The organism is Pseudomonas sp. MAG733B (genome assembly GCF_036884845.1).
Taxonomy (GTDB): Bacteria; Pseudomonadota; Gammaproteobacteria; order Pseudomonadales; family Pseudomonadaceae; genus Aquipseudomonas.
On the sequence record NZ_CP145732.1, the window covers coordinates 2,007,925 to 2,463,098 of the forward strand.

General features: G+C 59.0%; 426 protein-coding genes, 11 tRNA genes, 2 pseudogenes and 1 riboswitch (2 of these 440 only partly in view). Of the genes and pseudogenes, 275 read left to right on the forward strand and 164 right to left on the reverse strand.

The genetic code is table 11. The annotated features are described in order from the left end of the window. A protein-coding gene (locus V6Z53_RS09065) for an SAM-dependent methyltransferase (RefSeq protein WP_338585168.1) crosses the window boundary here: on the forward strand, positions 1 to 655 show its 3' portion. Its footprint begins 560 nt before the window's first position; only the last 655 of its 1,215 coding nucleotides appear in the window; its start codon lies beyond the left edge, outside the window; its stop codon occupies positions 653 to 655. An 80-nt stretch (positions 656 to 735) separates the two neighbouring features. On the opposite strand, the gene V6Z53_RS09070 is transcribed toward V6Z53_RS09065, so the two are convergent. After that, positions 736 to 1,626, reverse strand: a complete 891-nt coding sequence (locus V6Z53_RS09070; RefSeq protein WP_338585169.1) for a DMT family transporter — start codon at positions 1,624 to 1,626, stop codon at positions 736 to 738. Between the two features lie 332 nt (positions 1,627 to 1,958). Here V6Z53_RS09070 and V6Z53_RS09075 point away from each other — a divergent pair, with 332 nt between their 5' ends. From V6Z53_RS09075 to V6Z53_RS09085, 3 genes are all read left to right on the forward strand, one after another. Further along, positions 1,959 to 2,540, forward strand: a complete 582-nt coding sequence (locus tag V6Z53_RS09075) for a DJ-1/PfpI family protein (RefSeq protein WP_338585170.1) — start codon at positions 1,959 to 1,961, stop codon at positions 2,538 to 2,540. Positions 2,541 to 2,554: 14 nt separating this feature from the next. After that, positions 2,555 to 2,860 (forward strand): ribbon-helix-helix domain-containing protein, encoded by a 306-nt coding sequence (locus tag V6Z53_RS09080; RefSeq protein WP_338585171.1) that lies wholly within the window; start codon positions 2,555 to 2,557, stop codon positions 2,858 to 2,860. Between the two features lie 176 nt (positions 2,861 to 3,036). Then, complete coding sequence (locus V6Z53_RS09085; protein WP_338585173.1) at positions 3,037 to 3,381, forward strand: YegP family protein; 345 nt, start codon at positions 3,037 to 3,039, stop codon at positions 3,379 to 3,381. Positions 3,382 to 3,509: 128 nt separating this feature from the next. On the opposite strand, the gene V6Z53_RS09090 is transcribed toward V6Z53_RS09085, so the two are convergent. Together V6Z53_RS09090 and V6Z53_RS09095 are read right to left on the reverse strand one after the other, a co-directional pair. Continuing rightward, positions 3,510 to 4,397, reverse strand: a complete 888-nt coding sequence (locus tag V6Z53_RS09090) for a dihydrodipicolinate synthase family protein (protein WP_338585174.1) — start codon at positions 4,395 to 4,397, stop codon at positions 3,510 to 3,512. 29 nt (positions 4,398 to 4,426) lie between these two features. Further along, complete coding sequence (locus V6Z53_RS09095; protein ID WP_338585175.1) at positions 4,427 to 5,209, reverse strand: aldolase; 783 nt, start codon at positions 5,207 to 5,209, stop codon at positions 4,427 to 4,429. A gap of 111 nt (positions 5,210 to 5,320) precedes the next feature. On the opposite strand from V6Z53_RS09095, the gene V6Z53_RS09100 reads away from it, so the two are divergent. Further along, entirely contained in the window at positions 5,321 to 5,863 is a 543-nt protein-coding gene (locus tag V6Z53_RS09100; RefSeq protein ID WP_338585176.1) for an XRE family transcriptional regulator, read from the forward strand. Positions 5,864 to 6,014: 151 nt separating this feature from the next. Here the strand turns inward: V6Z53_RS09100 and V6Z53_RS09105 are convergent, their stop codons facing one another. Genes V6Z53_RS09105 through V6Z53_RS09115 form a run of 3 tightly spaced genes read right to left on the reverse strand, consistent with a single transcriptional unit; the run spans position 6,015 to position 9,501 of the window. Next, entirely contained in the window at positions 6,015 to 7,034 is a 1,020-nt protein-coding gene (locus V6Z53_RS09105; RefSeq protein ID WP_338585177.1) for a DUF4917 family protein, read from the reverse strand. A gap of 48 nt (positions 7,035 to 7,082) precedes the next feature. Beyond that, entirely contained in the window at positions 7,083 to 8,249 is a 1,167-nt protein-coding gene (locus V6Z53_RS09110) for an MFS transporter (RefSeq protein ID WP_338585178.1), read from the reverse strand. Between the two features lie 16 nt (positions 8,250 to 8,265). Next, positions 8,266 to 9,501 (reverse strand): aminotransferase class I/II-fold pyridoxal phosphate-dependent enzyme, encoded by a 1,236-nt coding sequence (locus tag V6Z53_RS09115; RefSeq protein ID WP_338585179.1) that lies wholly within the window; start codon positions 9,499 to 9,501, stop codon positions 8,266 to 8,268. A 224-nt stretch (positions 9,502 to 9,725) separates the two neighbouring features. On the opposite strand from V6Z53_RS09115, the gene V6Z53_RS09120 reads away from it, so the two are divergent. From V6Z53_RS09120 to V6Z53_RS09135, 4 genes are all read left to right on the forward strand, one after another. Then, positions 9,726 to 10,634, forward strand: coding sequence for a LysR family transcriptional regulator (locus V6Z53_RS09120; RefSeq protein ID WP_338585180.1), 909 nt, complete (start codon positions 9,726 to 9,728; stop codon positions 10,632 to 10,634). A gap of 237 nt (positions 10,635 to 10,871) precedes the next feature. Beyond that, complete coding sequence (locus V6Z53_RS09125) at positions 10,872 to 12,065, forward strand: CaiB/BaiF CoA-transferase family protein (RefSeq protein WP_338585181.1); 1,194 nt, start codon at positions 10,872 to 10,874, stop codon at positions 12,063 to 12,065. Continuing rightward, positions 12,062 to 12,988, forward strand: coding sequence for a hydroxymethylglutaryl-CoA lyase (locus V6Z53_RS09130; protein WP_338585183.1), 927 nt, complete (start codon positions 12,062 to 12,064; stop codon positions 12,986 to 12,988). Before V6Z53_RS09125 ends, V6Z53_RS09130 begins: the two co-directional genes overlap by 4 nt. A gap of 176 nt (positions 12,989 to 13,164) precedes the next feature. Beyond that, positions 13,165 to 14,496, forward strand: a complete 1,332-nt coding sequence (locus V6Z53_RS09135) for an MFS transporter (protein WP_338585184.1) — start codon at positions 13,165 to 13,167, stop codon at positions 14,494 to 14,496. A 78-nt stretch (positions 14,497 to 14,574) separates the two neighbouring features. On the opposite strand, the gene V6Z53_RS09140 is transcribed toward V6Z53_RS09135, so the two are convergent. Beyond that, positions 14,575 to 15,063, reverse strand: a complete 489-nt coding sequence (locus V6Z53_RS09140; RefSeq protein WP_338585185.1) for a DMT family transporter — start codon at positions 15,061 to 15,063, stop codon at positions 14,575 to 14,577. 77 nt (positions 15,064 to 15,140) lie between these two features. On the opposite strand from V6Z53_RS09140, the gene V6Z53_RS09145 reads away from it, so the two are divergent. The 5 genes from V6Z53_RS09145 to V6Z53_RS09165 all read left to right on the forward strand — a co-directional run bounded on the left by V6Z53_RS09145 (position 15,141) and on the right by V6Z53_RS09165 (position 19,059). Beyond that, positions 15,141 to 16,049 (forward strand): LysR family transcriptional regulator, encoded by a 909-nt coding sequence (locus V6Z53_RS09145; RefSeq protein WP_338585186.1) that lies wholly within the window; start codon positions 15,141 to 15,143, stop codon positions 16,047 to 16,049. Positions 16,050 to 16,136: 87 nt separating this feature from the next. Further along, entirely contained in the window at positions 16,137 to 16,775 is a 639-nt protein-coding gene (locus tag V6Z53_RS09150; RefSeq protein ID WP_338585187.1) for a LysE family translocator, read from the forward strand. 88 nt (positions 16,776 to 16,863) lie between these two features. Continuing rightward, a complete protein-coding gene (locus tag V6Z53_RS09155; RefSeq protein WP_338585189.1) occupies positions 16,864 to 18,210 on the forward strand; it encodes a diguanylate cyclase in 1,347 nt (448 codons plus the stop codon). A 117-nt stretch (positions 18,211 to 18,327) separates the two neighbouring features. Further along, positions 18,328 to 18,483, forward strand: a complete 156-nt coding sequence (locus tag V6Z53_RS09160) for a KGG domain-containing protein (RefSeq protein WP_007911485.1) — start codon at positions 18,328 to 18,330, stop codon at positions 18,481 to 18,483. Between the two features lie 72 nt (positions 18,484 to 18,555). Further along, a complete protein-coding gene (locus tag V6Z53_RS09165; RefSeq protein ID WP_338585190.1) occupies positions 18,556 to 19,059 on the forward strand; it encodes a DUF4142 domain-containing protein in 504 nt (167 codons plus the stop codon). A gap of 7 nt (positions 19,060 to 19,066) precedes the next feature. On the opposite strand, the gene V6Z53_RS09170 is transcribed toward V6Z53_RS09165, so the two are convergent. Beyond that, positions 19,067 to 19,477 carry a low affinity iron permease family protein gene (locus V6Z53_RS09170; protein ID WP_338585191.1) on the reverse strand — a complete coding sequence of 137 codons (411 nt, stop codon included), beginning with the start codon at positions 19,475 to 19,477 and terminating at the stop codon, positions 19,067 to 19,069. A 154-nt stretch (positions 19,478 to 19,631) separates the two neighbouring features. Here V6Z53_RS09170 and tam point away from each other — a divergent pair, with 154 nt between their 5' ends. Then, a complete protein-coding gene (tam, locus tag V6Z53_RS09175) occupies positions 19,632 to 20,402 on the forward strand; it encodes a trans-aconitate 2-methyltransferase (protein ID WP_338585192.1) in 771 nt (256 codons plus the stop codon). Positions 20,403 to 20,719: 317 nt separating this feature from the next. Here tam and V6Z53_RS09180 read toward each other — a convergent pair whose 3' ends face one another. From V6Z53_RS09180 to V6Z53_RS09255, 16 genes and pseudogenes are all read right to left on the reverse strand, one after another. Beyond that, a complete protein-coding gene (locus tag V6Z53_RS09180) occupies positions 20,720 to 20,989 on the reverse strand; it encodes a short-chain dehydrogenase (protein WP_338585193.1) in 270 nt (89 codons plus the stop codon). A gap of 437 nt (positions 20,990 to 21,426) precedes the next feature. Continuing rightward, positions 21,427 to 21,834, reverse strand: a complete 408-nt coding sequence (locus tag V6Z53_RS09185) for a type II toxin-antitoxin system HicB family antitoxin (RefSeq protein WP_034150108.1) — start codon at positions 21,832 to 21,834, stop codon at positions 21,427 to 21,429. Positions 21,835 to 21,866: 32 nt separating this feature from the next. After that, a complete protein-coding gene (locus V6Z53_RS09190; protein ID WP_007984690.1) occupies positions 21,867 to 22,046 on the reverse strand; it encodes a type II toxin-antitoxin system HicA family toxin in 180 nt (59 codons plus the stop codon). A 183-nt stretch (positions 22,047 to 22,229) separates the two neighbouring features. Next, positions 22,230 to 22,433 (reverse strand): annotated as a pseudogene (locus V6Z53_RS09195) (hypothetical protein); the annotation flags it as partial. Between the two features lie 240 nt (positions 22,434 to 22,673). Continuing rightward, positions 22,674 to 22,747, reverse strand: a tRNA-Gly gene (locus tag V6Z53_RS09200). Between the two features lie 179 nt (positions 22,748 to 22,926). Continuing rightward, the gene (locus V6Z53_RS09205) at positions 22,927 to 23,811 is read right to left on the reverse strand and encodes an alpha/beta hydrolase (protein WP_338585194.1); all 885 of its coding nucleotides are present in this window, start codon (positions 23,809 to 23,811) and stop codon (positions 22,927 to 22,929) included. Between the two features lie 311 nt (positions 23,812 to 24,122). Then, complete coding sequence (locus V6Z53_RS09210) at positions 24,123 to 24,815, reverse strand: pseudouridine synthase (protein ID WP_338585195.1); 693 nt, start codon at positions 24,813 to 24,815, stop codon at positions 24,123 to 24,125. Between the two features lie 33 nt (positions 24,816 to 24,848). Continuing rightward, positions 24,849 to 25,067, reverse strand: coding sequence for a cysteine-rich CWC family protein (locus V6Z53_RS09215; RefSeq protein WP_338585196.1), 219 nt, complete (start codon positions 25,065 to 25,067; stop codon positions 24,849 to 24,851). Further along, positions 25,054 to 26,547: a sensor domain-containing diguanylate cyclase gene (locus V6Z53_RS09220; protein ID WP_338585197.1), complete on the reverse strand. Its 1,494-nt coding sequence runs from the start codon at positions 26,545 to 26,547 to the stop codon at positions 25,054 to 25,056. The genes V6Z53_RS09215 and V6Z53_RS09220 overlap by 14 nt, the downstream gene beginning before the upstream one ends. A 204-nt stretch (positions 26,548 to 26,751) precedes the next feature. Next, the gene (gene atzF / locus V6Z53_RS09225) at positions 26,752 to 28,530 is read right to left on the reverse strand and encodes an allophanate hydrolase (protein ID WP_338585198.1); all 1,779 of its coding nucleotides are present in this window, start codon (positions 28,528 to 28,530) and stop codon (positions 26,752 to 26,754) included. A gap of 25 nt (positions 28,531 to 28,555) precedes the next feature. Next, positions 28,556 to 32,200: an urea carboxylase gene (uca, locus tag V6Z53_RS09230; protein WP_338585199.1), complete on the reverse strand. Its 3,645-nt coding sequence runs from the start codon at positions 32,198 to 32,200 to the stop codon at positions 28,556 to 28,558. 281 nt (positions 32,201 to 32,481) lie between these two features. Further along, entirely contained in the window at positions 32,482 to 33,123 is a 642-nt protein-coding gene (locus tag V6Z53_RS09235) for an urea amidolyase associated protein UAAP2 (protein ID WP_338585201.1), read from the reverse strand. Between the two features lie 11 nt (positions 33,124 to 33,134). After that, entirely contained in the window at positions 33,135 to 33,860 is a 726-nt protein-coding gene (locus V6Z53_RS09240) for an urea amidolyase associated protein UAAP1 (protein ID WP_338585202.1), read from the reverse strand. A 13-nt stretch (positions 33,861 to 33,873) separates the two neighbouring features. Next, positions 33,874 to 34,662 carry an ABC transporter ATP-binding protein gene (locus V6Z53_RS09245; protein ID WP_338585203.1) on the reverse strand — a complete coding sequence of 263 codons (789 nt, stop codon included), beginning with the start codon at positions 34,660 to 34,662 and terminating at the stop codon, positions 33,874 to 33,876. Then, positions 34,659 to 35,474, reverse strand: a complete 816-nt coding sequence (locus V6Z53_RS09250) for an ABC transporter permease (protein WP_338585204.1) — start codon at positions 35,472 to 35,474, stop codon at positions 34,659 to 34,661. Before V6Z53_RS09250 ends, V6Z53_RS09245 begins: the two co-directional genes overlap by 4 nt. Before the next feature lie 15 nt (positions 35,475 to 35,489). After that, positions 35,490 to 36,557, reverse strand: a complete 1,068-nt coding sequence (locus V6Z53_RS09255; protein WP_338585205.1) for a putative urea ABC transporter substrate-binding protein — start codon at positions 36,555 to 36,557, stop codon at positions 35,490 to 35,492. 62 nt (positions 36,558 to 36,619) lie between these two features. Further along, positions 36,620 to 36,720, reverse strand: a riboswitch (guanidine-I (ykkC/yxkD leader). Positions 36,721 to 37,133: 413 nt separating this feature from the next. Here V6Z53_RS09255 and V6Z53_RS09260 point away from each other — a divergent pair. Next, a complete protein-coding gene (locus V6Z53_RS09260; RefSeq protein ID WP_338585206.1) occupies positions 37,134 to 37,604 on the forward strand; it encodes a hypothetical protein in 471 nt (156 codons plus the stop codon). Between the two features lie 51 nt (positions 37,605 to 37,655). Here the strand turns inward: V6Z53_RS09260 and V6Z53_RS09265 are convergent, their stop codons facing one another. Beyond that, complete coding sequence (locus V6Z53_RS09265) at positions 37,656 to 38,768, reverse strand: enoyl-CoA hydratase/isomerase family protein (RefSeq protein WP_338585207.1); 1,113 nt, start codon at positions 38,766 to 38,768, stop codon at positions 37,656 to 37,658. A gap of 132 nt (positions 38,769 to 38,900) precedes the next feature. Between V6Z53_RS09265 and ung the strand changes: the two genes are divergently transcribed. Beyond that, entirely contained in the window at positions 38,901 to 39,593 is a 693-nt protein-coding gene (gene ung / locus V6Z53_RS09270) for a uracil-DNA glycosylase (protein ID WP_075947504.1), read from the forward strand. A 159-nt stretch (positions 39,594 to 39,752) separates the two neighbouring features. Here ung and V6Z53_RS09275 read toward each other — a convergent pair whose 3' ends face one another. From V6Z53_RS09275 to V6Z53_RS09295, 5 genes are read right to left on the reverse strand one after another with little or no spacing between them, the layout of a single operon-like run. Continuing rightward, positions 39,753 to 40,799: an AbrB family transcriptional regulator gene (locus V6Z53_RS09275; protein WP_338585208.1), complete on the reverse strand. Its 1,047-nt coding sequence runs from the start codon at positions 40,797 to 40,799 to the stop codon at positions 39,753 to 39,755. Next, positions 40,792 to 42,306 (reverse strand): tripartite tricarboxylate transporter permease, encoded by a 1,515-nt coding sequence (locus V6Z53_RS09280; protein ID WP_338585209.1) that lies wholly within the window; start codon positions 42,304 to 42,306, stop codon positions 40,792 to 40,794. The genes V6Z53_RS09275 and V6Z53_RS09280 overlap by 8 nt, the downstream gene beginning before the upstream one ends. A 1-nt stretch (position 42,307) precedes the next feature. Then, the gene (locus tag V6Z53_RS09285) at positions 42,308 to 42,766 is read right to left on the reverse strand and encodes a tripartite tricarboxylate transporter TctB family protein (RefSeq protein WP_338585211.1); all 459 of its coding nucleotides are present in this window, start codon (positions 42,764 to 42,766) and stop codon (positions 42,308 to 42,310) included. Positions 42,767 to 42,824: 58 nt separating this feature from the next. Continuing rightward, a complete protein-coding gene (locus tag V6Z53_RS09290; RefSeq protein ID WP_338585212.1) occupies positions 42,825 to 43,802 on the reverse strand; it encodes a tripartite tricarboxylate transporter substrate binding protein in 978 nt (325 codons plus the stop codon). Between the two features lie 39 nt (positions 43,803 to 43,841). After that, entirely contained in the window at positions 43,842 to 45,134 is a 1,293-nt protein-coding gene (locus V6Z53_RS09295; protein ID WP_338585213.1) for an OprD family porin, read from the reverse strand. Between the two features lie 238 nt (positions 45,135 to 45,372). Here V6Z53_RS09295 and V6Z53_RS09300 point away from each other — a divergent pair, with 238 nt between their 5' ends. Then, positions 45,373 to 46,044 carry a response regulator gene (locus V6Z53_RS09300; protein WP_075947499.1) on the forward strand — a complete coding sequence of 224 codons (672 nt, stop codon included), beginning with the start codon at positions 45,373 to 45,375 and terminating at the stop codon, positions 46,042 to 46,044. After that, positions 46,037 to 47,425 (forward strand): sensor histidine kinase N-terminal domain-containing protein, encoded by a 1,389-nt coding sequence (locus tag V6Z53_RS09305; RefSeq protein WP_338585214.1) that lies wholly within the window; start codon positions 46,037 to 46,039, stop codon positions 47,423 to 47,425. The genes V6Z53_RS09300 and V6Z53_RS09305 overlap by 8 nt, the downstream gene beginning before the upstream one ends. A 114-nt stretch (positions 47,426 to 47,539) precedes the next feature. Here V6Z53_RS09305 and V6Z53_RS09310 read toward each other — a convergent pair whose 3' ends face one another. Beyond that, positions 47,540 to 48,361: an HDOD domain-containing protein gene (locus V6Z53_RS09310; RefSeq protein ID WP_338585215.1), complete on the reverse strand. Its 822-nt coding sequence runs from the start codon at positions 48,359 to 48,361 to the stop codon at positions 47,540 to 47,542. Between the two features lie 34 nt (positions 48,362 to 48,395). Continuing rightward, entirely contained in the window at positions 48,396 to 49,337 is a 942-nt protein-coding gene (locus tag V6Z53_RS09315) for a folate-binding protein YgfZ (protein WP_338585216.1), read from the reverse strand. A 149-nt stretch (positions 49,338 to 49,486) separates the two neighbouring features. On the opposite strand from V6Z53_RS09315, the gene V6Z53_RS09320 reads away from it, so the two are divergent. Beyond that, the gene (locus tag V6Z53_RS09320) at positions 49,487 to 49,741 is read left to right on the forward strand and encodes a succinate dehydrogenase assembly factor 2 (RefSeq protein WP_150705051.1); all 255 of its coding nucleotides are present in this window, start codon (positions 49,487 to 49,489) and stop codon (positions 49,739 to 49,741) included. Beyond that, positions 49,725 to 50,177, forward strand: a complete 453-nt coding sequence (locus tag V6Z53_RS09325; protein WP_338585217.1) for a protein YgfX — start codon at positions 49,725 to 49,727, stop codon at positions 50,175 to 50,177. The genes V6Z53_RS09320 and V6Z53_RS09325 overlap by 17 nt, the downstream gene beginning before the upstream one ends. On the opposite strand, the gene nadB is transcribed toward V6Z53_RS09325, so the two are convergent. Beyond that, the gene (gene nadB / locus V6Z53_RS09330; RefSeq protein ID WP_338585218.1) at positions 50,146 to 51,762 is read right to left on the reverse strand and encodes an L-aspartate oxidase; all 1,617 of its coding nucleotides are present in this window, start codon (positions 51,760 to 51,762) and stop codon (positions 50,146 to 50,148) included. The genes V6Z53_RS09325 and nadB overlap by 32 nt on opposite strands. Before the next feature lie 557 nt (positions 51,763 to 52,319). Between nadB and rpoE the strand changes: the two genes are divergently transcribed. From rpoE to V6Z53_RS09350, 4 genes are all read left to right on the forward strand, one after another. Continuing rightward, positions 52,320 to 52,901, forward strand: a complete 582-nt coding sequence (rpoE, locus tag V6Z53_RS09335) for an RNA polymerase sigma factor RpoE (RefSeq protein ID WP_003172477.1) — start codon at positions 52,320 to 52,322, stop codon at positions 52,899 to 52,901. Between the two features lie 31 nt (positions 52,902 to 52,932). Next, positions 52,933 to 53,520 carry an RseA family anti-sigma factor gene (locus V6Z53_RS09340; protein WP_338585219.1) on the forward strand — a complete coding sequence of 196 codons (588 nt, stop codon included), beginning with the start codon at positions 52,933 to 52,935 and terminating at the stop codon, positions 53,518 to 53,520. A gap of 8 nt (positions 53,521 to 53,528) precedes the next feature. After that, on the forward strand, positions 53,529 to 54,488 hold the full coding sequence (locus V6Z53_RS09345) for a MucB/RseB C-terminal domain-containing protein (RefSeq protein WP_338585220.1): 960 nt from the start codon (positions 53,529 to 53,531) through the stop codon (positions 54,486 to 54,488). Positions 54,489 to 54,666: 178 nt separating this feature from the next. Then, positions 54,667 to 56,094, forward strand: coding sequence for a DegQ family serine endoprotease (locus V6Z53_RS09350; RefSeq protein ID WP_338585221.1), 1,428 nt, complete (start codon positions 54,667 to 54,669; stop codon positions 56,092 to 56,094). A 63-nt stretch (positions 56,095 to 56,157) separates the two neighbouring features. Here V6Z53_RS09350 and V6Z53_RS09355 read toward each other — a convergent pair whose 3' ends face one another. Then, positions 56,158 to 57,591 carry a M48 family metalloprotease gene (locus tag V6Z53_RS09355; protein ID WP_338585222.1) on the reverse strand — a complete coding sequence of 478 codons (1,434 nt, stop codon included), beginning with the start codon at positions 57,589 to 57,591 and terminating at the stop codon, positions 56,158 to 56,160. 98 nt (positions 57,592 to 57,689) lie between these two features. On the opposite strand from V6Z53_RS09355, the gene V6Z53_RS09360 reads away from it, so the two are divergent. Next, on the forward strand, positions 57,690 to 57,929 hold the full coding sequence (locus V6Z53_RS09360; RefSeq protein ID WP_338585223.1) for a sulfurtransferase TusA family protein: 240 nt from the start codon (positions 57,690 to 57,692) through the stop codon (positions 57,927 to 57,929). 31 nt (positions 57,930 to 57,960) lie between these two features. Next, positions 57,961 to 59,031: an AI-2E family transporter gene (locus V6Z53_RS09365; RefSeq protein ID WP_338585224.1), complete on the forward strand. Its 1,071-nt coding sequence runs from the start codon at positions 57,961 to 57,963 to the stop codon at positions 59,029 to 59,031. A gap of 53 nt (positions 59,032 to 59,084) precedes the next feature. Here V6Z53_RS09365 and V6Z53_RS09370 read toward each other — a convergent pair whose 3' ends face one another. Both V6Z53_RS09370 and V6Z53_RS09375 read right to left on the reverse strand, forming a co-directional pair. After that, positions 59,085 to 59,558: a peroxiredoxin gene (locus V6Z53_RS09370; RefSeq protein WP_028621874.1), complete on the reverse strand. Its 474-nt coding sequence runs from the start codon at positions 59,556 to 59,558 to the stop codon at positions 59,085 to 59,087. Between the two features lie 11 nt (positions 59,559 to 59,569). After that, positions 59,570 to 60,130: a glycine cleavage system protein R gene (locus tag V6Z53_RS09375; protein ID WP_007979776.1), complete on the reverse strand. Its 561-nt coding sequence runs from the start codon at positions 60,128 to 60,130 to the stop codon at positions 59,570 to 59,572. Between the two features lie 326 nt (positions 60,131 to 60,456). Between V6Z53_RS09375 and dapA the strand changes: the two genes are divergently transcribed. The 8 genes from dapA (at position 60,457) to V6Z53_RS09415 (ending at position 66,160) form a co-directional block, all read left to right on the forward strand. Further along, positions 60,457 to 61,335, forward strand: a complete 879-nt coding sequence (gene dapA / locus V6Z53_RS09380) for a 4-hydroxy-tetrahydrodipicolinate synthase (RefSeq protein WP_338585225.1) — start codon at positions 60,457 to 60,459, stop codon at positions 61,333 to 61,335. 17 nt (positions 61,336 to 61,352) lie between these two features. Beyond that, entirely contained in the window at positions 61,353 to 62,468 is a 1,116-nt protein-coding gene (gene bamC / locus V6Z53_RS09385) for an outer membrane protein assembly factor BamC (protein WP_338585226.1), read from the forward strand. 4 nt (positions 62,469 to 62,472) lie between these two features. Then, positions 62,473 to 63,231: an MBL fold metallo-hydrolase gene (locus tag V6Z53_RS09390; RefSeq protein ID WP_338585227.1), complete on the forward strand. Its 759-nt coding sequence runs from the start codon at positions 62,473 to 62,475 to the stop codon at positions 63,229 to 63,231. A 28-nt stretch (positions 63,232 to 63,259) separates the two neighbouring features. Next, positions 63,260 to 63,973, forward strand: a complete 714-nt coding sequence (purC, locus tag V6Z53_RS09395) for a phosphoribosylaminoimidazolesuccinocarboxamide synthase (RefSeq protein ID WP_338585228.1) — start codon at positions 63,260 to 63,262, stop codon at positions 63,971 to 63,973. A gap of 83 nt (positions 63,974 to 64,056) precedes the next feature. Beyond that, a tRNA-Ser gene (locus V6Z53_RS09400) sits at positions 64,057 to 64,146 on the forward strand. 297 nt (positions 64,147 to 64,443) lie between these two features. After that, the gene (locus tag V6Z53_RS09405) at positions 64,444 to 64,635 is read left to right on the forward strand and encodes a DUF1508 domain-containing protein (protein ID WP_338585229.1); all 192 of its coding nucleotides are present in this window, start codon (positions 64,444 to 64,446) and stop codon (positions 64,633 to 64,635) included. A gap of 175 nt (positions 64,636 to 64,810) precedes the next feature. Then, positions 64,811 to 65,737 carry a LysR family transcriptional regulator gene (locus V6Z53_RS09410; protein WP_338585230.1) on the forward strand — a complete coding sequence of 309 codons (927 nt, stop codon included), beginning with the start codon at positions 64,811 to 64,813 and terminating at the stop codon, positions 65,735 to 65,737. A gap of 57 nt (positions 65,738 to 65,794) precedes the next feature. After that, positions 65,795 to 66,160 (forward strand): 5-carboxymethyl-2-hydroxymuconate Delta-isomerase, encoded by a 366-nt coding sequence (locus V6Z53_RS09415; protein ID WP_338585231.1) that lies wholly within the window; start codon positions 65,795 to 65,797, stop codon positions 66,158 to 66,160. Between the two features lie 3 nt (positions 66,161 to 66,163). Here V6Z53_RS09415 and V6Z53_RS09420 read toward each other — a convergent pair whose 3' ends face one another. Both V6Z53_RS09420 and V6Z53_RS09425 read right to left on the reverse strand, forming a co-directional pair. Beyond that, entirely contained in the window at positions 66,164 to 67,096 is a 933-nt protein-coding gene (locus V6Z53_RS09420) for a LysR family transcriptional regulator (RefSeq protein WP_338585233.1), read from the reverse strand. 97 nt (positions 67,097 to 67,193) lie between these two features. Next, positions 67,194 to 68,111: a DMT family transporter gene (locus V6Z53_RS09425; protein ID WP_338585234.1), complete on the reverse strand. Its 918-nt coding sequence runs from the start codon at positions 68,109 to 68,111 to the stop codon at positions 67,194 to 67,196. 322 nt (positions 68,112 to 68,433) lie between these two features. On the opposite strand from V6Z53_RS09425, the gene V6Z53_RS09430 reads away from it, so the two are divergent. The 4 genes from V6Z53_RS09430 to V6Z53_RS09445 all read left to right on the forward strand — a co-directional run bounded on the left by V6Z53_RS09430 (position 68,434) and on the right by V6Z53_RS09445 (position 72,682). Beyond that, the gene (locus tag V6Z53_RS09430) at positions 68,434 to 70,083 is read left to right on the forward strand and encodes a phosphoethanolamine--lipid A transferase (protein ID WP_338585235.1); all 1,650 of its coding nucleotides are present in this window, start codon (positions 68,434 to 68,436) and stop codon (positions 70,081 to 70,083) included. A gap of 121 nt (positions 70,084 to 70,204) precedes the next feature. Next, the gene (rnd, locus tag V6Z53_RS09435; RefSeq protein ID WP_338585236.1) at positions 70,205 to 71,338 is read left to right on the forward strand and encodes a ribonuclease D; all 1,134 of its coding nucleotides are present in this window, start codon (positions 70,205 to 70,207) and stop codon (positions 71,336 to 71,338) included. Beyond that, positions 71,335 to 71,628 (forward strand): YcgL domain-containing protein, encoded by a 294-nt coding sequence (locus V6Z53_RS09440; RefSeq protein ID WP_150704632.1) that lies wholly within the window; start codon positions 71,335 to 71,337, stop codon positions 71,626 to 71,628. The genes rnd and V6Z53_RS09440 overlap by 4 nt, the downstream gene beginning before the upstream one ends. 121 nt (positions 71,629 to 71,749) lie before the next feature. Further along, positions 71,750 to 72,682, forward strand: a complete 933-nt coding sequence (locus V6Z53_RS09445) for a D-2-hydroxyacid dehydrogenase (RefSeq protein WP_338585237.1) — start codon at positions 71,750 to 71,752, stop codon at positions 72,680 to 72,682. A gap of 124 nt (positions 72,683 to 72,806) precedes the next feature. On the opposite strand, the gene V6Z53_RS09450 is transcribed toward V6Z53_RS09445, so the two are convergent. Next, positions 72,807 to 73,400, reverse strand: a complete 594-nt coding sequence (locus V6Z53_RS09450; RefSeq protein WP_338585238.1) for a nitroreductase family protein — start codon at positions 73,398 to 73,400, stop codon at positions 72,807 to 72,809. A 164-nt stretch (positions 73,401 to 73,564) separates the two neighbouring features. On the opposite strand from V6Z53_RS09450, the gene V6Z53_RS09455 reads away from it, so the two are divergent. Then, positions 73,565 to 74,014, forward strand: a complete 450-nt coding sequence (locus V6Z53_RS09455) for a YcgN family cysteine cluster protein (protein ID WP_338585239.1) — start codon at positions 73,565 to 73,567, stop codon at positions 74,012 to 74,014. 36 nt (positions 74,015 to 74,050) lie between these two features. After that, entirely contained in the window at positions 74,051 to 75,280 is a 1,230-nt protein-coding gene (locus V6Z53_RS09460; RefSeq protein WP_338585240.1) for a hypothetical protein, read from the forward strand. A 91-nt stretch (positions 75,281 to 75,371) separates the two neighbouring features. Here V6Z53_RS09460 and V6Z53_RS09465 read toward each other — a convergent pair whose 3' ends face one another. From V6Z53_RS09465 to V6Z53_RS09480, 4 genes are all read right to left on the reverse strand, one after another. Then, positions 75,372 to 75,749, reverse strand: a complete 378-nt coding sequence (locus V6Z53_RS09465) for a DUF2892 domain-containing protein (RefSeq protein ID WP_338585241.1) — start codon at positions 75,747 to 75,749, stop codon at positions 75,372 to 75,374. An 81-nt stretch (positions 75,750 to 75,830) separates the two neighbouring features. Continuing rightward, positions 75,831 to 76,301: an RNA methyltransferase gene (locus V6Z53_RS09470; protein ID WP_007911337.1), complete on the reverse strand. Its 471-nt coding sequence runs from the start codon at positions 76,299 to 76,301 to the stop codon at positions 75,831 to 75,833. A gap of 197 nt (positions 76,302 to 76,498) precedes the next feature. Beyond that, positions 76,499 to 76,870: a YajD family HNH nuclease gene (locus tag V6Z53_RS09475; protein ID WP_007944009.1), complete on the reverse strand. Its 372-nt coding sequence runs from the start codon at positions 76,868 to 76,870 to the stop codon at positions 76,499 to 76,501. A gap of 48 nt (positions 76,871 to 76,918) precedes the next feature. Then, complete coding sequence (locus V6Z53_RS09480) at positions 76,919 to 77,605, reverse strand: hypothetical protein (protein ID WP_338585242.1); 687 nt, start codon at positions 77,603 to 77,605, stop codon at positions 76,919 to 76,921. A gap of 95 nt (positions 77,606 to 77,700) precedes the next feature. Between V6Z53_RS09480 and V6Z53_RS09485 the strand changes: the two genes are divergently transcribed. Further along, positions 77,701 to 77,991, forward strand: coding sequence for a hypothetical protein (locus tag V6Z53_RS09485; protein WP_338585243.1), 291 nt, complete (start codon positions 77,701 to 77,703; stop codon positions 77,989 to 77,991). Here the strand turns inward: V6Z53_RS09485 and V6Z53_RS09490 are convergent. Both V6Z53_RS09490 and V6Z53_RS09495 read right to left on the reverse strand, forming a co-directional pair. Continuing rightward, the gene (locus tag V6Z53_RS09490; RefSeq protein ID WP_338585244.1) at positions 77,988 to 78,461 is read right to left on the reverse strand and encodes a cyclic nucleotide-binding domain-containing protein; all 474 of its coding nucleotides are present in this window, start codon (positions 78,459 to 78,461) and stop codon (positions 77,988 to 77,990) included. The two genes, V6Z53_RS09485 and V6Z53_RS09490, sit on opposite strands and share 4 nt — an antisense overlap. A gap of 204 nt (positions 78,462 to 78,665) precedes the next feature. Further along, positions 78,666 to 80,720 carry a S9 family peptidase gene (locus V6Z53_RS09495; protein WP_338585245.1) on the reverse strand — a complete coding sequence of 685 codons (2,055 nt, stop codon included), beginning with the start codon at positions 80,718 to 80,720 and terminating at the stop codon, positions 78,666 to 78,668. Between the two features lie 100 nt (positions 80,721 to 80,820). On the opposite strand from V6Z53_RS09495, the gene V6Z53_RS09500 reads away from it, so the two are divergent. From V6Z53_RS09500 to V6Z53_RS09510, 3 genes are read left to right on the forward strand one after another with little or no spacing between them, the layout of a single operon-like run. Further along, positions 80,821 to 81,318: an MFS transporter gene (locus V6Z53_RS09500; RefSeq protein WP_338585246.1), complete on the forward strand. Its 498-nt coding sequence runs from the start codon at positions 80,821 to 80,823 to the stop codon at positions 81,316 to 81,318. Positions 81,319 to 81,351: 33 nt separating this feature from the next. Next, positions 81,352 to 82,128: a class II glutamine amidotransferase gene (locus V6Z53_RS09505; protein ID WP_338585247.1), complete on the forward strand. Its 777-nt coding sequence runs from the start codon at positions 81,352 to 81,354 to the stop codon at positions 82,126 to 82,128. Between the two features lie 13 nt (positions 82,129 to 82,141). After that, the gene (locus V6Z53_RS09510; RefSeq protein WP_338585248.1) at positions 82,142 to 82,684 is read left to right on the forward strand and encodes a DUF2937 family protein; all 543 of its coding nucleotides are present in this window, start codon (positions 82,142 to 82,144) and stop codon (positions 82,682 to 82,684) included. Between the two features lie 152 nt (positions 82,685 to 82,836). Here the strand turns inward: V6Z53_RS09510 and V6Z53_RS09515 are convergent, their stop codons facing one another. Next, complete coding sequence (locus V6Z53_RS09515) at positions 82,837 to 83,751, reverse strand: LysR family transcriptional regulator (protein ID WP_338585249.1); 915 nt, start codon at positions 83,749 to 83,751, stop codon at positions 82,837 to 82,839. A 147-nt stretch (positions 83,752 to 83,898) separates the two neighbouring features. Here V6Z53_RS09515 and V6Z53_RS09520 point away from each other — a divergent pair, with 147 nt between their 5' ends. From V6Z53_RS09520 to V6Z53_RS09535, 4 genes are all read left to right on the forward strand, one after another. Continuing rightward, positions 83,899 to 85,185, forward strand: a complete 1,287-nt coding sequence (locus V6Z53_RS09520) for an MFS transporter (protein WP_338585250.1) — start codon at positions 83,899 to 83,901, stop codon at positions 85,183 to 85,185. 73 nt (positions 85,186 to 85,258) lie between these two features. Next, on the forward strand, positions 85,259 to 86,011 hold the full coding sequence (locus tag V6Z53_RS09525) for a 5-oxoprolinase subunit PxpA (RefSeq protein ID WP_338585251.1): 753 nt from the start codon (positions 85,259 to 85,261) through the stop codon (positions 86,009 to 86,011). Continuing rightward, the gene (gene pxpB / locus V6Z53_RS09530) at positions 86,008 to 86,712 is read left to right on the forward strand and encodes a 5-oxoprolinase subunit PxpB (protein ID WP_338585252.1); all 705 of its coding nucleotides are present in this window, start codon (positions 86,008 to 86,010) and stop codon (positions 86,710 to 86,712) included. The genes V6Z53_RS09525 and pxpB overlap by 4 nt, the downstream gene beginning before the upstream one ends. After that, the gene (locus V6Z53_RS09535; RefSeq protein ID WP_338585253.1) at positions 86,709 to 87,635 is read left to right on the forward strand and encodes a biotin-dependent carboxyltransferase family protein; all 927 of its coding nucleotides are present in this window, start codon (positions 86,709 to 86,711) and stop codon (positions 87,633 to 87,635) included. The genes pxpB and V6Z53_RS09535 overlap by 4 nt, the downstream gene beginning before the upstream one ends. A 117-nt stretch (positions 87,636 to 87,752) precedes the next feature. Here V6Z53_RS09535 and V6Z53_RS09540 read toward each other — a convergent pair whose 3' ends face one another. The 3 genes from V6Z53_RS09540 to V6Z53_RS09550 form a co-directional block, all read right to left on the reverse strand. After that, the gene (locus V6Z53_RS09540; protein WP_008055445.1) at positions 87,753 to 88,931 is read right to left on the reverse strand and encodes a VWA domain-containing protein; all 1,179 of its coding nucleotides are present in this window, start codon (positions 88,929 to 88,931) and stop codon (positions 87,753 to 87,755) included. A 12-nt stretch (positions 88,932 to 88,943) separates the two neighbouring features. Next, entirely contained in the window at positions 88,944 to 89,789 is an 846-nt protein-coding gene (locus V6Z53_RS09545) for a MoxR family ATPase (protein ID WP_008015962.1), read from the reverse strand. 145 nt (positions 89,790 to 89,934) lie between these two features. Continuing rightward, on the reverse strand, positions 89,935 to 91,011 hold the full coding sequence (locus V6Z53_RS09550; RefSeq protein ID WP_338585254.1) for a DUF748 domain-containing protein: 1,077 nt from the start codon (positions 91,009 to 91,011) through the stop codon (positions 89,935 to 89,937). 129 nt (positions 91,012 to 91,140) lie between these two features. On the opposite strand from V6Z53_RS09550, the gene cysK reads away from it, so the two are divergent. Both cysK and V6Z53_RS09560 read left to right on the forward strand, forming a co-directional pair. Further along, positions 91,141 to 92,115, forward strand: coding sequence for a cysteine synthase A (gene cysK, locus V6Z53_RS09555; RefSeq protein WP_338585255.1), 975 nt, complete (start codon positions 91,141 to 91,143; stop codon positions 92,113 to 92,115). Positions 92,116 to 92,348: 233 nt separating this feature from the next. Next, positions 92,349 to 93,287 carry an aspartyl/asparaginyl beta-hydroxylase domain-containing protein gene (locus V6Z53_RS09560; protein WP_338585256.1) on the forward strand — a complete coding sequence of 313 codons (939 nt, stop codon included), beginning with the start codon at positions 92,349 to 92,351 and terminating at the stop codon, positions 93,285 to 93,287. Positions 93,288 to 93,537: 250 nt separating this feature from the next. On the opposite strand, the gene V6Z53_RS09565 is transcribed toward V6Z53_RS09560, so the two are convergent. Further along, positions 93,538 to 94,083 carry a hypothetical protein gene (locus tag V6Z53_RS09565; protein WP_338585257.1) on the reverse strand — a complete coding sequence of 182 codons (546 nt, stop codon included), beginning with the start codon at positions 94,081 to 94,083 and terminating at the stop codon, positions 93,538 to 93,540. Between the two features lie 184 nt (positions 94,084 to 94,267). Here V6Z53_RS09565 and V6Z53_RS09570 point away from each other — a divergent pair, with 184 nt between their 5' ends. Further along, entirely contained in the window at positions 94,268 to 94,432 is a 165-nt protein-coding gene (locus V6Z53_RS09570; RefSeq protein ID WP_191630533.1) for a hypothetical protein, read from the forward strand. A 93-nt stretch (positions 94,433 to 94,525) separates the two neighbouring features. After that, the gene (locus tag V6Z53_RS09575) at positions 94,526 to 95,389 is read left to right on the forward strand and encodes a DMT family transporter (protein WP_338585258.1); all 864 of its coding nucleotides are present in this window, start codon (positions 94,526 to 94,528) and stop codon (positions 95,387 to 95,389) included. Between the two features lie 36 nt (positions 95,390 to 95,425). On the opposite strand, the gene V6Z53_RS09580 is transcribed toward V6Z53_RS09575, so the two are convergent. The 4 genes from V6Z53_RS09580 to V6Z53_RS09595 form a co-directional block, all read right to left on the reverse strand. Beyond that, positions 95,426 to 96,367: a LysR family transcriptional regulator gene (locus V6Z53_RS09580; protein WP_338585259.1), complete on the reverse strand. Its 942-nt coding sequence runs from the start codon at positions 96,365 to 96,367 to the stop codon at positions 95,426 to 95,428. A 69-nt stretch (positions 96,368 to 96,436) separates the two neighbouring features. Beyond that, positions 96,437 to 97,966 (reverse strand): tripartite tricarboxylate transporter permease, encoded by a 1,530-nt coding sequence (locus V6Z53_RS09585; RefSeq protein WP_338585260.1) that lies wholly within the window; start codon positions 97,964 to 97,966, stop codon positions 96,437 to 96,439. After that, positions 97,963 to 98,496 carry a tripartite tricarboxylate transporter TctB family protein gene (locus V6Z53_RS09590; RefSeq protein ID WP_338585261.1) on the reverse strand — a complete coding sequence of 178 codons (534 nt, stop codon included), beginning with the start codon at positions 98,494 to 98,496 and terminating at the stop codon, positions 97,963 to 97,965. Before V6Z53_RS09590 ends, V6Z53_RS09585 begins: the two co-directional genes overlap by 4 nt. A gap of 52 nt (positions 98,497 to 98,548) precedes the next feature. Further along, positions 98,549 to 99,565 (reverse strand): tripartite tricarboxylate transporter substrate binding protein, encoded by a 1,017-nt coding sequence (locus V6Z53_RS09595; RefSeq protein ID WP_338585262.1) that lies wholly within the window; start codon positions 99,563 to 99,565, stop codon positions 98,549 to 98,551. A 442-nt stretch (positions 99,566 to 100,007) separates the two neighbouring features. Here V6Z53_RS09595 and V6Z53_RS09600 point away from each other — a divergent pair, with 442 nt between their 5' ends. The 6 genes from V6Z53_RS09600 (at position 100,008) to V6Z53_RS09625 (ending at position 107,574) form a co-directional block, all read left to right on the forward strand. Continuing rightward, positions 100,008 to 101,348, forward strand: coding sequence for an MFS transporter (locus V6Z53_RS09600; RefSeq protein ID WP_338585263.1), 1,341 nt, complete (start codon positions 100,008 to 100,010; stop codon positions 101,346 to 101,348). Further along, positions 101,341 to 102,300: an amidohydrolase gene (locus V6Z53_RS09605; protein WP_338585264.1), complete on the forward strand. Its 960-nt coding sequence runs from the start codon at positions 101,341 to 101,343 to the stop codon at positions 102,298 to 102,300. Before V6Z53_RS09600 ends, V6Z53_RS09605 begins: the two co-directional genes overlap by 8 nt. Further along, positions 102,297 to 103,301 carry a 4-hydroxythreonine-4-phosphate dehydrogenase PdxA gene (locus V6Z53_RS09610; protein ID WP_338585265.1) on the forward strand — a complete coding sequence of 335 codons (1,005 nt, stop codon included), beginning with the start codon at positions 102,297 to 102,299 and terminating at the stop codon, positions 103,299 to 103,301. The genes V6Z53_RS09605 and V6Z53_RS09610 overlap by 4 nt, the downstream gene beginning before the upstream one ends. A gap of 328 nt (positions 103,302 to 103,629) precedes the next feature. Then, positions 103,630 to 104,805 (forward strand): L-rhamnonate dehydratase, encoded by a 1,176-nt coding sequence (locus V6Z53_RS09615; RefSeq protein WP_007972458.1) that lies wholly within the window; start codon positions 103,630 to 103,632, stop codon positions 104,803 to 104,805. A 52-nt stretch (positions 104,806 to 104,857) separates the two neighbouring features. Next, entirely contained in the window at positions 104,858 to 105,853 is a 996-nt protein-coding gene (gene araD1 / locus V6Z53_RS09620) for an AraD1 family protein (RefSeq protein WP_338585266.1), read from the forward strand. 140 nt (positions 105,854 to 105,993) lie between these two features. Continuing rightward, positions 105,994 to 107,574, forward strand: coding sequence for an aldehyde dehydrogenase (NADP(+)) (locus V6Z53_RS09625; RefSeq protein WP_338585267.1), 1,581 nt, complete (start codon positions 105,994 to 105,996; stop codon positions 107,572 to 107,574). A gap of 115 nt (positions 107,575 to 107,689) precedes the next feature. Here V6Z53_RS09625 and V6Z53_RS09630 read toward each other — a convergent pair whose 3' ends face one another. Beyond that, positions 107,690 to 108,598 (reverse strand): DMT family transporter, encoded by a 909-nt coding sequence (locus V6Z53_RS09630; RefSeq protein ID WP_338585268.1) that lies wholly within the window; start codon positions 108,596 to 108,598, stop codon positions 107,690 to 107,692. Between the two features lie 180 nt (positions 108,599 to 108,778). Between V6Z53_RS09630 and aceK the strand changes: the two genes are divergently transcribed. From aceK to V6Z53_RS09645, 3 genes are all read left to right on the forward strand, one after another. Then, positions 108,779 to 110,497: a bifunctional isocitrate dehydrogenase kinase/phosphatase gene (gene aceK / locus V6Z53_RS09635; RefSeq protein WP_338585269.1), complete on the forward strand. Its 1,719-nt coding sequence runs from the start codon at positions 108,779 to 108,781 to the stop codon at positions 110,495 to 110,497. Between the two features lie 190 nt (positions 110,498 to 110,687). Then, on the forward strand, positions 110,688 to 114,599 hold the full coding sequence (gene hrpA, locus V6Z53_RS09640) for an ATP-dependent RNA helicase HrpA (protein ID WP_338585270.1): 3,912 nt from the start codon (positions 110,688 to 110,690) through the stop codon (positions 114,597 to 114,599). 306 nt (positions 114,600 to 114,905) lie between these two features. Next, positions 114,906 to 116,027, forward strand: coding sequence for a beta-ketoacyl-ACP synthase III (locus V6Z53_RS09645; RefSeq protein ID WP_338585271.1), 1,122 nt, complete (start codon positions 114,906 to 114,908; stop codon positions 116,025 to 116,027). A 129-nt stretch (positions 116,028 to 116,156) separates the two neighbouring features. Here V6Z53_RS09645 and V6Z53_RS09650 read toward each other — a convergent pair whose 3' ends face one another. After that, positions 116,157 to 117,206 (reverse strand): HAMP domain-containing sensor histidine kinase, encoded by a 1,050-nt coding sequence (locus tag V6Z53_RS09650; protein ID WP_338585272.1) that lies wholly within the window; start codon positions 117,204 to 117,206, stop codon positions 116,157 to 116,159. After that, a complete protein-coding gene (locus V6Z53_RS09655; protein WP_338585273.1) occupies positions 117,206 to 117,964 on the reverse strand; it encodes a response regulator in 759 nt (252 codons plus the stop codon). Before V6Z53_RS09655 ends, V6Z53_RS09650 begins: the two co-directional genes overlap by 1 nt. A gap of 295 nt (positions 117,965 to 118,259) precedes the next feature. Between V6Z53_RS09655 and pyrF the strand changes: the two genes are divergently transcribed. After that, entirely contained in the window at positions 118,260 to 118,958 is a 699-nt protein-coding gene (pyrF, locus tag V6Z53_RS09660; protein ID WP_172668695.1) for an orotidine-5'-phosphate decarboxylase, read from the forward strand. A gap of 114 nt (positions 118,959 to 119,072) precedes the next feature. Here pyrF and V6Z53_RS09665 read toward each other — a convergent pair whose 3' ends face one another. Further along, entirely contained in the window at positions 119,073 to 120,077 is a 1,005-nt protein-coding gene (locus tag V6Z53_RS09665) for an NADP-dependent oxidoreductase (protein ID WP_338585274.1), read from the reverse strand. 238 nt (positions 120,078 to 120,315) lie between these two features. Here V6Z53_RS09665 and V6Z53_RS09670 point away from each other — a divergent pair, with 238 nt between their 5' ends. The 3 genes from V6Z53_RS09670 to V6Z53_RS09680 all read left to right on the forward strand — a co-directional run bounded on the left by V6Z53_RS09670 (position 120,316) and on the right by V6Z53_RS09680 (position 124,794). Next, on the forward strand, positions 120,316 to 121,077 hold the full coding sequence (locus V6Z53_RS09670; RefSeq protein WP_338585275.1) for an SDR family oxidoreductase: 762 nt from the start codon (positions 120,316 to 120,318) through the stop codon (positions 121,075 to 121,077). Positions 121,078 to 121,341: 264 nt separating this feature from the next. Continuing rightward, complete coding sequence (locus V6Z53_RS09675) at positions 121,342 to 122,721, forward strand: PLP-dependent aminotransferase family protein (RefSeq protein WP_338585277.1); 1,380 nt, start codon at positions 121,342 to 121,344, stop codon at positions 122,719 to 122,721. 108 nt (positions 122,722 to 122,829) lie between these two features. After that, positions 122,830 to 124,794, forward strand: coding sequence for a methyl-accepting chemotaxis protein (locus V6Z53_RS09680; RefSeq protein WP_338585278.1), 1,965 nt, complete (start codon positions 122,830 to 122,832; stop codon positions 124,792 to 124,794). Positions 124,795 to 125,290: 496 nt separating this feature from the next. Here the strand turns inward: V6Z53_RS09680 and V6Z53_RS09685 are convergent, their stop codons facing one another. Then, positions 125,291 to 126,049, reverse strand: a complete 759-nt coding sequence (locus V6Z53_RS09685) for a hypothetical protein (protein WP_338585279.1) — start codon at positions 126,047 to 126,049, stop codon at positions 125,291 to 125,293. 385 nt (positions 126,050 to 126,434) lie between these two features. Here V6Z53_RS09685 and V6Z53_RS09690 point away from each other — a divergent pair. The 4 genes from V6Z53_RS09690 to V6Z53_RS09705 all read left to right on the forward strand — a co-directional run bounded on the left by V6Z53_RS09690 (position 126,435) and on the right by V6Z53_RS09705 (position 126,847). Further along, positions 126,435 to 126,510, forward strand: a tRNA-Glu gene (locus tag V6Z53_RS09690). A 2-nt stretch (positions 126,511 to 126,512) separates the two neighbouring features. Then, positions 126,513 to 126,588, forward strand: a tRNA-Gly gene (locus V6Z53_RS09695). 104 nt (positions 126,589 to 126,692) lie between these two features. Beyond that, positions 126,693 to 126,768, forward strand: a tRNA-Glu gene (locus tag V6Z53_RS09700). A gap of 3 nt (positions 126,769 to 126,771) precedes the next feature. Then, positions 126,772 to 126,847, forward strand: a tRNA-Gly gene (locus tag V6Z53_RS09705). 105 nt (positions 126,848 to 126,952) lie between these two features. Here the strand turns inward: V6Z53_RS09705 and cqsA are convergent. The 4 genes from cqsA to V6Z53_RS09725 form a co-directional block, all read right to left on the reverse strand. Next, positions 126,953 to 128,200 carry an alpha-hydroxyketone-type quorum-sensing autoinducer synthase gene (gene cqsA, locus V6Z53_RS09710; protein ID WP_338585280.1) on the reverse strand — a complete coding sequence of 416 codons (1,248 nt, stop codon included), beginning with the start codon at positions 128,198 to 128,200 and terminating at the stop codon, positions 126,953 to 126,955. Between the two features lie 204 nt (positions 128,201 to 128,404). Continuing rightward, positions 128,405 to 129,043: a LysE family translocator gene (locus tag V6Z53_RS09715; protein ID WP_338585281.1), complete on the reverse strand. Its 639-nt coding sequence runs from the start codon at positions 129,041 to 129,043 to the stop codon at positions 128,405 to 128,407. 1 nt (position 129,044) lies between these two features. Beyond that, the gene (locus tag V6Z53_RS09720) at positions 129,045 to 129,815 is read right to left on the reverse strand and encodes a 2OG-Fe(II) oxygenase (protein WP_338585283.1); all 771 of its coding nucleotides are present in this window, start codon (positions 129,813 to 129,815) and stop codon (positions 129,045 to 129,047) included. A gap of 93 nt (positions 129,816 to 129,908) precedes the next feature. After that, positions 129,909 to 130,535 carry an alanyl-tRNA editing protein gene (locus tag V6Z53_RS09725; RefSeq protein ID WP_338585285.1) on the reverse strand — a complete coding sequence of 209 codons (627 nt, stop codon included), beginning with the start codon at positions 130,533 to 130,535 and terminating at the stop codon, positions 129,909 to 129,911. Positions 130,536 to 130,626: 91 nt separating this feature from the next. On the opposite strand from V6Z53_RS09725, the gene V6Z53_RS09730 reads away from it, so the two are divergent. Further along, entirely contained in the window at positions 130,627 to 131,625 is a 999-nt protein-coding gene (locus tag V6Z53_RS09730; protein ID WP_338585286.1) for a LysR family transcriptional regulator, read from the forward strand. Positions 131,626 to 131,780: 155 nt separating this feature from the next. Here V6Z53_RS09730 and V6Z53_RS09735 read toward each other — a convergent pair whose 3' ends face one another. After that, positions 131,781 to 132,188: a PA2817 family protein gene (locus V6Z53_RS09735; RefSeq protein WP_338585287.1), complete on the reverse strand. Its 408-nt coding sequence runs from the start codon at positions 132,186 to 132,188 to the stop codon at positions 131,781 to 131,783. A gap of 74 nt (positions 132,189 to 132,262) precedes the next feature. Then, positions 132,263 to 134,710: an acyl-CoA dehydrogenase gene (locus tag V6Z53_RS09740; RefSeq protein ID WP_338585289.1), complete on the reverse strand. Its 2,448-nt coding sequence runs from the start codon at positions 134,708 to 134,710 to the stop codon at positions 132,263 to 132,265. A 248-nt stretch (positions 134,711 to 134,958) separates the two neighbouring features. Between V6Z53_RS09740 and V6Z53_RS09745 the strand changes: the two genes are divergently transcribed. The 4 genes from V6Z53_RS09745 to V6Z53_RS09760 all read left to right on the forward strand — a co-directional run bounded on the left by V6Z53_RS09745 (position 134,959) and on the right by V6Z53_RS09760 (position 138,126). After that, positions 134,959 to 135,618 (forward strand): transglutaminase family protein, encoded by a 660-nt coding sequence (locus tag V6Z53_RS09745; protein WP_338585290.1) that lies wholly within the window; start codon positions 134,959 to 134,961, stop codon positions 135,616 to 135,618. A 43-nt stretch (positions 135,619 to 135,661) separates the two neighbouring features. Further along, complete coding sequence (locus tag V6Z53_RS09750; protein WP_338585291.1) at positions 135,662 to 136,285, forward strand: glutathione S-transferase; 624 nt, start codon at positions 135,662 to 135,664, stop codon at positions 136,283 to 136,285. A gap of 132 nt (positions 136,286 to 136,417) precedes the next feature. Further along, the gene (locus tag V6Z53_RS09755) at positions 136,418 to 137,350 is read left to right on the forward strand and encodes an ABC transporter ATP-binding protein (protein WP_338585292.1); all 933 of its coding nucleotides are present in this window, start codon (positions 136,418 to 136,420) and stop codon (positions 137,348 to 137,350) included. Next, positions 137,347 to 138,126, forward strand: coding sequence for an ABC transporter permease (locus V6Z53_RS09760; protein WP_338585293.1), 780 nt, complete (start codon positions 137,347 to 137,349; stop codon positions 138,124 to 138,126). Before V6Z53_RS09755 ends, V6Z53_RS09760 begins: the two co-directional genes overlap by 4 nt. An 877-nt stretch (positions 138,127 to 139,003) precedes the next feature. On the opposite strand, the gene V6Z53_RS09765 is transcribed toward V6Z53_RS09760, so the two are convergent. Then, positions 139,004 to 139,519, reverse strand: coding sequence for a DUF2062 domain-containing protein (locus V6Z53_RS09765; RefSeq protein ID WP_338585294.1), 516 nt, complete (start codon positions 139,517 to 139,519; stop codon positions 139,004 to 139,006). Positions 139,520 to 139,655: 136 nt separating this feature from the next. Here V6Z53_RS09765 and V6Z53_RS09770 point away from each other — a divergent pair, with 136 nt between their 5' ends. From V6Z53_RS09770 to V6Z53_RS09825, 12 genes are all read left to right on the forward strand, one after another. Then, positions 139,656 to 141,884, forward strand: coding sequence for a DNA internalization-related competence protein ComEC/Rec2 (locus V6Z53_RS09770; RefSeq protein WP_338585296.1), 2,229 nt, complete (start codon positions 139,656 to 139,658; stop codon positions 141,882 to 141,884). Between the two features lie 104 nt (positions 141,885 to 141,988). Continuing rightward, complete coding sequence (locus V6Z53_RS09775) at positions 141,989 to 142,624, forward strand: MotA/TolQ/ExbB proton channel family protein (RefSeq protein ID WP_338585297.1); 636 nt, start codon at positions 141,989 to 141,991, stop codon at positions 142,622 to 142,624. Further along, a complete protein-coding gene (locus V6Z53_RS09780) occupies positions 142,621 to 143,049 on the forward strand; it encodes a biopolymer transporter ExbD (protein WP_338585298.1) in 429 nt (142 codons plus the stop codon). The genes V6Z53_RS09775 and V6Z53_RS09780 overlap by 4 nt, the downstream gene beginning before the upstream one ends. Further along, entirely contained in the window at positions 143,049 to 144,059 is a 1,011-nt protein-coding gene (lpxK, locus tag V6Z53_RS09785; protein ID WP_338585299.1) for a tetraacyldisaccharide 4'-kinase, read from the forward strand. Before V6Z53_RS09780 ends, lpxK begins: the two co-directional genes overlap by 1 nt. Before the next feature lie 25 nt (positions 144,060 to 144,084). Continuing rightward, positions 144,085 to 144,270, forward strand: a complete 186-nt coding sequence (locus V6Z53_RS09790) for a Trm112 family protein (protein ID WP_007945752.1) — start codon at positions 144,085 to 144,087, stop codon at positions 144,268 to 144,270. Continuing rightward, positions 144,267 to 145,031 (forward strand): 3-deoxy-manno-octulosonate cytidylyltransferase, encoded by a 765-nt coding sequence (gene kdsB, locus V6Z53_RS09795; RefSeq protein ID WP_338585300.1) that lies wholly within the window; start codon positions 144,267 to 144,269, stop codon positions 145,029 to 145,031. Before V6Z53_RS09790 ends, kdsB begins: the two co-directional genes overlap by 4 nt. Then, positions 145,031 to 145,495 (forward strand): low molecular weight protein-tyrosine-phosphatase, encoded by a 465-nt coding sequence (locus tag V6Z53_RS09800; RefSeq protein ID WP_338585301.1) that lies wholly within the window; start codon positions 145,031 to 145,033, stop codon positions 145,493 to 145,495. Before kdsB ends, V6Z53_RS09800 begins: the two co-directional genes overlap by 1 nt. Then, entirely contained in the window at positions 145,492 to 146,511 is a 1,020-nt protein-coding gene (gene murB, locus V6Z53_RS09805; protein WP_338585302.1) for a UDP-N-acetylmuramate dehydrogenase, read from the forward strand. The genes V6Z53_RS09800 and murB overlap by 4 nt, the downstream gene beginning before the upstream one ends. Before the next feature lie 239 nt (positions 146,512 to 146,750). Beyond that, on the forward strand, positions 146,751 to 147,221 hold the full coding sequence (locus V6Z53_RS09810) for a (2Fe-2S)-binding protein (protein ID WP_338585304.1): 471 nt from the start codon (positions 146,751 to 146,753) through the stop codon (positions 147,219 to 147,221). Beyond that, complete coding sequence (locus V6Z53_RS09815; protein WP_338585305.1) at positions 147,218 to 149,536, forward strand: xanthine dehydrogenase family protein molybdopterin-binding subunit; 2,319 nt, start codon at positions 147,218 to 147,220, stop codon at positions 149,534 to 149,536. The genes V6Z53_RS09810 and V6Z53_RS09815 overlap by 4 nt, the downstream gene beginning before the upstream one ends. Continuing rightward, entirely contained in the window at positions 149,536 to 150,519 is a 984-nt protein-coding gene (locus tag V6Z53_RS09820; RefSeq protein WP_338585306.1) for an XdhC family protein, read from the forward strand. The genes V6Z53_RS09815 and V6Z53_RS09820 overlap by 1 nt, the downstream gene beginning before the upstream one ends. Next, the gene (locus V6Z53_RS09825) at positions 150,516 to 151,112 is read left to right on the forward strand and encodes a nucleotidyltransferase family protein (RefSeq protein ID WP_338585307.1); all 597 of its coding nucleotides are present in this window, start codon (positions 150,516 to 150,518) and stop codon (positions 151,110 to 151,112) included. Before V6Z53_RS09820 ends, V6Z53_RS09825 begins: the two co-directional genes overlap by 4 nt. 195 nt (positions 151,113 to 151,307) lie before the next feature. Here the strand turns inward: V6Z53_RS09825 and rne are convergent, their stop codons facing one another. After that, a complete protein-coding gene (rne, locus tag V6Z53_RS09830; RefSeq protein WP_338585308.1) occupies positions 151,308 to 154,520 on the reverse strand; it encodes a ribonuclease E in 3,213 nt (1,070 codons plus the stop codon). 701 nt (positions 154,521 to 155,221) lie between these two features. On the opposite strand from rne, the gene rluC reads away from it, so the two are divergent. The 3 genes from rluC to V6Z53_RS09845 are packed head-to-tail and all read left to right on the forward strand — an operon-like array spanning position 155,222 to position 157,847. Beyond that, on the forward strand, positions 155,222 to 156,184 hold the full coding sequence (rluC, locus tag V6Z53_RS09835) for a 23S rRNA pseudouridine(955/2504/2580) synthase RluC (RefSeq protein WP_150704486.1): 963 nt from the start codon (positions 155,222 to 155,224) through the stop codon (positions 156,182 to 156,184). Next, positions 156,171 to 156,833, forward strand: coding sequence for an HAD-IA family hydrolase (locus V6Z53_RS09840; protein ID WP_338585309.1), 663 nt, complete (start codon positions 156,171 to 156,173; stop codon positions 156,831 to 156,833). Before rluC ends, V6Z53_RS09840 begins: the two co-directional genes overlap by 14 nt. Positions 156,834 to 156,857: 24 nt before the next feature. Next, positions 156,858 to 157,847: a S49 family peptidase gene (locus tag V6Z53_RS09845; protein WP_338585310.1), complete on the forward strand. Its 990-nt coding sequence runs from the start codon at positions 156,858 to 156,860 to the stop codon at positions 157,845 to 157,847. 87 nt (positions 157,848 to 157,934) lie between these two features. Here the strand turns inward: V6Z53_RS09845 and V6Z53_RS09850 are convergent, their stop codons facing one another. Continuing rightward, entirely contained in the window at positions 157,935 to 158,513 is a 579-nt protein-coding gene (locus V6Z53_RS09850; protein WP_338585311.1) for a nucleoside triphosphate pyrophosphatase, read from the reverse strand. Between the two features lie 105 nt (positions 158,514 to 158,618). Between V6Z53_RS09850 and V6Z53_RS09855 the strand changes: the two genes are divergently transcribed. The 27 genes from V6Z53_RS09855 to V6Z53_RS09985 all read left to right on the forward strand — a co-directional run bounded on the left by V6Z53_RS09855 (position 158,619) and on the right by V6Z53_RS09985 (position 183,291). After that, entirely contained in the window at positions 158,619 to 159,146 is a 528-nt protein-coding gene (locus V6Z53_RS09855) for a YceD family protein (protein ID WP_007942001.1), read from the forward strand. Between the two features lie 13 nt (positions 159,147 to 159,159). Then, the gene (gene rpmF / locus V6Z53_RS09860; RefSeq protein WP_003179396.1) at positions 159,160 to 159,342 is read left to right on the forward strand and encodes a 50S ribosomal protein L32; all 183 of its coding nucleotides are present in this window, start codon (positions 159,160 to 159,162) and stop codon (positions 159,340 to 159,342) included. Positions 159,343 to 159,346: 4 nt separating this feature from the next. Then, on the forward strand, positions 159,347 to 160,357 hold the full coding sequence (gene plsX / locus V6Z53_RS09865; protein WP_338585312.1) for a phosphate acyltransferase PlsX: 1,011 nt from the start codon (positions 159,347 to 159,349) through the stop codon (positions 160,355 to 160,357). A 125-nt stretch (positions 160,358 to 160,482) separates the two neighbouring features. Next, a complete protein-coding gene (gene fabD, locus V6Z53_RS09870) occupies positions 160,483 to 161,421 on the forward strand; it encodes an ACP S-malonyltransferase (protein WP_338585313.1) in 939 nt (312 codons plus the stop codon). Positions 161,422 to 161,437: 16 nt separating this feature from the next. Further along, positions 161,438 to 162,181: a 3-oxoacyl-ACP reductase FabG gene (fabG, locus tag V6Z53_RS09875; protein WP_007942004.1), complete on the forward strand. Its 744-nt coding sequence runs from the start codon at positions 161,438 to 161,440 to the stop codon at positions 162,179 to 162,181. Between the two features lie 191 nt (positions 162,182 to 162,372). Beyond that, positions 162,373 to 162,609, forward strand: coding sequence for an acyl carrier protein (gene acpP / locus V6Z53_RS09880; protein WP_003175607.1), 237 nt, complete (start codon positions 162,373 to 162,375; stop codon positions 162,607 to 162,609). A gap of 109 nt (positions 162,610 to 162,718) precedes the next feature. Then, a complete protein-coding gene (gene fabF / locus V6Z53_RS09885) occupies positions 162,719 to 163,963 on the forward strand; it encodes a beta-ketoacyl-ACP synthase II (RefSeq protein ID WP_338585314.1) in 1,245 nt (414 codons plus the stop codon). Further along, positions 163,963 to 164,778, forward strand: coding sequence for an aminodeoxychorismate lyase (pabC, locus tag V6Z53_RS09890; protein ID WP_338585315.1), 816 nt, complete (start codon positions 163,963 to 163,965; stop codon positions 164,776 to 164,778). Before fabF (V6Z53_RS09885) ends, pabC begins: the two co-directional genes overlap by 1 nt. 3 nt (positions 164,779 to 164,781) lie before the next feature. Beyond that, positions 164,782 to 166,032 carry an endolytic transglycosylase MltG gene (gene mltG, locus V6Z53_RS09895; RefSeq protein ID WP_338585316.1) on the forward strand — a complete coding sequence of 417 codons (1,251 nt, stop codon included), beginning with the start codon at positions 164,782 to 164,784 and terminating at the stop codon, positions 166,030 to 166,032. Positions 166,033 to 166,051: 19 nt separating this feature from the next. Then, a complete protein-coding gene (gene tmk, locus V6Z53_RS09900; protein WP_338585317.1) occupies positions 166,052 to 166,684 on the forward strand; it encodes a dTMP kinase in 633 nt (210 codons plus the stop codon). Next, on the forward strand, positions 166,677 to 167,663 hold the full coding sequence (locus V6Z53_RS09905) for a DNA polymerase III subunit delta' (RefSeq protein ID WP_338585318.1): 987 nt from the start codon (positions 166,677 to 166,679) through the stop codon (positions 167,661 to 167,663). The genes tmk and V6Z53_RS09905 overlap by 8 nt, the downstream gene beginning before the upstream one ends. 42 nt (positions 167,664 to 167,705) lie before the next feature. Next, positions 167,706 to 168,062: a PilZ domain-containing protein gene (locus V6Z53_RS09910; RefSeq protein ID WP_338585319.1), complete on the forward strand. Its 357-nt coding sequence runs from the start codon at positions 167,706 to 167,708 to the stop codon at positions 168,060 to 168,062. A 15-nt stretch (positions 168,063 to 168,077) separates the two neighbouring features. After that, positions 168,078 to 168,863, forward strand: a complete 786-nt coding sequence (locus V6Z53_RS09915) for a TatD family hydrolase (protein ID WP_338585320.1) — start codon at positions 168,078 to 168,080, stop codon at positions 168,861 to 168,863. A gap of 342 nt (positions 168,864 to 169,205) precedes the next feature. After that, positions 169,206 to 169,844: a TetR/AcrR family transcriptional regulator gene (locus tag V6Z53_RS09920; RefSeq protein WP_034149949.1), complete on the forward strand. Its 639-nt coding sequence runs from the start codon at positions 169,206 to 169,208 to the stop codon at positions 169,842 to 169,844. Between the two features lie 138 nt (positions 169,845 to 169,982). After that, positions 169,983 to 170,951, forward strand: coding sequence for a radical SAM protein (locus tag V6Z53_RS09925; protein WP_338585321.1), 969 nt, complete (start codon positions 169,983 to 169,985; stop codon positions 170,949 to 170,951). A gap of 195 nt (positions 170,952 to 171,146) precedes the next feature. Continuing rightward, complete coding sequence (locus V6Z53_RS09930) at positions 171,147 to 171,755, forward strand: DUF4823 domain-containing protein (protein ID WP_338585322.1); 609 nt, start codon at positions 171,147 to 171,149, stop codon at positions 171,753 to 171,755. 16 nt (positions 171,756 to 171,771) lie between these two features. Then, positions 171,772 to 172,332 (forward strand): DUF1285 domain-containing protein, encoded by a 561-nt coding sequence (locus V6Z53_RS09935; protein WP_338585323.1) that lies wholly within the window; start codon positions 171,772 to 171,774, stop codon positions 172,330 to 172,332. A gap of 140 nt (positions 172,333 to 172,472) precedes the next feature. Further along, positions 172,473 to 173,189 carry a FadR/GntR family transcriptional regulator gene (locus V6Z53_RS09940; protein WP_338585324.1) on the forward strand — a complete coding sequence of 239 codons (717 nt, stop codon included), beginning with the start codon at positions 172,473 to 172,475 and terminating at the stop codon, positions 173,187 to 173,189. Positions 173,190 to 173,234: 45 nt separating this feature from the next. Then, complete coding sequence (locus V6Z53_RS09945; RefSeq protein ID WP_338585325.1) at positions 173,235 to 174,110, forward strand: SMP-30/gluconolactonase/LRE family protein; 876 nt, start codon at positions 173,235 to 173,237, stop codon at positions 174,108 to 174,110. Between the two features lie 125 nt (positions 174,111 to 174,235). Then, positions 174,236 to 175,054, forward strand: a complete 819-nt coding sequence (locus tag V6Z53_RS09950; RefSeq protein WP_338585326.1) for an SDR family oxidoreductase — start codon at positions 174,236 to 174,238, stop codon at positions 175,052 to 175,054. Positions 175,055 to 175,183: 129 nt separating this feature from the next. Beyond that, positions 175,184 to 176,188, forward strand: coding sequence for a substrate-binding domain-containing protein (locus V6Z53_RS09955; RefSeq protein ID WP_338585327.1), 1,005 nt, complete (start codon positions 175,184 to 175,186; stop codon positions 176,186 to 176,188). A 64-nt stretch (positions 176,189 to 176,252) separates the two neighbouring features. Further along, positions 176,253 to 177,797: an L-arabinose ABC transporter ATP-binding protein AraG gene (gene araG / locus V6Z53_RS09960; RefSeq protein WP_338585328.1), complete on the forward strand. Its 1,545-nt coding sequence runs from the start codon at positions 176,253 to 176,255 to the stop codon at positions 177,795 to 177,797. 12 nt (positions 177,798 to 177,809) lie between these two features. Beyond that, positions 177,810 to 178,778: an L-arabinose ABC transporter permease AraH gene (gene araH, locus V6Z53_RS09965; RefSeq protein ID WP_175389741.1), complete on the forward strand. Its 969-nt coding sequence runs from the start codon at positions 177,810 to 177,812 to the stop codon at positions 178,776 to 178,778. Between the two features lie 212 nt (positions 178,779 to 178,990). Continuing rightward, entirely contained in the window at positions 178,991 to 179,704 is a 714-nt protein-coding gene (locus tag V6Z53_RS09970; protein WP_338585329.1) for a GntR family transcriptional regulator, read from the forward strand. Continuing rightward, positions 179,701 to 180,699 carry an ADP-ribosylglycohydrolase family protein gene (locus V6Z53_RS09975; protein ID WP_338585330.1) on the forward strand — a complete coding sequence of 333 codons (999 nt, stop codon included), beginning with the start codon at positions 179,701 to 179,703 and terminating at the stop codon, positions 180,697 to 180,699. The genes V6Z53_RS09970 and V6Z53_RS09975 overlap by 4 nt, the downstream gene beginning before the upstream one ends. Before the next feature lie 203 nt (positions 180,700 to 180,902). Continuing rightward, entirely contained in the window at positions 180,903 to 182,369 is a 1,467-nt protein-coding gene (locus tag V6Z53_RS09980) for a cytosine permease (RefSeq protein WP_338585331.1), read from the forward strand. Beyond that, positions 182,362 to 183,291 (forward strand): PfkB family carbohydrate kinase, encoded by a 930-nt coding sequence (locus V6Z53_RS09985; protein ID WP_338585332.1) that lies wholly within the window; start codon positions 182,362 to 182,364, stop codon positions 183,289 to 183,291. The genes V6Z53_RS09980 and V6Z53_RS09985 overlap by 8 nt, the downstream gene beginning before the upstream one ends. Before the next feature lie 115 nt (positions 183,292 to 183,406). On the opposite strand, the gene V6Z53_RS09990 is transcribed toward V6Z53_RS09985, so the two are convergent. The 4 genes from V6Z53_RS09990 to V6Z53_RS10005 form a co-directional block, all read right to left on the reverse strand. Beyond that, a complete protein-coding gene (locus V6Z53_RS09990) occupies positions 183,407 to 183,787 on the reverse strand; it encodes a Rho termination factor N-terminal domain-containing protein (RefSeq protein ID WP_338585333.1) in 381 nt (126 codons plus the stop codon). Positions 183,788 to 183,813: 26 nt separating this feature from the next. Continuing rightward, positions 183,814 to 184,068, reverse strand: a complete 255-nt coding sequence (locus tag V6Z53_RS09995; protein WP_095195589.1) for a hypothetical protein — start codon at positions 184,066 to 184,068, stop codon at positions 183,814 to 183,816. 28 nt (positions 184,069 to 184,096) lie between these two features. Continuing rightward, positions 184,097 to 184,435 carry a hypothetical protein gene (locus tag V6Z53_RS10000; RefSeq protein ID WP_338585335.1) on the reverse strand — a complete coding sequence of 113 codons (339 nt, stop codon included), beginning with the start codon at positions 184,433 to 184,435 and terminating at the stop codon, positions 184,097 to 184,099. A gap of 83 nt (positions 184,436 to 184,518) precedes the next feature. After that, complete coding sequence (locus V6Z53_RS10005; protein WP_338585336.1) at positions 184,519 to 185,724, reverse strand: MFS transporter; 1,206 nt, start codon at positions 185,722 to 185,724, stop codon at positions 184,519 to 184,521. A 300-nt stretch (positions 185,725 to 186,024) separates the two neighbouring features. On the opposite strand from V6Z53_RS10005, the gene V6Z53_RS10010 reads away from it, so the two are divergent. From V6Z53_RS10010 to V6Z53_RS10035, 6 genes are all read left to right on the forward strand, one after another. Beyond that, the gene (locus V6Z53_RS10010; RefSeq protein ID WP_338585337.1) at positions 186,025 to 186,507 is read left to right on the forward strand and encodes a GNAT family N-acetyltransferase; all 483 of its coding nucleotides are present in this window, start codon (positions 186,025 to 186,027) and stop codon (positions 186,505 to 186,507) included. Between the two features lie 189 nt (positions 186,508 to 186,696). Then, the gene (locus V6Z53_RS10015) at positions 186,697 to 187,689 is read left to right on the forward strand and encodes a 2-dehydro-3-deoxygalactonokinase (RefSeq protein WP_338585338.1); all 993 of its coding nucleotides are present in this window, start codon (positions 186,697 to 186,699) and stop codon (positions 187,687 to 187,689) included. Between the two features lie 19 nt (positions 187,690 to 187,708). Then, positions 187,709 to 188,329 (forward strand): 2-dehydro-3-deoxy-6-phosphogalactonate aldolase, encoded by a 621-nt coding sequence (locus tag V6Z53_RS10020; RefSeq protein WP_338585339.1) that lies wholly within the window; start codon positions 187,709 to 187,711, stop codon positions 188,327 to 188,329. A gap of 48 nt (positions 188,330 to 188,377) precedes the next feature. Further along, positions 188,378 to 189,526 (forward strand): galactonate dehydratase, encoded by a 1,149-nt coding sequence (gene dgoD / locus V6Z53_RS10025; protein ID WP_008085519.1) that lies wholly within the window; start codon positions 188,378 to 188,380, stop codon positions 189,524 to 189,526. A 185-nt stretch (positions 189,527 to 189,711) separates the two neighbouring features. Continuing rightward, positions 189,712 to 191,022, forward strand: a complete 1,311-nt coding sequence (locus V6Z53_RS10030) for an MFS transporter (RefSeq protein ID WP_338585341.1) — start codon at positions 189,712 to 189,714, stop codon at positions 191,020 to 191,022. 60 nt (positions 191,023 to 191,082) lie between these two features. Then, positions 191,083 to 191,886 (forward strand): IclR family transcriptional regulator, encoded by an 804-nt coding sequence (locus V6Z53_RS10035; RefSeq protein WP_338585343.1) that lies wholly within the window; start codon positions 191,083 to 191,085, stop codon positions 191,884 to 191,886. A gap of 179 nt (positions 191,887 to 192,065) precedes the next feature. Here the strand turns inward: V6Z53_RS10035 and V6Z53_RS10040 are convergent, their stop codons facing one another. Beyond that, a complete protein-coding gene (locus tag V6Z53_RS10040; protein WP_075947385.1) occupies positions 192,066 to 193,730 on the reverse strand; it encodes an electron transfer flavoprotein-ubiquinone oxidoreductase in 1,665 nt (554 codons plus the stop codon). Between the two features lie 548 nt (positions 193,731 to 194,278). Here V6Z53_RS10040 and V6Z53_RS10045 point away from each other — a divergent pair. From V6Z53_RS10045 to V6Z53_RS10090, 10 genes are all read left to right on the forward strand, one after another. After that, entirely contained in the window at positions 194,279 to 195,028 is a 750-nt protein-coding gene (locus tag V6Z53_RS10045; protein ID WP_007987229.1) for an electron transfer flavoprotein subunit beta/FixA family protein, read from the forward strand. Then, complete coding sequence (locus tag V6Z53_RS10050) at positions 195,029 to 195,958, forward strand: FAD-binding protein (protein ID WP_338585344.1); 930 nt, start codon at positions 195,029 to 195,031, stop codon at positions 195,956 to 195,958. It abuts the gene before it with no gap. Positions 195,959 to 196,037: 79 nt separating this feature from the next. Then, positions 196,038 to 196,853: a transporter substrate-binding domain-containing protein gene (locus V6Z53_RS10055; RefSeq protein WP_338585345.1), complete on the forward strand. Its 816-nt coding sequence runs from the start codon at positions 196,038 to 196,040 to the stop codon at positions 196,851 to 196,853. A gap of 9 nt (positions 196,854 to 196,862) precedes the next feature. After that, positions 196,863 to 197,219 carry a DUF4398 domain-containing protein gene (locus V6Z53_RS10060; protein ID WP_338585346.1) on the forward strand — a complete coding sequence of 119 codons (357 nt, stop codon included), beginning with the start codon at positions 196,863 to 196,865 and terminating at the stop codon, positions 197,217 to 197,219. Beyond that, positions 197,216 to 198,028 (forward strand): OmpA family protein, encoded by an 813-nt coding sequence (locus V6Z53_RS10065; RefSeq protein ID WP_338585347.1) that lies wholly within the window; start codon positions 197,216 to 197,218, stop codon positions 198,026 to 198,028. The genes V6Z53_RS10060 and V6Z53_RS10065 overlap by 4 nt, the downstream gene beginning before the upstream one ends. A gap of 202 nt (positions 198,029 to 198,230) precedes the next feature. Then, a complete protein-coding gene (locus V6Z53_RS10070; RefSeq protein ID WP_338585348.1) occupies positions 198,231 to 199,670 on the forward strand; it encodes a PLP-dependent aminotransferase family protein in 1,440 nt (479 codons plus the stop codon). Between the two features lie 99 nt (positions 199,671 to 199,769). Beyond that, positions 199,770 to 200,237 (forward strand): translation initiation factor 2, encoded by a 468-nt coding sequence (locus V6Z53_RS10075; RefSeq protein WP_338585350.1) that lies wholly within the window; start codon positions 199,770 to 199,772, stop codon positions 200,235 to 200,237. Between the two features lie 165 nt (positions 200,238 to 200,402). Beyond that, the gene (locus tag V6Z53_RS10080; RefSeq protein WP_338585351.1) at positions 200,403 to 200,657 is read left to right on the forward strand and encodes a YkgJ family cysteine cluster protein; all 255 of its coding nucleotides are present in this window, start codon (positions 200,403 to 200,405) and stop codon (positions 200,655 to 200,657) included. Between the two features lie 40 nt (positions 200,658 to 200,697). Further along, complete coding sequence (locus V6Z53_RS10085) at positions 200,698 to 201,303, forward strand: START domain-containing protein (protein ID WP_338585353.1); 606 nt, start codon at positions 200,698 to 200,700, stop codon at positions 201,301 to 201,303. Between the two features lie 673 nt (positions 201,304 to 201,976). Next, entirely contained in the window at positions 201,977 to 204,076 is a 2,100-nt protein-coding gene (locus V6Z53_RS10090; RefSeq protein WP_338585354.1) for an LTA synthase family protein, read from the forward strand. A 60-nt stretch (positions 204,077 to 204,136) separates the two neighbouring features. On the opposite strand, the gene V6Z53_RS10095 is transcribed toward V6Z53_RS10090, so the two are convergent. Continuing rightward, positions 204,137 to 204,289, reverse strand: coding sequence for a DUF3309 family protein (locus V6Z53_RS10095; RefSeq protein ID WP_008060837.1), 153 nt, complete (start codon positions 204,287 to 204,289; stop codon positions 204,137 to 204,139). 286 nt (positions 204,290 to 204,575) lie between these two features. Between V6Z53_RS10095 and V6Z53_RS10100 the strand changes: the two genes are divergently transcribed. The 3 genes from V6Z53_RS10100 to csrA all read left to right on the forward strand — a co-directional run bounded on the left by V6Z53_RS10100 (position 204,576) and on the right by csrA (position 206,132). Beyond that, positions 204,576 to 205,391 (forward strand): SDR family oxidoreductase, encoded by an 816-nt coding sequence (locus V6Z53_RS10100; RefSeq protein WP_338585355.1) that lies wholly within the window; start codon positions 204,576 to 204,578, stop codon positions 205,389 to 205,391. A gap of 64 nt (positions 205,392 to 205,455) precedes the next feature. Next, positions 205,456 to 205,788, forward strand: coding sequence for a YnfA family protein (locus tag V6Z53_RS10105; RefSeq protein ID WP_338585356.1), 333 nt, complete (start codon positions 205,456 to 205,458; stop codon positions 205,786 to 205,788). A 152-nt stretch (positions 205,789 to 205,940) separates the two neighbouring features. Next, entirely contained in the window at positions 205,941 to 206,132 is a 192-nt protein-coding gene (gene csrA, locus V6Z53_RS10110) for a carbon storage regulator CsrA (protein WP_338585357.1), read from the forward strand. Here the strand turns inward: csrA and V6Z53_RS10115 are convergent. The 5 genes from V6Z53_RS10115 to mnmC all read right to left on the reverse strand — a co-directional run bounded on the left by V6Z53_RS10115 (position 206,121) and on the right by mnmC (position 213,368). Then, positions 206,121 to 206,348: a YheU family protein gene (locus V6Z53_RS10115; protein ID WP_003199186.1), complete on the reverse strand. Its 228-nt coding sequence runs from the start codon at positions 206,346 to 206,348 to the stop codon at positions 206,121 to 206,123. The genes csrA and V6Z53_RS10115 overlap by 12 nt on opposite strands. Before the next feature lie 160 nt (positions 206,349 to 206,508). Next, complete coding sequence (locus tag V6Z53_RS10120; protein ID WP_338585361.1) at positions 206,509 to 207,699, reverse strand: osmoprotectant NAGGN system M42 family peptidase; 1,191 nt, start codon at positions 207,697 to 207,699, stop codon at positions 206,509 to 206,511. A 16-nt stretch (positions 207,700 to 207,715) separates the two neighbouring features. Then, positions 207,716 to 209,461, reverse strand: a complete 1,746-nt coding sequence (gene ngg, locus V6Z53_RS10125) for an N-acetylglutaminylglutamine synthetase (RefSeq protein ID WP_338585362.1) — start codon at positions 209,459 to 209,461, stop codon at positions 207,716 to 207,718. A gap of 3 nt (positions 209,462 to 209,464) precedes the next feature. Beyond that, positions 209,465 to 211,237: an N-acetylglutaminylglutamine amidotransferase gene (locus tag V6Z53_RS10130; protein ID WP_338585364.1), complete on the reverse strand. Its 1,773-nt coding sequence runs from the start codon at positions 211,235 to 211,237 to the stop codon at positions 209,465 to 209,467. A 145-nt stretch (positions 211,238 to 211,382) separates the two neighbouring features. After that, on the reverse strand, positions 211,383 to 213,368 hold the full coding sequence (gene mnmC / locus V6Z53_RS10135) for a bifunctional tRNA (5-methylaminomethyl-2-thiouridine)(34)-methyltransferase MnmD/FAD-dependent 5-carboxymethylaminomethyl-2-thiouridine(34) oxidoreductase MnmC (protein ID WP_338585365.1): 1,986 nt from the start codon (positions 213,366 to 213,368) through the stop codon (positions 211,383 to 211,385). Positions 213,369 to 213,595: 227 nt separating this feature from the next. Here mnmC and pap point away from each other — a divergent pair, with 227 nt between their 5' ends. Next, the gene (gene pap, locus V6Z53_RS10140; protein WP_338585366.1) at positions 213,596 to 215,119 is read left to right on the forward strand and encodes a polyphosphate:AMP phosphotransferase; all 1,524 of its coding nucleotides are present in this window, start codon (positions 213,596 to 213,598) and stop codon (positions 215,117 to 215,119) included. Between the two features lie 102 nt (positions 215,120 to 215,221). Continuing rightward, the gene (locus V6Z53_RS10145; RefSeq protein ID WP_338585367.1) at positions 215,222 to 216,406 is read left to right on the forward strand and encodes a thiolase family protein; all 1,185 of its coding nucleotides are present in this window, start codon (positions 215,222 to 215,224) and stop codon (positions 216,404 to 216,406) included. Positions 216,407 to 216,582: 176 nt separating this feature from the next. Here the strand turns inward: V6Z53_RS10145 and V6Z53_RS10150 are convergent, their stop codons facing one another. Beyond that, entirely contained in the window at positions 216,583 to 216,777 is a 195-nt protein-coding gene (locus tag V6Z53_RS10150; protein WP_338585369.1) for a DUF6316 family protein, read from the reverse strand. 210 nt (positions 216,778 to 216,987) lie between these two features. On the opposite strand from V6Z53_RS10150, the gene V6Z53_RS10155 reads away from it, so the two are divergent. Then, a complete protein-coding gene (locus tag V6Z53_RS10155; protein WP_338585370.1) occupies positions 216,988 to 217,947 on the forward strand; it encodes a DMT family transporter in 960 nt (319 codons plus the stop codon). Positions 217,948 to 218,078: 131 nt separating this feature from the next. Here the strand turns inward: V6Z53_RS10155 and V6Z53_RS10160 are convergent, their stop codons facing one another. Next, complete coding sequence (locus V6Z53_RS10160; protein WP_338585371.1) at positions 218,079 to 219,473, reverse strand: class II fumarate hydratase; 1,395 nt, start codon at positions 219,471 to 219,473, stop codon at positions 218,079 to 218,081. A gap of 190 nt (positions 219,474 to 219,663) precedes the next feature. Between V6Z53_RS10160 and V6Z53_RS10165 the strand changes: the two genes are divergently transcribed. The 7 genes from V6Z53_RS10165 to V6Z53_RS10195 all read left to right on the forward strand — a co-directional run bounded on the left by V6Z53_RS10165 (position 219,664) and on the right by V6Z53_RS10195 (position 227,558). Then, on the forward strand, positions 219,664 to 220,188 hold the full coding sequence (locus V6Z53_RS10165; protein WP_150704430.1) for a DUF2059 domain-containing protein: 525 nt from the start codon (positions 219,664 to 219,666) through the stop codon (positions 220,186 to 220,188). A 12-nt stretch (positions 220,189 to 220,200) separates the two neighbouring features. Further along, positions 220,201 to 220,500, forward strand: a complete 300-nt coding sequence (locus tag V6Z53_RS10170) for a BolA family protein (protein ID WP_150704429.1) — start codon at positions 220,201 to 220,203, stop codon at positions 220,498 to 220,500. 182 nt (positions 220,501 to 220,682) lie between these two features. Next, a complete protein-coding gene (locus V6Z53_RS10175; RefSeq protein WP_338585373.1) occupies positions 220,683 to 221,627 on the forward strand; it encodes a rhodanese-related sulfurtransferase in 945 nt (314 codons plus the stop codon). A gap of 36 nt (positions 221,628 to 221,663) precedes the next feature. After that, on the forward strand, positions 221,664 to 222,266 hold the full coding sequence (locus V6Z53_RS10180) for a DsbA family protein (protein WP_338586475.1): 603 nt from the start codon (positions 221,664 to 221,666) through the stop codon (positions 222,264 to 222,266). Next, positions 222,259 to 224,076: an ABC transporter ATP-binding protein gene (locus V6Z53_RS10185; protein WP_338585374.1), complete on the forward strand. Its 1,818-nt coding sequence runs from the start codon at positions 222,259 to 222,261 to the stop codon at positions 224,074 to 224,076. The genes V6Z53_RS10180 and V6Z53_RS10185 overlap by 8 nt, the downstream gene beginning before the upstream one ends. 186 nt (positions 224,077 to 224,262) lie before the next feature. Continuing rightward, a complete protein-coding gene (locus V6Z53_RS10190; RefSeq protein WP_338585375.1) occupies positions 224,263 to 226,719 on the forward strand; it encodes an EAL domain-containing protein in 2,457 nt (818 codons plus the stop codon). Between the two features lie 44 nt (positions 226,720 to 226,763). Further along, entirely contained in the window at positions 226,764 to 227,558 is a 795-nt protein-coding gene (locus tag V6Z53_RS10195; RefSeq protein ID WP_338585376.1) for an iron-containing redox enzyme family protein, read from the forward strand. A 137-nt stretch (positions 227,559 to 227,695) separates the two neighbouring features. Here the strand turns inward: V6Z53_RS10195 and V6Z53_RS10200 are convergent, their stop codons facing one another. The 5 genes from V6Z53_RS10200 to V6Z53_RS10220 all read right to left on the reverse strand — a co-directional run bounded on the left by V6Z53_RS10200 (position 227,696) and on the right by V6Z53_RS10220 (position 232,675). Then, the gene (locus tag V6Z53_RS10200) at positions 227,696 to 228,622 is read right to left on the reverse strand and encodes a GGDEF domain-containing protein (RefSeq protein WP_338585377.1); all 927 of its coding nucleotides are present in this window, start codon (positions 228,620 to 228,622) and stop codon (positions 227,696 to 227,698) included. A 362-nt stretch (positions 228,623 to 228,984) separates the two neighbouring features. Continuing rightward, positions 228,985 to 229,725, reverse strand: coding sequence for a YciK family oxidoreductase (locus tag V6Z53_RS10205; RefSeq protein WP_338585378.1), 741 nt, complete (start codon positions 229,723 to 229,725; stop codon positions 228,985 to 228,987). A 181-nt stretch (positions 229,726 to 229,906) separates the two neighbouring features. Continuing rightward, on the reverse strand, positions 229,907 to 230,578 hold the full coding sequence (gene mupP, locus V6Z53_RS10210) for an N-acetylmuramic acid 6-phosphate phosphatase MupP (protein WP_217873267.1): 672 nt from the start codon (positions 230,576 to 230,578) through the stop codon (positions 229,907 to 229,909). Positions 230,579 to 230,582: 4 nt separating this feature from the next. Then, positions 230,583 to 231,281 carry a bifunctional 2-polyprenyl-6-hydroxyphenol methylase/3-demethylubiquinol 3-O-methyltransferase UbiG gene (gene ubiG / locus V6Z53_RS10215; RefSeq protein WP_033055822.1) on the reverse strand — a complete coding sequence of 233 codons (699 nt, stop codon included), beginning with the start codon at positions 231,279 to 231,281 and terminating at the stop codon, positions 230,583 to 230,585. Between the two features lie 59 nt (positions 231,282 to 231,340). Next, positions 231,341 to 232,675: a TRZ/ATZ family hydrolase gene (locus V6Z53_RS10220; protein WP_338585379.1), complete on the reverse strand. Its 1,335-nt coding sequence runs from the start codon at positions 232,673 to 232,675 to the stop codon at positions 231,341 to 231,343. A gap of 108 nt (positions 232,676 to 232,783) precedes the next feature. Here V6Z53_RS10220 and mtnA point away from each other — a divergent pair, with 108 nt between their 5' ends. From mtnA to V6Z53_RS10275, 11 genes are all read left to right on the forward strand, one after another. Next, positions 232,784 to 233,860: an S-methyl-5-thioribose-1-phosphate isomerase gene (gene mtnA / locus V6Z53_RS10225; RefSeq protein ID WP_338585380.1), complete on the forward strand. Its 1,077-nt coding sequence runs from the start codon at positions 232,784 to 232,786 to the stop codon at positions 233,858 to 233,860. Between the two features lie 426 nt (positions 233,861 to 234,286). Then, positions 234,287 to 236,953 carry a DNA gyrase subunit A gene (gyrA, locus tag V6Z53_RS10230; protein ID WP_338585381.1) on the forward strand — a complete coding sequence of 889 codons (2,667 nt, stop codon included), beginning with the start codon at positions 234,287 to 234,289 and terminating at the stop codon, positions 236,951 to 236,953. A 222-nt stretch (positions 236,954 to 237,175) separates the two neighbouring features. After that, on the forward strand, positions 237,176 to 238,261 hold the full coding sequence (gene serC / locus V6Z53_RS10235; protein ID WP_338585382.1) for a 3-phosphoserine/phosphohydroxythreonine transaminase: 1,086 nt from the start codon (positions 237,176 to 237,178) through the stop codon (positions 238,259 to 238,261). Next, positions 238,261 to 239,355, forward strand: a complete 1,095-nt coding sequence (pheA, locus tag V6Z53_RS10240; RefSeq protein ID WP_027620100.1) for a prephenate dehydratase — start codon at positions 238,261 to 238,263, stop codon at positions 239,353 to 239,355. Before serC ends, pheA begins: the two co-directional genes overlap by 1 nt. A 13-nt stretch (positions 239,356 to 239,368) precedes the next feature. Next, positions 239,369 to 240,481 (forward strand): histidinol-phosphate transaminase, encoded by a 1,113-nt coding sequence (gene hisC, locus V6Z53_RS10245; protein ID WP_338585384.1) that lies wholly within the window; start codon positions 239,369 to 239,371, stop codon positions 240,479 to 240,481. A 28-nt stretch (positions 240,482 to 240,509) separates the two neighbouring features. Further along, complete coding sequence (locus V6Z53_RS10250; protein WP_338586476.1) at positions 240,510 to 242,717, forward strand: bifunctional prephenate dehydrogenase/3-phosphoshikimate 1-carboxyvinyltransferase; 2,208 nt, start codon at positions 240,510 to 240,512, stop codon at positions 242,715 to 242,717. Continuing rightward, positions 242,714 to 243,403 carry a (d)CMP kinase gene (gene cmk, locus V6Z53_RS10255; RefSeq protein ID WP_196585297.1) on the forward strand — a complete coding sequence of 230 codons (690 nt, stop codon included), beginning with the start codon at positions 242,714 to 242,716 and terminating at the stop codon, positions 243,401 to 243,403. The genes V6Z53_RS10250 and cmk overlap by 4 nt, the downstream gene beginning before the upstream one ends. A gap of 119 nt (positions 243,404 to 243,522) precedes the next feature. Continuing rightward, the gene (gene rpsA, locus V6Z53_RS10260) at positions 243,523 to 245,217 is read left to right on the forward strand and encodes a 30S ribosomal protein S1 (RefSeq protein ID WP_008065216.1); all 1,695 of its coding nucleotides are present in this window, start codon (positions 243,523 to 243,525) and stop codon (positions 245,215 to 245,217) included. A gap of 216 nt (positions 245,218 to 245,433) precedes the next feature. Then, complete coding sequence (locus V6Z53_RS10265; protein ID WP_338585385.1) at positions 245,434 to 245,712, forward strand: hypothetical protein; 279 nt, start codon at positions 245,434 to 245,436, stop codon at positions 245,710 to 245,712. Positions 245,713 to 245,816: 104 nt separating this feature from the next. Next, a complete protein-coding gene (gene ihfB / locus V6Z53_RS10270) occupies positions 245,817 to 246,122 on the forward strand; it encodes an integration host factor subunit beta (RefSeq protein WP_338585386.1) in 306 nt (101 codons plus the stop codon). Between the two features lie 24 nt (positions 246,123 to 246,146). Then, on the forward strand, positions 246,147 to 246,380 hold the full coding sequence (locus V6Z53_RS10275; RefSeq protein ID WP_338585387.1) for a lipopolysaccharide assembly protein LapA domain-containing protein: 234 nt from the start codon (positions 246,147 to 246,149) through the stop codon (positions 246,378 to 246,380). Positions 246,381 to 246,499: 119 nt separating this feature from the next. On the opposite strand, the gene V6Z53_RS10280 is transcribed toward V6Z53_RS10275, so the two are convergent. Genes V6Z53_RS10280 through V6Z53_RS10305 form a run of 6 tightly spaced genes read right to left on the reverse strand, consistent with a single transcriptional unit; the run spans position 246,500 to position 254,679 of the window. Further along, on the reverse strand, positions 246,500 to 247,624 hold the full coding sequence (locus V6Z53_RS10280) for a glycosyltransferase family 4 protein (protein WP_338585388.1): 1,125 nt from the start codon (positions 247,622 to 247,624) through the stop codon (positions 246,500 to 246,502). Next, a complete protein-coding gene (locus V6Z53_RS10285) occupies positions 247,617 to 248,657 on the reverse strand; it encodes an NAD-dependent epimerase/dehydratase family protein (protein ID WP_338585389.1) in 1,041 nt (346 codons plus the stop codon). The genes V6Z53_RS10280 and V6Z53_RS10285 overlap by 8 nt, the downstream gene beginning before the upstream one ends. Positions 248,658 to 248,668: 11 nt before the next feature. Further along, a complete protein-coding gene (locus tag V6Z53_RS10290) occupies positions 248,669 to 249,952 on the reverse strand; it encodes a nucleotide sugar dehydrogenase (RefSeq protein WP_338585390.1) in 1,284 nt (427 codons plus the stop codon). Between the two features lie 30 nt (positions 249,953 to 249,982). Beyond that, positions 249,983 to 251,929, reverse strand: a complete 1,947-nt coding sequence (gene asnB / locus V6Z53_RS10295) for an asparagine synthase (glutamine-hydrolyzing) (RefSeq protein WP_338585391.1) — start codon at positions 251,927 to 251,929, stop codon at positions 249,983 to 249,985. Positions 251,930 to 251,947: 18 nt separating this feature from the next. Then, positions 251,948 to 253,261 (reverse strand): O-antigen ligase family protein, encoded by a 1,314-nt coding sequence (locus V6Z53_RS10300; RefSeq protein WP_338585392.1) that lies wholly within the window; start codon positions 253,259 to 253,261, stop codon positions 251,948 to 251,950. Next, the gene (locus tag V6Z53_RS10305) at positions 253,261 to 254,679 is read right to left on the reverse strand and encodes an oligosaccharide flippase family protein (RefSeq protein ID WP_338585393.1); all 1,419 of its coding nucleotides are present in this window, start codon (positions 254,677 to 254,679) and stop codon (positions 253,261 to 253,263) included. The genes V6Z53_RS10300 and V6Z53_RS10305 overlap by 1 nt, the downstream gene beginning before the upstream one ends. Before the next feature lie 872 nt (positions 254,680 to 255,551). Between V6Z53_RS10305 and V6Z53_RS10310 the strand changes: the two genes are divergently transcribed. The 15 genes from V6Z53_RS10310 (at position 255,552) to fabF (V6Z53_RS10380) (ending at position 271,489) form a co-directional block, all read left to right on the forward strand. Next, positions 255,552 to 256,148 carry a sugar transferase gene (locus V6Z53_RS10310; protein WP_338585394.1) on the forward strand — a complete coding sequence of 199 codons (597 nt, stop codon included), beginning with the start codon at positions 255,552 to 255,554 and terminating at the stop codon, positions 256,146 to 256,148. Beyond that, entirely contained in the window at positions 256,145 to 256,771 is a 627-nt protein-coding gene (locus tag V6Z53_RS10315; RefSeq protein ID WP_338585395.1) for an acetyltransferase, read from the forward strand. Before V6Z53_RS10310 ends, V6Z53_RS10315 begins: the two co-directional genes overlap by 4 nt. Positions 256,772 to 256,862: 91 nt before the next feature. Then, positions 256,863 to 258,041: a DegT/DnrJ/EryC1/StrS aminotransferase family protein gene (locus tag V6Z53_RS10320; protein ID WP_338585396.1), complete on the forward strand. Its 1,179-nt coding sequence runs from the start codon at positions 256,863 to 256,865 to the stop codon at positions 258,039 to 258,041. Positions 258,042 to 258,255: 214 nt separating this feature from the next. Beyond that, entirely contained in the window at positions 258,256 to 260,250 is a 1,995-nt protein-coding gene (locus V6Z53_RS10325) for a nucleoside-diphosphate sugar epimerase/dehydratase (protein WP_338585397.1), read from the forward strand. A 1,361-nt stretch (positions 260,251 to 261,611) separates the two neighbouring features. Beyond that, complete coding sequence (locus V6Z53_RS10330) at positions 261,612 to 262,838, forward strand: hypothetical protein (RefSeq protein ID WP_338585398.1); 1,227 nt, start codon at positions 261,612 to 261,614, stop codon at positions 262,836 to 262,838. Beyond that, positions 262,835 to 263,527 (forward strand): WbqC family protein, encoded by a 693-nt coding sequence (locus V6Z53_RS10335; RefSeq protein WP_338585399.1) that lies wholly within the window; start codon positions 262,835 to 262,837, stop codon positions 263,525 to 263,527. The genes V6Z53_RS10330 and V6Z53_RS10335 overlap by 4 nt, the downstream gene beginning before the upstream one ends. Next, positions 263,524 to 264,465, forward strand: coding sequence for a glycosyltransferase family 2 protein (locus V6Z53_RS10340; protein WP_338585401.1), 942 nt, complete (start codon positions 263,524 to 263,526; stop codon positions 264,463 to 264,465). The genes V6Z53_RS10335 and V6Z53_RS10340 overlap by 4 nt, the downstream gene beginning before the upstream one ends. Then, a complete protein-coding gene (locus V6Z53_RS10345) occupies positions 264,462 to 265,124 on the forward strand; it encodes an acetyltransferase (RefSeq protein WP_338585402.1) in 663 nt (220 codons plus the stop codon). Before V6Z53_RS10340 ends, V6Z53_RS10345 begins: the two co-directional genes overlap by 4 nt. Before the next feature lie 30 nt (positions 265,125 to 265,154). Beyond that, complete coding sequence (locus V6Z53_RS10350) at positions 265,155 to 266,075, forward strand: hypothetical protein (protein WP_338585404.1); 921 nt, start codon at positions 265,155 to 265,157, stop codon at positions 266,073 to 266,075. Between the two features lie 5 nt (positions 266,076 to 266,080). Then, entirely contained in the window at positions 266,081 to 266,491 is a 411-nt protein-coding gene (locus V6Z53_RS10355) for a GtrA family protein (protein ID WP_338585405.1), read from the forward strand. Positions 266,492 to 266,559: 68 nt separating this feature from the next. Then, positions 266,560 to 267,354, forward strand: coding sequence for a class I SAM-dependent methyltransferase (locus V6Z53_RS10360; protein WP_338585406.1), 795 nt, complete (start codon positions 266,560 to 266,562; stop codon positions 267,352 to 267,354). A gap of 76 nt (positions 267,355 to 267,430) precedes the next feature. Further along, complete coding sequence (gene rffA / locus V6Z53_RS10365; protein ID WP_338586478.1) at positions 267,431 to 268,573, forward strand: dTDP-4-amino-4,6-dideoxygalactose transaminase; 1,143 nt, start codon at positions 267,431 to 267,433, stop codon at positions 268,571 to 268,573. A 269-nt stretch (positions 268,574 to 268,842) separates the two neighbouring features. Further along, positions 268,843 to 269,178, forward strand: coding sequence for a helix-hairpin-helix domain-containing protein (locus V6Z53_RS10370; RefSeq protein WP_338585407.1), 336 nt, complete (start codon positions 268,843 to 268,845; stop codon positions 269,176 to 269,178). Between the two features lie 209 nt (positions 269,179 to 269,387). Next, positions 269,388 to 270,182: an SDR family oxidoreductase gene (locus tag V6Z53_RS10375; RefSeq protein ID WP_338585408.1), complete on the forward strand. Its 795-nt coding sequence runs from the start codon at positions 269,388 to 269,390 to the stop codon at positions 270,180 to 270,182. A 32-nt stretch (positions 270,183 to 270,214) separates the two neighbouring features. Next, entirely contained in the window at positions 270,215 to 271,489 is a 1,275-nt protein-coding gene (gene fabF / locus V6Z53_RS10380; protein ID WP_338585409.1) for a beta-ketoacyl-ACP synthase II, read from the forward strand. On the opposite strand, the gene V6Z53_RS10385 is transcribed toward fabF (V6Z53_RS10380), so the two are convergent. Further along, the gene (locus V6Z53_RS10385) at positions 271,486 to 272,043 is read right to left on the reverse strand and encodes a TetR/AcrR family transcriptional regulator (protein WP_338585410.1); all 558 of its coding nucleotides are present in this window, start codon (positions 272,041 to 272,043) and stop codon (positions 271,486 to 271,488) included. The genes fabF (V6Z53_RS10380) and V6Z53_RS10385 overlap by 4 nt on opposite strands. Positions 272,044 to 272,218: 175 nt before the next feature. On the opposite strand from V6Z53_RS10385, the gene V6Z53_RS10390 reads away from it, so the two are divergent. Then, positions 272,219 to 272,872, forward strand: coding sequence for a GntR family transcriptional regulator (locus V6Z53_RS10390; protein WP_338585411.1), 654 nt, complete (start codon positions 272,219 to 272,221; stop codon positions 272,870 to 272,872). A 15-nt stretch (positions 272,873 to 272,887) separates the two neighbouring features. Then, positions 272,888 to 273,739, forward strand: coding sequence for a DUF1989 domain-containing protein (locus V6Z53_RS10395; RefSeq protein ID WP_338585413.1), 852 nt, complete (start codon positions 272,888 to 272,890; stop codon positions 273,737 to 273,739). Between the two features lie 106 nt (positions 273,740 to 273,845). On the opposite strand, the gene V6Z53_RS10400 is transcribed toward V6Z53_RS10395, so the two are convergent. The 6 genes from V6Z53_RS10400 to rfbC all read right to left on the reverse strand — a co-directional run bounded on the left by V6Z53_RS10400 (position 273,846) and on the right by rfbC (position 279,264). Then, positions 273,846 to 274,013, reverse strand: coding sequence for a DUF2897 family protein (locus V6Z53_RS10400; protein ID WP_338585414.1), 168 nt, complete (start codon positions 274,011 to 274,013; stop codon positions 273,846 to 273,848). A 125-nt stretch (positions 274,014 to 274,138) separates the two neighbouring features. Further along, on the reverse strand, positions 274,139 to 275,503 hold the full coding sequence (gene eat, locus V6Z53_RS10405) for an ethanolamine permease (protein ID WP_338585415.1): 1,365 nt from the start codon (positions 275,501 to 275,503) through the stop codon (positions 274,139 to 274,141). A 192-nt stretch (positions 275,504 to 275,695) separates the two neighbouring features. Then, positions 275,696 to 276,565 carry a dTDP-4-dehydrorhamnose reductase gene (gene rfbD, locus V6Z53_RS10410; protein WP_338585416.1) on the reverse strand — a complete coding sequence of 290 codons (870 nt, stop codon included), beginning with the start codon at positions 276,563 to 276,565 and terminating at the stop codon, positions 275,696 to 275,698. A 47-nt stretch (positions 276,566 to 276,612) separates the two neighbouring features. Beyond that, positions 276,613 to 277,485, reverse strand: a complete 873-nt coding sequence (gene rfbA, locus V6Z53_RS10415; protein ID WP_338585417.1) for a glucose-1-phosphate thymidylyltransferase RfbA — start codon at positions 277,483 to 277,485, stop codon at positions 276,613 to 276,615. Further along, on the reverse strand, positions 277,482 to 278,564 hold the full coding sequence (gene rfbB, locus V6Z53_RS10420) for a dTDP-glucose 4,6-dehydratase (RefSeq protein WP_338586479.1): 1,083 nt from the start codon (positions 278,562 to 278,564) through the stop codon (positions 277,482 to 277,484). The genes rfbA and rfbB overlap by 4 nt, the downstream gene beginning before the upstream one ends. A 154-nt stretch (positions 278,565 to 278,718) precedes the next feature. Beyond that, positions 278,719 to 279,264 (reverse strand): dTDP-4-dehydrorhamnose 3,5-epimerase, encoded by a 546-nt coding sequence (gene rfbC / locus V6Z53_RS10425; RefSeq protein WP_338585418.1) that lies wholly within the window; start codon positions 279,262 to 279,264, stop codon positions 278,719 to 278,721. A gap of 228 nt (positions 279,265 to 279,492) precedes the next feature. On the opposite strand from rfbC, the gene kdpF reads away from it, so the two are divergent. From kdpF to V6Z53_RS10455, 6 genes are all read left to right on the forward strand, one after another. Next, the gene (kdpF, locus tag V6Z53_RS10430) at positions 279,493 to 279,582 is read left to right on the forward strand and encodes a K(+)-transporting ATPase subunit F (protein WP_007899818.1); all 90 of its coding nucleotides are present in this window, start codon (positions 279,493 to 279,495) and stop codon (positions 279,580 to 279,582) included. Between the two features lie 8 nt (positions 279,583 to 279,590). Next, a complete protein-coding gene (kdpA, locus tag V6Z53_RS10435; RefSeq protein WP_338585419.1) occupies positions 279,591 to 281,285 on the forward strand; it encodes a potassium-transporting ATPase subunit KdpA in 1,695 nt (564 codons plus the stop codon). Between the two features lie 10 nt (positions 281,286 to 281,295). Beyond that, positions 281,296 to 283,353 (forward strand): potassium-transporting ATPase subunit KdpB, encoded by a 2,058-nt coding sequence (gene kdpB, locus V6Z53_RS10440; protein ID WP_338585420.1) that lies wholly within the window; start codon positions 281,296 to 281,298, stop codon positions 283,351 to 283,353. A gap of 173 nt (positions 283,354 to 283,526) precedes the next feature. Beyond that, entirely contained in the window at positions 283,527 to 284,072 is a 546-nt protein-coding gene (kdpC, locus tag V6Z53_RS10445; protein WP_338585422.1) for a potassium-transporting ATPase subunit KdpC, read from the forward strand. 134 nt (positions 284,073 to 284,206) lie between these two features. Beyond that, positions 284,207 to 286,852 carry a sensor histidine kinase KdpD gene (locus tag V6Z53_RS10450; RefSeq protein ID WP_338585423.1) on the forward strand — a complete coding sequence of 882 codons (2,646 nt, stop codon included), beginning with the start codon at positions 284,207 to 284,209 and terminating at the stop codon, positions 286,850 to 286,852. Positions 286,853 to 286,920: 68 nt separating this feature from the next. Next, positions 286,921 to 287,619 carry a response regulator gene (locus tag V6Z53_RS10455; RefSeq protein WP_338585424.1) on the forward strand — a complete coding sequence of 233 codons (699 nt, stop codon included), beginning with the start codon at positions 286,921 to 286,923 and terminating at the stop codon, positions 287,617 to 287,619. Positions 287,620 to 287,758: 139 nt separating this feature from the next. Here the strand turns inward: V6Z53_RS10455 and V6Z53_RS10460 are convergent, their stop codons facing one another. Further along, positions 287,759 to 288,799 carry a patatin-like phospholipase family protein gene (locus tag V6Z53_RS10460; protein WP_338585425.1) on the reverse strand — a complete coding sequence of 347 codons (1,041 nt, stop codon included), beginning with the start codon at positions 288,797 to 288,799 and terminating at the stop codon, positions 287,759 to 287,761. A gap of 221 nt (positions 288,800 to 289,020) precedes the next feature. On the opposite strand from V6Z53_RS10460, the gene V6Z53_RS10465 reads away from it, so the two are divergent. The 3 genes from V6Z53_RS10465 (at position 289,021) to V6Z53_RS10475 (ending at position 291,152) form a co-directional block, all read left to right on the forward strand. Beyond that, positions 289,021 to 289,299 (forward strand): hypothetical protein, encoded by a 279-nt coding sequence (locus V6Z53_RS10465; protein WP_338585426.1) that lies wholly within the window; start codon positions 289,021 to 289,023, stop codon positions 289,297 to 289,299. A 46-nt stretch (positions 289,300 to 289,345) separates the two neighbouring features. Continuing rightward, positions 289,346 to 290,113: a CHAD domain-containing protein gene (locus V6Z53_RS10470; protein WP_338585427.1), complete on the forward strand. Its 768-nt coding sequence runs from the start codon at positions 289,346 to 289,348 to the stop codon at positions 290,111 to 290,113. 241 nt (positions 290,114 to 290,354) lie between these two features. Beyond that, positions 290,355 to 291,152 carry a thioesterase family protein gene (locus V6Z53_RS10475; protein WP_338585428.1) on the forward strand — a complete coding sequence of 266 codons (798 nt, stop codon included), beginning with the start codon at positions 290,355 to 290,357 and terminating at the stop codon, positions 291,150 to 291,152. Here the strand turns inward: V6Z53_RS10475 and V6Z53_RS10480 are convergent, their stop codons facing one another. Then, a complete protein-coding gene (locus V6Z53_RS10480; protein WP_338585429.1) occupies positions 291,153 to 291,518 on the reverse strand; it encodes an Mpo1-like protein in 366 nt (121 codons plus the stop codon). 127 nt (positions 291,519 to 291,645) lie between these two features. After that, positions 291,646 to 292,185: a TetR/AcrR family transcriptional regulator gene (locus V6Z53_RS10485; RefSeq protein WP_338585430.1), complete on the reverse strand. Its 540-nt coding sequence runs from the start codon at positions 292,183 to 292,185 to the stop codon at positions 291,646 to 291,648. A gap of 152 nt (positions 292,186 to 292,337) precedes the next feature. Here V6Z53_RS10485 and V6Z53_RS10490 point away from each other — a divergent pair, with 152 nt between their 5' ends. From V6Z53_RS10490 to V6Z53_RS10500, 3 genes are all read left to right on the forward strand, one after another. Continuing rightward, the gene (locus V6Z53_RS10490) at positions 292,338 to 293,534 is read left to right on the forward strand and encodes an MFS transporter (protein WP_338585432.1); all 1,197 of its coding nucleotides are present in this window, start codon (positions 292,338 to 292,340) and stop codon (positions 293,532 to 293,534) included. A 119-nt stretch (positions 293,535 to 293,653) separates the two neighbouring features. Next, positions 293,654 to 294,802, forward strand: a complete 1,149-nt coding sequence (locus V6Z53_RS10495; RefSeq protein WP_338585433.1) for a TDT family transporter — start codon at positions 293,654 to 293,656, stop codon at positions 294,800 to 294,802. 98 nt (positions 294,803 to 294,900) lie between these two features. Continuing rightward, positions 294,901 to 296,775 (forward strand): MFS transporter, encoded by a 1,875-nt coding sequence (locus tag V6Z53_RS10500; RefSeq protein ID WP_338585434.1) that lies wholly within the window; start codon positions 294,901 to 294,903, stop codon positions 296,773 to 296,775. A gap of 96 nt (positions 296,776 to 296,871) precedes the next feature. Here the strand turns inward: V6Z53_RS10500 and sugE are convergent, their stop codons facing one another. The 3 genes from sugE to rdgC all read right to left on the reverse strand — a co-directional run bounded on the left by sugE (position 296,872) and on the right by rdgC (position 299,346). Next, positions 296,872 to 297,186 carry a quaternary ammonium compound efflux SMR transporter SugE gene (gene sugE, locus V6Z53_RS10505; protein WP_027922462.1) on the reverse strand — a complete coding sequence of 105 codons (315 nt, stop codon included), beginning with the start codon at positions 297,184 to 297,186 and terminating at the stop codon, positions 296,872 to 296,874. A 118-nt stretch (positions 297,187 to 297,304) separates the two neighbouring features. Further along, positions 297,305 to 298,270, reverse strand: coding sequence for a bile acid:sodium symporter family protein (locus V6Z53_RS10510; protein ID WP_338585435.1), 966 nt, complete (start codon positions 298,268 to 298,270; stop codon positions 297,305 to 297,307). A 155-nt stretch (positions 298,271 to 298,425) separates the two neighbouring features. Continuing rightward, on the reverse strand, positions 298,426 to 299,346 hold the full coding sequence (gene rdgC, locus V6Z53_RS10515; protein ID WP_008060875.1) for a recombination-associated protein RdgC: 921 nt from the start codon (positions 299,344 to 299,346) through the stop codon (positions 298,426 to 298,428). Between the two features lie 159 nt (positions 299,347 to 299,505). Between rdgC and V6Z53_RS10520 the strand changes: the two genes are divergently transcribed. The 4 genes from V6Z53_RS10520 (at position 299,506) to V6Z53_RS10535 (ending at position 300,043) form a co-directional block, all read left to right on the forward strand. Continuing rightward, positions 299,506 to 299,581 (forward strand) — tRNA-Val (locus tag V6Z53_RS10520). Positions 299,582 to 299,600: 19 nt separating this feature from the next. Further along, a tRNA-Asp gene (locus tag V6Z53_RS10525) sits at positions 299,601 to 299,677 on the forward strand. 198 nt (positions 299,678 to 299,875) lie between these two features. Further along, positions 299,876 to 299,951, forward strand: a tRNA-Val gene (locus tag V6Z53_RS10530). A gap of 15 nt (positions 299,952 to 299,966) precedes the next feature. Beyond that, positions 299,967 to 300,043 (forward strand) — tRNA-Asp (locus tag V6Z53_RS10535). A 139-nt stretch (positions 300,044 to 300,182) separates the two neighbouring features. On the opposite strand, the gene V6Z53_RS10540 is transcribed toward V6Z53_RS10535, so the two are convergent. Next, on the reverse strand, positions 300,183 to 301,319 hold the full coding sequence (locus V6Z53_RS10540) for a catalase family protein (protein WP_338585436.1): 1,137 nt from the start codon (positions 301,317 to 301,319) through the stop codon (positions 300,183 to 300,185). 28 nt (positions 301,320 to 301,347) lie between these two features. Then, on the reverse strand, positions 301,348 to 303,150 hold the full coding sequence (locus V6Z53_RS10545) for a di-heme-cytochrome C peroxidase (RefSeq protein WP_338585437.1): 1,803 nt from the start codon (positions 303,148 to 303,150) through the stop codon (positions 301,348 to 301,350). Between the two features lie 269 nt (positions 303,151 to 303,419). Between V6Z53_RS10545 and V6Z53_RS10550 the strand changes: the two genes are divergently transcribed. From V6Z53_RS10550 to V6Z53_RS10580, 7 genes are all read left to right on the forward strand, one after another. After that, positions 303,420 to 304,133 (forward strand): FKBP-type peptidyl-prolyl cis-trans isomerase, encoded by a 714-nt coding sequence (locus tag V6Z53_RS10550; RefSeq protein ID WP_338585439.1) that lies wholly within the window; start codon positions 303,420 to 303,422, stop codon positions 304,131 to 304,133. 294 nt (positions 304,134 to 304,427) lie between these two features. Further along, entirely contained in the window at positions 304,428 to 304,883 is a 456-nt protein-coding gene (locus tag V6Z53_RS10555) for a DUF1232 domain-containing protein (RefSeq protein WP_338585440.1), read from the forward strand. A gap of 114 nt (positions 304,884 to 304,997) precedes the next feature. After that, positions 304,998 to 305,339, forward strand: coding sequence for a helix-turn-helix transcriptional regulator (locus V6Z53_RS10560; RefSeq protein ID WP_338585441.1), 342 nt, complete (start codon positions 304,998 to 305,000; stop codon positions 305,337 to 305,339). After that, positions 305,336 to 305,707, forward strand: coding sequence for a hypothetical protein (locus V6Z53_RS10565; RefSeq protein WP_007945207.1), 372 nt, complete (start codon positions 305,336 to 305,338; stop codon positions 305,705 to 305,707). Before V6Z53_RS10560 ends, V6Z53_RS10565 begins: the two co-directional genes overlap by 4 nt. Beyond that, positions 305,708 to 306,115 (forward strand): sel1 repeat family protein, encoded by a 408-nt coding sequence (locus V6Z53_RS10570; protein WP_338585443.1) that lies wholly within the window; start codon positions 305,708 to 305,710, stop codon positions 306,113 to 306,115. A gap of 205 nt (positions 306,116 to 306,320) precedes the next feature. Then, on the forward strand, positions 306,321 to 310,970 hold the full coding sequence (locus V6Z53_RS10575) for an RHS repeat-associated core domain-containing protein (RefSeq protein ID WP_338585444.1): 4,650 nt from the start codon (positions 306,321 to 306,323) through the stop codon (positions 310,968 to 310,970). Positions 310,971 to 311,022: 52 nt separating this feature from the next. Then, complete coding sequence (locus V6Z53_RS10580) at positions 311,023 to 311,253, forward strand: hypothetical protein (RefSeq protein WP_338586480.1); 231 nt, start codon at positions 311,023 to 311,025, stop codon at positions 311,251 to 311,253. 106 nt (positions 311,254 to 311,359) lie between these two features. Here V6Z53_RS10580 and V6Z53_RS10585 read toward each other — a convergent pair whose 3' ends face one another. Continuing rightward, positions 311,360 to 313,150: a bifunctional diguanylate cyclase/phosphodiesterase gene (locus V6Z53_RS10585; RefSeq protein WP_338585445.1), complete on the reverse strand. Its 1,791-nt coding sequence runs from the start codon at positions 313,148 to 313,150 to the stop codon at positions 311,360 to 311,362. Positions 313,151 to 313,269: 119 nt separating this feature from the next. Then, the gene (locus tag V6Z53_RS10590) at positions 313,270 to 315,351 is read right to left on the reverse strand and encodes a carboxy terminal-processing peptidase (protein WP_338585446.1); all 2,082 of its coding nucleotides are present in this window, start codon (positions 315,349 to 315,351) and stop codon (positions 313,270 to 313,272) included. Positions 315,352 to 315,489: 138 nt separating this feature from the next. Here V6Z53_RS10590 and V6Z53_RS10595 point away from each other — a divergent pair, with 138 nt between their 5' ends. Beyond that, entirely contained in the window at positions 315,490 to 316,452 is a 963-nt protein-coding gene (locus V6Z53_RS10595) for an NAD(P)H-quinone oxidoreductase (RefSeq protein ID WP_338585447.1), read from the forward strand. 102 nt (positions 316,453 to 316,554) lie between these two features. On the opposite strand, the gene V6Z53_RS10600 is transcribed toward V6Z53_RS10595, so the two are convergent. The 6 genes from V6Z53_RS10600 to V6Z53_RS10625 all read right to left on the reverse strand — a co-directional run bounded on the left by V6Z53_RS10600 (position 316,555) and on the right by V6Z53_RS10625 (position 321,902). After that, on the reverse strand, positions 316,555 to 317,208 hold the full coding sequence (locus V6Z53_RS10600) for an HAD family hydrolase (RefSeq protein ID WP_338585448.1): 654 nt from the start codon (positions 317,206 to 317,208) through the stop codon (positions 316,555 to 316,557). A gap of 34 nt (positions 317,209 to 317,242) precedes the next feature. Beyond that, on the reverse strand, positions 317,243 to 318,232 hold the full coding sequence (locus V6Z53_RS10605) for an ABC transporter ATP-binding protein (protein ID WP_338585449.1): 990 nt from the start codon (positions 318,230 to 318,232) through the stop codon (positions 317,243 to 317,245). Further along, on the reverse strand, positions 318,229 to 319,029 hold the full coding sequence (locus V6Z53_RS10610) for an ABC transporter permease (RefSeq protein ID WP_338585450.1): 801 nt from the start codon (positions 319,027 to 319,029) through the stop codon (positions 318,229 to 318,231). The genes V6Z53_RS10605 and V6Z53_RS10610 overlap by 4 nt, the downstream gene beginning before the upstream one ends. Beyond that, positions 319,016 to 319,861, reverse strand: coding sequence for an ABC transporter permease subunit (locus V6Z53_RS10615; RefSeq protein ID WP_338585451.1), 846 nt, complete (start codon positions 319,859 to 319,861; stop codon positions 319,016 to 319,018). The genes V6Z53_RS10610 and V6Z53_RS10615 overlap by 14 nt, the downstream gene beginning before the upstream one ends. After that, positions 319,858 to 320,664: an alkaline phosphatase family protein gene (locus V6Z53_RS10620; protein WP_338585452.1), complete on the reverse strand. Its 807-nt coding sequence runs from the start codon at positions 320,662 to 320,664 to the stop codon at positions 319,858 to 319,860. Before V6Z53_RS10620 ends, V6Z53_RS10615 begins: the two co-directional genes overlap by 4 nt. A gap of 173 nt (positions 320,665 to 320,837) precedes the next feature. Further along, positions 320,838 to 321,902: an ABC transporter substrate-binding protein gene (locus tag V6Z53_RS10625; RefSeq protein ID WP_338585453.1), complete on the reverse strand. Its 1,065-nt coding sequence runs from the start codon at positions 321,900 to 321,902 to the stop codon at positions 320,838 to 320,840. A 362-nt stretch (positions 321,903 to 322,264) separates the two neighbouring features. Between V6Z53_RS10625 and V6Z53_RS10630 the strand changes: the two genes are divergently transcribed. After that, the gene (locus V6Z53_RS10630) at positions 322,265 to 322,978 is read left to right on the forward strand and encodes a UTRA domain-containing protein (RefSeq protein WP_338585454.1); all 714 of its coding nucleotides are present in this window, start codon (positions 322,265 to 322,267) and stop codon (positions 322,976 to 322,978) included. A 72-nt stretch (positions 322,979 to 323,050) separates the two neighbouring features. On the opposite strand, the gene V6Z53_RS10635 is transcribed toward V6Z53_RS10630, so the two are convergent. The 7 genes from V6Z53_RS10635 to minC form a co-directional block, all read right to left on the reverse strand. Then, positions 323,051 to 325,216 carry a mechanosensitive ion channel family protein gene (locus V6Z53_RS10635; RefSeq protein WP_338585455.1) on the reverse strand — a complete coding sequence of 722 codons (2,166 nt, stop codon included), beginning with the start codon at positions 325,214 to 325,216 and terminating at the stop codon, positions 323,051 to 323,053. 77 nt (positions 325,217 to 325,293) lie between these two features. After that, positions 325,294 to 325,470, reverse strand: coding sequence for a hypothetical protein (locus V6Z53_RS10640; RefSeq protein WP_338585456.1), 177 nt, complete (start codon positions 325,468 to 325,470; stop codon positions 325,294 to 325,296). Between the two features lie 105 nt (positions 325,471 to 325,575). Then, the gene (locus V6Z53_RS10645) at positions 325,576 to 326,865 is read right to left on the reverse strand and encodes a M18 family aminopeptidase (RefSeq protein WP_150772629.1); all 1,290 of its coding nucleotides are present in this window, start codon (positions 326,863 to 326,865) and stop codon (positions 325,576 to 325,578) included. Positions 326,866 to 327,013: 148 nt separating this feature from the next. Next, positions 327,014 to 327,649: an RluA family pseudouridine synthase gene (locus V6Z53_RS10650; protein WP_046027121.1), complete on the reverse strand. Its 636-nt coding sequence runs from the start codon at positions 327,647 to 327,649 to the stop codon at positions 327,014 to 327,016. A 182-nt stretch (positions 327,650 to 327,831) separates the two neighbouring features. Continuing rightward, positions 327,832 to 328,086, reverse strand: a complete 255-nt coding sequence (gene minE / locus V6Z53_RS10655; protein WP_007974947.1) for a cell division topological specificity factor MinE — start codon at positions 328,084 to 328,086, stop codon at positions 327,832 to 327,834. A 3-nt stretch (positions 328,087 to 328,089) separates the two neighbouring features. Beyond that, positions 328,090 to 328,902 carry a septum site-determining protein MinD gene (minD, locus tag V6Z53_RS10660; protein WP_218436028.1) on the reverse strand — a complete coding sequence of 271 codons (813 nt, stop codon included), beginning with the start codon at positions 328,900 to 328,902 and terminating at the stop codon, positions 328,090 to 328,092. Positions 328,903 to 329,101: 199 nt separating this feature from the next. Further along, positions 329,102 to 329,839, reverse strand: coding sequence for a septum site-determining protein MinC (gene minC, locus V6Z53_RS10665; RefSeq protein WP_338585458.1), 738 nt, complete (start codon positions 329,837 to 329,839; stop codon positions 329,102 to 329,104). A gap of 118 nt (positions 329,840 to 329,957) precedes the next feature. On the opposite strand from minC, the gene V6Z53_RS10670 reads away from it, so the two are divergent. After that, the gene (locus V6Z53_RS10670) at positions 329,958 to 330,890 is read left to right on the forward strand and encodes a lipid A biosynthesis lauroyl acyltransferase (protein WP_338585460.1); all 933 of its coding nucleotides are present in this window, start codon (positions 329,958 to 329,960) and stop codon (positions 330,888 to 330,890) included. A gap of 35 nt (positions 330,891 to 330,925) precedes the next feature. Further along, on the forward strand, positions 330,926 to 332,098 hold the full coding sequence (locus V6Z53_RS10675; RefSeq protein WP_338585461.1) for a patatin-like phospholipase family protein: 1,173 nt from the start codon (positions 330,926 to 330,928) through the stop codon (positions 332,096 to 332,098). A gap of 130 nt (positions 332,099 to 332,228) precedes the next feature. On the opposite strand, the gene V6Z53_RS10680 is transcribed toward V6Z53_RS10675, so the two are convergent. The 8 genes from V6Z53_RS10680 to puuE all read right to left on the reverse strand — a co-directional run bounded on the left by V6Z53_RS10680 (position 332,229) and on the right by puuE (position 340,362). Next, positions 332,229 to 333,014 carry an outer membrane protein OmpK gene (locus V6Z53_RS10680; protein WP_338585462.1) on the reverse strand — a complete coding sequence of 262 codons (786 nt, stop codon included), beginning with the start codon at positions 333,012 to 333,014 and terminating at the stop codon, positions 332,229 to 332,231. 373 nt (positions 333,015 to 333,387) lie between these two features. Further along, the gene (locus V6Z53_RS10685; RefSeq protein WP_338585463.1) at positions 333,388 to 334,173 is read right to left on the reverse strand and encodes an outer membrane protein OmpK; all 786 of its coding nucleotides are present in this window, start codon (positions 334,171 to 334,173) and stop codon (positions 333,388 to 333,390) included. A gap of 155 nt (positions 334,174 to 334,328) precedes the next feature. Continuing rightward, on the reverse strand, positions 334,329 to 335,687 hold the full coding sequence (locus V6Z53_RS10690; protein ID WP_338585464.1) for a nucleobase:cation symporter-2 family protein: 1,359 nt from the start codon (positions 335,685 to 335,687) through the stop codon (positions 334,329 to 334,331). Between the two features lie 167 nt (positions 335,688 to 335,854). Beyond that, positions 335,855 to 337,159, reverse strand: a complete 1,305-nt coding sequence (locus V6Z53_RS10695) for a urate hydroxylase PuuD (protein WP_338585466.1) — start codon at positions 337,157 to 337,159, stop codon at positions 335,855 to 335,857. 50 nt (positions 337,160 to 337,209) lie between these two features. Next, entirely contained in the window at positions 337,210 to 337,713 is a 504-nt protein-coding gene (locus tag V6Z53_RS10700) for an ureidoglycolate lyase (protein ID WP_007993087.1), read from the reverse strand. Between the two features lie 124 nt (positions 337,714 to 337,837). Beyond that, complete coding sequence (alc, locus tag V6Z53_RS10705; RefSeq protein ID WP_338585468.1) at positions 337,838 to 338,833, reverse strand: allantoicase; 996 nt, start codon at positions 338,831 to 338,833, stop codon at positions 337,838 to 337,840. Between the two features lie 90 nt (positions 338,834 to 338,923). Continuing rightward, the gene (gene uraD / locus V6Z53_RS10710; RefSeq protein WP_338585469.1) at positions 338,924 to 339,439 is read right to left on the reverse strand and encodes a 2-oxo-4-hydroxy-4-carboxy-5-ureidoimidazoline decarboxylase; all 516 of its coding nucleotides are present in this window, start codon (positions 339,437 to 339,439) and stop codon (positions 338,924 to 338,926) included. Beyond that, positions 339,436 to 340,362, reverse strand: a complete 927-nt coding sequence (gene puuE / locus V6Z53_RS10715; protein WP_338585470.1) for an allantoinase PuuE — start codon at positions 340,360 to 340,362, stop codon at positions 339,436 to 339,438. Before puuE ends, uraD begins: the two co-directional genes overlap by 4 nt. Positions 340,363 to 340,782: 420 nt before the next feature. Between puuE and uraH the strand changes: the two genes are divergently transcribed. Beyond that, entirely contained in the window at positions 340,783 to 341,136 is a 354-nt protein-coding gene (gene uraH, locus V6Z53_RS10720; RefSeq protein WP_003223171.1) for a hydroxyisourate hydrolase, read from the forward strand. Between the two features lie 203 nt (positions 341,137 to 341,339). Here the strand turns inward: uraH and V6Z53_RS10725 are convergent, their stop codons facing one another. The 3 genes from V6Z53_RS10725 to V6Z53_RS10735 form a co-directional block, all read right to left on the reverse strand. After that, the gene (locus V6Z53_RS10725; protein WP_338585471.1) at positions 341,340 to 341,966 is read right to left on the reverse strand and encodes a LysE family translocator; all 627 of its coding nucleotides are present in this window, start codon (positions 341,964 to 341,966) and stop codon (positions 341,340 to 341,342) included. Between the two features lie 72 nt (positions 341,967 to 342,038). Next, positions 342,039 to 343,388 carry an NCS2 family permease gene (locus tag V6Z53_RS10730; RefSeq protein WP_015096117.1) on the reverse strand — a complete coding sequence of 450 codons (1,350 nt, stop codon included), beginning with the start codon at positions 343,386 to 343,388 and terminating at the stop codon, positions 342,039 to 342,041. Between the two features lie 284 nt (positions 343,389 to 343,672). After that, positions 343,673 to 344,119 carry a MarR family transcriptional regulator gene (locus V6Z53_RS10735; protein WP_338585473.1) on the reverse strand — a complete coding sequence of 149 codons (447 nt, stop codon included), beginning with the start codon at positions 344,117 to 344,119 and terminating at the stop codon, positions 343,673 to 343,675. Between the two features lie 82 nt (positions 344,120 to 344,201). Between V6Z53_RS10735 and V6Z53_RS10740 the strand changes: the two genes are divergently transcribed. Next, positions 344,202 to 345,368 carry a PLP-dependent aminotransferase family protein gene (locus V6Z53_RS10740; protein ID WP_338585474.1) on the forward strand — a complete coding sequence of 389 codons (1,167 nt, stop codon included), beginning with the start codon at positions 344,202 to 344,204 and terminating at the stop codon, positions 345,366 to 345,368. 182 nt (positions 345,369 to 345,550) lie between these two features. On the opposite strand, the gene V6Z53_RS10745 is transcribed toward V6Z53_RS10740, so the two are convergent. From V6Z53_RS10745 to V6Z53_RS10765, 5 genes are all read right to left on the reverse strand, one after another. Further along, positions 345,551 to 345,922 carry a glutathione S-transferase N-terminal domain-containing protein gene (locus V6Z53_RS10745; protein ID WP_338585475.1) on the reverse strand — a complete coding sequence of 124 codons (372 nt, stop codon included), beginning with the start codon at positions 345,920 to 345,922 and terminating at the stop codon, positions 345,551 to 345,553. 104 nt (positions 345,923 to 346,026) lie between these two features. Beyond that, entirely contained in the window at positions 346,027 to 346,572 is a 546-nt protein-coding gene (gene folE, locus V6Z53_RS10750) for a GTP cyclohydrolase I FolE (protein WP_003204506.1), read from the reverse strand. A gap of 77 nt (positions 346,573 to 346,649) precedes the next feature. Further along, on the reverse strand, positions 346,650 to 347,207 hold the full coding sequence (locus V6Z53_RS10755) for a Smr/MutS family protein (protein ID WP_338585476.1): 558 nt from the start codon (positions 347,205 to 347,207) through the stop codon (positions 346,650 to 346,652). A gap of 89 nt (positions 347,208 to 347,296) precedes the next feature. Further along, positions 347,297 to 347,617, reverse strand: a complete 321-nt coding sequence (locus V6Z53_RS10760; RefSeq protein ID WP_338585477.1) for a hypothetical protein — start codon at positions 347,615 to 347,617, stop codon at positions 347,297 to 347,299. A 132-nt stretch (positions 347,618 to 347,749) separates the two neighbouring features. After that, complete coding sequence (locus V6Z53_RS10765) at positions 347,750 to 348,340, reverse strand: cysteine hydrolase family protein (RefSeq protein ID WP_338585478.1); 591 nt, start codon at positions 348,338 to 348,340, stop codon at positions 347,750 to 347,752. Between the two features lie 239 nt (positions 348,341 to 348,579). On the opposite strand from V6Z53_RS10765, the gene prmB reads away from it, so the two are divergent. Then, complete coding sequence (gene prmB, locus V6Z53_RS10770; RefSeq protein ID WP_338585479.1) at positions 348,580 to 349,488, forward strand: 50S ribosomal protein L3 N(5)-glutamine methyltransferase; 909 nt, start codon at positions 348,580 to 348,582, stop codon at positions 349,486 to 349,488. A gap of 127 nt (positions 349,489 to 349,615) precedes the next feature. Here prmB and V6Z53_RS10775 read toward each other — a convergent pair whose 3' ends face one another. Next, the gene (locus tag V6Z53_RS10775; RefSeq protein ID WP_338585480.1) at positions 349,616 to 350,407 is read right to left on the reverse strand and encodes a hypothetical protein; all 792 of its coding nucleotides are present in this window, start codon (positions 350,405 to 350,407) and stop codon (positions 349,616 to 349,618) included. 98 nt (positions 350,408 to 350,505) lie between these two features. After that, positions 350,506 to 351,504, reverse strand: coding sequence for an alpha/beta fold hydrolase (locus V6Z53_RS10780; RefSeq protein WP_338585481.1), 999 nt, complete (start codon positions 351,502 to 351,504; stop codon positions 350,506 to 350,508). 84 nt (positions 351,505 to 351,588) lie between these two features. Between V6Z53_RS10780 and aroC the strand changes: the two genes are divergently transcribed. Genes aroC through mtnC form a run of 5 tightly spaced genes read left to right on the forward strand, consistent with a single transcriptional unit; the run spans position 351,589 to position 355,729 of the window. Beyond that, positions 351,589 to 352,680 (forward strand): chorismate synthase, encoded by a 1,092-nt coding sequence (gene aroC, locus V6Z53_RS10785; RefSeq protein ID WP_338585482.1) that lies wholly within the window; start codon positions 351,589 to 351,591, stop codon positions 352,678 to 352,680. A 28-nt stretch (positions 352,681 to 352,708) separates the two neighbouring features. After that, the gene (locus V6Z53_RS10790; protein ID WP_338585483.1) at positions 352,709 to 353,860 is read left to right on the forward strand and encodes an MFS transporter; all 1,152 of its coding nucleotides are present in this window, start codon (positions 352,709 to 352,711) and stop codon (positions 353,858 to 353,860) included. Then, the gene (locus V6Z53_RS10795; protein WP_338585484.1) at positions 353,857 to 354,483 is read left to right on the forward strand and encodes a methylthioribulose 1-phosphate dehydratase; all 627 of its coding nucleotides are present in this window, start codon (positions 353,857 to 353,859) and stop codon (positions 354,481 to 354,483) included. The genes V6Z53_RS10790 and V6Z53_RS10795 overlap by 4 nt, the downstream gene beginning before the upstream one ends. A 12-nt stretch (positions 354,484 to 354,495) precedes the next feature. Further along, on the forward strand, positions 354,496 to 355,041 hold the full coding sequence (locus tag V6Z53_RS10800; protein ID WP_338585485.1) for an acireductone dioxygenase: 546 nt from the start codon (positions 354,496 to 354,498) through the stop codon (positions 355,039 to 355,041). 4 nt (positions 355,042 to 355,045) lie between these two features. Beyond that, the gene (gene mtnC, locus V6Z53_RS10805) at positions 355,046 to 355,729 is read left to right on the forward strand and encodes an acireductone synthase (RefSeq protein ID WP_338585486.1); all 684 of its coding nucleotides are present in this window, start codon (positions 355,046 to 355,048) and stop codon (positions 355,727 to 355,729) included. A gap of 119 nt (positions 355,730 to 355,848) precedes the next feature. Here mtnC and V6Z53_RS10810 read toward each other — a convergent pair whose 3' ends face one another. Further along, on the reverse strand, positions 355,849 to 356,127 hold the full coding sequence (locus V6Z53_RS10810) for a DUF3509 domain-containing protein (RefSeq protein ID WP_338585487.1): 279 nt from the start codon (positions 356,125 to 356,127) through the stop codon (positions 355,849 to 355,851). Between the two features lie 345 nt (positions 356,128 to 356,472). On the opposite strand from V6Z53_RS10810, the gene V6Z53_RS10815 reads away from it, so the two are divergent. The 10 genes from V6Z53_RS10815 (at position 356,473) to V6Z53_RS10860 (ending at position 365,599) form a co-directional block, all read left to right on the forward strand. Further along, positions 356,473 to 358,299, forward strand: a complete 1,827-nt coding sequence (locus tag V6Z53_RS10815; RefSeq protein WP_338585488.1) for a long-chain-acyl-CoA synthetase — start codon at positions 356,473 to 356,475, stop codon at positions 358,297 to 358,299. A gap of 112 nt (positions 358,300 to 358,411) precedes the next feature. Then, positions 358,412 to 358,930, forward strand: a complete 519-nt coding sequence (locus V6Z53_RS10820) for an ankyrin repeat domain-containing protein (protein ID WP_338585489.1) — start codon at positions 358,412 to 358,414, stop codon at positions 358,928 to 358,930. Positions 358,931 to 359,124: 194 nt separating this feature from the next. Next, positions 359,125 to 359,655 carry a hypothetical protein gene (locus V6Z53_RS10825; protein WP_338585490.1) on the forward strand — a complete coding sequence of 177 codons (531 nt, stop codon included), beginning with the start codon at positions 359,125 to 359,127 and terminating at the stop codon, positions 359,653 to 359,655. 82 nt (positions 359,656 to 359,737) lie between these two features. Beyond that, positions 359,738 to 359,929: a PLDc N-terminal domain-containing protein gene (locus V6Z53_RS10830; RefSeq protein ID WP_223487614.1), complete on the forward strand. Its 192-nt coding sequence runs from the start codon at positions 359,738 to 359,740 to the stop codon at positions 359,927 to 359,929. Between the two features lie 128 nt (positions 359,930 to 360,057). Beyond that, a complete protein-coding gene (gene speE, locus V6Z53_RS10835; protein ID WP_338585492.1) occupies positions 360,058 to 360,933 on the forward strand; it encodes a polyamine aminopropyltransferase in 876 nt (291 codons plus the stop codon). Positions 360,934 to 361,154: 221 nt separating this feature from the next. Then, positions 361,155 to 361,388: a hypothetical protein gene (locus tag V6Z53_RS10840; protein WP_338585493.1), complete on the forward strand. Its 234-nt coding sequence runs from the start codon at positions 361,155 to 361,157 to the stop codon at positions 361,386 to 361,388. A 212-nt stretch (positions 361,389 to 361,600) separates the two neighbouring features. Continuing rightward, the gene (locus V6Z53_RS10845) at positions 361,601 to 361,945 is read left to right on the forward strand and encodes a ribonuclease E inhibitor RraB (protein ID WP_338585494.1); all 345 of its coding nucleotides are present in this window, start codon (positions 361,601 to 361,603) and stop codon (positions 361,943 to 361,945) included. 475 nt (positions 361,946 to 362,420) lie between these two features. After that, a complete protein-coding gene (locus V6Z53_RS10850) occupies positions 362,421 to 363,830 on the forward strand; it encodes a circularly permuted type 2 ATP-grasp protein (RefSeq protein ID WP_338585495.1) in 1,410 nt (469 codons plus the stop codon). Between the two features lie 12 nt (positions 363,831 to 363,842). Beyond that, a complete protein-coding gene (locus V6Z53_RS10855) occupies positions 363,843 to 364,793 on the forward strand; it encodes an alpha-E domain-containing protein (protein WP_175390617.1) in 951 nt (316 codons plus the stop codon). Next, positions 364,790 to 365,599, forward strand: a complete 810-nt coding sequence (locus tag V6Z53_RS10860; protein ID WP_338585497.1) for a transglutaminase family protein — start codon at positions 364,790 to 364,792, stop codon at positions 365,597 to 365,599. Before V6Z53_RS10855 ends, V6Z53_RS10860 begins: the two co-directional genes overlap by 4 nt. Positions 365,600 to 365,721: 122 nt before the next feature. On the opposite strand, the gene V6Z53_RS10865 is transcribed toward V6Z53_RS10860, so the two are convergent. After that, positions 365,722 to 366,543 (reverse strand): cytochrome c, encoded by an 822-nt coding sequence (locus V6Z53_RS10865; protein WP_338585499.1) that lies wholly within the window; start codon positions 366,541 to 366,543, stop codon positions 365,722 to 365,724. Positions 366,544 to 367,144: 601 nt separating this feature from the next. Here V6Z53_RS10865 and V6Z53_RS10870 point away from each other — a divergent pair. The 3 genes from V6Z53_RS10870 to V6Z53_RS10880 all read left to right on the forward strand — a co-directional run bounded on the left by V6Z53_RS10870 (position 367,145) and on the right by V6Z53_RS10880 (position 371,337). Further along, positions 367,145 to 368,350 (forward strand): acetyl-CoA C-acetyltransferase, encoded by a 1,206-nt coding sequence (locus V6Z53_RS10870; protein WP_338585500.1) that lies wholly within the window; start codon positions 367,145 to 367,147, stop codon positions 368,348 to 368,350. A gap of 24 nt (positions 368,351 to 368,374) precedes the next feature. Next, entirely contained in the window at positions 368,375 to 370,519 is a 2,145-nt protein-coding gene (locus V6Z53_RS10875; RefSeq protein ID WP_338585501.1) for a 3-hydroxyacyl-CoA dehydrogenase NAD-binding domain-containing protein, read from the forward strand. 95 nt (positions 370,520 to 370,614) lie between these two features. Beyond that, complete coding sequence (locus V6Z53_RS10880) at positions 370,615 to 371,337, forward strand: amidotransferase (protein WP_338585502.1); 723 nt, start codon at positions 370,615 to 370,617, stop codon at positions 371,335 to 371,337. Between the two features lie 54 nt (positions 371,338 to 371,391). Here the strand turns inward: V6Z53_RS10880 and V6Z53_RS10885 are convergent, their stop codons facing one another. The 3 genes from V6Z53_RS10885 to V6Z53_RS10895 form a co-directional block, all read right to left on the reverse strand. Further along, a complete protein-coding gene (locus V6Z53_RS10885; protein ID WP_338585503.1) occupies positions 371,392 to 372,363 on the reverse strand; it encodes a magnesium and cobalt transport protein CorA in 972 nt (323 codons plus the stop codon). A 145-nt stretch (positions 372,364 to 372,508) separates the two neighbouring features. Next, the gene (locus tag V6Z53_RS10890) at positions 372,509 to 373,231 is read right to left on the reverse strand and encodes a 1-acylglycerol-3-phosphate O-acyltransferase (RefSeq protein WP_338585505.1); all 723 of its coding nucleotides are present in this window, start codon (positions 373,229 to 373,231) and stop codon (positions 372,509 to 372,511) included. A 214-nt stretch (positions 373,232 to 373,445) separates the two neighbouring features. Then, the gene (locus V6Z53_RS10895; RefSeq protein WP_338585506.1) at positions 373,446 to 374,135 is read right to left on the reverse strand and encodes a crotonase/enoyl-CoA hydratase family protein; all 690 of its coding nucleotides are present in this window, start codon (positions 374,133 to 374,135) and stop codon (positions 373,446 to 373,448) included. A gap of 308 nt (positions 374,136 to 374,443) precedes the next feature. Between V6Z53_RS10895 and V6Z53_RS10900 the strand changes: the two genes are divergently transcribed. The 3 genes from V6Z53_RS10900 to V6Z53_RS10910 all read left to right on the forward strand — a co-directional run bounded on the left by V6Z53_RS10900 (position 374,444) and on the right by V6Z53_RS10910 (position 376,428). Then, a tRNA-Ser gene (locus tag V6Z53_RS10900) sits at positions 374,444 to 374,533 on the forward strand. A 498-nt stretch (positions 374,534 to 375,031) separates the two neighbouring features. Next, on the forward strand, positions 375,032 to 375,511 hold the full coding sequence (locus V6Z53_RS10905; RefSeq protein ID WP_338585507.1) for a GIY-YIG nuclease family protein: 480 nt from the start codon (positions 375,032 to 375,034) through the stop codon (positions 375,509 to 375,511). A gap of 173 nt (positions 375,512 to 375,684) precedes the next feature. Further along, entirely contained in the window at positions 375,685 to 376,428 is a 744-nt protein-coding gene (locus tag V6Z53_RS10910; protein ID WP_338585508.1) for a hypothetical protein, read from the forward strand. A gap of 238 nt (positions 376,429 to 376,666) precedes the next feature. Here V6Z53_RS10910 and V6Z53_RS10915 read toward each other — a convergent pair. Then, positions 376,667 to 376,930 (reverse strand): annotated as a pseudogene (locus tag V6Z53_RS10915) (site-specific integrase); the annotation flags it as partial. A gap of 46 nt (positions 376,931 to 376,976) precedes the next feature. On the opposite strand from V6Z53_RS10915, the gene V6Z53_RS10920 reads away from it, so the two are divergent. Continuing rightward, a complete protein-coding gene (locus V6Z53_RS10920) occupies positions 376,977 to 377,135 on the forward strand; it encodes a hypothetical protein (protein WP_338586603.1) in 159 nt (52 codons plus the stop codon). An 18-nt stretch (positions 377,136 to 377,153) separates the two neighbouring features. Here the strand turns inward: V6Z53_RS10920 and V6Z53_RS10925 are convergent, their stop codons facing one another. Further along, positions 377,154 to 377,957: a hypothetical protein gene (locus V6Z53_RS10925; protein ID WP_338585511.1), complete on the reverse strand. Its 804-nt coding sequence runs from the start codon at positions 377,955 to 377,957 to the stop codon at positions 377,154 to 377,156. Continuing rightward, complete coding sequence (locus tag V6Z53_RS10930; RefSeq protein ID WP_338585512.1) at positions 377,950 to 380,274, reverse strand: AAA family ATPase; 2,325 nt, start codon at positions 380,272 to 380,274, stop codon at positions 377,950 to 377,952. Before V6Z53_RS10930 ends, V6Z53_RS10925 begins: the two co-directional genes overlap by 8 nt. Before the next feature lie 230 nt (positions 380,275 to 380,504). Here V6Z53_RS10930 and V6Z53_RS10935 point away from each other — a divergent pair, with 230 nt between their 5' ends. The 10 genes from V6Z53_RS10935 to V6Z53_RS10980 all read left to right on the forward strand — a co-directional run bounded on the left by V6Z53_RS10935 (position 380,505) and on the right by V6Z53_RS10980 (position 391,226). Next, positions 380,505 to 386,315: a CHAT domain-containing protein gene (locus tag V6Z53_RS10935; protein WP_338585513.1), complete on the forward strand. Its 5,811-nt coding sequence runs from the start codon at positions 380,505 to 380,507 to the stop codon at positions 386,313 to 386,315. 465 nt (positions 386,316 to 386,780) lie between these two features. Next, positions 386,781 to 386,963 carry a hypothetical protein gene (locus V6Z53_RS10940; RefSeq protein ID WP_338586481.1) on the forward strand — a complete coding sequence of 61 codons (183 nt, stop codon included), beginning with the start codon at positions 386,781 to 386,783 and terminating at the stop codon, positions 386,961 to 386,963. A 28-nt stretch (positions 386,964 to 386,991) separates the two neighbouring features. Continuing rightward, complete coding sequence (locus V6Z53_RS10945) at positions 386,992 to 388,335, forward strand: serine hydrolase (protein WP_338585514.1); 1,344 nt, start codon at positions 386,992 to 386,994, stop codon at positions 388,333 to 388,335. After that, entirely contained in the window at positions 388,332 to 388,652 is a 321-nt protein-coding gene (locus V6Z53_RS10950; RefSeq protein ID WP_338585515.1) for a YbjQ family protein, read from the forward strand. Before V6Z53_RS10945 ends, V6Z53_RS10950 begins: the two co-directional genes overlap by 4 nt. A 148-nt stretch (positions 388,653 to 388,800) precedes the next feature. Further along, a complete protein-coding gene (locus V6Z53_RS10955) occupies positions 388,801 to 388,989 on the forward strand; it encodes a hypothetical protein (protein WP_338585516.1) in 189 nt (62 codons plus the stop codon). A gap of 310 nt (positions 388,990 to 389,299) precedes the next feature. Next, a complete protein-coding gene (locus tag V6Z53_RS10960; RefSeq protein ID WP_034150136.1) occupies positions 389,300 to 389,668 on the forward strand; it encodes a hypothetical protein in 369 nt (122 codons plus the stop codon). A gap of 111 nt (positions 389,669 to 389,779) precedes the next feature. Next, positions 389,780 to 390,235 (forward strand): hypothetical protein, encoded by a 456-nt coding sequence (locus V6Z53_RS10965; protein ID WP_338585517.1) that lies wholly within the window; start codon positions 389,780 to 389,782, stop codon positions 390,233 to 390,235. A 40-nt stretch (positions 390,236 to 390,275) separates the two neighbouring features. After that, entirely contained in the window at positions 390,276 to 390,464 is a 189-nt protein-coding gene (locus V6Z53_RS10970; RefSeq protein ID WP_338585518.1) for a hypothetical protein, read from the forward strand. Positions 390,465 to 390,570: 106 nt separating this feature from the next. Beyond that, on the forward strand, positions 390,571 to 390,783 hold the full coding sequence (locus V6Z53_RS10975; RefSeq protein WP_338585519.1) for a hypothetical protein: 213 nt from the start codon (positions 390,571 to 390,573) through the stop codon (positions 390,781 to 390,783). Between the two features lie 98 nt (positions 390,784 to 390,881). Beyond that, positions 390,882 to 391,226 (forward strand): hypothetical protein, encoded by a 345-nt coding sequence (locus tag V6Z53_RS10980; RefSeq protein WP_338585520.1) that lies wholly within the window; start codon positions 390,882 to 390,884, stop codon positions 391,224 to 391,226. Positions 391,227 to 391,349: 123 nt separating this feature from the next. Here V6Z53_RS10980 and V6Z53_RS10985 read toward each other — a convergent pair whose 3' ends face one another. Together V6Z53_RS10985 and V6Z53_RS10990 are read right to left on the reverse strand one after the other, a co-directional pair. Then, the gene (locus V6Z53_RS10985) at positions 391,350 to 391,742 is read right to left on the reverse strand and encodes a hypothetical protein (RefSeq protein ID WP_338585521.1); all 393 of its coding nucleotides are present in this window, start codon (positions 391,740 to 391,742) and stop codon (positions 391,350 to 391,352) included. Then, positions 391,739 to 396,598, reverse strand: coding sequence for an RHS repeat-associated core domain-containing protein (locus V6Z53_RS10990; RefSeq protein ID WP_338585522.1), 4,860 nt, complete (start codon positions 396,596 to 396,598; stop codon positions 391,739 to 391,741). Before V6Z53_RS10990 ends, V6Z53_RS10985 begins: the two co-directional genes overlap by 4 nt. 248 nt (positions 396,599 to 396,846) lie before the next feature. On the opposite strand from V6Z53_RS10990, the gene V6Z53_RS10995 reads away from it, so the two are divergent. Next, a complete protein-coding gene (locus tag V6Z53_RS10995; RefSeq protein ID WP_338585523.1) occupies positions 396,847 to 397,542 on the forward strand; it encodes an HAD-IA family hydrolase in 696 nt (231 codons plus the stop codon). A gap of 119 nt (positions 397,543 to 397,661) precedes the next feature. On the opposite strand, the gene V6Z53_RS11000 is transcribed toward V6Z53_RS10995, so the two are convergent. Next, positions 397,662 to 398,408 (reverse strand): 3-oxoacyl-ACP reductase family protein, encoded by a 747-nt coding sequence (locus V6Z53_RS11000; RefSeq protein WP_338585524.1) that lies wholly within the window; start codon positions 398,406 to 398,408, stop codon positions 397,662 to 397,664. Positions 398,409 to 398,533: 125 nt separating this feature from the next. Here V6Z53_RS11000 and V6Z53_RS11005 point away from each other — a divergent pair, with 125 nt between their 5' ends. Next, positions 398,534 to 399,460 (forward strand): LysR family transcriptional regulator, encoded by a 927-nt coding sequence (locus V6Z53_RS11005; protein ID WP_338585525.1) that lies wholly within the window; start codon positions 398,534 to 398,536, stop codon positions 399,458 to 399,460. 95 nt (positions 399,461 to 399,555) lie between these two features. Here V6Z53_RS11005 and V6Z53_RS11010 read toward each other — a convergent pair whose 3' ends face one another. The 3 genes from V6Z53_RS11010 to V6Z53_RS11020 all read right to left on the reverse strand — a co-directional run bounded on the left by V6Z53_RS11010 (position 399,556) and on the right by V6Z53_RS11020 (position 403,200). Then, a complete protein-coding gene (locus tag V6Z53_RS11010) occupies positions 399,556 to 400,284 on the reverse strand; it encodes an aspartate/glutamate racemase family protein (protein WP_338585526.1) in 729 nt (242 codons plus the stop codon). A gap of 56 nt (positions 400,285 to 400,340) precedes the next feature. Further along, the gene (locus tag V6Z53_RS11015) at positions 400,341 to 401,879 is read right to left on the reverse strand and encodes an NCS1 family nucleobase:cation symporter-1 (protein WP_338585528.1); all 1,539 of its coding nucleotides are present in this window, start codon (positions 401,877 to 401,879) and stop codon (positions 400,341 to 400,343) included. A 586-nt stretch (positions 401,880 to 402,465) separates the two neighbouring features. Then, positions 402,466 to 403,200, reverse strand: a complete 735-nt coding sequence (locus V6Z53_RS11020) for a phosphoadenylyl-sulfate reductase (RefSeq protein WP_007960132.1) — start codon at positions 403,198 to 403,200, stop codon at positions 402,466 to 402,468. 163 nt (positions 403,201 to 403,363) lie between these two features. Here V6Z53_RS11020 and thrH point away from each other — a divergent pair, with 163 nt between their 5' ends. Then, positions 403,364 to 403,981, forward strand: coding sequence for a bifunctional phosphoserine phosphatase/homoserine phosphotransferase ThrH (gene thrH / locus V6Z53_RS11025; RefSeq protein WP_338585529.1), 618 nt, complete (start codon positions 403,364 to 403,366; stop codon positions 403,979 to 403,981). Between the two features lie 112 nt (positions 403,982 to 404,093). Here thrH and pabB read toward each other — a convergent pair whose 3' ends face one another. From pabB to V6Z53_RS11045, 4 genes are all read right to left on the reverse strand, one after another. Continuing rightward, the gene (gene pabB / locus V6Z53_RS11030) at positions 404,094 to 405,431 is read right to left on the reverse strand and encodes an aminodeoxychorismate synthase component I (protein WP_338585530.1); all 1,338 of its coding nucleotides are present in this window, start codon (positions 405,429 to 405,431) and stop codon (positions 404,094 to 404,096) included. 80 nt (positions 405,432 to 405,511) lie between these two features. Further along, positions 405,512 to 406,498, reverse strand: coding sequence for an alpha-L-glutamate ligase-like protein (locus V6Z53_RS11035; RefSeq protein ID WP_338585531.1), 987 nt, complete (start codon positions 406,496 to 406,498; stop codon positions 405,512 to 405,514). Next, a complete protein-coding gene (locus tag V6Z53_RS11040; protein ID WP_338585532.1) occupies positions 406,498 to 408,033 on the reverse strand; it encodes an inactive transglutaminase family protein in 1,536 nt (511 codons plus the stop codon). Before V6Z53_RS11040 ends, V6Z53_RS11035 begins: the two co-directional genes overlap by 1 nt. A 5-nt stretch (positions 408,034 to 408,038) precedes the next feature. Further along, a complete protein-coding gene (locus tag V6Z53_RS11045; RefSeq protein WP_338585533.1) occupies positions 408,039 to 408,575 on the reverse strand; it encodes an ATP-dependent zinc protease in 537 nt (178 codons plus the stop codon). A 298-nt stretch (positions 408,576 to 408,873) separates the two neighbouring features. On the opposite strand from V6Z53_RS11045, the gene V6Z53_RS11050 reads away from it, so the two are divergent. The 6 genes from V6Z53_RS11050 (at position 408,874) to prpD (ending at position 417,349) form a co-directional block, all read left to right on the forward strand. Beyond that, positions 408,874 to 409,593: a GntR family transcriptional regulator gene (locus tag V6Z53_RS11050; protein ID WP_338585534.1), complete on the forward strand. Its 720-nt coding sequence runs from the start codon at positions 408,874 to 408,876 to the stop codon at positions 409,591 to 409,593. After that, a complete protein-coding gene (gene prpB, locus V6Z53_RS11055; protein ID WP_096512763.1) occupies positions 409,590 to 410,480 on the forward strand; it encodes a methylisocitrate lyase in 891 nt (296 codons plus the stop codon). Before V6Z53_RS11050 ends, prpB begins: the two co-directional genes overlap by 4 nt. 42 nt (positions 410,481 to 410,522) lie before the next feature. Further along, complete coding sequence (gene prpC / locus V6Z53_RS11060; RefSeq protein ID WP_046042905.1) at positions 410,523 to 411,650, forward strand: 2-methylcitrate synthase; 1,128 nt, start codon at positions 410,523 to 410,525, stop codon at positions 411,648 to 411,650. Positions 411,651 to 411,835: 185 nt separating this feature from the next. Next, positions 411,836 to 414,430, forward strand: coding sequence for a Fe/S-dependent 2-methylisocitrate dehydratase AcnD (acnD, locus tag V6Z53_RS11065; protein WP_338585535.1), 2,595 nt, complete (start codon positions 411,836 to 411,838; stop codon positions 414,428 to 414,430). A 62-nt stretch (positions 414,431 to 414,492) separates the two neighbouring features. Further along, on the forward strand, positions 414,493 to 415,683 hold the full coding sequence (gene prpF / locus V6Z53_RS11070) for a 2-methylaconitate cis-trans isomerase PrpF (protein WP_338585536.1): 1,191 nt from the start codon (positions 414,493 to 414,495) through the stop codon (positions 415,681 to 415,683). A 181-nt stretch (positions 415,684 to 415,864) separates the two neighbouring features. Then, complete coding sequence (gene prpD, locus V6Z53_RS11075) at positions 415,865 to 417,349, forward strand: 2-methylcitrate dehydratase (RefSeq protein WP_338585537.1); 1,485 nt, start codon at positions 415,865 to 415,867, stop codon at positions 417,347 to 417,349. A gap of 118 nt (positions 417,350 to 417,467) precedes the next feature. On the opposite strand, the gene V6Z53_RS11080 is transcribed toward prpD, so the two are convergent. Continuing rightward, on the reverse strand, positions 417,468 to 418,286 hold the full coding sequence (locus V6Z53_RS11080) for a pyruvate, water dikinase regulatory protein (RefSeq protein ID WP_338585538.1): 819 nt from the start codon (positions 418,284 to 418,286) through the stop codon (positions 417,468 to 417,470). 174 nt (positions 418,287 to 418,460) lie between these two features. Here V6Z53_RS11080 and ppsA point away from each other — a divergent pair, with 174 nt between their 5' ends. The 8 genes from ppsA (at position 418,461) to V6Z53_RS11120 (ending at position 426,603) form a co-directional block, all read left to right on the forward strand. Continuing rightward, entirely contained in the window at positions 418,461 to 420,836 is a 2,376-nt protein-coding gene (gene ppsA / locus V6Z53_RS11085) for a phosphoenolpyruvate synthase (RefSeq protein ID WP_338585539.1), read from the forward strand. 163 nt (positions 420,837 to 420,999) lie between these two features. Then, positions 421,000 to 421,989 carry an alpha/beta fold hydrolase gene (locus tag V6Z53_RS11090; RefSeq protein ID WP_338585540.1) on the forward strand — a complete coding sequence of 330 codons (990 nt, stop codon included), beginning with the start codon at positions 421,000 to 421,002 and terminating at the stop codon, positions 421,987 to 421,989. Between the two features lie 137 nt (positions 421,990 to 422,126). After that, complete coding sequence (gene rraA / locus V6Z53_RS11095) at positions 422,127 to 422,618, forward strand: ribonuclease E activity regulator RraA (protein WP_054054001.1); 492 nt, start codon at positions 422,127 to 422,129, stop codon at positions 422,616 to 422,618. 27 nt (positions 422,619 to 422,645) lie between these two features. Then, entirely contained in the window at positions 422,646 to 423,641 is a 996-nt protein-coding gene (locus V6Z53_RS11100; RefSeq protein ID WP_338585541.1) for a zinc transporter ZntB, read from the forward strand. Positions 423,642 to 423,704: 63 nt separating this feature from the next. Further along, the gene (locus V6Z53_RS11105; RefSeq protein ID WP_020801096.1) at positions 423,705 to 423,953 is read left to right on the forward strand and encodes a hypothetical protein; all 249 of its coding nucleotides are present in this window, start codon (positions 423,705 to 423,707) and stop codon (positions 423,951 to 423,953) included. A gap of 2 nt (positions 423,954 to 423,955) precedes the next feature. Next, a complete protein-coding gene (locus tag V6Z53_RS11110; protein WP_008048604.1) occupies positions 423,956 to 424,780 on the forward strand; it encodes a mechanosensitive ion channel domain-containing protein in 825 nt (274 codons plus the stop codon). 90 nt (positions 424,781 to 424,870) lie between these two features. After that, positions 424,871 to 425,461, forward strand: a complete 591-nt coding sequence (gene sigX, locus V6Z53_RS11115) for an RNA polymerase sigma factor SigX (RefSeq protein ID WP_015096065.1) — start codon at positions 424,871 to 424,873, stop codon at positions 425,459 to 425,461. Between the two features lie 107 nt (positions 425,462 to 425,568). After that, positions 425,569 to 426,603 (forward strand): OmpA family protein, encoded by a 1,035-nt coding sequence (locus V6Z53_RS11120; RefSeq protein ID WP_338585543.1) that lies wholly within the window; start codon positions 425,569 to 425,571, stop codon positions 426,601 to 426,603. 116 nt (positions 426,604 to 426,719) lie between these two features. On the opposite strand, the gene cobA is transcribed toward V6Z53_RS11120, so the two are convergent. The 5 genes from cobA to V6Z53_RS11145 all read right to left on the reverse strand — a co-directional run bounded on the left by cobA (position 426,720) and on the right by V6Z53_RS11145 (position 432,469). Next, a complete protein-coding gene (gene cobA / locus V6Z53_RS11125; protein ID WP_338585544.1) occupies positions 426,720 to 427,487 on the reverse strand; it encodes a uroporphyrinogen-III C-methyltransferase in 768 nt (255 codons plus the stop codon). 25 nt (positions 427,488 to 427,512) lie between these two features. Then, the gene (locus V6Z53_RS11130; RefSeq protein WP_338585545.1) at positions 427,513 to 429,183 is read right to left on the reverse strand and encodes a bifunctional protein-serine/threonine kinase/phosphatase; all 1,671 of its coding nucleotides are present in this window, start codon (positions 429,181 to 429,183) and stop codon (positions 427,513 to 427,515) included. A gap of 7 nt (positions 429,184 to 429,190) precedes the next feature. Beyond that, positions 429,191 to 430,402 carry a nitrate/nitrite transporter gene (locus V6Z53_RS11135; protein WP_338585546.1) on the reverse strand — a complete coding sequence of 404 codons (1,212 nt, stop codon included), beginning with the start codon at positions 430,400 to 430,402 and terminating at the stop codon, positions 429,191 to 429,193. A gap of 264 nt (positions 430,403 to 430,666) precedes the next feature. Next, complete coding sequence (locus V6Z53_RS11140; RefSeq protein ID WP_338585547.1) at positions 430,667 to 431,242, reverse strand: ANTAR domain-containing protein; 576 nt, start codon at positions 431,240 to 431,242, stop codon at positions 430,667 to 430,669. A gap of 15 nt (positions 431,243 to 431,257) precedes the next feature. Next, the gene (locus V6Z53_RS11145; RefSeq protein ID WP_338585549.1) at positions 431,258 to 432,469 is read right to left on the reverse strand and encodes a CmpA/NrtA family ABC transporter substrate-binding protein; all 1,212 of its coding nucleotides are present in this window, start codon (positions 432,467 to 432,469) and stop codon (positions 431,258 to 431,260) included. Between the two features lie 224 nt (positions 432,470 to 432,693). Here V6Z53_RS11145 and V6Z53_RS11150 point away from each other — a divergent pair, with 224 nt between their 5' ends. From V6Z53_RS11150 to V6Z53_RS11255, 22 genes are all read left to right on the forward strand, one after another. Continuing rightward, the gene (locus V6Z53_RS11150; protein WP_338585550.1) at positions 432,694 to 433,440 is read left to right on the forward strand and encodes a helix-turn-helix domain-containing protein; all 747 of its coding nucleotides are present in this window, start codon (positions 432,694 to 432,696) and stop codon (positions 433,438 to 433,440) included. Positions 433,441 to 433,444: 4 nt separating this feature from the next. Then, entirely contained in the window at positions 433,445 to 435,097 is a 1,653-nt protein-coding gene (gene sctC, locus V6Z53_RS11155; RefSeq protein ID WP_338585551.1) for a type III secretion system outer membrane ring subunit SctC, read from the forward strand. Further along, positions 435,094 to 436,200 carry a type III secretion system gatekeeper subunit SctW gene (sctW, locus tag V6Z53_RS11160; protein WP_338585552.1) on the forward strand — a complete coding sequence of 369 codons (1,107 nt, stop codon included), beginning with the start codon at positions 435,094 to 435,096 and terminating at the stop codon, positions 436,198 to 436,200. Before sctC ends, sctW begins: the two co-directional genes overlap by 4 nt. A gap of 23 nt (positions 436,201 to 436,223) precedes the next feature. Next, positions 436,224 to 438,275: an EscV/YscV/HrcV family type III secretion system export apparatus protein gene (locus V6Z53_RS11165; RefSeq protein ID WP_338585553.1), complete on the forward strand. Its 2,052-nt coding sequence runs from the start codon at positions 436,224 to 436,226 to the stop codon at positions 438,273 to 438,275. A 13-nt stretch (positions 438,276 to 438,288) separates the two neighbouring features. Continuing rightward, positions 438,289 to 438,696: a CesT family type III secretion system chaperone gene (locus tag V6Z53_RS11170; RefSeq protein ID WP_338585554.1), complete on the forward strand. Its 408-nt coding sequence runs from the start codon at positions 438,289 to 438,291 to the stop codon at positions 438,694 to 438,696. Then, positions 438,693 to 439,979, forward strand: a complete 1,287-nt coding sequence (sctN, locus tag V6Z53_RS11175) for a type III secretion system ATPase SctN (protein WP_338586482.1) — start codon at positions 438,693 to 438,695, stop codon at positions 439,977 to 439,979. Before V6Z53_RS11170 ends, sctN begins: the two co-directional genes overlap by 4 nt. Further along, a complete protein-coding gene (locus V6Z53_RS11180; protein ID WP_338585555.1) occupies positions 439,963 to 440,418 on the forward strand; it encodes a type III secretion protein in 456 nt (151 codons plus the stop codon). The genes sctN and V6Z53_RS11180 overlap by 17 nt, the downstream gene beginning before the upstream one ends. After that, entirely contained in the window at positions 440,415 to 441,287 is an 873-nt protein-coding gene (locus V6Z53_RS11185; RefSeq protein ID WP_338585556.1) for an invasion protein, read from the forward strand. Before V6Z53_RS11180 ends, V6Z53_RS11185 begins: the two co-directional genes overlap by 4 nt. After that, the gene (locus V6Z53_RS11190; protein WP_338585557.1) at positions 441,284 to 442,216 is read left to right on the forward strand and encodes a FliM/FliN family flagellar motor switch protein; all 933 of its coding nucleotides are present in this window, start codon (positions 441,284 to 441,286) and stop codon (positions 442,214 to 442,216) included. Before V6Z53_RS11185 ends, V6Z53_RS11190 begins: the two co-directional genes overlap by 4 nt. After that, positions 442,213 to 442,872 carry an EscR/YscR/HrcR family type III secretion system export apparatus protein gene (locus tag V6Z53_RS11195; RefSeq protein WP_338585558.1) on the forward strand — a complete coding sequence of 220 codons (660 nt, stop codon included), beginning with the start codon at positions 442,213 to 442,215 and terminating at the stop codon, positions 442,870 to 442,872. Before V6Z53_RS11190 ends, V6Z53_RS11195 begins: the two co-directional genes overlap by 4 nt. Before the next feature lie 10 nt (positions 442,873 to 442,882). After that, positions 442,883 to 443,137: an EscS/YscS/HrcS family type III secretion system export apparatus protein gene (locus tag V6Z53_RS11200; RefSeq protein WP_338585559.1), complete on the forward strand. Its 255-nt coding sequence runs from the start codon at positions 442,883 to 442,885 to the stop codon at positions 443,135 to 443,137. A 4-nt stretch (positions 443,138 to 443,141) separates the two neighbouring features. Further along, positions 443,142 to 443,948 carry a type III secretion system export apparatus subunit SctT gene (gene sctT / locus V6Z53_RS11205; RefSeq protein WP_338585560.1) on the forward strand — a complete coding sequence of 269 codons (807 nt, stop codon included), beginning with the start codon at positions 443,142 to 443,144 and terminating at the stop codon, positions 443,946 to 443,948. Beyond that, the gene (locus V6Z53_RS11210) at positions 443,923 to 444,957 is read left to right on the forward strand and encodes an EscU/YscU/HrcU family type III secretion system export apparatus switch protein (protein WP_338585561.1); all 1,035 of its coding nucleotides are present in this window, start codon (positions 443,923 to 443,925) and stop codon (positions 444,955 to 444,957) included. Before sctT ends, V6Z53_RS11210 begins: the two co-directional genes overlap by 26 nt. Positions 444,958 to 445,076: 119 nt before the next feature. Next, entirely contained in the window at positions 445,077 to 445,568 is a 492-nt protein-coding gene (sicA, locus tag V6Z53_RS11215; RefSeq protein ID WP_338585562.1) for a type III secretion system translocator chaperone SicA, read from the forward strand. Continuing rightward, positions 445,561 to 447,330, forward strand: coding sequence for a type III secretion system translocon subunit SctE (gene sctE / locus V6Z53_RS11220; protein ID WP_338585563.1), 1,770 nt, complete (start codon positions 445,561 to 445,563; stop codon positions 447,328 to 447,330). The genes sicA and sctE overlap by 8 nt, the downstream gene beginning before the upstream one ends. Before the next feature lie 25 nt (positions 447,331 to 447,355). Next, positions 447,356 to 448,453 (forward strand): cell invasion protein, encoded by a 1,098-nt coding sequence (locus tag V6Z53_RS11225; RefSeq protein WP_338585564.1) that lies wholly within the window; start codon positions 447,356 to 447,358, stop codon positions 448,451 to 448,453. Between the two features lie 14 nt (positions 448,454 to 448,467). Beyond that, the gene (locus V6Z53_RS11230) at positions 448,468 to 449,559 is read left to right on the forward strand and encodes an IpaD/SipD/SspD family type III secretion system needle tip protein (protein ID WP_338585565.1); all 1,092 of its coding nucleotides are present in this window, start codon (positions 448,468 to 448,470) and stop codon (positions 449,557 to 449,559) included. A 354-nt stretch (positions 449,560 to 449,913) separates the two neighbouring features. Then, positions 449,914 to 450,174, forward strand: a complete 261-nt coding sequence (locus tag V6Z53_RS11235; protein ID WP_338585566.1) for an acyl carrier protein — start codon at positions 449,914 to 449,916, stop codon at positions 450,172 to 450,174. 142 nt (positions 450,175 to 450,316) lie between these two features. Then, a complete protein-coding gene (locus tag V6Z53_RS11240; RefSeq protein WP_338585567.1) occupies positions 450,317 to 452,209 on the forward strand; it encodes a hypothetical protein in 1,893 nt (630 codons plus the stop codon). A gap of 749 nt (positions 452,210 to 452,958) precedes the next feature. Continuing rightward, positions 452,959 to 454,347, forward strand: coding sequence for a winged helix-turn-helix domain-containing protein (locus V6Z53_RS11245; protein WP_338585568.1), 1,389 nt, complete (start codon positions 452,959 to 452,961; stop codon positions 454,345 to 454,347). Beyond that, positions 454,344 to 454,793: a transglycosylase SLT domain-containing protein gene (locus V6Z53_RS11250; protein ID WP_338585569.1), complete on the forward strand. Its 450-nt coding sequence runs from the start codon at positions 454,344 to 454,346 to the stop codon at positions 454,791 to 454,793. Before V6Z53_RS11245 ends, V6Z53_RS11250 begins: the two co-directional genes overlap by 4 nt. Before the next feature lie 131 nt (positions 454,794 to 454,924). Next, positions 454,925 to 455,174: the 5' portion of a PrgH/EprH family type III secretion apparatus protein gene (locus V6Z53_RS11255; RefSeq protein ID WP_338585570.1), read on the forward strand. It continues 926 nt past the right edge of the window; 250 of the gene's 1,176 nt are visible here — the first part of the coding sequence; it begins with the start codon at positions 454,925 to 454,927; the stop codon falls past the right edge of the window.

The window sequence follows — 455,174 nt, forward strand, 5'->3', positions numbered from 1 at the left end:
GCTGGCGCTGGACAAACCGGTGCGCGTGGCGGACTTCGGTTCGGGCAAGGGTTACCTGACCTTCGCCATCCACGATTACCTGCGCAATACTCTGAACGCCGAAGGCGAAGTCACCGGCGTCGAGCTGCGTGAGGACATGGTCACTCTGTGCAACACCGCGGCTGCCAAACTTGAGCACCCGGGGTTGGTGTTCAAATGTGGTGATGTGCGCAGCGTGGCGCCGAGCGAATTGGACGTGATGATTGCGCTGCACGCCTGCGACATCGCTACCGACTACGCGATTCACACCGGCATTCGCTCCGGCGCATCGATCATCATGTGCTCGCCGTGCTGCCACAAGCAGATCCGCCTGCAAATCCAGAGCCCGGCACTGCTCAAACCGATGCTGCAATACGGCTTGCACCTGGGTCAGCAAGCCGAAATGGTCACAGACAGCTTGCGTGCGCTGTTCCTCGAAGCCTGTGGTTACGAGACCAAGGTGTTCGAGTTCATCTCACTGGACCACACCAACAAGAACAAGATGATCCTGGCGGTCAAACGCGCCGAGCCGGTTGATCCGGCCCAGCTGTTGGTGAAGATTCAGGAACTGAAGGATTTCTACCACATCAGCGAACATTGCCTGGAAACGCTGTTGCGCGCTGATGGTTACCTCTGATGGTGACCCTGTAGGAGCACAGCTTGCTGGCGATAGCGATCTTGAGGGCGCCATCGCCGGCAAGCCGTGCTCCTACAGGATTATGTCGTGGCTACTCGTGCCGGAACGACCGCCGTCTTGCGCCCCAGCACCACCGTCACAATCACCCCGGCCGCAAACAGCCAGGTAATCGGTTCGACGTGTTCACCGAAGAACAACGCCGAAAACGCGATGGTGAAGAAAATCTGCAGCAACTGGATCTGACTGACCCGGGCAATGCCACCCATGGCCAGCCCGGCGTACCAGGCAAAGAAGCCGATGAACTGCGAAAACAGCGAGACGTAACCGAAGGCCCACCAGGTCTTGGTGGAAATCTCGCCCTGATGTTGCAGTGCCAGATACAGGACCGGGCCGATCAGCAGCGGCGTCGACAGCACCAGCGCCCAGCAGATCACCTGCCAACCGCCCATCTCCTTGGCCAACCGGCCACCTTCGGCATAACCCAACCCACCCACCGCAATCGCCCCGAGCATCAGCAAGTCACCGGCCTGAATGCTGCCGGCACCGCTGATCAGCGCATAACCGAGCACCAATGCACTGCCCAGTGCGGCGCAGGCCCAGAAGGCTTTTGACGGACGTTCATGGGACAACCACGCCGCATACAGCGCCACGCACAGCGGTTGTAGGCCATTGACCAACGCGCCGTGGGATGCCGGCAAGGTTTGCATGGCCCAGGCTGACAACACCGGGAAACCGAGGATCACGCCGGCAATCACCAGGCTCAGGCCTTTGACCTGCTTCCAGGTCGGCCACTTTTCCCGGCGCCACAGCAACAGCAACGCTGCCGGAACCGCCGCGAACAATGCGCGGCCGAGGCCGTTGAGCAGCGGGTGGAGTTCCTGCACGACAATCCGTGTGAAGGGCAGGGTGAGGCTGAAAATCACAACGCCGAGCAGGCCCAGGGCCATGCCGGTGTTTTCGCGGGAGGACATGATGGCAACCAGAATCGTGGAGGGTGGGGTTATCTAGCCATAAACCCGTGAATTTGGCGCTTACAGCTGGCCGCAGAAATATCCGTACAGTTTTGGGTTCATCTTTGTGGCGAGGGAGCTTGCTCCCGTTCGGCTGCGAAGCAGTCGCAAAACCTGTCGGCTCGGTGTTGCTCAAAAAACGCAGGGGCCGCTTCGCTGCCCAGCGGGAGCAAGCTCCCTCGCCACAAAAGCCAAGGCCGATTTATATGTGGCGTAGTAGCCAGTTGTTACCCGACCCGCCGGAATCGGACTACCTTGAATACTCCTACGCATTCTCCAGAGGAGTCCTCCCCATGGCAGCGAAAAAGATTCTGATGCTGGTCGGCGATTTCGTCGAAGACTACGAAGTGATGGTGCCGTTTCAGGCGCTGCTGATGGTCGGCCACACCGTTCACGCGGTTTGCCCAGACAAAACCGCCGGCCAGACCGTGCGTACGGCGATCCATGACTTCGAAGGCGACCAAACCTACAGCGAAAAACCCGGTCACCTGTTTGCCCTGAACTTCGACTTCGCCAAGGTCAAAGCGGCGGATTACGACGCGGTGCTGATCCCGGGCGGTCGTGCGCCGGAGTACCTGCGCCTGAATGAAAAAGTCCTGGAACTGGTACGCGACTTCGACAAGGCCGGCAAGCCGATTGCCGCGGTGTGTCACGGTGCGCAATTGCTCGCAGCGGCAGGGATTCTCGAAGGTCGTGAATGCAGCGCTTACCCGGCCTGCGCTCCGGAAGTGCGTCTGGCCGGCGGTACGTTCATCGACATCCCGGTGACGGACGGCCATGTTCAAGGCAATCTGGCCACGGCACCTGCCTGGCCTGCCCACCCGAACTGGCTCGCCGGTTTTCTTGGACTGCTGGGCACGAAAATCACGCTGTAACGAGGAACCTGTCCATGTGCGAGCTCTACGTCAAGGCCGACCCGATTCTCTACGAATCTCGCTCCCGCTCGCTGCGCATCTGCGGAGTGGTGACCACGCTGCGGCTGGAGAATCAGTTCTGGGACATCCTCAGTGAAATCGCCGAGGACGACGGCATGACCACCAATCAGTTGATCGCCAAGCTGTATGAAGAGGTGATGGACTACCGCGGCGAAGTGGTGAATTTCGCCTTGTTCTTGCGGGTGAGTTGTACGCGGTATTTGAGTCAGCGGCGGGTGAATTCGCCGGAGTTGTCGGTGGTAAAACGTTCAGTCAAATAGGTTTGCGGCGTGCTTACTGGCCCCATCGCCAGCAGGCTGGCTCCCACAGTTGATTGGGTACATCAGTCCAATGTGGGAGCCAGCCTGCTGGCGATAGGGCCGGTTCAGGCGACAGAAACAGCAGGCTGGTCTTTACTCTGAAGCGCGCAATCTCTCAATCGCCAAGGAGAAACAGCATGTCCGGATGGTACGAAGTGAGCAAAAGCAGCAGCGGTCAGTTCAGGTTTGTGCTGAAGGCGGCGAATGCCGAAACCATTCTGACCAGTGAGCTGTACACCACCCGCGCCGCAGCCGACAAAGGCATTGCGTCGGTCCAGACCAACAGCCTACTGGATGAGCGCTACGAGAAGAAAAGCACCAAGGATGGCCATCCTTACTTCAATCTGAAGGCCGGTAACCACGAGATTATCGGCAGCAGCGAATCGTATTCCTCCGATGCCGCGATGGAGAAGGGCATTGCCAGTGTGAAGGCCAACGGGCCGACCAAAGTGATCAAGGACAAGACCTTGCCCGTACTCTGAAAACACCGATGATCTAATGTGGGAGCGGGCTTGCTCGCGAATGCGGAGTGTCAGGCAATAGGGTTGTGACTGGCATACCGCATTCGCGAGCAAGCCCGCTCCCACATTTGTTTATGTGAGTCCTGAGGTCAGCGCAAGGTTTTCAACAGACCTTGTAGCTGACTGACACCTGCCTCACCCAACGGGAACACCGGCAACCGCGGATCACCCACTTCCAGCCCGATTTGGCGCAAACCCGCCTTGATCGTCGCCGGCAAACCGCCCTTCAGAATGAAATCGAGCAACGGCAACTGGCGATAGAACAGTTCGCGCGCCTTGCCCAGATCATTGGCCAGCACTGCTTCATACAAATCCAGGTTGAGCTGCGGGATCAGGTTTGGCGCCGCCGTGCACCAGCCTTTGGCCCCGGCCGCGAAGGCTTCCAGCGCCAGCGGGTTGCAGCCGTTGTAGAACGGCACCCGGCCTTCGCCCAAGCGTTGCAGCTGATGCATGCGCTGGATGTCGCCGGTGCTCTCCTTGACCATGGTCACGTTTTCCACGCCGTTGACGATGCGCAGGATCAGATCCACCGACATGTCGGTGCCGCTGGTGGCCGGGTTGTTGTAGAGCATGATCGGCACGCCGATGCTGTCGCCGATGGCGCGGTAGTGAGCGAGGATTTCCGCTTCGCTGAGTTTCCAGTAGGACGTCGGCAGCACCATCACCACGTCGGCGCCGTGGGCCTCGGCGAAACGTGCGCGGCGCACCGCTTTGGCGGTGGTCAGGTCGGACACGCTGACGATGGTCGGCACGCGTTTGGCCACGTGCTTGATGCTGAACTCGGCAACCTGATCCCACTCCGCGTCGCTCAGGTAAGCGCCTTCGCCGGTGCTGCCCAGTGGTGCGATTGATTGCACGCCGTCGTCGATCAAACGGTCGATGGAGCGCCCGAGCGCGTCAAGATCAACGCTTTCGCCGTTGGCGGTGAACGGGGTGATGGTGTAGCCGATAATGCCGTGAATGTTTGCGGTGGACATGGTGTCTCTCCGTTGAAAAAGGTCTGGATTCAGTTCAGGCAATCGGCGTGTTGGCGCAGGTTCTGCCGAGCGTAGTAATTGAAAGCGGCGGCGTGGCGCTTGGGCCGGGCGATCCAGTCATGGGCTTCACGGCCCAGCTCCGGGATGATCGGCTTGATGGTCCCGGCGCTCATCGCCAGCAGCTGCAACTTGGCGGCGCGTTCGATCAGTTGCGCAATCACACAGGCCTCCTCGATGGTGGTGCCGGTGGACAACTGGCCGTGGTGGGAAAGCAGGATCGCGCGCTTGCCGCCTAGCGCACCGGCAATCAGGTCGCCTTCTTCGTTGCCCACCGGCACGCCCGGCCAGCCTTCGAGAAACGCACAGTCTTCGTAGAGCGGGCAGAGGTCCATGTGCGAGATCTGCAGTGGCACTTCGAGCATCGACAGTGCGGCAACATGGGTCGGGTGGGTGTGAATGATGCAGTTCACATCCGGCCGCGCACGGTAGACCCAACTGTGGAAACGGTTGGCCGGGTTCGGCATGCCGTGGCCTTCGAGCACTTCCAGGTCTTCGTTGACCAGCAACAGATTGCCCGCGGTGATTTCGTCGAAACCCAGGCCCAGTTGTTGAGTGTAGTAAGTGCCGGGTTGCGGGCCACGGGCGGTGATTTGCCCAGCCAGGCCGGAATCATGGCCATTCTCGAACAGAATGCGGCAGGTCAGGGCCAGCTTTTGCCGGTCGGTCCACGTATTATCCGCGAGGGTATTTTGCATCTGGCTGAGCGCTTGCTTGACCAGTTGATCTTTGGGCAGTGCTAATGTCTTCGCCATATCGGAGTCCTCTTTGGCAGGGTCATGCAAATGACACGAAAGATGCTATATGACACCTTGTGTCATGAGCAAGGACAATTCGTCGCCTCCTTGATGGATTAATCGTTTTAAATGTCTATCCGTTTGAAATTATTGAGAAAAAAACTTGGCGTAACCCTTGAGGCACTGGCGGAAAAGTCCGGCATGACCAAGAGTTACCTGTCAAAGGTCGAACGCGGGCTGAACACGCCGTCGATTGCGGCTGCGCTGAAACTGGCCAAGGCGTTGAACGTGAAGGTCGAGGAGCTGTTCTCCGAAGACAAGGTCAGCCTCGACAGCTACAGCCTGGTGCGCAGCCACGAGCGCCAGCCTTTGGGCGCCAGCGACGAAAGTCCGGGTTACGCGGTGCTGGCCCATCAGGTTAGCGAGCGCAGCCTTTTGCCGTTCATCATCTATCCGCCGACCGAATTCACCGACAAGGCCTTCAAGGAGCATTTGGGCGAAGAGTTTTTGTTCGTTCACGAAGGGCAGGTGGAAGTGGATTTCGTCAGCGAACGTGTGCTGCTGAGTCGCGGCGACGCGCTGCACTTCAACTCACAGAAACCGCACCGGATTCGCTCGGTGGGCGAGGTTCAGGCGCAGTTGCTGGTGGTGGTGCATAGCGCTGAAGAATGAGTTGGCCGGGCTTTTGTGGCGAGGGAGCTTGCTCCCGCTCGGCTGCGCAGCAGTCGTAAACCTGCCTGCCGCATTCTCTCTGAAAAAAATGCAGGGGGCCGCTTCGCAGCCCAGCGGGAGCAAGCTCCCTCGCCACAGGTTAGTGTTCGCTTCAGACCTCAACCGGTACCGTCAGCTTCGAGCTACCCAACGCATGCGTCTTCGAATCAAAAAACCGCAGCTCAACCCCGGTCCCCTCAAACGCCTTCGTGTAATGCCGTTTCTGATGCTGGATGAACGCCTTGCTGCGCGGATAAATCGAGATCGCTACCACGGCCGGTTTCGCCAGACGCAAGGCATGGATGATGTGACTGTCCTGCTCACCCAGCGCATGCCCGAAAATGCACAAACCATCACCATGGCCGAGTAACTGCTGGTAGCAGAACGACAAATAATCCGAGCTGCGAATGGTCTTGAGCTTGTCCGCACTCGGGCCTTCGTTGACGAACAGCGGCACGTCGTCGAGGGTCTTGATCGTGTTGTTGATGGCGAAATTACCGAGCAACGTGCCCTCGGTCGACATCAGCTTGCGCGCCGTGCCGTCCTGGTTGCGCACCAGGTGCAGGCCGCCGTGCAGGTACAACAAACGGGTTTTATCGGTGGCCGTGGCGCTCAGGTCGAAAGCGGGTTCGGCCCCTTGGAACAGATCGGTGATCGACTCGGGCTGGTGTTGCAGCGCCCAGTAGTTGAGCAGGTCGTAATTGGTGGTGAACACCGTGCGATAGCTGGCCAACTCCTGATTGATCGTCGCCAGTGTCGAAGGCACGACCAACCGCCAAGGGATGTGCACCGCGTGCACGGTGTTGATCAGCGCTTCCTTGATCGCGTAGTAACGATTGCGCGGCGCGGCGGAACTGACGGCCAGGGCCTTGTTGACCCGGCTGGTGGTTTTCAGCGCGCTTAGCACCTGCTCGAAACTGCGGGTTTGCATCGCCTCGAATACACTCAACTCGGAGGGGCTCAGCGGTTTTTCTTCGACGGTGCGGGCGTTTTCGAACAGCGAGTCGTAGCCGAAATCGTCCCACACCGCGCGGCTGGCGCCGTTGCCCACCAGCAGGCCGCTGAACGCGGTGCTCGTGCGCAGGGCGTTCCAGTCTTCAAGTTGGGCATCGACATCCTGGAAATCGGTCATTGCGTTGTTCGACTCACGGCAAAAAGGGGCTGATGGGCGGCGACTTTATCACGCTCGGGTGGGGAGCCTGATCAGCATCACGCAGATCATCGCCCCCAAGGCCAGCAAGGTGCAGAGCAGCGACAAGGGCCATGCCTGCGCACTGGCAATGAAACTCGCCATCGCGCCGATGGCGGCAGCCATCAGTTGATGGATGAAGCCGCTTAGCGCCATCGCATAGGCACCGCCGATAGGCGCGCCATCGTTGGCCAAAGACAGGCTGATGGGATAGTTGAGTGACTGGCCGAGCACGGCGAAGCAATAAGGCAACCAGAACAGAAGCGCTATGGAGGTGGCCGCTATGCTCCCCAGCAACATCACGGCGGTTCCGGCCAGCACCAGTCCGACACCCACTGTCATAAGCCAGAGTCGACCAGTGCGAAGTACCAGACCGTTGACCCCCAGCGCCCCCAGAAAGTACGCCGCGCTGATGGGCCATCCCAACAATCCGTACTCTACGGGTGACCAGTTGAACGGTCCTTGCAGAATCACCGGTGCAGCAGTGTTGAAGGCAATGATTACCCCGTAGCCCAAGCCCCCGGCCAGCGCCGGCAACAGAAAGTCCCGATGGCGAAGAATCTGCCAGTAGCTGGGCCATGTTGCTGACCGGGTATTTTCCTCCACGCGGGTCGCAAAAGTGATCCGCGCCACGACCACCGCCATCGCGAGACTGACGCCTCCCAACCAGTAGAAAATTGCCGGCCAGCCCAACGCCACTTGAATGATCGACCCCAGGTACTGGCCGATACCCAGTGCCACCACAAAGGAAATCGATAGCCAGGACAACGCCCTGGCCAGCAGGTCACCGCTGAAGCTGTCGCGGATCAACACCCGGGCCATCACCGAAATGCCGCTGGCCCCGATTCCCTGAAGCAGGCGCAGGACCAGAAAAGACTCCAGTGTCGAGCCCAGGGGCAACGCGAGATTTCCCAGACCGTAAATACCCAATGCCGCCAGCAGCACCGGTTTGCGGCCGATACGCTGGGCCAGGCTGCCCCAGAACAACATTGGCAGGGCCATGCCGATCAGATACACCGCCAACCCCCATGAAACCAGCGAAGCGTCGACAGTCAGTTCACGTGCAATGTCGGGCAATGCCGGCAGGTAAATGCTCATGCCCAATTGAGCGAGAAACACTGTGCTGCAGGTGACGAGGAGGGTGGTGGTGCTCTTCATTGAATCGTCCTTGGGATCAGCGGCAGACATTCCGACCGTGTACATGCAGCAGCTCGGCGATGAGTCCACAAAAATGGCGAATCAGCATGGGTTCCATATCGGCCCGCAGGGTGATTCTGATGGCGGCGTTGCCTTGCGCAACCACCGGAAAAAAAACAGCTGAGGTGAAGAAACCGAGATCGGCCAGTTTAATGGCAATACGGTTCGCCAACGTCGCTTGCCCGCAGGGAACCAAGCGAATTGCCATGTTGCTTTGGTGCTGGTCGGTTTGTATGAGGCTGTCAAAGAGCTGGATGTTGGCCTGGAGCTTTTCCTGCAACGCGATAAATTCTTGCGTGCGATGCAAGACGATAGAGGCTCTGCCCGCGCCAATGGCCGCACTGTTCAGACTTTGTGACCAATTGCTTGGGCCGCCATAGCGCTGAATCAGCTTCTTTTGTCGTTCACTGCCCAGCATTACCACACCACCGCTGGCACCAAAAGATTTCGCCAACGATGCAACGATCAGGCAGTTATCGTCCAACGACTGGAGCCTGGGACGTACCAGGCCAACGCCGAATTTACCTATGGCGGACAGCGCATGGGAATCGTCCATGTAGAGAAACAGCCCGTAGCGGTTCTTCAAATACAAAAGACTGTCCAGGTCCGCGACGCCCCCCATGCTGTAGGCGCCATCGGCGACGTACGCAACCGTCGGGTGTTGCCGGCATTGCTTCTCCAGAAAATCCATGTCGTTGTGCGGGCAGGTCACAACCTTGGTTTCATCGGCACAAGCGGCCTTGAGATGGTTCATCGAGTAATGCGCCATCCGGTCAAAGACCATCAGGGGCGGACGATTTTCCGTGAACACGCCACTGGCCAGCAACGGTAGCAGTCCGGCGCTCGCTGCACTGCACGACAAGGTGCTCAGGCAATGGGCGCCGAACAATGCCGAGAGCTCGGCTTCGTACTGTTCGAGAATCGCCAGTTTGCAACGATTCTTTGAGTTGGCGACTCGCAAAGTACCGGTTTCCCATAACGTGGTCATGGCCCCCTGAAGCAGGGCAGGGTGATGATCCAGACCCAGATAGGACGTGGTACAGAAGTGATGACACGCACGTCCGTATTGGTCAACCATTCGGTTCGCGCTCTTGATCTCGACATTGAGCCCGGCGATCTTTCCGGCTTCGGCGGTTTCCCAGTCATGATCTGCCAGCGAGATCAGTTTTCGATAGTTGGTGAAGGTATTTGCCGCAAATGCTGTCTGGTCCATTGGGATGAATCCTCCTTGAGTGATGTAACTGTCCGTGTGTATTTCAAGACTTTACGTGGCGCGTGCAGGACTTTGAATCGGCAGATTCCGGTACGCTTGAGTGTTACGAGAGATTTATGTGTAGGGCGTTGCCTGGTGATGTTGTGGTCCATTTGCTTTGGCAGCCCAGGCTTGAATAGGGCTATCCTGCCGACTCAGATGAACGCCAAGCCCTCGAGCCCCCCATGCTGCAAAAAAGCCTGATCCGCCGCCTCGACCTGATCACCCTGCAACTGTTTGTCGCCGTCCACGAAGAGGGCACGCTGACCCGTGCCGCCGCGCGCGAAGCGATTGCCGTATCGGCGGCGAGCAAGCGTTTGATGGAGCTGGAGGAAGCGCTGGGCATCAGCCTGTTCGTGCGACAGGCCAAGGGCATGACGCTGACGCCGGCCGGCGAAACCTTGCTGCACCACGCGCGGCAGATGCTGTTCAACGTCGAGAAAATGGGCCTGGAGCTGGGCGAGCACAGCCACGGCGTGCGCGGTTATGTGCGGATGCTCGCCAACCTGTCAGCGATCATTCAGTTCTTGCCGGAAGACTTGCGGGATTTTTCCGAGCGTCATCCGCAGGTCAAGACCGACCTCGAAGAACGGCCCAGCGCCGGGGTGATTCAGGGGGTTCTGGATGGCGTGGCGGATCTCGGGATCTGTTCCATCGACAGCGACATCAAAGGCCTGCGCAGCGTGTTGTACCGTCAGGACAAACTGGTGGTGTTGATGCCGCCGCATCATCCACTGGCCGGCCATTCGAGCGTGGCCTTCGCCGATACGCTGGCCAGCGATTACGTCGGCCTGCACGCCGCCAGTTCGATCAACATGCGCACCCACGCGGCGGCACGCGAGGCCGGCAAGGTATTGCGGGTGCGAATCCATGTGCCGGGATTCGACGCCATGTGCCGCATGGTCCAGGCCAATATGGGCATCGGCGTTCTGCCGCAGCGGGCTTATGAACTGTTTGGTCGGGCACTGGGGCTGACGGCGGTGCCGTTGACCGACGACTGGTCGGATCGCGCCTTGATTGTGGTCGTGCGCGATGAGGCTTTGTTGTCGCCGGTGAGCCGGATGTTGTTTGAGCATTTGCGTGGATCTGTCTGACAGTTTTTTATTGACTGGGCCGGCCTCATCGCTAGCAGGGCTAGCTCCCACAGGGGATTTTTGGCCACCGCAGATCAGTGTGGGAGCTAGCCTGCTAGCGATGGCAGCCTGGGGGCACGAATATTTCTCGGGCGTTCGCATTTCGCGAACGCCCGTTGCCAACTGAAGGTTGGATTCCTTTGCCCCCGGTCCTCTAGCCTTGGCATCAATTCCAAGAACAACTAGAGGTACCCCGCGATGACTGCCCCCCTGAGTGCAATCAAAGTGATCGAGATCGGCACGCTGATCGCCGCGCCATTCGCCGCGCGCATGCTCGCCGAGTTCGGCGCCGAAGTGATCAAGATCGAAGCCATGGGCCAGGGCGATCCTCTGCGCAAATGGCGCAAGCTGCACGAAGGCACTTCGTTGTGGTGGTACCTGCAATCGCGCAACAAGAAATCCCTGGCACTGAATCTGAAATCCCCTGAAGGCATCGAACTGGTCAAGCAACTGGCGACCAGCGCCGACGTGCTGATCGAAAACCTGCGCCCCGGTGCCCTGGAAAAACTCGGCCTCGGCTGGGACGTGCTGCATGCCCTCAACCCCAACCTGACGCTGGTGCGGATTTCCGGTTATGGCCAGACCGGCCCGTACCGCGACCGTCCGGGTTTCGGTGCCATCGGCGAGGCCATGGGCGGGATTCGCTACACCACTGGCACCCCCGGTTCGCCACCGGCGCGGGTGGGCGTCAGCCTTGGCGATTCGCTGGCGTCGCTGCACGCAGTGATCGGCGCGCTGATGTCGTTGCTGCGGGTCAAGACCGGGCAGGGCGGCGGGCAAATCGTCGATGTGTCGTTGGCCGAAAGCGTGTTCAACGTTATGGAAAGCCTGGTGCCGGAATACGACATGCTCGGCCATGTGCGTGAGCGCAGCGGCGGGGCCTTGCCGGGCATCGCGCCGTCCAACACTTACCTCACGGCGGATGGCGCCTACGTAGTGATCGCCGGCAACAGCGACCCGATCTATAAGCGCCTGATGGAAACCATCGGCCGCCGCGATCTGGCCGACGCGCCTGAGTTCGCCCATAACGACGGGCGTGCAGCCAAGAGCGGACTGCTCGACGCGGCCATCACCCACTGGACCAGCAGCTTGCCAATCGACGACGTTCTGGCCGCGCTGGAAGCCGCCGAAGTCCCTGCCGGGCGCATCTATTCGGTGGCCGACATCGTTGCCGATCCGCACTATCAAGCGCGGGACATGCTGCTCAACGCCGAGCTGCCGGGCGGCGCCACGGTAAAGATGCCGGGCATCGTGCCGAAACTCTCGGAAACCCCCGGCGGCGTGAACTGGTCCGGTCCCGGTTTGGGCCAGCACACCGACAGCGTTCTCGCGCAATTGGGCCTGACCGCAGCAGACATCGAACGCCTGAAAGTTGAAGGAGTGGTGCAATGATCACTGATTATTCCGGGCGCCTGATCGTTCAGGAAGTCTCCCCGCGCGACGGCTTGCAGATCGAGCCGACCTGGGTCGAAACCGTCGACAAAATCGCCCTGATCGATCAACTGTCGCTGGCTGGTTTCAGCCGCATCGAAGCCGGTTCGTTCGTATCGCCAAAAGCCATTCCGGCATTGCGCGATGGCGAGTTGGTGTTCAAGGGCATCACCCGGCAACCGGGAGTGATCTATGTTGCGTTGATCCCCAACCTCAAGGGCGCGCAACGGGCGTTGGCGTGCAGTGCCGATGAACTGAACCTGGTGATGTCCGCCAGCCAGACCCACAACCTGGCGAACATGCGCATGCGTTGCGAAGACTCGTTGGCCGCGTTCGGCGATATCGTCCATTTCGTGCACGGCTCCAAGGTGCGACTCAACGCCAGCATCGCCACCACGTTTGGCTGCCCGTTCGAAGGCAAGATCGATGAGGACCGCGTGTTGCAAATCGTCGAGGCCTATCAGGAGCTCGGCATCCAGGGCATCACTCTGGCTGACACCACCGGCATGGCCAATCCGCGTCAGGTCGACCGCTTGGTGCGACGAGTGTTGCAGCGGGTGTCGCCAGCGGATTTGACCCTGCATTTCCACAACACCCGAGGCCTTGGCCTGTGCAATGTGCTGGCGGCCTACGAGGCTGGCGCACGGCGTTTCGACGCGGCGCTCGGCGGGCTCGGCGGTTGTCCGTTTGCCCCCGGTGCGTCGGGCAACATCTGCACTGAAGACCTGGTGAACCTGTGCGATGAAGTCGGCATTCCAACCGGTATCGACTTGCCGTTGTTGCTCAAACTATCCCGAGGATTACCGGCGCTGCTGGGCCACGAAGTGCCCGGCCAACTGGCCAAGGCCGGACGCAACTGCGACCTGCACCCCGTGCCTTCCTGACTAAACACATAACCCCTGTGGGAGCGGGCTTGCTCGCGAAGGCGGAGTAGCAGTCGCCATCAATGCTGAACTCGAAACCGCATTCGCGAGCAAGCCCGCTCCCACAGTAAAAAGCACTTCAACCAGACAACAAAAACAATCGGACACCCCAAGGGAAGTCCGCCTGGAGAACCACAATGAGCCTCAATGCACTGGAGGCCGGCGTGAGCCCGGCCGTTAGCCACGATGAAGAAAAAGCACTGGTCAGCAAGGTCGCCTGGCGCCTGATGCCGCTGATCATGGTCTGCTACCTGTTCGCGTTTTTCGATCGCATCAACATCAGCTTCGCCAAGTTCCAGTTGCAGACTGACCTGAGCCTGAGCGACACCGCGTACGGCCTCGGCGCCGGGTTGTTCGTGGTCGGTTACGTGATTTTCGAAGTGCCGAGCAACATGATGCTGTACAAGGTCGGCGCCCGTCGCTGGATCGCCCGGATCATGATGTCCTGGGGGCTTGCGACCGCACTGATGGTCTTCGTCAACAGCGAATGGCAGTTCTACACCCTGCGCTTCGTGATCGGTGCGATGGAAGCCGGTTTCGCTCCCGGCGTGCTGTATTACCTGACGCTGTGGTTCCCGCAACACTATCGTGGCCGCATCACGTCGATGCTGTTTCTGTCCTCGGCCTTCGCCGGTCTGGTCGGCGCACCGTTCTCCGGTCTGGTGCTGCAACACCTCGACGGTTTCATGGACATGCGCGGCTGGCACTGGTTGTTCCTGCTTGGTGGCGTGCCGTGCATCGGCCTCGGTTTGCTGGTGCTGACCTTGCTCAAGGATCGCATCGAAGACGCCCATTGGCTGACGCCGTCGGAGAAGACGCTGCTGGCCAGCCGCATCGCTCACCATGAACCACACAAAAGTGGCGGATCGCTGCTCGCGGCGCTGCGGATTCCGGGATTCCTGACCCTCGGCCTGATCTACTTCCTGATTCAGGTGGCGTCCTACGGCTTGAACTTCTGGGCGCCGCAACTGATTCGCAGCGCAGGGACCGAGAGCCCGGTGATGATTGGTTTGCTGACCGCCATTCCGTACATCTGCGGCGCGATCAGCATGGTGGTGATCGGGCGCTTGTCCGATGCTTCCGGCGAACGCCGCAAGTTCGTCGCCGGTCTGGTTGCGGTCGGTGCTATCGGCTTCTTCTGCGCGGGGATTTTCGCTAACCACACGACGTTCCTGATTGTCGCGCTGGGCCTGCTCGGCGCCGGGATCATCGCCTCCATCCCGAGCTTCTGGACCCTGCCGCCGAAACTGCTGGCCGGTGCCGGCGCGGGGGCCGCGGGCGGGATTGCGGTGATCAATACCCTGGGCCAATTCGGCGGTATCGTCAGCCCGGTCATGGTTGGCCGGATCAAGGACCTGACCGGCAGCACCACTCCGGCGCTGTATGTCATTGGTGTCTGTGCGCTGATCGCCGTGGCGCTGCTGATGTGGGGACTGCCGCAGAAGTTGCGCACCCTCGACAAGTTCTAAAAGTTCGCAAGTTACGCCAGTTCCCTCAGGGACCACGCATCCCTGTCGGCGCTGGCGCAGCCTGCGATCTTTTGATCTTCAAGACGTCGCCGTCATCGCTTTCCCCGCCGCCCCACCAAACTGAATCAACACCACCCCGCCAATCAACAACGTTGCTCCAAACACCTTGGGCAATGTCACCTGCCGCTCCACCAGGCCAAACCAGCCAAAGTGATCGAGCAACAGCGAAGCCACCACTTGCCCCGCCAGCGCCAACGCCATGAACCCCGATGCGCCGAGCTTGGGCAGCAGCACCAACGCCAGCGAAATAAAACACACCCCAAACGCGCCACCCGCCCACATCCACAATGGCGCCTTACTGATAAACGCCAGCGAAGGCAGCGGCAAACGTAGCGCCAGCATGATCGGCAGCAACACCAGAATACTCACCACCAACGAGGCCAATGTCGCCCACAACGGATGACCTAATCCGCGCCCGAGATTGACGTTGATCGCACTCTGAAACGGCACCACCGCCCCGGCGAACGCGGCCAGCAGCAACAGGCCGGCCCAATGCAACGTACTCATGTTCATTCTCCAACAGGTTTTGCTGGACTCTAGAGTATTCGTCGCGCAGATTTAAATTCCGTTTTGCTATTCAGAACATGCATCAGATGAATGATCTGCGCCGCATCGACCTCAACCTGCTGGTGATCCTCGACGCCTTGCTCAGCGAGCAGCACGTCACCCGCGCCGCCGAACGTTTGCACCTGAGTCAACCGGCGGTCAGCCATGCGTTGGCGCGGTTGCGCGATTTGCTGGGCGATCCGCTGCTGGTGCGTGCCGGTGCCAGCCTTGTGCCGACGTCGCGAGCGCTGGAACTGATGGCGCCGCTGGCCGAAGCCCTGGCTCAGGTGCAATCGCTGCTGGCGCCGAACGCTTTCGATCCGGCCACCGCCAAGCGCACCTTTCGCTTGGCCATGTCCGACTACGGCGCTGCGATGGTCTTGCCGGGACTGATCCGCACGCTGCGCCGCGAAGCCCCCGGCATCGACCTGCAAATCGGCCACGCCAGCCGTGAAGGCATGCTCGACGGCGTACTCAACGGTGATATCGATATCGCCGCCGCCGTATTTCCAGAAATCCCCAACGAATTACGCAGCACCCCACTGTTCGAAGAGCACTACGCCTGCTTGGTGGATCGCAGCAGCCTGCCCGCAAACGGCATCCTCGATCTGCCGACATATCTGAGTCGCCCCCATGTCCTGCTGGAAATGCGCGGCAGCGGCACTCCGGAAATCGAGCGTGCCCTGACCAGCCTCCGTGAGCGCCGCCGCGTCGCCGTCAGCCTGCCGCACTGGCGCGTCGCCCCGGAATTCATCAGCGGCACCGACCTGATCCTCACTGTCGCCTCCCGCGCATTGCGCGACATCGACACGTCAACGTTGGTCGTCGTGCCACCGCCGTTTGAGATTCCGTCGTTTACCTTTGTTTTGGTGTGGCACAAGCGGCGGGGCGGGGATCAGGCGTTGAATTGGTTGAATGAGCGGATTGCCGAAGGGATCAAAGGCTGATGAAGTTCTTCGACGATCAGTCAGTCGGCAACCAAAGACCTGATATAGACTGGCGACCATTCACCAAACAGTTCAAAAGGACTTCCCATGACCCCCTCGCTGCTGATGGCCGTGCTCGCTTCGGGATTCATCTATGGCATCACCCCGGGACCGGGCGTGCTGGCCGTGTTTGGCATCGGTGCGGCGCATGGGCGACGGGCGGGGGCGGGGTTTCTTTGCGGGCATTTGCTGGGCGACGTGATCTGGTGCAGCACCGCGCTGGTGGCGATTGTCGGCGCGCGAGAAATCGGCAGCACCGCGTTTGACGTGCTGGGCGTGCTGAGCGGGCTCTATCTGTTCTGGCTCGGCTGGCGTGCGGTGCGGGCGCGTCGCAACGCTGCCGAGACACCGCAAGGCCCGGCGCGTCAGCCGTTTTGGCACGGCATTCTGTTCGGCTTGACCAATCCGAAGGCGTATCCGGTCGCCGTGGCCACGTTCACGGCATTGTTGTCGAGCCGCGCCGAGTTGCTGACCTGGTCGATGCTGCCATGGCTGATCTTCCTGAGCTTCGTCGGTGGCCTTTTCGCCTACGCTATCCTCATCGGCATTGTCGGAGCGCGCCGTGTGCGCACCTTGTACCAACGCCACGAGCTGGCGATTACCCGATTGTGCGGGGTGATGTTCATCGGTTTCGCCATCAATGCTTTGGCACATGCGCTGCCGGGGCTGGTGACGAACAAGGCTTGACGCTGATCGCAGGGCTGCATCAGTTGCACACGTATCGGTCAGGGATGGTTTTTTGTTTGCTGCATTGTTCGGACATTCGCTCGGCACCATGACCACCAGAAATTCCGCTCCGTTGGCGAGCTACATCGACCTCTTGCTGGACGCCGTTTGCGCGGTCGACAAACAAGGTCGCTTCGTTTTTGTCAGTGCCGCCTGCGAGCGCATTTTCGGCTACAGCCCTGACGAATTGATCGGCCAGCAAATGATCGATCTGGTGCACCCGGCCGATCGCCAGCGCACCCTTGATGCCGCACGCGAAATCATGGGCGGCGATCCCAAACTCAATTTCGAAAACCGCTATCTGCGCAAGGATGGCCAGGTTGTGCACATCCTCTGGTCGGCGCGCTGGTCGGAGGTCGATCAACTGCGCATCGCCGTCGCCCGCGATATCACCGAGCGCAAGCAGGCCGAGTCCCGGCAAGCGGCGTTGTATGCGATTTCCGAAGCGGCGCATGCGGCGGAGGATTTGCTGGCGCTGTTCAAGCGCATTCATCTGATCATCGGCGAGTGGTTGCCGGCGCTGAATTTCTCCGTGGCCTTGTATGACGAACATTGCGCGCAGCTGAATTTCCCCTATCACGTCGACGACCACGAGCCAGAACCCGAACAGCCCGGCACGATCACCGGGCGACTGTGCGCTGAGGTCATCCGTACCGGCCTGCCGATCCTGCTGACCCCGGACCAGGAAAATCCACCCGAGGGCTTCGAGGTGTTGGTGACCGGGCAGAACTCGCCTTGCTGGCTCGGCGTGCCGCTGAACTCGCAAAACGGCACCATCGGCGCACTGATCGTCAAAAGCATTCCCGGTGGGGAGCGCTACACCGAGCAGGATAAAGAGCTGTTGCAGTACGTCTGCGCCCAGGTCGCGACGGCGATCGAGCGCAAGCAATTGCATGCGCGGCTGCAACGCATGGCCCAGTACGACCAGTTGACCCAACTGCCTAACCGCGAATTGCTGCGTGACCGGCTGAAGATAGCCATAGATGCGGCCCGCGCAGATTGCGGACGCATGGCGCTGCTGTATGTCGATCTCGACCGCTTCAAGCAAGTCAACGACACCCACGGCCATGCGGTCGGCGATATGTTGCTGCAAACCGTGGCCAATCGTCTCAAGGGCTGCGTGCGCGAAACCGACACGGTGGCGCGCATTGGCGGTGACGAGTTTGTGGTGTTGCTGCACAGCATCCACGCCTCTGGCGATGCCGACTGCGTGGCCGGGAAAATCCGTCAGGTGCTGGCCGCACCGCTGCGCCTGGACGGACACAGCTTGCATATCCAGCCAAGCATCGGCGTGGCCCAATACCCCGAACACGGCACGGAAGAAAAACAGCTATTCCGTCACGCCGACGAAGCGATGTACACCGCCAAGCGTGAGCATCACCTGCGGCTCGTCTGAAAAAATCGCCACCGTTCGTCGTGGCGATTTCAGGTTTTCTAAACCTTTTGGTGCGCGAAAATTCAGATTCTATGCGGGCTCAAGCTCGCCGCGATCATTACCAAGAGGTAGAGAATCATGCCTAACTCAAGAAACTCGAACTCGGGAAACTTCGCCAACGATCGAACGAAGGCGTCTGAAGCCGGTCGCAAAGGTGGGAAAACCACCACCACGACTGTCGATAAAGAGCCTAAACCCGATATGGGCCGCAAGCCCGCACAGAAATCGAAGTAATGGATGAAGGTAGTTTTGATTGAGAAGCGGGGGCGAAAGCTCCCGTTTGAATTTGAAGAGGAGGGCGCGACCATGAACCGCATGGCCACCCGATTACGCAACAGCGGTTTTGCCGTGTTACTGGGCCTGATTGCCAACAGTGCCTTCGCCCAGACACCCACTGAATTCATCAACGATGCCTCGGCCAAAGGTGTGGCCGAAATCGAAGCCAGTCGTTTGGCGCATCAGAAATCTGAATCCAAAGAGGTCAAGGATTACACCATCGTCGTGATCAACGACCGCACCACCGCCAACCAGCACCTGGCGAAAATCGCCAAGCAACTGGATCTGCCCGTGGCGCCGCGTGAGGAAGTGGTGGAAAAGGCCAAGACCTTGATGCCAGAGGTCATGGAAGGCACAACCTTCGACGAGACCTACGCGGCAAGCCAGGTGAAAACCACACAGGAAGCCATCGAGCAACTTGAGCAAACGGCACAAACCACCGACGTGCCGGAAATCAAAGCGTTCGCCGAAGAAACCCTGCCCAAACTGCAAAATCATCTGCAGATGGCCAGGGCGCTGCAGGCCAGTCGCTAGCCACTGATCAGCATTTATTCAGATCCTGCTTGCCATCTTCCTGGACGACGGTGCCGTCCAGGGAAACGGTCTGGCCCTCGCCAAGAGTTCGATACTGCTTTCTCAGCGCCTCCAGTTCCTTGAGGTCCAACGCCTCAAGCCCAAGCATCGCGTTCTGCGCTTCCTTGGTCACCCGCAACAACTCATCAACCTTCAAATGCAAAATGTCCGTGTCGCGGTTCTGCGTGTTCTGGATCAGGAACACCATCAGGAATGTGATGATGGTGGTCGAGGTATTGATCACCAACTGCCAAGTGTCGTTGTAACCAAAAAACGGCCCACTCACCGCCCACAAGAAAATCAGAATGATCGCGCCCATGAAGGTGGTGGGGCTGCCGGCCCACAGGGCGAGTTTCTGCGCAACTTTTGCGAATTTCATGGCCGTGTTCCTTATTAAGAGGGCGCTTGAATTTCAGACAGTGGCGGCAAGGTGAAAATTCGATATGACTGAACAACCGGTTTTCTGAAACCTTTGATGATGTTCAACGCGGTATCGTAGCGACCCGAGGACAACACACCGACAGGAGAACGCAATGAGTTGGTCCGCCAAACAATACGTCGCTTTTGAAGATGAACGCACCCGTCCGGCCCGAGACCTGCTGGCGGCAATTCCCGCCGGGGATGTGCGCTCGGCCATCGACATCGGTTGTGGTCCGGGTAACTCCACCGAGTTGCTGGTGGAGCGTTTTTCCGGCGCTGCGGTCCGTGGCTTGGACAGTTCCACCGACATGATCGAGGCCGCACGAAAGCGCCTGCCGAATGTGCAGTTTGATATCGCGGATATCGACACCTGGAACGACAGCGGTCCGTTCGACGTGATTTTCGCCAACGCAGTGCTGCAGTGGGTGCCTGATCACGCCACGTTGCTGCCTACGCTGGTGAACAAACTTGCGCCCGGTGGCAGCCTGGCAATTCAGATGCCGGACAATCTCAACGAACCTTCACATCGCTTGATGCGCGAAGTCGCCGCTGATGGACCGTGGGCAGGCAAACTGGCGGGCGCCGCTGGCCAGCGAACTGACATGGAAAGTGCCAGCGGCTACTACTCGATATTGAGAGCCTGCTGCTCCCGCGTCGATGTGTGGCGCACCACTTACCATCATCCGCTGGCGGACGGTGCCTCGGGCGTAGTCGAGTGGTTCAAGGGCAGCGGTTTGCGACCGTTTCTCGAACCGCTGAATGAGGCTGAACGCGCGCAGTATCTGAAGCAGTATCAGGCGGCTATCGAAAAGGCTTATCCGGCGCTCAGCGATGGTTCGGTGCTGCTGCCGTTCCCACGTTTGTTTTTGGTGGCAACGCGCTGATGTAAAAAAGGGACAGATGGCCTTGAGAGTCATCTGTCCCTTTTCTTGACCGCCCGAATCATTACGGCAGTTTGTTCTTTTTCGAGCGGCGGGCGCTCAAGTATTCAAATGCAAACGAGGCAAAGCCGAACAACCCGATCATCGAAATGATCATGATCCCCAACTCTGAACTGGCCATGTTGATCTCTTAGCGAAAGGTGAGCCGAGAGAATAAGTGATCTTTCTTAGGGCTCAACGCCTTGCTACGGATTCTTTACTGCCGCACGAAGATCCATACGAAAAATATACGAGCGCCTTCAAAGGCGCCCGAATTATCGTCAGGACGTTTCTGCATCCATCCGCCGAGCGATCACATCCAGCACATCGCAGCCGTCACGCAGAGGGATGCAGCACAACAATGCGAAGTCGCTGAGAATGACCGAGTCGGTGCTGATTTCACCGCGCATCGCGAGGTTTTCGAGAACCTGCGTCACGGCACCGATTCGGTATCGGGCGCTGCTGAGCAGTGAGTGCAACGGTTGGGTGGTGTTGACGTAAAATGAGGGGAGGTCGTCGGCGTTGCTGGTTAAAGCCATGAACTCTTGCATGAGTGATTTCCGTGTAATTTTGAATTAACCACTCCATCGTCGCCAAACAAAGGGTGGCAGCTGTACGCGGGTTGGCGAACCGGGACACGGCAAAACCGGCAGATCCTAAGATCTCCCACGCACAGCTACCAAAAAACAGGCAGCACAGTGCGTTCAAAAGCGCACCGAATAACCACTCGGAAGCTTCTGCACCGTATCGTCGAGTCGCCAAACCCGACACGCCATTTGGGCGCGTTCGGACTATAGGACTCATGACAAAGACACAGCAATACGCAAGTGTACGGACATTTCCCAGACTATTGTAAGACGTTGCTTTTTCTGAAAAACGGCTTCGATTGAGCGCTCTAAGTTCGGGGGTAGAACCAGCGGTTCACTAAATGCCGGCCATAAAAAACCGGCCACCAAGGACCGGTTGATTTGTTCCTGAAGCAATCTCATCAGCCCTGCTGCAACACCTTGAGTGCCGCCGACGCCAGAAAGCCCGAACGGCTTTTCTCCTCCGGATGGTGCAGTACATATTCATCAATACGGTTGAGCAGGTAGCCGGGCAGCGTGATGTTCAGTTTCTGGGCTTTGCCCAAGTATTTGGTCACGTCAATGTCCACCAACGCCCACGCACACCCCGCATATTTTGGATCAGCCGCGTGTAAGGTCACTTTGTTGGCGGGCGGAATGGGCGAACCATCTTCGGCCAGAATCTCGAAATGACCTTCAATGGCTTCGCGGGCCATCGCCATCGCGTCATCCAGATCTTCCCCGGCGGAAAAGCAGCCCGGAATATCGGGGACTTCAACGCCCCAGGCGTGCTCGTCGTCGCCCATTGAAATCGCAATTGGGTAAAGCATGTTCATTGTCCTCCGAGGACTCAGCGCGCTCGTTAGAGCAGCGCCTGTTGCAAAATACTGATGGCCGTTTTCTTGAGCAGATCTTTCTTCGGATGAGGGACGGTCACCAACCCCGGCTTGGTGGGGTGCTTGAAGTGGTGATGACTGCCTCTGATTCGTACCAGATACCAACCGTCCGCAACGATTTGGCTTATCAAAAATCGGCTATTCACATCACCTCCCTGTGGCGTGCTTGTGGTTACTATACCTACTGATTTTTTGTAATCAACACTATAACCACCAAACCTTCCTGGTTCGGTGATGCAGCGATAGGACTCGAGTCTAGGAGGGCCCTGCCGAAATGGGTTTGTGCAAGGTTGGGTTTACGTGTTTTGTGTATTGCGAGGTTTTTCCGCTGGGCAATGCTCGTCTTCGTACTTTTCGATGAGCGACGCAAGAATCTCCAGCTCATCGCCTTCCGGAGAGCGGACTTCCGAGCCCCACAATTGCTCAACACGAGCAAATGCAGCGGTCAGGTCTTCTTGGCTGCGAATAGGTTTAATGTTCGTAACACGGTCTCCACGTTGAGCTCGCCTTACTAGGTGTGGGGGCCGTCGGATCGTATGAAAAAAGATCAGTCGCCGGTACAAGGTATTTGTTGCTACCGATTTCAAGGACGAAATTCGTTACCGAGACAAGTAAAACGTTAACAAAACGCAGATCTTGCGGAAAAACGCTAATTTTCCGTCTATGGAAAAGCGAACCAAATCGAGGACACAAAAAAACCGGCCATCAAGGCCGGTTTTTTCTGTCTCTACATCCCCCGTCAAAACCCTCTTAACGTGAGACCAAAATTCGATTGGAGCGGGTGAAGGGAATCGAACCCTCGTTATCAGCTTGGGAAGCTGGAGTAATGCCATTATACGACACCCGCTCAGAGCGGTGACTTTGTACCAGATGTGCGCGTGGAAATGAAGTTTTTCTTTATACCAGACGGCTTTAGCGCAGATGACACAGGGCGACGACCGCACGACGGTCTGTCGCGGGCAAGCCTCGCATCTACAGGAATGCGTTCAACACTGTAGAGCGAAGCTTGCTCGCGATGACGCTGTTTCAGATGGACAATGCATGGTGGTCCTGGACGTAGTGGTAACGCGGTCGGCTTTCGTGCTGTGCCGGTTTCAGGAAGCCCATCAGTGCGTTGCGGCTGTCTCGGCAGGCGGCTTTGTGTTCCATGTCGAGAAAGTGGCCGGTGGCCTGCAAGGTCGTGAAGGTGGCTTGTTGCACGTGATTGGCGAACAACCGGGCGCCATCGGCGGCGGTGTATTCGTCCCATTCGCCGTTCATGAACAGCACCGGCACGTTGATTTTCTGTGCGGCTTTGAAAAAGCACTGGCGATCACTGTGCAGGAGGTCGCTGATGTGGAAGTGCATCTGCCCGTATTCATGCTCGGCCAAAGAACTGACGTGCCGATAGTTGAAGCGCTTGAACAACGTTGGCAGGTGTTTGCCGATGGTGCTGTTCACCAGGTTGCCGACCCGGTCGCCGTCCCGGCTGCCGAGGTAATCGACGCCGCGCTCAAGGTAATCGAGCATGTGCGAGTTGATTTCCGGGGAGAACGAGCTGATCACGGCTTTTTCGATGCGTCGTGGCTGTTGCGACAGCGCGACCATGGTCGCGGCGCCACCCCAGGAAAACGACAGCACGTGTTCGGCGGCGAAGTGGTCGATAAGCTCCAGGAGGATCTGCCCTTCGATTTCCTTGGTAAGCATTTTCTCATGCAGGTTGTGGGCTTTTGACTTGCCCGCGTAGGGCTGGTCGTAGCAAACCACGTTGAACTGCGGGTGAAGGTTTTTCACGGTTTGTGCAAACGACGCAGTCGTGGCCATCGAGCCGTTGACCAAGATAATGGTCTTCTCTGCGGCGTCTGCGCGATAGAACTCCGTGTAAACCCGATACTGACCCTGTATATCCAGCACAGCGATTTCTGGCCTCATGTCATAAGACTCCTGGCAAGCGGGTATGCGCGCAAATGAGATTGCACGAGCTTTGTGACAGGTAGGCATATGCCTGGAATTTGGAGGCCCATGTCGATCCAGTGCAGTCCGGTCGACGGGTATTGTTATTGGCGGGCAGTCTGCCGGGTGAGGCCGGAACCCAAGGGTTCCTACCGGCAAAAAGTTTCTTAGAAGTATGTTGTGACTCGTCGGTCACATTTCGGCCGACGTCCTGATTCAAGCAGGGGTCACATCATTGCGCAAGTGCCTTTGGTAAATTGTTCGACAACTTCTGCTCAGCGGTAGGCTGCTTAGATCGATTCGATCTCTTCATCGGTCAGTGGGCGGTATTCGCCCGGTTTCAACGCATCGTCGAGCACCAAGGGACCCATGCGTTCGCGGTGCAGGCGCATCACTCTGTTGTTGAAGTGGCCGAACATGCGCTTCACCTGGTGATAGCGGCCTTCGACGATACTCAGGCGTGCCGACTTCGGCCCGAGCAGCTCTAGCCCGGCCGGTTGGGTGGTGAGGTCTTCGAACGCGAAGTACAACCCTTCGTTGAAGGTGATCGCGTATTCGGGGCCGATGTCCTGCTCGGTTTCAACGTAGTAGACCTTCGGCAGTTTGGTCTGCGGCTGGGTCAGGCGACGTGACCAGCTACCGTCGTTGGTGATCAGCATCAGGCCAGTGGTGTTGAAATCCAGGCGCCCGGCGATGTGCAGTTCGTCCTTGTCCGGTTCATGGATCAGGTCGAGCACGGTCGGGTGCTGCGGATCGGAGGTGGCGCTGACGCAACCGGCGGGTTTGTGCAGCATGAAGTGGCGCAACGGCTTGCCGACTTGCAGCACTTCGTCGTCGACCTCGACGCGGCTGAACTCGCGGACTTCGCTGTGCGGGTCGCTGACGATTTTTCCGTCAATCCTGACGCGCTTTTCGACCAGCAACAGGCGCACCTGCTTACGGTTGAAGCGGGGCAGGTTGCTGAGGAAACGGTCGACGCGCATGGTTAAAAGTCGTGGATAAAAGGGCCGCGCATCTTACGTGATCGGCCGCGCAGCTGCTTGCAACTGCGCCTCGACTTCGGCGCAGCGCGGACACAGGCACGAGGCGTTGCGCAGTTCGGCGGGCAGCGCTTCAAGTACTGCCGGGTCTATGCTGACGCCGTAGCACCAGCACGCCCGGTCAGCGGTTCGCGGGTCGGCCAGGGCGCAGTCGTTGGGTGCGCCGCAGGCGGGGCAGAGGTCAGGCGGGTTCATAACTGGAGTGAGGCTTTTCCACACAAGTACGGTTGCGGCCACTTTGTTTGGCCCGGTACATCGCATGATCGGCCCGCGACAGCAGTGTGTGCAAGGTGTCGTCGGTTTGCAGGGTGGTCAGGCCGATGCTGACTGTCAGATGCAGGGTGCTGCCGTTGTAGGCATATCGCTGTTGTTCCACATGCTGACGAATTTTCTCGGCGATCATCAGACCGGTCTCACCGTCGGTGTCCTTGAGCAACACGATGAATTCTTCACCGCCCCAGCGACAGACGATGTCGGAATGCCGCAGGCAGCTCTCCAGGTCCCGGGCAAAGCCGATCAGCACCTGATCGCCGGCGAGGTGGCCGTAGGTGTCATTCAAGGCCTTGAAGTGGTCCAGATCCAGCAGTAACGCCGTCAGCGGTTTCGGCTCGCGCTGAGCCTCGTGCATCGCTTGCGCGGCCAGCAGGTCGAAGCCGCGACGGTTGGGCAGTTCCGTCAGGCTGTCGAGGGTGGCCTGGGCCTGAATCTTGTTCTGATAGCGCTTGATCACCCGGTTGAGCAGGGCCAGCACGGTCAACGTGACGATCAGGCAGATCAGCAGGTTGAGGTACAGCGAGCGGCGGATGTCACTGAGGTCGCCGTCTTCGCGTTTGTCGACAAACAGGTACCAGTTCAACTCCGGGATGAACCGCACGTTGAGGAAATGTCCTTGGCCTTCGCCGGAATATTCGTAGCTGCCGCTGTGGGGCTTGGGCAACTGGCTGACCAGATTTTTCAGGCTGTCGATTTCACCGAGAGTTTGCCCGACCCGCGCACCATCCGGCCCGCCCTCGGCGCCGGTGAGCACCAGGCGTCCAAAGGTGTCGACGAAGTACACGCTGCGCTGGTAGCGCTGCTGGTATTTGTCGATCAGTTTGATCACCGCATCGACCGTCAGCCCGACACCTGCGGCACCGATGAAACGGTCGTTGTAGTCGTGGACTTTGTAATTGATGAAGACGGTCAGGTTGTCCTTGTTGGCGAGGTCCGGGTCGACGTTGATCTCGTAGGGATCCTTCATGTCGCGCACGCGGAAGTACCAGGCATCGCGCGGTTCCGTGGCCTTGACCTGCTTGAGTACGCCCTTGGCGTGGTAGTAAGTCAGGCTGGTGTTGGAGACGAAAAAAGCGGTGTAGGCGCCGTAGTGGGTCATGACCTCGTTGAGGTAGCGGGTCATCTGGTCGGAATTTTTTTCACCGTTGACCACCCAGTCGCGCATGAAGGTGTCGCGGGCCATCATCGAGGAAATCAGGATCGGTCTGACGAGGTCTTTCTGGATTTCCGAATAGACCGTGTCGGATGTCAGCGGCAGCTCGGTGTTGACGATGTTGTCGCGGATCGACGCCCGCGAGGCGTAGTAACTGAGCAATGACGTGGCGAGGAAACCCGCGCCCAGCAACGCGACCAGCGTAAGGACCAACGAACGTTGAGAATACAGCGGTGAGCGAAGCGGCATGGCAATTCCATTGTCAGTATTCCGATGGCATGCATTCTAGTGGCACTGCCCGGAAATAACTGCTCTATGTGCGCCGCGAATGGTCGTAAATCTTGCCCGACCCTTGTAGGAGCTGAGCTTGCTCGCGATGGCGATGTTTCAGGCACATCAGGGCTAAATGACCCACCGCTATCGCGAGCAAGCTCGGCTCCTACAGGATTGTTGTCAGGCGAGGCTCTTGAGGTAGGCACGCCATCCGCCGAGCTGGCTGATGTCGGTCGCGCCCTCCAGCCCATACGCCTCACAGATAAACCCGCTCTCCCAGCGACCATCCGCCAGTTGCACTTTGCCCAACCCCAGCGGTGCCGGAATCCCGGTCAGGAACGAGCCCAACTCACTGCTCGGCAGTTCCCACACTTCCACGGCAATCGCCACACCGCCGTCCTTGACCCGGACCATGCCTGGACGAAACGGTGGGCCACCGGCCAGGGCGTAGAGTTGATAGTCGGCTGAGCTGAATGTCGTTTCCACCAATCGGGCGCCGCGCTGCTTGAGCTGCCAGTTCAGCGCCAAGCCGTCCAGGTGCGCGCCGCAGACCACCAGACGCGCACGGTCATTGCGTGCAACAGTCGTCGGAGCAGGTGCAGCCGAAATCTGCTGGCGCTGCAAACCATCGGCCACGCTCAACAGATATTGATCGGTAAACGCTCGTCCAAACAGCGTCACGCCCCACGGCAAACCGTTGCCCATGAAACCGCTCGGCACCGCGATGGCGGCGTAGTCGAGCAGGTTCATGAAGTTGGTGTAGTAGCCCAGTTCGGAGTTGCGCAGGACCGGCTCGGCTTCGAGCTCGGCCAGTGTGACGGGGCGGCCAATGGTCGGCGTGACCACGCAATCGAGGTTTTCCAGCGCTTTGTCGCACACGGCTTTCAACGCTTGCAGCCGATACTGGGCACGGAAGGTTTGCACGCCGCTGACGGCCGGCGCCTTGGCCAATACGGCGCGGATTACCGGCAACACGGCTTGGGGATTTTGTTCCATCAGTTCGCCAGCGACGCTGTAGCGCTCGGCCACCCATGGGCCTTCGTAAAGCAGGCGTGCCGCTTCAAGAAACGGCGTCAGGTCCAACTCCACCGCTTCGCCACCCAAGCGCTTGAGTTGATCGATCGCGTCACCGAACAACAGCGGTCCTTCAGCGCAACCGAAAAACGCCAGGTCCTGTGCACGGGGCACGCCGAAGCGGAATGGACGCGGTGCGCCGAACGCCGAGCCGTCATTCCACAGTGGGTTGCTGCGGCTGTACGCGTCCCGGGGGTCGAGTCTGGCGGTCAATGCCAGTAACTGACTTGCTTCGCGGGCGGTCGCCGTAAATGTGGTCACGCAATCGAGTGTGCGGCAGGCCGGCACCACCCCAGCGGTGGAAATCAAGCCTTTGGTGGCTTTCATCCCGACCAGATTGTTCAACGCTGCCGGCACGCGTCCGGAGCCTGCGGTGTCGGTGCCCAACGAAAAACTCGCGACTCCGAGCGCCACCGCAAGCGAAGAACCGGCGCTGGAACCACCCGATGGATATTCCGGCAACACGCTGTTCGGGCACGTGCCATACGGTGAACGACTGCCATTGAGGCCAGTGGCGAATTGATCGAGGTTGGTCTTGCCCAACGGCACCGCGCCCAGCGCCAGCAGTTGCTCGACGATGGTTGCCGAGCGCTCGGGTACATAGGCAAATGCGGGGCACGCCGCCGTGGTCGGAATGCCCGCCAGATCGATGTTGTCCTTGATCGCGAACGGCACGCCATACAGTGGCAGGCTGTCGATGTCGCGACCGTCGAGGGCGGCGAGGTATGGCTCAAGTTCATCGACACTCAGCAAGTGGATGAACAAGTGATAATCCGGGTTCAGCGCGGCGGCCTTGTCCCGCAGGCTCAGCAGCAATTGCCGGGGCGTGGTGCTGCCGTCGCGGTAAGCGTTGCGCAGGGCGTCGAGTTGCAGATTGATGTTCATGGCGTGAGTCCTTTTCAAAATGGGTTCAGTCGAGTTCCAGCACCACGACGCGCTGTCCGGCGCGCACGGCCGAACCGGGTTGCACGCGAATCTCGCGGACCACGCCGGCCATCGGCGCGAGCACGGGGATTTCCATCTTCATCGACTCCAGAATCACCAGCACATCACCGGCCTCGACCCGGCTGCCGGTCTCCACCTGAACCTGCCAGAGGTTGCCGGCGATGTGGCTGTCGACGCTCTGTTGGCCGCTGCTCAGCGGTGCGTCTTCGGTCGCTTCCGGGTTCAGTTCTTCACTGTCGAAATGCGCCTGGCCGCTGGCGATCCAGCGTTCGCGTTCGGCGTTGAATGCAGCTTGTTGCTGATCGCGAAAAGCGCCGATGGTTTGGGCCTCTTTCGTCAGAAAATCCTGGTAATCCGCCAGGTTCAGCTGGCTGTGTTCGATGTTCAGGTCGAAGCGCCCGAGGGGGAAATCCCGGCGGATTCGCAGCAGCTCATCGGCGCTGACCGGGTAGAAACGGATCTGGTCGAAAAAGCGCAGCAGCCACGGTTTGCCATCGAACGCGGTGACGTCGCGGTAACGGTTCCACATCTGCAAGGTGCGGCCGACGAATTGATAACCGCCGGGGCCTTCCATGCCGTACACGCACATGTACGCGCCACCGATGCCCACCGAGTTCTCGGCGGTCCAGGTGCGGGCCGGGTTGTACTTGGTGGTCACCAGGCGATGGCGCGGGTCGAGTGGGGTGGCCACTGGCGCACCGAGGTAAACGTCTCCCAGGCCCATCACCAGATAACTGGCGTCGAATACTGTGCGCTGTACCTCATCGAGGTTCGGCAAATCGTTGATGCGTCGGATGAACTCCAGGTTGCTTGGGCACCACGGTGCGTCCTTGCGCACGGTGGTCATGTATTTTTCGATGGCCAACTGGCAAGCAGGGTCGTCCCAGGACAGCGGCAAGTGGACGATGCGCGACGGCACTTGCAGGTCTTTGGCGGCGCACACGGCGTCCCATTCGCCGGCGACGATGCCGAGCAGATCGGCGAGTGGCAGTTGCTCGGGTTGGTAGTGGATTTGCAGTGAGCGGATGCCGGGTGTGAGGTCGATCACGCCGTGCAAGTGCTTGCTTTCCAGGGCTTGCATGAGGGCGTGGGCGCGGAAGCGCAGGACGAGGTCGAGTTCCGGGGCGCCGATTTCCAGCAACAGATGCGTGTCGCCGGAAAGGCGCGCCACCAGTTTCGTATCCCCCTGACCCAACTCCAAAACAACAGGCGACATAACCCCCTGTGGGAGCGGGCTTGCTCGCGAAGAGGTCGTGTCAGTCAGTATTGTTGCGTCTGACACACCGCTTTCGCGAGCAAGCCCGCTCCCACATTGACTCCAGTTCAAGGCGAGATTTCTGGCGGTTTTGATATTGACGGGGCAGAACTGCACCTTGTCCCCAGCCTTCAGTTGCCCCAACTGCCAAAGATCCGCCTCGATCACCGTTACCGGGCACACAAACCCACCAAGGCTCGGGCCATCGGGACCGAGGATCACCGGCATGTCACCGGTGAAATCCACCGCGCCGATTGCATACGGATTGTCATGAATATTCGACGGATGCAAACCCGCCTCGCCACCGTCGGCACGCACCCATTCCGGCTTCGGCCCGATCAGGCGTACGCCGGTGCGGCTGGAGTTGAAATGCACTTCCCACTGCGTGGCGAAGAACGTGCCGATGTAGTTTTCAGTGAAGTATTCCGGCGCACCGTGGGGGCCGTAGATCACTCGAATTTTCCGCACTGCCGGTAGTTCAGTGACCTGCTCATCGTCCAATTGTTGACCGGCGCTGCGGTCAAGCAAGGCGGGTACATGCAACACGTCGCCGGCACGCAATGCTCGTCCGCCATGACCACCAAACTGACCAAGCGTGAAAGTACTTTTGCTGCCCAGATAGTCCGGCACTTGCAGGCCACCGCGAAGGCACAGGTAGCTGCGGGCACCGGCACCAGCGATGGTGCCGAGGCTCAAAGTCGCCCCCGCCGCAATCAGCAGCGCAGTGTTCATCGGCACGTTTTCACCGTTCAATGTCAACGGAATCACCGCCCCGGTCACCGCCACCACCGCGTCGCAGTTGAAGCGCAACAACGGCCCGCTCATGGTGATTTCCAGCGCCGCCGCGCCTTCGTCGTTGCCCAGCAAACGGTTGCCCAGTCGCAACGCGCGACTGTCCATCGGACCCGACGGCGGCACACCGACTGCCCAGTAGCCGAGGCGACCGGGATAGTCCTGCACACTGGTCTGGGTGCCGGCGCTGATCACCTCGAACGTGTTGGCCTGATACACCAGCCCTTCCAGGCAGCGAGTCCATGGCTGGCCGCTGGCGAAGGGCGCATCGAGCAAAATCTGCCGCAGGTAATCGCGGTTGGTTTCCACGCCATACAGCTGACTCTCGCCGAGGGCTTGATGCAAATCGGCGCGGGCCTCTTCGCGAGTCGGTGCCCAGCTGATGACCTTGGCGATCATCGGGTCGAAGTACGGTGGAATCTCGCAGCCAGCCTCGACCCACGTGTCGATGCGCAGTTGAATGCCATTGGCTGGTGGGAAATTCACAGCAGTGAGCAAGCCCGGGCTCGGCTGAAAATCCCGCCCCGGGTCTTCCGCATACAGCCGCGCCTGAATCGCATGGCCGTCCGCTTTCAAACCCTTGATCAGTTCACCCAGCGGCGGCAAATCACCGGCCGCCAGTTGCACCATCCAGCGCACCAGATCAACGCCCCACACCTGTTCGGTGACGCCATGTTCCACCTGCAACCGAGTGTTCACTTCCAGAAAATAGAAGCGCTGGGCATCGCTGTCGAAGACGAATTCCACAGTGCCGGCGCTGCGGTAACTCACCGCTTTGGCCAGTTTGATCGCCGCTGCACACAGCTCTTCGGCCATGCCGTCGGGCAGGTTCGGCGCCGGGGTTTCTTCGAGGACTTTCTGGTTACGACGTTGCACCGAGCAATCGCGCACGCCGAGGGCAATCACCTCTCCGTTACCGTCGCCGAACACCTGCACTTCCAGATGCCGGGCACGCTGGATGTACTTCTCGATGAACACCCCGGCGTCGCTGAAGTTGTTCTGACCCAGGCGTTTGACCGTTTCGAAGGACTCGCTTAACTCCGCCGCACTGCGACACACGCGCATGCCGATGCCGCCACCGCCGGCGGTGCTTTTGAGCATCACCGGGTAGCCGACCTGTTCACCTGCGATCAGTGCCGCGTCGAGGCTGTCGAGCAACTCGGTACCTTCAAGCATCGGCACGCCATGTTCCTTGGCCAATGCGCGCGCGGTGTGCTTGAGACCGAACACCCGCAGTTGCTCTGGCGTCGGGCCGATGAAGGCGATGTCGGCGGCTTCGCAGGCTTCGGCGAACGCGGCGTTTTCCGAGAGAAAACCGTAGCCGGGATGGATCGCCGTGGCGCCCGTAGATTTAGCGATAGCGAGGATTTTATCGACTGCCAGGTAAGTGCCGGCGGCTGCGCCTTCACCGAGGCTGTGGGCTTCGTCGGCTTGCAGGATGTGCAGGCTGGCGGCATCGGCTTCGGAGTAGACGGCAACGCCGTTGACCTGCAGGTCACGCAAGGTACGCAGGATGCGGCAGGCAATGGCGCCACGGTTGGCAATCAGGACTTTTTCGAACATGGCATAACCCCTGATGGGGATGCGGGCCGTCCCGCAGTTTTTCTTGAGGCACCGGGGCCGTCCCCGGTGAAAAATCTGTTCACTTCAGAACACCACCGATCCCGTGTGGGAGCGGGCTTGCTCGCGAAGAGCGCGTGTCAGTCAACGTTGATGTTTCTGATACACCGCTTTCGCGAGCAAGCCCGCTCCCACATTTGAGCCGCGGTGTTCCTGTTTCTTGAGGCACTGCCCGGAACGGGCTTGGCACAGGGCAAACAACCAACGCCGCAACCGCGCAAATTTCAGTTCCATACCAGCAGCTCCGCAGGCGTCGGGTTGTAGGCATTGCACGGGTTGTTCAGTTGCGGGCAGTTGGAGATCAGCACGATCACGTCCATCTCTGCGCGCAGGTCAACGTACTTGCCCGGTGCGGAAATCCCGTCTTCGAAAGTCAGTCCACCGTCAGCGGTAACCGGCACGTTCATGAAGAAATTGATGTTCGGCCCGATGTCGCTTTTGCCCAACCGCCCGTCATGCACGCAGGCTCGCAGATAGTTGTCGCGGCAGCTGTGCATGTAGCGTTTTTCCAGGGCGTAGCGCACGGTGTTGCTCTCTTGCGCGCAGGCGCCGCCGAGGGTGTCGTGACGACCGCAAGTGTCGGCGACGATGGTCAGCATCGGTTTGCCGAGGTTGGAATACAGCACGCTGCCGGTGCTCAGGTACACGCTGTTCTGCCGGCGCAAAGTGCGTTGCACGTCGTAGCGTTCTTTCGGGTTTGCGACGCTGTAGAACAGGGTGTCGACGGCCTGATTGCCTTCCAGGTCGAGGATGCGCAACGTCTGGCCGGCCTTGACCTCCATCAGCCAGGGTTCGCCGGCGGGAATGGTGGCGCGGAAGACGGCGGTTTCGGGCGACTGTGGAGCGGTAGCGATAGCAAGTGACATGGCAGCGATCCTCAGGCGAACAGACGGTCGGTGTTGATGAAGCCGCGCTCGTTTTCCGGACGCGAAGTGCGGCAGTGTTCGGCAACGCTGGCGTCGGCGTTCATCCAGCTGAGCTTCAGTGGTTTCGGTGCGTACTCCGGTGCCGGGTCCATCGGATGTTGCAGGGCGGTGAGCACTACCAGCGTGTCCATCGGTGCGTACAACTCGATGTAGTCGCCGGCCTTTGAATTGCCTTCGACAAAGTGGAAGCGCCCGACACCATCGACGTTGACGCGGCTGAACAGGTTGAGGGTCATCAGCAAATCCGACAGGCCCAACCCCCACTTGCCCAACTCCACCAACAGGTTGTCGGTGCCGTTGCGGAAGAAGCCGTTGCGCAGTTCCTGATAGCGGCCGGCACCGTATTTTTCCGCGACCTCTTCAGCGCAGAGCACGCCGCCGAGGCTGTCACTCCAGCCGCAGGTATCAGCGGTGATCGCGGCCAGCACACGACCCATGTCCGAGTACAGGCAATGGCCGGTGGTGAGTTTGGCGGTGTGTTGGCATTTGAGGCTGTCGGGCAGGTTCAGGCGTTCGGATTTTTCATTGGCGTTGAGCAGCGTCAGGCTGACGTTGGCGCCGCCGCGAATGTCGGTCAGGCGCAGTAGTTGACCGCGCTTCAACACGAAAGAACGATGGCCGCCACCGGGGAGCATTTCTTCGGCGAACGGTGGGAACAGTTGAGTCGAATCAGTCATTGTCAAAATTCCTCTAAGCGATACGAAGCGTGCCCGCCAGTTGCACCGGCAAGGCGTCGACGGCGGCACGAGTGGCGCGGCGGTCGCTGTTCAAAGGGATGTCGTAGGTGATACGCGCGCCATAGGCGCCGGGGGCATGCGGGTCGACGCGGACCTTGTCGAACACCAGCAAACGCGTGCCGAGGCTGAAACCTTCGGACAGGTCATGGGTGACCATGAACACCGTCAGTTGCGTCTCGCGCCACAGCTCCAGCAGCAAGGCGTGCATGTCTTTGCGGATGCCCGGATCGAGGGCGCCGAACGGTTCGTCGAGCAGCAACACGCGGGGCTTCATGATCAGCGCCTGGGCGATGGCGAGTCGTTGCTGCATGCCGCCGGAAAGCTGCGCCGGGTACTTGTCCAGCGAATGACCGAGGCCGACTTTGTGCAGCAGTACCGAGGCCTGTTCGCGGGCGTCTTTTTTCGCGCTGCCAAACAGGCGACCAAGTAACGGCGAGCGCGGCAGTTCGAGGCCGAGGGCGACGTTGTCCAGCACGCTCAAATGCGGGAACACCGAGTAGCGTTGGAACACCACGCCACGGCTGGCATCCGGCTCACCGGCCAGCGGAAGACCATCGAGCAGGATCTCGCCGCGACTGGCGCGTTCCTGGCCGAGCAGCAGGCGCAGGAAGGTCGATTTACCGCAACCGGACGCGCCCACCAACGTGCAGAATTCACCCTCGTTGACGCTCAGGTTCAGGCCTTCGAGCACCACCTGATCGGCGTATTGCTGCCAAACGTTTTTCACCGTGATGAAGCTCATGCCCGCGCTCCTTCGTACCAAGGGAAAGCACGCTGAGTCAGGCGCTTGAGCCCCCAATCCATCAGCCAGGCGAGCAGGGTGATCCACACCACGTACGGCAGGATCACATCCATCGCCAGGTAGCGGCGCACCAGGAAAATCCGATAGCCGAGGCCGTCTGTGGAGGCGATGGCTTCGGCGGCGATCAGGAACAGCCACGCAGAGCCGAGCATCAGGCGCAGCGAAATCAGCAACCGCGGCAGCAATTGCGGCAACACCACGCGCAGCATCAAGGTCCAGGTGGAAGCGCCGAGGGTCTGGGCCTTGATCAGCAGTTCCACGGGAATTTCCCGGGCGCGCTGTTCCAGATCCCGGGCCAGCGCCGGGGTGATGCCGATCACGATCAGCATCACTTTCGACAACTCGCCCAACCCGAACACGATGAACAGAATCGGCAGGATCGCTAGCGGCGGCACCATCGACAGCACCGTCAGCAACGGCGATAACGGCGCGCCGAACAGCGGCAAGGTGCCGGCGGCCATGCCCAGGCACAGCCCGGCCAGCGCGCTGATGCCCAAGCCGATGGCCAGGCGTCGCAGGCTGGAGGCGGTGTCCTGCCACAGCACGTATTCACCGGTGCGGCCGTCGGCTACAAACGCCAGGCGTTTTACCGCGTCGGTCATTTGCACGGCGCTGGGCAGCAACTTGTCATTGGGGTTGTCCGCCAGTCGCTCGGCCGAGCCCATGAAGTAGGCGAACAGCACCAGGGCGAACGGCAGGATCACCAGCAACAGGCGACTCGGGCGATCCGGATGGCGATTGATCAGGCGCATGGCCAAGTCCTCTTCTTACAACTTGGCGTCGGCGGCCATTTGCACGTAGCTCGGGTCGAAGCGCAGCTTGAGGTTGCCCTTGTCGCCGCTGGTCACGCCGTTGGCGAAGGCCATGCCGACCGCGCTGGTGTCCTTGGCGCCTTCACCCAGCAAGCCGTGCTGGAAGGAGAACTCGGCGACCTTGCGCATGGTTTCCGGCAGTTGCTTGCTGGTGGAAAACGCCAGGGCTTCTTTCGGCGTGGCGAACAGCTTGGTGGTGTCCAGTTGTGCCTGGAAACCCGCAAGATCGGTGCCCGAGGCTTTGGCCATGTGTTCGAGTGCGGCTTTGCTGGCGGCGTTTTTCGCGTTCATCAACTCGACCACTTCGAACCACGCGCCGGTCAGCGCTTTGCCCAGGGCCGGGTTGTCTTTGAGGGTGGCGCTGTTGACCACCATCATGTCCATGATTTCGCCGGGGATCTGGCTGGAGTTGAAAACTTCGGTCACCGCAGGCTTGGCCTTGATGTCCGAGAGCATCGGGTTCCAGGTGGTGACGGCGTTGACTTGATCGGTGTTGAAGGCGGCCGAGATATCGGCGTCGGAGGTGTTGACCACTTTCAGGTCTTTCTCGGTGAGGTCCACCGAATCCAGGGCCCTGGCCAGCAGATAGTGAGAGACCGAGAGCTCGACCAGATTGACGTCCATGCCCTTGAGGTCGGCGACTTTCTTGCCTTCGCCCTTGAGCACGATACCGTCGTTGCCGTTGGAGAAATCACTGACGATCAGTGCGGTGCTGTCAACGCCGCCTGCGGCCGGAATGGTCAGCGCATCCATGTTGGTCATGGTGCAGCCGTCGAACTGGCCCGCGGTGTATTGGTTGATCGATTCGACGTAATCGTTGAGCTGCACCACATCGATCTTGATGCCGTACTTCTTCGCCCATTTGTCGACGATGCCTTGGCTGCCGGCGTATTCCCACGGCATCCAGCCGGCATAGATCGTCCAGCAGACGCTGAAGTGGTCTTTCGGTGCGGCCTGGGACTGGGTGCTGAGCAACGCTGCAAATGCAGCGGCGAGCAAGGCGGGGAAACGTAGTCGGGACATTTCGAAATCTCCAGTTGATCAAGGGCGGGCAGGAGGCAACGCGGCACCGCGAACGGTGGCTTGTCTCCCGGGCTTTTGTCCCGCCGTGTAACCTCAACTGGAGGTCGCCAACTCTCGGACCAGTCACTCGCGATTGCGAGCCGGAACCCTAGTCAGCCATTGCAAATTGTGGTGCCGCGAACCTGTGATGACTCCTGCACGGGATTGCTAAAGCGAGAGGCGTGCCAAGTCCGGGGAATGCGTCTAGCGCGGGGGTGTTGAAGAATCGAGAGGCGGGGGTGCAGGTCGGGCTGCTTTGTGATGGTGCACCGATGCACTGAGATGCAGCGTCATCGGCCGCTGATCTGAAGCTCGGAGCGATCCTCGCGCTTCGTTATTACGGCGGTGGATATCGCCACGGCCACCATTAATCAGCGCGTGATAGATGAAAAACCTTTCATCGGCGAGATGTTTCAACTTGTTGCGAGAACGCACCAGATTCCGAATTCGATGTCTGATCTTTCGACAGTCACCGAATAATTGACTGTCGCCTGCCAGCGTCGCTGGTGTGGCTCACCCGCGGTCCAGGAGGCCGCCATGCTCTGTCTAAAACAGCTGCGAACAATTCTACTGATTGCTGTATCGGGTTTGTCCCTTGGTGGATGCGTGCCTTATTCCGACGGAGGAGTCAGTTACTACAGTTCCGAGGTTTACACCTCACCAGCGCCGGCTTATTACGCTGGCGGTAATTCCTACTATTCCAATGGCGGTTACTATTCACCGCCAGCCCGTTATTACGCGCCACCTGCGCGGTATTACCAGCCAACGCCGCGCTACTACCACCAGCCGCGGGTCTATCAACCGGCGCCGCGCTATTACCAATCGGCACCCCGTTACTACCAGTCGCGACCCGACTACCGGGCGCAGCAGAATCATGGCTGGGACGGCCGCAACCGTGGCGGCTGGAACAATGACTACCGTGGCAATGGCGGGCGCAACAACAACCATGGCGGTCGAGGCGACCATAACGGACGCGGCGATCACGACGGCCGGGGCAGTCACCGTTAACCGTCCACAAAAAAGCGGCGCATCAAGCGCCGCTTTTTTTATGCCCGAAATTCAGTACTCCGACAAATCCGCCAATGGGTGCCGACCTTCCCACACCTTGTGGAAATGTGCCTCCACCACCGCATCCGGCACATTGTTGATGTCCGGCCAGTGCCAATGCGGTTTCTGATCCTTGTCGATCAATCGCGCACGCACACCTTCGCTGAACTCCGGATGACGACAGCAATTGAGGCTCAGCGTGTATTCCATCAGAAAGACTTCGGCCAGTGACAGGTGCCGGGCGCGGGCGATCTGTTCCCAGACCAGATGAGCGGTCAGCGGCGAGCCTTCGCTCATGGTCCGGGCGGCGCGACTGAGCAGCAGGTCAGTGTCATCGCGCAATGGGCTGATGGCCTTCCACGCGCAACGCACATCACTGACATCCAGCAATTCATCGATACGCTGGCGTCGCGGTAGCCACTGAGGTTCGGGCATTTGTGCGACGGCTTCCTGTTGCAAGGCCTTGAGCAGACTGTTGAGCTGCATAGGTGTCTGTTCCTGCCAATTCAATTGCAGCAGGCCTTCGATCAGCTGTTCCTGTTGCTCATCGAGCAGGAAGCGGTCGGCCAGGTCCAGGTCGATCGCATCGCGAGCATTCATGTGGGCGCCGGTCAGGCCGAGGAACAATCCGAGCTTGCCGGGCAGGCGCGACAGGAACCAACTGGCGCCGACGTCCGGGTAAAGACCGATGGTGATCTCAGGCATGGCCAGCCGACTGCTCGGTGTGACGATGCGGATGTTTGCCCCTTGCAGCAGGCCCATGCCGCCGCCGAGCACATAACCGTGCCCCCAGCAGATGAGCGGTTTGGGATAGGTGTGCAGGCTGAAGTCCAGGCGATATTCAGCGGAAAAGAAATGCGCGGCCAGAGGCGGCACTTCGCCGGGATGGGCGCGGCAGGCCTCAACCAGGCTGCGCACTTCACCGCCGGCGCAGAAGGCTTTGGCGCCGTTGCCGCGCAGCAGCACGCAAACGATTTGCGGCTCTTTGGCCCAGGCATCCAGTCGATCGCGCAAGGCGTTGATCATGGGCAAGGACAGCGCGTTCAGCGATTTTTCGGCATCCAGCGTGGCGACGCCGATGCGGGCGCCGTCGGTGCCGGTGAGTTCTTCGAAGTGCAGATTCATCGTGACCTCGATCGGGAAATTGAGGGTTAAGTATGATCGCTGTGTAGGAAAGTGCCGGATCTGTGTCAGATCAATTGACAAGCGTGATGCGCTTTCCTAGGGTTCGCCCCATTGTTTTTGCCGGATGTAACCATGACTGCTGACGACCGTATCAAACTCGAACCGAGCTGGAAGGAGGCCCTGCGTGCCGAATTCGACCAGCCCTACATGACAGAGTTGCGAAACTTTCTGCAACAGGAGCGGGCGGCCGGCAAGGAGATCTATCCACCGGGCCCGATGATCTTCAACGCACTCAATTCCACGCCGCTGGACAAGGTCAAAGTCGTGATCCTCGGACAAGACCCGTACCACGGCCCGGGCCAGGCCCATGGCTTGTGCTTCTCGGTGCAACCGGGCGTACCGGCGCCGCCGTCGCTGGTGAACATCTACAAAGAATTGAAGCGCGACCTGAACATCGACATCCCCAGCCACGGTTACTTGCAGAGCTGGGCTGAGCAGGGCGTGCTGATGCTCAACACCACCATGACCGTCGAGCGCGCAAACGCCAATGCGCACAAGGACAAGGGTTGGCAGTTTTTCACTGACCGGATCATTGAAGTGGTCAGCCAGCAGCAGCCACATCTGGTGTTCATGCTGTGGGGCGCCCATGCGCAGAGCAAGCAGAAACTGATCGATGCCACCAAGCATCTGGTGCTGACGTCGGTGCACCCGTCGCCGCTGTCGGCTTATCGCGGCTTCCTGGGTTGCGGGCACTTCAGCCGGACCAACAAGTTTCTGGAACAGAATGGCGAGACGCCGATTGAGTGGCGGTTGCCCCCGGTTTGATGGGAGTTGGTTGAACTTTTGTGGCGAGGGAGCTTGCTCCCGCTGGGCTGCGAAGCAGCCCTAAATTCTGCAATCTGATTTCTTCTGACACACCATGCACATAGGCTTTACGACTGCTGCGCAGCCGAGCGGGAGCAAGCTCCCTCGCCACAGGTGGAGTTAAATTTCTGGTTCTTCCGGTTGTCGATTCCAATACTTGAACAACGGCTCCGCCAGAAACAGCACAAACAACAGCCGCATCACCTGCATCGCCGTCACCAGCGGCACCGACAATTGCAGGGTCTCCGCCGTCAGGCTCATCTCCGCAATCCCGCCGGGCATCATGCCCAACGTCAGTGAACGCAGATCCAGATGGGTCAGCGCACTCAAGCCCAGCGCCGCTGCGGTCGCGATCAACATGGTCAACACCGTACCGATCAAGGTCCGGCCCATGAACGAAGGTGCGCGACGGAAAAACTGTCGGTTGAAGTGACAGCCCAGCCCGCTGCCGATCAGCCACTGGCCGATCTGGCTGCCACCGTTTGGCAATCCGATATGCAGATCCCAACCGATGCTCACCGCCGCACTGACCAGCAAGGGTCCGAACAGCCAAGGATTGGGTTGACGCAGACGTTCCCAGATCCAGGCCGCCAGCGCTCCGGCGGGGAACAAAATCGCCAGCCAGCGCCAATCGATGCTGCCGGCATGGGAAATCGGTGCACCGTCACCCAGCAGGTATTTGAACGCCGCCGGTACACACAAAACCACCACCAGCACGCGCAAACTCTGCCCCGCCGCAACACGGCTGAGCACCGCGCCATTTCGCGCACCGAGGTTGACCATCTCGCCGGAACCACCGGGCATGCTGGAGAAGAACGCAGTGGCCCGATCTTCACCGGTACGCCGCATCAGCCACACGCCGACGACCGCCGACAGGCTGGTGACCAACGCACCGAAGAAGATCAAACCGAAATGACTCAGCACCTGCTCCATCACCACCGGGGTGAAGTGCAGGCCTATGCCGATGCCGACGATCCACTGGCCGCACTTGCGGCCGCCAGGGATTTCCGCGAGTTGCCACGGTGTCAGGCAGCGCACGAGGATGATCGCCAGCAACGAGCCGACCATCCACGGCAGAGGCCAGCCGACCTGGCTGGCGAGGTAACCGCCCAGCAGGCCGACCAGCGGGGTTCCCCACCAGTTTTTGAAGGGGACCCGATCAGACATCGGCGATAGCGCGTTGCGCGGCCGAACGTTTGCGCCAGATGCGGATCAGCGGCATCAGCAGCATGATCGACGTGAGGACCCAGCAACCGAAAGTGATCGGGCTCGACCAGAGGATTTCCAGCGCACCGTTGGAAATCGACAGGGCACGGCGCAGGTTCTGCTCCATCAAACCTCCGAGGATGAAACCCAGCAGCAGCGGCGACAGCGGGAAGTCCAGCTTGCGCAGGATGTAGCCGAAGATGCCGATACCGATCATCAGGAACAGGTCGAACGTGGTGGCGTGCACCGCGTAGACGCCGATCCCGGTAATGATCGCGATCACCGGCACCAGGGCCCAGTTTGGCACGGCGAGGATACGGGTGAAGATGCGGATCATCGGGATGTTGAGGATCACCAGCATCACGTTGGCGATGAACAACGAGGCGATCAGGCCCCAGACGATATCGGGCTGCTGTTGGAACAAAAGCGGACCCGGGGTGATGTTGTACAGCGACAGTGCGCCGATCATCACCGCCGTGGTGCCCGAACCTGGAACGCCGAGGGTCAGCATCGGCACCAGTGCACCGCAGGCCGCGCCACCGATGGCGGTTTCCGGCGCCGCAAGGCCTCGAGCGTCACCTTCACCGAACTTGCCGCTGGCACCGGCGATGCGCTTCTCGGTCATGTAGGCCACGGCACTGGCCAGCGTCGCACCGGCACCCGGCAACACGCCCATGATGAAACCCAGTACGCCGCAACGGATATTCACCACGAACACCGACGCCGCTTCCTTGAAGTTGAACATCATCCGGCCGGTAGCTTTCACCGCTTCCTGGCCATGATGGGTTTTTTCCAGCAGCAGGAGGATTTCGCTGATGGAGAACAGGCCCAGCACCAGCACGACGAATTGAATGCCGTCAGTCAGGTGAATGTTATCGCCGGTGAAACGGTACACGCCGCTGTTGGCATCGATGCCGACGGTCGACAGGAACAGACCGATCAGCGCTGCGATAAACGTCTTCAGTGGTCGGTCCCCGGCCATGCCGCCAAGGCAGACAATCGCAAAGACCATCAACACGAAGTATTCCGCCGGCCCGAACGCGATCGCCCATTTCGCCAGCAGCGGGGCGAACAGCACCATGCCGCAGGTTGCGATGAAGGCACCGATGAACGAGCTCCACGCCGACAGAGACAGCGCGACACCGGCCAGGCCTTTGCGGGCCATCGGGTAGCCGTCGAGGGTGGTCATCACGGTGGAGGCTTCGCCCGGAATGTTCAGCAGGATCGAGCTGATCCGGCCGCCATATTCGCAACCCAGGTACACCGCCGCCAGCAGGATCAGTGCCGACTCCGGCGGCAGGCCGAGGGCGAATGCGATCGGGATCAACAATGCCACGCCGTTGATCGGACCCAGTCCCGGCAGCAGGCCTACGACGGTGCCGATCAGGGTGCCGCAGAGGGCGGTCACCAGGTTGTACGGGCTGAGCGCGACGCCGAAGCCCTGACCCAAATAGCCAAGAGTATCCATATCAGTTCTCCAGAACGCTGAGCAGGCCGAGGGGCAGCGGTACGTCCATCAAACGGTCGAACAGCAAGTACAGTCCGACAGCCATCAGGCTGATGATCACGATGCTCGGCACCCAGCGGCCGCCGTACAGGCGCGCCATCGGAACACCGGTCATGATGCTGGCGACGATGAAGCCCAGGGGTTCGAAAGTGCCGGCGAACACCAGCAACAGTGCGACGCAGATGCCAATCTTGGTCAGGGTTTCGCGGTCGAGTGGCGGCTCGTCATCGCTGTGTTTGATCGGCGCGGGACGAAACACCATGTACAAAAGGGCCGACCCCATCAGGCCGAGCATCAGCAGTGGAAAGGCCCGAGGTCCTACCGGTTCGTAGGAAAAAGCCGCTTGATACGGCCATGCCATCAGTGCGAGGCCGAGACAGACCAGCAACAGCACCGAAGCAAAAATGCGTTGTAAGAGCATGGGGAACTCCTGTGCCGCGGCGCCGCCAAACGGAGCCGCGGCCACTAGACAGAGACGATCACTGGATCAGGCCGAACTCTTTGGCCAGCACTTTGTAGTCGGCGACTTGCTTCTTCACGTAGGTGTCCAGTTCCGGGCCGGTCATGGCGAACGGGAACAGTTCACGCTGGTCGCGCAACTTGGCGAACTCAGGCGAAGCCAGCAGTTTGTCGAAGGAGTCTTTCCACCAGGCGTAGTCTTCGTCGCTGACTTTTGGCCCCAGGTAGAAACCGCGAACCACCGGCCAGACGATGTCGTAGCCTTGCTCGCGAGCGGTCGGAATGTCCTTCATTTCCGGCTCGTCCAGACGCTTGTCGGAGAACACCGCCAGCAGGCGCATGTCGCCGCTCTGGATGTGTGGCATGGAGTCGGAAATGTCAGTGCTGCCGACCTGGATGTGGCCGCCGAGCAGAGCCGTGGCGATTTCGCCGCCGCCTTCGAGAGCGACGTAACGCAGGTCACGCGGGTTGATCCCGGCGGCCTTGGCGATCAACGCGGTTTGCATCCAGTCCTGGCTGCCGACGGTGCCGCCGGAACCGATGACCACTTTGCTCGGATCTTTCTTCAGTGCCTGAACGAGGTCGTCGAGGGTCTTGTAGGGCGAATCGCTTTTCACCGCGATGGCGCCGTAGCTGGTGCCGACAGCAGCCAGCCAGCGCACGTTGGTTTCATCGAAACGACCGAACTTGCCTTGAGCCAGGTTCAGCAGCGAACCACTGGACCAGGCGACCAGCGTGCCGGCGTCGGCCGGACGCTGGGCGACCACCGCGTTGTACGCCACCGCGCCGACACCACCGGGCATGTAGGTTACGCGCATCGGTTTGGTCAGCAGTTTTTCGTTGACCAGCGCGCTCTGCGCCAGTTTGCAGGTCAGGTCGAAACCACCACCCGGCGAGGCCGGGGCGATGCATTCCGGGCGTTTGGGTTCGGCAAGCGCTTGGCCGGTGAACAGCAGGACGCTGGCGGCGAGGGCTAGTTTACGCATTGACAGGTTCATTCAAGTCTCCTTGGGAGTTGTTGTTATCGACGTACTGAATTACCAAAGGGCAACGCTATAGCTCACCAGCAGACGCACTTCATCGGCATCGCGAGCAGAGTAATTGGAGCGGTAAGTGGCATTGCGCAGGCGTACGGCGACGTCCTTGAGGGCGCCGCTTTGTACTACGTATTTGATTTCGGTGTTGCGTTCCCACTCTTTGCCTTCGTCGCCGTTCTTGAGTTTGATGTTGTCACCGCTCAAGTAACGGCTCATGAAGCTCAGGCCCGGTACGCCGAGTTTGGCGAAGTCAAAGTCGTAACGTGCCTGCCACGAACGCTCTTCGGCACCGGCAAAGTCGTTGATCTGCACGAAGTTGACCAGGTACGGGTCGGCGCCATCCACGTAGGGAAACGCGCTGTCGCCGGACATGTGCTGATAACCGGCACTGAACTTGTGCCCGCTCAAGGCGTAGCTCACCAGACCATTGAGGGATTTGTTGTCGATCTTGCCGCCACGGGCCTGACCCTCGTCGTCACTGATGGCCAGGCGCAGATCGGTGCCGAACGTGCCCGGCCCGAACGGTTGCGAGGCAACCACGCCGAGGAAGTGCTGGTTGTAGACTTCGTCGAGTTGCGCGAAGTGGTAACTGCCGGTGATTTTGTCGGTGAACTTGTAATCCACGCCGCCAAAGTCGAAGTGCTTGCCGGCCACCGTACCGGCGAAGCGGCTGTTCTTGTTGTTGAGGGCGATGTCCTCGAAATCGGTGCTGTCGCGGTCCTTGGCTTTTTCCAGGCGCCCGCCGGTGAAGGTCAGGTTCTTGATCTCTTTGGAGGTCAGCAGGCCACCTTCAAACGTCTGCGGCAGGATGCGCCCGTCGTTGGGCTTGAGGATCGGCAGTTCCGGAATCAGGCTGCCGATCTTCAGTTCCGTTGCGGAGATTTTCACTTTGCCGGTCAGGCCCAGTTTGGAATATTCGTCAGCCGCGCGCCCGTCATCGTGGGTTGGCAGCAGGCCGGTGCCGGTACGGTCGGGACTTGAATCGAGCTTGACCCCCAGCATACCCAATGCATCGACCCCGAACCCCACGGTGCCGTCGGTGTAACCTGATTGCAGGTTGAGCATGAAACCCTGGGCCCACTCGTCACGCTTTGACTGTTGGGCGCTGGTGCCATCGCGAAAATCGCGGTTGAAGTACATGTTGCGGGTTTCGAACGTGGCCGTACTGTCTTCGATGAAGTCGGCCTGGCTCAACGGCGAAAAACCGGCAAGCGCGGCGGCACTGGCAAGGGCGGTGTTGCTGAAACGGGAGAGGCGGGCAGGCGCGAGTGCCTGGGTCTGCAAGGACTGCATGGATGACTTACTCCGTTTATTGTTCTTATTTGTCGAAAACGCTTCGAGGCGTTTTTCGGATCGCTGTGTGGCAGCAGCGACGGCAGTCGAAACTGTCCGTGGTCCGACTCTAACGGGCTAACCTTTCGCTAACCTTTCAGAAAGCTTTCGCGTTTTTTCAGGCTTCACAGCGCCCGATGCCGCTGTAAACTCCGCGCCAAAGAATGGCGTCGACCATCCCTGAATGAGGTAAAGATCCATGCGTGTCCTGCTCGTCGAAGACCATCTGCAGCTCGCCGAAAGTGTCGCCCAGGCGCTCAAGAGCACCGGCTTGACCGTGGATGTGCTGCACGATGGCGTGGCGGCCGACCTGGCGCTCGGCAGCGAGGAATACGCCATGGCGATTCTCGATGTCGGCTTGCCGCGCATGGATGGTTTTGAAGTGCTCGCGCGACTGCGCGCTCGCGGCAAGAACTTGCCGGTGTTGATGCTGACGGCCCGCAGCGACGTCAAGGATCGGGTGCATGGCCTGAACCTCGGCGCCGACGATTACCTGGCCAAGCCTTTCGAACTCACCGAACTCGAAGCACGGGTCAAAGCCTTGCTGCGTCGCAGCGTGTTGGGCGGTGAACGCTTGCAGCGTTGCGGAGTGTTGGCTTATGACCTCGACACTCGGCGCTTCACTCTCGGTGAAGAACTGCTGACCCTGACCTCCCGCGAACAAGCGGTACTTGAAGCCCTGATCGCCCGTCCCGGTCGGGTGATGAGCAAGGAACAACTGGCCTCCCAGGTTTTCGGTCTCGACGAGGAAGCCAGCCCCGATGCGATCGAAATCTACGTGCACCGCTTGCGCAAGAAACTCGATGGCCAGCCGGTCGCTATCGTGACCTTCCGTGGTCTCGGCTACTTGCTGGAAAGCCGCGATGCATAAGCCGAGCAGCCTGCGCTGGCGGTTGCTTTGGAACCTGGCGCTGCTGCTGGTGGTGTTGATGCTGGCCAGTGGACTGAGCGCGTACTGGAACGGTCGCGAAGCTGCGGATACCGCCTACGACCGCACTTTGCTGGCCTCGGCGCGGACCATCGCCGCGGGCCTCTCCGAGCGCGACGGCAGTCTCAGCCTCGACGTGCCTTACGTGGCGCTCGATACCTTTGCCTACGACAGCGCCGGGCGGATTTTCTATCTGGTCAATGACATCAATCAGAAGCTGATTTCCGGCTACGAAAATCTGCCGGCGCCACCTCCGGGAACGCCGCGCACCGATAACTATCCGGCGCTGGCGCGGTTCTACAATGCGACGTATCAAGGGCAGAATGTCCGAGTGGTGAGCCTGCTCAAGGCGGTCAGCGAACCGAACATGAACGGCATGGCGGAAATCCGCGTAGCCGAGACCGATGAGGCGCGGGTCAGCATGGCTCGCAGCCTGGCGGCCGATACCTTGCTGCGCCTGGGTATGCTGGCGATCGGTGCGTTGATGATTGTGTGGTTTGCTGTCAGCGCAGCGCTGCGTCCGCTTGAGCGTTTGCGCACGGCGGTGGAAGAGCGGCAGTCCGACGATTTGCGTCCGCTGCCGTTGGTGGAAGTCCAGCGCGAGTTGTGGCCGCTGGTGCGCGCGCTCAATCACTTCACCGAACGCTTGCGTGGGCAGTTCGAGCGGCAGGCGCAGTTCATCGCTGATGCTGCCCATGAACTGCGTACCCCGTTGGCGGCCCTCAAGGCACGACTGGAACTGGGCTTGCGGGCGAGCGAACCCGAAACCTGGCGCAGCACGCTGGAAACTGCTGCGCAGGGCACTGATCGCCTGACTCATCTGGCTAACCAGTTGCTATCGCTGGCGCGTGTCGAAAACGGCGCCCGGGCGATTGCCGAGGGCGGCGCGCAGTTGCTGGACCTGAGTCAATTGGCCCGTGAACTGGGCATGGCCATGGCGCCGCTGGCCCACAAACGTGGTGTGGCGTTGGCACTGGAGGCTGACGAACCGGTCTGGCTGCGCGGTGAACCGACGCTGCTGAACGAGCTGTTGAGCAATCTGGTGGACAACGCGCTGGCCCATACGCCGCCCGGTGGCAACGTCATTCTGCGGGTCTCGGCCCCGGCGATATTGGAGGTTGAAGACGATGGCCCCGGAATTCCCCTTGAAGAGCGTGACCGGGTGTTCGAACGCTTTTACCGGCGTAACCAGCAAGTGGCAGGATCAGGGTTGGGCTTGGCGATTGTCGGCGAGATCTGCCGCGCGCACCTGGCGCAGATCAGCCTGCACGATGGCGAGCAGGCGGGGTTGAAAGTGCGGGTGAGTTTTATTGCCGGGGAGTGAGGGAGCCTGTTCTGGCCCCATCGCCAGCAGGCTGGCTCCCACAGGGATGTGTGGTGTAACAAAGGTCCAATGTGGGAGCCAGCCTGCTGGCGATGAAGGCGGCGCGGTTTCTGATCAGTAAAACATCGACCGCGTTTCTTCCAGATCCGCACACATCGCTTTGTTGTCCGGATCAATCCCGAGTTTTACGAAAGCCGGCACGCTAAAAGGATCAATGCGCGAAATCGGATGGTCGGTGTCCTTGTGGCAATACAGACTCGCCACCTGCACCAGATCGACATAGTCGATCTGCGCCGATTGTCGCTTGAAGTTCTGATAGAGCAGCGGCACCTGTACCAGCATCTCCGGAAACTCCCAGACCCTGAGCAGCTTGTCGCCGAGTAATGGATGAATGCGGTCAATCACATGATTGAGGCTGACCGGGTCGGACAGCAGTTCATAGTGATCTTCGGCGTAAGTCAGGATCGGCAACACACCGATCTGATGCACTAGCCCGCCAAGGGCCGCCTGATCGGGCTTGAGCTGCGTATAGCTGCGGCACAGCGCATAACTGACACCGGCGATTTCCAGGCTTTTGCGCCAGACTTCGCGCATTTTCTGTTCCACCACCTCGGAGCTGGCATGGAAAATCTGCTCCATGACCAGACCGATTGCCAGGTTGCTGCTGTAGTTGATGCCCAGGCGTGTGATCGCCGTGTGCAAATCAGTGACTTCCTGAGTCGCGCGCAGCAGGGGGCTATTGACCACTTTGATCAGGCGCGCCGACAGCGCGGTATCGCGACCGATCACTTTGCTCAAACTGCTGATACTGATTTCCGGGTTTTCAGCGGCCTTGCGAATTTGCAACGCCACTTCCGGCAATGTTGGCAGAACCAGGTCATCGTTATCGATGGCCTCAACCAAATCCTGTTGGACCTTTTCCGCCAGCTCACTCATTTCGTTTCTCTAGGTGTCGCAAAAAGTACTGCGGTTAACGCTGGATTTCGCGGTCGCGGTCCAGTTGGTAAGGCAGGTCGAGCAAGTGCAGCGCCGGGCCGTCGAGGGCGCCCACGTGGATATCGCCACCTTCCGCAGCTTCGGCTTGCAGCACTGCCAACAGTTCAATGTGATTTTCGGCGTTGGCGGCCATCACCACTTCGCCGATTGCACTGTTATGACTCGGGGAAAACAGCTGGGTGCCGGGTTCAGGCAGTTTGCTGGCATCCAGTTGCACGCGGTACAGGCGACGCTTGAGTTTGCCCAGGTACTGCATCCGCGCGACGATTTCCTGGCCGGTGTAGCAGCCTTTTTTGAAGCTTACGCCACCGATGGCTTGCAAATTGAGCATCTGCGGGATGAACAGCTCACGGGTGTTCGGCATCACCTGGCCGATCCCGGCGCGGATCTGGCCCAGCAGCCACTGATTCAGATCGCCTTCGGCCAGCAGGGCCGACAGCTTGCCCTTGATGCTGGCGGCTTGATCCACGGCGACCCAGAGTTCGGCGCGATCTGGCGAAACGCGGATGGCGATCAAACCGTCATGGCGCGCAACGCTGTCGGTGTCTGCCGGCAGGTCAAGTCCGAGGCTCTTCAGCGCCGCATCGCCGTGCTCGATACCGAAGCGGACCCAGGCAGCGCTTTCATCGGTCAATTTGGACTTGGAGAAAACCGCGTACTTTTTCAGGTCCGCCAGTTGTGGCTCCAGCAACTCACTGGCCATGGCCAGCAACACACCGTCACCTTCAAGCAGGATGCGGAAGCTCGATTGCATCCGGCCTTTCTGCGTGCAGCGCGCGCCGAGGCTGGCCTGGGTGTCGCTGAGGTAATTGAGGTTGCAGGTCAATTGGCCTTGCAGGAACTTGCTGGCGTCCGCGCCGCGGACCGCCAGAACACCTTCATGAGACAGCGTGCAGAAAAAAGCGGAATCGGCCATGGGTCATCGCAGGATAAAGAGTCTGGCGGACATGATAAGGGGGCGCCTTCGAAATGGGTAGTTCACAAAGGATCGTCGGTGACCGACCAAAGCCGACTGTTCGACGAGACGCGGGCCTGTATACTTGCGGCCTATTTGAGGAGCGCTCCATGGTCGAAGATGTTGAACTGAATCGCCTCTACTGGCACAGCCGCCGCGGCATGCTTGAGCTTGACGTGTTGCTGGTGCCGTTTGTGAAAGAGGTTTACGCAGGTCTGAACGAGGTGGATCGCGCGTTGTACGTCCGCCTGCTGGAATGCGAGGATCAGGACATGTTCGGTTGGTTCATGGAACGCAACGAATCGGAAGATCCGGAACTTCAGCGCATGGTTCGCATGATTCTGGATCGTGTCCAGCCCAAGTAATTCGTTCGAATGCCGCTGGCATGCCTCACGGCAGTTGCTGGCGGTGTATCTATTGGCCCAGCTGTTCGCGCTGGGTTCGCTGTTCCTTCTCGACATACCGCTCTGGGTCAGTCTGCTCGGCGCTTCGTGCTGCTTGTTGCACGGCGTTTGGGCGCTGCCACGGCAGATTTTGCTGACGCACCCACAGGCGTTCTGCGGTTTGCGCCGTAATGCCGAGGGCTGGGAGTTATGGAGTCAGGCGGCGGGATGGCAAGCGGTACAGCTGCGGCCGGACAGCCTGGCGCTACCGTTGGTGGTGGTGTTGCGTTTTCGTCTGCGGGGAGAGCGGCGAGTCCGGGCCATTTGCGTGCCCCGGGATTCGCAGGCGGCGGATGTGCACCGACGCCTGCGGGTCCGGCTCAAGTTCAGTCGGCGTAGGTGGGCGGCACCAGAATAGTGTCCAGCGCCACTGGCAGCATGTTCGGGTAGTCGAGGGTGTAATGCAGGCCGCGACTTTCCTTGCGCTCCATGGCTGACAAAATCATCAATTCGGCCACCTGGGCCAGGTTACGCAGCTCGATCAGATCGCGACTGACCTTGTAGTTGCTATAGAACTCGTCGATTTCATCCAGCAGCAGACGCACCCGGTGCTGAGCGCGTTGCAGGCGCTTGTTGGTGCGCACGATGCCGACGTAGTCCCACATGAATCGCCGCAGTTCATCCCAGTTGTGCGCGATGATCACGTCTTCATCGGAATCGGTCACTTGGCTCGCATCCCAGGCGGGCAGGGCGATGGGCGCCGAAATCTGCGGCAATTGCTCAACGATGTCTGCAGCAGCCGAGCGCGCGTAGACGAAACACTCCAGCAACGAGTTACTGGCCATGCGGTTGGCGCCATGCAGGCCGGTGAAGCTGGTTTCGCCAATCGCATAAAGCCCCGGCACATCGGTACGACCTTGCTGGTCGACCATCACGCCGCCGCAGGTGTAGTGCGCGGCCGGAACCACTGGAATCGGTTGCTTGGTGATGTCGATGGAAAATTCGAGGCAGCGTTCGTAAACGGTCGGGAAGTGCGTCTTGATGAAATCTTCGGACTTGTGGCTGATGTCCAGATAGACGCAATCGACGCCCAGGCGCTTCATCTCATGGTCAATGGCCCGGGCGACGATGTCGCGCGGAGCGAGTTCGGCACGAGGGTCGAAGCGCTGCATGAAGCGTTCGCCGTTAGGCAACTTCAAATGCGCACCTTCGCCGCGCAGGGCTTCGGTGATCAGGAAACTCTTGGCTTGCGGGTGATACAGGCATGTGGGGTGGAACTGGTTGAATTCCAGGTTCGCCACCCGACAGCCCGAACGCCAGGCCATGGCGATACCATCGCCGCAGGCGCCATCCGGGTTGCTGGTATAGAGGTAGACCTTGGCGGCGCCGCCGGAGGCGAGGATCACGAAGCGGGCGCCGTAGGTGTCGACTTCACCGGTGCCACGGTTGAGCACATAGGCACCAAGGCAGCGATCGCCTTCCAGTCCGAGGCGCTTTTCGGTGATCAGGTCGACAGCAACCCGTTGCTCCAGCAGCTCGATGTTCGGTCGTTCTTTGGCCTGGGCCAGCAATGTCCTGAAAATCGCCGCACCAGTGGCATCGGCGGCGTGGATGATGCGGCGATGACTGTGGCCGCCTTCACGGGTCAGGTGAAACTCGAATCCACCGTCTTCGGTGCTGGATTGTTCATCGCGGGTAAACGGCACGCCTTGGTCGATCAGCCATTGAATCGCTTCTTTACTGTGCTCGACGGTAAAGCGCACGGCATCTTCATGGCACAGGCCGCCACCGGCATTGAGGGTGTCATCGACGTGGGATTCGACAGTATCGGTGTCATCCAGAACAGCAGCGACACCGCCCTGGGCCCAGAAAGTCGAGCCATTGGCGAGGTCGCCTTTGCTCAGTACGGCGATACGCAAATGACCGGGCAAGGTCAGCGCAAGGCTCAAGCCGGCAGCACCGCTACCAATTACCAGAACATCGTGTTGAAACTGTTGGCTCATTTCAGGATTCCGCTCAAAGCGACCCGGTTCGGGGGAGGCGCTGGACAACTGGACAGGCGAGTCAGGTTTGCGTACAGCCCACTAGTATATAGAGGGGGGGAGCGGCACAATAGCCGAGCCCATATGGCATTGTGAAACTACTGTGACGGAAAAGACCTGACGCTTCGTCGGATGTTTTTTCGGCCGATTCGGCGACAAGTGAACTGTATCGTGGATTTAACAGTCTTTTTCACTGCACGGTTGCACAATGTCGGTTTCGGGCAGCTATAAATATTTGGAACTTTTGCCAAAGGCCCAAGATCAATAGACGGTTGCCTGATTCAAGGGACAGTGTCGGCTTCAGCGCAGGATCTGCTTTGGATCCTTGCCGGCGAAACCGATGACAAGATTATTCGCGCAGCCGGGGAATCTCGCGCTGCGCTTTTCGTGCGTGCCGAATCAGAGCTCGCAGGAAACTTGCCTGGAGGGGGAGAACTTTTGCGAAAAGCCCGAGTCTATGTTTGCAAGTCCGGTCGTTTAGTTATGCAAGCCTCCTCCGAGCTTATCGAGGAGTGTTCATGCTAACCCAGGAAGAGGATCAGCAGCTGGTCGAACGCGTTCAACGCGGCGACAAGCGCGCGTTCGATCTGCTAGTGCTGAAATACCAGCACAAAATTCTCGGGTTGATCGTGCGTTTTGTGCACGACACCCATGAAGCCCAGGATGTGGCACAAGAAGCCTTTATCAAGGCGTACCGTGCACTTGGAAATTTTCGCGGAGACAGCGCGTTTTATACGTGGCTTTACCGCATCGCCATTAACACGGCGAAAAACTATCTGGTTTCACGCGGCCGTCGGCCGCCGGATAGCGATGTCAGTTCCGAGGATGCAGAGTTCTACGATGGCGATCATGGCCTCAAGGATCTCGAGTCGCCAGAACGGGCTTTGCTGCGGGATGAGATCGAAGGCACCGTCCATCGAACCATTCAGCAACTTCCAGAAGATTTGCGTACGGCTTTAACTTTACGTGAATTTGATGGTCTGAGTTACGAGGACATTGCGAGCGTCATGCAATGTCCGGTGGGCACCGTGCGCTCCCGGATTTTCCGCGCCCGGGAGGCCATCGATAAAGCCCTGCAGCCGTTGTTGCAGGAAAACTAAAGACAGCGGCGACAGCCAAGAGAGGAACGCCATGAGTCGTGAAGCCCTGCAGGAATCGCTGTCCGCAGTGATGGATAACGAAGCGGACGAATTGGAATTGCGTCGGGTACTCAGTGCCTGTGACGATGTTGAAACCCGTGAAACCTGGGCTCGTTATCAGATCGCTCGGGCAGTGATGCACAAGGATCTGCTGCTTCCACGTCTGGACATCGCCGCGGCCGTTTCCGCAGCCTTGGCTGATGAAGCCGTACCGGCAAAAGCCACCCGTGGTCCATGGCGCAGCCTGGGTCGTCTGGCCGTCGCCGCGTCGGTAACCGTCGCTGTATTGGCAGGTGTTCGTCTGTACAACCAGGACGAGATCGCCGGTGTCGAACTGGCTCAGCAATCCAGCCAACAAAATCTGGCCGCGCCTCAAATCAAGGGCCCGGCTGTTTTGGCAGGCTACAACGAGAGTTCGGAAGCCACTGGTCCTATGGCCAACGGCGTATTGCAAGGTCAGCCAGGCTGGCACGATCAGCGTTTGCCGAGCTACCTGCGCCAACATGCTCAACAGGCTGCATTGAAAGGTACTGAGAGCGCTCTGCCTTACGCTCGTGCAGCAAGCCTGGAAAACCGCTAAGGAGGATCATGCGCGCCATACCTCTACTTTCGCTTTTGCTCAGTGGCTGGTTTGTTGTTCCAGCCCACGCCGATGAAGCCCAAGACTGGTTGACCCGTCTTGGTCAGGCCGAGCAACAGCAAAGCTTTCACGGTACTTTCGTCTACGAGCGTAACGGTAGTTTTTCTACCCATAACATCTGGCACCGCGTCCAGGATGGCAAAATCCGCGAGCGGCTGCTCCAGCTCGACGGCTCAGCGCAGGAAGTCGTACGCATTGATGGACATACTCAATGCGTTAGCGGCACCCTGATCGCAGGGCTGGGGGATTCGCCAAACTCCGCAGCTCGTGCACTCGATCCCCAAAAGCTCAAGAATTGGTATGACCTTGCCGTCATTGGCAAGTCGCGTGTGGCCGGACGTGCGGCAGTGATCGTTTCACTGACGCCTCGCGATCAACACCGTTACGGGTTTGAACTGCATCTGGATAAAGAAACCGGCCTGCCGCTGAAGTCGTTGCTGCTGAACGACAAAGGGCAGTTGCTGGAGCGATTCCAGTTCACGCAACTGGATACTGCCAATGTTCCTTCCGACAGTGATTTGCAGCCAGGCGCTGACTGCAAAGCCGTCAATCTCGACAGTGACAAGGCTTCTGCAATCAAGACTGCTCAGGTCTGGCATTCGGACTGGTTACCGCCTGGCTTCGAGCTGACCAGCAGCACCGCACGCAAGGATCCCGACACCAAAACCCAGGTCAACAGCCTGATGTATGACGATGGCCTCGCGCGTTTTTCGGTGTTCCTGGAGCCGTTGAATGGGGCGACAGTCACCGACACCCGTACTCAGTTGGGTCCAACAGTCGCCGTTTCCCGGCGCTTGACCACACCGCAAGGCGAGATCATGGTGACGGTGGTTGGCGAGATTCCAGTAGGCACTGCCGAACGGATTGCGTTATCCATGCGTACTGATGCCGCTTCCACCAAACAGTAAGCTGAGATCGAAATGTTTCGTGAGCATTTCAGTTTGCAAATCCCCCCAGAATTTTTTATAGGTCAGAGCCCCTCGGCTCTGGCCTTGTTTGTTGTTCCCGGAACAAAAATACCGGCGTATCTTTCCCGGTGTTCCTTGATCCATATCGCTTAACCATGCTCGTCGTAACGGGAGCCGTATGTCGATACCACGCTTGAAGTCTTATCTCTCCATTTTTGCCACCGTGCTGGTGCTCGGTCAGGCTGTCACTGCGCAAGCGGTCGAACTGCCTGATTTCACGCAACTGGTCGAGCAGGCCTCGCCCGCGGTGGTGAACATCAGTACCACGCAGAAGCTGCCGGATCGCAAGGTCAACCAGCAGATGCCTGACCTCGAAGGCTTGCCGCCGATGCTGCGCGAGTTCTTCGAACGTGGCATGCCGCCACAATCGCGCTCGCCTCGCGGTGATCGTCAGCGTGAAGCCCAGTCCCTGGGTTCGGGTTTCATCATTTCTCCCGACGGCTACATCCTGACCAACAACCATGTAATCGCTGACGCCGATGAAATTCTCGTGCGTCTCTCAGACCGCAGTGAAATGAAAGCCAAGCTGGTCGGCACCGACCCGCGTTCCGACGTGGCACTGCTGAAAATCGAAGGCAAGGATCTGCCGGTTCTGAAACTCGGCAAATCCCAGGACCTGAAGGCTGGTCAATGGGTCGTGGCAATCGGTTCGCCGTTCGGCTTTGACCATACAGTGACCCAAGGCATCGTCAGTGCCGTCGGTCGCAGCCTGCCGAACGAGAACTATGTGCCGTTCATCCAGACCGACGTGCCGATCAACCCGGGTAACTCGGGTGGCCCGTTGTTCAACCTGAACGGCGAAGTGGTCGGGATCAACTCGCAGATCTACACCCGTTCCGGCGGCTTCATGGGTGTGTCGTTCGCGATTCCTATCGACGTGGCCATGGACGTTTCCAACCAGCTGAAAAGCGGTGGCAAGGTCAGCCGTGGCTGGTTGGGTGTCGTGATTCAGGAAGTGAACAAGGATCTGGCCGAGTCGTTCGGTCTGGACAAGCCGGCCGGTGCACTGGTCGCCCAGATCCAGGACGACGGCCCGGCTGCCAAGGGTGGTCTGCAAGTTGGCGACGTGATCCTCAGCATGAACGGGCAACCGATCGTGATGTCCGCCGATCTGCCACATCTGGTCGGTGCGCTGAAAGCTGGCTCCAAGGCCAATCTGGAAGTGATTCGTGAAGGCAAGCGCAAAAACGTCGAACTGACGGTTGGCGCGATCCCTGATGAAGACAAAGAGCTCGATGCTTTGCCGAAGTCGGGCGCCGAGACCAGCAGCAATCGTCTGGGTGTTTCGGTCGTCGAGTTGACCGCTGAACAAAAGAAAACCTACGACCTCAAAGGCGGCGTGGTGATCAAAGAAGTGCAGGACGGTCCTGCTTCGATGATCGGCTTGCAGCCAGGTGACGTCATTACTCACCTGAACAACCAAGCGATCGAGTCCACCAAGGAATTCACCGACATCGCCAAGGCGCTGCCGAAGAATCGTTCGGTGTCGATGCGTGTGTTGCGTCAAGGTCGTGCCAGCTTCATCACCTTCAAACTGGCTGAATAATCCGATTGTCGTTTGAATAAAAAACCGCCTCGAAAGAGGCGGTTTTTTTATGCCTGAAACAAACTACCCCATCATGTCCTTGATCATGCGCTCTTGCTCCATCAGCTCTCGCTGGCGGGCATCGATGCGTGACGACAGCGGGAAATTGCTGCCAGCCTTGCGCTTGGCGAAATCCAGTTGCTGGATCGCCTGACGATAGTCGCCGACCAGAGCGAAATACTCGGCACGTGCCTGGTGCAGGCCGATGATGTTGCCCGACAGGCCGCGTGTCTCGGCCACCTGATACCACACGTCCGGATCGTCCGGCCGCGATTTGAGCAGGCCCTCCAGTGCTTTTTCCGCATCGGCGGCGCGGTTCTGTTTCAACAACAGGTCGACGCGCACCTGGTTCAGCGGATAGTTGCCCGGGTACTGAGTCAGCATCCGGTCCACACGGGATTGCGCATCTGCCAGACGATTGTTGGTGATGTCCAGATCGATCTGGGCGAGGTTGTAGATGATCTCGTTTGGCGACTTGGCCAGCAGCAGCTTGAGATTCTCCCGTGCTTCGTTGAGTTGGCCGCCCTTGATCTGGGCAATGGCCAGGCCGTAGCGAGCGACATCGCTCTTCGGGTTTTCATCCAGTTGTGCGCGGAAGCGCTTGGCGCCGAGGCCTGGAGTTTCTTCATATATCAACTGCACCCGTGCGCGAATCAGTTGATAGCGCACGGTGTCCTCAATACCACCTTTTGGAGCCTGTTCGGCACGGTTGCGGGTGTCGGCGATCCGCGATTCGGTGACCGGGTGAGTCAGCAGGAATTCCGGTGGCTTGGCGTCGAAGCGATACTGCCGCCCAAGGCGTTCGAACATGGTGGGCATCGAGCGCGGATCGTAGCCGGCCTTTTCCAGATTGAGGATGCCGATGCGGTCGGCTTCCTGTTCGTTTTGGCGCGAGAAACGCCGCTGCTCCTGAATTGCCGCCGCCTGCGTACCCGCAATGGCGGCGATCCCGGCATCACCGGCACCGGCCGCGGCAATCACGATCCCGGCCAGCAATGCAGCCATCATCGGCACTTGCATGCGCTGTTGCGCTTCGACGCCACGGGCAAAGTGCCGTTGCGACAAGTGAGCCAATTCGTGCGCCAGTACCGAGGCATATTCGCCTTCGGTCTGGGCGTTGAGAAACAGGCCGCCGTTGACCCCGACAATCCCGCCAGGTGCCGCAAAGGCGTTGAGCTGAGGGCTGTTGATCAGGATGAACTCAAGACGCCGGTCATTGACCTGGCTGGTCTCTACCAAACGGTAAACGCTGGACTCGACATAGTCCTTGAGCTGCGGATCGTTGAGTTGCGAGACCTGGCTGCGCAACAGCGCGAGCCAGGCGCGACCCAACTGGTATTCCTGCTGTGGCGAGACAATGGCAGAACTGGCGTCGCCGAGTGACGGCAGGTCGTCGGCGAAGCCCGGTGAGGCGAGCAGGCAAGCGAGCGTCAGCAGGGTAGGGCGCAAAAAAGTCATGCACAAAGCCTTAGTCGACAAAGACCTTACTGTAGCCGGACACCAGCCTTGCGACCAGATATTCTAGGCAACTCGACTACGTGACCCGGAGTAATGCAATGATCGATGCTGTAGCCCATGACGTTGAGCTGGACGCCAGCGGCCTGAATTGTCCGTTGCCGTTGCTCAAGGCCAAGATGGAGCTCAATCGAATGGCCAGCGGTGCGGTGCTCAAGGTGATCGCCACCGATGCGGGTTCGCAGCGTGACTTTCGCACCTTTGCCCGATTGGCCGGTCATACGCTGCTTCGTGAAGAAGATGAGGCGGGCGTGTACCGCTACTGGTTGAAAAAGGCCTGAAACCTGCGGCATTTGTTCTTAAGGATTATTGATGTTCAAAGTGTTACGCGACTGGATTCAGCGCTACTTCTCCGATGAAGAAGCCGTGGTTCTGGCAGTCCTGCTGTTTCTTGCGTTCACCGCCGTGCTCACGCTGGGCGGCATGCTGGCGCCGGTGCTGGCCGGGATGGTGCTGGCGTACCTGATGCAGGGCCTGGTGCTGACCCTCGAGCGTTTGCGGGTGCCGGGCGGGGTGGCGGTGGGTTTGGTCTTCGCGCTGTTCATGGGGGTGTTGCTGGTGTTCATCGTGGTCGTGGTGCCGTTGCTTTGGCATCAGTTGATCACCTTGTTCAACGAGTTGCCCGGCATGCTCGCCAAGTGGCAGTCGCTGTTGTTGCTGTTGCCGGAACGCTATCCACATCTGGTATCTGACGAACAGGTGCTGCAAGCCATCGAAGTTGCACGGGGCGAAATCGGCAAGTTCGGGCAATGGGCACTGACGTTCTCGCTGTCGAGTCTGCCGCTGTTGGTCAACATCATGATCTATCTGGTGCTGGTGCCGATCCTGGTGTTCTTCTTCCTCAAGGACCGGGCCATGATCGGCCAGTGGGTGCGCGGCTACCTGCCCCGTGAGCGAGCGCTGATCACCCGTGTCGCCCATGAAATGAACCGGCAGATTGCCAACTACATTCGCGGCAAGGTCATCGAGATTTTCATTTGCGGCGGCGTGACCTACATCGCGTTCGTCGTCCTGGAGCTGAACTACGCGGCGCTGCTGGCGTTGCTGGTGGGGATTTCGGTGGTGGTGCCCTACGTCGGCGCCGTGGTGGTGACGGTGCCGGTGTTTCTGATTGCGCTGTTCCAGTGGGGCTGGAGCGACCAGTTCATTTATTTGATGGCGGTTTACGGGATCATCCAGACACTGGATGGCAACGTGCTGGTGCCGTTGCTGTTCTCGGAGGCGGTCAATCTGCACCCAGTGGCGATCATCTGTGCGGTGCTGCTGTTTGGCGGTTTGTGGGGATTCTGGGGCGTGTTCTTTGCGATTCCCCTGGCGACGCTGTTCAAGGCTGTGCTTGATGCGTGGCCACGCAAAGAACCAGTGGTGGCGCCGCTGCTTTAAAAGTGTGTTGATAAAAAAAATCGCAGCTCAGGGCTGCGATTTTTTTTGGATGATCAGGCCTTGTTCAGCGCCTGAGCCGCGGCCAGTACCGCATCGACATGCCCCGGCACCTTCACGCCACGCCATTCCTGACGTAATACGCCATCCTTGTCGATCAGGAACGTGCTGCGATCCACGCCCATGTATTCCTTGCCGTAAAGTTTCTTCAGCTTGATCACGTCGAACAGCTGGCAAAGCGCCTCTTCCTTGTCGCTGATCAGTTCGAAAGTGAACGCTTGCTTGGCCTTGAAGTTTTCATGGGATTTCAGGCTATCGCGGGAAACGCCGAACACTTCGGTGTTGGCCGCTTTAAAGGCGTCCAATTGGTCGCGAAAGCCCTGACCCTGGGTCGTGCAACCCGGCGTGCTGTCCTTCGGATAGAAGTAGATCACCACTTGCTTGCCTTTGAGGCTCGCGAGGCTGACGGTCTGCCCGCTGGTGGCGGGTGCTTCGAAGTCGGCAACCGGTTGGTCGATAGCAACGGCCATGAAAAGCTTCCTTACATTGGGTTCTGTGGGCGCCACGGCTCGATCAGGGCGTCCAGGTTCAGCGCATCGGCGAAATCCAGGAACTGATCGCGCAACCAGCTGATTTGCACGCCGGCCGGCAAGGTCACGGTAAACGTGGCGTTGAGCATGGTGCCGCCGGTTTGCGGAGCCTGATAGGTGTCGCAGGTCAGGTTTTCCAGCTCGACGTTGTGGTCCATGAAGAACTGGCACAGCTCGTTGATGATGTCCGAGCGGTAAGCCGAGCTCACATAGGCGACATAAGGTAAAGCCTGGGGACGGTTCTCCAACGCCGCGCTGCGCACCACGTTGACGGTGAACGCGTGCCGTTTGGCCAGCACTGGCAGGCTGCCTTCCAGGCGCGCCAGGGCATCCCAGCTGCCGGAGATTTCGAGGACCAGCGCACTGCACTCGCCATGACGGGTCAGGCGGGAAGTAACCACGGCGCAGCGATTTTCATGGCTGGCGCGGCACAGGACGTTAGTCAGCTCCATGGGGTTGGCGCCGAGGGCACTGATGACAAGGAATTGTTCGCGAACTGTGGGGGTGGACATGCAGCATTCCTAAAGCGATGAGCGGTCGGTACTTCTATCGGCTTGTTTTACCGGGCCAGCCTGCGGATGCGAATTCAGAAAGCCTCAGGCGCAGGTTGCAACGTGCTCCAGTATGGCAGGAACGAGAGGTGGCAACGCTGGAATGGGGCTTGTGATGCCGAAAATGGAGGCAGAAACCCGGCGTACGAGCTTGTCAGTACCGATCAAAGTCTGAAGGGTAGCGAAAAGCAGCGCCAAGGGGAATGGCGGCAGCGCAGTACTTCGCTTGTACAAGCATCTTGGCGCCAGTACCATTACGGCTCTCTTTTTCCGGCAGGAGCGGTTGCATGATTGCGGGCAGTATGGTGGCACTGGTCACACCCATGGATGCACAGGGTCGTCTCGACTGGGACAGCCTGAGCAAACTGGTGGACTTTCACCTGCAAAACGGCACCCACGCCATCGTGGCGGTCGGCACTACAGGTGAGTCGGCCACCCTTGATGTGAACGAACACATCGAAGTGATCCGCGCCGTGGTCAAGCAGGTCAACGGTCGTATTCCGGTGATCGCCGGTACCGGCGCCAACTCGACTCGTGAAGCCGTCGAGCTGACCCGTAACGCCAAAGAGGCCGGCGCCGACGCCTGCCTGCTGGTGGTGCCGTATTACAACAAGCCGACCCAGGAAGGCCTGTACCAGCACTTCAAGCACATCGCCGAATCCGTCGACATCCCTCAGATCCTCTATAACGTTCCTGGCCGCACCTCCTGCGACATGCAGGCCGAGACCGTGATCCGCCTGTCCACCGTGCCGAACATCATCGGTATCAAGGAAGCCACTGGCGACCTGGTGCGTGCCAAGGCGATCATTGATGGCGTAAGCAAGGACTTCATCGTTCTTTCCGGCGATGATCCGACGGCGGTCGAGCTCATCCTGCTCGGCGGCAAGGGCAACATTTCCGTCACCGCCAACGTCGCTCCGCGCGAAATGGCCGATCTGTGCGAGGCCGCTCTCAAGGGTGACGCCGCGACCGCTCGTGCCATCAACGAAAAACTGATGCCGCTGCACAAAGACCTGTTCATCGAAGCCAACCCGATTCCGGTGAAGTGGGCTTTGGTTGAAATGGGCCTGATGCACGAAGGCATCCGCCTGCCGCTGACCTGGCTGAGCGCACCTTGTCATGAAACGCTTCGCACGGCCCTGTGCCAGTGCAGCGTCCTGGTTTAATTGAGGAAGTACAACGCATGAAGCGAATGGCCGGACTTTCCGCACTTGCCTTGATTATCTCCAGCACCAGTGGCTGCGGATGGATCTGGGGCCCGGAAGGTTATTTCCGTGACCGTGGTAGCGATTACCTGGAAGCGCAACAGACTGCACCGATGCAACTGCCTTCGGACGTCACCACCGCCAAGCGTCTGGATCCGCTGTTGCCGATCCCACGCAACGTGGCGGATGACACCGCCAAGGGTGAATACGTCGTTCCTCGTCCGCAGCCGTTGTCGGCCGCTGCCGATGCCAGCGCCTACTCCCTGCAGAAGAGCGGTGATACCCGCTCGATCCTGGCGCAGAACCCTCCGGCCGAAGTCTGGCCTGTGGCCGTGCAGTTCTACCAGGACAACGGTTTCCGCCTGGACGAACAGCGCCCGCAAACCGGCGAATTCACTACTACCTGGCAGCGTTCCGACGAACTGTCGGCAGCGATGGCCAAACGCCTCAGCGCGGCCGGCGTCGCAACCGACAGCGAAACCCGCGTGCGGGTACGCATCGAGCCGGGCGTGCAGCGCAACACCAGTGAAGTCTACGTGGTCAGCGCCGAGCGTCCTGCCGGCAGCACTGCCGATGTGGCCTTCACCAACCGTTCGGTCAACACCGGTCTCGACGCGGCGCTGGTCGACGACATGCTCGCGAGCATGAGCCGGATCTCCGAGAAGGGTGGTTCGGTCTCCATGCTGGCGTCTCGTGATTTCGATACCCCAAGTCGTGTCAGCTTGAGCGAAGACGGCAGCGGCAACCCTGTGCTGAACGTCGGTTCGGACCTGGATCGTGCCTGGTCGAGCGTCGGTCGTGCGCTGGAGCAGGGCGAATGGCGTGTTGAGGACATCAACCGCAGCCTGGGCCTGTACTACATCAACCTGGCTGAAAAAGCCGAGAAGAAAGACGACAAGCCAGGCTTCTTCAGCAGCCTGTTCGGCAGCGCGCCGAACAAGGAAGAAGTTGAAGCTCGCGCCGAACGCTATCAGGTTCGCCTGAGCAAGGTGGGCGAAAGCGTCCAGGTCACCGTCGAGAAGAACATCAACACCGTGGCGCCTGCTGACGTGGCGCGCAAAGTGTTGAGCGTGATTCAGGACAATCTGGGCTGATCACATGCGTTTTGCCGTTCTCGGCAGCGGTAGCCAAGGGAACGGCACGCTGATAGCCAGCGCTGATACGTATGTGCTGGTGGATTGTGGTTTCTCCCTGCGGGAAACCGAAAAACGCCTGCTGCGCCTGGGTGTGAACCCTGCGCAGTTGAGCGCGATACTCGTGACCCACGAACATGCCGACCACGTGCGTGGCGTGGGTTTGCTGTCTCGGCGCTACAATCTGCCTGTCTACCTCAGTCGCGGGACGTTGCGCGGGATGCGTAAACCCATCGAACCCGCAGGCTTCCTGGCGGGCGGTGAGCAGCTGCAGATCGGCGACTTGAGCATCAGTGTCATTGCCGTGGCCCATGATGCGCAGGAGCCGACGCAATACGTGTTCAGTGACGGTGAGCGGCGCTTCGGCCTGTTGACCGACCTGGGCTCGTACTGCAACAAGGTGCTGGAAGGCTATCGGGATCTCGATGCGTTGATGATCGAGGCCAATCATTGCCGTGACAGGCTGGCTCGCGGTCACTACCCGTACTTTCTCAAGCAGCGGGTGGGCGGCGAACTGGGACATTTGAACAACCACCAGGCGGCATTCCTGGTGTCCGAGTTGGGCTGGAAAGACCTGCAGCACCTGGTCCTGGCTCATCTGAGCAGCAAGAACAACCTGCCGCAGCTGGCCCGGCAATGTTTTGTCGACACCCTCGGGTGCGACCCGGACTGGCTGCAACTGGCCGATCAAGATTCAGGGCTCGACTGGCGACACATCGCCTAGCCCATCTACTTAGCAAGCGGAGCCCATCATGGAAAAACGTGAAGAACTCTACCGCGGCAAAGCCAAATCGGTTTACAAGACCGACGACGCTGACCGCTTGATCCTGCTGTTTCGCAACGACACCTCGGCGTTCGACGGCAAGCGCATCGAGCAGCTCGACCGCAAAGGCATGGTGAACAACAAGTTCAACGCCTTCATCATGCAGAAACTCGAAGCGGCCGGCGTACCGACCCAATTCGACAAACTGCTGGGCGACAACGAGTGCCTGGTGAAGAAGCTGGACATGATCCCGGTCGAGTGCGTCGTGCGTAACTACGCCGCCGGCAGCCTGGTCAAGCGTCTGGGTGTTGAAGAGGGCTTGAAGCTCAACCCTTACACCTTCGAACTGTTCCTGAAGGACGACGCCAAGGGCGATCCGTTCATCAACGAATCCCACGTCGTGGCGTTCGGTTGGGGCACCGCCGAGCAACTGGTTCGCATGAAAGAACTGTCGCTCAAGGTCAACGAAGTCCTGAGCAAACTGTTCGACGACGCCGGCCTGCTGCTGGTCGACTTCAAACTGGAATTCGGCGTATTCAGCGACGGCTCCATCGTCCTGGGCGACGAGTTCAGCCCTGACGGCTGCCGCCTGTGGGACAAGGACACCAAGAAGAAGATGGACAAAGACCGCTTCCGCCAAGGCCTCGGTGACGTCATCGAAGCCTACGAAGAAGTCGCCAAGCGTCTGGGCGTACCGCTTTAACCGACGCAAGCATCTGATAGCACAGAAATATTTTGCTCAGGGGGTTCGCTTCCGGCAAAAGTGTTGTTATGATGCGCGCCGTTGGAGAGATGCCAGAGTGGCCGAATGGGACGGATTCGAAATCCGTTGTACCTTCACCGGTACCTAGGGTTCGAATCCCTATCTCTCCGCCATTACATAGAAAAAGCCCCGTAGCTGAAAAGTTACGGGGCTTTTTTGTTTGTCCGGGTTTTCTGGTGTCGGACCCAAGAGTATTCCCGCGTAAGAAAAATATGCCTTTTCACGGGAAAACTTACCTATCCAAGTCACTTGATTTACCGGTCCCCGAATTCATTGGTCCTCCGGTAATTCAGGGCTTTCCCTGCGAAATATCCCCTGACATTCAAACCCTTCGCCTCGATCAATCCTCCTCTACTCTGGTTTTCGCAGGTCACTGATCTGCCGTAACCAGCAATCGCAAGGAGCGATCAATGTATTTTGAGATTTACAGGCAAACCCGTGGCTCTGTCATGACTGGAAAAGGCCAGTGGCGGTGGCGTTTGCGGGCGGGGAATCATGAAACGATTGCCAGTGGCGAGGCTTACGTCAACAGGTCGGATTGTGTGCATGCGATCAGTTTGATCAAGGGGACTTGCGATCAGACGCCGGTCAATGAGATCTAGGCTTCAAACGGAGCTGCTCAATCAGAGCAGCTTCGCTTCGGGGTGAGTGCAGGACCAGTCTTGTGAGCGCATTTGCATTAAATGCAAAAATGCCTGAAACATTTGTTTACTCACATAGACGCCGATTGCGGCAGCTCCCTAAACTGTCGGCAGTTAATGGGCGCGGGGTCAATGGATGAATCGCAACGAACTACGCAAGGCCGACATCAACCTGATGGTGGTGTTTGAAACGTTGATGCTTGAGCGCAACGTCACCAAAGTGGCGAAGAAGCTGTTTCTCGGTCAGCCGACCATCAGCTCGGCGCTCAATCGCTTGCGTACGATGTTCAATGATCCGTTGTTCATTCGAGTCGGTCATCGCATGGAACCGACGGCACGGGCCGAAGAGATTTTTCGGCACCTGTCGCCGGCGCTGGATTCGTTATCGGTGGCGTTGAGCCTGACTCATGATTTCGACCCGAGCAGCAGCACCATGACCTTTCGAATCGGCATGTCGGACGATGTCGAATTCGGTCTGTTGCCGCCGCTGCTACGGGCGTTGCGCCAGGAAGCGCCGAAGGTGGTGTTCGTGGTGCAGAACGTCGATTACTGGCGGATTCCTGACTTGCTGGCGTCCGGCGACATAACGGTCGGTGTCAGCCAGACGCGCGGTTTGCCGGCCAACGCCAAGCGCAAGTTGCTGCGGCACATCCATCCTTGTGTGTTGCGCGCCGATGCCTCCGATACGCCGTTGACCGTTGACGAATATTGCTCGCGCCCGCATGTGCTGGTGTCTCATATTGCCAACGTCAGTGGTTTCGCCGATGAGTGGCTTGCGCAGATCGGTCGGGCGCGTCAGGTGGTGCTCTCGGTGCCGCAGTACAGTTCATTGCCGGCGTTGTTGGCTGGGACTGATCTGATTGCCAGCTTGCCGGATTACACCGCCGAGGCGATGGCGGCATCGGGTCAGCTGTTCAAGGAACCATTTCCGTTCAAGACCCCGACCCTTGAGCTGTCGATGGTCTGGCTAAGCCACGTCGACAGCGATCCTGCCGAACGTTGGTTGCGTTCACGGCTTGAAGCGTTCATGGGGGAGCGCAATCTGTTGTCGCTGCCCCAGTGAACGGGCCAGCACTGTGTTATATCTACGAACTTTCCGCCGATTTAAAGGAGTGAAACCATGCCTCACCTGCACTTGGAATACACCGCAAACCTGCCGGAATTGAACGCCGATGTGGCGTTGATGCGGTTGAACAATACGCTGGTGGCTTCCGGTCAGTTCGGTGCCGAATTCGACATCAAGAGTCGCGCGGTGAAGGTCGAGACGTTCAAGGTTGGCACTGCATTGGCGGAGCGGGCCTTCGTCCATGTGAAGCTGGCGTTGTTGAGCGGTCGTTCGCCGCAGATCAAGCAGCAGTTGTCCGAAAGCCTGCTAGCGGTGGTGAAAGATCTGTGTGAATGGCCGACGGGCGTTGAAGTCCAGTTGTGCGTGGAGATCCTCGACATCGATCGCGAGTCTTACGCCAAGACCGCGATCAGCGCCTGAATTTCAGATTTCCGGCTCGGCGCAGGCCTTGAGTACTTGTTCGCGCAACCAGGTATTGGCGCTGTCCTGATCGACGCTTTGGCTCCATTGCATGTCGAGGGTAAATCCCGGCAGGCCATTGGGTGCTTCGCGGTGATCGAAGACGGCCTCATTGGCCAGCAATCGCTGGATACGCCGGGGCAGGGTGAGGGCGAAGTCGGTGCCGGTGATCAATTTGAGTGCCGCACTGTAGCTGTTGGCTCGGGCAACGATCTGCCGATGTCGGGCTTGTTGCGCCAACCAGCCGTCGACCATGTTGGTGGTGGATGTCCAGGGCGTCGGAAACACATGCCGGCGCTCGGTAAAAGTTTGCAGGCTCAAGCGTGGCTCGCGCGGGGTGGCGCGTTTGTCGAAGACGCAGACCAGATCATCCTCCAGTAGCGTCCGCGAATTGAAGTCGCCATGGCTGCGATGAAAGTTCGGGCCGAAACCGATCACCAGATCGAGGCTGCCATCACGTAGTGCTTCAGCCGGGATGTCAGTTTCGAGCTTGTGCACATTGACCATCACCGGCAGTCCAGCGAAAGCGAAGTTCTTCAACAGGCGCGGCAAGACCAGTTGCTCGAAGTATTCCGGTGCGCAAATGTTGAAGGTCGCCGGTTGCGCGGTCGGGTCGAACGCGGGGGCTCCGGCGTGGCACAGGTTGATGCTTTCGAGGATCTTCAGCACGTGGGGATACATGCTGCCGGCCTTGTACGTGGGGCGCATGCCGGTGCGAGTGTTGATGAACAGTTCATCCTCGAAGCTGCTGCGCAGTTTTTTCAGGCAATAGCTTACGGTGGACTGGCTGACGCACAGCGTCTCGGAAACTCCGGTGACGCTGTTTTGCTCAAACACGGCGACGAACACCATGAGGTCCTGCATATCCAGCTTTCTTAGCACGTTACTGTTCAGCATCCATTCCGTCTCGCGGTGCTCGTTGCGCTAACCGTGCGCAATCTTGTGCGAATGATCCTAGCGGAATGCAGGAGGGAGGAGAACGTTCCATCGGAATTCAGCTCTGAACCGTCGCGGGCAGTGTGCGTCGGCTGGACATCAGCAACGCCAGCATGCCGGCGACGACCAGGAGTGCGCCTAGCACTTCCAGTGGCGGTGGTGATTGACGCCACCAAAGCCAGTGAAACAACGTGATAAACAGCGTGCTCAGGTAGATGTAGGAAATGACCGAGGACGGGGCAATCACGCCAATCGCCCGATGCAGCAGCCAGAATGTCGCCAGTGTGGAAAACAGCGCCAGGTACATCAGCCAATAGAAATCACTCACCGTCAGCAGTGCCGCCGAGCGCCAGCCACCACTGAAACCGCAGAACGCCAACAGAAACAGTGCGCCGAACAGCATGTTCCAGAACGTCATGCCCACGGGGCCACGGCCCTTGAAGCTTTTGGCCTTGAGTCGTTGACTGAGGGGTGAGTAGAGCGCCATCGCCAGGCAACCCATCCCGAACACGGACAACGCATACAGCGATGGCAGTTCGCCGGGGGTGGCGCCTTTCATCACCAGCAGCACAGCACCGGTTGCAGCCATCAGCATCGGTACTAGCCGCTGTTTCAGTTGGCTGTCGGGAATCAACACGGCTTCAAATCCCAGGGTGAGCAATGGCACCAGAGTGAACATCGTCCCGGTGTTGACCGCCGAGGTGTAGCGCAGCGCCTCGAAGAGTGAACCGAAATACACCGCCAGCAGCAAACCAAGTACTCCGTGGCCGAGCAGTCCGCGGGCGGTCATGGCGCTGTCGCCTTTGATCAGCAGCAACGGTAAAAACACCAGAGCGCATAACAGCAGGCGCAAACCGGTCAGCAGGATCGGATCGATGGCTTGGCTGACCTGAGCCGCAGCGGAAAACGAGACAGCAATCAACAAGGACCAAAGCAACATGCCCGCGTGGGCGACGGTGAATCCGCTGAGTTTCATGATGGGTTTCCGGTTCAGTGAGTGTGCCGATTAGGCGCGCTGGGGCTGGAGGCAGCAAATCAGAAAGTCCGCAGAGGTATTTGAAAATTCAATACGACCCGCCAATGCCCCCTTTGGCAGGCTTGACTGGCAACTTGGCCTGAACCCGAGCTGAACCATTCTCAAATAAGTTGAAAGTTTCGAACGAATCGTCGAGGCCAACTAATCGTTGGCTTCTTTTTCACAAAAAATTGATGGTCGGCTGCCTAGAGTTAGTGCTGTCGCGGTAAATGAAATTTTCACATTTATCGACGGTACTTCTTTTCAGGAACAGCCGATCATCATGTTGAAGATTAAAGCCGTGCGCCCGGAGTGGGTGACACTCATTGTCAGCGCCTTTTTATTGACCGCTTTCAATTTTGTATTGTGGCGGCATCTGTTCGATATCACCGCGGCCGACGGTAAAGGCATCGTCATGCGTGTGGCTTTCGGAGCGATGATTCTCGCGGCGTTCAACATTGTGCTGACCCTGCTGGCGTTCCGGCCTGTCATGAAGCCGCTCCTGACTGTGTTGTTCATGTTCAGTGCCGGCGTGGCGTACTTCATGAGCCAATATGGCGTCTTGATCGATGCAGGTATGTTTCGCAACTTTGCGGAAACCAATGCCACCGAAGTTCGCGATTTACTGTCGATCAAGTTGCTTGTTTATATTGGGTTGCTCGGTGTTTTACCCTCGTGGTTGTTGTGGAAAACCCCGATTAACTATCGTCGCTGGCATCGTGAGCTATTAAGTAAGGTGCTGGTCAGTGTTGCATCGGCGGCGGTGATTGGTGGTGTGGCGCTGATTAACTACCAAGGCCTTTCTTCGTTGTTCCGCAATCACCATGAGTTGCGGCTTATGGTGGTGCCGAGCAACTACATCGGCGCCTCGTTCGGTTACTTGCGTGAACAGGTTGCGTCTGCGCAGCAACCTTTCACTCAGCTCGGTGAAGATGCCCAGCGAAACCCCGTCTGGCAAAACCACGGTCGCAAGTCCCTGACCGTTCTGGTGGTGGGTGAAAGTGCCCGGGCCGAGAATTTCGGCATCCTCGGCTATGACCGCGACACCACGCCAAAACTCGATAAAGAGTCGGGCCTCATCGCCTTTACTGATGTGCATTCCTGCGGGACGGAGACCGCGGTGTCGGTGCCTTGCATGTTTTCCAACATGGGGCGCAAGGATTACAACGCCAGCAAGGCAAAGAATGAAGAAGGCCTGCTGGACGTGCTCAAGCGTGCAGGACTCGACGTAATCTGGCGTGACAACCAGTCGGGCTGCAAAGGCACTTGTGATCGGGTCACGCTGGATGATGTCAGCAATCTGAAAGACCCGGTGTTGTGTGCCAACAGTGAATGTCGCGACGAAATCCTGTTGCAAGGGCTGCAGCACTTTATCGACAACCTGGATAAAGACACGGTGTTGGTGTTGCATCAGATGGGCAGTCACGGCCCTGAGTATTTCAAACGCTACCCGAAAGAGTACGAACGCTTTACCCCAGTGTGTGAAAGTAATGCGCTAAACAATTGCAGCCGGGAAAGTATCGTCAACGGCTACGACAACACGCTGGTGTATACCGATCACGTGCTCTCGACCCTGATCGATTTGCTGCGCAGCAATCAGGATAAAGTCGATACCGCCATGCTTTACCTGTCGGATCACGGCGAGTCCCTGGGAGAGTACAACCTGTTCTTGCATGGCACGCCTTACATGCTGGCGCCGGAGCAACAGAAGCATGTGGCGATGCTGGCCTGGTTCTCGGACAGCTATCAGAAGTCGTTCTCGGTGGACACCCATTGCCTGCAAATGAGCCGTGAAAAGCCTCTGAGCCAGGACAACCTGTTCCATTCGATGCTGGGGCTGCTGGAGGTCAGCAGCAAGGTCTACAACCAGGACCTGGATATGTTTGCCGGATGCCGTGGGGCGGTCATCGATGGTGTGTTGGCCGACAAATGACCGTATCGGGTGGGCTATTCTCTGGAATGTCAGGTGTTTTCGCTAAAGCTCTTGTTCAGTGGATGCGCGGAAATCGCCGGGGGCGATATATACTGCGCGCCATTCTTCAAGGGAGAGCCGTGTGGCCATCGATATTCACTGGATTCGCGACAACGATAGCCTCGGCCGGTTTTGCGCCGAGTGGCAGCAGTTGCCCTACGTTGCCCTCGACACCGAATTCATGCGGGTCGACACCTTCTATCCGATCGCCGGCCTGTTGCAGGTGGGCGATGGCGTACGCGCTTACCTGATTGATCCGCTGACCATCGACAACTGGCAGCCCCTGGCCGCGTTGCTGGAAAACCCGGCTGTGGTCAAAGTCGTCCATGCCTGCAGCGAAGACCTCGAAGTCCTGCTGCGTCTGACCGGCAGCCTGCCGGTGCCGCTGTTCGACACGCAACTGGCCGCCGCTTACCTGAACCTGGGTTTCTCGATGGGTTATTCGCGGCTGGTGCAGGAAGTGCTCGGCATCGAACTGCCCAAGGGCGAAACCCGCTCTGACTGGCTGCAACGTCCGCTTTCGGAAACCCAGATCAGTTACGCCGCCGAAGATGCCGTGCACCTGGCGGAAGTTTTCGTACAGCTGCGTCCGAAGCTTTCCGACGACAAATACGCCTGGGTGCTGGAAGACGGTGCGGAACTGGTAGCCAACCTGCGCCGCGAGACCGACCCGTACGAGGTCTATCGCGACGCCAAGCTCGCCTGGAAACTGTCCCGCGCCCAACTTGCCGTATTGCGTGAACTCTGCGCCTGGCGCGAGAAAGAAGCCCGTGCCCGCGACCTGCCGCGCAACCGTATTGTCCGCGAGCATTCGCTGTGGCCACTGGCGCGCACTCAGCCGGACAACCTCGGCGCATTGGCGAAAATCGAAGACATGCACCCGCGTACCGTGCGTCAGGACGGTGAGTTTCTGCTTGATCTGATCAAGCGCTCTGGCAGTGTGTCGCCAGATCAATGGCCGCCAGCCGTGCCGGAGCCATTGCCGGTGGACGCCGCCGTGCTGCTCAAACAGCTGAAAGCCATCGGCCAGGCCGAGGCCGAGCGCCTGAACATTGCGCCTGAGCTGATGCTGCGCAAGAAAACCCTGGAAGCGCTGCTCAAGAGCGGCTTCCCCAATGGTCCCTACCAATTGCCTGATTCGCTGCGTGGCTGGCGCCGCGAATTGATGGGCCAGGCGCTGCTCGACAGCCTGGCCACCGCCGGAGAACAGCCTTGAAACGTATTTGCTCCATCTACCGCAGTTCGAAGAGAAACGAGATGTACCTCTATGTGCTCAAGAGCGATGCTCTGGAGCGCGTACCGGAACCGCTGATGGCCGCTTTCGGCAAAGCCATCCACGCCTTCGACCTGGTACTGAGCCCCGAGCGCAAACTGTCGCGCGAGGACATCGCCGTCGTGCTGGAAAATCTCGAGACGCAGGGCTATCACCTGCAAATGCCTCCGGCCGAAGACGAGTACATCGAGCACTTGCCGGAAGAGTTGCTGCGCCGCAACGACCCGATGTAATCGGCAGACAGGTCCTGTTCAGGGCCTCTGTGAAACACTGGAATGATTTTGGCGATGGCCGTGGCGACGCAGGGATACTGCGTCGTCGGCCGTTTGCAGCGTTTTTTTTTAAGGTTGAAGCATGCGCGTTCTGATTGCTGAACACGACCACCCTGTGTACGCCCAATTGCTGCGCGAGGCAGCGCCGGAACTGGAAGTGCTGACCAGCGGCGACTCCGCTGAACTGGCCCGTCAGGCCGCTGAGTGCCCGGTCTGGCTCGGTCAACCTGACCTGTTGGCGACGCTGTTGCGTCAGGGGCACCAACCGCAGTGGCTGCAATCGACCTGGGCGGGAATCACGCCACTGCTGGCCGACGGCTTGCCGCGCCACTATCGTCTGACCCGCGCCGTGGGGATTTTCGGTCAGGTCATGGCCGAATACGTGCTCACTTATATGCTCGGTCATGAGCGCGAAGTACTGGCGCGGCTGGTCAGCCAGGTCGAGCGCAAGTGGGACGGTCGCCACGGCCAAAGCCTGTCGGGGCGCAAGGTGTTGATCGTCGGCACCGGCGACATCGGCCAGACCGTGGCGCAGTTCCTGGTGCCGTTCGGAGTGGAGCTGTACGGAATCGCCAGCAGCGCCCGTGAGCTTGCGCCGTTTGTCGAAGTCGGTTCACTGGAGGACTTGCCGCGTCTGGTGGGTCAAGTGGATTACGTGGTCAATCTGCTGCCAAATACGCCGAACACCCACGATATCTACGATGCGGCGCTGTTCAAGCAATTCAAGCCGACGGGGTTGTTCATCAACGTCGGACGCGGTGTAGCGGTGGTCGATGCGGATCTGGTGGATGCCTTGAAAGAAGGGCATCTGGCGGGGGCGGTGATTGACGTCTGCCGGCAGGAGCCGTTGCCGCAGCGTCATCCGTTCTGGACTGCCTGGGGCCTGTTGCTGACTGGCCACAGCTCGGCACCGACTTCGCCATCCCTGATGGTGAAACTGTTTGTCGAGAATCTGCGGGCGTTTGAGGCGGGTGAGGCGTTGCGAGGGGAAGTGGATTTCGATCGCGGTTATTGAATTGACGCTTAACCTGTAGGAGCCGAGCTTGCTCGCGATAGCGGTCTCGGCATCAACGAAAATGTTGAATGTGATGGCCTCATCGCGAGCAAGCTCGGCTCCTACAGTAGATCTGAAGTGTGGCTTAGAGGGTGAAACCACCTTCCGCCGCCAGCTCGCTCAACGGACGACGCGGGCTTGGCTCTTCTCGGGCTTGCAGGTAATCCGCCAGGGTTGCCTTGTCGCCCAGCTTGCCGACCGCTACGGCAGCGTGCAGCACGTAACCTTCAGGAATGTTCAGCTCTTTGCGGGTCAGTTCCTGATCGAAGCCGGCCATGCCGTGGGTGTGCCAGCCGCTCAGGCTCGCTTGCAGCGCGAGGTGGCCCCAGGCCGAACCGGTGTCGAAGGTGTGCCACAGGGCCGGGGTTTCTTCAGTGGCGCCAGGTACTGCGAAAGTGGTTTTCGAGATCACGATCACCAGTGCCGAGGCGTGTTGCGCCCAGCTACGGTTGAACTCGTTCAACAGGCCCAGGTAACGCTCCCAGTTTGGCGTGTCGCGGCGCGCGTAAAGAAAGCGCCAAGGCTGCGAGTTGTACGCCGATGGCGCCCAGCGCGCGGCTTCGAAGAAGCTCAGCAGGGTTTCTTCGGGAATGGCTTCGCCGGTGAAGGCGCGGGGCGACCAGCGATCGGTGAATTGCGGGTGAATGGCGTAATCGGCAACGCGTGGGTTGGCACTCATCAAGAGATTCCTTGCTACGTTTGAAAGTGTGGGCGACGCAAAACCCTACTTGGCGGCGCCAAAACTGACAAGCGCGTTCTACCGGCAGTCGCCAATGCTTGGCCCACAGGCCTGCGCGCACTAGACTGGCGGCCTTTTCACCACCTGATGTTGATGCTCGAACCATGGCCGCCAAAGTAGAACCGTTCTGGATACGCAAAACCCTCGATCAACTCGATCAGGAGGAATGGGAATCGCTGTGCGACGGTTGTGGTTTGTGCTGCCTGCAAAAGCTCGAAGACGAAGACGACAACAGCGTCTATTACACGCGTATCGCCTGCAAACTGCTGGACCTGAAAACATGCCAGTGCACGGATTACCCGAACCGTCGCAAATTTGTGCCGGACTGCATCCAGCTCACGCCAGGCAAGGCCGACGAGTTCAAATGGCTGCCGCCGACCTGCGGTTATCGCCTGGTCAGCGAGGGCAAGGATCTGCCGTTGTGGCATCACCTGGTCTGCGGCGACCGCGATGCCGTGCATCACGAACGTATTTCACAATCCGGGCGCATGCTCGCCGAAGGCAGCGTGCCGGAAGATGATTGGGAAGATCACCTGATTTTCCGCGCAGGTTAAGCGCCGAGCGAGTCAACGGTTCACCAAGGAGTGTGTATGGCTGTGGGATGGCGGCGGGCACTGGTCGTTGGGTTACTGGCCCTGAGTTCGCCCGTGTGGGCGGCGAAGAAGGTCGATCTGGATTACCACGTGCGCCTGTTGCCGCAAAGCGATCAGGCTGAAGTGCGCCTGACGTTGGCCCAAGGTTCGGCGGTCCGCAGCCTGGACTTTGACCTCGGCGACGGCAGCCAGTACAGCGATTTCAAGGCCGATGGCCAATGGCAACCGACACCGGGCAAGCAGACACGTGGCGTGTGGCATCCGGCCGCTGACAAGTCGAGCCTGACCTACCGCGTCCGTATCAGCCATGGCCGCAAAACCGGTAGTTTTGACACGCGCATGACCCCGAACTGGGCGTTGATGCGCGGTGACGACCTGGTGCCACCCGCCAGACTCGATCAGCAGGACGGCATTGAACTGGTGTCACGTCTCGAATTCGAATTGCCCGGCGGCTGGAAAAGCGTCGAAACCGCCTGGCCGCGAATCGGCAAGAACAAGTTCCGCATCGACAACGTTTCCCGCCTGTTCGACCGGCCCACGGGCTGGATGCTCGCTGGAAACCTTGGCAGCCGTCGCACTCGTCTCGGTGAAACCGAAGTCACCGTGGCCTCGCCGCAAGGGCAGGGCATGCGCCGCATGGATGTGCTGACCTTGCTGACCTTCGTCTGGCCGCAAGTACAAGCCGTGTTCCCTCGTCATCCCACAAAGTTGCTGATTGTCGGCGCCAACGATCCGATGTGGCGCGGCAGTCTGGCGGCGCGAGAATCGATCTATCTCAACAGCCGGTTGCCGCTGGTCAGCGAAAGCGGCAGCAGTGCGCTGGTGCGGGAGTTGGCGCAGTTGTTCGGGCGGATCAACGACAAGCAGCGCAGCGACTGGATCAGCGAAGGCTTTGCCGAGTACTACGCCATTGAGCTGGTGCGCCGCGCTGGTGGCATGAGCGATGAGCGTTACGATCAATTGCACCGTCGTCTGGTCAAGGATGGCCAGAAAGTCACCACACTGCGCGGCGAGCAGGTCAACCCGGCGCAGGTTTCAAAAGCCGTTGTGTTGTTGCAGGAACTGGACCGCGAGATTCGCCTGAAGACGCGCAACAAGCGTTCGCTGGATGATGTGATGCGCGGGGCGATGCGGTTGGAGAGTATTGATACCAAGGAGTTTGTGCAGCTTTCGGAAAGTGTTATCGGTGATTCTTCGAAAGTTCTTGATAGCGGGTTGCTTCAGTAAATCAAAAGATCGCAGCCTTCGGCAGCTCCTACAGGTGTACACATCACCCTGTAGGAGCTGCCGAAGGCTGCGATCTTTGCTTTCTAAAAGGTCAACCCCCGGTTTTCGGCGACTTCAACGAATCATTCCCCGTGACCGTCGCGGTTTTGGTCGCTGCTTCGGCATTGGCCTTCAACTGCCGCAACTCTTCACCCGCCCGCTGAATCTTCGCCCGCACGTTGTTCATGTCCTGACGGCTTTTTTCCAGCAGGCTTTTCGCCGAGCTGTGGCCGGTGATGCCACGGGCCAGGGCTACGCCGCCGATGGCCACTTGAATCAAGCCGAAGATGCCGCCGCGACGCAGGCCCTTGCCGACCATCACCACGCCACCCGCCAGCGAGCCGATGCGCTCCCAGCCTTCTACGTTCTGCTCGGAATGGCTCTGGAACGGTGTGGATTCGATACGTTCTACGCGTTTGAGTTCGCTCATGATCTGTCTCCAGGCAGGAAGTAATCGATAGTTAAGCTGACTGCGCGGGCGGGCAGCTTGTTCCATCGGATGTGCGGCAACTCAGCGGAATTTCGGTCCCGAGCGGGTGTTCAAGCCCTTGGCCATGCGGTCGTACAGCACGACGTTGACCGTGGCGGCCAGGTTCATGCAACCGGTGGTCGGGATGTAGACCACGTCTTCGCACCAGTCGCGAATCTCTTTATCCAGCGAGCCGTCTTCAGGGCCGAAGATGTACAGAGCGCGATCCGGGTGAGTGTATTCGGGCAACGGGCGTGCGCCTTCGACCAGTTCGACGGCGACCGGAACGCAGTTCAGCGGCAGGATTTTCTTCAGGTCATCGATGCCGATCAGCGGGATGTCGTAATGAACACGCTTGGTATCGGTGACGAAATCGGCGGCGCGTTCATAACGCTTGCCGGTGTAGAACACCGACGCTACGCCATAACAGCCAGCGGCGCGCATCACCGAACCGACGTTCTCCGGTGATTTGGGGTTATACAAACCAATGCAGCTGTACCGTTTGTCTGCCACGAGCGGGGTGCCTTTCGGGAAAAAAGCGGGATTATACGGGGATTGGGCAGCTGCGGTCAGATCAGAGATTGGCGGTGCAGGCGCGGCCGCCATCGCCAGCAGGCTGGCTTCCACACTGATCTGCGCCAATCTGGTCACCTGGATCACTGTGGGAGCCAGCCTGCTGGCGATGAGGCCGGTTCAGGCGCTGAAAATCTTCAATCTTCTTTCTTCATCAACCCGGCCAACGCGGCAAACGGGTTATGCGTCGCCTTGGCGATTTTCGGCGTGCTCAGCGAGCCTTCGCCGAAATACTGCTGGTCGGTGTAACGCGAGTGTTCGTTGTCGTGGCAATACAGGCACAACAGCTCCCAGTTCGAGCCGTCCTGCGGGTTGTTATCGTGGTTATGGTCGCGGTGGTGCACGGTCAGTTCGCTCAGGCGCTTGCCGGAGAATTCACGGGCGCAGCGGCCGCACACGTGCGGGTACATCTTAAGGGCCTTGTCGCGGTAGCCCATTTCCTTGTCGCGCTGGTTGTCGGCGAGGATGCGGTCCAGCTTCGACGTGTTGGTTGGGGTGGACGAACTCATGGGTTCACCTTTGTTAAATGACTAATGACGGTATAAGCGCAGTTTAGCTCAGCCCTTGAGCTTCTCGGCAATCCAGATGGTGTGGCGGGTGCCCTTGTTGCCGTGGGCGAAGACTTGCACTTCCTCGGCCTTGAATCCGGCTTTTTTCAGTTTGTCGGAAAACTGCCGGTCCGCGCTGGCCGACCAGACCGCCAGCACGCCTTTTGGCCGCAGGGCCTTGGCGCAGGCACTCAGGCCGCCAGCGGAGTAGAGCCAGCTGTTGGCTCGCTGGGTCAGGCCTTCGGGACCGTTGTCGACGTCGAGCATGATCGCGTCGAAGCCTTGTTGCTCGGCTTGCAGCACTTTGGCCACGTCTTCCATGCGGATCACCGTGCGCGGGTCCTGGAGCGGGTTTCCGGCCTTTTCGCCCAACGGCCCGCGGTTCCATTCCACGACGCCGGGGACCAGCTCGGCAACCACCACTTCAGCGGTCTTGCCCAGATGCTTGAGCGCCGAGGCGAGGGTGAAACCCATGCCCAGTCCACCGATCAACACCCGTGAATTCGGCCGACCGGCGACCTTGCGGCAGGGGATCTCGGCCAAGGCATCTTCGGAACCGTGCATGCGCGTGTTCATCAGTTGCCCGCCGTCGCCGCCCTGGATCTTGATGACGAAATCCTCGCCGTACTCGAACAGGCACAGGGCACCGCCGTTTTCGGGAATAGGGGCGGTATCGAGCAGAACGAAACGTTTCATGGGGCTCACTTGAAGAAAATTGGCAGCACAGGGGAAGGCAAACGGACGCAGTTGGGAGTAGCCTGCAAATGACAACAAGGCCAACGGAGCCATTGATGAAGCGCACCATTCTAACGGTCATTGCCCTGGCCGCGCTCTCGATTACTGCAGTGCAGGCCCAGACGCTACAGACTTCGCCCGTCAGTCCCGCGCCGATGCCTGGTTCGCCCGGCACCGCAACCCCTACGCCGTATCCGCAAATCACTCCCGCGCCCATGCCGAAAGTCGGCCCGGGCAGTGGCGGTCCGCCGTTGGTGCCTATCGAGAGGCCGAGTCCGCCGACCAAGGATCAGCCGGTGCCCGGGATCGAACAGAATCCGCCGAAGGTCAAGTCGCCCGGCGGTTAGACCTGTTGCGATAGCAGTTGCCCGTCGGCCATGCGCAAGCGCTTGGACAGGGAGACGGCGAGGGCGCGGATGATCTTGGCGGCGATTTTCGGCGCGTCATTGAGCATCTTTTCCAGTGAATCCTTGCCGAGGTTGAGCAACTGGCAGTTGCTCGCCGCCACGCAACTGGCCGAGCGACGTTCGCCGTCAAGCACCGCCATTTCGCCGAACGAACGGCCACTGCGCAGGGTGGCGATGGTCACCCGTTGTCCGTCGGCGGTGGATTTCTGTACCGCCACTTGGCCGGTGTGGATGATGCACATGAAACTGCCGGCATCGCCCTCCTGGAAAATCTGTTCGCCCTGGGCAATGGTGCTGATGCTGAAATAGCCCGAAGCGGCGGCGAAATCCGCCGGCAGCAGCTGGTTGAACAGGCCGCAGTCCATCAGCCAGTCGCGGATTTCGTTGTTGAGTAAGGTCGGTTCTGACATTTTTTTGCGGTCTTTTTTGTTGTGTCTGTTTCCGAGTTTGGCATTGCCCTGTAGGAGCACAGCTTGCTGGCGATGGCGGCGATTCAGTCAACATTGATGTTGAGTGTGGCGGCCTCATCGCGAGCAAGCTTTGCTCCTACAGGGGACGGTGTTGTATCGGCTCCCGATGTACGGAATTAAGACCGGTTCATCGGATCAAGTTCCTCAGGCAATCCGCAAAACCTTGAACAAAAATGCGTATTCGAGTGCTACGTCACGCAATCCTTGGTACCGACCGCTCATCCCGCCATGCCCGGCGCCCAGTTCGGTCTTGAGCAGCAGGGGATTGGTGTCGGTTTTGGTCGCGCGCAATTTCGCCACCCACTTGGCCGCTTCCCAGTACTGCACGCGACTGTCGTTGTAGCCGGCGATGACCAGCGTGGCCGGATAGGCTTGTGCCGTAACGTTTTCGTACGGGGCGTAAGCCTTGAGCCGCTCATAGACGTCGGGTTCTTCAGGATTACCCCACTCGTCGTATTCGGTGACGGTCAGCGGCAGGTCCGGGTCGAGCATGGTGTTGAGCACGTCGACGAACGGCACTTCGGCAATCGCCGCGCCGAACAGCTCCGGACGTTGGTTCAGTACCGCGCCGATCAACAGGCCACCGGCGCTGCCACCACTGATCGCCAGTTGTGGCGCGGTGGTGAAACCATTGGCGATCAAGTGCTCGGCACAGGCGATGAAGTCGCTGAAGGTATTGTGCTTGTGCTCCTGCTTGCCGGCGCGATACCAGGCTTCGCCCAGTTCGCCGCCGCCACGCACGTGTGCAATGGCAAACGCCATGCCGCGATCGAGCAGGCTCAGGCGTGCGTGGGAGAACCACGGATCAAGACTTTCGCCATAGGCGCCGTAGCCGTACAGATACAGCGGCACCGGTTTGCCGAGGGCTTCGCGCTTGACCACCAGGCTGATCGGCACCTGCGTGCCGTCAGGCGCGGTGGCCCACAGGCGCTGGCTGACGTAGGCATCGGCATCGAACGGGCCGAGCACCGGGGTTTGCTTGAGCACTTGCTGTTCGCCGTTGCTCAGTTGCAGTTGGCGGATTTGCGCCGGACGGTTCAGTGCTTCATAACGCAGGCGAATCCGCTCGCTGACGAATTCCAGACTGTTTTGCACATGCAGGCTGTAAGCCGCGTCAGGCAGTTGCACCCGGTAGCTCGGCAGGTCTTGCGGATGGACTTCGATGATCGGCAGGCCACCTTCACGCAGGCTGAGGGTCATGGCGCCGGCATTCAGGCTCATGCCATCGATCATCACCGTGTCGCTGTGGGGAATCAGGTTCTGCCAGTCGGCTTCGATCGGCGCCGAGCCGGTATCGACAGCGGTGTACAGGGCGAAGTTGATGCCGTCGCGGTTGGTGCGGATGAACCAGGTCCATTGGCCGTCGAGGGCGCCGTGGTCGACGTCGTACTCGTGGTCCTCGACCCGTGGCGCAATGCAGGTAAAGGCTTGTTGCGGCTGGTTGGCGTCGAGCACCCAGACTTCGCTGGTGGTCTTGCTACCCACGGACAGCAACAGTTGCTGTTCGGAGCTGGCGCGGTAGCAATGCATGAAGAAGCGGCCGTCCGGCTCATGGAACACTTCCTCGGCCGCGGTGCCGTCCAGACGATAGCGGTACAGCTTGTGCGGGCGATGGGTGTCGTCCAGTTCGCCGAAGAACAGCGTCAGGCTGTCATTGGCCCAGGTCATGCTGCCGTCGCAGTCCTGGAATTCCAGTTCACTGACACGACCGTCGGACAATTCCTTCACGAACAGCGTGTAGATCTCGTCACCTGTGGAATCGATGCTGTAGGCCAGGCGCTGGTGGTCCGGGCTGATGCTGAACGCGCCCAGGGAAAAGAAGCCGCCATTGGCCAGCACGTTCGGGTCCAGCAGCAGTTGTTCCTGGCTTTCGTCGAGGGTCAGGCTGTCGTCGGCCGGACGCGGGCAACGGTAGTGGCGGGCGTATTCGTCGCCCGCCGTGGTGCGCGTGTAATACAGATACGGGCCCCACGGCGAAGGCAGTGACAGGTCGGTTTCGAGAATCCGGCCCTTGATTTCCTCGAACAGGGTTTCACGCAGCCCGGCCTGATCGGCGGTTTGTGCTTCCTGATAGCTGTTTTCAGCCTTGAGGTAGTCGAGCACCGCAGCGGTGTCGCGCTCCTGCAGCCAGGCATACGGGTCGGAACCTTCGGCCTTGTGGGCGATCGGGGGCATGTTGACGTTCGCGGATAAGGACATGAATGGCTCTCGGACAGTATTCGAAATAGGCGACGCCGTCAGCGGGGCAGCCTGACGGGCGAAAAGCCGTTATCATAAGCGCCTCTTTGCCTGCCTTGCCATGGACACCATGACCGAGAACGACTATCTGATCGCTTGGGGCCTCTACGCCTTTGCCGCTTTGGGCTGCCTGTTGGTGTGGATGCGCATTACCCGCTGGATGTGGCGTTGGCTGCGTGAGCCGCTGCGGTTGCTGGTGGCGGTGCTGCTGTTCAGCCCCACCATCATTGACCCGGTGAAGGAAAAGGTCGCCCCGGCCATCGCCATTACCGCCCTGGACCTGCTGTTCAAGGTTGGTAACAACGCCTGGCGAGCGATTTCCGATCTGTTCATGTACGGCATGATCGCTTTCGGCATCTACCTTGTGATCGTGGCGATCCGCTTCCCCATCGAACGCGCCGCGAATGCCCGCAAGGAGCAGGCTGCCGCCGCCAAAGCTGCGGCCCGTGCCGAGGATCCGGAAGAAGAACATCCTTTCGGCGGTGCCGGCGATGATCGCTACGGCCGTCCGCCGTTGCCGAGCAATCCCCAGCGCATGCGGGTCGAACCTCGTCTGTAACCTTGCCCCCTGCCATTGAGCGAGAGTCCGAGCATGTGTGAGTTATTGGGCATGAGCGCCAATGTCCCGACCGATATCGTGTTCAGCTTCACCGGGCTGATGCAGCGCGGTGGCCGTACCGGCCCGCATCGCGATGGCTGGGGCATTGCCTTCTACGAAGGTCGCGGGCTGCGACTGTTCCAGGACCCGGCGGCGAGCTGTGAGTCGGAAGTCGCGAACCTGGTGCAGCGCTATCCGATCAAGAGCGAAGTGGTGATCGGGCACATCCGCCAGGCCAACGTCGGCAAGGTCTGCCTGTCCAACACCCATCCGTTCGTCCGAGAGTTGTGGGGGCGTAATTGGTGTTTCGCCCATAACGGCCAATTGGCCGACTTTCAGCCGAAGGCCAGTTTCTATCGCCCGGTTGGCGATACCGACAGCGAAGCGGCGTTTTGCGATTTGCTCAACCGTGTACGCGCGGCGTTTCCCGAGCCGGTCGAGGTCGAAGAGCTGCTGCCGGACTTGGTCGCCGCCTGCGCCGAATACCGCAACAAAGGCGTGTTCAACTGCTTGCTCAGCGATGGCGACTGGTTGTTCTGCTTCTGCTCGACCAAACTGGCGCAGATTACCCGTCGCGCCCCGTTCGGCCCGGCGCGCTTGAAGGACGTCGACGTGATCGTCGACTTCCAGGCCGAAACCACGCCCAACGACGTGGTCACAGTGATCGCCACCGAACCCCTGACCGAAAACGAAACCTGGACCCGTTACGAACCGGGCCAATGGAGCCTGTGGCGACGCGGTGAATGCGTCAGCCAGGGCATGACCGAATAAGGATCTGCTCCCCATGTTGCTCAGTTATCTACGGCTGGTGTTATTCGCGGCGGGCCTGTTGATCGGTGTCCAGGTGCCGGGGTTCATCAACGATTACGCTAAGCGGATCGAAGCGCATCTGATTGAGGCGCAAACCGGTTTGAGCGGGTTTCAGAACACCGCCAATCAGTTCTTCAAGGGTGATATGCAGGCGCTGGTCGCTCATTACCGTGCCAGCGAAGACCCGATCTTTCGCAGTGATGCCGATAGCCTGAACAACTTGCTGACCCGTCAGGTGGCGCTGGATAAACAGTTCCAGGCGATGCAGGGCCCGTGGTACATCCGCTTCCTGCAAGTGGTGCTGGCCGCCGATCCGGACATTCGCAAGGAAACCTGGAATGGCTACAGCTACCAGATCCTGTTGACCCCGGAAGCGATGATCTGGGGTATGAGCGGCGCGCTGCTGTTGTCGTTCGGGATTGAGTGCCTGTTCCGTCTGATCGACTGGGTGGTGCTGGGCGGCAAACGCCTGCGCCAGAGCCGGCCGATCGAAGAGCGGGATTTGCGCGGGTTGTAAACGTGGCACCTGTGGCGAGGGAGCTTGCTCCCGCTGGGCTGCGCAGCAGCCCCAAAATCCGGCAACAAAAGTCATTCAGATAAACCGCGGATGCCGATTTTACGCCTGCTGCGCAGCCGAACGGGAGCAAGCTCCCTCGCCACAAGTTGGAGTTAAACAGCCAACACGATGTAATTCTCACCCACCTTCTGCGCATACCCCTCCAACACCTGCTGACACAACGCCACAATCTCCTCGACCCACTCAACGCCCACCCGCCACGACACCACCACCTGTAAGTCCGGTGGCCGCTGATCGATATCCAGCAAGGTCAATTCCCCGCGCGCCAGTTCCTCGGCCACCAGCACCGGCGGTAACGCGCCGATGCCAAAGCCGTCACGCAACAAGCGGGTGATTGCCGACACCGAATTCACACAATTGAGTCGCGGCGCCGTTACGCCGTTGGCCTGCATCAACGCCAGCACTTCCTGATGCGGATGGGAGTTTTTCGAATAGGTGATGATCCGCTCATTCGCGAGGTCGGCGACGCCTGAATACTCACGGTTGTACAGCGAATTGCTGGCGACGATCCAGCCCATCGGGTGGCTGGCCAGTTCCAGGCTGCGCACACTTTCCTGGCGCAACAGGTCGGTTTGCAGGATCACATCGAGGAAGCCTTTTTGCAGCTGATCGCAGAGGTTCAGCGAGGTATCGGCCACCAACTCGATTTCCACCAGCGGATAGTGATCGGTCATCTGCGCCACCAACGGGCTGAGCCAGGTGTGGATCACGGTGTCCATCACGCCAATGCGTACGCGCCCGGCCTTGCTCGAACGGGTTTCGATCGACTGCTTGAGCGCCTGCATGGTGTCCATCATCTGCTCGGCGTAATCGAGCACTTTCAAGCCTTCGGGCGTCAGGCTCACGCCACGCGAATCACGCAGGAAAAGCTTCACACCGAGCTCGCTTTCAAGCACGGCGATGCGGCTGGAAATCGACGCCTGGGTGGTGAAGAGTTTGTCGGCGGTCAGGCGAAAACTCTTGAGTCGGGCGACCCAGACAAACGTCTCGAGAAACTTCAGGTTCATGGGATCAAGTTTTTCTTATGGCTAGGACGGGTTTTTATTAGTTGGACGCGACAGGGTGGCGCGACCAAAAATCGACGCATCCGGTTCCCACGATAGGCGTCGTCGGGGCTCAGAACAATACCAATAAAATCAGCGCGGAGATTTGCCATGAGTGCGCCCGACACCACCGCCATCCCGAAAGCATCGGCTCGCCCGGGACCTTTCGACTGGTATCGCAACATCAATCAGCAGGAACGCCGCACCTTCTGGAGCTGCAAGATCGGCTATGGCCTGGACGGCATGGACACCCAGATGCTCAGCTTCGTGGTGCCGACCCTCATTGCCATGTGGGGCATCACCACCGGGCAGGCCGGGCTGATTCACACCAGCACGCTGATTGCTTCGGCCATCGGTGGCTGGGTGGCGGGGATCCTCTCCGACCGCATCGGCCGGGTGCGCACACTGCAACTGACCGTGTTGTGGTTCGCCTTCTTCACCTTCCTCTGCGGTTTCGCTCAGAGCTACGAGCAACTGTTGATCGCCCGCACCCTGATGGGCTTCGGTTTCGGTGGTGAATGGACGGCCGGCGCGGTGCTGATCGGTGAAGTGATTCGCGCCCAGGACCGCGGCAAGGCCGTTGGTATGGTGCAGTCCGGTTGGGCATTGGGCTGGGGCCTGACGGCGATTCTGTATGCGCTGCTGTTCTCGATCATGCCGCCGGAAGATGCCTGGCGTGCGCTGTTCATCCTTGGCATCGTGCCGGCGATTTTTGTGATTTTTGTCCGTCGCTTGGTGAAAGATCCGGAAATCTACCGCGAAGCCAAAGCCAGGCAAGAGCCGAGCAACCCGTCGAAGTTCTACGAGATTTTCGCCCCCGGCATGCTCTTCACCACGATTCGCGCTTCGTTGCTGACCACCGGTGCGTTGGGCGGCTATTACGCGATCACGTCCTGGCTGCCGACTTTCCTGAAGAACGAACGCGGTTTGAGCGTACTCGGCACTGGCGGGTATCTGGCGATGGTGATCGTCGGGTCCTACGTCGGCTATGTCATCAGCGCTTATTTGACTGACATCCTCGGTCGCAAGAAAAACTTCATTCTGTTCGCGGTGGGCTCGTTCACCATCGTGTTGCTCTACACCCAACTACCCGTCAGCAACGGCGTGATGCTGTGGCTGGGCTTTCCGCTGGGCTTCTTCGCCTCGGGGATTTTCAGCGGCATGGGCGCGTTCCTGACCGAGTTGTTCCCGACGCGCATTCGCGGTTCGGGCCAGGGCTTCTGCTACAACATCGGCCGGGCGCTGGCGGCGTTGTTTCCGCTGCTGATCGGCCTGCTCAGCCAGACAGTACCGCTGAGCGTAGGCATCGGTGCCTTTGCGGCAGTGTCCTACGGCGTGGTGATCCTCGCGGCCTTGAGCCTGCCGGAAACCCGTGGCAAGCAACTCGACGCCCAGTAACTGATAATCTGCGGGGCTGTCCTACAGATATGTCCCGCAGCTAAAAAGAATAAAGCCTACAGGAGTGTTCATCGTGAGCCGCCTGCTATTGAACTGCGACATCGGCGAGAGTTTCGGCAACTGGACCATGGGTCTGGACGCGGAAGTCATGCCCTTCATCGATTGCGCCAACATCGCCTGCGGTTTCCATGCCGGCGACCCGAGCATCATGCGCAAGACCGTCAGCCTGGCCCTCAGTCACGGCGTGAAGATCGGCGCTCATCCGGCCTATCAGGACCTGGTGGGTTTCGGCCGTCGCTCCATGGCGTATGCCGCCCAGGAACTTCAGGACATCCTGCATTACCAGATCGGCGCCCTCGACGGCATATGCCGGGCTCAGGGCGGGCGAGTCAGCTACGTAAAACCCCACGGCGCGATGTACAACGACATGATGGCCAACCCGGCGCAATTGCGTGCGGTGCTGCAAGCGGTGGCGTCCTATGACCGCAACCTGCCATTGATGCTGATGGCGACCAAAGACAACCGCGCCGCGCAGCAGTTGGGCGATGAATACGGCGTGACCCTGTGGTTCGAGGCTTTCGCCGATCGCGCCTACGACAGCGCCGGCATGTTGGTGTCGCGGCAACTGCCGGGAGCGGTGCATCACGATCCGGAAAAAATCATCGATCAGGCGTTGACCATCGCCCGTGGCGACAACCTCACCGCCAGTGACGGCAGCGCCCTGCATTTGCAGGCCAACACCCTCTGCGTGCATGGCGACAACGCCAGCTCGGTCGCCGCCGTGCAGCGAATCCGTGAAGCCTTGAACCGGCAGAGCGCGTCATGAAACTGCGGGTGGAAGTGGTCGCGCTGGATTGTCTGATGGTGCGCTTGTTCGATGAAATTGCTGAAACCAACATGCCGTGGATGCTGGCGGCCAGCGAGAGTCTGCGGGCGGCGTTTGCTGAACATCTGATCGATCTGGTGCCGTCTTATACGACCTTGATGGTGCATTACGACCTGACGGCGTTGAGCCCGAGCCAGGCACGGGAATTAATCGCCGAAGCGTTGATTGATCTGTCGCCCAACGCGCGCACTCGCGGCACCTGTCATGTGTTGCCGGTGTGGTACGACTTGAGCGTCGGCCCCGAGCTGAGCCTGCTGTCGCAGCGCAGCGGGCTGGCGGTGGAAGAGGTGATCCGTCGTCACAGCGAACGCGAGTATCAGGTGTTTGCCCTGGGCTTTGCGCCGGGCTTCGCCTTCATGGGACTGGTGGAGGAAGTGTTGGCCGCGCCGCGTCTGAACACGCCGCGCAAGAAAGTCGCCGCCGGTAGTGTAGGCATCGCTGAACGGCAAACGGCGGCTTATCCGGTGGTTTCGCCGGGGGGCTGGAACCTGATCGGTCGCACGCCGGCCAAATTGTTCGACCGCAACCGTGACGGCTACAGCCTGATGCAACCGGGCGACACCGTGCGCTTCGAAGCGGTCGAACATTCCGAATTCATCAACCTGGGCGGTGACGACACGCCACTGGAGGTCCAGGCATGAGCCGTTTGACGATAGAGGCGAGCACGCCGCTGTGCCTGTTGCAGGACGCCGGGCGTTTCGGCGTACGTCATCTGGGCGTGACCCAGGGCGGCGCGGCCGATTGGCGTTCGATGTCGTGGGCCAATTGGTTGCTGGGCAACGGTCTGGATGCGTCGGTGATCGAAATCACCCTTGGCGGGTTCACCGTGGTGGCCGAGGAAGATTGCGTATTGGCGCTGGCCGGCGCTGACCTTGGCGCACACATCGCTGGCGAGCCATTGGCAGCGTGGCGCAGTTTCAGGTTGCAAAAAGGTCAGCGTTTGCAATTCACCCAGCCTTTGCTTGGCGCACGCGCTTATCTGGCCGCACCGGGCGGGTTCGATGCGCCGAAGGTGTTGGGCAGCAGCGCGACGGTGATCCGTGAAGAACTCGGTGGACTGGATGGCATGGGTCGCGCGCTGAGCAAAGGCGCGGGTTTGAGCTACTCAGGCAACTCAGTGATGTTGTTGCGGGAGTTGACCGCAGACCAGCGGCCGAATCTGAAACTTGATGCGCCGTTGGATCTGGTGCTCGGTGCACAAATCGGTGAGTTCAGTGGGCAGAGTCTGTTCGATGCGTTCAACAGTGTTTGGAGCCTCGACAGCCGCGCCGACCGTATGGGCATTCGTCTGCTGGGCACGGCGTTGCAGTACCAGGGCAAGCCGATGATTTCCGAGGGCATTCCGTTGGGAGCGGTGCAGGTGCCACCGGACGGGCAGCCGATTGTGTTGCTCAATGATCGGCAGACCATTGGTGGCTATCCGCGATTGGGCGCGTTGACGCCGTTGGCGCTGGCGCGGTTGGCGCAGTGTTTGCCGGGGGCGCAGGTGCGGTTGAAACCGGTGGTGCAGGATGTGGCGCATCGCGAACAAGTCGAGTATTTGCAGCGTTTCAACAACCGCTAAAAGCATCGCGGGCAAGCCTTGCACCTACAGGATTGAGTCGTGCCGACATTTCACGGCATACATAAACTCTGTAGGAGCAAGGCTTGCCCGCGATGGCGTCATGCCAGGCAACAAAAATTACTTGGAAAGAAACCGCATCCCTTCTTCCAACCCGCGAAGGGTCAGCGGATACATCTGGTCCTCGATCAAATCCCTCACGATATTGGTCGACGAGGTATAGCCCCACGTGTCCTTCGGATACGGGTTGATCCAGATGAGCTTCTTGTATTTCTCCTTGAACCGCTGCATCCACACGTAACCGGCTTCTTCGTTCCAGTGCTCGACGCTGCCGCCGGCCTGGGTGATTTCATAGGGCGCCATGGCGGCGTCACCGATGAAAATCACTTTGTAGTCAGCACCGTACTTATGCAGCAGGTCCATGGTCGAGGTGCGCTCGGAGGTGCGGCGCATGTTGTTCTTCCACACTGATTCATAAATGAAGTTGTGGAAGTAGAAGTACTCCAGATGCTTGAACTCGGTCTTGCAGGCCGAGAACAGCTCTTCGCAGATCTTCACGTGAGCATCCATCGAACCGCCAATGTCGAACAACAGCAACAGCTTGACGGTGTTGCGCCGCTCCGGCCGCATCTGAATATTCAGCAGCCCCGCATCCTTGGCGGTGTGGTCGATGGTGCCGTCGATGTCCAGTTCTTCCGCCGCACCCTGGCGAGCGAACTTGCGCAAGCGGCGCAGGGCGACCTTGATGTTGCGCGTGCCCAATTCGACCGAATCGTCGAGGTTCTTGTATTCGCGCTGGTCCCAGACCTTGACCGCTTTGCCCTGACGCTTGCCGGCATCGCCGACCCGAATGCCTTCCGGGTTGAAACCGCCGGAACCGAACGGGCTGGTGCCTCCGGTGCCGATCCATTTGTTGCCACCGGCATGGCGTTCCTTCTGTTCTTCCAGGCGTTTCTTGAATTCTTCGATCAGCTTGTCGAGGCCGCCCAGGGACTGGATCGCCGCGCGCTCTTCGTCGGTCAGCGAACGCTCGAACTCTTTGCGCAGCCAGTCTTCGGGAATTAACGCCTGAAGATGATCGTCGAGTTTTTCCAGACCGTTGAAATAGGCACCGAAGGCTCGGTCGAACTTGTCGAAATGCTTCTCGTCCTTCACCAGAATCGCCCGGGACAGGTAGTAAAACTCGTCCATGTCGGCGAAGGTCACGCGCTGTTTCAGCGCGTTGATCAGGTCCAGCAGTTCACGCACCGAGACCGGCACCTTGGCTGCGCGCATTTCATTGAACAGGTTGAGCAGCATGGCATCAGCCTCTTAGCGGGTGCCGCGACGGCTCATGAACGCCAGACGCTCCAGCAGTTGCACGTCCTGTTCGTTTTTCACCAACGCGCCGGCCAGCGGCGGGATGGCCTTGGTTGGATCGCGTTCACGCAGCACCGCTTCACCGATGTTGTCGGCCATCAGCAGCTTCAGCCAGTCCACCAGTTCGGAGGTCGATGGCTTCTTCTTCAGGCCCGGCACTTTGCGCACATCGAAGAACACGTCCAGCGCTTCGCTGACCAGGTCTTTCTTGATGTCCGGGTAGTGCACGTCGACGATCCGTTGCATCGTGGTGCGATCCGGGAAGGCGATGTAATGGAAGAAGCAGCGGCGCAGGAAGGCGTCCGGCAGCTCTTTCTCGTTGTTGGAGGTAATGATGATGATCGGGCGTTTCTTGGCCTTGATGGTCTCGTCGATTTCGTAGACGTAGAACTCCATCTTGTCGAGTTCTTGCAGCAGGTCGTTGGGGAACTCGATGTCGGCCTTGTCGATTTCGTCGATCAGCAGGATCACCCGCTCTTCGGACTCGAACGCTTCCCAGAGCTTGCCTTTTTTCAGGTAGTTGCGAACGTCGTGGACCTTTTCCGTGCCCAGCTGCGAATCGCGCAGGCGGCTGACCGCGTCGTACTCATACAGGCCTTGGTGGGCCTTGGTGGTGGATTTGATGTGCCAGGTAATCAGCTTGGCGCCAAAGGATTCGGCCAGTTGTTCGGCGAGCATGGTCTTGCCGGTGCCCGGTTCGCCCTTGACCAGCAACGGCCGCTCCAGGGTGATGGCGGCGTTGACCGCCAGCTTCAGGTCATCGGTGGCGACGTAGGCCTGGGTGCCTTCGAACTTCATCTGCTAATCCTCGAACGGTAACGCCGACCTGAACGAGGCAGGGCGGGGCGCAATAAAATGGTCAGCCCCGACTATAACGCGCTGCCCGGTCGACTGTGAACGCAGACGGCTTATTCAGTCTCTGAATGGAGCGTCACATCTTGACTCAGCCAGCTTCCGGTTTCGGCCGTTCATACCGCGCGTTGAACGCCTGAACGAAACCATTGCGCAAAATCTGCAAAAACGCTTCGAACGCGCTGATATTTTGTTGATGTACGCTACCGCTGAGTTCAACCCTTGTGGCGAACTGGTTTTTGCCCTGGTTTTTCAACACGGTTTCGGTGCCGCCGACCAAGGCTTCCCACACCGAGCGGAACAGTCCCTTTTTCTCGTTTTGCACATCCTGCTGCCAGTTGAAGACATCCACATCACGCAGCAGCGGTTTGATGTAGCCGGTGAGTCGACCCTTGTTGGCTTTGGCTTCGATCACCACGTCGCCGTGGCCGGCGTTGAAGTCGAATTTGCCGTAGGCCGAGGCGAAGTCGTTCATGCGTTTAAGCTCGATGTCCTTGGCCCGCAGACGAAATTCGAACTCTTCGAAATTGCTCAGCGGATCGAACGTCGCAGTGCTTTCCAGCGGCGCATGCCCCAGTAGCAGCGCCTTGCCTTCGAAACGGGCGTCGCGCTTGCCTTCGGTGTCGACGACGTTGGTCAGGTTGTAAATGCTCGCGTCGATTTTGGTGGCGTTCATGTTCACCGGCGGTTTTGAATTGAAATTGCGAAAGCTGATCTTGCCGTCATTTATCCGCACTTCGTTCAGGGTGATGGGCAACAGTTTTCCCAGTTGCGCGCGCCAGTCGGTGCCCTGACCGGTTTGTGAATTCTGTTTATTCGCGCCGCCGTCAACGAAATTCACCTCGGGATTGATGAACTGGACTTCGGCCACAACTGCGTGGTCGTACCAGAGCGAATGCCAACTGACGGAAAGGTCGATCAACGGCGCATTGACGAACGGCACCGGTACCTTGCCGTCGACCTTGACGATTTTCAGGCCATTGATTTTATAGGCGCCGCGCCATAGGGCCAGGTCCACATCGGTGATCTGGCCGCGATAGTCGCCCATGTCCGCCAGCCTGTCATTGAGGTAGTCGCGCACCAGGTAGGGCAGGGCGAAGTGCAGGGCAATCAGCAGCACAACGAGGCCGGCGAAGGTCCACAGCGGCCAACTGTAACGACGTTTCATAGTGGCAAATCTCTGGCGATCTAAAGCCATTGACTGCGCTGGTAACCGGACGTTCGACCTGACTGGACGCCCAAGGGCAAGAGGCTTACCTTGATGCCCTATTTCAATGCTGTCGTTAAGGACCCAGCCATGAGCCGTATTTTCGCTGACAACGCCCATTCCATCGGCAATACACCGCTGGTGCAGATCAACCGCATCGCCCCGCGTGGTGTGACCATCCTGGCGAAGATCGAAGGGCGCAACCCCGGTTACTCGGTCAAGTGCCGTATCGGCGCGAACATGATCTGGGACGCCGAAAGCACCGGCAAACTCAAGCCAGGCATGACCATTGTCGAACCGACCTCCGGCAATACCGGCATCGGCCTGGCCTTCGTCGCGGCCGCGCGGGGCTATAAGTTGATGCTGACCATGCCTTCTTCCATGAGCATCGAGCGACGCAAGGTGCTCAAGGCGCTGGGCGCGGAACTGGTACTGACGGAGCCGGCCAAGGGCATGAAGGGCGCGATCGAGAAAGCGGGCGAAATCGTCGCCAGCGATCCGTCCAAATACTTCATGCCGGCGCAATTCGATAACCCGGCCAACCCGGCCATCCACGAAAAAACCACTGGTCCGGAAATCTGGAACGATACGGACGGCGCAGTGGATGTTTTGGTGTCAGGTGTCGGAACCGGGGGAACCATTACCGGCGTCTCGCGGTATATCAAGAATACCCAAGGCAAACCGATCATCTCGGTGGCGGTGGAGCCGATCGTATCGCCGGTGATTACCCAGGCGCTGGCCGGCGAAGAGATCAAGCCGAGCCCGCACAAAATCCAGGGTATCGGTGCCGGTTTCGTGCCGAAGAACCTGGACCTGTCTATCGTTGATCGGGTGGAATTGGTCAGCGACGAAGAGTCCAAGACCATGGCACTGCGTTTGATGCAGGAAGAAGGGATTCTATGCGGCATCTCCTGCGGTGCGGCGATGGCGGTGGCGGTGCGGCTGGCCGAGACACCGGAAATGCAGGGCAAGACGATCGTGGTGATCTTGCCGGATTCCGGTGAGCGATACCTGTCGAGCATGTTGTTCAGCGACCTGTTTACCGAGCAGGAGAACCAGCAGTAACGGTCAGGTTTCGGGCGATGGTGGAGAAGGGCGTAAATGCCTTCTCCATCAGGGCTGATTCAAGGCAGCCCGCGTTCAGGCGCGTTGTGTTAACTAATGTGTTGTTGCGCAATCGTTAACACTGAATGTTGGTTTAGACGGGTTTTTCCCTGGGTTGGCAATGTTTATCATGCCAACAGCGACGTCGGGTAAATGGCGTTGTGCAACGTGTGTCTGTTACCAAGGAGCTGTAGATGACTTTATCCTTTGCCGCGAAGGCGTCGTTGTTGTTGCTGTTTCTCGGCAGCACCCTCTATGTGCATTTACGTGGCAAGGCCCGTTTACCGGTTCTGCGTCAGTTCGTAAACCACTCTGCGCTGTTTGCACCTTACAACGCCTTGATGTACATGTTCTCCAGCGTGCCCTCCAAGCCTTATCTGGACCGCAGCCGGTTTCCTGAATTGGATGTGCTCAAGCACAATTGGGAAGCCATTCGCGACGAAGCGATGCACTTGTTCGACGAGGGCTACATCCGCGCCGCCGAAAAGAACAACGACGCCGGTTTCGGTTCGTTCTTCAAGAAAGGCTGGAAGCGTTTCTACCTCAAGTGGTACGACAAACCTTTGCCATCGGCCGAGCTGCTATGCCCGAAGACCGTGGCACTGGTCAGCAGCATTCCCAACGTCAAGGGCGCAATGTTTGCGCTGCTTCCGGGCGGCAGCCACCTCAACCCACACCGCGACCCGTTCGCCGGTTCCCTGCGCTATCACCTGGGCCTGTCGACCCCCAATTCAGATGATTGCCGCATTTTTGTCGACGGACAGGTTTACGCCTGGCGCGATGGCGAAGATGTGATGTTTGATGAGACCTATGTGCACTGGGTCAAGAACGAAACCGACCAGACCCGGGTCATCCTGTTTTGTGACATCGAGCGACCGCTGAGCAATCGCCTGATGACGCGTATCAACCGTTCGATCAGTGCTTTTTTGGGCCGCGCCACCGCACCGCAAAACCTCGATGACGAGCGTGTTGGCGGAATCAATCAGGCGTATGCGTGGAGCAAGAACTCGAGCGACAAAATCAGCGGTGCCGTCAAACAGTGGAAGCGCCGCAATCCCAAGGCTTACCGGGTGCTGCGGCCGGTGTTGGCAGTGGTGGTGCTGGCGTTGTTGGGGTATTGGTTGTTTGGGTGATGTCTGCATGAAAAAACCGCTCCCTGGGAGCGGTTTTTTTATTGCGAAAATTTGAATGACGCGCCTGCGAGGACGCCATCAGGCTCCTCTTCGATGCCTGTAACGATTAGTTGCAGTATCCGGCGCTCACTGGCCGTCAGCTCTAGGGCAACGTTTATATTTGCCACTGAGGGTGAACGTTTTTTTGAGGGAGGCTTTTTAATCACTTTACGCATCTTTCCTCCAGTGCTGATTACTAATTGAACAGTTTTCACGATACTAGGCTCTCCACTGCTTTGACAAGGCGGCGATCAGCGTCGAAGTAAAAGCCGAGTCGCTTGTAAATTGAAATCGCTCCATCCAGCGGCTCTTGAACCTCCATTAGCGTGCTGCCAATGATTCGGGCGTACTGTTCAATAACCAGTATGGAGAGTGACGCAATTCGTTTTTTTAGGGGGTGAGGCGTTCCGGGATACCCCTCCAATCGAACAATCCGGATTCTTTGCCGGCTTCTGTTTGGATTGGCGAAGCATAGTCCACACAGTTGTTCATCGAACCAGATAGCAATGTCGAGTGCTAATGGCTCCCTTGCTTTCCATTCGGTAACCTCATCCCATGAAAAGTATGAATCCTCCCAGTGCTCCCAAGCCGCGAGTGCGTGCGTGTTAATGGCTTCGTAACGTATTCGAGATAGATCGATTTTTGTTCGGCCAGTTATCTCCAGTTCATGCTGCAATTGGACAGTCTTGATGCCAGCAAGCTTTCTTGCTCTCGACCTGTACAGTTGATACCGGATATGAGTCCTTTCCCTTGGCATGTGCTCTCTTGCATTCCATTTCCCATCGTTTGACGTTACAGCTTCAATCCTAGACAGCACCCTCCCGCCTGTCGTTACTGGCCCTTTGACCAACTCATTGCAAACCATGTCGCCCACTGGTTATAGTCGGCGCACAGTGAGTTTCAGGACTCACTTTTTTATCCCCCAAATAAAGATCAGCCCAATGCCTGCATCCCACATCAACGCGGTAGTCGATTCAGCGGTCAACGCTGGCGTCGTGCCGTGCGGGAATCAGCAGCCGGGGCAGATCAGTCATTACCCCCCTCCTGTCAGTCGCACGCCGGTTTGCGCGGTGGTCTCGCCGCCGGGTGTTGGCGTTTCGGGCTGATCAGCATTTTCTGCTGAACCCCGTGCACACCTGAAAACAACTGAATTTCAGCTTCGGCTGAGTTGGCTTTTTGCCTGACTACAGGTGGTATTCATGTTTGTCCTTTCGAAAAAATCCGCGCTCGCGGCCGCATCCACGAGCCTTTTCGTCTTGCTGTGGAGCAGCGGGGCGATCTTCTCCAAATGGGGCCTGGCCCACGCATCACCCTTTGCGTTTCTGTTGTTTCGCTTCGTCATCGCCTTGTGCGGTCTGGTGCTGCTGGTGCCGTTGTTCAAACTGAAATTGCCCAAGGGCGGCAGGCCGATGCTGTATGCGATGGCCACGGGCGTGGTGTTGCTGGGGGCGTATCAGATTTTCTATCTGCTGGCGCTCGACCTCAAAGTGACGCCTGGGGTGATGGCGACGATCATGGGGGTGCAACCGATTCTCACCGTGGTGCTGATGGAGAGACAGCGTTCCTGGAGCCGGATGTTCGGCCTGTCACTGGGTTTGGCCGGGTTGATCATGGTGGTCTATCAGGGCATCGGCCTGGCCGGTATGTCGTTGGCCGGGATGCTTTTTGGTTTGCTGGCGCTGGCGAGCATGACGTTCGGCTCGATCATGCAAAAGCGCATCACCGACAATCCTCTCGGCACGCTGCCGGTGCAGTACCTCGCCGGGCTTTTGCTCTGCGGGATCTTCGTGCCGTTCCAGCCGTTTTACTTCGAGCACAGCGTCGGTTTTGTCGTACCGGTGCTGTGGATGGGGTTGGTGGTGTCGGTGTTGGCGACTTTGCTGCTGTATCGCTTGATTGCCCGGGGCAATCTGGTGAATGTCACCAGTCTGTTCTATCTGGTGCCTGCGGTGACGGCGGTGATGGACTACCTGTTTTTCGGCAACCGATTGGCGACGCTTAGCATGCTCGGCATGCTGTTGATCATCGTCGGTCTGGTGTTTGTATTCCGTAAAACGGCGTAAAGCGACAAAGGCCCGGAGCATGACTCCGGGCCTTTTTTATTTGCTCAGCGCATGCTCGGCCCGCACCGAGTTCATGAACGCCTGCATCGCCGAAGATTGAATGCGATGTCGGCGGGTGATCAAGCCATACGGTGGCAAACTCGCCTCGAACTTGATCGGCAGCACTGCCAGCAGGTCACGCCCCGGATAATCCTCAACCACCGATACCGGCGTGACGCCGAGCATGTCGGTCTGCTGAATCAACGAGAGCAAGGTCATGATCGATGTGGTTTCAACGATGCTGCTGGGGATGTCGACCCGCGCGTTGTGGAACACCTGATTGATGATCGCGCGCATCGGGCTCGGATGCTGTTGCAGCACCCAGGTCATATTCTGCAATTCGGCCCAGCTCAATTGTGTGGCTTTAGCCAATGGATGCTGTGCCCCTGCAATCACGCACAAAGCCTCTTCACCGAGGCTGTCGAACAGCAACTCTTCGGCTCGGGCACCTGGAGGAATCCGCCCCAATACGATGTCCAGTTGATCCTGTAAGAGCGCCTGCACCAGCACGTCGCTGGTATCGACTTGAATGCTCATGGACAACCGTGGATGGCTTTGTTTCAAGGTCGCGATGGTGCGGGTCAGCAGGCCCGATGCGAGTGCCGGAATGGCGCCGACCGCAACCCGGCCAAGGTTGCCGGATTCAAGCGCCACCAGTTCTTCGCGCATGCCGCTGAGTTCGGCGAAGACCATTCGTGCGTAGTAGATGACGGTTTCTCCGAACGGGGTAGAGCGCATGCCACGGGGCAGGCGTTCGAAGAGTTCGACACCGAGCAAGTCCTCGGCTTCGTGCAGCATCTTGGTGGCGGCGGGTTGGGTCATGCCGATGTGATCGGCGGCGCGGCGCAGCGAGCCGAATTCCTGCAACGCCAGCATCAACCGCAGTTGGCGCAGACGCAGTCGACTGTGGATCACATTGGCAACAGGAATTCGGGTCATGGGCCGCGCTCGCAAGAAAGTCTGCGGCAAGCCTGACAACAAATGTCAGGCGTTGCCAGCATTGCTGTGTCACAGCACTGATTTTGCTTTCGCGACGTGGGATTTGCGCAGGCCCATCAGGGTTTGCAGTGCCTTGGAAATCAACGGCCAGAACAGCATCAGCAGCGCTGCCGTGGTCAGGCTGCCGACTAATGGGTTGGACCAGAAAATCCCCAGTTGCCCGTCCGAGAACAGCATCGACTGACGGAACGCATCTTCCGCTTTGTCGCCCAGTACCGCCGCCAGCACCAGCGGCGCAATCGGGTAACCGAGTTTCTTGAACAGATAACCCAGCGCGCCGAAGCCCAGCATCAGCACCACGTCGAAGAACGAGTTGTGCACCGAGTACGCGCCGATGGCGCACACCATGATGATGATCGGCGCGATGATCGAAAACGGAATGCGCAGGATCGAGGCGAACAGTGGCACGGTGGCCAACACCACGATCAGGCTCACCACGTTGCCCAGGTACATGCTGGCGATCAGGCCCCAGACAAAATCGTGCTGCTCGACGAACAGCGTCGGCCCAGGGTGCAGGCCCCAGATCATCAAACCGCCAAGCATCACCGCAGCGGTGGCTGAACCTGGAATGCCCAGGGTCAGCATCGGCAACAGGGCGCTGGTGCCCGCGGCGTGGTCGGCAGTTTCGGGGGCGATCACGCCTTCGATTTCGCCTTTGCCGAAGTTCTCGCGGTTCTTCGAAAAGCGCCGCGCCAGGCTGTAGCTCATGAACGATGCCGCAGTCGGCCCGCCAGGCGTGATGCCCATCCAGCAACCGACCAGCGTGCTGCGCACAATCGTCCACCAGTAGCGCGGCAACTTGGCCCAGGTGCGCAAAATCACCATTGGTGTAATGCGCGCGTGTTCGCCACGAAACACCAGGCCTTCCTCCACGGTGCAGAGGATTTCACCGATGCCGAACAGGCCGATCACAGCCACTTCAAAACTGATGCCGGTCATCAGAGTCGGTTGGTCGAAGGTCAGGCGCAGGTTGCCCGATACGGTGTCCATGCCGACCGCCGCCATGGCGAAACCGATCATCATCGCCACCACGGTTTTCAGCGGTGGGTTCTTGCTCATGCCGATGAAGGTGCAGAACGCCAACAGATACACCGCGAAGAACTCCGGCGAACTGAACGACATGGCGAACGCGGCAATCTTCGTCGACAGGAATGTCAGCAACAACACCCCGCACAGGGCACCGATCAGCGCCGAACTGAACGCGGCGGTCAGGGCTTCGGCGGCGCGGCCTTCGCGGGCCATCGGATAGCCGTCGAAGGTGGTCGCCACCGATGAGGGTTCACCGGGTATGTTGAACAGGATCGAGGTGATCGAGCCACCGAACAGCGCCCCCCAATACATGCACGACAGCAGAATGATCGCCGACACCGGCGACATGGTGAACGTCAGTGGCAGCAGCAACGCCACGCCATTGGGGGCACCGAGGCCGGGCAGGACGCCGACCAGAATGCCCAGCAGCACGCCGATCACCATCAGGCCGATATGGCCCGGGGTCAGGATCAGGTTCATGCCTTGCAACAGGGAATCGAATTCGCTCATTTGAAATTTCTCCCGGCCAGGGCAATCCAGTCGCCCATTGGGCCGGCATCCAGCGGCACCTTGAACCACAACGCGAAAATCAGGTAACTGGCCAGCACCGCGCCGAGGGACACGCTGCCGATCATCAACTTGCCATAAGGCTTGGCGCGGACCTTGTCACGCCACATGAACCAGGCAATGAACGCCGCCGAAGCGATGTAAATGCCGGTGAACGGCATCGCACCGACGAACAGCGCAATCGGCACGAACACCGACATCACTTGTTTGAAAGCACTGCGACTGACGAACGCGACGCTCAATACCTTCCAGCGCACCAGGGTCAGCACACCGTTGGCTACGCTCGCGGCGCTCAACATCAGGCCGATGTAAAAGGGGAAATAACCCGGCTCGGGGCCGGAATCACCCCAGCCGATGCCTTGTTCGACACTGCCGAACATCACCACGGCGCCGATCAGGGTGGTGAACAGCGCCAGGCCGAGTTCGACCCAACGGGTGCCGACCAGCGCCGGTGAATCCGAAGAATGGGACATGAAACACCTCCAGCAGGTGACGGCCGCCCTTGGGCGAGCGGCCCTGGCAACTTCAGTTTTTCAGCCAGCCGGCTTCTTTGAATACCGGGGTGACGCGGGCGGTGTCTTTTTCGATGTAGGCGGTCAGCGGTTCGCCTTCGAGGAAGGTCGGCACCAATGCGTTCTGCTTCACGTAGGCCTTGAACTCATCGGTCTGGGTGACTTTGCGCATCAGCTCGACGTAGAACGCCCGTTGTTCGGCGCTGATATCGCCGGGCATGAACACAGTGCGCGGGAAGCGGTATTGATCGATGCCCAGGCCTTGTTCATGACAGGTCGGAACATCGGCCCAGGATTTGTCGCCGGCGACTTTTTCAGTGTAGGCCATGCGCTCTTTACTGAAGACGCAGAGCGGTTCTACCTGGTCGCCGCGCCATTGGCTGATGCTTTCGCTGGGGTTGTTGACGTTGGCGGCGATGTGTTTGCCGGCCAGTTGAGTCGCGGCTTCGCTGCCGCTCTTGAACGGGATGTACACCAATTTGCTGTTGGTGGTCTGGTTGAGCAGCAGGGTCAGGGTCTGGTCGACGTCCTTGGACTGGCTGCCGCCCATGCGCAGGTTCGACGGGTCTGCCTTGACCGCTTCGTAGAAGCTTTTTGCGTCCTTCCACGGCGCGCCCTTGTAGCTCCAGAGGATGAAGTCGTCTTCCGCTACGGCGGCAATCGGTGTCAGCTCCTGCCATTGGTAGCCAAGCTTGGACACCAGTGGCAGCAGGTAAATGTTGTTGGTACCGATCACCAGTTTTTCGGCATCTCCCTTGTTCATCTTCATGTCGAGGAACGCTTCGGCGCCGTTGCCGCCGCCCTTGTTGAGGACGATGGTGTTGACGTCGAGCAGCTTGTGAGTGGTGATGATCGACTGGATCAGCCGACCGAGTTGGTCGGTGCCGCCACCGGGGCCGCCGGCTACGACGATTTCGACGTTCTTGTCCGGTTGCCAGGCAGCTTGAGCGAGCAGAGGGAGCGCGCCAGCGGCGACCAGGGTGCAGCCAAGAAACAGACGGGAAGTGCGACGGACGAATGCATTTCGCATGATGGAAGAGCCTCGTTTTTTGTATTTGTTATGAGTGGACTTGTCTGCGCTGTGAAGCCGCAAGCCTGGCCTGAGTGTGGGAACGCGCCGTCGCCGCGTCTAGTCAAAACAATACATACACCGATAGCCTGGGGTTATAGCTAGGCGAACGAAGCAGTACTTCTGTAGGAGCGAGCCTGCTCGCGATGGACTAAAGGACACTGCGCTGATTCAGGAAGCACGCGTTTTCGTTGAAGACCATCGCGAGCAGGCTCGCTCCTACAGAGGGGGGCGTGCCGACTTTGAAAGCTCGTTGAAAGCAGGGCATGACATAACCCGTGGCTATCACCCGATTTCAAGTTTTGATTAGACGGTTATCACTGAGCCTTCGATAGTGCTCACAAACCGCCGCGATGAAGTGGCGCTGCAATCTCCACAAAAATAATAAAACGAGGTACGCACCATGGCTCGTCCCAGTGCTTCCCTGCATCTGCCCGGCGCAGACGCTCCGTCCGCAGCGGCGGCGAAACCGCTGGCTGCAACCGCCAAGGCCAGCAATGTTCGCTGGCGGATCTTCGCGATCATTTTCGCGCTGACCATGGTCAACCTGATCGACCGGGTGTCGCTGTCCATCGCGATGCCGACCATCGCCAATGAATTCTCGCTGTCACCGAGCATGCAGGGCCTGATCCTCAGCAGCTTTTTCTGGGCCTATGCACTGTTGCAAATTCCCGGTGGCTGGATGATCGACCGTTTTGGTCCGCACCGCGTCATCAGTTGGTCCACCGGGTTGTGGGGCACTTTCCAGGTGCTGGCGGCATTTGCCACCGGGGGCTTGTCATTGTTGTTTGCGCGGGTTGCGTTGGGCGCCGCCGAAGCACCGTTGTTCCCCTCGGGTGGCAAGCTGATTTCGCTGTGGCTGGCCCCAGGCGAACGCAGTCGCGGCGCGGTGTTGATGGACAGCGGTAGCCCGCTCGGTGTGGCGCTGGGCGGGTTGATCATTGCCTACTTGATTGCGTCGCTGGACTCCTGGCGGTTGGCTTTTGTCATTGCCGGTATCGCGACTCTGGTGTTGGCGTGGCTGGCGCGGCGTTATCTGCGTGATGACCCGGCCAGCCATCCGCAAGTCAATGAACTGGAGCTTGAGAAAATCAACGCCGGACGCGCCACACCCGCCGCCGAAGCCGCGCGTGCACCGGTCAAAGGCTTGGGCATCGCTGCCCGTTCCCTGAGCGGTTTGCTGATCGGTCGAGCCAGTTGGGCGATGGTGTATTTCGGTCTGCTGACCTGGGGGCCGAGCTATCTGTCCCAGGCTCGCGGGTTTGATATCAAGGGCATTGGCGCGGCGACATTTGTGATTTTCGTCTGCGGTGCGCTGGGTTCGTTGACTGGTGGTTTCCTTTGCGACGGCTTGATCCGCAAAGGCGTGAGTCGCGCAGTGGCGGTCAAGAGCCTGCTGGCGTTTTCCGGTCTGGTAGCGCTCGGCGCGTTCCTGTTGCTGCCGACCCTGAGCAATCCTTTTGCGGCAGTGGCGTTGTTGGCCATGACCGCGTTTTTCCTGATGTGGGGCAGCCTCTACTGGAGCTTCCCGGCGTTGCTGGCAGCACCGGCGCGGGTCGGTTTGATCGGCGGTGTAATGAACATGGCCGGCAGCACCGGCGGCATCGCGGTGCCGATCCTGGTGGGCGTGATCCTGCAAATGTCCGGTGGTTTTGCCCCGGTGCTGGGGTTCTTCGCGGCGTGCTCGGCGGTGTTCGTGCTGGCGACGTTGTTTATCAGTCTGGATGAGGTGCGCCATGACTAATCCGTTATGGAACGGCCCGATCATCGACGCCCATCATCATTTCTGGGACCCGATCCTCAACGATCACCCGTGGCTCGCTCCCGAAGCCAATATCCCGTTTCGCTACGGTGACTACAGCGCGATCAAGCGCCGCTATTTTCCCGAGGACTACTTCGCCGATGCAGGTTCGCACAACGTCGTGCAAACGGTGTACGTCGAGACCGAATGGAACCCGCAGGACCCGATTGGCGAAACCCGTTTCATCGAGCAACTGGCCGCCCGTTATGGCGTGCCGAATGCAATCGTTGCGCAAGCCTGGCTTGATCATCCGGACGCCATCGATGTGCTGACCGAGCAGGCGAGTTTCAAGTGCGTACGCAGCGTTCGCCACAAGCCCGGCGGCCCGACCGCGCCGGAGCAGGTCGGGCGCTTGCGCAGTCTGATGAGTGACGAACACTGGCGCCGCAGTTACGCCGCACTTGAAGGTTTGGGTCTGCATTTCGATTTGCAGACACCGTGGTGGAACCTGCACGAAGCCGAACGGTTGGCCCGGGACTTTCCCGGCATCACCCTGATTATCAACCACGCGGGATTGCCCAACGACCGCAGCGGCGAAGGCCTGGCCGGTTGGCGCCTGGCGATGGCGCGGCTGGCCCAGTGGCCGAACGTGCAGGTGAAAATTTCCGGCCTGGGGCAGGGCGGCCAACGCTGGCGCGCCAAAGACAATGCCTGGATCGTGCGCGAAGTGATCGCCATTTTCGGAGCCGACCGGGCGATGTTTGCCAGTAACTTTCCGGTGGACGGCCTGTGCGGCTCGTTCGATGACATCTACAGCGGTTTCAAATCCATCGTCGCCGATCTGCCGTTGGCCGATCAGGAGCGACTGTTCTACAGCAATGCGCAGCGCGTTTATCGCTGCGAGCCTTGCGCCATTGACCGGGCGTGGCCTGAACCCTTGAGGAGTGAAGCATGAAAAAATCCACCATCGCCATGGTCCTTGGTGACCCTGCGGGCATCGGTCCTGAGTTGATCGCACGTCTGCTCGCCGAGCCTGAAGTGCGCAACAAGGCCAACGTGATCCTGATTGCCGACGAGGCGGAAATGCGTCGCGGCATGCGCATCGCCGGCGCTGAATTTCCTTATCGGCGCGTGGAGTCGCTGGAGCAGTTGGAGTTTGTCGATGACACGCCGCTGTTCTATGACTTTCGTGGTGACACCGTTGGTGAGTTCCCGCGCAGCGAAGCCAGTGTGATTGGCGGTCGCTACAGCCTCGATACCCTGGAAAAAGCCCTGCGCCTGACCGAGGCCGGCACCACCGACGCGATCCTGTTCGGGCCGCTGAACAAGACCTCGTTGCACATGGCCGGCATGGCGCACAACGACGAGTTGCACTGGTTCGCCGAGTTGCTGGGTTTCCACGGGCCGTTCTGTGAGTTCAACGTGCTCGACAATTTGTGGACTTCCCGAGTGACGTCCCACGTGGCGTTGGCCGAAGTCTCGGGCCTGCTCAGCCAGCAGCGAGTAGTGGAAGCGATTCAACTGATTGATACCGCGCTCAAGCGCAACGGACTGGAGAAACCGCGAATCGGTGTCTGTGGCTTGAATCCGCACAATGGTGACAACGGCTCGTTCGGCCGCGAAGAGCTGGACATCATCGGCCCGGCCGTTCGCTCGGCGCAGGCGTTGGGCATTGCTGCGGAAGGACCGTATCCGGGAGACACGATTTTCCTCAAGGTCCAGGGCGATGCCAGTGCCTTCGACGCGGTCGTCACCATGTATCACGACCAGGGCCAGATCGCGATCAAACTGATGGGCTTCTCCCGTGGCGTGACGGTGCAGGGCGGTTTGCCGATCCCGATCACCACACCGGCCCACGGCACCGCATTCGACATCGCAGGGCAGGGCAAGGCGAACGTCGGTGCGACACGTCAGGCGTTCGAGATTGCCTGCCGGATGGGTCGCAACCGGCACTGATCCCGGATTTCCAAAGCAACAAAAATCCCCTGTGGGAGCGGGCTTGCTCGCGAATGCGCTGGGTCAGACGACCTTTACGTCGACTGACACTCCCTCTTCGCGAGCAAGCCCGCTCCCACATTTTTTTGTGCGATGCCTAATAACCCGATTAAGGCATTAATCGGTTTTTGCTATCACCCCAGGTTATCGACGGATGTGCATAAGTGATTATCCGCAGCCCCCGGGCGCTGGCTAAAGTCGGTCCATCGAATGCAGGAGCCCATCTGAAAAAAGCTCTGCGCACACGACCGACAACTACAAGAATCCGGCAGCCCAAGGAACTGTATTCATGAAAATCAAAGCGATCCGTACCCGCGTTTTCGAGTGGAAAGGCAAAGTCGTCCCGCCTCAAGCGCACTTCTGCACCAACGCCAGCGACATCCTGTTCGAACGCGGTGACGCCATGGGCTCGTTCCGTTTCCACGGCTGGCTGGTGGTGGAAGTCGAGACCGATACCGGTCTTGTCGGCATCGGTAACTGCGCCCTGGCGCCGCGTGTGGCCAAGGAAATCATCGACACTTACCTGGCACCGATCGCCATTGGCGAAGACCCGTTCGACAACGAATACATCTGGCAGAAGATGTACCGCCAGAGCCACGCCTGGGGTCGCAAAGGCATCGGCATGGCGGCGATCTCGGCGATCGACATCGCCATCTGGGACATCATGGGCAAAGCGGTGAACAAGCCGGTGTTCAAACTGCTCGGCGGGCGCACCAAGGAAAAAATCTGGACCTACGCGTCCAAGCTCTACGCCAACGACAACCTCGACCTGTTCCTCGAAGAAGCCCAGGGTTATCTGAACCAGGGTTTCACAGCGCTGAAAATGCGCTTTGGCTACGGTCCGAAAGACGGCCCGGCGGGCATGCGCCGCAACATCGAACAAGTGCGTGCCCTGCGTGAACTGGCCGGCCCGGACGTCGACATCATGCTCGAATGCTACATGGGCTGGACCCTGGAATATGCGCGTCGCATGTTGCCGAAACTGGCCGAGTTCGAGCCGCGCTGGCTCGAAGAACCGGTGATCGCCGATGACATCGAAGGCTACATCGAGCTGAAGAAAATGGGGATCATGCCGATCTCCGGCGGCGAACACGAATTCACCTCGTACGGCTTCAAAGACCTGCTGGAACGCCGCGCCGTCGACGTCATCCAGTACGACACCAACCGCGTCGGCGGCATCACCGCCGCGCGCAAGATCAACGCCATGGCCGAGGCCTGGTCGGTGCCGGTGATTCCTCATGCCGGGCAGATGCACAACTATCACCTGACCATGTCCACCACCGCCTCGCCGATGGCCGAGTTCTTCCCGGTGTTCGACGTCGAGGTCGGCAACGAACTCTTCTACTACGTGTTCAAGGGCGAGCCACAACCGGTCAACGGCTACATCCAGCTCGACGACAACAAACCGGGCCTGGGCCTGGAAATCTCCGATGAGTACCTGAGCGATTTCAACATCATCGAATGACCTTCAAGCGCCGCTTTCGGGCGGCGTTCGGTTGACTGATTGGAGGCACACCATGCACCTGATTCAATTTGAAAACACTGAGGGCGAGCGTCAGGTCGGCGTGGTCGCCGGGGCGCAGATTCTGCTGGTGCGCGACACCCGCAGCACCCGCGAACTGGCACTGGCGGCGATTCGTGCGCAACGCAATCTGCAAGAGGAAGTCGCCTTGCGCGGTACCGAACCGGGACCGGATTACGCGACGCTGCTGCAGCAGGGCAAAGTCCTGCCACCGCTGGACCACGAAGACCCGGCCCATTGCCTGATCAGCGGCACCGGCCTGACTCATCTGGGCAGCGCCTCGGTACGAGACAAAATGCACCAGCATGACGGTGAAGTCGAAGCCGGCATGACCGACACCATGCGCATTTTCAAATGGGGCCTTGAGGGCGGAAAACCAGCGGCCGGGCAGGTCGGCGCGCAACCGGAATGGTTCTACAAGGGCGATGGCAGCATCGTCGTGCGCCCCGGTGCGGACTTCCCGGTGCCGCCATTTGCCGAAGACGCCGGTGAAGAACCTGAGCTGACCGGCCTCTACGTGATTGGCGACGACGGCCAGCCGTACCGCGTCGGTTATGCATTGGGCAATGAGTTCTCCGACCATGTCATGGAACGGCGCAACTACCTGTACCTCGCCCATTCGAAACTGCGCAGTTGCTCCTACGGTCCGGAGCTGCGCGTCGGGGAGCTACCCAAGCATCTGGTCGGCACCAGCCGCATTAAACGCAATGGCGAAACGATCTGGGAAAAGGAGTTTCTCAGCGGTGAAGACAACATGTGCCACAGCCTGGCCAACCTCGAATTTCACCACTTCAAATACGCGCAGTTTTTGCGCCCCGGTGATGTTCACGTGCATTACTTCGGCACCGCGACGCTGTCGTTTGCCGACGGCGTGAAGACCCAGCCGGGGGATCGCTTCCAGATCAGCCTCGATGAGTTCGGCGCGCCGTTGGTCAACGGTATCGGCGAGAGTGCCCAGCCGTTGGCCATCGGTAACGTACGCCAGCTCTAACCGCCCGCCCCCCTGTAGGAGCGAGCCTGCTCGCGAAAAATGCAACGACACCGCGTTAAACCAGAATGGGCGCGTCATCGTTGACGACCTTCGCGAGCAGGCTCGCTCCTACAGTGAATCCGACGCTCAAGGAACTCCACATGACCACGTTACTTGGACACAACTACATCGGCGGTCGTCGCAGTGCCAATGGCACGACGCAGCTGCAAAGCCTCGATGCAACGACGGGCGAAGCGCTCCCCGGATTCTTCATTCAGGCATCGGAAGCCGAAGTGGATGCCGCCGCGAAAGCCGCTGCCGCCGCTTACCCGATCTACCGAAACCTGAGCGCTGAAAAGCGCGCAACCTTCCTCGATGCCATCGCCGATGAAATCGATGCGCTAGGCGATGATTTCGTCGCCACCGTATGCCGCGAAACCGCGTTGCCAGCCGGGCGTATTCAAGGTGAACGCGGTCGCACCAGCGGCCAGTTGCGCCTGTTCGCCAAGGTGCTGCGTCGCGGTGATTTCTATGGGGCGCGCATCGACCGGGCATTGCCGGATCGCCAGCCGCTGCCACGTCCGGACCTGCGTCAGTACCGCATCGCTCTCGGGCCGGTCGCGGTGTTCGGTGCCAGCAACTTTCCGTTGGCATTCTCCACCGCTGGTGGCGATACCGCCTCGGCACTGGCCGCCGGTTGCCCGGTTGTGTTCAAGGCCCACAGCGGGCACATGGCGACCGCCGAGTGGGTGGCGGACGCGATCATCCGCGCCGCCGAACGCACGGAAATGCCGGCGGGTGTGTTCAACATGATTTATGGCGGTGGCGTCGGTGAGTGGCTGGTCAAGCATCCGGCGATTCAGGCAGTGGGCTTCACCGGTTCGCTCAAGGGCGGCAATGCCTTGAGCCACATGGCCGCGACCCGGCCACAGCCCATCCCGGTGTTTGCCGAGATGTCGAGCATCAACCCGGTGTTCCTGTTGCCTGAAGCCCTGGCGGTGCGCGGCGAGCAGATCGCGGCGCAACTGGCCGGTTCGGTGACGTTGGGGTGCGGTCAGTTCTGTACCAATCCCGGGCTGGTCATCGGTCTGCGTTCGCCGCAGTTCAGCACGTTCCTGGAAACCTTCTGCGCGAGCATGAACCAGCAACCGCCGCAAACCATGCTCAACGTCGGCGCATTGGCCAGCTACAGCCGAGGCCTGGGTGAGTTGCACGAACATCCGGGGCTGACTCATTTGGCGGGCAAGCCGCAGCAGGGCAATCAGGCGCAGCCGCAAGTGTTCAAGGCCGATGCCAGCCTGTTGCTCAAGGGCGATGAATTGTTGCAAGAGGAAGTGTTCGGGCCGACCACCATCGTCATCGAGGTTGAAGATCGCGTGCAGTTGGCGACGGCGCTGCATGGCCTGCGCGGGCAGTTGACGGCGACGCTGATTGGCGAGGCCGAGGAGTTGCTGGAGTACCGCTGGTTGGCGGAAATGCTGCAGGAGAAAGTCGGGCGGATTTTGCTCAACGGCTATCCGACCGGGGTCGAGGTGTGTGACGCGATGGTGCATGGCGGACCGTATCCGGCGACGTCGGATTCTCGCGGCACGTCGGTTGGCACCTTGGCGATTGATCGTTTCCTGCGGCCGGTGTGTTTCCAGAATTACCCGGATGCGTTGCTGCCAGAGGCGTTGCAGGACAGTAATCCGCTGGGGATTCGGCGGTTGGTGGATGGGGAGGTCACTCAGTCAGCCTTGTAGTGTCTGGGCAATCGCCCTCGCGAGCAAGCCCGCTCCCACACTGGATCTTCGCTGTGGCGTAGATCAAATGTGGGAGCGGGCTTGCTCGCGAAGGCGTCATCAGCCTCAGCACAAATTACCTGGCAGTCACCTCAGCCACCTTCACGGCAGCCGGCTTCAACACCAACCACAACGCCACCGCAATCAACACCCCGCCATACACATGCGCCATCGACAGCGGCTCATCGAGAAACAGCCCACCCCACAACACCCCGAACAACGGGATCAAAAAGGTCGTTGTCATCGATTTCACCGGACCAATCGAGCTCAGGAGCCGGAAGTAAATAATGTAGGCAAACGCCGTGCATCCCAGGCCCAACCCCAGCAACGATAGCCAGACACTCCAGCCGCCCCAGCTCGCCGGTGGCTGGCTGATCACGCTGTAGCCGAACAGCGGCAGCAGGAACAACGTCGCGCCGAGCATGCTGCCCAGTGCCGACAAACGGCTATCGAGGCCACCGGCCTGATCCAGCCAGCGGCGGGCCAGAAATCCCGCAAACCCGTAGCAGGTGGTGGCGAGCAAGCAGGCGACGGCACCCATCAGCAGTTCCATATCGAACGCCACCGGACCGGCACGTGTCAGCACGCCCACGCCGAACAGCCCGAGGAACACGCCGCCGAGCTTGGCGCCAGTGAGCCTTTCATGGAAAAACAGGCCGCCGATCAGCACGCCCATCAAGGGTGTCGTGGCATTGAAAATCGACGAGTAACCAGCGGGCAGCACCTGCGCGGCGACAGAGTAAAGCGTCGCCGGAATCCCGGAGTTGATCACCCCGAGCAGCATCACGGTTTTCAGTTTGCCCTTGAAATCCCAACTGATGCGCATCAGCGCAAGAATCACCAGCAGTCCGGCAGCAGCGATAGATACGCGAAAAAAAGCGGTGGGAATGCTGCCAATCACCGGGGCGATGATGCGCATGAACAGGAAACTCGCACCCCAAATGGCCGCCAGGGACAGTAAACGGAAAATATCGACGGGGTTCACAGCGCGTTTCCTTCCTTGATGGGAGCGAGAGTGTTGCCGAGCGCCTGAATGATGGCAACCGAAAAACGAGCATTGAACTCTTCAGCGCGTCGATGATGCGGCGCCCGGAAAATTACACTTCTCCTGCACCCGCTTCACTGGCTAAGCTCAAGGCTCACGAATTCCCGCAGAGGTCTCACCATGCCGCAGCAATGGCCAGCCGCCGATATCGCCCGCTTGATCCTCGATGGCTTTGACGATTACCGCGAGCATTTTCGCCAGATCACCGACGGCGCTCGGGCCCGCTTCGAACAGGCCAAGTGGCAGGAGACGCAATCGGCGTCGGCGGCGCGGATCAATCTGTACGAAGAAAAAGTCAGTGAAACCGTGGAGAGACTGCGCACCGCGTTCGATACCGACACGCTCGACGTCAGCTGCTGGCCGCTGGTCAAAAGCGCCTACATCAGCCTGATCGACCTGCGCTTCGACGATGAACTGTCCGAGACCTGGTACAACTCGATCTTCTGCGGGCTGTTCAGCCATGACCTGATCAGCGACGGCTGCATGTTCATCCACACCACCCGGCCGAGCCTGCGCCGGGCCCGCGCTGCACAAACCCGCACCTACAAACCCCAGGGCCAGTTGTCCGGCATGCTCGCGAGCATCTTTGCCGACTACCGCTTCAGCGAGGAATACGCCGACCTTCCCGGCGACCTGAAACGCCTCGAAGCGCAACTGCGCGAGAACCTGCCGGACTGGGTGTGCAAGGACCCGGAGCTGAGCGTCGAGCTGTTTTCCTCGGTGCTCTACCGCAACAAGGGCGCGTACCTGGTGGGCCGCATCTACACCGCCGATGAACAATGGCCGCTGGCGATTCCACTGCTGCACCTTGAGGGACGCGGCATCCAGATCGATGCGCTGATTACCGACGAAGCGGACGTGTCGATCATTTTCTCGTTCACCCGCTCGTATTTCATGGTGGATGTGCCGGTGCCGGCGGAGTTCATCGGCTTCCTCAAGCGCATCCTGCCGGGCAAGCACATCGCCGAGTTGTACACCTCGATCGGCTTCTACAAGCACGGCAAGTCCGAGTTCTACCGGGCGCTGATCAATCACCTGGCCAACACCGACGACCAGTTCATCATGGCCCCCGGCGTGCGTGGCATGGTCATGAGCGTGTTTACCCTGCCGGGTTTCAACACCGTATTCAAAATCATCAAGGACCGTTTCTCTCCGTCGAAAAACGTCGACCGCGCGACGGTGATCGAGAAATACCGCTTGGTTAAAAGCGTCGACCGCGTCGGGCGCATGGCCGATACCCAGGAATTCGCCGACTTCCGTTTTCCGCTGAGCAAGTTCGATCCGGCGTGTCTGGAAGAGCTGCTGGAAGTCGCGCCGTCCACTGTGTCGGTTGAAGGTGATACGGTGCTGATCCGCCACTGCTGGACCGAGCGCCGAATGACGCCGCTGAACCTGTACCTGGAAAACGCCAACGAAGCGCAGGTGCGCGAAGCCCTTGAAGATTACGGCCTGGCGATCAAGCAACTGGCGGCGGCCAACATTTTTCCCGGCGACATGCTGCTGAAGAACTTCGGCGTCACCCGTCACGGTCGCGTGGTGTTCTACGACTACGACGAGATCTGCTTCCTGACCGAAGCCAATTTCCGCCACATCCCGCAACCGCGCACTCCGGAAGACGAAATGGCGTCCGAACCGTGGTACTCGATTGGACCGCTGGATGTGTTCCCGGAAGAATTTCCGCCGTTCCTGTTTGCCGATTCCGGCCAGCGCAAGCTGTTCGATCAGTTGCATGGCGAGTTGTACAACGCCGATTACTGGAAGAGCCTGCAGGAAGCGATTCGGGCGGGGAAGGTGATTGATGTGTTTCCGTATCGGCGCAAGGGGATGGACACCGAGTGACATAGTGCGGACAACCACCGACCTGGAGGAGCAAGGCTTGCCCGCGATGGCGCCCGCAAGATCGCTATCGCGGGCAAGCCTTGCTCCTACAGGTCGGTGGTGCGCCTGGCATAAGCCAACACTCATTTATGCCGCCAAATCTGCGACAATCCCCGACCTTGCGCCACTAGACGACTGAATTGCGTACCCGATGACCGACGAATCGCCCTCCATCGACAAACTGCTGAAAAACCTCGATCACGCCATGCTTGCCGACCGCCACCGGCTGCGGCGGCAGTTGCTTGAGCTGCGCAAGAAACCCGACGAGGCCAAACTGGCCCAGTGGGTGGCGCGCATGCAGGCGTCCTGCGATCAAGTGCTGGCGCGCAAGGCCAGCCTGCCGGTGATTCGTTACGACGACAGCCTGCCGATTGCCGCCAAGCGCGACGAAATCAAGAAGGCGCTGGAAAAGCATCAGGTGCTGATCATCGCTGGCGAAACCGGTTCGGGTAAAACCACCCAGTTGCCGAAGATCTGCCTGGAAATCGGTCGCGGCCAGCATGGTCTGATCGGCCACACCCAACCACGGCGAATCGCTGCACGCAGCGTGGCTGCCCGGGTCGCTGAAGAACTCGGTACGCCGCTGGGCGCGTTGGTCGGCTATCAGGTGCGCTTCGAGGACCAGAGCGATTCCAACACCCTGATCAAACTGATGACCGACGGCATCTTGCTGGCGGAAACCCAGAACGACCGGTATCTGGAACGCTATGACACGATCATCGTCGACGAAGCCCACGAACGCAGCCTCAACATCGACTTCCTGCTCGGCTACCTGAAAACCCTGCTGCCGCGTCGCCCGGACCTGAAAGTCATCATCACCTCGGCGACCATCGATCTGGAACGCTTCTCCAAGCATTTCGACGATGCGCCGATTGTCGAAGTCTCCGGTCGCACCTTCCCGGTGGACACCTGGTATCGCCCGCTGACGCTTGAGCAGGACGAAGAGGGCAACAGGGTCGAGGACGACCTGACGGTGGATCAGGCGATCCTTGCCACCCTCGACGAAATCGCCGCCTATGAACGCAGCGAACGCCGCAGTCCCGGTGACGTGCTGGTGTTCCTGCCGGGCGAGCGCGAGATTCGCGATGCAGCGGACATGCTGCGCAAGGCACAGCTCAAACACACCGAGATTCTGCCGTTGTACGCGCGCTTATCGCCGGCCGAGCAGCAGCGGATTTTCCAGTCACACCCAGGCCGTCGCGTGGTGCTGGCGACCAACGTCGCGGAAACCTCGCTGACCGTGCCGGGTATCCGCTACGTGATCGACAGTGGCACCGCGCGCATCAGTCGCTACAGCTATCGTGCCAAGGTTCAGCGCCTGCCGATCGAAGCCGTTTCCCAAGCGAGCGCTAACCAGCGTAAAGGTCGCTGTGGGCGGGTCGAGCCGGGTATCTGCATCCGCCTTTACAGCGAAGAAGATTTTCTTGGGCGTCCGGAATTCACCGATCCGGAAATCCTGCGTACCAACCTCGCCGCCGTTATTTTGCAGATGCTGCATCTGCGCCTCGGCGAAGTCACCGCGTTCCCGTTTATCGAGCCGCCTGACGGCAAAGCGATCAGCGACGGTTACAACCTGCTGCAAGAACTCTCGGCGGTGGACCGCAACAGTCAACTGACCCCGCTCGGTCGCCAACTGGCGCGACTGCCGGTGGACCCGCGCATGGGCCGCATGTTGCTGGAAGCGGCCAAACTGGGCAGCTTGCAGGAAGTGCTGATCGTCGCCAGCGCCATGTCGATCCAGGACCCGCGCGAGCGTCCGCCGGAGCGTCAGCAAGCGGCGGATCAAGCCCATGCACAATGGAAAGATGCCGACTCGGACTTCGCCGGGCTGGTCAATCTGTGGCGCGGTTTCGAAGAGCAGCGCCAGGCGCTGACCGCCAGCCCGCTGCGTAACTGGTGCCGCAAGAATTTCCTGAATTATCTGCGCCTGCGCGAATGGCGTGATTCCCATCGCCAGTTGAGCCTGATCTGCCGCGACATGCAGTTGAGCCTCAACAAAGAGCCGGCGGATTATCCGAAGCTGCACAAAGCGGTACTGGTCGGCCTGCTCAGCCAGATCGGCCAGAAAACCGAAGACGGCGACTACCTCGGCGCACGTCAGCGGCGCTTCTGGATTCATCCGTCGTCGGGCATCGGCAAGAAGCGCCCGCAATGGCTGATGACCGCCGAACTGGTGGAAACCACCAAGCTCTATGCGCGCATGGTGGCGAAAATCGATGCCGACTGGATCGAGCCGCTGGCCGGGCACTTGATCAAGAAAAACCACTTCGAACCCCATTGGGAGAAGAAGCGCGGGCAGGTTGTGGCGTTCGAGCAGATCACCCTGTTTGGCTTGATCGTGGTCGGTCGCCGGCCAGTGCATTACGGCCCTGTCGACCCGGTGGTGTCGCGCGAACTGTTCATCCGCGAAGGGCTGGTGCGTGGCGAAATCCAATCCAAGGCGAAGTGCCTGACGGCCAACAAACAACTGCTGGAACAGCTCGACGAACTGGAAGCCAAGGCTCGCCGTCGCGACATCCTCGCCGACGAAGAAACCCTGTACGCCTTCTACGACGCACGCTTGCCGGCGGAGATCCACCAGACCGCGACCTTCGACAGTTGGTACCGGATCAACAGCCAGAAAGACCCGCAGTTGTTGATCATGCGCGAAGAGGACGTGCTGGCCCGCGAAGCCAGCGAAGTCACTGCCCAGCATTACCCGGACACCTTGCACATCGGCGATCTGGAATTGTCCCTGAGCTACCACTTCGAACCGAACCATCCGCGCGATGGCGTGACCCTGCGCGTGCCGGCGCCGTTGCTGCCGATGTTGCCGCCGGAGCGCCTGGAATGGCTGGTGCCGGGTGTCATCGAAGCCAAGTGCATTGCGTTGGTGCGCAACCTGCCCAAGGCCCTGCGCAAGAACTTCGTGCCGGTGCCGGACTTCGTCAAAGCCGCGTTGCAGCGCATGACCTTTGCCGAGGGCTCGTTGCCCCAAGCCTTGGGCCGCGAGTTGCTGCGCATGACCGGTGCGCGGGTCAGCGATGAAGCCTGGAGTGAGGCGGCGCAGCAGGTTGAAAGCCATCTGCGGATGAACCTGGAAATCGTCGACGCCCAAGGCAAGTTCCTCGGCGAAGGTCGTGAACTGGCCGAACTGACCGCGCGTTTCGCCGAAGCCAGCCAGGCCGCATTGGCCGTGCCGCAAACCGCGAAAAGCCAGCAGCCGGTCGAGCCGAAGGTGTTCGCCGCTGTGGCCGAGAAAACCCAGCAGAAGATCGCCGGGCTGTCGATGACGGTGTACCCGGCGCTGGTGGAAGAGGGCGGTACGGTCAAGGAAGGACGTTTCTCGACGCCCGCCGAGGCCGAGTTCCAGCATCGCCGCGCCTTGCAGCGTTTGTTGATGCAGCAATTGGCCGAATCGGCGAAGTTCCTGCGCGGCAAGTTGCCGGGCCTGACCGAGCTGGGCCTGCTGTACCGCGACATGGGTCGCGTCGATGCGCTGGTGGAAGACATTCTGCTGGCCAGCCTCGACAGCTGCATTCTCGAAGGCGAAGACCCGTTGCCCCGTGACGGTGCCGGGTTGGCGTCGTTGGCCGAACGCAAGCGTGGCGGCTGGACCGAACATGCTGAACGAGTGGCCAAGCTGACGCTGGAAATCCTCAAGCTCTGGCACGGCCTGCAAAAACGCTTCAAGGGCAAGATCGATCTGGCGCAAGCCGTGGCCCTGAACGACATCAAGCAGCAACTCAGCCAATTGGTGTATCCGGGGTTTGTCCGGGAAACGCCGATGCAGTGGCTCAAGGAGTTGCCGCGTTACCTGAAGGCCATCGAGCAGCGTTTCGAAAAAATCGGCGCCCAAGTTCAGCGGGATCGGGTCTGGAGTGGTGAATTGTCCGGCTTGTGGACGCAGTACCAGACCCGCGCCAACAAGCACGCCCAGGAAGGCAAGCGCGATCCGCAACTGGAGCTGTATCGCTGGTGGCTGGAAGAATACCGGGTGTCGCTGTTCGCCCAGCAATTGGGGACCAAGGTGCCGATCTCCGACAAGCGCTTGAACAAGCAGTGGACGCAAGTCGAACCATAAGCCTGTAGGAGCAAAGCTTGCTCGCGATAGCGATCTCAAGGACGCCATCGCCGGCAAGCCGTGCTCCTACAGGTTTTGTGTGATGCATTTGGCAAGCGCTTCATCCAGCAAAAAGGCGCCAAAATCCCGTGTTTATGGCAAACTTCGCGCCTATAAACGCCGGCCCCGCGGTTTTGAGCCTTCTCCGCCGCGGGCAGGTCGGAATAAAGCGATGCCAGGTTTGCGTCCCCCGGATGGGAATAGACCCTTTGTGTGTTGGTACGTCGGTGCCAATGCTTTCTGCCTGAACAGATTAGAGACACGACCATGCATAACGTCGTCATCAGTGGCACCGGCCTGTACACCCCGGCCAACAGCATCTCCAACGAAGAGCTGGTGCAGTCTTTCAATGCCTATGTGGCGCAATTCAACGCCGATAACGCCGACGCCATCGCGAGCGGTGAAGTCGAAGCATTGACCGAATCCAGCGCAGCGTTCATCGAAAAAGCGTCCGGCATCAAGAGCCGCTTTGTCATGGACAAGGAAGGCATCCTCGACCCGCAACGCATGGCGCCACGCCTGCCGGAGCGCTCGAACGACGAGTGGTCGGTGCTGTGCCAGATGGCGATCGGCGCTGCCGAACAAGCCTTGCAACGCGCCGGCAAGACCGCTGCGGACATCGACGGCGTGATCGTCGCCTGCTCCAACCTGCAACGCGCCTACCCGGCGATTGCCATCGAAGTTCAGGAAGCGCTGGGCATCCAGGGTTTCGGTTTTGACATGAACGTGGCCTGTTCCTCGGCGACCTTCGGCATCCAGACCGCCGCCAACAGCATCCAGCTGGGCCAGGCCCGGGCGATCCTGATGGTCAACCCGGAAGTCTGCACCGGTCACCTGAACTTCCGCGACCGCGACAGCCACTTCATCTTCGGCGATGCGGCCACCGCCGTGATCATCGAACGTGCTGACCTGGCCACGTCCAAGTACCAGTTCGACATCGTCAGCACCAAACTGCTGACCAAGTTCTCCAACAACATCCGCAACAACTTCGGTTTCCTCAACCGCGCTGCGGAAGAGGGCATCGGTGCCAAAGACAAGCTGTTCGTGCAGGAAGGCCGCAAGGTGTTCAAGGAAGTCTGCCCGATGGTGGCCGAGCTGATCGGTGAGCATCTGCAAGAAAACCAGCTCAACGTCAGCGACGTGAAGCGTTTCTGGCTGCACCAGGCCAACCTCAGCATGAATCACCTGATCGTCAAGAAACTGCTCGGTCGCGACGCCACCGAACACGAAGCGCCGGTGATTCTCGACACTTACGCCAACACCAGCTCCGCCGGTTCGGTGATTTCGTTCCACAAGAACCAGGACGACCTGCCTGCCGGTTCGCTGGCGGTACTGAGTTCGTTCGGCGCCGGTTACTCGATCGGTAGCGTGATTCTGCGCAAGCGCTGAGTTAGCCGCTCAGCCGTTAACCTGTGGGAGCGGGCTTACTCGCGAAAGGGGTGTATCAGGCAACATTAATGTCGCCTGACACTCCCTCTTCGCGAGCAAGCCCGCTCCCACATTTGGTCGATGTAGGGCTCAGGTTCGCGGCAAATGAATGATCGCGGTCAGCCCGCCACCGGGCGTTTCTTCCAGACTCAATTGTCCGCCCAGACGTTCAGCCGCTTCACGAGCAATGGTCATCCCCAGACCAACGCCCCCCGAATTTCGATTACGCGAACCTTCCAGACGGAAGAACGGTTCAAACACCGCTTCGCGTTGTTCCGCCGCGATCCCCGGTCCGTGGTCGATGACCCGGATGATCAATTGTTCACGATGGTCTTCCAGCGTTATGAGCGCCTGTCCGGCATAGCGCAAGGCATTGTCCAGCAGGTTGTTGACGCAGGAGCGCAACGCCATCGGTTGCACTTGCAGCGGCGCACAATGGCCGCTGGCCTGAACATCGGCGCCCTGGTCCTGGGCGTTTTCGCTCAGCGACTCGACCAGTGCCTGCACATCCATCCATTGCGGCGCCTCGCTGGTGCGTTGCTCGTGCAGATAGGTGAGGGTGGCGTCGAGCATGCTGATCATGTCGTCCAGATCCTGGCGCATTTGGCTTTGCAGTTTGTCGTCGTCGATCTGTTCCAGCCGCAGCTTCAACCGTGACAGCGGCGTGCGCAGGTCGTGGGACACCGCGCCGAGCATTCGTGAGCGTTGCTTGACCTGCTCGATGATTCGGCGCTGCATTTTGTTGAAAGTATGCGCCGCTTGCCGTGCTTCCCGCGGGCCGGATTCATCCAGTGGCGGACTGTCGAGGTTTTCACTCAGTCGTTCGGCGGCGTCGCTCAGGCGCTGGATCGGCCGGCTCAGCAGTTTGGCGCCGTACCAGGCCGCGATGATCAGCGAGATTAATTGAAAGGTCAGCGGCACTACCGGTCCGCCAAACCACGGCCGTGGCGGACGATTTTTGAATCGCGGGTCCACTGGCGGAGACTGTCCGTCGAACTCTTCGGAAAACTCTGGTGGCGGCGGAGGCGGTGGTGGGCCGTAATAGTGAAACCAGGCAAACGCCAGCAGGTGCGCCAGGATAATCGCCACCAACAGCACGCCAAACAGGCGGCCAAACAGCGTATCGAAGCGCCCGCGCATCAGCCGATGTCTCGCGCATCGAAAAGGTAGCCTTCACCTCTTACGGTTTTGATCAGTTGTGGCGCTTTCGGATCGTCACCGAGTTTCTGCCGCAAGCGCGACACCAGCAGGTCGATGCTGCGATCGAAGGCTTCGATCGAGCGACCGCGGGCAGCGTCCAGCAATTGTTCGCGGCTCAACACCCGACGTGGACGCTCGATGAACACCCAGAGCAGGCGGAATTCGGCATTGGACAGCGGCACCACCAGGCCATCGGCGGCGATCAACTGGCGCAGCACGCTGTTCAGGCGCCAGTTGTCGAAACGGATGTTTGCCCGTTGTTCGCTGCGGTCATCACGCACCCGGCGCAGGATGGTCTGGATACGCGCCACCAGTTCCCGTGGCTCGAACGGCTTGGCCATGTAGTCGTCGGCGCCCAGTTCCAGGCCGATGATCCGGTCGGTGGGTTCGCAGCGGGCGGTGAGCATCAGGATCGGGATGTCCGACTCGGCACGCAGCCAGCGGCACAGCGACAGGCCGTCTTCGCCGGGCAGCATCAGGTCGAGCACCACCACGTCGAAATGCTCCGCTTGCATGGCCTGGCGCATGGCGGCGCCATCCGTGACGCCGCTGGCGTGAATGTTGAACCGGGCCAGGTAGTCGATCATCAATTCGCGGATCGGGACGTCATCGTCGACGATCAGGGCGCGAATGTTCCAGCGTTTGTCGTCGCCGAGCGCTTTTTGATCGTCGTTCGCGGGAGCTTGGGTGTTGTGCATGCGTGCGTTCATCTGCCAGGTAGCTGCCAACCACAAAGATGGGCTGCGAGGTTGTGGTTTCAGCATAGGCGTCCGGCCCGGGGGCGGGAAGTGCTGTTGTAAGGACGTATTGCGGGTGGCGAGGGTAGCGGGCGAGGGTGTTGTGGGCGTGTCGGGAATGTACCGAACTCGACACAATTGCCGCAAAGGCTAGTCTTGCCTGAGCGTTATCGACGATTTACCGATCATCGGGTCCCGCAGCGCCCTTGGTTCCGCTACAATGCGCGCCGATTTCGACTTGCCTGAGAGCCCACTCATGTCCGCCTGCCAGACTCCCATCATCGTCGCCCTGGATTTCCCCACCCGTGACGCCGCACTGAAGCTGGCCGATCAGTTGGACCCGAAGCTGTGCCGGGTCAAAGTCGGTAAAGAACTCTTCACCAGCTGCGCCTCGGAAATCGTCGGCACCTTGCGCGACAAGGGGTTCGAAGTGTTCCTGGACCTCAAGTTCCACGACATTCCGAACACCACCGCCATGGCCGTGAAAGCGGCAGCAGAGATGGGCGTGTGGATGGTCAACGTGCACTGCTCCGGTGGCCTGCGCATGATGGCGGCCTGCCGTGAAGTGCTGGACAAGCGCAGCGGCCCGCAGCCTTTGCTGATCGGCGTGACCGTGCTGACCAGCATGGAACGTGAGGATCTGGCAGGTATCGGCCTGGACATCGAGCCGCAGGAGCAGGTGCTGCGCCTGGCCGCACTGGCGGAAAAAGCCGGGATGGATGGTCTGGTGTGCTCGGCCCTGGAAGCCCAGGCCCTGAAATCGGCGCACCCGTCGCTGCAACTGGTGACCCCGGGGATTCGTCCGGCGGGCAGCGCCCAGGACGACCAACGTCGCATCCTGACCCCACGTCAGGCGCTGGACGCCGGTTCCGATTATCTGGTAATCGGCCGTCCGATCAGCCAGGCGGCCGATCCGGCCAAGGCGTTGGCTTCGGTGGTGGCCGAACTGGCGTAAACACCGCTAAACCTGTAGGAGCGAGCCTGCTCGCGATGAGGGCGCATCAGTCGACATCAATGTTGGCTGATCTACCGCAATCGCGAGCAGGCTCGCTCCTACATTGGTTTGGTGTTAAACCTTCAACACCAACTTCCCGAAATTCTCCCCGCTGAACAACTTCATCAGCGTCTCCGGGAACGTCTCCAGTCCCTCGACAATGTCTTCCTTGCTCTTGAGCTGCCCCTTGGCCATCCAGCCGGCCATTTCCTGACCGGCAGCGCCGAACTGTGCCGCGTAGTCCATCACCACGAAGCCTTCCATGCGCGCGCGGTTGACCAGTAGCGACAGGTAGTTGGCCGGGCCTTTGACCGCTTCCTTGTTGTTGTACTGGCTGATGGCGCCGCAAATCACCACTCGTGCCTTCATGTTCAGACGGCTCAGCACCGCGTCGAGAATGTCGCCGCCGACGTTATCGAAATACACGTCGACACCTTTCGGGCATTCACGCTTGAGGCCGGCGATCACGTCTTCATTCTTGTAATCGATGACGCCGTCAAAACCCAGTTCGTCGATCAGGAACTTGCACTTGTCCGCGCCGCCAGCGATGCCGACCACCCGACATCCTTTGATCTTGGCGATCTGCCCGGCAATGCTGCCCACCGCACCGGCTGCACCCGACAACACCACGGTTTCACCGGCCTTTGGCGCGCCGACATCGAGCAGGGCGAAGTAAGCGGTCATGCCGGTCATGCCCAGTGCGGACAGATAACGCGGCAGGGGTGCCAGTTGCGGATCGACCTTGTAGAAACCGCGTGGCTCACCGAGGAAGTAATCCTGCACACCCAAGGCGCCGTTGACGTAGTCGCCGACCGCGAAGCCCGGATTGTTCGAAGCGATGACTTTGCCTACACCCAGCGCGCGCATCACCTCACCGAGTCCGACCGGTGGAATGTAGGACTTGCCTTCGTTCATCCAGCCACGCATGGCCGGGTCCAGGGACAGGTATTCGTTCTTGACCAGGATCTGACCCGCCGCCGGTTCGCCGACCGGTACTTCCTGATAGGTGAATGTCTCGCGAGTCGCAGCGCCCACCGGGCGTTTGGCGAGCAGGAACTGGCGATTGGTCTGTGAAGTCATGGCAGGCACTCAAGATGAATGAAGCCTTGTTGATAGACCTTCATGGACGATGCCGCAAGTTTGGCTGATGCGGCGAATGCAGGCTGATCCAATGCAGTGATAGTTGGTACGGCAGTTCCATCACTGCAACTCATGGGCGCCCAACCGGCCTTCTGATAGTGCTGCCGCGTCATGGGTACCTGTGGCTAGACTGGGAAAAACGCGATCCCCCGCAAAACTTCTCTTCGAGGACATAACAATGAGCATGACGTTTTCCGGCCAGGTCGCCGTAGTCACGGGCGCCGCCAATGGTATCGGCCGGGCAACTGCCCAGGCGTTCGCCGCTGAAGGTCTGAAGGTGGTGGTGGCCGACATGGACACGGCGGGCGGCGAGGGGACTGTGGCGCTGATTCGTACGGCGGGCGGCGAAGCGACCTTCGTGCGTTGCAACGTCACGCTGGAAAGCGATGTAAAGAATCTGATGGATGAAGTGGTCAATACCTACGGCCGCCTCGACTATGCCTTCAACAATGCCGGCATCGAGATCGAGAAGGGCAAGTTGGCCGACGGTACTGTCGACGAGTTCGACGCGATCATGGGCGTCAACGTCAAAGGTGTATGGCTGTGCATGAAATACCAGTTGCCGTTGCTGCTGGCACAGGGTGGCGGCGCGATCGTCAACACGGCCTCGGTGGCGGGGCTTGGCGCTGCGCCGAAGATGAGCATCTATGCCGCCTCCAAACATGCGGTGATAGGCCTGACCAAATCCGCCGCCATCGAATACGCGAAGAAAAAAATCCGCGTCAATGCTGTATGCCCGGCGGTGATCGACACCGACATGTTCCGCCGCGCCTATGAAGCCGACCCGAAGAAAGGCGAATTTGCCAACGCCATGCACCCGGTGGGTCGCATCGGCAAGGTCGAGGAAATCGCCAGCGCGGTGCTGTACCTGTGCAGCGACGGTGCTGCGTTCACTACGGGGCATTCGCTGGCTGTGGATGGTGGTGTCACGGCGTTCTAAAACTAAACGCTAAATCCATAGAAAACACGAAACCTGTAGGAGCCGAGCTTGCTCGCGATGACGGTATGTCTGTCACATCGATGTTGGATGTGCCGCCGTCATCGCGAGCAAGCTCGGCTCCTACAGGTTTTTGTTTGCCTTGAGCATCCCGGCAGTGTGTTTCAAATGGTTAAAACCAAGGGTTTTAGCGGCGTTGTCGCACATCCCTTCGAGCGCTCCTGTGATTAACTGATTCCCGCAGAATGCACAGGAGTTTTCTTGCTCATGGAATTGAGAATCGATCGACAGGCCCCCGTGCCGGTCATACAGCAAATTGTCGAAGCGCTAACCTGCTGGCTCCGTTGCAATGGTTTGGAGCCGGGTGCGCGTTTGCCTTCGGTACGACAAATCGCGCGGATCAACTTGCTCAGTCAGTCTTGTGTCGTCGAGGCCTGTGAGCGTCTTGTCGCGCAGGGGGTGCTGGCGTCGCGTCATGGCGCTGGTTTTGTCGTGGCGGCCACAGCTGCGATTGCGCATACGGAGGCTGTGTGGCTCGAAGGCGCTGAAGACAAGGAGGGCGCGCCCTCGTGTGAGTTGCAACTGGGCGGTGGAGGGCTGCCCGAAAGCTGGCGTGAAACGGACGATCTGGCTTACGCGATCCGTCAGGTCAGTCGCACCGACATGGCCGGCCTGTTCAACTACAGCACGCCGCTGGGTTTGCCTGCCTTGCGCGGGCAGATGCTCAAGCGCCTGAAAAGGCTGGATATCAACGCTGAAGACAGTCAAATACTGACGACCTCGGGTGCCAGCCAGGCCCTGGACTTGATCGTGCGAGCGTTGTTCAAGCCGGGTGAGAGCGTGGTGGTGGAAAGCCCCGGTTACCCCATGCTGTTCGATCTGCTCAGGTTGCACGGTGTCAGCATGCTCGAAGTTCCACGAACGCCGCAGGGGCCGGATGTTGCAGTGCTGGAAGCGTTGCTGCTGGAACACCGGCCGCGCGGGCTGTTCATCAATAGTTTCCACCATAACCCTACCGGTTGCAGCCTGACGCCGGGTGTGGCGCAGCAGGTGCTGCAACTGGCGAAAGACCACGATGTGCTGGTGATCGAAGACGACGTCTACGCAGACCTGCACAATGGCCCCGGCAAGCGCCTCGCGGCACTGGATAATGGCGTGATCTACGTCGGCAGCTATTCGAAAACCCTCAGCAGCTCCCTGCGGGTCGGTTTTGTGGTGGCCAGTAACGAAGTGATTGCGCGACTGGCCGAGGTCAAGATGATCAGCAGCATGGGCGCCTCAAGATTTTGCGAGTCAGTGCTGGCCTGCCTGTTGGCCAATGGCGCCTACCGTAAATTGGTGCAGCGCCAGCGGCAGCGCTTGAACAACGATCGACAAGCGGCATTGCAGCAGCTCGAAGACGCCGAATGGGAGGTTTTCGGCAAGCCCACGGGAGGCCTGTTCATCTGGGCGCGATCGCGGATGTCGGACTACGCTCAGGTGCGAATACAGGCCCGACGGTTCGGCGTTGTGCTGTCATCGGCGACGGCATTTGACCCCGCCGGCGCGGCCAATGAATGGCAACGCATCAATGTGGCGTGTGCCTGTGATCCGCGAGCCCGGGCATTTTTTCAAGCCACCGCTCGGGATCGACCTCAAGCGTTCTGAAAACGACGCAGGCGTAGCTTTTTGCCATTATTCCGACGCCAGAGACTTGTGTTGCCACAGGCCCGTTGCGAATCTGCGTCTACAGATAATGGCAGGGGACTAAGTGCAATGATTTCGGCCGCGCAAGGACGTTTTGCCAACCTCGGTATGGCAAAAAAACTGGGTATCGGGTTTGTTCTGGTGCTGTTGTTGACCGCGCTGGTGGCGGCCATCGGCGTCTGGTCCCTGCAAACCATCAGCCATCGTTTCGACGGGCTCAAGCAGATGTCGTCGCTCAACAGCGGTCTGCTGAAGGTGCGCCTGCTGGAGCAGGAGTATGCCTTGCACGGCAACCCGAAAACCGTCGAAGCCCTGCACCAAGGTGTCGACGGCTTGATCGCCCTGGCGAGCGAACTCAAGGCCGCGTCTGCAGCGAATGTGCCGGTGATGAATGATGTCGAGCAGTCCCTCGGCGCCTATCGCAAGGCGTTCGACGAGTTTGTCTCGCTCAGTCAGGCCAAGGATCTCGCGCTGGAAATGGCCAGTTGGTCGGTGTCCAGCGTGGCCAATAATCTCGACGTGTTGCAGGCCGGGCTTGCCGATGACGGCACCTACACCTTGAAGGATTCCGAGGGCAAGGACGGTGCGCAATTCGTCGAGCAAGCCAACCAGGTCAGTCAGGTTTCCCGGTTGATGCTGCAAGCCATGAACGAAGCGCGCGTGCGTCTGGATCAGAGCCGCAAGGGCGACGACAGCGCGGGACAAGGCAAGATCGAACAGGCCAGTCAGGCACTGACCCAGGCCGAACAGCTGAAAACCACGGTCAAGGATGAGGGCTACCAGACCGTCCTCAATGAAGTGATCGGCCATATCGCCAGTTTCAGCGACAAACTCACCGAGTACACCGGCCTGCTGGAGCAGGAAAAAACCGTCTATCAGCAATTGCATCAACGCGCCGCCCAAGTGGTGGAGCGGGTGGACCAGGCCTATGTCGCCGAAGACCAGTCGATGCAGACTGAACTGAAAAAGAATTCATTGCTGATCATTGCCTCTTCGGCATTGGCATTGCTGGTCGGTTTGATTGCCGCGTGGGTCATCACCCGGCTGATCGTGGCGCCGTTGCGCAGTGTGATTTCTGTCGCGCAGCAGATCGCCTCGGGGGATTTGAGCGGAACCATCGAAGTGACCCGCCGCGACGAGATTGGTCAGTTGATGCAGGCCATGCAGCAGATGGGTGCAGGGTTGAGTCATATCGTCAGCGGTTTGCAGGCAGGCATTGAGCAATTGGCTACCTCAGCGCAATCGCTGTCGGCGGTGACTGAACAGACCAACCTTGAAGTCAGCAGCCAGAAGGAAGAAACCGAGCAGGTCGCCACCGCGATGAACCAGATGACGGCCACCGTGCACGATGTCGCGCGCAACGCCGAGGAAGCCGCCGTGGCGGCGCAAACGGCGGACGGCAAGGTTGAAAGTGGTCAACATGTGGTGCGCCAGAGCATGGCGCGGATCGAGCAACTGGCGGATTCGGCTACTTCGGCCAGTTCGAGCATTGAAAGCCTGAGCGCGGAAATCCAGAACATCGGCACGGTGCTTGGCGTCATCAAAAGTGTCGCAGAACAAACCAACCTGCTGGCGCTCAATGCGGCCATCGAGGCCGCACGGGCCGGCGAGCAGGGCAGGGGCTTTGCGGTGGTGGCTGATGAAGTGCGGGCACTGGCCAAACGGACTCAACAATCGACCGAGGAAATCGAACGACTGGTCAGCGCCTTGCGCTCGGCGGCACAGGCGTCTGTGCAGCAGATCCAGAGCAGTGGCGAGTTGGTGAAACTGGCGGTCAGTGATGCGCTGCAGACCGAGAGTGCGTTGGGCAGTATTGCGGCAGCGGTGTCGTTGATTCAGCAGATGAACCAGCAGATCGCCGCGGCTGCCGAGGAGCAGAGTTCGGTGGCCGAGGAGATCAATCGCAGTGTCACGAGTATTCGGGCCAGTGCTGATCAGTCTTCACTGGCGATGCAGGGGAATGCGGCGTCGAGTATCGAACTGGCGCAGTTGGGGGTTGAGTTGAAGGGGATGGTGGGGCATTTCAGGCTTTGAGCTTTGAGCTTTTTTGATTGAGTACATATCCGTTGCTGCGGTAATGGCGGCTTATGGTTTCGCCCTTACGGCGACTCACTTTTTTGACAACGCCTCAAAAAAGTAAGCAAAAAAAACGCTCGCCCCTTACGTACGGCACCTCGCTAGAGCTCGGTGTTCCTTCGCTCCGGCATTCATCCGGGGGCATCGCCTCCGGTCTGCTTCGCGACGACCTCCTCTCGATGTGTGCGGCTTCGCCGCACGGCGCTGCGCGCCCACCCCCGGATAAACGCCTCCACTCAGCCTTCCGATGGGGCGGGTGGATCAATATCAAAAGCGGCAGGCGAGCTAACGCTCGGCCTGTTGAGTGGTGAGAAGCCTGGGTGTACGCCAATCCATTGTAGGAGCCAGCCTGCTGGCGATGACGGCCTGAACGCCAATGTATTTCACTCGGATGAATGCATTCTCTAAATCCAAAAGAAAACCACCTCCTGGTGGCTTTCTCTTTTGTCGCTGATCAGTCGTAGATCACTTTCTTCTTCCAGTCCGCATCCGCCTCGACGTCTTTGAGTCCTTCGGTCAGTTGGTTCACTTCGCCTTCTACCGGAGCAATGCGGTCCATGACTTGGGCGTTGGCGCGGGCCAGGAGTTTTTCCAGGTATTCCAGCTGTTCGGCGTAGATTTGTGGTTCCTGCTGTTTGCGCAGGTATTGCGCACCGCGTTCGAACGCCAGGCGCGCCTGGCCGGGCTGGTTCTGCTGCAGGGAGTGCTGGCCAAGGTTGTTGAAGAACTCGATGTGCAACAGCACCAGAATATGACGGACCTCGCGGATCCAGCGCTTGGCTTCGTTGGGCGGCAGGAAGCCGTCCTGTGCGGCGCGGGTAATCTGGCCGTGCAGGGCTTCAAGGAGGAAGCGCACGTCCTTGGCCTTGGCTTCGGTCTGGATCGGTGCCGGCGGGTTGTTGACCGGGATAGATTCGCCTTGGCCCACCAGAGCTTCCAGTTCAGTAATCCGTGCCTTGAGGTTGGAACTGGTCTTTTCCAGGTTCAGCAGGCGTTGGCAGACATTCAATTCCAGACGCGTCAGCAGCAGCTTGAGCGCCGGTGTCATCAATTGGCCGGGGAAGGTCTCGGTAATCTCACCGCAACGACGCAGGCGATCGTTGAGTTCAACCTTGGTACGGGCCCTTTCCAGCTTATTGTTTTCCACCACATGGTTGATGTAGCCAATGGCGATCAATAATGCGATCCCGGCTACGACGAGCAGGGTGATCATGAGTGGTGTCACCGGTAAGACCTCTTTTTAGGGTTCGCGTGCGAGTGTAGTGGCTTGCTATATAAGCGCCTAGGGCCCTCGACGAGTTGGATCGATGTGGCTCAATCTGTATCGGCCGCTGTCTGCTTATATAAATGCTGGCATCCAAGAAGCATATTGCCATCATTGATGGCGCCGACTATAACGCCTTGGCGAGTGTCAGAATATAGGCGCCAAACACCGGGCGGCGGAAAATCCGGATTGGTGCCTGAAAGCAGGGCGAAGTCATTGATTTAAATAAATTTATATCAGGGGGTTGACGACCTCTCAATCCATCCATAGAATGCGCGCCACTTGCAGCGTAAAGCACACAGCGAAACGAAGCAGGGAGTGAATGTTGTAGTGTGTCCCCTTCGTCTAGTGGCCTAGGACACCGCCCTTTCACGGCGGTAACAGGGGTTCGAGTCCCCTAGGGGACGCCATTGCGGGAATAGCTCAGTTGGTAGAGCACGACCTTGCCAAGGTCGGGGTCGCGAGTTCGAGTCTCGTTTCCCGCTCCATTTTTAAACAGCGTTGCTTTCGGGCAGGGCTGAGTGAAACCAGAACCAAGTCTTCGGATGCGGATCTGGGCACCGAAACACACACCATGTGTTCCGGGCAGCGTGTCCCCTTCGTCTAGTGGCCTAGGACACCGCCCTTTCACGGCGGTAACAGGGGTTCGAGTCCCCTAGGGGACGCCATTTGCGGGAATAGCTCAGTTGGTAGAGCACGACCTTGCCAAGGTCGGGGTCGCGAGTTCGAGTCTCGTTTCCCGCTCCATATTTAACAAAAACGCCGCTCATTGAGCGGCGTTTTTGTTTGTGCGCGATTTGTATGTGCATCACTAAAAAGGCCCGCCAGTCTGACTGAGCGGGCTTTTTCCGTTCAACGCGTTATCAGCTTATTGGTAGATGGAGAGCGCCTCCACCCCTTTAGTCCGACTTCATCCCGAATATCACTACAGGCTTGTATGAAGCGATCAAGATCCTCATCGCTGAGGCCGGAATTCATCGAGAACCTTATTAACGAACGATTGAGCCCGGTTGCCGGAGAGCAGAAGACTGAGCCGAATATACCTCGTGCTTGTAATGCGTCCCTGAGACGAAGGGTCAACAACTCCAGCCCAGGCTCCAGCGCAACGATCTGTTCGGATCCTGTGCTCATGTCATACCCCAACTGCATGAGTGCAGACCTTGTTCGACGGGTAATTGCACGCAGCCTGTTACGGCGCTCGTCAGCATGCTGTAGAAAATCAGCAGCCTGTTCGAACCAGATCAATTCGTGATCAAGCAGACTTGAGCTGAAAATGGCGGGATAGGACTCCGTGGCAAAGTAGTCCTTGAAACTGCCGGGACAAGTAATCAGGCCTGCACGCCCGGCGAAGGCCTTGGCCAGGCTGACAGTCTGGAAATGGACCTTGTCGAACAAGTAATGCTGCGCGACCAATCCCGCGCCGTGTGGCCCGTGGGTTCCAAGTGAATGGGATTCATCGACGACCAAGACGCAGCCAAGGCGATGCGCAACTTCAGCGAAGTCTTCCAAAGGGCAAAGACTGCCGTTAGTGCTGTAGATCGCATCGACAGCAATGACGCCTGGACCGTGCTTCTTTATCTGTCGCTCCGCATGATCGGCATCGTTGTGCGCAAACACGATTGCATGTGCATGGGCGGCGTGCGCACCTTGCCAGAGCGACATATGTGCATGGATATCCAGATACACCGGAATGTCCTTACCGGCGATGGCCTGCAGCAATCCCACATTCGCCGCCCATCCTGATTGGCAAAGAATGCAGTCCTGTGCCCCCATGAACCGAGCCAGTCTGTGCTCAAGCCTGGTCATCGGAGTATCCCCGTGGAGAAAAACGGCGGACATCAAGAGTTGGTGTCGTGTCTGAAGGACCGCTTGTGCATGGGCTTCGATCAATTGCTTCTCCGTTGCCAGGCACAGATAGTCATTGCTCGACAAATGCAGAGCATCCGGGCCGGGAATGGCGCCGCGCAGCAAATGTTGGCCTGCCCATCTCTGCTGTACGCGCCCCACGGAGTGGCTTTCGATGCGTGCCTGAACAAAATCAGGGAGGTGAGCGTAGTGAGTTTGTTGTTGGCCTTGAGGCGGTTGGTGTAATACAGGCATAGCTGAGCTCCCTTCTGCCGGGGCGGCTTGCCCTGAACGCCAAAGGTTTCGAGTTCTCACTACACGCTTGGATCCGCTGCATGACTACTGTCAGAGTTGACAGTTTTTCCACGTAACCGACGGATGATCACGCTGTATCCATATTTAAGGCATTAAAAAGGCCCGCCAGTTTGACTGTGCGGGCCTTTTTCGTGTCGGCAGTTTTTACATCGACAACATCAACCGCCCCGCAAACAAAATCAGAATCACTCCCATGCTGCGTTCGAACCAATGCCCCATACGCATGAACAGCGATCTGATCCGGGGATTGGAAAAAAACAGTGCCACGATCACAAACCACAAGGCATTCACAAAGCACATCCACACGCCGTACAGCGCCTGAATCTGCAGAGGTGTCGTAGCACTGATGAGAGTGGTGAAAATCGCCAGGAAAAACAGGGTTGCCTTGGGGTTGGTGGCGTTGGTCAGGAAACCGGTGGTAAATGCCTTCAGTAGCGTTTGTTCAACGACCGGTTCATTCGAGTCTTTTTCGCCTGCCAGAACGGTTTTTGGCTGGCTTCGCAACAGACTCACGCCCAAGTAAAGAATGTAGGCCCCGCCCACGACCTTGGCCACCGTCAATAACCAAGGGGTGGTGTGCATCAATGCGCCGACGCCCAATAAGGTGTACAGCACGTGCACGGAAATACCGGCGCCGATGCCCAGTGCCGTACAAATTCCCACCCAGCGGCCGAAGCGCACGCTCTGGCGGATTGTTACGGCGAAGTCCGGTCCGGGAGCGACCACGGCCAGGAAGTGGATGGTCGCCAGCGCCAGGAACTCGCCCAGGTAATTCGAAAGCATCTCAACTCCAGAAGGTCAGGGGGGAAGCAGTGCCGCGATAGCCGACGAAGAAAGAAAGGCTCAAGCGTGGATCGGCCACACCCGGGGTCACCGAGTGCATGCGGCGTGAATTGAACATGATGAAATCCCCGGGCGCGGGGAGGACTTCCAGCGTCGGATTCCCCAGCAGCGTCGGGTCGATGCCGTAACTGTCGCCACGCATTTCATCGAACTGTTCCGGGGAAATGTCGTCGTCCCATATCTGCAATGCGCCGCCCTCGGCGGGCATGTTCAGGTAAACATTGCAGGCGAACTGCGCTTCAAGGCTTCTGGCTTGAAAGCTGTCCGGGGCGTCCTTGGCGAAAATGTCGTGATGGGCGAGAAAACACACGTCGGGTTTCACCACGCGGGAGAGCCCGACGTACATCTTGCGGCCGTAGAGGTTTTCCAGTTGCGCACCAGCCGGCCAGGACTCGTCGAGCATACAGCGCAGGGTATCGACCGGAGACGCGTAGGGCGCGCAACGATTGCGCAGTTCCGCGATGTTGCGGGTAGCGCGTTCGAAGTAATCCTCGATCAGCAGCGGCTGGTTTTCCGCCTCGTAAAACGCCATGCCGATACGGCCGATGCTCGGTGCGTTGATATAGCCTTCAAATCCCGGCGCGAGGATCTTGTCGCCTATCTGGGTCGCCAATGGCGGGGGCAGCCAGCCTTTGACGCGGATGGCGAGGACTTCTTCGTTGGCCAGTTTTTTTATGCACGTCTCATCGAGACAATCGACGTCAAGCATCATGTCTTAGGTCCATCTATCAGAGAGTCGACGAAGCCTGCGAATGCAGGCTCCCCCCGGCGTCGGGCAATGGCATTGACGCCATTGTCCAAAAGCTCAATCCACGTGGTAGTGGACGGACAGCGTCCCTTTCTTCTGCGAAAGGGATTCGATCGTGACCGTGCCCAGATCCTTCAGGCTACGTACATGGGTGCCGCCGCAACCGTAGGCGGGCAATTCACCAAAGCCGATTTCCCGCGCGCCTTCGCGCAGCGACGTCAGGCGCGGCAGGTCGTGGGCGATCCACTGTTGAATGCCGTGTTGCAGGGTCTGGACTTCAACTTCTTGCGCCGATTCGGAAGGCTTGAACTGCACGCGTCCTTCGCCAGGCCAGTGATGGCCCTTGATCGGCATCCAGCCCATGGCCTGGACGAAGTGCCCGATCAAATGGCCTGCGGAGTGCAGTCGCGTGTTGAGCCGGCGACGTTGTTCGTCGACGCAGATCCGGGTCATGCCGGTTTTTACCGGGCGGTCGACAAAATGAATGATCCGGTCCGGGTCCTGGACAACTCGCAACACTTGGCTTTCGCCGATCCAGCCGGTATCACAAGGTTGTCCGCCGCCTTGGGGGTGGAACAATGTTGCGCGCAACACCACGGCGAATTCGTTCTCGTGGGGCGTGCATTCCAGGACTTCCACGTTGGCCTTGAGGTCATCACTATGGAAAAAGAGGCGAAGCGTCATGTTCCATGCTCGTAATCAAATTTCTATTTTTTATTATATGAAGCGTCGAATAGCGTGATAATCCGTTCAAACATCAAAGGACTGTTGCGTTGTGAGCATAAATCTTCCACTACTGCTGCTGGGTGAAATGGCGATTTTCGTCAAGGTCGTCGAGACCGGCAGCTTCTCCGAGGCGGCTCGCCAGTTGGGTTCTTCACCCTCGGCGGTCAGCCGCAGTATTTCGCGGCTGGAGAAAGCCCTCGCCACACGCCTGTTGCAGCGAACCACGCGCAAGTTGCGTTTGAGCGATGGTGGCGAGGAGGTATTCAAGCGTTGTCAGGAGATGGTCAATGCCGCTCGCTCAGTCATGGAGATCAGCGGCCAGTTCACTGATGAACCTGAGGGCGTGGTGCGTATCAGCGTGCCGAAAGCGGTGGGCCGAATCGTGATTCACCCGCATATGCCGGAGTTTTTACGTCGGTATCCCAAAGTGGATGTGGAGCTGTTGCTTGAGGATCGTCAGGTGGATTTGATCGACGATAACGTCGACCTGGCGATTCGCATCACCGATCGGCCACCTGCGGGGCTGGTGGGGCGGCAGTTGCTGACGATCGACCATTTGCTCTGCGCGACTCCGGAGTATCTGGCTGAACACGGAACGCCGACTCACCCCCACGACTTGCTCAACCATAGCTGCATTTATCTGGGTGAAACTCCGAGCGATGCGCGCTGGAAATTCAAGAAAGGCGGCAAATCGGTCACAGTCGGCGTACGCGGGCGATATGCCGCCAATCACACGGGTGTCCGTTTTGGCGCGGTATTGCAGCACATCGGCATTGGCAGCCTGCCGTATTTCACTGCGCGCCGTGCCCTGGAAAAAGGGTTGATGGTGCAGGTTTTGCCGGACTGGACCTTTTTGGCGTCGTACCACGGAGGCGCCTGGTTGCTGCATTCGCCAACCCGATACCTGCCTCCCAAAATACGGGTAATGATCGATTACCTGGTGGAGTGCCTGGCCAAGGAGCCGACTTTGGGCAAGCCAGGCAAGTCGGGCAATCTGATGACGGCCGTATCGGAATATGAGTTGCCCGAGAGTGACGGATTGTTCTGAATAAATATCAAAAGATCGCAGCCTTCGGCAGCTCCTACTGAAGGTACGCATTCCAATGCAGGAGCTGCCGAAGGCTGCGATCTTTTGATCTGCCCGGAAATACAAAAAAGGCCCGCATGTTCACCATGCGGGCCTTTTTCATTACATCTTTCAGATTAGTGCTTGCTGTCCTGGTTCGACAACGCCAGCAGCTGTTTTTCCTGATTCCAGTCAAACGGTTCGTCGTTCTGTTCGGCTTCGAAGCGACGTTCTTCCAGCGCCTGATACAAGTCGATTTCATCATCGGGCATGTAGTGCAAGCAGTCACCGGCGAAGTACCACAGCAGGTCGCGCGGGACCAGGTGGGCGATTTGCGGGTAGCGGGTGATCACCTGGCACAGAATTTCCTGGCCCAGGTACTGGCTTTCGATCGGGTCGACCGGCAGCAGTGCAAGCAGTTCGTCGAAGCGCTCCAGGAACAAGGCATGGCTTTCGTCGGGAACCTGTTCGGCCTCACCTACGGCGACCAGGATGCTGCGCAGGTGGTCGAGCAATACGAGATGATCGGCAACGATGTTGGACACGAGATAAGTCCTCAAGAGCAAAACGGGCGCGGGAGTATAAAGCTCCTGCGCCCGTTTTTACATGCTTGGGTGGATCAGCGGACCTTCCCTTGTGCTATCGCCAGTTCTTCTTTGTCGAAGTCATCGACATCGATCACCTTGCGCCGCGCCGCCTCGGCTTCGCGCAGGGTTTGAGCTTCCACGGGTTGCAACACCCCAGCCTCCAGCGCGGCATCGATCACAGGCTCGCCAGCGACCGGTTTGACCTGACCGCTCTTGAGCGCCACATGCAGTTTTTTCTGTAGCGGTTGTGCGGCGCTCAAAAGGTTGCAGGCATGTTGCAGGGCGCCAACCGGATCCTCCTCGGATTGTGGGCGATAGCAACCGAGCAGAACTTCCTCCAGCGCCGGGTCGCCCTCGGCCCGACCGATGACCGCAGCGACTTGTGCACCCAGCTTGTCGGAAGGTCCTTTGTGGCGACGACCGAGCGGGAACACGATAACCCGCAACAGACACGCCAGCACTTTGTTCGGGAAGTTGTTCAGCAGTTCATCCATGGCCCGTTCGGCCTGGCCGAGGCTTTCTTCCATGGCCCAGGTAAACAGCGGTTCCATGTATTCCGGCGCGTCGAGGTCGTTGTAACGCTTGAGCGCGGCACTGGCCAGATACATGTTGCTCAGCACATCACCCAGGCGTGCCGACAGGCGTTCTCGGCGTTTCAGTTCGCCGCCCAGCAGCATCATGCTGAGGTCGGCAAGCAGAGCGAACGCAGCCGCCTGACGGTTGAGGGCACGGAAATAACCCTGGCTGAGCTTGTCGCCCGGCGTATGTTCCAGATGACCGAAACCGAGATTCAGCACCAGCGTACTGGCCGCGTTACCCACGGCAAACCCGATGTGCTTGAGCAGCAGGCCGTCGAACTCGACCAGCGCCTGATCCTTGTCCTCACGGGTGGCCAGCGCCATTTCCTTGAGCACGAAAGGATGGCAGCGAATCGCACCCTGGCCGAAGATCATCAGGTTGCGCGAGAGAATGTTCGCACCTTCCACGGTGATGAAAATCGGCGCACCGCTCCATTTGCGTGCGAGGTAGTTGTTCGGTCCCTCGATGATCGCCTTGCCGCCGTGCACGTCCATCGCATGGCTGATGCACTCGCGGCCACGTTCGGTGAGGTGGTACTTGAGAATCGCCGACAGCACCGACGGTTTTTCGCCGAGGTCCACCGCGTTGGCGGTCAGCATCCGCGCGGCATCCATCATCCAGGCATTGCCGCCGATGCGCGCCATCGCTTCCTGAATCCCTTCGAACGCGGCAATCGGCACATTGAACTGTTCGCGAATCTGCGCGTACTGGCCGGTCACCAGGCTGGTGAACTTGGCCATGCCGGTGCCCACTGCCGGCAGGGAAATCGAACGCCCGACCGACAGGCAATTCATCAGCATCATCCAACCCTTGCCGAGCATTTCCTGGCCGCCGATGAGGAATTCCAGCGGGACGAATACGTCTTTGCCGGAATTCGGGCCGTTCATGAAAGCCGCGCCAAGCGGCAGATGACGACGGCCGATTTCCACGCCGGGAAGATCGGTTGGAATCAGCGCGAGGCTGATGCCCAGATCTTCTTTATCACCCAGCAGATGGTCCGGGTCGTAAGCCTTGAACGCGAGGCCGAGGAGGGTGGCCACCGGGCCAAGGGTGATGTAGCGTTTTTCCCAGTTCAGGCGCAGGCCGAGGGTTTCCTGGCCTTCCCATTCACCTTTGCAGATCACGCCGGTGTCGGGCATGCCGCCAGCGTCGGAGCCGGCCAGTGGGCCGGTGAGGGCGAAGCACGGAATATCGTCGCCGCGCGCCAGACGTGGCAGGTAATGGTTGCGTTGTTCATCGGTGCCGTAATGCAGCAGCAGTTCGGCGGGGCCGAGGGAGTTGGGGACCATCACGGTGGAGGCGAGGTCGCCGCTGTGGCTCGCCAGTTTCATCGCCACTTGCGAGTGGGCGTAGGCCGAAAAGCCCTTGCCGCCAAATTCCTTGGGAATGATCAAGGCGAAGAAACCCTGATCCTTGATGTACGTCCAGGCCTCCTCCGGCAGATCCATGGTTTGACCGAGTTGCCAGTCGCTGACCATGCCGCAGAGGGTTTCTGTCGGGCCATCAATGAAGGCCTGCTCTTCTTCATTCAGTTGCGCTTTGGGGTAGGACAGCAATTTGTTCCAGTCCGGGCGCCCGCTGAACAGTTCGCCATCCCACCACACGGTGCCCGCTTCGATCGCGTCGCGTTCGGTTTGCGACATGGGCGGCAGGGTTTTCTGGAACCAGTTGAACATCGGCGCGCTGAAAAGCTTGCGACGCAGATCAGGCAATAGCAGCGGTGCCGCCACGGCGGCGGTCAGCACCCAGAAAATCAGCAGCAGCCAGCCCGGTGCGTGACTGAAGACGCCCATTGCCAGCAGGTAGACAGCCACGATGCCCAGGGCAGGCAGCGGCGCGATGCGACGGTGGGCTAAATAAGCTATCCCGACAACCAGAACCAGTATCCACAACAGCAGCATATTTAATCCTCCGTGAAACCAGGGCGAACCAACCCACAGAGCTTAGACGGCATCCGTAAATCGGGGTGGTCAGAGCGAGGTGATTGAAATCGTGGGAAACCCTGGATGAATTTTGTAGGCCCGGTTGGCAATGGGCCTGGGAAATCGTTCATAGAACGGGCGGCAAAGCGTCCATAATTGGCCGAAACGTCGTTATCTCTGTGCTGAACCTCTCGCTAGACTCGGGGTTCCCCCAGGAGATCGCCCGCATGCACGAGTACCTAAGCCCCGGCCGCTTCATCGATAGTGACCACCCCTCGGTGGTGGAGTTCGCCGAAAAACACCGAGGCAGCAGTCGCGACCCGATCGAGCAGGCGATCAGTCTTTATTACGCCGTGCGCGAAGCGGTGCGCTACAACCCGTACACCTTCAGTCGCGATCCGCAAACCTTGTGTGGCAGTTACGCGCTGGCCACCGGGGAGAGTTACTGCGTACCCAAAGCCACGTTGCTCGCCGGTGCCGCGCGGCATTGCGGCATCCCGGCGCGGATCGGTCTGGCGGATGTGCGCAATCATTTGTCGACGCCGCGCCTGCTCGAACTGCTCAAGAGCGACATGTTCGCCATGCACGGCTACACCGAGTTCTACCTGCAGGATCGCTGGGTCAAGGCGACCCCCGCGTTCAACCAGAAACTCTGCGAACTGTTCAATGTGGCGCCGCTGGAATTCGACGGATTCAACGACAGCGTCTTCCACCCGTTCAACCGTGATGGCGAGAAACTGATGGAGTATCTCGTCGATCACGGCCAGTTTGCCGATGTGCCTGAAGCGTTCTTTTTCGAGCACCTGGAAAAGTGCTACCCGCATCTGTTCGGCGAACAACTGTCGCCACTGCTGGGGGACATGCAGAGCGATTTGAGTCGCGCCTGATCCGGCGTATGCTGCCTGCGCATTCATCAATCGAGAGGCGGTCATGCTGAAGATCTGGGGTCGGAAAAATTCATCGAATGTGAGAAAGCCGTTGTGGGCCGCCGAGGAGTTGGGGCTGGCTTATGAAGCCATCGACGCGGGTGGTGCCTTCGGTGTTGTCGATACGCCCGAGTACCGCGCCATGAACCCCAATGGCCGCGTTCCGGTGATCGAAGACGACGGTTTTGTGTTGTGGGAATCCAACGCCATCGTCCGTTACCTGCTGGCCAAACATGCGCCGGATAGCGCGTGGTATCCGGCGGGTGTGCAGGCGCGCGCCACTGCGGACAAATGGATGGACTGGACCACTTCCAGCTTCGCCGGCCCGTTCCGCACCGTGTTCTGGGGGGTGTTGCGTACTCCGGCAGATCAGCAGGACTGGCCCGCCATCAAGGCGGCGATCAAGGAGTGCGACGGCTTGCTGGCAATGGCCGATCAGGCGCTGGCGACCAAACCGTACCTGTCCGGTGACGAGATCGGCATGGGTGACATTCCGCTCGGCAGTTTCATTTATGCCTGGTTCGAGATGCCGATCGAGCGTGCGCCGCTGCCTCATCTGCAAGCCTGGTACGCACGGTTGCAGCAGCGTCCGGCGTATCGCAAGGCCGTTATGACCGCGTTGACTTAATACCTACTATCGACACACTTGACTGTACTTGTGCGGCGGCGGCAAGCACCATTGCGTTCATGCGCCGCGGTTGCATTGCTCGCCGCCCGCCCTTATTTATTTCTTTCTTCCCTTCTTGGTGCGTAATCCGATATGAGTTCCGCTCTGTCCATCCGGCAGCTAACCAAAACCTACGGCAACGGTTTCCAGGCCTTGAGTGGTATCGATCTGGACGTCGCCGAAGGTGACTTCTTCGCCTTGCTCGGCCCTAACGGCGCCGGCAAATCCACCACCATCGGCATTCTCTCGACTCTGGTGAACAAGACCAGCGGCACAGTGAACATCTTCGGTCACGACCTGGACAAGAATCCTGCGCAGCTCAAGCGCTCCATCGGCGTGGTGCCGCAGGAATTCAACTTCAATCAGTTCGAAAAGACCTTTGACATCGTCGTGACCCAGGCCGGTTATTACGGTATCCCGCCGAAAGTCGCCAAAGAGCGCGCCGAGCAATACCTGACTCAGCTTGGCTTGTGGGACAAGCGTGACACGCCATCGCGTTCACTGTCCGGCGGCATGAAGCGTCGACTGATGATCGCCCGTGCGCTGGTTCACGAACCGCGCCTGTTGATCCTCGACGAACCGACAGCGGGTGTAGACATCGAACTGCGTCGCTCGATGTGGACCTTCCTCACCGAGCTGAACAAGAAAGGCATCACCATCATCCTCACCACGCACTATCTGGAAGAGGCTGAGCAGTTGTGCCGCAACATCGGCATCATCGACCACGGCACCATTGTCGAAAACACCAGCATGAAGCAGTTGCTCGGTCAGTTGCATGTCGAGACCTTCCTGCTGGATTTGAAGAACGGCCTGAGTGCGCCGCCGCAGTTGATCGGCTATCCATCCCGGATGCTCGATGGTCACACCCTGGAAGTCCAGGTCGACAAGTCCATGGGTATTACCGCGCTGTTCACCCAATTGGCCCAGCAGAACATTGAAGTGCTGAGCTTGCGTAATAAAACCAATCGCCTTGAGGAGCTGTTCGTGTCCCTGGTGGAGAAAAATCTGGCGAAGGTGGCGTTATGAGTTCCGAGCTGCAACCCAACCTCGTTGCCCTCAATACCATCGTTTACCGTGAAGTCCGGCGCTTTACCCGGATCTGGCCGCAGACCCTGCTGCCACCGGCCATCACCATGGTTCTGTACTTCGTGATCTTCGGTAACCTGATCGGCCGGCAGATCGGCGACATGGGTGGTTTCACCTACATGGAGTACATCGTGCCGGGGCTGATCATGATGTCGGTGATCACCAACTCCTATGGCAACGTGGTGTCGAGTTTCTTTGGCAGCAAGTTCCAGCGTTCAATCGAAGAACTGATGGTTTCGCCGGTTTCGCCGCACACCATCCTGATCGGCTACACCCTCGGCGGCGTGCTGCGCGGGTTGATGGTCGGGGTCATCGTGACGCTGTTGTCGCTGTTCTTCACCGATTTGCAGGTGCATCACCTGGGCGTGACCATTCTGGTGGTGGTGCTGACGGCGACGATCTTCTCGCTGCTGGGTTTCATCAACGCTGTGTTTGCGCGCAACTTCGATGACATTTCGATCATCCCGACGTTTGTGCTGACGCCGTTGACGTATCTGGGCGGGGTGTTTTATTCGATCACTTTGCTGCCGCCGTTCTGGCAGACCGTGTCGTTGGCCAACCCGGTGTTGCACATGGTGAACGCCTTCCGTTACGGCATTCTTGGGGTTTCGGATATCCGGATCAGCGTGGCGATTGCCTTTATGGTGGTGGCGACGGTGGTTTTGTATTTTGGGTGTGCGCGGTTGTTGGTGAGTGGGCGGGGGATGCGGACCTGATCATGGCTTGGCCGTTCGCTGGTTTTGGATGGTGTACATATCCGTTCCTGCGGTAACGGCCACCTAGGGTTTCGCCCTTACGGCGAGTCCCTTTTTCAAACGCCAAAAAGGAACCAAAAGGCTCGCCCCTTACGTACGGCTCCTCGCTAAGGCTCGGAGTTCCTTCGCTCCGGCATTCATCCGGGGGCATCGCCTCCGGTCTGCTTCGCGACGACCTCCTCTCGATGTGTGCGGCTTCGCCGCACGGCGCTACGCGCCTCCCCCCGGATAAACGCCTCCACTCAGCCTCCCGATGGGGCGGGTGGATCAAGTGCAACCGAGGCGGCCTACCGGCCGGCCTGTTTGTCTGGTTCGCACGCACTCCAAACTGTGGGAGCCAGCCTGCTGGCGATGGCGGCCTGACAGCCGACCCGATTTTGTGCTGTTTCACGTCAAACGTAGGAGCTGCCGAAGGCTGCGATCTTTTGATTTCGCTTTAAAAAACAAAATCAAAAGATCGCAGCCTCGTTGCACTCGACAGCTCCTACACAAAAATACGAGCGAACTTCCGATCAGGCCGGCCGGTAGGCCGCCTCGCGGTGCTGTTGCGGTATTCGCCCCATCGAGAGGCCGAGTGGAGGTTCTGCGCAGTGGGCAACCCGGCAAGGATGCCGGGTTAGCCGCCCCCGGCCATGGATGGCCGATGGCGGCGGGCCCACGGAGCAGGACCGGAGCGAGGGCATGCCGAGCCTAGGCGAGGCACCGAACGTCAGGGGCAAAGCGCTTTGGTTACTTTCGCGCTCTTCGAAAGTGACCCGCTGTAAGAGCGGAACCGTCAGCCGCCGTTACCAAAAAAACGGATATGTACACGATCAAACACAACCCAAAGACCGCCCAATCACATCCGACTCTGCTTACGCCGCCGCCACTGCCGCGCAACCCACCACCGCCAATACACCATCACCAGACAATAAGCCAAAGCCCCCAACACCAATCCCGTCACCACCGACCCCAGCAAAAACGGCTGCCACAAGGTCGAGAGCTCACCGCTGATCCACTCCCAGGTCAACTCATCGGGCAGATGCCGTGCAGGTACGTCCATCAGCCAGGCCCCGGTCTGATAGGTGCAAAAGAACACCGCAGGCATCGTGATCGGATTGGTCAGCCAGACCAGGCTCACCGCAATCGGCATGTTCCCGCGCACCACGATGGCAAGGATGGCAGCCAGCAGCATCTGCAACGGAATCGGCAGGAACGCCGCGAACAAACCGACCGCCATCGCCCGGGCGACGGAATGGCGGTTGAGGTGCCAGAGGTTCGGGTCATGCAGCAGCGTCCCGAGAAAGCGTAAGGATTTGTGTTCCCTGATGCTGGTCGGGTCTGGCATGTAACGTTTGAATAATCGCCGGGGCATAAGGCTTCTCGGTCGGTCAAGGCGGCAAGTATGTCTGGATTCTATGAAGCGCCCATTCAGACTTTGTGACAATTGATAACCACGACCGTGCGGCCGGACAGCTATGCCTTAAGTCGGGACTCTCAAGGACGGGCGTATGTGCACAGGGATGATGGCGCTGGCACTGGGATTGCTGGCCCTGCGTTTTTTACCGGCATTGCCGCCGGTCGGGTTGTTGCTGTTGATGCCGGTGGTCGGTTTGATGTTGCTGCCGTTCAGGACGTACCCCGTGGCGTTCTTCCTGTTCGGTTTGAGTTGGGCTTGCGCGCAGGCGCATTGGGCGCTGGACGATCGACTGTCGCCGAGCCTCGATGGCGAAACCCGCTGGGTCGAAGGGCGGGTAGTGGGTTTGCCCCAGAACAGCGAAGGCGTCGTACGTTTCGAATTGGCAGACGCCCGCTCGCGACATGCAAAAGTGCCGAAACTCATGCGCGTGGCCTGGTATGACGGCCCGCCGGTGAACAGCGGCGAGCGCTGGCGACTGGCGGTCAAGTTGAAGCGTCCTGCCGGTTTACTCAATCCGCACGCTTTCGATTACGACGCCTGGCTGCTGGCGCAACGCATCGGTGCGACCGGTACGGTCAAGGACGGCGAGCGACTGGCGCAAGCGCGATGGGCCTGGCGCGACGGTATCCGCCAGAGGCTTCAAGCGGTAGACGCCCAGGGACGAACCGGTGCGCTGGCGGCTTTGGTGCTGGGCGATGGCGCCGGGCTGAGCCGCGAAGACTGGCAGGTATTGCAGGACACCGGCACCGTGCACCTGTTGGTGATTTCCGGACAACACATCGGTTTGCTGGCGGGCGTGGTGTATCTGTTGATCGCCGGTCTTGCCCGTTATGGCCTGTGGCCCAGCCGTCTGCCATGGCTGCCCTGGGCCTGTGGCCTGGCATTCGCGGCCGCTCTCGGTTACGGATTGCTGGCCGGTTTTGAGGTGCCGGTGCGTCGGGCCTGTTTGATGATCGGGCTGGTGCTGTTATGGCGCCTGCGGTTTCGTCATCTTGGCGCTTGGTGGCCGCTATTGCTGGCACTCAATGGCGTTTTGCTGCTTGATCCGCTGGCGAGTCTTCAGCCGGGGTTCTGGTTGTCCTTCGCGGCGGTGGCGGTGCTGATTTTTACTTTCGGCGGCCGGTTGGGCCCTTGGCGCTGGTGGCAGACCTGGACCCGTGCGCAATGGTTGATCGCATTGGGATTGGGCCCGTTATTACTGGTGCTGGGATTGCCGGTCAGCGTCAGTGGGCCATTGGTCAACTTGCTGGCGGTGCCCTGGATCAGCCTGGTGGTGCTGCCTCCCGCATTGCTCGGCACGGTGATGTTGCCGGTGCCTTACATGGGCGAAGGCTTGCTGTGGCTGGCGGGTGGTTTGATCGATGGATTGTTCAAGGGACTGGCGTTGGTCGCTGGTCAGATTCCTGCGTGGGTACCCATGGCGATTCCGTTTTGGGTCTGGTGCCTGGGCGCGTTGGGGGCCTTTCTGTTGCTTCTACCCCGAGGCGTGCCAATGCGTGCGTTGGGGTGGCCCATGCTGCTGTTGCTGATTTTTTCGCCGCGCCCCGAGTTACCGGAAGGCATCGCCGATGTCTGGCAACTGGATGTCGGACAGGGACTGGCGATTTTGGTGCGCACCCGGCATCACACACTGCTGTATGACACCGGCCCGCGTTTCGGCGATTTCGACCTGGGAGAGCGAGTCGTATTGCCGTCATTACTCAAACTGGGCGTGAAAGAACTCGATCTGATGCTGATCAGCCACGCCGACGCCGACCACTCCGGTGGCGCCCGCGCGGTTGCCAACGGGCTGCCGGTCAAGCGTGTGATCAGTGGCGACCCAGAGGCGCTGCCTGCCGAGTTGCAAGCCCAAGCCTGTGAAACCGACCGGCAATGGACCTGGGACGGTGTTCAGTTCCGGCTCTGGCAATGGTCATCAGCCAGTGACAGCAATCAGAAGTCCTACGTTTTGCAGATTGAAGCCAACGGTGAGCGATTGTTGCTGACCGGCGACATCGACACCAACGCCGAGCGCGCACTGCTCGAAAGCCCATTGGCCGTGCCGACCGACTGGTTGCAGGCGCCGCACCATGGCAGTCGCAGTTCATCTTCGATGGCGCTGCTCAACGGCTTGCAGCCCAAAGCGGTGCTGATCTCCCGTGGTCAGGGCAATTCGTTCGGTCATCCTCATCCGACGGTCATGGCGCGCTATCGAAAACGCGCAATGGCAATCTATGACAGCGCCGAACAGGGTGCCATTCATCTGCAACTCGGACGTTTCGAATCACCGCGCTCGATGCGTCAGGAACGGCGGTTCTGGCGCGATCCGCCGCCCTTGTAGCAACAACCGAGCGTAATCAAAGCCCGACCGGATGCGACATCGCGGTCTTCGGTGCGCCCACCCCCTATGTTAGAGTGGCGCACTTTTTCGAGGGGACTGACACTGTGTGGGAATTGGTCAAATCCGGCGGCTGGATGATGCTGCCGATCATTCTGAGTTCCATCGCGGCCATGGCAATCGTTGCCGAGCGTCTGTGGACCCTGCGAGCCAGTCGCGTGACCCCGGAGCACCTGCTCGGGCAGGTCTGGGTCTGGATCAAAGACAAGAAGCTCAACAAAGACAGGCTCAAGGAACTGCGCGCCAACTCGCCTCTGGGTGAAATCCTCGCCGCCGGCCTTGCCAACTCCAAGCATGGTCGCGAGATCATGAAAGAGTGCATCGAAGAGGCTGCGGCGCGGGTCATCCACGATCTGGAGCGTTACATCAACGCCCTCGGCACCATTGCCGCCATGGCGCCGTTACTGGGCCTGCTCGGTACCGTGCTGGGCATGATCGATATTTTCAGCGCATTCACCGGCAGTGGCATGACCACCAACGCTTCGGTGCTGGCCGGTGGTATTTCCAAGGCCCTGATCACCACGGCTGCCGGTTTGATGGTCGGTATCCCGGCGGTATTCTTCCATCGATTCCTGCAACGCCGGATCGATGAGCTGGTGGTCGGGATGGAACAGGAAGCGATCAAACTGGTCGAGGTAGTGCAGGGCGACCGCGACGTGGACCTGACCGAGGGCAAAGCGTGAAATTCCGCCGCAAACCACGGGAAACGGTGGACATCAACCTCGCGTCGCTGATCGACGTGGTGTTTATCCTGCTGCTGTTTTTCGTCGTGACCACGACCTTCACCCGTGAAACCCAGTTGCGTGTCGAGCTGCCGGAAGCGGTCAGCGGCGCTTCGGCCGATGACCAGACCCGGCAGCTCGATATCGCCATCAGCGCCGACGGCGTGTTCTCGGTGAACAACCATGTTTTGCCGAAAAGCGACCTGGCCACATTGATTGAAGCGCTGCAGAAAGAATCCAATGGCGATACCAGTCTGCCGCTGTCCATCAGCGCCGATGGCAAAACCCAGCATCAGTCGGTCATCACTGCGATGGACGCCGCCGGCAAGCTTGGCTTCAGCCAATTGCGCATGACCACAGTCGAGGCGGCGCCGACCGCGCCCTGATGGCCATGTCCGATCGTCTGCTCGCCGCGTGGTACGCCGGTCATCCGGCCCTGAAGCTGTTGCAGCCGCTGGAGTGGCTGTACCGGCGTGTGGTCAACAACAAGCGCAAACGCTTTCTGGCGGGCGAGGGTGAAATCTACCAGCCGCCGGTGCCGCTGATCGTCGTCGGCAATATCACGGTTGGCGGCACCGGCAAGACGCCGCTGATCCTGTGGATGATCCAGCACTGCCAGCGCAGCGGCTTGCGGGTTGGCGTGGTCAGCCGTGGTTACGGTGCCAAGCCGCCGCAATTGCCATGGCGGGTCGAGGCGGATCAAAGCGCGGAGATTGCCGGCGACGAACCGTTGCTGATCGTTCAACGCACCGGCGTACCGCTGATGATCGACCCTGATCGCAGCAGCGCCGTCAAAGCCTTGCTGGCCAGCGAGCCGCTGGATCTGATCCTGTCCGATGACGGCATGCAGCATTACCGGCTGGCCCGGGATCTGGAGTTGGTGCTGATCGACGCCGCCCGTGGCCTTGGCAACCGCCGTTGCCTGCCGGCCGGGCCGTTGCGCGAGCCGGTCGAGCGTCTGCAAAGTGTCGACGCGGTGCTCTACAACGGCGCTTCGGCTGATCGCGATGATGGTTTCGCCTTCCAGTTGCAACCCACTGCGCTGGTCAACCTGCAAAGCGGCGAACGACGTCCCCTCGATCATTTTCCAGCAGGCCAGGCGCTGCACGCCGTGGCCGGGATCGGCAACCCGCAGCGTTTCTTCAAGACCCTCGAAACGCTACACTGGCAACCAGTCCCGCATGCGTTCGCCGATCACGCCGAATACAGCGTGCAGGCGTTGAATTTCACCCCGTCATTGCCGTTGGTGATGACCGAAAAGGACGCGGTGAAGTGCCGTGCCTTCGCCGCCGCCGACTGGTGGTACCTGGCGGTCGATGCTGTGCCGTCACCGGCCTTCGTGGCCTGGTTCGACACACAGTTGATGCGCCTGTTGCCGGCTCGTCTGTTGCCTTAAAACCGTTTTTATCCAGGGAATGCTCATGGACACCAAACTGCTCGATATCCTCGCTTGCCCGGTCTGCAAAGGCCCGCTCAAGCTCAGTGCCGACAAGACCGAGCTGATCAGCAAGGGCGCAGGTCTGGCGTACCCGATTCGCGATGGCATCCCGGTGATGCTCGAAACCGAAGCCCGCACCCTGACCACCGACGAGCGTCTGGATAAATGACCACAGCCTTTACCGTTGTCATTCCGTCGCGTTACGCCTCCACCCGTTTGCCGGGCAAGCCGCTGCTGTTGATCGCCGGCAAGCCAATGATCCAGCACGTCTGGGAACAGGCGAGCAAAAGCAGCGCCCAGCGTGTCGTGGTCGCCACTGACGATGCGCGCATCGTCGAAGCTTGCAAAGGGTTTGGCGCCGAAGTGGTGCTGACCCGTGAAGATCACAATTCCGGCACCGATCGGTTGGCGGAAGTCGCGACGAAACTGGGCCTGGCGCCCGATGCCATCGTGGTCAATGTCCAGGGTGACGAACCGTTGATCCCGGCGAGCGTGATCGATCAGGTCGCTGCCAACCTGGCCGTCCATACCGAAGCGCGCATGGCCACCTTGGCCGAGCCGATCGAAGACGTGGAAACCCTGTTCAATCCCAACGTGGTCAAGGTGGTCAGCGACCTCAATGGCCTGGCGCTGACCTTCAGTCGCTCGACCTTGCCGTGGGCGCGGGATGCGTTCGCGGTGAACCGAGAGCAATTGCCGGAAGGCGTGCCCTATCGCCGCCACATCGGCATCTACGCCTATCGCGCCGGTTTCCTGCATGACTTCGTCAGCTGGGGCCCGTGCTGGCTGGAAAACACCGAGTGCCTGGAGCAGTTGCGTGCCTTGTGGCACGGCGTGCGGATTCACGTCGCCGACGCGCTGATCGCGCCGCCGGCCGGTGTCGATACCGTTGAAGACCTTGAGCGCGTTCGTCGCCTGCTGGAGGCCTGATGCGGGTTCTGTTTGTCTGCCTGGGCAACATCTGCCGTTCACCCACGGCTGAAGGCGTGTTGCGCCACAAACTGCGTGAGGCGGGGCTGGCCGATCTGGTCGAAGTCGCCTCCGCCGGCACTGGTGACTGGCATGTCGGCAAAGCGCCGGACAAGCGCAGTCAGGCTGCGGCGAAGCTGCGCGGCTACGACTTGTCCACGCAACGTGCCCAGCAAGTGACCCGCGCCGATTTCGCCACCTACGACCTGATCCTGGCGATGGACAACAGCAACCTGCGCAACCTCAAGGCTCTGCAACCGGCCAAGGGCAAGGCCGAGCTGGATTTGTTCCTGCGTCGTTATGAGTCGGAAATCGACGAAGTCCCGGACCCGTATTACGACGGCGACCAGGGCTTCGAGCAGGTGCTGGATTTGATCGAGCGCGCCAGTGATCTGCTGGTGGTCGAATTGAAGGGACGGTTATGAGTTTGCAGGTTCGGTCGCAGGTTTCACTCAAGCCGTTCAACAGTTTTGGTGTGGATGTTCAGGCTCGTTTGTTCGCCGAAGCCCATAGCGACGCCGATGTGCGAGAAGCCTTGGCCTATGGGCTTGAGCATCATGTACCAGTGCTGGTGATCGGCGGCGGTAGCAATTTGCTGCTGACGGCGGATATCGAGTCGCTGGTGTTGCGCATGGCCACACGCGGGATTCGCGTGCTGAGCGATGACGGCAGCAAAGTGGTGATCGAAGCCGAGGCTGGCGAACCTTGGCATCCGTTCGTGCAGCACACGTTGGCGCAGGGTTTGTCGGGTCTGGAAAACCTCAGCCTGATTCCCGGCACCGTCGGTGCGGCACCGATGCAGAACATCGGCGCCTACGGGGTTGAGATCAAGGACGTGTTCGCCGGTCTGACGGCGCTTGATCGGCACAGCGGCGAACTGCGCGACTTCAACCTGGAAGAGTGCAACTTTGCCTACCGCGACAGCCTGTTCAAACAGGAGCCGGGGCGCTGGCTGATCCTGCGCGTACGCTTCGCACTCGACCGTGCTGCGCATCTGCACCTGGAATACGGCCCTGTTCGCCAGCGCCTGACCGAGCAAGGCATCGAGCATCCGACCGCCACCGATGTCAGCCAGGCGATTTGTAGCATCCGCAACGAAAAGCTCCCGGACCCGGCGGTGCTCGGTAATGCCGGCAGCTTCTTCAAGAACCCGTTGGTGCCAGCGGCGTTGGTCGCGCAGCTCAAGGGCGAATACCCCGATCTGGTGGCCTACGCGCAACCCGACGGGCAGATGAAAATCGCCGCCGGATGGCTGATTGAGCGGGCAGGGTGGAAAGGTTTCCGTGATGCCGACGCGGGCGTGCACAAGTTGCAGGCACTGGTGCTGGTCAACTACGGCAGCGCCACCGGCCTGCAGTTGCTCGACCTGGCGCAGCGTATTCAGAAAGACATTTCAGAACGTTTCCATGTCGAGCTGGAGATGGAGCCGAACCGTTATTGAGACTACGCTTTAATGGTTCAATCCAAAGCCCTGCACTGATGAAAAGTGCAGGGCTTTTTTGTTAATGCTGCGTTAACTTAGCGAGCTAACGATGCAATGCATTTTCTCCATCAAAGGCCCGGTGCAGACGCTCCCGTCAGCACAAGAGAGCCCAATAGCCTGAGTCGATCTGCGTACCGAACCAAGATCCAATGGCAGATTGCTCGACCCCATAACTCAAGAACTATGCGGGCGTGCCCATGATTACCCTGAAACTCAACGGTCAAGACCATCAACTCGACGTCACCGAGGACATGCCGCTGCTCTGGGCGATCCGCGATGTGGCCGGCTATAACGGCACCAAGTTCGGCTGCGGCATGGGCCTGTGCGGTGCGTGCACCATTCATATCGAAGGCGCTCCGGCACGCAGCTGCATCACGCCGATCGGCTCGGTAGTCGGGCAGAACGTCACCACCATCGAAAACGTCCATGCCGACCCGGTCGGTAAAGTCGTGCAGCAAGCCTGGCTCGACACGGCCGTGGCCCAATGCGGTTTCTGCCAGGGTGGGCAAATCATGTCCGCCACTGCGCTGCTCAAGACCAATCCGAACCCGAGCGATGAGCAGATCGAAGAGGCGATGGTCGGCAACATCTGTCGTTGCGGCACTTACAACCGCATCAAGACCGCCATCCGCCAGGCATCCACTCATCTGAAGGAGGCCAAGGCATGAGCCAGTTACCGAATGATTTCGCCCTGAGCAACCTCAGTCGCCGTGGTTTCCTCAAAGGTGTGGGCGCTGCCGGTGCCCTGGTGGTTGCCGCGAGCTGGGGCTGGCAGGACGCGTTTGCCGAAGAAGAGAAGAAGTTCGGCGCCGACGGAATGCCCCATGGCTGGGTGGATGATCCCAAGGTGTACGTCAGCATTGCGGCCGACGGCACGGTGACCGTGATGTGCAACCGTTCGGAAATGGGCCAGGGCGTGCGTACCAGCCTGACCATGGTCGTAGCCGATGAGCTGGAAGCCGATTGGGCACGGGTCAAGGTGCAGCAGGCTCCCGGTGACGAAGTGCGCTTCGGCAACCAGGACACCGACGGCTCGCGCAGCATGCGCCACTGGTACGAGCCGATGCGCCGCTGCGGTGCCGCCGCGCGGACCATGCTGGAGCAGGCCGCTGCCAATCAGTGGAAAGTCCCGGTCAGCGAATGCCATGCGCAATTGCACAAAGTCATCCACAAACCTACCGGTCGCGAACTGGAATATGGCGCGCTGGCCGCTGCTGCCGGTGCCTTGGCCGTCCCGGCGCGTGACAGCCTGAAACTCAAGCAACCGTCGGAATTCCGCTACATCGGCAAGGAAGGCACCAAGGCCATCGACGGTGACGATATCGTTAACGGGCGCGCGGTGTACGGCGCCGATGTGCATTTCGACGGCATGCTGTACGCCACCATTGCCCGGCCTGCGGTCTACGGCGGCAAGGTCAAAACCTTCGATGCGATTGCGGCGATGAAGGTCCCGGGCGTGGTCAAGGTGGTGCAGATCGAAAGTCGGCCATTGCCTTCGGAGTTTCAGCCGCTGGGCGGTATCGCCGTGGTGGCGAACAACACCTGGGCGGCGATCAAGGGCCGTGAGGCACTGAAAATCGAGTGGGATGACGGCGCCAACGCCAGTTACGATTCCATCGCTTATCGCAAGGAACTGGAAGCGGCTTCCCTCAAGCCCGGCAAAGTGGTGCGCAACACCGGCAACATCGACGAAGCCATGAGCGGCGCCGACAGTACGCTGGAAGCCTCTTACTACCTGCCGCACCTGTCGCAGTCGCCTATGGAGCCGATGGTCGCCATCGCCCGCTACAAGGATGGCGTGTGCGAAGCCTGGGGCCCGAGCCAGGCGCCACAGGTCACCCGCACCAGAATCGGTGAGCGCCTCGGTTTGCCGTTCGATAACGTCACGTTCAACGTGACGCTGCTGGGTGGCGGTTTCGGTCGCAAGTCAAAGCCTGACTTCATCATCGAGGCGGCCATTCTCGCCAAGGAATTCCCTGGCAAAGCGGTGAGGGTGCAATGGACCCGTGAAGACGACATCCATTGTTCCTACTTCCACACCGTGTCGGCGGAATACCTCAAGGCCAGCCTGAACAAGGATGGCCTGCCGTCCGGCTGGTTGCACCGCACGGTGGCGCCGAGCATCACTGCGTTGTTCGCGCCGGGCATGAATCACGAGGCGGCTTTCGAGTTGGGCATGGGCTTCACCAACATGGCCTACGCGATTCCCAACATCCGCCTGGAAAACCCTGAAGCGACGGTGCACACCCGCGTTGGCTGGTATCGCTCGGTGTCGAACATTCCCCACGGCTTCGCCATCCAGAGCTTCATCGATGAACTGGCGCACAAGGCCGGGCAGGACCCGCTCAAGTACCAGATCAAATTGCTCGGCCCGGATCGGCAGATCGATCCGCGTACCTTGAGTGAAGAGTGGAACTACGGCGAATCCCCCGAGCGTTATCCGATTGATACCGGGCGTCTGCGCACTGTGTTGGAAACCGCCGCCAAAGCTGCCGGTTGGGGCCGTGAGTTGCCGAAGGGCCGGGGCCTGGGCCTGGCGGTGCATTACAGCTTCGTCACCTACGTGGCGGCAGTGATCGAGGTTGAAGTCAAAGAAGACGGCACGTTGATCGTGCACAAGGCGGACATCGCCGTGGATTGCGGGCCGCAGATCAACCCCGAGCGGATTCGCGCACAGTTCGAAGGCGCTTGCGTCATGGGCCTGGGCAACGCGGTGTTGGGCGAGATCAGCTTCAAGGACGGCAAGGTCCAGCAAGACAACTTCCACATGTATGAAGTGGCGCGCATGTCGCTGGCGCCGAAGGAAGTCGCCGTGCATCTGGTTACGCCTCCAGGCACCGTGCCGTTGGGCGGCGTCGGCGAGCCGGGCGTGCCACCGATTGCCCCGGCGTTGTGCAACGCGATCTTCGCGGCCACCGGCAAACGCATCCGCGACCTGCCGATACGCTATCAGCTCCAGGGCTGGCAGAAGGCGCAGGCCTGATGGACAGCGTTGATCTGAATGTCCTGCGCAGCGTGCTGGAATGGCGCCGCGCCGGTCAGCGGGTGGTGTTGTACAGCGTGGTCCAGACCTGGGGCACCGCGCCCCGGGCGCCTGGCGCGATGTTGGCGTTGCGTGAAGATGGCGTGGTGATTGGTTCGGTGTCTGGCGGTTGTGTCGAAGATGACCTGATTGCTCGGTTGCATGACGGTCGCATTCCGGTCGATGGCCCGCCGGTGCAGTTGATTACCTATGGCGTCACTCGTGAAGAGGCTGCGCGTTTCGGCCTGCCCTGCGGTGGCACCTTGCGTTTGACTGAGGAGCGGGTCGGCGAAGCGGATTGGGTCGCCGAGTTGCTGGCGCGCTGCGAGGATCATCAAATCGTCGCGCGTTCGCTGGATATCGCGACCGGTGAAGTGGTCCTACAGTCGGCCGACAAATCGGATGTGCTGACCTTTGATGGCAAGACGCTGCGGGCCATTTATGGTCCGCGCTGGCGCCTGCTGCTGATCGGTGCGGGCCAGTTGTCCCGGTATGTCGCGGAAATGGCTCGGTTGCTGGATTTCGAAGTACTGATATGCGATCCACGCACCGAGTTCGTCTACGGCTGGGAAGAACAGCACGGACGATTTGTCACCGGCATGCCCGATGATGCGGTGCTGAATATCCAGACTGACGAACGCACGGCGATTGTCGCCCTGACCCACGATCCGCGCCTGGACGACATGGCGTTGCTCACCGCCCTAGACTCCAGGGCTTTTTACGTCGGTGCGCTGGGCTCTCGGGTCAACAGCCAGAAGCGTCGGGAAAACCTGGCGCAACTGGGCTTGTCGCAACAGGCAATCGAGCGGCTGCACGGCCCCATCGGCTTGCACATCGGCAGCCACAGTCCGGCGGAAATCGCCTTGTCGCTGATGGCGGAAATTGTCGCGATCAAGAATGGCGTCGAATTGAAACAGAAAAAGCCAGTACGGGAGCGCGTATGAGCGAATCCATCGGAGCAATCATTCTGGCGGCGGGGCAGGGCAGTCGGTTCCGGCAGGTGGCGGGCGATGAAAAGGACAAGTTGCTGGCGGACTGTACGGGGCGTGATGGTGCCGTCCGTTCGGTGATCGAGCACGTGCTGGTGAATCTGCCGGCCACGCTGGAAAAGCGTTTGCTGGTGACCACCGCTGATCGTCCGCAGGTGATTCGCATGGCCAAGGCTTATGGTTGTGACATCGTGCTGATTGAAACCACCGGAATTGGCGATAGCATTGCTGCCGGGGTCGCCGCGTGTGAACAACTGGGTGGCTGGTTGATGGTGTTGGGGGATATGCCGTTCATCCTGCCTTCGACCATTGAGCAGGTTCTGGCGCAGGTGGCTGATGATTGCATCAGTGTACCGGTGCAAGACGGGGAATACGGGCATCCTGTGGGCTTTGGGCGCAGTTTTGGCCCGGGATTGATGGCGCTGTCGGGTGATCGAGGGGCCAAGCCGTTGTTTGCACAGGGGCGGGTGGTTGAAGTGGCGGTGGATGATCCCGGGGTGTTGTGGGATGTGGATGTGCCGGAAAAATTAGTCTTCACATTCGCTTAGATCCCCCTGTAGGAGCGAGCCTGCTCGCGAAAAACCTGAGGGCGCCGCATTTATCCAGAATACCCGCGTTATCGTTGACGACCATCGCGAGCAGGCTCGCTCCTACAGTGGGTTGAGGTGTTTCGGGGAAAGATTCCAAGCATAAAAAAGCCCCGCCTGGCATCACCAGGCGGGGCTTTTTATTGACCGAGGGAATCAGACGAGTGGTTTAGGCTCGTGCTCTTTTTCTTCGGCTTGTTCGTGTTTCTCTACCGCTTCCTGCACGGAGCGTGGCGCTTCGTGGATCACCGATTCAGCTGGCTCGGCAGCAACTTCGGCAACCGGGGCAGGTGCTGCCTCGACGACTTCAGCAACAACCGGTGCTGGTTCTTCAGCGACAACGACTTCAGCAACCGGAGCAGCAGCGGCAGCCAGTTCGGCTTCCTTCTGCAGGCGCTCTTCTTCACGCTTGCGACGACGCACTTCACGTGGGTCGTTCGGCGCGCGGCCACTTGGCGTCAGTGCGCTAACCTGAGCGGCTTCGACCACTGGAGCCGCCACTTCGGCGACAACCGGTGCTTCAACCACTGGAGCAGGCTCGGCAGCGGCAACAACCGGCTCGGAAACCATTGCTTCAGCGACTTCCGCTTCAACGACTGGCGCTGGAGTTTCAGCAACGGCTGGTTCGGCAACCCAGTTGAACGCGGTTTGTTCTTCGCGAACTTCACGAACAACTTCAGTCACGGTTTCAACAACCGGTTCTGCAACCTCGGCAGGCGCTTCGGTAACAACAGCTTCAGCAGCCGCTTCAACCGCTGGCTGAGCTTCTGGCGCTTGGGCAACTTCGATTTCCGGCGAGGCGGTCACTTCTACCGGCGTGGTCGCTTCAACGACTGGCGCTTCAACCGGAGCAGTTTCCAGGGTGGCGGCAGTGGCGCGTTCGGCTTGCTCGTTGGCTTGTGCTTCAGCCGGAGCGCTGATCACGGAGCTGGCAACGGCTGCGGTAACAGCCAGGCCGGCGGCCAGATCGGCAGTGCTTGGCTCTTCAGCGTTTTCGCCGGCTTCGGACTCCTCCGAACCTTCGATCACGTTGCCGTTGGCGTCACGCTGACGCTCACGACGATTGCTGCGACGGCGCTGGCCACGGGAGCGGCGGCGTGGGCGATCGCCTTCGGCGCCGTCCTGACCATCGTCCTGCAGTTGCTCTTCGTTGGTTGTCAGCTCTTCTTCGGCAACGGTGGCAGCGGCTTGCTCGGCACGTGGTTGACGTTCTTCACGCGGTGGGCGTGGAGCGCGTTCTTCACGTGGCTGGCGGGCCGGACGTTCTTCAGTGGTGGCAACAGCGGCAGCGGCGGCGACCGGAGCGGCATCCAGTGGCTCACGCAGTTCACGTACGCGCTCTTCGCGCTCGCCACGTGGCTTGCGGTCTTCGCGCGGAGCACGCGGTGCACGTTCTTCACGCGGAGCGCGTGGTGCGCGTTCTTCGCGAGCTACGGCTGGGGTTTCTTCGCGGGCTTCGCGTGGCTGACGCTCTTCGCGTGGTTCACGTGGTGCGCGCTCTTCACGCGGTGCACGTTCTTCGCGCGGCTTGCGCTCTTCGTCGCGGCGACCGTTACGGTTGCGGCTCTGCTGACGACCGTTGCGACGCTCTTCGTTGCGGGCCGGACGCTCGGTAGCCGGTTTTTCAACCACGACCGGAGCGGCAGGCTCTTCCTTGGTGGCGAACAGGCTGACCAGCGACTTCACCAGGCCTTTGAACAGGCTTGGCTCTGGCGCGGCAACCGGAGCAGGGGCCGGAGCGGCAACTTCGGTCGGAACCGGAGCATTGGCGCGGGCCGGTGCAGTCTTGACCGCAGCTTCCTGGCGAACCAGGGTGCGGGTCGCGGCGGCTGGCTGGACTTCTTCCACATCGGCAGCGGCAGCGGCGATTTCGTAGCTGGACTGGTTGGTGGCGGCTTCCGGGCTGTCATCACGCAGACGCTGAACTTCGAAGTGCGGCGTTTCGAGGTGATCGTTCGGCAGAATGACGATGCGGGCACGGGTGCGCAGTTCGATCTTGGTGATCGAGTTGCGTTTTTCGTTGAGCAGGAACGCGGCGACCGGGATCGGCACTTGTGCGCGAACTTCGGCGGTGCGGTCTTTCAGGGCTTCTTCTTCGATCAGGCGCAGGATCGCCAGGGACAGCGATTCAACGTCGCGGATGATCCCGGTGCCGCTGCAACGCGGGCAAACGATGCCGCTGCTTTCGCCCAGGGATGGACGCAGGCGCTGACGGGACATTTCCAGCAGGCCGAAGCGCGAGATGCGACCGACTTGCACGCGAGCGCGGTCGGCTTCCAGGCATTCGCGGACTTTTTCTTCCACGGCGCGCTGGTTCTTGGCAGGGGTCATGTCGATGAAGTCGATGACGATCAGGCCGCCGATGTCGCGCAGGCGCAACTGACGGGCGATTTCTTCGGCGGCTTCAAGGTTGGTCTGCAGAGCGGTTTCTTCGATGTCGCTGCCTTTGGTGGCGCGCGCCGAGTTGATGTCGATGGACACCAGGGCTTCGGTCGGATCGATAACGATGGAACCGCCGGAAGGCAGTTCGACCACGCGCTGGAAAGCGGTTTCGATCTGGCTTTCGATCTGGAAACGGTTGAACAGCGGAACGCTGTCTTCGTACAGCTTGATCTTGCTGGCGTACTGCGGCATCACCTGGCGAATGAAGGTCAGGGCTTCGTCCTGGGCTTCAACGCTGTCGATCAGCACTTCGCCGATGTCCTGGCGCAGGTAATCGCGGATGGCGCGGATGATCACGTTGCTTTCCTGGTAGATCAGGAAAGGCGCGGCGCGATCCAGCGAGGCTTCTTTGATGGCGGTCCAGAGTTGCAGCAGGTAATCGAGGTCCCACTGCATTTCTTCGCTGCTGCGGCCCAGGCCGGCAGTGCGCACGATCAGACCCATGTCGGCCGGGGCAACCAGACCGTTCAGAGCTTCACGCAGTTCGTTGCGCTCTTCACCTTCGATGCGACGGGAGATGCCGCCGGCACGCGGGTTGTTCGGCATCAGCACCAGATAACGACCGGCCAGGCTGATGAAGGTGGTCAGGGCGGCGCCCTTGTTGCCACGTTCTTCTTTCTCGACCTGCACGATGACTTCCTGGCCTTCGCTCAGGACGTCCTTGATGTTGACGCGGCCTTCGGGGGCTTTCTTGAAGTATTCGCGGGAGATTTCTTTGAGGGGCAGGAAGCCGTGGCGCTCGGAGCCGAAATCGACAAAGGCAGCCTCAAGGCTTGGTTCGATGCGAGTAATCCGGCCTTTATAAATGTTGGCCTTCTTCTGCTCGCGTGCACCGGATTCGATGTCCAGGTCGTAGAGGCGCTGGCCATCTACCAGTGCAACACGCAACTCTTCGGGTTGAGTTGCGTTAATCAGCATTCTTTTCATGTAGTACCGTCGGTTTCCGGGCTGCCGGAAACGGCGTTCGGCACACACGACTTCTCACGGTCGGTGTCAGGTGCGTCGGGAGTGGTTGGCCATTTCCCGTGTCCAGCGAAGTCCGGCCAATGTGGGCCTTCATCGCGACGTACGCGTCCTGCTTGCTGTGGCTCTTGAGCACTCAGTCAGGAGGAGGAATCAACCGGCGGCTGTGGACGAGATGAAGCGTCTTGATAAAGCCTATTGCTACACAGTCCAGCGGTTGTGCATCTCCACCCTACACGTATCCCTGATAATTCGGGTGCTGCCGCGCGCAGAATCCGCAGCGGGTTGGCATTTACCGTGAGCTCCGAAAGGGGGAGGTCACGCATCATGGCTAATTTAGGCGTTGTTTCCGAAGCGTTCGCTCGGGGTCATTCGCAGCTGACTGCACTTTGTGAACTGGCCGTGAATATTTGCTCGTAAAGCGAGTGAAAACTCTGCTTTGCGGCTTGATTCAGGCCTCATGTCACCTGCGCTCGTTACACCTGCAAACTCCACCGTTACGTAGCGAAAGCCCCGTAGGACGGCCTCGCGTCCTGGTGAATTGCGTTGGTCAGGGCCGGTTTTTGACCGTTGGTCCGCTGTCCAGCCGCTTTTGGCGGCGTTCGCGACTATAGCAGCAATGATTAAGTGCTTCAATTCCATAAAAAATTGTTATCATCCGCGCCATGACGACTACTGCCCCTTCGACCCCAGGCGTACAACTGCTTGAGGTCTCGCCGGAATATGCCGGCCAACGTATTGACAATTTCCTTCTCGCTCGGCTCAAAGGCGTGCCCAAGACCTTGATTTATCGCATTTTGCGCAAAGGCGAAGTGCGGGTGAACAAAGGCCGGATCAAGCCCGAATACAAGCTGCAGGCGGGCGATATCGTGCGCGTGCCGCCGGTTCGCGTGCCTGAGCGGGACGAGCCGGTGCCATTGGCCCAAGGCCTGCTGCAGCGCCTGGAAGCCTCGATTGTCTTCGAAGACAAAGCGCTGATCGTGATCAACAAGCCTTGCGGTATCGCGGTTCACGGCGGCAGCGGCTTGAATTACGGCGTCATCGAAGCCTTTCGTCAGTTGCGTCCCGATTGCAAGGAGCTGGAGCTGGTTCACCGTCTCGACCGTGACACCTCCGGCCTGCTGATGATCGCCAAGAAGCGCAGCATGCTGCGTCACTTGCACACGGCCTTGCGCGGTGACGGCGTCGATAAGCGTTACATGGCGCTGGTTCGCGGTAACTGGGCGTCCTCGATCAAGCAAGTTCGCGCGTCGCTCGGCAAGAGCAATCTGCGCTCCGGCGAGCGTATGGTCGAGGTCGACGAGGAGGAGGGCAAGGAGTCGGTGACCGTGTTCAAGGTCCTGCGTCGTTTTGGCGACTTTGCCACCTTGATCGAAGCCAAACCGATCACCGGCCGTACTCACCAGATTCGTGTCCACACCTTGCACGCCGGGCACTGCATTGCCGGCGACACCAAATACGGCGATGACGATTTCAGTAAGGAAATCCGCGATCTGGGCGGCAAGCGCTTGTTCCTCCACGCCTACATGCTGACCGTGCCACTGCCCGATGGCGGCGAACTGAAGCTTCAGGCGCCGGTCGATGAGATGTGGGCCAAAACCGTGGAGCGCTTGAGTGCACCCATCTGATTACAAGCTGCTGATTTTCGATTGGGATGGCACGCTGGCCGATTCCATTGGTCGGATTGTCGAGGCGATGCATGTGGCATCCGAGCGATCCGGTTTTCAACTGCGCGATGATTTTGCCGTCAAGGGCATCATTGGGCTGGGTTTGCCGGAAGCCATCCGCACGCTATACCCGGAAATCAGCGATGCCGAGCTGATCGCCTTTCGCGAGCACTACGCCGATCACTACATCGCCTCGGAGGCTGTGCCTTCGCCGTTGTTCGAAGGTGTGGTCGAGTCGATGGAGGCGTTTCGTGCCGAGGGTTATCACCTGGCGGTCGCAACGGGCAAGGCTCGGCGCGGGCTGGATCGGGTGCTGAAGGCGCACGGTTGGGCGGAATATTTCGATATCACCCGTGCCGCCGATGAAACCGCCAGCAAACCGCATCCGCTGATGCTTGAGCAGATCCTCGCCCATTGCGAGGTTCGTCCGGAACAAGCGTTGATGGTCGGCGATTCATCCTTCGATTTGCAGATGGCACGCAATGCCGGTATGGATTCGGTCGCGGTCAGCTACGGCGCTCAATCGATCGAGGCGCTGAAACTGTTTGAGCCGCGGCTTTCCATTGATCGCTTTTCAGAATTGCATGCCTGGCTGAGTCAGCGGGCTTAATACGTTTTTGCTGGAGTAGAAGGCATGGCCGACGAATGGAAGGCGCCCGCCAAGGCGAGCGCAGAGAGCGGTGACGAAAAAAGCTGGAAGCTATTGGAAAAGACCCTGCTGGCCAGTGTGCAGGAACAGCGTCGCTCCCGACGCTGGGGGATTTTCTTCAAGCTGCTGACCTTTGTGTACCTGTTTGGCGCGCTGTTGCTGTTCTCGCCGCTGATGGACATGGAAAAAGCCGCAACCCGCAGTGGCAATTACACCGCACTGATCGACGTCACCGGCATGATCGCCGACAAGGAGCCGGCCAGCGCCGACAATATCGTCGGCAGCCTGCGTGCCGCTTTCGAAGATAAAAAGGTCAAGGGCGTCATCCTGCGCATCAACAGCCCGGGCGGCAGTCCGGTGCAGTCGGGTTATGTCTATGACGAGATTCGTCGTCTGCGTGGCTTGCACCCGGACACCAAGCTCTATGCGGTGATTTCCGATCTGGGCGCTTCTGGTGCCTATTACATCGCCAGTGCGGCTGATCAGATCTATGCCGACAAGGCGAGCCTGGTGGGCTCCATTGGTGTGACGGCGGCCGGTTACGGTTTTGTCGGCACCATGGAAAAGCTGGGTGTGGAGCGTCGCACCTACACCTCGGGCGAGCACAAATCGTTCCTCGATCCGTTCCAGCCGCAGAAGCCTGAAGAAACCGCCTTCTGGCAAGGCGTGCTCGATACCACGCACAAGCAATTCATCAATAGCGTCAAGCAAGGTCGGGGTGATCGCTTGAAGGACAAGGAGCATCCGGAGCTGTTCTCCGGGCTGGTCTGGAATGGTGAACAGGCATTGCCGCTGGGATTGATCGATGGTCTGGGTAATGCCAGTTCGGTTGCGCGAGATGTGATTGGCGAAAAAGAACTGGTGGATTTCACTGTTCAGGAATCGCCGTTCGATCGCTTCTCGAAAAAACTGGGTGCCAGCGTGGCTGAGCATCTGGCGATGTGGATGGGGTTTAACGGTCCATCGCTGCGCTAAATCTGTTGGATGGATCAAAAGATCGCAGCCTTCGGCAGCTCCTGCACAATCTCTGTAGGATCTGCCGAAGGCTGCGATCTTTTGCTTTCAGGGTATCTGCACGTTTTCTGCGAGCAGCATGTCGATCAGGCGAATCAGCGGCAGGCCGACGAGGCTGGTGGCGTCAGGGCCTTCGGTGCTTTGAAACAGGCTTACCCCCAAGCCTTCGGCCTTGAAGCTGCCAGCGCAGTCGTAGGGCTGTTCGGCGTGCAGATAGCGCTCGATGCGTTCAGCGTCCAGTGTGCGCATGTGGACGGTGAAAGGCACGCAGTCGACCTGGCAGTGGCCGGACTCGCTGTTGAGCACTGCAAGGCCGGTCAGGAAGGTTACGCTGGCGCCGCTGGAGGCCAACAGCTGTTCGCGGGCCTTTTCGAGGGTGTGGGGTTTTCCGATGATCCTGTCACCGAGCACGGCGACCTGGTCAGAGCCGATGATCAGATGGGCTGGGTGAGTGCCGGCCAGCGCCCGTGCTTTTTCCTCGGCGAGGCGTTTTACCAGATCAATGGCAGACTCGCCCGGTCGATGGCTTTCGTCGATATCCGGTGAGCTGCAAGTGAATGGCAGCCGCAGGCGGGCCAGTAATTCCCGGCGATAAACCGAGCTGGAAGCGAGTAATAAAGGCAGCATGCGCAACTCCAAATGACAGGCACGAATTCTAGCGAGGCTTCCAAGTGACGGACAGGGCTGAATTTCCTTTGACATGGGCGGGTGCATCCCTATAATGCTGCGCCTATGTTGAATGACCCGATTCCACCTCACGTTGACCCGCGCAAATTGGCTGATCGTGGCACCACCCTTCAAGGTGAAATGCTGCTGGCCGATTTGGAGAGACTCTGCGACCCGCTTTCCGACAATGTCGGTACGGTGCAGGCTAAATTCGTTTTTGAACGAGATGAACGTAAATCTGTGGTAATTCACAGCTTTATCGACACTGAAGTCAAAATGGTTTGCCAGCGTTGTCTTGAGCTGGTCACCCTGCCGATCCATAGCGAATGCAGTTATGCTGTGGTGAAGGAGGGTGCGAATACCCAGTCGTTGCCGAAAGGTTATGACGTGCTGGAACTGGGCGAAGATCCATTGGATCTGCAGTCACTGATCGAGGAGGAGCTTCTGCTCGCCTTGCCCATTGTGCCTGCTCATCATCCGGAAGAATGCCAGCAGCCGGCGGGAGCAGATGAGCCCGAACCGAGCGAGGACGAGGTAACGCGGTCCAACCCGTTCAGTGTATTGGCGCAGTTAAAGCGTGACCCAAACGTTTAGGAGTTAATCAATTATGGCTGTTCAGCAGAACAAAAAATCCCGCTCTGCCCGTGACATGCGCCGTTCGCACGACGCTCTCGAGGCTAGCACCCTGTCTGTAGAAAAAACCACCGGTGAAGTTCACCTGCGTCACCACGTATCGCCAGAAGGCGTATACCGTGGCCGTAAAGTGATCGACAAGGGCGCTGACGAGTAATCACTTGTCCGCTCAAGTCATCGCGATTGACGCAATGGGCGGGGACTTCGGTCCCCGCAGCATTGTTCAGGCCAGCATTGCTTGCCTGTCTGCTACACCCTCGCTGCACCTGACCCTCGTCGGTCAACCCTCCCTTCTTGAAGAATTGATCGCTGGCCATTCGGCTGTGGATCGCGCGCGCCTGTCGATTGTCGCGGCGAGCGAAGTCATCACCATGGACGAAAAACCCGCCCAGGCCCTGCGTGGCAAGCCGGATTCGTCGATGCGCGTGGCGCTTGAGTTGTTGCGTGACGGCAAAGTCCAGGCGTGTGTCAGTGCCGGTAATACCGGCGCGCTGATGGCGTTGTCACGTTTCGTGCTCAAGACCTTGCCGGGCATCGACCGGCCAGCCATGGTCGCGGCGATTCCGACGCAGAAAGGCTATTGCCAGCTGCTTGATTTGGGCGCCAATGTCGATTGCAGTGCCGAGCATCTGTTGCAGTTTGCCGTGATGGGCTCGGTAGCAGCGGAAACTCTGGGCATCGTCCGCCCGCGTGTGGCCTTGCTGAATATCGGCACCGAAGACATCAAGGGCAATCAGCAAGTCAAACTGGCTGCAACCTTGTTGCAACGAGCTCGTGGTATCAACTACATCGGCTTTGTCGAAGGTGATGGTATGTACCGTGGCGAAGCGGATGTGGTGGTGTGTGACGGGTTTGTCGGCAATATCCTGCTCAAATCCAGCGAAGGTCTGGCGACCATGATTGCCGGACGTATCGAGGCATTGTTCAAGAAAAGCCTACCGTCACGCATGGTGGGTGCATTGGCCTTGCCGCTGATGAAGCGCTTGCAAGCCGATCTGGCGCCGGCGCGGCATAACGGAGCGAGTTTCCTCGGGTTGCAGGGCATTGTGGTAAAAAGTCACGGTTCTGCCGGGGTTCAAGGGTTCCAGAGTGCAATTTCCCGAGCCTTGATCGAGATTCAGGAAAATCTGCCGGAGCGTATACACGGTCGTCTGGAGGATTTGTTGCTTTAGGCGTTTTCGTCGGACAATGCTTAAATGTGACCGCTTAGTTCAATTGGCCATCCAACTGTCAGTTTCTTGCGTCCCCAAAGCGGGACACTAATTCTTCGACGACAAGATCATTAGGGGCTTGTTACATGTCTGCTTCCCTCGCATTCGTCTTTCCAGGACAGGGTTCGCAGTCCCTCGGCATGCTGGCCGAGTTGGGCGCGCAACATCCGGTTGTCCTTGAAACATTCAAAGAAGCCTCCGATGCTCTGGGTTACGACCTGTGGGCACTGACCCAGCAAGGGCCGGAAGAGCAACTCAATCAAACCGATAAAACCCAACCGGCCATTCTGACCGCTTCGATCGCCCTGTGGCGTCTGTGGCTGGCGGAAGGCGGCGCGCGTCCGGCTTATGTTGCCGGCCACAGCCTGGGTGAATACAGCGCACTGGTTGCCGCTGGCAGCCTGAGTCTCGGCGACGCAGTGAAACTGGTCGAGCGTCGTGGCCAGTTGATGCAGGAAGCCGTTCCGGCCGGGCAGGGCGGTATGGCTGCCATCCTCGGTCTGGACGATGCCGACGTGCTGGCAGCCTGTGCCGAAGCGGCCCAAGGCGAAGTGGTCAGTGCGGTCAACTTCAACTCCCCAGGCCAGGTGGTTATCGCTGGTGCCAAGGCTGCGGTCGAGCGTGCCATCGAAGGCTGCAAGGCGCGTGGCGCCAAGCGTGCCATGCCGTTGCCGGTCAGCGTGCCTTCGCACTGCGAGCTGATGCGTCCAGCCGCCGAGCGTTTCGCCGAATCGATCGCCGCGATCGACTGGCAGGCGCCGCAGATTCCTGTGGTGCAGAACGTCAGTGCCGCTGTGCCTGCCGATCTGGAAACCCTTAAGCGCGATCTGCTTGAGCAGCTCTACAAGCCAGTGCGCTGGGTTGAATCCGTCCAGGCGCTGGCAGCCAAAGGCGCGACCAATCTGGTCGAGTGTGGCCCGGGCAAAGTGCTCGCCGGTCTGAACAAACGCTGCGCCGAAGGCGTATCGACTTCCAACCTCAATACCCCAGACGCCTTCGCTGCCGCCCGTGCAGCGCAGGCCTGAATCAGGAGAAACTTGCATGAGTCTGCAAGGTAAAGTTGCACTGGTCACCGGTGCAAGCCGTGGCATCGGCCAGGCTATCGCCCTGGAACTGGGTCGTCAGGGCGCTATCGTCGTTGGTACCGCGACCTCCGCGTCGGGTGCCGAGCGCATTGCCGCCACCCTGAAGGAAAACGGTATTCAGGGCACAGGCCTGGAACTCAATGTCACCAGCGATGAGTCCGTGGCGGCAGTCCTGGCGAGCATCCAAGAGCAGTTCGGTGCGCCGGCGATCCTGGTCAACAATGCCGGCATCACCCGCGATAACCTGATGATGCGCATGAAAGACGACGAATGGCATGACGTTGTCGATACCAACCTGAACAGTCTGTTCCGCCTGTCCAAAGGCGTTTTGCGCGGTATGACCAAAGCCCGTTGGGGACGAATTATCAGTATTGGCTCGGTTGTGGGTGCCATGGGCAACGCAGGCCAAGTAAACTACGCTGCCGCCAAGGCCGGTCTGGAAGGTTTCAGCCGTGCACTGGCGCGTGAAGTCGGTTCGCGTTCGATTACGGTAAACTCGGTGGCCCCAGGGTTCATCGATACCGATATGACCCGCGAACTGCCCGAGGCACAGCGTGAAGCCTTGCAGACGCAGATTCCGCTGGGTCGTCTGGGACAAGCTCAAGAGATCGCGTCTGTGGTCGCTTTTCTTGCCTCCGACGGTGCGGCTTACGTTACTGGGGCTACAATCCCGGTGAACGGCGGGATGTACATGAGTTAAATGTGACGGATTGCTTCAAAAAAATGTCATACGAGCTGTCTAAAATCCGTTATAAAGCTGCAATCTATTTATAGGCAGAGGGTCACCGGGTTTGAGGAGTGAAGCTTTCAGTTGAAAAGCTGAAAAGTCTTTCTATACACTTACCCACTGGCCAGCTGCCTGAATTTGTCCATTAGGAGTGAAAACAAGGTATGAGCACCATCGAAGAGCGCGTCAAGAAAATCGTTGCCGAGCAACTGGGCGTTAAAGAAGAAGAAGTGGTCAACACTGCTTCCTTCGTTGAAGACCTGGGTGCTGACTCCCTTGACACCGTTGAGCTGGTGATGGCTCTGGAAGAGGAATTCGAGACCGAAATCCCTGACGAAGAAGCTGAGAAGATCACTACTGTACAAGCTGCAATCGACTACGTTACTAGCCATCAGGCGTAATAGTTTGTAATCGTTGCTCGCTGTCATGGAAAAACCGCACTGCCATCATGGCGTGCGGTTTTTTCTTTAGGCCTGATGCAAAGTCGTCATTTGAAAAAAGGAGAGTGCTGTGTCGCGTAGACGCGTCGTAGTCACCGGTATGGGTATGTTGTCGCCACTGGGCACGGATGTGCCGAGCAGCTGGCAGGGCATTCTGGCTGGCCGCAGTGGCATTGGTCTGATCGAACACACCGACCTTTCTGCCTATTCCACCCGTTTTGGCGGCTCGGTGAAGGGCTTCAATGTCGAGGAATACCTGTCGGTCAAGGAAGCTCGCAAGCTCGACCTGTTCATTCAGTACGGTCTGGCCGCAGGTTTTCAGGCAGTGCGCAATTCCGGTCTGGAAGTCACCGACGCCAACCGTGAGCGCATTGGCGTGGCCATGGGTTCGGGTATTGGCGGACTGACCAATATCGAAGAAACCAGCCGCACGCTGCATGAGACCGGCCCACGACGGATTTCTCCGTTTTTCGTGCCTGGCTCGATCATCAATATGATTTCCGGTTTCCTGTCCATCCACCTGGGTGCACAGGGGCCCAACTATGCCATCGCCACGGCGTGTACCACCGGTACGCACTGCATCGGCATGGCTGCCCGCAACATCATGTACGACGAAGCCGACGTGATGATCGCCGGCGGCGCCGAAATGGCTGCCTGCGGCCTGGGCATGGGCGGCTTCGGTGCCTCCCGCGCCTTGTCGACCCGCAATGACGAGCCGACCCGCGCCAGCCGTCCATGGGACAAGGGCCGTGATGGCTTCGTATTGTCCAACGGTGCCGGTGCACTGGTTCTCGAAGAACTGGAGCACGCCAAGGCCCGTGGCGCGACCATCTACGCCGAATTGATCGGCTTCGGCACCAGTGGTGACGCTTACCACATGACGTCGCCGCCCGCCGATGGCGCCGGTGCTGCCCGCTGCATCACCAATGCGCTGCGCGATGCCAAGATCAATGGCGATCAAGTGCAGTACATCAACGCCCACGGCACGTCGACGCCTGCTGGCGACCTCGCTGAGGTCAACGCGATCAAATCGGTGTTTGGCGAGCATGCCTACAGGGTCGCCGTCAGTTCGACCAAGTCCATGACCGGTCACCTGCTGGGTGCGGCCGGCGCCGTTGAAGCGATCTTCAGCGTGCTGGCGATCAACAGCCAGGTGGCGCCACCGACCATCAACCTCGATGAGCCGGACGAAGGCTGCGATCTCGATTTTGTGCCGCACACTGCGCGCAACATGGAAATCGATGTAGTCCTGTCCAACTCCTTCGGTTTTGGCGGCACCAACGGCTCGCTGGTGTTCCGCCGGTTCGCAGGCTGATGGACTGCTGGGTCGACGGTCAACCGGCTGACGCGCTGTCGCTGAAGGATCGCGGCCTGGCTTACGGCGATGGTCTGTTCGAGACCATCGCTGTGCGTGATGGCTCTCCGCTGCTGCTGGACCGGCATCTGTCGCGTCTGGCAGAAGGCTGTTCGCGTCTGCGGATCGCCACCGATCACGAGCTGATTCGAAACGAAGTGTTGGCCTACGCCGCTGCATTGGGTGACGGAGTACTAAAGCTCATCCTCACTCGCGGCGACGGCCTTCGCGGCTATGCACCTGATCCTGCGGCCCAGGCGCGACGTATTCTGCAAGGCAATCCTCCCGCTGCTTATCCTGCCGTACATGGTGAGCGGGGCATTCGCCTGTTCCCTTGCGCAACGCGGCTCTCCAGTCAACCGCTACTCGCCGGCCTCAAGCATCTCAATCGTCTGGAGCAGGTCATCGCCCGTTCCGAATGGCAAGACTCCGACCATGCCGAGGGCTTGATGCTCGATCATGCCGGTCGGGTCATTGAGGGCGTGTTCAGCAATCTGTTCCTGGTGCGCGATGGCGTGTTGGTGACGGCGGATCTGAAGCGCTGTGGTGTGGCGGGCGTGATGCGTGCCGAATTATTGTTTCAAGCCGAGTCACTTGGCATCCCCGTGCAAATCGCCGACATCCCTCTGGAACAGCTGCAATGGGCCGATGAAGTCTTTGTCTGCAACAGCGTGTATGGCGTTTGGCCGGTGCATGCGTATGCCGCTCTGAGCTGGCCGGTTGGGCCACTCACCCGTAAACTCCAAACCATTGCCCGCGCGCTACTGGATGCTTGATACGTGAGACGTAAACTCTTGCTGCTGCTGGAAACCGGACTGGTTCTGGCAGGGCTGATGTTGGGTGCTTCTGCCTGGAAAATTCATTCGGCACTGGTGCAACCGCTGAATATCACGCAGGAAGAACTGCTGGAGGTGCCGAAGGGCACCACTCCGAACCGCACCCTTTTGCGAATGGAAGCCGATGGCGTCATCAAGGACGCGTTCTGGCTGCGCGTCTATTGGCGCTTCAACCTGCCTAAACAACCGCTGCACAGTGGCGAATACCGCATGACACCCGGCATGACTGTCGAAGGTCTGATCGACCTGTGGAAGCGTGGGGAAATGGTGCAATACAGCCTGACCCTGGTCGAGGGCTGGAATTTCCATCAAGTCCGTGCTGCGTTGGCCAAAGAGGAAAAGATCGAACAGACCCTCAACGGTTTGAGCGACAGCCAAGTCATGGACAAGCTCGGCCATGCCGGGATTTTCCCTGAAGGGCGATTCTTCCCTGACACTTACCGCTTCGTGCGGGGGATGAGCGACGTCGAGCTGCTGAAGACGGCTTACGATCGTCTCGATGAGGTCCTTGCCAAGGAGTGGAATCAGCGTGCAACCGATTTGCCGTATAGCGGACCTTATCAAGCGCTGATCATGGCCTCGCTGGTCGAGAAAGAAACCGGGGTGCCACAGGAGCGCGGGCAGATTGCCGGCGTGTTCGTGCGGCGCATGGCGATCGGCATGCTGTTGCAGACCGACCCGACGGTGATCTATGGCCTGGGGGATCGCTACAACGGCAAGTTGACCCGCGCCCATCTCAAGGAAGCGACCCCTTACAACACTTACATGATTTCCGGCTTGCCGCCGACCCCGATTGCCATGGTCGGCCGCGAAGCCATCCACGCGGCGCTGAATCCGGTGGAGGGCAGCAGCCTTTACTTCGTGGCTCGCGGTGATGGCAGCCATGTGTTCTCTGATGATCTGGATGCCCACAACAACGCTGTGCGAGAGTACCAGCTGAAGCGTCGCGCCGATTACCGCTCCAGCCCGGCACCTGTAACTGCGCCGGAAACGCCGCAAGCTCCGGTTGAAGAATCTCAGTCTGTGGAATCTCAGCCTGAGCAAGATCATGCTGAGCAGGGCCAGGCGCCGATCCCGGCCGCATCACCGGACACCGCTCCCGAGACTGTGCCGCAAGTGTCGCCGCAAGAACCTGCGCCTGAGCCTGAACCAACACCCGCACCGGATGCAGCCGCGCCGCAAAACTCGCAATGACTCTGACTAAGGACTGCCTGTGACTGGCTTGTTTATTACGCTGGAAGGCCCGGAAGGCGCCGGCAAAAGCACCAATCGTGAATACCTGGCCGAGCGCCTGCGCGCCGCCGGTATCGAGGTGGTGCTGACCCGCGAACCGGGCGGTACGCCGTTGGCCGAGCGCATTCGTGAAGTGCTGCTGGCCCCGGTCGATGAGGTTATGAATCCGGACACTGAATTGCTGCTGGTGTTTGCTGCGCGTGCCCAGCATCTGGCCGAGGTGATTCGCCCGGCGCTGGCCCGTGGTGCGGTGGTCTTGTGTGATCGTTTCACTGATTCGACCTACGCCTATCAGGGGGGCGGCCGCGGTTTGTCGCTGGAGCGTATCGCGGCACTGGAAACCTTTGTGCAGGGCGATCTGCGTCCCGACCTGACGCTGATTTTCGATCTGCCGGTAGAAGTTGGCCTGGCCCGCGCCAGTGCACGTGGTCGTCTTGATCGCTTCGAACTCGAAGGCCGGACCTTTTTCGATGCCGTGCGCAGTGCTTTCCTCAAGCGCGCCGCAGCGGAGCCAGCGCGATACGTGTTGGTCGACGCCGCGCAGCCGCTGGCGCAGGTTCAGCAATCCCTGGATGCCTTGTTGCCACGCCTGCTGGAGTTGACCCGTGGCTGAAGCCTATCCGTGGCAGGACAGTCTCTGGCAGCAACTGGCCGGTCGAAAGCAACATGCACATGCCTATTTGCTGCATGGCCCGGCCGGCATCGGTAAACGGGCGCTGGCCGAGCGCCTGATGGCCAGCCTGCTGTGCCAGCGGCCGACCGCGCAGGATGCCTGTGGCGAATGCAAATCCTGCCTGTTGCTCAAGGCCGGCAGCCACCCCGATAACTACATCCTGGAGCCGGAAGAAGCCGACAAGGCGATCAAGGTCGATCAGGTTCGGGATCTGGTCAGCTTCGTGGTGCAGACCGCGCAACTGGGCGGGCGCAAAGTGGTGCTGATCGAGCCGGTCGAGTCGATGAACATCAACGCCGCCAACGCCTTGCTCAAAAGCCTTGAAGAGCCGTCTGGCGACACGGTTTTGCTGCTGGTCAGCCACCAGACCAGCCGTCTGTTGCCAACCATCAAGAGCCGTTGCGTGCAACAGGCCTGTCCGCTACCGAGCGAGGCGATGAGCCTGGCGTGGCTGGCCCAGGCACTCCCGGACTGCTCGCAGGAGGAACGTGTCGAGCTTCTGACCTTGGCCGCCGGTTCGCCGCTGGCCGCCGTCAACTTGCAGACTCAAGGCGTTCGCGAACAACGCGCGCAGGTGGTCGAAGGCGTGAAGAAGCTGCTCAAGCAGCAACAATCGCCGACACAACTGGCTGAAGGCTGGAATGCGATTCCGTTATTACTGTTGTTCGACTGGTTCTGCGATTGGTCGAGCCTGATCCTGCGCTATCAGTTGACCCAGGACGAAGAAGGGCTCGGATTGACGGACATGCGCAAGGTCATTCAATACCTGGCGCAGAAAACCGCTCAGGACAAAGTCCTGAATATCCAGGACTGGATCCTCGCCCAACGCCAGAAAGTGTTGAGCAAAGCCAACCTCAATCGGGTGCTGTTGCTGGAGGCCCTGCTGGTGCAATGGGCGTCCTTGCCTACCCAGAGGTGATCGTCTGCGCCTAGACTCTGTGCATCAGCAGTGGAGGTCAGCATGAATGAACCCGTCAGCCCCGGCCCGCGCAACGGCATTTTGTCCTTGACCATCAAGGACAAGTCCGTGCTTTACGCGGCCTACATGCCGTTCATCAAGAACGGCGGCCTGTTTATCCCGACCAACAAGAGCTACAAGTTGGGCGATGAGGTATTCATGCTGCTGCACTTGTTTGATGAGGCGGAAAAGATCCCGGTGGCCGGCAAGGTCACCTGGGTCACCCCCAAAGGCGCCCAAGGTAACCGCGCCGCCGGGGTCGGCGTACAGTTCAACGAAGGCGACAACACCGCACGCAGTCGAATCGAAACCCATCTGGCCGGAGCCCTGAAGTCCGACCGTCCCACTCATACGATGTAAGTTGCAGCCATTTTTATGCTCGTAGATTCCCATTGTCACCTTGATCGCCTCGACCTCGCCGCCCATGACGGCTCGCTGGATGCTGCCCTCGATGCGGCGCGCCAGCGTGGAGTGGGGCACTTTCTGTGTATTGGTGTCAGCGCCGACAATGCCGCCGACGTCAAAGCGCTCGCTGAAAAGTATGACGACGTGGACTGCTCGGTCGGCGTGCACCCGCTGGATGTACAGCCGGGCGCGGCGCCCGCGCTGGACTGGCTGTTGCACGAACTCAATCACCCACGTGTGGTGGCCATCGGTGAAACCGGTCTGGATTACCACTACGAGCCGGAAGCGGCAGCGTTGCAGCAAGATTCCTTCAGATTGCATCTGCAAGCGGCACAGCAGACCGGCAAACCGGTGATCATCCACACCCGTGGCGCCCGTGCCGATACCCTGAATCTGCTGCGCGACGCGGCGCTGCCCCAGGCCGGCGTGCTGCATTGCTTTACCGAAGACTGGGACATGGCGAAAGCCGCGCTGGACATGGGCTATTACATCTCCCTGTCCGGGATTGTCACTTTCCGCAATGCCGACGCGTTGCGCGATGTGGCGAGCAAGGTGCCGGCCGACCGCTTGCTGGTGGAAACCGATTCGCCGTACCTCGCGCCGATCCCGCACCGAGGCAAGCCGAACCTGCCGCAGTACGTACGCGAAGTAGCGGAATTTTTGGCAATGTTGCGAGGTGAGTCCTACGAGCGATTTGCCCAGCAAACCACCGAAAACTTCAAGCGGTTGTTCCCGCTGGCACATGTGAAAGGTTAAATCGCAGGCAAAAAAAACCCGGGTTCTGGGGGGTGAATCCGGGTTAAGACCATTAGGAGTAAAACAATGGTACGCGGTCCGTTGGTACCAATATCGGCGCAACACTTGGGGGAGATGTCTCGCCGACAGTTCAAGTATTGATCAGTATTTCGCCGAGTCCAGTTTGTCGGCCCCGGTTTTTAAACAAATTTGGAATACGGGCGCTTCGGAAGAGTTCTCATCAACCTGTTTGCGTGCGCGAAATGACCAGAAACAACAGATATGGTCGGATGATCCGTGCATTTTTGCGTAATTTAGGCATAATACGCGGCTTCGAATTTTGACCCCTACAGACCTTTTCTTATGCATAAAGAACCTCGTAAGGTCCGTGAGTTTCGTCGCCGCGAGCAAGAAATTCTCGATACCGCGCTCAAGCTGTTCCTCGAACAAGGTGAAGACAGTGTCACCGTCGAGATGATTGCTGATGCCGTCGGTATCGGCAAAGGCACGATCTACAAGCACTTCAAGTCCAAGGCCGAGATCTACCTGCGCCTGATGCTCGACTACGAGCGCGATTTGAACGAGCTGTTGCACTCGGCTGACGTCGACAAGGACAAGGAAGCCCTGTCCCGCGCCTACTTCGAATTCCGCATGCGCGATCCGCAACGCTATCGCTTGTTCGATCGCCTGGAAGAAAAGGTGGTCAAGGGCAATCAGGTACCGGAGATGATCGAGGAACTGCACAAGATCCGTGCCTCGAACTTCGAACGCCTGACCCTGCTGATCAAGGGCCGGATCAGCGAAGGCAAGCTTGAAGACGTGCCGCCATACTTCCATTACTGCGCGTCCTGGGCGCTGGTGCACGGTGCCGTGGCGCTGTATCACTCGCCGTTCTGGAGCAATGTGCTGGAAGATCAGGAAGGTTTCTTCCAGTTCCTGATGGACATCGGCGTGCGCATGGGCAACAAGCGCAAGCGTGACACCGACACCCCGAGCAGCTGAGCCATTCAGCCGCCTTATTGCGCCATTATTTCGCTACATGGCGCAGTACCGCAGGAATATACTCAGGCATGGGACTTGCTAAAACTTGATTTGTGAGTCAAGTTTTAGCGGTCCGAATATTCTTCCGCCGGAGTGATCATGATCGTTGACCGTCAAGGCAGGCGTTTTCGCAATTTGCGAGTCAGCCTGACCTCAGCCTGCAATTACGCGTGTACCTACTGCGTGCCCAACGGCAAGCGGCTGGTGGCTGCGCAGGATGAGTTGTCGGCCGAGGCCATGGCGCGCGGTGTGGCCTATCTGATCGAAGCCGCAGGCATCGAACGCCTGCGCATCACCGGCGGCGAACCACTGGTGAGTCCAAAGCTCGAAACCTTCATGACCGCCGTCGGGCAGATGGGCCTGCAAGACATCAGCCTGACCACCAACGGTCAATTGCTGGCGAAAAAGCTGCCGCTACTGGTGGATGCCGGCATTCGGCGCATCAACGTTTCCCTCGATACCCTCGACGCCAGTGCATTTCGCAGCATCGCCCGTGGCGGCGATCTGGCGACGGTGCTCGACGGCATGGAACAGGCCCGCGCGGCCGGCATGAAGATCAAGGTCAACATGGTGCCGTTGCGCGGTCAGAACCTCGATCAGGTGATGCCGCTGCTCGATTACTGTCTGGAGCGCGGCTATGAACTGCGTTTCATCGAGTTGATGCGCATGGGCCATCTGGCCAGCGACTCCAACGCGTTCCTGCAACAGTTCGTCAGCCTTCAGCAGTTGCTGAGCCTGATCGGCGAGCGCTACGAGTATCTGCAAGCTGATGCGCCGGTTGATGCCACGGCGGTGCGCTACGAAATCCCGGGGCTTGGGCATTTCGGCGTGATCGCCAACGAAAGTGTGCCTTTCTGTCGTACCTGTTCACGGCTGCGCCTTTCTTCTACGGGGTGGCTGCATGGCTGCCTGTCGTCGAGTAACCGGCACTACGTTGGCGATCTGCTCGACAAGCCGCGCCATCAGGCGTTGCCGGCGTTGCAGCGGTTGCTGGTGAAAGCCTTGGGCGACAAGCAGGAAGTGGCGTTCTCTGGTGGCGCGACGGTCATGAAAATCATCGGCGGCTGAACCGGCCTCATCGCGGGCAAGCCTTGCTCCTACGGTATTTGCGAGTGATCGCTGATTTGTGATCGACTCAAATCCTGTAGGAGCAAGGCTTGCCCGCGATGGTGTTTGATCAGGCAACATTATTCTTGAACTGGCGCAAAAGCTGCATCCAACGGCCATTCGCCGGTTTTCCGTCACCGGCTTCTGGAGGATAGGATGCGTAGCCTGGTTTTGCTGCTGGCCGTTATGGCGCTTGGTGGCTGCATGAATGTCAGCGATATGGCCGAAGGGACTCGCTACCATATGAGCGATGCGGGCTTGCTGGATCACAGCGATAGCCGTCGCGTGAACAACCTGCGCATTCAGCCGGACTCGTTCGTCTACATCGCCCAAGGTGCCTTTGTGCCGCCCGGCAGTGCCGTTTACCCGCGTCCCAATGTGATCGCTGAAGTCGCCTTCGATGGTTTTGTCGAGTATTTCCCGATGGTCCGCCGCGCCCGTACGCCGGAAGGCCTCGACCAGGCCATGAGCGAGGCCCGTGCTGTCGGTGCTCATTACTTGCTCTATACCCGTTTCGCCAAGTCTGATGACCGGATCGGTAACTCGGATGAATGGCTGGATCAGGAAGCCGTGGATCGCCTCGGCATCGATACCGGCGTGATTCAGATCATGTTGATCGAGACCAGCACCCAGTATTTGATTGATACTGCACGTATCAAGAGTCGTGGCGGTTTACTGACGTTCCACGATGAAAAGCCAGAAGACTTGATGGGCCCGCCGCTGGAGCAATATGCTCGTAGCCTGTTGGGGCTCAGCGACCAGTAATTTCAAGGAGAACGCCATGAGTGGCCCGCAAAAAGCCAACGACCTGCTGGGGCAAATCCCCAAGACCAAAGGCTTGCCACCGGTCCACTTGTGGAACCCCGACTTCTGCGGCGACATCGACATGCGCATCGCGCGCGACGGCACCTGGTATTACCTGGGCACGCCGATCGGGCGCAAGCCGATGGTCAAGCTGTTCTCCACCATCATTCGCCGCGACGGCGATGATTATTTCCTCATCACGCCAGTCGAGAAGGTCGGCATCAAGGTCGACGACGCACCGTTCGTGGCGATTGCCGTGGACGTGGAAGGCGAGGGCGAGGCGCAGGTCTTGCGTTTCACCACCAACGTTGATGAGACCGCTGAAGCTGGCGTCGAGCATCCCATTCGTGTGGTGATCGATCCGGACACCCAGGAACCAGCGCCCTACGTGCATGTGCGCACCAATCTCGAAGCGCTGATCCATCGCAATGTGTTCTATCAACTGGTGGAGCTGGCGGTGAGCCGGGAGATCGATGGCCAGCGTTGGCTCGGTGTCTGGAGTGGCGGCGAGTTTTTCCGGATCGGCCTGGAGCCTTAAAAAGATCGCAGCCTGCGGCAGCTCCTACAGGAGAATTTTTATCCTCTATAGGAGCTGCCGCAGGCTGCGATCTTTTCGATTGACAGCCAATCATATGATGATTAGCGTTGGCCTCCATCGCGAACGGCTTTGAGGTGTCCATGTCCAGTAGCTTTCATGCGTCGACAGTCGATTGGCTGGGTTGCTGGATCGCTACCGGGCAGGTCAAGCCCGGTGAAGCGCTCAAGGTCGAAGCCGATCTCGGCGAGCAACTCGGTGTCAGTCGCACGGTCATTCGCGAAGCCATCAAGACCCTGGTTGCCAAAGGCATGCTCGAAGTCGGGCCGAAGGTCGGTACACGGGTGTTGCCGGTGCGGCGCTGGAACCTCTTCGATCCGCAAGTCGTGGGTTGGTTGTCGCGCAGTGGTTTGCCGGAAAACTTCGTCGACGACTTGCTTGACCTGCGCCGCACCATTGAACCGATGGCGGTGCGCTGGGCCTGCGAACGCGCGACTGTCGCGCAGGTGGAGGCGATTTTGCTGGCCTACAACGCCCTGGCGCGGGCAGTGGACAGCGGCGTCGACTACAACCGTGCCGATCAGCTTTTCCACGAATGCATACTCGCCGCCAGCCACAATCAATTCATCGAACAAATGGTCCCGGCCCTCGGTGCTCTGTTGGCGGTGTGTTTCGAAGTTTCCGCTGCCGACCCCGACGAACTGCGTCGCACCCTGCCGATTCACAAGGACATGGCCGACGCCATCGCCGCCCGGGACGCCGCTCGGGGTGTCTGGGCCTGCATGACCCTGATCGACAACGCCGACCTGGCCATCAAGCGCTATTACCCGCAAGTCATGGCCGATAAAAAAGCCGGCTGACAAAAAAGAACCACAGATAAAAACAAGAGCAATGCAGGAGGTTTCATGACGTTGACCGCGGTTACCGAACACCGGGCGCAACTGGGCGAAGGTCCGTTCTGGGATGCGCCGACCCAGGCGCTGTATTGGGTGGACATCGCCGGCAAGCAAGCGCTGCGGCTGATCGGCGCGAATGTGCAGATCTGGCAGATGCCGGAGCACGTGTCGGCGTTCATTCCCTGCGCAAGCGGCGATGCGCTGGTGACGTTGAGCAGCGGCGTGTATCGGCTTGATCTGGATTCACCGGGCCTGGAACCGCGACTGACTTTGTTCTGCGTCGCCGACCCTCAGCCAGGCAATCGCGCCAACGAAGCCCGTTGCGATGCCCAGGGCCGGCTCTGGCTCGGCACCATGCAAAACAACATCGGTGAACAGGGCGAAGACTTGCCTATCGAACGGCGTTCCGGCGGGTTGTTCCGCATTGATCGCGATGCACGGGTGACACCGCTGCTGCGAGGGCTGGGCATTCCCAATACGTTGCTCTGGAGCGATGACGCCACCACTGTGTATTTCGGCGACAGCCTCGACGGCACGTTGTATAGGCACTTCATTCGAACCGACGGCAGCCTCGAACCGGCGCAGACCTGGTTTGGCCCTCACACGCTCGGTGGTCCGGACGGTTCGGCGATGGATGCCGAGGGGTTTATCTGGAACGCCCGCTGGGACGGCAGTTGCCTGCTCAGGCTGACGCCGGACGGCAAAGTCGATCGGGTGATCGAACTTCCCGTCAGCCGCCCGACCAGTTGTGTATTCGGCGATGCTGACCTGAAGACCCTTTACATCACCAGTGCAGCGAGCCCGCTTGGGCATCCGCTGGATGGCTCGGTGTTGGCGATTCGCGTCGACGTACCTGGAAAGCTGTGTACTCGATTCTCCGGATAAATCCCTAAATATGGGATGTAAATATATATATTGAGATTTTCTGCGGGCCGGGTTTATAGTCGGCTCCATCAGTTACACGCACTCACACTTAAAAAAACAAAACAGGTGAAGTGATGCAGCGATCCATGGCTGAACCCCTTTCTTTGCCAGAGGCGCCCAATCCGCCCAAGGGCGAGCGCCTGAAAGACAAAGTGGTGCTGCTGACCGGCGCCGCCCAAGGCATCGGCGAGGCGATTGTCGCGGCCTTCGCGTCCCAGCAAGCCAAGCTGATCATCAGCGACATCCAGGCCGAAAAAGTCGAGAAGGTTGCGGCGCATTGGCGGGATAAAGGCGCCGATGTCGTGGCGATCAAGGCCGACGTTTCGCGTCAGCAGGATTTGCATGCGATGGCTAAATTGGCGGTCGAACGTCACGGGCGGATCGACGTGCTGGTCAACTGCGCCGGCATCAACGTATTCCGTGATCCGCTGGAAATGACCGAGGATGACTGGCACCGATGCTTCGCCATCGATCTCGATGGTGCCTGGTACGGCTGCAAGGCTGTATTGACGCAGATGATCGAGCAGGGCATCGGCAGCATCATCAACATCGCCTCCACCCATTCTTCCCACATCATTCCGGGTTGCTTTCCGTACCCGGTGGCCAAGCACGGTTTGCTCGGCCTGGCCCGCGCCTTGGGTATCGAGTACGCGCCGAAGGGCATTCGCGTAAACGCCATCGCACCGGGCTACATCGAAACACAACTGAACGTCGACTACTGGAACGGTTTTGCCGACCCTCACGCCGAGCGTCAGCGTGCCTTTGATCTGCACCCGCCCAAGCGCATCGGCCAGCCGCTCGAAGTGGCCATGACCGCCGTGTTCCTGGCCAGTGATGAAGCGCCGTTCATCAACGCCTCGTGTATCACCATCGATGGCGAACGCTCGGTGATGTACCACGACTGAGTGCCCGGGATTTCAGGCGCGTTACTACGACTAAAATCCAATCATCATACGATATGACTATTGGCAGTATGGTTACACCGCTCCATGATTTTCAAAGAACACTCAACAAGAACAACAAGGAGTCAGCTTATGAATCGTCGTCGTGCCATCCGTACCCTGTGCTGTGCCGCCCTGGCGGTTTCGGCGGTCAGCCTCAGCAGCACGCTGCTGGCGGCCGAGGAAGTGAAAATCGGTTTCCTGGTCAAGCAAGCGGAAGAGCCCTGGTTCCAGACCGAATGGGCGTTCGCCGAAAAGGCCGGCAAGGAGAAGGGCTTTACCCTGATCAAGATCGCCGTGCCGGATGGCGAGAAAACCCTGTCGGCCATCGACAGCCTGGCGGCGAACGGCGCCAAGGGCTTCGTGATTTGCCCGCCGGACGTGTCCCTCGGCCCGGCGATCATGGCCAAGGCCAAGCTCAACGGGTTGAAAGTGATTGCTGTCGATGACCGTTTTGTCGACGCCAGCGGCAAGTTCATGGAAGACGTGCCGTACCTCGGCATGGCCGCGTTCGAAGTTGGCCAGAAACAAGGCAGCGCCATGGCCACCGAAGCGAAAAAACGCGGCTGGGACTGGAAAGACACCTACGCGGTGATCAACACCTACAACGAACTCGACACCGGCAAGAAACGCACCGATGGTTCGGTGAAAGCGTTGGAAGAAGCCGGCATGCCGAAAGACCACATTCTGTTCTCGGCCCTGAAAACCCTCGACGTGCCGGGCAGCATGGACGCCACCAACTCGGCGCTGGTGAAACTGCCGGGCGCGGCGAAGAACCTGATCATCGGCGGCATGAACGACAACACCGTGCTTGGCGGCGTGCGCGCCACGGAAGCGGCCGGTTTCGCAGCAGCGAACGTGATCGGCATCGGCATCAACGGCACCGATGCCATCGGCGAACTGAAAAAGCCCAACAGCGGTTTCTACGGCTCGATGCTGCCGAGCCCGCACATCGAGGGCTACAACACCGCCAGCATGATGTACGAGTGGGTCACCACCGGCAAAGAACCGGCGAAGTACACCGCCATGGACGACGTGACGCTGATCACCCGCGACAACTTCAAGCAGGAACTGGAAAAGATCGGCCTGTGGAACTGAAGGCCGGTTGATTTCATCGGCAGCCCCGGCAACGGGGTTGCCTGATCTGTGTGATGAGGTGGTTATGCACGCGCAAACACAAGTACAACAACACAATGCCGGCGGCAGCTTGCGCTTCAACGGGATCGGCAAGACCTTTCCCGGGGTGAAGGCTTTGGACGGCATCAGCTTCGTCGCCCACCCGGGGCAGGTTCACGCGCTGATGGGCGAGAACGGCGCGGGTAAGTCGACGCTGCTGAAAATTCTCGGCGGCGCCTACATCCCGAGCAGCGGCGACCTGCAGATCGGCGATCAGACGATGGCCTTCAAATCCACCGCTGACAGCATCGGCAGTGGCGTCGCGGTGATCCATCAGGAGTTGCACCTGGTGCCGGAAATGACCGTGGCGGAAAACCTGTTTCTCGGCCATCTGCCGGCCAGTTTCGGCCTGATCAATCGCGGCACTTTGCGTCAGCAAGCACTGGCCTGCCTCAAGGGCCTGGCTGACGAAATCGATCCGCAGGAGAAAGTCGGGCGCCTGTCCCTCGGGCAACGGCAACTGGTGGAAATCGCCAAGGCCTTGTCCCGTGGCGCCCACGTGATCGCGTTCGACGAACCCACCAGCAGCCTGTCGGCGCGGGAGATCGATCGCTTGATGGCGATCATCGGCCGCCTGCGCGACGAAGGCAAAGTGGTGCTATACGTCTCCCATCGCATGGAAGAAGTATTCCGTATCTGTAACGCAGTGACGGTGTTCAAGGACGGCCGTTACGTGCGTACCTTCGAAGACATGAGCGAGCTGACCCACGATCAATTGGTCACGTGCATGGTCGGTCGCGACATCCAGGACATCTACGACTATCGCTCGCGCCCGCGTGGTGCGGTGGCGTTGAAGGTCGATGGCCTGCTGGGGCCGGGCCTGCGCGAACCGGTGAGTTTCGAGGCGCACAAAGGCGAGATTCTCGGATTGTTCGGTCTGGTCGGCGCGGGTCGAACCGAACTGTTTCGCCTGCTCAGCGGTCTGGAGCGCAACAGCGCCGGTCGCCTTGAGCTGCGCGGCCATGAATTGAAATTGCGTTCGCCCCGCGATGCGATTGCGGCGGGGATTCTCCTGTGTCCCGAGGACCGCAAGAAGGAAGGCATCCTGCCGTTGGCGAGCGTTGCCGAGAACATCAATATCAGCGCCCGTGGTGCGAATTCCACCTTCGGTTGTCTGTTGCGTGGTCTGTGGGAAAAGGCCAACGCCGATAAACAGATCAAGGCGCTCAAGGTAAAAACACCGCACGCCGGGCAGCAGATCAAGTTTCTCTCCGGCGGCAATCAGCAGAAGGCCATTCTCGGTCGCTGGCTGTCGATGCCGATGAAGGTCTTGCTGCTCGATGAGCCGACGCGGGGCATCGACATCGGTGCCAAGGCCGAGATCTACCAGATCATTCACAACCTGGCGGCCAGTGGCATTTCGGTGATCGTGGTGTCCAGCGACCTGATGGAAGTGATGGGCATTTCCGACCGCATCCTGGTGCTGTGTGAAGGCGCACTGCGTGGCGAACTGAGCCGCGAACAGGCCAATGAATCCAACCTGCTGCAACTGGCTTTGCCGCGCCAACGCGCTGACGGCGTGGCGAACTGAGAGGTGACTATGATGACAACCCAAAATGAAACCCTGCCGACTGCACGCAAACCCCTGGACCTGCGGCGCTTTCTCGATGACTGGGTGATGTTGCTGGCGGCCGTCGGGATCTTCGTGCTCTGCACCTTGCTGATCGACAACTTCCTTTCGCCGCTGAACATGCGCGGCCTCGGTCTGGCGATTTCCACCACCGGGATTGCCGCTTGCACCATGTTGTATTGCCTGGCGTCCGGGCATTTCGATTTGTCGGTGGGTTCGGTGATTGCCTGCGCGGGCGTGGTCGCGGCGGTGGTGATGCGCGACACCGACAGCGTCTTTCTCGGCGTCAGCGCGGCGCTGGTGATGGGGCTGATCGTCGGTCTGATCAACGGCATCGTGATCGCCAAGCTGCGGGTCAATGCGTTGATCACCACGCTGGCGACCATGCAGATCGTCCGTGGTCTGGCCTACATCTTCGCCAACGGCAAAGCGGTTGGGGTGTCGCAGGAATCGTTCTTCGTGTTCGGCAACGGTCAGTTGTTCGGCGTGCCGGTGCCGATCCTGATCACCATTGTCTGTTTCCTGTTCTTCGGTTGGCTGCTGAATTACACCACCTATGGCCGCAACACCATGGCCATCGGCGGCAACCAGGAAGCGGCACTGCTGGCCGGGGTCAACGTTGACCGGACCAAGATCATCATCTTCGCCGTGCACGGCGTGATCGGCGCACTGGCCGGGGTGATCCTCGCTTCGCGCATGACCTCCGGCCAGCCAATGATCGGCCAGGGTTTTGAACTGACGGTGATCTCGGCTTGCGTGTTGGGCGGTGTGTCGTTGAGCGGCGGGATCGGCATGATCCGGCACGTGATTGCCGGGGTGCTGATTCTGGCGATCATCGAGAATGCGATGAACCTGAAGAACATTGATACGTTCTACCAGTATGTGATTCGTGGATCGATTTTGCTGTTGGCAGTGGTGATTGACCGATTGAAACAGCGCTAAGATTTACATGACCTGACTGACGCCTTCGCTGGCAAGCCAGCTCCCACAGTAATTGATGTCGTACACAAAATTTATGTTCGACATGGAAATCTGTGGGAGCTGGCTTGCCAGCGATTGACCGCGTAGCGGTCACGGCTTTTTTACCGTCCCTTCCGTCACTTTCCTTAAAAATCCCTTGCCCGTTCTGACCCGTTTCGGTTATCACTTTGTACATGATTAGACAGGTACGATTTGACAAGAAACAACGGGTGGTCGACGAACTCATCCGGCGCATCGAAAGCGGCCTCCTGGAGGACGGCTTTCAGTTGCCGGGCGAGCATCAGTTGGCTCAAGAATTCAAAGTCAGCCGAGGAACTTTGCGTGAAGCCCTGGCCGAATTGAAACGGCGCAATTACATCGCGACGCAAAGCGGGGTGGGCTCCATCGTCACGTTCGACGGTGTGGTGCTCGACCAGCGCAGCGGCTGGGCCCAGGCCCTGGCCGATAGCGGCGCACTGGTCAACACCGAAGTGCTGCGGCTGGAGGCGGTGACTCGTCCTGACCTGTTGCCGCGTTTCGGCACCGACCAGTTCATCACCCTCGACCGCCGTCGCCGATCCAACGACGGCACGCTGGTTTCCCTTGAACGCTCATTGATGCCCGCCAGCGGAGGCCTGGAAAGCTTGCCGCGGGTTGGCCTGATCGACAATTCCCTGACCATCACCCTGGCCGCCTACGGCTATATCGGTGAGCGTGGCGATCAATGGATCGGCGCCGAACCGTTGAATGAACAGGACGCCGAACTGCTGGGCCGCCCGGTCGGCACGGTGTTCCTCAAGGCTTTGCGCACCACCTACGACCGGCAAAACCGCTTCATGGAGCAAGTGGAAAGTCTGCTCGACCCTGTGCATTTTCGCCTGCACCTGCAATTTGGAACGTCGAAATGACTGCGCTCAATCGTGCCTTGGGCGCGTTCTACGGCTTGGCTTTGGGTGATGCGCTGGGCATGCCGACCCAGTCTTTAAGTCGCGCTGAAATCCAGGTTCGCTTTGGCGAAATCACAGCCCTTGAAGACGCCGGCCCCGATCAACCGATCGCCGCCAACATGCCCAAGGGCTCGATCACCGACGACACCGAACAGGCGATTCTGGTCGGCCAGTTGTTGATTGACGGTAAGGGCAAGATCGAACCGTCGGTACTCGCCCAGCGTTTGATCGAATGGGAAGCGGTGATGCAGGCCAAGGGTTCGCAGGACCTGCTTGGCCCTTCGACCAAACGTGCGATCGAGATGATCCTCGCCGGCCATTCGCCGGAAGAGGCGGGGCGCTACGGCACTACCAATGGTGCGGCCATGCGCATCACGCCGGTCGGGATCGCGGCAGATGTCGCCGATCCTAAACGGTTCATCGACGCTGTGGTTCAAGCCTGTCAGGTCACCCACAACACCACACTGGGGATCTCCAGTGCGGCGGCGGTGGCGGCGGTAGTGTCCGCCGGGATCAACGGCATGGACCTGGGCGAGGCGTTGAACCTCGGCCAGCAAATCGCCCAGCAAGCGGAAAGCCACGGCCACTGGGTTGCCGGTGGACGCATTGCCTCGCGCATCAGTTGGGCAAGAAGCATCAGCGTCGACCGCGACAACGGCTTGCTGGCGGATTTGCTGTACGACGTGATCGGCACCTCGGTGGCGTCGCAGGAGTCGGTGGTGGTGTCGTTTGCCCTGGCCCAGCAGGTGGCCATCGGCGAAATGAATGCCTTCGACGCACTGTGCATGGCCGCCAGCCTTGGCGGCGACACCGACACCATTGCGGCGATTCTCGGCGCGATGCTCGGGGCCTGTCTGGGTCTTGAAAGTTGGCCGGTGGAGATGATCGCCACGGTCAAGGCTGTCAATGATCTGGAGCTGGAGCCTTTGGTGACAGGACTTCTTGCTTTGCGTTGATTATCAGGTCTTGTGGCGAGGGAGCTTGCTCCCGCTCGACTGCGCAGCAGTCGCAAAACCAATATGTGCGAAGTATTGAACCATCGCGATTGCAGGTTTTGGGGCCGCTACGCAGCCCAGCGGGAGCAAGCTCCCTCGCCACAGGGTTGTGTCGACTTCCGTAATTGCCCACAACCACAAAAATGGCAACAGGAGCATTTTTCATGAGTTCATCGAACGCCGGGCAGAACGCCGGGCAACTGGAAACCCGAGGCATCGAGCCGGTGCCGGAATCCGAGTGCAATGGTCATCCGTTGCAGCTGTTCTGGGTCTGGTTCGCCGCCAACATTTCCATCCTCGGCCTGCCGCTGGGCGCGACGCTCGTGGCGTTTCGCGGCTTGGCGATCTGGCAGGCGATCATCGTCGCGATCCTTGGTGCCGCCGGTTCTTTCGCGGTGGTCGGAATCATCTCCATCGCCGGTCGACGCGGCCGCGCACCGAGCCTGACGCTGTCGCGAGCCATCTTCGGCGTACGCGGCAATATCGGCCCGACGCTGGTCTCGCTGATGTCACGCCTGGGCTGGGAAACCGTCAACACCACCACCGCCGCGTTCGTGCTGCTGTCGTTGTGCTCGATCCTGTTCGGCTCGCCAGTGGAAGCGAAAAGCGCGCCACTGCTGACCCTGGTGTTCATCGCGATTTTCGTGCTGTTGACCTTGTCGGTATCCGGCCTCGGTCACGCCACATTGCTGGTGATCCAGAAGTGGGCGACCTACGTGTTCGGCGCGCTGAACATTCTGGTCGGCGGCTTCCTCTGCGCCACCATCGACTGGAGCGCAGTGTTCAACGCCACGCCTGCGCCGATGAGCGCGATGATCATCGGCATCGGCACCATGGCGGCCGGCACCGGGATCGGTTGGGCCAACGCCGGTGCGGACATGTCGCGCTATCAGCATCGCAGCGTCAAAGCCGTGCGCCTGGTGGCGTCGGCGGCGTTCGGTGCGGGGATTCCGCTGGTGTTGCTGATCACCCTCGGCGGCTTGCTGTCGGTGGGCAACAACGATCTCGCCCAAGCCACGGACCCGATCATCGCGATCCGCGACATGCTGCCGACCTGGATGGCCGTGCCGTACCTGATCACCGCGTTCGGTGGTTTGCTGCTGTCGAACAACCTGTCGGTGTACTCCGCCGGTTTGACCACGTTGACCCTCGGCCTCAAGGTCAAACGCGTCTACGCCGTAGTGGTCGACATCGTCGCAATCTTCGCCGGTTCGATTTATTTCATGCTGATCGCCGACAGTTTCTACGGCCCGTTCATCACGTTCATTTCCCTGCTGGCGGTGCCGATCACCGCGTGGGTCGGGATCTTCGTGGTCGACCTGATTCACCGTCATTACTACAGCCCCAAGGATCTGCTGGACGTCAGCCCGAGCAGCGCCTACTGGTATCGCGGCGGCGTGGAGTGGCGCGCGTTCGGCGCCTGGGCCATCGCCATCGTGTTGGGTTTCAGCTTCACCACCATCGGCACCACGGCGGAAAACGTCTGGTTCAAGGGCATCCTGTCCGACTCGTGGCTGGGGCACAACGGCCTCGGCTGGATCGTGACTTTCGTGGTGGCTGGCGGGATTTATTGTGTACTCGGCGGGGCGAAGGATCGTCGTGCTGCGTTGACCGAGAATGCTCATGCCTAAGATGTTGCACACCGGCCAGGTCATCATCGATCTGGTCATGGCCGTCGATAAACTGCCGCAAGCCGGGGGCGACGTGCTGGCGCAGTCCGCCAGTTTCGAAGCCGGTGGCGGCTTCAATGTGATGGCCGCCGCCCAGCGCAATGGTTTGCCGGTGGTGTACCTCGGTCGCCATGGGACCGGGCGTTTCGGCGACCTGGCTCGCGACGCGATGAATGCGGAAGGCATCCGCATCGGCATTGCTGATCGCGCCGAACGCGATACCGGTTTGTGCGTCGCGATCACCGATTCTTCGGCCGAGCGCAGCTTCGTGTCCTACATCGGCGCCGAGGGTGATTTGACCGCCGAGGACCTGGCCAGTGTAGCGGCCGAGCCGGGTGATTATGTCTACGTCAGCGGCTACAGCCTGTTGCACGTGGGCAAGGCGCAGGCGTTGATGGATTGGGTGTTGGCGCTGCCGGATGGCATCAATGTGGTGTTCGATCCGGGGCCGTTGGTGGATTCGCCGGATGCGCCGCTAATGCAGGCGCTGCTCCCGCGCATCGATGTGTGGACCAGCAACAGCGTCGAAGCGCTGAAGATTACCGCCGCAACAGACATCGCTGAGGCACTGGATCGACTGGTCGGGTATCTACCGCGCGAGGTACTGATGGTGGTGCGTGACGGGCCGCAAGGCTGCTGGATCAGCCAGGGTTCAGCGCGCAGGCATGTGCCGGGATTCAAGGTTGCAGCCGTGGACAGTAACGGTGCCGGTGATGCTCATGCGGGTGTGTTTGTGGCGGGATTGGCGCAGGGGTTGTCGGCGTTTGATGCGGCGCGCCGGGCCAATGCGGCGGCGGCGTTGGCGGTGACCAAGTGGGGCCCGGCGACTTCGCCCGGCACTGCCGAGGTGGATGAGTTGGTCCGCAAGACCTTCGGCGCATGATGTACCGCTATCGCTAGCAGGCTAGCTCCCACAGGGGATTTGTGTCGTTCACAGATCCAGTGTGGGAGCTAGCCTGCTAGCGATAGGGCCTTCAAATTCAACACATAAACCAGCCTTAGCCAGCCTTGCGCAACGCCTCGATCAACTCCTGCTTGCGCATTGACGACCGCCCCGGAATATCCTTCGCCCGGGCCTCTTTCATCAAACTGTCGACCGTCTGCGTATCTCGCGAAGCCTTGCTGCTACGTGGCTTTCCTTCACGGCTCGCCACCGCGCGTCGCGACGATTCCTTGCGATCTGCAGACTTGGCGCTGGCCGGTTTCTTGCGTCCGGAACCGCCCGATTTCTCGCCGCCGCCGGACTGCTTGTTCACAGTCGCCCAGGCGCGGGCTTCGGCTTCGCCTTTGGACACGCCTTTCTGTTCGTAACTGTCTTCGATGTGTTCGGCCTTGCGTTTCTGCTCGGCGGTGTATTTGTCTTTGCTTCCACGAGGCATGGGATTTCTCCTGGCTTCAGGGTGGTTCAAACATCCAGCTTGCGTGCGGCCTCAACGCCGGCGGCGCTGAGTTTGATCGGCAGGTTCAGCGAGTGTTCGCCGGCTTCATTGCACTGCACATTGCCGTGCTGGATCAGCCCGCGCTCCTGCAAGGTGGCGAGGGTGCTGGCCACGACTTTCTCCCCCCGGTAATTGTCCAGGACCTCCTTGCCCAAGCCACTTGGGTGGGCATGCAGCAGACGAGTCAGGACTTCTTTTTCCAGGTTTTTATCGACGTTCATGGTTACCTCTTTCATTGGGAAGAATCGCTTATTGGCTCACACCACCTTCTGAACCCGAACCACCGGTAGTGGTCTTCGAGCCCATCCCGGGGCCGGCGTTGTCGGGTGCTTTAGTGTCCGGCATGTTCAAGCCGCCCTGGCGGTCCATGTCATTGCCTTGAGTCCGTGGATCGGTGCCGGTTGACGGCGGCAGGCTGCTATCGACACCCGTGCCGTTGGTGTTCATGCCGGGGGCACTCTGGATGGCGGGGGCTTTGGGGGATTCGACCGGGTTGGTCGGGCCGGTGCCGGACGCGGTGGTCGCAGCGATGGCGAGAGGGCACAGCAGGGCAGCGAAGGCGAGGGCGGTCAACCTGGACGAGATCATGGTGGTGTCTCCATTGATTAGAGTCCTTACCTGATGTTGGTCCGCCCCCGATTCGAATTGGTGCCTGATGAACGACGAACGGTTCAGGCCCGCTGCAATGTCTTTGACTTGGCTGCACGACGCCAGATCAAGCGACCCACGGTAATCAGCCAGTTGAGCGCGGCGACCGCCAGTACGGTCAGCAACAATGTGGCCATCCCGTGCTCGACGATGATTTTCCCGGCGAGCAACGGAAAACCAAACACCCCGATGAAGTACGACAGGCTGAACAACAGCAAGGCTTGCGCGGTGGTGCCGCTCGGCGCTTCGTTGGCGGCCAGGCCGTTGATCACCGAATAAGTCAGCCCGTAACCGACGCCGAGCATCACCGCTGCGAGCACGTAACTGAAACCGTCATCGACCACGAAACCGAACATCACAATCGAGGCCATCATCAACCCGGACAGCAGGCAGGATGCGCGCAACGGATCGCGCTTGACCACGATGCCGGCGATCAACATTCGACTGCTGATTGCGGCACTCATGAAGCCGAGGAAGAACAGCGAATAGTCGAGTGAGCGTGCTGCGGCGTAACTGGTCTGGAAGCTCGACAGCCCACCAAAAACACAGCCGCCCAAACCGACCATGATGATCGGCAGCACTGCCCGGGACGACAGCACTTGCGCCGCTGCGCGCCAGGAAATCCGCGACACCGCTGTCGACTGCACCGAGGCTGCTTTCAGTTGCCGATCCAGTCGCCAGAACAACAGCACACCGATCAAACTCGCCAGCGCCGCCAGGTAAAACGCCGTCGTCACCGGGTAGCCCAAGGCACTCGCGGCGCGTCCCAGCAAAGGGCCGCTGCCGATCCCGGTCATCATGCTGCCCGACAGCAACGCAAAGTATTTGGCCCGTTGGGCTGGCGTCACCAGGCTTGCAACGATGATCGGCCCCAAGGTGTAGAACACGCCCCAGCCCAAGCCCAGCAGCAATCCGAAAAACAACAGCAGATGGCCGAAGCCCGGAGTCAGCGCGAAGCCCAGGCTGGCGGCCACCAGCAAGATGCCGAACAGCGCCACCGATCGCGCCGCACCGAGCAAGTCGGACAAGTGACCCGACACGATCACCGCCGCAAACGTGCTGAGCATCGCCGCTGAAATCACGCTGCCGGCATCGTGTTCGTTGCCGCCGCGTGAACCGATCAACAGCGACAGCAAAAACGTCGAGCCGTAGGACAGCGACAACAAATAGCTGGCGAGACAAAACAGGCCGAACAACTTGCTTGAAACGGGAGGTGTTGCGGTAGACATGACGCGGTTCCTTGACCGGATAAATGAGCGGCTCATCCATCTAACCACGTGAGGCCGGGATGTTAGGTCCGAGGTTATCGATTCCAGGGTTAGTGCCGGGCGGAGTAAATGCCGCTCTTGTGGCGAGGGAGCTTGCTCCCGCTGGGCTGCGAAGCGGCCCCTGTTATGAACAACCCGGTTACATGAAAATATCGGTCGCCTGATTTGGGGCTGCTGCGCAACCCAGCGGGAGCAAGCTCCCTCGCCACAATTCTCTCGCCGACTTAGTATGGCGTTTTCAACTTCCGACAAGGCACGTCCATGACGATCGAAATCCGCCCGGCGACCCCCAGTGACGCGCCGCAAATTCTCGCGTTCATCACTGAACTGGCCGACTACGAACGTGCCCGCCATGAAGTCATTGCCAGCGTCGCCGACATCGAGCGCAGCCTGTTCAGTGAAGGCGCAACGGCCCACGGCCTGATCTGCCTGCGCGATGGCTTGCCGATCGGCTTCGCGGTGTTCTTCTTCAGTTATTCCACGTGGCTGGGCAGTAACTGCCTGTACCTTGAAGACCTCTACATCACCCCGGAACAACGCGGTGGCGGCGCGGGCAAAACCTTGCTGCGGCATCTGGCGAAAATCGCCTGCGCCAATGACTGCGGGCGTTTTGAATGGAGTGTGCTGGAATGGAATACCCCGGCCATCGAGTTCTACAAATCCCTGGGTGCCCAGCCACAGGAGGAATGGGTGAGGTATCGGATGGATGGCGCGGTGCTGCGGGATTTTGCTGCGGGTAACTGAGTTGCTTTAAAAGATCGCAGCCTTCGGCAGCTCCTACATTGGAATGTGTTCCCTGTAGGAGCTGCCGAAGGCTGCGATCTTTTTTGTGTTATCTCACAATATGAGATTGATATTTATATATTGAGATTTTCCGCTGCGAGGGTTTATAGTCCAACTCACTCACTGCCAAAAACCAAAACAGGTGAAGCGATGCTGGCGCAATTGATCGCGCTCGATTGGGGGACAACCTCATTACGTGCTTACAAACTTGCCGAAGATGGCCTGGTGCTCGAACAGCGTTCGTTGTCGTCGGGGATCATGCAGTTGCCCAAGGCGCCGCGAATGATCAACGGTCGTGAATGCACCGATGGTTTCGAGCTGGCGTTCGACGAGGCTTGCGGTGACTGGCTCGACGCCCAGCCCGATTTGCCGGTGATTGCCTGCGGCATGGTTGGCAGCGCCCAGGGCTGGCGCGAAGCGGCCTACCGCGATACGCCGGCAAACGTTGCCAATCTCGGAACTTCCCTACAAACCGTGCGCAGTCTGCGTGGCGTCGATGTGCACATCGTGCCGGGTGTGATTCAGCGCTCGCGCCTGCCAAACGTCATGCGCGGCGAAGAAACCCAGGTGCTCGGTGTTCTGCAAAACCTGAAGGGCGAGGCGGGCGCTGATGTGCTGATCGGCTTGCCGGGCAGTCATTCGAAATGGGTGGAGGTGGCCGACGGCTGCATCGTGCATTTCGACACCTTCATGACCGGCGAAGTCTTCGCCGTACTCAGCGAACACAGCATCCTGGGACGCACCCAGCAGCGCGGCGGCTCTTTCGACGGCGAAGCCTTTGATCGCGGCGTGCAAGTGGCGTTGTCGGCGGACGGCGAAATCGGCGTGCTGTCGACCCTGTTCAGCGCCCGCAGCCTGGGATTGACCGGTGAACTCAGCGGGGCAGCGCAAGCGGATTACCTGTCCGGCCTGCTGATCGGCCATGAGCTGTCGGCGCTGGCCAACGTGCAGCGCCGTCGGCGCAACAGCGTTCATCTGCCGTCGATCATCCTCATCGGCAATTCCCAACTATGTACGCGTTACAGCCGCGCCCTCGACGCTTGCGGTTTTGCCCGAGTGACCCTGGCCGAGCAGGCCACCGAGCGTGGGTTGTGGCAACTGGCGCTGGCCGCCGGCCTGATCTCGCCCCCTTCATCCCGTTAAACCTGACTGGAGTCCTGACATGCTCAAACAAGCACTGGCGCAAAACGGTCTGATCGCGATCCTGCGTGGCCTGCATCCCAAAGAGGCCGCCGCCATCGGAGAAGTCCTGTACGCGGCAGGATTTCGCGTTATCGAAGTACCGCTCAACTCTCCTTTGCCGTACGAAAGTATCCGCATCCTGCGCGATGCCTTGCCCGCCGATTGCCTGATAGGCGCGGGAACGGTGCTGACTCCGGAGCAGGTCGAGCAGGTGAAAGAGGCGGGCGGTCAGGTGATCGTCATGCCCCATAGCGATCCGAAGGTCCTGCGTGCAGCGAAAGCGGCGGGGCTGTATCTGTCGCCGGGTGTCGCCACGCCGACCGAAGCCTTCGCGGCACTGGCCGAAGGTGCGGACGTACTGAAGATGTTCCCGGCCGAGCAGATGGGGCCAGCAGTCGTCAAAGCCTGGCTGGCGGTGCTGCCGATCGGAACGATTCTGGCGCCGGTCGGCGGGATCACCCCGGACAACATGCAGGTATTCATCGACGCGGGCGTCAAAGGCTTCGGCCTCGGCTCGGGCCTGTTCAAACCGGGCATGACACCGGAGCAAGTGGCGGCCAATGCCAAGGCCTACGTCGCTGCCTGGAAAGCCCTTCGCTAAGACTTTTTTGGCGCTGCGAGCGCTGCATCCAATAAGAGAGACAATCAGATGAAAATCACCAAGCTGACCACCTTCATCGTTCCGCCGCGCTGGTGCTTCCTCAAGGTCGAAACCGACGAGGGCGTGACCGGCTGGGGCGAACCCGTGGTCGAAGGCCGCGCCCACACTGTCGCCGCTGCCGTTGAGGAATTGTCCGACTACCTGATCGGCAAAGACCCACGCAACATCGAAGACATCTGGACCGTGCTTTATCGCGGCGGCTTCTACCGTGGCGGCGCGATCCACATGAGCGCCCTGGCCGGTATCGACCAGGCGTTGTGGGACATCAAGGGCAAGGCGCTGGGCGTTTCGGTCAGCGATCTGCTGGGTGGTCAGGTCCGAGACAAAATCCGCGTGTATTCGTGGATCGGTGGCGACCGTCCGGCAGACACCGCGCGGGCAGCGAAGGAAGCGGTCAGCCGTGGTTTCACCGCAGTGAAAATGAACGGCACCGAAGAGCTGCAGTTTCTCGACACTTTCGAAAAAGTCGACCTGGCCCTGGCCAACGTTGCTGCCGTGCGTGACGCGGTCGGTCCGAATGTCGGTATCGGCGTGGACTTCCATGGCCGCGTGCACAAGCCGATGGCCAAGGTGCTGATGAAGGAACTCGACCCGTACAAACTGATGTTCATCGAAGAGCCGGTGCTCAGCGAAAACTACGAAGCGCTGAAAGAACTGGCGCCGCTGACCAGCACGCCGATTGCTTTGGGCGAGCGCCTTTTCTCGCGCTGGGATTTCAAGCGCGTGCTCAGCGAAGGCTACGTCGACATCATCCAGCCGGATGCATCCCACGCCGGCGGCATCACCGAAACCCGCAAGATCGCCAACATGGCCGAAGCCTACGACGTGGCGCTGGCGCTGCATTGCCCGCTGGGTCCGATTGCATTGGCCGCTTGCCTGCAACTGGACGCGGTTTGCTACAACGCGTTCATCCAGGAACAAAGCCTGGGCATCCATTACAACGAGAGCAACGACCTGCTCGACTACGTCAAAGACCCACGGGTGTTCGACTACGACAAGGGCTTCGTGAAGATCCCGAACGGCCCCGGTCTGGGCATCGAGATCAACGAGGAATACGTGATCGAACGCGCCGCCGTCGGCCACCGCTGGCGCAACCCGATCTGGCGCCATGCCGATGGCAGTTTTGCTGAGTGGTGAGTGTCTGACACACCACTGAACCCCTGTGGGAGCCAGCCTGCTGGCGATTGGGGCGGCAAATCCAGCATTGATGGTGACTGATACACCGCTATCGCCAGCAGGCTGGCTCCCACAGTTTGATCTCCATGACTCCCGAGATCTGCATTTCACATCGACCTCAATAAACATAAAAAGAGGCACTCCCCATGCAACCGCAAACCCTCACCGGGCAGGCGTCGTTGGCGGCGCCCAGCCGCAAGCGGTTTTTCATCATGGTGCTGCTGTTCATCACCGTGGTGATCAACTACCTGGACCGCAGCAACCTGTCGATTGCCGCGCCGGCGCTGACCAGCGACCTGGGCATCGACCCGATTCACGTCGGCCTGATCTTCTCCGCGTTCGGCTGGACTTACGCCGCCATGCAGATCCCCGGCGGCTGGCTGGTGGACCGCGTTCCGCCACGCATCCTCTACACCGCTGCGTTGTTGCTATGGTCGATCGCCACGGTGATGCTCGGTTTCGCGGGCAGCTTCATTGCGCTGTTTGTCCTGCGCATGGCCGTCGGTGCTTTGGAAGCGCCGGCGTATCCGATCAACAGCCGCGTGGTCACCACCTGGTTCCCTGAGCGTGAACGCGCCACGGCCATCGGTTTCTACACCTCGGGACAGTTTGTCGGGCTGGCGTTCCTGACGCCGGTTCTGGCCTGGCTGCAGCACGAGTTCGGCTGGCACATGGTCTTCGTCGCCACTGGCGCGGTGGGGATCATTTGGGCGGCAATCTGGTACGCGGTGTATCGCGAGCCACGGGATTTCAAAGGCGCCAACGAGGCTGAAATCGACCTGATCCGCGAAGGCGGCGGGCTGGTGGATATCCAGGCGGAACAAGCCAAGGTCAAAGCCAAGTTCAGCTGGACCGACCTCGGCATTGTCCTCAGCAAACGCAAACTCTGGGGCATCTACCTCGGCCAGTTCTGCCTCAACTCGACGCTGTGGTTTTTCCTGACGTGGTTCCCGACCTACCTGGTGAAATACCGCGGCATGGACTTCATCAAATCCGGCTTGCTGGCGTCGCTGCCGTTTCTTGCGGCATTTGTCGGCGTGCTGTGCTCCGGTTTCTTCTCGGACTTCCTGATCCGTCGCGGTTACACCGTAGGGTTCGCCCGCAAGTTGCCGATTATCAGCGGGCTGCTGATTTCGACGTCGATCATCGGTGCGAACTTTGTCGAGTCGACGCCGCTGGTGATTGCCTTCCTCGCCCTGGCTTTCTTCGGTAACGGTCTGGCTTCGATCACCTGGTCGCTGGTCTCGACGTTGGCTCCGGCACGTTTGCTGGGACTGACCGGTGGGGTGTTCAACTTCATCGGCAACCTGTCGGCCATCGCCACGCCGATCGTGATCGGTTTTCTCGCCAGCGGTGATTCCTTTGCCCCGGCGATCACCTATATCTCGGTGCTGGCGTTGATGGGCGCGCTTTCCTACATCTTGCTGGTCGGCAAGGTCGAGCGTATCAAGTTGTAGTCGTGGCACGCGGGCGACCATAATGCCGCCCGTTCACTCGCTCAACGGTAAAGGCTGGATATGCAGGAAGACGCCCCAAAAGTTGCCAAGGACGCCGCCCCGACCGGCACCCAGACACTGCTTCGCGGTCTGGGTGTGGTTCAGGCCGTGGCCAGCGGCGCCCGCGATCTCAAGGAAATCGCCCGGTTGATCGGCACCACGCGCAGCACCACCCATCGCTTGGCCAGTTGCCTGGTGGACGAGCGTTATCTGCGGGTGGTGCCGCAAGTCGGTTATCTGCTGGGGCCGAAGCTGATCGAATTGGGATTCCAGGCGCGCGAAGAGTTGCCGCTGGTGACCCTGGCCGGGCCGTATCTGGACGAGCTGTCGGCATTGACCGGCGACACCATTCACCTGGCGATCCGTGAAGGCGACGAGGTGCTGTACCTGCACAAGAACCCGGGGCGCAATGGCCCGGAAATGCGTTCGCGGGTCGGCCATCGCATGCCGTTGGCGCGCACCGGGATCGGCAAGGCGCTGATGCTCGATGACACGCCGCAAGAGTGGCAACGACTGTACGAAGTCAGCCTGCCTGCGGGTGGGAAAAATCTGTTCTGGCCACAGCACCCGGAGCAATCCTGGGAGCAGTTCCAGCAGCGCATGATCGAATACGTGGCCGGTGGCTATGCCTTCGATCTGGAAGACAACGAACCGTCGATCCGTTGCGTGGCGGCGCCGATCCGCGATGCCAGCAAACGCATCGTCGCCGGTATCAGCATCGCCAGCACCGTGCCGTACATGCCGCTGGAAAAAATGGCCGAGCTGATTCCTCTGATCAAAGGCGTCACTGCCCGGTTGTCGGCCGAGTTGGGTCTGAAGGTCTGACACATAACCCTGTAGGAGCCGAGCTTGCTCGCGATAGCGGTATGTCATTCAGCATCATAGGTGCCTGATGCACCGCCATCGCGAGCAAGCTCGGCTCCTACAGTTTTTTGTGGTGTAAGCCAAATAGCGCGCAACAAAAAGGCCCCCATTTCGGGAGCCTTGATGTTCAGGCGTTCGGCTTACATGTTCGGGTAAGTCGGGCCGCCAGCGCCTTCCGGTGTCACCCAGGTGATGTTCTGTGCAGGGTCCTTGATGTCGCAGGTCTTGCAGTGAACGCAGTTCTGGGCGTTGATCTGGAAGCGCTTCTCGCCGTCTTCCTTGGTGATCACTTCGTACACGCCGGCCGGGCAGTAACGCTGGGCAGGCTCATCGTACAGCGGCAGGTTCTTGCTGATCGGGATGCTCGGATCGGTCAGCTTCAGGTGGCACGGCTGCTCTTCTTCGTGGTTGGTACCGGAGATGAACACCGAGCTCAGTTTGTCGAAGCTGATTTTGCCATCCGGTTTCGGGTAGTCGATCTTCTTGCAGTCGGCGGCGAGCTTGAGGCAAGCGTAATCCGGCTTGGTGTCGTGCAGGGTGAACGGCAGTTTGCCGCCGAAGATGTTCTGGTCCAGCCAGTTGAAACCACCGCCGACGATCGCGCCGAACTTGTGGATCGCCGGGCCGAAGTTACGGCTGGCGAACAGCTCTTCGTGCAGCCAGCTGTTCTTGAATGCGTCGACGTAGCTGGTCAGCTCTTCAGTACCATCCTTGTCGGCGAACAGTGCGTCAGCCACGGATTCGGCGGCGAGCATGCCCGACTTCATCGCGGTGTGGCTGCCTTTGATCTTGGCGAAGTTCAGGGTGCCGAGGTCGCAACCGATCAGCGCGCCGCCCTTGAAGACCATTTTCGGCAGCGAGTTCAGGCCGCCCTTGCAGATGGCGCGCGCGCCGTAGCTGATGCGCTTGCCACCTTCCAGATACTGTTTGAGCACCGGGTGGTGTTTCAGGCGCTGGAACTCGTCGAACGGCGACAGGTAGGTGTTGCTGTAGGACAGATCGACGATCAGACCGACGACAACCTGATTGTTTTCCAGGTGATAGAGGAACGAACCACCGGTGTTTTCGGTGCCCATGATGTCCATCGGCCAACCGGCGGTGTGGACCACCAGGCCTGGCTGGTGCTTGGCCGGGTCGACTTCCCAGATTTCTTTCAGGCCGATGCCGTAGTGCTGCACGTCGGAATCGTTGTCGAGGTTGAAGCGCTTGATCAGTTGTTTGCCGATGTGGCCACGGCAACCTTCGGCGAACAGCGTGTACTTGCCACGCAGTTCCATGCCCGGGGTGTAAAGGCCTTCCTTCGGATTGCCTTCGCGGTCTACGCCCAGATCACCGGTGATGATCCCGCGAACGATGCCGTTTTCGTCGAACAGCGCTTCCTGAGCGGCGAAGCCCGGGTAGATTTCCACACCAAGGTTTTCGGCCTGCTGCGCCAGCCAGCGGCACAGATTGCCCAGGGAGATGATGTAGTTGCCTTCGTTGTGCATGGTCTTGGGCACAAAGAAGTCAGGAATTTTCTGCGCGCTTTCAGCGTTCTTCAGCACGAAGATGTCATCGCGCGTGACCGGCGTGTTCAGCGGTGCGCCGAGTTCTTTCCAGTCCGGGAACAGTTCGTTCAGGGCCCGTGGTTCGAACACGGCGCCGGAAAGGATGTGTGCGCCGACTTCGGAGCCTTTTTCGACCACGCAGACGCTGATTTCCTTACCGGCTTCGGCGGCCTTCTGCTTCAATCGGCAGGCGGCGGACAGGCCAGCGGGGCCGGCACCGACGATGACCACGTCGAATTCCATGTATTCGCGTTCCACAGGCTATCTCCTACTCAAGGCTCAACAGGTTTTTTCTAATTTTGGAGGTTAGGTGTCGCATCCATGAATCCCAGCGCAACGTCGGGAGCGGACAATCGATCAACCACCTTTCTCTTTGGGTGGCGCATTATATCTACACCACTCTCAGGGTCCAATACAAACGTTTGTTTGAATTGGCTCAAAGCCAGAGAAATCAAAGTCACGCGGCTTATGAACGGCTATTTTGCCGTATTGACCGGAATAGGTGTTCCGGTCAAGATACGGGCGGTTTTGCGCTCGCCGTAGGCTGACTGTTGGTTTCAAGAGCACCTCTAAAGACAGGGCGATGGCAGTAGAAAGTGATGCGCCGCGCGGGTTTGGCGCGCAGTTTACACGCCGCGATATTGAATGACTCGTCAGTCACTCCTGACGAACGGTCATCAACATCATGAGCGAGGCTCACTTGACACATTTGCCGGCGTTTTTGGAGGTGCCCTTGCGCCCGATGAGCATCAACCGCCAGGTTCGCCTAGGCGACTTTCTTTTCACCGGAGAGTAACGAGGAATCCATGAAGGTTCTTGTAGCTGTCAAACGCGTTGTGGATTACAACGTCAAGGTCCGCGTCAAGGCGGACAATTCCGGCGTCGATCTTGCCAACGTCAAGATGTCGATGAACCCGTTCTGCGAGATCGCCGTGGAAGAAGCCGTACGCCTGAAAGAGAAAGGTGTTGCGACTGAAATCGTCGTCGTCTCCGTCGGCCCGTCCACCGCTCAAGAGCAACTGCGCACCGCGCTGGCTCTGGGTGCCGACCGCGCCATCCTCGTCGAATCCGCCGAAGATCTGACTTCCCTGGCCGTTGCCAAACTGTTGAAGGCTGTTGTCGACAAGGAACAGCCTCAGCTGGTGATCCTTGGCAAACAAGCCATCGACAGCGACAACAACCAGACTGGCCAGATGCTCGCTGCATTGAGCGGCTACGGTCAGGGCACGTTCGCTTCGAAAGTCGAAATCAGCGGCGACAGCGTTGCTGTAACCCGCGAAATCGACGGCGGCGCACAGACAGTTTCCCTGAAACTGCCGGCCATCGTCACCACCGACCTGCGTTTGAACGAGCCGCGCTACGCGTCTCTGCCAAACATCATGAAAGCCAAGAAGAAGCCTCTCGAAGTGCTGACTCCGGACGCTTTGGGCGTTTCCACCGCCTCCACCAACAAGACCGTGAAAGTCGAAGCGCCTGCTGCACGCAGCGCGGGTATCAAGGTCAAGTCGGTGGCTGAACTGGTCGAGAAACTGAAAAACGAAGCGAAGGTAATCTAAATGACTATCTTGGTTATTGCTGAACACGACAACAAAGTGCTGGCTCCGGCCACGCTGAACACTGTTGCTGCCGCCGCCAAAATCGGTGGTGACATCCACGTTCTGGTTGCAGGCCAAGGCGCTGGCGCCGTGGCTGAAGCCGCTGCGAAAATCGCTGGCGTGAGCAAAGTCCTGAACGCTGACAATGCCGCTTACGCGCATCAGCTGCCGGAAAACGTCGCTCCTCTGGTTGCAGAGTTGGGCAAGGGCTACAGCCACATCCTGGCTGCCGCTACTTCCAATGGCAAAAACATCCTGCCGCGCGTTGCCGCTGCACTGGATGTTGACCAGATCTCCGAGATCATCTCGGTAGAAAGCGCTGACACTTTCAAGCGTCCGATCTACGCCGGTAACGCTATCGCTACCGTTCAGTCGAACGCTGCGGTCAAAGTGATCACCGTGCGTGCCACCGGTTTCGACCCGGTTGCCGCTGAAGGTGGTTCGGCTGCCGTTGAAGCCGTTGGCGCTGCGCACGACGCTGGTATCTCCAGCTTCGTTGGCGAAGAACTGGCCAAGTCCGATCGTCCGGAACTGACCGCTGCCAAGATCGTCGTTTCCGGCGGCCGCGGCATGCAGAACGGCGATAACTTCAAACACCTGTACGCCCTGGCCGACAAGCTGGGCGCTGCCGTCGGTGCTTCCCGCGCCGCGGTCGACGCAGGTTTTGTTCCGAACGACATGCAGGTCGGTCAGACCGGCAAGATCGTTGCTCCACAGCTGTACATCGCCGTCGGTATCTCCGGCGCGATCCAGCACCTGGCCGGCATGAAAGACTCCAAAGTGATCGTTGCGATCAACAAGGACGAAGAAGCGCCGATCTTCCAGGTGGCCGATTACGGCCTGGTGGCGGACCTGTTCGAAGCCATCCCTGAGCTGGAGAAGCTGGTCTAATCCGGCTGCTTCACTTATAAAGAGCCCGACCTTTTGGTCGGGCTTTTTTTTGTTCCGGATTTGAGTGGAGTGTATTGCCATGGATCTGCGTCTTGCGTGGAGCTTGCTGGGGTTGGCGTTGTTGCCGACGCTATCGATCGCGGCGGGCAAATGCGAACGCCTGGTAGTGACCGGCAGCCCGGATGCGCCTCCGTACCTGTGGCAAGACCCGCAAAATCCCAAGCACTTGATCGGCGCCAGTGCCGATCTGTTGCAGCAAGTGGCGGGGGAGTTAGGGCTGAAGGTCGAACTGCTTTATGCCGGTAAACGCTCCCAGGCCTTGGACGAGGTACGCAGTGGGCGCATGGACATGCTGGCCGACGCCAGTTTGACGGTCAGTGAGCTGGAGTCCCTGGACTACATTCATCCACCGCTGCTGGAAAACGATTACCTGGTCTGGACCCGTAAAGACTCGCCACTGGTCTACAACGACGTGCAGGACCTGCACGGCCATCCCGGCGCTTTGTCGGAAAAGTCTCGATTGACCTCGGCATTCGTCACATTTGCCGATCAGCAATTGTCTCTCACCCGTACACCCAATCTCACCCAGGCCTTTCAGAAATTGCTCCTGGGCGAAGTGGAATTTGTCCTCGCCGGACGTTACTCGGGCATGGCAATGGCGCAGACATTGGGCATGGCCAATGACTTGGTCGCCCGTGCGCAACCGGTCGACAAGCCGGGGTTGTTTCTGGCGCTTTCCCATAACTCTGCCTGCAACGATCCGTGGTTGCGCGGACAGCTGGCCAAAAAGATGACAGAATTGCCCGCGTCCGGACTGACGGAGGCTGTACTGCAACGCAATATCGAGCGTTGGAACGCGCAGCAGAAGCAACCTGTCAGTGCCCCAAAACAGTAGGGATTTTTTGTGAGTATTCGACCTCTTTTCGCTGCCCTGGCCGTTCTGGCTCTGGCGGGTTGTGCAGCCGATCCGGCGCCGAATGAACAAATGCGCCTGACCGCTCAGGCCGTCGAGCAAGCCAAGGCTGTTGGCGCCACCGCCGATGAAGTGCCGGAAATGAAACTGGCCGAAGACAAATACAACCGGGCCAAGGGCAGTATGGCTGACCAGTCCTACAAGAACGCGCGGATGCGGGCCGAGCAGGCCGAGCTGGATGCGCGTCTGGCTGAAGCCCGAGTCCTGACCCTCAAGAGTGAGGAACAGTTGAACGTGCTCAATACGCGCATCACCCGCCTGCGCAAGCAATTGGGAGACGCCCAATGAGCCTCAAGTCCACAGTAATCGGTGGTTTGCTCCTGGTGGGCTGCGCGAGTCTCTATGGCTGTGCCGGTCAGCGTGGCGAGGCCGCATTGCAACAGGCCGGTACCGACTTCCAGAAGGTCAAGGAAGATTCCAACGTCCTGCGTATCGCCCCCAAGGACGTGATCCGCGCCGGTGAATCCCTGGCGCGTGCCGATCGCTTGTCCAGCTACTGGGGCAGTGGTTCGGATGTGGCGCATTACGCTTACCTGAGTCAGCGCTACAGCGAAATCGCCCGCGAACACACCAATCAGGTGCTCAACGAAGAACGCGCCGCGAAACTCGAACTGGAGCGTCAGCGCCTGCAACTGGCCTTGCGTGAATCCAAGCTGCTCAGCGTACAGCAGCAGGGGAAATGGATCGAAGAGCAGATTGTGGCACTGGCCACCACCCAGACTGATCGCGGTCTGGTGATGACGCTTGGTGATGTGCTGTTCGACACCGGTGAAGCGGAGCTGAAAAGCTCGGCCAACCGCGTCGTCCTGAAGATCGTGCAGTTCCTCCAGCTCAACCCCAAGCGTGTGGTGCGCATCGAAGGTTATGCCGACAGTACGGGCGGCAAACAGGAAAACCTCAAGTTGTCCCGTGACCGTGCGCAGTCGGTGGCGGATGTGCTGATGGACTTGGGTATCGACGACAAACGCATTCAGGTCGAAGGCTACGGCGATGAATACCCGGTAGACGCCAACGCTTCCGAGCGTGGACGCGCACAGAACCGCCGGGTGGAAATTGTGTTCTCCGACGAAAAAGGCCAGCTCGGCGCCGCCCGCTAAGGGTCGCGTTACTGGAAAACCCGGCCTGCCTGGACAGCGCCGGGTTTTTTTACGCCTGCCAAATACCTCGCAAAACAGTACAGTTTTTGCTGACACTGCACTGTACTGTCGACTATTGTGGCAACTGTCCCAGTACACTTCTAAACTGTTCCGGTATCGTTTCCGACAAGAATAAAATGCCTGTGAAATCGAGTGCTGCGTCATGACCAACCTCTTGCTCTACCAACGTATTGCTCAGCAACTGGCCGAAGACATTCGCCGTGGTGTCTATCAACCGGGCGAGCGCGTGCCTTCGGTGCGCAAGATGAGTTCGCAGCTCAACGTCAGCCATGCCACGGTTTTGCAGGCGTATGCCAATCTTGAGGATCAAGGGCTGATCCGCGCCCGGCCACAGTCGGGCTACTACGTGCACCAGACGCCGGCCCTGACTGCGCCGACTCCGGACATCGCTCGGGTCGAGCGTCCGGGCCTGGTCACCCGCAGCAGCATCATTCAGCAAGTTCTGGTCGAATCCCGGCGCGAAGGGGTGTTCCCATTGGGCGCCGCAGTGCCGAGCGTCGACTATCTTCCGGTGCGGGCGCTGCATCAGCAATTGGCCAAAGTTACCCGTTTCCATAGCCCGCGAGCTTTCAGCTACATGTTCAGCCCCGGTTTCGAGCCGTTGCGCCGGCAAGTGGCGATCCGCATGCGCGATGCCGGCGTGGTGGTCGATCCGTCGGAAGTGGTGATCACCCACGGTTGCGTCGATGCGTTGCAGATGTCGCTGCGGGTGCTGACCCGGCCGGGTGACCTGATCGCAGCCGAGTCGCCGACCTACTACGGTCTACTGCAACTGGCCGATCTGTTGGGTCTCAAGGTCATCGAAATCCCCAGCGATCCGGCTACCGGCATGAGCCTCGAAGCCCTGCAACTGGCGGCCAACCAGTGGTCGATCAAGGCGCTGGTGCTGACCACGCGCCTGAGCAATCCATTGGGCGGCACCATGCCCGAAGAGCGGCAGAAGCAATTGCTGCGCCTGGCGTCGGACTTCGACATCCAGGTTGTCGAGGACGATATCTACGGCGAACTGATGTTCGAGCAGGGTCGCACCAAGGCGCTTAAGGCCTATGACCGTCTGGATCGGGTGATCTATTGCTCGAGCTTCTCCAAAACCCTGTCGCCGGGCGTACGCATCGGCTGGATGATTGCCGGCAAGTTTCAGCAGGAAATCCAGCGTTTGCAGACTTTCAGCACCCATTCGGCGTGCAGCGTCACGCAGATGGGCATTGCCGCCTATCTGGAAAACGGCGGTTACGATCGGCATTTGCGTTTCATCCGCCAGGAATATCGCAAGAACCTCAGCGCCTTCCAGTTGGCGGTGCAGCAATATTTCCCCGAAGGCACGCAAATGACGCGGCCTACCGGCGGCTTCATTTTGTGGGTGAGCTTGCCAGGAAGGGTCAATACCCAGGAACTGCATGTGCGCGCACTGCAGCAGGGCATCAGCATTGCGCCGGGGCTGATTTTCAGTAACACCGAGCAATTCAATCACTGCATCCGGTTGAACTGCGGCATCCCGTGGAATCGTGAAGCTGATCGGGCATTGATGACCTTGGGCATGCTGGCTACCCAGCTTTGCCAGGAGATGGCCGGCGGCTTTTGATGTGGCGGGCAGGTTAATCCTGCCCGAGCTTGTCTTGGCGCCTGCAACAGGCGAGCATATGGCCCCGCTGTCGATTGCGCGATATGCGCCGTTGGATCCATGAAATCGATTTTTTCTGCCACCTGTTTGTTGATCTGCCTGTTCATCAGCGCTCAGCCGGTATCCGTTCTGGCCGCATCTGCTCAAGAAAAACCGACAGCGAGCACGCCATCGAAAAAAGCGGTGCCCGCGAAAAAAACTGCACCGGTCAAGAAGAAAGCGGCTGCGGTGAAAAAGCGCCCGCCGACTGCCTCCAAGTCGAAACCGGCCAGTGAAGTGGTGAAAACCCAACTCCCTTCCGCCAATCTGGATCTGAGCCTGCCCAAGGATATGGTTGAGGAGCTTGATCCCGTCGGAACTGTGCCGTTGCCTAAGCGCGACCCCGTGTTGCCGCAGATGTTCGGTGACAAAAGCAGCGGGTTCCAGCTCAACGGTCGTTTGATCAGCAACGAAATGCAGCTGCAGTTACGCAATGAAGAACGCCATGAAGTCGAAGGCGCGGCGCTGGAGTTTGAGTTCAAACGATAAGTCGACGCTATTCACAACCCGCTGGGCAGACGCTTTGTCGGAGACTGCCCGGTCACAGCCGTTTGCAGGTAAAAACCCGTGGTGCGGTAATTTAAAACAACTGTTTTAGCGGTTACTCTGTGCCCCGTCCTTTAACACATCGCCCGTCGCGAGGAGCTCGTCGTCATGAAATGCCGTGAAGGCTGTGGCGCCTGTTGCATTGCCCCATCCATCAGTTCGCCCATTCCCGGTATGCCTAACGGCAAGCCCGCCGGGGAACGTTGCCTGCAATTGTCCGCCGAAAACCTGTGCAACATTTTCGGTCAGCCGGAGCGTCCAGCGGTGTGCTCGGCATTCGAGGCTGACGTTGAGGTGTGTGGCAGCAGCAGTGAAGAGGCTATCAGGCTGATTGGCTGGTGGGAGCAAATGACGGCGGCGTAATGTGTCAACGAACGGAACTTCAACAATAAGGAATAACATTATGGGTTCGCTGCATCGTATCGCTGTGCTGTGTGGTTTGACGGCTGTATTGGTCACTTCGGTTGCACAGGCCGAAGACTGGAAAGTCGCCAAGAACGAAGACGGCATCAAGGTCTCCCTGAGTGAAGTACCGGGTTCCGACTACAAGGCCTACCAGGGTGTCACCCTGATGAAAACCACCATGGCCAAGCTGCGCGCGCTGCAGGAAGACGTAGCCGGCGCCTGCACCTGGATTCACGAATGCAAGAGCCAGAAGTTGCTCAAGCATGAAGGTGACCAGAGCTGGACTTACACCCAATTCAATACTCCGTGGCCGGTTACCCCCCGTGACTCAGTGCTACATGTCACGACCATTGAAGGCGCCGATGGCAGCCTGACCCGCAAACTTGAAGGCGTGCCCAAGTACATTCCCGAAGAAAAAGGTTTTGTGCGGGTTACCAAAGTGGATGGTTTCTGGAAGTTCGTTCCCAAGGGCGATCAGATTGAAGTGACTTATCAGGTTCACACTGAGCCGGGTGGCAGTATTCCTTCGATGGTTGCCAACAAGTTTGTGGTGGATGCGCCGTTTAATACTTTGAAGAATCTTAAGGTTCGGGCTGAGAAATAGGTTCGGCTGTGTACATATCCGTTGCTGCGGTAACGGCTGCTTATGGTTTCGCCCTTACGGCGACTCACTTTTTTGACAAACGCCTCAAAAAAGTAAGCAAAAAAAACGCTCGCCCCTTACGTACGGCCCCTCGCTAAGGCTCGGGGTTCCTTCGCTCCGGCATTCATCCGGGGGCATCGCCTCCGGTCTGCTTCGCGACGACCTCCTCTCGATGTGTGCGGCTTCGCCGCACGGCGCTACGCGCCCACCCCCGGATGAACGCCTCCACTCAGCCTTCCGATGGGGCGGGTGGATCAAAAGCGCCAGGCGAGCTAACGCTCGGCCTGTTGAGTGGTGAAGAGCCGAGGAGTACGCGGCTTTGCTCTTCTGTGGGAGCCAGCCTGCTGGCGATGGCGGCCCACCAGCCGACCTGATTTGGCGGGTGTCCCCATCAAAAAATCAGCCAACCCAAAACCTTTATTGTGTTTCCAGATATGCGTTGCACAAAATTTTCACAAAGCCTCCAAGACAATTCGCCCGCGCCGGCATGACAGAACAGTAATCAATGGCAATGCCGCGGTTGATCGTGCAACATTTGCGCACCGCGCAAACCCCAGGGCCGAGTACTGGCCAATAGAGGGCAAGGCGCCGCTGTATTTTTGAAACTTCAACTTCCAATGGGTCCTAAAACGACATGGCAATCCCGGACGCCCTGAGTCAGCAGCGAGCTTCGAGTCGCTTGCTGCAACCGACCGTCAAATCGCATCTGGCTTACACGCTGCTGTGCGCTCTGGTCATGATGGTGATGTTTTCCGCGCTGCGCCTCGCGCTGCTGGTCTACAACCGCGAAATGATCCTCGATACACCGGCCTCGACCTTTATCGAGGCGTTCGCCAACGGCCTGCGTTTCGATCTGCGTCTGGTGGTGTACCTCAGCATTCCGTTGCTGCTGGCACTGTTCAGTGCCCGGGCCATGGCGGCGCGTGGGTTCTTTCGTCTCTGGCTGACCATTGCTTCGAGCATTGCGTTGTTCCTGGGCCTGATGGAGATGGACTTCTACCGTGAGTTCCACCAGCGCCTGAACGGCCTGGTCTTCCAGTATGTGAAGGAAGACCCGAAAACCGTGATGAGCATGCTCTGGTACGGTTTCCCGGTGGTTCGCTATCTGCTGGCCTGGGCCGTGGGTACCTGGATTCTCAGCCTGGCGTTCAAGGGCGCCGACCGTGCGACCCGTCCTCGTGGTCCTTTCAGCGGCGGCAGCATCAGCACCCGGCAGGTTGCCCCTTGGTACACGCGCGCCGTGGTGTTCGTGGTCTGCCTGCTGATCTGCGTGGTCGCGGCTCGTGGCACCTTGCGCCAGGGTCCGCCGATGCGTTGGGGTGACGTCTACACCACCGACTCCAACTTCGCTAACCAGTTGGGTCTCAACGGTACGCTGTCCCTGGTGGCGGCGGCGAAGAGCCGGATGTCCGAAGATCGCGACAACATCTGGAAAGCCACGTTGCCGCAACCGATGGCGCAGCAGACTGTGCGCGACATGCTGGTGATGAAGGACGACAAACTGGTGGATGGTGAAACTGCCGCGGTACGCCGCGACTACACGCCACCGGCCGACAAGACCCTGCCGATCAAGAACGTCGTTGTGATCCTGATGGAAAGCATGGCGGGTCACTCGGTGGGCGCACTGGGCGCTCCCGGCAACATCACGCCATACCTCGATCAACTGTCGAAGGAAGGCCTGCTGTTCGACCGCTTCTTCTCCAACGGTACTCACACCCACCAAGGCATGTTCGCCACCATGGCGTGCTTCCCGAACCTGCCGGGTTTCGAATACTTGATGCAGACGCCGGAAGGTAGCCACAAGTTGTCCGGCCTGCCACAGTTGCTCAGCGCCCGTGACTACGACGACGTGTACGTCTACAACGGCGATTTCGCCTGGGACAACCAGTCGGGTTTCTTCAGCAACCAGGGCATGACCAATTTCATCGGGCGTAACGACTTCGTTAACCCGGTGTTCTCCGACCCGACCTGGGGTGTGTCCGACCAGGACATGTTCGACCGTGGTCTGGTTGAACTGAAAGCCCGCGACGGCAAGGACAAGAAACCGTTCTATGCCTTGCTGCAAACCCTGTCCAACCACACGCCATATGCTTTGCCGACGCCATTGCCGGTCGAGCGTGTAACCGATCGCGGCAGTCTGAACGAACACTTGACCGCCATGCGTTACTCGGACTGGGCACTGGGTCAGTTCTTCGAGAAGGCTCGCAAGGAGCCGTACTTCAAGGAAACCCTGTTTGTCGTCGTCGGCGACCATGGCTTCGGCAACGAACGTCAGATCACCGAAATGGACCTGGGTCGTTTCAACGTGCCGATGCTGCTGATCGCACCGGGCATCCAGGAGAAGTTCGGCAAGCTTGACCACACCGTGGGCACGCAGATCGACATCGTGCCGACCATCATGGGTCGTCTGGGTGGCGAAGTGCGTCATCAGTGCTGGGGTCGCGACCTGCTTAACCTGCCTGAGGGCGATACCGGTTTTGGCGTGATCAAACCGTCGGGCAGCGAACAGACCACGGCCATCGTGACGGCGGACCAGATTCTGGTACTGCCACGGGACAAGGACATGGCGCCGAAGATGTACCGCTATGAACTGGGTGCCAAGCCGCACGCTGAAGTGGTGCCGGATGCACCGCGCACCGCCGAGCTGAAAACCAAGCTCGAAGCGTTCCTGCAAACGGCGACCAAGAGCCTGCTCGACAACACCGCCGGTGTGGTCGACGGCACGCCGGACTAAATAGCGACGCAATAAAAAAAGAGGCCCTTCAAGGGCCTCTTTTTTTTGCCGGTTAAATCGTCATATCTTGCCGAGTAACAACAGAATCAGTATCACCACCAACACCACGCCGATGATACCGGACGGGCCATAACCCCAACTTCTGGAGTGCGGGAAGACCGGCAGACCACCGATCAGTAACAGGATCAAAATGATCAGAAGAATTGTGCCCATGTCTGTTTCCTTGCTGTAAGAGTTCAGGAATGACTTAGCCGTTATCAGTCAGCGGGAATGTCATTAATTCGAGCTGCTTAAAATTTCCGACCGTCGCGAGTGAAAGAAAATTCCAAGTTTTTTTGATGTTTTTCGAACCCGCGCCCATTCGATTACTTATTTCATTAGTTGATTCAGCCGTTCCGGCGGTTTGCTCGGGCCATTCAGCAATCTGATGGAGCGTGGGTCGGGCAATATCCTTCGCTACACTCGACGCATCTTCCCCGGAACAACAAGGCTGTTTGCTATGCAAAATCGCATGATGATCACTGGCGCAGGCTCGGGACTGGGTCGCGAAATCGCGCTGCGCTGGGCGCGTGAAGGCTGGCAACTGGCCTTGTCGGACGTCAGTGAGCCCGGTCTGCAGGAAACCCTGAAACTGGTGCGCGAAGCGGGCGGCGACGGTTTCATCCAGCGTTGCGACGTGCGCGATTACAGTCAATTGACTGCGTTTGCCCAGGCTTGCGAAGTGAAGCTCGGCGGCATCGATGTCATCGTCAACAACGCGGGCGTGGCCTCGGGCGGATTCTTCAGTGAACTGTCTCTGGAGGACTGGGACTGGCAGATCGCGATCAATTTGATGGGCGTGGTCAAGGGCTGCAAAGCGTTCCTGCCACTCCTGGAAAAGAGCAAAGGCAAGATCATCAACATCGCGTCGATGGCTGCATTGATGCAAGGTCCGGCCATGAGCAACTACAACGTGGCCAAGGCCGGCGTGGTGGCATTGTCCGAAAGTCTGCTGATCGAACTGGCGCACCAGGAAGTCGGGGTGCACGTGGTGTGTCCGTCGTTCTTCCAGACCAATCTGCTGGATTCATTCCGTGGCCCGACGCCGGCCATGAAGGCCCAGGTCGGCAAGTTGCTGGAAAGTTCGCCGATCAGCGCGGCCGACATTGCCGATTACATCTACCAGCAGGTCGCCGCCGGCGAGTTCATGATCCTGCCCCACGAACAGGGGCGCATGGCGTGGGCGTTGAAGCAGAAGAACCCGCAACTGCTCTACAACGAAATGACGCTGATGGCCGACAAGATGCGCGCCAAGGCTAAACAATCCGCAAGCTGAACTTGCCCGCGAGCGACTGCATAGTTAGGGTGGCCGCCATCGGCCACTTTCGCGAGACCTTCGCATGCTCAACTACTTATGGTTTTTCCTCGCCGCGCTGTTCGAAATCGCCGGATGTTTTGCTTTCTGGATGTGGTTGCGCCAGGGCAAAAGTGCCTGGTGGGTGGTGCCGGCGCTGCTCAGCCTGACCTTGTTCGCGTTATTGCTGACCCGTATCGAAGCCACCTACGCCGGGCGCGCCTATGCCGCTTATGGCGGTATCTACATCATCGCGTCGATTGGCTGGCTGGCGGTGGTCGAGCGGATTCGTCCGCTGAGCTCGGACTGGATCGGCGTGGCGTTGTGCGTGATCGGTGCGAGCGTGATTCTGTTCGGTCCGCGTTTTTCCGCAGCCTGAAGGCTCGCTCCTACATACAGTCGATCTGTAGGGCGTTTCCGTCAGGAGGCTGGTCGTTGGCTGTCAGTTCGGTCTGGATTACCGTCCCTGCCTTGAAGGCCCGACCGACGCCGGGCATCTTCAAGGTCCGGTAACCCTGTAGGACCAAGGCCATGCTTGTACTCAGTCGTGTTGTAGGTGAATTGATTTCCATCGGTGACACCATTTCCATCCGCGTCGTTGGCGTCAACGGTAACAGCGTGCGTTTTGGTGTCGAGGCGCCGGAGAGCGTCAAAGTGCACCGGTCCGAGATCTACGACCGGATCCAGCGCAAAGTGCCCCGAAAGAAAAAGTCAGTCGAATAAATGCTTGGGCACATCGTGCTTGAGCATCAACTGGCATTGCTCGCTTTCCGGGTCGAAGACGATCAAGGCCTGGCCCTTGGTCAATGCCTGGCGTACGCGTAAAACGCGGGTTTCCAGCGGCGTGTCATCGCCATTGTCGGTGCCGTCGCGGGTCACGAAGTCCTCGATCAGGCGGGTCAGGGTGTCGACTTCAAGTTGGTCGTGGGGAATCAGCATAGGCACCTCGATTCAATCAGTGGCGCGATGCTACGGCGGTTATGAACACATCACCAGTAGGAGCTGCCGAAGGCTGCGATCTTTTGATCTTCGGCATCAGCTGCACCGTTGAAAATCAAAAGATCGCAGCCTTCGGCAGCTCCTGCAGAATCGTGTGCCTCTAATTGTCGCTGCGCTGACCTACGAGGCTATCCACCGACGGCACCCGCGTATCGCTTTCCATCTGGGTGTCATGCTCGATCTGGTGACTGAACCGGTCGAGCGAACCCGTGGCCGGTTGCGCATCGCTGGCGAACACGGGCGGGCTGAGGATGTAGGCGCCGAGCAGACGGCTGAGGGCGGCGAGGCTGTCGATGTGGGTGCGCTCGTAGCCGTGGGTGGCGTCGCAGCCGAAGGCGAGCAGGGCGGTGCGGATATCGTGACCGGCGGTCACCGCCGAGTGCGCATCGCTGAAGTAGTAACGGAACAGATCGCGGCGTACCGGCAGTTCATTGTCACTGGCCAGGCGCAACAGATGCCGTGACAAGTGGTAGTCATAAGGCCCGCCGGAATCCTGCATCGCGATGCTCACGGCATGCTCGCTGGAATGCTGGCCGGGCGCGACCGGCGCGATGTCGATGCCGACGAACTCGCTGACGTCCCACGGCAACGCCGCCGCCGCGCCGCTGCCGGTTTCCTCGGTGATGGTGAACAGCGGATGACAGTCGATCAGCAATTCTTCGCCGCTGTCGACAATGGCTTTCAATGCCGCCAACAGCGCGGCGACACCGGCCTTGTCATCGAGATGACGGGCGCTGATGTGACCGCTTTCGGTGAACTCGGGCAACGGATCGAAGGCGACGAAATCACCGACGCTGACGCCCAGCGAGTCGCAATCGGCGCGGGTCGCGCAATAGGCGTCCAGGCGCAATTCGATGTGGTCCCAACTGATCGGCATTTCATCCACGGCGGTGTTGAACGCATGCCCGGAAGCCATCAGCGGCAACACGCTGCCGCGGATCACGCCGTTGTCGGTGAACAGACTCACCCGGCTGCCCTCGGCAAAACGGCTGGACCAGCAACCCACCGGGGCCAGTGTCAGGCGACCGTTGTCTTTCACGGCGCGCACGGCCGCACCAATGGTGTCCAGGTGGGCGGAAACGGCGCGGTCGGGGCTGTTTTTCTTGCCCTTGAGCGTGGCGCGAATGGTGCCGCGACGGGTCATTTCAAAGGGAATGCCGAGTTCTTCAAGACGTTCGGCAACGTAACGCACGATAGTGTCGGTGAACCCGGTGGGACTGGGAATGGCGAGCATTTCCAGCAGGACTTTTTGCAGGTAGGTCAGATCCGGTTCTGGGTATTTGATGGTCATGGAAACTCCTGATAGGTCAAACCACCGGCTGACTATGCGGAAACAACAAATCCACAAAGCGCTCGGCCGTCGGTTGCGGCTCATGGTTGGCCAGTCCGGCGCGCTCATTGGCTTCGATAAACACGTACTCCGGTTGATCGGCGGCGGTCACCATGAGGTCGAGGCCGACCACCGGAATGTCCAGTGCCCGCGCCGCCCGCACTGCGGCATCCACCAGAGTCGGATGCAGGATTGCGGTGACGTCCTCGAGAATTCCGCCGGTATGCAGATTCGCCGTACGCCGAACGAACAGATGCTCACCCGCCGGCAAAATGCTGCTGTAGTCGTAACCGGCGGCATGCAAGGTGCGCTGGGTTTCATGATCAAGCGGGATTTTGCTTTCACCATCGGTGGCAGCCTGGCGGCGACGACTCTGGGCTTCGATCAGCGCGCCGACGGAATGCTGACCATCGCCCACCACTTCAGCCGGTTTGCGAATGGCCGCGGCCACCACTTCAAAGCCGATTACCAGGATTCGCAAATCGAGGCCTTCATGGAAGCTCTCCAGCAACACGCGACTGTCGAAGCGGCGGGCGGCTTCGATGGCTTGCTGGACGTCTTCGATGGTCTGCAAATCAACCGCCACGCCCTGGCCTTGTTCACCGTCCAGCGGTTTGACCACCACCCGTTGATGCTCGTCGAGGAACGCCAGATTGTCGTCGGCATTCCCCGCCAGTTGCTGTGCCGGAAGATTCAGGCCAGCGGCTTTCAGCACTTTATGGGTCAGGCTTTTGTCCTGGCACAACGTCATGCTGATTGCGCTGGTCAGATCACTGAGGGACTCGCGGCAGCGCACCCGGCGTCCTCCATGGCTAAGCGTGAACATCCCGGCCTCAGCGTTATCGACGTGCACATCGATGCCCCGTCGGTGCGCTTCTTCGACAATGATCCGCGCGTATGGATTGAACTCGGCTTCGGGACCCGGGCCGAGAAACAACGGCTGATTGATGCCGTTCTTGCGCTTGATGGCAAACGTCGACAGGTTGCGAAAGCCGAGCTTGGCGTAGAGGTTTTTCGCCTGACGGTTGTCGTGCAGCACCGACAGGTCGAGGTAACTCAACCCGCGGCTCATGAAGTGCTCGATCAAATGCCGCACCAGCACTTCGCCGACGCCGGGCCGCGAACAATGCGGATCGACCGCGAGGCACCACAGGCTGCTGCCGTTTTCCGGATCATTGAATGCCTTGTGATGATTGAGGCCCATGACACTGCCGATCACCGCGCCGCTGTCCTCGTCTTCGGCCAGCCAGTACACCGGGCCGCCGAGGTGTCGCGGGGTCAGCAACGTGGCATCGATCGGCAGCATGCCGCGCGCCTGATACAGCTGATTGATCGCACACCAATCGGCTTCACTCTGGGCGCGACGGATACGGAACCCGCGAAACACCCGGGTTGCCTGGCGGTAATCGCTGAACCACAGGCGCAACGTGTCGGACGGATCAAGAAACAACTGGGTCGGCTCCAGCCCCAGCACTTGCTGAGGCGCGGCGACGTACAACGCGATGTCGCGTTCGCCGGGCTGCTCGTTGAGCAACTCGCGGGCAAGGCTGGCCGGGTCAGCAAAGGTGTGGCCGATCAGCAACCGGCCCCAACCGCAATGCAGCGCAATCGGCTCGCCGCCCAGGGCGCTGCCGTCTTCGGCCAGGCGCGCCTGCAAGCGTTCGTAGGAGGGCGCCTGACCGCGCAACAAGCGTTGGCTGAAAGCCGTGGCGTGAGGTTTCATCGATCAGATTCCTTGTTCGCTGAGCCACAGGTTCAGGGCCGCCAATTGCCACAGCTTGGAGCCGCGCAACGGCGTCAGTTGACCTTGCGGGTCAGTCAATAAACGGTCGAGCATGGCGGGGTTGAACAGGCCGCGATCCTGGCTCGGATCGAGCAGCAACTCGCGCACCCAGTCCAGCGTGTCGCCCTGCAAATGCTTCAGACCCGGCACCGGGAAGTAGCCTTTCTTGCGGTCGATTACTTCACTCGGGATCACCAGCCGCGCAGCTTCCTTGAGCACCTGTTTGCCACCGTCCGGCAGTTTGAACTTGCCAGGCACCCGCGCCGACAATTCCACCAGGCGATAGTCGAGAAACGGCGTGCGCGCCTCCAGGCCCCAGGCCATGGTCATGTTGTCGACGCGTTTGACCGGGTCATCCACCAGCATCACCGTGCTGTCCAGGCGCAGGGCTTTGTCCACAGCGGCATCGGCGCCAGGCTGTGCGAAATGTTCCTTCACGAAGTCACCGGCGGCGTCATTCGCCGTCAACCATTTCGGCTGCACGGTGGCGGCGTAGTCGTCGTAGCTACGGTCGAAAAACGCTTCGCGATAAGCCGCGTAGGGATCGCTGGCACCGTCGACCTGTGGGTACCAGTGATAACCGGCAAACAACTCGTCGGCGCCCTGGCCGCTCTGCACCACTTTGCAATGCTTGGCCACTTCCCGGGATAGCAGATAGAAAGCGATGCAGTCGTGGCTGACCATCGGCTCGCTCATGGCGCGAAACGCGGCAGGCAGTTGTTCGATGATCTCTTTTTCGTCGATGCGCAATTGGTGATGTTGGGTGCCGTAGTGTTTGGCGATCAGATCCGAATACTGAAACTCGTCACCGCGCTCGCCACCGGCATCCTGGAAACCGATAGAGAAAGTCGACAGGTTTTCCACGCCGACTTCTCGCAATAGCCCCACCAGCATGCTCGAATCGACACCGCCCGAAAGCAGTACGCCGACATCGACCGCTGCACGTTGACGGATCGCGACGGCATCGCGGGTGCTATCGAGCACGCGGTCGCGCCAGTCTTCGAGTGTCAGATTCTGCTCATCGGCGTGTGGGCCGTAGGGCAGGGTCCACCAGGTTTTTTGCTCGGTGGTGCCATCTGCGTCGATGCGCATCCAGGTGGCCGGCGGCAGTTTTTCAATGCCCGCCAGCAGGGTGCGCGGCGCCGGGACCACGGCATGAAAGTTCAGGTAATGGTTGAGCGCCACCGGATCGAGGATCGGGTTGATGTCGCCGCCCTTGAGCAACGCTGGCAGGGACGAAGCGAAGCGCAGACGTTGGCCGGTGCGCGACAGGTACAACGGCTTTACGCCGAGACGGTCGCGGGCAATGAACAGGCGTTGGGTATCGCGCTGCCAAATGGCAAAGGCGAACATGCCGTTGAGTTTCGGCAACAGTGCTTCGCCCCAGGCATGAAAACCCTTGAGCAGGACCTCGGTGTCGCCACCGGAATAGAAGGCGTAACCCAGGTCTTCAAGTTCTGCGCGCAGCTCAGGGTAGTTGTAGATCGCGCCGTTGAAGGCCAGGGACAGCCCCAGCTGATGATCAATCATCGGCTGCGCCGAGCCGTTCGACAGGTCCATGATTTTCAGGCGTCGATGGCCCAGGGCAATCGGTCCCTGGCTATGAAAACCCCAGGCGTCGGGGCCGCGAGGGGCCAGGTGATGGGTGATTCGTTCAACCGCCGCGAGGTCTGCAGGTTGATTGTCAAAACGTAACTCGCCAGCTAATCCGCACATAAATTCCTTACCGGTTTTTCCGTTGGGGAGGGTCAATCGATACCGCGCCAAAACGGCGGGTACTCAGAAACTGACCCGGCTGAATCCCCGGAGTTTTAGACCGATAAGTTATAAGTCGCGGAATCTGAACCGGTTGGAAGGCGTTTTATGCGTTGGTTCGGCGAATCAGCCGACGCAGTGCAAAGCGATTCGGATGACAGGCTTCGGCCACGCTTCTGGGCAACGGCAAGGGCTCGTTATCGAGCCAGGCAGCGAGTAATTCACCGGACAGCGGTGCGGTGATCAACCCCCGCGAGCCGTGGCCGCTGTTGACGTACAAACCGTCGAGCCATGGGCATTCGATGTCGGGCACTTGCCGTGCATCCTTGCTCAACGCCGCATAGCTTTGGGCGAAGAGCTGACTGTCTGCCACGGGGCCGACGATGGGCAGATAGTCGGGGCTGGTGCAGCGAAACGCGGCGCGGCCTTGAAGGCTTTCCGGCTCCAGATTGTCGACTTGAAGACGGATGACCAGATCGTGGGAAATCTCTTCGAGCATGGCCAGATTGCCCAGGTGTTCGGCAGTGGTCGGAGTCAAGTCATCGCTCTTGAAGTCGAAACTGGCGCCCAAGGTGTGTTCGCCCAACCGTGCCGGAGCGACATAGCCTTCGGCGCAGACCACCGTGCTCAACGCCTGGCTCTGTGGGGTTTGCTGCAGACGGGTGATTTGCCCGCGAATGCGCTTGAGTGGCAGATCGGCGGTTTCGCCAAAACGCTGGATTTCGGCGGCGCCGGCCAATACCACCACGGGTGCGCTGGCAAGCAGCCGTTCGCCGTCCCAGGCTTGCCACTGGCCATCGACTTTGCGCAACTCCACCACATCGTGGTGCGTGAGCATTTGAATGTGCGGATGCGCTGCTTGCCATTGGCACAGCGCCGGCGGATGAACCCAACCACCCTCGGGATAGTACAGCCCGCCGTGGTCCAACCCGATGCCCGCCAGATTCTGTGCTTGGGGCTGATCCAACAGTTGCAGCAGATCTTCGGGAAACGCGTCGGCCAATTGCTGCTGGCGTTCGGCTTCCTTGGCGTTGAACGCCAGTTGCAGCACACCGCAATCGTCCCAATCGGTGCCGCGTTGCAGGTGTTCGAGCTGGCGTCGGGTGTAGCCGAATCCGGCGACGATCATTTGCGACAGCGCCGTGCCGTGGGCCGATAACTTCAGGTAAAGCACGCCTTGAGGATTGCCGGAGGCTTCCTGGGCAATGTCGGCGTGGCGCTCCAGCAGCGTCACTTGCCAACCCCGCGCCGCGAGGCTGGCCGCACTGGCACAACCGGCAAGCCCGGCGCCGATCACCAGTGCCCGGCGCTCACCGGTCAGCGGTGCAGGGCGGGCGAACCACGGTTTGGCTGGCGTGGGCGCGAGAACCTCTTGCGGCCAACCGAGGAATTCACCGCGCAGGATCTCCCACTTATGGCCGATGCCCGGGGTGCGTTTCATCTTGAACCCTGCGGCATTCAGCAGGCGCCTTACCCAACCGGTGCTGGTGAAGGTGCTGATGGTCGAGCCGGGGGCGGCCAGCCGTGCCAGTTCGACGAACAGTTCGGCGGTCCACATGTCAGGGTTTTTCGCCGGGGCAAAGCCGTCGAGAAACCAGGCGTCGATCTGCGCGTCGAGTTGCGGCAATTGCTCCAGCGCATCGCCGATCATCAAGGTCAGGGTGACCCGACCGTTGGCCAGCGTCAGGCGCTGGAAACCTTGATGGATCGCTACGTACTGCGCCAGCAATTGATCGGCAAACACCTTGAGTTCCGGCCACAGCGCCAGCGCGCGTTGCAGGTCGGCGGGGCTCAACGGGTATTTTTCGACACTGACAAAATGCATTCGCGCACCCGCCGCCGCGTGTTGTTCGAACACCTGCCAGGCGCACAGAAAATTCAGCCCCGTACCGAAACCGGTCTCGCCGATGACCAGTCGACCCCCTTGCGGCAACGCAGCAAAACGCTCCGCCAAACGGTTCTGCTCGATGAACACGTAGCGGGTTTCGTCCAGCCCCGACTTATCGGAGAAATACACATCGTCGAACACGCGCGAATACGGACGACCTTGGTCATCCCAATCGAGCTGGGCGTGGGGCAATACAGGTTTCATGGCAGGCTCGGTAACGGCAAGACGGCCATTCTAGCTGATCGTGATCAATGGAGCGTTTGCGCTGAACCGCCATTGTAGGAGCAAGGCTTGCCCGCGATGGCGATCTCAAGGCTGCTATCGCGGGCAAGCCATGCTCCTACAAAAAAGGGAGTTACATCCGCAGGGATTTCCCTCCCGGCCTTTTGTCCAATCCGCTAGTCTTGCTCACATCTGGAAGGGAGCCGTCCATGTTCGAATCCGCCGAAATCGATCACGCCATCGACAAAGAAACCTACGACGCCGAGGTGCCCGCGCTGCGCGAAGCCTTGCTCGAAGCGCAATTCGAGCTTCAGCAGCAACGCCGGTTTCCGGTGATCATTTTGATCAACGGCATCGAAGGCGCCGGCAAGGGCGAGACGGTCAAATTGCTCAACGAATGGATGGACCCGCGCTTGATCGAGGTCCGCACGTTCGATCAGCAAACCGATGAAGAACTGGCGCGGCCTCCCGCGTGGCGTTACTGGCGGATGTTGCCGGCCAAGGGGCGCATGGGGATTTTCTTCGGTAACTGGTACAGCCAGATGTTGCAGGGCCGGGTGCATGGCGAGTTCAAGGACCCGCGTCTCGACCAAGCGATCAACGCGGCCGAGCGCCTGGAAAAGATGCTCTGCGATGAAGGCGCACTGATCGTCAAATTCTGGTTCCACCTCTCCAAGAAACAGATGAAGGCGCGCCTCAAGGCGTTGGCCGACGATCCATTGCACAGCTGGCGCATCAGCCCGCTGGACTGGCAGCAATCGGAGACTTACGACCGGTTCGTGAAATTCGGTGAGCGTGTCCTGCGTCGCACCAGCCGTGACTATGCGCCGTGGCATGTGATCGCCGGGATGGACGCGCGCTATCGCAGCCTGGTGGTGGGCAAGATTTTGCTCGACAGCCTGCACGGTGCATTGAAGCGGCCGAAGATCCATCCGGAGAAAGTCAGCGCCGCCCCCGTGTTTCCCAGCGTCGATCAGGTAAACCTGCTCGACAGCCTGGACCTGACCCTGCATCTGGACAAAGCCGATTATGAAGAACAGTTGGTGACCGAACAGGCGCGGCTGTCCGGGCTGATGCGTGACAAACGCATGCGCCGACACGCGCTGGTGGCGGTATTCGAAGGCAATGACGCGGCGGGTAAGGGCGGGGCGATCCGGCGTGTGGCGGCGGCGCTCGACCCGCGTCAATACAACATCGTGCCGATTGCCGCACCCACCGAAGAAGAACGGGCGCAGCCGTATCTATGGCGCTTCTGGCGACACCTGCCAGCGCGGGGCAAATTTACCGTTTTCGATCGTTCCTGGTATGGCCGCGTCTTGGTGGAACGCATCGAAGGTTTTTGCAGCCCGGCGGACTGGTTGCGCGCCTACAGTGAGATCAACGATTTCGAAGAGCAGGTCAGCGATGCCGGAGTGGTGGTGGTCAAGTTTTGGCTGGCCATCGACAAACAAACGCAACTGGAACGCTTCCAGGAACGTGAAGAAATTCCCTTCAAGCGTTTCAAGATCACCGAAGACGATTGGCGCAATCGCGAAAAGTGGGACGACTATCGTGCAGCCGTCGGCGATATGGTCGATCGCACCAGCACTGAAATCTCGCCGTGGACACTGATCGAAGCCAACGACAAGCGCTGGGCACGGGTCAAGGTGTTGCGCACCATTAACCAAGCGTTGGAAGAAGCATTCGAAAAGTCCGACAAACATGCGAAGAAGGAAAGCAAAGGCAAACACTGATGCGATGGTTGCGCATACGCGGGGTGAATGATTGTCGCGGTCGGTAATTGGGTGGGCTTATGCTCGGTCCACTCTCAACCGACAACAACAATGAGGTATGCCATGCGTGAAGTGGTGATCGTCGACAGCGTGCGGACCGGCCTGGCCAAATCCTTTCGCGGCAAGTTCAACCAGACCCGTCCGGACGACATGGCCGCGCATTGCGTCAACGCCTTGCTGGCGCGTACCGGCATCGACCCGGCCAGTGTCGAGGATTGCATCGTCGGCGCCGGCTCCAATGAAGGCGCCCAGGGCTACAACATCGGTCGCAACGTCGCGGTGCTGTCGCGTCTGGGCATCGGCACCGCTGGCATGACCCTCAACCGATTCTGCTCGTCGGGTTTGCAGGCCATCGCCATTGCCGCCAACCAGATCGCTTCGGGTTGCAGCGATATCATCGTCGCCGGTGGCGTCGAGTCGATCAGCCTGACCATGAAAAGCGTCAACACCGATAACCTGATCAACCCGCTGCTCAAGGAACAGGTGCCGGGCATCTATTTCCCGATGGGTCAGACCGCCGAAATCGTCGCTCGCCGTTACAACGTCAGCCGCGAGGAACAGGATCTGTACGCTCTGCAAAGTCAGCAGCGCACCGCTCAGGCTCAGGGCGCCGGTTTGTTCGATGATGAAATCGTGCCGATGGCGGTGAAGTACCGCGTTGAGGACAAAGCCACCGGTCAGGTGCAGATTCTAGACGGCGTCGTCGATCGCGATGACTGCAACCGTCCCGATACCACGCTGCAAAGCCTGGCCGGCCTGAACCCGGTATTTGCCGAGGATGGTTCGGTGACGGCGGGCAACTCGTCGCAACTGTCTGACGGCGCTTCCATGACATTGGTGATGAGCCTGGAAAAAGCCCTGGCACTGGGCCTGAAGCCGAAAGCGTTCTTCCGCGGTTTCACCATGGCGGGCTGCGAGCCGGATGAAATGGGCATCGGTCCGGTGTTCTCGGTGCCGAAACTGCTCAAGGCCAAAGGTTTGCAGATTGCCGATATCGATTTGTGGGAACTCAACGAAGCGTTCGCCTCGCAGTGCCTGTACGCGCGCAATCGACTGGAAATCGACAACGACAAGTACAACGTCAATGGCGGCTCGATCTCCATTGGCCATCCGTTCGGCATGACCGGTTCGCGTCAGGTCGGGCACATTGTGCGTGAGTTGCAGCGGCGTAATCTGCGCTACGGCATCGTGACCATGTGCGTGGGTGGCGGGATGGGAGCGACCGGGTTGTTTGAGGCGGTGCGATAACTGCTTCGGGTTTTGTAGTGACTGTTCAATAGCTATCGCTAGCAGGCTAGCTCCCACAAGGGTCTTGTGAACGCCACAAATCCCCTGTGGGAGCTAGCTGTGCTCCCACAGGCATCTGATGGGCGACACAGATCCAGTGTGGGAGCTAGCCTGCTAGCGATGAAGGCGCCGCAATTTTACTGATTCACCACCAAGTTCTGCATCCGCTCAATGTAAACCTGAACCTCCCGCGCAGCCGCCTCTGCATTCGCAAACGGCCCTTCCAGGGTGTTTTCCCGGGTGCTGAAATACAACTCCCCATTCACCCGAGATAACCGGTCACTGCGAAAATGCAGGGCGGGGGCGTTGTCCTGGGCGCGCATGCCGTACATGGCGATCTCCTGAGGGGAATTGCTGTTGATGGATCCAATCAGGTTAGGCAACAAGCACTTGCCGCGCCTGGCGACCCGATCGACGGCACGACGCCAATTTCACGTTGCGACCTGCACAGTTTCATTCGCGGCCAGACGCCAACTGTCCCTGTGTGCTTCACGCCGGTGCGCCTAGAATGGCGGCTCAAGTCATCGGGTTGCGGGGTTTGCATGCACATTTCATCGGGTCGCTGGGTTTACGGACTTTTCCTGGCCTTGCTGACCGCGCTGCTGTGGGGAATCCTGCCGATCAAGCTCAAACAGGTGTTGACGGTGATGGACCCGGTCACGGTGACCTGGTTTCGCCTGATGGTGTCCGGTGGTTGCCTGTTCCTTTATCTGGCGGCGACCAAACGCCTGCCGAGCCGCAAAGTGCTGGGCCCGCGCGGCGGCTGGCTGGTGTTGATGGCGGTGCTCGGGCTGGTGGGCAACTATGTGCTGTATCTGATGGGCCTTAACCTGCTCAGCCCCGGCACCGCGCAACTGGTGGTGCAGATGGGACCGATCATGCTGTTAATCGCCAGCGTGTTTGTGTTCAAGGAGCGTTTCAGCCTGGGGCAGGGGATTGGGCTGCTGGTACTACTGATCGGTTTCGTCCTGTTTTTCAATCAGCGCCTGGCTGAGTTGCTGACGTCATTGAGCGATTACACCGCCGGCGTGTTGCTGGTGTTGTTGGCGTCCACGGTCTGGACTTTCTATGCGCTCGGGCAAAAACAGCTGCTGACGGTATGGAATTCGTTGCAGGTGATGATGGTGATCTACCTGTTCTGCGGGCTGTTGCTGACGCCGTGGGTGCATCCGCTGGAAGCACTGCAGTTGAACCCGTTGCAAGGCTGGCTGCTGCTGGCGTGCTGCATGAACACCCTGATTGCCTACGGTGCGTTTGCCGAGGCGCTGGCGCATTGGGAAGCGTCGCGAGTAAGTGCGACATTGGCGATCACGCCGTTGGTGACGTTTGGCGCTGTTGCCCTGGCGGCTTTGTGGTGGCCGGAGTATGTGCATGCCGAGACCATCAATGGCCTGGGTTATGGCGGGGCGATATTGGTTGTGCTGGGGTCGGCGCTGGTGGCGTTGGGGCCTTCGTTGATTGCCGGGCTCAAGGCGCGGAAGTTGCGGATGGCGGCCAGCTAGAACGCGTTATCGTTCATCGCGGGCAAGCCTTGCTCCTACAGGGATGGTGTCGTTCACGGAATATATGCACGACGCAAAACCTGTAGGAGCAAGGCTTGCCCGCGATGACTGACTATCAGGCACCGAAGACTTTAGCCCTTGGCCCCAGCCTCCAGCATATTCTCCGGCCGCACCCACGCATCAAACTCTTCATCAGTCAGATACCCCAACTGAAGTGCAGCCTCGCGCAAGGTCAGCCCTTCGCTGTAAGCCTTCTTGGCAATCTCCGCCGATTTGTCATAACCAATGTGCGGGTTCAACGCCGTCACCAGCATCAAACCTTGCTCCAGATGCTCAGCCATTTTCCCGGCGTCCGGCTCCAGCCCGGCGATGCAATGCTGCTGGAAGTTGCTGCAGCCATCGGCCAACAGGCGGATCGATTGCAGCAGGTTGTGGATGATCACCGGTTTGAACACGTTCAACTGCAAATGCCCCTGGCTGGCGGCGAAACCGATGGCGACGTCGTTGCCCAAAACCTGGCACGCCAGCATCGACAGCGCTTCGCACTGGGTCGGGTTGACCTTGCCGGGCATGATCGAACTGCCGGGTTCGTTGGCCGGCAGTTTCACTTCGGCGAAACCGGCGCGAGGCCCGGAGCCCAGCAGGCGCAAGTCATTGGCGATTTTCATCAGCGTCACGGCGAGGGTTTTCAGCGCGCCGGACAGCGTGGTCAGCGGCTCGTGACCGGCCAGGGCGGCGAATTTGTTCGGTGCGGTGATGAACGGCAGGCCGGAGAGGGCTGCCAGTTCGGCGGCGATCGCTTCGCCAAAACCATGCGGCGAATTCAACCCGGTGCCGACCGCCGTACCGCCCTGGGCCAGTTCACACACCGCCGGCAGAGCGCTGCGGATTGCCCGTTCGGCGTAATCGAGTTGCGCGATGAACGCCGAGATTTCCTGGCCGAAGGTGATCGGCGTAGCGTCCATCATGTGCGTGCGGCCGGTCTTGACCAGTTTCATGTGGCGCGCCGACAGCTCGGCCAGACCGCCCGACAACTCGCTGATCGCCGGCAGCAAATGCTGCTGCACGGCCTGTACAGCGGCGATGTGCATGGCGGTGGGGAAGCAGTCATTGGAGCTCTGGGAGCGATTGACGTGATCGTTGGGATGCACCGGCGACTTGCCGCCACGCGGGTTGCCGGCCAGTTCGTTGGCGCGGCCGGCGATCACTTCGTTGACGTTCATATTGCTCTGGGTACCACTGCCGGTCTGCCAGACCACCAGCGGGAACTGATCGTCATGCTGGCCTTCGAGCACTTCGTCGGCGGCTTGCTCGATCAGACGGGCGATGTCGGCAGGCAGATCGCCGTTGCGGTCGTTGACCCGGGCCGCGGCTTTCTTGATCAGCGCCAGGCCATGCAGCACCGCCAGCGGCATGCGTTCGTTGCCAATGGCAAAGTTGACCAGCGAGCGTTGCGTCTGAGCGCCCCAGTAGGCTTCATCCGGGACTTCAACCTGGCCAAGGCTGTCGGTTTCGATACGGCTCATCGGTCACACTCCTGTAGGTGATTGCGCAGTTTAGGCCGTGATCGACGGCCGGGGTTCCATCAGTCTCGATTCTGACCATTGAACCCCTCTAAATCAGGCGCGACAAGGCTTGGGGTTGAGTGACACACTTTTTTAGGCGCAGAATGGACGTCCTTGGGGTTTTACCTCGCCTGCTAGAAAAGGAAACTCGATGACTCGTCTTCGTGCCATCTGTACCGCGGTTGCATTGGTTTGTGCCAGCGGCCAGGTTTTTGCCGATACCGCCAGCCACAACGCCAGTGCCGAGGCTTTCCTGACCCTGGCGCATGCTGACAAATTGGGCACTCCGGTGTACATGCAGGTTCAGCAGATGTTTGCCCAGCGCTTCCAGCAAACCAAAGCCCCGGAATCGAAAAAAGCCGTACTGGAAACCTACCAGGCCAAGGCTAACGCCGCGCTGGACCAGGCCATCGGCTGGAACAAGCTGAAACCGGACATGGTCAAGCTCTACACCACCAACTTCACCGAATCCGAGCTCAAGGACCTGGTTGCGTTCTACCAGTCTCCACTGGGCAAGAAAGTCCTGGAAAAAATGCCGCAGCTGACCCAGCAATCGGCCCAGATGACCCAGGCCAAGCTGGAAAGCGCGGTGCCTGTGGTCAACAAACTGTTGGCTGACATGACTGCCGAGCTGGAGCCGAAAGGCGCCGCCGCACCAGCCAAGAAAAAGCCTTAAGCGGAGTTCGGTATGACCATGCAACAACGCATCGAATCGACGCTTGGCCTGCTTCAGCCCCAGCATCTGCAGGTGCTGGATGAAAGCCACATGCACAGCCGCGGGTTGCAAACCCATTTCAAGGCTGTGGTGGTCAGTGAGCAGTTCGAAGGCCTGAACCGGGTCAAGCGCCACCAGAAAGTCTACGGCACGCTCGGCGAGCTGATGGGCGAGTTCCATGCGTTGGCGCTGCATACCTACACGCCAGAGGAATGGGCACAGATCGACGCGGCTCCGGCCTCGCCAACCTGTGCTGGCGGCAGCAAGCACTGAGACCACCACCTGTAGGAGCACGGCTTGCCGGCGATGGCGATCTTGAATACGCCATCGCCAGCAAGCTGTGCTCCTACAGAGAGGGATATTTTTGTTAGACTGCAAAACGCGCCGCTCACCCGGCGCGTTTTTTTTCGCATCCGGTTCACCCCTTACGAGGGTAGCCACCTGGAGATTTACCCATGACACAACAGATTGTCGTGGCGGCACTGTATAAGTTCGTCACCCTGGAAGATTACGTCGCCCTGCGCGAGCCACTGCTGCAAGCAATGGTCGACAACGGCATCAAAGGCACGCTGCTGATCGCCGAAGAAGGCATCAACGGCACCGTGTCCGGCAGCCGCGAAGGCATTGACGGGCTGATGGCCTGGCTCAAGAACGACCCGCGCATGGACGACATCGACCATAAAGAGTCGTACTGCGACGAACAGCCGTTCTACCGCACCAAAGTCAAACTCAAGAAAGAAATCGTCACCCTCGGCGTCGAAGGCGTGGACCCGAACAAGAAGGTCGGCACCTACGTTGATCCGCAGGACTGGAATGCGCTGATCAGCGATCCGGAAGTGCTGTTGATCGATACCCGCAACGACTACGAAGTCTCGATCGGCACCTTCGAAGGCGCTATCGACCCGAAAACCACCAGTTTTCGCGAATTTCCCGACTACATCAAAGCGAACTTCGACCCGGCCGTGCACAAGAAGGTCGCGATGTTCTGCACCGGCGGCATTCGCTGCGAGAAAGCTTCCAGCTACATGCTCAGCGAAGGTTACGGTGAGGTCTATCACCTCAAGGGCGGCATCCTGAAGTACCTCGAAGAGGTGCCGCAGGAAGAAACCAAATGGCAGGGCGACTGCTTCGTGTTCGATAACCGCGTGACGGTTCGCCATGACCTGAGCGAGGGCGACTACGATCAATGTCATGCCTGCCGCACGCCGGTCAGCGTTGAAGATCGCACCTCCGAGCACTACGTGGCCGGTATCAGCTGCCCGCATTGCTGGGACACGCTGAGCGAGAAAACCCGTCGCAGCGCCATCGATCGGCAAAAGCAGATCGAACTGGCCAAGGCCCGCAACATGCCTCATCCGATCGGCTACAACTACAAGCAAGCATCATCTACCGAGGCCTGAATCATGTCTGCACGCCTGCTCTATGTGATGGACCCGATGTGTTCCTGGTGCTGGGGCTTCGCTCCGGTTGCAAGCGCATTGGTAGAGCAGGCGGCGGCCGCGGGCGTGGACGTGCATCTGGTAGTAGGCGGCCTGCGAACCGGCAGTGGCGCCGCGCTGGAACCGACCACCCGCCGCTACATTCTTGAACACTGGCAGGCGGTCACCGAAGCCACCGGCCAGCCGTTCAAGCGTGAAGGCGCGTTGCCCGACGGTTTCGTCTACGACACTGAACCTGCCTGCCGCGCGCTGGTGACCGCACGTCATCTGGCGCCGGATTGTGCATGGAAACTCGTCGGGCTGATTCAAAACGCGTTTTACGCCGAAGGTCGCGATGTCACCCGCGCCAGCGTGCTGGTGGAACTGGCTGAGCAGGCCGGTCTGCCGCGTATCGAATTCGCCGCCGCGTTCGACCGTGCCGACATGCACGCGGCGACGGCTGCCGATTTCACCTGGGTTCAGGACCTGGGCATTGCCGGTTTCCCTACCTTGCTGGCTGAGCGCAATGGTCAATTGGCGTTGCTGACCAATGGCTATCAGCCGCTCAGCGTGCTGTCCCCGCTGCTCGGCCGCTGGCTGGAGCGCGCTGCCTGTGCATGACCTGCCTGACGATGCCCCAACCGCGAAAGGTGTCGATCGGCTGAGCTGGGCGGAAATTCGTCGTCTGGCCCTGCACCACAAGAAATCCCTATGGATCGCCAACGGCGTAGCCGTGCTGGCGACCCTGTGCAGTGTGCCGATCCCGCTGCTGCTGCCGTTGCTGGTAGATGAAGTGCTGCTGGGCCACGGTGACGCCGCGCTGAAAGTCATGAACCTCGCACTCCCTGAGGTCTGGCAAAAAGCCGCGGGCTACATCGGTCTGATGCTGGTGGTGACGCTGGCCCTGCGTTGTGCGGCGTTGCTGTTCAACGTGGTGCAGGCAAAGTTGTTCGCCGCGTTGGCCAAGGACATCGTCTATCGCATTCGCATCCGCCTGATCGAACGCCTCAAGCGCATCTCGCTCGGTGAATACGAAAGCCTGGGCAGCGGCACGGTGACCACGCACTTGGTTACCGACCTCGACACACTGGACAAATTCGTCGGCGAAACCCTCAGCCGTTTCCTCGTCGCCATGCTGACACTGGTCGGCACCGCCGGGATCCTGATGTGGATGCACTGGCAACTGGCGCTGCTGATTCTGCTGTTCAACCCGCTGGTGATCTACGCCACGGTGCAGTTGGGCAAACGGGTCAAGCACCTGAAGAAACTCGAGAACGACAGCACTTCGCGCTTCACCCAGGCGTTGACTGAAACCCTGGATGCGATCCAGGAAGTGCGCGCCGGCAACCGTCAGGGGTTTTTCCTCGGCCGCTTGGGACAACGTGCCCGGGATGTTCGTGACTATGCAGTGAACTCGCAGTGGAAAACCGATGCGTCGAACCGGGCCAGTGGTTTGCTATTCCAGTTCGGCATCGATATTTTCCGTGCCGCCGCCATGCTTACCGTGCTGTTCTCCGACCTGTCCATCGGCCAGATGCTCGCGGTGTTCAGTTACCTGTGGTTCATGATCGGCCCGGTGGAGCAACTGCTGAACCTGCAATACGCCTATTACGCCGCCGGCGGGGCGCTGTCGCGAATCAATGAATTACTGTCCCGCGCCGACGAGCCGCAATACCCCAATGGCGTCGACCCGTTCACCGGGCGTGAGACCGTGGGTATCGAGGTTCAGGGCTTGAGTTTCGGATACGGTGATGAGCTGGTGTTGAACCAGATGAACCTGTCCATCGCGCCGGGTGAGAAGGTCGCCATCGTCGGCGCCAGTGGCGGTGGCAAGAGCACGCTGGTGCAGTTGCTGCTGGGGCTGTACACGCCGCTGGCCGGGACCATCCGCTTCGGCGGCTCGACCCAGCAAGAGATCGGCCTGGAAACCGTGCGGGAGAATGTCGCCGTGGTCCTGCAGCATCCGGCGCTGTTCAACGACACCGTTCGGGCCAACCTGACCATGGGCCGTGAACGCAGCGACGAAGCCTGCTGGCAGGCCCTGGAAATTGCCCAGTTACACGCCACGATCCGTGAATTGCCCAATGGCCTGGACAGTATCGTTGGCCGCTCCGGCGTGCGTTTGTCCGGCGGTCAGCGTCAGCGCCTGGCGATTGCGCGCATGGTGTTGGCGGAGCCGAAAGTGGTGATCCTCGATGAGGCCACCTCTGCGCTGGACGCCGCCACCGAATACAACCTGCACCAGGCGTTGGCGCGGTTCCTGAGCAACCGCACCACGTTGATCATTGCCCACCGACTTTCCGCGGTAAAACAGGCTGACCGCGTGCTGGTGTTCGACGGCGGGCAAATCGCCGAGGATGGCGACCATCAGCAACTGATCGCCGATGGCGGTTTGTACGCCAAGCTGTACGGTCATTTGCAGCAAATGTAGCCTACGAGGCCGAACGAATGAACGCTGTTTGAAGTCCGACAAAAACAATATCGTCACCGCTATCAATGGCCGTTTCAGCCCTTCTCGGGCGAGGCTCACCGCTTGCCCTGATCGCAATCGCCACCTAGTCTAGCGGTAGCGATTTCGTCCGGATGACGATCAAGCAGTGCTAATGCAAGGGACCTCATGAATCAAACGCGGACTCTCGGAACGCCACGGTTGTTGGGCATCGTCTGGCCATTTATCGCCGTTGTGTTGTTTCAAGCCCTGTTGGGCGGTGTCAGCCTGTACGTATTGTCGGCGGTTCGCGGCTATGTGGCCGGTGAAAGCCTCTGGTCCAAGGGTCAGAAAGACGCCATCTATTACCTCAATCTTTACGCCGACAGCCGTGACGAGGCGATTTTTCGCAAATACCAGGACGCCATTTCGGTGCCCCAGGGCGGTCATGAGTTGCGGGTGGCGCTGGATCAGCAGCCACCTGACATCGAGGCCGCACGACTGGCGATCCTCAAGGGCGGCAACCACCCGGACGACATATCCAGCCTGATCTGGCTGTATCTCAATTTCCGCCATTTCAGTTACCTCGAAAAGGCCATCGATCTCTGGACCGTGGGTGATGCGTATCTGGCCCGGCTCGATGACGTTGCGCGGGACATGCACCAGCACATTACCGCCACGCCGGCATCGGAGAGCGATATCCGGCGCTGGAAAGAACAGATTTTCGCGATCAATGATGAGGTGACGCCCGCGGCGAAAGCCTTTAGCGATGCCTTGGGTGAAGGTTCACGGGTGATTCTTCGCCTGCTGCTGGTCACCAACCTGGCCACCGCCCTGGGCCTGATTGTGTTGGCCTTGATGCGCACCCATAAACTGCTCAAGCAACGCCATGCCTTCGCCGACGCCTTGCAGCTAGAGAAAGACCGGGCGCAGATCACCCTGCAATCAATTGGCGATGGCGTGATTACCACGGACGTCGCAGGCGCCATCGCCTACATGAACCCCGCCGCCGAGGCTTTGACCCACTGGAAGGCCGAGCAAGCGACGGGTTTGCCGCTGGCAGCGCTGTTCAATCTGCTGGACGAGAACGCCCAGGCCGACGGTTCTACCTTGATCGAACGCATTCTGAGCGGTCAGCTCAGTGGCGGCAGCGAGCATTCCAAACTGATCCAGCGTCTGGACGGCAGTACGGTTTCGGTCACGCTGGTCGGTGCGCCGATCAGCAACGCCGGCAAGGTCAGCGGCACCGTACTGGTGCTGCACGACATGACTCAGGAGCGGCAGTACATCGCCAATCTGTCCTGGCAGGCCACTCACGATGCCTTGACCGGCCTGGCCAATCGCCGCGAATTCGAGTATCGCCTGGAGCAAGCGCTGCACAACCTGACGCGCCAGTCGGGGCGGCATGCCCTGATGTTCCTCGACCTCGACCAATTCAAACTGGTCAACGATACCTGCGGCCATGCGGCGGGTGACGAGTTGCTGCGGCATATCTGCGCGCTGCTGCAATCGGGGTTGCGCGAGGGCGATACCCTGGCCCGCCTGGGAGGCGACGAGTTCGGCATCCTGCTGGAAAACTGCGGGCCGGAGGCGGCGGAGAAAATTGCCGAGAACCTGCGCCTGACCGTGCAGAACTTGCACTTCGTATGGAAGGGCCGGCCATTCGTGACCACCGTGAGTATCGGTCTGGTCCATGTTTCGCAAAACCCGACCACCCTCGAAGCCTCGCTTCGTGCTGCCGACATGGCGTGCTACATGGCCAAGGAAAAGGGCCGCAACCGTGTTCAGGTCTATCACCCCGACGACTCGGAACTGTCCCTGCGTTTTGGCGAAATGGCCTGGGTGCAGCGCTTGCACATGGCGCTGGAAGAGGATCGGTTCTGCCTGTACGCGCAGGAAATCGCGCCGCTGGGCATCGATTCTGGCGGCGCACACATTGAAATCCTGTTGCGCCTGCATGATGAATCCGGGCGCATGATTCTGCCCGACAGTTTCATTCCGGCTGCCGAGCGCTATGGCCTGATGAGTTCCATCGACCGTTGGGTCGTGCAGAACGTGTTCAAGATCATTGCCCAATGCCGCGCTGAGAAACGCCACGGGCCGCTGGCCATGTGTGCGATCAATCTGTCAGGCACAACAATCGGAGACGAGGCGTTTCTGGACTTCCTGCGTGAACAGTTCGTTGCGTACTCGATTCCGGCTGAAATGATTTGTTTTGAAATCACTGAAACCAGCGCAATTTCCAATCTTGGCAGCGCAATTAAATTCATTAATGAACTCAAAGGGTTAGGCTGCCTGTTTTCGCTGGACGACTTTTGTGCCGGGATGTCTTCATTCGCGTACCTGAAACATTTGCCTGTAGACTTCCTGAAGATCGACGGGAGTTTCGTAAAGGATATGCTGGACGACCCGATTAACCGCGCCATGGTCGAGGTGATCAATCACATCGGCCATGTCATGGGTAAGCGTACGATTGCCGAGTTTGTCGAAACGCCTCAGATCGAGCAGGCATTGCTGGAGATCGGGGTGGATTATGCTCAAGGGTATGTCATTGAACGCCCGCAACTGTTTACCTGCGATAGCCTGCTAAGTCGTCCTGCCAGGCCTCAGCCTTTGTTGTTCAAGGCCCCTGGCACGTTCCGTTGAAATCTCTCGCTGATCTAATAATCACAATCAAAAGGAGCTCGACAGTGATCGACACATTCAACAGAACCGGACCACTCATGGAAGCTGCAAGTTACCCTGCCTGGGCCCAGCGCCTGATTCAGGATTGCAGCGAGAGTAAGCGCCGGGTTGTCGAACACGAACTGTATCAGCGCATGCGTGACAACAAGCTCAGTGCAAAGACCATGCGTCAGTACCTGATAGGTGGCTGGCCGGTGGTCGAACAGTTCGCGTTATACATGGCACAAAACCTCACCAAGACCCGTTTTGCCCGTCATCCCGGCGAAGACATGGCGCGTCGCTGGCTGATGCGCAACATTCGTGTCGAATTGAACCACGCCGATTATTGGGTGAACTGGAGCCGCGCGCACGGCGTGAGCCTGGAAGATCTACAGGCGCAACAGGTTGCCCCGGAACTTCACGCCTTGAGTCATTGGTGCTGGCACACCAGCTCGTCGGACTCGCTGATCGTGGCGATTGCCGCCACCAACTACGCCATCGAAGGTGCGACCGGAGAGTGGTCGGCAGTGGTCTGTTCCAATGGCGTTTACGCCGCCTCGTTCCCCGAGGAAGAGCGCAAGCGTGCGATGAAGTGGCTGAAGATGCATGCCCAGTATGACGATGCTCATCCCTGGGAAGCGCTGGAAATCATCTGCACGCTGGCGGGCATGAACCCGAGCATAGCCCTGCAAGTGGAATTGCGTCAGGCCGTGTGCAAGAGCTACGACTACATGTACCTGTTCCTGGAGCGCTGCATGCAGTTGGAGCATGCGGAGAAAACGCCGGTAGTCCGTGAAAGGCTGGAACTGGCTGAGAGCTGATCCAAAGGCAACACAAACCAAATGTGGGAGCGGGCTTGCTCGCGAAAGCGGACTGTCAATCAACTTCATCGTTGAATGTCAGATCGCATTCGCGAGCAAGCCCGCTCCCACATTGTTTTTGCAGTGTTGCTGAAGTTTTATCCCGCCATCGTCACCCGATTACGCCCCTCGCGCTTGGCGACGTACAACGCATTATCGGCCCGTCGCAACAGGCTCTCGGCAGACTCGCCGGGCAGCAGGGTCGAGCAACCCAGGCTGACGGTCAGCCCGATCGAGCGGCCATCGGCGAGGTATTCCTCGGCCTGTGCCGCAAACCGCAGACGCTCGCCGACCAGGGCGGCGGCTTCACGGCAGGTGTTGGACAACAGAATCAAAAACTCCTCGCCACCAAAACGAAACACCATGTCGACGTTGCGCAACTGGTTCTTGATCGAGGCAGCAACCGCCTTGAGCACGTCATCGCCGGCGCTGTGCCCGTGGTTGTCATTGATCTGCTTGAAGTGATCGATGTCCAGCATCAGCAGCGATAAAGGTTGCAAGTGGCGCCGGGACAGTTCGACTTCACGATGCAGCGTCTGGTCCATCGCGATACGGTTGCCGGTGTCCGTCAGTGGATCACGCAACGCACTTTGAGTGGCGGCGCGGTAGAGCAGGGTGTTACGCATCGGGTAGAGCAGCGCCGCCAGCAGTGACTCAAGGTTGCCCTGTTCCTGCTCACTGAAACGCTGGTTACGGCGAAACACCAGTTCACCTAAGTGCTCGCCTTCATGGCTGAGGCTGTAGCTGATCGAATGATGGCCACGTTGGCCGAACTCCAGGCGCAAGTCGCTACTCTTGTGCTCATAGCTCAAGGCATCAAGGGGGACGAGGCGCTGAATCTCGCGGAAGAACACACCGAGAATACGTTGTGGCTCAAGACTGGTTTGCAGTTGCATGCTCAATTGCTGGCGCAATTGCGCAAGGCTGACCGGCCTCTCCAGAGTGGGTTGCTGCTGACCAAAACCCAGGCGTTGCAATTTGGCGCTATCGAAGTCAATTGCGTTGGTCTGGGAAGGTGATTTCATATGGCGTGCGCCCTTGAGCAGTAAGGCTGTCTTACAAGCTGGGTGAGAGCGGCTTTGGGCTGCGCGTCAATACTGGTCCGTCAGTCCCGTAGGACATTTCGTACAAGTTTAATCTGCTTTGTAGAAGTTTAGGAACCTGCTGACTCCAGGCTCGCCCCGTTCGCTTTCACATGGTGTGTTTAAGCAAATGCAGAGCGAAAGTCGTGCCATTCGATTTGTTTTCAATAAATTCTTTATAAATCAAACGGTTGTATGTTGGTGTGCAATAGGTGGCGATTATTGCGACATAAGATTGACTGAAATTCGCCTTTGCCGGCGTGCCGCGACGGGAAGTCGGCGCGGCACAAATGCGACGTACGGCGTTACTGGGCGTTGAAAGCCTGGCCGTTGATACCGGTGCTGTCCGGACCCATCAGGTACAGATAGACCGGCATGATCTCCTCGGGCGTCGGATTGTTCAGCGGGTTTTCCCCTGGATACGCCTGGGCACGCATGCTGGTGCGAGTGGCGCCCGGGTTGATGCTGTTGGAGCGTACCGGCGCCACGGTGTCGACTTCGTCGGCCAGGGTTTGCATCAGGCCTTCAGTGGCAAACTTGGAAACGCCGTAAGCGCCCCAGTACGCGCGACCCTTGCGGCCGACGCTGCTGGAAGTGAACACCACCGAGGCATCCTGCGACAGCTTGAGCAACGGCAACAGGGTGCTGGTGAGCATGAACATGGCGTTGACGTTGACTTGCATGACACGCATGAAGTTTTCGCCGGACAGCTGTTCGATCGGGGTGCGCGGCCCAATGATCGACGCGTTGTGCAGCAAACCATCGAGATGGCCGAACTCGGTTTCGATCATCGCGGCCAGCTCATCGTATTGATGGGGCAGGGCGGTTTCCAGATTGAACGGGATCACCGCCGGTTGCGGATGGCCAGCGGCTTCGATCTCGTCGTAAACCTGAGTCAGGTTGGCTTCGGTCTTGCCCAGCAGCAGCACGGTCGCACCGTGGGCGGCGTAGGTTTTGGCCACAGCGGCACCGATGCCACGACCGGCACCGGTGACCAGAATGACCCGATCCTTGAGCAAATCGGGGCGGGCGGAATAATCAAACATATAGAACCTCTACACAATTAATGCGGGCACCGAACTGTGGCGAGGGAGCTTGCTCCCGCTCGGCTGCGAAGCAGTCGTAAAACCATTCAATGCGGTGTGCCTGAGAGACTGTGGTGGTAAATAGAGGGGCGCTTCGCACCCCAGCGGGAGCAAGCTCCCTCGCCACAAAATCCAATTCGGCTCAGCAGCTGCAAAGCGCGCTATCAAGCACCTTGCGCAACTCCAGCGGATGATCGACCACCACATCCGCCCCCCAATGCCGCGGATTATCGTCCGGGTGGATGTAGCCGAAAGTCACAGCAGCGGTCTTGGTCCCGGCATCGCGCCCTGACTCGATGTCGCGCAAGTCATCGCCCACGAACAACACGCTGGCCGGGTCCAGGTCAAGCATCTTGCAGGCGAGGATCAGCGGCTCGGGATCAGGCTTGCTGTTCTTCACGTGATCCGGACAGATCAGCAGCGCCGAGCGCTCGGCCAGCCCCAACTGCTGCATGATCGGCTCGGCGAAACGCAGCGGCTTGTTGGTGACCACGCCCCAGATCAGGTTGGCTTTCTCGATGTCGGCGAGCAGTTCGCCCATGCCGTCGAAGAGTTTGCTGTGCACTGCGCAACCGACCAGATAACGCTCCAGAAACTCCAGCCGCAGCTCCTCGAACCCGGGCGATTCCGGGTCCATGGAGAAGGTCACCGCGACCATCGCCTTGGCGCCGCCAGAGATCTCGTCGCGGATGTGTTTGTCGTTGATCGGTGGCAAGCCACGGTCGGCACGCATCGCCTGACAGATCGCGATGAAGTCCGGCGCGGTGTCGAGCAGGGTGCCGTCCATGTCGAAAAGAACTGCTCTGATACGCATCGGCTTACTCCTCGCGCAGGGTCTGGATCATGTAGTTGACGTCCACGTCGGAGGCCAGTTTGTAGTGCTTGGTCAGCGGGTTGTAGGTCAGGCCGATGATATCCTTGACGGTCAGGCCGGCCATGCGGCTCCAGGCGCCGAGCTCGGAAGGGCGGATGAATTTCTTGAAGTCGTGGGTGCCGCGCGGCAGCAACTTCATGATGTATTCGGCGCCGACGATGGCGAACAAATATGCCTTTGGATTGCGGTTGATGGTCGAGAAGAACACCTGGCCGCCCGGCTTGACCATGCGGAAGCAGGCGCGGATCACCGAAGACGGGTCCGGCACGTGTTCGAGCATCTCAAGGCAAGTGACCACGTCGAACTGTTCCGGCATTTCTTCGGCCAGGGCTTCGGCGGTGATCTGACGGTATTCGACGCTCACGCCGGATTCCAGCTGATGCAACTGAGCGACCGCCAGCGGCGCTTCACCCATGTCGATTCCCATGACAGTTGCGCCGCGCTGGGCCATGGCTTCGCTGAGAATGCCGCCGCCGCAACCGACGTCGAGGACCTTCTTGCCGGCCAGATTGACGCGTTCATCAATCCAGTTGACCCGCAGCGGGTTGATATCGTGCAGTGGTTTGAATTCGCTTTCGCGGTCCCACCAGCGATGGGCCAGGGCTTCGAATTTGGCGATTTCGGCGTAGTCGACGTTGCTCATGGTTTAAGTCCTCTAAAACTTGAAAAATCCTGTTGCCCCGGTGTTGAGTCCGGGGGGGCTTACGATTCGGTACGGCCGCTGATGCGCTGGCCCCAGGCCTTGGCTGTGGCGACCAGCTGTTGTTCATCCAGGCGCGTCAGGCGACGGTCGTCGAGCAGTTGCTTGCCGGCGACCCAGACATGTTTCACGCAGTCCCGGCCGGTGGCATATATAAGCTGCGAAACCGGGTCGTAGACCGGTTGCTGGGCCAGGCCAGAGAGATCGAACGCGACGATGTCGGCGGCTTTGCCGATTTCCAGCGAGCCGGTCTGGGTTTCGATCCCCAAAGCGCGGGCGCCATTCAGGGTGGCCATGCGCAGGGCGCGATGGGCGTCCAGTGCTGTAGCTGACCCGGCGACGGCTTTGGCCAGCAACGCAGCGGTGCGGGTTTCGCCCAGCAGGTCGAGGTCATTGTTGCTGGCCGCGCCATCGGTGCCCACGGCGACATTGACCCCGGCCTGCCACAAACGCTCCACCGGGCAGAAACCGCTGGCCAGCTTCAGGTTCGACTCCGGGCAATGAATCACATGGGTGTTGCTTTCTACCAGCAACGCCAGGTCTTCTTCGCTGATCTGCGTCATGTGAACCGCCTGGAAGCGCGGCCCGAGCATACCCAGGCGCGCGAGGCGGGCCAGCGGGCGTTCGCCGCGCTGTTCGACCGCTTGCTGCACTTCGAAGGCGGTTTCATGCACGTGCATGTGGATCGACGCATCGAGTTCTTCGGCGATCACGCGGATTTTTTCCAGGTTTTCATCGCCCACGGTGTAGGGTGCATGGGGGCCGAAAGTGATTTTGATGCGGTCGTGGTGCTTGAGATCGCCAAACAATTCGATGCCCTGACGAATGGCTTCGTCCGCCGTACTGGCGCCGGGGATCGGAAAATCAAGGATCGGGATCGCGATCTGTGCGCGAATGCCACTGTTGTGCACGCGCTCGCTGGCAACCTTCGGGAAGAAGTACATGTCAGAGAAACAGGTGATGCCGCCCTTGAGCTGTTCGGCGATTGCCAGGTCCGTGCCGTCGCGCACGAAATCCTCGTCGACCCATTCCGCCTCGGCAGGCCAGATGTGGTTTTCCAGCCAGGTCATCAAGGGCAGATCATCCGCCAGGCCACGGAACAGGGTCATTGCCGCGTGGCCGTGGGCATTGATCAGGCCGGGGCTGAGCGCCATGTCCGGCAATTCGCGGACTTCGCTTGCGTTAAGCTTCAGTGCGGCCGAGCGTGGGCCGATAAACACGATGCGGCCGTCGCGGATGCCCAGGGCATGATCCTTGAGGACAACGCCAGCGGGTTCGACGGGTACCAGCCAGGTTGGCAGCAATAACAGGTCGAGCGCAGCGGCAGTGTTCGGCATCGAGGGTCGGTTCCAGTGCTTTTGTAAAGGATGGCGAAGTATACCCGAGCGTCTTCGCGGGGGGATCGCTATAATCGGCGGCTTTTGTTCATGAGTGCGGGGTGTGGGATGCGCGATCGACTGTTGGCTGCGGAGAAGGTGAAGGCCATCGATTGGCGTGATGACGCCCTCTATCTGCTGGATCAGCGTATTTTGCCGTTCGAGGAAACCTGGATCGCCTACACCAGCGCGGCTGGCGTGGCCGAAGCCATTCGCTCGATGGTGGTGCGCGGCGCGCCGGCCATTGGCATCAGTGCAGCCTATGGCATCGTGCTGGCGGCGCGTGCCCGGATTGCCGAAGGTGGCGACTGGTACGCGGCGCTGGAAGAGGATTTCGCGCTGCTGGCCGACTCCCGTCCCACGGCGGTCAACCTGTTCTGGGCGCTGGGCCGCATGCATGATCGGCTCGATCGCCTGAAAGACAATGTCGATCCGCTGGTGGCACTGGAGGCCGAGGCGATCGCCATTCACGAAAGTGATCGCGAAGCCAACCTGACCATGGCGCAATTGGGTGTGGACCTGATCCGCAAGCACCAGGGCAATGCCCAGGCGATCCTGACCCATTGCAACACCGGCGCACTGGCCACCGGCGGCTTCGGCACGGCGCTGGGGGTGATTCGCGGCGCGTTCATCGAAGGCATGGTCGAACGCGTTTACGCCGATGAAACCCGTCCGTGGCTGCAAGGTTCGCGGCTGACCGCGTGGGAATTGGCCAACGAAGGCATTCCGGTGACCGTTAATGCCGACTCCGCTGCCGCCCACATCATGAAGACCAAGGGCATCACCTGGGTCATCGTCGGCGCTGACCGAATCACCGCCAATGGCGACGTCGCGAACAAGATCGGCACCTATCAACTGGCGGTCAATGCCATGCACCACGGCGTGCGCTTCATGGTAGTGGCGCCGAGTTCGACCATCGACATGCACCTGGCCAGTGGCGACGACATCCCGATCGAAGAGCGTGACGGTCGCGAATTGCTGGAGGTTGGCGGCAAGCGGGTCGGGGCGGATGTCGATGCCTTTAATCCTGTATTCGACGTGACCCCGGCGGACCTGATCGATGCCATCGTCACCGAAAAAGGCATCGTCGAGCGCCCGGATACAGCGAAAATGGCGCAGTTGATGTGCCGCAAGCGCCTGCATTGATTAGCCGTGGCGTTCGAAAGGACGCCATCGCCAGCAGGCTGGCTCCCACAGGATTTGTGATCGACACGGGTCGATGTGGGAGCCGGCCTGCTGGCGATGAGGGTCTGAAAGTCAATAAACATCCGTAATCCGGCCCCAGATTCTGCATTCGCAGCAGCTCTAAGCCTCTCTCGTCCCCCTCAAGCCTGTCACCGGTCAACTAACTACTCTCCATGCGCATCTAGGGGATAGGTGCGTGGCGGCTCTTGTGATAACATCCGGCGGTTTCCAAGGTTGCCCCACGGGGTGACCTTCACTGCGCAGATCCATGGCATAACTCGTTGATTTGTCGTAAGTCGGTACATGGCACTCAGCCTGTATCGGCGAGCTTCGTTGGTCCCATATGGATGTGACGAAGTTTCACCAGAAAAAGGAATCAGGCTTCTCATGGGCGAACTGGCCAAAGAAATCCTCCCGGTCAATATCGAAGACGAGCTGAAGCAGTCCTACCTCGACTACGCGATGAGCGTAATTGTCGGGCGGGCACTGCCGGATGCGCGCGATGGCTTGAAGCCCGTGCACCGGCGTGTGCTGTTCGCGATGAGCGAGCTGGGCAACGACTTCAACAAGCCGTACAAGAAATCTGCCCGTGTTGTCGGTGACGTGATCGGTAAGTATCACCCGCACGGTGATACCGCGGTGTACGACACCATCGTTCGGATGGCGCAGCCATTCTCCCTGCGCTACCTGCTCGTAGACGGTCAGGGCAACTTCGGTTCGGTTGACGGCGACAACGCCGCGGCCATGCGATACACCGAAGTGCGCATGACCAAGCTGGCGCACGAGCTGCTGGCTGACCTGCACAAAGAAACCGTGGACTGGGTGCCGAACTACGACGGCACCGAAATGATCCCTGCGGTCATGCCGACCCGTATTCCCAACCTGTTGGTCAACGGCTCCAGCGGTATCGCCGTGGGCATGGCGACCAACATTCCGCCGCACAACCTCGGTGAAGTCATCGACGGTTGCCTGGCGCTCATCGACAACCCTGAGCTGACCGTCGACGAGCTGATGCAATACATCCCCGGCCCGGACTTCCCGACCGCCGCGATCATCAACGGTCGTGCCGGCATCATCGAAGCCTACCGCACTGGTCGCGGCCGCATTTACATGCGCGCCCGCTCGATGATCGAAGACATCGACAAGGTCGGTGGCCGTCAGCAGATCGTCATCACCGAACTCCCATACCAGCTGAACAAGGCGCGTCTGATCGAGAAGATCGCCGAGCTGGTTAAAGAGAAGAAACTCGAAGGCATCACCGAACTGCGCGACGAGTCCGACAAGGATGGTATGCGCGTCGTGATCGAGCTGCGTCGCGGCGAAGTGCCTGAGGTGATCCTCAACAACCTCTACGCCCAGACCCAGTTGCAAGCGGTATTCGGTATCAACATCGTTGCGCTGATCGATGGCCGTCCACGGATCCTGAACCTCAAGGACCTGCTGGAAGCCTTCGTTCGTCACCGTCGCGAAGTCGTTACCCGTCGTACCGTGTTCGAGCTGCGTAAAGCACGCGAACGTGGTCACATCCTTGAAGGTCAAGCGGTTGCCTTGTCGAACATCGACCCGGTCATCGCCCTGATCAAGGCCTCGCCAACGCCATCGGAAGCCAAGGAAGCGCTGATCAGCACGCCTTGGGAATCCTCGGCGGTAGTGGCGATGGTTGAACGTGCTGGCGCCGATTCGTGCCGTCCGGAAAACCTCGATCCGCAATACGGTCTGCGTGAAGGCAAGTACTTCCTGTCGCCGGAACAGGCGCAAGCCATTCTGGAACTGCGTCTGCACCGCCTGACCGGTCTGGAACACGAAAAGCTGCTGGCCGAGTATCAAGAGATCCTCAACCAGATCGGCGAGCTGATCCGCATCCTCAACAGCGCCACGCGCCTGATGGAAGTGATCCGCGAAGAACTGGAAGTGATCCGCGCCGAATACGGCGACGTGCGTCGCACCGAGATCCTCGACGCCCGTCTCGACCTGACCCTGGGTGACATGATCCCGGAAGAAGAGCGCGTCGTGACCATTTCCCACGGTGGCTATGCCAAGACCCAGCCGTTGGCTGCGTACCAGGCACAGCGTCGTGGCGGTAAAGGCAAATCGGCGACCGGCGTCAAGGATGAGGACTACATCGCTCACCTGCTGGTTGCCAACAGCCACACCACGCTGCTGCTGTTCTCCAGCAAGGGCAAGGTGTACTGGCTGAAAACCTACGAAATTCCAGAAGCATCCCGCGCCGCCCGTGGTCGTCCGCTGGTCAACCTGCTGCCGCTGGATGACGGTGAATACATCACCACCATGCTGCCGGTCGAGGAATACACCGAAGGTCACTACATCTTCATGGCGACCGCCAACGGCACCGTGAAGAAGACCCCGCTGGAATCCTTCAGCCGTCAACGCAGCGTCGGCCTGATCGCGCTGGAGCTGGACGAAGGCGACGTATTGATCAGCGCGGCCATCACCGATGGCGAGCGTGAAGTCATGCTGTTCTCCGACGGCGGCAAAGTGACTCGCTTCAAGGAATCCGACGTTCGCGCCATGGGCCGTACCGCTCGCGGTGTGCGCGGCATGCGTCTGCCAGAAGGGCAGAAGCTGATTTCCATGCTGATCCCGGAAGAAGGCAGTGAGATCCTCACCGCTTCGGCGCGTGGCTACGGCAAGCGTACGGCGATCACCGAGTTCCCTGAGTACAAGCGTGGCGGCCAAGGCGTTATCGCCATGGTCAGCAACGAGCGCAACGGCCGTCTGGTCGGCGCGGTGCAGGTACTCGACGGCGAGGAAATCATGCTGATTTCCGACCAGGGCACGCTGGTGCGTACCCGTGTCGACGAAGTCTCCAGCCTCGGCCGTAATACCCAGGGCGTGACCCTGATCAAACTGGCCAAGGATGAAACCCTGGTCGGCCTTGAGCGGGTTCAGGAACCGTCGGAAGTCGAGGGCGAAGAGCTCGAAGGTGCAGAGCTTGAAGGTGAAGAGGGTGCGGAATTCGAGGGGCATGTGATCGATGATGCCGCCGAAGACCAGCAACTCGACGCTGCCGCTGACGAAGAACCACAGGAATAATCGGGTAAATGGGGGGCGGATGAAAATTCGCCCCCTTGTTGTTTGTCCGTACGGAAATATCGACGCCCATGAAGATCCTTGTGGGAGCGGGCTTGCTCGCGAAAGCGGAGTATCAGGCGACATCGTTGCTGAATGTCAGTACGCCTTCGCGAGCAAGCCCGCTCCCACATGAGATTGGCGCCGACTGATATGTGATACCACCAAATCAGAGCGAGATTGGATGTGAGCAAGAGAGCCTATAACTTCTGTGCCGGTCCTGCGGCGCTTCCCGAAGCTGTCCTGAAGCGCGCCCAGGGTGAACTCCTTGATTGGCACGGCAAAGGTTTGTCGGTCATGGAAATGAGCCATCGCAGTGATGAGTTCGTGTCCATTGCCACCAAGGCCGAGCAGGATCTGCGTGATCTGCTGAATATCCCCTCGAACTATAAAGTGCTGTTTCTGCAGGGTGGCGCCAGCCAGCAATTTGCTCAGATTCCTCTGAACCTGTTGCCGGAAAACGGCACTGCCGACTATATCGACACCGGTATCTGGTCGCAGAAAGCCATCGAAGAAGCTTCGCGTTACGGCAACGTCAATGTTGCTGCTACCGCCAAGCCTTACGATTACTTCGCCATTCCCGGCCAGAACGAGTGGAAGCTGTCCAAGGACGCGGCCTACGTTCATTACGCACCGAACGAAACCATCGGCGGCCTGGAATTCCAGTGGATTCCGGAAACCGGCGACGTTCCGCTGGTGGCCGACATGTCTTCCGACATTCTCTCGCGTCCGGTGGATGTCTCGCGCTTCGGCATGATCTACGCCGGCGCGCAGAAAAACATCGGCCCGAGCGGCATCGTGGTCAACATCGTGCGCGAAGACCTGCTGGGTCACGCCCGTTCCCTGTGCCCGACCATGCTCAACTACAAGGTCGCGGCCGATAACGGCTCGATGTACAACACCCCGCCGACCCTCGCCTGGTATTTGTCCGGCCTGGTGTTCGAATGGCTGAAAGAGCAGGGTGGCGTCGAAGCCATCGGCAAGCTCAACGAAGTGAAGCAGCGCACGCTGTATGACTTCATCGATGCCAGCGGCCTCTACAGCAACCCGATCAACAAGTCGGATCGCTCGTGGATGAACGTGCCGTTCCGCCTGGCGGACGACCGGCTGGACAAGCCGTTCCTGGCCGGTGCCGACGAGCGTGGCCTGCTGAACCTCAAAGGTCACCGCTCCGTGGGCGGCATGCGCGCCTCCATCTATAACGCCGTCGACATCGTTGCGGTCAACGCACTGGTTTCGTACATGGCAGAGTTCGAGAAGGAACACGGCTAATGTCTGAGCAAGAACTCAAGGCACTGCGCGTTCGCATTGATGCTCTGGACACCAAGGTGTTGGAGCTGATCAGTGAGCGTGCGCGCTGCGCCCAGGAAGTCGCGCGAGTAAAGATGGCCTCGCTGGCCGAAGGCGAAGTGCCGGTGTTCTATCGTCCTGAGCGCGAAGCTCAGGTGCTCAAGCGTGTCATGGAACGCAACCAGGGGCCGTTGGGCAACGAAGAGATGGCGCGGCTGTTCCGCGAAATCATGTCCTCGTGCCTGGCGCTCGAGCAGCCGCTGAAAGTGGCTTACCTCGGCCCTGAAGGCACCTTCACCCAAGCCGCTGCCATGAAGCACTTCGGCCACGCCGTGATCAGTAAGCCGATGGCGGCGATCGACGAGGTGTTCCGTGAAGTGGCGGCCGGTGCGGTGAACTTCGGCGTGGTGCCGGTGGAGAACTCCACCGAAGGCGCGGTCAACCACACCCTCGACAGCTTCCTCGAACACGACATGGTGATCTGTGGCGAAGTCGAGTTGCGGATTCACCACCACCTGTTGGTTGGTGAAAACACCAAGACCGACAGCATCAGCCGCATCTATTCCCACGCCCAGTCGCTGGCCCAGTGCCGCAAGTGGCTGGACGCCCATTACCCGAATGTCGAGCGCGTGGCGGTGTCCAGCAACGCCGAAGCGGCCAAGCGGGTCAAGGGTGAGTGGAACTCGGCGGCGATTGCCGGCGACATGGCGGCCGGCCTGTACGGGCTGACCCGTCTGGCCGAAAAAATCGAGGACCGTCCGGATAACTCCACGCGTTTCCTCATGATCGGTAATCAGGAAGTGCCGCCGACCGGCGACGACAAGACTTCGATCATCGTCTCCATGAGCAACAAGCCGGGTGCACTCCACGAGTTGCTGGTGCCGTTCCACGACAACGGCATCGACTTGACGCGCATCGAGACCCGTCCGTCGCGCAGCGGCAAATGGACCTACGTGTTCTTCATCGACTTTGTCGGCCACCACCGTGATCCGCTGGTAAAAGGTGTGCTGGAAAAGATCAGTCAGGAAGCAGTAGCACTCAAAGTGCTGGGTTCCTACCCGAAAGCAGTTCTCTAAGGGGCGGTAGCAAATGAGTGGCAATTTCCTCGCTCTGGCACAGCCGGGCGTGCAACAACTTTCGCCTTACGTTCCGGGCAAACCCGTGGACGAACTGGCTCGCGAGCTGGATCTGGATCCGGCCAGCATCGTCAAACTGGCGAGCAACGAAAACCCGCTGGGCGCCAGTCCGAAAGCGCTGGCAGCGATCCGTGACGCGCTGGCCGAGCTGACTCGCTACCCGGACGGCAACGGTTTTGCACTCAAGACCCTGTTGGCCGAGCAATGCCGCGTCGAGCTGAATCAAGTGACGCTGGGTAACGGCTCCAACGACATTCTTGAGCTGGTGGCGCGCGCTTATCTGGCGCCGGGCCTGAATGCCGTGTTCAGCGAGCACGCCTTCGCGGTCTATCCGATCGCGACTCAGGCGGTCGGCGCGCAGGCCAAGGTGATTCCGGCCAAGGATTGGGGGCATGACCTGCCTGCAATGCTGGCTGCGATCGATGCCAATACCCGAGTGGTGTTCATCGCCAACCCGAACAACCCGACCGGCACCTGGTTCGGCGCCGAGGCGCTGGACGAATTCCTGCAGGATGTTCCGGAACACGTGCTGGTGGTGCTGGACGAGGCCTACATCGAATACGCCGAAGGCAGCGACTTGCCGGATGGTCTGGATTTCCTCGCGGCTTATCCGAATCTGCTGGTTTCCCGTACCTTCTCCAAGGCCTACGGCCTGGCATCGCTGCGCGTCGGCTACGGCTTGTCCACCGCCGTGGTTGCCGATGTGCTGAATCGCGTGCGTCAGCCGTTCAACGTCAACAGCCTGGCCCTGGCCGCTGCTTGCGCAGCGTTGAAGGACGAAGAGTACCTGGCTGAAAGTCGTCGCCTGAACGAATCTGGCATGCAGCAACTGGAAGCGGGTTTCCGTGAGTTGGGGCTGGGCTGGATTCCGTCCAAGGGCAATTTCATCTGCGTTGATCTGGGGCGCGAAGCGGCTCCGGTCTTCCAGGGCTTGCTGCGCGAAGGCGTGATTGTGCGTCCGGTGGCCAACTACGGCATGCCGAACCACTTGCGCATCACCATCGGGTTGCCGGCGGAAAACAGCCGCTTCCTCGAGGCGCTGACCAAGGTTCTGGCTCGTGGTTGATGTCACTGCACTGCAATCTGCTGAACCTATGATCGGGCGCCTGGTGGTGGTCGGTTTGGGTTTGATCGGCGGTTCGTTTGCCAAAGGTTTGCGCGAGAGTGGCCTGTGCCGCGAAGTGGTCGGGGTCGATCTCGATCCGCAGTCGCGCAAACTGGCGGTTGAACTGGGTGTGGTGGATCGCTGCGAAGAAGACCTGGCGGCTGCATGCCAGGGCGCCGACGTGATCCAACTCGCCATACCGATCCTCGCCATGGAGAAAATGCTTGGCCGTTTGGCAGGCATGGACTTGGGGCAGGCGGTTCTGACCGACGTCGGCAGCGCCAAGGGCAACGTCGTGCGCGCTGCAACTGAAGTGTTTGGCGGCATGCCGTCGCGTTTTGTGCCAGGGCATCCGATTGCCGGTTCCGAGCAGAGCGGGGTGGAAGCCTCCAATGCCGAACTGTTCCGTCGTCATAAAGTGATCTTGACTCCGCTGGAGCAGACCGACCCGCAGGCCCTGGCAATCGTCGATCGCCTGTGGCGCGAATTGGGCGCCGATGTCGAACACATGCAAGTCGAGCGTCACGACGAAGTGTTGGCGGCAACCAGCCATCTGCCGCACTTGCTGGCGTTCGGTTTGGTCGACTCGTTGGCCAAGCGCAATGAAAATCTTGAGATCTTCCGTTACGCTGCGGGCGGTTTCCGCGATTTCACAAGAATCGCTGGAAGCGACCCGGTCATGTGGCACGACATCTTCCTCGCCAACCGCGAAGCTGTCTTGCGCACACTCGATACATTTCGCAGCGACCTCGACGCCTTGCGCGACGCGGTCGATGCAGGGGATGGGCACCAATTGTTGGGCGTTTTCACGCGCGCCCGGGTTGCCCGCGAGCATTTCAGTAAAATCCTGGCCCGTCGGGCCTATGTGGACGCTATGAATTCCAATGATCTGATTTTCCTGGCTCAACCTGGTGGCCGCCTGTCCGGTCGGATTCGCGTACCAGGTGACAAATCGATTTCCCACCGTTCGATCATGCTCGGCTCCCTGGCTGAAGGCGTCACCGAAGTCGAAGGCTTCCTCGAGGGCGAAGACGCCCTGGCGACCTTGCAGGCGTTCCGTGACATGGGCGTGGTCATTGAAGGTCCGCACCACGGTCGCGTGACCATTCACGGCGTCGGCCTGCATGGCCTGAAGCCTGCACCGGGCCCGATCTACCTGGGCAATTCGGGTACTTCGATGCGTCTGCTGTCCGGCCTGTTGGCTGCGCAGAACTTTGACAGCACCCTGACCGGCGATGCTTCGCTGTCCAAGCGCCCGATGAATCGCGTGGCTAATCCACTGCGTGAAATGGGCGCCGTGATCGAAACCGCCGCTGAAGGCCGTCCGCCGATGGTCATCCGTGGTGGCAACAAGCTTAAGGGTTTGACCTACACCATGCCGATGGCCAGTGCCCAGGTTAAGTCCTGCCTGCTATTGGCCGGTCTGTACGCCGAAGGCAAGACCACGGTGACCGAGCCTGCTCCGACCCGCGACCACACCGAGCGCATGCTGCGCGGCTTCGGCTACCCGGTCACCGTCAATGGCGCGACCGCTTCGGTCGAATCCGGCAACAAGCTGACCGCAACCCACATTGAAGTGCCGGGCGATATCTCGTCTTCCGCGTTCTTCCTGGTGGCCGCTTCGATCGCCGAAGGTTCGGAGCTGGTGCTGGAGCACGTCGGCATCAACCCGACCCGTACCGGCGTCATCGACATCCTGCGTCTGATGGGTGCCGACATCACCCTGGAAAACCAGCGTGAAGTGGGCGGCGAGCCGGTAGCGGACCTGCGCGTGCGTGCAGCTAGACTCAAAGGTATCGAGATTCCCGAGGCGTTGGTTCCGCTGGCTATCGACGAATTCCCGGTGCTGTTCGTCGCCGCTGCCTGCGCCGAAGGGCGCACCGTGCTGACCGGTGCTGAAGAGCTGCGGGTCAAGGAATCGGACCGAATCCAGGTCATGGCCGATGGTCTGCTGGCGCTGGGCGTCAAATGCGAACCGACTCCGGACGGCATCATCATTGATGGCGGCCAGATCGGTGGCGGTGAAGTGCACGGTCACGGTGATCACCGGATTGCCATGGCTTTCAGCGTTGCTTCGCTTCGCGCCACTGCGCCGATTCGCATTCATGATTGCGCCAACGTCGCGACGTCGTTCCCGAACTTCCTCGCGCTGTGCGCGCAGGTCGGTATCCGCGTTGCCCAAGAGGCTCAGTCGTGAACAACATTGCACCGGTCATCACTATCGATGGGCCTAGCGGCTCCGGAAAAGGCACGGTAGCCGGGATTCTGGCCAAGCGTCTTGGCTGGAATCTGCTGGACTCCGGTGCGCTGTACCGTCTGTTGGCTTTTGCTGCGCATAACCATGGCGTGGACCTGACCAACGAAGAACTGCTGAAAAAACTTGCCGCTCATCTGGATGTTCAGTTCATCGCCGCGACCGATGGTCAGCTGCAGCGGATCATTCTGGAAGGCGACGAAGTCAGTGATGTGATCCGTACGGAAAGCGTCGGCTCGGGTGCCTCCCAGGTGGCTGCATTGCCCGCCGTACGCGAGGCGCTGCTGCAACGCCAGCGCGCATTTCAGGAAGCGCCGGGTCTGGTGGCGGATGGTCGTGACATGGGCACGGTGGTTTTTCCGGACGCACCGCTGAAGATTTTCCTCACCGCCAGTGCCGAGGAGCGTGCGCGCCGTCGATACTTGCAGTTGAAGGGCAAAGTCGATGGTGTTAGTCTGTCGAGTCTGCTAGATGAGATACGTGCACGCGATGAGCGTGACACCCAGCGAGCGGTAGCCCCGCTCAAACCGGCGGCTGACGCCATACAGCTGGATTCCACGGAATTATCCATCGATCAGGTGCTGGAACGCATCATGAGCGAGATCGCCATTCGCGATATCGCCGGGTGACCAAGAAGGCCACAGGGGACCAGTCATAGTCCTGCGGCGCTTCTTTTAAATGAAACTAACCCACACCGTCTGGGGTGTGGAGATGGGCGTATTCTTCGCCCTCATCAACAGGAATTAAAATGAGCGAAAGCTTTGCGGAACTCTTTGAAGAAAGCCTAAAAACCCTGAACCTTCAGGCAGGCTCCATCATCACCGGTGTTATCGTTGATATCGATTACCAAGCTCGCTGGGTAACCGTTCACGCTGGCCTGAAGTCTGAAGCACTCATCCCGCTTGAGCAGTTCTACAACGACGCTGGCGACCTGACTATCAACGTCGGTGACGAAGTTCACGTTGCTCTGGACTCGGTTGAAGACGGCTTTGGTGAAACCAAGCTGTCCCGTGAAAAAGCCAAGCGCGCTGAATGCTGGATTGTTCTGGAAGCAGCCTTCGCAGCCGAAGAAGTGGTCAAGGGCGTTATCAACGGTAAGGTTAAAGGCGGCTTCACTGTCGACGTTAACGGCATCCGTGCGTTCCTGCCAGGTTCTCTGGTTGACGTCCGTCCAGTGCGCGACACCACGCACCTGGAAGGCAAAGAGCTGGAATTCAAGGTCATCAAGCTGGACCAGAAGCGCAACAACGTTGTCGTTTCCCGTCGTAGCGTCCTGGAAGCCGAGAACTCCGCCGAGCGCGAAGCTCTGCTGGAATCCTTGCAGGAAGGCCAACAAGTCAAAGGTATCGTCAAGAACCTCACCGATTACGGCGCATTCGTCGATCTGGGTGGCGTCGATGGCCTGCTGCACATCACCGACATGGCTTGGAAGCGTATCAAGCATCCTTCCGAAATCGTCAACGTTGGCGACGAGATCGATGTCAAGGTTCTGAAGTACGATCGCGAACGCAATCGTGTTTCCCTGGGCCTGAAGCAACTGGGCGAAGATCCATGGGTTGCTATCAAAGCCCGTTACCCAGAAAGCACTCGCGTTACCGCTCGTGTAACCAACCTGACCGACTACGGCTGCTTCGCTGAGCTGGAAGAAGGCGTTGAAGGTCTGGTACACGTTTCCGAAATGGACTGGACCAACAAGAACATCCACCCTTCGAAAGTCGTACAAGTCGGCGACGAAGTGGAAGTTATGGTTCTGGACATCGACGAAGAGCGTCGTCGTATCTCCCTGGGCATCAAGCAGTGCAAATCTAACCCATGGGAAGATTTCTCTGGCCAGTTCAACAAGGGCGATAAAATCTCCGGCACCATCAAGTCGATCACCGATTTCGGTATCTTCATTGGTCTGGACGGCGGCATCGACGGTCTGGTTCACCTGTCCGACATCTCCTGGAACGAAGTGGGCGAAGAAGCCGTACGCCGTTTCAAGAAGGGCGACGAGCTGGACACCGTTATCCTGTCGGTTGACCCAGAGCGCGAGCGCATCTCCCTGGGTATCAAGCAACTGGAAAGCGATCCGTTCTCCGAGTACGTTCAAGAGAACGACAAAGGCGCAATCGTTAAGGGCATCGTGAAAGAAGTTGACGCTAAAGGCGCCATCATCACTCTGGCCGACGATATCGAAGCGACTCTGAAAGCCTCCGAAATCAGCCGTGACCGCGTTGAAGACGCTCGTAACGTTCTGAAAGAAGGCGAAGAAGTAGAAGCCAAGATCATCAGCGTTGATCGCAAGAGCCGCGTAATCCAGCTCTCGATCAAGTCGAAAGACGTTGAAGACGAGAAAGAAGCTATCCAGAGCCTGCGCGACAAGCCAGTAGCTGGTGACGCTCCAGTAGCCACCACTCTGGGTGACCTGCTGCGTGCTGCACAAGCGGAAAAACAGAACTAAGTTCTGACTTTCTGTAAAAAAGGGCGACTTCGGTCGCCCTTTTTTGTGCCTGAAATTTGATCGTGGTGGGGGTTGTAAGACTGGGTTCCGTTCTCGTATGAAACAAACGGTCGTTAAAGGATGTCTCTTTCTTTAACAGGATCAATCGTTTAATTGCAGCTAGTCTTAGCCTGAGACGAACGAGGCCAGGGCGGAGTGCCCGGCATAAGGAAGCGAATGAATAGGCTCATTGTCGCAATAGCAGTTCTGACGCTGGCGGGTTGTACCACTAATGCCAAGACTCACGCAGTGCGCGGTGTCAGCGGCATTGAGATCGATTGTTCGGGGCTGGGGTCCGGGTGGGAGAAATGTAGTAAACGAGCGGCCAAGGAATGCAAGGCATCAGGTTATAAAGTGGTGGCAAGATCCGATGATGCCAAGGAAGAGGATGAGTTTCCCTTTGGCTTCAACCCGGCTGGGTATCTAACACGCACGATGCTGGTTATTTGCAGGTGAGCATGTGAGGTGAGGGGAGTAAAACTCGGGCTGTTCAAATTCTTCCGGGCGTGCTAAAACCTTTGGAGCGATTTTCCTAGCTGCTTGAAAAAGAAGGGAAAAATATGACGAAGTCGGAGTTGATCGAACGAATTGTCACCCATCAAGGGCTGCTCTCATCGAAGGATGTGGAGTTGGCCATCAAGACCATGCTTGAGCAAATGTCCCAATGTCTGGCCACGGGTGATCGAATTGAGATCCGTGGGTTTGGCAGCTTCTCCTTGCACTACCGTGCACCGCGCGTAGGTCGCAATCCTAAGACCGGTCAGTCCGTGAGCCTCGACGGCAAGTTTGTTCCGCATTTCAAGCCGGGGAAGGAGCTTCGCGATCGAGTGAATGAGGAAGAGGAAGAGGAAGAGGGTCTGGTTTAAATGATCAGGGTCTAGGAGTCTGTCGTGCACAGAGTAAAAAAGTTGTTTTTGCTATTGATCCTATTGATGGCATTCGCGGCTACACTGCTGTTTTTACTTGAGAATCAGCAGCCAGCTTCTTTGGTGTTTATTGGCTGGGCTGCTCCGCAATGGCCGGTATCAGTATTCATTCTGGGGGCATTGTTGCTGGGGTTGGCTGTCGCGCCATTGTTGGCGCTAATAGTTTCCCGACGCCACGGCCAGCGTACTGGAAGGTAGGCTGGTTTTCCGGGGTTTGAGTGGAGATATCCTGGCCGACTGATCGCGATGATCAGCAGGATTCAACGCACGACAGGCCCGACGCAGGATTATGCCTGAGCGACGGGCCAGGCGAGTGATTAGCCGCGCAATTCCATTGCATCGATCATGGCTGCATTGACACGATGTACGTCGTATTTTTGCTCTGCGAGTTCACGACTTGTGCGACCCATTTGTTCGCGCAGTTCGCTCGAATCTGCCAGGCGAGCCATCGCTTTAGCCAGGTCGAGCGAGTCGCCCGGTTTGACGAGTAAGCCATTAACCCCATCTTGAACCGTCTCACGGCAACCCGGGGCATCCGTGGTGATAATTGCTCGCCCGCTTGACATGGCTTCGAGCACCGAGCGCGGTGTGCCTTCGCGGTATGACGGCAGTACGAATATGCTGCAGGCCGCAATGTAAGGCTTCACATCGCTGACTGCTCCATGGAAGTGGGCGAATCCTTCCTGTTCCCACCCGGAAACAACCTCTGCATTGATGCCGGAAGGGTTGGAATCCGCTGCCCCGACTAAATGGAAGGTTGCTTGTGGATGGGTGGATTTGAGCGCGCGTGCGGCCTCTACAAACTCAAATACACCTTTATCACGCAGCAGCCTGCCTACGAACAAAAAGTTCGGTTGCGGTGGCAGTGGGGTCACCGTGTAGCTTTCAGTGTCGACCCCAGAACCATTGATGATCCAGGTTGGAAGGTTGGCATTGAAAAGTCCCTGATCCTTGAAGAGTTGTCGGTCATCAGGATTCTGGAAGAACAGTCCATTGGCAAAGCGTAATCCAAACCGGTACAAGCCCGACGCGACACGGTTTATCAGGCGGCGACCGAAGCTGGTCTCTACATCAGTGAACGCATACCCAAGCCCTGTAATCAGGGCATAGCGTCGCTTGACGCCTGCCAGGCGGGCCGCAGGCAAGCCGTAGACCACGGGTTTGATCGTGTAGGCAAGCACCACATCAGCCCTGATTTTGCGCAGGCATCGGTTGAGACGCAGCATGTAGCTTAGATCGGCGAGCGGGTTCAGACCGGCGCGCGCCATCGGCACAACATGGTAGGCAATCCCTTTCTCGGCAAGACGCATACGCACCGACTCATCATCTTCCGGTGCAATCGCGGCGACTTCATGCCCGTTCGCCCGCATTGCATCCAGAAGATCCCCGCGAAATCGAATCAGCGATTCGGCGAGTCCGGCAATGACAACAATCCTAGACATGCTTGCCTACATGAGTTGAGTAGTAGGCTGCAGAGTCTTGTAGTCCGGCTGCGATACGGTGCGTCGGAGCATAACCGAGCAATGTTTGTGCCTTGCTGATGTCTGCTTGAGAGTGACGCACATCGGCGGCTCTGAAATCACGGTACACAGGGCTTACATCCTTGAGCTCGGGTCTGGTGGCGCAGGCAAGATCACGGATATTGGAGAACAGTTCGTTAAGAGTGGTGCGGTCGCCTACGGCCACGTTGAACACCTGGTTCACCGCTTCGGTTTCTTGTGTCGTGGCTGCCAGCAGATTGGCCTGAACGGCATTGGCTACGAAGCAAAAGTCACGGCTGGTTTCGCCGTCACCGTTGATATGAATCGCTTCGTCGCGCAGCAGGGCACCAAACCACTTTGGAATGACGGCCGCATAAGCACCATCAGGATCCTGCCTTGGGCCGAATACGTTGAAGTACCGTAGCCCAATCGTTTGCAGACCATAGCAACGAGCAAACACGTCAGCGTACAGCTCGTTGACATACTTGGTGACGGCGTATGGCGACAATGGTCGACCGATTCGGTCCTCTACCTTTGGCAGGCCTGGGTGATCGCCATACGTGGAGCTGGAGGCGGCATAAACGAAGCGCTTGACGCCGGCATCACGGCTGGCGACCAGCATGTTCAGGAAGCCGTCGATGTTCGTGGTGTTGGTTCGAATCGGGTCCTCTAGCGAGCGAGGCACACTGCCCAGAGCCGCTTGGTGGAGTACGTAGTCGACACCTTCTGCCAGCGCAAGCTGGCAGTCTTCGAGCTTGCGAATATCACCCTGGACAAACTTGAATTGTGCCCATGCGGTGTTGCCGACGGCCTCCTGAACCAGGTCCAGATTGCGCTGGTGACCGGTTTCAAAGTTGTCCAGGCCAATCACGCGCTGATTCAGTTTGAGCAGTGTTTCGAGCAGGTTCGAACCGATGAAGCCCGCCACGCCGGTGATGAGCCAGGTGCGCGGGGTAGCCGTCAGTTCTTGACGCAGAGTTTCGTAGGTATTCATGCCTGTCTCCATCAGAGGCGCCAGAAGCGCGCTCCAGCACTTTCCAGGGCTGGGCCATTGCAAACACCTTTCACGTCGATAACGACAGGGGCGTTGTGCATAAGCTTCAAGTATTCGTTGCTTGACCAGCGTGCGTAGGTATCGTGCGCAACGGCAACCACGACTGCCGCCGCAGGCTGGAGTTCGTCGAGCTTGCGCAAAGATACGCCATACTCGTGCAGGGCTTCCGCCGGCTCTGCTTCTGGGTCGAAGACCTGGACCTTGACGCCGAAATCCTCGAGCTCTCGGATGATATCGATAACGCGAGAGTTGCGCAGGTCAGGGCAGTTTTCCTTGAAGGTCAGGCCAAGGACCGTGACGACCGATCCAGCGATAGGATGGCCTGCATGGATCATTTGCTTGATCGTCTGCTGGGCTATATAGGCACCCATGCTGTCATTGATGCGACGGCCGGCCAGAATGACCTGAGGAATATAACCGAGCTTTTCGGCCTTGTGCGTCAGGTAATAAGGGTCAACACCGATGCAGTGTCCGCCTACCAGTCCTGGCTTGAACTTCAGGAAGTTCCATTTGGTGCCTGCTGCTTCCAGGACGTCGAGGGTGTCGATGCCCATGCGGTCGAAGATCAGTGCCAGTTCATTCATCAGTGCGATGTTCAGGTCGCGCTGGGTATTTTCGATCACCTTCGCGGCTTCAGCCACCTTGATGGACGCAGCTTTGTAAACACCGGCCGTCACTACAGAGCTGTATACGTCAGCGACAATTTCAAGGGTGGCGGCATCTTGTCCGGATACGACCTTCATGATCTTGGTGAAGGTGTGCTCCTTGTCGCCCGGATTGATACGCTCGGGGCTGTAGCCCACGGTGAAGTCAGTCCCGCATTTCAGGCCCGACACGCGTTCAAGGATAGGGACGCAGATGTCCTCGGTTACGCCGGGGTAAACAGTCGATTCATAGACAACAATATCGCCGCTTTTGAGCGCTTTACCGACAGTTTCAGAGGCTTTGACCACTGGTGTCAGGTCGGGTTGGTGAGCGTCGTCGATCGGGGTCGGAACGGCCACGATATGAAAGTCCGCCTTTGCAAGGACGTCTGTCTTGCTGGTGAACTCGATTTGCGTCTGTGCCAACTCGGCGCTGGTGATTTCATTGGTACGGTCTTGCCCCGCACGCAACTCTTGCAGGCGACTTTCGTTGATGTCGAAGCCGATTACAGCCGAGTGTTTGCCAAAAGCTACAGCCACGGGCAGGCCGACATAGCCCAGCCCGACCACTGATATCTTTCTTAGATACATGGATTTTCCTCTAATAATGAAATCTTTTATTCAGATGGCTCGTTGTCGATCGAGCCATGCCTGGAACATCAGTACCGGCCATAGCTGGTGCTGGTAGTTGCCCTGGCCTCGAAGGTGTCTTTCCCATACGGCCCGGATCGGACCCGGTACGAAATAGCCTTCGCGTGCCAGACGTTGTGGGTCCAACAGAGTTTCTGCCCAATCGCGCAATGGGCCGCGTAGCCAGTCGTGTAACGGGATGCCGAAGCCCATTTTTGGGCGCTCGATAAGTTCGCGCGGAACGTAGCGATAGAGTAGCTGGCGAAGTATCCATTTGGTGCTGCCGTTGCGGATTTTCAGCGACATCGGCAACCCGGAGGCAAATTCGACGATCCGATGGTCCAGGAAGGGCACACGGGTTTCCAGGCTGACTGCCATTGCTGCGCGATCTACCTTCGCCAGAATATCGTCGGGCAGATAGGTCATGGCATCCTGGCGCATCATCCAGGAGGCAAAATCGCTGTCTCCGACGGACATCAGGCTGGATTGGGATTGTGCGCCAATGACCACGTCGGTTGCATTTGGCCACTGAGACACGACGCGATCGTACATCTGTCCGGCAGAGTCATGGCGCATCACGCTGGCCAGTTTGTGGAGTTTCTCTCCCGGCAGCCGGACGCGTAAACCTGCCGGGGTGATGGGGCTCAATCCATTGATAATGGAGTCCCAGCGATCCGGCGAGGCGAACTCGATCATTCGAGCAGCCAACCTGCGTGCCGGGCCGGGCACGCGACTCAGTTTGCGCCATACGCTGGGCAGAAATTGATAGCGGTTGTACCCACCGAACAGTTCATCGCCTGCGTCGCCGGACAGACTCACAGTCACCTGGCTGCGAGCCAGTTGAGAAACGAGATAAGTCGGTATCTGGGATGAGTCGGCGAACGGCTCACTGTAGATGTCGGCTAGTTTGGGTACGACGCCAAGGGCGTCAGCACCTGATACATAGAGCTCGGTATGGTCAGTACCAAGATGACGGGCGACGGCTTTTGCGTGCTCGGCTTCATTGTACCCGGGGTTGTCGAAACCAATGGTGTAGGTTTTGACCTGTTGGGGCGATAGAGACTGCATCAAGCCGACAATCAGGCTTGAGTCGATACCACCGGACAGGAAAGCACCGAGCGGAACATCAGCCATCATTTGCTCGCTGATGGTTGTGCGCATCAGTGCGTCGAGTTGGTCGATGGCGTCGTTGTCGGAAGGTGTCTCGCTGCTCGAAGGCTGCGCGACGGGCATTTCCCAATAGGCCTTTGGAGGGCCGAACACGCCACTCGCAAGCGCGGCTTGGTCGAGTTCGATCCACGTGCCGGGTGGCAGCTTGTGAATACCCTCGTAAATAGAGTGTGGCGAAGGGATATATGCAAACTTCAGGAGCAGGGCCAGGCTGTCCCGGGAAACCTGCGCATCAAAAGCTGGGTGTGCACTGAGCGCCTGCAACTCCGACGCAAAGAGCAATGCGCCATTCTTCAGGCCGTAATAGAGAGGTTTTTCTCCAATCCGGTCGCGTGCGAGCGTGAGGGTTTCGCGGCTGCGATCCCATACCGCGATCGCGAACATACCGACCATCCGGCGCAGGGTTTCTTCGATGCCCCAGTGTTCGAATGCCGCCAGCATCACTTCGGTATCAGAATGACCGCGCCACGGCAACGGTCCCTGGAGTGCCGAATCGAGCGACTTGCGCAGTGACTGGAAGTTGTAGATTTCACCGTTGAACACGATGACATAACGGCCTGTCGGCGAGGCCATTGGCTGGTGCCCGGCCGAACTCAGGTCGACGATCGCGAGTCGGCGATGACCCAGGAACAGGCCGGCGCCATTGTCCCAGGCGCCAGCATCATCGGGACCACGGCGCACTATGGCGTCGGTCATTCGGGTGAGGGCTTTTGGCCCGTCATACCTGTCTTGGCTATTAGGGTGCCAGAACCCAGCGATACCACACATGGAACAATTCCGTTGTAATCAGATGGGTTGAGGCTTTTCGCGGACGGCAGTGAAACTGCCATTCTTAACCGCTAGCGCACAGATGATCATGTAGAGACTGAATACGGGCTGGCGGAGCATGAAGTGGGCTCCGGAGAAGATCATCAACACGATCAGCACTGCCAGCGAGTAAGGGTCTCGGGCTCGATAGGCAGTGACGAGAAGCCACAGATACAAAGCGCCAAGCATTAGCACGCCAACAACGCCGGCCTGAGTCAGCATGTCGAATCCGAGATTGTGGGCTTCCTGCTTATGCTCCGGATCGTCAAGATAAGAGAATGCGCCTGGGCCGTGCCCGATAACCGGGGACTCCAGCCATGCATCAATGGCGTGGATCCACAGGGTTTTACGCACGCCGCCTTTGTTTTCGTCCAGGCCGACACCCATCAAGGAGTCTGACCTGGTGGGCGCGAACGCTCTTGGGGCACGTGGCGCGCCGGTCTTGCCATCGCTAAATACCGAAGAAACGGAGTTGACAAGCTTTTCCTCGTACTTGATGAGTATTTCGCGGCCCGGTCCATCGATCATCAGCTTGAATGTGCCAAATGCCAGGATGAAGGCAATCAGCATGGTCGTGAACAACTTCCAGTTGGTTTGTTTGGTCCAGAGTGCCGCCACGATTGTCAGCAATGGCAGGCCGACGCACCAGGCGAGCAACAGCGCGTCGCTGCGAACGCATATGCCCAGGAAGAAAAAAACCCAGAGCAGCAGGAAGTTGCGCAGCCAGCGTGAGCCTTGCCAGTTTGCATCGCGGTAAACCGCCATCAACCAGATCGGAATCGGCAGCAGGAACAGTGCGAGTTGGTTGGGGTTCGTGGACCAGGCGGACAGCCGGGAAGGGAAGTCCGTATTGATCCCCAGCAATTGCGCCAGTTCGTAAAAATCAGTCAGGAAGCAGATAAACGGCACGGCCAGCAGTACGACTGGAATCACCCCCAACGCTCTGATGAAGTTATTGAATTCCTGCTGTGATGCCTGCTCGATGCAGGCCAGCGCCATCAGAGAGAAGCATGCCGTGTACAAATATGCGGCCGCCGTGTGAGCAGAGCTGGCGCCCTTTACCGGGCTAAGCAGCATCGCCACACCCGTAATCCCGATGAAGCCTATCCAGAAGAGCATCACGGGATGTGTCAGATAGCGCAGAGCATGCTTGTAGCGCAAGGACCACAGGATCAACACAATGCCTGCGAGTTCGCCAATGCCCAGTGGCAGATGTCCGAAACGCAACGCGGTGGTCACGGATGCAAAAACAACCAGGGCGGCGCCGATCGAGACGTAATTTGCCTTATGCATTATACCTGCCTTAGGTCTTGCAAACGCTTCGCCAGAAAGGCGAGGCTGCTCATGAAAACAGCAAGCAGGAGCAGGGGGACAGCTGCACCTTTCATGCTGTGAGTTAAAGTTGTCAGGAAAACCCCGATGCCTACGCCGAACCAGGGCAATAGCCCGATTACTGAGTGTCGGAGTGAGGAAGACAGGAGTATACCGTTACGGACGTCGACAATTACGACAGCCAGTAATTGAGAAATGAACCATGCCCACCCGATTTCTCTAGTTGCTTCGCCCTGGAAGATGAGCAGGGTGACAGCGCCAGCAACAAGAGAGGATAAATTAATCAGAAGTGCGGCGCCTGCATCTTTCTGTGCTTGCAAAAACTCGTACCCAAGGCGTACATGGCCGGACATGCAGATCCCGGCAAGCAACCCGGCAGCATACGGAGCTGCATCTTGCAGTGCCGGGAACCACAGGGTTAGCACGGGATAGATGGCGAGACCGGCAAGCGTGAGCGCACCGTAGGTCAGTGCACTGCCCAGATTCAGGTAAGGCAGCATGCCTTGCAGCCAGACCTTTCTTTGCGGATCAGCCAGCCACTGGCATATTTTTGGATAAACCAGAACCGGGTAGAGCGTCGCAATGAACCAGATCTTGTTCAGCACGTCGTAGACAGACCTGTACTTGCCCAGGGTTTCGGCGCCATACACGTGGCTCACATAGATGGATATGAACTCGGTCGCGAGTACCAGCAGCAGTGCGACGCCAACGATCGGTGCCGCTTGCCGGTAAAGAGTGGTCACCAATGACCACGCCATCGGTGCGAGGGGCTCCATTTCCTGTTTGCGCCAGAACAACCACAGAATCAGATAGTCAGGAATCTTCCTGAGGACGACGGCAACAAGAACCCATTCGATCTGTTGTGTTGTAGCGGCAACAACCGCCACAGCGAAGAAGCGACTTAGTTGAATGCACAGTTGATATTGCGCATAGATAAAGTGGCGTGCACGCAACACATTCAACATCTGAAAATACTGGCCCGGTAACGCCAGAACGTATTCGACCGCCGCTGCGGCACCGATCCAGTACGCCAAGTTCAATTGAGCAGTGCGCAGGGGGAATACGACAGATACGCCCTGTGCAATCAATGGGGTTGCCAACAGCAACGATATGCCTGCGATGATGTAAGCCGTGCGGAAGGAATTGACGAGCTGCGCGCGCTGCTCTTCTTTCGCCGAATAAATGGCGCTTACCGCCGATTTCGATAATGCCGAATCGAGGAACAGCAGAGTACTGGAGAGAATGATATAGACGGAATAAAACCCATAGCCTTGGAAACCGATGTAGTGAACAACAATCGGAATAATCAAAATATTTAAGAGAAAATTCAGGCCATTGGCCGAGTACAGCGCAAGGGATTTTTTCAACCAGCTATTCAATTCCATCTCCCTATGCCGAATACGTAATGTTCTCAACGCTCCGGTTTCCATCCGGAAATGGTCTGGATCGCAAATTTTGTTGTGGTTAATGGGTCATTGGAAGCAGTTCCTTGCAAAGCTTCCATCTATCTACAGGCCAGCGGCACGCAAGGCAGGGCTTCCAGGCCGTGGAGGCGCACAGGGTTGCATGCAGTAACGCAGCACAGGCTGGAGGGTGTGGAATGATACTGTATGGAGCGGTTCTGGCAAGTAGCAGAAGTCGACGGAGCTCTTGCAGACCGCAACCTTGGCGACCAACGGAGGACATGCTTATGCAGATGGCACGGCGGTGCAAGTTGTGCTTAGGAGAAACCGATGATTCAGCAGTTGTTACGCAAAACGTCAGAGACTTCGGTTGGTCCGCGCGCCGACAAGTGCCAAATGGGGAGGGGGGACTTGTTTTCAGTCAAGGTAAAAGAGTTTGCAGCACTGTCCGTTGCTTGGCGGGTGAAAATATGGTTGTCATAATTTTTCGCGTTTTGCTGTCTGCATCTAGCTCATCTGTCTGAAACGATGGTGCCGGAAATGGTATAACGAGCCATCAGTTGGTTAGAACCCTGCTTCTACCGGTAGTGTCGGATTTGAGATTTGACACGTCGATTTCTATCGGCCTGTCGTGACACCTACTGACGCAATGAGTATTCGGTCATAATGTATGCCTCCAGGCTTCAGGTGCATATGGCTACTTATTTGCCGCTATCGGTGGCTGTAAGTGGTGATTTGTCATGCCTGTATCGACAGGTCGTGTTCGGATCGCTCAACGGGAAAATTATCTGTCATCGCGTGAGCACCCTTGATCGCACATGCTCCTCCATCCAACGTCGGGTCAACAAATGTTCAAACGATTCATCGATATCATTGCTTCATTGGCTGCACTCATTCTCCTGTCTCCAGTGATGGCCGTCGTTGCCTGGAATATTCGCAAAAAACTGGGCTCACCGGTTCTGTTCAGGCAGGTTCGTCCCGGGCGCGATGGAAAACCATTCGAAATGGTGAAGTTCAGGACAATGCGCGATGCGGTCGATAGCAAGGGTAATCCCTTGGCCGACTCTGAGCGAATGACCCCGTTTGGCAGCTTTCTTCGTTCCAGCAGCCTGGATGAACTGCCTGAGTTGTGGAATGTCTTTAAAGGAGAGATGAGCCTGGTGGGACCTCGACCGTTGCTCATGGAATATCTGCCGCTCTATAGCTCCGAGCAGATGCGCCGGCATGAAGCCCGTCCAGGTGTGACCGGATGGGCACAGGTCAATGGACGTAACGCGTTGAGTTGGGAAGAAAAATTCAAGTTGGATGTCTGGTATGTCGATAACCAATCCTTGAAGCTCGATTTCAAGATTCTTTTCATGACTGTAAAGAAGGTTGTTTTCAAAGAGGGCATCAGTGCGAGTGGTGAAGCCACCATGTCCAAGTTCACTGGTAATAAACAATGAAAAAACTGGCGGTTCTCGGGGCGAGCGGACATGGGAAGGTCGTAGCTGATACTGCGCAATGCTGCGGCTGGGACCTCGTGGATTTTTACGATGATGCCTGGCCCGATATCGAGCGCAATGGCGCTTGGCGCGTAGTGGGTGATTCGGCGGCGTTGTACACTCGATTCCAGGATTACCAGGGCGTCATTGTCGCAATTGGCAACAATGCGGTGAGACATCAGAAACTTGTGGATTTGATCGACGCTGCGGCACCGGTTGTGTCATTGATTCATCCTGCGGCAGTTGTGAGCCAATACGCTAGCATTGGCCCAGGGTCTGTTGTTTTTGCTGGCGCAGTGGTCAATGCAGACGCGAAAATCGGCCTCGGCGCAATCCTCAATACCGGTTGCAGTGTCGATCACGATTGTGTGCTGGGCGACTCTGTCCATATCAGTCCTGGCGCTAGATTGGCCGGTGCTGTCAACGTCGGTGAGCGCAGCTGGATTGGAATCGGTGCCTGTGTAAAACAGTTGATCAAGGTTGGGCGTGACGTCATTGTCGGTGCTGGTGCAGCAGTGGTCAGTGATGTGACGGATAGTGTGGTGGTTGCAGGCGTTCCTGCCAGGATCCTTCCAGCTGTTTGAGCAGAAATTGGCTACGCTGAAAGTGATGCCGAAACGGATGTAATTGATTGATTTTTTTGATTCTTCATCTTGAAACTAATGGGTGTGGGCTGTGTTGAACTCTCCTTTTTCTCCTTGGCCTTCTTTTTCCGAAGAAGAAGCCAATGCAGTACGTGACGTCATTCTTTCCAATAAAGTCAATTACTGGACCGGGCAGGAGTGCCGTGAGTTCGAGAAGGAGTTCGCTGCCTGGAGCGAAACCAAGTATGCCATCGCTCTGGCGAATGGCACTGTCGCTCTGGATCTCGCGTTTCAGGCATTGGGGATCGGTGCAGGGGATGAAGTCATTGTCACCTCCAGAACCTTCCTTGCCTCGGTATCGAGCATTGTCAATGCCGGTGCAACACCCGTTTTTGCCGATGTAGACGCTGACTCACAAAATATCACCGCGCAGACCATTGCCGCGGTACTGACACCTCGCACCCGGGCGATTGTCTGTGTCCATCTGGCAGGTTGGCCTTGTGACATGGATCCGATCATGGCCCTGGCCGAGAAACACGACCTCAAGGTGATCGAAGATTGCGCCCAGGCGCATGGCGCGAAGTACCAAGGGCGCGCGCTGGGTTCTATTGGTCATGTCGGAGCGTGGTCGTTCTGCCAGGACAAGATCATGACCACCGGCGGTGAAGGTGGAATGGTCACGACCAACGATCGTGATTTGTGGTCGGATATGTGGTCCTACAAGGACCATGGCAAAAGCTGGGAAGCTGTTTACGAGCGTGAGCACGCTCCCGGTTTTCGTTGGGTGCACGAAAGTTTCGGTACTAATTGGCGGATGCTGGAAGTGCAAGGAGTGCTGGGGCGTATTCAGTTGCGTCGCATGTCTCAATGGCAGGAAGTGCGATTGGCCAATGCCGGAAGAATCTGGGCTGCCGCTGATCAGCTGAAAGGACTGCGAGTGCCTGCCATCCCGCAGGATTGCTTGCATGCAGCTTACAAATGTTATGTGTTCGTCGAGCCGGAGGCATTGAAGGCCGATTGGACACGGGACCGAATTCTCAACGAGATCGTTGCGCGGGGCGTTCCGTGTTTCTCGGGTTCGTGTTCAGAGGTCTATTTGGAAAAAGCGTTCGACAACACGCCATGGCGACCTGTGGAACGCCTGCCGGTTGCCAAGGCATTGGGTGAGACAAGTTTGATGTTCATGGTGCATCCGACGCTGACGCCCGCAGAAATTGACAAGACGTGCAACGTTTTGCGTGACGTCATGTTGGAAGCGTCAGCTGGTTGAATTTTCGATTACGCTTTCGTCTTGCAAGGCTTATCGAGAATCGAAAGCCTGTATGAAGCGAAAGCGTATTTAAAGCAGAGCCGTTTTAGGATGAAGCTGGCGGCAGGCGTAATTTGAATAGAGGCCGATCTCCAATAGCGAGCCGTTTGATCCTGAAATCCATGATCAACAGATCGCTATCGGTTCAAGCACGGCCCAGGTTTACGAGGGAGTTATGGAAAAAGCACGGGCATTCTTGCTAGGGCTGTCGCGCAGGAGAAAACGGCTGATTCAGGTCACCTGCGATGTGCTGCTGGTCTGGCTTGCACTATGGATGGCATTTGTCGTGCGCCTTGGCATCGATGATCTGATCAATCCGTTGGAAGGGCATCGTTGGCTTTTTATCAGTGCTCCGATCGTTGCAATTCCCATGTTTATTCGTTTCGGGATGTATCGCGCGGTCATGCGTTATTTCGGTAACGATGCGCTTATTGCCATCATCAAGGCTGTCAGCTTGTCGTCACTGTTACTCGCAGTCGTGGTTTATTGGTATAGCAATCACGAAACCGTGGTCCCTCGTTCGATCATTTTCAACTATTGGTGGCTGAGCTTGGTGTTGATCGGCGGGCTGCGCTTGGGAATGCGTCAATACTTCCTGGGTGACTGGTTTTCAGCGGCTCAACACGTACCTTTCACGAATCGGGACGACGGTTTGCCCAAAGTGGCCATTTACGGGGCCGGGGCTGCTGGCAATCAGTTGGCGGTAGCTTTGCGGATGGGCCGCGTGATGCGTCCTGTTGCATTCATCGATGATGATCGCAGTATCGCCCACCGGGTTATTTCGGGGCTGCAGGTCTACACCCCGAAACACATACAGCAGATGATTGACGAAACAGGCGCGCAGGAAATCCTGTTGGCAGTGCCTTCTGCTACCCGAGGTCGGCGTCGCGAGATACTCAATTTCCTTGAGGCTTTTCCGCTGCATGTGCGCAGCGTTCCCGGTTTCATGGACTTGGCCAGTGGGCGGGTAAAGGTCGACGATATTCAGGAAGTGGACATTGCCGACTTGCTAGGCCGCGATGCAGTGCCGGCGCAAGGCGATTTGCTCGAACATTGCATCAAGAACCAATCGGTTCTGGTCACTGGCGCGGGCGGATCCATTGGTTCGGAACTTTGTCGCCAGATCCTGTCACTGCATCCGACGACCCTTATTTTGTTCGAACACAGCGAGTTCAATCTCTACAGCATTCTGTCGGAGCTGGAACAGCGAATCGCTCGAGAGTCGTTATCGGTGCGCCTGTTGCCTATTTTGGGCTCCGTGCGCAATCAGGACAAACTTCTGGATGTGATGAAAACCTGGCATGTGGATACGGTGTATCACGCGGCAGCGTACAAGCACGTGCCGATGGTCGAACACAACATCGCGGAAGGCGTGCTCAACAATGTGATTGGCACGCTGAATACTGCGCAAGCGGCCCTTCAGACCGGTGTGTCGAATTTTGTGCTGATTTCCACGGACAAGGCTGTTCGACCTACGAATGTAATGGGTAGTACCAAGCGCTTGGCCGAACTTACATTGCAGGCATTGAGCCGGGAAGTGGCGCCGGTGATGTTTGGTGATAAAACCAACGTGTCCCGAGTCAACAAAACCCGGTTTACCATGGTGCGATTTGGCAATGTGCTCGGGTCCTCCGGTTCGGTCATTCCCTTGTTTCACAAACAGATCAAGTCGGGTGGACCGTTGACGGTCACTCACCCGAAAATCACCCGTTATTTCATGACCATTCCAGAAGCTGCGCAGTTGGTGATCCAGGCCGGATCAATGGGGCAGGGCGGCGACGTGTTTGTGCTGGATATGGGGGAACCGGTCAAAATCGTCGAGCTCGCGGAGAAAATGATTCATCTTTCCGGGTTGAGCGTTCGATCGGAAAAGAACCAGCATGGCGATATTTCCATTCAGTTCACAGGGCTGCGCCCAGGCGAAAAGCTTTACGAAGAGCTATTGATCGGCGACAACGTGGCGACAACACAACACCCGATGATCATGACCGCCAATGAAGATTATCTGAGTTGGGACGTGCTGAAGGTAAGACTGACCGAGTTGTTGTTGGCTGTAGAACACGATGATTATTCGCAGGTGCGCCAGCTTTTGCGAGACACAGTCAGTGGCTACACCCCGGATGGTGAGATCGTGGACTGGATCTATCAGCAGCGACGCCTCGAACCTTGATTATTTCACCTGCTTCGACAAGCAGGTTTTTGACAGGCTTCAGCTTCATCAATTTTTTAGAGCGGCTTCGAAAAGCTGCTTTCTTAAATTGATGTTGTCACATATGGCGGCTATTTCTGTTCTTTAATTTTTGCTGTCCAGCACAGTTTCTCTGTAGCGACTATTGCCGTTTGGCTAGCAATACTGAAACTTTCAATGCGTCAGTGGTAACGGAAGCTTTTTGAGTTGTTGTCGGTCGCTCGCGATCGGCAGCGGCTAGATGAGGCGGCGGATAGATTCGTGCCACGTGCGGCGTGCAGGTCGAAGTGCTGAACACGGATCCGACACAGAATGAGTGTACTCAGGCTCGAGCAGCGCCTGCGCAGCAATTCGAGCATCAACTTGTTGTTGAACAATGGCTGGCGTGGCGGCGGATGGTTTGATAGCTAATGTCGATAGCAGAATTTCAATGCTTATATTTGATGAGGTAGGTGCGCGGTTTTTTTCATAGGCAACGGAATGAATTCAGGTTGAAACCCCCGGCTTTTCTGCGCTTACACCGAATCTAATTGTAGATAAGGTTAGCGTTGAGGTTATGGTTGAGGGCGAGCTGGCGATCGAAACACTGGGCTGGGCGCACTCTTGAAAGACCTGAGTCTTGAAAGATATGGAATAGGGATGGCATGTGGCTGCACGAGGTGCCCACGTAAAAGACTAGAACGGTGACACTTAAAAGTAAGTACGTACCTTGTCCAAGCGTTACGGGGTGGGCCAGATGACTTGGTCGGACGCTTACGCGTCGATGACAACAGCCTCTTGGGTGGCGATGGCGCCGAGGAATTCCGTCGGATGCGGATGTCCTTCCCAGAAAGTGAGGCGTAACGAAAAACACCACGGCACCGGATGAGAATATGCCTGATTGTATTGACGTAACCATGGTTTCACCACAATCAAAATTGATCTTTTCAACCAAGCTTGCGGGCCATTGTTTGCCAGATATGGGATAACTTTCTCAATAAAATGGCTTGTTATCCGAGCGCCTGTCTTCGAAGGCTAATAGCCTCGCGAGACCCTGCTACCTGCGCGCGTGTAGTTGACAGCTTCGCCAAAACCCTCACCGACTGGAAAAGCACGATGCATCAATTTTCCATTCGCTACGAGGATTGCTTCACCCAGTCGTACATCTAGTTTATGATTGTGCCGCCTGAACGTGATCCATTTTCTTGCGGCTCACTCCTCCGATCGTTACCCGGTTCTACTTCGTTGGGCAGCAAATGACCGTCGGCTTCTCGCGTTGACACCAATTACCTACCCCAAGCGTATTGTGAATATTAGATAAGATGACTTTTATAAAAAATAATAAGTTTTTCTCCTGCTTATACTTGCTGGCAGTCGTCATCACCATCGGCTTGGTGTATTCACTGGGCTTCCGAGAAGCGGCAAGCCAGATTGAGATGAACCCCGAGCGCCTGAGAAATATCACTTTCCCCATCTGGGAACAACACCCTTTTTCGCAGCACGGCTTTCTCGTCTTCTATTCGATGGAGAACTTCGCCAATAAGATCGCATATTCTAACCACTCCACGGCTTATCTTTTTTACATGTACGCCCTCTACAAAGTGGAAATGTATGTGTCTGTATTGCCGATGAGAGTTACAGCTGCTTTCCTGAACATCATTGCGCTGGCAGGCGTTACGTTCTTTTTACTTTCGCGTCTGGTGGAAAAACGCTTGGCATTCGGTCAGGGGCTGGTGATTCTGTTATCGGTCGTATTCATGGTGTCGATGCCGGGCTTTTGGATTTCTTCAGCCAGATTCAATGTCGACAATACGTTCCCATTGATATTTGCGCTCCAGGCGCTGACGGCACTCCTAATCTGGAAAACAAAGCCGGAACGGTCCGGAGCGGTCATGACAGTGATCGTGTTATTTGCCATGTTCTCCCCGATCTCGGCGGCGTTGCTGGGCGTCGCCTTGTTGGTTTGGGCATGCCGCAGCGATGGTCTCGACAGACGGATTTGTCGTCTGGCATTGGTGGCCCTTGTTGCAGCCGTCGCCTTCTATCTGCCGTCCCCACTGATATCGAAGGTACTGGGGTTCACCTCGTCCAACAGCGGATGGCTATTTCGCGCTGGCCTGGATGGCGATACCTCTTATTTCACCAACATCTTGAAGTCGGTACTTGATCCGGCGGACCCGCGGCCAATTCCGACCATTGTCGTGCCGATCTTGTTCCTGGTAGCCCAGTTGACCTATTTCCGCATGATCAAACGGCGTGAATCTGCTGGCGTTGCGGCATCGGTGGGGACATCCCCGCTGGCTGGCATCAGCATGTTCTATTACCTGGTTTTTTCGCAATACGTGATGACCTGCCTGCTATGGCCGCAGGCCATTTCCATTCATCCGTACCTGTATGACTACCTGCTGATGGCACCGGTTTTCGTCGCGATTGTTCTGATTTTTGCGTACGAACCTTCACCGCCTGCGTTGCGGTTCTGGTTGCTGGTGCTGTTATTCTGCATTTCCTTCCATCTCCAACAGATCGCGCAGGCAAAATGCCCGGGGTGTCTCTATCCGAGCGCCTGGGAGCCTAGAAGCAAGCATCCATGAAGACTGTCGCCATTCTCCAGTCGAACTACATACCCTGGAAGGGTTATTTCGACATGATCGCCGCGGTCGATGAGTTCATCCTCTACGACGACATGCAGTTCACCAAGAACGACTGGCGCAATCGCAATCTGATCAAGACGCCGCAAGGCGTCCAGTGGCTCAGCGTGCCTGTCGGGCAAGGTATCAGCCGCCGCATTCGCGATGTCGAGCTGGCCCCTGCCTGGCAGGTCAAGCACTGGAAAACCTTGCAGAGCAACTATCGTCGAGCGCCTTTCTTCGATGAGGTCGCCCAGTGGCTCGAGCCGCTCTATCTGGTTGAGACCCACACGGGGCTGTCGTCGATGAACCGGAAGTTCCTGGAAGCGATTTGCCGATACATCGGTATTGAAACCCGCATTACGAATTGCTGGGACTATATGTCTGCCGGCGACAAAACCCGGACCGCCCGCCTGGTGGACCTGTGTCAACAGGCTGGTGCGACGCAATACCTGTCGGGGCCGGCGGCAAAGGACTACATTGAGGAGTCGCTGTTCGACGAGGCCGGTATTGCGCTGCAATGGTTCGATTACTCCGGCTTTCCCGAGTATCCGCAACTCTGGGGGGAATTTACCCATGGCGTCACCGTCCTGGATCTGCTGTTCAATTGCGGCAAAGACGCTCACCGTTACATGAGGCATGTCAAAGCATGAGGCTGTCCATCGTCGCTACCCTTTACAGCTCGGCCAAGTTCGTCGAGGAATTCCATCTCCGCGCAAGCCAGGCGGCACAACAACTGGTCGGCGACGATTACGAGATCGTACTGGTCAACGACGGCTCGCCCGATTCAAGCCTGGAGCTGGCCATCCAGTTGAGCGAAACCGATCACCACGTGGTGGTCGTCGATCTCTCACGCAACTTCGGTCACCACAAGGCCATGATGACAGGCCTGCGACATGCCCGCGGTGACCGTGTCTTCCTGCTCGATAGCGATCTGGAGGAAGATCCGGCATGGTTGCTCTCGTTCAGCGAGCAGATGGAGCGCGAAAAGGCCGATGTGGTCTACGGTGTCCAGCAGCAGCGAAAAGGCAAGCACTTTGAGCGCTGGACCGGGCGGGTGTTCTACAAACTCTTCCGTTTCCTCAGCGGGCTGGATATGCCCGACAATATCGTCGTCGCCAGGCTGATGTCGCGCCGCTATGTGGACGCACTGATTCAGCACGACGAACGCGAGTTGTTCATGGCGGGTCTGTGGGTCATCACCGGCTTCGATCAGTGTGCGCAGGCCATCGTCAAGCGCAGTCGTGACGAGACGACCTACACGCTGCGAAAGAAAGTGTCGCAGCTGGTCAATTCGATTACAGCCTTCAGCAGTGCACCTCTGGTTGGGATCTTCGGCGTGGGTTGTGCGATCTTCCTGCTGTCGGCGGCCTACACCAGCTTTCTTTTCGTCAACTGGCTGCTCCTGTCGAGCCCGCCCAGCGGCTATACGTCGCTGATGGCTTCGATCTGGCTGCTCGGCGGCCTGATCATCGCATTCGTCGGCGTGGTCGGGATTTATCTCGCCAAGATCTATTCCGAAGTCAAACAGAGACCCTACACTATCGTCCGGGGCGTCTACCGTCAGGATGAGGCGCGGAGCATCGAATGAAAAAACTCATTATTTTTGGTCTTACCGACGCCGCCGAGCTCGCACTCTATTATTTTTCCAACGACTCCGGCTACCAGGTCGAGGCGTTTGCCGTCGATCCCGCCTACATGCCGGCCGACAAAAGCTTCAAGGGATTTCCGGTGGTGGCATTCGATGAAGTCACCGAGATCTACCCGCCAGACCGGTATGTCTTTTTCGTCGCGCTCGGCTATTCCAAGCTCAACCAGATCCGCAAGGAAAAGTATTTGGAAGTAAAGGCGCTGGGCTACGAAATGGTCAGCTACATCAGTTCCCGAGCCTCGGTGCTGACAGACGACATCGGCGAGAATTGCTTCATCCTGGAAGACAATACCGTTCAGCCCTTCGTGCGCATCGGCAACAACGTGACCATGTGGAGCGGTAATCACATCGGGCATCATTCGTGTATCGAGGACCACTGTTTCCTGGCCTCGCACATCGTCGTATCCGGCCGTGTGACGATCGGGGAAAGCTGTTTTCTCGGCGTCAACTCGACCCTTCGAGATCACGTCACCATCGGCGAGAAATGCATCATCGGCGCCGGCGCCCTGATTCTTGGAGATGCCGCTGCCGAAGGCGTGTACGTCGGGCAAGCCACCGAACGGTCGCGCGTGCCGAGTACCCGCGTCAGGAACATTTGAAGAACATCACCATTGGCCTGAAGAAATCTTATGTGGAAAAAACTAGGAAAAATATTCTGCGCTGAAGGGCAGAGTGATTGGTTGTATTCTCACGCGATGATTCCCGTTGCCGAGCAGGTGGACGGCGACCTGTATCGCATCTATTTCTCATCGCGTGACAAGGATAATCGCGGACACGGCGGCTACCTCGAGATCGACATGCAGGACCCGACCAAGGTCTTGCGCGTCCATCCGGATCCGGTCCTCGAACCGGGCGACCTCGGATGTTTCGACGACAGTGGGGCCTTGCCCAATTCGATCGTCAACGTCGGAGGCCGCAAGCTGCTGTACTACACCGGGATCAACCTGGGCGTAACGGTGAAGATCCGCAATTCCATTGGCCTGGCCGAATGGAACGAGGCCACCCAGCGCTTCGAGAGGCTGTTCAGCGGCCCTGTCATCGACCGCACTCGCGATCTTCCTCACTTCGTCGCCACCCCCGAGGTGCATTTCGAGGCCGGACGATTCAGGGCCTGGTTCACCTCCTGTGTGCGATGGGAGCAAGGCCCTTCGGAAGCGAAGCACTTCTATCATCTCGAGTATGCCGAGTCTGCCGACGGGATCGAGTGGGAGCGTGACGGCAAGGTTGCCATCGAGTTCCGCGACGAACACGAGTACGCCCTGGGTGTGCCGCGCGTGCTCAAGGATGCGGACATGTACCGGATGTGGTTCTGCTCCCGGGCCACGAAGGACTGCCCCACCTACCGGATCCGCTACGCGACCTCGTCCGATGGCGTGCAATGGACGCGACACGATGAGCAGGTGGGAATCGACGTATCGGAATCGGGTTGGGATTCGGAGATGATCTGTTACCCGTACGTCTTCGATCATGCCGGTCGACGCTACATGCTTTACAACGGCAACGGCTATGGCAAGACGGGTTTCGGGATTGCTGTCTGGGGAGATGAGTGATTCCAATGCAGCGCTGGCGGCCCGTGATCAGACCCATTCTCCGTTACGCAGTCGTCGGCGTCGCCTGCAATGCCATCGGTTATGCGGCCTACCTGGCATTGACGTGGGTAGGCATCCCATTCAAGCTGGCCATGAGCTTCCTGTACGTACTTGGCATCTGCATCAGCTTCCTGGGCAACCGCAACTGGGCGTTCGAGCATCGCGGCAACGTCGTGGGGACGGCATGGCGTTTCGGCCTGGCGCACGCAGCCGGCTATTTGCTCAACCTGGCCTTGCTGACGGTGTTCGTCGACAAGCTGGGATATCCTCACCAGTGGGTCCAGGCCGCTGCCATTTTCGTTGTAGGAGGTTTCTTGTTCGTTGTCTTCAAGCTATTCGTCTTTCGTCATGACCAACCGGATGGGAACCAGGTGTGAAGATCTGTTCTGAATGCGAGACGCAGTACGTCTCGGAGCAATGGACATGCGTCCAGTGTGGACATCAGGTGGCTCGAAAGAACGGTTTTGCCGCGTTTGCGCCAGAACTCGAGGACAAGCAGGAGGGCTTCAAGGCCGACTTCTACGAGACCTACGCGCATCTTGAAAGCGGCCATTTCTGGTTTCGGGCGCGTGCCAGGTTGATTACATGGGCGCTGACGAAATATGCGCCGCGCATGCGTTCATTTCTGGAAATCGGGTGCGGTACTGGCTTCGTTCTGAGTCGGGTCGCCGTGGCGTTTCCGAAGGCCAAGTTGCTTGGCAGCGAGATGTTCTCGACCGGGCTGAAGTTTGCCTCCTCGCGTTTGCCCGGTGCGGAGTTCGTGCAGATGGATGCGCGCGATATCCCTTACGTCGACGAGTTCGAAGCGATTGGCGCGTTCGATGTCATCGAGCACATCGAGGCGGATACTGTGGTGCTCCAGCAGATGCACCGTGCCCTGAAGCCCGGGGGAATCATGCTGTTGACCGTGCCCCAGCATCAGTGGCTATGGAGCCAGGTGGATGAATATTCCTGCCACGTGCGGCGCTACGAAGCCGCCGATCTGCATCGCAAGGTGGAAGAGGCGGGGTTTTCCGTCGTGCGCAGCACATCGTTCGTCTCGTTACTGCTGCCAGCGATGATGATTTCACGCGGCGCCAAGAAGCAACAGCGGGGCGATACGAGCGAGACCGCCGAATTAGCGGTACCCAAGTCGCTCAATGTGCTGTTTGGTTTCGTGATGTGGCTGGAATGTTTACTCATCAAGGTGGGAGTGAGTTTTCCGGTCGGTGCTTCCAGGCTGCTTGTTGCCCGGAAATAGAGTGGATGCCCCCACTTTCCATAACGAAGTGATGTTTAGTTCGACCCGACTAATTTTGCGTGCGAAGGCTCAAACGGTGGAAGACAAAAAGATCCAGTTCAATCGCCCCTACATGACGGGGAAAGAACTTTATTACATCGCTGAAGCCAAGTTCGGCAATATTCTCGCCGGCGATGGCCCGTTCACCAAACGGTGCCATGAGTGGTTGACCGAACATACCGGTGCGAGCAAAGCCTTGCTGACGCACTCGTGTACGGCAGCGCTGGAAATGTCTGCATTGTTGTTGGACATCCAGCCGGGCGATGAGGTCATCATGCCCTCGTTCACGTTCGTTTCCACGGCCAATGCCTTTGTTTTGCGCGGCGGCATTCCCGTGTTCGTCGATATCCGTCCGGATACCCTGAACCTGGATGAGACGCTGATCGAGGCGGCCATCACGCCACGCACCAAGGCAATCGTGCCGGTTCATTATGCGGGCGTGAGTTGCGAGATGGATACGATCATGGAGATTGCCCAGCGTCACAACCTGAAGGTGGTCGAGGATGCGGCGCAGGGGGTCATGGCCGCTTACAAGGGCCGGGCTCTGGGCAGTATCGGGGACCTCGGCGCCTTCAGCTTCCATGAGACCAAGAACGTCATTTCGGGCGAGGGCGGCGCATTGCTCGTCAATGATCCTGCGTATGTGTTGCGCGCAGAAATCATCCGCGAAAAAGGCACTGACCGTAGTCGTTTTTTCCGCGGCGAGGTCGACAAATACACTTGGCAGGAAGTCGGGTCGTCATTCCTTCCTGGGGACCTGACTGCCGCGTTTCTCTGGGCGCAGTTGGAAGAGGCCGAACACATCACGCAGATGCGGCTTGCCATCTGGGAGCGGTATCACGAATTGCTGGCGCCGCTTGAAACCAGCGGTGCACTGCGCCGCCCTATCGTTCCGCCCGACTGCCAACACAACGCGCACATGTACTACGTGCTGCTGCCCGCAGACGTGCCGCGACAACCGGTGCTCGATGGCCTCAAACGAGAGGGGATCAATTCGGTCTTCCATTACGTGCCACTGCACTCCTCGCCGGCCGGACAGCGTTACGGCCGTGTCCATGGTTCCGTGGAAAACACGGTGGGCCTGTCGGAACGCTTGCTGCGACTGCCGCTGTGGATAGGTTTATCAGTCGAGCAGCAAGAACGTGTGGTGCAAGTCTTGCGGGACATACTGTGTCGCTGACTCGACAAGCACGCTTGCCATAGTTCAGCGTGATCCCGAGTTCGAGTCTTGTCGCAGCAGCTTTTGGCTCGGTGCGTTATTTGTAGCTCAAGAAGTGCTCTCGTTCTGCCGGTTCAAAAACGTGATTTCATACTGTTGCTCCGCTTGATTCTCGGTTTTGTTTCACATCCTGTAACGGACACATTTTTGACAGGCTCCTGTCATCGCCTAAGTTTGGGAGGCAGCTTCGGAAAAGCTGCTTCCTCAAACGATGTCATGGAGCTTCATTTATGCGTACTGGCTATTTCTATTCCCTGGTTTTTGCCTTGCTCACCAGCGCTTCTATTGCGGCTATCGCAGCACCGGCGGTGAAGCCGGAGGCTAATGCTTCCTCAGTGGTGATGGAGGTTTCCGCCCAGGCACAATCCGCCAAGATCGATCTCAATGCAGCCGATGCGTCGACATTGCAGCGCGAGTTGGCCGGTATCGGTGCGGCCAAAGCCAATGCGATTGTTGCATATCGTGAAACGAACGGGCCGTTCTCATCGGTGGACGAATTGCTGGAAGTGAAGGGCATCGGCAAAGCGATTCTGGATCGCAATCGCGAGAAGCTGGAAGTGAACTAAGCTCAATATTCAACGCCAAGGGGCCGGTCATTGACCGGCCTTTTTGCATTCCGGCGAACGCAAAGAGTCAACGCCTTCTGTCGGTGTCGTGAAAATTATGGCTATCATATGCAGGTTAGATTATGTCTATAATAAATGAGTTTGCGGTCAAGACGCCTTGAGAACGAGGCGCTTGGCTTTCCCTTCAAGCATCTCTCAGGAGCACAGTCATGAATTCTGTCCAGTCCCAAGGTACGGCCCTCGTCACCGGTGCTTCTTCCGGCATTGGTGCGGTTTATGCGCAACGCCTGGCGGCGCGTGGTTTTGATCTGTTGCTGGTGGCGCGCGATCAGCAGCGACTGGATGAGGCGGCTGGCAAGTTGCGCGCCGAGTACGGCGTTCAGGTCGAAGTGCTCAAGGCGGATCTGACGCAAAAGGATGATGTGCTGAAACTTGAGCAACGGTTACGTAGCGATTCGAGTATCAGCCTGCTGCTGAACAACGCCGGTGTGGCTGCGGATGGTTTGTTGGGTAATGCTGATACCGATCTGCTGGAGCGAATGATTCAGTTGAACGTTACAACGGTCACCCGCCTGGCTTCAGCGGCGGCAGCCAGTTTTTCCAAGGCGGGCCGGGGTACGATCATCAACATTGCCTCCGTGGTGGCGCTGTTTCCCGAGCGTTTCAACGCGACCTACAGTGCCAGCAAGGCCTATGTGCTGAGCCTGACCCAGTCGTTGAACGCCGAGCTTGATGGCACCGGGGTCAAGGTCCAGGCTGTGTTGCCAGGTGTAACGCGCACCGAAATCTGGGAACGCTCCGGTATCGATGCTTCGCAGATTCCGGCAGAGATGGTCATGGAAGCCGGTGAGATGGTTGACGCAGCGCTGTCGGGGCTGGACCAGGGCGAGTTGGTCACCATTCCATCGTTGCCGGATGCCGCCGACTGGGATGCTTTCGTAGCGGCACGCCACGTTATGGCGCCGAACCTTTCCAAAAGCAAAGCCGCCGCGCGTTACAAATGAAGCGCGAGATGTCGGCATGAGGTGTTTGCGGTATGACTAATCGTCGAGTGGTTGTAACGGGTATGGGCCTGGTTTCGCCGTTGGGTAGCAGCGTCGAAGTGGTCTGGGAGCGCCTGCTCGCCGGGCGCTCCGGGCTGCGTAATTTGCCCGAGGCGGTAGTGGCCGATTTGCCGGCCAAGGTCGGTGGTGCAGTGCCGACCGCGGCTGATGATGCTGAGGCCGGATTCGACCCGGACCTGGCGACGCCACCCAAAGAGCAGAAGAAGATGGACCGTTTCATCCTGTTTGCGATGGAAGCGGCACGTCAGGCATTGGAACAGGCGGGTTGGAAGGCGCAAAGCGCTGAGGCCCAGGAGCGTACGGCCACCATTATCGGTTCAGGCGTCGGCGGTTTCGGCGCGATTGCCGATGCGGTGCGTACCACAGACAGCCGCGGTCCTCGGCGTTTGTCGCCATTCACCATCCCGTCGTTTCTGGTCAACCTGGCGGCGGGACATGTGTCGATCCAGCACGGTTTCAAAGGCCCGTTGGGTGCACCGGTAACGGCGTGTGCGGCCGGGGTTCAAGCGATTGGCGACGCAGCGCGGCTGATTCGTTCCGGTGAAGCGGATATCGCGGTATGTGGTGGCGCTGAGGCGGCGATCGATCGTGTCAGCCTCGCTGGGTTTGCTGCGGCTCGCGCCTTGTCCAGTGGCTATAACGACACACCGGAACGCGCTTCACGCCCCTTCGACAGTGGTCGTGACGGCTTTGTCATGGGTGAAGGGGCTGGACTGTTGGTGATCGAATCCCTGGAGCACGCCTTGGCGCGGGGCGCTCAACCGCTCGCCGAACTGGTCGGCTATGGCACCAGCGCCGATGCTTACCACCTGACGGCAGGTCCCGAGGACGGCAGCGGCGCTCGCCGCGCGATGTCACTGGCCTTGGCGCAGGCCGGTGTTGCGCCGGAGCAGGTGCAGCATTTGAATGCCCACGCAACCTCGACGCCGGTTGGCGATCTCGGGGAGCTGGCGGCGATCAAGGCGTTGTTTGGTGTGCAAAAGGGTATCGCGGTGACGTCGACCAAATCCGCCACCGGGCATTTGCTCGGCGCGGCCGGCGGGATCGAAGCGATCTTCACCCTGCTGGCGATCCGCGATCAGGTTGTACCGGCGACGCTCAACTTCGATAACCCGGACCCTGCCACCGAGGGTGTGGATATCGTCCATGGTCAGGCCAGGCCGATGGCGATCGAATATGCGTTGTCCAACGGCTTCGGGTTTGGCGGGGTTAATGCCAGCGTGTTGTTCAAGCGCTGGCAGGGTTAATCCTGGGAGTTCTTCAGGTGTTCGCGGGTGACGTCGAGTATGCGTTGGGCAAACTCGGCGTCGGCAACGCTGCGCGATAACAGCAACGCGCCGACCAGTGCAGACATGATCACAATGCTGCGGTCGGCGGCGTTCTCTCCTGCCAGGGTGCTCTCGATCTGATCGAGTCGCGCCTTGAGTACCACGTCGCTGGTGGGGCTCGGCTGACCACGCAGCCCCAGCTCAGAAGAAATGGTCAGCAGCGGGCAGCCTTCATGGGGCGAAGTCTGATGCCATTCCGACAGGTATGTGTCGATGAACGCTGCAAGTGGATTATTCTCGGCGAAGAGTTGCGCACATAACCCATCGACCTGTTCGCCTGCCTCTTGCAGGGCCTTCTCCACCAATTCGTCCTTGGACTTGAAGTGCGAATAAAAGCCACCGTGAGTCAAGCCCAGCGCTTTCATCAAAGGTTGCAGGCCGGTCGCGCCGATACCGTCACGGCGAAAGCGCGCCGAGGCTTCCTTGATGATGCGTTGGTGGGTCTGGGCTTTATGGTCCTGCGAGTAACGCATCTGATATCTCCACATCAATGCGCCCATCTTAACCAATGAAAATTGGATGGTGACTGTACTTCTACTTCTAAAAAGCATGCAGATGCGTCGAACGGGTATGAATCGCACAAACTACTGGCACGAATAGTGATTACTCATTAACTGACGATTGTTGAACAATCCTGAGGCATTGAGTATGAACAGCGGACTGTCACTGGCCGATCACATCACATTGGAGTTGCGCGCCGACATCATCGGCGGTCGCTTGCTGCCTGGCATGGCGCTGGTGGAAAACGATCTGGTGTCTGCCTACAACGCCTCGCGCAATACCATCCGCGAAGCATTGCATCGCCTCGGCCAGGAAGGCCTGACCCGGTATGTGCGCAACAAAGGCGTGATGGTGCGGCGTTTGGGTTTTGATGATGTGCGAGACCTGTTCAAGGTTCGGCGCACGCTCGAGCTGCAAGCCATCAATACCAGCCACTCGCTGCGCGACTACCAATCCGACCGGATGCTCGAAGCGCTGGAGGCCACCGAGTTGGCTCGGGAGCGCGAAGACTGGCGCGCCGTCGGCACCCACAGTCTGGCCTTTCATCAACACGTCGTCGGGTTGCTGCGCAGTCCGTTGTTCGATGAGTTCTTCACCAATGTCGTCGCGCAATTGCGCCTGGTGTTCTGCACGGCTCCCGATGAATCAAGTTTTCAGGCGCCCTGGCTTATTCGCGACCGACAGATCCATGAGCTGCTGGTCGAGGGTGATAAACGCGCCGCCGAGAATGCGATGAGCCTCTATCTCGACGATTCCGAACACCTCCTTTTACAAATGCTCGCTCCATCTTCCCATCACTGATCGAGGATTCTTGCCATGTACAAAGACTATCCGGCGGCCTATCAAGTCAGCAAAGGTTCGGCCTTGCAGGTGGACACGGCCTTCTATGAACGGGTGCGGGACGCTAAGGACGGGCGCACATTGATCGAGTCTTTCGAGGTGCCGATTCGCACCGGCCGTGCCTGGAATGTTCCGGCCGGGCATGTGTTCCGGGTTACAACGCCTGTTGGCCCGCAAGTGGGCGACTTCAATGTCTGGAATGCCCATGATCCGCGCGAACGCCTGTGGGCTTCACGCACCCGGCAGCTGCAGGGGGCGCATGTCAGCACCCATGACCGGTTGTGGTCGAACCTGCCGTTTCTTCGGCCGCTGGTGACCATCACCGATGACAGCCTGGCCGGTTACGGGATCGATGAACACGGCGGCCGCTTGCACGATTTGCTCGGCACGCGTTGCGATCCCTATGTGAACAAAATGCTCACTGGCGAGGATTTCCATCATCACTGCCATTCCAACCTGACCCGCGCCGTACTGCCCCACGGCCTGACCGAATTCGATGTGCATGACGTGCTGAACATATTCCAGTGCACGGGCCTGAACCACGACGACATGTACTTCATGAAAGCCTGTCCGGCGCAGAAGGGCGATTATCTGGAGTTCTTTGCCGAGATCGATTTGCTGTGCGCACTGTCGACCTGCCCCGGCGGTGACCTGTCGCTGGCGATGTGGGGGCCGGATGCTCAGGACCCGTTAAGCGTATGTCGTCCGCTGGGCGTGGAAATCTATCGTCTGGAGGATTCGTTGCTGGAAGGCTGGAGCCAGCCGGAGCGTGCGGCGTACAAAGGCCTGCATGGCTTGCACATCGCCAAGGCCGATTGGGAAAAATAATCTACACACACATTGGACTTGCAGGAGCCAGGCTCGTCCGCGACAGCGTCCTAGAGATCGCCATCGCGGGCAAGCCTTGCTCCTACGAAAAGCGGTTCAGCCGTTTTTAGCGGTCCTGCGCATCCTTGGCATCCGCTTGCGCGTTGCGTTCAGCCACGCGAGCGCGCTGTTCTTCGGTCAGCTCAACTTTGGTGGCGGTGTCGCGCAGCATCATCAACCCGCCAACGATCGAGCCTATTGCAACGATCAGAATCAACCAGGCATACCAGGGCATAGGGGCTCTCCTTAAAAGCAGGTCGATTGACGGATTTCGCCAATCAATCCTGCATACCACTATTGAGCGAATTATTTTCGCAGTGGTTCCATTCTATGCCTGATATGACCCCGCACCGTCACTGATTAAAGCCCGGTCAACATCGCATCCGCCGGGGCATCGGCACGCAGTTGCGCAGTGAGTACGAAGTACACGAAACCCACGGCCATGAAGGCGAGGAAAATCAAGCCGATCAGGGTGTTGAACCAGGCCATGGCCACCAGGCACACCACCGCCAACACCAGGGCAATCATTGGCACCAGTGGGTAGCAGGGCGCGCGGAAGGTACGCTCCAGATTCGGTTCGGTTTTACGCAGCTTGAACAGGCTGAGCATGCTCATGATGTACATCACGATGGCGCCGAACACGGCCATGGTGATCATCGCGGCCGTCAGCGTCATGCCGCCGAGATTGATCAGGCCGTCGCTGTAGATCGCCGCGATGCCGATCACGCCGCCGGTGATGATCGCCCGGTGTGGCGTTTGAAAGCGCGACAATTTGGCCAGTGATGCCGGCAGGTAGCCAGCGCGGGCGAGGGCGAAGAACTGCCGCGAGTAGCCGAGGATTATCCCGTGGAAGCTCGCCACCAGCCCGAACAGACCGATCCATACCAACATGTGCAACCAGCCCGAGCTTTCGCCGACCACGGTTTTCATCGCCTGCGGCAGCGGATCGTTGATGTTCGACAAAGTGCGCCAATCTCCGACACCACCGGCAAAGAACATCACGCCCATCGCCAGCAACACCAGGGTCAGGATGCCGCTGATGTAGGCCTTGGGAATCGTGCGTTTAGGGTCCTTGGCTTCTTCGGCGGCCATGGCCGCGCCTTCGATGGCGAGGAAGAACCAGATCGCGAACGGAATCGCTGCGAACATCCCGGCAATCGCCGGTGCGCCGAATACATCAGACCCGGCCCAACCATTGAGGGCGAAGTTGCTGAAGCTGAATGCGGGCGCGACCACGCCCATGAACACCAGCAATTCAGCGACTGCCAGCACGCAGACCACCAACTCGAAAGTCGCCGCCAGCTTCACGCCGAGGATGTTCAGGCCCATGAACACGATGTAGGCACCGACCGCCGCGTGCTTCGGATCGAGGGCGGGGAACTGAACGTTGAGGTAAGCACCAATCGCCAAGGCAATCGCTGGCGGGGCGAAGACGAATTCGATCAGCGTCGCCAGCCCGGCGATCAATCCACCTTTCTCGCCGAAGGCGCGGCGGCTGTAGGCAAACGGCCCGCCAGCGTGGGGGATCGCGGTGGTCAGCTCGGTAAAACTGAAGATGAAACAGGTGTACATGGTGGCGACCATGAAGGACGTCACCAGAAAGCCCAACGTCCCGGCTACACCCCAGCCGTAACTCCAGCCGAAGTACTCCCCGGAAATCACCAGCCCCACCGCAATGCCCCACAAGTGCAGCGTGCCCAGCGTGGGTTTGAGTTGTGTGTTCATGCGTTTGCTCCCTGAACGGTTTGGAAAGCTCGGGGAGGGCAGTGCAGTGGACGTGCCAGTATTCCGACAGCGGTCGTAAAGGAGGAAAAGTTGTCGTATCGGGGATGTTCGCTGCTAAGTACCGGCTTTTTGTGCGCCAGTCAGGCGCATGACTGGCTCCGGGTGCCACCTTCGTGGGCAGGCCTAAGGTGCTCAAGCTTGTTTGGCGAGACATTCGCGCAGGGCGGTTTGCCAATCCGGCTGGCTGACGCCCCATTCACGTTGCAAACGACTGCAATCCAGGCATGAATTGAGTGGCCGGGCGGCAGGCAGCGGGTAATCGCTGGAGGAAATCGGCAGCAGAGTTGCGCAATTTTTTCCCTGTTGCCGCAACGCCTCGCCAATGGCCTGAGCAAAACCAAACCAGGAAGTGCTGCCCTGAGCTGTCAGGTGATAAACACCCCAGTTCGCCGGGGCGTGTGATTGCCAGCGCTCAATCAAGGCCCGGGTGCTTTGGGCTACGGTGCCGGCCCACGTGGGCGCCCCGATCTGATCGGCAACCACCCGCAGTTCTGCTTTTTCTTGCAGTAACCGCTGCATGGTCAGCAAGAAATTGCGGCCCTCGGTCGAGTAGAGCCAACTGGTGCGCAAGATGAGGTGCTTGCCCTGCACCTCGATGATTGCCTGCTCGCCGGCCAGCTTGCTCTTGCCGTAGACCCCTAGCGGGTTTGGCCTGTCGTCCTCGTCGTAAGGAGCGGTTTTCATCCCGTCGAATACATAATCGGTCGAGTAATGAATCAGCGGGATATCGAGCGTCAGCGCCTCTTCAGCAAGGATGCCGGGCGCTACGGCGTTGATGGCGAAGGCTGTTTGCGGTTCGCTTTCTGCGAGGTCGACCGCGGTATAGGCTGCTGCGTTGATGATCAGATCGGGAAGGATGCATTGGACCTGACGACGAATCTGATCGGGTTGTGCCATGTCGAGCTGATCGCGACCCAGCACGATCAGCTCGCCGAGAGAGCCCAACCGGTGTTGCAACTCACGTGAGACCTGGCCCCGACGGCCGATAATGAGAATTTTCATCTGGGTAGTCCGGCTCCGTCCATTTCAGAAGCCGGATTCATTCAGCTTCATTGTTCCCCGGCCAACTTGGCAAGGTACTGCCCATATCCGGTCTTGCCGAAATAATGGGCGCGCTCAAGCAGCTGTTCGCGATTGATCCACTTATTGAGATAAGCGATTTCTTCAAGGCAGGCAATTTTCAGACCTTGGCGATGTTCGATGGTCTGCACATATTGTGAGGCCTCGAGCAGGCTGTCGTGGGTGCCGGTGTCGAGCCAGGCAAAGCCACGGCCGAAGCGCTCGACTTGCAAGTCACCACGTTCCAGGTAGGCGATGTTGATGTCGGTGATTTCCAGCTCCCCTCGTGGCGAAGGTTTGACCTTCTTGGCGATTTCAATCACATCATTGTCGTAGAAATACAGACCCGTGACGGCGTAACTGGATTTAGGTTTTTTTGGCTTTTCTTCGATTGATACCGCACGACCTTCGGTGTCGAAATCAATAACGCCGAAGCGTTCAGGGTCTTTGACCCAATATCCGAACACGGTAGCGCCAGAGGATCGTTTTGCCGCGTTCTGCAACTGACCACCAAAGTACGAACCATGGAAGATGTTATCGCCGAGGATCAGGCACACAGGGTCGGTACCAATGAATTGCTCGCCAATCAGAAAGGCCTGAGCCAAACCATCCGGTGATGGTTGTTCGGCATAGCTGAAACTCACGCCAAACTGGCTGCCATCACCGAGCAAGTTGCGGTATTGAGGCAGATCCTGAGGGGTAGAGATCACCAGAATTTCTTTGATGCCGGCCAGCATCAAGACTGAAATCGGGTAATAGATCATCGGTTTGTCGTAAACCGGTAACAGCTGCTTGGACACACCGAGCGTAATCGGATGCAGGCGCGTGCCTGAGCCGCCCGCCAAAACTATACCTTTCATCAAGCGAGCAACTCCTTGGGATTGATGGCGCCCAGGCGTTCACCTTGGTAGCTGCCATCTTGTACACGTTGGCACCACTCCAGATTGTTCAGATACCACTGAATGGTTTTACGCAAACCGGTCTCGAATGTTTCTGCGGGTTTCCAACCTAACTCGTGTTCGATTTTGCTGGCATCGATTGCGTAGCGCAGATCATGGCCTGGGCGATCCTGAACAAATGTGATCAGGTCGGCGTAATGCGCGACACCTTTCGGTTTTTGAGGAGCCAGTTCCTCTAGCAACGTGCAAATACTGCGCACCACATCGATATTTTTTTGTTCGTTGTGCCCGCCGATGTTGTATGTCTCTCCGACTTTTCCTGCGCTCAACACTTTGAGCAGTGCCCGGGCGTGATCTTCGACATACAGCCAATCGCGCACTTGCAGTCCATTTCCATATACCGGTAATGGCTTGCCCGCCAAGGCATTGAGTATCACCAGCGGGATCAACTTCTCTGGGAAATGGAAGGGTCCGTAGTTGTTCGAACAGTTCGTCAGCAAGACCGGCAAGCCATAAGTGCGATGCCAAGCGCGGACCAGATGATCGGAAGCCGCTTTGCTGGCGGAGTACGGCGAGCTGGGAGCGTAGGGCGTTGTTTCCGTAAACAGATCCTCGACACTATGCAGATCGCCATAGACCTCGTCAGTGGAAATATGGTGAAAGCGGAAGGCACTTTTTTCCGGCTCGGCGAGGGTCTGCCAATAGGCGCGAGTGGCTTCCAGCAGGCTATAGGTGCCAACAATATTGGTCTGGATGAAGTCAGAAGGCCCGTCGATGGAGCGATCAACGTGGGATTCAGCTGCCAAATGCATGATCGCGTGCGGCTGGAAACGGTTCAGCACAGCACTGACAGTCGCCAGATCAACGATGTCGGCTTGAACGAATTCATAGCGAGTGTCGTTGGCAATGCTGGTCAGCGATTCGAGATTGCCAGCGTAAGTCAGCTTGTCCAGGTTAAGCACTTCATGGCTGGAGTATCGAATCAGCTCGCGAACCAGGGCAGAGCCGATGAAACCGGCACCGCCGGTAATGAGGATACGCATGATGGCCAGCCTTTTCAGTAAGTCGATAACAAATGGGTATAGCTTGTCGGCATGACCGGGGTTGCGCAATAGGAGTGTGGGACCGATTTTGCTTTAGTCGAGCAAGTGGAAACTTCTACCGAGCGCCTGTGTGTAAGGTGCCTATGAGCACGGTTCAGGAGAATACGTCAGCAACCCTGAAGTTCGCCGCAGCCTGATCCTTCGCCGACAGTTGCGGCGCTTCGTCCAGTTGCCAGTCGATGGCGAGGTCCGGATCATCCCAGCGGATGCTGCGTTCGGCGGCCAGGTTGTAGTAGTCGGTGGTCTTGTAGAGGGATTCGGCGAACTCACTCAGCACCACGAAACCATGGGCGAAACCTTCAGGTATCCAGAGCTGGCGACGATTCTCGGCGGACAGTCGCACAGCGACCCATTTGCCGAAATGCGCTGAGCTGCGGCGAATGTCCACGGCAACGTCGAGTACTTCGCCGGCAGTGACCCGCACCAGTTTGCCTTGGGTGTTCTGCAGTTGGTAATGCAGACCGCGCAACACCCCTTTGCTTGAGCGCGAATGATTGTCCTGAACGAAATCAGCATCTAGCCCCGTGGCTTCCCTGAAAGCCTTTGCATTGAAACTCTCGTAAAAAAAGCCTCGTTCATCACCAAACACCTTCGGCTCGATGATCAGAACACCGGGCAAATCGGTGGTGACTACTTTCATGGTGTTTTTCCGGCAATGGGCAGCGACAGCCGACATTCTTGCGCAAAGTCGCAGTGGGAGCGAGCCCGCTCGCCACAAAGGTCGACAAAACGCTGCTGTAACGCCCGCATAAACCCACTCTTTACGCTTTCTTTATGCCTCGCCCACACCCTCGGTCTCGTTCCTTTACAGGCTCCTTTCCGACAATGGCTGCACACGCGGCAATACGCCGTAACACGGAGAACTTCCATGAGCGTTCTGGACGGGGTGTCACTGCTGTTGGCAGTGGGGCTGTTCATTTATCTGTTGGTTGCGCTGTTGCGCGCGGACCGGAACTAGGAGCGGCTATGCACAGTTATGACTATTGGCTGATCCTCGCGTTTTTCGCGGTGGTATTGGTCCCAGCGCCGTTTCTCGGGCGCTTCTACTACAAGGTAATGGAAGGCCAACGCACCTGGCTGACGCCGATTCTCGGCCCGGTCGAGCGTGGCTGTTATCGTGTGGCCGGCGTCGATCCGCAGGCCGAACAGAGCTGGCAGAAATACACGCTGGCCTTGCTCGCGTTCAACCTCGCGGGCTTCCTGCTGTTGTTCGCGATTCTGTTGTTCCAGGATCACTTGCCGCTCAACCCGCAGAATCTGCCGGGTCAGGAGTGGACGCTGGCGTTCAACACCGCCATCAGTTTCATGACCAACACCAACTGGCAGGCCTACAGCGGCGAAGCATCGCTGAGCTACCTGAGCCAGATGGTCGGCCTCACCGTGCAGAACTTCGTCAGCGCCGCCACCGGTCTGGCGGTTTTGGTCGCGCTGTGCCGTGGCATCGGCCGCAAATCCACCGCGTCGCTCGGCAACTTCTGGGTCGACATGACTCGCGCCACCCTCTACGGCCTGCTGCCGCTGTGCCTGCTGCTGGCGCTGTATCTGGTGTGGCAAGGCGTGCCGCAAACCTTCGCGCAATATGTGAATGCGGTGACCATGCAGGGGGTTGATCAAGTGATCCCGCTCGGCCCGGCGGCAAGCCAGATTGCGATCAAGCAACTGGGCACCAACGGCGGTGGCTTCTTCGGTGTCAACTCGGCGCATCCGTTCGAGAACCCGACAGCGTGGAGCAACCTGTTCGAACTGTCGTCGATCATTCTGATTCCCGTGGCGTTGGTGTTCACCTTCGGCCACTACGTGAAAGACCTGCGTCAAAGCCGCGCGATCATCGCCTGCATGCTGGCGCTGTTCCTGATTGGCGGCGCGACTTCGCTGTGGGCTGAATATCAACCGAACCCGGCCCTGAACAACGTCGCCGTCGAACAGGCTGCGCCGCTGGAAGGCAAGGAAGCACGCTTCGGCACCACCGCCACCGTGCTGTGGTCGGTGACCACCACCGCAGCGTCCAACGGTTCGGTCAACGGCATGCACGACAGCCTTAACCCGCTGAGCGGCATGGTCGCGATGGTCAATATGATGGTCGGCGAGGTGATCTTCGGCGGCGTCGGTGCCGGGCTCTACGGCATGTTGCTCAACGTGCTGATCGCGGTATTCCTTGCCGGCCTGATGATCGGCCGCACCCCGGAATACCTCGGCAAGAAACTGCAAGCCAAGGAAGTGCAATTGCTGGTGGTGACCTTGATGGTCATGCCGATCGGTGTGCTGGTGCTCGGCGCCATTGCCGCCAGCCTGCCCGGTCCGGTGGCCTCGGTGAGCAACCCCGGCCCTCACGGTTTCAGTCAGTTGCTCTACGCCTACACCTCGGCCAGTGCGAACAACGGTTCCGCGTTCGGTGGCTTCGGCGCCAACACCCCGTTCCACAACCTGATGCTGGGTCTGGGCATGTTGATCGGTCGCTTCGGCTACATCCTCCCGGTTCTGGCGTTGGCCGGCAGCCTGGCGATGAAGAAAACCGCGCCGATCGGCCAGAACAGCTTCCCGACCCACGGCCCGCTGTTCGTGACCCTGTTGACCGTGACCATTTTGCTGGTGGGCGGCCTGACGTTCCTGCCGACTCTGGCTCTGGGTCCAATCGCCGAACATTTGAGCATGGGCTTCTGAGGACTATTTGATGAATATGCCCGTAACTAAACCGGTCGCCGTGAAAGCGCCGGAGCAACCGAAAACCGCGATCTCGGCCCTTTGGCGTCCGGCGCTGGTGCAAGCCTTCGTCAAGCTCGATCCGCGGCAATTGCAGCGTGCACCGGTGATGCTGGTGGTCGAACTGACCGCCATCCTGACCACCGTGCTGTGCTTCATTCCCGACACGGCGGTGCCGACCTTCGTTGCCGCGCAAATTGCCGTGTGGCTGTGGTTCACCGTGCTGTTCGCCAACTTCGCCGAGGCCCTGGCCGAAGGTCGCGGCAAGGCCCGCGCCGACAGCCTCAAGGCTGGCAGCGAAGGTTTGAGCGCCCGTCGCAAAAGCAGCAACGGCACCTTCCAGGTGGTGCCGGCCACCAGCCTGCGCAAAGGTGATGTGGTGCGCGTCGAAGCGGGGGAGATGATCCCCGGTGACGGCGAAGTGATCGAAGGTATCGCAGCGGTCAACGAAGCAGCGATTACCGGTGAATCGGCGCCGGTGATCCGCGAATCCGGCGGCGACCGTTCGGCCGTCACCGGCAACACGCGGCTGGTCTCCGACTGGCTGCTGGTGAAGATCACCGCCAACCCTGGCGAGTCGACACTGGACCGCATGATCGCTCTGGTTGAAGGCGCCAAGCGCCAGAAAACCCCGAACGAAGTAGCGCTCGACATCCTGCTGATCGGCCTGACCCTGATCTTCCTGATGGTGGTGGTCACGCTGCAACCGTTCGCCCACTTCGCCAACGGCAACCTGCCGCTGGTGTTCCTGGTGGCGTTGTTGGTCACGCTGATTCCGACCACCATCGGCGGCCTGTTGTCAGCGATTGGTATCGCCGGGATGGATCGCCTGGTGCGCCTGAACGTGATCGCCAAATCCGGCCGCGCCGTGGAAGCGGCGGGGGACGTGCACGTCCTGTTGCTGGACAAGACCGGCACCATCACCTTCGGTAACCGTCGTTGCACCGCGGTCTATGCCGCGCCGGGCGTCACTGCCCGCGAACTGGCCGAAGGCGCATTGTTTGCCTCGCTCGCCGATGACACCGCTGAAGGTAAATCCATTGTCGAATACCTGCGTGGTACCCAACCGCAGCCAGAGCCATCCGCCGAATTGCTGACTGCCGTGCCGTTCAGCGCTGAGACTCGCTTGTCCGGTGTCGACTATCAGGGGCGCGTGTATCGCAAAGGCGCGGTGGATTCGTTGTTGGCCTTTGTGGGCCTCACTCGCGCCGATCTCGCCGCACCGTTGTCCCGTGAAATCGACAAGATCGCCCAGAGCGGCGGCACCCCGTTGCTGGTCTGCGTCGACAGTAAATTGCTCGGTGCGATCCATCTCAAGGACGTGGTCAAGCCCGGCATCCGCGAGCGTTTCGCCGAACTGCGCAAACTGGGGATCCGCACGGTCATGGTCACCGGCGACAACCCGCTGACCGCTGCGGCGATTGCTGCTGAAGCCGGTGTGGACGACGTGCTGGCGGAAGCCACGCCGGAGAAAAAACTGGCGCGCATCCGTCACGAGCAAAACGACGGACGCCTGGTTGCGATGTGCGGCGACGGCGCCAACGACGCCCCGGCCCTGGCCCAGGCAGACGTCGGCATGGCAATGAACGACGGTACGCAAGCGGCGCGTGAAGCGGCCAACATGGTCGACCTCGACAGCGACCCGACCAAGCTGCTGGACGTGGTGCAGATCGGCAAGGAATTGCTGGTGACTCGCGGCGCGCTGACGACGTTTTCCATCGCCAACGACGTGGCCAAGTACTTCGCGATCCTGCCGGCGCTGTTCGCCTCGATCTATCCGCAACTGGGCGTGCTCAACGTCATGCACCTGAGCAGTCCGCAGAGCGCGATTCTCTCGGCCATCGTGTTCAACGCCCTGATTATCGTGGTGCTGATTCCGTTGGCGCTGCGCGGTGTGCGAGTGCAAGCGGCGAGCGCGGCGGCGTTGCTGCGACGCAATTTGCTGATCTACGGGCTGGGCGGGATTCTGGTGCCGTTCGTGGGGATCAAGGCGATCGACATGCTGTTGACGGCGTTGCATCTGGTTTGACCTTGCATGGCGGTGTGTCAATCACGCCGCCTTCGCGGGCAAGCCATGCTCCTACAGGAACAGAGTGTTCGCGCAATCTGCGAGCAACATCAAACCGTAGGAGCAAAGCTTGCTCGCGATGAATGCACCACGGTGCAACAGGTTGAGCACTTTACGAATTCGAGGATTTTGAAATGTCCACAATGATACGTCCGGCCCTGAGCCTGCTGGTTCTGATGACCCTGATCACCGGTGTCGCTTATCCCCTGGTGGTCACCGGCGTGGCCCAGGTTGCCTTCCCGGATCAGGCCAATGGCAGCCTAGTGCGCGACACTGACGGCAAGGTCCGCGGTTCCTCGCTGATCGCCCAGGATTTCGTCGGCGATGCCTGGTTCCACCCACGACCATCGGCCGGTGCCTTTGCCACCGTGGCGAGCGGCGCGAGCAACCTGTCGCCAAGCAACCCGGCGCTGGCCACTCGGGTGATCGACGATGCCAACAAATTGCTGGTGCCAGGTCAGGGCCCCGTGCCGCTGGCCATGCTCACCACGTCCGGCAGCGGCCTCGATCCACACTTGCCACCGGCCGCAATTGCCTATCAACTGGCGCGTGTTGCGACGGCGCGTAACGTGCCGGTGGCGACCCTGCAAAACCTGCTGGACGCCCATATCGAGCAGCCGCTGGTGGGGCCGCCGGTGGTGAATGTGCTTGAGCTGAATCGGGCGCTGGAAAACCTTTAGTAGACGATCGTTCCCACGCTCTGCGTGGGAATGCATCAACGGACGCTCCGCGTCCGCTCTGGATGGGACGCGGAGCGTCCTGGGCGGCATTCCCACGCATAGCGTGGGAACGATCATTTGAGAGAATTTAAAGCATGAGCGACTCCGGCCGCGCCGACGCGCTGTTAGCAGACCTGCCCCGCGATGGCCGTGGCCGGCTCAAGGTATTTCTCGGCGCCGCGCCGGGTGTCGGCAAGACCTACGCCATGCTGCAAGCGGCTCATACCCAGTTGCGCCAAGGGGTGAAAGTCATCGCCGGCGTCGTCGAAACCCACGGCCGCGCCGAAACCGAAGCGCTGCTCAGCGGCTTGCCCCAACAAGCTTTGGTGCGCTCGGAATACCGAGGCGTCGAGCTTGAGGAAATGGACCTCGACGGCCTGCTCGTGGCCAAACCGAAACTGGTGCTGGTAGACGAACTGGCCCACACCAACGCGCCCGGCAGCCGTCACGAAAAGCGCTGGCAAGACATTCAGGAATTGCTCGCCGCCGGCATCGACGTGTACACCACGGTCAACGTCCAGCACCTGGAAAGTCTCAACGATCAGGTGCGCGGAATTACCGGCGTGCAGGTTCGCGAAACCCTGCCGGACTGGGTGCTGCAAGAAGCCTATGAACTGCTATTGATCGACCTGCCGCCGCGTGAGCTGCTGGAGCGTCTGCGCGATGGCAAGGTCTACGTGCCGGAGCAGGCGCGGGCGGCCATCGACGCGTTTTTTTCCCAGACCAACCTGACGGCCCTGCGCGAACTGGCGATGCAAACCGCGGCGGCCCAGGTCGATAACGATCTGGCCCAGGGCTACCGACAGTTGGGGCAGGCAGCGCCAGCCGTTCGCGGGCGTTTGCTGGTAGGTGTCGATGGCGATGCCCAGGCCGAACGCCTTGTCCGCCACGCCTGTCGCGTCGCTCAGCGTCGGCATCTGCCATGGAGCCTGGTGCACGTGGACAACGGCAGTGTGCGTGACGAGCAGTCGCGCCTGCGTTTGCAACGCGCGCAGCAATTGGCCGAACGTTTGGGTGGCGAAGTGGTGTTGCTGCGGGCCGGTGAAGTAGCGAAAACCCTGATTCAGCATGCCGCCGAGCGTCGTGCCAGCTTGGTGCTGGTGGGCCAGTCCCGACCGAGTTTGCGTCGCCGACTGTTCGGCGGCGGGCTGGCGGCGCGGCTGCTGCGCACTGCTCGCGGGCTGGAAATCAACGTCCTCGACAGCGATCACGAAGAGAATCAGCCACGCCAGCGTTCGATGCAATCGCTGGTGTGGTTCGACTACGCCTTGGCGGTGGTGGCGACGATTCTGGCTTCCGCGCTGGCCTGGGCCGTGGCAAAAACTCTACCGCTACCCAACATCTCGCTGGTGTTCCTCGCCGCCGTATTGCTGGTGGCGGTGCGCAGCAGTCTGGGGCCGGCGCTGGTCTGTGCGGCGTTGTCGTTTCTGACCTACGACTTCCTGTTCATTCCACCGAATTTTTCCTTCAGCATCCAGCGCGAAGAAGACGTGCTGACCTTGCTGTTCTTCCTGCTGATGGCGGCCCTTACCGGTAACCTCGCGGCGCGGCAGCGGCGGCAATTGCAGGCCCTGCGCGATACCCAGGAAGAAACCACCGAACTGCTCGACCTGTCGCGCAAACTCACCGCCGCCACCGACCGCCAGGCTGTGATCAGTGCAGCGGCGCACCACCTCGAAGGCTGGAGCGATCTGCAACTGTGCCTTCTCAATCGCGATGGTCCAAGTGGCTGGAAAGTCGAAACCGGCGGCCCGCTGGAGTTCTCCGAAGCGGAACGTGCCGCCGCCGATTGGGCTTGGCAGCACGATCAACCGGCCGGCGCCGGCACCGGTACTTTGCCGTTCGGGCGTTGGTGGTGGTGGCCGCTGACCGTGGAGGATGGACCGCTGGCGCTCCTCGGCGTGTGTGCCAGGGAAGGCCAGACCTTGAGCGGTCAGCGTCGACGTTTGTTGACCGCGTTGAGTCAGCCGCTGGCCCAGGCGCTGGCCCGCGCGCAGTTGGCCGATGATCTGGAAGCGGCGCGGCTGCACGGCGAAACCGAGCAACTGCGCAGTGCCTTGCTGGCGTCGGTGTCCCACGATTTGCGCACGCCGCTGACCTCCATGCGCGGCAGCATCGACAGTCTGTTGGCCCTCGGTGAAGCGATCCCGCTGGCGGATCGTCGCGAACTGCTCGAAGGCACCCGCGATGAAGCCGAACGGCTCGATCGCTACATTCAAAACCTGCTGGACATGACCCGGCTCGGTCACGGCGCGCTGAAGCTGGCGCGAGACTGGGTATCGCCGGCGGATATTGTCGGCAGTGCGCTCAATCGCCTGCGTGCGGTACTGGCGCCGTTGCAGGTCAGCACCGAAGTACCGGCAGAATTGCCGCTGCTGTTCGTCCACGCTGCGCTGATCGAGCAGGCGCTGATCAACGTGATGGAAAACGCCGCGCGTTTTTCGCCATCCCATGGGCGTTTGCAACTGCGCGCGGGGGCCGATGACAGTGAGTTGTTTTTTTCGGTGAGCGATGAAGGACCGGGGATTCCGGAGTCGGAACGGTCGAAGATTTTCGACATGTTCTACACCGCTGCGCGCGGTGATCGTGGCGGGCAGGGCACCGGGCTGGGATTGGCGATCTGTCAGGGCATGGTCGGCGCCCATGGCGGGCGGATCAGCGTCGCCGACGGCATCGAAGGGCGCGGCACCTGCATCACCTTGCACCTGCCTTTGCAGGCTCAGCCAGCCTTTGAAAATTAATGGCCGAAAGTGAAGCCTGATCGTGCGTGCGTTACTCTCTAGCCACCTCTTTGTGTTGACGTGAATTCATGAGCCAGACCGCGACCATTTTGGTCATCGACGACGAACCGCAGATCCGCAAATTCCTGCGTATCAGCCTTGCTTCCCAAGGCTACAAAGTGCTGGAGGCCGGCACCGGCACCGAGGGGCTGGCCCAGGCTGCGTTGAACAAACCGGATTTGCTGGTGCTCGACCTCGGCTTGCCGGACATGGACGGTCAGCAAGTGCTGCGCGAGTTCCGCGAGTGGTCGACGGTGCCGGTGCTGGTGCTTTCTGTACGTGCCGGCGAAGGGCAGAAAGTCGAGGCGCTGGATGGCGGCGCCAATGACTACGTGACCAAGCCTTTCGGCATTCAGGAGTTCCTGGCGCGGATACGTGCGCTGTTGCGTCAGGCACCGATGGGCGAGGCCCAGCAAGCGGCGTTGACCTTCGGCCCGCTGACGGTGGACCTGGCCTATCGCCGGGTATTGCTCGAAGGTGTCGAAGTCGCGCTGACCCGCAAGGAATACGCAGTGCTGGCGCAGCTCGCGCGACATCCCGGGCGGGTCATCACCCAGCAACAATTGCTCAAGGACATCTGGGGACCGACCCATACCGAAGACAGTCACTACCTGCGGATCGTGGTCGGGCACTTGCGGCAGAAACTGGCGGATGATCCGACCCAGCCGCGGTTTATCGTGACGGAGGCTGGGGTGGGGTATCGGTTGTTGAGTGAGGGCGGTTTTTAGTTTTGTGCTGAATGATCTGGCCCCATCGCGGGCAAGCCTTGCTCCTACGGATTTTCGGCATTCGCACGTTTTGTGAACGACGCTAATCCGTAGGAGCAAGGCTTGCCCGCGATGGGGGCCTCACATTCACCCGAGAACTTCAAGAATCCCGCTCATTCTCATACCGATCCATCGTATCCCGCGCAATCTCCCGCCCCAGCGCGATCAACTCCGGCGCCTTGTAAAACTCGAAAAACCGGCACACCCGCTTCGGCACGTTGATCAAAACGTCCGGCGGATACCCGGCAATCTTGTACTGCGCCAACGAAGTCTGCATCACTTCGAAACTCTGGTTGATCAAGTCCAGCAAGGACGCCGGGCCGACGTTGTCGATAATGAACGACCCGGTGGCGGACTTCGGCGCGCCTTCGCGTTCCGGGGCCGCAGCCGGTTGCTGGGCTTCCGGTGCGGCGGATTCGACCCACGGGTTGATCTCGGCCGCTTCGGCCATCAACGCTTCTTTCTCCAACAACAGCAATTGCTCGGCCTGTTTGCGCCGGAATGGCATCTTCGAACCGAGGGAATTGAGCAGGCTGTTGAAACGGCTTTTGAACGCCGCAGGGCGCTGGATCACCGGCAGTTGATAGTGGCGCTGGTTGGTGGAGTTGAGGTTGACCGCGATGATCAGATCGCAATGACTCGATACCACCGGCACGATCGGCAACGGGTTGAGAATGCCGCCGTCAACCAGCATGCGATTGCCCTGCATCACCGGCGTAAACAGGCTGGGAATCGCCGCCGAGGCGCGCATCGCCTGGTGCAGGCAACCTTCCTGGAACCAGATTTCCTGCTGGTTGGTCAGGTCGGTGGCCACAGCTGTGTACGGAATGCGCAGGTCTTCGATATTGATCTCGCCGACGATCTTGCGGATCTGTCCGAAGACCTTTTCCCCACGAATCGCCCCCAGGCGAAAACTGACATCCACCAGACGCAATACATCGAGGTAATCCAGACTCTCGATCCAGTCGCGATATTCATCGAGCTTGCCAGCGGCGTAGATCCCACCGACCACTGCCCCCATGGAACAACCGGCGATACAGGCGATATCGTAGCCACGCCGTTCAATCTCCTGGATAACGCCGATATGGGCATAACCCCGGGCTCCACCCGAGCCCAACACCAGTGCGACACGCTTTTTCATGAATCGCCCTCGTTTGAATGGTTCAACAATGCACCCATCGAGGGGCACGCTTCAATCGCCAAGGTCGCTCGGTACCGCGAACGCGTCGTTTTTTCGACACTTGTTGGCGGCGGATGGTTATTCTCGCCAGCGCTACAGTTTGCGCGGGCGATGGACGGCACTTTTCACGCGCCAGACCGTCCTACCTGCATGACTGTTTTCCTATCTTTGAGGAGTGAGTGATGAAAGCCTGGATCTGTGTGCCGCTGATTGCCCTGGCACTCGCCGGTTGCGCCGGTAAAACCGCTTATCGCGACAGCTGCGGTAGCAACCTCGATGCTGCATGGCACGAGCTGGACCTGGCCAAGGCCGAGGGTTTCGCCGGGAACGTCAGTTACTCCAAGGCCTTGTCGCTGCTGACCGCGGCCAAGACCCAACAGCAATTCGAAGGCTTCGAAGGTTGCACCAAAAAGGCCGAGAAGGCGCGCTTCTATATTCGTGAGTCACGCGCCGGCCGTTGAGGCATGATGCAGGGCTACAGGGGACATTCGACTCAGGGAGCAAGTGATGTCGGCATTGGTGGATCGGTTAGTGGCTCATGTCTTGGGCCTGGAAGTTCGAGTACTGGCCTGTCAGGCGCGATTGAGTGCGCGCATCGACCCTGAAGCCTTGCATGACCTGCGGACCACGGTGCGCCGTTTGCGCAGTCTGCTGCGGCCATTGCGCGGATTGCCCGGTGTCGAGCAGCTGGAAACGGCGGCCTCCGGCGTCGGCGACCTGACCACGCCGTGGCGCGATCGTGAAGTGTTGGCGGCTTACTTGCTAAAACACGACCAACCCGAAGCCGCTCAGCGCCGGTTAGCGCAGATGGCCGAGGCTTATCCGGCGGTCGCGACGAGTACCGAGCTCGCGCAATTGCTGGTCATCCTTGATGCCTTTCCACGTTTTTTGCGAGCCTCTCAACGTCAGGGTTTGCTCAAGGGATTGGGCAAGCGCATTGAGAAACGCCTGGGCAAACAGTGGAAGAAACTCGACGAAGCCCTGCACGATCCCGCCCATGACCGCCATCGTTTGCGCCTGCTGATCAAGCGCGTGCGCTATGGCATCGATGCCTATCCCGAACTGGATCGCTTGCCGAAAGCGGCGATGCCCCGATTGAAATCGGCACAGGGCGCTTTAGGCGACTGGCACGACTGCCTGCAATGGCTGGCCATTGCCGAGCAGGAAGCCGATTTACAACCGTGTGTCGCAGTCTGGCAAGCCACCATGGCCAAGGCCGAACAACGCGCCGACCGCGTGCTGGACAAGCTCAGCGCAGACTGCTTCAAATCCTGAGAACACCAAAAATCCAATGTGGGAGCGGGCTTGCTCGCGAAAGCGGTGTGTCAGTCAGAGTATATGTCGACTGATCCACCACTTTCGCAAGCAAGCCCGCTCCCACAATGGATCGCCTTTGATACTGGTATCAATGTTCCGCATGCGGCCCATCTGTCAGTCAATTTGGCCGGAATGTGCGCTGTACAGCCTTCGCCGGCTGGTTAAGATCCCTTCATCCTTTTCTGCTCCTGAGGTTTTCATGCGCTTCTCCGATCTGCTCGACGCCGTCCGCCGCCAGCCGCTGGAGTTGTCTATCCCGGCTTCTTGGGCGCAGGGCCGCGCCAGTTTCGGTGGTTTGGTGGCCGCTTTGCAGTACGAAGCCATGCGCGCAAAAGTCCCGGCGGATCGGCCGGTGCGTTCGCTGGCGATTACTTTCGTAGGACCTGTCGAGCCGGAAGTGCCGGTCAGTTTTGAAGTCGATGTGTTGCGCGAAGGCAAAGCCGTCAGTCAAGTGCTGGGGCGGGCGATGCAGAAGGGTCAGGTGGTGACGTTGATTCAGGGCAGCTTCGGCGCCTCGCGTCCCTCGGAAGTGGCGGTGAAATCAGAGCCCGCGCCCGAGATGAAGCATTGGGACGATTGCCAGGAACTGCCGTTCATAGAGGGCGTCATTCCGGAATTCATGCGGCACCTGGCGATGCGCTGGAGTGTCGGCGGCTTGCCGTTCTCCGGCAGTACGTCTCGCCAGATGGGGGGTTGGGTACGCTTGCGCGGTGATGTGAAGGAAGAGGCGGTCAGCGAGGCGCACATCCTCGCGCTGGTAGACGCCTGGCCTCCGGCCGTGATGCCGTTCCTGAAGAAACCGGCGATGGGCAGCACGCTGACCTGGACCATCGAGTTCGTGCAGCCGCTGCTGGAATTGAGCACGCTGGACTGGTGCAAATACCTTGTGGAAACCGAGCACGCCGCCGACGGCTACGGCCACGCTGCGGCCAAGATGTGGGACGCTGAAGGTCGATTGATTGCCATGAGCCGGCAAACGGTGACGGTGTTCGCCTGATCAATGACGGCGGTGGCGCTCACGCCAGGCGCGCCACCAGCCGCCACTGAGGAAAAACCTTGGGAAGGTCAGAAACTGCTCGACCAGCAGACGCGAGACGGCGTCTTTACGATCGCTGAACGGCTCGGAGGCTTCAACCTCTAGGCTATGACCATGACGCTGCAAACCGAGCGCGGCGATCACGCCGATGATGCCGATGGCGAAGTTCGCCAGATTCAGGCCGAACACCCCGGACACAATCAGCAAAAACGCCACGATGAACAGCGGCACGGCAATAAGGTGCAACACCAGATTGGTCGGGTGCTGGTGATTGTTCGGGTAGGCACGCCATTGCCAGGCGTGAAGGTTGGGGTGACGTTTGCCCATGATGCTGATCCTCAAGTCCATGTTGAACACATGCTTGAAGAATAGGCCCGCTAAATGCAGGCGGCGAATCGAGCTTGGCTATCGAAGTGATAGGCGCCATGGGCAATCTTGATGCTGGGGTCTGCCGCTATGGCTGACTCAACGCAATCTCGATCAACCGATGCAACTCCTCGGCCTCCAGCGGCGCCTCGGAAAACAGAATGCGAAACACGATAGGGGCCGCGACCAGGTTGATCAGTCGATCGACACCAGGCTTCGGCTGATCCGGATAACGATCGAGAATGACCTGCAACTGCCCGCCAATGATCGTCGCGCAGTAACTCGGCTTGAGGCTCGATTGCACGTCGCGCAGCATGTTGCGACCGGGCGCGGAGCTCATTTCGTCCAGATATTGCTCCGCCCAGGCGCGCACATCGCCATGCAGGCTGCCGGTGTTGGCCGATTCGGTTTCCGGTTGCATGCGGGCAAGCGCAACGTCCGCGAGCAACGCCGACAAATCACCCCAACGCCGATAAATGGTCGAGGGCGTAACACCGGCGCGCGCAGCGATCTGCGGCACCGTCACGCTGGCGCGGTCTTGCTCTTCGAGCAGTTCGCGCACAGCGGTATGAATTGATTCTTGTACCCGGGCACTGCGGCCACCGGGACGTAAAGTGGGAGCGGTCATCACGTGGTTCCTGTCTCGCGCCGGGATCTGTGTCGACAGAGCGCCGGTTCTGAAAAGCAATGCATCGGACCTTAACACAAAGAATTTGCTTTAAGCGCAAACCGGTAGCACACTCCGCAAAAGCAAAAAATTAGCTTTTGCGGAGATTTTCCATGTCCAGTTCCCATTCAAACCGTGCAAGCCTGTGGTTCCTGGCAATCACCTTGCTCAGTTTTCTGGCGGCTTCCACTGCGCCGACACCGTTGTATCAATTGTATCAAGAGCAACTGCAATTCTCGTCTGCCGTGCTGACCCTGATTTTCGGCGTGTACGCTCTCAGCCTGCTGGCGGCGCTATTGACGGTCGGTTCGCTCTCGGACTTTCTTGGACGCAAACCGGTGATCTTCACGGCAGTGATGCTCAATGCCGTGGCGATGCTGTTGTTCATCTACGCCGACAGCGTCACTTGGCTGCTCAGTGCCCGAGTACTGCAAGGCTTCGCCACCGGCATGGCGACTGCTGTGTTGAGTGCAACGCTGCTGGACACCGATCGCCAGCAAGGGCCGTTGATCAACAGCGTGGCCCCGTTGATCGGCATGGCGCTGGGCGGACTGGGATGCGGTTTGCTGGCGCAGTTTGCGCCGGCGCCGTTGCACTTGACCTATTGGCTACTGCTGGCTTTGTTCGCGATGCAGGCCGTGTACGTCTGGCGTTTGCCGGAGAGTGTCTCGTCACAGCCCGGTGCCTGGGCCTCGTTGCGGCCAACACTGCATGTACCGGTTCAGGCGCGTTCTACTTTGTGGCGAGTGCTGCCGCTTAACACTGCGACCTGGGCGCTCGGCGGTTTTTACGCTTCCCTGGCGCCATCCCTGGTGCGCACGGCGACTGGCTCGACGTCGAACCTGATCGGCGGCGCGACTGTCGCCGCACTGACTTTGACGGGCGCGTTGATGATCTACACGTTGCGCAATCGTGCCGCCGCCAGATCATTGCAGTTGGGAGCCAGCCTGCTGCCGATCGGCCTGATCCTCATTCTGTTGGGTGTGCACAGCGCCAGCCTGCCGCTGTTTTTCCTTGGCACCCTCATCGCCGGGTGTGGCTTTGGCGCCGGCTTCCTCGGTGCCGTACGCAGTCTGGTGCCACTGGCCTTGCCCCATGAACGGGCCGGGTTGATGTCGGCGTATTACGTGCTCAGTTATCTGGCGTTCTGCCTGCCGTCGCTGCTGGCCGGCAATCTCACGCACATCTTTGGGCTGGTCACCACTACCGATGGTTATGGTGCGGTGTTGATCATCCTGTCGCTCAGCGCCTTGATCGCGTTGATGCGCCAGCGCTCGGTCAGCGCTTGCAGCGCTACCGGACAGCCATAAAAAAGCGGGTTGCTGTTTGTATCTGCAAAATAGATAACAGTTAGAGATATTACCCGTTATATAGATATTCGATCCGGATCTATGATGGGCTCCACCTCACCAGAGGACAGGAGTTCGTCATGACATGCCCCAACGCCAAGCCCGGCATCAAACCTTTCAGTCACTTACAGCACCCGCGTGAGGTGATTCGCCAGTTCACTCCGAATTGGTTCGCCGCCACCATGGGCACCGGTGTGCTGGCCTTGGCGTTGGCGCAATTGCCCATCGGCAATTCCGTTTTGCACGGCATTGCCGAAGTCCTTTGGCTGTTCAATATCTTTCTGTTTCTGTTGTTCACGGCACTGTACGCGGCGCGTTGGCTGCTGTTTTTCGATGAGGCGCGGCGGATTTTCGGCCACTCTACGGTTTCGATGTTTTTCGGCACCATTCCCATGGGCCTGGCGACCATCATCAACGGCTTTCTGCTGTTCGGTTTGCCGCGCTGGGGAGAAGGCGTGATTCAACTGGCCGAGGTGCTGTGGTGGCTGGATGTGGCGATGTCGCTGGCGTGCGGGGTGCTGATTCCTTACATGATGTTCACCCGCCAGGAGCACAGTATCGACCAGATGACTGCCGTCTGGCTGCTGCCAGTGGTGGCAGCGGAAGTGGCCGCCGCCAGCGGTGGCTTGCTGGCGCCACACCTGGTTGATGCTCACTCGCAACTGGTGGTGCTGGTGACCAGCTATGTGCTCTGGGCATTTTCCCTGCCGGTGGCGTTCAGCATTCTGACGATTCTGCTGTTGCGCATGGCGCTGCACAAATTGCCCCACGAAAACATGGCCGCTTCCAGTTGGCTGGCATTGGGGCCGATCGGCACCGGTGCGCTGGGCATGTTGCTGTTGGGCGCCGACGCTCCGGCAATCTTCGCCGCGAATGGCATGGCGGGTATCGGTGAAATCGCTGCCGGGTTGGGTCTGGTTGCCGGTATCACCCTGTGGGGCTTCGGCTTGTGGTGGATGCTGATGGCGGTGTTGATCACCCTGCGTTATCTGCGCGCCGGCATACCTTTCAACCTTGGCTGGTGGGGCTTCACCTTTCCGTTGGGCGTCTATTCCCTGGCAACGCTGAAATTGGCCAGTACCTTGAACCTGACGTTTTTCGCGGTCTTCGGCTGCCTGCTGGTGGCATTGCTGGCGGTGATGTGGCTGATCGTCGGCAAGCGCACGCTGCAAGGCGCATGGCGCGGTGAGTTGTTTGTGTCGCCATGCATTGCAGGTTTGAAGAAATAACCTGCGAAGTTTAGGTAATGTGTGGCCTGGATCGACGATCGACATTCCAATCAAAGAACCCAGGCCACTCTTTACCCAACATCAGGGACACATGGACGATGAGTCACCCCTCACAATTCACCTTGCTGCGCACCCGGCGTTTCTTGCCGTTCTTCGTGACCCAGTCCCTCGGGGCATTCAACGACAACATCTTCAAGCAGTCGTTGATCCTCGCCATTTTGTACAAGCTCACCATCGACGGTGACCGTTCGATCTGGGTCAACCTGTGTGCGCTGCTGTTCATCCTGCCGTTCTTTCTGTTCTCGGCGCTGGCCGGGCAGTTCGGGGAAAAATTTGCCAAGGACGCCTTGATCCGTCTGATCAAACTCGGGGAAATCGTCATCATGGCGGTCGGCGCGGTCGGCTTCATGTTCGATCACCTGTCGCTGATGCTGTTGGCGCTGTTCGCCATGGGCACGCATTCGGCGCTGTTCGGGCCGGTGAAGTATTCGATCCTGCCGCAAGCGCTGCGTGAAGATGAGCTGGTGGGTGGCAACGGTCTGGTGGAGATGGGCACCTTCCTGGCGATCCTGGCCGGGACCATCGGTGCCGGGATCATGATGTCGTCCAGTCATTACGCGCCCGTGGTTTCTACCGCGATCATCGGCATCGCCGTGCTCGGTTACCTGGCCAGTCGCAGCATTCCGCGGGCAGCGGCGGCGACGCCGGAAATGCGCCTGAACTGGAATATTTTCAGCCAGTCGTGGGCCACGCTGAAACTTGGCCTGGGGCAGACTCCAGCGGTATCGCGCTCGATTGTCGGCAACTCATGGTTCTGGTTTGTCGGGGCGATTTATCTGACGCAGATCCCGGCGTATGCCAAGGAATGGATGCACGGCGACGAGACTGTGGTGACGCTGATTCTCACGGTGTTCTCGGTTGGTATCGCCGTGGGTTCCATGCTCTGCGAAAAACTGTCCGGGCGCAAAGTCGAAATCGGCCTGGTGCCGTTTGGTTCGTTTGGCCTGACCGTGTTCGGTTTGCTGCTGTGGTGGCATTCCGGCGGAATTCCGGACAGCGTCGCGGGGCACGGCTGGATCGAGATTCTCGGTTTCGGCCATACCTGGCTGGTGTTGCTCGACATCCTCGGACTCGGCGTGTTCGGTGGTTTCTACATCGTCCCGTTGTACGCGCTGATCCAGTCCCGCACTGCCGAGAACGAGCGGGCGCGGGTGATTGCCGCCAACAACATTCTCAACGCGTTGTTCATGGTGGTGTCGGCGATTGTCTCGATCATCCTGCTGAGCATGGCCAAGCTGTCGATCCCGCAGTTGTTCCTGGTGGTGTCGTTGCTCAACATCGGCGTCAACGCCTACATCTTCAAAATTGTCCCCGAGTTCACCATGCGTTTCATGATCTGGCTGCTCAGCCATTCCATGTACCGCGTGCAGCATCGCAATCTTGAATTGATACCGGACGAAGGCGCCGCGTTGCTGGTGTGCAACCACGTTTCGTTCGTCGATGCCTTGCTGATTGGTGGGGCGGTACGTAGGCCGATTCGCTTTGTCATGTACTACAAAATCTACAACCTGCCGGTGCTGAATTTTATCTTCCGTACAGCCGGGACGATTCCGATTGCGGGACGTCACGAAGACATCCAGATCTACGAAAAGGCCTTCACGCGCATTGCCCGGTATCTAAAGGACGGCGAACTGGTGTGCATTTTCCCCGAGGGCAAGTTGACGGCTGATGGCGAAATCAATGAGTTCAAGGGCGGGCTGACGCGGATTCTTGAAGAGACACCGGTGCCGGTGATTCCATTGGCTTTGCAGGGGTTGTGGGGGAGCTTCTTCAGCCGTGATCCAGGCAAAGGGTTGTTTCGCCGGTTGTGGTCGCGGGTGACGTTGGTGGCTGGGCCGGCTGTGGCGGTTGAGGTGGCGGAGCCGGCCAGGCTGCAGTCGCTGGTGGGCGAGTTGCGCGGGGCAATCAGGTAGTCGTTAGCTGTACCGGCCTCATCGCTAGCAGGCTAGCTCCCACAGGGGAATGCATTCCAATGTGGGAGCTAGCCTGCTAGCGATAGCGGTAGTGGCCTAAGCGCTGACCTTCAGCCCAACCAACCCGGCAATAATCAACGCCACACTGGCCAGTCGAAACAGTGCCATCGACTCACCAAACAGAATGATCCCGGCAATCACTGTGCCGACGGCGCCCACGCCAGTCCAGATCGCATAGGCCGTACCTAGTGGCAATTCCTTCATGGCAAGGCCCAGCAAGCCAAGGCTGATGGCCATGGCTGCAACGGTGAGGGCAGTGGGGAGTGGACGGCTGAAACCGTCGGTGTACTTCAGGCCGACAGCCCAGCCGACTTCGAACAGGCCGGCGAAAAACAGAATGATCCAGGACATGAAGACCTCCATCGATTGACGGGGTCGTCCCCAGATTAATGACTCGATCGAGCCGCGAGGTCGTCCCCGCGTTGCGCAATAGAGTGCCCAGCATTAACCCGGGGATCAAGTTTTTGAATCAGTCAGCGGCTTGCTGAGCCGCAATTTCGCGATCTTCTTTCTCGCTCATGCGTCGGAAATACGTCGAGAGCAGCGCCCCGGAAATATTGTGCCAGACGCTGAACAATGCGCTCGGTACCGCCGCCAGTGGTGAGAAATGCGCACTGGCCAGGGCGGCGCCCAAACCGGAGTTCTGCATGCCGACTTCCAGTGCCAGGGATTTGCGCTGGGCCAATGGCAGCTTGAATACGCGACCGGTGAAGTAACCCAGCAGGTAACCGAAGCTGTTGTGCAGCATGACCACAGCCATGATCAGCAGGCCGGATTCGGCGATCTTCGCCTGGCTGGCGGCGACCACGGCGGTGACGATGATCACGATGCTCACTACCGAGACCAGCGGCAGCACGTCCACCGCGTGACGCACCTTGTCGCCAAGCAGACGCTGGGCAACCACACCCAACACGATCGGCAGCAGCACCACTTGCAGGATCGACCAGAACAGCTCCATGAACGACACCGGCAACCAGGCCGAAGCCAGCAACCAGATCAAAGCCGGGGTCAGCAGCGGGGCGAGGAGGGTGGTCACGGCCGCGATGGCCACTGACAGCGCGAGATCGCCACGGGCGAGCCAGGTCATCACGTTCGACGACGTGCCGCTTGGGCAGCAGCCGACCAGGATCACGCCAACGGCGATTTCCGGGGGCAAATGGAACGCCTGGCAGAGCAACCACGCCACGCCGGGCATGATCACGAAATGCGCCACTACACCCAAAGCCACGCGCCACGGATGACGGGCGACTTCTGCGAAGTCTTCAAGCTTGAGGGTCAGGCCCATGCCGAACATCACCAGACCGAGCAGCGGTACGATGGCGCCTTTGAGGCCGATGAACCATGCCGGTTGCAGGAACGCCACGACGGCGAAAATCAGTACCCAGTAAGCGAAGGTGTTGCCGACAAAACGACTCAATGCAGCCAGTGCGCGCATGGCTTGTTCCTTGTTATGTGAAAGCGTAGGGAGCTAAGCATACGCTTCTCGCAAAAAAAGATCGCAGCCTGCGGCAGTTCTACATTGGAATGAATTTCCCTGTAGGAGCTGCCGCAGGCTGCGATCTTTTAAAGGTGCCGATTATCTGGGGAAAATCAGATCCCTTGCGGAGTCTCTTCCCCACCCAACGCTTCAACCAGCGCCGGCAGGAAGTCGCCGAAGGTCAGCATCATCAGGGTGAAGCTGGCATCCAGTTGGCCGAGGGCTTCGTCGCCACCGTCCTGTTCAGCCTGGTCTTGCAGCAAGTCTTCGAACTTCAGGCGCTTGACCACCATCTTGTCGTCGAGGACGAAAGACAGTTTGTCCTGCCAGGCCAGCGACAGCTGAGTGACCACTTTGCCGGTGCTCAGGTGCAGCTGGATTTCTTCGCTGGTCAGGTCCTGACGCTTGCAACGCACGATGCCGCCGTCTTCGTGGGTGTCACGCAGTTCGCACTCGTCCAGCACAAAGAAATCGTCCGCGGCTTTCTGGGTGGTGACCCATTCGGTCATGGTCGCGGTCGGCGACATTTTCACGGTCAACGGGCGTACCGGCAGGGTGCCGATTACTTCACGCAGAGTGGACAGCAAGTCTTCGGCGCGTTTCGGGCTGGCCGAGTTGACCAGGATCAGGCCCTGTTTCGGCGCGATGGCAGCGAAGGTCGACGAGCGACGGATAAAGGCACGCGGCAGGAACGCCTGGATGATTTCATCCTTGATCTGGTCGCGTTCCTTCTTATAGACCTTGCGCATCTGCTCGGCTTCGATCTCTTCGACCTTTTCCTTCACAGCGTCACGCACGACGCTGCCCGGCAGAATGCGTTCTTCCTTGCGCGCGCTGATCAGCAGGAAGTCACCGCTGACGTGTACCAGCGGCGCATCTTCGCCCTTGCCGAACGGTGCGACGAAACCGTAGGTGGTCAACTCCTGGCTTGCACATGGGCGCGCCAGTTTGGTGGCCAGTGCAGTTTCCAACGCCTCGGCATCAACAGGCAGATCTTGGGTCAGGCGATAGATAAGCAGGTTTTTGAACCACATGGGGTGAGTCTCTCCTTTATACAAAGGCGGGCATTATTGTCCTCCGTGTGCCATAGGCCAACCCTTCTCTAAGCCTTTGGAAGGCATCAGAAAATTAATTTAAAAAGTGCTTGCCAGAGGTAGGGTCGCTCCGTAGAATGCGCGCCACACCGAAGCGAAGGGTGATTAGCTCAGCTGGGAGAGCGTCTGCCTTACAAGCAGAATGTCGGCGGTTCGATCCCGTCATCACCCACCATTCGTTTCAAGTGTTACGCGCAGCGGTAGTTCAGTCGGTTAGAATACCGGCCTGTCACGCCGGGGGTCGCGGGTTCGAGTCCCGTCCGCTGCGCCATATTCGGTAACCTGGAACACTGAACGCCAGGTCACCACGGAAAAACCCGCTAAAGCGGGTTTTTTTCTGCCTCAAGTTTGACTGTTGTTCCTGCGGGATGCGTCGTTTCACCGGTTTTTAGGTTTTTTTGAAAAAACTTCAATTAAATCAACACTTTATAAAAACCTGTGGCATAATGTGCCCCGCAACGAAGGTAAAGGGTGATTAGCTCAGCTGGGAGAGCGTCTGCCTTACAAGCAGAATGTCGGCGGTTCGATCCCGTCATCACCCACCACTTTCAACGCTACGCGCAGCGGTAGTTCAGTCGGTTAGAATACCGGCCTGTCACGCCGGGGGTCGCGGGTTCGAGTCCCGTCCGCTGCGCCATATTCGGTAACCTGGAACACTGAACGCCAGGTCACCACACAGAAAGCCCGCTTAGTGCGGGCTTTTTGCTGTCTGGAGTTTGGCTTTTTACGCCAGACTTCATGAGAGAGCGCCCTTCGAGGCGCTTTTTTTTCTGAGGTTACTGCCCGGCGTTGCGCGCGTGGCGGTAATCTCTGACGGCTTCGTAAACGGCTTTGCGCAGGCGGTTGATGCCGCCGATCGGGCGATGCGCTTCAAGTCCGAACCACGGGTTGAAGGACTGGTTGTCGCATTGCAGATTCAGCGCCGGCGTATCGAAATCCTGTGCCGGTACTTTGATCCGCGCCACGGTCTGGAACGGCGCATCGCTCTCGCGCCACTCAATACTGGTGTCTTCGATCGGCATGTACTTGTTCGCGTCCTGGCGCTGGATCTGCAGGACAAAGCATGCGGGCACCCGATCAGTCGACAACTGCTGGTTCAGCGCGCTGCGCAGGAAGTTAGGCAACTTCTGGTTTTGCGCGGGCAGGTTGTACGCCGGGCAGCTTTCCGGGTCGGGCATCACGCGAAACTTGGCATTGGCCTCACCGAATTTGTACGGCGAAACCGAAAAATAGGTGGTCTGGGTCGGGCTCGACGGAGCAGGGGACAGCGTCGCCAGGGCGATAAACAGGTGACGAACCTGCCAGCTACGCGGATCCCAGCCCGGAAAGAACGCCATTATCTTCTTACCATCCGCTTGGGCGGCGACGTTCTGACGATACTCGGCGACATCGCTGACAAAAAAGTTCGGATGGCTGAACATCACGAAGTCCTGTTCGCCTCGTTGCTGCTGATCGCTCAGCAGTTGCTTGCCCGGCACATCGAGCAGCTTTATCGCCATACCCCGGGCATCGCGGATGCTGTCGAACTGTGGATAAGCGTTGCCGTTGGACAGGCGCATCGTCGCCTTCCAGGTTTTACCGGGCTCGCTGAACACACCTTGACGCAATTCACCCGCCAACTCGGGCAACACCTGCACTTCGGCTTTCACGCAACCGTGGGCCTTGGCATGGGCATCGCGCAGATAGCGGGTGCTTTCGCGGTGTTGGTCGACGATACGCACGGCGGTCTGAATGATGTCTTGAGTCATCGCCGCTTCGCCGTCCGGGATCAGTTCTTGCGCTGATACCGATTCACGGTGTTGCCAGGCAAACCACGCCGTGGCCAGCGCCCAGCCGAGAAGCCCAAGCGCCAACAACCACAGCAGCGTCTTGCCGAGAAAAGCGCCCAGGCGTAGCCAGAGGGTCTTCAACATTCGGAAATCCTTTCGCTAATAAGCAGAGTCATGGCAATTGCGACTCCAGCGGGCTGCCCAACACCTTCAGATACTCCAGCAATGCCCAGCGCTCCTGCGGTTGCAACAGGCGGCCGATCACGCCGTTGCCGAGCTTGCCGGAGCGGAATTCGTGACCGCTGTTGTGGTTGCCAGTGATGCGCGTGTCGAACAGGAAGCCGTTGGTAAAGGCTTCGGTGCGATAACCCAGGTGTTTCGGGTCGTACTCGAACGTGCCTTTGTAGAACGTCGTTGCGCGCTCATCCTGCGGCGAGAGCAATTGATAAATGCTTGGCACCGAACCGTTGTGCAGAAACGGCGCCGTTGCCCACACACCCGCCAGTGGTCGAGCCTTGTAGGTGCGCAGTTCCCTGACTCCGATCGACAGGCCGAAACCATCCATCTCCGGACGCTCGGCCGGGGTGATACCAGCCTCACGATAAGCGCGGTTTTCGACGAATGCGGTGACATACGCCAGCCCCTTGGCCACCGACATCTGGCTCATATCCAGCGGTTCGGTGGGCTTGGGATCGACATCCAGCTTTTCCAACTCCGCCTGATTCCATTGCAATGCCGTCAGGTCGAAGCGGTGGTCGGCGATATTGTTGGCGGCGCCGGGATCGGTACCGATGTGTTCCACCGGGATCATTTTCAGGTGTTGTACGTATCGGCCTTCGCCTTGCGTCACTCGGGGGACGTGGCAGCCGGCGCAGTTCTCGGCGAACAGTGCGCGGCCTTTGGCGGCCAGAGGCTTATCGATTGTCCCCAGCAATGTCTCTGGCCAGGCGGGTGGTTCGAGCCGTTGCAGGGTCTCTTCAATCAGGTGCAAATCGCGTACACGCACACTGGAGGGGTAACGGTCATCGCCCATCAGTGGCTGGCGGTTTTTGTCGAAGAAGTTAAGGGTGGCGCCGACGCCCAGGGCTTCACCGATATTGCGTGCCATCGGCTGCTGCGCCGAGCCGTTCCACTGCACCCAGTCGAAGGTCCACATGTCCCACAACTGCGGATAGTCCACGGGGGCATTGGCCACGCGGTAGTTGGCGGGGGAGATCGCATCGCCGAAGCTGGCGTTGGCAATGCGCCCGAAGGCGTCGGTACGTCCCGGGCCTTCTTCGGTCGGATAGAGTCCGCGATGGGTGTCGTTCCAGGCCACTTTCAGGAAGGTATCGAGGGAACCCTTGAACTCCTTGCGCAGTTGCTGGTGTCGGACGTCGTAATCAGCGCCCAGGACTGTGCGGGCGAAGCGTTCGAATTTCCATGGGTTGTAGTAAGTCGAGGCCAGACTCGCCACCAAGGCTTGTCCGAAACTGCCACCCTTGAGTGTAGGAACGCTGGCAGGCAAAACATGCTGTGCTGAACCGCCGTCGATACGCACGGCCTGACCTTTGAAGCGCAGCTCTCCGGTGTGGCAGGCGGCGCAGGTAATATCCAGAAACGTATCCGGGCTGCCGGGGTTCTGATGTCGGGCAAAACCCACGGGCAGGTTGCCGGGGTTGTTCGGCGTGGGTTTCTGGCCGGGATCGATCAGGAAGCCGAACCGCGCGAGGTATTCGGGGGCGGCGAAGCGCTGTTGCGAGAAGGGCAGTTCGAGCGCGGTGAACCAGTCGTAGCGCAAGCCTTTGACCTGAGTGCCCTGAGGCGTGAAGTAATATGCCTCGCGGTCGGCAGCGCTCCATTGCTCCAGGTAATGCACCTGTTGCGCGGGCGTCCAGAGCGGCAGTTTCGGGTTGGCGACGTAGTACAAAACCACGGCCAGGCCCAGCCCCAGCAGCACAATGATCAGAACCAGCAAGCGGAATAAGAGGCGCAAGATGAACATCCTTGTCGATTTGTTCTGCCGTTATGCCTGAGTCCCCGATAAGCGGCAAGTGGCCATTACGCCAGATGCCGTGGGACACGGAAGCGGCCTTCGTAAGAGGCAGATGACAGAAGTTTCATCATCCCCACCTGCAAAAGCGTTTAAACACCTGAACTTATCGGAAATCTCCGGCTCTCATGCCGGTAGCCATTGGTCGTGGCCGCCTGATAAGCTCGCGGCTTTACTCGATTGCCCTTTAGGCGCATGAACAAGGAAATAGCATGAAACAGCATCGGTTGGCGGCGGCGGTGGCCCTGGTAAGCCTGGTACTCGCGGGTTGCGATTCGCAGACCAGCGTAGAGCTGAAAACCCCGGCGCAGAAAGCTTCCTACGGCATTGGTCTGAACATGGGCAAGAGCCTGGCTCAGGAAGGCATGGATGATCTGGATTCCAAAGCCGTAGCCCAGGGCATCGAAGATGCCGTCGGCAAGAAAGAGCAGAAACTCAAAGACGAAGAGTTGGTTGAAGCGTTCGCCGCACTGCAAAAGCGTGCCGAAGAACGTATGGCCAAGATGAGCGAAGAGTCGGCAGCCGCTGGCAAGAAATTCCTCGAAGAAAACGCCAAGAAAGCTGGCGTCGTGACCACTGCTTCGGGCCTGCAGTACGAAGTGGAAAAGAAAGCTGATGGCGCTCAGCCGAAGCCGACTGACGTCGTGACCGTTCACTACACCGGCAAGCTGACCAATGGCACCGTATTCGACAGCTCCGTCGAGCGCGGCAGCCCGATCGATCTGCCGGTCAGCGGTGTGATCCCGGGTTGGGTCGAAGGCCTGCAACTGATGCACGTCGGCGAGAAGTACAAGTTGTACATTCCTAGCGAACTGGCTTACGGCGCGCAAAGCCCAAGCCCGGCAATCCCGGCCAACTCGGTGCTGGTATTCGACCTGGAACTGCTGGCGATCAAGGATCCATCCAAAGAAGACGCCGCCAAGTAATCCGCGTCTGCTTTGAAAACAACGCCCCGCTTATGCGGGGCGTTGTTGCATCTGGCGTCTGGCGCGGGTAAACAAAGCGAACAGATGCTGCCGGCTGGAGTCATAGCCATTGTGGGACCGTCGCTAACCGCGCCGGACCGGCAAGTCAATGAAATATTGGGTTTTTTTTTGATGAGTAAAAAACGCCCGATCTAAGCTCGGCCCTTGTATTACGGGGCTTTCAGACGTGAAAAGTAGCTCTGTTCACAAGGTTATCCACAATTTGTGTGGATAACATTTACATGGGAGTCATCCATGAAAGCACCCTGGAGTTTCGCTCGTTTCCTGCCACTGGCCGGACGCCTGCTCGCACGTGGGCGCTTGCCGACTTTGTTGTTCGCGGTGGCCAGCAAAGGTGCCAGCCAGGGTAACCGGTTGGGCAAACTCAAGGACGACTTGCGTCTGTTGCAGGCACTTTGTCTGGCGTACTGGCGTGGCGAGTACCGGGCCATCAGCCCCAAGGCGCTGATATCAGTCGTTGCCGGCCTGATGTATTTCCTCAGCCCGGTAGATGCAATTCCGGATTTCCTTCCGCTGTTCGGCATGATCGATGACATCGCCGTGCTGGCCTGGCTGATGAAAGTCCTCGACGATGAACTCAGCGCGTTCCGCGCCTGGCGCAAACGTCAGGTCCCGGAGAAGCTTGCGGTGGTCGAGCGCCTGCCTGATACGGCAGAGCAACTTCGCCTTCAGAGACCGAAAAAAAGCTGAGCCAATTCAGCCTCATTCTCAGATAGATAGCCCCCGCGACCTTAGCCGCTGTTAGGATTACACTTCTAGGGAAAAGTGCCGACTCGCTAAGTGTTGTTGTCCTACGGGGTAGTCATGGATATTCAGATAATTACACGCGAAGGCGAGCCCGAATATGCGGTTCTGCCATGGGCTCAGTATCAGGCTCTACTGAAAGCAGCAGGCATCAACGAAGCACCGTCGCGTCCGGCCCCAGCGCCGCTGGCGACAACTCAAGACCCGATTCTTCCAGGTCTTGATCAACTACGCAGTTTGCGCGAAGGGAAGGGCATCGCCATCGAAGCGCTCGCCCGCACGGTAGGCATCAGCCCGTCTTACCTGGCCATGATCGAAAGTGGCGAGCGTCTGCCCGACGCCGCGATTCGCCGCAGCCTGGCCTGGGAACTGACGGTGCCAGGGTGGAGGGATGAATCGTGAGCGTGCGCATCAGTCGTCATCATTGGGACGGATTGCTGGGCGAACTGGATCAGGCACGCCGTCAGCGTCACCTCCTGACTTATCGGGCGTTGCTGGAACGTTTGCAGTTGCCGACGCCAGCCATGCAAACCCTGACCGCAGCGCTTGAGCATCTGGCGGCACTGGACGCCAAGGCCGAGCAGCCGTTGCGCAGCTCGCTGGTGATAAGCCAAGGCGCGAGCCGCCTGCCTCGCACCGGTTTCTTTGAGTGTGTCGAGCGCCTCGGGCGGTTTTCCGGGCCGTCCGATGGTGTCGCTGCCGCTTCCTGGCATGCTTCGGAAGTGGTGCGGGTATTCGAATACGAGTACCCCGAGTCGGCAGAGGCTTGAGTGTTTTTTCGACTCAAGGCGCAGGCCAGTTACTGGTTGGCGCGTAGGCTGTTTCACTGGCAATGGTTTGTACGCCAACCGCGTGGCTGGAGCTGGCTGGAAGGTCAGTTCGCCCGTATGGCGAACCTGGGCGATGTCGGAGCCCAGAGCTTCTATGGCCACATCCTGACCTTTCGCGGTGTTGGGCTTGGCGCGCGAGAAGAAGGTGTTCGCCTGCTGCGTCTGGCGGCATTGGCCGGGGATGGCAAAGCGGCATACCAAGTAGGTGTGATCAGCCTCGCCGGGAGCCCGAGCAAGGCACCGGACCCGACTGAAGCGGTCAGGTTCTGGGAGATTGCCGTCAAGGCCGGGCACCCACTGGCTCAGATCAAACTGCAAGAGTTGGCATCTCGCGATTCTGCACAGTAAGTACCGACTTATCTGACAAAACAGCGTGGCGTAGGGACCGATCCCTACGCCACGTTTTCGTTTTAGCGAATCGCCCTACATCAACATCATCCTTGCCTGACTTCTTTCCTCGCTGATCCCAGTCCCTTGCGCCAAATTTCCTGCGCGAAGGATTGCTTATGTTCGACCCGGTTTTTTACCCGGCTCCGTTCGTCTCGGTGGGCTGATGGATCACATCACCCGCATCGAGCACGAACTCGACAGTTTCCCGGACACCCTGACGCTCTATCGCCAACAGCTCAAACGCTGGTTCAGCCAGGCCGCCGACAAGGTCAGCCGCGCCACCGACATGCCCTCACTGATGGACATGGAGCGGGTGATCAAACTGGGCAACACCCGCACCGTGGTCAGCAGCGCCGACGACGATTTTATTTCGACCGTTGCGCAGTGTCCGCAAGGCGGAATCCTGCTGATCGAGAGCAAGTTCGAGTCGGTGTATGACGTTCCGCTGGGCAACATTCAGGTCGATGTGATCGCGGTGAGGGGTGGCGAGTCGACGCCGGTCACGCTCGATGAAAACGGCAAGGGGCAGTTCGAAGGCGTGCCGGGCAAGTTCTATCGCGTGCGTGTGCAGAACGAGGTGACGCCGCAGCAGCTTGATGAGCTGTTTTCCACTTATGACGGCCTTGGCCAATCACTCGAAACCTGGCTGCGCAGCGAGTGGGATGAGTTTAAACCTCGGTGGTCGCAGTCGACTTCGGCCGCCGTGGGTAACGGTTTGCTGGCCGGCAGTTGGGCGGCGATTGAGGGTGTGTGGGACGGCATCAACCTGCTGTCGGACATGCTGCAGGATCCTGGCAAGTTTGCTGATCGGCTGGGCAGCGGCGTCGAGCAGTTGAAAGACCTGGCGGAAAAAACGCCCGAAGCCATGGCCAGGCTCCAGCTGCTGGCCAGCGATGAAGCGGCGCTGTGTCTGCTGTTGCGCACCGCCAGTCTTTGGCTGGAGATGCTGCCGCCGAGCGTAATTGCCGGCGAAACCGCCAAGGCCGTATCGATGCGGGTGGTGGAGCTGCTGATCGACATCCTGATCGCCGTCGTCCTGACCTTCGCCACGGCGGGGGCGGGAGTTGCCTATCTGGCGATGCGCTTGGCTCGTCGCGGTACGCAGTTGATCCGTGCGGTCACGCGGCTGGTTGAGTCATTGTTCTCGATCCTCAAAACCTTCAGCGTTTACGTCGACCGCTACAAAACGGTGGCGGCACGGGGCGTTGCAGCGGGCCTGAAAAAAGGCTGGATGCAGTTGCGCTGGAAGGCTCGCAACAACACCTCGCTGAAAAAAGACGAGCCCTTTGACGACGCTTCGGTTCAGGCGAAAAACCCCAATGGTGATAGCGCCGATTCCGCTTCCGGTACAGCCAAGCACGGCTGCCCGGTATCGCTGGTCTCCGGCGAAGAACTGCTGACCCTGACTGACGGTGTGCTGGATGGGCTGCTGCCGTTCGAGTTCACCCGTTTGTATCGCACCAGCGCCGTGGAACTCGACGGCGGCCTCGGGTTTGGCTGGAGCCATTCGTTGGCCCAGCGCCTCGAGATCGACGGCGAGACGGTGATCTGGATCGATGCGGAAAACCGGAGCACGCCGTTTCCGCTGCCGAGTCTGACGCGTCCGACGATCCACAACAGCCTGTCGCGGGCGGCGATCTACCTCGGTGAAGAGCCGGAAGAACTGGTTGTCGCGTTGGCTGGCGAGTCGGTGCGTTTTTTCCATTTTCTGGCTGGGCGCTTGAGCGCGATCAGCGACGCCTATGGCAATCGTCTGAGCGTGCAGCGCGATTTTTCCGGGTGCATTCAGCGCCTGGACAATGGCGCCGGGCGCTGTTTGTGGTTGCGCTATGAGCGTAACCATTTAGTCGCCGTCGACTACCAGCGCTTTTACCTCGGCGATGACCAGCCGCCGGCCTGGCGCACCGAGCAGACGCTGGTGACTTACTGCTACGACGCGCGCTGGCGGTTGATCGAAGCGACGAATGCCGCCGGTGAAAGCGAGCGTTACGACTACGACGAGCAGCAGGTGATCCTGCAACGGCAACTGGCCGGTGGCGCAAGTTTCTACTGGGAGTGGGAAAAATCCGGCAAGGCTGCCCGATGTATCCGCCACTGGGCGTCGTTTGCGCAGATGGACACGCGGTATCGCTGGGACGACGACGGCGGTGTCGTCCTCAAACACGCCGATGGCAGCGAAGAGGTCTACGTCCACGACTCGCAGGCACGACTGGTGCGGCGGGTCGCCGCTGACGGCGGTCAGCAGCACAAGGCCTACGACGCACAGGGCCGTTTGCTCGCCGAACAGGACGCCCTCGGCGCGATCACCGAATACCGCTACGACGAGCTCGGACGGCTGATCGCGCTGATTCCGCCGGAAGACGAGCCGACGTCCTACGAGTACCGCAACGGTTTCCTGCATGCGCGTTATCGCGGTAAGGCCAAGTGGACCTATAAACGCAACGCCCAAGGTGATGTGACCTGGCTGATCGATCCCGATGGCCAGAGCACCTATCACGAGTACGACGGACAAGGGCGCTTGCTGGCGATCCGTTATCCGGACCATAGCCGCCATGTGTTTGAGTGGAACGACCTCGGCCAGTTGCTCGGCGAAACCCTGCCCGACGGCGGGCGACGGCAGTTTGCCTACGACGCGCTCGGGCGGCGGACGACGGTTGAGGACGAACATAGCGGGGTCAGCCGTTACCAGTGGGATGCCGTCGGCCGTCTGTTGCAAACGACCGCGCCGAGCGGCGCCAGTCGCCAGTTCAGCTACAACGCCTACGGCCGGATCACCGCTGAAACCGACGAACTGGGGCGGGTCACCCGTTTTGAGTACGCCGACGATCTGCACCTGGTCAGTCGACGGATCAACCCCGACGGCAGCGAACTGAAGTACCGCTACGACCATGCGCAGCTGCTGCTGACCGAGATCGAAAACGAAGTCGGCGAGCGTTATCGGCTGGACTACACACCAAACGGCTTGATCCGTCAGGAAAGCGGCTTCGACGGCCGGCGCACGGCGTATGCCTACGACCTCAACGGCCAGTTGCTGGAGAAAACCGAGTTCGGTGATGACGGCTCGCAGTTGCTCACCACTTACCAACGCGACAGCGCCGGGCGTTTACTGGTCAAGACCCTGCCCGACGGGGTCAAGGTCGAGTACTGCTACGACGGATTGGGCCGGCTGGTCAGCGTCGATGACGGCCAGGACCATCCGCTGGAGTTCGAATACGACGTCCACGACCGGCTGATCACCGAACATCAGGGCTGGGGCACCTTGCGTTATGGCTACGACGTCAGCGGCCAGCTCAAGCACCTGCGCCTGCCGGACAACAGCCGTCTTGAATACCACCGCGCCGAGGGTGGGGCGCTGACGGCCATCGACCTCAACGGCACGCGACTGACCAACCATCAATTTGAATGTGGAAGGGAGCGCCAGCGGCAACAAGGCCTGCTACTCAGCGACTATGCCTACGACGAACAGGGTCGTTTGCAGGCCCACGCCGTCAGGCAAAACCAGCGTCCGCTGTACCGCCGCGAGTATGCCTACAGCGCCAACGGCAACCTCGCACAGATCAGCGACACGCGCCACGGCCCACGGCGCTACCAGTACGACCCGCTCGATCGCCTGACCGGCGTGCGCCACGGACGTGACCAGGCCCCGGAAAACTTCACTCACGACCCGGCCGGCAACCTGCTGATCCACGACCGCCCCGGCCCCTGGCAGCTCAAGGGCAACCGCCTGCGCCGCCACGCCGACCGGCATTACGACTACGACGCCTACGGCAACCTGATCCGCGAACGCCGTGGCGAGAAGGTCACCGTCTACAGCTACGACAGCCAGCACCGCCTGACCGGCCTCACCTTGCCCGACGGCCGCACAGCGTCCTACCGCTACGACGCCTTCGGCCGCCGCATCAACAAAACCGTCGACGGCCACAGCACGCAGTTTTTCTGGCAAGGCGACCAACTCGTCGCCGAAGCCAGCAAAAGCCACTACCGCAGCTACCTTTACGAACCTGGCAGCTTCCGCCCGCTGGCCATGCTCGACGGCAAAGGCCCGAAAAAAGCCTGCCCGTTTTACTACCAACTCGACCACCTCGGCACCCCGCAGGAACTCACCGACTACGGCGGCGAAATCGTCTGGTCGGCCAAATACACCGCCTACGGCAAAGTCAGCCAAATCACCCACGGCGGCGGCGAACAGCTGGAACAACCGTTGCGCTTCCAGGGCCAATACTTCGACGCCGAAAGCGGCTTGCACTACAACCGCCACCGCTATTACCACCCGGATACCGGACGTTATCTGACGCCGGATCCGGTGAAGCTGGCGGGAGGACTGAACCAGTATCGGTACACGCCCAATCCGACGGGGTGGGTGGATCCGTTGGGGCTAGCGTGCCAATGTCCGGGCGATACAGGTACCGATGGGCCGTACAGTGAAATTGTTCCGGGTGGTGGATTAGCTGCGCATGAAGCTCAGGGAGGTCATCTTATAGAGAAGCATATTGATAGGTCCGAAGCACAGTTGCGGGAAAGGCTCAAGGCTGAACCCCATATACCAATTGCGTCGACATTTCCTAATCGGACTGCTGCAGAAACCACAGTTTCAAGTGTTATTAGTAAAAATAAAAAGTTGATCGATGAGTTCATGAAAGGGAAAGCACAGAAGCTCGTTATTACCCAGCCTATGCCGGCACCCGTTGGCGTTGGCGTCGTTCGCGATAGTGGAAGGCTCGAAGTTTTGTCTACAGTAAAATTGATACTTAAGAAAACTCCAAGCACGTCGTCTGGCCACTTTATATTAACGGGGTATGCAAGTGATAAATGACTCGTTTTGGAAGCTTTATCAGTTCTTGGGAGCCTATTTTAATGAGGACTGGATGTGTGAGTGCGAGGTGGCTGACGATGTTGTTAGGTCGTTCATGAACGACTCTACAGCTGAGACAATATCAGAAGTGAAAGGTGAAATTGTCGCTCTACTGCACATGCGTATGGCTGAGTTCGAGTTGAGAGAGTTTTTACTTAAAGATATGAGTTGTTCTTATTGTTATTGGCATGAGTGGGAGTCAGGGGAGGTATGGCTGAATCATCTTGTTGAGATGCTTGGTTAGTGAGGTTATCTGATTGGTCGGCGGTTGGGGGGGCAGCCTACTTGAATGGGCTAGGTGAGAATCAATTCGAGATTTGGATTGTTTGGTCCGCCATCATCGCGAGCACTCACCGCTGCCCCACCAACCAAGCCCCTTCAGGCTCCGGCACCGCCAAACTATCAATTACATACACGCTATACCCCGGCACATTCTTCGCGTGGTGTTTAGCCTGTGAGGCCATCTCGGCTAACTGGCTGGCATCAATTTCCTCGCAGGCTTCCGGGTGCAGGTGCACCACGCCGATGGACAGCGACAGCAGCGGAAATTCCTGGCGTACGCCCTGGCGGTTGGGGGCGATGAAGCAGCCGGCTTCCAGGTGTTCGGCGCGGTAGAAGCGGCGGCACTGGCTTTGGAAGTCGTCCAGTAGCTGGTTCAAACGTTTGCCCCAGTCTTCCGGGCCGAGCACCAGCAAGAAATCGTCACCGCCGATGTGGCCGACGAAGTCGCGGGACGGGTCGACGCGGTCGTTGAGGCATTGCGCCAGGCACAGCAGGACTTCGTCGCCACGGCCGTAGCCGTAGATGTCGTTGAAAGGTTTGAAGCTGTCGATGTCGACGTAACAGATCACCGATTCGCGTTTCTGTTGCAGCAGTCGCGTCAGGCATTGCTGAATCGGCACGTTGCCCGGCAGCAGGGTCAGCGGGTTGGCGTAGCGGGCCTGCTGGATCTTTAGTTCGGTAATCAGCTTGAGTACGTCGATTACCCGGCCCAGGCCCAGGTAGCTGCCGTTGAGGGTGATGATGAAATCTTCTTCGATGCGTTGCCGGGCGCGGCTGGTGATCAGGCGGCTGACCTGTTGCAGCGACTGGCTCATTTCGACGGCGAGGAAGTCATCGCTCATCAGGCGGCTGATGGGTTTGCGGGCGAACAGGTCAGTGGCGAACGGTTTGAGCAAGGCGTCCGAGAGCGAATGGCGGTGGACGATGCCGCAAGGCTGGTCTTGTTCATCCAGCACTGCCAGCGAGTTCAGGTTGGCTTGGCGGCGGAAGGCTTCCAGCACCGTTGCGGTTGGCGTGTTGCGACCCACAGCAGGCTGATCGTTGAGCAGGGCGCTGAGGTCGCTGACTTCATCGTTCAACGCCACGGCAGTGCTGTCCTGTCGCGGCATCAGGGTCCGGGCATCCCGTGGCGGATGTTCCTGCGGACGGCAGAGCAGATAGCCCTGAACCAGATCGATACCCATCTCGGTCAACACCGCCAGTTCTTCCGGCAACTCGATACCCTCGGCGATCACTTGTGCACGCGAAGCCTTGGCGATTTGCAGGATCGAGCCGACGAATTCGCGCTTGAGGGCATCCTGATGGATGCCGTCGATGAAATGGCGGTCGATCTTCACGTAGTCGGGACGCAACTCGGACCACAAGCGCAGGCTCGAATATCCCGCACCCAGGTCATCCAGGGCGATGGAAAAGCCCATCGCCCGGTAGTGATGAAGGGCGGTCTGCAGCAACTGGAAGTCGTCGATCGGCGTCTGTTCGGTGAGTTCGATCACCACCTGGCTCGGCGGGATGCCGAAATCCTGCAGCAGTTGCAGGGTACGACCGGGTTGATGCGCTGCTTCGAGCAGGGATTCCGGAGAAACGTTGAGGAACAACTTGCCGGGTAACTGTTGTTCGTTGAAACGCCGGCAAGCGCTCTGCCGACAGGCGATTTCCAGTTCGCTCAAACGACCGGCCTGGCGGGCGACTGCGAACAATGCGATGGGCGAGTGCAGCGGGCTGTTGGAGGGGCCGCGGCTGAGGGCTTCGTAGCCGAGAATTCTTCGCTCAGAGAGGCTGATGATCGGCTGGAACAGACTGTGCAAACCGCCTTGAGTCAGAATCGAGCTCAACGCACTCAGCTGTTCGGTTGTGGTCATGGCGTTCTCTGGCGATAAAAAAAGGACTGGGAGCCTTGGCTCCCAGTCCTCTATTGCACGACAGAATGATGACTGTTTGATGACGCCCAGCTGGGCATCAGCATTAAATTGCCATCATTTTAGTGCTTGGCCACCGCGGTATTGAGTTTGAGGTAGTCCAGCAGAATGCGCCCGGTTTCGCTCAGGTAGGCATCGTCTTCCGGCTTGGTCTTGTCTTGCTCTGCCGCGATAGCGTCTTCGTCTTCTTTCTTCAGCTCTTTGAGCGGTTCTTCGCCCTTGGCCTTGCGACGGATGTTCTCCATGGTCAGTTGCTTGGCTTCGATATCGGCGTGTTGCGCGCGACGCTCGGCTTCGTTGAGGCTGACGGTTTTCTCGTTCATCAACTTCTGCGCCAGGGCCAGTTTGTCGCGAATGAACACGAACTCCGCATCTTTGGCTGTACGCACGTCATGCTCGGACTTGAGCTGGGTGATGTACGGTTTGAACGGGTCGACCGCAGGCTTGATCGCCGCGCGGATGGTGTCCCACGGCATGGCTTCCGGCAGGGCGCTTTCACCGATTTCCTTGGTGTCGATGATCGACGGGTAATCGATGTCCGGCAGCACGCCCTGATGCTGGGTGCTCTGACCGGAAACCCGGTAGAACTTGGCCAGGGTCAGTTTCAGTTCGCCATGGTTCAGCGGCTGAATGGTCTGCACGGTGCCTTTACCGAAGGTCTGGCCGCCGATGATCAGAGCGCGATGGTAGTCCTGCATGGCGCCGGCAAAAATCTCCGAAGCCGAGGCGGACAAGCGGTTGACCAGCAACGCCATCGGACCTTTGTAGAAGGCGCCCGGGTTTTCATCTTCGAGGACGTCGACGCGGCCATCGGCGTTACGCACGAGTACGGTCGGGCCTTTGTCGATGAACAGGCTGGTCAGCTCGGTGGCTTCCTGCAAGGAGCCGCCGCCATTATTGCGCAGGTCGATGACCACGCCGTCGACTTTTTCTTTCTGCAACTCGGTCAGCAGCTTCTTGACGTCGCGAGTGGTGCTCTTGTAGTCCGGGTCACCGGCACGGAATGCCTTGAAGTCCAGATAGAACGCCGGGATCTCGATGACGCCTAGCTTGTAGTCCTTGCCGTCCTGTTTCAGGTTCAGCACCGACTTCTTCACTGCCTGATCTTCAAGCTTCACCGCTTCGCGGGTGATCGGCACGATCTTGGTGGTCTGGTCGTTCGGCGCGTTGCTGGCCGGAATCACTTCCAGGCGCACCACGGTGCCTTTCGGGCCGCGGATCAGCTTGACCACTTCATCAAGACGCCAGCCCACCACGTCGACCATCTCTTTGTTGCCTTGGGCAACGCCGATGATCTTGTCGGCCGGAGCAACTTGTTTGGTCTTGTCCGCTGGACCTGCCGGTACCAGGCGCACGACTTTCACTTGATCGTTATCGCTCTGCAACACGGCGCCGATGCCCTCAAGGGACAGGCTCATGTTGATGTCGAAGTTTTCCGCGTTATCCGGCGACAGATAGTTGGTGTGCGGGTCGTAGGACATGGCGAAGGTATTGATGTACGCCTGGAAGATGTCTTCCGCGCGGGTCTGGTCCAGACGCGCCAACTGGTTCTTGTAGCGCTTGGTCAGGGTTTCCTGGATTTGCTTGGAATCCTTGCCGGCGATCTTCTGACGCAAAACCTCATCCTTGACGCGTTTGCGCCACAGGTCGTCGAGTTCTGCGGTGGACTTGAGCCAAGGGGCGTCCTTGCGATCGATCAGCAAGGTTTCCTTGGTGGTGAAGTCCATTTTGTCGACGCCCTTGTTCAGCTCGGCAAGGGCGAAGTCCAGACGCGCTTTGACGCGGTCCAGGTAGCGCTTGTAGATGGTGAACCCGGCGTTGAGGTCGCCGCTCTTGAGGAAGTCGTCGAACTGGGTCTTCCACTTGTCGAATTCGGCAATGTCGCTGGCCATGAAATAGCTGCGCGAAGGGTCGAGCAATTTCAGGTAGCTGTCGTAGATGATCACCGAACGCGCGTCGTCGAGCGGCGGCTTGCTGTAGTGGTGGCGCTTGAGCAGTTCCACGACGTTCAGACTGGCAATGACTTCGTCACGATCAGGTTGAAGCTTGTCCCAGCTATTGGCTGCGAAAGTATTGCCGGACATCGGCAACAGGCCGATGCCGATGAAAAGAGCGAGGGCGGTGCTGGGGAACAAACGCTTCATGTTGATTCGACGCGGGGACAATTGATAACGCATATTAGGCCGTCTTTGAAGTCGCCGGTTCCACATGGGCCGGTCGCATAATGCAAAAAGCCCGGCGCTACAGCTTCGGGCTCAGTCCAGACTCACTATGGAGGCACTGTGAAAGCATTGCAAGGCGTTGACGGTCAAGTGGAGTGGGTTGAAGCGCCGAGTCCTACGTGTGATGTAGGACAAGTTCGCATTCGTGTGGCGGCAGCGGGTCTCAATCGCGCCGATTTGTTGCAGAAGGCCGGCCTGTATCCGCCACCGCCGGGGGCCAGTCAGGTGCTCGGTCTAGAGTGTTCGGGAGTGATCAGCGAGGTCGGTCCGGGCTCGTCGTGGAAGGTCGGTGATCGCGTCTGCGCCTTGCTGGCCGGGGGCGGCATGGCTGAAGAGGTGGTTGTCGACGGACGGCACGTGCTACCGGTTCCCGACGAAATGTCGCTGGCCGAAGCAGCCGCGTTGCCGGAAGTCTATGCAACGGTCTGGTTGAATTTGTTTCAACTCGCTGCGCTCAAACCGGGTCAGAAAGTTCTTCTGCACGCCGGAGCAAGTGGAATCGGTTCAGCCGCCATTCAGCTGTGCAAGGCGTTCGGCAATCCGTGCTGGGTCAGCGTCGGCTCGGCCGAACGGCTGGCGTACTGCGAAGCGCTCGGTGCCCAGGGTGGCGTGGTGCGCACCGGTGATCTGGAGAGCCTGAGCGACCTGGGGCCGTTCGATGTCATTCTCGACCCGGTGGGCGGCAATTACGCGGCGCTGAACCTCAAGCTGATGGCGCTGGACGGTCGTTGGGTGCTAATCGGGTTGATGGGTGGCCGCGAGGCCAAGCTGGATCTGGCGCAGGTGTTGGCCAAGCGAGTGCAGCTTTTGGGGTCGACATTGCGTAGCCGTGACGATCAGCTCAAGGCGGATCTGTTCAGTGATCTAAGTCAGCACGTGTGGCCGTTGTTTGCTGAAGGGCGATTGAGCCCGCAATTGGCCAAGGCTTTCCCGATCAAGGATGCCGAAACGGCGTTTGCGGAATTGGCGAGTAATACGGTGGCGGGGAAACTGGTATTGGTGATTGACGAAAATCTGAAGTGAATCCTGTAGGAGCATGGCTTGCCCGCGATGAACGATGACTCGGTCTGTCAGACAAACCGAGTCGTCTGAATCGCGGGCAAGCCTTGCTCCTACAAGAGCGGGTTATTTCCAGATGTGGATCGGCCAACCAGCCTTCTCGGCCTGCTCGCGCAACACCGGGTCCGGGTTTACCACATGCGGGAAATCCACCTTCAGCAACAAAGGCAGGTCATTGCGTGAGTCGGAGTAAAAACTCGCGCCTTCCAGGTTTTCCTCTTCCGCATCCAGCCACTCCAGCAACCGGGTGATCTTGCCTTCGCGGTAGGTCAGGGTGCCGACAGTCTTGCCGCTATAAGTACCGTGAGCCACTTCCAGTTCGATGCCGAGAATCTCGTCGATGCCCAGGCGCTCGGCAATCGGTGCCACCAGGTGCGTGCCTGAAGCGGAGATCACCAGAATACGGTCACCGGCCTTGCGGTGCGCGGCGATGGTTTTGGTGGCGTCGCTGAAGATGATCGGTTCGATGAAGTCTTCTACCCACGGACCAACCAGGTGCGCTACTTCTGCAGGTGTACGGCCAATCAACGGCTCCAGGCTGAAGGCCATGTAGTCTTCCATCGCCAGATGGCCTCGGCCATAGGCGTCCATCAGTTCCTTGTCGCGACGCAGGAAAGATTCGCCGTCGACCCAGCCGAGGCGGACCATTTGTTCGCTCCACAGCGAGGCGCAGTCGCCGTGGATAAGGGTTTCGTCCAGATCAAAAATTGCCAGGGCCATCAGTGCAGTTCTCTCTTCAACGTCAGCAAGGTCATCAGGCTACCTCACACAGGGCCGTCGGATCGATGGAAAGTGCCAGGCGCTGACCATCGGGATGCAGGTCGGAAGCCGAACGGTTGAGCACATCCACCACCAGTTCCACGCCACGTGCTTCGATGCGGTAGCGAATCACGTTGCCCAGCAAGCTGTGGCTGCGCACCTGTGCGTCGAGTTCGCCGTTCAGGCTCAGTTCGATGGCTTCCGGGCGAATGGCGATTCGGTGGTTGATCGGCCGTTGCAGCAGTTTCGTCGCATTCTCGGCGTCCAGCAGGTTGTAGTTGCCGATGAAGCCTGCGGCGAATACGTCCACGGGCGCGGTGTAGAGGGTTTCGGCGTCGCCGCTTTGTACGATTTTTCCCTGATTCATCAGGAAAATGCGGTCAGACATGGTCAGGGCTTCTTCCTGGTCGTGTGTGACGAATATCGTGGTCAGGCCCAGTTCGCGCTGGATCTGACGGATCTGCTCACGCAGGTGCTTGCGGATTCGCGCATCGAGTGCCGACAGCGGTTCATCCAGCAGCAACAGGCGAGGTCGGGTCACCAACGAGCGGGCGAGGGCGACTCGCTGACATTGACCACCCGACAGCTGATGCGGATAACGCGCAGCAAAGTCGTGGAGTTCTACCAGTCTCAAGACTTCGGCGACGCGCTTCTGGCTGTCATCTGCGTTGACCTTTTGCATGCGCAAACCGAAAGCGACGTTCTGTTCCACGGTCATGTTGGGGAACAGTGCATAGCTCTGGAACACCATGCCGATCCCGCGTTTTTGCGGGCTCAACGGCACGATGTCGACACCATCAAGCAGGATCTTGCCGCCGTCCACCGAGGTCAGCCCGGCGATGCAACGCAATAGCGTGGATTTGCCGCAGCCGGACGGGCCGAGCAGGGTGACGAACTCGCCTTTCTGGATTTCGCAGTTGATGTCGCTGAACACCGTGGTGCCCGCGTAGTTTTTCTGAAGGTGTTGGACGCTGACATAGCTCATTCGCTTTTGTCCCTGTTCAAGATGTTGGCAATCCAGGTCAGAACCAGCACAAATAAGAAGTAGGAAATCACCAGCGCACTGGTGAAATGGCCACTGCTGTTGCGCATGTTGTTGAGGTAGACCTGCAGGGTTTCGTAACGGGTGCCGACGAGGATGTTGGCGAAGACGAACTCACCGAACAGGAACGAGAACGACAGCAGCAACGCCACCATCAAGCCCTTGCGCAGGTTCGGCAACACCACCAGGAACGCAGCCTGGAAGGTGCTGGCGCCGAGCAGTTGGGCGGCGTCCATCAGGTCACGCAGATTGATCGCTTGCAGGTTGTTGGTGATCGCCCGGTACATGAACGGCAGCGCCACGGTGAAGTAGCAGCCGATCAGGATCCACGGCGTACCGACCATCGCGAATGGCCCGGAACCGTAGAGCTGCAACAGCCCCACAGACGACACCACCGGCGGCACGGCGAAGGGCAGCAGGATCAGGATGTTCATCAACGCATCGAGTTTCGGGAAGTGGTAATGCACCACGAACAGCAGCGGCAGAATCAGTACCACCGACAAAATCAATGCACCTACACACACCAACAGCGATTGGCCGAAAGCGTTCAGGAAGCGCGGATCGCTCCACAGCTGTGCATACCATTTGATACTGAAACCGCTGGGCAGAATGGTGGCCGACCAACTGCTGGAAATCGAGTAGATAAAGGTGCCGAGCAGCGGCAGCAACATAATCGCAAACAGCAGGTAAACCACCACGCGATGGTAGATGCCGGCGGGCCCCAATTCAGCGCGAGACATGGTAGCTCCTCTTCAGCAGCAGTTGATGGACGATGGTCACCAGGGTCATCAACGCCACCAGTACCACGGCCAGGGCACTGGCCAGGTTCGGGTCCAGGGAAATGTCGCCCGAGACCATCGCTGCGATGCGGATCGTCAGCACGTTGAAGTTGCCGGTGGTCAGGGCGTACACCGTGGCGTAGGCGCCGAGGGCGTTGGCCAGCAGGATCACGAAGGTGCCGAGCAGTGCCGGGGTCAGCACCGGCAGACCGATGTGCCGCCAGTACTGCCAGCCGTTGGCGCCAAGTAATGCGGCGGACTCACGCCAGTCTTCGCGCAGCGCGTCGAAGGCCGGGTAAAGCAACAGCACGCCGAGGGGAATCTGGAAGTAGGTGTAGAGAATGATCAGCCCGGTTTTCGAGTACAGGTTGAAGTCCTGAATGATCCCGGCCTGCTTGAGCATGATGGTGAAGCTGCCGTTGAAGCCCAGCAAAATGATGAAGGCAAAGGCCAAAGGCACGCCGGAGAAGTTGCTGGTCATGTTGGCGAAAGCGTTGACGAAGTTGCGCAGTTTCGAGTCGACCCGGCGCAGGGAATAGGCGCCGAGCACTGCGATCACGATGCCGAACACGCTGGACCAGAAACTGATCTCGAGGCTGTACTGGATCGCCTGGAGGTAGAACTTCGAGCTGAAGATTTTGGTGAAGTTGGCAATACCCCAGCCGAACTCTTCGGATTCAAGGCTGTTGATCATCACCCACACCAAAGGGGCGATTTCGAACACGATGAAGAACAGAGCGAAGGGCACCAGGCATAACGCTGCCAGCCATTTGCCGCGGGTGTTGGAATTCACTTGAGCAGCTCCCGACACACAGGTTTGTCATGAGGTACGCCCAGCAGTTCGCAGACGGTGCCGCAAATCTCGGTCTGCTTGGGCGTGGCGTCGGCGCTGAAGCTGAACGCATCGCCGAGCACGAACAGCGGGACTTCGCGTTCTTCCGGCAGCAAGCCGTTGTGGGAGCGGTCGTTGTTCATGCCGTGGTCGGCGGTCACCAGTATCTGATAGCCGGCGTCGAGCCAGCCCTGCAGGTAGTCGGCGAGGTAGATGTCAGCGAAGCGTGCGCTGTTGCGGTATTGCGGGGTGTCGAGGCCGTGCTTGTGCCCGGCGTCGTCGATGTTCATCGGGTGGATCAACAGGAAATTCGGCGCATGGCGCAGGCGCAGGTTTTCGGCGTCGGCGAACAGGTGCGAGTCCGGGTAGTGATCGCTCCAGTAGAAATGCCCGTGCTGGATCGGTAGATCGGGGTTGTCTGTATGACGATCCCGGGATGCCACGAACGGCGAGCGGTTATACAGCTCGCTGACCCAGTGGTAAGCCGCCGCCGCGGTTTTCAACCCGGCGTCGGTGGCGTAGTGATAGATGCTGCGCTGATTGGACAGGCGCGAGACGTTGTTGTGGACAATGCCGCTGTCGATCGGCGTGACGCCGGTGAGGATGCATTCGTAAAGCGGACGGGACAGGGCCGGCAACTCGCACTCCAGTTTATAGAGCGCTGCGCGTCCTGCGCCGACATATGCCTGCAGGTGTCCCATGGCGTGGCGGGCGACTTCGTAGTTAAGGCCGTCGAGCACGACAAGGATGACGTTGTGCTTCATGGGGATGGGACTCCGCAAAACAGGAATTCGGAAATCTCGGACTTCACTCGGTCCAGTGTGGGAGCGGGCTTGCTCGCGAAGGCGATCGTTCAGCCACATTAATTGTGAATGTGCCGCCGTCTTCGCGAGCAAGCCCGCTCCCACATTGGGATTTCAGCGTTTGCGCTAAAGCATTACTTCATTTCGACAATGACTTCTTCGTTCCACTTCTGCGGCAGAGCCTTGGAAGTCTTCTCCCAAGCATCCGCGTCCTTGATCGGCGTGACCTTTTTGTACTGCTCGTTCGGCAGCAGCTTGGCTTTCACGTCGTCTGGCAGCGTGATGTGCTCGGCGCGGATCGGACGGGCGTTGCCTTTGGCCAGGTTGATCTGGCCGGCGTCGCTGAAGATGTACTCGCGGGTCAGCTTGGCGGCGTTCGGGTTTTTCGCGTATTTGTTGATGATGGTGGTGTAACCGGAAATCACCGAACCGTCGGACGGGATCAGCACCACGTAGTCATCCGGGTTGGCCATCTTGGCCTTGTAGCTCAGACCGTTGAAGTCCCAGACCACTCCGACTTCGATTTCGCCTTTTTCCATGGCACCGATGACCGGGTTGGACATCGACAGGCGACCCTGCTTGGCGATGTCGGCGAACAGCAGCAGCGCAGGTTTCAGGTTCTTCTCGTCGCCACCGTTGGCCAGTGCCGCGGCCAGAACGCCGTTCGCAGCCTGGGCAGCGGTGCTTACGTCGCCGATGGAAACCTTGTATTTGCCGGTCTTGAGGTCAGACCACTTGGTCGGCACTTCGGAACCGTGCAGCAGCTTTTTGTTGACGATGAAGGCGATGGTGCCGGTGTAAGCCAGAGCCCAGTTGCCGTCCTTGTCCTTGGCCCAATCAGGAATCTGATCCCAGGTCGAAGGCTTGTACGGTTGCACCACGCCTTGCTTGACCGCGATCGGGCCGAAGGCGGCACCGACGTCGCCGATGTCGGCGCTGGCGTTGTCTTTTTCAGCGGCGAACTTGGCGATTTCCTGCGCCGAGCTCATGTCGGTGTCGATGTGTTTCAGGCCGTATTTCTTGGCCAGGTCTTCCCAGGTGCCTTTCCAGTTGGCCCAGTCATCGGGCATGCCGACGCTGTTGACTGCGCCTTCCGCTTTCGCAGCGGCTTCCAGGGTTTTCAAATCATCAGCCGCCATGGCGGCGGTGCACATGGCAATGGTCGAGCCTAACAGTGATGCCAGGAAAAACTGTTTCATTCCGAAGCTCCTTGGGTCGTGTTCAACGCTGCGATTGCGGTTGGTGTTGGTCTAGGTCAGCAATACCTGAGCCAATCTAAGGGGGCTGGATGACACTTTGATGTCGTTCATCGCCCGGCAAGACTTTTATTTGCTCGATATTGGCGGCTGCCAGCTAAGCGTAGACCATAGGCAAAGGCCCGCTACGCAAGGACTTGGCCGATGTATTGCACGGTTTTTAAATGACCGCCGGGATGACCGTCTGGAGACTTGTCATCTCTCAGTCATCTGCACTGCCTACGCTTGCAGGACATTGATTGAATCGATTTTCAGCGCGGTTCTGCCCCGAAACAGTGCTGGTCTAGTCCAGATAGGTAACGTTGATGCGCGATGAGGCTACAAAAGCGGTGACAGCGATTGGCCAGGTTCTTCAGGAACAGCTCGACCACGGGCTGCTGGCGCCTGGCAGCAAATTGCCGGCCGAGCGCAAGCTCAGTGAGTTGTTTGGCACCACGCGGATCACTGTGCGTGAGGCGTTGTTGCAGCTGGAATCTCAGGGGCAGATTTACCGTGAGGAGCGCCGGGGCTGGTTCGTATCGCCGCCGCGCCTGGCCTATAACCTGATGCAGCGCAGTCACTTTCACGCGATGGTTGGCGCCCAGGGGCGGGTGCCATCGACTGAGGTGATTTCTGCGCGTTTGCAGCCGGCGTCGGCGGCGGTCTGTGCCTGGTTGCAGTTGCCAGCGCTGTCGAGCGTGATTCAGATCTGCCGTTCGCGGCGCATTGATGGGCGGCTGGTGTTGTATGTGGAGCATTACCTGAACCCGCAGTATTTTCCGGGGATTCTGGATTTTGACTTGAATCAGTCGATTACCGAGCTTTATGCGCGGCACTACGATTTGCACTACGGGCGGGTGCGGTTCGAGATTGTGCCGACGGCGTTGTCGGTGGATGCGGCGGCGGCCTTGCGCGTGTCAGTGGGCAGCCCGGGCTTGAGCATTGCCCGGGTCAATTATGATCAGCATGAGCGGTTGATCGATTGTGATCTGGAGTTTTGGCGGCATGATGCGATTCATGTCGGCGTCGACGTCCTGTAGGAGTTGCCGCAGGCTGCGATCTTTTGATTCTGTTTTTTGAAAAGATCAAAAGATCGCAGCCTGCGGCAGCTCCTACAGAGGCTGTTCTTTTTCTGGGCCGCCACCAGCAGTCACCACCTGCACACTCAACCGCGGCGTCGCCAGTTCCATCCCCGCTTCATCCAGATGCCGTTTCAGTGACAGATTGAACGCCCGGGAAACTTCCCACTGTTTGATCGGCGCGGTCTTGAACCGGGCGCGGAGTATCGCGTTGCCGGACTCGAAACTTTCCACGCCTTGAATCTCCAGCGGCGACCAGATGTTGCGTCGTTGCAGCGGATCGGTGCGCATTTTCTGGCCGACTTCGCGCATCAGTTTGATCGCGCTGTCGATGTCCATGCTGGCAGGCACTGCGACCCGGAAGATCGCGTAGCCGAATTCCCGGGAGTAGTTCTTGATGCTTTTGATTTCGCTGAACGGGATGGTGTGGACGATGCCGTCGATGTCCCGCAGGCGCACGGTGCGGATGGTCAGGCCTTCGACGGTGCCGAGGTGGCCGCCGACGTCGACGTAGTCGTCGATGGCCAGGGAGTCTTCGATGATGATGAACAGCCCGGTGATCAAGTCGGCCACCAGCGACTGCGCGCCGAAACCGATGGCCAGGCCGATCACACCGGCACCGGCCAGCAGTGGCGTGACGTTCATCCCCATGTTCGCCAGGGCGACGATCAGCGCAATGATGAAGATCGCCACGAACAGCACGTTGCGGATCAGCGGCATCATCGTTTGCGCCCGAGCGTTCGCCAGGCCTTTGCGTGAGCGGGTGAGGGCGTGGTGCACGGCGGTGTCGCTGAGGATCCAGACCAGCCAGGCGAAGATCAGTGTGCCTATGAGGCTGAACAACTTGACGCTGACTTCATGGCCTTCACCTTCGGTAAACGCAATCAGCGACATGCCCCAGACCCGCAGGCCGAGTTCGATGAACGCCAGCCATACCAGCAGATGCGCGAGGGTGTAGAAGAAGCTTTTCAGGCGCTCGGAATACAGTGCGTGGCGCTTCACACCGCGTTGCGGTTTGAGGGCGTGGCGGCGGACCAGGCCGTTGATGACCATGCACAACACTAGCAGCACGGTGCAGATCAGCGATTGGCGCAGCGCGGTGCTGGTATCGCCGGCGGAAACGAACGTGGCGAACAGTGAAATGCCCACCAGTACCAGCGCCGGGACGTACCAGAAGGTGCCGAGGATTTCGATGGTGTCGCTGAGGGCGCGGCGGGTCAGGCGTCGGGACAGCGGCTGGTTGCGTATCAAGTGGGCGATCGGGCGGCGGAATCGCAGGATGAACAACCCGGTGGACAGCGCCGCCAACACATTGGCCACCGTCGCTGCGGTATGTGCCAGATGCACGCCGAGGCTTTCGATCAGGCGCGGGTCGCTCAGGGCTTCACCGAACGCGGCGAAGCTGCCGATCAGCCACAACGGGCGAAAGGCTTGATGCCGCAAAATGTACAGGGCGCGGTGGCGGTGTGGGCCGTCGAGCAGGGAAAAGGCGATCACGCAGATCGCGGAGAAACAGGTGCCAACCACCAGCGCATAGGCCAGCACCATGGCCAGGCTTTTGCCCAGTGAAGAAGGCAGGGCGTAGCTCATGTAGACCGTGATCACCAAGGCAATCAGCCATGGCCCGAGCTTGCGCAAAGCGAAGCGCAGCATGTCCAGCGCCCTGGGGTGTTGCGGCAGTTCTTCGGTCAGGCCGAAGCGCATGCGCACCCGGTGGCTGACCCAGATCAGCGCCGCTGCCAACAGGCTCCAGACCATCAGAATCACGGCGAAGGCGAAAATGATCGGCAGCCATTCGTTGGCCGGCAGCACCAGCGCTGTCAGTTCGTCGCTGGCCAGGTCGAACTCGCTGGTCCAACGGGTGAGCGGACTGTCGGCGCCGGAAAATTGTTTTTCGAAGCTGGCCAGTGTCCCGCCAATAAGGCCCAGCACGCCTTGCTCGGTGGCCGGTTGGGCCTTCTTCGTGGCGTCGCGCAGTTTCTTCAGATCGGCCAGCAATTTGCTTCGCTGCTGATCGTTCTCCAGCGACTTGATCACTTCATCCAGGGATTGCCCCAGAGGTTCTTGTGCCTCGGGCTGGGTTTTCGCCGAACTGTTGAGCAGGCTCGGCAAGCCGACTGCCTGGGCGGGCGCCATCGGCAGCAGCGTCATCAGGCAGACAAGGAAAAAACACGGCAGGGCAAACAGACGAGCGAACACTAGGCGGTCAACCTCGGAGTGAGCGGGTCGACCGAGTGTACGAGCCCGTCAAAATCAATGCGAGTCAGGGTGCGGATTTATTCGTTGAGTTTGGCGAGGATCTTGATAACCACGGTGGCGAAGATCGTCAACATGCCTATCCACATGGCGAACACGCCGAGGTTCTTGTCACGAAAGTTGAAGCCGATCGCCAACAGGAGCATTCCGGCAAGAATCGGGATCAGCATGGCGTGGAAGGTGGACATCGAGATCATGGCGACTGCCTTGTCGAAAGGGATGATTAAAGTCTAGGTGGCTTTTGGATGGTCGGTAGTGAGGTGTGTAGGAGCTGCCGCAGGCTGCGGCAGCTCCTACAGGTGTTACGGCAATTCGCGGCAGGCGTAGAACGCGCTCAGCACTTTGACCAGATGCGCCAGGTCATGGCTGCCGCACAGCTCACGGATCGAGTGCATGGCGAACGTCGGCAGGCCGATGTCCACGGTGCGCACGCCCAGGTGGCTGGCGGTGATCGGGCCGATGGTCGAGCCGCAGCCCATGTCGCTGCGCACCACGAAACTCTGCACCGGCACTTCTTCGGCCATGCACAGGTGACGGAAGAATCCGGCGGTTTCGCTGTTGGTGGCGTAGCGCTGGTTGCTGTTGACCTTGATCACCGGGCCGGCATTGAGTTTCGGGCCGTGGTTGGCGTCGTGCTTCTCCGCGTAGTTCGGGTGCACGCCGTGGGCGTTGTCAGCGGAAACCAGCAGGGATTTCTGAATTGTGCGTACGAATTCATCACCTTCAGGCAACAGGCGACGCAGCGTCTGCTCAAGCATCGGACCATCGGCGCCGCAGGCCGAGCATGAACCGACTTCTTCGTGATCGTTGCACACCAGCACGCAGGTTTCGTCGGTGTCCGCAGTCAACAATGCTTGCAGGCCGGCGTAGCACGACAACAGGTTGTCCAGGCGCGCACCGGCGATGAAGTCACCGTGCAAACCGATGACGGCGGCGCTTTGGGTGTCGTAGAAGCTCAGCTCGTAATCGAGCACCACGTCGGCGTTCAGACCGTGTTCGCGGGCGAGCTGGTCGGTGATCACCGCGCGGAAATCCACGCGTTCGTCACCGGCGAACTGCGCCAGCACTGGCGGCAATTCGGTCTGGGCATTGATCGCCCAGCCCATGTTGGCTTCACGGTTGAGGTGAATGGCCAGGTTCGGGATGATCGCGATCGGTGCCTTGAAGTCGATCAACTGGCTCTCGACCTTGCCGTCACGGCGGAAGGTCACGCGGCCGGCGAGGGACAGGTCGCGGTCGAACCACGGTGCCAGTAGCGCGCCGCCGTAGACTTCGACGCCCAGTTGCCAGAAGCCCTGGCGTTGCAGTTCCGGTTGCGGCTTGACCCGCAGGCACGGGCTGTCCGTGTGGGCGCCGACCAGGCGAATCCCGCCGTGCAGCGGCGAGTGGCGACCCATTTTGATCGCGACGATCGAAGAGTCGTTACGGGTGACGTAATAGCGGCCATTGGCTTCGGTGTGCCATGGCTCGCGTTCGTCGAGGCGTTGATAACCCGCCGCTTCCAGTCGCTGAACAAGGCTGGCGGTGGCATGGAACGGGGTAGGGGAGGCCTTGAGGAAGTCGATCAGGCCTTGGTTCAACTCTTCGCGCATAAGTAGCTCCAGACAGCAGTGGGGCCAGTTTAACGTATTGGTCAGAGAATTGGCGGGGGGAGTGCTGGTTAGGCGGTCCCCGGTATCGGGCCTGGAGGAGATCCCTGTAGGAGCGAGCTTGCTCGCTCCTACAGGGATTGCTTTTGCTTTAGAACGGGGCCGGACACTCGAAGCGCAGGCGTTCGCCGGTCTGCGGATGCGTGAAGCTGAGCATGCTCGCGTGCAGGCACAGGCGCGGCCAGGCGGCCAGGGCTTGTTCGTGGGCGTAGAGCCCATCGCCGAGCAGCGGGTGGCCGATGGAGAGCATGTGTACGCGTAATTGGTGCGAACGGCCGGTGATCGGCGTGAGCTCCACGCGGCACCAGTCGCCGCAACGCTCCAGCACACGCCAGAAGGTCAGGGCGTTCTTGCCGAATTCATGGTCGACCACGTGGCGAGGCTTGGTCGGTGGGTCGTAGCGCAGCGGCAAGTCGATGCTGCCGCTATCCAGCTCGGGTTGACCCCAGCACAGTGCGGTGTAGGCCTTTTCGGTTTCGCGGTCGTGAAATTGCCGAGACAGTTCACGGTGCGTATCGGGATCGCGGGCCAGCAGGATGATGCCGGAGGTTTCCCAATCCAGCCGATGGACGATTCGCGCTTCCGGGTAACCGTTTTCCTGCAGGCGGGTAATCAGGCAGTCCTTGTTGTCATCGGCCCGGCCTGGGACGGAGAGCAACAAAGTCGGTTTGTTCACCACCAGTACGGCGGCGTCCTGATGAATGATGTGGACATTGGACAACGGCATTAAAACAGCCTCGTAACAAACGCCAACGGCGGCTCAGGCCTCCCGTTCTCTGTGGGAGCAAAGCTTGCTCGCGATTCAGGCAACTCGGTATTCAGAAAAACCGAGGTGATGCTATCGCGAGCAAGCCTTGCTCCTGCAAAATGCAGGAAAGCCTGAGCCGCCGTGGCTCCAGCCGGATCGACTCAGCGATCTGGCAGGGTGATATTGAGTTCCAGAATCGAGCAGCTGCCCTGGCTTTCCAGTGCGACATGCACGTCATCGGACCCGATATTGACGTACTTGCGAATCACCTCGACCAGTTCCTTCTGCAAGGCCGGCAGGTAGTCCGGGGTGCTGCGTTGGCCGCGTTCGTGCGCCACGATGATCTGTAGACGCTCTTTCGCTACCGACGCGGTGCTTTGCTTTTTGTTGGCACGAAAGAAGTCAAAAAGGTTCATTGCTTAGTTGCCTCCAAACAGGCGCTCGAAGAATCCCTTCTTCTGTACATCAAGGAAACGATGCTCCACGGTTTTGCCCAGCAGGCGGTCAACGGTATCGCTGTAGGCCTGGCCGGCATCGCTCTGGTCGTCGAGGATCACGGGAACGCCCTGGTTGGATGCCTTGAGCACCGCCTGGGATTCCGGGATCACGCCGAGCAGGGTCACCGATAGGATTTCCTTGACGTCTTCGACGCCAAGCATTTCGCCTTTTTCGACACGCTCCGGGTGGTAGCGGGTGATCAGCAGGTGTTCCTTGATCGGGTCTTCACCGCGTTCGGCGCGACGGGACTTGCTGGCCAGCAGGCCGAGCATGCGGTCGGAGTCACGTACCGAGGACACTTCCGGGTTGGTCACGACGATCGCTTCGTCAGCGAAGTACATGGCCAGGTGGGCGCCTTTCTCGATGCCCGCCGGGGAGTCGCAGACCACGAACTCAAAGTCTTCCTTGAGTTGCATCAGGACTTTTTCCACGCCTTCGACGGTCAACGCGTCTTTGTCGCGGGTCTGGCTGGCGGCCAGCACGTAGAGATTTTCCAGGCGCTTGTCTTTGATCAGGGCCTGTTGCAGGTTGGCTTCGCCGTTGACCACGTTGACGAAGTCATACACCACGCGGCGCTCGCAACCCATGATCAGGTCGAGGTTACGCAAGCCCACGTCGAAGTCGACGATCACTGTTTTGTGGCCGCGCAGAGCGAGGCCGGTACCGATAGCGGCGCTGGTGGTGGTCTTACCCACACCACCCTTGCCGGATGTAACCACGAGAATCTTGGCCAAGGTGTTTCACCCCTAAGGAAAAAGGACTTTTAGCCCCTGAAAAACATCTCTTGAAAACTACTGCAGTCGGACAGCCTTGGCTGGAATTCGGTTTTAGCGGCGTTTACCCCCGGTAAACACTGCTTTTGGCCTGTTTCCTACTTCGTTTGAGCCGTTTTCGCTACGTTTTAGAGATGCTTGGAAAATGCGGCAGTATCCGTTAAAGACGAATGATGTTCAACACATCGCCCGACAGGCTGACCTGCACGCCCGAACCCCATAAAGGGTCGCGGCGCAGATCTTCGGAAACCTTGTAATGCCCGGCGATCGAGACCAGTTCAGCGCTCATTTGCTGACAGAAAATCCTGGCTTTCGTGTCGCCCTTGACGCCGGCCAACACGCGACCACGCATGGGGCCGTATACATGGATGTTGCCATCGGCGAGAAGTTCCGCCCCCGGACTGACCGAGGAGATCACCACCAGATCGCTGCCCTGGGCATAAATCTGCTGGCCACCACGTACTGGCGACGTGATGATTTTCGTCGGTTTGATGGTCGGTTCCGGCGGTTTTTCCGGTTTTTTCGCAGTCACGCCTTCATTCAGGTCCAGCGCACGCTCGCGGGCGCCGGAGGGCGGCAACACCGGCAGGTCGACGGCGATGGCGGCGGCGATGTCTTCGATACGGCTGGCTCGGATCGCCAGGGTGCGCAGGCCATGCTGGCGGCACACGCGCATCAGGCCCGGCAAATCCACCGCGCCTTCACTGGCCGGGAGTTTGTCCAGGGCCAGTACCAGCGGCGCGTTGCTGAAAAAACCAGGCGCCTGGGCGACCTTGGCGGCCAACTGCCGGTCGAGGCCTTCGAGGTCGTTACGGGCCAGTTCCAGCACCGTAATGGCGAGCATGCTGCCCTTTAGCTGGAACACGGGATCTTGGTCTAGCAGTTCGGTTTGGCTCATGGTCGGCATACAACGACTTGTCACTAAAAGTGCCGAGACTTATAACGAGATCGCCCGCAGGCCGCAAGCCGGGTCGAACGATGTAGAATGCGCGGCCATTGTCTTTCCGGATGCATGAATGGATCGCCCGCGTTTTCAAAAAACTTTTCTGACTCCACGTTTCTGGCCGCTGTGGTGTGGCTTGGGGTTGTTGTGGCTGATCGTGCAGCTGCCATATCCGGCATTGCTGTGGCTTGGTCGCGCGCTCGGGGCCTTGATGTATCGCGCGGCGGGCGACCGACGGCGCATTGCCAAGCGAAATCTGGAGCTGTGTTTCCCGGAAAAGTCCGCAGTCGAGCGTAAGCGCCTGCTCAAGGAAAACTTCGCGTCAACCGGCATCGCTTTCTTCGAGATGGCGATGAGCTGGTGGTGGTCGCGCGAACGTCTGGCGAAACTGGCCCATATCGAAGGGCTGGAGCATTTGCAGCAGGCCCGGCGCGAAGGCAAGGGCGTGATCCTGATGGCGGTGCATTTCACCACCCTGGAAATCGGCGCCGCACTGCTTGGCCAGCAACACACCATCGACGGCATGTACCGCGAGCACAAAAATCCGCTGTTCGACTATGTCCAGCGACAGGGGCGCGAGCGTCACAATCTTGATTCGCTGGCGATCGAGCGCGAGGACGTTCGCGGCATGCTCAAGTTGCTGCGCGCCGGCCGCGCGATCTGGTACGCACCGGATCAGGACTACGGCGCCAAGCAAAGTATTTTCGTGCCGCTGTTCGGCATTCAGGCGGCGACCGTCACTGCTACCAGTAAATTCGCCCGGCTGGGCAAGGCGTTGGTGGTGCCGTTCACTCAGGAGCGCCTGGCCGACGGCAGCGGTTATCGGCTGGTGATCCATGCGCCGCTCGAAGGCTTCCCCGGCGAAACCGAAGAAGCCGATTGCCTGCGCATCAACCAGTGGATCGAAGGCGTGTTGCGCGACTGTCCGGAGCAATACCTCTGGGCCCATCGCCGCTTCAAGAGCCGTCCACCGGGCGAACCCAAGCTGTACGCAAAACGCGGTTGATCAATCGAACCTAATAAGCATCATGGAGTGTTGCGATGAGTCCTGCTGAACCGGTTACAGGGTTGATTCTTTCCGGCGGCGGGGCTCGGGCGGCCTATCAGGTGGGGGTTCTGGCGGCGATTGCCGAGCTTTTGCCATTGGGCGCGGACAATCCGTTTCCGGTGATCGTCGGCACTTCGGCCGGGGCGATCAATGCCGTCAGCCTGGCCAGCGGGGCGACGGATTTTCGCGCGGCCATTGAGCGGCTGACTGCCTTCTGGCAGGGCTTTCGCAGTCATTTGGTGTTGCGTAGCGACTGGCCCGGCGTGATGCGCCAGGCCAGCCGCTTTGTCAGCCACAGCTTGCTGGGCCTCGGCTCTCAAGTTCCGGTGGCGCTGCTCAACAGCTCACCTCTGCGCCGCTTGCTCAACGACAAGTTGCACATGAACGGCATCGCCGAATCCATCGCGCAAAAGCAATTGCAGGCGGTGGCGGTGACTGCGTTTGGCTACGAGTCCGGTCAAGCCGTCACTTTCTATCAGGGCGGCGGCACCATCGACGCCTGGTTGCGCCATCGGCGGATCGGCGTTCCGACCCAACTGTCCGTTGACCATTTGCTCGCCAGTTCGGCGATTCCACTGCTGTTCGCCCCGGTGAAAATCGGCGAGGAGTATTTCGGCGATGGTGCGGTGCGCCAATCGGCGCCGATCAGCCCGGCGCTGCATCTGGGCGCCAGTCGGGTGCTGGTGGTGGGTGTCAGCGGCAACCCGCGTGGCGTCGATCCCGAGCAACCGCTGCAACGCACCTATACAGGGCAACAACCCACGTTGGCGCAGATCGGCGGGCACATGCTCAACAGTACGTTCATTGACAGCCTGGAAAGCGACATCGAGCTTTTACAGCGTCTGAATCAGTTCAGTCATCTCATGCCCGACGGCACGCCGACCCGTGCGCTGGGTGTGGCACCGGTCGAGGTTTTGGTGATTTCACCGAGTCAGCCGATCGACGAAATTGCCGCGCGTCATCGCCAGGAATTGCCGGCGGCATTGCGCCTGTTTCTGCGTGGGCCGGGGGCGACCAAGACCAGTGGAGCGGGGGTGTTGAGTTATCTGTTGTTCGAGGTGGGGTATTGCAGCGAATTGATTGATTTGGGGCGGCGGGATGCGTTGGCCAAGCGTGAGGAGCTTTGCCGATTTCTTGGGTTACCGGCGTCCGAGGTTTCGACTTGAGATCGGCGGTGCGGCGATCGCGGGCAAGCCATGCTCCTACAGATGCGCGTCGATCACATTACTAGTGTTCGACACCGAACCTGTAGGAGCATGGCTTGCCCGCGATGGCGTCCTTACAGACGCCGCCGGATCAGAAGTGAACCTTGACCAGGAAGCTGGTCACGCTCTGATCGGTCTTGAAGCCCTGGCTGTCTTCGATACCGTACTTGTTCTTCCAGTAGTCATACTCGACACCGACGTACAACTGCTTCTCACCCAGGTTCAGCGCTTTGCCCAGGTCGTACTTGATCTGCGGATTGAAGTGCAGGTTGGCGTGGTATTCGCCTTTTTTGTTGACGTCGTTGTCGACCACCCAGTCCATGAAACCATCGATCAGGATGTTCGAATCGCCGACCGGAATGGTGTAGGACCAGACCGGCGTGACCTGCCAGATATTGTCGCCCGGACGGTCGCCTTCGGTGTGACGGTTGTAGAAGTTCAACTGGAAGTAGTCGAAGCCCGGGATGGCCAGGTCGAAGCCAGGACCGATCAGGTAGGACTCGGTATCGTCTTCACCGAATTCGTACGTCATGGCCAGCAGCACGTCTTTGATCGGACCTAGCTCGAACTTCTGGTCGAAGATCTTGTTGAACGACAGGCGTGGGCTGAATTCACCGTAGTGGGTGTTCTTACCTGCGAAGGCGTCTTCCTTGCCGTTGTAGAAAATCTTGTCGATGAAGAAGAAGTTGTCGCCGTATTTCCAGCCGTCAGCGTGTTCGAAGGTCACCGTCTGCTGGATGCGCGGGTTGACCTGGAAGTCCTTGCCATACAGGTAGGTCAGGCTGTTGTTCTGCCATTGCAGCAAGTCGCCGGCCATGGCCTGACCCCCAGCCAGCATTGATCCCGCCAGCATCAGGCTAGTGCACGTACGTTTCATTCGGTTGCTCCCAAAAAGTAGTGGTTTCACGTTTTTTTTAAGGTCGACGCTCTGGTGTGGCGCCTTTTTCTGAAGCGGAAAATATTCATCCAATCGGTCAGCTTTAGTGCTGTTAGCAAGAGCTGCGCCAAGGCTTTCACAAAGCAAAAAAACTCCCGCTCGGCTGCTCAAAAACAGTCGATTGAGAGTCATTCGGGAAGGCCTGGGGACCGTCCAGAGCCGGGATAAGTTGGCTTTCTGGTCAGGAATTAAATCCGGGCTTTTTTTTAAAGCGGATTCAGGCGGCCGCGGAGAATACTGACTCCTTGGCCAGGTCTCAAGTGCCCCGCAACAGCGCACCGACGACAGGTTTGGGGCACGGTTGCGGGTCATCTTAGAAATGCACCTTCACCAGCAGGCTGGTGGTGTTTTCGTTGGTGTCGAGGTTGCCGTTGTTTTCGATGCCGTACTTGTCTTTCCAGTAGCTGTATTCGGCGCCGACATATACCTGTTTCTCCCGCCAGCCGAGGGCTTTGCCCAGGTCGTATTTGATCTGCGGGTTGAAGTGCAGGTTGGCGTGGTAGGTACCGTGCGAGTTCTGGTCGTTGTCCACGACCCAGTCGATGTAGCCATCGATCAACACGCTCGAATTGCCCACTGGAATGGTGTACGACCAGGCCGGTGTGATCTGCCAGACATCGTCGCCGGGGCGCGAGCCTTCGGTCCGGCGATTATAGAAGTTCAGGGTGAAAAAGTTGAAGCCCGGGATTGCAAGGTCAAAGCCGGGGCCGATCAGGTAGGCCTCGGTGTCGTCTTCGCCATTCTCGTAGGTCATGGCCAGCAGCACGTCCTTGATCGGGCCGAATTCGAAACGGCGGTCGAGGATTTTGCCGAGAGAGAGGCGGGGGCTGAACTCGCCGTAATAGGCGTGGACGCCTTTGTTGCGGTCTTTCTCGCCGTTGTAGTAAGTGCTGTCGATGAACATGAAGTTATCGCCGTACTTCCAGCGGTCGGCATGTTCGAAGGTGATTGTCTGCTGGATCGACGGGTTGACCGCGAAATCCTTGCCGTACAGATAGCTCAAGCTGTTGGTCTGCCACAGCAGTAGATCGCCGGCCATGGCCTGACTCGCGGCCAGCAGGCCACCACTCAACAGCAAGTTGGTTTGTGTCCGAATCATCTGTTGCTCCCTCTTGTTTTTATTTTTCAGGCGCATTTAGCTCTCCTGTGGGAGCGGGCTTGCTCGCGAAAGCGGTGTATCAGGCAACAATGATGTTGAGGCTGATGACGTCTTCGCGAGCAAGCCCGCTCCCACAGGGTTTGTGTGGGACTCTGTTAATGCGAGTTAGCGTGACAGTCGTTGATCGCCGCGCGTTCGGCGCCGCCAAGGATGTTGAACAGCAAGTTCAGCGTCAGCGCACTGAGGGTGGCCATGGCGATACCGCTGTGGGTGATCGGGCTCATCCACAGGGGCAGGTGGGCGAAAAACTCCGGACGCACCACCGGGATCAGGCCCATGCCGATGCTCACCGCCACCAGCAACTGGTTGCGACGGTCACCGATGTCGGCTTCCTGGAGAATCTTGATCCCGGTAGCGGCGACCATGCCGAACATCGCAATCGCCGCGCCGCCCAGTACCGCCGGCGGAATTGAAGCGACCAGGAACGCCGCTTTCGGCAGCAGGCTCAACACGATCAGCAAACCGCCGGCGACAATGGTCACCGAACGGCAACGCACGCCGGTCATTTGCACCAGGCCGATGTTCTGCGCGAAAGAGGAGTGGGTGAAGGTGTTGAAGAAACCCGCAAAGAACGAAGCGCCGGCATCACACAGCAAGCCGCGACGCAGCATGCGTGGGCAGACTTCCTGGCCGGTGATCTTGCCCAGCGCGAGGAACATCCCGGTGGACTCGACGAAAATGATCACCACGACAAGGCACATCGACAGGATCGGTGCGAGTTCGAATTTCGGCATGCCGAAATGCAGCGGGGTAACGAATTGCAGCCATGGCGCTTGGGCCATGCCGCTGAGGTCGACCATGCCGAGCACGCCGCAGAGCACGTAGCCCAGGCACATGCCGATCAGCACGGAAATGTTGACCCAGAAACCACGCATGAAGCGATGCACCAACAGGATGGTGCCCAGCACCAGCGCGGCGATGGTCAGGTAAATCGGCGAACCGAATTGAGCGGCGCTGGCACCCCCGCCAGCCCAGTTCACGGCTACGGGGAACAACGACAAACCGATCGAGGTGATGACCGTGCCGGTCACCAGAGGCGGGAAGAAGCGTACGACCTTGGACATGAACGGGGCGATGAGCATGCCGAAGAACCCGGCGGCGATGGTCGCGCCGAAGATCCCTTGCAGGCCGATACCGGGCATGCCGGCCATGGCGACCATGCTGCCGACAGCGGCGAAACTGGCACCCATCATCACCGGCATGCGAATGCCCATGGGGCCGATGCCCAGCGATTGAACGATAGTGGCGATGCCGGCGACCAGCAGGTCGGCGTTGATCAGGAAGGCGATTTCTTCACGACTCAGGCCAGCGGCCTGTCCGATGATCAGCGGCACCGCGATGGCGCCGCCGTACATCAGCAGAACATGTTGCAAACCGACCAGGATCAGTTGCAAAAGGGGTAAACGCTGAATGGCGGGTGCGTCGGGGATGCGCGCTTTGGAGAGCTCGGACATGCAACACCTCGGATCTTTTTTATTCTTGTGATTAACAGCTGCTGACAGCTGTTTCGCATCAGGTGGATCTGTGGCGAGGGAGCTTGCTCCCGCTGGACTGCTGCGCAGTCCAGCGGGAGCAAGCTCCCTCGCCACAAAAGCCCGCTCAGCACAGGCTTTTGCATTGCTTAATTGGTGGGAGCTCCCTGAGCAATCCAGGCACCGATCAGGTCACGTTCCTGCTGGGTCATCTGCGTGATGTTGCCCAGTGGCATGATCTGGCTGGCGACGGCTTGAGCCTGGATGCGCGCAGCGTTCTGGCGAATCTGCTCGGGAGTGTCGAACATCACACCGGCCGGCGCCGCGCTGAACAGTGGGCTGGTCGGTTTCGCCGAATGGCAGACCGAGCAACGTTCCTGAATCACGCTGTGCACCTTGTCGAAACCAGGACCGGCGTTGGACGCTTGCGCCGGGGCGGCGGCAGGCGCTTCTGCAGGTTTGGCTTCAGCCGGTTTCAAACCACCACCCACTGCAGTTTCCGGCAGTGGCTGGTATTCGATGGCAGCAGGAGCCTTGGCGACTTCAGGGGCGCTGGACATCGGCTTCGGACCGGACACATAAGCCAGGCAAATCATGCCCACCGCTGCCACGGGCAGGGTCCAGGCAAACTTGTGGCTGTCGTGACGGGTGTTGAAGTAGTGACGCACCAACACCGCCAGCACCGCGATCCCGGCCAGGATCAGCCAGTTGTACTGGCTGCCGTAGGTGCTCGGGAAGTGGTTGCTGATCATGATGAACAGCACGGGCAAGGTGAAGTAGTTGTTGTGACGCGAACGCAGCAAGCCTTTGGCTGGCAGCGCCGGATCAGGTGTGCGGTTCTCGGCGATGGCCGCTACCAGTGCGCGTTGCGCCGGCATGATGATGCGGAACACGTTGCCGACCATGATGGTGCCGATGATCGCGCCGACGTGCAGGTACGCACCGCGACCGCTGAACACTTTGCTGAAGCCATAGGCTGCGGCAATGATCAGAACGAACAGGATGGCGCCAAGCAGGGCAGGGCGTTTGCCCAGGGCCGAGTCGCAGAGGAAGGAGTAGATGAACCAGCCGACGAACAGAGAGCCGATGCCCAGCAGTACGCCTTCAGGACCGCTCAGGGTGCTGCCCGGAGCCAGCAGGTAGAGCGTCGGGTTGGAGTAGAACACCACGCACAGCAGCGCGATACCCGACATCCAGGTGAAGTAGGCTTCCCATTTGAACCAGTGCAGGTTGTCCGGCATGGTCGGCGGAGCCAGTTTGTATTTTTCCAGGTGGTAGATACCGCCGCCGTGGATCGCCCACAAATCACCGGCCAGACCGCTTTTCGGGTTGACCCGATTGAGGTTGTTTTCCAGCCAGACGAAGTAGAACGATGCGCCAATCCAGGCCACACCAGTAATCATATGAACCCAGCGCACGCTCAGGTTCAGCCATTCCAACAGATGTGCTTCCACAGTCTTTACCTCTCGCCTGTCACTCTGTTGTCGAGTGATCAGACCTTCTCTTATTGGTGGGGGGCGAGGATCAAACGCTCATCCTCTTTGAAAAAATGCTCATCGCAGTTATTGCCTGTGCCACTGCGATCAACCACCAGGAAGTCATCCCGCTTTTCGATCGTCAGCACCGGGTGGTGCCAAACGCCGCGATGGTAATTAATGCCCTGCCTGCCGTTGGTGACGAAGGCGCGGACCAAGCCTGATACAGGTTCATCGCCAAGTGGCGCGACCACGATCAGAAAGGGGTTGCCGAGCAGCGGTATGAAAGCCTGGCTGCCCAACGGGTGACGCTCCAGCATGCTGACGGTCAGCGGCATGTCCTGCGCGTCGGCGCGGAAAATGCTGATGATCGCGTTGTCCTCTGGCTTTGCGGTTTCGACCACAGCCAGTTTATGGAAGCGCATGGTCGAACCGTTGTTGATCATGAAGTGATCGCTGCCGTCGGTTTCGATGACGTCACCGAAAGGGGCGAAGGCTTCTTTGGTCAGCGGTTCAATCGTCAGTGTGCGCATGCTGTTGTTTTCCGAATTCTGTGTTGTTGGTTCTATCGTCATCGCTGGCAAGCCAGCTCCCACAGGATTTGTGTACACCACAGTTCCTTGTGGGAGCGGGCTTGCCCGCGATTGGGTTCAACGCTTATTTAGCGACCTTGCCCAAAACGCGCAGGCGGCTCACACCACCATCCGGGAACACGTTCAGGCGGATGTGGGTGATCGGGCCCAGTGCCTTGATCTGCTCGGCGAAGGTGTGTTCGGCGTGCATTTCCAGCTTCTGGCTTGGCAGCAGTTCGCGCCAGAACAGCGACTGGGTTTCGATCTGGCTGTCGGTGCCGCCCTTCACGAACGCGCCCTGGATCGAGCAAGTGTCCGGGTAGTTGCCTTTGAAGTGCAGGGTGTCGACGATGATTTTCTCGATCTCGCCCGGGTGGCCCAGCGCGACGATGACCCAGTCATTGCCCGGAGTACGACGACGCGCGGTTTCCCAGCCGTCGCCCATGTTGATGCCGCGGCCCGGGTTGAGGATGTTGCTCATGCGACCGAAGTGTTCGTCGGAGCAGGCGAGGGCGCGGCCACCGTTCAGGGCGGAAGCCAGGTCAACTTGCTCGTTGTCGCCAACAGCCGACCAGTCGCGGTGCGGAATGCCGTACACGCGCAGACGGGCAACACCGCCGTCCGGGTAGATGTTGAAACGCAGATGGCTGAACGCCTGGTCGTTGCTGATTTCGTGGTAGTGGTGGCTGTTGCCTTGCAGCTCGACGGCGGACAGCACTTCAGTCCACTGGGTGTTTTCGTTCGGCTCGCCTTCAGCCAGGAAGCAGGCTTCCAGGGACGCCGATGGCGGGAAGTTGCCGGTGAAGAATGAAGTGTCGATGTCGACGCCCTTGATCGAACCCGGTACACCCAGGCGGATCACAGCGCTGTCGTAGCCTTCGAAGCGCTTGCGGCGCGACTCCCAGCCGTCCATCCACTTGCCGTTGTCATCGAACACGCCCTCCTTCCATACGGCCGGGGTCGGTTGGAACAGACGATTGGCGTCTGCGAACCAGTCATCGGTGACCGAGATGATTTTGGTGCCCAGGCGGGCGTCGGCCAGGTTGACGAACTTCTCGAAAGGTACGGCGTAAGCTTTCATTCTTCTTGTCTGCCTTTAAATAAGTGGCTTGGGATGCTTGCGAGGCCCTGGGTAAATTCGGCGTTCTTGAATCCACTCGGGCCAGGCTTGCTATAGGGTCAGTAATCGGAACAGGGCGATCTTGTTGATCTCCGCCAGCGCGCATTTGAATTCGGTCTCGACCGAGTTATGAATGCGCGTTTCGAACGCTGCGAGGATCTGATGCCGGTTGCTGCCTTTTACCGCCATGATGAAGGGAAACTTGAACTTGGCTTTGTAGGCGTCGTTCAGCTCGGTGAAGCGTTGGAACTCTTCGGCCGTGCATTGGTGAATACCGGCGCCAGCCTGTTCATTAGTGCTGGCTTCGGTCAGTTGGCCCTGGACGGCCGCACGGCCTGCCAGGTCCGGGTGAGCGTTGATCAGGGCAAGCTGGCTTGCGTGATCGGCGCTCAACAGGATGTCGCTCATGCGCTGGTGCAGGATTTCGATATCGTCGATCGAAGCGTCCTGACCCAGGTCGAAGGCCTTCTCGGCCACCCATGGCGAATGTTCGTAGATGTCGGCGAAAGCGGCGACAAAGGCGTCGCGGCTCAGGCTCGAAGGTTTGACGGTTTGAAAGGTGCTCATTTGGCAGCCCCTGTGTACGGGTGGGTTTCTTGCCAGTGACGCGCGATGTCGACACGACGGCTGAACCACACCTGTTCATGACTTTTAGCGTATTCGATAAAGCGCTTGAGCGATGCCAGACGCGCCGGACGGCCGATCAGGCGGCAATGCAAACCGATCGACAGCATTTTCGGTGCGTCGGCGCCTTCCGCGTAGAGCACGTCGAACGCGTCTTTGAGGTATTCGAAGAAATCGTCGCCCTTGTTGAAACCCTGGACCTGGGTGAAGCGCATGTCGTTGGTGTCCAGCGTGTACGGGATCACCAGGTGCGGCTTGCCGGTCGGGTTGTTCGGTTCCCAGTAGGGCAGGTCGTCGTCGTAGGTGTCGCAGTCATAGAGGAAACCGCCTTCTTCCATCACCAGGCGACGGGTGTTCGGGCCGGTGCGGCCGGTGTACCAGCCTAGTGGGCGCTCGCCGGTGATTTCGGTGAGGATGCGGATCGCTTCGAGCATGTGCTCGCGTTCCTGCGCTTCGTCCATGTACTGGTAGTCGATCCAGCGGTAGCCGTGGCTGCAGATCTCATGGCCGGCATCGACCATGGCGCGGATCACATCCGGGTGACGCTGGGCGGCCATGGCCACGGCGAAGATGGTCAGTGGAATGTCGAATTCCTTGAACAGTTTCAGAATCCGCCAGACGCCGGCGCGGCTGCCATACTCGTAAAGGGATTCCATGCTCATGTTGCGCGCGCCTTGCAGCGGCTGGGCGGACACCATTTCCGAGAGGAAGGCTTCGGACTCTTTGTCGCCGTGCAGGATATTGCGCTCGCCACCTTCTTCGTAATTGAGTACGAACGACAGGGCGATGCGGGCATTGCCCGGCCAGTGTGGGTGCGGAGGGTTACTGCCGTAACCGATCAGGTCGCGAGGGTAGTCAGCGCTCACTGCAGTCTTCCTTCTTATTCGTGATGACAGTTTGTGTGATACGCCTTGGCTGGCGTCACAGCGATGGGCTGATTGTATACAACTTTATATTCACTTTGTAAGCCTGATTTTTTGCATTTTTCGTTAACGGTCATCTTTTCGTGCTATTGAGATCAGCCTGCAAGAAATCTGCCTGATTGGTCAGTTAATGATTGCGGGGTTCAGCAACGGTGCGCTTTGGCTGTTAATCAGCGGGAAATCCACGGATGGCGCCAGTGGTGGCAAAAATGTCGTTTTTATTGTGTACAATTTTTTTGAAAAGTGTCTTAATCAGTCGCTCGCCGCAGCTTTTCGTGCTCCGAATCGGTGCGGTCTCCTTTTCAACTGACTTCGGGAGGCGCGAGGTCTGACTGCTTCCACGCAGGCAGGCGCGCAGAATCAATGGGACGTTTGACTACACACGTTTTGGACGCTGCACACGGTTGCCCGGGCAGCTCGATCAAGGTCGAGTTGTACCGCGTTGAAGGTTCGCACCTGGAATTGGTCGCCAGCGCGATAACCAACAGCGATGGCCGTGTCGATGCACCGTTGCTGCAAGGCGATGACTACCGCACCGGGGTCTATCAGGTTCAGTTCCATGCGGGCGATTACTACCGCGCCCGTGGCGTTCAGCTGCCGGAACCGGCGTTCCTGGATGTGGTGGTGCTGCGTTTTGGCATCTCCGCCGAACAGGATCACTACCATGTACCGCTGCTGATCTCGCCTTACAGCTACTCCACGTACCGCGGCAGCTGATCCCCCAAGCAGCTGCCACCACCTGGAAGCGACTGCGCATATAGCTTCTTTGGTCTTTCGCCCGCTCACACTGCGGGCTTTTTTTCGTCTGGGGAAAGGTGGTGCCTGTGTTGACGCCATCGCTAGCAGGCTAGCTCCCACAAGGGTCTTGTGAACACCACAAATCCCCTGTGGGAGCTAGCCTGCTAGCGATGCTTTTGCTGTTAGCGGCTCAGCAGGGAAGCCGCACCCGCACCACTGAACAACCCCGCACTGATCCGGTTAAACCAGCTCTGGCCCTTGCCGCTGTGCAGATACCGCGCCGCACCATGGGCGCCGAGGCCATAGGCCAACTTGCACAGCAGATCCAGCACCGTCCAGGTTGCGATCATCACCAGAAGTTGCGGCAGGAACGGTTGCTCTGCACTCAGGAACTGCGGCAGGAAAGCCGCGAAGAAAAGGATGTCTTTCGGATTGCTGGCACCGAGCATGAACGCGCGGCCGAACAATGCGCGAAAGCGCGGCACCGGCGCTGCCAGCGGCACTTCAGCACCGTGGGAAGGCTGGCGCGATTGCTGCCAGCTCTGCCAGGCGAGGTAGAACAGGTACAACGCGCCGACGATTTTCAGAGCACTGAACAGCTGTTCCGACGCCAGCAGCAGGGCGCCCAGACCCAATGCCGAGGCACTCAGCAGGCAGATCGAGGCAATCACGCCACCGAGAAACGCCGGGTAGGAACGGCGCAGGCCGTAGTTCAGGCTGTTGCTGATCATCAACAACGACAATGGCCCCGGGATCAGGATCACTACCAGCGCGGCGCCGCTGAACAGCAGCCAGGTTTCCAGACTCATCACTTTCCTCCATTTGCACAAAAGCCTCACCCGACGGGGTGAGGCTGTTTTGAAACGTGTCTCGCGTAAGGCTTACAGGAAGATGAACTTGGCGATGAAGATCGCGCAGAGCACCCACAGGCTGACGGAAATTTCCTTGTACTTGCCGGTACCGGCCTTCAACGCTACGTAGGTGATGAAGCCCAGCGCGATGCCGTCGGCGACCGAGAAGGTCAGCGGCATCATGATTGCGGTAACGATCGCCGGAATGCTGTCGGTCGCTTCATCCCACTCGATGTGGGCCATACCGCCCATCATCAGCATTGCTACATAAATCAGCGCACCCGCGGTGGCATAGGCAGGGATCATGCCGGCCAGCGGAGCGAAGAACATGGCTGCAATAAATAGCACACCTACGGTCACTGCGGTAAGACCAGTCCGACCACCCGCTGCTACACCCGCGGCACTTTCCACATAGCTTGTGACCGGTGGTACGCCAACCACGGCACCAAATACGCTGGAAGCACTGTCGGCTTTCATGGCTCGGGAGAGGTTTTCGATCTTGCCGTCGGCGCCCACCAGGTTGGCGCGCTGGGCTACGCCCATCAAGGTGCCGGCGGTGTCGAACATGTGCACGAAGAGGAACGCCAGGACCACGCTGATCATGCTGACGTTGAACACGCCGGCGACGTTCATGGCCATCCAGGTCGGGGCCAGGCTCGGCGGTGCCGACATGATCCCTTCGTAATGCACCAGGCCCAGGCCCCAACCGGCGAGGGTGACGGTGATGATGCTGATGAGGATCGCACCGAACACTTTGTGATAGCTGAGGATGGCGATCATCAGGAAGCATACGGCCGCGAGCAGTGGGCCAGGTTCGCGCAGGGAGCCGAGCTTGATCAGAGTGGCCGGGCTATCAACGACGATGCCCGCAGTTTTCAAACCGATCAGACCGAGGAACAGACCGACGCCGGCGCCCATGGCGAAGCGCAGGCTGACCGGGATGCTGTTGAGCAGCCATTCGCGAATCCGCGAGAAGGTCAGAATCATGAACAGCACACCGGAGACAAACACCGCACCAAGCGCGGTTTCCCAGTTGTAGCCCATGGTGCCGACCACGGTGTAAGTGAAGAACGCGTTCAAGCCCATGCCCGGCGCCAGGCCGACCGGCCAGTTGGCGTACAGGCCCATCAACAGGCAGCCCAGTGCAGCGGCGATACAGGTGGCGACAAACGCTGCACCGTGATCGATCCCGGCGTCAGCCATGATGTTCGGGTTGACGAAAATGATGTAGGCCATAGTGATGAAGGTAGTCAGACCGGCAATCAGCTCGGTCTTCACCGTGGTGCCATGCAAGCTGAGTTTAAACAAGCGCTCCAGCAAGCCATTGCGTAGTGGCGGCGAGAGATCCAGCGTCGATGCTTCGGATTTGCGGCTTTCCACAGCGAGTACTCCTCAAGAGTTTTATTTTTATTTCCAGGGCCGGATCCGAGAGGGGTGGCAGCGGCCCTTTGAGGTACTTGCGAATTTGTTGACCGTCTGGTCAGGAACTCGCACGAAGTGGATTATGCTTTTGTATACAAAGAAAGCAAATAATGTTTTTGATTTTGTCGACGAAAAATTTGGCTTTAGGGATATATCGCGTTCGAGGGCCTCATCGCCAGCAGATTTTGTGCACGCCGCAGATCGCTGTGGGAGCTAGCCTGCTGGCGATGGGGCCAGAACAGTCAATCAACAACTGTCTGGCTTTTCCCCAATGCCAGATTCACCGCCAGCCAGCCATTCACCGCCGTTTCCCCAGCCTCGGCAAACACCCGCTCCAGCAATTTCACCTGTTCACGACGCAACGACTGCTCGAACCGCGCGCCGTCGTCGGTCAACTCCAGCAACCGCTTACGCTTGTCGGTCTCGGACGCCACGCTATTCACCAAATGCATTTCCACCAACTGCCGCAGCGGCATGTTCAGCGCCTGCTTGCTCACCCCGAGCAGCGCCAGCAACTCCTTGACGCTCAGGTTCGGATAACGGGCGATGAAAAATACGATGCGTTGATGCACCCGGCTCAAGCCTCGACGCTCAAGCATTTCGTCGGCTTTGGCGGTGAAGGCCTGGTAGCCGAAGAAAAACGCTTCCATCGCCTGTTGCTGGGAAATCGGGTTTTTAAGGTCAATCATATTGACGTATCCGCTCGAGCTGTCGTAATTTCGGTCAACAAGTTTGACTCATTTTCCTTCGGCCTCGCTACCGGTGACCTCCATGGCTTTTTCCGAACGTGTCTCGCGCCTTAAAAGTTCTTTGATCCGTGAAATCCTTGCTGCCGCGCAGCGCCCTCAAGTGATGTCGTTCGCTGGAGGTCTGCCGGCGGAAGCCATGTTGCCCAAGGTCGATTGGTCCGACATGCCGGTGTCCATCGGCCAATACGGTATGAGCGAAGGCGAGCCGGCGTTGCGTGAAGTGCTGGCCGCGGAGGCCCGTGCGCTGGGTGTGCCGTGTGAGGCGAGCCAGGTGTTGGTGGTCAGCGGCTCCCAGCAAACCCTCGATCTGGCGGCCAAGCTGTACATCGACAAAGGCACCGAGATTCTGCTCGAAGCCCCGACTTACCTGGCGGCCCTGCAAATTTTCCAGTTGTTTGGCGCAGACTGCATCACCGTGCCGCTGGAGGCCGATGGCCCGGACCTGGCGCAACTGCGCACTCGTCTGGAGAAGCATCGCCCGGCGTTCATCTACCTGATCCCGACGTTCCAGAACCCATCGGCGGTGCGTTACAGCGAAGCCAAGCGCAATGCGGTGGCGGCCTTGCTCGATGAATTCGGGGTGACGCTGATCGAAGACGAGCCTTATCGCGAACTGACGTTCGATGGCGGCAGCGCCACACCGATTGTCAGCCGCCTGAAAAAGGCCAGCTGGATCTACACCGGCACCGTCTCGAAAACCTTGCTGCCCGGTTTGCGCGTCGGTTACTTGATCGCCAGCCCGGACTTGTTCCCGCACTTGCTCAAGCTCAAGCAATCGGCGGACTTGCACACCAATCGTGTCGGCCAGTGGCAGGCGTTGCAATGGATCGGCAGCGAGAAGTATCAGCAGCATCGCAGTCGGTTGCGTGATTTTTACCGGGCGCTTCGGGATGCATTCCAAGGGGCGCTGCACACCCATTTCGCTGATCTGGCGGACTGGAACGAACCGCAGGGCGGGCTGTTTTTCTGGTTGAAACTCAAGCAGCCGCTGGACACTCGAACCTTGCTCAATGCGGCGTTGGCCAAAGATGTGGCGTTCATGCCGGGCGAGCCGTTCTTCCCCGAGCCGGACAAGCATCACGGGTATTTGCGGCTGAACTTCAGCCATATCGACCCGGCGCGATTGGATGAAGGGCTTGGGCGATTGGCGGCGGTAGTGCGACAGGCGCAGGCGGCGCAAGCGGCCTGAAATAAATAAACCGGCTCAAGGGCCGGTTTATTTTTGTCTGGAATTTGCGGCGTCTGTGCGGGCCTCATCGCGGGCAAGCCATGCTCCTACAGAGTTGGAGTCGTTATCGAGTCGATGTACGCCTCGAATCTGTAGGAGCATGGCTTGCCCGCGATAGCGTCATTGAAGACACCGCAAAACTGTCAGGCTGCAGCGAACCGCTTATCCAGATAATCAATGATCACCTTGGACTCATACATCCAGGTCGTCTGGCCATTCTCTTCAATGCGCAGGCACGGCACCTTGATCTTGCCGCCTTGCTCCAGCAGGGTCTGGCGATCCTGTTCGTTGTTCTTCGCATCGCGCAACGCCACCGGCACATTCAGGCGGCGCAGGGTGCGGCGGGTTTTCACGCAGAACGGACAGGCGTGGAACTGATACAGGGTCAGGCCTTTGGCGGCGGATTCGACCTGAGCCTGAGCGGCGGCGGGGCGCCTCTTTTTGCTCGGGCGAGTCAGGAAGTCGATGAAGATGATCAGTTGGCCAAGGCCGACACGAAGCGCTTTTACGAACACGTTGAAAGCCTCACGGGGCGAATGAAGAAAGGCGCGCAGCTTACCTGATTTTTCACAGGCGAAAAAAAACCGGCGATGAATGCCGGTTTTCCTTGTGTTGCAAATTACTTGATGAGGCTGAGGAATTCGCTGCGGGTCGCGGCGTTCTCGCGGAACTCACCGAGCATCACCGAGGTGATCATCGACGAATTCTGCTTTTCCACACCGCGCATCATCATGCACATGTGCTTGGCCTCGATCACCACGGCAACACCCAGCGCGCCGGTGACTTGCTGGACCGCGTCGGCGATCTGGCGGCTGAGGTTTTCCTGGATCTGCAGGCGGCGGGCGTACATATCGACGATCCGCGCGACTTTCGACAAACCCAAAACCTTGCCGCTCGGGATATAGGCAACATGCGCCTTGCCGATGAACGGCAACAGGTGGTGTTCGCACAACGAGTACAACTCGATGTCCTTGACCAGCACCATTTCGCTGTTGTCAGAGCTGAACAAGGCACCGTTGGTGACTTCTTCAAGCGTCTGTTCATAACCGCGGCAGAGGTACTGCATGGCTTTGGCGGCACGTTTTGGCGTGTCGAGCAGGCCTTCGCGGGAAACGTCCTCGCCGAGCTGGCCGAGGATCGCCGTGTAATTCTGTTCCAGGGACATGAAACTACCTGTGGGATTTTACGCAAAGGGCAAGGGTACGGTGGCGGACACGACGCTGCAAGCGCGACGCATCAGCTTTACTCGTCGCGACCTTCCATCATGGTGCGTTTGAGCATCACATAAACCGCTCCCGCACCGCCGTGTTTCGCCTGGCACGAGGTGAAGCCGAGCACCTGCGGATGCTGGCGCAGCCACGTGTTGACGTGGCTTTTGATCATTGGTCGCTTGCCATCCAGACGCACGGCTTTGCCGTGAGTGACGCGCACGCAGCGGATTTCGAATTTGGTCGCTTCGGCCAGGAATGCCCAGAGGGTTTCCCGAGCCTTTTCCACGTTCATGCCATGCAGATCGAGACTGCCTTCGAACGGCATCTGGCCGACCTTGAGTTTGCGCATCTGGCTTTCCTGCACACCATCACGCGCCCACATCAGTTCATCTTCAGGGCCGACGTCGATGACGAACTGATCGGACAGCCCGTCGACGGTGGTGGCATCGGTGCGCACGGTGGCGGCTTGGCGCAGCTTGGCGATCTGCGCGCGGTCAGCCTTGGGTTTGCCGGTTTCGGCGCGATCGTGCTTGATCGGCTTGACGCCTTGGATCGCGCTTTTGAACAGGGAAAAATCGTCGTCTTGCATGTCAGCCTCCGCGAAGGGCGGCCAGTTTACCTAACTCGAAGCGAATGGGCGCGCGACAAAGTGCGTAGCTTTCGGCCGCGACCTTGGTCTCAGTCGTGCTTTTTCATCAGATGCGGGGACATGTTCAGCTCTCGCGACTGCCGCGAGCGGCGACGGCAACGGCGCCACAGCCACACGCCGAGGTACAGCACGAACAGGCCAATCGCCAGAATCACCGCTGCACCGGCGCGGTTGGTGTTCAACTCGCCCAAGGCGGGTGCATGGCCGAACAGGGCGGCGGCACCGGCCATGGCGAGCAGCACGCCACTCATTGCCAGTAGCGCAGCAAACGCTGCGCCGATTCTAAAACGCCAGTTGCGTTGGCCTTTGGGCCGCAAGCGGCGAGCGTCAAAACCATCGGATAACTTCATTCCGACCTTCCTCAATGGGTATCGGCCCTTCGACCGGGAGTTGACCGGGATGTTCCTGAGGCTAAGACAATTACGGCTAATGAGAGGCTTTTGCGGATGAGCGGCTCTTCAGACCGCTCATGGAAGTATTGATCAGACCAGGTCGTTGGTCTGGGCGACGGCGGCAAAGTTGTCCGCCATGATCGCCATTTCGGTCTGCTGAACATGCTCGGCGCTCAGGACGCCGCCTTTGTATGGCAGATCGCGGGTGGCGCAGGCGTCTTCCACCAGGGTGCAACGGAAACCCAGGTTCTTCGCCGCGCGCACCGTGGTGCTGACGCTGGAATGGCTCATGAAACCGCAAACCACCAGGTCCACCGAACCCAGGTCTTCCAGGCGTTTTTTCAGATCAGTGCCATGGAAGGCGCTCGGCAGGATTTTTTCAATCCTGATTTCGCCGGCAAGCGGCTCCAGCCCAGGAATGAACTGCCCGCGCTCACCGCGTGGGTCGAACAACCCGCCGACAGTGCCGAGGTGGCTGACATGTACGATCGGCCGGCCGGCCGCACGGGCAGCAGTCACCAATTGCTTGATGTTCGCGACAGCCGCATCCATGCCGCTCAGGGCCAGAGGACCGCTGAGGTATTCTTTCTGGGCATCGATGATGATGAGGGTCGCATGACTCAGTTTGGCTGCCGGATAACCGCGGCCGCTGAGTTGAAACATCGTTTGTGGAACGGACATTCTGGGGCTCCTTGGAGTGGGGCTTTTGCGACATTGTCCTCTGGCTGAGCGCTTCTGTGAATCGCTACCATCGTAGGCACCGTCGTTACTGGCGTGCAGCGTTGTCAAGTGGTCCGTTTTGTTCAATCCCGAGCTGAAAAAAGAGAATAGTCCTACATCTGCCCCAGTGTTTTTCCTGCGTCGTCGTGGCGACGTTTGACTGATAGAATCGCCCGTCGATTTTTCTGGAGTTTGCCGTTGTGATCACTTCCCGCCTTCGCACCCTGCGTGACCATATCCGTTGGGCTGTCAGCCGCTTCCATGGGGAGGATCTGTTTTTCGGCCATGGCACCGACAACGCCTGGGACGAAGCCCGTCAACTGGTGTTGGGCGCGCTGCACTTGCCGTGGGAAATCGCCGACAGCTATCTCGACTGCAATCTGGAAGAAGACGAGCTGGTTCGCCTGCAACTATTGCTCAAGCGCCGCATAGAAGAGCGCGTGCCGACCGCTTACCTGCTGGGTGAAGCATGGTTCTGTGGCATGTCGTTCATCGTCGATAAGCGTGTGCTGATCCCGCGTTCGCCAATCGGCGAGCTGATCGAAAACCGTTTCACGCCGTGGCTGGGCACCGAGCCGGCGCGGATTCTCGACTTGTGCACCGGCTCAGGTTGCATCGGTATCGCCTGCGCCTACGAATTCCAGAACGCCGAAGTGGTGTTGGCCGACCTGTCGTTCGAAGCGCTGGAAGTGGCCAACCAGAACATCGAGCGGCATGGCGTCGATGAGCGCGTCTACACCGTGCAGGGCGATGGTTTCGATGGATTGCCGGGCCAGCGTTTCGACCTGATCGTGTCGAACCCGCCATACGTCGATGCCGAAGATTTTGCCGACATGCCGGACGAGTACCAGCACGAACCGGAACTGGGCCTGGCTTGCGGTGACGATGGCTTGAACCTGGTGCGACGCATGCTCGCCGAAGCGGCGGATCACCTGACCGAGAAGGGTTTGCTGATTGTTGAAGTGGGCAACAGCCAGATTCACGTCGAGGCGTTGTACCCGGAAGTCGACTTCGCCTGGCTGGAATTCGAGCGTGGCGGGCATGGTGTGTTCATGCTGAGCGCGGAGCAGTGCCGCGATCATCAGGCTCTGTTCGCTTCCCGCGTTTAATTCGTTGAAACGCTATCGCTGGCAAGCCAGCTCCCACAGGTTATGTGTCGTGCCAAATCATGTGGCAAACACAAAAACCTGTGGGAGCGTGGCTTGCCCGCGATAGCCGCGCCGCGGTCTCAAGCCATCAACGGTGCGTAGCAATCCAGATCAACAACCCCGCCTGAAACACCGCAAATGCCACCAGACAAGTAATCGTGAAACGCAGCCCGGCGTCTTCGCGTTTGTACTTGCTGACTTTCTCTTCGTGCTTCTTGAGTTTGACTTCCTGCTCGGCCAGATTCTGCTCGGCTTGCTGGAGCATCTGCGCCGCTTCAAGAATTTCCACGATCTGCAATTTTTCCGTGTTCCAGTCGCCCAGCAGGTCGCTGACCGGGACTTCTTTGACGCTGCCCTTCAAATGTTGGGCGTCGGCATAAACCACATCAAAACCATGCATGCGCAAAAAATGATCGCGGCGCAGGCGCGTGTCTTCGTTCAGCGCGTCCTTGTTGTTCAGGTCAACACCATCGACGGTGTAGCCGGGCCAGCGTTTCTTTACCCAGGTAATGCCTTGCGCCGCCATGTAGCGGCCGATACCGCGGTTCATCGGTTCAATCTGCAAGCCGCTGTCGGGGCCGAAATGCACGCGTTTTTCGACGTGATCCACCCACACGTCCAGATGATTCTGTTCCTTGCGCACACGCTGACCGGGCAGATTGATGCTCATGCGCATCAGGCTGCGCTGCTTGTCATTGCGTTCGGCATAACCGAATTCGACGAAGCGAAGAGGGCGGCCACCGGTGTTGCGATCGGTCTGCAACGGCGCCAGACGGAGCATCTTGTGGTGCTCGACGTGGACGTCCGCCCAAGGCAGCTCGACCGCTGGCGGTGCGTCTTTTTCAGCGGTGGTGTCGGGTGAAGTCTGGGTATCAGTCATAACGGCGAGATCCTGTCCAAGCTCAACTTGTCACCAGTCATTGCGCTGGCGACAAAGGCTTATCGGCCGTTTTTTTCAGGACTGGAGGGCAACAGCGCTTAACTGGAGCGAAGTCCGTCAATAAATCCAAGGATTCGCGAACCCAATTCCGCCGCCAAGGGCAAATTCGGGTCTTTATAAGAAGCCAATTGGCGTTTGACGTCGTTGGGCACGATGCGCATGACGTGGTTCATGCCTTCGATCAGCGCCAGTTCGGCGTCGGGCTTGGCAGCCTTGAGCAGGCGCGCGTCGTTGACGCCGACCTGAATGTCATTGCTGCCCTGAATAATCAGCGCGGGCATCTTCAGCTTCGCAAACGCAGCGGCCGGGTCCTGGCGGAACAGGGAAATCAGATACGGCTGCACGCTCGGGCGGAAGATCACCTGAAGTTGCGGCGGCACGTTGTCGTCGATTTTCCCGGCCTTGAGGCTGTCGAGCAGCTCGTTACTGCGCAGCATCAGCGGCGGCGGCAGGCGATTGCTCAGTTGCTGGCGAATGACCTGATCAACCGGTCTCGCGCTACCGGACACCGAAATCACCGCCGCCGCATCGACGCTCGGCGCAGCCAGGCTGGCGACCAAGGCGCCTTCGCTGTGGCCCAGCAGAATCAACTGGCCGAAACGCGAATCGGTCTTGAGCTTGCGGCCCCAGGCTTCGGCGTCGGAAACGTAGGCTTCCAACGTCAGATTGCGCTCATCCGGCGTGGCCGCGAGGCTCGCCGCCACGCCGCGTTTGTCGTAGCGCACACTGGCGATATTGTGTTTGGCCAGCACCCAGGCCAGCCGTTTGAGGCTGTCGTTGCGCCCGCCATCGGGGTTGTTTCCGTCACGATCCGTAGGACCGGAGCCGGAAATGATCAGGACAACCGGCACCGGCGTGTCGGATTTTGGCAGCAGCAACGAGCCGAAAAGCTCACCGCTGCCGGTGTCCAGGGAGATTGGCCGTTGCAGAACGGTGGCCTGGGCGAAGCCCGTAATCAAGGTAAGGCTCAAGAGCAAAACTCGCAGCATCATCACGCCATCATCAACAAGATGCCGGTTGGACTCACGGACACCCATAAGGTTCGAGGATGAACTAGTTGGGTAGCCTGCGTATACTGGCGCGCATTACGTATTTGGGTTCGATTTCACGGAGCGTCCTGCATGTCCGGCAATACCTACGGCAAGCTGTTCACTGTCACCACCGCGGGCGAAAGCCATGGTCCGGCGTTGGTCGCCATTGTCGATGGCTGCCCGCCGGGCCTGGAGATCTCCCTTGAAGATCTGCAGCGCGACCTGGACCGCCGCAAGCCCGGCACCAGTCGCCACACCACTCAGCGACAGGAAGCCGACGAAGTCGAAATCCTCTCCGGCGTGTTCGAAGGTCGCACCACCGGTTGCGCCATCGGTCTGTTGATCCGCAACACCGACCAGAAGTCCAAGGACTACTCGGCGATCAAGGACCTGTTCCGCCCGGCCCACGCCGACTACACCTACCACCACAAATACGGCGAGCGCGATTATCGCGGCGGCGGTCGCAGCTCGGCCCGCGAAACCGCGATGCGCGTCGCGGCTGGCGCCATTGCGAAAAAATACCTGGCCAGCCAAGGAATCGTGATCCGCGGTTACATGAGCCAGCTCGGTCCGATTGAAATCCCGTTCAAGACCTGGGATTCGGTGGAAGAGAACGCCTTCTTCAGCCCGGACCCGGACAAAGTGCCGGAACTGGAAGCCTATATGGACCAGTTGCGTCGCGACCAGGATTCAGTCGGCGCGAAGATCACTGTCGTCGCCGAAGGCGTGATGCCGGGCCTCGGCGAGCCAATCTTTGATCGCCTCGATGCCGAACTGGCCCATGCGCTGATGAGCATCAACGCGGTCAAGGGCGTGGAAATCGGCGCCGGTTTCGCCAGCGTTTCCCAGCGCGGCACCGAACATCGCGATGAAATGACCCCGGAAGGTTTCCTCAGCAACAACGCAGGCGGCATCCTCGGCGGCATCTCGTCCGGTCAGCCGATCGTCGCGCATCTGGCGCTGAAACCGACCTCCAGCATCACCACACCGGGCCGCTCCATCGACATCCATGGCAACCCGGCGGAAGTCATCACCAAGGGCCGTCACGACCCGTGCGTCGGCATCCGCGCCACGCCAATCGCCGAAGCGATGATGGCCATCGTGCTGATGGATCACCTGTTGCGTCACCGCGGGCAGAACGCCGATGTGCGCGTGAGCACGCCGGTGCTGGGTCAGCTTTAATGGCTGACCTCACAGTCGCTGCAATCTGATGGTTGCAGCGGCGCTCCCGTACTGGCGGCTTTCCAGTTTCTATCTGTTCTATTTCGCCTTACTCGGTTCGACAGCGCCGTTTCTGGCGCTGTACTTCGATCACCTGGGTTTCAGCGCCGCGCGCATCGGCGAGCTGGTGGCGATCCCGATGCTGATGCGCTGCGTGGCGCCGAACATCTGGGGCTGGCTCGGCGATTACACCGGTAGGCGCCTGGCCATCGTGCGTTTCGGCGCGGTGTGCACACTACTGACGTTTTCGCTGATTTTCGTCAGCAAGACCTACGCCTGGCTGGCGATGGTCATGGCTTTGCACGCGTTCTTCTGGCACGCGGTGTTGCCGCAGTTTGAGGTCATCACCCTGGCGCATTTGCAGGGCCAGACCTCGCGCTACAGTCAGATTCGTCTGTGGGGCTCAATCGGCTTCATCATTACGGTGGTCGCGCTCGGGCGTTTGTTCGAATGGCTGAGCCTGGATATTTACCCGGCGGCGCTGGTGTTGATCATGGCCGGTATCGTATTGAGCAGCCTGTGGGTGCCGAACGCGCAACCGGCACCGGGTAACCGGGTGGCGGGCGAGGGGTTCATCAAGCAACTGCGCAGCCCCGGCGTTCTGGCGTTTTACGGATGCGTGGCGCTGATGCAGATGAGCCACGGGCCGTATTACACGTTTTTGACCCTGCACCTTGAGCGCCTGGGTTACAGCCGTGGTGTGATCGGCATGCTCTGGGCGGTCGGCGTGGTGGCGGAAGTGCTGATGTTCATGGCCATGAGCAGGATCCTCGCGCGCTTCTCGTTGCGTCGGGTGCTGCTGGCGAGTTTTCTGTTGGCGGCGCTGCGCTGGTTGCTGCTCGGATCGTTGGCCGAATTCCTTTGGGTACTGCTGTTTGCCCAGGTGTTGCACGCGGCGACGTTCGGCAGCTTTCACGCGGCTGCCATTTCATTCGTGCAACGTAGCTTCGGCGCACGCCAGCAAGGGCAGGGTCAGGCGTTGTACGCCGCGTTGGCCGGCACCGGCGGTGCGATCGGCGCGTTGTATTCCGGTTACAGCTGGAACGCCCTTGGCGCCGCATGGACCTTTAGTATTGCCAGTCTCGCAGCCGTCGCGGCTGCCGTTATCATTGCCACACGTATGCAAGAGGACAGGCCATGAGCCTTACCCGTGAACACCTCGCCCAGGAAATCATCGACGCCGGGCGTTTTCTGTATGGCCGCGGCTGGTCGCCGGCCACCAGCAGCAATTATTCGACCCGCTTGTCGCCAACCGAAGCCTTGCTGACGGTGTCGGGCAAGCACAAGGGTCAACTCGGCATCGACGATGTGCTCGCCACCGATTTGTCGGGCAACAGCCTGGAACCGGGCAAGAAGCCGTCCGCCGAAACCCTGCTGCACACCCAGCTCTATAGCTGGCGCGCGGAGATTGGTGCAGTGCTGCACACGCATTCGGTAAATGCCACGGTGTTGTCGCGCCTGACCCCGGAAGCTTTCATCGAGTTCGAAGATTACGAACTGCAAAAAGCCTTCAGCGGCGTGTCGACCCATGAATCCCGGGTACGCGTGCCGATTTTCGACAACGATCAGGACATTGCGCGTCTGGCCGCCAAGGTGCAGCCTTGGCTCGACGCCCATCCCGATTGCGTCGGTTACCTGATTCGCGGCCACGGCCTCTACACCTGGGGCGCACGCATGAGCGACGCGCTACGGCAGATCGAGGCCTTTGAATTTTTGTTCGAGTGCGAGTTGAAAACCCGCTCGCTCTCTAACCGTCAAGCTTAAGGAGTTGCCCTGATGAGCAGCCTGTCCGTCTATCACGTCTCCAGCCCTGTAATTCCCAACAAGGTGCTGACCCACCTCGAAGACATTCAGTCGACCCTCGCCGAGCAGGGCGTGCGTTTCGACCGCTGGCAGGCTACTGCGAAGATCCAGCCCGGTGCCAGCCAGGAAGAAGTGATCGCCGCTTACCAGGAGCAAATCGACAAGCTGATGACCGAGCGCGGTTACATCACGGTCGACGTGATCAGCCTCAACAGCGATCACCCGCAAAAAGTCGAATTGCGCGCCAAGTTCCTCAACGAGCACCGCCATGGCGAAGACGAAGTAAGATTTTTCGTCGCCGGCCGTGGCCTGTTTACCCTGCACATCGACGATTACGTCTACGCCGTGCTCTGCGAGAAAAACGATCTGATCTCGGTGCCGGCCGGCACCAGGCACTGGTTTGACATGGGCGAACACCCGCATTTCGTCGCGATCCGTCTGTTCAACAACCCGGAAGGCTGGGTGGCCAACTTCACCGGCGAAGACATCGCCAACCAATTCCCGCGTCTTGAGGACTGAGTCGATGCCGATCAAAGCGATCCTCACCGACATCGAAGGCACCACCAGCGCGGTGAGTTTTGTGTTCGACGTGCTGTTTCCCTACGCGGCCAAACATCTGCCGGACTTTGTGCGTCAGCAGGCCGAGCGCGCCGACGTGGCCGAGCAACTGGACGCCGTGCGCCGCGACAGCAACGAGCCGAACGCCGATGTCGAGCGCGTCATTGAAATCCTGCTGGGCTGGATCGCCGAAGACCGCAAGGCCACGCCGTTGAAAGCGTTGCAAGGGATGGTTTGGGAGCAGGGCTACCAGGCCGGGCAGTTGAAGGGCCACGTTTATGCGGATGCGGTAGAAGCGCTCAAGCAATGGCATCAGGCCGGTTATCAACTGTTCGTTTATTCCTCAGGCTCGATTCAGGCGCAAAAGCTGATCTTCGGCTGCTCCGAGGCGGGGGATTTGACGCCGTTGTTCAGCGGCTATTTCGACACCACGTCCGGGCCCAAGCGTGATGCGCAGTCCTACGTCAATATCACTGAGGCGATCAAGCTTGAGTCCGGGCAGATTCTGTTTCTGTCGGACATCGTCGAAGAGCTGGATGCAGCGCGTAAGGCGGGGATGGCCACTTGCGGACTGGCCCGTGAGGGCGGCGAACTGGCGGGGCATGTCACGGTGGACAGTTTTGCGCGGATAAATCTTTCAACGTTCTAAACCACAACAGCACAACATAAAACCTGTGGGAGCGGGCTTGCTCGCGAAGGCGGAATGTCAGTCGACATTAATGTTGACTGATTAGCCCCCTTCGCGAGCAAGCCCGCTCCCACAGTTACTTACAGCGAATGATAAGTCGGCAACGCAAACCGTTGCTGGCTCTGCAACATGGAAATCTGCGGCAATTCGCTGGCCTGTTCCGCAAGGTCACGGCGAATCGCGCTGATGACCCACGACAGTTGATCGCCATTGTGCAGTTGCTGGTAGGAAATCGAGCGTTTGAACTCTCTGCCTTCGCCGCCGCGCAGAGTCAGCAGAATTCCGCCGTCAGGACGGGCCTGGGTGATGACTTCAAAGTTGGAGAACAAGGACGAAAATTTTTCCTGGATCAGGCTCATGTCTTTCAGCTCCGTGATGACTTGAATGGCAAGCATGCACAGAGGGTTGCAGTGATTGTGCCAGTATCTGATTTTTAATAATTACCTTTAAAAACAGTATCTTACAGTTAGAAGTTATTTTCGCTTTCGTGCAATTTGCAAGAATGGCCATCGTGCATCCTGCATTTTGCGTGGTCGTCGGCGATTCGATGGAACCATTCGGCGTACTTGCGCTCGGGTTATCCATCACTACTATCGCGGATACAAAACATTTCAAAAACCGCGTGTACAGCTCAAGAACCGTTGACGTATTTTCGGGCTTCAATCAGCGCCGCCCGACAATAAAAAGATCGAACGGGAGCAACCATGAGCGACACGATTACCTGGGGCATGATGCTCCGCAAGCTGCCTTCCATTGCCAAAGCCCTGCCACGGGTGGTGAAGGGAATGAAGGTCGCCAACGTCAAGGATCCGACCCAAACGTGTGGCCTGGGCTGGAGTTTCGAACAAGCTGCCTTGCGCAACCCTGACGGCCCGGCCTTGCTGCACGGCGATGTTTCGCTGACTTATGCACAGGTCAATCAGTGGGCCAATCGCATCGCCCATCACTTGATCGACCAAGGCATCGGCAAGGGTGACGTGGTGGCGGTGTTTATCGAGAACCGCCCGGAACTGCTGGTGACGATCCTGGCGGTGGCCAAGGTCGGCGCGATCAGTGCCTTGCTCAATACCTCGCAGACCCGCGACACCCTGGCTCATAGCCTGAACCTTGTAGCGCCGGCCGCCATTGTCGTCGGCGAAGAGCTCGTCCCGGCATTTCTGGCCGTGCGTGAGCGCGTAGCGATCGAAGCGGCGCGGACCTGGTTTGTCGCCGATCAAGACACCTGGAACCATCCGGGCATCGCCCCGGCCGGGTTCATCAACCTGATGACGGCCAGTATCGACGCCGACAGCGAGAATCCCGCCAGCAGCCAGCAGGTGTTCTTCGACGACCCTTGTTTCTATATCTACACCTCGGGCACCACCGGGTTGCCCAAGGCCGGCGTGTTCAAGCACGGGCGCTGGATGCGCAGCTCAGCCAGCTTCGGGATGATCGCGCTGGACATGCGTCCCGAGGACGTCGTCTATTGCACCTTGCCGCTGTATCACGCCACCGGCCTGTGCGTGTGCTGGGGTTCGGCCATCAGCGGCGCTTCGGGTTTCGCCATCCGCCGCAAGTTCAGCGCCAGCCAGTTCTGGAGCGATGTGCGCAAATACCGCGCGACTACCCTCGGCTACGTCGGCGAGTTGTGCCGTTACCTGGTCGATCAACCGCCCAGTGCCGGCGACAGCAAGCACGGCGTGACCAAGATGATCGGCAACGGTCTGCGTCCCGGGGCGTGGAACGAGTTCAAAACGCGTTTTGGCGTCAACCACATCTGCGAACTGTATGCCGCCAGCGATGGCAACATCGGCTTCACCAACATTCTGAATTTCGACAACACGGTCGGTTTTTCCCTGATGTCCTGGGAGTTGGCGGCGTACGACCACGACAGTGGCGCGCCGACCCGCCAAGCCAATGGCTTCATGCGCAAGGTCGACAAGGGCGAGCAGGGTTTGTTGCTGGCGAAAATCGACGACAAGGCGCCGTTGGACGGCTACACCGACCCACAGAAAACCGCAAAAGTCGTCCTGCATGATGTGTTCGAGAAGGGCGACCGTTACTTCAATACCGGCGACTTGCTGCGCAACATCGGTTTTGGTCACGCACAGTTTGTCGACCGACTGGGCGACACTTATCGCTGGAAGGGTGAAAACGTCTCGACCACTGAAGTCGAGAACATCCTCCTGAAACATCCGCATATTTCCGAAGCCGTGGCCTATGGCGTGGAAATCCGCAACACCAACGGCCGGGCCGGGATGGCGGCAATCACGCCCGCCGAATCCTTGGCGACCTTGGATTTCAGCGAACTGCTGGCGTTCGTGCGGCAACAGATGCCGGCGTATGCGGTGCCGCTGTTTCTGCGGGTGAAAGTGAAGATGGAAACCACCGGGACATTCAAATACCAGAAGACCCGACTCAAGGACGAAGCCTTCGACCCGGGCAGGACCGGTGACGATCCGATCTACGCCTGGCTGCCCGGTACTGACACTTATGTGCAGGTCACCGAGCAGGTGCTGACGGACATTCAGGGTGGCAAACATCGCTATTGAAAGTGCTGCTATTGAATGTCGCTATGGCCGCGCATCAGAAAAAACAAGTGACAGTGCCTGAGCCGCTCGGGAAACTGTCGGCTTTTACGAACGACAGAAAATGGAGTGCCCAATGTCCGACAAAAGCCGCCAGATGACCCCCGAAGAAGCTGCCGAATTTGCCGAACAGGTTTTCAACAAGGCACGCGAGGGCGATGCGGCCATGATGGCTGCGCTGCTGAGCAAAGGCTTGCCGCCGAACCTGCGCAATCACAAGGGCGACACCTTGCTGATGCTGGCCGCCTACCACGGCCACGTGGACACCGTGAAAGTCCTGCTTGAACACAAGGCCGATCCGGAAATCCGCAACGACAACGGCCAGAGTCCGATTGCCGGCGCCGCGTTCAAGGGTGACCTGGCGGTGATCAAGGCGTTGGTGGAAGGTGGCGCGCAGGTGGAAGGTTCGTCCTTCGATGGCCGCACGGCGCTGATGATGGCGGCGATGTTCAACCGCGTCGACGTCGTCGACTACCTGATCAGTAAAGGCGCCGACCCGAAAGCCAAGGACGCCAATGGCGTTACCGCACTGGATGCCGCCAAGACCTTGGGTGCTGCCGATACCATCGCGCAGCTGGAAAAACTGCTGGGCTAGTTTTTGTGGCGAGGGAGCTTGCTCCCGCTCGGCTGCGAAGCAGTCGCAAACCTGACTACGTGAACGAGGGGACCGCTTCGCGCCCCAGCGGGAGCAAGCTCCCTCGCCACAGGTTGGTGGCTGGCTCAGGCTATCGGCTTAAGAATGCGTTATCCTTCGCGCCCTCAAAACTCCCTCGCTACAGGATCCGCCCCATGAAAGCCGCACTCGTCGAACTCATCAGCAAAATCAGCTCCGGGTGCATGAGCGATGACGAAATCCGGAAAGTCGGTGACGAAGCGTCCCAGGCTTACGCGGATCCTGAGGCTTTTCTGACGGCCAATCCGGACATCAACTACGACGACACTTTCCCGATCCCGCTGGGTGAGTGGGTCGTTGTCGGCAGCCTGCCGGAAACCGTGCTGTTTCAGGCCGACACTTACATGGACCTGTTTGCGCAGATCGTCGACTCGTTCGGCCCTGGAGTCGATTTCAACCTCAAGCCCAAGCAACTGGCCAAGACCGAAGCCCTGACTGCACTTAACCGCATTCAGGTGCAGATGAGCAGCCTGAACAAGGAAAACGGCGGTTATACATTGATGAATTTCAGCCAGTTGCTGGATGACGAACTGCAAATGGTTCTGGTCTTCGGCAATGACGTGCCGCGTGTGCTTGAACTGTGTGCCGAAGTCGGTATTGCCGCGGCACCTGCCCTGGAAGCCTTGAAAGTGGCAATCCACGTCTGAGACCGTAAAGCTGTCAATAAAAAGGAACCCTTGCCATGGCCGACTATCCTAAGGGTGCATACCACTCTTCGGGAGCGTCACCATGGGTTCCACGTTCAACAGCCTTGTAGGCCTGATCATTCTTGCCCTAGACATCTGGGCAATCATCAATGTGCTGAAAAGTGGCGCCGAAACCGGGATGAAAATCCTCTGGGTGCTGTTGATCCTGCTGCTGCCGGTTCTGGGCCTGATCATCTGGGCCATCGCCGGGCCGCGTGGGAATGTGCGGATCTGACAGACGAGGTTCGACCTGTCATGTTCCGCGACGTAGAATGCGCGCCTTTCCCGGGCAATCGAGCTGATCGATTGGCCTTCATGGGCGGGTAACCGTCCGTTGCCACCGCATTCATCGGAGCACTTCCCATGAGCAACATCCCCGCCAGCGATTACCTGGAAACCCTTTACGAAGGCTACGGCCAGCGTTTTCGCATGGAAAAACTGCTGCACGAAGTGCGCACCGAACACCAGCACCTGGTGATTTTCGAGAACCCGCGCATGGGCCGGGTCATGGCGCTGGACGGTGTGATCCAGACCACCGAAGCCGACGAATTCATCTACCACGAAATGCTTACCCACGTGCCGATCCTGGCCCACGGCACCGCCAAGCGCGTGCTGATCATCGGTGGCGGCGATGGCGGCATGCTGCGTGAAGTGGCCAAGCACCGCAGCATTGAGCACATCACCATGGTCGAGATCGACGGCACGGTGGTCGACATGTGCAAGGAATTCCTGCCGAACCACTCCAAAGGTGCGTTCGATGATCCACGCCTGAACCTGGTGATCGACGACGGCATGCGTTTCGTCGCCACCACCACGGAAAAGTTCGACGTGATCATTTCCGACTCCACCGACCCGATCGGTCCGGGTGAAGTGCTGTTTTCGGAAAATTTCTACCAGGCCTGCCGCCGCTGCCTGAATGAAGGCGGCATTCTGGTGACCCAGAACGGCACACCGTTCATGCAGATCGAAGAAGTGAAGACCACCGCCGGTCGCCTGCGCAGTCTGTTCCCGGACTGGCACTTCTATCAGGCCGCTGTGCCGACTTATATCGGCGGCTCGATGACCTTCGCCTGGGGCGCAACCAATACCGCTTATCGCAAGCTATCCCGCGAAACCCTGCAACAGCGCTTCGCCGGCAGTGGCATCGTCACTCGCTACTACAACCCGGAAATCCACATCGGCGCCTTCGCCTTGCCGCAGTACGTGCTGCAAGCTGTGGGCAAGCCAAGCAACGACTGATGGATTGAAGTATTCACCTGAACCTGTAGGAGCGAGCCTGCTCGCGATGGACGTGAACGATGACGCGGGGAGCCTGATTCAACGCGGTGTACTCACGTTTTTCGCGAGTAGGCTCGCTCCTACAGGGGATCAGCGGTGGCATATTCCAGCGGAACGATTAGCCAGCTAATCAGGTCGAGATAGTGGTAAGCCCATTTGCGGGTTTGATCGAGGAGGCTCTGATGTCAAAGTGGAAAGTCACTTTCGTGGATGATCACGGTGAAACCATCGACGAAGTCTTCGAGTGCGAGGAATGCCCGAGTCACGAGCAGGCCGCCAAACTCATCAAGGAACGGCTTCTTCCTGTCGCCGCGAAGCTGGATCTGAACGATCTGGAAGGGCGAACCGCCGATGCCGGCGTCAAAAACCTCAAAACCCAGAACAGCATACAAATCCGCAGCATCACGCCAATCTGAACACCTCCTGTCACATTCACAACCAGACCTTGGCAGCGGCTTTATCTTGGGGCTACTCTGCAATCGAGATCAGCGAATGGATCGCTAAGGTCTGGTCTTGTCAGCTCCATGCTTGTTTCCCGTCGGCACATCGGTTGCCGAACGCCCGCGACCTTGGGTTGCGCGCGCAGGGAGTACGGAAAGTCTATCCATCAGTTTGAGGAGGACGTTTCATGAGCACAGCCTATCAAGAAGACATCAGCAGCAGCGTGCTGCGCCGCATGAAAGAAGGCGGTTTCGACTTTTCACGATTCCATCCCATCGAGTTCTACGCCATTTTCCCGGACGAGGAGCGGGCACGCAGGGCGGCACGTCAATTCCATCATGGTGAATCCCTGAATGCGCAAATCAGCGTGCGCGACGACGGCGCCTGGGCGCTGGAACTGAGCAAGGTGATGTACGCCACTTACGATGACATCGGCGATTTCGAACAGGGTTTCGAAGCGGTGGTCGAGCCATTGGGCGGCATCATTGAAGGCTGGGGTGTCAAACAGGAGGTACGAGGGCGACTCGCATAAACTTATGAACAGTAACAATCGTCAATAACGGCTGACCTTCGGGTTGGCCGTTTTCGTTTGTGCCAAGCGTGATGTCGGCAACCTCCTGAAACAAGAATCCGGCGCAAAAAAAAGCCACCTGAGCGGGTGGCTAAAAGGGAAGACCGGTAAGGAGAGAAACCGGTCAGAGCATGCCGGACCGGGCTGCCTGTGCAGCCGAATGCGTGGGCCGAATGCTCCTGCGGGTAAAGCAGATTCGGCGATTGGGTGGATTATCCGCAGCGTTAACCGGGCAGTGAAATCAACTCTGACTATGCTGGTGATAGGCAACAACATTGCCTTGCAATGAAGCGGGGGCGATCAGGTTGGGGCGTTTGCCGCACAGGATTGGTGCGGTGCGTGTGTATTGATTATCCAACCGATTGAAATCAAAGCGTTTATGCCGATGGCACGGGCCTTGCGAAGGTCTGTATGTCCGGGTGACAAGGAGTACGGCATGATCCGCACCTATTTTGATGAGATGTACGATGCCGGCGGCCAGGTCCGCCCGCATTATCGGGAGTTTGCCCGTTGGCTGGCCGAAACGCCTGACGAGCTTTTGGCACAACGGCGACGCGAGGCCGATCTGTTATTTCATCGCGCCGGGATTACATTCACGCTCTACGGTGATGAGCAGGGGACAGAGCGCCTGATTCCCTTCGACACCATTCCCCGCAGCATTCCCGCCAGCGAGTGGCGCGTGGTCGAACGCGGCTGCATCCAGCGGGTCAAGGCGTTGAACATGTTCCTCGCCGACCTCTATCACGAACAACGCATCATCAAGGCCGGGATCATTCCGGCCGAGCAGGTGCTGGCCAACGAGCAATATCAGTTGGCAATGCAAGGGCTGGACTTGCACCGCGATATCTATTCGCACATCTCCGGCGTCGATCTGGTGCGCGATGGCGACGGCACGTACTACGTGCTCGAAGACAATCTGCGCACGCCCAGCGGCGTCAGCTACATGCTCGAAGACCGCAAGATGATGATGCGTTTGTTCCCCGAGTTGTTCGCGGCGCAGCGCATCGCTCCCATCGACCACTATCCGAACTTGTTGCTCGATACCCTGAAAAGCTCCAGCCCTATCGACAACCCCAGCGTGGTGGTGCTGACGCCGGGGCGTTTCAACAGTGCGTTCTTTGAACATGCGTTTCTGGCGCGGGAAATGGGCGTGGAGCTGGTCGAAGGCGCGGACCTGTTCGTGCGTGACGACAAGGTCTTCATGCGCACCACTGACGGGCCGAAAGCCGTCGATGTGATCTACCGGCGTCTTGATGATGCGTTCCTCGATCCGTTGGCGTTCAACCCGGATTCGATGCTCGGTGTGCCGGGGCTGCTGTCGTCTTACCGCTCTGGCAACGTGGTGCTGGCCAATGCCATCGGCACAGGCGTGGCGGACGACAAGTCGGTGTATCCGTTCGTCACCGACATGATCCGTTTTTATCTGGATGAAGAGCCGATCCTCCAGAACGTTCCCACGTGGCAGTGTCGCAATCCTTCTGAACTTTCCCACGTGCTGGCCAATCTGCCAGAACTGGTGGTCAAGGAAACTCAAGGCTCCGGCGGCTACGGCATGTTGGTGGGGCCGGCGGCGACGGCAGCGGAAATCGAAGCCTTCCGCGCGCGGATCATCGCCAAGCCCCATGCCTACATCGCGCAACCGACGCTGTCGCTGTCGACCTGTCCGACTTTTGTCGAAAACGGCATCGCGCCGCGCCATATCGACCTGCGTCCATTTGTATTGTCTGGCCGCGAAACCCGGGTCGTGCCCGGCGGTTTGACCCGTGTCGCCCTGCGCGAAGGCTCCCTGGTGGTGAATTCCTCCCAGGGCGGCGGAACCAAGGACACCTGGGTGGTCGAGGATTGAAGGAAGCCTGTCATGCTAAGTAGAACTGCCTCGGATTTGTATTGGATGTCGCGTTACCTGGAGCGGGCGGAAAACCTCGCGCGGATGCTCGACATCAGTTACTCGCTGTCGCTGATGCCACAGGATGGCCGCGGTAACGGCCTGCATGAACTGGCGATGCCGCTGTTGATCACCGGCACCCTGGATGATTACCTCGAACGCCACGGCGAACTGCATGCCGAACGGCTGTTGCATTTCTTCGCCCTGGACGCGGCCAACCCGGCGAGCATCTACAGCTGCCTCGGTGCGGCGCGGGCCAGTGCCCACGCGGTGCGGGGGCGAATCACCGCCGACATGTGGGAAAACATCAACGCCACCTGGCTGGAAATTCGCGGCATCGCCGAACAAGGCCTCAGCCGCTACGGCATGAGCCGTTTCTGCGAGTGGATCAAGGAACGATCGCACCTGTTCCGTGGCGCCTCCTACGGCACCATCATGCGTAACGACGCCTTCCGCTTCATCCGCCTCGGGACATTCATCGAAAGGGCCGACAACACGTTGCGTCTGCTCGATGCCCGCTACGAAATGGCCGGCGATCAGGCCGAAGCCGTCAGCGATGGAACAGCTCACGCCTATTACCAATGGAGTGCCTTGCTGCGAGCGCTCTCATCCTTCGAGGCCTACACCGAAATCTACCGTGACGCCCCCGGCGCACGGCATGTGGCGGAATTGCTGCTGCTTCGCGCTGATGTGCCGCGCTCCCTGCGCGCCTGCACCGAAGAAATCGACCAGATCCTTGCGCAATTGCCGGGCGCCAACGGCCGACCGGCGCAACGCTTGGCGGCGGAAATGGACGCACGTCTGCGCTACACCGGCATCAACGAAATTCTCGACGAAGGCCTGCACGCCTGGCTGACCGAGTTCATCCCGCTGGTGCGCCAGTTGGGCAACGCGATTCACAGTTCATACCTGGAGGCTGCATGAGACTTTCCATTAGCCACGAGACCACCTATCACTACGAAGATCAGGTGCGGGCGAGCATCCAGTACCTGCGACTGACACCCCACGACAGCGAGCGTCAGCACGTGCTCAGTTGGCAGCTCGACTTGCCACGCCCGGTGCGCGCGCAACTCGATCCGTTCGGCAACATCCTGCATGTGCTGACCATGGACGAGCCGCACGAGGCGATCATCATCGGCGCCCGTGGCCAGGTCGACATTGATGAATTGCGCGAAGCCGAACACGAGAGCCAGTCGTCATTGCCGTTCCTGCGCTTCACTCGCCTGACCGAAGCCGACGCTGCACTGCGTGCATTCGCCGAAAAGGAGTGCAAGCAGCGTCGCGATCGCACCGCGTTGATCGACTTGATGCATGGCCTGAACCAGCACATGACCTACACGCCGGGGGCCACCGAAGTGGACACCAGCGCCGCGCAGGCTTTCGCCGGGCGGTCGGGCGTCTGTCAGGACCACACCCACGCGTTCCTCGCTTGCGCCCGCAGTCTGGGCATTCCAGCGCGGTATGTGTCGGGTTATCTGTACAGCGAGAACAGCGAGCACTTGGCCAGTCACGCCTGGGCTGAAGCCTGGCTGGACGACGCCTGGTACAGCTTCGACGTGACCAATGAGCTCGCGCGGCCTGAGCGACATCTGAAGTTGGCGGTGGGTCTGGATTACCTGGATGCCTGCCCGGTACGCGGCATGCGCCGGGGTGGCGGGTGTGAGCAGATGCACGCCAAGGTCTTCGTAACCCCGACGCCTGCACCGGTGATTTCAGTGCAGCAGCAATAGCGCAAACACCGCCGACCCCTGTAGGAGCCGAGCTTGCTCGCGATGGCGTAATGTCAGTCAATACTTCACTGAATGGCATACCGCTATCGCGAGCAAGCTCGGCTCCTACAGGGAAAAGGGTGTCAGGGCTTAACCTTGCGCCCAACCATATGCTTCAAATACCCCACCAACATCCCCAGATCTTCATCCGGCAGCACTTCAGCCGAGAACCCCGGCATCTTCGCCTGCGGCCACTGGCGCAAACTCTGCGGATCGCGAATGTAGCGCTTGAGGAAATCCGTGCCGAAGTACTCGGTAGGGTTGTATGGAATATTCAGGTCCGGCCCGAAGTGTGAATCCCCGGCACCGTTCAACCGATGGCACGCCAGACAGTTCTTCTGGAACAGCGCAAAACCCCTGTTCACCGGGTCATCGGCTTTCAATGCAGGATCGGGCAGCAGGGCAGGGAATCGCTCGGCCACCGGCGCCATGCGCTTGATGCTGGCGACTTCGAACGGCCATTGTTCCGGACTGATATTGCCCGCCCGTGGATCGGTCCAGACCAGATAAAACGGCCCGGCGCTGTGTTTGCCCTCTGACAATGGCAGCCAAGGCTTGGCGGGGTCTTCGATGGCCAGCCAGGCGCGTGCGCCCTGGGTGTTGAGCAGTGGCGCAGCCGACAATTCGGCGGCAAAACCATCAAGCGCCACGGCTTGCAGGTGATCGTCGGGCTGGATGCCGGTCAACAGTGCGGCCAGGGGCACGGCGCGGTAGCTCATGTCCCGTTTATAGGAAACGTCATTGGCAATGGTGATGGTCTGGATCTGAGGGTGCTTGAGCAACTCCTCGGTCTGCCAGGTGCGACTGCTCGCGCCCAGCTCAAGGTTCAGCTGTGCGGCATAAAGGGGCGTGCCGAGCAGCAAGGCCCCAAACAGAATGAGCGTTTTCAAATGATCGCCGTCCATGTCGTGGAAGTGCCGTAAAGGTTGGCACAGCCACGCTGGCCCGGGTAGCGAGCCAGTCACATTTTTAACGTGGCGATAAAAATCCCTGGAATCGTATTTTTATGGACCGACTAGCCGATCACCTTGGTCAGGTTCGGCAAAATCAACAACAGTGTGGTGGCGAATAGAATGAGCCCGGCTTGACGAACTTTCGATTGTTTGAACATGGCTGACCGCCTTCTTTTTGTTATTTCCTGATGCCTGCCTGCCCATCTCCATGACGGCAAACGTTGCACTTCCTGTAGGACGAGCGCCTCGGCAAAACCCGACGACAACTTCGTACACCTTCACCTTAGAGCCCGCGTCACGCTTGGTTTAGATCCATTTAGTATGGTGTTCTTGCTGGATGCTATTAAAAAGGCATGAGGCCTATTGCCAGCTTCTTGGGCGGCCTTTTGCTAGACGCCTGCGTGTCCTGAACCGGTTCACCGGGCCGTAGATGACCGTCCGTCTGAGCGTGACCGTCAATGCCGATGAGCGCTGCGGTCATTGAATCCATTGCGCTCTGGCCCAAAAGTGAGGGCTGTGTTTTTACCCACCTGCACTGCGGTTCGAGGACGTCATGACCCAAGCTTTGATTTTCGACGCATTACGCACGCCCCGTGGCAAAGGCAAGGCCGATGGCGCCTTGCACAGCGTCAAACCGGTGAACCTGGTGGCGGGGCTGCTCACGGCGCTGCAACAGCGAACCGCCCTCGATACCAGCCAGGTCGATGACGTTGTACTCGGCTGCGTAACGCCCATCGGCGATCAAGGCTCGGACATCGCCAAAACGGCGACTCAGGTAGCCGACTGGGATGTCAGCGTGGCCGGGGTGCAGATCAATCGTTTCTGCGCATCGGGGCTGGAGGCGGTGAACCTCGGCGCGATGAAAGTCCGCTCCGGTTTCGAAGACCTGGTGGTGGTCGGCGGCGTCGAGTCCATGTCACGAGTGCCCATGGGCAGCGACGGCGGGGCATGGGCGCTGGACCCGGAAACCAACCTGCACAGCCATTTCACCCCGCAGGGCGTAGGCGCCGACCTGATCGCCACGCTCGAGGGTTTCAGCCGTCAGGACGTCGATGCCTACGCGCTGCACTCGCAACAAAAAGCCGCGCGGGCGCGGGCCGACGGTTCGTTTAACAAGTCGCTGGTGCCGGTGCAGGATCAGAACGGCATCATCCTGCTCGATCACGATGAGTTCATCCGCGCCGAATCGACCCTGGAAGGCCTGGGCAAGCTCAAGCCGAGTTTTGAAATGATCGGGCAAATGGGCTTCGACGCCACTGCGCTGCGGGTCTACAGCCATGTCGAGCGGATCAACCATGTCCACACCCCCGGCAACAGTTCCGGGATCGTCGACGGCGCCGCGTTGATGCTGATCGGCTCGGAAGCCAAGGGCCGGGCGCTGGGCCTGCAACCACGGGCACGAATCGTCGCCACGGCGGTGACCAGCACTGACCCGACCATCATGCTCACCGGCCCCGCGCCGGCCACTCGCAAGGCATTGGCCAAGGCCGGGCTGCGGGTCGAAGACATCGACCTGTTCGAAGTCAACGAGGCATTCGCCTCCGTGGTGTTGAAGTTCATCAAGGACATGGCCGTCGACCCGACAAAGGTCAACGTCAACGGCGGCTCCATCGCCATGGGCCACCCGCTTGGCGCCACCGGTTGCGCGATTCTCGGCACCCTGCTCGATGAACTGGAAACCCGGCGTCTGCGCTATGGCCTCGCGACCTTGTGTGTCGGCGGCGGCATGGGCATTGCCACCATCATCGAACGCCTCTGAGCCCGGACTTCAAGGAACCTGTTTATGAGCCAAGCCATTCGTTACGAAAAAGGCCAGGACCAGATCGTCGTCCTGACCATCGACATGCCGGGCCAGAGTGCCAACACCATGAACGCGGTGTACCGCGAGGCCATGGCTGACTGTGTCGCCCGTCTTGTAGCCGACAAGGACAGCATCGCTGGCGTCATCATCACCTCGGCCAAGAAAACCTTCTTCGCCGGCGGCGACCTCAATGAGCTGATCAAGGTCGGCAAACCCGAAGCAAAAGCCTTTTACGACATGGTGCTGACCCTCAAGGGGCAACTGCGCACCCTGGAAACCCTCGGCAAACCGGTGGTCGCGGCGATCAACGGCGCTGCGCTCGGCGGCGGTTGGGAAATCTGCCTGGCCTGCCATCATCGGGTGGCGCTGGACAATCCATCGGTGCAACTCGGCCTGCCGGAAGTGACCCTTGGCCTGTTGCCGGGCGGCGGCGGAGTGGTGCGCATGGTGCGCATGCTCGGCCTCGAAAAAGCCCTGCCGTACTTGCTCGAAGGTAAAAAAGTCCGCCCGCAGCAGGCGTTACAGGCGGGATTGATCGATGAACTGGCGGCGGATCATGATGAGCTGCTGGCCAAGGCGCGAGCGTGGATTATTGCCAATCCGACGGCTGTGCAGCGTTGGGATGTGAAGGGCTATCAGATTCCCGGTGGCACGCCATCGAATCCGAAAGTTGCACAAATGCTGGCGATTGCGCCGTCAATCCTGCGCAGTAAAACCCAAGGCACGATGCCCGCTCCCGAGAAAATCCTGTGTGCGGCGGTCGAGGGGGCACAGGTGGATTTCGACACCGCGCACTTGATCGAGACCCGCTACTTCACCGAGTTGACCACCGGCCAGGTCTCGAAAAACCTGATCGGCACCTTCTGGTTCCAGCTCAACGAAATCAATGCCGGTGGTTCTCGACCTCAAGGCTTCGCGCCTTATGTGACGAAGAAAGTCGGCGTGCTCGGCGCCGGGATGATGGGCGCGGGCATCGCGTTTGTCAGCGCATCGGCCGGTATCGACGTGGTGCTCAAGGACGTTAATCTCGCGGCAGCCGAGAAGGGCAAGGCGAACTCGGCGGCGCTGTTGGACAAGAAAGTGGCGCGTGGGCAAATGCGCGCAGAGCAACGTGAAACCGTGCTCGCACGCATTCATCCCACTGAAAACGATGCCGACCTGGCGGGCTGCGACCTGATCATCGAAGCGGTGTTTGAAGACCGTGAACTGAAGGCCAAGGTGTCTTTGGCAGCGCAAAAAATAGTCGGCGCGGACGCGGTGATCGCCTCCAATACTTCGACACTACCGATCAGCGGACTGGCGTCGGCAGTGCCGGACCAAAGCAAATTCATCGGCCTGCATTTCTTCAGCCCCGTGGAAAAAATGCCGTTGGTGGAAATCATCAAGGGCGCCAATACCAGCGATGAAACCCTGGCTCGCGGGTTCGACTTCGTCTTGCAAATCAAGAAAACCCCGATTGTGGTCAACGACAGCCGTGGTTTCTTCACATCGCGGGTGTTCGGCACGTTCACCAACGAAGGCATCGCCATGTTGGGCGAAGGCGTGAGTGCGCCGATGATCGAGACCGAGGCGCGCAAGGCCGGTATGCCTGTCGGGCCTCTGGCGATCTCTGACGAAGTTTCCCTCAGCCTGATGAGCCATATCCGCCAGCAAACCTCCAAAGACCTGCAAGCAGAAGGGAAACCGCTGATTGAACACCCGGCGTTCGCCGTGATTGACTTGCTGCTCAACGAATACAAACGTCCGGGCAAGGCTGCCGGGGGTGGTTTTTATGAATACCCGGCCGGCGGTCAAAAACATTTATGGCCGGAACTGAAAGCCCGCTTCGAAAAGGCTGACGGACAGATCTCGGCAAAAGATGTGCGTGATCGCCTGCTGTTCGTGCAAGCCATCGAAACCGTACGCTGTGTGGAGGAGGGCGTGCTGACTTCGACGGCGGATGCCAACGTCGGTTCGATCTTCGGCATCGGCTTCGCCGCCTGGACTGGCGGTGCGCTGCAGTTCATCAATCAGTACGGGGTCAAGGACTTCGTCGCCCGCGCCCAGTATCTGGCTGGGCAATACGGCGAGCGCTTCGCGCCACCAGCGCTGTTGTTGGAGAAAGCTGCCAAAGGGGAGGCGTTCTAAGGGACAACTGACGCACCGTGGGGCTTGCCTTGATACCGTGTTTCAAGGCAGGCTCTGGGGTGTGCATTATTCCCATCACGTGTCAGGTATTTTTTATGTCGTTACGCATCTGCATTCTGGAAACCGACAACCTGCGTCCGGAATTGGTCGACCAATATCAGGGCTACGGGCAGATGTTCAAGCACCTGTTTTCGCAGCAACCCATCGCCGCTGAATTCACCATTTACAATGTCGTGCAGGGTGACTATCCAAGCGATGACCTGACCTTCGACGCCTATCTGGTCACCGGCAGCAAAGCCGATTCCTTCGGTACTGACCCGTGGATCGAAACCCTCAGGAAATACCTGCTGACCCGCTACGAGCGTGGCGACAAACTGTTGGGCGTGTGTTTCGGCCATCAGTTGCTGGCGCTATTGCTGGGCGGCAAGAGCGAGCGGGCGACCCAAGGCTGGGGCGTCGGCACTCACAGCTACAAACTCGCGGCCAAGGCGCCGTGGATGAGCCCGGTGCGCGAAGAGCTGACCCTGTTGATCAGCCACCAGGATCAGGTCACGGCGTTGCCGGAAAACGCCACGGTCATTGCCTCCAGTGATTTCTGTCCGTTCGCCGCGTACCACATCAACGATCAAGTTCTGTGCTTCCAGGGCCACCCGGAATTCATCCACGACTATTCCCGCGCCTTGCTGGAAATTCGCCAGCAAGCACTGGGTGAGCAGATCTACTCGAAAGGCATCGCCAGTCTGGGCAGTGAACACCACGGCACCACGGTGGCCGAGTGGATGATGCGGTTTGTGGCGCACAAGCCAGAAACCGTTTAATCAGCTAACACCTCACTCCCACGGGCATATCGCGATACCTGTGGGAGCGTGGCTCTAAAGCCAACCCGACTTCTTGAAACTTGCCCACAAACCCACACAGCCCACCGTAATAAATCCCAGCACCGCGAAATACCCGTAATGCCAGGTCAACTCAGGCATGTTCTGGAAGTTCATCCCATAGATCCCCGCCACCGCCGTCGGAAACGCCAGAATCGCCGCCCACGCGGCAAATTTGCGCTGCACCACACTCTGACGTGACGCCTCCAGCAACACCCCGACCTCAATGGTCTGGCTGGCGATATCAGCCAGGGTCGTCAGGTCTTCCATTTGCCGGGTTACATGAATCTGCACGTCGCGGAAATACGGGCGCATGTTCTTGTCGATAAACGGAAAGCTCAACTTTTGCAGTTCCTCGCCGATTTCCACCATCGGCGCTGCAAACCGGCGCAAGCGCAATACATCGCGGCGCAGGCTGTGGAGTTTTTGAATGTCGCGCTCGTTCAGGGAGCCGCACATGACGTTGCGTTCCAGCTCGTCGATTTCGGCGTGGATCGCTTCACCCATGGGCTGGTAGTTCTCGATCACGAAATCGAGGATGGCATAGAGTACGAAATCTTCCCCGTGCTCCAGCAACAGCGGACGTGCCTCACAACGCTGGCGGACGTAGGCGTAGGACGCCGAATGACCGTTGCGTGCGGTAATGATGTAGCCGTTACCGGCAAAAATATGGGTCTCGATGAACTTGAGTTTGCCGTCTTCGCGTATTGGCGAATACGTGACGATGAACAGCGCATCGCCGAAGGTTTCCAGCTTTGGCCGGCTGTGTTTTTCCAGGGCGTCTTCGATGGCCAGTTCATGCAGGTTGAACTGTCGTTGCAGATTGAACAGTTCCTCTGCGTTCGGCTCTTCGAGGCCGATCCAGACAAAGTGACCAGGCTTTGCCGCCCAGGCCGCGCCTTCGTCGAGGGTGATATTGGTGACTTTCTTTCCAGCGCTGTAAACCGCAGCAGCAACAACTCTACCCATGGTCTTGGTTCACTTCTTGTTGGCAGCTTCGAATTGGCAATGGCCGTGACAGGCAGTGTTCAGCTTAGCCTTGTCTGCTGCTTGAGAGTCAGTGAAATCTGCGCAGTTCACTGGCAAAAGAAAACCCGCACAGGGCGGGTTTCTTTCAAGCAGTTTGCAGTTGCCGGTCCATTGAAGCGATGCATTCACGCATCTGTTCGCGGCATTGGGCAATCAGCATCGGCATGTCATCGAGGCTCAAACCCACAGTAGGAATCGCCGGCAACGAGCGAATCAGAATTTTCCCACTGCGCCAGCGGTTCAATCGCATGTGTTTGACGTAACTGCTGACGCACACCGGCACGATCGGCACGCCTGCTGCGATAGCCATCTGGAAAGCACCTTTCTTGAACGGCAGCAACTCCTCGCCCATGTTGCGCGTGCCTTCGGGAAACACCCAGATCGAGGTGTCTTCGTTTTGCAGGGTGTGGGTGGTGGTCAACATCGACTGACGGGCCTTCTGCGCGTTGCCCCGGTCAATCAACACGTTACCGGCGAGCCAGAACAACTGACCGAACAGTGGCACCCACTTCAGGCTCTTCTTGCCGATACACACGGTGCGGCGGGGCACGACGTTGCCGAATACAAACAGATCGTAGTTGGACTGGTGGTTGGCGATGATCACGCAACTGTCGGGCTTATTCATCAACGGTCCGACATCGGCCTTCACGCGCAAACGCAAAATGCACATGGCTGGCCACGCGTAGAGGCGTGCGCACAAACGACTGTTGTCCGGATTGAACGGGCGGCACAGGCCGAGAATCACGCCCAGTACACCTGCCAGAATAAAGTGCAGGCCCATCAATGACATACGTAAAGCAAACAGCATTTTCAGGCCCCACCGGGACAAAAGGTGGCGCAGTGTACGGATGTGCACTGTTTTCAGCAATTGCCGCTACAGAGGCGGGAGATGGCCGATGTTTAAGCACATGTTTCCAACTGATGGGTCAGACGCGTTCTAGAGCGGTTACAGGCTTTTCATCGACGTACGTACGAAAAAGCCCGACACGACGGTCGGGCTTTTCGCTAACGCAGCTTTGGGCTTAACCCAAATGCTCCTGATCCTGGATGATTGCGTTGTCCAGGGTATCCAGCAACGCTTTGCGGACTTTCAGCTTGGTGTTCTTGTGTGCAGTCATGTTGATCTTCTTCAACTGACGCGCCGCCGTCAGTGCTGCACCTTGAAGTTCTTCGGCCGAAACCACCACGTCGAGGAAGCCGGCATCCACCGCGCTCTGCGGGTTAAACATCTCGCCGTTGATCACCGAACGGTGGAACGCCGACTTGCGCAGGCGATCACGGGCCAGCTCGATACCGGCGTGGTGCATGGTCATGCCGATCTGCACTTCATTCAGACCGATGCTGAACGGGCCGTCGACACCAATGCGGTAGTCGGCCGACAACAGCAGAAACGCGCCCTTGGCCACCGCATGACCTGGGCAAGCCACAATCACCGGGAACGGATGCGACAACAGGCGACGGGCCAGCGTCGAGCCGGACGTGACCAGCGCCACGGCCTCTTTAGGACCGGAGGTCATCACTTTCAAATCGTACCCGCCCGAGAGAATCCCAGGCGTACCGGTAATGATCACCACCGCGCGATCAGTTACGGCCTGATCCAGCGCAGCGTTAAACGCCGAAATCACGTCTGGAGAAATGGCATTGACCTTGCCGTTGCTCAAGGTCAGGGTCGCGATACCGTCTTCGAGATGGTAGGAAATCAACTCACTCATGACGCTATTCCTTTCAATAAAGTTGGGCAGAAGTTACCCACCGCCACAGGCCAGGTAAAGCTCCGTGACTGACCCGCCAGTCACCCTTTCCCCGCCCGGCAAGCGTAGCTCGCCACGCCAGCGGCGAATTGCCCTCTATATAGAAGCCGGCGCGAAGCCGGAGATTGGCCGGTTTGCCATGTCCTTGAGCAAGGGCATTCTGCTAATCGCGTTAACCGCATGAAAATTCTGAAAAAAATGTTTGCCATCAGAAAAGCTTTCGACTACATTAGCGCGCCTCGACAGACAGAACATGTTTGAAGAGATACGGTGAAGTGTCCGAGTGGCTTAAGGAGCACGCCTGGAAAGTGTGTATACAGGAAACTGTATCGAGAGTTCGAATCTCTCCTTCACCGCCACATTCTGCAAACACAAACCCCTGATTTTCCTAGAGAAAGTCGGGGGTTTGTGGTTTTTTGCGTCTGAAAAAGGGCCATATGGGAACAATATGGGAATACGGGCTACTCCTTTGACCGTGTAAGCTTTCTTAATGGGGCGCTCCAGGAGCCATTTGTGGCAGTCCTTTTTGGTCGCAGATTTGTCCATCAGCTCTACGCTTTCTCACCAATGGCTTGCCACTCCGATCGATGAAACAAGGAACGTTGATGCATCCCAAAATCAGCTTTACCGATACGGTACGGGCAATTCTGCGGGAACACCCGGCCGGTATGACTCCTCAAGAAATCCGGGAAATTGTCAAGACTCATTACCCTGAGCATTAGGGTACAGAGTCGCATCTGCGTAACGTGCAGAATGGAAACTAAAAGGGGATCGATCACGCGGTTCTGGCGCGTATCTATATCGCTTGCCGTAGCGCGGCGGATATTTTTGCGGACAAATCTCAAAAGCCTCACAGAATGTCGTTAGAGGCCGATGAGCCTATCGAACTGGAGTCGGAAGATTTTATTGAGGGTGAAAATCTCGAAAAGTTGGCTGAGGATATCGGCACCCTTTATGTCCTCGGTACCAATCTGTACACGGCCAATGGTGTCGAGATCATCAAAATCGGAATCACTACGGGTTCTGTGGATAAGCGGATCGCTCAACTCTACACAACTGGAGTACCTTTCCGTTTTCGAGTTATTTCTCAGTTTGAGACCACCAACTACTCGAAGCTTGAACAGGCTCTGCACTGTCTATTTGATAGATATCGCATCAACAAGGCTCGTGAGTTTTTCACAGACCCTTGTCTTGGGCATATACCTGATCTGATCGCGATCCATCAGAAGATTGAACAGGCTAGCTTCGATCGGCTCACCGACGATGTCAGTGACTCAGAACTAACCCTAAGTGTTGCTGGCGAAGGAGGGGATGGAGGCATGAATCAACGACCGTGAGCGATACATCAATTGCGGCCTTAACAGCAAGCAACAAGGTGTGGGTTTGCTACTGACTGGTCTCGGCCTTAATAAAGATGCCTAAGGCAAGCAAAGAATGGCGAATTTATGGTGTATTGTATGATGTCATACTGACATTACTACCAACTGTTTTAGCCAACCCAAGGACATTCATGGCCGACTCCAGCACCAGCATTAGCAAAGTCATCACCACTAGCACCACCTTCATCGATAAGGCAGTAGAGTTTCGGCATTTTATGCTGTTGATCTCGTTTCTGCTGGCACTCGATTCATGCCTGATGATTTTCTATCAAAAGAATCTTGTGCAATCTTTCGGTAGCTTGAGTGCACCGGAGGTCAATGCAGCAGGAGCATTGGTTTTCCTAGGTATCTTTGCGTTCCTGATGGCCCTGCTTTTTCCTGTTTTGCGTCAGATTTTACTCGCGGTGACGACATGGATTAAGTGGTATTGCCCGACCAAAGGCAAGCAGATCGATCACGACTACAGTTTTCCGTCCATCGTTCGCAAAAAAGCGCTCATTGAAAGAGACAAATTAATCATTGAACTGCTCGACAAGAACGAAGAGCACAGAAGGGATCATGAAATCAACATGAACATCGGCTTTGGCCTGGTGCTCATGTTCGCTATCAACTATCTGGTCCTGGGAACCGATCAAGTAATGACGCTCTCTCATACAGCGGTCACGTTGCGGGAGGCCAGCACAGGTTTTTGGATTAGCGCTCTGATCCAGATTGCTTTGGGAACGTTCACCATTTTTTTGATGGTGATACTCGCCTTATCGCTCACTCCTGAAGCAAGTGACAAAATCTACCTGCCTGAGTCCGATGAGGAGAGGGCCGAACGGAAAGAAAGAGAGAAAAAAATGCAGGGTGCTGATGGTGTCTACTTAGGCTGAAATGTGTTGCACTGGCTTGAATTTCTTAGTTTCAAGCCAGTCATAATGTCTTAGGGTCAATGTACCGTGGTCACCCCCGATTCAACCCCCCCCTGTTTCCTACCTAAGCATGGCCGACACCCAGCAATAAGCCTATAGGAGCGGACCAATCAGTGTGTTTGCGCAGTAATCATGTCGAAGCAATTAGTGAATGTTGTCCACGCTACATCGGAGTTATCCGGTGCTGTGTGGCGTAGGGCTAGAGATCCAACGCATGCTCCAACATCCCCACAACATCCGGCCCATCCTCATTAATCCAAGTCCCATAATGCTGCCGAAATCATATTCCCATTCGTATGCCCCATCTGCTCCGCAATCCAATCAATTGAAGCCACCCCTGTCGTCAGCAACTGACTGGCGACACTGCCCTGGCCCGCGATATCTCACCCCGGCCGCATTCAAGTGCGCCTTATAACCGATCCCACACCACACAATCCTTCACATGCCCATGCGTGAGATCGAGCAGTCGATGGATATTCTCAAGCGCGAGGGACTGGTAGTGGACAGCGATGTGGGGTTGTTTCGCCCTGACCACCGAAGACGTGGAGCAAACCGATGCCTTGTGGCCCATTGCCTTTGAGCAGCAGGGGAGGGTTTTTGCCGACTTTTCGCCGGAGCAGTTCGAAGACTTCAAGCGCATGCGTAAACAGGTGATTGGCAGCACTTGAGGCGAGTGGCAACGGCGTTCAAAGGTCGTAGAGCAGCTCTTCGGTCGCGCTGGCAAAGGCCGCCTGGAAAGCGCAAATGGCCTTGTCGGCTTTAGTGTTCGTTTCAGCCGTGTGTTGATCGATGGTGGTGATGTATTCCTTGAGGTCAGGGTTACCGTTCACAAACACTTCTTTTTGCGAGAGATGAGTGAGGATGTTTGCACATAGGTTTTTACCCTGGCCAGTGAGGCCTTTATAGATTGAAATATTGTGGTGGTTGGACTGCAGACGAATGAACTTGATGTGTTCGTTGTAATTGTGAAAACGCGGGTGGTATAGGTCGTCAAATGACTCCGGTGCTGGGTATTCTTGCTCGCTGGTGAATTCGCCTTCCCTGAGTGACCATATATGATTGCTTTTTTTCAGGTTGCAGTCGACGCAGCATACAACCAGGTTGAACAAGTTGAAGGTGTGCTGTACGCACTTTGAGCGAGGTAACACATGCTCTATTGGTTTGGCGTATCCGCTGTTTAGCAATGGGCGCCGGCAATAGCAACATTGATAGTTTTGTTCTTTTTCAAGGAGCGTGCGCAGTTGCTTCCTTATCAGCTCTCCAGAAATTTCCGGGATTTTACTACATGAGAAATTGTAGAACTCATTCCATAAGTTTATTTCTACTTTTAGCTTATTGTTTGGCCGCCTTCTGAACTGCCGTAAAGCTTTCCTTGTCATGACTTTCAAGTAGTCCTGGGTCGCCGCCACGTGTGCGGGATCGCCATGACACTGCTTGAGGTAGTCCTCAAGCATGGCTTCACGCGCTGCTTCAGTTGGGACGCTAACCATTGCTTGCCACCTCTTCCTGGACCGAGGAAATAGCGGAACGCGCGGTGTTGATCAGCTCCAGGTCGCGCTGGAAGCGGCTGTCCTGTTGGTCCATGTCAGAACTGTCCATGGTGCTTTTCAATGTCTTCAGTTGTTCGAGGGCACTCTCGAAATTGAAGTCTGGAGGCGTCGTCTCTTTGTTTTGCAGCTTTATCACCGCCGCAACAAGCTGCGCACAGCGCTCGTACACTTCGCGGTTATGCGGTGTGTAAGTGTTGAAGCCAGCCACCAGAATGGTTTCCACAGAATGGCGACGCTCAGGCGCAATCGGGATTAATTTCCCGGCCTCAAGTACGTAGCAGGGCGTGTCTTTCTTAGGCGCGTTGGTAATCAACACTGGCGCATGGGTTGCTGTGACAAAGCTTAGCGAAAGCCGTTCTGCGAGGGTATTGAGGATCCTCGGCAGTGTCTGTTGCCAGCTCACGTGCAGGCTGACTTCGGGTTCATCCAGCAGCACGATGGTGTGTTCATCCTCTCGTGCCGTCTCGATGATGTGGGCAAGTAGTAGCAAGATATTCTGCTCGCCTGAGCTCAGGTCGGTGAAGAGCAGATAGCGGTTGTCTTTGACCTCTTTGTCGTCTGTGTCCTTGCTCAGTGCCAGGGTGTAAATCTCCAGATGGATCTGATCCAGCTCGATACTGTTTTCTGTCGCGTCAACACTCAAGGCGATCATTGCGTCGCTTTCATGTGCCATCCGTTCACTTTTGGAATGGGCGCGGGGCGCCAGGTACATCTGCGCCCTGAACTTCAGAAGCCCCAGGCATTCGATCAAGGCGTCTATCTTCACTTGATCGCGGAAGATGGTTTCGAGCGCGGCGAGGATGATTTCAGATTTTCTGAATTTCGAGCGTGCGCTCAGGTAGTTGCTGCCGCAGGTCTGGTAGTGCTCGCGGTTTTTGTCGGTAACCTTGGGAAAGCGATTGGATTGCGACAGAGTAATTCCGACTGTGCGGGTTTTCTGTTTCAGCAGTTTGTTTGCGATATCCCCGAGCAGCAGGCTTTTGCCGGCGCCGTTGTTGCCGATCACATAGGTGCAGCGTCGTTTTTCTGCAGCGATCAAGGCGACGATCTCATCGCCATTCACATCTATGCGGTTGTGGTCTGCTGCACCAAAATCGACATGTTGGCTAACGCGAAAGGTGTTTCGCAACGTTTGCTCACGGCGTGATACCCGCTTGCACAAGCCGTCGACGTCACGGTAGCCAGTTTTGAATTGGCTATTGAGGATGGTCGCAATCCTTGGTGTGCATTTGTCAGGCTCGACAGGCACGCCCAACCACATCAGGTAAATGCTCGCCGCGAGGATAGTGCGCTCGATGGCATCGAGTGAAGCGAGCGCCGGGTTCGCGGTGACGTTGATGTACACCGTGCTGTCGGCGGCGGCGCGGGTGTTGTCAATGACGACGATTACGAATTTCCTGGCTTTGCCCTGGTAGTAACTGTCGAAGGCAACAACGCTTTCAATTTTCTCGTGGTCCTGGAGTTTTTCCCATCTCTGATTGGCCTGGGCCGAGGTTGCCCCTGTGTTGGTGCGGGTGAGAATAAACTTTCCTTGTTTGCCAAGCACCTGAGAAAGCTGGAAGTAAATGTCTTCGGAAGTGGCACTGCGCAGCGAGTCCAGATGCGCAGTTGACGAGGCGTCTTGCGACGGCGAGTCAATCAGGCAGGCTGCCCGTGAACCGTAGATATGGAACGCCCCAAGCCCATCAACAAAAACAGGCCGAATGTTGTTGGTCGTAAGCTTCAGTTCAATCATTGCTCTGTGCTGCTGGGCGATCTCAGCAGACATAGGAAACGATTTTCGCGGTGCGGGTCCGAGCACGCCAAGCGAAAGCTCTGCAGTGTTGGGGAAGACATCAACGACTTCATTGCGAAGGTGTGAGAAAAACTGACCGGCAAAACCTGCAACTATTTTGCAGTGGCGGTAATCAATCTTCCCTTGACTACTAAGGAGGATATCCCAGACATAGTTGGCCAGATACTTGGCCTCATCAGCTGGCAAGTTGATGAGCGCTTTTGCCACTGCCGGATAAACAGCATTCACCATCATGTCGCTGGTTAGCAGGTGGGCGTTTCTTGAGAAACCGATAATATCATCAACGTGTTGATTGATATCATCATCAAAGTGCACAAGCTTTTTTTTATTCTGCACCAAGTACGAAATCACGGGTGCACAGGCCAGATGAAATGTTTCATCTTCAAGTGCTACACCCGTGACTTGTTTGCGAATCTTCTTCAGCGTTGCAGCTGCGGCCAAATCCCGATAGTCATAATACATGTTCAAATTCCAAGCTGTTGGCAACGCAGCAGAGAGAGCGCTACTCGGATCAAACGATGGCGAGCATAGTGCCTTGATGGCTCAATGGCATCAACCACCGAGGGCGATTTGACCCCCAACTGTTAGGCTTTTGAAACACTAACAGAGTCGAAACTCTAAAAACTTGAAGCGATCTTGAAATGTAGTAAGGCATGAACTTTAGTAAGGGGGTGGATCCAGAGGGAACGACTGTGAATCCGACCGACGCGCCCCCACTCATCAAACTTCCTCTCCAGCAACCCGCCGATCTGGCGCCGATGCCGGCGCAGCTCCTGGCATCGGCGACCAGCCGTGGTGTCAGCGGCGGGCCGGCTAGTACCCTTAGTAATGTGCGGGTGCTGAAAACCTGGCAGTTGGCGCCGGCGGCGCGCGCCAGTGACGCTCCGCACAGCGATACCCTGAACGATCCTCACGCGCTGCTGGCGCTGGATGCCAATGACGGCTCGACCATTTACATTCGCGCCGATGCCCTGGTGGAGCAGCTGCGCCGTACCCGCCCTGACGTGGTTGACCGCGACGGGGCGGTCGATTTCGCCCGTTTCATTGATATCCAGGGCAAGAACCGTGGTGCAGCGGATTGGGTCTGGCGGCAGGTCAGGCAACTGGTGCTCGAAGATGACGACATCACTGAGCTGGCCAAGGAACTGTCCAAAAAGAAAGCCACCGATTTCGCCGTTGACTGGGCCGCGCAAAGGGGCGCGACGGCACTGATGACCGCTATCGAAAGCCAGCTTGCCGGGCCACCCGGACTTTACCGCTGGAGCGGGGGAGTGTTGAACCCGCAGGACAAGATCGTCGAAGAGACTCAACTGAGCATCGAAAAGCCGATCCTGTTGTTTATCCACGGCACCGGCTCGCACACCCTGGGCAGCTTTGGTGAGCTACCAGGCACTGCCGCCTGGAAAGAGCTGCAACAAAAATTCGGTACGCAGATTGTCGGCCTTGAGCATCGCACCTTCTCGGAAAGCCCGATCGCCAACGCGCTGCAAGCGCTAGAGCACCTGCCCAATAAGGCCCAGGTGCAGCTGGTGAGCCATTCACGCGGTGGGCTGGTGGCTGACTTGCTGTGCATCGACCCCGCCGACCCGGACCTGCCGCGCTGGATCAAGAGCTACCGCCGTACGCCCAGGCCCGACGAAGCGGAGCGGGAAAAGCGTGACCCGGCACTGGCTGCCGAGCGCGAGGCATTTGCCGAAACCGAGCAGAACAACCTGGAAACATTGAGAAAGTTGCTTGAGCAAAAGCAACTGAAGATCACCCACTATGTACGCGTCGCCGCCCCGGCTCGCGGTACCGCTTTGCTGTCGGATAACCTCGATGTATTTCTCTCTTGCCTGCTGAGCCTGGTGCGCAAGTTTGCTACTTGGGGAATCGGCGCGGCGGTGGGCGCGGTGGCTACACCCGCCGCTGGTAGTGCCGCCGCTCAGGTGTCTGCGCGCAGCCTCAAGTTGCTGGAACGGGTGGTGATGGAAATCGCCGACAAACGCATGCAGCCGCAGGTGGTGCCTGGTATCGAGGCGATGCTGCCCGAAGCGCCGATGGGCATGTTGCTGGCGCGCGCCAAGCCGCTGCCTAACCTGAAGATGGCCATCGTCGCTGGCGATACCGATGAATCCGCCAGCGGGATCTTGCAACGTATCGGCTACATGTTCGTGAACTGGGCGTTGTTCGATCGCACCCGCAACGACCTTGTGGTCAACACCGACTCGATGTACGGCGGCCTTTTCGATCACGCGCAAGAAGCTCACGCTATGGCGGTCGAGGGGCCGCAGGTCAACCACTTCCATTATTTTCGCGATACCGTCCGCTACCGCAACCGGCCATTGCCCAGCAGCCTCAGTGACTGGATGCTGGACCGCATCAGCGCCTCCGGAGCTGCGGCAATCACCACCGCTCGCAGCGAAGGCGAGTTGCTGTTGGTCAAGAGTCAGCTGGTCAGCGAGCCACTGGTGTATCTGTTGCCGGGGATCATGGGCACCCAATTGCAGGTGGACAACGAAACCTTCTGGCTTGATCCACTCAAGCTCGCCCTGAATGGCCTGGGCGGTATCGCCATGGGCGCGCCGAAGGTCAGTGCCAGCAACCTGATGGAATCGACCTACAAACAATTAAAGGAGCATCTGGATGGAACCCACGAGGTCATTCCCCACCCCTATGACTGGCGTCAACCGCTGGAGGATTTGGGCACGCAACTGGCGGTGAAGTTGCGCGAGGCACTGGCCACCTATCCGAACCGTAGCATCCGCTTGCTCGCCCACAGCATGGGCGGACTGGTGATTCGCGCGGCATTCAAACAGGATCCGACGCTCTGGGCCGATCTGGTCAAAAAGGCTGACGGCCTGGTAGTGATGCTCGGCACTCCGAACCACGGCGCCTACTCCATGGTGGAAACGCTGCTGGGGCAGTCCGATACCATCCGCATGCTGGCGCGCGTAGACCTTAAGAACAAGCTGCAGAAGATTCTGCAGATCATTGCTGGTTTCCCGGGGGCGCTGCACCTGTTGCCAGCCCCCGATTTCGAAGACATCGGGGGCCGCAGCCCGGTCGATTTGTTCGGCGCTGCCAGCTGGAGCGAGCTGGCGCTTAAAAACGATGACTTCTGGTTCGGTGACGAACTTGGCGCACGTCCCGGTGCCGACGTGCTTGAGCGGGTGGGCACCTACTGGCAACTGCTGGCGGACTCGAGCTGGGTCGACCTCAACCATGACCGCGTTAGCTATGTGTACGGTCAGGGCAAGAACACCCCTTGTGGTCTGGATACCAGCGGCAAGGAAGTGATGCTGCGCGGCACCACCCAAGGTGACGGCACCGTAACTTGGCGTTCCGGCAAACTGGGTAACCTGCCTGACAGCCGTTATTGGTATATGCCGGTGGTGCACGGTGAGCTGGCCTCCACACCGCACTATTTCTCCCAGATCGAGAGCCTGCTGCTGGGGCGTACGCCAACCCGCCTGCAGCGCCTGCCCAGCAGCCGTGCTGGCGAGCGCTCCAGCGCATTGATCAGCTATCGCGGCGGGCCACCGGCGTATCCGTCTGATACCCAGTTGCTCAACCAGGTACTGGGCAGCAGCAACAGCCTGGAACCGAAGCCGGAGCTGAGCACCCTGCAGGTCAATGTGCTGGCGATGAACCTGAGCTGCGTGCAGGTGCCGCTGATTTGCGGCCATTACCGTGGCGACCCGATTTCCGGTGCCGAAGCGGCCATCGACCAGACCCTGGTCAGCGGCGCGCTGTCGCAACGTCAGCGCCTCGGGTTGTACTCCGGTGAACTGGGCAACGCCACCGTGGTGCTGGTGCCGCGCACCGCCGCCGAGGTCAGCCGCGGTACAGGCCGGGGGGCGCTGATGGTCGGCCTTGGCGAGATGGGCGAGCTGACCGCCGAGGTGGTCACCCAGGCGGTGCGCGGTGGTGTGCTGCGATACTTGCTCAATGCCGTGGACCAGTATGCGCAGGTCACTCGCATGGATGACCCGGACAAACCCGACGCGCGCCTGGAGCTGCATATCGCCAGCCTGCTACTGGGCACCAATTCCAGCGCGCAGTTGACCGTGGATGAGTCGATTCGCGCCATCACCCTCGGCGTGTTGCAGGCCAACCGTGAGTACGCAGCGGTGTGTGCAGGCCCCAAAGGGCGCCCGGCATTGGTCACCCGGCTGGACATCGTCGAAGTGTTTGTCGACGCGGCGATCTGTGCCAGCTACGCCGTCGCCACCCTGGACCGCGAACTGGCAGGTGAGCTGCAACGACTCAACAGCCGCCTGGAAGTGGCGCAGGCGGTGCAGTTCGGCGAAGGCGCCAGGCCGCGCCTGAATGTCACGCCGCCTGGTGATTACTGGCCACGCCTGCAGGTCAGCAGCGCCGATCATCAAGGGCGCAACAGTGAGCATGCAGGCAGAGGCGAGACTCGTTTCGACAGGCCGGCACAACGCTTGAACTACCTGTACATGGGCCAGCGTGCCCGCGTTGAGGCGGTGATTGATCAACGTCAGCCCGGGCTTCTGGAGAAGATGGTCGACAGCGCTCTGCGCGGGCCGAACAGCACCCGCTACGACGCCACTGCTTTCTTCGGCAACAGCCTGTTCCAGTTGATGTTGCCTTTGAGCTTCAAAAGCGCCGTGCGCAAATCCGACAACTTGATTCTGGTGCTCGATGACAGCAGCGCCAACTTGCCCTGGGAAATGCTCGAAACTGATGGCGTGCCGATGATCAAACGCACGCGTCTGGTGCGTCAGTTCATCACCCAGCAGTACCGGCGCGAAGTGGTCCGCTCCGACCTGATGAATGCCTGTGTGATCGGCAACCCGGACACCCACGGCTACTTCAAACAGTTCCGACCTAAAGGCGACGGACCGTGGCCGGAGCGTCTGCTGGACCTGCCCGGCGCCTTGCGTGAAAGTCAGGCGGTCAGCCGGGTGCTGGAAGGCGCCGGCTATGCCACCTGGAGCCTGGCCGGTGGCGCCAGTGCCGTGGAGGTGTTCGATCAGCTGTTTGCCCGGCCTTACCGGGTGCTGGTGATTTGTGCCCATGGCGTATTCCGCAGCAGGGATAGCAACGGCCAACTGCGCAGTGGGGTGGTGCTGTCCGATGGCCTACTGCTGACTGCCTCCGAAATCGACCGTATGGAAACCGTGCCAGATCTGGTGTTCCTCAGTTGCTGCCATCTGGGCAAAGTCACCAGCAGTGAACCGGGCAGTAACCGCCTGGCGGCAAGCCTTGCCCAAGAGCTGATCAACATGGGCGTGCGCTGCGTAGTGGCAGCGGGCTGGGAGGTGGATGACAGTGCCGCATGCTGCTTCTCTGAAACCTTCTTCAATCGTTTGGCGATTCATGGCGATCACTTTGCCGAAGCCATCACCTGCGCCCGTCTGGATACCCTCGAGCAGTTTCCCGGATGCAATACCTGGGGCGCCTACCAAGCCTATGGCGATCCATTGTTCCAGCTCAGGTTACTGCCACCCGGCGACTGCAACACCAGCTGTTTACGTGGATCGCCAGAACTGCTCGACTGGCTGGAGGGGCAACGACTGTCAGCCGCCAACCCTGATTCGGCAGCGGCAGCCATTGGCTTTGAACAACTGTCCGGTCAGGTGAAAAAGCGCCTGGAAGGATTGCCGGAAAGCTGGGTCAATCAGGCTGAAGTGCAGTACGGGCTGGGCTTGTTGTATAGCGAGTGGGATGAAGCAACGGCGCTGACTTCGTCGCGCGATGCGTTTTTACTGGCGCTGGCACACTTCAATGGCCGTGGCTGTGTGCCCATGACCGCTGCGGAAAAACTGATTGATGTTGAAGTGCGTCAGGCTTATCTGATGGCAGCGCCGCCGTTTGGCATGGGGGGAGGTGATTTCAAACTGGCCGGCAGCTTGATTGACGCGGCTATTACCCGTGCCGATCGCTTGAGTGAAATGTGTGAGGACATCCGGGGGACGGCGCTTGCCCGGCGTCAGGTCATGCGTGGCCGCGCGCTCAAACGCAAGGCTCACATATCCTTGCTGCAGGGCAATATTCAGGGCCGCAGCAAAGCGCTGGAAAAGGTCATCAAGCAGAGTCTGGAAGCCGCCTGGAAGGCCTATGGCGTCGGCGAAAACCGCGATCAGCCGGACTGGAATCCGTATGCCATGCTCAACCGCATTCAGCTGGAAATCATGTGCGTCACTGCGCCGCCGTCGATTACCGACCTTGAGCGCTGCGAAGCGGAAGCGCAGGCGCGTTACAAACGCACCTTCGGCGTGTTTGATGCGGTGATGAAGGCGGATGTGTGGCTGACTCACTGGTTGATCAGTGTCACCAAAGGCAGTGCAATACCGAGGCTGGTAGTGCATACCGAACGAGAGCTGAATGATAGCTACGACGACGCGTTGGCCGGTCAGCGCATTTCGGCACGGCAGTTCGAGTCGGTGGTGCGCCAGCTACAGCTGATTGAAAACTGGCTGATTTGGGCCAACAAACCTGCTGAAGCTCAGGTGCCGCGCAATATTGCCGGGATACTCATAAAGCGTCGCTGATCTGCAGCCAAAGCCATTTCACAGACTTCACGTGCATGCTGCATACATTCAGCCGCCCAGTCCCTAAAGGTACTGCGAAAGCCGTGAGCTGTGATGACTCTATCGTTGTTATCGCGCCAGCCTTTACCTCCATCTTCCAGGTTCTTTTGGTCCATGCGACGCAGTGCCATCAGCATGGCCATATCACTAATCGGTCGACCTTTGCGGGAACCTGGGAACAGTAGTGAGCTGCCTTTGATGCGTGGGAGTCCTTCCAATATCGTAAGAAAGGGATCGGAGAGTGCCACAGAATGGACTGCCCGCTTTCATGCGCGCAGTTGGAATCGCCCATAGCCTGGTCTTCAGGGCGTTTTCGCAGGGGATTCGTTTTGCGCCTTCGTTGAGGTACAAGATGAATCAAAGGGCAGCGCTCCTGACATGCCCATTCACCCGAACGGATCCGCGCACGGTATGCAGGAACTCACCATGAAGCAGGCGGAGCTGGAAAAGATTCATGTGGAAATCGTCAGGCTGATGGCTGAGCAGCGCAAGCTGAACGGCGAAGCTGGCAAGATGACCCGGGAAACTTTCTGGTACCCGGTGGCTGTAGCCACTGGCTTGATTGGTACGGTGGCGACTGTCACAGCGGTATTGATCAAGCTCCTCTAATACCTGCTCTTCGAACGGAATCGATATCATGTCACGTCTTCACGCCGCTATTGACGGCACAGCCACGCGCATCTTCGCTGCCCTGTTGTGCATCGCGCCATCACTCGCCAACGCATCTACTTCCATAGTCTTTCCCGACGCCGCTGCCAGCGACCCGGCCACGCTGGGCTGGATGGTCGGCTCTCCGCCGCCGCCTGATCGGACCGTGCGTTTCGAAGATGGCAGCTATTTCCAGTTCCCGGCGATGCGCTGGAGTGTTTCGAATTTTCGCCAGCTAATGCCGACGATCAATGTTTCGCGAGGGCTGGGTGCGCCGGTTCCCCTTGCGATCGCCTTGCGCAAGGACATCGATGCCATCAGCTTCATCCCGATCGGGACGAAAACTGCCATGACCTGGGAGCAATCCCTTGCCGCCACTTACACCGACGGAATCGTGGTGATGCATCGCGGCCAGATTGTTTACGAGCGCTACTTCGGCGTTCTGAAACCCGATGGGCAGCACGCCGCGATGTCGGTGACCAAGTCTGTGATTGGCACGTTGGGGGCGATGCTGGTGGCGCAAGGGCAAATCGATGCAGGCAGACAGGTGAGCGATTACGTACCGGAGTTGGCGTCTTCCGCATTTGGCAACGCCACGGTGCGGCAGGTGCTCGACATGACCACAGGCCTGCAATACAGCGAAGACTACGCGGACCCGAACGCCGAAGTCTGGGCTCATGCAAAAGCTGGCAGCCCGTTGCCTAAACCCAGGGACTACAGCGGTCCGCGCAGTTACTACGAGTTTTTGCAGACCGTTACACCGCAAGGCGAGCATGGCAAAGTGTTCGCCTACAAAACCGTCAACACCGACGTATTGGGCTGGATTATCTCCCGTGCCACCGGGCGTAATGTGGCGCAATTGTTGTCGGAAAAGATCTGGAGTCGATTAGGCGCGGAGCAGGATGCCTATTTCACCGTGGACTCCATCGGCACTCCGTTCGCTGGTGGCGGTTTGAATACGGGACTGCGTGACCTGGCGCGGTTTGGCGAGATGTTGCGTAACGATGGCCGGTTCAACGGTCAGCAAATCGTGCCCAAAGCGGTGCTGGACGACATTCGCCGTGGCGGCGACAAGCAGGCTTTCGCTCAGGCGGGTTTTGAGTTGTTGAAAGGCTGGAGTTACCGATCGATGTGGTGGGTGACGGACAAGGAGGGCGGGGCGTATATGGCGCGGGGCGTTCATGGGCAACGAATCTATGTAGACCCGCGGGCCGAGATGGTGATTGTCCGCTACGCCTCGCATCCGGTTGCCGGCAACTCGGCCAATGATCCAGTAACTTTGCCGGCGTTTGATGCGTTGGCTCACTATCTGAACAGCAAGGAAATCCAATGATCACGACCACAACCCATTCGGTCGAAGGCCGTCAGATTACGGCTTATCTGGACATCGTCAGCGCCGAGTCGGTGCAGGGGGTCAACGTCATCCGCGATATGTTCGCCGGGATGCGGGACATCTTCGGTGGGCGTTCGCAGACGCTGGAGCGTGCGTTGAAGGAAGCGCGTGAGCAGGCCACTGACGAGATCAAGGAACGGGCGCGGACACTTCAGGCGGATGCAGTGGTGGGCCTCGATTTTGAGATCAGCATGCCTGCCGGCAAGGGCGGGATGGTGGTGGTATTTGTGACGGGGACGGCGGTCAAATTACGCTGATCCAGAGATGGGCCACTCGTCGGGCTTTGGACAATCTGAACGGCAAGTCCAGTAATGACCGGCTAGTCTCAAAATCCTTGGTGATCGATATTATTTCGGGCAAATAGGGCTTGCCGGTGTCGATCCCGTTTTTGAGAGGGGTGATGAGATGGCTGATCCGTATATCGAGGACGACGGCGCAGAGTTTCCGATCAACAATTTCGTGCAGTGCGGCCAGACTGAATATGTGGCCAGTTTCGGTGAGGACCAGACCGAGGTCGACAAGATCAAGACCCGGGCGTGCCGGGTGCTGAAGGGCAAATTTCTTCCCAAGGTATCGGCCCCGGTCAAGAAGTAATGGACCTGCAAGTGAACCCCGTCATCGAACGGGGTTTTTTGTGCGTGATGGATTATGTGAATGAATATTTAAACCAAAAGGATTTCACAAAGTTTTCACAAGGCCCTGCGTAGGCTCAACTCATCCGTTAGAAGCAACACCCTGCCCGTTCCCCAGCGGGCTTTTTTTTGTCTGCGATAAAACCTTTTCCATAAACGCTGTCCAACCGTCGCCAACAACGAGGTTGAGCGCGCGCATGTCTGGACTTTTTCTCCTCTAAAGCATTCAATCTCCCCCCTTTGTTTACACCCTATTTTTTGAGGTTTTTGTCATGCGTTTCACACTGCCTGCTCTGGTTCTGGGTCTTCTGGTTGCACAAGGTGCAATGGCTGGCGACGGCACTGCCGCCATTGGTGGCGGTTTGGGCGGCGCGCTGGGTAACGTTGTGGGCCAGAGCATGGGCGGCAGCACCGGTGCAGCCATTGGTGCTGGTGTAGCCGGCGCAGCAGGCAGTGCCGTTGCTGCCAAAAAAGGCCACCGTACCAGCGCTGCCATCGGCGGTGGCGTTGGCGCTGCCGGTGGTTCGGTGATCGGCAACAGCCTGGGCGGCAAGACCGGCTCGACTATTGGTGCAGGCCTGGGTGGCGCACTGGGCGGCGGCGTCGGCAGCAACCTGGCCAAAGGTCACAAGCGTCACTGATCAGATTGATCCTTTAGAAGAGCCCGGCTATATGCCGGGCTTTTTCGTTTTTGAACGTTTCTCGGGACATCGCCTCAAATCTTGCATACCCCTGAAGAAGTGAGGCGTGCCATGAACCCGAAAACCAAAGGCAAAGCAACAAATCGACATTTGACGTTGCCCGCATTTGTTTTTGGATTGTTCCTCTCTCAATTGGGCATGGCGGCCGGCGACGGCACCGCGGCGGTCGGCGGTGGTCTGGGCGGTGCGCTGGGTAATGTGGTCGGTGGACAAATGGGTGGCAGCACAGGTGCGGCGATTGGCGCCGGTGTCGGCGGTGCGGCCGGTAGCGCGGTTGGCGCGCCCAAGGGCAGTCGCACAGAAGCGGCAGTGGGCGGTGGTTTGGGCTCGGCGGGTGGATCCGTGATCGGCAATAGCCTCGGCGGCTCCACGGGTTCGACCATTAGTGCAGGCCTCGGTGGGGCGGCGGGTGGTGCAGTCGGCAACAATCTGGGAAGCGACAACGGTAGCTCCCATTCCGGTGGCGGTCATAAACACAAGAACAAGCATAAAAACAAACATCACTGATTCGGTCGCAGTTATACATCCTGACTAAGTGAGGCACACCATGACCCCGGAAACCGAAGGCAAGGAACAAAAAGGTCCGAGCGGGCTGCCGTTCATCAACGATCCAGGCAATGAAGACCCGGGTTCCTTGATGGATGACGCGACAGTGCCGCTCAACGATTCCGATGACGCGGGTGACGTCGGAAACCTTGAGTTTGAAGAAGAGGACGATGATGGAGAAGACGACTAACTGAGTCTTTGGTCTAGTTAACCGGTTGTCTTTCTGATCGAACCTCCACGTTGCACCTTTCTCGAAAGATCAGGGCCTGCTTTTCAGGCTCTTTGAGAGGTGCACGATGAATGTTGACCCTAAAGACTCCGACATTGACGATACCCCGGAATATCCGTTGCCTTCACCGACTGACCCCTTGAGTCGCGACCAGCGTCCACCCGACGACGATGCGGGTGTCGAGCAGGTTCCCAACGACGACGTGAAGGGCACTGATGTTGAGGCGACCCCGGAGGATCCGGATATAGCCGGCAAGGATTGCTCCGGCGAACCCAGTTGAATCGCCCGGTGTCGAGCTGCCGCTCGTCGATTGAGCGGCACCCTTGAAAAGTGACTGGTGCCAGAAGTCAGGTAAGCAACTTTCAAAGGAGACTCGTCATGAACAGGTCAACATTGACTGCTTTGACGGTGGCCGGATTGTTATCGCTGAGTTCATTAGCGGCGTATTCCGGCAGCGACGCACCCGTCGACAAGGGCGGGATGCCGCCGTCCACGGAAATGAATGCGGGCTCTGGGCCCGAGAATGCACTACCGCCGGGGTCGATTGGTGGTGGGAATGGTGGTGATGCAAACGGGAGCAGCACTAGCCCGGGGTCAGGAAGTGGATCCATGAGTGGTGGGAGTTCGATGGGGAGCGACTCTGGGAGTGGGTCTGCAGGATCAGGTAGTTCGGAAGGGCGTGGTGGGACTTCGGGGAGTACAGACGGAAAGTCGGGTGGTTAGTTTGATATGGGTTATGAGTTGTTCGAGCCCGGCTGTAGCTGGGCTTTTTGTGTGTTGTAGGGGGCGTAACTCGACCCTAGCACCCCATGCTAGGGCGCTAGCCGCAACTCACGCACATCCTGCTTATTGCTTCAAAGAGTCAATCCAGCATTGGTAGAAATCCCTTTGTTGCTGAATATCATTTGTGATGTCTTCTTCTTCATAGTCGAAAATGTTAATCGAATCCTCCGACTCGCTTGGTCTTCCAAGATGAAGCTCATAGGCCACTAATCCGGCAGACATTTGTGATGACATTCTCGATGGGTGAACGTTGAGTTTGGCTCCCTTGCATAAGAATTTTGTTTCTGGAAAGTCGGCTCGTAAGAGTCCGAGGCATTCATACAGATCTTGAGCTGTGTATGTTTTGCGTGAGCCATTTTCCATGACGAAGGTTAGCGTCCGCTTTTGTCGGTCGCATTCGATCACAGCCCTTTGTCTTACCCCATGAGTTGTAGTCGGTATCTCTATTGTTTTCATGGCCACTTCCTATGCGGGTTAGGGATTGAATAACCTTCGTAGCTGCCATCGGCACGTACAGGGGTGACGCCGAGAATATCTTTGCTCTCTACTCCTCCCGGCATAGCAATTTCAACCTCTCTCTTGTGAGGTGAAAGAACGCCGAGCTTTTTGTTTACATCTATCCCACGAATATTTTTTATTGCATAAACGAACCCGTCTTCAAACCCGTGACCGGTTGCAAATTTTATAGCTTCCGTTTCGGAGGTGGAGGTACTGACAAAAAAGCTTGGAGGGTTTCGGTTATCCCGTGCGTGTAAAAAGATATCCATACTCTCTCCTAAAGGTTCAAATCCGGCTTCAAAGATCTCCCAAGACTCTCGTGAGTCTCCTCGATACAAGTAACGATTTTTTGGGGATGGAGAGGGCGTATTGGGCTCTCCAACATCAACCTTAGCCCCAGCAACACTGTCCGGCGCCGAGCAACCCGGCTTACTCGCCCCCGGACATTTCCCACTCAACCCCAACGGATCCACCCACCCCGTCGGATTCGGCGTGTACCGATACTGGTTGAGTCCGCCGGCCAGCTTCACCGGATCCGGCGTCAGATAGCGCCCGATATCCGGGTGGTAATAGCGGTGGCGGTTGTAGTGCAAGCCGCTTTCGGCGTCGAAGTATTGGCCCTGGAAGCGCAGCGGTTGTTCCAGCTGTTCGCCGCCGCCGTGGGTGATTTGGCTGACTTTGCCGTAGGCGGTGTATTTGGCCGACCAGACGATTTCGCCGCCGTAGTCGGTGAGTTCCTGCGGGGTGCCGAGGTGGTCCAGTTGGTAATAAAACGGGCAGGCTTTTTTCGGGCCTTTGCCGTCGAGCATGGCCAGCGGGCGGAAGCTGCCCGGTTCGTAGAGGTAGCTGCGGTAGTGGTTGGGGCCGCTTTCGGCGACGAGTTGGTCGCCTTGCCAGAAAAACTGCGTGGTCTGGCCGTCGACGGTTTTGTTGATGCGGCGGCCGAAGGCGTCGTAGCGGTAGCTCGCTGTGCGGCCGTCGGGCAAGGTGAGGCCGATCAGGCGGTGCTGGCCGTCGTAGCGGTATTCGGTGACGTCGTGGCCACGCCGTTCGCGGATCAGGTTGCCGTAGGCGTCGTAGTCGTAATGGCGGTCGGCGTGGCGGCGCAGGCGGTTGCCCTTGAGCTGCCAGGGGCCGGGGCGGTCGTGGATCAGCAGGTTGCCGGCCGGATCGTGAGTGAAGTTTTCCGGGGCCTGCTCGCGGGCGTGGCGCACGCCGGTCAGGCGGTCGAGCGGGTCGTACTGGTAGCGCCGTGGGCCGTGGCGCGTGTCGCTGATCTGTGCGAGGTTGCCGTTGGCGCTGTAGGCATAATCGCGGCGGTACAGCGGACGCTGGTTTTGCCTGACGGCATGAGCCTGCAAACGGCCCTGGTCGTCGTAGGCATAGTCGCTATGCAGCAGGCCTTGTTGACGGCTTTTTTCACGACCGAATTCAAATTGATGATGGGTCAGTCGCGTGCCGTTCAGGTCGATGGCCGTCAGCGCCCCACCCTTGGCGCGGTGGTATTCAAGACGGCTGTTGTCCGGCAGACGCAGGTGCTTGAGCTGGCCGCTGACGTCGTAGCCATAACGCAGGGTGCCCCAGCCCTGATGTTCGGTGATCAGTCGGTCATGAACGTCGTACTCGAACTCCAGCGGGTGATCCTGGCCGTCATCGACGCTGACCAGCCGGCCCAATCCGTCGTAGCGGTACTCGACCTTGACCCCGTCGGGCAGGGTTTTGACCAATAACCGTCCGGCGGCGTCGCGCTGGTAAGCGGTGATCAGTTGCGAGCCGTCATCGCCGAACTCGGTTTTCTCCAGCAAATGGCCATTGAGGTCGTAGGCATAGGCGGTGCGCCGGCCGTCGAAGCCGCTTTCCTGTCGGATCAAGCCGTTTGGTGTGTAGTCCAGCCGATAACGCTCGCCGACTTCGTTTTCGATCTCGGTCAACAGCAGCTGCGCGTGGTCGTAGCGGTACTTCAGTTCGCTGCCGTCGGGGTTGATCCGCCGACTGACCAGGTGCAGATCGTCCGCGTACTCAAACCGGGTGACCCGCCCCAGTTCATCGGTTTCAGCGGTGATCCGGCCGTAGGCGTTGTAGCTGAACTGGCGACTGGCGCCGCTCGGCGCGGTCGTCTGCAACAGACGGCCGACGGCATCCCACTGGTAGCGGCTGACCCCGCCGTGTTCGTCCTCAGCCGTCGTCCGCCGCCCCAACGCATCGTAGGCAAACTGCCGGCGCCCGCCGTCGGGCAGGGTTTCGCTCAGCAACTGGCCGAGGTCGTTCCACTCGAACACATGGCGGCTGTGGTCCGGGTAACGGATCGCCAGCAAGCGCCCTTGTCCGTCGTACTCGTGGTAGGTGCTCTGGCCATCGGGATCGATCAGCCAGGTGACATCACCCTGGGCGTTGCGTTGGTAGGTCCACTTGGCCTTACCGCGATAACGCGCGTGCAGGAAAGCGTTGCGGTACTCGTAGGACGTCGGTTCGTCTTCCGGCGGAATCAGCGCGATCAGCCGTCCGAGCTCGTCGTAGCGGTATTCAGTGATCGCGCCGAGCGCGTCCTGCTCGGCGAGCAAACGGCCCTGTGCGTCGTAGGCCTTGTGCTGCTGACCGCCGTCGGCCGCGACCCGGCGCACCAGCCGTGCCTGCGAGTCGTGGAGGTAAACCTCTTCGCTGCCATCGGCGTGTTTCAGGACCACACCGCCGTCGCCGTCCCAGCGGTAACGGGTGTCCATCTGCGCAAACGAGGCCCAGTGGCGGATACATCGGGCAGCCTTGCCGGCCCTTTCCCACTCCCAGTAGAAACTCGCGCCACCGGCCAGCTGCCGTTGCAGGATCACCTGCTGCTCGTCGTAGTCGTAGCGTTCGCTTTCACCGGCGGCATTCGTCGCTTCGATCAATCGCCAGCGCGCGTCGTAGCGATAAGTCACCAGCGTCTGCTCGGTGCGCCAGGCCGGCGGCTGGTCGTCGCCGAGGTGAAAGCGCTGGTAGTCGACGGCGACCAAATGGTTACGCTCGTAACGCAACCACAGGCAACGCCCGGCGCCGTTGTCCAGGCGCTGAATGCACCCGGAAAAATCGCGCTGCACGCTCAGACGATTGCCATAGGCATCGCTGATCGCGCTCAAGCGCCCACCCAGAAAATGGAAAAAGCGCACCGACTCGCCGGCCAAGGCGACAACCAGTTCCTCCGGCTCCTCGCCAAGGTAGATCGCCGCCCGCGACAGGCTGTTGTGGATCGCCGGACGCGTCAGGCTCGGCAGCGGAAACGGCGTGCGACGGTTTTCCGCATCGATCCAGGTGACCGTGTCGCCGTCGATTTCCAGGCGCTGGGCCAGCGAATGGTTCCAGCCAAAACCGAGGCCGCCGTCGAGTTCCACGGCGCTGGTGCGATACAAACGGGTGAACTCGAACGGCAGCAGCCCATCCAGCACACCGTCAGTCAGGGTCAACAGTTCTTCGCCGCTGACCAGCGATACCGGGCAGCCATGGGTGGCGGTGCGATCCGCGGAATCGGCGCTGTCGCCGTTGGGGTTTTTCGCCTGAACAGGAACATCATCCCGATGTTCCTGCCGGCCCAGCCGAGTCTTGGCTTCGGATTTATTGCGAGCAATGGCGACCGGATTGTCCACCAATACATCCGCTGCTCCTGCCGCACTGATCTGCAGAGGCACCGCTGGCGCAGGCCTCAGCTGCGCGTTCCGGGCATTGAGCATCAACGGCTTGAGTGCGCTCGCATGAGTGGTCAGGTCAGAGCGCCTCGCCAGCTCCGACAGCCGTAAACCCGCCGCAGCCAACCAACGCCGAGCACGCTCGGACTTGATCTTGTTGAGCACCTTGGCGCTGATGCCGAGCCTCAAGCCTGTAGGACCGGTCAAGCGCACCAGCAGGAAACTGATCAACAGCTCTGTGCGAACTTGCGCCACGACTTCAGCGATGTATTGCGGCGGCAGCATCCGCAGCCAACTGGTGAAAGCCGCCAGATGAATGAACATCAATGGCTCGTCGCTAAGCACCAGCAACACATTGGCGATGGTTTCGGACGACGCCTTCAGCAGCGCCTCAACCTCCGCTTCGCTCAAGTACTCCAGGAGCTTTTCGCTATTGGCCTGGAGGTCGGAGATCAGGGCGTAGAGCTGCTTAACGTCATCCCACAAACCGTGCAGCGAGTTCTCGAAACCGCGCCAGTCAGCGCGTTGCAGCATGCCGTAGCGTTCAACGAAGTCTGCCTGGGAAAACCCGGCCCACAACGGTTGAAACTCGGTGCTCCATTCATTGCGCAACCAGCCCTCAAGCTCGCCGAGGACGCCCTGATAGGAGTCGTAAAGCGTCTTGACGTGATCGCGGGTGACGTTGGGAAAAAAGGTGATGCGATAGCGATCGCCGCGCCAGCAGTCGGCGACTTCAAGGATGCCGCTGGGGCCGATGGTTTTATGAATCGGTTTGCCATATTGCGGTTGGCCCTGGCCTTCATTGAGTAACGGCTCAAGCATCACCGGCGTATTACCGATGGGCACGAAGCGCGCGGCTTCAAACATGTGCACCAGGGTCAGCGGGCCGTTGGCCGGGCACATGGCAACCGTTGAACTGACGGGAGTGGTGGATTTTTTCGGTGCGCTGAGGCGGACTTCATGGCCGACCTCGAACACCTGCTCGACATCCAGCGTCCCGCCCGCCCAGAAGTTTTCCGCCCAGGCTTCGTAATCGTTGAGACAGAGACGGAAATCACCGAGCAGCGCTTCGATGTCCGGCTGCTGCGGGTTCATCGCAGCCATCACCAGCAAGCCGATGGTGTTGTTCAGGGCCAGCAGCTTGTCGGGATCGAACATTCGCGGTCTTTCGCTCGAGTGAAGAGGGAGCGCGAAACTCTGCGATGGATCAATCGAGAAAGAAGTCGGGAAAAACGGTATTTGGCGTAGGGCGAATCGCTAAATCATCGATATCGCGTCTGCGCGGCTCGGGTTTTGCCCGTTGCTCCATGTCGCCGCCGCCCGCTATGCTGCTGAACCCTTTAATCAATCACGGAGCCGGCCGCACCTGAGCCGCCTGGGATGTCATTGAAAACGGATCAGATGCGATGAATGCAGCGCTGGATGAGTTCGGCCCGATCAAGGCCGTGATTTTCGATATGGACGGCTTGCTGCTGGATACCGAGGGCATTTACACCGAGGTGACGTCGATCATTGCCGGGCGTTACGGGCGGACCTTCGACTGGAGCCTCAAGCAACACATCATCGGTCGCGGTGCTGGTGACCTCGCACGTTATGTGGTCGAGGCGCTGGAATTGCCGATTACAGCCGAAGAGTTTCTGCTGATCCGCGAGCCGTTGATGCGCGAGCGTTTTCCTACAGCGCAGGCGATGCCTGGCGCACAGGAACTGGTCCGGCATCTGAAGGCTCACAACATTCCCATTGCGGTGGGCACCAGTTCGTCGAGTCAGTCGTTCGGCCAGAAAACCACGTTGCACCGCGACTGGTTCTCTATGTTCGATTTCATCGTCACTGCCGATGATCCGGAAGTCGGCGCGGCCAAACCAGCGCCGGACATCTTCCTCACCGCAGCGCGGCGTTTGGGTGTCGCACCGCAGGATTGCCTGGTGTTCGAGGATTCGCCGTTCGGTGTCACGGCGGCGAAAGCGGCGGGGATGACGGCGATTGCGATTCCGGATGCGGCCATGGCCGATGAAAAATACGCACACGCCGATGGCATTCTTCGTACGCTGAAAGCCTTCAAGCCGAGTGCGTTTGGCTTGCCGGCGCTTGAGTGGGCGTGACACGGAAAATGTGGGAGCGGGCTTGCTCGCGAAGAGGGAGTATCAGTCGACACTTATGTTGACTGATTCACCGCTTTCGCGAGCAAGCCCGCTCCCACATTTGGATTGCGTTTAACTCATCAGGCGCCAAAACCACCGTCGATGGTCAGGCTCGCACCCGTGATATAGCCGGCCTCGGGACCGACGAGGTAGGCGACGAAACTGGCGATCTCTTCGGCTTTGCCATAACGCCCTACAGCCATCAGCGGGATCAGGCTGTCGGCGAAGTCGCCATCGGCCGGGTTCATGTCGGTATCGACCGGGCCCGGTTGCATGTTGTTGATGGTGATGCCTTTAGGGCCGAGGTCACGGGCCAGGCCCTTGGTCAGGCCGACCAGCGCCGATTTGCTCATGGCGTACGGGCCGCCACCCGCGAAGGGCATGCGATCGGCGTTGGTGCTGCCGATGTTGATGATCCGGCCGCCCTCGGTCATGTGTTTGGCCGCGGCCTGGGTGGCGATGAACACGCTGCGTACGTTGATGGCCAGGGTCTGGTCGAAATCTTCGAGTTTGAAATCTTCCAGCGGCGCAACGGCCAGCACACCAGCGTTGTTGACCAGGATATCCAGTCGACCAAAGGTCTCTACCGTCGCGGTTACGGCGTTGCGAATGGCTTCGGCATCGGCACTGTCAGCCTTGATGGCCAGGGCCTTGCCGCCGTTGGCGATGATGGTGTTTTGCAGTTCTTCAGCCTTTGCCGTGGAGCTGACGTAGGTGAAGGCAACGGTCGCGCCTTCAGCGGCCAGGCGTTTGACAATGGCTGCGCCGATGCCCCGGGAACCGCCTTGAATCAATGCCACTTTGCCGCTGAGGTTCTGAGTAGTCATATCGATCTCCAAGTCCCGAGGCGAGATGTCCCGGTTGATGGAGCCTAGTATCGATTCAGGATTGCAGGCTGTGTAGACGGTAATTGCTATAGTCTGTGTAAACCAGAAGTTTATAGTGATGCGCCATGGAAACCTTCAGCAGTATCGAATGCTTTGTACGCAGTGCCGAAGTCGGCAGCTTCGCCGAAGCCGCGCGGCGCTTGAGTCTGACGCCGGCGGCGGTGGGTAAAAGCGTCGCCAAACTGGAAGCACGACTGGGTGTGCGGCTGTTTCAGCGCAGCACTCGCAGCCTGACGCTGACCGAGGCCGGTCAGTTGTTCTTGAGTCAGGTCAGTGCCAGCCTGACGACCATCCAGAACGCCGTGGCCCATCTGGCCAACGCCGAAGGGCGGCCGGCGGGGACTTTGAAAGTCAGCATGGGCACGGTGTTCGGGAGGTTATATGTCGTGCCGCTGCTTGGCGAGTTTCTACGGCGCTTTCCGGCGATCAATCCGGACTGGCATTTCGACAATCGTCAGGTCGACCTGATCGGCCAGGGTTTCGATGCGGCGATTGGTGGTGGCTTTGAGCTGCCCCAAGGCGTAGTTGCACGCAAGCTGGCACCGGCGCATCGGGTGTTGCTGGCTTCTGCAGATTATCTTGCGCGACATGAAGCGATCACGGAGCCGGAGGATCTTCAGCATCACGACGGCATCCTGATCCGGTCGCCGCAAACCGGACGCGTGCGTTCCTGGCAGTTGATCGGCCGCAGCCCCCAACACTGCCGCCCGTTGATGATCAAGGCGCGAATGACCATGAGCGATTCGGATGCGGCATGCGCCGCAGCAGCACAAGGCCTGGGCATTGCGCTTGTGAGCATGCCGTTCGCGGTGAATTATCTGGAGGCGGGCACGTTGCAGCGAGTCTTGCCGGACTGGTACATCGATGACGGCAGTATTTCGATCTACTACGCGGAGCACAAACTGCTGCCGGGCAAGACCCGGGCGTTTGTCGATTTCATTATTGAGCAGTTTGCGGAGCAGGGGTTGGGGCAGAGGTTCAGTGCAATTTGAGCATGGCTGTAGACCGAGGTGTGGCCATCGCCAGCAGGCTGGCTCCCACAAAAGCTGTGGGAGCCGGGCTTGCCCGCGATGAACGATAACGCGGTCTATCGCATAAACTTCTGCGGCCAGCCAATGATGTTCTTTGGCCGCGGTGTCGCATAAGTCCGCACTTTCGAGGTCGACAATCCCAGCCGCACCAACGACTCGGCAATGGTTACTGCCGCCGTCACACCATCAATCACCGGCACGCCGGTACGTTGGCGAATCTGCTCATCCAGCCCGGCCATGCCGCCGCAGCCCAGGCAGATCACTTCGGCTTTGTCCTGGGTCACCGCCAACTCGGCTTGATGCACGATGGCCGCCAATGCGCGTTGTGGTTCGTGTTCCAGTTCCAGTACCGCCAGACCGCTGGCTCGCACCGAAGCGCAGCGGTCCCAGAGCCCGGAGAGTTTCAGGCGATCTTCGATCAGCGGCACGGTGCGGTCGAGCGTGGTGACGACCGAATAGGCGTGACCGAGGAACATCGCGGTGCTCGCCGCAGCGTCGGTGATGTCCACCACGGGCACGTTGAGCAATTCCTGTAGACCTTCGCGGCCGTGTTCGCCATAGCCGGCCTGGATCACGGCATCGAAGGGTTGGTCGTAGGACATCACCCGATCCATGACAGCGATAGCGGCCAGATAGCTTTCGAAATTACCTTCGATGGAGTCGGCACCGAAGAAGGGCGTCAGGCCGACGATTTCCGTTCCGGGTGCGGCCACGGCCTGGGCCGAGCGGGCGATGGCCTGGGTGATGGATTCGGTGGTGTTGACGTTGACCACGAGAATTCGCATGGGAAGTCCTTATAGCGGGTGGTTCTGCGGCCCGACGCTGCCGGGCCGCGATGGAGTTAATGGCTGACGTTGTCGACCGCGATGGCTTCGCCGCTGACGTCGGCGTAGTGCGGTTGGCGTTTGGCGATGATCAGGTAGAGCAAGCCGGCAATCGCGGCGCCAATCAGCCAGGAGAACGGCGACACCAAGTGGAAACCCGGTACCAGCGCCAGGACGATGGCGATCAGGGCTGCGGGAATGAACGCCGCCACGGCGCGCAAATTGACTCCGCGGCTGTAGTAATAAGCGCCGTTCGGGTCTTCGCTGTACAACTGCGGCACGTTGACCTGACCTTTTCGTACAAGCCAGTAGTCGACCATGATCACGCCATACAACGGGCCGAGCAGCGCGCCGAGACCTGACAGGAAGTACACGATCACCAACGGGCTGTTGTAGAGGTTCCACGGCAGGATCAGCACGGCGATGGTCGCGCTGATCAGCCCGGCGCGGCGGAAGGTCAGGTATTTCGGCGCCAAGTTGCTGAGCACAAACGCCGGGGCAACGAAGTTCGCCATGATGTTCACCGCCACGGTGACGATCAGGAACGCCAGGCAACCGAGGACCAGGAAGAATGTGTTGGGAATCGAGGCGATGATTTCGGTCGGGCTTTCGATGATCCGGCCATTGATCTGAAATTGCGCGCCACACAGCAGGACGGTGATGGCGGCGAACACCAGAATGTTGACCGGCAGGCCCCAGAAGTTTCCGACCTTGATGGTCTTGCGGCACGGCGAAGAACGGGCGAAGTCGCAGAAGTTGAGGATCAGCGTGCCGTAGATCGCCAGCCACAGCGCGCCACCGGCAAAGATGTTGCGCCACATCTCGCCCCCGGTCAGTGGTTCACGGATCGACCAGGCGATGGTTGCGTTGGCCTGAAAGTACATCCAGGCGGCGAGGGCGGCGACGGTCAGCAAAATCACCGGCCCGGCAAACGCCTCATAACGTCGCACCATCTCCATGCCGTAGGCGAGGATTGCCAATTGCACGAACCAGATCGCCACGAAGCACACCCAGCCCAAGGTCGACAGACCGAGGATCGAGTCATGGTCGTAGTCGGCGAATCCGGGGTGGACGGCGGTCAACAACACGCGGAAGACCACTGACGCCAGGTACGTCTGAATGCCGAACCAGGCGATGGCGATCACGGCACGGATCAACGCAGGAATCTGCGCGCCATGAATGCCGAAACTGATCCGGCTGATGACCGGAAACGGCACGCCGGTCTTTTGGCCCATGTAGCCGGACAGGTTCATGAAGAAATACACCAGTGCTGCGCCGATCCCCAGAGACAGGAGAATCTGCCAGCCTCCAAGGCCCAAGGCATATAGCCCGATGGCGAACGAGTAGTTGGCGATGTTGTGCACATCGTTGGTCCACAACGCGAAGATGCTGTAGCGGCCCCAGCGTCGGCCTTCGGCCTTGGTTGGCGCGAGGTCTTTATTGTGCAGGCGAGGGCTGAGCACGACAGATTCAAGTGTTGGATCAAAAGCGGTTTGGGTGGCGTGGGAGGAGGGTAGATCCAGCGCGATATTGTTGTTTGAGAGACTTGTACGCATTCCGGCAGGCTCCTGATGCTCGACGCCGCGATGACTGTGCATGAGCGCTTGGCTCGACAAATCTTCGTCGCGGTGTAGCGAATATCATTGGTTACGGGGCATCTGCAGCCTGTACGGGATAGGGCGCTTCAGGCTTGCGGATCTAAAGTGTGTGTATGTTTTGTGGTTATTGTATACAAAACATGTATGCACTTAAGCGAGTTCCATGCCAGTGGAGGGATCTATGAAAAGCGCTGCTCATTTCGTTTTGTTATGGCTTTTCGCCAAGTTGCTGAAAAATAGAAAATATAAATTGACCGTTTGAACAGGTATTTATTTTTATCGAGCAGATTGGGCAAGCGCAGATGAATTGCGTCGGGAGGGGAATGTAACTTTTGGGGGCGCGGAAACAAAAAAGTGCACACATAAATGGCACCGATGGTGACATTCGTGTGTACACATTTGTTGGGCGCCTGATGCAGGCCAATGTGGGAGCTAGCCTGCTAGCGATGGCGGTCGACCAGTCAGCGTTGTTGTGACTGACATATCGCCATCGCTAGCAGGCTAGCTCCCACCGGGGATTTCACAGGGCAGGAAGGTAAAAGTGTTACGCCTTGCTGATTATATTCCCCGCATGCAGCCCACATTCTTTCTGGGTGGCTTCTTCCCACCACCAACGGCCTTCGCGCTCGTGCTGGTTCGGCAGTACCGGGCGGGTGCACGGTTCGCAGCCGATGCTGATGAAACCGCGCTCATGCAGGCTGTTGTACGGCAGCTCCAGCATGCGGATGTAGCCCCAGATCTCTTCGCTGGTCATTTGCGCCAGCGGGTTGAACTTGTACAGGGTGCGTTCCGGGGTGGAGAACGCGGTGTCGATTTCCATCACCGCGACGGCGCTGCGGGTGCCAGGGCTCTGATCGCGGCGCTGGCCGGTGGCCCATGCCTTTACGCCGGACAGCTTGCGGCGCAGCGGTTCAATCTTGCGGATGCCGCAGCATTCGCCATGGCCGTCCTTGTAGAAACTGAACAGGCCTTTTTCCTTCACGAACGGTTCGAGTTTGGTGTAGTCCGGCGACACCAGTTCGATGTCGATCTTGTAGTGCTCGCGCACCTGATCGATGAAGCGGTAGGTCTCGGGATGCAAGCGGCCGGTGTCGAGGCTGAACACCTTGACGTTCTTGTTCAGCTTCCAGGCCATGTCCACCAGCACCACGTCCTCGGCGCCGCTGAAAGATATCCACAGGTCATCGCCGAACTCGGCAAACGCGAGCTTCAGGATGTCCTGGGCGGATTTGTTGGCATAGGTCGTGGCGAGTTCCACGACGTCGAACGTTGGGCTCATCAGGGCGGCTTCCTACAGGTCGGTGGCGCTGGGCGCTCTATATGGGGCCGATGGTAACAAAAAGCAGTGCTGCTCGGGGCGTCCTCTGCGTTGCGCGGTGGGGGAGGAGTCGCTAGAGTTCGGCCTCGCTCGACTCAATAAACAATACAAATGGGAGTGTCTTGTGGAAATTGCCTGTCTGGATCTTGAAGGTGTGCTGGTCCCGGAAATCTGGATCGCCTTTGCCGAAAAAACCGGGATCGAATCCCTCAGGGCCACCACCCGGGACATTCCCGACTACGACGTGCTGATGAAGCAGCGCCTGCGGATTCTCGACGAACACGGCCTGAAACTCGCCGACATCCAGGAAGTGATCGCCACCCTCAAGCCGCTGGACGGCGCGGTCGAGTTCGTCAACTGGCTGCGCGAGCGCTTCCAGGTGGTGATTCTGTCGGACACGTTCTACGAGTTTTCCCAGCCGTTGATGCGTCAATTGGGCTTCCCGACCTTGCTCTGCCATCGTCTGATTACCGACGACACCGGGCGGGTGACCAGCTATCAGTTGCGTCAGAAAGATCCCAAGCGGCAGTCGGTTCTGGCGTTCAAGAGTCTCTATTACCGGGTGATCGCGGCGGGCGATTCCTACAACGACACCACGATGCTGGGCGAGGCGGATGCCGGGATTCTGTTCCATGCGCCGGATAACGTGATTGCCGAGTTCCCGCAGTTCCCGGCGGTGCATACGTTTGAGGAGTTGAAGCAGGAGTTCATCAAGGCGTCGAATCGGACCTTGAGTCTGTAATCGTTTTTGAGGACGCCATCGCGGGCAAGCCTTGCTCCTACAGGTTTTGTGTCGTACGCCGCCATTCGGAACGACTCAAAACCTGTAGGAGCAAGGCTTGCCCGCGATGCTTTTAAAGGTTTTGCAGGGTATCGAGCAACACCTTCACCTTGGTGATCGATTCCTGATATTCAGCCTGCCACTCGGAATCGGCGACAATCCCGCCACCGCCCCAGCAACACACCTGCCCATCCTTGACCAGCAAACTGCGAATGGCGATGGAGCTGTCCATCTCGCCGCGCACGTCCAGGTACAGCAACGAGCCGCAATACAACCCGCGTCGCGTCGGTTCCAGTTCGTCGATGATCTGCATCGCCCGAATCTTCGGCGCGCCGGTGATCGAACCGCCCGGGAAGCTGCCGGCAATCAGGTCCAGCGCATCGCGATCATCCGCCAGCTCACCGGTCACGCTGCTCACAAGGTGATGCACGTTCGGGTAACTTTCCAGGCTGAACAATTCCGGGACCGATACCGAACCGGTGCGGCAAGTGCGGCCGAGGTCGTTGCGCAGCAAGTCGACGATCATCAGGTTTTCCGCGCGGTCCTTGGGGCTGGCCAGCAGTTCGGCGGCGTTTGCTGCGTCTTCGGCAGGCGACAGACCGCGCGGGCGTGTGCCTTTGATCGGGCGGGTTTCCACATGGCGCTCGCTGACTTTGACGAATCGCTCCGGCGACAGGCTCAAAACAGCGCCGCCATCGGGCAGGCTCTGAAAACCGGAAAACGGTGTCGGGCACGCCAACCGTAGTGCGCAGTACGCGGTCCAAGGATCACCTTGGCACGGTGCGCGAAAACGCTGGGCGAAATTGACCTGATAGCAATCGCCAGCCTGGATGTACTGCTGGATGCGTTCGATGGCCTGGCGATATTGCTCAGCGCTCAGGTCGGCGTTCATCGGCGCTTGCAATTTGAACGTCGCGGCCGTTTCAGCAACAGGCTGACTGAACAGCTGAATCAGGCGCTGACGTTCGCTGTCGACCAGCGTCGGGTGAAACACCAGTTGGCTGGTGGCCTGTTGGTGATCGCTGATCAGCGCCCAGGCGTACAAGCCGAAACGTGCATCCGGCAATTGCAGATCGTCCTGCGCCTGGCTTGGCAGATTCTCCAGGTGCCGACCGAAGTCGTAGCTCAGATAACCGATCAAACCGCCGGCGAACGGCAGGTCATGGGCGACCGTTGCTTCACCCAGTTCTGTCAGCCTGTCGCGCAGGCGTTGCAGGAAATCGCCGCCACTTTCGTCAGGCGATACCGTCAGTTGTTCCAGCGGCCAGGCGCTGAGCAAGTCAAACCGGCCACGCTCGGCGCTGGGGCGACCACTGTCGAGCAGCACGGCGCCGGGGGCATGACGAATGGCCGCGAAGTACTCGGCGGGGTTGGCGCGATAGGGTAGCGGATGTACGGAACAGGTCAGCATGGGCGGGGTAGATCAGCCATCGAGGCGGGGTGGCGATTGTAGTCCCCTCGGGGAATTGCTCCTAGAGGGGATGTGTGGGATCAACCCTCGACCGGCGGAATATGCCCAAACATTTCCTGCACAAACGCCACGCGTTCTTCGACGGTTTCAGTCACGCCGCGCGCCTTCAGTTCTTCCAGCCGCGCTTCGACGGCATGGGTGCGCAGCGTCAGGCCGCAGTCGTTGGCAATCTGAATATTCAAGCCGGGACGGGCGTTGAGTTCCAGAATCAGCGGGCCTTTTTCCTGGTCCAGCACCATATCAACACCGATGTAACCCAACCCGCACAGCTCATAGCAACCGGCGGCGAGTTTCATGAAACCGTCCCAGTAGGGCAGTTGCACGCCGTCCACCGCGTTGGTGGTGTCCGGGTGCTTGGTGATGATGTTGTTCAACCAGGTGCCGCGCAGCGTCAGGCCGGTGGCGAGGTCGACGCCGACGCCGATGGCGCCCTGGTGCAGATTCGCCTTGCCACCGGACTGCCGGGTCGGCAGGCGCAGCATGGCCATCACCGGGTAGCCCATCAGCACGATGATGCGGATGTCCGGCACACCTTCATAGCTGATGCTCTTGAAGATCTGGTCCGGTATCACTCGGTATTCGATCAGCGCCCGGTCGCGGTGCCCGCCGAGGGAGTACAGGCCGGTGAGAATGCTGGAAATATGGTGCTCGATTTCTTCATGGGGGATGATCTTGCCGGACACCGTGCGGTAGCGACCTTCGAAGCGGTCGGCGACGACAATGATGCCGTCACCGCCGGCGCCCTGTGCCGGCTTGATCACGAAATCGTTGCGCCCGCCGATGATCTCGCCGAGCTTGTCGATTTCCTTCTCCGTGGAAATCACTCCATACAGTTCCGGCACATGGATGCCGGCGGCGATCGCACGTTCCTTGGTGATGATCTTGTCATCGACAATCGGGTACAGGCTGCGCTTGTTGTACTTGAGCACGTAGTCTGCGTTACGCCGATTGATGCCCATGATGCCCCGGGCTTCCAGGGCCTTCCAGGTCTTCCAGAAGCCGAACATCAAGCGTCAGCCTTTTTCAGGAAGGCCTTGAAACGCACCAGTTCGGTCAGGCGGTAGCCACGGTAGCGACCCATCGCCAGCATGAAGCCCACCAGAATCAGCAGGATCGCCGGGAAGGTGAACACGAAGTACACCAGTTCCGGCACGCTCATGATCAGGTGCGCCAGGGACGCGGCGAACAGCGTGCCGATCGCCACTTTCATGGCGTGGCTGGCACCGCGTTCTTCCCAGGTGATCGACAGGCGTTCGATGGTCATGGTCAGGATCACCATCGGGAACAGTGCCACCGACAAACCGCGCTCCAGGCCGAGCTTGTGGCTGAACAGACTGATCGCCGCGATCAACACCACCACGAACGTCAGCACCACCGACAGTCTCGGCAGCATTTGCAGTTTCAGGTGTTCAAGGTAGGAACGCAGCGACAGCCCTAGCGCGGTGATGATCGTGAACAGGACGATGCCGAAGCCGAGCTGGGTTTCGCGGAAGGCCAGGGCGATCAGCACCGGGGTAAAGGTGCCGAGGGTCTGCAGACCGATCAGGTTGCGCAGTATCAGGATCACCAGCACGCCGATCGGGATCATCACCATGATCATGAAGGTTTGCTGGGTTTGCAGCGGCAAGCCGTACAGCGAGTATTCGAGGAAATTGGCGTCGGTGTTTTCGTCGGTCAGCTTGGCCAGGCGAATGGCGTTCATTTCGCTGTTGTTCATGCTGAAAGTGACAGTGGCTTTCTTGCCGCCATCGACGGTGATCAGGTTTTCGTCGCCGGTCCACCACAGCAGGCGGTCGGTCGGCAGGCCTTGTTCACCGTTTTCCGGATTGAAGTACAGCCAGTCGGTACCATTGAAGCTGCGCAGCCAGAGTTCCGGGGTCTGCGGTTGGTCGGCCACCAGACGGATGGTGTGGACCTTTTCCACCGGCACGTGGGCGATGGACAGCAGCAGTTCGACGATTTTCGCCTTGTGCGCCGGCGTCGGGTCGCCGGCCAGGAGCATCTTGGCGTTGTCGTCGTTGCTGTTGTTGACCCGCTTGATCGCTTCGCTGATGAAGGTCTCGACGTCGGCCGAATGCTGGCGGATCGGCGCGAGCAGCGCTTCGGCGGCGAGTTTCTCCGGGCCTTCCACGGCAATGCTGTCGCGGAAGGTCGGGCCTTTGATCTTGGCTTTTTCAGCGGTGTAGCGCTTGGTCAGCACCAGGCGGTAATAAAGCGTCTGGTTGCCCTTGGCCCGACGTGCCGACCAGGTGACCTTGCGGTTACCGTCGACCCGGTTCACGGCCACGCCGTAGTTATTGGAGATGAAGCTCTCGTTGAGGCTCACATAGTCGCGGCTCAGCGGCGGCACGAACATCTGGATCTTGACCGGATCCTTGGCACTGGCGACGAACTCGACCTTGGCGTCGATGTTCCACAAGTCGTCGGTGGCGTCCTCGGTCACTGGAATGCCCAGCACGAAGATCTGATAGGCCGTAACTGAAATGCCCAGCACCACCAGGATGGCGATCAGCATTTTCAGATGAAGGGTAAGAGAGCGCATTGGAATTACTCTGCGGTATGAGCGTCGGTAGCGCAGGCGGGTTTGCCGGCAGCGTATTTAAGACTGGGGTCGACCAGCGCATCGAAGCGTTTAAGCGCTTCGGAGCCAATCAAGAGCGGGTATTGGAAGGCACTTCGGTCAGTAAGGTTCACTTCGATGCTGCGTAAAGCCGAGCCCATGCAGATATCCAGCTCGATCACCGGACGGGCGGTGTACTTCTTGCCTTCTTCCGGATCGTAGTCGCCGGCCCGGCGTTTGATCTTGCTGACGCGGGCCAACGGGCGTTCGATCGGATGCGAATGGGCGGCGTCGATGGCCAGATAGAAACGCACCCAGGATTCGCCATTGCGTTTGAAACGCTTGATGTCGCGGGCGCTCAGGGAAGCGGTTTTCGCCCCGGTATCGAGTTTGGCGGCCACCTCCAGGTCGATGCCGCCCAGCGACGCGTACTCGTTGAGGCCATACACAGTCTTTTCCCCCGCCATCGCTGCGCCAGGCAAGAAAAGAAAATAAAGGAATGCGGGGAAGGGCTTGAGTCTCATAAATCCTGGTGCGCAGCGGTCCGTACTTTGATTCAAGACCCTGGCATCGCTGCGCAAGCTCCTCGTATGCCTATCAGCTATTTATGACAGACAGTGCAGATGTGACAAACAAATGCGGGCGGCATTCTAGCACGGTGGGTTTGTGGCGCCAGCGCTGGCGGGTGGCTATAAACAGACGGACTGCTTCGTTATGGTGCGGTCGGTTATTAGCCGATTGTCAACAATATCCAATTATCCTTTGACTAAGGCGGGCGTATTCGCTAGTTTTTGCGGCATTGGCTTTCAAGGTGTCGACAATATGCTGGATCAACTCGATCCCCCGGTTTCTACGCAAGATGATACGGAGACGCTTTCCGAGAACGTCTTCCGCCGTATTCAAGCGGCCATCGTCAAAGGCGAGATCGCTCCTGGCAGCAAAATCTCCGAACCGGAACTGGCGCGCACCTATGGCATCAGCCGTGGGCCGCTGCGCGAGGCTATCCATCGCCTGGAAGGTCAGCGCCTGCTGGTGCGCGTGCCGCACGTCGGGGCGCGGGTGGTTTCGCTCAATCACGCCGAGCTGCTTGAGCTCTATGAGATTCGCGAATCCCTCGAAGGCATGGCCTGTCGTCTGGCCGCCGAGCGCATGAGCGTCGAAGAAATCGACGAGTTGCGTCGGGTGCTGGAAACCCATGAGCGCGATGAGGCCTTCCAGGCCGGTCGCGGCTATTACCAGCAGGAAGGCGATTTCGACTTTCACTACCGAATCATCCAGGGCAGCGGCAACCGCACCCTGACGCAAATGCTCTGCGGCGAGCTCTATCAACTGGTGCGCATGTACCGCATCCAGTTTTCCACCACGCCCAATCGCCCGCATCAGGCCTTTGCCGAACACCACCGAATTCTCGATGCCATCGCCGACCGTGACGGTGAACTGGCCGAGTTGTTGATGCGCCGTCACATCGGCGCCTCCAAACGCAACATCGCCCGTCATTACCAGGACGGCGCCAACCCGACAGCCAAACGAGGTGAGTCATGAGTTTGAACAAGAGCACTCCAGGCCAGCGTTTCCGCGATGCGGTCGCCAGCGAGCATCCATTGCAAGTGGTCGGCGCGATCAACGCCAACCACGCGCTGCTGGCCAAACGCGCCGGTTTCAAGGCGATCTACCTGTCGGGTGGCGGGGTGGCCGCGGGTTCCCTCGGCGTGCCGGACCTGGGCATCACCGGCCTGGATGACGTGCTGACCGACGTGCGCCGCATCACCGACGTCTGCGACCTGCCGCTGCTGGTGGATGTCGACACCGGTTTCGGTTCCTCGGCGTTCAACGTGGCGCGCACCGTCAAGTCGATGATCAAGTTCGGCGCGGCGGCGATTCACATCGAAGACCAGGTCGGCGCCAAGCGTTGCGGCCACCGTCCTAATAAAGAAATCGTTTCGCAGCAGGAAATGGTCGACCGCATCAAGGCAGCCGTCGATGCTCGTACTGACGACAGCTTCGTGATCATGGCCCGCACCGACGCCCTGGCGGTGGAAGGTCTGGAATCTGCCCTGGATCGCGCCGCCGCGTGCATCGAGGCCGGCGCCGACATGGTGTTCCCGGAAGCCATCACCGAACTGGAAATGTACAAGCTGTTCGCCAACCGCGTGAAAGCGCCGATCCTGGCCAACATCACCGAATTCGGCGCGACCCCGCTGTACACCACCGAGCAACTCGCCGCTGCCGACGTGTCGCTGGTGCTGTACCCGCTGTCCGCCTTCCGTGCCATGAACAAGGCTGCGGAAAATGTCTACACCGCGATCCGCCGCGACGGCACGCAACAGAACGTCATCGACACCATGCAAACTCGCATGGAGCTTTACGATCGCATCGACTACCACACCTTCGAGCAGAAGCTCGATGCGTTGTTTGCGGCGAAGAAGTAGTCGAATAACTCCCTAATAAATTCAAAAAAATTGGAGGCAGAAATGGCCGAAGCAAAAGTACTCAGTGGCGCCGGGCTCCGTGGCCAGGTAGCCGGGCAAACCGCACTGTCCACCGTGGGCCAGTCGGGTGCCGGTCTGACCTATCGTGGTTATGACGTTCGTGAACTGGCGGCAGACGCGCAGTTCGAAGAAGTCGCTTACCTGTTGCTGTACGGCGAACTGCCGAGCAAGGCGCAACTGAACGCCTACATCACCAAGCTGAGCAAGCTGCGCGACCTGCCGCAAGCGCTGAAAGAAGTGCTGGAACGCATCCCCGCCGACGCCCACCCGATGGACGTGATGCGTACTGGTTGCTCGTTCCTGGGTAACCTGGAACCGGAGAACAACTTCTCCGAGCAACACGACAAGACTGACCGTCTGCTGGCTGCATTCCCGGCGATCATGACCTACTGGTATCGCTTCAGCCACGAAGGCAAGCGCATCGATTGCGTGAGCGACGAGCAGTCCATCGGCGGCCACTTCCTGCACCTGCTGCACGGCAAGAAGCCGAGCGAGTTGCACGTCAAGGTGATGAACGTTTCGCTGATCCTCTACGCAGAGCACGAGTTCAACGCGTCGACCTTCACTGCACGTGTTTGTGCGTCGACCTTGTCCGACCTGTATTCGTGCATCACTGCGGCCATCGGTTCGCTGCGCGGTCCGCTGCACGGCGGCGCCAACGAAGCGGCGATGGAAATGATCGAGCGCTTCTCGTCGCCGGAAGACGCGATCAAAGGCACCCTCGGCATGCTCGAGCGCAAGGACAAGATCATGGGCTTCGGCCACGCGATCTATAAGGACAACGATCCGCGCAACGAGGTGATCAAGGGCTGGTCGAAAAAACTCGCCGACGAAGTGGGCGACAAAGTGTTGTTCCCGGTTTCCGAAGCCATCGACAAAACCATGTGGGAGCAAAAGAAACTGTTCCCGAACGCCGACTTCTACCATGCCTCGGCGTACCACTTCATGGGCATTCCGACCAAGTTGTTCACACCGATTTTCGTCTGCTCGCGCCTGACCGGCTGGGCCGCCCACGTGTACGAACAACGCGCCAACAACCGCATCATCCGTCCAAGCGCCGAATACACCGGCGTTGAACAGCGCAAGTTCGTGCCAATCGAACAACGCTGAATGGTGAGGGCCGGCTAACCGGGAACCTGTAGGAGCGGAGCTTGCTCGCGATGACGGACTGACATTCAACATTGATGTCGACTGATACATCGCTATCGCGAGCAAGCTCGGCTCCTACAGGGGATCGGTTTCAATGCAATACCAGGCCCCACCTTTTGAAACTACCGTGACCCGAGTCCTGACCGATGAACACAGAATTCCGCAAATCGCTGCCCGGCAGCCAACTGGATTACTTCGACGTCCGCGCGGCAGTCGATGCCATTCAGCCCGGCGCCTACGACACCCTGCCGTACACCTCTCGCGTACTGGCGGAAAACCTTGTGCGTCGCTGCGACCCGGCCACGCTCACCGAATCCCTCAAGCAATTCATCGAGCGCAAACGCGACCTCGATTTCCCTTGGTTCCCGGCCCGCGTGGTGTGCCACGACATTCTCGGCCAGACCGCACTGGTCGACCTCGCCGGTCTGCGTGACGCCATCGCCCTGCAAGGCGGCGACCCGGCGCAAGTCAACCCGGTGGTGCCGACGCAATTGATCGTCGACCACTCCCTGGCCGTCGAGCGTGGTGGCTTCGATCCGGAGGCGTTCGAGAAGAACCGCGCCATCGAAGACCGTCGCAACGAAGACCGTTTCCACTTCATCAACTGGACCAAGAAGGCGTTCAAGAACGTCGACGTGATCCCGCCGGGCAACGGCATCATGCACCAGATCAACCTGGAGAAAATGTCTCCGGTGATCCAGGTGCGTGACGGCGTGGCGTTCCCAGATACCTGCGTCGGCACCGACAGCCACACCCCGCACGTCGATGCTCTGGGCGTGATCGCCATCGGTGTCGGTGGCCTCGAAGCCGAAAGCGTGATGCTCGGTCGCGCATCGTGGATGCGTCTGCCGGAAAGCGTCGGCGTGGAACTGACCGGCAAGCTGCAACCGGGCATCACCGCCACCGACATGGTGCTGGCGCTGACCGAGTTCCTGCGCAAGCAAAAAGTGGTTGGCGCATGGCTGGAATTCTTCGGCGAAGGCGCATCAAAGCTGACCCTCGGCGACCGCGCAACCATCTCCAACATGGCTCCGGAATACGGCGCCACCGCGGCGATGTTCTACATCGACCAGCAGACCATCGACTATCTCAAGCTGACCGGTCGTGAAGACGAGCAGGTGCAACTGGTCGAGAACTACGCCAAGATCACAGGCCTGTGGGCTGACAGCCTGAAAGGCGCGCAATACGAGCGCGGCCTGACCTTCGACTTGTCCTCGGTGGTGCGCAACATGGCCGGCCCGAGTAACCCGCACGCTCGTGTCGCGGTGTCGGATCTGGCCGCCAAAGGCATCGCCGGTCAGTGGGACGATGTGCCGGGTCAAATGCCGGACGGCGCGGTAATCATTGCCGCCATCACCAGCTGCACCAACACCAGCAACCCGCGCAACGTGATCGCCGCCGGCCTGCTGGCGCGCAACGCCAACAAGCTCGGCCTGACCCGCAAGCCATGGGTCAAGTCGTCCCTGGCGCCGGGTTCGAAAACCGTCGCGCTGTACCTCGATGAAGCTGGTTTGACCGATGAACTGGACAAGCTCGGCTTCGGCGTCGTCGCCTTCGCCTGCACCACTTGCAACGGCATGTCCGGCGCACTGGACCCGGTGATCCAGCAAGAGATCATCGATCGCGACCTGTACGCCACTGCGGTGCTCTCCGGCAACCGTAACTTCGATGGCCGGATTCACCCGTACGCCAAGCAAGCGTTCCTCGCATCGCCGCCACTGGTGGTCGCTTACGCCATTGCCGGGACCATCCGTTTCGACATCGAAAAAGATGTGCTGGGCGTGGTCGATGGCAAGGAAATTCGTCTGAAAGACATCTGGCCGAGCGACGAAGAAATCGACGCCGTGGTGAAGGCCTCGGTGAAGCCTGAGCAGTTCCGTCAGGTCTACATCCCGATGTTCGCCATCCACGAAGACACCGGCCCGAAAGTCACGCCGCTGTACGACTGGCGTGAGATGAGCACCTACATCCGCCGTCCGCCGTACTGGGAAGGCGCACTGGCCGGCGCGCGTCCACTGAAGGGCATGCGCCCGCTGGCGGTGCTGCCGGACAACATCACCACCGATCACTTGTCGCCATCCAACGCGATCATGCTCGACAGCGCCGCTGGCGAATACCTGGCGAAAATGGGCTTGCCGGAAGAGGACTTCAACTCTTACGCGACTCACCGCGGTGACCACTTGACTGCGCAGCGCGCAACCTTCGCCAACCCGAAACTGTTCAACGAAATGGTTCAGGAAAACGGCAAGGTCAAGCAGGGTTCGCTGGCTCGCGTAGAGCCGGAAGGCCAGGTCATGCGCATGTGGGAAGCCATCGAAACCTACATGGATCGCAAGCAGCCGCTGATCATCATCGCCGGTGCCGACTACGGTCAGGGTTCGTCCCGCGACTGGGCGGCGAAGGGCGTGCGTCTGGCCGGTGTGGAAGCAATTGCCGCCGAAGGTTTCGAGCGCATTCACCGAACCAACCTGGTGGGCATGGGCGTGTTGCCGCTGGAGTTCAAACCGGGCACCAACCGTCACACCCTGGCGATTGATGGCAGCGAAACCTACGACGTGATTGGCGAGCGCACCCCGCGCGCCGAGCTGACGCTGGTGATCCATCGCAAGAACGGCGAGCGCGTCGATGTGCCGGTGACCTGCCGCCTCGACACCGCCGAAGAAGTATCGATCTACGAGGCTGGCGGCGTGTTGCAACGCTTCGCCCAGGACTTCCTCGAAGAGTCGGCGGTTGCCGTTTAATACACGCATCACAGACACGGGACCTTGAGTCCCGTGTCTGCTTTTAAGGAGTAACGAGCACCATGGCTCATGCACCGCAAATTAAGATTCCCGCGACCTACATGCGCGGCGGCACCAGCAAAGGCGTGTTTTTCAGCCTGAAGGATTTGCCCGAAGCGGCACAGGTTCCCGGCCCGGCCCGCGACGCTTTGCTGCTGCGCGTGATCGGTAGCCCCGATCCGTACGACAAGCAGATCGACGGCATGGGCGGCGCGACTTCCAGCACCAGCAAAACCGTGATCCTGTCGAAAAGCCTCAAGGCTGATCACGACGTTGATTACCTGTTCGGTCAGGTATCCATCGACAAGCCTTTCGTGGACTGGAGCGGCAACTGCGGCAACCTGTCGGCGGCGGTCGGGTCGTTCGCCGTCAGCAATGGTCTGGTCGATGCCAGCCGCATTCCGCACAACGGTGTGGCGGTGGTTCGCGTGTGGCAGGCCAATATCGGCAAGACCATCATCGCCCACGTGCCGATCACCAACGGTGAAGTGCAGGAAACCGGCGATTTCGAACTCGATGGCGTGACCTTCCCGGCGGCTGAAGTGCAGATCGAGTTTCTCGATCCGGCGGCGGACGAAGAGGGCGGTGGTGGTTCGATGTTCCCCACCGGCAATCTGGTGGATGATCTAGAAGTACCCGGCGTCGGCACCTTCAAGGCGACCATGATCAATGCCGGCATCCCGACGATTTTCGTCAATGCCGAAGACATCGGCTACAAGGGCACCGAGCTGCAAGGCGCGATCAACGGCGACCCGAAAGCCTTGCTGATGTTCGAAACCATCCGCGCTTACGGCGCATTGCGCATGGGCCTGATTTCCAATATCGACGAAGCGGCCAAGCGCCAACACACGCCGAAAGTGGCGTTCGTGGCCAAGCCGGCGGACTACGTTTCGTCCAGCGGCAAAGCCATTGCGGCAGGCGATGTCGACCTGTTGGTGCGTGCGCTGTCCATGGGCAAGCTGCACCACGCGATGATGGGCACGGCGGCAGTCGCCATCGGCACGGCGGCAGCGATCACCGGCACGCTGGTTAACCTCGCTGCAGGTGGCACTGAACGCAACGCCGTGCGCTTCGGCCATCCGTCCGGCACCTTGCGCGTTGGCGCCGAGGCCAGCCTGGTGAACGGCGAATGGACTGTGAACAAAGCCATCATGAGCCGCAGTGCGCGGGTGTTGATGGAAGGGTTTGTGCGAGTGCCGGGTGATTTCTTCTAAGCCTGACACGGAACCTTGTAGGAGCACGGCTTGCCGGCGATGGCGTCTTTGAAATCGCTATCGCCGGCAAGCCGTGCTCCTACAGGGGATGCATTTCAACAATAAGAAAATTGGTCACCGACTGAGATTGGTCCCTGAACCGAGGTCCCATCAACGACCCACTTCATAGAGTGAATCGAGCATGAGTGCCAACGTCGACCTGAACAACCGCCCCGACTACGACAAGGTCCTGCAGGACATTGCCGATTACGTTTTGAACTACAAGATCGAGTCCAAAGAGGCGCTGGATACCGCGCGTAACTGTCTGATCGATACCTTGGGTTGCGGCCTGCTGGCCCTGCGTTTTCCCGAGTGCACAAAGCATCTTGGACCTGTGGTTGAAGGCACCGTCGTGCCATTCGGTGCGCGCGTGCCGGGTACCAGTTACCGGCTCGATCCGGTGAAGGCGGCGTGGGACATCGGTTGCATCGTGCGCTGGCTCGACTACAACGACACCTGGCTCGCCGCCGAGTGGGGGCACCCGTCGGACAACCTCGGCGGTATTCTCGCGGTGGCTGACCATTTTTCACAAAAGCGTCTGGCCAATGGCGAAGCGCCGCTGACTGTTCGTATAGTTCTTGAAGCGATGATCATGGCCCACGAGATTCAAGGCGTGATCGCCCTGGAAAACTCGTTCAACCGCGTCGGCCTCGATCACGTCATTTTGGTAAAAGTCGCCTCGACTGCTGTCACCGCAAAACTGATGGGCGCTAACCGCGAGCAGTTGTTGTCGGCGTTGTCCCATGCGTTTGCTGACGGTCAGGCGTTGCGTACCTATCGGCATGCGCCGAATGCCGGCTCGCGCAAGTCGTGGGCGGCGGGTGATGCATCCAGTCGTGGTGTGCGTCTGGCGGATATCGCGATGCGCGGCGAGATGGGAATTCCAGGTGTGCTGAGTGCCAAACAGTGGGGTTTTTACGACGTATTGTTCAGCCATACCAACAACGATCTGGCGCTCAAGTCTGAAGACAAACGGGAGTTCAGCTTCTCGAGGCCGTACGGCAGTTATGTGATGGAAAACGTGCTGTTCAAGATCAGTTTTCCGGCCGAGTTCCACGCGCAAACGGCGTGTGAGGCGGCGGTGACGTTGCATCCGCAGGTGCGCAATCGCCTGCATGAGATCGACAAAATCGTCATCACCACCCATGAGTCGGCAATCCGCATTATTTCCAAGGTCGGCCCGCTGGCCAATGCCGCTGATCGCGATCACTGCATCCAGTACATGACGGCCGTGCCGCTGGCCTTCGGCAATCTGGTGGCCGAGTACTACGAGGACGATTTCCACAAGGCGCATCCGATCATCGATGTGCTGCGCGACAAAATGGTCATCGTCGAAGAACCGCGCTACACCCGTGAATATCTGGAGGCGGATAAACGCTCGATTGCCAATGCGGTACAGGTATTTTTCAAGGATGGGTCCAGCACCGAGAACGTGGTGGTGGAGTACCCGATTGGCCATCGTCGGCGTCGGGTTGAAGGCATTCCGTTGCTGGAAGACAAGTTCAAGGCGAACTTGCTGACACGATTCACCGGGCAGCGCAGCGAGGAGATTTTTGCGTTGTGCAAGGATCAGCAGAAGCTTGAAGCGACAGCGGTGAACCGGTTTGTGGATTTGTTTGTTATCTAGGAGACCGCGTTATCGTTCAATCGCTAGCAGGCTAGCTCCCACAGGGGATCTTCGGTGAACACCAATCAACTGTGGGAGCCAGCCTGCTGGCGACGAGGCCATAACAGGCAATAAAGAACTACTTGAAACGCCGCTCCACACCTTTCTCCACAAGGATCTTCGCGGAGATTTCTTCCACGGAAAAATGCGTCGAGTTGATGTTCGGAATGTTCTCGCGGCGGAACAGGTTTTCCACCTCGCGCACTTCGAACTCGCATTGGGCGTAGCTCGAATAGCGGCTGTTGGGCTTGCGCTCGTTGCGGATCGCGGTGAGGCGGTCCGGGTCGATGGTCAGGCCGAACAGCTTGTGCTGGTGGGCGCGCAGGGCGGCGGGCAGTTGCAGGCGTTCCATGTCGTCTTCGGTCAGCGGGTAGTTGGCCGCGCGGATGCCGAATTGCATGGCCATGTACAGGCACGTCGGCGTCTTACCACATCGCGACACGCCTACTAGTATCAGGTCGGCCTTGTCGTAATAGTGCGTGCGGGCGCCGTCGTCGTTGTCGAGGGCGAAGTTAACGGCCTCGATACGCTCCATGTAATTGGAGCTGGTGCCGATGGAGTGGGATTTGCCCACGGTATAGGAAGAATGCTCGGTCAGTTCCTGTTCAAGTGGTGCCAGGAACGTCGAGAAAATGTCGATCATGAAACCATTCGAGGTAGCGAGAATCTCACGAATGTCCTGATTGACGATGGTGTCGAAGATAATCGGACGGAAGCCGTCGGTTTCGGCGGCTTTGTTGATTTGTTGTACCATGGCCCGCGCTTTGTCCACGTTGTCGATGTACGGCCGCGTGACTTTGCTGAAGGTAATGTTTTCGAACTGCGCCAGGAGGCTCTGGCCGAGGGTTTCGGCGGTAATGCCCGTGCCATCGGAGATAAAGAAAGCAGATCGTTTCATTTGCACCTTGGGCCTTAAGCTAGTGACGAATCTTGGATATGATAGGCGCGATTTGCTGGTCGCCAATGGCCCGCATTCTCACTTATTTTCCAGGTCCAGGCCATATAGCCGGCAAATGCCCATTCAAGCAGCCGGTTTCTGAGCTTTTCCAACACAGTTAGTGGAGAGATCACCTTGGTAGAGTACGTAGTTTCCCTCGACAAGCTCGGCAAACACGACGTTGAGCACGTGGGGGGCAAGAACGCATCCCTGGGCGAGATGATCAGCAACCTTGCAGGTGCCGGTGTATCGGTGCCCGGTGGCTTCGCCACGACCGCTCAGGCGTATCGTGATTTCCTGGAACTGAGCGGCCTGAACGATCAGATCCATGCTGCCCTCGACGCCCTGGACGTCGACGATGTCAACGCCTTGGCCAAGACCGGTGCCCAGATCCGTCAATGGATCATGGAAGCCGAGTTCCCTGAAAAACTGAATGCCGAGATCCGCACCGCGTTCGCCGCGCTATCGGCCAGCAACCCTGACGTGGCCGTGGCCGTGCGTTCTTCCGCTACCGCAGAAGACCTGCCGGACGCTTCTTTCGCCGGTCAGCAGGAAACCTTCCTCAACATCCGTGGTGTCGAAAACGTCATTCGCGCCGCCAAGGAAGTGTTTGCCTCCCTTTTCAACGATCGCGCGATTTCCTATCGCGTGCACCAGGGCTTCGACCACAAGTTGGTAGCCCTGTCGGCCGGCGTACAGCGCATGGTCCGCTCCGAAACCGGCACCGCCGGCGTGATGTTCACCCTCGATACCGAATCGGGCTTCCGTGATGTTGTATTCATCACCGGCGCCTACGGCCTGGGTGAAACCGTCGTGCAAGGTGCGGTGAACCCGGATGAATTCTATGTCCACAAAGGTACGCTGGAAGCCGGTCGCCCTGCGATCCTGCGCCGCAACCTGGGCAGCAAAGCCATCAAGATGATCTACGGCGACGAGGCCAAGGCCGGTCGTTCGGTCAAGACCGTCGATGTCGACAAGGCTGATCGCGCACGTTTCTGCCTGAGCGACGCCGAAGTCAGCGAACTGGCCAAACAAGCGATGATCATCGAGAAGCACTACCAGTGCCCGATGGACATCGAATGGGCCAAGGACGGTGACGACGGCAAGCTGTACATCGTGCAGGCCCGTCCGGAAACCGTTAAGAGCCGCACCCAGGCCAACGTCATGGAACGTTACCTGTTGAAAGAAACCGGCACCGTGCTGGTTGAAGGCCGCGCCATCGGCCAGCGCATCGGCGCCGGCAAGGTCCGCATCATCAAGGACGTGTCCGAGATGGACAAGGTCCAGCCAGGCGACGTACTGGTGTCCGACATGACCGACCCGGACTGGGAACCGGTCATGAAGCGCGCCAGCGCCATCGTCACCAACCGTGGCGGTCGTACCTGCCACGCGGCGATCATCGCCCGTGAGCTGGGCATCCCGGCCGTGGTCGGTTGCGGCAACGCTACCCAGCTGTTGAAAGACGGCCAGGGCGTGACCGTTTCCTGTGCTGAAGGCGACACAGGTTTCATCTTCGAAGGCGAACTGGGCTTCGACATCAAGAAGAACTCCGTGGACGCCATGCCGGATCTGCCGTTCAAGATCATGATGAACGTCGGCAACCCGGACCGCGCCTTCGACTTCGCACAGCTGCCGAACGCCGGTGTGGGCCTGGCCCGCCTGGAGTTCATCATCAACCGCATGATCGGCGTGCACCCCAAGGCGCTGCTGAACTACGACGGTCTGCCGCTGGACATCAAGGAAAGCGTCGACAAGCGCATCGCCGGTTACAACGATCCGGTCGGCTTCTACGTCGAAAAACTGGTCGAAGGCATCAGCACCCTGGCTGCTGCGTTCTGGCCGAAAAAGGTCATCGTGCGTCTGTCGGACTTCAAGTCCAACGAATACGCCAACCTGATCGGCGGCAAGCTCTACGAGCCGGAAGAAGAAAACCCGATGCTGGGCTTCCGTGGCGCTTCGCGTTACATCAGCGAATCGTTCCGTGACTGCTTCGAACTCGAATGCCGCGCCCTCAAGCGCGTGCGCAACGAGATGGGCCTGACCAACGTCGAGATCATGGTGCCGTTCGTCCGTACTCTGGGCGAAGCGAGCCAGGTTGTAGATCTGCTGGCCGAAAACGGCCTGGCCCGTGGCCAGAACGGCTTGCGCGTGATCATGATGTGCGAACTGCCGTCCAACGCCATTCTGGCGGAAGAGTTCCTGGAGTTCTTCGACGGTTTCTCCATCGGTTCCAACGACCTGACCCAGCTGACCCTGGGTCTGGACCGTGATTCCGGTATCATCGCGCACCTGTTCGACGAGCGTAATCCGGCGGTCAAGAAGCTGTTGGCCAACGCCATTGCCGCCTGCAACAAGGCTGGCAAGTACATCGGCATCTGCGGTCAGGGCCCTTCGGACCACCCGGACCTGGCCAAGTGGCTGATGGAACAAGGCATCGAAAGCGTTTCGTTGAACCCGGACTCCGTACTGGAAACCTGGTTCTTCCTGGCGGAAGGTCAAGCCTCGGCCTGACAGTGTGAGAACGGCTCGCTCCCTGTAGGAGCACAGCTTGCTGGCGATGGCGATTTTGAAGACGCCATCGCGGGCAAGCCTTGCTCCTTCAGGGGTGGTCGTTTTTTGAGATTGAAGTAGGGCGGGCTCCATCTGGATGCCGCCCTTTTTTGTGCAAGAGATTATGCAAAGCAGCAGCAACCTATTTCCTGTCGCCCTGATCAGCGCCGAGCGGCGCGGTGATCTGAGCGAAGATGTTTATCGTTTGAAACCGGCCAACAGCCCGGATCCGAGTGTCGAGCTGGCGGTCACCCGCCTGGGCCTGGCCGATGAGCCTGCCGTGCGCGGCGTGCCGGTGATCTTGCTGCACGGCAGCTTTTCCAATCGACGCTTCTGGTTTTCCCCTAAAGGCCTGGGCCTTGGGGCTCATCTGACGCGTCTGGGATTCGATGTGTGGATTCCGGAAATGCGCGGTCACGGCTTGTCCCAGCGCAACCAGAACTACCGCAAGAACCGCGTCGCCGACTACGCGCGTTACGATCTGCCGGCCATTGGCGCGTTCGTGCGCGAACAGAGCGGCCAGGTACCGCACTGGATCGGCCACTCACTCGGCGGCATAACCTTGGCGGCCGCGTTGGGCGGTGAGTACATCGGTGAGCCTGTGGTCGCGTCTGCGGCGTTTTTCGGCACGCAAGTCAGCCGCACCTACTGGCCGCTGAAAATTCCGCCGGTGGAGTGGAGCGGTCGCTTCATCCTCAAACGCTTTGCCCAGCTCTCCGGTTCCCGACTCAAGCGCGGCCCGGAGGACGAGCCGATTGGCCTGGCCCTGGAAAGCATGCGTTGGTACGGTTTGTTCGGGCGCTTCGGCGATGCGGACAAGGACTGGTGGGCCGGCTTGGCTAACGTTCAGGTGCCGGTGCTGGCCGTGAGTGCCGTCAGTGATCATCAGGACCCGGCCTGGGCCTGTCGCAAGCTGTTCGAGCAGATCGGTTCCGAGCACAAGCAATTCATCAACCTGGGGCGCGAGCAGGGCTTCGGCGACAATTTCGGTCATGTAGAAATGCTGGTCAGCAAAGCCGCACAGGCGGAGGTCTGGCCGTTGGTGGCCCGTTGGCTGGCGGATCAGCAAACACCTCTGTTGGGTGAGCAAGCGAACCTGGCCACGGCAAACTAAGCTGGACGCTCTATCAGGGGCATTTCGCTCTGATCGGCTTGCGGCTAAGATATGACGGATTGAGCTGTTCTGGTCATTTTCGATGATTGATTCATCAATGATGTTCGTGCCGTCTTCCTCTTTACAGGAGTTTTTCGATGAACCATTACCTCACGCCTGACCTGTGCGACGCCTATCCGGAGCTGGTGCAGGTGCTGGAACCGATGTTCAGCAATTTCGGTGGCCGTGATTCTTTCGGCGGCGAAATCGTGACCATCAAGTGCTTCGAAGACAACTCGCTGGTCAAGGAGCAAGTCGAGCTGAAGGGTGATGGCAAGGTCCTGGTGGTCGACGGTGGCGGTTCCCTGCGTCGCGCGTTGCTCGGCGACATGCTGGCCGAGAAAGCCGCGAAAAACGGTTGGGAAGGGCTGGTGATCTACGGTTGCATCCGTGACGTCGACGTCATCGCGCAAACCGATCTGGGCGTTCAGGCCTTGGCCAGCCACCCGATGAAGACTGACAAGCGCGGTATCGGCGATCTCAACGTTGCCGTGACCTTCGCCGGCGTGACCTTCCATCCCGGCCACTACATCTACGCGGACAACAACGGCGTGATCATCTCGCCGAGCCCGCTGACAATGCCTGAATAAAATCCCCGATTGACTGAAGGAATGCGGATGTTCGAGGAAGAAAACGCGCAATGGGGGCTGGTACATGCTCTGGTGCTGGATGGTAAAGGCGGCGCGCGTTCGATAGCCCGGACAGAACTCGATGACTTGCAGCTGCAGGCCCATGAAAGCTTGTGGCTGCACTGGGATCGCAGTCATCCGCAAACCCAGACCTGGCTGCGCAAATCCAGTGGTTTGAGTGAGTTCAGCTGCGACCTCTTGCTTGAAGAAAATACCCGTCCGCGGCTTTTACAGCTTTCCGACAGCGAACTGCTGCTATTTTTGCGTGGGGTAAACCTTAATCCGGGTGCCGAGCCTGAAGACATGGTGTCGGTACGGATCTTCGGTTCCGCCCAGCGGGTGATTTCCCTGCGTTTGCGGCCGTTGCGCGCGACCGAAGAGCTGCTCGTGCAACTGGAGGAGGGCAAGGGGCCGAAAACCGCCTCCGAGCTCATTCTTTATATGGCGCAGTACCTCACCAACAAGGTGCAGGATCTGGTCAGTTGCCTCTCGGAAGTGGTCGATGAGGAAGAAGAAAAGCTGGATGCCGACGAACGGTATACACCGGAACACGGTGCTGTTTTGCAGATCCGTCGCCGGGCTGCTGCGTTGAAGCGGTTCCTCGCTCCGCAGCGGGATATTTTTGGTCAGCTGACGCGGATCAAATTGCCCTGGTTCGTCGAAGACGATGGTGATTACTGGAACGAATTGAACAACAGCCTGACCCGCTATCTCGAAGAGCTCGAATTGACCCGGGAGCGCGTGGGGCTTGTCCTGGAGACTGAAGACCGGCGATTGAGCGTGCGCATGAACCGCACGATGTATCGCTTCGGGATCATTACCGGGATCTTTTTGCCGATGAGTTTTTTGACCGGTCTTTTGGGGATCAACGTCGGGGGAATTCCGTTTTCCGAAAGCCCTTACGGCTTCCTCGTTGCCTGCCTGCTGATGCTCTCGGTGGCGCTCGGGCAGTGGTGGTTGTTCCGACGTTTGCGCTGGGTGTAACGGTAAAGCATGTGACCCGACCAAATTTGACCGCGTCTTTCACAGACATCACGAGAGGTGCGTATGCACGATCCGTTTGAACAGTCTTTGCGCGACATGCTCAAGGCATCACCGTCCACCCGGGACGACGATGCGTGCCTTGGCCGTGTACTGAAAACCGCCAACCGCCAGGTCGGCGCCGGCGATCTGTTCAGCCTGCTGGGCCGCTGGCTGCCCGCGCTGATGATCGCCCTGAATAACGGATCGGCCCACGTTGCGCCGGTGTCCCGTCTTCGTAAACCTACCGCTCGCACTGCTGATAAGGCTGATTGAATATGGAACTTGATCTCTGGACACAGAGCCTCGTCACTGCAATGACTGCGTTATGGACCAAAGTTGCGAACTTCATTCCGAACCTGTTCGGCGCACTGGTTGTGCTGCTGTTGGGTTTTGTCGTGGCCAAGCTTCTGGACACGCTGCTTTCCAAATTGCTCGCCAAACTGGGCCTCGATCGCCTGATGGGCGGCACTGGCCTGACCAAGTTGCTGTCGCGCGCCGGCCTGCAAGTACCGATTTCCACGCTGATCGGCAAAATCGTCTATTGGTTCGTTCTGCTGATTTTTCTGGTTTCTGCCGCAGAATCCCTTGGACTTGAGCGAGTTTCAGCTACGCTGGATATGCTTGCGCTGTATTTGCCGAAGGTATTCGGCGCGGCGCTGGTGTTGCTGGTCGGTGTCTTGCTGGCGCAATTGGCCAATGGCCTGGTGCGCGGTGCGGCAGAAGGCGTAGGTCTGGACTACGCTTCAGGGCTTGGGCGAATTGCCCAGGGCTTGGTGATCATCATCAGTATTTCGGTTGCGATCAGCCAGTTGGAGGTCAAGACTGACCTGCTCAACCATGTGATTGTGATTGTTTTGATTACCGTTGGTCTGGCGGTTGCGCTGGCCATGGGTTTGGGAAGCCGGGAAATTGCCGGTCAGATTCTTGCGGGAATCTATGTGCGTGAGTTGTACCAGGTTGGGCAACAAGTGCGTGTTGGAGAGGTCGAAGGCCAGATCGAAGAGATCGGCACGGTTAAAACCACATTGCTGACCGATGAGGGTGAGCTAGTCTCTCTTTCCAATCGGATCCTCCTTGAGCAGCATGTGAGTAGCCGCTAACCCGGCAAACCCTGCTAATGTATGCCGCCGCAAAATGCCGCCTGATGCTGGCTGCGGCGGACATTGACCTGACTGTCGGCCCGACTTGTTTTGAATAAAGCCCAATCGTTATCCATGCGCTACGACCCCCGCGAGCTCTCTGATGAGGAGTTGGTCGCGCGCTCGCATACCGAGCTGTTTCACGTAACGCGCGCCTATGAAGAATTGATGCGGCGTTACCAACGAACATTATTTAACGTCTGTGCACGATATCTCGGGAACGATCGCGATGCAGATGATGTCTGTCAGGAAGTCATGTTGAAGGTGCTGTACGGCCTGAAGAACTTCGAGGGCAAATCGAAGTTCAAGACATGGCTATATAGCATCACGTACAACGAGTGTATTACGCAGTATCGGAAGGAACGGCGAAAGCGTCGCTTGATGGACGCATTGAGTCTTGACCCCCTTGAGGAAGCGTCCGAAGAAAAGACGCCGAAACCCGAGGAGAAGGGCGGACTTGATCGCTGGCTGGTGTATGTGAACCCGATTGACCGTGAAATTCTGGTGCTACGATTTGTCGCAGAGCTGGAGTTTCAGGAGATCGCAGACATCATGCACATGGGTTTGAGTGCAACAAAAATGCGGTACAAACGCGCTCTAGATAAATTGCGTGAGAAATTTGCAGGCATTGCTGAAACTTAGTTCAGCGCAAATATCTCTTACGTGTAGGCAAGTTCTGTTAGACTTGCCGCCGAGTTGTCCCCCGGTTTGCGGGACTGCTTCACAATCACCAGATGGGGATTTAACGGATGAAACTGAAAAACACCTTGGGCTTGGCCATTGGTTCTCTTATTGCCGCCACTTCGTTCGGCGCTCTGGCACAGGGCCAAGGCGCAGTTGAAATCGAAGGCTTCGCAAAGAAAGAGTACTACGACAGCACTCGTAACTTCAAAAACGACGGCAACCTGTTCGGTGGTTCGGTTGGTTACTTCCTGACCGACGACGTTGAACTGCGTCTGGCTTACGACGAAGTGCACAACGTACGTTCCGACTCCGGTCAGAACATCAAGGGCGCGGACACCGCTCTGGACGCTCTGTACCACTTCAACAACCCAGGCGACATGCTGCGTCCTTACGTCTCGGCCGGCTTCTCCGACCAGAGCATCGACCAGAACGGTTCGAACGGTCGTGACCGTTCCACCTTCGCCAACGTTGGTGGCGGCGCCAAGCTGTACTTCACCGACAACTTCTACGCTCGTGCCGGCGTTGAAGCTCAGTACAACATCGACCAGGGCAACACCGAGTGGGCTCCTAGCGTCGGTATCGGTGTGAACTTCGGTGGCGGCTCCAAGCCTGCTGCTGCTCCAGTTCCAGCACCAGCTGAAGTCTGCTCCGACAGCGACAACGATGGCGTGTGCGACAACGTCGACAAGTGCCCGGACACCCCAGCCAACGTAACCGTTGACGCTGATGGCTGCCCAGCAGTTGCTGAAGTTGTACGTGTTGAGCTGGACGTGAAATTCGACTTCGACAAGTCGGTAGTCAAGCCTAACAGCTACGGCGACATCAAGAACCTGGCTGACTTCATGAAGCAGTACCCATCCACCACCACTACTGTTGAAGGTCACACTGACTCCGTCGGTCCTGACGCTTACAACCAGAAACTGTCCGAGCGTCGTGCAAACGCCGTTAAGCAAGTTCTGACCAACCAGTACGGTGTTGAATCGTCCCGCGTTCAGTCTGTTGGCTACGGCGAATCCCGCCCAGTTGCTGACAACAAAACTGAAGCTGGTCGCGCTGTAAACCGTCGCGTAGAAGCGCAGGTTGAAGCTCAAGCTAAGTAATTAGCCCACAGCTCTGAGAAAAGCCCGGCTTAGGCCGGGCTTTTCTTTGTCTGCGATTTGGTGTTCCAACCCGGTTTTATGCGGTGATATCGAAAGATCGCAGCCTGCGGCAGCTTCTACACAGATACCGCTTGCAACCTGTAGGAGCTGCCGAAGGCTGCGATCTTCTGATCTTCTTCGCAGGCCGCAACCGCTCCAATGACCAAAATGGCCGGGCTTTTCAACTCGAAGTCATGGGCATCTTTTTCCATCGCTGCCAGATCGCTTCGGCATTCCCGCTGATGCGGCAACGAAGCGTTTTCGATCATCGCCACCGGCATGTCTGCCGTCATTCCGCCGGCCAGCAACTGCTCACGAATTTCACTGAGCTTGGCCACACCCATGTAGATCACCAAGGTGGTGCCGCTTTGAGCCAGTGCCTGCCAGTTCAGGCTACTGTCGTCCTGAGTGTGCGCGGTGACCAATGTCACCCCGCGCGCCACGCCCCTTAGCGTCAACGGTATATCGCATTGCGTCGCACCGGCGAGCCCGGCCGTGATGCCATTGACCAGTTCCACCTCAACCCCACGTTCGCGCAGCCACTGCGCCTCTTCACCGCCACGTCCGAAAATGCACGGGTCGCCGCCCTTGAGTCGCACCACGCATTTGCCCTGGCGCGCATAACGCAGCATCAGGCGATGAATGAAGGCTTGCGGGGTAGACCGGCAGCCGCCGCGCTTACCCACAGGAATGATCCGCTCCTGGTTGCAATGTTCGAGGATGGCGGCATTCACCAGATCATCGATCAGCACCACATCCGCCTCTCTCAACGCCCGCACAGCCTTGAGCGTCAGCAATTCCGGATCGCCAGGGCCCGCGCCCACCAGCCAGACTTTTGCGTTCATCGTGTTTTCCTCATTTGGGCTGACATCAGCCATGAAATATCGCAAACAACAGCGCCAGATTTGCCACCAATGACAGCAGCGCCAGCGTTCGCCATACCTTCAACGGTTCGCGTTCCAGCAGCGGTCGTGGGCGCACGGTCAAGCTGTGCCGCTCGCCCTGTTCGATCAGCAGCAGCCATTCTTCCGCCGTTTCAAAGCGCTGAGTTGGATCCGCGGCAACCGCGCGTTCCAGACTTTGTGTAAGCCACTCCGGCAAATCGGGCCGATAGCGACTGGCGCTGACCGGTACGCCGAATCGTGGGCGTTGAAACGCTTCGATTTCGCCGTAGGGGAAATGCCCGGTCAGCAGGTAATACAAGGTCACGCCGACGGCATAGAGATCCTGTTGCGGGGTCGGCGCTTCACCGCGAAACGCTTCCGGTGCAATGAAACTTGGCGTTCCGGGCAAGGTAGAAGGCTGGTCTTCGGACAATCCGGGACAGTAGGCGAGCCCGAAATCCAGCAGGCGCAACTCACCGTCGTCCCCCAGCAGCAGGTTCTCCGGTTTGATGTCGCGGTGCAGAATCTGCCGCCGATGCAGCATGCCGACCGCTCGAAGCAAGCGTTCGGCGAGGTCCTGCCATTGCGCCAGCGGCATTGGTCCGACCTGTTCATGCAGTTGCGCCAGGGTCGCTCCGGGATATTCGCGCATCACGTAGTACAAATGCTGGCGCTGACTGGCGGCATGAACTTCAGGAAAATGCCGCCCGGCCACGCGCTTGAGAAACCATTCCTCCGACAGCAAGGCTTGCCCCGCCTGATGATCGTCATGCAGGCGCCCGGGCAAGGTTTTCAGCAACCAGGGTTGCTGCTGGGCGTCACGCACCCGATAGAGCGATGATTGCTGGCTCTGACCGAGGATTGCTTCAACGTGCCAACCCTCGAAGTCCTGTCCCGGTTTCAGTGCCGGCGGCAGCGGCCATTGCTGCAAGTGGATCAGAGCATCGCCAATGCTGGTTTCACCGAGGGCATCGACCCGCACCAGCAAGGCGCTGGCGTTATCCTGGCTGCCGGCCAGGTGCGCGGCGCTGACCAGTGTTTGCGCGGCACTGTGCAGATCCGGTTGATCACGCAGGATCGCGGCAATCGCGGTGTCGCCCAAGACTGCCCAGATACCATCGCTGAGCAGGACGAAGCTCTCATCGAGGCGCAATTCGCCATCGAGAAAATCCAGCACCAGATGTTGATCCAGTCCCAGCGCCCGCTTGAGCACATGCTGCATGCCCGGCTGATCCCAGACGTGATCCTCGCTGACTCGCTGCAATTGATCCCCGTGCCAGCGATACACCCGGCAATCACCGACGTGAGCCAGAGTAAAACGCCTGCCACGCAGCACCAGAGCGCTCACAGTGGTCAATAGCGGTTGTCCGCCACCGTTGGCCTGCAACCAGCGGTTCTGCGCCAGCAGCAGGCGATCAAGGGCTTGTGCGACGCCCCAGGTTTCCGGGGTGGCGTAGTAATCCAGTGCCAGGGCCTGCAACGTCGAACGGGCGGCCAGGCCACCATCGGCGCATTGGCTGACGCCGTCGGCGATGGCGAACAAGTAACCCTTGCTGGCTGCCAGCGCAGGGGCCGGCGTCACCAGGCGCAGGGCGTCCTGATTCTCGGGCCGTGGGCCGGTGGCGCTGGCTTCAGCAAAACTCAGTTGCAGTCTCATCGAGATCTCAGACCCGCGCAGCCGTCACGGCAGCCGAACCCCAGGTGGTTCTCCAGCGGCGTTTCACACCATGCAGACCGAACCAGGCGAGCACCGCGAGGCTGGCGAACAACCACAAGGCCATCTGGTAGCTGCCGGTGCTTTGCTTGATCGCGCCCATGCCAGCCGCGAGGGCAAAGCCACCGATGCCGCCAGCCATTCCGATCAGACCGGTCATCACGCCGATCTCGCGGCGAAAACGCTGCGGGACCAGTTGGAAAACCGCACCGTTGCCTGCACCCAAACCGAGCATGGTGCAGACGAAAAGCGCCAGGGCTGCGTAGGAACTTGGCAGGTTGAAACCGACGGCTGCAATGCAAATCGCGGCGACCGTGTACATCCCCAACAGGGTGCGAATGCCACCGAAACGGTCGGCCAGTGCACCACCCAATGGGCGCATCAGGCTGCCACCGAACACGCAGGCAGCGGTGTAGTAACCGGCGGTCACCGGGCTCAGGCCGTATTGGTCGTTGAAGTAACCGGGCAGGGCGCTGGCCAGGCCGATGAAGCCACCGAAGGTCACGCTGTAGAAAAACATGAACCACCAGCTGTCACGGTCACCCAGCGCCTTGAAATAATCAGCCACCGACTTGGCTTTCGGCCGCTCAGGGGCATTTTTGGCCAGCCAGGCGAAGACAATCAGGGTCAGGATCAGCGGGATCAGCGCGAAGCCGAACACGTTGCTCCAGCCAAACGCGGCGGCCAGCACTGGCGCAATCAGTGCGGCAAGCACGGTGCCCGAGTTGCCGGCGCCGGCAATGCCCATCGCCTTGCCTTGGTGCTGCGGCGGATACCATTGCGAGGCCAGTGGCAGGGCAACGGCGAATGACGCGCCAGCCATACCGAGGAACAGCCCCAACAGCAGCGCTTGTTCATAAGTATGGATGCCGAGTTTCCAGGCGCCGAACAGCGCGCAGATGACGATCACCTGACCGATCAGGCCGGCGGTTTTTGGTGACAGTCGATCAGCCAGCATGCCCATTACAAAGCGCAGTATCGCCCCGGCCAGGATCGGCGTTGCCACCACGAGGCCACGCTGTTGGGTGGTCAGGTGCAGGTCACCGGCGATCTGCACCGCCAAGGGGCCGAGCAGGTACCAGACCATGAAACTCAGGTCGAAGTAGAGGAAGGCCGCGAACAGGGTCGGGGTATGGCCGGATTTCCAGAAGCTTGAATTCATCGCGCACCTCAACTGAATAGGAGTCTCGAACGGGAGCCAAAACAAAAAAACGCCGCCACCTGATTCGCCGGGAGGCAAATGAGGTGAGCGACGTCTTTGTCGTAGATTGGGCAACCGCCGTTGGTTACCTGTGGTGATTACTTAGCCAGATCTGTGCCACATGCCGATTTTTGTGGGTAGGGAAAAGATCGCATCCTTCGGCAGCTCCTACAGTTGGAATGCGTACACCCTGTAGGAGCTGCCGAAGGCTGCGATCTTGGATGCTCAACCCAATAATTCACTCATCGCAATAATCTGCTCCGCCACCTGAATCAGCTTCTGCTGACGGCTCATGGCCTGGCGGCGCATCAGGGTGTAGGCCTCTTCCTCGTTGCAGTCCTTAATTTTCATCAGCAACCCTTTGGCCAGCTCGATGCGCTTGCGCTCGGCCAGTTGCTGGTCGCGGGCGTGCAGTTGCGCGCGCAGGGCCTGGTCGCTTTCGAAGCGCGCCATGGCCACGTCAAGAATCGGCTGCAAGCGTTGTGCGTGGATGCCTTCGACGATGTAGGCACTGACCCCGGACTTGATCGCCTGGCGCATCACATCGGGGTCGTGTTCGTCGGTAAACATGACGATGGGTCGAGGCTGGTCGCGGCTGACCAGCACCACTTGCTCCATGACATCGCGGCTCGGTGACTCGGTATCGATCAAAATCACATCCGGACGCACCGTTTCGACGCGTTCGGGCAGGTCAATGGTCAACCCGGACTCGTCGATCACTTCGAATCCGGCTTCGGTGAGGGCCGCTTTCAGGCGTCCGACTTTTTTCGCGGTGTCGTTGATCAGCAGGATACGCAACATGTTCGCAGTCTCCTGTCAGCGGCTGGCGAGTCGGGGCGAGCTGTCGCTCATGGCGTGCAGCTTGAAGCTGCGGGCATAGCCGACCGGGTCGGAACCGTCCCAGACTTTGCCATCGATCAACTGGCTGCTACGCATCTCTTTGCCCAGTGATGCGACTCCCACGGCACTGGCGGCCTCACGGTACAAGTCTAGTTGCTGGACCTGGCGAGCAACTGCGAGGTAATCCGGATCGTCGCGCAACAAGCCCCAGCGACGGAACTGGGTCATGAACCACATGCCATCGGACAGGTACGGCAGATTGACCTCGCCAGCGCCATGGAAGCGCAAGGCGTGCGGGTCTTGCCAGCGATTGCCGAGACCGTCGGCGTAGTCGCCCAGCAGGCGCGGTTCTATGCATTCGAGCGGTGCGTCGAGGTACTGCGGGGCACTGAGCAATTGCGCGGTGCTGCGACGATTCTCGGTGTTGTCTTCGATGAAGCGGCTGGCTTCCAGGATCGCCATCACCAACGCTCGGGCGGTGTTGGGATATTGCTCGACAAAGGCGCGGGTGCAGCCGAGGACTTTTTCCGGATGATCGGGCCAGATCGCTTGAGTGGTCGCCAGGGTAAAACCGAGATCCTGTTGTACCGCGCTGGCAGACCACGGTTCGCCGACGCAGAAGCCATCGATGCGCCCCGCTTGTAGGTGCGCGACCATTTGCGGCGGCGGCACCACCACGCTGTCGACATCCAGCAGCGGATGAATGCCCTGGCTTGCGAGCCAGTAATACAGCCACATGGCGTGGGTGCCGGTAGGAAAGGTCTGGGCGAACGTCAGTTTTGGGCGACTTTGGTGCACGTGCCGGTGAAGCGCTTCAGGACCGGTCACGCCAAGGCCCTGCAAGCCATGGGAGAGATTGATGCTTTGGCCGTTCTGGTTCAGCCCCATCAGCACCGCCATGTCGGTCGGGGCCACGCCGCCGATGCCCAGGTGCACGGCGTAGATCAAGCCGTACAGGCTGTGGGCGGCATCGAGTTCGCCACTGACCAGTTTGTCCCGCAGGTTGGCCCAGGACGACTGGCGCTTGAGGTTCAGGGTCAGGCCGTAGGGCTGGGCGAAACCCTGAGTCGCGGCGACTACCACTGAGGCGCAGTCGCTCAAGGCCATGAAGCCGAGGTTGATTTCGGTCTTTTCCGGGGCATCGCTGCCATTGACCCAGGCTAAAGGGCCTGCTGATGGTTCGTTCATCGATTTCGCACCTTCAAAAAAAACGTCGTCCCAGACCCTTCTACAAGCCAGGCCGGGTGACGACGCCATTGTCCTTGCACACATTCCGCCGTTGGCCTGTGCGCTGATGACTGAACGGGTGCAAGGCATATGCCATCCGGGGTTCATCAGGTTTACATCAGGATTCAACGCGCCCTGTCTTTCATCCTGCCGACCCACATCGTCAGGTCGCAAAGGAGGTTGGCGTGCACATCGAATCAATACGCGCCGCAGGTTTCCCCGACGCCCGTTTCTGCGAGCGGGTGCTGCATCTGCGTGTCAACGAATCCCCCGTGTATCTGCTCTCGACCCAGTGTGCGACGGCCTGCCACCTGCCAGTCGGCTGGGAAGGGCTGATTGCGATGAACGGTAAATTTGAAGTGAATGGCAACGTGCAGACCCTGCCAGTTGCAGAAGCGCCGTTGGTGAAGTTGCAAGTGTTCATCGATCTGGGTGACGCGCTGGTTGATCAACGATCCAGCCAGGCATTCCCGGCGGCATTGCCGGTGGCATTGCCGGTGGCCTCCCCGGTCATCCAGTCGCAAAGGACGCTCGAGCGCTGGTACATCGAGCAAGCCATGGCCGGTGGTCCGGCCTACCAGGCTTTTGCCAGCGTGCTGCGCCATTGCGAGAGCTACGGGCTTGTACGTTTCCTGGTGGAGCAGGGCACACACAGTGAAAAATTGACCACCCTGGCGCAGCGCTACGGCGTCTCTGTGTCGCATTTTCGCCGACTGTGTCGACAGGCGCTGGGTACGGCGGCCAAGCCTGCCTTGCGTGGCTGGCGGACGGCTCAGGCGTTGTTGAACATGAGCCAGCGGGACAACTCCCTGACGGATGTCGCGCTGGAGTTCGGTTTCGCCTCTTCTTCGCATTTCTCAAAGGAAATCCGCGAGCTGGTGGGCTTCTCACCCAGCAGCCTGGCCGATATTACCTACCTTCCAGGCAAGTGAGCCGATGAACTGCCGATTGTTCTCTTTTTCCCTTTTGCCCGTCTGCTTGAGCGCCGCGTTGCTGCTTGCACCCTGTGCTGCGCAGGCCGCTGTCTATAACTTCGAGGCCCGTGAGCAGAGCGCGCGCACTTTTTTCAGCGAGTTGTCCGGTCCGCTGGGCAAACCCGTAATCGTCAGCAAAGCTGCTGCGGCCAAGCGGGTTTCCGGTACGTTCGATTTGCTCGTTCCGCAGAGAACCTTTGAGCGTATCAGCACGCAAATGGGCTTGATCTGGTACAGCGATGGCCAGGCGATTTACCTGTACGACGCCTCGGAATTCAAAAGCTCGATGATGTCGCTGCACACCCTCACCGTGGCCAAACTCCAGGCATTTCTCGAACGTTCCGGGTTGCACGACAAGCGTTACCCGTTGCGCCACGACGGTCTGCGGACTTTCCATGTGTCGGGTCCGCCGATGTATGTCGACCTGGTGGTGCAAGCGGCCGGGATGATGGATAACCAGCGCTCGGAGTTGTTGCTGGGCAAACAGCAGATCGGTGTGATCCAGGTGCGCAATACCTTCGTCAGCGACCGCAAATACGAGCTGCGCGATGACAAGGTGACTATCCCCGGCCTGGCCACCGTGATCGAGGAGTTGCTGCGTGGCGAGAAACGCGAGGTCGAGCCGTCGGTGGCGCAGGCCCCTGCACAGCGACCGCAGGGGTTGATGCCGGCATTTCCCCTCGAAGGCCTGGCGAACACGCCCTCGGAACAAGACCCGACCGCGCCGCGAATCATCGCGCGAGAGGTGGCCGCGGGAAACATTCGAGTGGTGGCTTATCCCGACACCAACAGCCTGCTGGTCAAGGGGTTGCCGGAGCAAGTGCGCTTCATCGAGAACCTGGTGAGCGCGCTGGACACGCCCAAGCGCCACGTGGAGTTGTCGCTGTGGATCATCGATTTGCACAAGGACGAACTCAATCAGCTGGGCATCAATTGGCAAGGCACGGTGAATTCGGGCGGTAAATTTTCCGCATCGCTCAATGCCGGTTCCGCGACCACCCTCGATGGTGTTTCGTTCGTGACCCAAGTCATGGCGCTGGAACGTACCAACCGAGCGAACGTGGTCTCGCGACCGGTGATCCTGACCCAGGAAAACGTGCCGGCGATTTTCGACAACAACCGCACGTTTTATGCCCCGCTGGTGGGTGAGCGCACGGTCGAGTTGCAGCATGTGACCTACGGCACGCTAATCAGCGTTCTGCCGCGTTTCGCCCAGGCGGACGAGGTGGAAATGTCGCTCAATATCGAGGACGGCAACGAAGTCGAAAGCCCTGGCCAGGGCGAGCGCCCGAACTCGCTGCCCACGGTCGGTCGCACACGAATCAGTACTGTGGCGCGTGTGCCTCAGGGCAAGAGCCTGTTGGTGGGCGGTTTCACCCGCGATGACAACAGCGAGCAAATCGGGCGGATACCGGTACTGGGTTCGATTCCATGGGTCGGGCGCTTGTTCAGCTATCGACAGAGCCGCTCGGCCAACACGGTGCGGGTGTTCCTGATTCAGCCCAAGGAAATTCTCGACGCCTTCGAGCCCGTCATGGAACCGGGCCCGCAGATGCTGACACCGCAGCAGCATGAGCGCGTGCGCCGATCGTACTTCCGGGCATCGGAAAAATGATCCTGCCACCGATTTCCACGGGTGGCAGATCGGCCCAGGCTCGGCTCAATACCGAGAAGGCCGCGGAGCATCCACAACCACAGGCGGATGCGGACATTGATCTGGATGAAAGCGGTACGGCGGCTGCCGCGCAGCGTTTTGTGCAGATCAGCGATGAAATGTCGGCAGCGTTGGCGCAGTTTCGTGCCCGACGGCATTTCGAACTCAAGTCCGACACCCTGAACGACAACTTCGAAAGAGTGCTCGACGACGACACTTTGCCCAAAGTGCAACGGGTTCTGAGTCTGGCGCGACTGGCGGACAAACCCGTCACTTGGCTGTTGCAGCAGTTGCGCGGGTTGTTCCCCGACGACAGCGATCTGGTGTTGGTGTTGCGGGAATTGTTGCGCCGAAAACGGCTCGATGGCGGTTCACGTCGGCGACTTGAAAAGGTGTTGCAGGAAGCGCTCGCCGAGGCCTCCCCCAAGCGGATGAACGCGGGCATCAATACGGCCCTCAAAGCCCGAATGTTCGGTGCGAGCATGGCCGTGCGTGCGGGACTGCTGCGCGAAACCTACCGGGAATTTCTCGAGTCCGATGACGGTCCGGTCAATTGTTACCAGGACTGGATTGCGCTGTACGGGCCGCTCAATCGCATGAGCGTGCTGGCGTTCATCGAAGACGCCTTGCTCACCGATATCAGCGCCCAGGACCCGAGTTGTTCGCGTGCAGAGTTTGGCCACCTGCTGGCCAGGCTGGCTGACCTCAAGCGCCTGCGTTCAGCCGATGGCCTGTTCATCGGCAGCCTGCTCGGCGATGAACTCATCTGTCGACACAACCCCGATGAATCCGACTGGCTGGTGTTCCTTATGGGGCTACTGAGCTACCCCGACGAACTCGACCAGTTGCTGCTCGGCGCGCTCGGTGAACGCCTGCTGTTGAGTCCTCACCGTGAGCGCTCAACCGTGCTGCACACGGTGCGCCGACTGAGCCTGCAATTGCCGTTGCCACTGTTTGTCGATGAAGAGGCACCTCAGCGCCTGGCACAACAGTTCACGCACCTGGCCGACATCGCCTACGCCCACGAATGTATTGAGCGGCGACGTCTCAGTGGTTGCCCATGACTTTTTCCCGGAACTGACCTGCCATGCTCAACGTGTTTCTACGCAATGTCAGCGCTCGACCGGAGCTGCTGATTCTGTCGTTGATGGTGATGATCATCGCCATGCTGATCATTCCCTTGCCGACGGTGCTGGTGGATTTTCTCATCGGCCTGAACATCATCATTTCGCTGTTGGTGTTCATGGGTTCTTTCTACATCGAACGCATCCTCAACTATTCGACGTTCCCGGCCTTGCTGCTGCTGACCACGCTGTTTCGCCTGGCGCTGTCGATCAGCACCAGCCGCTTGATCCTCAGTCAGGCCGATGCCGGCGAGATCATTGCGTCGTTCGGTGAGTTCGTGATCGGCGAAAGCCTGGTGGTGGGTTTCGTGATCTTTTCCATCGTCACCATTGTCCAGTTCATCGTGATCACCAAAGGCTCGGAACGGGTGGCCGAAGTGGCGGCGCGCTTCTCGCTGGACGGCATGCCGGGCAAGCAGATGAGCATCGACGGCGACTTGAAGGCCGGTGCCATCACGGCCGAAGAAGCCAAGGAAAAACGCAGCACTCTGGAGCGCGAAAGCCAGCTGTATGGCTCCTTTGACGGGGCGATGAAGTTCATCAAGGGAGACGCGATCGCCGGCATCATCATTATCTTCGTCAACTTCATCGGCGGCATGGCCATTGGTGTCGGGCAAATGGGCATGGACATGTCCACGGCCCTGTCGACCTACACCTTGCTGACCATCGGCGATGGGCTGGTGGCGCAGATTCCCGCGTTGCTGATCGCCATTGGCGCCGGCTTCATCGTCACCCGCGTCAACGGTGATGACAGCAACCTGGGGCGCAACATGCTCGCGCAAATGCTGGGCAATCCGTTCGTGCTGGGCGTGACTGCATTGCTCGCTGTGGGCGTGGGCCTGTTACCGGGTTTTCCGCTGCTGACGTTCCTGTCGATTGCCAGTGTGCTGGGCCTGGTTGTGTTCATGCGGCATCGCAAATCTACCCGAGTGGCCGGGCAGGGCGATGGCCGTGCGGCACCCTCCGCGCAAGATGCATTGCAACCCGAGTCGGGATTGCTCGATGACGTCGACAATATCGCCACCGAAACCATCGCGCTGATGTTGCTGGTGCCCACGGCGCGTCTGGACGAACTGAGCAGGGCCCGTTGGCCAGCGCGCTTTCGCAGCCAGTTTTTCGTCGACTATGGGCTGCGCATTCCCGAACCACAGCTTCGTGCCAGCGAAGCGTTGCCGGCACATCAAGTGGCGGTGCTGATCAATGAAGTGCGCGCCGAACAGTTCGATATCCATTTCGATCACTGGCGTCTGCTCGACTACTCGCCGGAACTGGATTCCATGGAATTTGCGCTGGTGCGCGGCAACGACAGCAATCGACTGGGCGGGGTCTGGGTCAACGCCACCGACCGCGAGCGGGTGCAGCAATTGGGTTATCACCTGCGCCCGGCTGACGAAGAATGCTATCGCTGCCTGGTCACGTTGCTGGCGCGCAACATCCAGGAGTTTTTCGGCGTGCAGGAAACCAAGCAACTGCTCGACGAAATGGAAACGCGCTACCCCGATCTGCTCAAGGAAGTCTATTGCCACGTCACGGTGCAGAAGATCGCCGAAGTGCTGCAGCGACTGATCGGCGAGCGCATCTCCGTGCGCAACATGAAGCTCATTCTCGAATCGCTGGCCCATTGGGCGTCACGGGAAAAAGACGTGCTGGCGCTGGTCGAGCACGTTCGCGGTTCGATGGCCCGCTACATCAGCAACAAATTCGCCCACGGTAATGACTTGCGGGTGCTGCTGCTTTCACCGGAGTTCGAAGAGGTGGTGCGACGAGGCATTCGCCAAACCTCGGGCGGCAGTTTCATCAACCTTGAACCGGCCGAGTCTGAAGAGCTGATGGACCGACTGAGTGTCGGCATCGACAGCCTGCACATCGCGCAAAAGGACATGGTGCTGCTGTGTTCGGTCGATGTGCGGCGCTATATCAAGAAACTGATCGAGGGGCGGTTCCGGGAGCTGGACGTGATGTCGTTCGGCGAAATCTCCGAGACCGTCTCGGTCAATGTCATCAAAACGCTGTAAGGAAAACCTGCAAATGATACCGATGGATATTGCTGATCTGTTGCGCGACGCGTTGCGTCATAGCGGCTGTGTGGACAGCCAGATCGGGCAGTTCGACAGTCACAGCACCATTGAAATGCAGATGAAAAATCTGCCTGATATCAGTGTGGCGGTGGTCGATGGTGATGTCTGGGTCTGGGCGGCGGTCGCAGAAGCGAGCCCGAATGTAATGAACCATTGCGCCTTCGAACTGATGCAGTTCCTGCTGGAAGGCAATGCGTTCTCCCGCACCGGGCAATTGCACCTTTGCGTCGTCCAGGAGCGACTGGAACTGCGTCTGATGGCCAATGCTCACGCCCTCGGCGATGCTGAACATTTCGCGCAAGCTCTCGATGCTTTCGTGCAGGCAACCGAAAACCTGTGCGACCTTTTACGCCGATGATCACCCGGCTGGAAAGGCATGCGGCCCATCCGCTGCGTTTGAGCGGTCCCCTGATCGAAGCGGCGCTAGGCGACGTTGTCATTGGCGAAGTCTGCGAAGTACGTCGCCATTGGCGCTTGCCTCAGGTCGCAGCCAGGGCGCAGGTCATCGGCTTCAATCCTGACGCGGTCCTGCTCAGTCTGCTCGGTGATGCGAAAGGCTTGTCCAGGGAGTCGATGATCGTGCCGACGGGCGCAACGCTGCAATTGACGTGCAGTGATGCCTTGCTCGGCAGCGTGGTCGACCCCCAGGGCACGATCGTCGAGCGTCTGGCGCCGTCAATGGCCATTGCTCAGCGGGACTATCCGGTGGATGCCGACCCGCCGTCCTACCAGCAACGGCGCCCGGTGGCGGAGCCGTTGCGTACGGGCATTCGGGTCATCGACGGTCTGCTGACCTGCGGTATCGGTCAGCGCGTCGGCATTTTTGCCGCCGCCGGTTCTGGCAAAACCACGTTGATCAACATGCTGATCAACCACACCGATGCCGATGTTTTTGTCATCGGCCTGATTGGCGAGCGCGGACGTGAAGTGACCGAGTTCATCGAGCATTTGCGCCAGTCGGAAAAGCGCTCCCGTTGCGTGGTGGTGTATGCCACGTCGGATTTTTCGTCGGTGGATCGCTGTAATTCGGCACTCCAGGCCACGGCCATCGCCGAGTATTTTCGCGACCAGGGCCAGCGTGTGGTGTTGTTGCTGGACTCGTTGACGCGTTATGCCCGGGCTCGGCGGGATCTGGCCCTGGCAGCGGGCGAAGCACCGGCGCGGCGCGGCTATCCGGCCTCGGTGTTCGACGCCTTGCCGCGTTTGCTGGAACGACCGGGTGTAACTGCTTCGGGCAGCATCACTGCCTGGTACACCGTCCTGCTGGAAAGCGACGACGAGCCGGACCCGATTGCCGAGGAGATTCGTTCCATTCTCGACGGCCATATTTACCTCAGCCGTGCCTTGGCGGCCAAAGGTCACTATCCGGCAATCGATGTGTTGCGCAGCGTCAGTCGCGTAGCAACGCAAGTCACCACATCACAGGTGCAGCAACTGGCGGCATCGACTCGGGAAACGCTGACGCGTCTTGAGCAGTTGCAGATTTTCCTCGATATGGGCGAGTACACCCAGGGCGCAGACGCCGCGAACGACCATGCGATGCAGCGCCGCGATGCGCTCACTCAGTGGCTGCGTCAGCCGACGGATGAATGCTGCGAACCGGACGAAACCCTGCGGAGTCTGCATGAACTCATTGCGTGATGGACGACGCCTGTTGGCGTTCAGTCAGTTCCGTCGGCAACGCGCCGAACAAGCGGTGCTGCGCACACAACAGCAGTTGCAACCACTGTTGCAGGAACGTGCCGGCTTCGAGGGACAAGAAGCGTCACTGCAAAGTCTGTTGGCCAGTCATCGGGCAAACGACTGCGTGCTGGATCACGGGCAACTGTTGGCGCTGTTGCGCAGGCAGGCCGTCATCCGTCGGCAGATTGATCTGTTGCGTCTTGAGCGCGATCGCGTCGACCAGCAGTGCCGACAGGTTGAGCAATTGTTGCAAGAGCAACGCGAGCAACTGCGTTTGTTGCAACGCAAACACGACAAGTACGAACGGTCTGTCGAGCAGCTGATGCGTGGGCAACGGCTTGAGTGCGTGCGCCGAGAAGAAAGGGAGATAGAAGAGATGAACGGAGTTCGGCGATGAACGATGTATCTGTGATTTCACCTCTGCCGGTTCAAATATTGGACCCCGTTACCGACGGCTCCATGGATGAACTGAAAGACACGCTCGTGCCGGTGCAAGAGGAGGATCTGCCACAGGGTGTGCTGGATCTTTTGGCGGCGCTGGTCTTGCGTCATCGATCAATGACCATCAACCAAGGGACGGCGGATGTTGCGCGCGACAAGGCGCTGCCAGCGGTCCCGATGACGATGACTTATCCACAAGCCAAGCGGCCGATTCAACAGCTGCCACCCCAACTGATGCCGACTAAAGGCTTGACCTCCGACAGGATGGAATTGCCTGTGCAAGTAACGCTCGGGAAAATCGAACTGGACTCGCGTCCATCGAATTTGCCTGTGGGGTCGCCGCTCGAGCGTTCGCCAAATACCGCTGAACCGATGTCAATCGAACGAGCCGCCAGTGCTCAAGCGCCGATTCCGCTCACCACCGAAGCTGAGTTGACCGAAGCACTGATGCAGCCGCAGGTGATGCGCCATACGGCAACGGTCGTGCCGCCATCCATTCCTGCATCGCCGATCCTGCGGCCCATGCCGACACCTGACGTGATGCTCGAAATCTTGCCCGCGTCGGACCGGGGTTTGCTGCAAGTGCCTTTCAACAAAGGCACGGTCAGCGGGCAAGTGACGATCAGTCGAGTGCCTGACGAGCCGATTCGCAACCTTCAGCTCAGCCCGAGCAACACCTTGGTATTCGAGCAACTCAAGGAACCCTTCGAACAGGTGCGGGAGCCGGCCTGGCGGTTGACCGACAGCGGCGGCGAGCAGCAGCGTCAGGGTTCGCAGCAATCGCCGGATGACGAGCAGGACGAACAGTCCGAACTGCCCGCATGAATGGACTGAAACTGCGCCGGGTCGACCCTGCCGCCCATGCCTGCGCACAGTCGGTCCAGCGCTGGCGGGGTGCCGGCCATGACACCGGTTCTGGTTGCCTGCCACGGCGGCCCGGCTACTTACGCTTTTGCGCACACAGCGAAGGGAGGGACTGGCACGGATTGATCATGGCCCGTGACTGGCTGCATCGCTCGCTCCCGCAGTTGCAGTCGTTGCTGAGGATAGAGACCTCGGTGACGAATATCGTTGACCTGTTTCAGTCGGTGCCACGGCCGTTGCTGCTGGAGCTGGACGAGTTGTATTACCAGACTCTGTCCAACGTCGAGTTGGTCGATCCGCCGCAACTGCCAACGCACACGTTGCCCTGGCTCGACACGCCTCGGGGGCGCGTGTGGGTGACGCAGTTGCCACCGGCGCGTGCCGCCAACGAGACGTTGGACTCCAACGCTTGGCTGGCCGATTTGCCGCTGCGCCTGGAGCTGATGCTGGGTGTCAGTCACCTGATTCATGCGAGCCGGACAAGACTGAATGAGGGCGATGTCCTGCGGATCATTCAGCCGGCTCAACGCGCCTGGCTGGCGGGTCGATGCATCGGCATTTTCACGTTTACTGAAGAGGGATTACTCATGCAATCGACCGTTGCCGATGCCAATCAACAAGCCGCGATTGAACCGCGGGCGGATGTCGAACTCGGTGCTTTGTCCGTGCGGCTGGAATTCATTCTCGCGACCCATGACATCGACCTGGCCACGCTGTCGCAGATCGTCGATGGGCAACTGATTCCGTTGGCCGACGACGCCGCACGGCACATCGAGATTCGCGCCAACGGCAAGCGTGTTGCCCGGGGGGAACTGGTGCAGTTGGGCGAGCAATTGGGTGTCGAGTTGATCGAGGTTTATCGGGGTACTTCAGCGGAACAGCCGCGATGAATGACGTCTCGCTGATCGCGCTGCTGGCGTTCGCTTCACTGCTGCCGTTTCTGGTCGCGGCAGGCACCTGCTACATCAAGTTTTCGATTGTCTTTGTCATCGTGCGTAACGCCTTGGGCTTGCAGCAGGTGCCCTCGAACATGGCCCTCAATGCGATTGCCCTGATGCTGGCGATTTTCGTGATGACGCCGGTAATGAAACAAGGGTATGGCTATTACAAGGAAGAACAGGTGGCCTTTACCGACATCGAGTCGGTAGTGAATTTCGCCGAGAACGGGTTGGGGGGATACAAGGAATATCTGCGCAAGTACACCGACCCGGAACTGGCGCTGTTCTTCGAGCGGGCCCAAGCGGTGCGGAGCGAAACCGACGTCGACCTGCCCGCCGATGAAGAGCTCACGCCGTCGCTGTTTTCGCTGCTGCCGGCCTACGCGTTGAGTGAAATCAAGAGCGCTTTCAAGATCGGCTTCTACCTGTATTTGCCATTCGTGATCGTCGATCTGGTGATCTCCAGCATTCTGCTGGCGCTGGGCATGATGATGATGAGCCCGGTGATCATTTCAGTGCCGATCAAACTGGTGCTGTTTGTGGCGCTGGATGGCTGGGCGTTGCTGTCGACCGGGCTGGTCAAGCAATACCTGACCTTGCTGACATGAGGGCAGGTAAATGAATGATCTGGTGTATACCGGCAACAAAACCCTGTACCTGATTCTGCTGATGGTGGCGTGGCCGATCATTGTCGCTACGGTAGTCGGCCTGGTGGTCGGGTTGATTCAGACCGTGACCCAATTACAGGAGCAGACACTGCCGTTCGGTTTCAAGTTGTTGGCGGTCGCCGCGTGCCTGTTCCTGCTGTCGGGCTGGTACGGTGAAACCCTGCTCGATTTCAGCCGCGAAGTCATACGTCTGGCGCTGGGTTAGCGCAATGTCGGTGACGTTGTTTTTCGATCTGTACGCCTGGTTCGCCGCTGCCATTCTTGGGGTGGCACGCCTGGCGCCGATTTTTTTCATGTTGCCGTTTCTCAACAGCGGGGTGCTTACGGGCGTGCCGCGTCAGGCTGTCATTGTGTTAGTGGCGACGGGGTTCTGGGCTTATGTGGGTGTGCCATTGCCGGCGCTCGACGGCTTGGCATTCTTCGGGCTGGTGTTGCGTGAGGCCGGCATTGGCGTGCTGCTTGGCGTCCTGCTGTGCTGGCCATTCTGGGTGTTGCACGCGATGGGCAACCTGATCGACAACCAGCGCGGTGCCATGCTCAGCAGCACCGTGGACCCGGCCAACGGCGTCGATACCTCGGAGCTGGCGAATTTCCTCCAGTTGTTCGCCGCGGTGGTTTATCTCGAAGGCGGCGGCATGTTGCTGATGCTCGAAACCGTTGGCCATAGCTACCGTATTTGCACGCCGGCCAATGGTTGCGAGATGCACCTGCCATCTGTTCTGAACCTGCTCGATGCGCTGGTGAGCAAGACGCTGGTGATCAGCGCGCCGGTGGTGGCCACGCTGTTGGTCAGCGAAGCGTTGCTGGGTTTGCTCTCGCGGTATGCGCCGCAAATGAACGCGTTCTCGGTGTCGCTGACGGTCAAGAGCCTTGTGGCGCTGGTGGTGTTGATGCTGTATTTCGGCGTGCACCTGCCCGATGAAGTCCTGCGCATGGGCACCAAATCCCAAGGGCTGGAGCACTATCTGGGCAGTGAAAGGGAGGCTACTGATGTCGTCCAGCGCCTCGAAGACTGAGAAACCCACCGCCAAGCGACTGCGCGATGCGTCACGCAAAGGGCAGACATTCAAGGCCAAGGATCTGGTGGTCACCTGCCTGACCCTCTGCGGCATCACCTACATGGTGTTCAACAGCTCATTGTTCGAGGTCATGGAAGTCTATCGGCGCATCATCGCCAGTGATTTTGACGTGGACATGCAAGCGTACTCGGCGATGCTGGTGCTGATCGGGCTCAAGTCCTTGTTGCCGCTGCTGTTGGTGTGCGTGTTGACCAGCGCACTGCCTGCGCTGTTGCAAAGCGGATTTGTGCTGGCCAGCGAGGCCTTGAAGCTCAATCTCGGTGCGCTGAACCCGATCAATGGCTTCAAGAAACTGTTCAGCATGCGCACCGTCAAGGACACGGTCAAAGCGCTGTTGTACCTGGGCAGTTTTGCCATGGCGTTGTGGATCGTCTGGATCACGCAGCGGCAACTGCTGTTTGCGCAATTGTTCACTCAGGCACCTGAGCTGTTCGCAATCTGGGGCCACTTGTTGCTGGTGCTGGTGTTGGCGTTTCTGGGATGCGTGCTGCTGATCGTCGTGCTGGATGCGCTGAGCGAATACTGGCTGTTCATGAAAGATCAAATGATGGACAAGGACGCCGTCAAGAGGGAACACAAGGAGCAGGATGGCAACCCGGATATCAAGGGCCGTCGTCGCGACTTGCACCGTGAACTTCTGTCCGAGCAGGTCAAATCCGACGTGCGCAGCTCACGAATGATCATCGCCAACCCGACCCACATCGCCATCGGCGTGTATTTCCGCCCGGAAATCACCCTGCTGCCGTTTATCTCGCTGATGGAAACCAACCAGCGCGCACTGGCTGTTCGAGCGTATGCCAAGGAGGTGGGTGTGCCGGTAATCAACGACATCGCGCTGGCTCGGCGAATCTTCAAAACCCACCAGCGCTACAGCTTCCTCCAGGTGCAGGAAATCGAAGAAGTATTGCGTCTGTTGATCTGGCTCGAGCAAGTCGAGCAAGCCTGAGTTCTCCCTTTTCCTCTTTCCTCCGAACGTTGGCATGAGCGCAATTTGGCAGCGTGCTCAGCAGCGCTTTGGCTCAATGCAGTCGTCAGCAGCGCTGACGTTTTTCAGGAGTGTGGCTGATGAGTCGCGACAAACAACAAGCTGAACAAGTGGCCCTCGACGTCGTGGATGCAGTGCTCGGTGGCGCGGCATTGAAAGACGTGCAAGGCATCAGTGACGAACACATGAACAGTCTCTATGCCTTCGCGTTCCAGTTTTACGAGCAGGGGCGGCTGGACGATGCCGAGAAGTTCTTTCACTTCCTGTGCATCTACGACTTCAACAACAGCCATTACTGGATGGGGTTGGCCGCCGTGCACCAACTCAAGCAGAACCACCAGAAAGCGATCGACCTGTACGCGATCGCCTTCGCCCAAGGCAAGAACGACTACCGTCCGATGTTGTACACCGGCCAGTGTCACCTGGCGCTGGGCAAGATCGGCAAAGCCAGATTGTGTTTCGAATATGTGCTTGATCAAGCCACGGAAGACGATCTGCACAAGCAGGCTCAGGTGTATCTCGACACCTTGAGTCACATTGAAAAGGATTGTTCGGAGACAGAACATGAGTGAAATCAGAAGCACCCTTAGCCCGGCATTTTCGGGCGCAACAGGTCGCAACGAGGCCTTTGAAAAATATGGCAAGGCTGCCAGCCAGGCTGCCAGGACGTTGGATTATCAGAAGGCTGGCCAAGAAGCCTTAGCCCGTCTGATGTCGGTCAGCTACGAAGGCCAGCAAGGAGCAGCCACTGCCAATTCGGGCAGGCCCGTACTGCACGCGCCACCTCCACGCGTCGATGGCAACAAACAGGAAACCAACGGTGACCTGTTCACGCTGTTGATGGCGATGATCAGTGAGCTGCTCGGCGAGGTCGACGTCAACAAGCTGAAAAATCGCCTGGCGATGTTGCAAAGCATGGCCGGCGCAAAGCAGCAGGGGCATGAAAAACTGGCGGCCGAATACGCCGCTGCCGTCGAGGCACTTGAAGCTGCCGAGGGCGACATCGGAAGCAGCCAGGAACATCTCTATCAGTTGCAGGAACGGGTTCGGCATGTTCAGGGATTGCTGGATGCGAGCGAAGCACGGCTGGCCGGGCTGGATCCAGACTCGCCTGATTATGCGAGTGAACTGGCGCTGCGCGACAAGCTTAAAGGTGAACTCGCGGGCCACACCCACGCGCTGCAAAAGGCGACCGATGCCCACTTGAAGCTGCTCGAGTTCGCCAACGCCTGCGCCAAAACGCTCGCGGTGGTGGCTGCGAAGGTCCAGGAAGCCGGACTCGGCGGAGCCTCGGTGAAGGAGTCAAACGAAAAGGCGCTGAGCAGCAGTGCACAGGCATTGCTGAACCGCTTGAGAATTATCGAGTTGCTCGGTGAGTCGGCCCAGAACAAGGAGGAAATCAATCAGGAACTGTTTCTGGAGATGCAAGCCAGGCTTCAGGAACACATGAAGCGCGAGTCGGAAAAGTACCTGGAAGAAGTCCGCAAGGCCGAAGCGTTGCAGAAGACCATGGGCTGCATTGGCAAAATCGTCGGCGCGATATTGACCGTTGCGACCATCGCTGCCGGCGTGTTGACCGCCAACCCGGTGTTGATCGCGGTGGGTGTGATTGGCGCAGCGATCATGATTTCCGACGCCGCGGTTCAGGCCGCGACCGGTGTGTCGTTCATGGCCGAAGCCATGAAGCCGCTGACCGCTGTGATGCAGGAAGCCATCAAGCTGTTCACCGAGCTCTATACAAAATTGCTGGTGGCATTTGGTGTCGACCCAGAGACCGCGAAGGACATCGCACAAATCGCCGGCATGATCCAGGGCATTGCCGCAACACTGGCTGCCGTTGCATTGGTGGCCGTGGTCGGGGCCCAGGTGATCGGGCCGATGGTCGGCGCCATTGCCTCGAAACTGTCTTCGATGATCGCCAATGTCGCGCCCGCCGCCATGCAGGCGTTTAAACAGGTGGCTTCATCGGCCAGCCACTCACTGACCCAGATGCTGACCCAGCTGCGCGGCTTCATCACCAACGGCGCCGATGCCGTGTCCCTGGCCCGTTACGGTGCCAATCTGCAGATTGCCCAAGCCGTTACCGAGTTCGGCAATGTGGCCGTGCAAGGCGGATTGCAGGTTGCCAGCGGCAATCATCAGGCCCAGGCCGCTGTGCACCTTGCTGACGTGCGGGTTCGCATGTCGATCAGCGAAGAAGTCACCGCTTATCTCACCCGGCTGGTCGAGGACTACGGCCAGGCGATGCAGGTTCGTACCCGGCAAATCGAACAGGTCTTTGCTGATATGCAACGCAGCCATTCCGTCAGCCTGCAAATGGCTCGGCACGTTTGAACTCACTGATTGAAGGAAATTTGTCATGTCCACCATTCACACCACGATCAGGCCTGCTCCAAATGTATCGACTCACGATCCGGTCAACGATGCAGGCCTGAGTGAGTTGATCGCTCAGGAGCAATTTTCAAAGGATCTGAAAGGCAAGCGATTTCCTGGTTTGGCAACCGATCAACTCGACGCAAAGCAGGTACTTCGGGGCAACAACTTCACATTCCCTACGGCTGCGGAACTCAAGCGTGATATCGACGCCTACGAGCCCAGTGACGCGGACTGGCAAGATTTCAATGCGGCTTTGATGATGCTCCCCGATGAAGTGCGTGAGGATCTGATGTTTGACCCAGGTACCTGGGAAAAACATGCCAATGTACTGATCACAGCAATTATTGCGCTCAACGTCGCCAAGGTCGTCAACGCTCAGTTGCGGGGGCATTTCGGTGTCATGGCGGCCGAGGCGGCCAAGGCCCAGGGCGCAGCCATTATCGAGTCCGGCAATGCAGCTTTGTATAGTGCGATTGCCACTGCCGTGGTGTCTGGAGCAATCGCCGGGTTCGCCATGTTCAAGGCGTTCCAAGGTCTGGGGCTTAAACATGCGGATATCAACCTGCATAAACGCAACGCTCTCGACGCCAACAATATTGAGCGTGACCTCAAGCAACATCGCTCCCGCGATGAATGGGACCCGCAAACCTCTCACAAAATAAAAACCTTCGATGATTTCGGCCGCACGACATCCGTCGATTTCAAACCCAAGGGTTCAACCTTGACGCCTCAAGAGCAGGCGTGGTTCGACGGGGAAATCCTCAAGGCGCAGAAAGTCGGGCAAAACTCAGACTGGCTGAGCCAGATGGGAAGCAAGGGCATTGAGAAGAAGCTGGAAATAGGTCGCTCGCTGAGTGCCATCTCGATGAACTTGGGTCAGGTCGTATCCAACCTGGTTCGCATGACTGAACACGCTGCGCGGGAGAAAGAAGTCCTGCAGCAAAGTGCACAAAATACCCAGAAAAGCTTGAGTGACGAAGTCGGTCAGAAAGACTCGGCTGATGCTGCACTCCTGCAAAAGATCATGGACATCGTGATGCAGCTTTTCCAGTCGCGTGCTGATGTTACGAAGCTGGCCTGAATGAGGAATACAGTATGAGAATTGCAGAATCATCAATTTCGGGAAACAGTTTGCTGGCTGACCTCAATGTCACTATTGATGTGCCGCTGCCTCCCGAAATGCCTGTCGAAGTCCATGCGGGGTTTTCCTTGACGCAGTTGCTCGAGCGTTCGGTAAAGGCACTGAATCGTAATCTGGAAAATATGCTCAAGTGCCCGGCGGGAGTTCCAAGAGATCTTCAAGGCTCACCTGCAGAAATTTTGGCGCAGTATTTCTCGTCTGCCGAGTTTGTCGAACAAATCCACGCTAAGCGTATTCGATCACTGATGTGGACGCACCAGATGCGGCAGAGTGGAAGGGTTTTCAACCATTGCCTCGAAACGCTGCCAATGGAGCAACGTCAACAACTCTACGACGAGCAGGATCGTATTCTCAAAGAACTGATACGAATGCCGGTGCCGGACGAAATCGCCGATGAATTCGACGTGAGAGTGAATTCTTCAAGCGAGTTTTTCGACAAGCTGCTCGAACTCATCGACCTGATCAAGAACGGTTACCTGGCCGGCTATGAACATATCATTGCGGCCTATTCTGAATTCTTCGCCGACTTCAACGCGGAAATTCTCGCGAAGATGAAAGACTGGATCAAGGGCGGCGATGACGGAAAAGAGGTCACCTTGAACACCCGCTCGTTACGGACAGCGTTGGAAAATCTGATCAAAAAATATACACATCCCAGTCCGGATTCCGTTCTTTATCCGGACCCCGACAAAGGCGGGGTGAGCATGGAAGAGGCAGATGCATGGCGAAAAGCGCTGGGGTTGCCTGAAAGTTGTCTCAAGAAAAACACCGATGGTACTTATTGCGTAGTAATAGATATTGGGCCGTTAACGACCATGCTTGATAGCGTCCCAAATCCCTGGATGGGGATGGTAACTTGGGACACTGCGAAATTTCAGGCTTGGCAAACCGGTTTCAACTCTCAGGAGGAACGCATGAAAAACATGTTGCAGTCCTTCACTCAGAAGTATTCGAATGCCAACTCCTATCACGACAATTTTAACAAGACGTTGTCTTCTCATCTCAATCAATATGCTGACATGCTTAAGGCAATGTTGAATTTTTGATGTGTTTAAGAACGTATAATTAAACAAACCTAATCCTAGGTAGCGTGGCGTGGCGTGGCGCGATGCTTGATTGTTACGTATGGAGTTGCGCCTCTTATTTATAATGTCGCGAAAATAATGTTAAGTTTGTTAGGTGGTGACTGTAGGTTGAGAGGCGGAATTGTTTATATAAATACATCGGAAGTATGTTTGGTTGTCTTGGTTTTTTCGGGGAGATATGTATTCGCATGGCGTGATTTTATAAGTGTTGCGAAGTGTGGAAGTGCTTGGTTGTTAATGTTGAGAGGTTTGGCGTGGTTTCGGCTCGTTTTCTCGGAGTTAACTCCACTTTTTATTGCGCTGGAGAGTACAATATTGAATGTAAAGTTTGCGATAGAAGCTCAAGTAATAAAGACTTTGTGTGATTGTTTTGAGGTGGGTCGACGGAAAATCGAATGCAGTTCGTTGTTAGTAGAGGATTTGAATGTTGATTCTATGAGTATTGTAGAAATTGTTATGGCGCTTAATGCAGTATTTGATGTGGAGTTATCTGCAGTTGAAGTGTCAGATTGGAGAGCCGTGGCGGATATCTGTAGGTCGGTGGAAAGTGCCAAAGCCAGCGCAGCTCTGACGTAATTCGTGTGTCTACGTCGAAATCACAATAGCTCAATACAGAAAGTTTAGGCTGCTGTTTCGTCTGGCATGTCAGTCAATTGGTTTGGTTGTAGCGAGTATTAATTAAGTTTTCTGATGTATTTGTTTAAAGCGAGGAGTGGATATGCTTAAGTCAAGTCATTCTTTACCTGATTTATACGCAGCCTGCCGAAGATGCGGAATGCCAGGTGCGGGGGATACGCTTACGGAGAAGCGTATTTCATCTGATTCTGGAATATTTGTATATGATTTATCTTCGGAAATATTGGTGAAATTGAGTAATTTGGCAGAGAGCTTAATGCAAGAGCGACCTTGCATGCTAACCGGTAGCTCTTTGGAGTTGTTAAGTATAGCTCTTGTTAAAGGTGATTTTTTGCCGGCCGATATAACCTTAGCCTGGAAATACAGTGCTAATACGATGCCGTATACAGCTTTTGTCCCTAGTGGGGAAAAATGCTGGGTGAGTTTTGAAGTGTTATCCGACGAACAAAAGGCACGAAGTGTTGAGATATATCCTGATGGCAAAAATGGCTACTTAGCAAAAAGGTGTGGAGAGGTATGGAAGGCGTCAGGCGAAGAAGCCTTTTTTAAAATTATGCTTGCCGTTAAGTTTGATGTTTCTGTCGATACTATCAGCGATAGGCAGGCTTCTGAGTTTCGAAGGGTTTTGTCTGAAAGCATTCTTGAGCAGGGTGCCATGTTAGGTGAGCTTTGGCAAGATGGGATGCAGAGCCACTTAAAATTGGATAGCGGATGCGCCGGAATAGTGCCAAGTAGTATCACAAACAATGTGATTAGTACCCCTATCAGTGTGGTATGCAATCCTGATTGGATTGACGTTGAGACTAGGCCGTCTTGCAAATACTCTCCCGTTATCGTCAGTAAATCGCCGCATGAAGATGCTATAAAAAGTATGCAGTCGGTGCTTCAAACCCGAATTGATACATGCAGAAAATTGGCTGAAGATCGGGACGTTCCTGGTGGCGGCAGCTGGTTCTCATTTATCAGAGGGCCGCAGTTGCACGAGCCACACCTGCATAGCGGCACTGTTCCTACACTTGTCATAAGTGGAGGGAACGCCAGTAAACTCTCTGCGGAACTCGGCAAGGATTATAGTTTGGCTTGGCATCCAAAGAATATGAGGCGGGAGGTGGGTGCTCGTGCTGAACCTGTCTATTTACTTGTCCATAAACTGGATTGCCCTACCTACGTTACGGTATTGAAAGAGACTCTTGAGCAGCATCCCAATCTGCACCTCGTTGGTTGGGATGGTGGAAAATTAACGGGCTTTGGTGCTGCGCGAGCATCGGCGTTAGCCTTTGCCGATACACTACCATTCCGTCCTAAAAGAATAATGATGGTCGATCAGGACGTCGTAAAGACGGAGCAGACGAGACATACTAATCCAGTGATACGGAGCAACGTAGAAAGTCTGCACCAAATAACAAGGCAGCCAATTGTTGGCTACGGTGTCGGTTACCCAGCGCGACAATTGCCGCCTCTGCCTTTCAGTCAGACACTCCCTCCTGAAAAATCAGATCTGAACTCGCCAGCGCAGCAATTTGTTTCAATTCAGGCCCCGTTCCGAAACCAGTGGGACGATGGTATCTACCCTCCCTACATGGTGGCTGGTGGTGAAGATATGCTAATGGGTTTGGAACTGGGCTTGACCAAAGATGACCGTAATATCGTTTTGCCAGAAGAGAGAATTGTCAAGAAGGAACTAGTAGGTCCGGCAGATATACCAAATACCTACTGGAATGAAGGGCGCGTTCAGACTCTTAAAGCTCTCTTTGAGGAAGAGAAGAATACTTTGTTAGAGTTTGAAGGCCAGAAAACGAGCCTAGATGGTCTAATGTCGATATTTGAATCAAGAGGCTGGGTCGCCTCACACCCAAGCGCGGAGTCTTACACTGTCGCAGCATGTGTTGTAGAACGTATTATTTTGCGGCTGAACAAAGAGTTATCAAAAGAGGTTTCGAATCGCTCGTTGCTTTTTAGATCTCTCTCTGCTTGAACTTAAAGATGCGTGAATCAGTGGCTGGCTCGTAATGCATCATCAGTATCTTTGCAGTCAGCTGGAAGGCCGGTTGGATGGCCGGTTTCGATAAGTTTTGTGCGAATTTTCGACGGGCATATGCTGTTAATGCAATTGTATTTGCTGGCTGTCTGCTAAAGGGTAGTCAAGTGTCCGGCAGAGACACCTGTATTTTCTCGAATCCTTTCCATTTGTTTTCGGAGCTCGGAGGACAGTACTACGTGAGAAATAACTTGAATGGCCAGCTGAGATTGCAAGGCATGTTGATAGCTCGGTTAAATCAAATTATCATTGTGTGACTCCATTTGTTATTGGCTTCGATAATTGATTTTCATATGAGTGTGTTGGGTGCTAGTCGGATTCTTAGTTGTCTCGGGAAATTAGGATATTAATTTAATGTCGTGTCGCGGAAGACTGCTCATATCCGAGGGTATGACGTAAGTATTCCCCCTGTTTATTAAAGGTCTATGCTGAAAGTAGTAAATTTCATGCTTTGTGGTCGAGGTTTTAAACTTTTTTTGTGGTTCATGTTTTTCTCTGAATTTCACCGTTTCTATGCATGGCCCGTGTTAGGTGGTTTTCGTTGCGATTATTTTCCGATTGTTGGCTTGAAGCGCAAAAATTAAACTCTTGACAGATAGATCCTACAAATTTAGTCGTGATTTCGTCAGATCATAAGGTAGTTGTCCTACGGAATACTCCTGCCCAACTTCCTATAGTCATCCTGCTTGTCATCCTTAAACTTGATAAATCACAGGTTTAACCGCGTTTCAGATCTTTCTATAGAGAAGTCTCAAAGTATGGACAGTGCCACTGATCAATCGCCGGTCAGGTCATACGTTTTTGACCACTGGCAACTGCAAAGCGATGGAACGCTGATGCGAGATGGACAGGGAGTCCACGTTCCCCCAAAAGAATTAAGGGTTTTACGTTTGCTGCTCGGTTCGGCGGGCACGGTGATCAGCAAGGACCACTTGCTCGACAGTGTCTGGCCCGAAGCCGATGCGGCTGAAGAGTCGTTGACCCGCTGCATTTATGCGTTGCGCAAGCTGCTCAAGGAGAACAAGGATTTCATTGCGACGGTGTACGGTCAGGGTTATCGGTTCACCTGTGCGGTTGTCGAACTCGACGCGTCGAACCACGCGAGGACCGCGACGCTAACGCTGGCCGTTCTGCCTTTTCGCAATCTCGACGAGAGCGCTGCGCTGGATCTGCAAGATGTGATGATCCGTCAGTTGACCGCGGCGTTCGGCGAGACGTTGCACATTATCCCTTCGGGACTGATGGCGGCTTACAGCCAACCGGTCGATGTTCGGACCCTGGTAGGGCAATTGTCGGCTGACTACTGGCTGAGCGGGCGCTGTTGCGGATCGGGTGAGCGACAACAATGGTCGGTCGAACTGATCCGTGGCCGTGATCACGCGCTGCTGCATGGACAGACACTGGACGCCGGTGATGTGGGAGAAGCGCTTGGCGCGTTGACGAGCCTGGTTGCGCAGCGTGCTCCCGGCTTGCGTCCTGTCAGGAACTCCTGCTCTTCGTACCCGGCTGCGGTGGCTTATCTCAATGGTCTGTGCAATTTGCAGCAGCACACGCCGCAAAGCCTGCGCGATGCCCTTGTGCAGTTTCGACATTGTTTGCAGTTGGCCGGTAATTACGCAGCGGCCTGGTGTGGTTTGGCGGATGCCTGGCTGGGGAAGGCCATGCTCGGTTTGTGCGAGCAGGGTCGTGCCGCTGATGAGGCGCACTCTGCGATTTCCAGAGCCTTGTCACTGGACCCCGCCAGCACACAGTCGCTTGTGCGTCTGGCCTTGTTGACCAGTCTTCGTGGCTGCGAGGACGCCGCAAAAGTGCTTTTTCGACGTTGTCTACTGGACGCTGAACAGGCCGATGTTCATTTCTTCTACGCCTGGCATCACTGGTTCTGGCGGCGTAACGAGCAGGCGGCGCAAAGTCTCGAAAGGTGTCTACGGCATGATCCCGACTGTGTGCGAGCGAAGATATTCCAGGACCGTATTGCGCTGAACAACTCCGGGGATGTCGTGCTGATGGGGCGACAAACCTTGCAAGGTGCTGAGAAGTCGCCTGCGCTTGATAGTTGGCGATGTCTGGCATGAGTTGGTGCGCTTTCAAACCGATACTCATGTTGGCGTGTCTTGGCTCCGGAACCGCTCACGCGTACTGCTGGCATTCGGCAGGCGCGAAACATGCCATTGAACCGGAGTTGCTCCAGGCGATCGCCGATGTGGAGTCAGGGCAGTCGGCGGATGCCATGAATTACAACAAGGACGGGAGTCATGACATCGGGTTGATGCAGATCAACAGTCATCATCTACCCCGTTTAAGCGCTCAGGGCATTACCGAGCAGCGCCTGTTGGATGAACCCTGCCTGTCCGTCGAAGTCGGCGCGTCGGTGCTTGCCGATTTTATTGCCCGTTACGGCTACAACTGGACGGCGGTGGGTGCCTACAACGCCGGCAATTCTCCCCACCGGCAAGCCGCGCGATTGCGCTATGCGCGCAAGGTCTGGCAGCGCTATCAGGTGTTTACCCAGACTCGATAGTGGCAGCGACATGGAAAGACTGGCTGAAGATTCTGATCCTCTGCTGAGCGCAATCGGCAGAATTCGATCAGGAATCCGCCAGTCGGTCTTTCTAATATGCCCGCTCATTTCACAACCCTGGAACTTGAACGGTGACAGTCCCGACGGCCCCCACCCAGCAGCCCTGCGTTTTACGGATACTCAATGGTCCGCTGCAAGGCTGCGAATTCCCCCTCGGCGAGACCAGCACTTTGTTCGTGGTAGGGACTGTGGATTTTCTGGGGGAAGGGGCGCTGACTGCCAGTGTTCCTGCCGATGCGATTTTCGTTCCCCTGGAAGTGGGTGGTTGCAATTTTGAGGTGCTGGCCGATCAAGTCAGCGCCGAAGGCTTACCACTGCGGT

Bases quoted from the DNA above. Each gene is read 5' to 3' on its own strand.
- V6Z53_RS09070 (WP_338585169.1), bottom strand. From the start codon at position 1,626: ATGTCCTCCCGCGAAAACACCGGCATGGCCCTGGGCCTGCTCGGCGTT.
- V6Z53_RS09075 (WP_338585170.1), top strand. From the start codon at position 1,959: ATGGCAGCGAAAAAGATTCTGATGCTGGTCGGCGATTTCGTCGAAGAC.
- V6Z53_RS09080 (WP_338585171.1), top strand. From the start codon at position 2,555: ATGTGCGAGCTCTACGTCAAGGCCGACCCGATTCTCTACGAATCTCGC.
- V6Z53_RS09085 (WP_338585173.1), top strand. From the start codon at position 3,037: ATGTCCGGATGGTACGAAGTGAGCAAAAGCAGCAGCGGTCAGTTCAGG.
- V6Z53_RS09090 (WP_338585174.1), bottom strand. From the start codon at position 4,397: ATGTCCACCGCAAACATTCACGGCATTATCGGCTACACCATCACCCCG.
- V6Z53_RS09095 (WP_338585175.1), bottom strand. From the start codon at position 5,209: ATGGCGAAGACATTAGCACTGCCCAAAGATCAACTGGTCAAGCAAGCG.
- V6Z53_RS09100 (WP_338585176.1), top strand. From the start codon at position 5,321: ATGTCTATCCGTTTGAAATTATTGAGAAAAAAACTTGGCGTAACCCTT.
- V6Z53_RS09105 (WP_338585177.1), bottom strand. From the start codon at position 7,034: ATGACCGATTTCCAGGATGTCGATGCCCAACTTGAAGACTGGAACGCC.
- V6Z53_RS09110 (WP_338585178.1), bottom strand. From the start codon at position 8,249: ATGAAGAGCACCACCACCCTCCTCGTCACCTGCAGCACAGTGTTTCTC.
- V6Z53_RS09115 (WP_338585179.1), bottom strand. From the start codon at position 9,501: ATGGACCAGACAGCATTTGCGGCAAATACCTTCACCAACTATCGAAAA.
- V6Z53_RS09120 (WP_338585180.1), top strand. From the start codon at position 9,726: ATGCTGCAAAAAAGCCTGATCCGCCGCCTCGACCTGATCACCCTGCAA.
- V6Z53_RS09125 (WP_338585181.1), top strand. From the start codon at position 10,872: ATGACTGCCCCCCTGAGTGCAATCAAAGTGATCGAGATCGGCACGCTG.
- V6Z53_RS09130 (WP_338585183.1), top strand. From the start codon at position 12,062: ATGATCACTGATTATTCCGGGCGCCTGATCGTTCAGGAAGTCTCCCCG.
- V6Z53_RS09135 (WP_338585184.1), top strand. From the start codon at position 13,165: ATGAGCCTCAATGCACTGGAGGCCGGCGTGAGCCCGGCCGTTAGCCAC.
- V6Z53_RS09140 (WP_338585185.1), bottom strand. From the start codon at position 15,063: ATGAGTACGTTGCATTGGGCCGGCCTGTTGCTGCTGGCCGCGTTCGCC.
- V6Z53_RS09145 (WP_338585186.1), top strand. From the start codon at position 15,141: ATGCATCAGATGAATGATCTGCGCCGCATCGACCTCAACCTGCTGGTG.
- V6Z53_RS09150 (WP_338585187.1), top strand. From the start codon at position 16,137: ATGACCCCCTCGCTGCTGATGGCCGTGCTCGCTTCGGGATTCATCTAT.
- V6Z53_RS09155 (WP_338585189.1), top strand. From the start codon at position 16,864: ATGACCACCAGAAATTCCGCTCCGTTGGCGAGCTACATCGACCTCTTG.
- V6Z53_RS09160 (WP_007911485.1), top strand. From the start codon at position 18,328: ATGCCTAACTCAAGAAACTCGAACTCGGGAAACTTCGCCAACGATCGA.
- V6Z53_RS09165 (WP_338585190.1), top strand. From the start codon at position 18,556: ATGAACCGCATGGCCACCCGATTACGCAACAGCGGTTTTGCCGTGTTA.
- V6Z53_RS09170 (WP_338585191.1), bottom strand. From the start codon at position 19,477: ATGAAATTCGCAAAAGTTGCGCAGAAACTCGCCCTGTGGGCCGGCAGC.
- tam (WP_338585192.1), top strand. From the start codon at position 19,632: ATGAGTTGGTCCGCCAAACAATACGTCGCTTTTGAAGATGAACGCACC.
- V6Z53_RS09180 (WP_338585193.1), bottom strand. From the start codon at position 20,989: ATGCAAGAGTTCATGGCTTTAACCAGCAACGCCGACGACCTCCCCTCA.
- V6Z53_RS09185 (WP_034150108.1), bottom strand. From the start codon at position 21,834: ATGCTTTACCCAATTGCGATTTCAATGGGCGACGACGAGCACGCCTGG.
- V6Z53_RS09205 (WP_338585194.1), bottom strand. From the start codon at position 23,811: ATGAGGCCAGAAATCGCTGTGCTGGATATACAGGGTCAGTATCGGGTT.
- V6Z53_RS09210 (WP_338585195.1), bottom strand. From the start codon at position 24,815: ATGCGCGTCGACCGTTTCCTCAGCAACCTGCCCCGCTTCAACCGTAAG.
- V6Z53_RS09215 (WP_338585196.1), bottom strand. From the start codon at position 25,067: ATGAACCCGCCTGACCTCTGCCCCGCCTGCGGCGCACCCAACGACTGC.
- V6Z53_RS09220 (WP_338585197.1), bottom strand. From the start codon at position 26,547: ATGCCGCTTCGCTCACCGCTGTATTCTCAACGTTCGTTGGTCCTTACG.
- atzF (WP_338585198.1), bottom strand. From the start codon at position 28,530: ATGAACATCAATCTGCAACTCGACGCCCTGCGCAACGCTTACCGCGAC.
- uca (WP_338585199.1), bottom strand. From the start codon at position 32,200: ATGTTCGAAAAAGTCCTGATTGCCAACCGTGGCGCCATTGCCTGCCGC.
- V6Z53_RS09235 (WP_338585201.1), bottom strand. From the start codon at position 33,123: ATGTCACTTGCTATCGCTACCGCTCCACAGTCGCCCGAAACCGCCGTC.
- V6Z53_RS09240 (WP_338585202.1), bottom strand. From the start codon at position 33,860: ATGACTGATTCGACTCAACTGTTCCCACCGTTCGCCGAAGAAATGCTC.
- V6Z53_RS09245 (WP_338585203.1), bottom strand. From the start codon at position 34,662: ATGAGCTTCATCACGGTGAAAAACGTTTGGCAGCAATACGCCGATCAG.
- V6Z53_RS09250 (WP_338585204.1), bottom strand. From the start codon at position 35,474: ATGCGCCTGATCAATCGCCATCCGGATCGCCCGAGTCGCCTGTTGCTG.
- V6Z53_RS09255 (WP_338585205.1), bottom strand. From the start codon at position 36,557: ATGTCCCGACTACGTTTCCCCGCCTTGCTCGCCGCTGCATTTGCAGCG.
- V6Z53_RS09260 (WP_338585206.1), top strand. From the start codon at position 37,134: ATGCTCTGTCTAAAACAGCTGCGAACAATTCTACTGATTGCTGTATCG.
- V6Z53_RS09265 (WP_338585207.1), bottom strand. From the start codon at position 38,768: ATGAATCTGCACTTCGAAGAACTCACCGGCACCGACGGCGCCCGCATC.
- ung (WP_075947504.1), top strand. From the start codon at position 38,901: ATGACTGCTGACGACCGTATCAAACTCGAACCGAGCTGGAAGGAGGCC.
- V6Z53_RS09275 (WP_338585208.1), bottom strand. From the start codon at position 40,799: ATGTCTGATCGGGTCCCCTTCAAAAACTGGTGGGGAACCCCGCTGGTC.
- V6Z53_RS09280 (WP_338585209.1), bottom strand. From the start codon at position 42,306: ATGGATACTCTTGGCTATTTGGGTCAGGGCTTCGGCGTCGCGCTCAGC.
- V6Z53_RS09285 (WP_338585211.1), bottom strand. From the start codon at position 42,766: ATGCTCTTACAACGCATTTTTGCTTCGGTGCTGTTGCTGGTCTGTCTC.
- V6Z53_RS09290 (WP_338585212.1), bottom strand. From the start codon at position 43,802: ATGAACCTGTCAATGCGTAAACTAGCCCTCGCCGCCAGCGTCCTGCTG.
- V6Z53_RS09295 (WP_338585213.1), bottom strand. From the start codon at position 45,134: ATGCAGTCCTTGCAGACCCAGGCACTCGCGCCTGCCCGCCTCTCCCGT.
- V6Z53_RS09300 (WP_075947499.1), top strand. From the start codon at position 45,373: ATGCGTGTCCTGCTCGTCGAAGACCATCTGCAGCTCGCCGAAAGTGTC.
- V6Z53_RS09305 (WP_338585214.1), top strand. From the start codon at position 46,037: ATGCATAAGCCGAGCAGCCTGCGCTGGCGGTTGCTTTGGAACCTGGCG.
- V6Z53_RS09310 (WP_338585215.1), bottom strand. From the start codon at position 48,361: ATGAGTGAGCTGGCGGAAAAGGTCCAACAGGATTTGGTTGAGGCCATC.
- V6Z53_RS09315 (WP_338585216.1), bottom strand. From the start codon at position 49,337: ATGGCCGATTCCGCTTTTTTCTGCACGCTGTCTCATGAAGGTGTTCTG.
- V6Z53_RS09320 (WP_150705051.1), top strand. From the start codon at position 49,487: ATGGTCGAAGATGTTGAACTGAATCGCCTCTACTGGCACAGCCGCCGC.
- nadB (WP_338585218.1), bottom strand. From the start codon at position 51,762: ATGAGCCAACAGTTTCAACACGATGTTCTGGTAATTGGTAGCGGTGCT.
- rpoE (WP_003172477.1), top strand. From the start codon at position 52,320: ATGCTAACCCAGGAAGAGGATCAGCAGCTGGTCGAACGCGTTCAACGC.
- V6Z53_RS09340 (WP_338585219.1), top strand. From the start codon at position 52,933: ATGAGTCGTGAAGCCCTGCAGGAATCGCTGTCCGCAGTGATGGATAAC.
- V6Z53_RS09345 (WP_338585220.1), top strand. From the start codon at position 53,529: ATGCGCGCCATACCTCTACTTTCGCTTTTGCTCAGTGGCTGGTTTGTT.
- V6Z53_RS09350 (WP_338585221.1), top strand. From the start codon at position 54,667: ATGTCGATACCACGCTTGAAGTCTTATCTCTCCATTTTTGCCACCGTG.
- V6Z53_RS09355 (WP_338585222.1), bottom strand. From the start codon at position 57,591: ATGACTTTTTTGCGCCCTACCCTGCTGACGCTCGCTTGCCTGCTCGCC.
- V6Z53_RS09360 (WP_338585223.1), top strand. From the start codon at position 57,690: ATGATCGATGCTGTAGCCCATGACGTTGAGCTGGACGCCAGCGGCCTG.
- V6Z53_RS09365 (WP_338585224.1), top strand. From the start codon at position 57,961: ATGTTCAAAGTGTTACGCGACTGGATTCAGCGCTACTTCTCCGATGAA.
- V6Z53_RS09370 (WP_028621874.1), bottom strand. From the start codon at position 59,558: ATGGCCGTTGCTATCGACCAACCGGTTGCCGACTTCGAAGCACCCGCC.
- V6Z53_RS09375 (WP_007979776.1), bottom strand. From the start codon at position 60,130: ATGTCCACCCCCACAGTTCGCGAACAATTCCTTGTCATCAGTGCCCTC.
- dapA (WP_338585225.1), top strand. From the start codon at position 60,457: ATGATTGCGGGCAGTATGGTGGCACTGGTCACACCCATGGATGCACAG.
- bamC (WP_338585226.1), top strand. From the start codon at position 61,353: ATGAAGCGAATGGCCGGACTTTCCGCACTTGCCTTGATTATCTCCAGC.
- V6Z53_RS09390 (WP_338585227.1), top strand. From the start codon at position 62,473: ATGCGTTTTGCCGTTCTCGGCAGCGGTAGCCAAGGGAACGGCACGCTG.
- purC (WP_338585228.1), top strand. From the start codon at position 63,260: ATGGAAAAACGTGAAGAACTCTACCGCGGCAAAGCCAAATCGGTTTAC.
- V6Z53_RS09405 (WP_338585229.1), top strand. From the start codon at position 64,444: ATGTATTTTGAGATTTACAGGCAAACCCGTGGCTCTGTCATGACTGGA.
- V6Z53_RS09410 (WP_338585230.1), top strand. From the start codon at position 64,811: ATGAATCGCAACGAACTACGCAAGGCCGACATCAACCTGATGGTGGTG.
- V6Z53_RS09415 (WP_338585231.1), top strand. From the start codon at position 65,795: ATGCCTCACCTGCACTTGGAATACACCGCAAACCTGCCGGAATTGAAC.
- V6Z53_RS09420 (WP_338585233.1), bottom strand. From the start codon at position 67,096: ATGCTGAACAGTAACGTGCTAAGAAAGCTGGATATGCAGGACCTCATG.
- V6Z53_RS09425 (WP_338585234.1), bottom strand. From the start codon at position 68,111: ATGAAACTCAGCGGATTCACCGTCGCCCACGCGGGCATGTTGCTTTGG.
- V6Z53_RS09430 (WP_338585235.1), top strand. From the start codon at position 68,434: ATGTTGAAGATTAAAGCCGTGCGCCCGGAGTGGGTGACACTCATTGTC.
- V6Z53_RS09445 (WP_338585237.1), top strand. From the start codon at position 71,750: ATGCGCGTTCTGATTGCTGAACACGACCACCCTGTGTACGCCCAATTG.
- V6Z53_RS09450 (WP_338585238.1), bottom strand. From the start codon at position 73,400: ATGAGTGCCAACCCACGCGTTGCCGATTACGCCATTCACCCGCAATTC.
- V6Z53_RS09455 (WP_338585239.1), top strand. From the start codon at position 73,565: ATGGCCGCCAAAGTAGAACCGTTCTGGATACGCAAAACCCTCGATCAA.
- V6Z53_RS09460 (WP_338585240.1), top strand. From the start codon at position 74,051: ATGGCTGTGGGATGGCGGCGGGCACTGGTCGTTGGGTTACTGGCCCTG.
- V6Z53_RS09465 (WP_338585241.1), bottom strand. From the start codon at position 75,749: ATGAGCGAACTCAAACGCGTAGAACGTATCGAATCCACACCGTTCCAG.
- V6Z53_RS09475 (WP_007944009.1), bottom strand. From the start codon at position 76,870: ATGAGTTCGTCCACCCCAACCAACACGTCGAAGCTGGACCGCATCCTC.
- V6Z53_RS09480 (WP_338585242.1), bottom strand. From the start codon at position 77,605: ATGAAACGTTTCGTTCTGCTCGATACCGCCCCTATTCCCGAAAACGGC.
- V6Z53_RS09485 (WP_338585243.1), top strand. From the start codon at position 77,701: ATGAAGCGCACCATTCTAACGGTCATTGCCCTGGCCGCGCTCTCGATT.
- V6Z53_RS09490 (WP_338585244.1), bottom strand. From the start codon at position 78,461: ATGTCAGAACCGACCTTACTCAACAACGAAATCCGCGACTGGCTGATG.
- V6Z53_RS09495 (WP_338585245.1), bottom strand. From the start codon at position 80,720: ATGTCCTTATCCGCGAACGTCAACATGCCCCCGATCGCCCACAAGGCC.
- V6Z53_RS09500 (WP_338585246.1), top strand. From the start codon at position 80,821: ATGGACACCATGACCGAGAACGACTATCTGATCGCTTGGGGCCTCTAC.
- V6Z53_RS09505 (WP_338585247.1), top strand. From the start codon at position 81,352: ATGTGTGAGTTATTGGGCATGAGCGCCAATGTCCCGACCGATATCGTG.
- V6Z53_RS09510 (WP_338585248.1), top strand. From the start codon at position 82,142: ATGTTGCTCAGTTATCTACGGCTGGTGTTATTCGCGGCGGGCCTGTTG.
- V6Z53_RS09515 (WP_338585249.1), bottom strand. From the start codon at position 83,751: ATGAACCTGAAGTTTCTCGAGACGTTTGTCTGGGTCGCCCGACTCAAG.
- V6Z53_RS09520 (WP_338585250.1), top strand. From the start codon at position 83,899: ATGAGTGCGCCCGACACCACCGCCATCCCGAAAGCATCGGCTCGCCCG.
- pxpB (WP_338585252.1), top strand. From the start codon at position 86,008: ATGAAACTGCGGGTGGAAGTGGTCGCGCTGGATTGTCTGATGGTGCGC.
- V6Z53_RS09535 (WP_338585253.1), top strand. From the start codon at position 86,709: ATGAGCCGTTTGACGATAGAGGCGAGCACGCCGCTGTGCCTGTTGCAG.
- V6Z53_RS09540 (WP_008055445.1), bottom strand. From the start codon at position 88,931: ATGCTGCTCAACCTGTTCAATGAAATGCGCGCAGCCAAGGTGCCGGTC.
- V6Z53_RS09545 (WP_008015962.1), bottom strand. From the start codon at position 89,789: ATGAAGTTCGAAGGCACCCAGGCCTACGTCGCCACCGATGACCTGAAG.
- V6Z53_RS09550 (WP_338585254.1), bottom strand. From the start codon at position 91,011: ATGAAACGTCGTTACAGTTGGCCGCTGTGGACCTTCGCCGGCCTCGTT.
- cysK (WP_338585255.1), top strand. From the start codon at position 91,141: ATGAGCCGTATTTTCGCTGACAACGCCCATTCCATCGGCAATACACCG.
- V6Z53_RS09560 (WP_338585256.1), top strand. From the start codon at position 92,349: ATGACTTTATCCTTTGCCGCGAAGGCGTCGTTGTTGTTGCTGTTTCTC.
- V6Z53_RS09565 (WP_338585257.1), bottom strand. From the start codon at position 94,083: ATGCCAAGGGAAAGGACTCATATCCGGTATCAACTGTACAGGTCGAGA.
- V6Z53_RS09570 (WP_191630533.1), top strand. From the start codon at position 94,268: ATGCCTGCATCCCACATCAACGCGGTAGTCGATTCAGCGGTCAACGCT.
- V6Z53_RS09575 (WP_338585258.1), top strand. From the start codon at position 94,526: ATGTTTGTCCTTTCGAAAAAATCCGCGCTCGCGGCCGCATCCACGAGC.
- V6Z53_RS09580 (WP_338585259.1), bottom strand. From the start codon at position 96,367: ATGACCCGAATTCCTGTTGCCAATGTGATCCACAGTCGACTGCGTCTG.
- V6Z53_RS09585 (WP_338585260.1), bottom strand. From the start codon at position 97,966: ATGAGCGAATTCGATTCCCTGTTGCAAGGCATGAACCTGATCCTGACC.
- V6Z53_RS09590 (WP_338585261.1), bottom strand. From the start codon at position 98,496: ATGTCCCATTCTTCGGATTCACCGGCGCTGGTCGGCACCCGTTGGGTC.
- V6Z53_RS09595 (WP_338585262.1), bottom strand. From the start codon at position 99,565: ATGCGAAATGCATTCGTCCGTCGCACTTCCCGTCTGTTTCTTGGCTGC.
- V6Z53_RS09600 (WP_338585263.1), top strand. From the start codon at position 100,008: ATGGCTCGTCCCAGTGCTTCCCTGCATCTGCCCGGCGCAGACGCTCCG.
- V6Z53_RS09605 (WP_338585264.1), top strand. From the start codon at position 101,341: ATGACTAATCCGTTATGGAACGGCCCGATCATCGACGCCCATCATCAT.
- V6Z53_RS09610 (WP_338585265.1), top strand. From the start codon at position 102,297: ATGAAAAAATCCACCATCGCCATGGTCCTTGGTGACCCTGCGGGCATC.
- V6Z53_RS09615 (WP_007972458.1), top strand. From the start codon at position 103,630: ATGAAAATCAAAGCGATCCGTACCCGCGTTTTCGAGTGGAAAGGCAAA.
- araD1 (WP_338585266.1), top strand. From the start codon at position 104,858: ATGCACCTGATTCAATTTGAAAACACTGAGGGCGAGCGTCAGGTCGGC.
- V6Z53_RS09625 (WP_338585267.1), top strand. From the start codon at position 105,994: ATGACCACGTTACTTGGACACAACTACATCGGCGGTCGTCGCAGTGCC.
- aceK (WP_338585269.1), top strand. From the start codon at position 108,779: ATGCCGCAGCAATGGCCAGCCGCCGATATCGCCCGCTTGATCCTCGAT.
- hrpA (WP_338585270.1), top strand. From the start codon at position 110,688: ATGACCGACGAATCGCCCTCCATCGACAAACTGCTGAAAAACCTCGAT.
- V6Z53_RS09645 (WP_338585271.1), top strand. From the start codon at position 114,906: ATGCATAACGTCGTCATCAGTGGCACCGGCCTGTACACCCCGGCCAAC.
- V6Z53_RS09650 (WP_338585272.1), bottom strand. From the start codon at position 117,206: ATGCGCGGGCGCTTCGATACGCTGTTTGGCCGCCTGTTTGGCGTGCTG.
- V6Z53_RS09655 (WP_338585273.1), bottom strand. From the start codon at position 117,964: ATGCACAACACCCAAGCTCCCGCGAACGACGATCAAAAAGCGCTCGGC.
- pyrF (WP_172668695.1), top strand. From the start codon at position 118,260: ATGTCCGCCTGCCAGACTCCCATCATCGTCGCCCTGGATTTCCCCACC.
- V6Z53_RS09665 (WP_338585274.1), bottom strand. From the start codon at position 120,077: ATGACTTCACAGACCAATCGCCAGTTCCTGCTCGCCAAACGCCCGGTG.
- V6Z53_RS09670 (WP_338585275.1), top strand. From the start codon at position 120,316: ATGAGCATGACGTTTTCCGGCCAGGTCGCCGTAGTCACGGGCGCCGCC.
- V6Z53_RS09675 (WP_338585277.1), top strand. From the start codon at position 121,342: ATGGAATTGAGAATCGATCGACAGGCCCCCGTGCCGGTCATACAGCAA.
- V6Z53_RS09680 (WP_338585278.1), top strand. From the start codon at position 122,830: ATGATTTCGGCCGCGCAAGGACGTTTTGCCAACCTCGGTATGGCAAAA.
- V6Z53_RS09685 (WP_338585279.1), bottom strand. From the start codon at position 126,049: ATGATCACCCTGCTCGTCGTAGCCGGGATCGCATTATTGATCGCCATT.
- cqsA (WP_338585280.1), bottom strand. From the start codon at position 128,200: ATGCCTGTATTACACCAACCGCCTCAAGGCCAACAACAAACTCACTAC.
- V6Z53_RS09715 (WP_338585281.1), bottom strand. From the start codon at position 129,043: ATGCTTTCGAATTACCTGGGCGAGTTCCTGGCGCTGGCGACCATCCAC.
- V6Z53_RS09720 (WP_338585283.1), bottom strand. From the start codon at position 129,815: ATGATGCTTGACGTCGATTGTCTCGATGAGACGTGCATAAAAAAACTG.
- V6Z53_RS09725 (WP_338585285.1), bottom strand. From the start codon at position 130,535: ATGACGCTTCGCCTCTTTTTCCATAGTGATGACCTCAAGGCCAACGTG.
- V6Z53_RS09740 (WP_338585289.1), bottom strand. From the start codon at position 134,710: ATGCTGCTGTTGTGGATACTGGTTCTGGTTGTCGGGATAGCTTATTTA.
- V6Z53_RS09745 (WP_338585290.1), top strand. From the start codon at position 134,959: ATGCACGAGTACCTAAGCCCCGGCCGCTTCATCGATAGTGACCACCCC.
- V6Z53_RS09750 (WP_338585291.1), top strand. From the start codon at position 135,662: ATGCTGAAGATCTGGGGTCGGAAAAATTCATCGAATGTGAGAAAGCCG.
- V6Z53_RS09755 (WP_338585292.1), top strand. From the start codon at position 136,418: ATGAGTTCCGCTCTGTCCATCCGGCAGCTAACCAAAACCTACGGCAAC.
- V6Z53_RS09760 (WP_338585293.1), top strand. From the start codon at position 137,347: ATGAGTTCCGAGCTGCAACCCAACCTCGTTGCCCTCAATACCATCGTT.
- V6Z53_RS09765 (WP_338585294.1), bottom strand. From the start codon at position 139,519: ATGCCCCGGCGATTATTCAAACGTTACATGCCAGACCCGACCAGCATC.
- V6Z53_RS09770 (WP_338585296.1), top strand. From the start codon at position 139,656: ATGTGCACAGGGATGATGGCGCTGGCACTGGGATTGCTGGCCCTGCGT.
- lpxK (WP_338585299.1), top strand. From the start codon at position 143,049: ATGGCCATGTCCGATCGTCTGCTCGCCGCGTGGTACGCCGGTCATCCG.
- V6Z53_RS09790 (WP_007945752.1), top strand. From the start codon at position 144,085: ATGGACACCAAACTGCTCGATATCCTCGCTTGCCCGGTCTGCAAAGGC.
- kdsB (WP_338585300.1), top strand. From the start codon at position 144,267: ATGACCACAGCCTTTACCGTTGTCATTCCGTCGCGTTACGCCTCCACC.
- V6Z53_RS09800 (WP_338585301.1), top strand. From the start codon at position 145,031: ATGCGGGTTCTGTTTGTCTGCCTGGGCAACATCTGCCGTTCACCCACG.
- murB (WP_338585302.1), top strand. From the start codon at position 145,492: ATGAGTTTGCAGGTTCGGTCGCAGGTTTCACTCAAGCCGTTCAACAGT.
- V6Z53_RS09810 (WP_338585304.1), top strand. From the start codon at position 146,751: ATGATTACCCTGAAACTCAACGGTCAAGACCATCAACTCGACGTCACC.
- V6Z53_RS09815 (WP_338585305.1), top strand. From the start codon at position 147,218: ATGAGCCAGTTACCGAATGATTTCGCCCTGAGCAACCTCAGTCGCCGT.
- V6Z53_RS09820 (WP_338585306.1), top strand. From the start codon at position 149,536: ATGGACAGCGTTGATCTGAATGTCCTGCGCAGCGTGCTGGAATGGCGC.
- V6Z53_RS09825 (WP_338585307.1), top strand. From the start codon at position 150,516: ATGAGCGAATCCATCGGAGCAATCATTCTGGCGGCGGGGCAGGGCAGT.
- rne (WP_338585308.1), bottom strand. From the start codon at position 154,520: ATGAAAAGAATGCTGATTAACGCAACTCAACCCGAAGAGTTGCGTGTT.
- rluC (WP_150704486.1), top strand. From the start codon at position 155,222: ATGACGACTACTGCCCCTTCGACCCCAGGCGTACAACTGCTTGAGGTC.
- V6Z53_RS09845 (WP_338585310.1), top strand. From the start codon at position 156,858: ATGGCCGACGAATGGAAGGCGCCCGCCAAGGCGAGCGCAGAGAGCGGT.
- V6Z53_RS09850 (WP_338585311.1), bottom strand. From the start codon at position 158,513: ATGCTGCCTTTATTACTCGCTTCCAGCTCGGTTTATCGCCGGGAATTA.
- V6Z53_RS09855 (WP_007942001.1), top strand. From the start codon at position 158,619: ATGTTGAATGACCCGATTCCACCTCACGTTGACCCGCGCAAATTGGCT.
- rpmF (WP_003179396.1), top strand. From the start codon at position 159,160: ATGGCTGTTCAGCAGAACAAAAAATCCCGCTCTGCCCGTGACATGCGC.
- fabD (WP_338585313.1), top strand. From the start codon at position 160,483: ATGTCTGCTTCCCTCGCATTCGTCTTTCCAGGACAGGGTTCGCAGTCC.
- fabG (WP_007942004.1), top strand. From the start codon at position 161,438: ATGAGTCTGCAAGGTAAAGTTGCACTGGTCACCGGTGCAAGCCGTGGC.
- acpP (WP_003175607.1), top strand. From the start codon at position 162,373: ATGAGCACCATCGAAGAGCGCGTCAAGAAAATCGTTGCCGAGCAACTG.
- pabC (WP_338585315.1), top strand. From the start codon at position 163,963: ATGGACTGCTGGGTCGACGGTCAACCGGCTGACGCGCTGTCGCTGAAG.
- V6Z53_RS09910 (WP_338585319.1), top strand. From the start codon at position 167,706: ATGAATGAACCCGTCAGCCCCGGCCCGCGCAACGGCATTTTGTCCTTG.
- V6Z53_RS09915 (WP_338585320.1), top strand. From the start codon at position 168,078: ATGCTCGTAGATTCCCATTGTCACCTTGATCGCCTCGACCTCGCCGCC.
- V6Z53_RS09920 (WP_034149949.1), top strand. From the start codon at position 169,206: ATGCATAAAGAACCTCGTAAGGTCCGTGAGTTTCGTCGCCGCGAGCAA.
- V6Z53_RS09925 (WP_338585321.1), top strand. From the start codon at position 169,983: ATGATCGTTGACCGTCAAGGCAGGCGTTTTCGCAATTTGCGAGTCAGC.
- V6Z53_RS09930 (WP_338585322.1), top strand. From the start codon at position 171,147: ATGCGTAGCCTGGTTTTGCTGCTGGCCGTTATGGCGCTTGGTGGCTGC.
- V6Z53_RS09935 (WP_338585323.1), top strand. From the start codon at position 171,772: ATGAGTGGCCCGCAAAAAGCCAACGACCTGCTGGGGCAAATCCCCAAG.
- V6Z53_RS09940 (WP_338585324.1), top strand. From the start codon at position 172,473: ATGTCCAGTAGCTTTCATGCGTCGACAGTCGATTGGCTGGGTTGCTGG.
- V6Z53_RS09945 (WP_338585325.1), top strand. From the start codon at position 173,235: ATGACGTTGACCGCGGTTACCGAACACCGGGCGCAACTGGGCGAAGGT.
- V6Z53_RS09950 (WP_338585326.1), top strand. From the start codon at position 174,236: ATGGCTGAACCCCTTTCTTTGCCAGAGGCGCCCAATCCGCCCAAGGGC.
- V6Z53_RS09955 (WP_338585327.1), top strand. From the start codon at position 175,184: ATGAATCGTCGTCGTGCCATCCGTACCCTGTGCTGTGCCGCCCTGGCG.
- araG (WP_338585328.1), top strand. From the start codon at position 176,253: ATGCACGCGCAAACACAAGTACAACAACACAATGCCGGCGGCAGCTTG.
- araH (WP_175389741.1), top strand. From the start codon at position 177,810: ATGACAACCCAAAATGAAACCCTGCCGACTGCACGCAAACCCCTGGAC.
- V6Z53_RS09970 (WP_338585329.1), top strand. From the start codon at position 178,991: ATGATTAGACAGGTACGATTTGACAAGAAACAACGGGTGGTCGACGAA.
- V6Z53_RS09975 (WP_338585330.1), top strand. From the start codon at position 179,701: ATGACTGCGCTCAATCGTGCCTTGGGCGCGTTCTACGGCTTGGCTTTG.
- V6Z53_RS09980 (WP_338585331.1), top strand. From the start codon at position 180,903: ATGAGTTCATCGAACGCCGGGCAGAACGCCGGGCAACTGGAAACCCGA.
- V6Z53_RS09985 (WP_338585332.1), top strand. From the start codon at position 182,362: ATGCCTAAGATGTTGCACACCGGCCAGGTCATCATCGATCTGGTCATG.
- V6Z53_RS09990 (WP_338585333.1), bottom strand. From the start codon at position 183,787: ATGCCTCGTGGAAGCAAAGACAAATACACCGCCGAGCAGAAACGCAAG.
- V6Z53_RS09995 (WP_095195589.1), bottom strand. From the start codon at position 184,068: ATGAACGTCGATAAAAACCTGGAAAAAGAAGTCCTGACTCGTCTGCTG.
- V6Z53_RS10000 (WP_338585335.1), bottom strand. From the start codon at position 184,435: ATGATCTCGTCCAGGTTGACCGCCCTCGCCTTCGCTGCCCTGCTGTGC.
- V6Z53_RS10005 (WP_338585336.1), bottom strand. From the start codon at position 185,724: ATGTCTACCGCAACACCTCCCGTTTCAAGCAAGTTGTTCGGCCTGTTT.
- V6Z53_RS10010 (WP_338585337.1), top strand. From the start codon at position 186,025: ATGACGATCGAAATCCGCCCGGCGACCCCCAGTGACGCGCCGCAAATT.
- V6Z53_RS10015 (WP_338585338.1), top strand. From the start codon at position 186,697: ATGCTGGCGCAATTGATCGCGCTCGATTGGGGGACAACCTCATTACGT.
- V6Z53_RS10020 (WP_338585339.1), top strand. From the start codon at position 187,709: ATGCTCAAACAAGCACTGGCGCAAAACGGTCTGATCGCGATCCTGCGT.
- dgoD (WP_008085519.1), top strand. From the start codon at position 188,378: ATGAAAATCACCAAGCTGACCACCTTCATCGTTCCGCCGCGCTGGTGC.
- V6Z53_RS10030 (WP_338585341.1), top strand. From the start codon at position 189,712: ATGCAACCGCAAACCCTCACCGGGCAGGCGTCGTTGGCGGCGCCCAGC.
- V6Z53_RS10035 (WP_338585343.1), top strand. From the start codon at position 191,083: ATGCAGGAAGACGCCCCAAAAGTTGCCAAGGACGCCGCCCCGACCGGC.
- V6Z53_RS10045 (WP_007987229.1), top strand. From the start codon at position 194,279: ATGAAGGTTCTTGTAGCTGTCAAACGCGTTGTGGATTACAACGTCAAG.
- V6Z53_RS10050 (WP_338585344.1), top strand. From the start codon at position 195,029: ATGACTATCTTGGTTATTGCTGAACACGACAACAAAGTGCTGGCTCCG.
- V6Z53_RS10055 (WP_338585345.1), top strand. From the start codon at position 196,038: ATGGATCTGCGTCTTGCGTGGAGCTTGCTGGGGTTGGCGTTGTTGCCG.
- V6Z53_RS10065 (WP_338585347.1), top strand. From the start codon at position 197,216: ATGAGCCTCAAGTCCACAGTAATCGGTGGTTTGCTCCTGGTGGGCTGC.
- V6Z53_RS10070 (WP_338585348.1), top strand. From the start codon at position 198,231: ATGACCAACCTCTTGCTCTACCAACGTATTGCTCAGCAACTGGCCGAA.
- V6Z53_RS10075 (WP_338585350.1), top strand. From the start codon at position 199,770: ATGAAATCGATTTTTTCTGCCACCTGTTTGTTGATCTGCCTGTTCATC.
- V6Z53_RS10080 (WP_338585351.1), top strand. From the start codon at position 200,403: ATGAAATGCCGTGAAGGCTGTGGCGCCTGTTGCATTGCCCCATCCATC.
- V6Z53_RS10085 (WP_338585353.1), top strand. From the start codon at position 200,698: ATGGGTTCGCTGCATCGTATCGCTGTGCTGTGTGGTTTGACGGCTGTA.
- V6Z53_RS10090 (WP_338585354.1), top strand. From the start codon at position 201,977: ATGGCAATCCCGGACGCCCTGAGTCAGCAGCGAGCTTCGAGTCGCTTG.
- V6Z53_RS10095 (WP_008060837.1), bottom strand. From the start codon at position 204,289: ATGGGCACAATTCTTCTGATCATTTTGATCCTGTTACTGATCGGTGGT.
- V6Z53_RS10100 (WP_338585355.1), top strand. From the start codon at position 204,576: ATGCAAAATCGCATGATGATCACTGGCGCAGGCTCGGGACTGGGTCGC.
- V6Z53_RS10105 (WP_338585356.1), top strand. From the start codon at position 205,456: ATGCTCAACTACTTATGGTTTTTCCTCGCCGCGCTGTTCGAAATCGCC.
- csrA (WP_338585357.1), top strand. From the start codon at position 205,941: ATGCTTGTACTCAGTCGTGTTGTAGGTGAATTGATTTCCATCGGTGAC.
- V6Z53_RS10115 (WP_003199186.1), bottom strand. From the start codon at position 206,348: ATGCTGATTCCCCACGACCAACTTGAAGTCGACACCCTGACCCGCCTG.
- V6Z53_RS10120 (WP_338585361.1), bottom strand. From the start codon at position 207,699: ATGACCATCAAATACCCAGAACCGGATCTGACCTACCTGCAAAAAGTC.
- ngg (WP_338585362.1), bottom strand. From the start codon at position 209,461: ATGAAACCTCACGCCACGGCTTTCAGCCAACGCTTGTTGCGCGGTCAG.
- V6Z53_RS10130 (WP_338585364.1), bottom strand. From the start codon at position 211,237: ATGTGCGGATTAGCTGGCGAGTTACGTTTTGACAATCAACCTGCAGAC.
- mnmC (WP_338585365.1), bottom strand. From the start codon at position 213,368: ATGAAACCTGTATTGCCCCACGCCCAGCTCGATTGGGATGACCAAGGT.
- pap (WP_338585366.1), top strand. From the start codon at position 213,596: ATGTTCGAATCCGCCGAAATCGATCACGCCATCGACAAAGAAACCTAC.
- V6Z53_RS10145 (WP_338585367.1), top strand. From the start codon at position 215,222: ATGCGTGAAGTGGTGATCGTCGACAGCGTGCGGACCGGCCTGGCCAAA.
- V6Z53_RS10150 (WP_338585369.1), bottom strand. From the start codon at position 216,777: ATGTACGGCATGCGCGCCCAGGACAACGCCCCCGCCCTGCATTTTCGC.
- V6Z53_RS10155 (WP_338585370.1), top strand. From the start codon at position 216,988: ATGCACATTTCATCGGGTCGCTGGGTTTACGGACTTTTCCTGGCCTTG.
- V6Z53_RS10160 (WP_338585371.1), bottom strand. From the start codon at position 219,473: ATGAGCCGTATCGAAACCGACAGCCTTGGCCAGGTTGAAGTCCCGGAT.
- V6Z53_RS10165 (WP_150704430.1), top strand. From the start codon at position 219,664: ATGACTCGTCTTCGTGCCATCTGTACCGCGGTTGCATTGGTTTGTGCC.
- V6Z53_RS10170 (WP_150704429.1), top strand. From the start codon at position 220,201: ATGACCATGCAACAACGCATCGAATCGACGCTTGGCCTGCTTCAGCCC.
- V6Z53_RS10175 (WP_338585373.1), top strand. From the start codon at position 220,683: ATGACACAACAGATTGTCGTGGCGGCACTGTATAAGTTCGTCACCCTG.
- V6Z53_RS10180 (WP_338586475.1), top strand. From the start codon at position 221,664: ATGTGTTCCTGGTGCTGGGGCTTCGCTCCGGTTGCAAGCGCATTGGTA.
- V6Z53_RS10190 (WP_338585375.1), top strand. From the start codon at position 224,263: ATGAATCAAACGCGGACTCTCGGAACGCCACGGTTGTTGGGCATCGTC.
- V6Z53_RS10200 (WP_338585377.1), bottom strand. From the start codon at position 228,622: ATGAAATCACCTTCCCAGACCAACGCAATTGACTTCGATAGCGCCAAA.
- V6Z53_RS10205 (WP_338585378.1), bottom strand. From the start codon at position 229,725: ATGTTTGATTATTCCGCCCGCCCCGATTTGCTCAAGGATCGGGTCATT.
- mupP (WP_217873267.1), bottom strand. From the start codon at position 230,578: ATGCGTATCAGAGCAGTTCTTTTCGACATGGACGGCACCCTGCTCGAC.
- ubiG (WP_033055822.1), bottom strand. From the start codon at position 231,281: ATGAGCAACGTCGACTACGCCGAAATCGCCAAATTCGAAGCCCTGGCC.
- V6Z53_RS10220 (WP_338585379.1), bottom strand. From the start codon at position 232,675: ATGCCGAACACTGCCGCTGCGCTCGACCTGTTATTGCTGCCAACCTGG.
- mtnA (WP_338585380.1), top strand. From the start codon at position 232,784: ATGCGCGATCGACTGTTGGCTGCGGAGAAGGTGAAGGCCATCGATTGG.
- gyrA (WP_338585381.1), top strand. From the start codon at position 234,287: ATGGGCGAACTGGCCAAAGAAATCCTCCCGGTCAATATCGAAGACGAG.
- pheA (WP_027620100.1), top strand. From the start codon at position 238,261: ATGTCTGAGCAAGAACTCAAGGCACTGCGCGTTCGCATTGATGCTCTG.
- hisC (WP_338585384.1), top strand. From the start codon at position 239,369: ATGAGTGGCAATTTCCTCGCTCTGGCACAGCCGGGCGTGCAACAACTT.
- V6Z53_RS10250 (WP_338586476.1), top strand. From the start codon at position 240,510: ATGATCGGGCGCCTGGTGGTGGTCGGTTTGGGTTTGATCGGCGGTTCG.
- rpsA (WP_008065216.1), top strand. From the start codon at position 243,523: ATGAGCGAAAGCTTTGCGGAACTCTTTGAAGAAAGCCTAAAAACCCTG.
- V6Z53_RS10265 (WP_338585385.1), top strand. From the start codon at position 245,434: ATGAATAGGCTCATTGTCGCAATAGCAGTTCTGACGCTGGCGGGTTGT.
- ihfB (WP_338585386.1), top strand. From the start codon at position 245,817: ATGACGAAGTCGGAGTTGATCGAACGAATTGTCACCCATCAAGGGCTG.
- V6Z53_RS10280 (WP_338585388.1), bottom strand. From the start codon at position 247,624: ATGTCTAGGATTGTTGTCATTGCCGGACTCGCCGAATCGCTGATTCGA.
- V6Z53_RS10285 (WP_338585389.1), bottom strand. From the start codon at position 248,657: ATGAATACCTACGAAACTCTGCGTCAAGAACTGACGGCTACCCCGCGC.
- V6Z53_RS10290 (WP_338585390.1), bottom strand. From the start codon at position 249,952: ATGTATCTAAGAAAGATATCAGTGGTCGGGCTGGGCTATGTCGGCCTG.
- asnB (WP_338585391.1), bottom strand. From the start codon at position 251,929: ATGTGTGGTATCGCTGGGTTCTGGCACCCTAATAGCCAAGACAGGTAT.
- V6Z53_RS10300 (WP_338585392.1), bottom strand. From the start codon at position 253,261: ATGCATAAGGCAAATTACGTCTCGATCGGCGCCGCCCTGGTTGTTTTT.
- V6Z53_RS10310 (WP_338585394.1), top strand. From the start codon at position 255,552: ATGTTCAAACGATTCATCGATATCATTGCTTCATTGGCTGCACTCATT.
- V6Z53_RS10315 (WP_338585395.1), top strand. From the start codon at position 256,145: ATGAAAAAACTGGCGGTTCTCGGGGCGAGCGGACATGGGAAGGTCGTA.
- V6Z53_RS10325 (WP_338585397.1), top strand. From the start codon at position 258,256: ATGGAAAAAGCACGGGCATTCTTGCTAGGGCTGTCGCGCAGGAGAAAA.
- V6Z53_RS10335 (WP_338585399.1), top strand. From the start codon at position 262,835: ATGAAGACTGTCGCCATTCTCCAGTCGAACTACATACCCTGGAAGGGT.
- V6Z53_RS10340 (WP_338585401.1), top strand. From the start codon at position 263,524: ATGAGGCTGTCCATCGTCGCTACCCTTTACAGCTCGGCCAAGTTCGTC.
- V6Z53_RS10345 (WP_338585402.1), top strand. From the start codon at position 264,462: ATGAAAAAACTCATTATTTTTGGTCTTACCGACGCCGCCGAGCTCGCA.
- V6Z53_RS10350 (WP_338585404.1), top strand. From the start codon at position 265,155: ATGTGGAAAAAACTAGGAAAAATATTCTGCGCTGAAGGGCAGAGTGAT.
- V6Z53_RS10355 (WP_338585405.1), top strand. From the start codon at position 266,081: ATGCAGCGCTGGCGGCCCGTGATCAGACCCATTCTCCGTTACGCAGTC.
- V6Z53_RS10370 (WP_338585407.1), top strand. From the start codon at position 268,843: ATGCGTACTGGCTATTTCTATTCCCTGGTTTTTGCCTTGCTCACCAGC.
- V6Z53_RS10375 (WP_338585408.1), top strand. From the start codon at position 269,388: ATGAATTCTGTCCAGTCCCAAGGTACGGCCCTCGTCACCGGTGCTTCT.
- fabF (WP_338585409.1), top strand. From the start codon at position 270,215: ATGACTAATCGTCGAGTGGTTGTAACGGGTATGGGCCTGGTTTCGCCG.
- V6Z53_RS10385 (WP_338585410.1), bottom strand. From the start codon at position 272,043: ATGCGTTACTCGCAGGACCATAAAGCCCAGACCCACCAACGCATCATC.
- V6Z53_RS10390 (WP_338585411.1), top strand. From the start codon at position 272,219: ATGAACAGCGGACTGTCACTGGCCGATCACATCACATTGGAGTTGCGC.
- V6Z53_RS10395 (WP_338585413.1), top strand. From the start codon at position 272,888: ATGTACAAAGACTATCCGGCGGCCTATCAAGTCAGCAAAGGTTCGGCC.
- V6Z53_RS10400 (WP_338585414.1), bottom strand. From the start codon at position 274,013: ATGCCCTGGTATGCCTGGTTGATTCTGATCGTTGCAATAGGCTCGATC.
- eat (WP_338585415.1), bottom strand. From the start codon at position 275,503: ATGAACACACAACTCAAACCCACGCTGGGCACGCTGCACTTGTGGGGC.
- rfbD (WP_338585416.1), bottom strand. From the start codon at position 276,565: ATGAAAATTCTCATTATCGGCCGTCGGGGCCAGGTCTCACGTGAGTTG.
- rfbB (WP_338586479.1), bottom strand. From the start codon at position 278,564: ATGCGTATCCTCATTACCGGCGGTGCCGGTTTCATCGGCTCTGCCCTG.
- rfbC (WP_338585418.1), bottom strand. From the start codon at position 279,264: ATGAAAGTAGTCACCACCGATTTGCCCGGTGTTCTGATCATCGAGCCG.
- kdpF (WP_007899818.1), top strand. From the start codon at position 279,493: ATGAGCGTTCTGGACGGGGTGTCACTGCTGTTGGCAGTGGGGCTGTTC.
- kdpA (WP_338585419.1), top strand. From the start codon at position 279,591: ATGCACAGTTATGACTATTGGCTGATCCTCGCGTTTTTCGCGGTGGTA.
- kdpB (WP_338585420.1), top strand. From the start codon at position 281,296: ATGAATATGCCCGTAACTAAACCGGTCGCCGTGAAAGCGCCGGAGCAA.
- kdpC (WP_338585422.1), top strand. From the start codon at position 283,527: ATGTCCACAATGATACGTCCGGCCCTGAGCCTGCTGGTTCTGATGACC.
- V6Z53_RS10450 (WP_338585423.1), top strand. From the start codon at position 284,207: ATGAGCGACTCCGGCCGCGCCGACGCGCTGTTAGCAGACCTGCCCCGC.
- V6Z53_RS10455 (WP_338585424.1), top strand. From the start codon at position 286,921: ATGAGCCAGACCGCGACCATTTTGGTCATCGACGACGAACCGCAGATC.
- V6Z53_RS10460 (WP_338585425.1), bottom strand. From the start codon at position 288,799: ATGAAAAAGCGTGTCGCACTGGTGTTGGGCTCGGGTGGAGCCCGGGGT.
- V6Z53_RS10465 (WP_338585426.1), top strand. From the start codon at position 289,021: ATGAAAGCCTGGATCTGTGTGCCGCTGATTGCCCTGGCACTCGCCGGT.
- V6Z53_RS10470 (WP_338585427.1), top strand. From the start codon at position 289,346: ATGTCGGCATTGGTGGATCGGTTAGTGGCTCATGTCTTGGGCCTGGAA.
- V6Z53_RS10475 (WP_338585428.1), top strand. From the start codon at position 290,355: ATGCGCTTCTCCGATCTGCTCGACGCCGTCCGCCGCCAGCCGCTGGAG.
- V6Z53_RS10480 (WP_338585429.1), bottom strand. From the start codon at position 291,518: ATGGGCAAACGTCACCCCAACCTTCACGCCTGGCAATGGCGTGCCTAC.
- V6Z53_RS10485 (WP_338585430.1), bottom strand. From the start codon at position 292,185: ATGACCGCTCCCACTTTACGTCCCGGTGGCCGCAGTGCCCGGGTACAA.
- V6Z53_RS10490 (WP_338585432.1), top strand. From the start codon at position 292,338: ATGTCCAGTTCCCATTCAAACCGTGCAAGCCTGTGGTTCCTGGCAATC.
- V6Z53_RS10495 (WP_338585433.1), top strand. From the start codon at position 293,654: ATGACATGCCCCAACGCCAAGCCCGGCATCAAACCTTTCAGTCACTTA.
- V6Z53_RS10500 (WP_338585434.1), top strand. From the start codon at position 294,901: ATGAGTCACCCCTCACAATTCACCTTGCTGCGCACCCGGCGTTTCTTG.
- sugE (WP_027922462.1), bottom strand. From the start codon at position 297,186: ATGTCCTGGATCATTCTGTTTTTCGCCGGCCTGTTCGAAGTCGGCTGG.
- V6Z53_RS10510 (WP_338585435.1), bottom strand. From the start codon at position 298,270: ATGCGCGCACTGGCTGCATTGAGTCGTTTTGTCGGCAACACCTTCGCT.
- rdgC (WP_008060875.1), bottom strand. From the start codon at position 299,346: ATGTGGTTCAAAAACCTGCTTATCTATCGCCTGACCCAAGATCTGCCT.
- V6Z53_RS10540 (WP_338585436.1), bottom strand. From the start codon at position 301,319: ATGTTGAAGACCCTCTGGCTACGCCTGGGCGCTTTTCTCGGCAAGACG.
- V6Z53_RS10550 (WP_338585439.1), top strand. From the start codon at position 303,420: ATGAAACAGCATCGGTTGGCGGCGGCGGTGGCCCTGGTAAGCCTGGTA.
- V6Z53_RS10555 (WP_338585440.1), top strand. From the start codon at position 304,428: ATGAAAGCACCCTGGAGTTTCGCTCGTTTCCTGCCACTGGCCGGACGC.
- V6Z53_RS10560 (WP_338585441.1), top strand. From the start codon at position 304,998: ATGGATATTCAGATAATTACACGCGAAGGCGAGCCCGAATATGCGGTT.
- V6Z53_RS10575 (WP_338585444.1), top strand. From the start codon at position 306,321: ATGGATCACATCACCCGCATCGAGCACGAACTCGACAGTTTCCCGGAC.
- V6Z53_RS10580 (WP_338586480.1), top strand. From the start codon at position 311,023: ATGTGTGAGTGCGAGGTGGCTGACGATGTTGTTAGGTCGTTCATGAAC.
- V6Z53_RS10585 (WP_338585445.1), bottom strand. From the start codon at position 313,150: ATGACCACAACCGAACAGCTGAGTGCGTTGAGCTCGATTCTGACTCAA.
- V6Z53_RS10590 (WP_338585446.1), bottom strand. From the start codon at position 315,351: ATGAAGCGTTTGTTCCCCAGCACCGCCCTCGCTCTTTTCATCGGCATC.
- V6Z53_RS10600 (WP_338585448.1), bottom strand. From the start codon at position 317,208: ATGGCCCTGGCAATTTTTGATCTGGACGAAACCCTTATCCACGGCGAC.
- V6Z53_RS10605 (WP_338585449.1), bottom strand. From the start codon at position 318,232: ATGAGCTATGTCAGCGTCCAACACCTTCAGAAAAACTACGCGGGCACC.
- V6Z53_RS10610 (WP_338585450.1), bottom strand. From the start codon at position 319,029: ATGTCTCGCGCTGAATTGGGGCCCGCCGGCATCTACCATCGCGTGGTG.
- V6Z53_RS10620 (WP_338585452.1), bottom strand. From the start codon at position 320,664: ATGAAGCACAACGTCATCCTTGTCGTGCTCGACGGCCTTAACTACGAA.
- V6Z53_RS10625 (WP_338585453.1), bottom strand. From the start codon at position 321,902: ATGAAACAGTTTTTCCTGGCATCACTGTTAGGCTCGACCATTGCCATG.
- V6Z53_RS10630 (WP_338585454.1), top strand. From the start codon at position 322,265: ATGCGCGATGAGGCTACAAAAGCGGTGACAGCGATTGGCCAGGTTCTT.
- V6Z53_RS10640 (WP_338585456.1), bottom strand. From the start codon at position 325,470: ATGATCTCGATGTCCACCTTCCACGCCATGCTGATCCCGATTCTTGCC.
- V6Z53_RS10645 (WP_150772629.1), bottom strand. From the start codon at position 326,865: ATGCGCGAAGAGTTGAACCAAGGCCTGATCGACTTCCTCAAGGCCTCC.
- V6Z53_RS10650 (WP_046027121.1), bottom strand. From the start codon at position 327,649: ATGCCGTTGTCCAATGTCCACATCATTCATCAGGACGCCGCCGTACTG.
- minE (WP_007974947.1), bottom strand. From the start codon at position 328,086: ATGAACCTTTTTGACTTCTTTCGTGCCAACAAAAAGCAAAGCACCGCG.
- minC (WP_338585458.1), bottom strand. From the start codon at position 329,839: ATGAGCCAAACCGAACTGCTAGACCAAGATCCCGTGTTCCAGCTAAAG.
- V6Z53_RS10670 (WP_338585460.1), top strand. From the start codon at position 329,958: ATGGATCGCCCGCGTTTTCAAAAAACTTTTCTGACTCCACGTTTCTGG.
- V6Z53_RS10675 (WP_338585461.1), top strand. From the start codon at position 330,926: ATGAGTCCTGCTGAACCGGTTACAGGGTTGATTCTTTCCGGCGGCGGG.
- V6Z53_RS10680 (WP_338585462.1), bottom strand. From the start codon at position 333,014: ATGAAACGTACGTGCACTAGCCTGATGCTGGCGGGATCAATGCTGGCT.
- V6Z53_RS10685 (WP_338585463.1), bottom strand. From the start codon at position 334,173: ATGATTCGGACACAAACCAACTTGCTGTTGAGTGGTGGCCTGCTGGCC.
- V6Z53_RS10690 (WP_338585464.1), bottom strand. From the start codon at position 335,687: ATGTCCGAGCTCTCCAAAGCGCGCATCCCCGACGCACCCGCCATTCAG.
- V6Z53_RS10700 (WP_007993087.1), bottom strand. From the start codon at position 337,713: ATGCGCACACTGACGATTGAACCGCTGACCAAAGAAGCCTTCGCCCCT.
- alc (WP_338585468.1), bottom strand. From the start codon at position 338,833: ATGAAAGCTTACGCCGTACCTTTCGAGAAGTTCGTCAACCTGGCCGAC.
- uraD (WP_338585469.1), bottom strand. From the start codon at position 339,439: ATGAGCACCTTTCAAACCGTCAAACCTTCGAGCCTGAGCCGCGACGCC.
- uraH (WP_003223171.1), top strand. From the start codon at position 340,783: ATGGGACGTTTGACTACACACGTTTTGGACGCTGCACACGGTTGCCCG.
- V6Z53_RS10725 (WP_338585471.1), bottom strand. From the start codon at position 341,966: ATGAGTCTGGAAACCTGGCTGCTGTTCAGCGGCGCCGCGCTGGTAGTG.
- V6Z53_RS10735 (WP_338585473.1), bottom strand. From the start codon at position 344,119: ATGATTGACCTTAAAAACCCGATTTCCCAGCAACAGGCGATGGAAGCG.
- V6Z53_RS10740 (WP_338585474.1), top strand. From the start codon at position 344,202: ATGGCTTTTTCCGAACGTGTCTCGCGCCTTAAAAGTTCTTTGATCCGT.
- folE (WP_003204506.1), bottom strand. From the start codon at position 346,572: ATGTCCCTGGAACAGAATTACACGGCGATCCTCGGCCAGCTCGGCGAG.
- V6Z53_RS10755 (WP_338585476.1), bottom strand. From the start codon at position 347,207: ATGCAAGACGACGATTTTTCCCTGTTCAAAAGCGCGATCCAAGGCGTC.
- V6Z53_RS10760 (WP_338585477.1), bottom strand. From the start codon at position 347,617: ATGAAGTTATCCGATGGTTTTGACGCTCGCCGCTTGCGGCCCAAAGGC.
- V6Z53_RS10765 (WP_338585478.1), bottom strand. From the start codon at position 348,340: ATGTCCGTTCCACAAACGATGTTTCAACTCAGCGGCCGCGGTTATCCG.
- V6Z53_RS10775 (WP_338585480.1), bottom strand. From the start codon at position 350,407: ATGACTGATACCCAGACTTCACCCGACACCACCGCTGAAAAAGACGCA.
- V6Z53_RS10780 (WP_338585481.1), bottom strand. From the start codon at position 351,504: ATGGGTGTCCGTGAGTCCAACCGGCATCTTGTTGATGATGGCGTGATG.
- aroC (WP_338585482.1), top strand. From the start codon at position 351,589: ATGTCCGGCAATACCTACGGCAAGCTGTTCACTGTCACCACCGCGGGC.
- V6Z53_RS10790 (WP_338585483.1), top strand. From the start codon at position 352,709: ATGGTTGCAGCGGCGCTCCCGTACTGGCGGCTTTCCAGTTTCTATCTG.
- V6Z53_RS10795 (WP_338585484.1), top strand. From the start codon at position 353,857: ATGAGCCTTACCCGTGAACACCTCGCCCAGGAAATCATCGACGCCGGG.
- V6Z53_RS10800 (WP_338585485.1), top strand. From the start codon at position 354,496: ATGAGCAGCCTGTCCGTCTATCACGTCTCCAGCCCTGTAATTCCCAAC.
- mtnC (WP_338585486.1), top strand. From the start codon at position 355,046: ATGCCGATCAAAGCGATCCTCACCGACATCGAAGGCACCACCAGCGCG.
- V6Z53_RS10810 (WP_338585487.1), bottom strand. From the start codon at position 356,127: ATGAGCCTGATCCAGGAAAAATTTTCGTCCTTGTTCTCCAACTTTGAA.
- V6Z53_RS10815 (WP_338585488.1), top strand. From the start codon at position 356,473: ATGAGCGACACGATTACCTGGGGCATGATGCTCCGCAAGCTGCCTTCC.
- V6Z53_RS10820 (WP_338585489.1), top strand. From the start codon at position 358,412: ATGTCCGACAAAAGCCGCCAGATGACCCCCGAAGAAGCTGCCGAATTT.
- V6Z53_RS10825 (WP_338585490.1), top strand. From the start codon at position 359,125: ATGAAAGCCGCACTCGTCGAACTCATCAGCAAAATCAGCTCCGGGTGC.
- V6Z53_RS10830 (WP_223487614.1), top strand. From the start codon at position 359,738: ATGGGTTCCACGTTCAACAGCCTTGTAGGCCTGATCATTCTTGCCCTA.
- speE (WP_338585492.1), top strand. From the start codon at position 360,058: ATGAGCAACATCCCCGCCAGCGATTACCTGGAAACCCTTTACGAAGGC.
- V6Z53_RS10840 (WP_338585493.1), top strand. From the start codon at position 361,155: ATGTCAAAGTGGAAAGTCACTTTCGTGGATGATCACGGTGAAACCATC.
- V6Z53_RS10845 (WP_338585494.1), top strand. From the start codon at position 361,601: ATGAGCACAGCCTATCAAGAAGACATCAGCAGCAGCGTGCTGCGCCGC.
- V6Z53_RS10850 (WP_338585495.1), top strand. From the start codon at position 362,421: ATGATCCGCACCTATTTTGATGAGATGTACGATGCCGGCGGCCAGGTC.
- V6Z53_RS10855 (WP_175390617.1), top strand. From the start codon at position 363,843: ATGCTAAGTAGAACTGCCTCGGATTTGTATTGGATGTCGCGTTACCTG.
- V6Z53_RS10860 (WP_338585497.1), top strand. From the start codon at position 364,790: ATGAGACTTTCCATTAGCCACGAGACCACCTATCACTACGAAGATCAG.
- V6Z53_RS10865 (WP_338585499.1), bottom strand. From the start codon at position 366,543: ATGGACGGCGATCATTTGAAAACGCTCATTCTGTTTGGGGCCTTGCTG.
- V6Z53_RS10870 (WP_338585500.1), top strand. From the start codon at position 367,145: ATGACCCAAGCTTTGATTTTCGACGCATTACGCACGCCCCGTGGCAAA.
- V6Z53_RS10875 (WP_338585501.1), top strand. From the start codon at position 368,375: ATGAGCCAAGCCATTCGTTACGAAAAAGGCCAGGACCAGATCGTCGTC.
- V6Z53_RS10880 (WP_338585502.1), top strand. From the start codon at position 370,615: ATGTCGTTACGCATCTGCATTCTGGAAACCGACAACCTGCGTCCGGAA.
- V6Z53_RS10885 (WP_338585503.1), bottom strand. From the start codon at position 372,363: ATGGGTAGAGTTGTTGCTGCTGCGGTTTACAGCGCTGGAAAGAAAGTC.
- V6Z53_RS10890 (WP_338585505.1), bottom strand. From the start codon at position 373,231: ATGCTGTTTGCTTTACGTATGTCATTGATGGGCCTGCACTTTATTCTG.
- V6Z53_RS10895 (WP_338585506.1), bottom strand. From the start codon at position 374,135: ATGAGTGAGTTGATTTCCTACCATCTCGAAGACGGTATCGCGACCCTG.
- V6Z53_RS10905 (WP_338585507.1), top strand. From the start codon at position 375,032: ATGTCGTTAGAGGCCGATGAGCCTATCGAACTGGAGTCGGAAGATTTT.
- V6Z53_RS10910 (WP_338585508.1), top strand. From the start codon at position 375,685: ATGGCCGACTCCAGCACCAGCATTAGCAAAGTCATCACCACTAGCACC.
- V6Z53_RS10920 (WP_338586603.1), top strand. From the start codon at position 376,977: ATGTGGGGTTGTTTCGCCCTGACCACCGAAGACGTGGAGCAAACCGAT.
- V6Z53_RS10925 (WP_338585511.1), bottom strand. From the start codon at position 377,957: ATGGTTAGCGTCCCAACTGAAGCAGCGCGTGAAGCCATGCTTGAGGAC.
- V6Z53_RS10930 (WP_338585512.1), bottom strand. From the start codon at position 380,274: ATGTATTATGACTATCGGGATTTGGCCGCAGCTGCAACGCTGAAGAAG.
- V6Z53_RS10940 (WP_338586481.1), top strand. From the start codon at position 386,781: ATGAAGCAGGCGGAGCTGGAAAAGATTCATGTGGAAATCGTCAGGCTG.
- V6Z53_RS10945 (WP_338585514.1), top strand. From the start codon at position 386,992: ATGTCACGTCTTCACGCCGCTATTGACGGCACAGCCACGCGCATCTTC.
- V6Z53_RS10950 (WP_338585515.1), top strand. From the start codon at position 388,332: ATGATCACGACCACAACCCATTCGGTCGAAGGCCGTCAGATTACGGCT.
- V6Z53_RS10955 (WP_338585516.1), top strand. From the start codon at position 388,801: ATGGCTGATCCGTATATCGAGGACGACGGCGCAGAGTTTCCGATCAAC.
- V6Z53_RS10960 (WP_034150136.1), top strand. From the start codon at position 389,300: ATGCGTTTCACACTGCCTGCTCTGGTTCTGGGTCTTCTGGTTGCACAA.
- V6Z53_RS10965 (WP_338585517.1), top strand. From the start codon at position 389,780: ATGAACCCGAAAACCAAAGGCAAAGCAACAAATCGACATTTGACGTTG.
- V6Z53_RS10970 (WP_338585518.1), top strand. From the start codon at position 390,276: ATGACCCCGGAAACCGAAGGCAAGGAACAAAAAGGTCCGAGCGGGCTG.
- V6Z53_RS10975 (WP_338585519.1), top strand. From the start codon at position 390,571: ATGAATGTTGACCCTAAAGACTCCGACATTGACGATACCCCGGAATAT.
- V6Z53_RS10980 (WP_338585520.1), top strand. From the start codon at position 390,882: ATGAACAGGTCAACATTGACTGCTTTGACGGTGGCCGGATTGTTATCG.
- V6Z53_RS10985 (WP_338585521.1), bottom strand. From the start codon at position 391,742: ATGAAAACAATAGAGATACCGACTACAACTCATGGGGTAAGACAAAGG.
- V6Z53_RS10990 (WP_338585522.1), bottom strand. From the start codon at position 396,598: ATGTTCGATCCCGACAAGCTGCTGGCCCTGAACAACACCATCGGCTTG.
- V6Z53_RS10995 (WP_338585523.1), top strand. From the start codon at position 396,847: ATGAATGCAGCGCTGGATGAGTTCGGCCCGATCAAGGCCGTGATTTTC.
- V6Z53_RS11000 (WP_338585524.1), bottom strand. From the start codon at position 398,408: ATGACTACTCAGAACCTCAGCGGCAAAGTGGCATTGATTCAAGGCGGT.
- V6Z53_RS11005 (WP_338585525.1), top strand. From the start codon at position 398,534: ATGGAAACCTTCAGCAGTATCGAATGCTTTGTACGCAGTGCCGAAGTC.
- V6Z53_RS11010 (WP_338585526.1), bottom strand. From the start codon at position 400,284: ATGCGAATTCTCGTGGTCAACGTCAACACCACCGAATCCATCACCCAG.
- V6Z53_RS11015 (WP_338585528.1), bottom strand. From the start codon at position 401,879: ATGCGTACAAGTCTCTCAAACAACAATATCGCGCTGGATCTACCCTCC.
- V6Z53_RS11020 (WP_007960132.1), bottom strand. From the start codon at position 403,200: ATGAGCCCAACGTTCGACGTCGTGGAACTCGCCACGACCTATGCCAAC.
- pabB (WP_338585530.1), bottom strand. From the start codon at position 405,431: ATGCTGACCTGTTCCGTACATCCGCTACCCTATCGCGCCAACCCCGCC.
- V6Z53_RS11035 (WP_338585531.1), bottom strand. From the start codon at position 406,498: ATGTTCGGCTTCTGGAAGACCTGGAAGGCCCTGGAAGCCCGGGGCATC.
- V6Z53_RS11040 (WP_338585532.1), bottom strand. From the start codon at position 408,033: ATGCGCTCTCTTACCCTTCATCTGAAAATGCTGATCGCCATCCTGGTG.
- V6Z53_RS11045 (WP_338585533.1), bottom strand. From the start codon at position 408,575: ATGAGACTCAAGCCCTTCCCCGCATTCCTTTATTTTCTTTTCTTGCCT.
- V6Z53_RS11050 (WP_338585534.1), top strand. From the start codon at position 408,874: ATGCTGGATCAACTCGATCCCCCGGTTTCTACGCAAGATGATACGGAG.
- prpB (WP_096512763.1), top strand. From the start codon at position 409,590: ATGAGTTTGAACAAGAGCACTCCAGGCCAGCGTTTCCGCGATGCGGTC.
- prpC (WP_046042905.1), top strand. From the start codon at position 410,523: ATGGCCGAAGCAAAAGTACTCAGTGGCGCCGGGCTCCGTGGCCAGGTA.
- acnD (WP_338585535.1), top strand. From the start codon at position 411,836: ATGAACACAGAATTCCGCAAATCGCTGCCCGGCAGCCAACTGGATTAC.
- prpF (WP_338585536.1), top strand. From the start codon at position 414,493: ATGGCTCATGCACCGCAAATTAAGATTCCCGCGACCTACATGCGCGGC.
- prpD (WP_338585537.1), top strand. From the start codon at position 415,865: ATGAGTGCCAACGTCGACCTGAACAACCGCCCCGACTACGACAAGGTC.
- V6Z53_RS11080 (WP_338585538.1), bottom strand. From the start codon at position 418,286: ATGAAACGATCTGCTTTCTTTATCTCCGATGGCACGGGCATTACCGCC.
- V6Z53_RS11090 (WP_338585540.1), top strand. From the start codon at position 421,000: ATGCAAAGCAGCAGCAACCTATTTCCTGTCGCCCTGATCAGCGCCGAG.
- rraA (WP_054054001.1), top strand. From the start codon at position 422,127: ATGAACCATTACCTCACGCCTGACCTGTGCGACGCCTATCCGGAGCTG.
- V6Z53_RS11100 (WP_338585541.1), top strand. From the start codon at position 422,646: ATGTTCGAGGAAGAAAACGCGCAATGGGGGCTGGTACATGCTCTGGTG.
- V6Z53_RS11105 (WP_020801096.1), top strand. From the start codon at position 423,705: ATGCACGATCCGTTTGAACAGTCTTTGCGCGACATGCTCAAGGCATCA.
- V6Z53_RS11110 (WP_008048604.1), top strand. From the start codon at position 423,956: ATGGAACTTGATCTCTGGACACAGAGCCTCGTCACTGCAATGACTGCG.
- V6Z53_RS11120 (WP_338585543.1), top strand. From the start codon at position 425,569: ATGAAACTGAAAAACACCTTGGGCTTGGCCATTGGTTCTCTTATTGCC.
- cobA (WP_338585544.1), bottom strand. From the start codon at position 427,487: ATGAACGCAAAAGTCTGGCTGGTGGGCGCGGGCCCTGGCGATCCGGAA.
- V6Z53_RS11130 (WP_338585545.1), bottom strand. From the start codon at position 429,183: ATGAGACTGCAACTGAGTTTTGCTGAAGCCAGCGCCACCGGCCCACGG.
- V6Z53_RS11135 (WP_338585546.1), bottom strand. From the start codon at position 430,402: ATGAATTCAAGCTTCTGGAAATCCGGCCATACCCCGACCCTGTTCGCG.
- V6Z53_RS11140 (WP_338585547.1), bottom strand. From the start codon at position 431,242: ATGTTGCGTATCCTGCTGATCAACGACACCGCGAAAAAAGTCGGACGC.
- V6Z53_RS11145 (WP_338585549.1), bottom strand. From the start codon at position 432,469: ATGAACGAACCATCAGCAGGCCCTTTAGCCTGGGTCAATGGCAGCGAT.
- sctC (WP_338585551.1), top strand. From the start codon at position 433,445: ATGAACTGCCGATTGTTCTCTTTTTCCCTTTTGCCCGTCTGCTTGAGC.
- sctW (WP_338585552.1), top strand. From the start codon at position 435,094: ATGATCCTGCCACCGATTTCCACGGGTGGCAGATCGGCCCAGGCTCGG.
- V6Z53_RS11165 (WP_338585553.1), top strand. From the start codon at position 436,224: ATGCTCAACGTGTTTCTACGCAATGTCAGCGCTCGACCGGAGCTGCTG.
- V6Z53_RS11170 (WP_338585554.1), top strand. From the start codon at position 438,289: ATGATACCGATGGATATTGCTGATCTGTTGCGCGACGCGTTGCGTCAT.
- sctN (WP_338586482.1), top strand. From the start codon at position 438,693: ATGATCACCCGGCTGGAAAGGCATGCGGCCCATCCGCTGCGTTTGAGC.
- V6Z53_RS11180 (WP_338585555.1), top strand. From the start codon at position 439,963: ATGAACTCATTGCGTGATGGACGACGCCTGTTGGCGTTCAGTCAGTTC.
- V6Z53_RS11185 (WP_338585556.1), top strand. From the start codon at position 440,415: ATGAACGATGTATCTGTGATTTCACCTCTGCCGGTTCAAATATTGGAC.
- V6Z53_RS11190 (WP_338585557.1), top strand. From the start codon at position 441,284: ATGAATGGACTGAAACTGCGCCGGGTCGACCCTGCCGCCCATGCCTGC.
- V6Z53_RS11195 (WP_338585558.1), top strand. From the start codon at position 442,213: ATGAATGACGTCTCGCTGATCGCGCTGCTGGCGTTCGCTTCACTGCTG.
- V6Z53_RS11200 (WP_338585559.1), top strand. From the start codon at position 442,883: ATGAATGATCTGGTGTATACCGGCAACAAAACCCTGTACCTGATTCTG.
- sctT (WP_338585560.1), top strand. From the start codon at position 443,142: ATGTCGGTGACGTTGTTTTTCGATCTGTACGCCTGGTTCGCCGCTGCC.
- V6Z53_RS11210 (WP_338585561.1), top strand. From the start codon at position 443,923: ATGTCGTCCAGCGCCTCGAAGACTGAGAAACCCACCGCCAAGCGACTG.
- sicA (WP_338585562.1), top strand. From the start codon at position 445,077: ATGAGTCGCGACAAACAACAAGCTGAACAAGTGGCCCTCGACGTCGTG.
- sctE (WP_338585563.1), top strand. From the start codon at position 445,561: ATGAGTGAAATCAGAAGCACCCTTAGCCCGGCATTTTCGGGCGCAACA.
- V6Z53_RS11225 (WP_338585564.1), top strand. From the start codon at position 447,356: ATGTCCACCATTCACACCACGATCAGGCCTGCTCCAAATGTATCGACT.
- V6Z53_RS11230 (WP_338585565.1), top strand. From the start codon at position 448,468: ATGAGAATTGCAGAATCATCAATTTCGGGAAACAGTTTGCTGGCTGAC.
- V6Z53_RS11240 (WP_338585567.1), top strand. From the start codon at position 450,317: ATGCTTAAGTCAAGTCATTCTTTACCTGATTTATACGCAGCCTGCCGA.
- V6Z53_RS11250 (WP_338585569.1), top strand. From the start codon at position 454,344: ATGAGTTGGTGCGCTTTCAAACCGATACTCATGTTGGCGTGTCTTGGC.